The sequence below is a fragment of the Rhodanobacter sp. C03 genome, from assembly GCF_002001175.1.
Taxonomy (GTDB): domain Bacteria; phylum Pseudomonadota; class Gammaproteobacteria; order Xanthomonadales; family Rhodanobacteraceae; genus Rhodanobacter.
Genome location: NZ_MUNT01000006.1, coordinates 230,687 through 692,059 on the forward strand (window position 1 = coordinate 230,687; position 461,373 = coordinate 692,059).

Below are 461,373 nucleotides of genomic sequence, written 5' to 3' on the forward strand. Positions count from 1 at the left end.
CGGTGACGGTGAGCAGGCCCAGCCCGAGTGCCAGCAAGCCCATCGCCGCCTGCGTGGCGATCAACAGTTTGCGGCGGTCGAGATGATCGGCGGCGAAGCCGGTCAATGGCAGCATCAGCAGTTGCGGTCCGAACTGCAATGCCATCACCACGCCGACGGCGGCGGCATTGTGGTGGGTGAGCTGGGTGAGGACGATCCAGTCCTGCGCGGTGCGCTGCATCCAGGTACCGATATTCGACACAATCGCGCCGCTCGCCCATACGCGATAGTTGTAGTTGCGCAGCGAGCGGAACGTGCCTTTCATCTCACTCGCGGATTTTCGGGATTATTACCGCCGTGCAGCCGTCCGAACATGCGTGCTGTCAGCACGCCCGTCAGCAAAATGCCCAGGCCAGCAGCAAGCACATCAGCAGTGGAACGCAGGTCGAAGTTTCCTACCCGGCAGAGCAGGACGTAGCCGACAGCCAGGTTGAAGCATCCCCACAGCACGTTGACGGTCGAACTGGAAAGCCCAACGCCATGCGGCTTGGCAAACGGGCTTTGAAAAGGCCGTCCCATCACGCCACTGACAACATGTGGAACCGCGTTGGTGAGAAACGCGCCGCCAAAGAACCAGGCGGCATACGGCAGCCACCCCATCGTCATGCGCTCCTGCGGTCGAGCAGGTCGATGATCTGCTGCGTGGTGCCGGTTTCGCCCAGGCGCGGGAAGATCCGTGTGACGCTGTTGTGGTGGGCATCCGCGTTCATGTCGGTCATGGCGTCGACGGCGAGGGTGATGTTGTAGCCATTCTCATAGGCATGGCGTGCGGTCGATTCGACGCCGATGCTGGTGGCGACACCGACAATCACGAGCTGGGTGACGCCCAGCTTCTTCAGGTGTTCGTCGAGGTCGGTGTGGGTAAACGCGCCCCAGGTGCGTTTCGTCACCGTGTGGTCGGTCGGCTGCTGGCTTAGTTCGGGTACCAGCTCGGCCCAATCGGCGGGAAGCTCGCCCAGATTGCGTGCCTGTTCCGTGCGACCAGGCGCTCCACCGTTGACGTTGACCAGCACGACGGGCCGGCCATGGCGACGGAAGGCATCAGCCAGCGTGCTGGCCTGCTTCACGACCACGGCCGCTGGATGCACGGTGGGATAGGCGACGATGCCTTTCTGCAGATCGATGACGATGAGGGCGGTGTTCGGGTCGAGAGTGGTGAGTGCCATGGGATGTTCCTTTGGGAGATGTGAGCGCGCGGCAGGTCGGGCTGGGGTCAGGAGTCGGCGATGCGCTTGAGCAATTCGATCGTGGTGGCGAGCTGTTTTTGTTCTGTTGGCTTCAGGTTTTCCCGAATGCTGCGGAACAACCAATCCTCCCGCGCCGCCCGGCTGGCCTTGATCAAATCCCGGCAGACTGCCGTGAGAGAGATGACCGTCTGTCGGCCGTCGTTCGGGTCTGATGCACCGCTGACGAGTCCGGCCTTTTCCAGCGCGGCAACCGTGGCACCCATGGATTGCGGACGCACACCCTCGGCCTGTGCAAGGGTGGTCACGGTGGCAGGGCCACCGCGTTCCAAGTGACCCAGCACCGACACCTGCGGCCAAGTCAGATCGCCCATATGCAGTTCTTCGCGCAAGCGTCGTTTCAGCTTGCCGAGCACCACACGAAGCTCGCCGGCTACAGCCAGCGTGCGCACTGCTGCGGGATCGACCTTTGGTTTGACCATCGGATGCTCAACAAGTATGAAGGAAAACTACGAAGGTTAACTTCGTATATTCATGATGCGCGCGTAATGACAAGGCGTCAAGCCAACTGGGCAACGATGGGTGGTGATTCGGACTGCCAGCAGGGCGCAGTTTCTTCCGACAAACCCGAGATCCGTCATCTGCTGCGATGTTTTCTGCAGACCTTGCTGCTGAACGGCAATGTCCACGATGGCTATTCCGGGGGCGTCGCGCAAGCTGATGTCATGAATTTTCGACATGCAAAATGATTCGCATGAAGCGCAAGTTTTTATATGCCTGCGCTTATTTTTTCTGCCGGCCGTGCTGGTGATTTTATGAATCCCATGGCCTCACCCAACGATAACAATTTTCGGCATACGCTTCGCCGGCCAATCGGCGCCTGGGGGAGCATGCTGTGGGGAGCATGCGATCAGCTCCCCCTTCATTCACTACCACTGTCTATATGGGGAGTAACTCCAAATGAATAGAACAGACTTGGGTGGAACAGCTTTGAGGAATGGCCTTGCTGGCCTGGCTCGCAGAACGTGCTGGCTTTCGGTTGCCGTTGCCTTGGCCTTCGGCGCAACTACGGTAGCGCAGGCTGCCGTAGTCATGACCCACCACGTGCGCGATGTCGTGAGCGCACATGCGGCGGCACAGGTCGGCGGCCTTCCCACGCATCAGGTGATGAGCCTCGATGTCGTCTTGCCGGTGCACAACCAGGCTGGTCTGGATGCGTTCGTGGCGGATGTTGCCAACCCGGCGAGTCCGTCCTTTCGCCAATACCTCACTCCGGCGCAATTCACCGCCAGATTCGGCCCGACCCAGCAGGACTATGACACCGTCGTCCAGTACCTGCGCAATAACGGGCTGACGGTGACCGGAGGAAGCCGCGATGGCATGGATGTGCAGGTAAAAGGGCCTGTCTCGGCCGTCGAAGCCGCCTTCAACATCCGCATGCTCACCTATCAACACCCCACCGAGAACCGCGTGTTCTTCAGTCCGGATCGCGAGCCGACGACCACGCTCGCGATACCGCTCTGGCATGTTTCCGGTCTGGACAACTATTCGTTGCCGCACCCGCTGTTCGTCAAGAAGAGCGACTATGCCCAGGCCAACGGCATCAATGCTGCAAATGTCGTCTCCCATGCGACGACGGGCTCGGGTCCCTCGGCCTCGTTTTTGGGTAGCGATATGCGCGCTGCCTACTATGGCGGCACGGCGCTGACCGGCGCGGGCCAGAACCTGGGCCTGTTCGAATATGAAGGCACCGATCTGGCTGACTTGACGACGTACTACAAGAACGTCAAGCAGACCAACAATGTTCCGGTCACGCTTCTCTCGACCGACGGCACCAGCACGACCTGCGTCGATACGAAGGCGGGTGGCAGCTGCGACGACACCGAACAGACGCTCGACATGACCCAGGCGCTTGGCATGGCGCCGGGGCTCAGCAGTCTGGTGATGTATATCGGTTCCACCGATACCGCCATCATCAGCGCCATGACGACGCACAGCCCGCTGCCGACGACAATCGGTTGTTCGTGGGGCTGGACGCCAGCGGATCCGACGACACTGGATCCGTACTTCAAGAAGATGGCCGCCCAAGGCCAGACCTTCTTCGCGGCATCCGGTGACAGTTCAACCTGGTCGAAGAGAAACGAGGCATGGCCAGCGGACGATGCGTATGTCATCTCCGTCGGTGGAACCGACCTGACCACCAGCAGCGCGGCGGGCCCGTGGAAGTCGGAGACTGCCTGGGTCGACAGCGGTGGCGGCATTTCGCCGGACAAGATCGCCATTCCTTCCTGGCAGAAGCTGTCGGGCGTGATCAATTCGAGCAACAAGGGTTCCACCACCTTGCGCAATGGCCCGGATGTCTCGGCCAACGCCAACTTCACCTTCTACACCTGCTCCGACCAGACCACCTGCCTTGCCAACGACTACGGCGGCACCAGCTTTGCTGCACCGATGTGGGCAGCCTTCATTGCGCTGGTCAACCAGCAGCTGGTCGCCAACGGTGGGGCACGGGTCGGCAATTTCAACGCGACCATCTATCCGCAGAATCTGACCAGCACGTATGCCACCGACTTCCATGACATCACCAGCGGCAAGTCCGGCAGCTATTCGGCGGTGACCGGCTATGACCTGGTGACGGGCTGGGGTAGTCCGAAAGCCGCCCTGATCACGACACTGGCTCAATAACTGCCGCAGACGCATCTACTCGATAAATATTTGAAACGCTTGAAGGCCCGGGGATTCAGCCCGGGCCTTTTTTCGCGCACGAGTCTGGCATGACAATGCCGTTGCATACGTTTGTGCGTGTTCGGGATGAGCCACTCCCGTTCTCGGTGCCGGCTTGAGACATTCAGACCGTCGCGCACAGCTGCTTCTACGCCGAGCCTCGACCCACACGCTCCAAAGGTTCTTTCAGATCAGGCAGGGAGGTTTGCAAACCGACGGCAATGTTCCAGGTAGGCGCCTTCGTGGGCTTTCACCAGTTCCACGACGCTTTGCCATAGCCAGGACGGCGCATCGATGGTTTTCGGCCGGTTACGACTCAGCTCTTGCAGCCAGCGCTCCCGGTCAGCGGTTTTCATCTGGTGAACATGCGCGCGCCCTACGACATTTCCGAGGTAGGCGGCTACCTCCATCGCCTGGTCCTGGCTCAAATGTTCGAGGTCGATTTTCAGGTCCTGCGGCAGCAGCTCGCGCAGAAAGACCGCCTTGCCTTGAATGCGTCCGGCAAGCATGCGTTCGCCGAGGTTGGGTGCAAGGTGGAGCGCACCCTGGATGATCCGCAATGCGTTGTCCTTCGGCATCTGGACCTTTGGGGCTCTTGGTGCAGCGGAGCGAACGGCTTCCTTGACGTCGATGAGGCAAAGACTGCTCTCCGGGTCCTTCGACTCACCCACCCTGAGCAGGACGGCATAGCGCAGAAGCCCCAGCGAGCTGCAGCCTTTGACCCAATAAGCCGCGTCCAGCATCTCCACCTGATCCTTGGCGTCGCGATGAATCAGGGAAGTGGCGAGCACTCGAACTTCCTCGGTCGACATGAGCCGCTTCAGTTCCGCTCGCTCGGCGTCTGAAATCGGCCAGTAATTCTTCGACAGGGGAATGTTGGGCTCGAGGCCTTCAATCCGTTCGGCGGCCAAATGCTTCCACTTGCGTCGCAGCGCGCGCTTCATGATGAGTTGAATCGTTTCCGGCCGTTTTTGCATCGCCTTGCGACTGCCCGGCTTGGCGCTTAGCGCCAATTCGTAACCGACGATGAGCTGTTCCATCATCTTTGCGGTGATTACACCTGGCAGGTCCGACCCACGCGCAGCCATCGCCAGTGAAACCCCAAGCCGGATGATGTCGTGGGCAGGGTTGCCGATGACGGTCTGGTCAAGATCGCGGATCTGGACATTGATGTTGCCGTCCGCGTCCGCGATGGGCCCGATATTGCTGACATGGCAATCACCACAAATCCACACGGGCGGACCGTGGGGAAGCACGCGATCCGACGCCTCCAGCCATTCATAGAATTGGATGGTATTGCCGCGTACATAGGCATGCGCGGACTTCGCCATCTTGAGATTGCGCAACCGGGTGAGCTTTTCGTCGCGGTGTGCAGGAGCCGGGTACTTCTTGCCCATATCTGATTGCCCGAAAGTTTCCGATGAGGCCAGACATCGTCAGCATTTTCGTCGCGCAGGTGCCTGGCCAGCGAGGGAGTATTTCCCTGATGACGTGAAAAGGGCATGCCCATGCAGTCGCGCGTGATTTCTCGATGCGGGGACTTTGAACAGGCTCTTATGCCGAATCCCGACCCACACGCCCCAACGCTTCCCCAATCGCCGTCAGCAACTGTTCTCCACCAAACGGTTTGCGCAGAAAGACACCCCGTTCCGGAATCTCGGCGCAATGCACTTCCGGGTCGGCGGTGATCACGACCACGGCGATGGCGGGGTACTGCTCGATGGCCTTTTGGCTGATGTCGATGCCGGTCATGCTGCCGGCCAGGACGACGTCGGCAACGATGACGTCGATCTTCTGTGCATTCAGCAGGTGGCTGGCGGCACCCACGGAGCCCTGGGCGCGGATGGTCTGAAAGTCACCCGTCGCAGTTAGATGCAGGTCGATCGATTCCAGCACCAGGGCATCGTCATCGACGATGAGTACGGTTTTCTTCGTGTCCACGCACAGCCCCCAAGGCCATTCCGGCATGGCACAGCATATTCCCAGTTTGCCGACAAAAGCATGCGGGTCCGGGACGCCCTTTCAATCCCCCCAGGTAACGAACATCACCACGGCCGCTGCCGCCATTGCCGCCGTGGCGAGCCAGCCGAACAGCTTCAACGGCCACGGCATGGTGAACTTGCCCATCACTTTGCGGCTGGAGCCCATCAGCATCATCACGAGCATCAGCGGTACCGCTGCCACGCCATTGATCACCGCGCTCCAGTACAGCGCCTTGATCGGGTCGAGCGGAGTCAGGTTCAGCGCGATGCCGGCGAGACTGGCGACGATCAGCACGCCATAGAAGAACTTGGCCTCGTGCAGCTTGTTCTCCAGTCCGCTGTGCTGGCCGAACGCACCGCATGCGGCATAGGCGGTGGCGCCAGCCAACACCGGCAGGGCCAGCAGGCCGGTACCGATGATGCCGGCGGCGAACAGCGCGAACGCCAGCTTGCCGGCCAGTGGCCGCAGCGCTTCGGCGGCCTCGGACGAGGACTGGATGTCGGTCTTGCCGTGGGCATGCAGCACCACGGCGGCGGTGAGGATGATGAAAAAGGCGATCAGGTTGGAGAAAACCATGCCGATCGTGGTGTCGATGCCGATGCGGCGGAGGGCGCTGGGCGCCTGCTTGGGGGCTCTGCGCAGTGACCTTCGTCGCTTGTTCGATCCGATCTCTTCCACTTCCTGTGCTGCCTGCCAACAGAACAGGTAGGGACTTATGGTGGTGCCTAGCAGGGCGACCAGACCGACGGCGTACTTGGCATTCCAGCTGATCGGCGGCACCACGATGCTCTTGAGTACGGCTGGCCATGGCACATCGACCACCATGACGGTTGCCACGTAGGCGAACAGGCTCAGTGTGAGCAGCTTGAGGATCGGCGAATAGCGGGTGAACGGAATGAAGATCTGCAGCAGCAGCGACAACACGGCAAAGGCTGCTGCGTAGACTAGCGCCGGACCACCGATCAGCAACTTTAGCGCGGCACCCATGGCGCCGATATCCGCCGCCAGGTTGATCACGTTTGCCACGATGATGGAGACGACCAGGCCGTATACCAGCGTCCTGGGGTAATGCGTACGGATACCCTCCATCAGGCCGCGGCCGGTGACTCGCCCGATGCCGGCACTGATGCCCTGGATCGCGATCATCAGCGGCATGGTCAGCAGGATGCACCACAGCATGCCGTAGCCGAATGCCGCGCCCACCTGCGAGTAGGTGGCGATGCCGCTGGGGTCGTCGTCAGCTGCACCGGTGATCAGGCCGGCACCCAGGTTCGCCCACGGCGGTGTTTCCAGCCCGCCATCTTCGGTGTTCTTGCGACTGACCATGGCGGTATTCCCAATGCGTGAAGTGCCGAGCCGAACGTGGCGCACGGGACGATGAGCTTCCCCAAGCGTGCAGCATCGGCGGGTCGATGCGGTGACGGCGTGAATATCGAAGCACGGACAGGCTGTGCTGCATCTGCTCCCGTAAACTCACCCGATGACCACAGCCATCTTGCTGTCTCGCCGCGACCTGCGCCTGACCGACAACCCGGCGCTCACGGCTGCGTGCGCCGCGCATGAGCAGGTGCTGCCGCTCTACATTCATGCACCCGGCGAGGAGGCTGACTGGGCGCCGGGAGCGGCGAGCCGCTGGTGGCTGCATCACTCGCTCGCATCGTTGCAGCAAAGTTTGCGAACGCATGGCGGCGAGCTGCATATCCGCCAAGGCGACACGCTTGCCGTGCTGCAGACCTTGCTGGAACAGACCAATGCTGGCGCGGTGTACTGGAATCGCTTGTACGAACCAGCTGCGATCGAACGCGACAAACGAATCAAGACGGTGCTGCGTGAGCAGGGTGTCGAAGTGCACAGCTGCAATGCTGCGCTGTGGTGCGAGCCGTGGCAGATCGCCACGAAGCAGGACGAGCCGTATCGGGTATTTACACCGTACTGGCGCAACTTGCGCACGCAGTTGAGCGCAGCCGCGCCGTTGCCGGTGCCATCCTCGCTGCGCTGCGCGAAGGTGGCAGACAGCGTGCCGCTGGAATCGCTGGCGTTGTTGCCGAAGAGCAGCTGGGACAGCGGCCTGCGCGAAGCATGGATGCCGGGCGAGCAGGGCGCACAGGAGATGCTGGAGCTGTTCGGCGACGATGCGATCGGCGACTACGCGCAGGCACGCGATCTGCCGGCGCGGTATGGCACTTCACGGTTGTCGCCGCACCTGCACTTCGGCGAGATTTCGCCGCGGCAGATCCATCACGCACTGCATGCGCAATCACAGCGCGTGGACGCAAGGCGACGCCCAGATATCGAACCCTATCTGCGCGAGCTGGGCTGGCGCGAGTTCGCGCATCACCTGCTGTATCACTTCCCGCGCACACCGATGGAGAACTTCAATCCACGTTTCGACGGTTTCCGCTGGGCCGCTGCTGACGAGGCGCTGTTGCAGCGCTGGCAACAGGGGCGCACCGGTATCCCGCTGGTCGACGCCGGCATGCGTGAGCTGTGGCATACCGGCTGGATGCACAACCGCGTGCGCATGATCGTCGCCAGTTTCCTCACCAAGAACCTGCGCCAGCACTGGCAGCACGGTGCGCGCTGGTTCTGGGACACGCTGGTGGATGCGGATCTCGCCAACAACACGCTGGGCTGGCAGTGGGTGGCTGGCTGTGGCGCGGATGCGGCGCCGTATTTCCGCGTATTCAACCCGCTGACGCAGGCGCTGAAGTTCGATCCGCAGGGCATCTATCTGCGCCGGTGGTTGCCGGAATTGGCGGAAGCGCCAACCGCCATGCTGCATGAGCCATGGAAGGATCCGGCGCTGTTGAAACGCAACGGTTACCCGGCGCCGATGGTGGACCTCGGCGCATCACGCGCCGAGGCACTGGCGGCGTATCAGCTCTCGCGCGGCTGATCGGCGGTTTCCGTGCTGCCGCCACGCTTCAGCAGCCATGCCAGCACCGGTGGTGTCACCATCGCAGTAAGCAGCGACATCGCCACGATGATCGCGTAGATACGGTTGTTGAAGACGCCGGCGGCGAGGCCGAGGCTGGCGATCACCACGCCGACCTCACCGCGCGGCACCATGCCGAAACCGATGATGGTGGCGCTGCGCTTGCCCAGCGACAGCGAACCGAGCCAGCCGCCGGCGAGTTTGGAGACGATCGCGATCGCGGTGACTGCGGCGAGCATCAGCAGGGCATCCGCATTGGCCAGTTCATGCAGATCGATCTTGCTGCCGGTGACCACGAAGAAGAACGGCGTGAGCAGCGCGAGCAACGGCATGGTCTGCTTTTCCAGCGTGTGCTGCTGGCGCGTTTCCGAAGCGATCATGCCGGCGAGGAAGGCGCCGATGATCGCGGCCAGTCCGAACAGGGTGGACAGGTAGGCCAGCCCGAGGCACAGCGCCAGCACGATCATCAGCGGCGAATGCGGGGCCAGCGGCTTTTCCAGCCAGTTGGAGTTCCAGCGCATCACCCGCGCCCCACCCAGGCCGACCACCGCGATGAAGCCGATTGCGCCGGCCAGCACCATCAGCAGGTGTGAGAGATTGAAGCCACCGCCGCCCTGCATCGAGACCACCACGCCGAGCAGCAGCATTGCGAGGATGTCGTCGATCACCGCGGCGCCGAGGATCACCTTGCTCTCGACGCGCTGCAGTGCGTTCAATTCCTGCAGTACGCGCGCGGTGATGCCGGCCGAGGTGGCGACGAAGGCGGCGGCCACGAACAACGACTTGTCCCAGTCGAAGCCGCTGCCATGCGCCCACACGCTGCCCATGCCGAACGGCACCAGCACGCCGAGCACGCCGACCAGGAAGGCCACCTTGCCGACTTTCTTCAGATCCTCCAGCCTGGTTTCCAGGCCCACCGAGAACAGCAGCAGCACTACGCCGATTTCTGCCAGCACATCCAGCGGCGTGCCGATCGCAGTCTGCTCGGGGGTGATCCAGCCGAGCAGCGACGGGCCGATCACGCAGCCGGCGGCGATCTCGCCGACCACGCCAGGCAGCTTCAACCGTTGCGCGATCTCGCCGCCGACCTGGGCTGCGACGAACACGATGAACAGGGTGAACAGGATGTCGCTGGCGTGTTCCATGCGGCGCGTCCAGGCTGTCGGGAGAGCCTGCATCCTACATGCGTGCTGTGGTGCCGTGACAGCACCTTCAACGGGTCCGGTTACTCGGTTGCGGCGGCGCCAGGCAGCGGGCGATCGTGCCGCAACCGGCTGAATACCCGGCTGGCGATGGCGGTGATCGCGGCCAGCAGCAGCACGGTCCAGCGGAACGCGACGACATAGTCGTCGTGCGCGTGTCCCTGCAACAGCGCTTCCATCAGCAGGGTGGACAGCGCGATGCCGAAACTCATCGCCAGGTATTGCGCGGTCGATGCCATCGACGAGGCCATCGAGGCGTGCTTGATGTCCAGGTCGTTGTAGATCAGCGTGTTCATCGCGGTGTATTGCAGACCGGAGAAACTGCCGTAGAGGAAGGTGAGCAGAGTGATGAACCAGACCGGCGAGGTCGGGCCGAGCAGGGCGAATGCGGCCAACAGCACCGACATTATCAGCGTGTTGCCGAGCAGCAGGCGGCGGTAACCGAAGTGGATCAGGGCCCGGTTGATTACCCATTTGGCGCTGATCGATCCAAGCGCCTGCGGCACCATCATCAGGCCGGCCATCAGCGGCGACCAGCCGCACCCCACCTGCAGGAACAGCACCAGCAACAGGAACATGCCGGAGATACCGAGTCGGGTGAACAGGCCGCCGGCCAGTGCTACCCAAACACTGCGCACGCGCAACAGGCTGAGGTCCGCCACCGGATGTGCGGTACGCCGGCTGTGCCATACATAGACGGTGCCCAGCAGCAGTGCGAGCGCAGCGTAGAGTCCGAGCTGATCCCATGGGACCGGCTTGCTGCCGGCCAGTTCCGATGCAGTGAGCAGTAGCGCCGAAGCGGAGGCAAACAGCAGGAAGCCGAACAGGTCGAAACGGTTCGCATGTTCCATACGATAGTCAGGCATGTCGCGCCGGTTCATCCACACACCGGCAATCGCCACCGGCACGTTGATCAGGAAGATCAGCCGCCATGAAGTGAATTCGACCAGCGCGCCACCGAGCAAGGGGCCGAGCACCGAACCGAGCAGCCCGAACGTGGCCACGGTGCTCATGGCGCGTACGAATTCGCGCTTGGCGATACTACGCACCAGCACGTAACGGCCTACCGGCATCAGCGAGGCGCCACCGATACCTTGCAGCACGCGCGCGGCGACCAGCTGCGGCAGCGTCTGTGCCAGGCCGCACAGCAGCGAGCCAAGACCAAACACCACGATCGCGATGCCGAATACGCGCCGGGTGCCCAGCCGATCGCACAGCCACGGGCTGGCGGGAATCAGGATCGCCAGGGTCAGCACGTAACTGGTCAGCGCCGTGCGCATGCCCAGCGGCGTCACTTGCAATGCCTCGGCCATTGCCGGAACCGCCGTGTTGACCACGGTGGAGTCCAGCGATTGCATGAAGAACGCGGCGGCGACCAACCACAGCAGGCCGCGGTAGCGCTCGCGCGTGGAAACTTCAGACAGCGCTGCTGAAACCGTCGCTGGCATGGAGGCAGCGGAGGCGGCAGCGTGAGGATCCGCAGCGGCTTGGGGTGACATGACGCGGCATAATACCTGTTATGACAGCTTGATTTTCGTCGCGGGCTTGCGCAGAGTCAGGTCAGTTTCATCTGCGCGTCATTGCCACAACGGCATGACAACCATACAACGACCACACGCGCCGGGGCGGTTTCGTTCCGGCGCGTGCTTTTGTGCGGCAGGAGCCGCCAGCATCAGGAAGGAATAGCCATGAGCAGCAAGCCAGCGATCACTGTTTCCCGCATCGACCTGGAACGCATCGAAGCGTTACTGGAGCGTCTGCCGGCCACCGATGCTTCGCGTTTCGACGCGCTGCGCGCGGAGCTCGATCGCGCCGAGGTGGTCGAGCCGACGGCGATGCCGGATCACGTCGTGACGATGAACTCCACGGTCACCTTCGTGGATGAAAGCAATGGCGAGAAGCTCACCTTGACCTTGGTCTACCCGGCCGCTGCCGGTGCGACCGGCACGGTATCGATCCTGGCGCCGGTGGGCAGCGCCTTGCTCGGGTTGTCGCGCGACCAGCAGATCGACTGGCCGACCCCGGACGGCCGTCAGCGCCGTTTGCGCGTGCTGGAGATCAGCTACCAGCCGGAATCGGCAGGACACTACCACCGCTGAACCCGGTCGAAGGCCGGATTCAGGGTTTGAAATGATGCACGAAGCCGACCTGGAAGCCGCCGGGTAGCCAGCCGAGGATCAATGGCGACTGCCGATGTGCGGCCCACAGCCCAACACCCGTACCCAACGCAGCACCGACCAGCACATCGCTCTGCCAGTGGCCGCGGGTCTTCATCCGCGCCACCGCGTCATACGCCGGCAGCAGGGTCAGCGCGTAGACCGCGGGGTGATCGTCGCCATAAGCGGCCATGAACGGCGTCACCGCCGCGGCAATCGCGGTGACCTCGGCGCTGGGGAAGCTCTGCGCATGGGTGCCCTTGAAGAACTCGTTCGGATTGCTGGTCTGCGAGGGGCGTTCGCGCTGGAACGTGTATTTCATCGCCTGGGCGCCGATGCTGCTGATCACCATGGCGTCGACCGACCGCCACATGGTGTCGCCGAACTTGTCCTGATCGCCAAACGCCAGGGCGCCGCCAGCGACAGTAAGGATCGTGCCGTACATCAGCACGTTCTGGTCGCTGCGCTTCCAGATGCCGCTATTGTCGTAATGCAGGCGATGGTCGATGCCGAGCGGGCCACCGCTGGCCAGAGCGATGCTGGAGGCAAGGGCGGCAGCAAGGGCTGCCAGGTATCGCGGAATACGCATGATCATGTTGCCCTCCCGACGTGGTGGAACGCCACACGTATGGAATTACTGAGACTAGGCTCCAAATCTTTTGTTTCGCTTATTTCAGGCGGCTGGAAATCGAGGTTGTCGCTAGACTGCGTGGGAGCAAGGAGACCTGCATGACCGAACGCCCAGCCCCCGCCGAAATCGTCGACCGCGCCGCCGCGCTGCGGGCGCAGATCGAGCAGGCGAATTACTGCTATCACGTGCTCGACGAGCCGGAGATCACCGACGCCGACTACGATCGTCGGATGCGCGAGCTGGAGGCGCTGGAGGCGGAATACCCGGCACTTGCCTCGGCTGATTCACCGACGCGCAAGGTTGGCGCGCGGGCGCACGGCGGTTTTGCCGAAGTGCGCCACCAGCTACCCATGCTGTCGCTGGGCAATGCGTTCGAGCAGGACGGCGAGACGGAGCGTGAACGCTTCCGCGAAGTGGCCGAGTTCGAGCGGCGCATCGAGCAGACGCTGGATCGACGTGAACCGGTGTTCTCGGTGGAGCCGAAGCTGGACGGGCTGGCGATCAGCCTGCGCTACGAGCAGGGCATCTTCGTGCAGGGAGCCACCCGCGGCGACGGTGAGACCGGCGAGGATGTCACCGCCAACCTTCGGACGGTGCGCGCGATCCCGCTAAAGCTCCGTGGCAAAGGCTGGCCTGCGGTGCTGGAAGTGCGCGGCGAAGTAATCATCCTGCGCAAGGATTTCGAAGCATTCAACGCCTACGCCCGTGCACACGACGAAAAGCCGCTGGCGAATCCGCGCAACGGCGCCGCCGGGTCGCTGCGCCAGCTCGATCCGGCGATCACGGCGAAACGGCGCTTGAGTTTCTTCGCCTATGCGATCGGCGCGGTCGAGGGTGGCACGTTGCCGCCGACGCATTCGCAGACGCTGCAACAACTGCGCGAGTGGGGCTTGCCCGTATCGCCGGAAGTGGATACGGCACAAGGCTTCGATGGCTTGATCGCGTACTTCCGGCGCATCGGAGCCAAGCGCGATGCGTTGCCTTACGACATCGATGGCGTGGTCTACAAGCTGGACGACTACGCTGGCCAGCGCGAGATGGGTTTCGTCTCGCGCGCGCCGCGCTGGGCGATCGCGCACAAGTTTCCGGCGCAGGAGCAAACCACGCGCCTGCTCGATATCGAGATCCAGATCGGCCGTACCGGTGCGGCGACACCACGCGCACGGATGGAGCCGGTGCAGGTGGCTGGCGTGACGGTGACCTACGCCACGCTGCACAACGCCGACCAGATCGCCCGGCTGGACGTGCGCGTGGGCGACACTGTTATCGTGCGTCGCGCCGGCGACGTGATTCCCGAAGTGGTCCGTGTGATCGAGGATCAGCGCCCGGCTGGCACCGTGCCGTGGACGATGCCGACGCACTGCCCGATCTGTGGTTCGGCCTTGATCCGCGAAGAGGGGGCGGCGGCCTGGCGCTGTTCCGGCGGCCTGATCTGCGCCGCACAGCGCAAGGAGGCACTGATCCATTTCGCTTCGCGTCGGGCGATGGATATTGAAGGCCTCGGCGAGCGTTTCGCCGAGGCGCTGGTGGAGCTGGACATCGTGCACACGCCGGCCGATCTGTACGGGTTGAGTGTGGACGACTTCGTCGACATGAAGCGGCGCATCGACGAGCGGGATGGCACCACCCCGGAGACGGTGAAGGCCGGCAAGGTGGCGACCAAGTGGGCGGAGAACCTGGTCGCCGGCATTGAAGCCAGCCGCCACACCACGATGGCCCGCTTCCTGTTCGCACTCGGCATCATGCATATCGGCGAAAGCACCGCGAAGACGCTGGCGGTCTGGCTGGGACGGCTGGAATTCGTGCGCAGCATGCCGGCACCAGTGCTACGGGTGCTGCCGGACATCGGTGACGAGGTGGCATCCTCGATCGCCGGCTTCTTCGCGCAGCAAGGCAATCAGAAGGTGGTGGATGCGCTGCTCGATGCCGGCATTGCGTTCAGTGATGAAGCCGCGCCGTCGCCGCTGCTGCGCGAGCGGCTGAATCTGGGCGTGTTGCTGGATCAGGCCCGGATCAGCAAGCTCGGCCCCAAGAGCACGCGTCTGCTCGCCGAGCATTTCCCGACACTCGAGCGGTTGCTTGGCGGTGGTGCGGCGCACTGGATTACCGCTGGGCTGCCACAGACGGCGGCGACGAGTCTGGAGCAGTTTCTCGCCGATCCTGCAGCGCTTGCCGCACTGCGTGACGCAGAGGCTGCAATGCGGCACTTGCTCGCTGCCGTTCCTGTCGCCACGGCAGTAACTCGTGCCCCGCTCGACGGACAGACCATCGTGCTCACCGGCACGCTGACTTCGCTCAGTCGCGACGAAGCGAAGGATCGGCTGGAAGCACTGGGGGCGAAGGTGTCCGGTTCGGTCTCGAAGAAGACCGGCTTCGTGGTTGCCGGCGAAGCGGCCGGTTCCAAGCTCGACAAGGCGCAGGAGCTGGGCGTGGCGGTGTGGGATGAGGCACGACTGTTGGCGCTGTTGGCCGAACACGGGCTGGTGCCATGAAAGGGGCCGTGATGCGCGTCGCCCGTGCCTGCCGTGACACCGAGGCCATGCAAGCGCAGTACGCGGCAGGCCTGGACCTGGAAGTGCTGTCCGCGTGGCGCGATCATGAGGGTTTCGACGGTGTCGTCCTCGGTCACGCAAACGCGCCCTACCACTTGGAATTCATTCATGACCATCATGCGTCGCCGCCACCGCCGCCACACGAGGAGCAACTGCTGGTCTTCTACCTCGACGACGTCGCGGAGTGGCAGCGGCGCTGCGCGGCGATGACCACCGCCGGTTTCGTCGCCGTGCGTAACGGCAATCCCTACTGGGAACGCAACGGATGCACGTTTGCAGATGCCGAGGGTGGCCGGGTGGTGCTGAACCGTGGAGCGTGGCCGCGATGAATGCGGCTCCGATTCATGAGGCACTGCAACTGCGTGCCCGGCTGTACGCGCTGATCCGCACGTTCTTCGCCGAGCGCCACGTGCTGGAAGTGGAGACGCCGATCCTGTCCGCGGCCGGCAACACCGAGCCGAATATCGAGAGTTTTAGTACGACGTTCAGCGGCCATGTCGATGCCGGTGCACGCGAGCGCTGGCTGCGCACGTCGCCGGAGTTTCCGCTGAAGCGCCTGCTCGCTGCCGGTGTCGGCGATTGCTACGAGCTGGGTCGGGTGTTCCGCAATGGCGAGGCGGGTGGTCGGCACAATCCCGAGTTCAGCATGCTGGAGTGGTATCGGGTCGGCTGGGATCATCGCCGGCTGATGCAGGAAACGATCGAGCTGGTCGAGGCGGCGCTGGCGATGGTTGGACGACGCGCCGAGGTGCTGATCGAGAGTTACCGGCAACTGTTCCTGGACGAACTGGGCATCGATCCGCTGCATGCGCCGATCGACGAACTGCGTGGGGCGCTGACCGAATACAACATCGACCCGGATGGCCTGGTCCGCGATGACTGGCTCGACCTGCTGATCACGCACAAGCTGCAGCCGGCGTTCCCGCGCGACCGCATCACGCTGATCCACGATTATCCGGCCACGCAGTGTGCGCTGGCCAGGATCCGCCCCGGCGAGCCACCGCTGGCCGAGCGTTTCGAGTTGTATCTGGGGTCTTTCGAACTGGCCAACGGTTACCACGAGTTGAACGATGCGGTGGAACAGCGCCAGCGGTTCGAACGCGACAACAACGTGCGTCGTGCGCGGGGACTGCGTGAAATCCCCATCGACGAAGCATTGCTCGCGGTGCTCGATGCAATACCCGATTGCGCCGGGGTGGCGCTCGGTGTGGAGCGCCTGCTGATGTGCGTGGCCGAAACCGATGCCATCGCCGACGTGCTGGCGTTTTCGTTTGCAACTGCGTGAGTCGAGGCTGCGTCGACACGCATGTGGCATGTGCCAGGTGATCCCCGCCAGGGTATTCGCAAATTTTTGCTCATGCGGTCGGCAGCTGGCCGATGGCTATACTTGCCCGCGTCGCCTGGGGCGACCTGTAGCTGGTCTTTCATTGATTCAGGGGAAATGTTGTGTCTATTCGCCGATATGCGAACTGGTGTCGCCGTTTTCTTGTTGTCTTTTTTCTGCTGATCCCGCTCATCGCCATGGCGCAGGTGAACATCGAGGATTTTGCCAAGTCCCCTACCATGCGCTCGCCGAGCCTGTCTCCGGACGGGCAGTACCTCGCCTTGTCATTGCACAACAACAAGGCCAAGTGGAACGAGTCGGACTATCAGCTGGTGGTGTTCCACCTGCCTGACCTGAAGGGTGTCAGTCGCCTGAACATGGCACCGCACTATCAGCCGGCACAGATCGTCTGGGTGAGCAACAACCGTCTGGCGGTATCGCTGGCGTATATCTCGGGCTATCTGGATGTGCCGCAGCTGACCGGCGAGGTTGTCGCGCTCGACAGCGACGGTGGCCACAAGCGGACGCTCTATAGCTTGCGCTACGGTGGTATGGACACGCCTCGCGGTGCAGCGACCATCGCGGGCACTCCGTTCCCCCGCAATGGTCACATCTATCTCCACTTCGCCGTATGGCCGGAACGGCATATATCCGACGACCGGGACAGCAGCCGTAGTGCGATCTATGACGTCGATACACGGAATGGCAAGGCCACCCTTATGGGTGGTATCGAAAAGGGCAGCATGTCTTTCGTCGTTCACGATGAGGTGGCCCGATTTGCTTATGGCTCGTCGGACGCACACGCCATCGAGGTTTATACGCACGACAATGCGTCGCAGCCATGGCGTCGGCTGAGCACCGCGGTGACCGGTAAGAAGATGGTGCCGCTTCGGATCAGCCGGGATGGCAGCAAGCTTTGGTCGTTGTTCAGCGCTACCGGCGGCCCGCAGTCATTGGTCGTGAGCGCTCTCGACGGCAGCAATCGCACGGTGCTGGCCGGCGACGACTCCGCTTCGGTGGACGATGTGTTGTGGGACACGGTGACCGGTACGCCGTATGCCGCCATATTCATGGATGGCAGGCCACACGTGGTTTATCTGGACCAGAGCCCGCATGCGAAGGTGCTCAAGGCATTGAACGACAAGTTCCCGGATCACTTGGTGACCATTGCTGGTCTGGATGACAGCGGCAAGCGGATGCTGGTGTCTGCCGACAGTGATCGTGATCCCGGCAGCGTGGCGTTGTTCGATACCGACACGATGAATTTGCGGCCGCTATACCAGGTGGAGGACTGGATTCATCCTGAACAGATGGCGATGCGCAAGCCATTCCGCTTCAAGGCCAGCGATGGACTGGAGCTGGAAGGCTATCTGACCCTGCCGCCCGGCAAGGACACCAGGAAACTGCCGACCATCCTGATGCCACACGGAGGGCCGATCGACATTCGCGATGGCTGGACCTACGATGCCGTTGCCCAGTTCCTGGCCAGCCGCGGTTATGCCGTGGTGCAGGTCAACTACCGGGGCTCAGCGGGACGCGGTCCGGATTTTGAAATGGCTGGTTACAGGCATTTCGGTGACCGCATCCAGCAGGACCTACTCGACGGGCTGCATTGGGCGATCGATCAGGGTTATGCGGATCAGCAACGCCTGTGCGTCTATGGTGGTAGCTTCGGCGGTTATTCGTCGCTGATGCAGCCGATCGCGGCACCAGGCCTGTACAAGTGTGCGATCGACTATGCCGGCGTGTCGGACTGGGGCATCGGTTTCAAGAGCAGCGATACCGCGCATTTCAGCGCAGGTCGCACTTACTTCGCCGAATCAGTCGGCGACATGGCGGCGGCGCATGCTATCTCGCCGTTGTACCAACTGGACAAGTTCAACGTTCCCGTGCTGATTGCGCATGGCGAAGACGATCAGCGCGTGCCCTACCAAAACGCTACGGATCTACGTGCTGCACTGAAGAAGCTAAACAAGCCCTATGAGTGGCTAAGTAAACCCAAGGAAGGGCACGGTTTCTATACAGAAGAGGATCGTGCCGACATGTACCAGCATATGCAGGATTTTCTGGCCAAGTACCTGGGGCCGTAAGAGTTGGAATGCTTTCGTGAAAAGCGGCCACCTCATGATGCGGTGTGGATTGATGCTGGCATCGTGAAGATGGCAACTTCTTGGTTTTGAGCGGATGTATATCAGCCACAGTTTTCCAGCAGAGTGTGCTGGCCGCGATGCCCGACTTCGCTTGCTTGGCAGGCACCGATGCGATCGCCGATGTACTGGCGCTCTCCTTCAACCAGGCATGAGTAGGGCATGAGCAAACCGCTGCTGGGCGCCATCCACCATGTCGCATTGATCTGTTCGGACTATCCGCGTTCGCGTGCGTTCTACAGCGAGACGCTGGGCTTGTCGATCGTACGTGAGGTCTATCGCGAGGCGCGCGATTCCTGGAAGTGCGACCTGCTGGTCAGTCCTGGTGTGCAGCTGGAGCTGTTTTCCTTTCCCGATCCACCGCCGCGACCGTCACGACCGGAGGCGCAGGGTCTGCGTCACCTGGCTTTTGCGGTGCCCGACGTGGACGCGGCGATCAGCGTGCTGGAGGGTCGTGGGGTGAGTTGCGAACCGGTGCGGGTGGACGAATATACCGGCAAACGATTCAGCTTTTTCGCCGACCCCGATGGCTTGCCGATCGAGCTTTACGAGGCTGGCTAAGCCGGCCAGAACCCCGCCCGTTGCCGGGCGGGGTAGGTCACATCAGGCGTCGCGGCTTTCCAGCAGATAGCGATAGATCAGGCCGCCGATCACACCACCAATCAGCGGCACCAGCCAGAAGAACCACAGCTGTTCGACCGCCCAGCCGCCCTGGAACAACGCCACGCCGGTCGAGCGCGCCGGATTCACCGAAGTGTTGGTGACCGGGATGCTGATCAGGTGGATCAGGGTCAGGCTGAGGCCGATCGCGATGCCGGCGAATCCGGCTGGTGCGCGTTTGTCGGTGGCACCGTGGATGACGATCAGGAAGAACGCGGTCATCACCAGTTCGCAGACCAGCGCCGCCGTCATCGAGAAGCCACCGGGCGAATGCGCGCCGTAGCCGTTCGAGGCGAAACCGCTGGCGCTGGCGTCGAAGCCGGCCTTGCCGCTGGCGATCACATACAGCACCGCCGCTGCCGCAATCGCGGCGATCACCTGCGCCACGATGTACGGAATCACGTCCTTGGCAGGAAAGCGGCCGCCGGCACACAACCCCACGGTCACCGCCGGATTGAAGTGGCCACCGGAGATATGCCCGACCGCGTACACCATGGTCAGTACGGTAAGGCCAAAGGCGAGCGCGACGCCTGCGAAACCGATGCCCAGTTCGGGAAAGCCTGCCGCCAGTACCGCACTGCCACAGCCACCTATCACCAGCCAGAACGTGCCGAAGAATTCGGCAGCCAAACGCTTGCTCATGCTCATCAGGAAACTCCTTGTCGGTTGAATGCAGGCGCACGCGGCGTCACCACGAGCGCTACTCGTCACAACATGCGAAGACGTTTTCCCCAGAACCCGCTGCGGGTTGCTGCAACGCTTGTCGATGGACGTGCGCTGCCACCCCCCGACTTCACCCGGTATCCCTGCCGGTCGCGCGCAGCATAAGTGATGCCGGGGTCCACTACGAGTCTCACTGCAGGATCCCTCCCCATCGCATGGCGATGCGCTATGTTGCGCAGATCCTTGCCTGAGCACCCCGTGGACGACCGATGACTGATGCCGCCATTTCGCCCTCGTCTGCTGTTTCTGCATCTGCTCGCACACTCGGCCGACGCGATCTGCGCATATTGAGCCTATCCGCCCTCGGTGGTGCGCTGGAGTTCTACGATTTCGTGGTGTTCGTGTTCTTTGCGATTCCGCTGAGCCATCTGTTCTTTCCACCCGATACTGCCGCGTGGCTGGCCCAGTTGCAGGTGTATGGCATCTTCGCCGCCGGCTATCTGGCGCGCCCGCTGGGTGGCATCGTGATGGCACATTACGGTGACAAGCTGGGGCGCAAGAAGATGTTCACGCTCAGCGTGTTCCTGATGGCAGTGCCGACGCTGGGTATCGGCCTGCTGCCGGTGTATGCGCAGATCGGCATGCTGGCGCCCCTGTTTTTGCTGTTGCTGCGGGTGGTGCAGGGCATTGCGGTGGGCGGCGAGGTGCCGGGTGCGTGGGTATTTGTGGCTGAGCACGTGCCGGCGCAGCGGATTGGCTTTGCCTGTGCCAGCCTTACCTCGGGGCTCACCGTCGGTATCCTGATCGGCTCGCTGGTGGCGGCGACGATCAACCATCGGATGACGCCGGCCGAAGTACTCACCTGGGGCTGGCGGTTGCCGTTCCTGGTGGGTGGCGTGTTCGGCTTCTTCGCGGTGTGGCTGCGCCAGTGGCTCAGCGAGACGCCGGTGTTCGAGGCGATGCACGCGCGCAGCGAATTGGCGGCTGGATTGCCGTTGCGGCAAGTATTTGAGCGGCATCTGCCGAGCGTGCTGCTGTCGATGCTGGTGACCTGGATGCTCACTGCCGCGATCGTGGTGATGATCCTGATGACCCCGTCGCTGGTGCAGTCGGTGTTCCATGTCGTACCGGAACGTGCCTTCCTTGGCAACAACGTGGCCTCGTTCGCGCTGGCGCTGGGCTGCCTGTGCTATGGCTGGTTGGCCGATCGTATCGGCTATCCGCATGCGTTGCTGTTCGGTGCGATCGGGCTGCTGGTTTGCAGCTATGCGCTGTATCTCGACCTGCAGGCCGGTGGCGCGCATTTCATCCCGTTGTATGCGCTGGCCGGTTTCAGCGTCGGCGTGGTTGGCGTGGTGCCGGCGCTGATGGTGGTGGCGTTTCCGCCGGCGGTGCGTTTCTCTGGCCTGTCATTCTCGTACAACATCGCCTACGCATTGTTCGGCGGACTCACGCCACCGTTGATCGGAGTACTGGTGAAGCGCTTCGGTGTATTGGCTCCAGCCCACTATGTGGCATTTACCGCCGTGATCGGAATCGCCGCTGCGGTCTGGTCAATGACCACTGGCAGCGGGCGTCGCGATACAAAGCGGTAGGAGCGCCTAGAACTCCAATTCCTGCGCCGCGCACAGATAATCGATCAGCGGTGTGACGCGCTTGAACGTCGCTACGGTCCACGGCAGCAGTTCGGTCGAGCAGGCGAGTGCTTTGTCGAAGTTCTCACCGACGGCGAAATCCTTGCGCTTGAGGTCCTCGATCAGCTCGTGTGCGGGATCGAAACCGCGCGGCGGCCGGCTCAGCGACTCGCCCCAGAACGTGAGGTGTTCGCGGAACGGTTTGCTCTGAGTGGCGCGCTTCCATGCCGCGGGGTTGTCGGCGATGAACGAGCGGATGTGTTTCAACGCGTCGGGTTCCGGATGCCACATGCCGCCACCGGCGAAGCAGTCGCCGGGCTGGATGTGCACGTAGAACGAGGGCGCCGGGATCTCGTGCCGGCGTTCGTGGAAGAAGCGCGAACCCTGCCATGGCTTGTACGGCAGCTTGTTGTTGGAGAAGCGCGTATCGCGATAGATGCGGAACAGCGAGCCGCCATTCTTGCGCGGGTCGGCGCGGTAATGCGGGCTGATCTTCGCCAGTGGCGCCTGCAGGTCGGTGATCAACTGCAGGAACGGCTCACGCACGTGGCGCTCGTAATCGTCCTTGTGCGCGGCAAACCACTCGCGACTGTTGTTCTTGTCGAGCGCGCGCAGGAAACGGAAGGTGGCTGGGGTGAAATAGGTCTGCGGCATGGCGGGTCGATGGGTTGAGAGGATGGAATCAGACGGTGTCTATGCCGGCGGCGAGTTGTTCGCCCCAGGCCTGCAGCTGATCGAGCAGGGCCAGTTTGCCCTGTGCCATGGGATCGTTGCGCAGTTCGGCGAGATGCGTGAAGTAGTCGTCGAGAGTCAAGCCGGTCAGCGCTGTATGGCGGGTCAATCGTGCCTGCCGAAAACTTTCCCAACGCGAGTGCTCGTCGGCATTCAATGTCTCTGGCCAGTTGCGTGCACGGTAACGGAACAGCAGCTGCGGGTAACGCGGATCGCGGAACGGGAACGCGCGTTTCCCCAATTCCGCCGGCGGTGTGGCGCGCACCTGGGCAAGCAATTTCTTGTCGGCATCGGGCAGGAAACCACCGCCGTACAGCGCCAGCTCGGGATCCTCCGGCGGCGGCAGTTCGGCGGCACGCTGGAATACGCGGCGCAGTTTTTCAGCCAGCCCCTCCACTGCGCGCAGGGTGTCCCGATGCGCCGTGCAACGGTCGAGATCCAGCTGCAGGCGCGACAGGTCCACGCCCTGAAGCACCGACAGCGGTGCCAATGCCGGCGCGTGGTTCGCGCGCACGGTGCGCAGCGGAATGCGTTCGATACCCTCGGGCAGATCGGCGCGTGCGGTGAAGATGCGGTCGGCGATCTCGTCCTCGTCCAGCGCCAGCCATTCGGTCGGATCGCTGGCCAGGTCGTACACGATCACTTCGCCAGCGCGGCTCGGATGCGGCGCCAGCGGTGCGATCACCGCGAGGCAATGGCGGCTGGCCGGATAACGCGAGGACACATGTACCACCGGCGTCATGTTCACCACGTCGAGCAGCTCGAACACCTTCTGCTTGCGGCGCAGGCCGTAGTACCAGTCCCACAGCCGCGGCTGGCGTACCCGAATCAGCCGGGCCAGGTCGATCAGCGCGTAAACGTCTGACAAGGCATCGTGGGCGCGTTCCTGCTTGAGCTGGTTGGCGCTGGCCAGGTGTTCCAGCTTGAAGCTCGGCGTGCCGTCCTCGCGGGTCGGCCAGACGATGCCTTCCGGTCGCAATGCCTGGCACAGGCGCACCAGGTCGATCAGGTCCCAGCGCGAGTTGCCGTTCTCCCACTCGCGGCCGTACGGCTCGTAGAAGTTGCGGTACAGCATCTGCCGGGTGAACTCGTCATCGAAGCGCAGCGAGTTGTAGCCCACGCCGCACGTGCCAGGCTGGGCCAGCTGTTCGTGGACGCGGGCAGCGAATTCGGCCTCGTTGACGCCTTCGCACTCGGCCCGCTGCGGTGTGATGCCGGTGATCAGGCAGGCATCCGGATGCGGCGGCATCTCCAGCGGCGGCTTGCCGTAGAACATCACCGGCTCACCGATGATTTCCAGTTCCAGCGTGGTGCGGATGCCGGCGAACTGCAGTGGCCGGTCGCGCCGCGGGTCGGCACCGGAGGTTTCGTAGTCGTGCCAGAAGAAGGTCTGCATCACCCGATCATCGCATGGCCAAAAGCAGACTGGCATGGCAGCGGCGGCAAGACTGATAAACTCGCTGATACAAGGAGAGCTCATGAGCCAAGCCAACGAAGAAAACCTGATCTGGATCGATCTGGAGATGACCGGCCTCGACACCGACAACGACTCGATCCTGGAGATCGCCACGGTGGTCACCGACAAGCACCTGAATGTGCTGGCCGAGGGGCCGGTATTCGCGATACGCCATGAGATCGACCGGCTGGAGTCAATGGACAGCTGGAACAGCAACCAGCACCACAAGTCGGGCCTGTGGCGGCAGGTGCTGATCTCGGAAACCGACCATGCGATGGCCGAACAGGCCACCGTCGACTTTCTGCGTGCATGGATTCCGCCGGGCAAGTCGCCGATGTGCGGCAATTCGATCTGCCAGGACCGGCGCTTCATGCACCGCCAGATGCCGCGGCTGGAGCGTTATTTCCATTACCGCAATCTGGACGTCTCCACACTCAAGGAGCTGGCCCGGCGCTGGGCACCGAATATCGCCAAGAGTTTTGGCAAGGAATCGGCGCACACGGCACTGTCGGATATCCGCGATTCCATCGAGGAACTGCGTCATTACCGCCGCTACATGGGCGAACTGGGCGGTTCGGCCGAGGCCTGAGCCTGCCATGTGGCTGTTTGATGCCGGATCAGTGAGGAGTTGAGCATGTCGATCGATCTGTTTGCGCCGGTCCTGGATTGTGCCGGGCGTGCGTTGCGGCTCGATCGTCCGCGCGTGGTCGGCATTCTCAATCTCACACCGGACTCGTTCTCGGACGGTGGTGCGCACGCCAGCGTGAAAGCGGCCTTGGCGCATGGCCTGCGCATGGTGGAAGAGGGTGCCGACATGCTTGATGTCGGCGGCGAATCCACCCGGCCCGGCGCCGCGGATGTCTCGGTCGAGGAAGAGCTGCGGCGCGTGTTGCCGGTGATCGAGCAGTTGATCGCGCGCACCACGCTGCCGATTGCGATCGACACTTCCAAACCGGAGGTGATGCGTGCGGCGGTGGCTGCCGGTGCCGGCATGATCAACGACGTGTATGCCTTGCGCCGCGACGGCGCGATGGATGCGGTCGCCGAGCTGGGCGTACCGGTATGCCTGATGCACATGCAAGGCGAGCCGCGCAGCATGCAGGCCGATCCGCATTACGACGACGTGGTGGGCGAGGTACATCGGTTTCTCACCGATCGGCTGTTCGCCTGCGAGCTGGCCGGTATCGACCGGCGCAAGGTGATGGTCGATGTCGGTTTCGGCTTCGGCAAGACGCTCGAGCACAATCTGGCGTTGCTGTGCGCGCTGGAGCGTTTCGCCAACCTGGGTAGCGGCGTGTATGTCGGCTTGTCGCGCAAATCGATGATCGGCACGCTGACCGGTCGCAAGGATCCGGTCGAGCGCGCCGCCGGCTCGGCTGCGGCGGCGCTGATCGCGATCCAGCGTGGCGCACGCATGGTGCGCGTGCATGACGTGGCTGCCACGGTGGATGCGCTGGCTGTGTGGCAGTCGGTACATGCAGTCGATGTGGTGCCGAAGCGCGACGTGAAAACCGCGGCGCCGCGCTGGCCAGATGACGATTGAACGGTTTAGGGCAGAAGGCAATGCAGCACGATGGCTGCCTCGCAGGTAAAAGCAATCTTTCAGGGCGGCAAGACACCATGAATCAACGCAAGTATTTCGGTACGGACGGCATCCGCGGGCTGGTCGGGCAATGGCCGATCAGCGCGGATTTCATGCTGCGCCTTGGCCGCGCCGTTGGCAGCGTGCTGGCACGCGAGGGCAGCGCTCGGCCCAAGGTGTTGATCGGCAAGGACACGCGCGTTTCCGGTTACATGTTCGAGGCTGCACTGGAAGCTGGCCTGGTTGCCGCCGGTGCCGATGTGGGGCTGCTCGGACCGATGCCGACCCCGGCGGTGGCGTTCCTGACCCGCTCGCTGCGCGCCAGTGCCGGCATCGTCATCAGCGCCTCGCACAACCCGCATCATGACAACGGCATCAAGTTCTTCTCCGCCAACGGCGAAAAGCTGTCGGATGCGGTCGAGCTGGCGATCGAGCAGGAGGTCGATGCCGACTTCGTCACGGTGCCGTCCGAACGCCTGGGCAAGGCCAGCCGCATCGACGATGCGGTGGCGCGCTATGCCGAGTTCTGCAAAGCCACGGTGGCGGAGGATTTCAGCCTGCGTGGCTTGAAGCTCGTGCTGGACTGCGCGCATGGCGCGACCTATCAGGTGGCACCGAAGGTGTTTGCCGAACTCGGCGCTGAGGTCATCGCGATAGGTGACAAGCCGGATGGTTTCAATATCAACCGCGAGGTCGGCTCCACCCACCCGCAGGCGTTGCAGCAAGCGGTGCTGGCGCATGGCGCCGACCTGGGCATGGCGTTCGACGGTGACGGTGACCGGCTGGCGCTGGTCGACCGGCACGGTGTCCTGGCCGACGGCGACGACATGCTCTACGTGCTGGCGCGCAGCTGGCACGCACGCGGTGTGCTCAAGGGGCCGGTGGTCGGCACCTTGATGAGCAATTACGGCCTCCAGCTGGCGCTGGCGGAATTCGACGTGCCGTTGATCCGTGCCAACGTGGGCGACCGCTACGTGCTGCAGCAGTTGAAGCAGCACGACGGTGTGCTTGGCGGCGAGACTTCCGGCCACATTCTGTGCCTGGATCGCGCCACCACCGGCGACGGCATAGTCGCGGCGCTGGCGGTGCTGGAGGCGCTGGCACTGTCCGGACAGGATCTGGCTATCGCTCGCCAGGGTCTGAAGAAATTGCCGCAGGTCATGCTCAATGTGCGCGCGATCGGCGCCCGCGAGGCGCTGGTCAGCGACGAAGTGCAGCAGTCGCTGGCCGAGGTGGAACAGGCTTTGCGCGGCCGCGGCCGGGTGGTGCTGCGCGCCTCCGGCACCGAGCCGCTGGTGCGCGTCACCATCGAGGCGGCCGATGCAGAGGAAGTACAACAGTTGGCAGAGAAGCTGGCCGGGATTGTAAGATCGGTAGCCGAACGCTCGTGAACCTGTAGCAGTACTAGGTCGCCATGGATAGGCCCGACGTGCCCCCGCTCTTGCGGTCGCGGATGAATTGACCGCACGCCAACCTAGTGGACTACAGCCATGAAGCATGTTCCTACCCTTGATATTCGCCGTTACGACACCGACCGCGACGCCTTCGTCGCTGAACTGGGTGCGGCCTACCGCGAATTCGGTTTCTGCTGCATCAGCGGCCACGGCATCCCGCGCGAGCTGATCGACGGCTTCTACGATGCGTTCCAGCGCTTCTTCGCGCTGCCGACCGAGACCAAGATGAAGTACCACATCGCCGGCAGCGGCGGTGCGCGTGGCTACACGCCGTTCAAGGTGGAAACCGCCAAGGACAGCCAGTACGCGGATTTGAAGGAGTTCTGGCATATAGGTCGGGAGATTCCGCGCGATTCGAAGTTCGCGGACGTGATGCCGCCGAACATCTGGCCCGCCGAAGTGCCGGATTTCAAGCAACAGGGCTATGGTCTTTTCGAGGCGCTGGATCATCTCGGCACGCGTGTGCTGCGCGCACTGGCGCTGCATATCGACCAGCCGGAAAACTTCTTCGAGGACAAGACCGACGTCGGCAACTCGATCCTGCGCCCGATCCACTACCCGCCGATCACCCAGGACAACATCCCGAATGTTCGCGCCGGCGCTCACGAGGACATCAACTTCATCACCCTGCTGGTTGGCGCCAGCGCCGAGGGGCTGGAAGTGCTGAGCGACGGCGAGTGGCTGCCGATCACCACCGAGGGCGATGCGATCGTGGTGAACATCGGCGACATGCTGCAGCGGCTGAGCAACCACGTGTATCCGTCCACCTCGCACCGGGTGGTCAATCCGCAGAACGAGAACGCGCGCAAGCCGCGTTATTCGGTGCCGTTCTTCCTGCACCCGAATCCGGATGTGGTGCTGGACCCGCTCGACTCCTGCATCACGCCGGACAATCCGCGTCGCTACGACACGTCGATCAACTCGCATGAGTATTTGATGCAGCGGTTGCGCGAGATCAAGTTGATCTGAACAACCGGCGCTATCGGATCGATCTAGGCATCGGCATTCCGGTAGCGCTTCGATTCGCGTGCGGATAGCCACATCGCCAGCCGATCCGGCATCAGCTGAACGATAGTCTTGATGGTTCGGTTGACGCGGCCAGGGATGTACACAGCCTGGCCGCGTTCGACCGCAGCGATGCCCTGGCGCACCACGTCTTCCGCACTGAGCCACATGAAACCCGGCATCTGATTCATCTTGTCGCGGGTGCCGGTGACGTCGTGGAATTCCGACCAGGTGAAACCCGGGCAGAGCGCGCAAACATTCACGCCAGAAGCGCGGTTCTCCAATGCCAGCGATTGCGAGAACTTGATCATGAAGGCCTTGGACGCCGCGTACAGCGTGTGCCCGGCGGGACCTGGGACGTGCCCGGCCAGCGAGGCCACGTTGATGATCCGGCCGTAGCCGCGTTTGCGCATGCCGGGCAGCAGTCGCCTGGCCAGCTCGGTGGGTGCCGTTAGCAGCACCTGCAGGAAGTCCGCATGGGTTTCCCAGTCGTTCGCCAGGAACGAGCCGGGGACGCCGTAGCCGGCATTGTTGATCAGCCAGTCCACCTGCAGGTCGCGTTGCTGCAGCACATCGCAAAGGGCTTGTGGTGCGCCCGGGTCGGCGAGGTCGTTCGGCAGCACGGTCACCGAGCTCTTGTGCTGTTCACGTAGTTCGCCGGCGAGAGTCTCCAGTCGATCGACGCGTCGCGCGGTGAGCACAAGATCGTGCCCGAGCATGGCCAGTTGCCGGGCAAAGGCGGCACCGATGCCGGAAGAAGCACCGGTGATCAAGCTGAGGGGGCGGCTGGACGGCATGGGACATTCCTGATGATGAATAGCCATTCTTGACCGGGCGCACCAGCCAGCGCCAGCCGTTCGCAGGTTTGCCGATACTCCTACCCATCGGTAAGCTTGCGGTTTGATCGCAGCGGAAGCAGACCATGCGCAAGAAACTTGTCGCCGGCAACTGGAAAATGCACGGCAGCCGTTCGATGGCCACGGCGCTGGTCAACGAGATCGTCGCCGCCAAGCCGGCGTCCATCGACGTGGCCGTATTCCCGCCGTTTCCATATCTCGCCGAGCTGGCTGGGCAGCACGCCAGCTCCGGCCTTGGCGTCGGCGCCCAGGATGTCAGTGAGCACGAGGGGCAGGGCGCCTACACCGGTGAGGTTTCCGCCGCGATGCTGGCGGACATCGGTGCGCAATGGGTGCTGGTCGGCCATTCCGAGCGCCGCCAGTATCACGCCGAGAGCGATGAACTGGTGGCACGCAAATTCGCGGCGGCACGTGCCGGTGGTCTCACGCCGATCCTGTGCGTGGGCGAAACGCTGGAGCAGCGCGAGGCAGGTCAAACCGAAGAGGTCATCGCATGCCAGTTGCAGGCTGTGCTGACGCTCAACGGCATCGCCAGCTTCGATACGGCAGTGATTGCCTATGAACCGATCTGGGCGATTGGTACAGGCCGCACCGCCACCCCGGAAATGGCGCAGCAGGTACATGCCTTCATTCGTAGCCAACTGGAAAAGGAAGATGTTATGATTGCCCGTCTGACCCGACTGCTTTACGGCGGCAGCGTCAAGGCGGCCAATGCCGCGGAATTGTTCGCGCAGGCGGACGTGGATGGTGGACTGATCGGCGGCGCCTCTCTGGCTGCATCCGACTTCCTTGGAATCTGCGCCGCGGCGCATCAGGCGCTACAGGCTCAATAAATAATCATGTTCGTCATTTTCAGCGTGTTTTACATCCTGATCGCTGCGGCGATGATCGTGCTGATCCTGCTGCAGAACGGCGCGGGCGCCGATGCAGGCTCCGGTTTCGGCAGTGGTGCGTCGGCCACGGTGTTCGGTGCGCGTGGTTCGGCCACGTTCCTGACCCGCGCCACCGGCATACTGGCGTCGTTGTTCTTCCTGCTCAGCCTCGGCATGGGCATCTATCTGCACGCCAACGGCGCGCCGCATAGCAGCAAGGCCGATGATCTGGGTGTGATGGCCGGACTTGCCAGCAAGCCGGCAGCCCAGCAGGCAACGCCGGCCGCGCCGGTTGGTTCGGAAGTGCCGACGGCCGCTCCAGTGGCTGCAGGCAATGCCGTACCGGCCGCACAGCCAGCGACAACCCCCGCCCCAGCCAAGGGTGAGGTGCCGGCAGCGACCGAGCCGGCAAAGAAGCACTAAGCAATACACCTGCCCAGGTGGCGGAACTGGTAGACGCACTACCTTGAGGTGGTAGCGACGTAAGTCGTAGGGGTTCGAGTCCCCTCTTGGGCACCAATGCACTGTTTGAGGACGTCCGATAGAGTCCAAAAAACACAAAAAAACCCGCTACTTGGCGGGTTTTTTTGTGCCTGAGTGTCTGACTCAGTGCAATGGCATTCGATTGAATCCAACGAAAATAGGGGGCATATTTGGGGACACATAAACCAAAGGCGTACACCTCTACCTTGGAGATGCCCCCATGGCCCTGACCGATACCGCCATTCGCAAAGCCGCCCTAGCCAGATCGTGCAGGACGCCCGGCGCCATGACATCGACGTTTTCCCCATCGACGTCCAGTGCAGCGATTGGGACAACACACTCATCACCCGGGAAGAAGAACCTCCCGCGATCCAGCTGGGGTTGCGCCAGGTGCGCGGCTTCAGTGAAGAAGTCGCGCGGCGGATGATGGTGGCCCGCGCACAGCGCCCGTTCGCCGATATCGCGGATCTTTGCGCGCGGGCGGCCGTGGACAAGCGTGATCAGGACTTGCTGGCGCAGGCCAGCGCGTTGCGAGGATTGTCGCAGCACCGACACCACGCGCACTGAGAGATCGCTGGCGTGGAAAAACAGCTGCCGCTCTTCGGCAACGTCAGTCCAACAGAGATCGAGGTGGCGTTGCCGAAGCCGACGCAGGCCGAGGACACGCTGGCGGACTATGCGCGAACTGGGCTGACACTGGGCGTGCACCCCATGGCGCAGATCAGGGACCGGTTGCGCGCCGCCCGATGCACCGACTCACGAACGCTGCGGAAGCGTCCTCACAACAGCTATGCGCGCGTTGCGGGTGTCGTCACGATGCGCCAGCGACCACAGACGGCCAGTGGGGTCACATTCCTGACGATGGAAGATGAGCACGGTATGGTCAACGTCGTCGTTTGGCGCGATGTCGCCGAACCCCACCGGCGGGTGCTGCTGGAATCAGAGCTGCTGGGAATCGATGGGCGGTGGGAGGCGGTCGATGGCGTGTGCCACCTGATCGCCAGTCGCCTGCTCGACATGAGCGAGCTGCTCGGTGGGCTGGATGTGCGGTCGAGGGACTTCCACTGATCGGTGACAGCGAAACACGCAGGCGCGCAAGGAAACGCTCGATGTCTCTGAATGGCGCGGGAAGCACTCCAGCGATGACGACATCAAGGCTATCTAGGGTCAGCTGCATGCACCGGATTGAATGCATCACACGACCGATCGACCATGACCAGCCCGCCGGCCAGTATGATCAGCTGCACATCCACGTCGACCGGCGGAAACCGACCCAAAGCTGACGGCGGCAACTGTAGATGGCTCGTATTGAGTGTCCAAAGGGTCGCCGGATCGGGGCAAGTCCAGTTTCTCAGAAATGTCAGCGAAAACCGGGTAGCCCCCCGCATCATGAAAGACTGATGCTATCGGCGTTGTTGGCTAAAGGCCGAACACTTTTTGCTGTCCATCCCAACCTGATGTTTTCAAAAACTGCTCCCAGCTGAGGCAGCTTCGATCAATACGCCGGCTCCATTCAAGGTCGCGATCTTGACGGAAATATCCGTACTGCACGGCAAATTCGGCCATTCCCGTAGTCTCGCGCGCAAGTTCATGGTTCGCACGAAATTCGGGAAAGTGGTGAAGTAATTCCTCCAATTTGTATGCCGATACATAAGCGGCTTTCTGCCCAGTAACGCGAGTGAAGGTCTCAATCATTTCGGCTGGAGAGATTTCATCGCCGATGACCGGCAACGTCTGGCCAGCGTAAGTATCCGGGTGATCGAAGATCTCCAGGACCGCCGGGCCAGTCGCACTCAGCGGATCGACAAACGGTGCGCGAAAGTGCTCGGGCAAGTAGACAGGAAACACTAGGGTGTCTCCATCCATGTGCGGTGGGTAGTATTCGAGAAGGTTTGTATAGAAGAACGAAAGCTCGATAAAAGAGCTCATGATCGGTAACTCGCGAATGTAGGCCTCGACACGACTCTTATCGGTGAAGTGCGGTGCAAACTTCGTCCCTTTCGTGATCTTGTCGACGTTCTCCAAGGTGCTAAAAACCACATGTTGAACGCCGGCTTCCACTGCTGCATCTGCCAGATCTTTGCCAATGTCGAATTCGTGAGTTGCCGGTGGCGCAACGCCTGGTGTCATGAGGAATGCACCGTGCGCGCCCTGGAACGCTTTGACGAATTCCTCGTTGTGATCAGTCGCGAGCGGTACGCTGATCAGTTCAGCGCCCTGGGCCGCCAACTTGAGTGCCTCGGGTGAATCGACCCGTCCGGTGAGGGCACGGACGCGGTAGCGCCCGCTCCGCAACAGTGATCCAGCTACGCTGCGGCCCTGCTTGCTCAGGCTGCCTGCGATGGCGATGATGGGTTTGCTTTCAAATGACATGCCAATCTCCTTTGGGTGTCGGACTCGGCCGGTGTTGGCGATCGCAATCCGCTTTCCAAAAATGGCAGGCGGCATGCAATCTGTGAAATCAATTCATTTCTTGCTTACAATCCATCCTGTGGATACCAAGCGCATAGACCTGAATCTGCTTGTCAGCCTTGAAGCTCTCCTGGCCACGTGCAACGTCACGAAAGCGGCCGCGCGACTCCACTTGAGCCAACCAGCACTGAGTGCGCAGCTGAACCGCCTTCGAGAACTATTCGACGATCCTCTGCTTGTCCCGGCCCATCGCGGGATGACACCTACAGCCAAAGCGCTCGATCTGGTCGGGCCGTTGCGCCTCGCTTTGGACCAATTGCGCAGCACGCTCCACAGCCTCGACAACTTCTCACCAACGACAGCTGAGCTGACTTACTCGATTGCGTGCACGGATTACATCGAGGTAGCCGTCGTTTTGCCTCTGATAGTGGCGCTGCGTGAAAAGGCTCCGGGCGTGCGGGTCGCCGTGCATCGTCTGGATCCCGGAAGATTGACCCGCCAGCTCGCGGATGGCGATGTCGATCTGGCCATTGCCACTCCGGATGGCAGCGTGCCGCACCTGCACACCAAGCATCTCTTCGAAGAGACCTACGTTCTTATCGCCCGACGGGGACACCCGCACGTCGAAGAGGGCATTTCAGCTGAGGGGTTCGCCGGTTTGGAGCAGTTGGTCGTCTCGCCAGCGGGCGGCGGCTTCTCGACGCCGGTCGACATTACGCTGGGGGCACTTGGACGGCAGCGCACCGTCGTAGCGTCGGCCGCGTCTTTCCTTGTTGTCCCGGAAATCGTCTCGGTCAGCGATCTTGTTGCCTTGGTGCCGAGACGCTTGCTGCACGGCCGACTTCCCGAACTTGAGGTGATAGATGTTCCGTGGCTGTCGGAACGCTTTCAGGTCGAGCTTGTATGGCACGAGAATGCCCAGGGACATCCGGGCCAGCGCTGGATTCGCGAGCTAATCTGTGACCTGATGGTCCAGTAACTGCCGCGCCTTAGCCCGAAGCAAGGACCGTGTGCGAAAAAAATAGCAATTTCTCAAATGGGTCGGCCGCAATACAGATGGTCCCGGCCCGCCCGCTTGGTCAGCGACGGTCGCAAGTCGACCCACCTGCGACATTCGACGCTGAGAACCGGATGCCCGTGAACAGACATTGGAGACGGGCCTGACCGACTGACTGCTACCGATGGAAATTAGACGTATGCCTAACCACGATTGACTCAGGCATCGCCGCGGCTGGTGGTCTGATGAGCTTGACGCAGAAATCGGTCTCGGCTCCCGCACGGAGACACGGAGTCAGCCGCCGGTGGCAGCAAGAGCAGCGACAGTGTCCCTCGCGTGGAGCAGTACGGAGCGGAATTCCTTCGCCGACACCTCTGCCAACCCCAACCCTCGAAGCAAAAAGACGCCCTCCACGGCCAGCAGAGCCCCGAGAACACCCTGCGATTCGCTTGGCTTGCTCAGAAGCGGCTTCAGTAGGGTCCGGTAATAAGCTCGGGCGGGTTCCATCATCTCGGGAGCGTGAACCAATGCAGTGGTGAGAAACGCTGCCGTTCGTGTCGAAGCATCGTCGTTGTCCAACGCCGCCTCGATGTGGGCGAGAACCATGTCGAAAGGCCCGACGACGGCAGACGGAAGACGTCTTTCAACAGCAGCCAGGAAGCGAGCCGTCTCCCTCGTCAAGGCGGCGCAGACGAGGTCATCCTTGGTCGCGAACGTGTAAACCAAGCCACCCTTGCTGATTCCTGCCCTGTGGGCGACGGCGTCCAGCGTAAAGCTCCTTCCGCCAGATTCGAGGATCACCGCCTCAGCGGCATCCAGAATTCGATCTGGATCAATTTCTTTTTTGCGAGTCAACCGAGGGCTCCTTGTTTTTCCGACTGGTTAGTCGCATAATTATCCGACTGAGTAGTCGGATTGTTGGCGTAGGTGTACCCCCCAACACCTGCTCTGTCAACTGCTGCCACGAGAAGACTGCATGACCACCGACGAACACCTTCCCCGCACATCTATAATGATCATCGTCCTTGGCGCGATCACCGCGTTCGACGCCATGGCGATCGACCTCTATCTGCCTGGGTTCCGCGACATTGGCAGTGCGCTGGGGGCAAGCCCGGCCGCTATGCAGGCGACCCTTGCGGCGTTCGTGGGCGGCGCCGCAATCGGCCAACTGTTCTACGGGCCACTCGCAGACCGGATCGGTCGACGGGCGCCGCTCGCAATGGGTATGGTCCTGTTTGTCGCGGCGTCGGTTCTTGCAGCCCTGTCATGGGACGTGGAAACATTGATCGTCGCGAGGGGCTTGCAGGGTTTGGGCGCGGCGGCCGGCCTGGTGATCCCGAGAGCGATCATTGCCGACCGCTATCGGGGACGCGAGATCGCGAAGCTGTTTTCCGCGCTGCTTCAGGTCATGATGATCGCGCCAGTGCTTGCGCCTCCGATTGGTGGCGTCCTGGTGGCCGCGTTGGGATGGGAAGCCATTTTCTGGGCGCTTGGATTGTTTGGCGTCGCATCGCTCGTGGCGCTCTTTGCGCTCGTGCCCGAGACCCTGAAGACTGAAGGCCTTGCCACGACCGGGCTGCGCGCCGCCTTGATCGACTACGCGGGTTTTTTCAAGCGGGGACGACTCTCCTGGATGATGCTCTCGAGTGCATTCTCGATGGCGGGCCTGTTCGCCTATATCGGCTCGTCCTCGTTCGTGTTCGTCGACCACTTCGGCCTCTCCCCGTTTGTCTACAGCCTAGTGCTCGCCGGCAATGCGGTCGGGATGGTCGTTGTCGCCCAGATCAACGTGCTGCTGCTGGGCCGCTGGTCGGAACGCCAGATCTTGGTCTCAGGATTGGGATTGCATGGTGCCTGTTGTGTCGCGCTGCTTGTCGCGACCCTCGGTTTCGACGCGGGCCTCTATGTTGTCGGAGCGTTGATCTTCCTGGCCATGTCGACCCTATCGCTCACGATCGGCAACGGATTCGCCCTCGTCATGCAAAATGCGCCCGTGCGTCTAGCGGGGTCGGTTTCCTCGCTGCTCGGAGTCGCCCAATATGCTCTCGCAGGCATCGCCGGAGTCGTACTGGCTATTGCGTATGACGCGACGCTGACCCCGTTCATCCTGACGTTGCTCGCATGTGCTGCCGCGGCTCTACTGACCCTCGCCATCGCCATGCGAATGCCCGCCGAACCTGCACGGTTACTCGAAGACCGAGCTCCGGAACACAAGTAGCGCGGACCTTCGAACGTCGACCCCTCATCCATATATGCATCGCCTCCGCCCCGTCGGAGAGGAGGCGCCTGCCAGATGCAGCACGGTGAGAGGACCGCAAAGCTGCGGTTGCAGACACCCGTCGGGAGAGCTGAGGCTCGAACTGAGTCTGATAGCAGTCGTTCGCGACCGGCAGCAACTGGCCGATGTTTGCCGGTAGAAAACCCATTGGCCCCAGCCGATGGCTCCAAGACAGTCTGACGAATCGGTGAAGTGTGAACCATAGGCACGAAGCCATGTGTCGTTAATCAAACTGGTGTTCTCGAAGCCGTTGAGCCTTAGCGCGCTCAGTATGTTGAGTCAGGGACACGCCACCAAGTTTGTTCAAACCGCGGGCTCGAGCACGACCGTTGCTGGGCGGTGGGCGGCGAGGCAGGAGAGGACGCTCATGATGACCAGGACCAGGGCCGCCATTTCCAGTGGCGTTGGCAGGCGTCGTTCCCAGAGAAAGCCGTAGAGCAAGGCGAACATCGTCTCGAAAAGAATCATCTGCCCGACAAGTGTCAGCGGCAGCAAGCGGCTCATCCGGTTCCACAGAGCGTTTCCCACGGTGGAAGCCAAAACGGCCACGCCGATTGATACGGCACCCAAACGCATCCACTGTTCAAGCCGGGGGCGCCTACACGCCTGATGGCAAAGCCTATGTGGTCAAGTCTGCGTTGCGACACCTTCTGGCCACGGATAACGCAGGCGCTAACCAGTTCTACAACGACCTGTCCAATGAGGACAAGACACAGAACGGGACTACGCGGTACGTCGCTACGTCTGCACTGAATAAGGAGTTGTCGCGCCGGATCCAGGAGCCGCGGGACGTCTACAAGCTCGAGCGGCTCAAGGATGCTGAGCTCTGCGTAAACACCTTACGGGACGACCCTAAGCTCGAAAAGCTTCGAGCGTTGGCTGAGTCGCACATTCGCAAGATGCAGCCGAAGCTAAAGCAGCAGATGCTAAAGGCTGAGAGCATCACCGCTTGCCAGGTAAGCGGCGAGCCTCTGCAGCCGGACGCCGAAGTGCATCACATCGTGCGGCAAGCAGATCAGCCGGACAGAAGCCTCGATTCGACCAACCATCTACTCATCAACAAACCTCCGCACCGGGAAATCCACGCCGCGGGAACTCACTCCTCCGAGGCGCTAGTTGCGCTCGCGCGTGAGAAGAATTGGCCCTACAAGCCTAGAACGTGATGGCCAGTCGGGCTGGCTCCGAAGGGAACCAGCTCTCGCGACACAGAACACGTCGACAGGCACGCATGTGTGTCCCTTGGTCATCCCAAATTCTCGTCGAAACAGCTCGGAGTCGTACAATGGCTTCGGTCTGGGGGCATCTATGGGGGCACTTTCCTTTGAGTGGTCTGTGTGGCTCCATCTTATGCGAAGTTCGAGTCCCCTCTTGTTCTGGGCGCGGTGCAGCAACGGCCGTGCAGACCTCCGTAGGTGGTCAGGTTGTCGGTAGCGTGCAACTGCTGGCGCGTACCACCAGTTGCACCGGGGTGATGATATAGCGTGATGCCGATAGCGGTTCGTGCAGTCGTTGCAGGATAAGCTCTGCCGCCTGCCGACCACGTTCACGTGGCGCGACCGCCAGCGTGGTCAACGGTGGTACACCCAGCGCGGCCTCGGCGATGTTGTCGAAGCCGGTAAGCGCGAAGTCATGGCCGGGTTGCATGCCGCGTTGACACAAGCCAAGCATCAGGCCAAGCGCCACTGCGTCGTTGTAGCAGACCGCGGCCGTCGGTGCGGGGCTGTGGGCAAACAAGGCGGGGCATTGCACCACGGCGTCCACTCGGTTTGGTGCGCACTCGATGCGCCAGTGAGGCTTGATGCGCAAGCCGGCAGCTCGCATCGCCTCGGTGTAGCCGGCGAAGCGCTCGCGGCAGGAGCTGGAGTCCCGATGGCCGCCGAAGAAGGCGATATGCCGATGGCCTAGCGTGATCAAATGTTCGGTGGCGAGCCGCGCGCCGCGCTGGTTATCCAGCATCAGTCGATCCCAGTGCGCAACTTTCGGTGCGTTGCCGCCCAACTCGCGGTTGAACAGCAGCAACGGCGTCTGTGCGCCCACCGCCGCCAGTACGTGCGTGACATCACTGCCTTCGGCGGGCGACAGGATGATGCCTGCCGGCCCATGTTCTATCAGTGATCGAAGCACCGCCTGTTCGCGCCCGATCGATTCGCCGGTGCTGCCAAGCAGTGTGACGTAACCGGCTTCGCCCAGCTTCTCATCGACCCCGGATGCGAATTCGGCGAAGAACGGATTGGCCAGGTCGTTCAAGATCAACGCGATGCTGGATGAGCTGCGCCGGCGCAGGTTGGCCGCAGCGCGGTTGTAGACGTAGTTCTGCCGAAGCAGTTCTTTCTCTACCTTGGCCCGGGTGAGTTTGTTCACCAGCGGGCTACCACGCAGTACCAGCGAGACGGTGGCGCGCGACACGCCGCAGCCAGCGGCGATATCGCTGAGTGTGGTCTTGCGATGGACAGGGGCGGTGCTTTCCGTAGCCATAGTCGAATCTGCTGATTGGAACGATCCAAATGTAACCGAAATCGGAACGTGCAACGGCATATTGCAACGCGACATGCATCGCCACGAGGCGAATGCTAACGTGCGGTATAGATCGATCTAAACCCGGGGATTAGTAAAACATTCCGTATCGCTTGCACCAGCGGTCTGGAGCCTGCCGGTGATACTTGGGGCGGAACATAAGCACAAGGCAACGCGGCTCCGGTGGAAGTTACTGGTGTGCGCATGTTTCATGCCCTGGACCCGGCACTGAATGCCCGTCTGCTGCGTCATCACGAACCCATACCGCCGCATACAGGTATTCACATGACTGCACCGATCAGCCTAACCAGATCACGCGCGAATCGATCAGATACGCATCGATCAAGTACGAAGCGCTGCCTGGTCCGGTCTGCCGGCATGCTGCTGGCACTCCTGCTGCCGATGCTGGGCGCAGCCGCGCCATTGACGACGCAAATGCTGGACAGCGGCTGGCAGTTCCGCCTCGCTCCCGGCGACAGCCATGCCACGGATCACCCGAAAGCTGCTTTGTGGCAACTCGCTACGGTGCCGGGGACGATACAGACCGATCTGATGGCGGCAAAGCTGGTCGCCGATCCGTTCTACCGCGATAACGAAGCGCAGATTCAGTGGGTCGGCCTGTCTGACTGGCAGTATCGAACGTCTATCAACGTCGACCATGCCACGCTGGCGCGCCAACACGTCGAGCTGGTGCTGGATGGCCTGGATACTTTTGCCGACGTTTATTTGAACGGCAAGAAGCTTATCGCCGCCGACAACATGTTTCGGCGCTGGCGGGTGCCAGTGGCCTCGCTGCTTCATGAAGGCGCGAATACGCTGGAGGTGCGGTTGTACTCGCCGATCAAGCGGCTGCAACCGTGGCTGCTCAAGCAGCCGTACGCGCTACCGGGCGAGTTCGATTCGTCGTTCGGCGACGAGCCCAAGGGCAAACAGACGGCCAATTACATACGCAAGGCCAACTACCAATACGGCTGGGATTGGGGCCCGCGTATCGTTACCGAAGGTATCTGGAAGGATGTGCACCTGGACAGTTGGGAGGCAACGCGCGTCGCTGATTTTCATGTCGAGCAGGTGCACATTGCCAAGTCGGCGGCGCAGGTTAACGCGCAATTCGACATGGAGACGGACGTCATTGAGTCGCTGCATGTGAGCGTTGATGTGATCGGGCCGGATGGCAAGCCGGTGGATCGTATCGAGCGCGATATCACGGTCGATCCCGGCAGCAACCAGGTTAGCCTGCCGCTGCGCATCGCTGACCCGAAGCTGTGGTATCCAGCCGGGTACGGCGCGCAGGACATGTATACCTTCAAGGCCAGCATTCGTGACGCCGCTGGCGAATTGTACGAAGCCCAGCAGGCCACTGGCTTGCGCACCATCGAATTGCGTCGGCAAAAGGATCAGTGGGGCAGGAGCTTCGAGTTCGTCATCAACGGCATCCCGGTGTTTGCCAAGGGCGCCAATCTGATCCCGTTCGACAGCTTCCCGACGCGCGTCACGGATGCGCAGATGCGTCATGTCCTGGAGTCCGCGCGCGACGCCAACATGAACATGCTGCGCATGTGGGGTGGCGGCTATTACGAGTCGGATCGCTTCTACGAGATGGCCGACCGCCTGGGCATCATGATCTGGCAGGAATTCATGTTCGGCGGTGCGATACCGCCGAACGACATGGCCTACACCGAGAACACGCGGCAGGAAGCGATCGAGCAGGTCAAACGGCTGCGCGATCATCCCAGCATCGTGCTGTGGTGTGGCAACAACGAGGTGCAGACGGGCTGGGAAACCTGGTCCGATCGCGAAGCTTTCAAGAAAACGATTTCGGCGGACGAGCGCGAGCGCATCGCCGCAGGCATGGTCAACCTGTTCGGCAAGGTGCTGCGCAATGTGGTGACGCGTTACGACAGCGACGTGCCATATTGGGCCAGTTCGCCGAGCACCGATTACGACGGACCGGCCAATGTGCTCGGCGACGGCGACTATCACTACTGGGACGTGTGGTCGGGTGATGCCAAGCCGGTTACCGAGTACCTCAATGTCACGCCGCGTTTCCAGTCCGAATACGGTCTGCAGTCATTTCCGGTGATGCGCACCATCCGCGCGTTTGCCGAGCAGGGCGACCTGGAGTCGGAATCGCCGGTGATGCGCGCCCATCAGAAATACGATAGCGGCAACGGCAACAAACGCCTGTTGCTCTACATCACGCGTAGTTATGGCGAGCCTCGGGACTTCCCGGCCTTTGTCTATCTCAGCCAGGTCATGCAGGCCGACGGCATCCAGTTGGCGGCCGAGCACCTGCGTGCATCGCGCCCGCAGTCGATGGGCTCGCTGTACTGGCAGCTCAACGATGTCTGGCCTGGCGCGTCCTGGTCCAGCATCGATTACTACGGTCGCTGGAAGGCGTTGCAGTTCCATGCGCGTCGTTTCTATGCGCCGTTGCTGATCGCTGCACTGCGGAACGATGGCAACACCACCGTTTCGCTGGTCTCCGATCGTACGACGCCTTTGGCTGCACATTGGCGCACGCGTGTGATGGATTTCGGCGGCAAGGTTCTAAGTGAGCATGAGCAAGCTGTCACCCTGCCGGCGTTGGCGAGCACCAAGGTTGCCAGCTACACCGATGCGCAATTGCTGCAGGGAGCTGACCCACATACGTCACTCGCCGTGTTCGAGCTTGTCGATGGCGATACAGTCGTCTCGCGCAATAGGGTGTTTTTCGACGAAGCGAAGAACCTGCAGCTGCCCGCGCCGAAGATTCGCACGCAGCTCCAGGTGGCTCCGCAGGGCCACATGCTGACGCTGACGGCAGGCAAGCTGGCGCGTGACGTGTGGGTTTCATTTGGCGATCTCGATGCCGAGGTATCCGACAACGCTTTCGATATCCTGCCAGGGCAGAGCGTTACCTTGGTGGTGCGCAGCAAGGCCACGCTCGACAAACTGCAGCATGCGCTGCAAGTGCAAAACCTGGCTGATGAGATGCGGGAGGCAGTGAACTGATGCCAGTGCCATCGGACGACATCTCCCTCGCGATGCCCACGCGTCGCGACATCCTGAAATGGTTTGGCACGGCGGCGGCCTCGGGCATGCTGGTGGGCCTCATGCCGCACATGGCTACGGCGGGCATGTTGTCGTCGCCGTATGTCAGCAAACGTCCGCCGGTGGGCAAGCGCAAGTTTGTCAGCGCTGCAGTGGAACGCCAGCTGGCAACGGTGAAGTCGGCCATCGGTGATCCGAAGCTCGCCTGGATGTTCGAGAATTGCTATCCGAACACGCTGGATACGACCGTCGAACTCGGGACACTCGACGGCAAGCCGGACACGTTCATCATCACCGGCGACATCGACGCCATGTGGCTGCGCGATTCGTCGGCGCAGGTGGTTCCCTATATTCCGTTGGCGAAGAACGATCCTGCTTTACAGCGACTGTTCCGTGGCCTGATCCGGCGACAGGCGCGCTGCATCCGGATCGATCCGTATGCCAACGCCTTCATGCCCGATCCACATGCGCCGCCACTGATCTGGGCACAGCATGACAGCACCGACATGAAGCCCGGTGTCGGTGAGCGCAAATGGGAAATCGATTCGCTGTGTTATCCGATCCGCATGGCCCATGCCTACTGGCTGGCCACGGCGGACACTGAGCCGTTCGACGACGACTGGCGCACGGCGATGCGGCTCGTGCTCCAGACTTTCCGCGAGCAGCAGCGCAAGCACGATCACGGGCCTTATCACTTTCAACGCACGTCCGAAGTACCGACCGAGACCCAATTCCTCGACGGTTATGGCAATCCGACGCGTCCGAACGGCATGATCCATTCGATGTTTCGTCCGTCGGACGACGCATGCTTGTACCCGCTGTTCGTGCCGGCCAACCTGTTCGCCGTGGTCAGCCTGCGCCAGCTCGCGCAGATGACACGCGCGATCCATCACGACGATGCGTTCGCCTCGGACTGCGAGGCGCTGGCGCATGAAGTCGAACAGGCAGTGCAACGGGATGGTCGCATGCATGATGCCGACGGCCGCGCGTACTGGGCCTACGAAATAGACGGTTTCGGCAATCAGCTGTTCATGGACGACGCCAATGCGCCGGGCCTGCTGAGCTTGCCTTACCTCGGCTGCTGCGATCGCGAGGATCCCGCATATCGCCATACCCGCGACCTCGTGTGGAGCGCGCGCAACCCGTATTTCTTCAAGGGCAGGGCTGCCGAAGGCATCGGCGGTCCGCATGAGGGCCTGCGCATGATCTGGCCGATGTCCATCATGATGTACGCGCAAACCAGCGACGATCAGACACAGATCCGTCAGTGCCTAACATGGTTGCGCGACACCGACGCGGGAACAGGATTCATGCACGAGGCATTCGATCAGGACGATCCCTCGCGCTTCACCCGCGGCTGGTTCGCCTGGGCGAATACCTTGTTCGGGGAACTCATCGTCGATGTGTATCGCAAGCATCCCGAGCTGCTGCGCGGCTGAATGTGTAAGCTGCATCCGCAGCCTGCGGCAGCGATACCAGGGTCGATTTCGAGTGCCCAACGTAATTTTCGCGACGCAACCGAAAGCCTGAATAAATGTAATTTAATCAACACATTGTGTCATATGAAAATAAATTTGGATCGTGACAAATTTTTCGATTACAGTCGTTGTACGGATCTCTGACCCGGTTCCGCCACAACAGTCGAGTGCGTCATGCACATGATCGGGACGACCACTCACCCCGAGCCTGTCGCTGACGCTTCCGCCCAGCGTTCAATTCACGGAGAAGCCCGCATGGTGTCCCGCCGACAATTCCTACAAGGCATGGGCGCGCTTGCCGTGCTGGGTAGTCCGCTACCGGCCTTTGCCACGCGGTTTGCAGATGCCACGGGCGTGCAGAAGCAGGCAAGTGGGTTGTCGCCGCGAACCGGCGGTGTATCGCGGTATGTCGATCTGTTCATTGGCACCGGCGGGCACGGTCATACCTATCCGGGTGCATCGATGCCGTTCGGCATGGTGCAGCTGAGCCCTGATACGAATGACGCAGGCTGGGATGCATCGTCGGGCTATCACCAGGCCGACGGCTCGATCATGGGCTTCTCGCATACGCATCTGAGCGGTACCGGTGCGGCCGACATGCTCGATGTGCTGGTGATGCCGGCGCAGGGTCCGGTCTTGCTGCAGCCGGGCGCGCGCGGCTTGCCGGATGTGAATTACCACTCGCAGTTCGACGGCGCGCCGGGTCCCGGGCCGCAGCTTACGGCGAACAGCAAGGCGCATCCTGGCAACGGTTACCGTTCACGCTTCGATCGCGCGTCTGAGCACGCACGGCCCGGCTATTACACGGTACACCTGACCGATCACGATATTCTTGCGGAACTGACTACCAGCATGCGCGCCGGCATGCATCGCTACACGTTCCACGGCAAGGGCGATGGCCACCTGCTGGTGGATCTGGCGCACGGTTTCCATGACGACTATAAAACGCCCTGCAAAGTCACCGATGCGCAACTGCGCGTAATCGGCAATGACACCTTGGTGGGCAGCCGCCACGTGCATCAATGGGCGGATGGTCGGCATATCTATTTCGCGATGAAGGTGTCGCGTCCGTTCTCGCAGGCGACGCTGTATTCGGAAGACGCCGCGGCGCCAAGTGGCACTAGCGAACTGAAGGGCACGCATCTGAAGGCGGCGTTGCATATCGACGATGTCGCGCGCGAGCCGGTGCTGGTGAAGGTCGGCATTTCCGCCGTGGACATCGACGGCGCCCTGCGCAATCTGGAAACGGAAATGCCCGCCTGGGATTTCGACCAGCTGCAGCAAACAGCAGCTGAAACGTGGGAGCGCGAACTCAGCCGCATTCGCGTCGAAACGTCCTCGAGCCGCAACATGCGTGTCTTCTATACCGCGCTGTACCACACGATGCTGGCGCCGACGTTGTTCAGTGATGTCGATGGCCGCTATCGGGGCATGGATCTGAAGATCCACCAGGTGCCGGAAGGCCAGAACAACTACAGCACCTATTCGCTGTGGGATATCTATCGTGCGCAAGCGCCGCTGCTGACGCTGTATCAATCCGAGCGCGTGCCGGATTTCGTCAATTGCCTGGTGCGCATGGCCGAGGAAAGCCCGGAAGGCCCACCGGTGTGGCCGCTGCAAGGCGTCGAAACGGGCTGCATGATCGGCTACCACTCCGTGGTGCTTATTGCGGAAGCGCAGGCCAAGGGTTTTACCGGCATTGATTACGACAAGGCCTGGCCGATCTATCGCAAGCGCGCGATGGATGACGACTATCGCGGCCTGCCTTATTACCGTAAGCTCGGCTACATCCCCAGCGACAAGGATTGGGAAGCGGTCAGCAAAACGTTGGAATACGCCTATGACGATTGGGCGGTCGCGCATCTGGCCGATGCGGCGGGCGAAAAGCAGTTGGCCGAAGCACTGCGCCAGCGCTCGCGTAACTATCGCAATGTGTTCGACAAGAAGATGAACTTCGTGCGCCCACGCGGTGTGAATGGTGAGTGGCTGGAACCGTTCGATCCACGCGGCATGGGCCATTCAAAACAGTGGCGCGACTTTACCGAATCCAATTCCTGGGAAGCCACCTTCCTCAACCAGCACGACCTGTACGCCTATATGGATTTGTTTGGGGGCCAGGACGTGTTCGAGCGCAAGCTGGATGAGCTGTTCACCACCAGCTCCAAGTTGCCGTCGGATGCGCCGCCGGATATCGCCGGCATGGTTGGCCAGTATTCGCACGGCAATGAGCCTGGCCATCACATGGCGTATCTCTATGCGTACACGGGCTCGCACTACAAGACGCAGGCGCGCGTGCGGATGCTGACCGTCACCATGTATCCGCCGGAACCCGATGGCCTGGCCGGCAACGAAGACTGCGGCCAGATGAGCGCGTGGTACATCATGAGCGCACTGGGCTTGTATTCGGTCGATCCGGTCAGCACCAACTATGTCTTCGGCAGCCCGTTGCTGGACAAGGCGGAGATCGACCTGACTGGCGGCCGCAAGTTGGAAATCCGTACCATCAACAATGGCCCGGACCGTCCGTATATCCAGTCCATGACGTGGAACGGCAACCCGTGGACGCGCAGCTGGATCAGTCACGCCGAGCTGGTTGCTGGCGGCACGCTGGAATTCCATATGGGAGCCACACCGAACCGGCAATTTGGTGCCGATCCGGCGGATCGTCCGCCCGCCTTCGGCATGCCGGCTACGGCGGCGGTTTCCGTTGACGCAGTATGAGTGCCATGCAGGCAGGTACACGAGTTTCGACTTGACTGCAGTGAAGTGATGCCGGCGCGGATGCAGGATCATGGGTTCTTCTCTGAGACGGCGAGCATCGCCGTCTCAGAGAGCCGTCATGCCGCCTGAGCGCATGGCCATGTGGTCAGCTAGTTCCCTATCGTGACTGACTCATCTTTCGGAAGATCAGCCACCGGCCACGTTGAATAGCTGGAATTCGCGAATGCGTGTCGTGCAAACGCTGGACAGAATATTCAGGCGAACCTTGGTGGTGGTCGCCGGCGTGAAACGGTCGATCTTCATGTGACCAAGGGCTTCGGCTTTGGCCACTGGCACCCATGTATCGTGGGCCCATACTTCGATCGCGTACTTCTGCACGCATTGACCGTCGTTAAGCCACTCCATGGTGAGGGCACGATCGATGGTGACGGGTTTCGCGAAATCGACTTCCAGCGTTGCGTGATGCGAATCTTCCGCTGCTGACCAGAAGGTGTCGGGGTTGCCATCCAGGGCCGTCGAGGTATTCGTATCGGTGGCGGCATGCTGCCGGGCCAGATCCTTGTCGATGCCGTAGCGTGCGTGAAGTGCTGCACCGAATTCCTTGAGGCGTGCAACGTCGGCATCGGGCAACACGCCGTGTCGATTCGGTGCGATGCCAAGCATCAGCTGGCCTCCACGTCCAACGCTGTTTTCCCAGATATCGATCAGCTCATCGACGCTTTTCAAGGTCTTGTCGCTGTCCGGATGCCAGAACCATTGCAGTTTGTGCAGCGGTGTATCCACTTCCACCGGACGCCAGCGCAACTCGCCGTGGCGGTCGATCGCATTCCAGTTTTCGTCGTGGATATGGCCGTCTTCGCTTCCGACCCAGCGAATGTCGCCGTAGTCGAACAAGGCCACATCGGCGAAGACCATCGTGTTCGACTGGTAGGTCCTCAGCTCTTCGATATATTTCTTGAAATCGTACACATGACCCGCGCTGCCGGCGCCATCCAGCCACCATTCGGTCAGCGGTCCATAGCTCTGGACCAGCTCATCCATCTGCGCGAGATAATATTTATCGTAGGCGGCTGCATCGGCATAGCGCGGCTCATGACGGTCCCACGGCGACAAATAGATGCCGAACCCCATGCCTTCCTTGCGGACGGCTTGCTCCGTCATTTGCACCAGGTTGCCCTTGCCATCCATCCACGGGCTGTTCTTGACGGAGTAGTCGCTTTGCTCCGTCGGCCACAGCGCAAAACCGTCGTGATGTTTGGCGACCAGCACGAGATATGTGGCGCCGGCGGACTTGGCGGCGCGTGCCCATTGCGCCGGATCGACATGGTCGGGATTAAATACCTTGGGACTGGCCATGCCATCGCCCCATTCACGGTCGAGGAAGGTGTTGGTACCGAAATGCACGATCACGCCGAATTCCAGATCCTGCCAATGCACCTGCTGCGGCGATGGCTTGATATCGACAAAATTCTGCGCCGAAGAAGCGCTGGTGACGCATGTGATACCGGTCGCGAAAGCGAAGATGATGCGTAAACCTATCCGCATGTTTTCTGGTCCTGCGTTGATGTGTTCCTAGTTGACGTCGAACCTCAGCGAAGGCATCAGGCACTTGGCGTAACTGATGCGCGGCGGCCCATTGCTCAGTCGGGACGAGCGGCGGCCCCGAAGTGCAGCGCGTCGGAAATTTCCTGGGTCGCGTGTTGCAGTTCGGCGATCACGTCGTCCATGGTGGTCCGCGCTTCGGTTCGCTGCGCGATGAATGGAATGGTGAGCGCGCACACGGCGCGTCCATGTTGCAGCACCGGTGCGGAAAGATCGGTAACCGCATCGACGACTTGGCTAGGCTCGCTGGCGTAACCACGTTCGCGCAGTTTGACCAGCAGCTTGGTCAGCTTCTTGCGGTCCAGCGTCGGCTCGTATTTGACGATCATGTCCAGCCAGCGCTCACGCACCGCGGCGTCCTGGAAGGCGAGCAGCACGTGACCCGACGTGGATTGGGACATGGGGCGACGGTGCCCGACACGCACGACCAGGGCGACCTCACCCGGGGGGTCCACACGGGTGATCACCACGATTTGTTCGTGCGAGGGCACGACCAGGTGGCATGCCTGTCCGCTGATGTCCGCCAGTTGGTGCATGACTGGCAGCGCCGCTTCGATCATGCTTTTTACCGGTGGCTGCTCCATGCCCAGGCGGAACAGCCGCGTGGTGACCGAATAGCCGGAGTCGCCCTCGCCACGCGTGATGTAGTCACGCTCTTCGAGTACCAGCAGCATGCGAAAAATCTCGCCGCGCGAACGACCGACACCTTCGGAAATCTCGGCGATGCTTAGCGGCTTGTGTGCACCCGCCAGCAGCTCGAGTATGTCCAGCCCTTTGTCGAGCGCGGGCGCGCGGTATTTGGGGGTCTGAGTTGGCATGACTTTCCTTCCGTTGTGGCGGCCAGCTCGCCGCCTGTAGTACGACGCCGTCACGTATCTTGCCTTGACGATCAGGCGAATATGTTGCGGCGCGTCTTGTCTTGCAGGTGAATTATCGTTTCATATTTGCACATGTCGGTCATGCCGTCACGCTGGTTCCGCAATTCGCGCTCGTGCGCGCCGATGGGAGAAGAGGGTGGCTGTGCAGACGGTTTCAGAAGACCACACCATGCCGATGGCCGGCGCCGCGCCAACCGACCGCCCATCCTGGTTGCCACTGGTCCTGATCGTCAGCCTGTTCTTTCTCTGGGGAGGCGCGAACAATCTCAACGATGTGCTGATCGCGCAATTCAAGAAAGCGTTCGTACTCAGTGATTTTCGCGCCGGGTTGGTGCAGAGCGCGTTCTACCTCGGGTACTTCCTGGTCGCGATGCCGGCGGGCATGTACATGCGTCGCTTCGGCTACAAAAGCGCCGTGGTATTCGGGCTCGCGCTTTACGGTGTGGGTGCACTGTTGTTCTGGCCGGCCGCGGCGTCGTCCACCTATGGCCTGTTTCTGGTCGCCTTGTTCGTGATTGCCAGCGGACTGGCCTTTCTGGAGACATCGGCCAATCCCTTCGTTACCTTGCTCGGCCCGCGAGAAACAGCGACGCGTCGGCTCAATCTGGCACAGGCCTTCAACCCGCTGGGTTCGATCGCGGGCATCCTGATCGGCCAGCATTTCATTTTTTCGGGGGTCGATCATTCGTCTGCCCAGCTGGCGGCGATGAACGTTGCGGAACGTACGGCCTACTACGCCACCGAGACGCGCGCCGTGCAATGGCCGTATCTGGTCATCGGTGTCGTGGTCTTGGGCTGGGCCATGCTGGTCCTGCTGACACGTTTTCCAAGGACGACGGCGACTCACGGCGCGTCAGCATCGGCGGGCGGGGGCCGGGTGCTGCGCGCGTTGCTGCGCGACCGGCGTTTCGTCGGTGCGTTGTTCGCGCAGTTCTTCTACGTCGGTGCGCAGGTAGGTGTATGGAGTTACACCATTCGTTATGTGCAGGCCACGATGCCGGGTACGTCATCCAGGGATGCCGCCAATTTCCTCACCGCGGGGCTGCTGAGTTTCATGGTGGGACGTTTTGCGGGTACCGCGCTGATGAAATATCTGGCCCCGGTGCGGCTGTTGATGGCGTTCGCCGCAGTGAATATCGCATTGACTCTGTTTGCCGTGTTCCAGCCGGGCATCCACGGCGCCTATGCGCTCGTGGCGTGCAGCTTTTTCATGTCGGTGATGTACCCGACGGTGTTTGCCCTGGGCGTGGAAGGACGCGGCGACGACGAGCGCAAACTCGGTTCGGCGTTGCTCGTCATGACCATTATTGGCGGTGCGGTGCTTACCGCGCTGATGGGCGCGGTATCCGACCTGAGCAGCATGGCGTGGGCGATGACCGTGCCTGCGTGCAGTTTCATGGTGGTGCTGCTGTTCGCCTGGCAGCGACATCGACATCCCGTGGAGAGTAACGGCTGATGTCACGTCATTACTATGCGTTGGATTTGCGTGACGATGCCGCCGCCATCGCCGAATACGAACGCTTGCATCGACCGGGAAATGTCTGGCCCGAGATCATCGCGTCGATCCGTGCGTCGGGGATAGAGAAGATGGAAATCTTTCGTACCGGGAATCGGTTGGTGATGGTGGTGCAGGTAGCGGATGGCTACGATGCATCGGCTAGGCGCGATGCAGACGATCCGAAAACGCAAGTGTGGGAGGCGCTGATGGATCGCTATCAGCAGCGCTTGCCGTGGGCTGAGGCAGGGCAGAAGTGGGTGCCCATGACGCGCATTTTTTCGCTGACGTCGATGAAATGAGCGCAGCGAATCCCGACATGCTCGGCGTATCTCGTGTTGATTCGCGTCGAGATTCAACCAGGTATCGTCGTCATTCCGGCTTTCCCAGGAATGATGGGAAATTCGCCTCTCGGCTGTGAACACTGCCGATTTTCAGCGCATTCCAGCATCGCCACGCCAGATCACATCGGCCGAAATAGCACGTACATCCGTCTGCCCGGTCAAGGCCATGCTCACGCTCAATTCGCGGCGAATCAGCTCGATCGCCTGCGTCACGCCGGCCTCACCGTTCGCACCCAGGCCATAAAGAAAGGCTTTGCCGATCAACCCGGCATGCGCCCCGCAGGCCAGCGCCTTGAGCAAATCCTGGCCGCTGAGAATGCCGCCATCAAACAGCACCTGCAGGCGATCGCCGACCGCCTGCACGATGGAGGGCAGCACCTCGATGCTGGCCGGCGCACCATCCAGCTGACGGCCGCCGTGATTGGACACGACGATGGCGTCGACGCCATGGTCCGCCGCGATACGGGCATCTTCCGGATCGAGTATGCCTTTGATGATCAACTTGCCGGGCCACAGCGCGCGGATCCATTCGAGGTCTTCCCAGGTCAGGGTCGGATCAAACTGCTTGGCGATCCACTGCGCCAGCGTGGAGAGGCTGTCGGTATTCTCGATACGTCCCTTCAAGTTGCCGAACGAGCGACTGGGCGCGTGCAACATGCTCCAGGCCCAGCGTGGCTTGCTGAGCATGTCGAACAGATTGTGCAAGGTAATCCGCGGCGGCACCGACAAACCGTTCTTGATCTCGCGATGACGTTGGCCTTGCACGGTCAAGTCAGCGGTCAGCATCAGCGCACTGCAACCGACGGCCTTGGCGCGCTCGATCAGTTCGCGCGTAAAGCCGCGATCGCGCATGACGTACACCTGGAACCAGAACGGGGTCTTCACCGCGTCGCGTACTTGTTCGATCGAGCAGATCGACACCGTACTCAGACAGAACGGGATGCCGGCCTTCGCGGCGGCGCGTGCGCCGAGAATCTCGCCGCCGCCGCGCTGCAGGCCGGTGAGGCCGGTCGGGGCAATCGCCAGCGGCATCGATACCGGCTGGCCGACAATGTCGGTCGCCAGCGATCGGTTGTCGACGTTGCGCATCACCCGTTGCCGCAGGCTTATCCGCGCCAGCGCCGCGTGATTCGCCCGCAAGGTGGTTTCTTCGTACGAGCCGCGATCGGCGTATTCGAAGAAGGCACGCGGAACGCGGCGCCTGGCCAGTTCACGCAAATCGGCAACGCTGGTGACGGGAGTGGTCATTGCGCCCTTGCCACATCGACTGGTTCGCGCCACGCAGGACCATCCGGGTAACGATAGTGCGCCAGCGTGCTCGCATGCATTTTTGCGGAAAAGCCCGGCGACTCGGGTGCGATATAACAGCCATGGCGAATGACCACAGGGTCGACGAAATGCTCGTGCAGATGATCGACGAACTCGATCGCGCGATCGTCCTTTTTGCCGCTGATCGCCACGAAATCGGCCATCGCCAGGTGTTGCACCAATTCGCACAAGCCGACGCCGCCGGCGTGCGGAAACACGCGTACACCGAATTTGGCGGCCAGCAGCAGGATGGCCAGGTTTTCGTTGACGCCACCGACACGGGCGGCGTCGATCTGCACGAGGTCGACTGCGCCAGCCTGGAACAGCTGCTTGAACATGACACGGTTGTGGGTGTGCTCGCCGGTTGAAATCGGTACCGACGCAACGGCGCGGCGGATCGCGGCGTGGCCGAGTATGTCGTCCGGGCTGGTGGGCTCCTCGGCCCATGCGATGCGCACGTCCGACAGGCGTTGCAACCACGCAATGGCGTCACGCACATCCCAGCGCTGGTTGGCATCGACGGCGATGCCAACGTCGGGTCCGACCGTTTCGCGCGCGAGTCGGCAACGACGCACGTCGTCTTCCACATTCATGCCTACCTTGAGCTTGATGGTACGAAAGCCCGCGGCAACCGCCTCGCGTGCGAGGCGCTGCATTTTTTCATCGGCATAACCCAGCCAGCCCGGCGACGTGGTGTAGGCCGGATAGCCTTCGGCAAGCAACTGCGCAATGCGCTGTGTCTTGCTGGTGGCCGCTGCGTGGAGCATAGCCAGTGCCTCACCCGGCGTGAGCGCGTCGGTGAGATAACGGAAATCGATGGTTGCGACCAACTGCTCGGGCGTCATGTCCGCGATGAAGCGCCATAACGGTTTGGCCGCCATGCGCGCGGCGAGATCCCAGGCGGCGTTGATCACGGCACCGATGGCCATGTGCATCACACCTTTTTCAGGGCCGAGCCAGCGCAATTGGGAGTCGCCGACCAGACGCTTTGCGAAGCCGCCCAGATCGCCGATCACTTCGTCGAGGTTGAGCCCCAGAACATGGTGAGCCAGGGCGTCGATGGCTACTTTCTGTACGTCGTTGCCGCGGCCGATGGTGAACGCGAAGCCGTAACCGTCCATGCCGGGTTGATCGGTGCGCATGACGACGTAGGCAGCCGAGTAGTCCGGGTCGGGATTCATCGCATCCGAGCCATCCAGCTCCCGAGAGGTCGGAAAGCGGACATCGTAAGTGTCCAAAGCCGTGATCTTTGTCATGCAGTGACCTTTCCAGAGTAAACGGTGTGCAACATCGTCAGAGTCATGCCGCGTGCTCGTCGGAGGGATGTGCGCGAACCTGCTGGCGCTGTCGCCCGAGCCCATCAATGCCGAGTTCGATCACGTCGCCAGGGCGTAGATAGATCTGGGGTTTTTGTCCGAGGCCAACGCCCGAAGGCGTACCCGTGCTGATGACGTCGCCAGGCAACAGAGTCATGTATCGGCTGATGTGGCTCACCAGTGTGGCCACGTTGAATATCATCGTGCGTGTATGCCCGTTCTGGTAACGGTGCCCGTTGACCTCCAACCAAAGGTGGAGATTCTGCGGATCGGGAACCTCATCGGTAGTCACCAGGCATGGGCCGAGTGGTCCGAACGTGTCGCAGCTTTTGCCTTTGACCCATTGGCCGCCGTGGTCGAACTGGAACGCGCGCTCGGACAGGTCGTTCACCACGAGATAGCCGGCGACATGCGCGAGTGCGTTCTCGACCGAGATGCTACGGGCTGTCTCGCCGATGACAACGCCAAGCTCCACTTCCCAGTCGGTCTTGAGGGAGCCCTGCGGAATGATCACGTCATCGTTGGGACCCATGATCGCGCTGGTGGCTTTCATGAAGAGCACTGGCTGTTCGGGCACCTGCGCGTTGGTTTCCGCGGCGTGTTCGGCGTAGTTCATGCCGACGCAGATCATCTTGCTGACATGCGACAGTGGCGTGCCGTAGCGAGGTTGGCCAGCTACAGCGGGCAGTGTTTGCGGGTTGATTGCCGCGATGCGCGCAAGGCCATCGCGGCCAAGCACGTTTGCATCGATGTCGTTGATGATGGCCGAAAGGTCACGAAGCATGCCAGCTTCGTCAATGAGGCCGGGCTTTTCCTTGCCGGGAGCACCGTAACGTACCAGTTTCATGCATGCGCCCCTTGCGCTCAGTTGGACCAGCCACCGTCCACGACGTGGATGGTGCCGGTGGTGAAGGCGGATTCGTCGGATGCCAGATACAACGCCAGTGCAGCGATTTCCTCGGGCTCACCCAGACGTCCCATCGGTTGGCGCTCGGCGAAGCTTCGCCAGTGAGCCGCTTCGTCGCCGCCGAGCGCGCGTACGCGCCCGGTCAGCGACGGTGTTTTCACCGTACCCGGACAGATCGCGTTGCAGCGCACGCCGCGCGCGACGAAATCCGCAGCGATTGAACGGGTCAGGCCGATCACGGCGCCCTTGGTGGCGCCATAAGCAAAACGGTTCGGTACGCCTTTGACGCTGGAGGCGACCGATGCCATGTTGATGATGCTGCCCTTGCCGCGCTCGAGCATGCCGGGAAGTACGGCCTTGCACAGATGGAACATGCTGTCGACATTGATCGCGAACGAGCGACGCCAGCTGTCATCGTCGGTATCCAGGATGCTTCCCGCGTGTACGTAGCCGGCACAGTTGAACAACACATCGAATGGACCGGATGTACTGACCAATGCTGCGATGCTGTCCGCATCGGTCACGTCCAGCACCTTGGTGGCGAGCGATGGATGCTCTGCCATCAGGCTGGCGAGCGCGCTGCTATCGATATCGGTGGCGAGGACCTGGGCACCGGCCTGCGCAAAGGCGAGGGCAGTAGCATGACCGATGCCGGCGCCCGCCGCCGTGACAAGTGCACGCTTGCCGGATAGACGCCCACTCATGCGGCATCTCCTTTGGCATCGCTTTTATCCCGGATGCGAAACGATGTGGCAGGCATGATCATGGCGGTGCTCCTACATATGGTTCGGAACGAGAGAGTCGATATCCAGTGCGTAAAAACGCACCGCGTTGGCGGCGAATACATCCGCCTGCGAGCCTGATGAGTAGCGCTCGGTCAGCATCTTGGCCATACGAAGCCAGTGGCCAAAGTCGGCATGTGTCGTGAGCACAGGCCAGTCGCTTCCCCACATCAGTCGCTTCGAGCCGAAGTGCGCAAACAGAGCGTCTACATATGGTTCTATCGCGTCGTCATGGACGGGTTCGTCGAGAAGCGTGAGCAGGCCTGACAGCTTGCAGTGAAGCTGAGGGTGCTGGGCCAACTCGTCGATCCAGCGAACCCACGGATCGAACCCGCCGCTGGCAATGGCTGGCTTGCCCGCGTGGTCGAGCACAACACTTAATTGCGGGTTTCGTTGCAGTCGACGACGAAGCGCGGGCCATTGCGGCATGCCGACCAGCGCATCAAAGGCCACGCCGCAATCCTGCATGCAATCGAAAGCGCGATCGAGCGATGGCTTTGCCAGCCAGTCCGGATCGGCGATGTCCTGGGCCATCGGGCGCAATCCGCATAGCAGTCCGTCACCGTCGCGAATCAGGGCATCGATGCGAGCGCCCACGTCGGGGGATTCCAGATCGACCCAGCCGACAACCCCGGCGACGGCGGGGTCGAGACGCGCCAGTTCAAACAGGTAGCGTGTTTCTTCCTCGGTGGGTGCGGCTTGCACGAGCACGCTGAACTTGACGCCTGCAGCTTCCCGTTGCGCGCATAGATCGACCGGCAGAAAAGCCTGGCGCAATGCCATCGGCGCCTGCGCCAGCCAACCATAATCGCCGCGCGCTGGCTGCCAATAGTGTTGATGCGCATCGACAACCGTCAGGGCGTTGGTCATGGCGTGGGACTACCACTCAGGATCAAGCCGGCCTCGCGCAAGGCGCGCCATGTTTCGGCAGGCACATTGGCTTGCATGCGGGCGCTGGCACTGTCGACTTCCGCCACGGAGCGCAAGCCGCACACCACACTTGCCACGGCAGGGTGTGCCAGCGGGAATTGCAATGCCGCCGCACCCACCTCGGTGCGGGTACGGGCGAGGATCTCGTAGTAGCGCCGCGCTCTTTCGAGAGTGGCGTCATCGGCCAGAGCGTAGTTGTAGAAATTGCCCGGACCATTCGTTCCGCCAAGCAGGCCCGAGTTGTAAGGGCCGGCGGCGAGAATGGCGACACCACGCGCCTGTGCCTGCGCCATCACGCCTTCGCTGTGCTGCTGTTCGAATAGCGTGTAACGTCCGGCCAGCATGATGGTGTCCAGCGGGAATCGCGGCATCACCTCAAGGCACACCGCCTCTTCGTTGACGCCGATGCCGATGGCATCGCAGACGCCTTGCGCACGCAACTCCGCCATCGCTGGCAGTGCTTCATCCAGTGCCTGACGGAGCACCGAAGTATGGCTCGCTCCGTGCGTCAGCACGCCGATGTCGTGCAGCAGCAGGACGTCGACATGATCGGTGCGCAGACGACTCAGGCTTGCCTCGAGCGAACGCAGGATGCCGTCGCGGCTGTAATCAAAATGGGCGTATCGACCATCGACGATGAAGCCATCGGTGTGGCTCGTATGGCGGTGATCGATGTCGATGATGCGGCCGACCTTGGTCGACAGCGTAAAGCTGTCGCGCGGCAGACGACCCAACGCAGCGCCCAACCGGCTCTCGCTCAGGCCATAGCCGTAGTAGGGCGCGGTATCGAAGTGTCGGATGCCTCGTTGCCATGCATGCGCAATGGCCGCCACGGCCGCGTCGTCGTCCACCGACTCGTACAGGTTGCCGACTGGCGCACCGCCGAATGACAACGGTGACCGCAGCTCACCCCTCCGTCGATCTTTGACGGTGTCCGGACCCGGCCTGGTTGTCGCTTGCGTCATGCCGCCCTCGCGCTGACCTCGGAAGCCGCCTTTTGAGAGGGGCTTTCCACCTCCTGCCAAGACGTAATTTGCGCATGATCGCGCATCTGATTTGCTGTGTATATATAAACATTGAATTTACAGGTGCCTGTGGCGAGGCTGTGATGGGCATCGAAAAAAAAGATTGCATTTTGAATTATCACGATCTAAAACATATATGAAATGCTATTTCGCTGATAAACACTGACTGGATCGTCTGGGCCAGATCCGTCGGTCCGAGCGGTTTGACTCGCAGCAGATACAGGTGCGCGCACATGTCATTGCCAATGAAAAAGCCGGGTCAACCGGGCGAGTCCCCCCATCCGTCAAGGGTTCAGATCCGCCAAGGGTTCAGCCGCATGCTTGAGATGTCTGCGGCCACGCCGCCCGCGGGTCCGTTTGAGCATGGGTCGGACGATTTGGGTACTGCTTTGATAGGCCCATCCGCCTCTACCCGCGCAGGAGCGTTTCTTGCGGCGGACGTGGGGGGCACGCATGCGCGCCTGGGGCTTGTCGCGCCGAATGCGAAGGAGGGCGAGGTGGAGATCCTTGCCTATCGGACTTATCGCTGCAGCGACCATCCACACATGGAGGACATCGCCCGCTGTTTCTGCGAAGAGTTTGGTGTGCAGCCACGAGTACTGGTGCTCGCATGCGCCGGCTATATGCATGCCGGGTCCGTGATCAACAAGAATCTCCCATGGCCCGTGATGCCTCGGATGATGAAAGAGGCGCTGGAGCTCGATAACGTCACCCTCCTCAACGACCTCGAAGCACTCGCTTACGCAGTAGGGCACATTGATTCCCTCGGCGCGACGACGCTGAAGGCACCGATGATGTCCGTGCGGGAAGCCGGCCCCATCGTCATCCTTGGCCCGGGTACCGGACTTGGTGCTGCCGTATGGTTTCCCGGTCAACCGCCGCGTGTAATGGCGACCGAGGCTGGTCAGATCCAACTGGCTGCGCGAGTCGGTATCGAACAGCAGGTGCTGGCGCAATTGGCGCAGGCTGACAGTCACGTGTCCTACGAAGCGGTGCTTTCCGGACCAGGCCTGCATCGCCTCTATGTCGCACTGTGCGCTATACGCGACCGCTACCCGTCCCTTGACGAGCCCGTCGCCGTTGCATCCGCAGCACTCGCTGGTGGCGACGACGTCGCTCGCGAGGCACTCACGTTGTTTTGTGGTTGGCTCGGGTCCTTTGCAGCGGATCTGGCCATGCTCTACGGCGCGACGGGTGGCATCTGTCTGGTCGGTGGTCTTCTTTCGCAAATGATCGATTTCTTGCAAGGGAGTCCCTTCATCGATCGGTTCCTCGACAAAGGTGTGATGCGCCCGTTTTTGCAAAAGGTCCCTATTCGCGTCATGGAGCGCGGTCGACACGGTGTCATCGGTGCCGCCAGCTGGCATCTCGATAATCGAGTCGACGTCGAGGGTCTCAGGCTTTAGTTCCCCGCGCCGATCGCGGCCAATCAGCTCCCTCGCTATTGGTCGCGATCGGTGTTTTTTTGCGCATTAGATCCGAAAATTTGGGGCGAACTGCCTGTGACACAGCACTGACCATGAAAACTTTCCGCGTCACCTTGATCTTGCGCGCGCTGCTGCTGGGGATAGGTGGCGTGGCGGTGTTCGGTACGCATGCATTTCCTTTGGCCGAGGATGGTCAAGCGCAAGCCGAAGCACTGATTGCCAAGATGACGCTGGCGGAAAAGATTTCGCAAACGCAGAGCGGCGCACCTGCCATACCGCGACTTGGCGTCACGGCCTACGATTGGTGGAGCGAGGGTTTGCACGGCATCGCTCGCAACGGCTATGCCACCGTATTTCCGCAGGCGATTGGTCTCGCCGCGAGTTGGGATTCCAGTCTGCTGAATCAGGTCGGTGCCACGATTTCTGTCGAGGCGCGGGCCAAATTCAATGCGGTGGGTGCGACGCGCGATCATGCCCGGTACCGAGGCCTGACCATCTGGTCGCCCAACATCAATATCTTTCGCGATCCGCGCTGGGGCCGGGGGCAGGAGACGTACGGCGAGGATCCGTATCTCACCGGTCAGCTTGCCGTGGGGTTCATTCGCGGCATCCAGGGCGATGATCCAGACCATCCGCGCGCGATCGCCACACCCAAGCATCTGGTCGTGCACAGTGGGCCGGAATCCGGTCGCCACGGCTTCGACGTCGATGTTTCGCCCTACGATTTCGCGTCGACGTATACACCCGCCTTTCGTGCAGCGATTACCGAGGGACACGCGGGTTCCGTCATGTGCGCGTACAACGCTTTGCACGGCGTTCCTGCGTGCGCCGACGACGTGTTGTTGACCACACTGCTGCGCCACGATTGGGGCTTCAAGGGTTATGTCGTATCCGATTGCGATGCAGTCGACGACATGACCAGGTTTCACTATTTCAAATCCGATAACGCCCAGTCGTCCGCGGCCGCCATCCAGGCCGGTACCGATCTCGATTGCGGTAACGCCTATGCCGAACTGCTTGACGCCGTATCCATGGGCTACGTCAAGGAGTCGGTCATCGACACGGCGCTCACACGGTTGTTTTCCGCACGCTACAAATTGGGCGAGTGGGGTGCGAGGGGCAGCGATCCGTATGCGAGCATCGGTCCCGATCAGGTGGATAGTCCGGCCCATCGCCAGCTTGCCTTGCAGGCGGCACTCGAATCGATGGTGTTGCTGAAAAATGCGCATGGCACGTTGCCGTTACGCGATGGGATGCATCTGGCCGTGATCGGACCCAACGCCGACACCCTGGAGACGCTCGAGGCGAATTACCACGGTACCGCGCGCGCGCCCATAACACCGCTGCAGGGTTTGCGTCAGCGCTTAGGCGCGCGGTACATCGGCTATGCGCAGGGTGCCCCGATCGCCGATGGCGTACCGGTGCCGATTCCAGAAACCGCGTTACGCACCACGGCGCACACGGAAACCGGTCTGCTGGGCGAGTACTTCGACCGCCTCGATTTCAGCGGTACGCCACAGGTGACCCGTACCGATCGCGTCATCGATTTCGATTGGGACCATGTGGCGCCCGCGGACGGCATGCGTGCCGATCGCTACGCCGTACGCTGGAGTGGTGAACTGACTCCTCCGGGACCCGGCGATTACACCTTGGCGGTGCACGTCGATCGTTGCTTTGATTGCACGGGGCACGATCCAGTACGCCTGTACATCGATGGGCGCCTGGCGATCGACGATGACGGTGACGATAAACACATGCAGGCGACGCTGCATTTCGCCGACACCCATCCCCACGCTGTTCGCCTCGAACTCGTGCATAGCGGACAGGACCAGGGCATACGCCTGCAATGGCTGGCGCCTGCCCAGGCGCAACAGGCAGAAGCAGAAGCCGTCGTGCAACGTGCGGATGCCGTCGTCGCCTTCGTCGGACTGTCGCCGGATGTCGAAGGCGAGGAGCTGAAGGTCGACGCGCCGGGTTTCAGCGGCGGTGACCGTACCGACATTGCGTTGCCAGTACTTCAGCGGAACCTGCTTGAGCAGGTGGCTGCCAGTGGCAAGCCATTGGTGGTGGTCTTGATGTCGGGGAGCGCGGTGGCACTGAATTGGGCGAAAGCCCATGCCGATGCGATCCTTGTCGCCTGGTATCCCGGTGAATCGGGTGGCCTCGCGGTTGCCCAGACCCTGGCTGGCGACTACAACCCGGGCGGCCGCTTGCCGGTGACGTTCTATCGCTCGACCAACGATCTGCCGCCGTTCGTCAGCTATGCCATGCAGGGACGCACTTATCGCTACTTCACGGGCACGCCGCTTTATCCGTTCGGTTACGGCTTGAGCTACACGCACTTCGCGTATAGCAAACCCGAGGTATCGACAGCCGAATTGCACGCGGGCGCATCGCTGACAGTCAGCGCGACTGTTCGCAATGAAGGCATGCACGCTGGCGACGAAGTCGTGCAGGTTTATCTGGATGCCATGGATTCAGCGCTGGCCCCTCGCCATGCCCTGGTGGGCTTTCGTCGCATACACCTGGCTGCTGGTGAAAGCCGGCGTGTGAGATTCGAGCTTGCCCCACGCCAGCTGAGCAGTGTCGATGCAAAGGGTGACCGTGCCGTGGAGGCTGGCCACTACCGTCTGTTTGTCGGCGGCGGCCAACCAGAGGATAGCCAGGGCGTCACTACTGCATTTGCCGTGACTGGCCATGAGGCACTCTCCCATTGAACGTCGAGCATGTCGCCGGAAAAAACGTGCGCAAGACGACCTCTGTGATGGCCGCATGGATTCTTGGTGTGGCGATTTTGCCAGGCATACCGGTCATCGCGATGGCCACGACACCCGTCACCATCGAAGGCAATCATTTTGTGCAGGCACGAAAGCCGCACCAGATCATTTCCGGATCGATGGATTTCCAGCGCATACCGCAAGCGTACTGGCGCGACCGCCTTCAAAAGGCGCGCGCCATGGGCTTGAACACGATCACCACGTACGTGTACTGGAATGCCATCGAGCAGCAGCCGGGGCAATTCGATTTCAGCGGACGCAATGACATCGTGGCCTTTATGCGCCTTGCGCAGGAACAGGGTCTCGATGTCATTCTTCGCCCTGGTCCGTATGTCTGTGCAGAGTGGGAGGCGGGTGGATTTCCGTCATGGCTGTTCGCCGATCCGTACCTGCATGTGCGTACGCAGGACCCGGCGTTCTTGCAAGCGGTCGACAAGTATTTCCAGCGCCTTGGCAGGGAAGTCGCGCCATGGTTGGCCATCCATGGCGGACCGATCATCGCCGTGCAGATTGAAAACGAATATGGCTCATATGGCAATGATCGGCTTTACATGGAGGATATTCATCACGCGTTGATCCGCGTAGGTCTGGGCGGTGATCTGATGTTTACCTCCGACGGTGCCGACGAACTGAGTAACGACGCGCTACCGGGTGTGCTGGCCGTGATCAACTTCGGTACGGGTGAAGCCAAAAACGAATTCCCGAAGCTTGAGAAATTTCGCCCTGGCCAACCGATGATGGCCGGTGAATACTGGGCCGGTTGGTTCGATCAATGGGGAGGGACGCACGCGCACACGGATGCTGAGGTACAGGCCAAAGAACTGACCTGGATGCTGGGGCATGGCTATTCGGTAAACATCTATATGTTCGCGGGCGGTACCACCTTCGGCTTTATGAATGGCGCCAACTTCCAGAGTGATCCTGCCGATCATTACGCGCCGCAGACCACCAGTTACGACTATGACGCGGCGCTGGACGAAGCAGGTCGGCCCACGCCGAAGTTCGCTCAATTCCGCGACCTCATCTCCAAGGTTACGGGCATCACGCCGCCACCGCTGCCGCCGCCCATACCCTTCATGCAGGTGCCCGAATTCGCACTGGAGGAATCGGCATCGCTATGGGATAACCTCCCGGCGCCGCTGGCGGCAGATCAGCCACAGTCGATGGAGCACTTCGGCCAGGATTACGGTTACATCCTTTATCGCACGCAGATCAGTGGCCCCGTTTCCGGACAGCTCTATCTTGGTGAGGTGCGCGACTACGCTACGGTCTATGTCGATCAGAAACTGATCGGCACCGTCGATCGGCGTCTCAAGCAAGTCGCCGTGGAGACCACGATCGGCGCCGGCCCGCATTCGATCGATGTGCTGGTCGAAAACACCGGCCGCGTCAACTACGGACCGCGCCTTGAAGACGGCCGTGCCGGTCTTGTCGATCCGGTGTTATTAAACGGCAACGTACTGCATGGCTGGCAGGTTTATCCGCTGCCGATGCGTTCGCCGGACGCGCTTCGCGGATGGAAAACTCAAGCAGTGGATGGCCCTGCATTTCATCGTGGTCGTTTCAGTGAGGTGGTTCTCGCCGATACCTATCTGGATGTCTCCGCCTTCAGCAAGGGATTCATGTGGGTTAACGGGCATAACCTTGGCCGCATCTGGGACATCGGTCCGCAGCGCTCGCTGTATCTGCCAGCACCATGGCTCAAGCGAGGCGATAACACCGCAGTGGTTTTCGATCTGCAAGCTTCCCGACGTCCCGTGCTGCGCGGTCTTGTGCAGCCGCTTTGGTCGAAGCCAGCGGGTTAGGTGCGTGAGGGTATCCCGATGGGCCATTCAATTCGGTTTGGGAATGCTCGGAATTCCCGCGCTTGGGTCTGCAGCAAATTCCGATCCTGTTCTTCTTCGCGAGTTCATCAGCACATCTCCACCAACCCGACAGAGCCATGCATCGACGATCGTCGAAACGCCTGAAGGGCTTGTCGTGGCATGGTTCGGTGGCAAGCAGGAGCGCGACCCAGGCGTCGGCATCTGGGTGGCACGACAAACGAAGGGGCGTTGGAGCGTGCCAGTCGAAGTGGCCGACGGCCAACAACCCGCGGGACGACGCGAGCCTGCCTGGAATCCCGTTTTATTCCGCCCTCGCAGCGGGCCATTGATGCTCCTTTACAAGGTCGGCCCCGATCCACAGCATTGGTGGGGCATGCTCAAGACATCGACCGACAACGGAGTGCATTGGTCCAACGCACAACGGCTTCCGCACGGCGTGCTGGGCCCGATCAAGAACAAGCCCGTGCAACTTGCCGATGGCAGCATCGTCAGTCCATCGAGCACGGAGCAGGGTGATTGGCGCATTCATTTCGAGCGTTCGACTGATCTGGGTAAAACGTGGCGGCGCAATCTGCCGATCGACAACCCCGATGGCATCGAAGCCATCCAGCCAAGCTTGCTGCCATGGCATGATGGCGATCTTCAGGCGATAGGCCGTACCCGACAGGACCGTCTTTTCACGACGCGCTCTACCGATAACGGGCGCACGTGGTCTGCGCTGAAGCTGCTGGATGTGCCGAATCCGAATTCTGGCATCGATGCCGTGTTATTGGCCGATGGCCGCGCACTGCTGGTCTACAACCCCGCGACGCACGGGAAAAACTGGTGGGATGGACGAGGAGTGCTTGCTGTCGCCCTCTCAAGCGATGGCGAGCATTGGAAGCGTGTACTGACGCTGGAAACGAATCTCCGCGCCGAGTTTTCCTATCCGGCGACCATCCAGACCAGCGACGGGATGGTGCACATTACTTATACGTGGGAGCGGTTGCGCGTTGCACACGTGGTTCTGGATCCCGGAAGCTATGATTCGTACCGGTTCGCATCCCCTCTTTTGAACTACGGGAGGCGGCGACAACGACGGCCCTGCTGAGGTTCTTTTTCGCCTGTACCGTCCCTCAATAAATCGGGCGCGGGCGTCCCGGGCGCGTGCATAAAACAATGATTTATAGGCAATCGCGCCGCAATGGGCCGTGATTTGAAAATTTCTGTTGCGGTGCGACTTGCCTCGATCTAAATTCGGCCTATAAGCTCTTTGCACCTAAATATGAATTAGATATTCACATATGAAATCGGCGCATGGGCTGGGGATGACCCAGAGCGGCCGTCGGGGATCACCGGGAGAGGAAATGCAGAGCCCGATCAAGCTGCGTCAAGATGCAACGGTTCCGTCCTGTCAGGGCACCGGACCGCATCGCGCATGAAGAGCGGCTGCCAGCGTTATAGCCAGGCCGCGGATACCTATCCCCTGTCGTCCGGCGCCGCGCAGGAAGCAGCCACGTCATTTGGAGCTGCGGTTTCGTTTTCCGGCGAACCCTTCCTTGCCGCCGATGTAGGTGGCACCCACGCGCGCATAGGGTTGATGGCGTTTCGACCGGGTCAACCCGCGCCCGTTGTGCTTGCCTACCACGTGTACAAGTGCGCCGAGTACGCGGGCCTGGAAGCCATCGTGCGCGTGTTCTGCGATGAGAAGGCGACCAAGGCGTACCGCCTTGTGCTCGCTTGCGCGGGCTTTTTGCATGAAGGCAGCGTCGTCAACAGCAACCTGCAGTGGCCGATCGTACCCGCTGCGCTCGAAAAGGCGGCGGGGCTGAACGACATCCAGGTACTCAACGATTTTGAAGCGCTGGCCTATGGCACGGCCTACCTGGATGCGAGCAGCGTCACTCCGCTGCATAACCCGCGACGGGATGAAGAAACCGCCACCGGTTCCGTGGTCATCGTGGGCCCCGGTACCGGGCTCGGCGTCGCGGTGCGTCTGCCCGGTGCACAGCCGAAGGTGCTGGCGACCGAAGCCGGGCATATCCAGCTGGCTGCTCGCGTGGGACGCGAGCAGCAGGTGCTGGCCGAGCTGACGCAAGACGACACACATGTCCCCTATGACCATGTGTTGTCCGGTCCCGGACTGTTGCGCCTTTATGGCGCGTTATGCCGTATCAAGCAATTACCCGTCGTGTTCCACGAACCCGCCGCGATCACTGACGCGGCATGTGCTGGCACGAATGCGGTGGCGGTGGAGACCTTGCAGCTGTTCTGTGGATGGCTCGGTTCTTTCCTCGGCGATTTGGCGATGCTGTATGGCGCCACCGGCGGCATCTACCTCGCGGGAGGGTTTCTTTCGCGCATGACCGCGTTTGTTGAAAAGAGTACGTTCACCAGTCGTTTTCTCGACAAGGGCGTGATGCGCCCGTTTCTGCAAACCATTCCCGTCCACGTGGTGGATCACGCGCAGCTCGGTGTCATCGGTGCGGCGAGTTGGCTGATGTGTCGCGAAACAGAGGGCAAAACCGCATGAGCAAGAGACTGTCGGGAATATCGATGACAACGCGTGTGCGCAAGCTGCGCCGTGTAGGCCTATGCCTGGGCTTCGTTGTTGCGTGCTGCGGCATGACGGCCGCCGTGGCTGCCGATGGCACGCATGCCATGACGCCGCCGGATGCGGCGACGATCGAACAACAATGGGTGGCGGCCAACCGTCCTTACGACAATGCACGCCAGGCCATCCTTGCACAGACGCACAAGGTCGCCTGGCAAGGGCCCATGCAACCGGATTGGCAGAGCCTGACCGGATACAGCACGCCGGAATGGTATCGGGACGCCAAGTTCGGCATCTTCATCCACTGGGGCGTGTACTCGGTGGCGGCGTACAAGGGCGAGTGGTATCCGCGTCATATGTACGAGCGTACCGGCGAGTACGCCAACTATTACCAGCATCAGGTGGCTACCTATGGCCCGATGCCCGAGGTCGGTTACAAGGATCTGATCCCGCGCTTCAAGGCCGAGCGCTTCGATCCGCAGGCCTGGGCAAAGTTGTTCCACGAAGCCGGTGCGCGCTACGTGGTTCCGGTCGCCGAGCACCATGACGGTTTCGCCATGTACGACTCGAAGCTGTCGGACTGGACCGCGGTGAAGATGGGGCCGCACCGCGACGTGATCGGCGAACTGGCCAAGGCGATCCGCGCGCAGGGCATGAAGCTGGGCCTGTCGTCGCATCGGGCCGAGCACGACTGGTTCTATGAATACGGGCGCACGTTCAATTCCGACGTCAACGATCCGCGCTATGCCGCACTGTATGGCCCGGCGCATCCGTCGGAATCGGCCAAGGGCGAAGACGGTCAGGAGGTCGATTGGACGTTTGTGTCCGACGCCTACCTCGACGACTGGCTGGCGCGTTCGTCCGAGATCGTGCAGGACTACCACCCGGACCTGATGTATTTCGACTGGTGGGTCGGTCAGCCGCGTTTCCGCGGCGTGCTGGCCGACTTCGTCGCGTTCTACTACAACCAGGCGGCAGCGCGGAAGCAGCCGGTCGTGCAGTTCTACAAGCTCGACGACATGCGTCCCGGCACCGGCACGATGAACATCGAGCGCGGGCAGGCGGCGGATATCCGCCAGGAGCCGTGGCAGACCGAAACCTCGGTCAGTCCCGATTCGTGGGGGTACGCCGAAGGCGATACCTACAAGTCGCCTGACGAGATCGTGCAGTTGCTCGCCGATGTGGTCAGCAAGAACGGCAACCTGCTGCTCAACATCGGCCCCAAGGCCGACGGCACCATCCCGCCGCAGGCAACGCACATCCTGCAGGCGGTCGGTCAGTGGCTGCATACCAATGGCGAGGCGATCTACGGCACGCGGCCGTGGCGACGCTTTGGTGAAGGCCCGACCCAGGTGGTTGCCGGCACGATGGAGGACACCAAGACCAAACCATACACCGCGGAGGATTTCCGCTTCACCACGAAGGGCTCGCAGCTGTACGCCATCGAGATGGCGTGGCCGACGACGGGCCATGCGCTGATCCATTCGATCGGCCCGGCAATGAAGGTCACTTCGGTGACATCGTTGGCGACCGGCAAGCCGGTCGTCTTCAAACAACAGCCTGATGGCCTGAGCCTCGATTTGCCGGCGCAGCCGGCCGGTGCGCATGTCTATGCGTATCGCATCGGGATGGAAAGTCTCTGATGCGGATGCCTGCGACCATGATGAAACACCTCTTAGTCCTGCTGTGCCTGATCCTGCCGTTCGGTGCATCCGCCCATGCGCCGAGTGCGCTGTTCTACATGCTGGACTCGCAGAAATCGATCGACTCGTTCGTGCATCACGCCGACAAGATCGATGTGCTGGTGCCGACCTGGTACAACGTGGACGAGGACGGTCTGGTCTCCGGACAACCCAATCCCTACGTGATGCAGGTTGCCAAGACGAACGGCGTGGCGGTGATGCCGATCGTTTCGACGGGTGGCGATCGTGCGAAATTCCATCAATTGCTGGGCAACGAGAAGGCCAAGCAGGCGATGATCGCCTCGCTCATCGAGCAGGCTACGCTGCACGGCTTCAGCGGCTTCCAGTTCGATTTCGAGAACATCGCCTGGACCGATCGCGACGCGCTGACGTTGTTGACGAAGCAGACAGCCGAGGCGCTGCACAAGCATGGCCTGCAGTTGTCGATGGCCGTGGTACCCAATGCTCCTGGCTACGCAGGTGGCGGCGCCTTCAGCAAATGGATGTGGGAATACTGGCGCGGCGCCTACGATCTGAAAGCGCTTGCCAAGGTGCTGGACCTGGTCTGCCTGATGACCTACGACCAGCATACGCGCTGGACCACGCCCGGCCCGGTGGCTGGCATGCCATGGACCATGCAGCACCTGAAATACGCGCTTGCGGTGGTGCCGAAGGACAAGCTCTCGCTGGGTATCCCGCTGTACGGCTACCACTGGTATGCCGGCGACCCGGTGCGCGCGGATGGCAAGGAGTCGTCGAACATTTCGGCCGACTACATCGACGCCGACGCATCGCTGCCATTGGCCAAGCAATACGGCGCCACGGTGCAGTGGGATCCGGTCGAACACGAATCCTGGTTCTACTTCTATCGCGACCAGATGCGCGAGTGGGTATTCCTGCCCGACGCGCATGCTTTCCGCGATCGCTATGCGGTGGTGAAGCAGTACAACCTGCAGGGATTCTGTTCCTGGGTACTGGGAGCGGAAGATCCGCAGATTTGGGATGAATTACCTGCAACCCGGCGTCGTTCGTCTCAGGCCAGTTCGGCATCTTCATCCAGACAGCAGTAACCGAGGGCGTGGAGGAGGGTTGAAGGCGGCGTTTGATTTGGATCGATACAGATGTTCATGAGGCCTTCCGTCGAAGATCCGGATGCGTCGAGTGGAAGGTGGCGGCAGGTGGTTTATCGGCTCCGGGTTTGGGGACCCGGGGTTTCACATCACAGATCAGTTTCAACGGGGAGAGGGCAACCATGAGCAAGATCCGTTTTCATCGAAGCGTATTGGCCAGTGCACTGGCACTGGCACTGTTCGGGCCACAGGCATACGCGCAGACATCGACGCAGGATGCGTCAACTGCGCCACCATCGAATACGCAACAAGGCCAGCAGGACGAATCGTCAAAGAAGGCCACTAAACTACAGGCAGTCACCGTCACCGGCTCGATGATTCCACGCGTGGAGATCGAAGGGCCGACCCCCGTGGTTTCCATTACCGGCTTGCAGATCAAGCAGCAGGGCTTCACCACGCTGTGGGAATTCCTGGATTCGCTGCCGCAGATGGGCCAGCCGCCGCAGGATCCGGCCAGTTGGGGGGCCACCGCGGTGAATGCGCGCCCGGTGAATCTGCGCAACCTGGGTGCGGGCTTCAGCCTGCTGCTGATTAACGGCGTTCGCGTGGTGGATTACCCGCAGCCGCTGGGCGCGCAGAGCAGCTTCCAGAACTACGCAAACCTGCCTAGCGGCATGATCGACCATGTCGAGATCCTGGCCTCCGGCGCCTCGTCGATCTACGGTTCGGATGCGGTGGCGGGCGTGGTCAACGTGATCCTGAAGAAGAACTATCAGGGTGACGATCTGCAGGTCACCGGCGGCGGCGCCACCCGTGGCGGCCGTTCCTATGGCGACATCAACTTCTTCGGCGGCAAGTCCGGCGAAAACTGGCACATTCTCTACAACGTGGAGAAGTCCAACCGCACGGCCTTGTGGGGCAGCGATCGTCCGTACCAGGATTCGGTATCCGATGCAGCCTATGGTGCCTGGAACCCGGCCGACCGCATGTTCGGCTACCAGTACGATGCGTCCGGCGCCATCGCCCTCTCCGCGACGAACGGCAATGGCCAGTACATCACGCCGCCGGCGGGCACCTGCGGCAAGTTCAGCAACTCGCAGTTGAGCCAGTCGCACAGCGTCAGCACCAGCGGCACCCAGATCACCGGAACGACCGACAACGGTTCCTTCTGCTCGCAGCCCAACCTGTTCCAGAACTGGGTGCTGACGCCGGGCAGCCGCACCAACAACGGTTACCTGGCCGGCGAATACGATTTCAGCAATGGCCTGCAACTCTACGGTTCGGCGGCCCTGTACGACTCGGTGGGTATCTCCCAGACCCAGTTGCCCTTCTTTGGCTACGGCAGCCCGTTCTATGACTCGACCACGGGGCAAACCATCAATGCGCTCGACCGCCAGCTGACCGCGCAGGAAATCGGCACGTCCGCCAATACCCATGACCGCGAGCAGAACTGGAACATCACGGCCGGCCTGCGTGGCACCATGTTCGACGGCAACTTCAACTGGGACTTCAGCCTCAATAGCCAGAAGTACATCGTGCGCGAGGACTTTACGGGCATGGACCAGGCGGCCATGAACAACTTCTTCCTCGGCCAGCAGACGGGAACCACCGCCGGTGGGCTGCCCATCTATGCCATCAACTGGCAGCGCTTCTGGAACCCCATCACGCCGCAGCAATACAGCCAGTTCGCGGTCAATGGTGAGAACACGGCGGAGTCGTCGCTGAACCAGGCGCAGTTCCGCGTCAACGGCGACCTGTTCAAGTTCCCGTGGGTGGACGAGTCGGTGGGTTGGGCAGCCGTGCTGGAAGCTGCGGACAACGATTTCCTGCTGTCGCCGGATCCGCGCGAGGCCAACTCCGCCACCTTCGTGGATCCGTTCTATAACGACAACTTTGGCGGCGGCAGCCGCCAGCGCTTTTCGCTGGGCACCGAGTTCCGCGTGCCGATCGTGAACTCGCTGACCTGGACCATCTCCGGCCGCCTCGACAAGTACCACGACGCCAGCAGCGCCGACATTGCCCGCACCTGGGGCACCGGCCTCGAATGGCGTCCGTTCGACAGCCTGCTGATCCGCGGCAGCTATGGCACCAATTTCAAGGCGCCGGACATGGCGGCGGTCTACCAGGGCGGCTCCGTCGTACCACAAGGCATTTACGAGGATAATCTGCAGTGCATCAACGCCATCAAGGCGGGCAACACCTCGAGCACCTGGTGCAACGGCGTTATTCAACGTCCCCAGTCGCAGTGGTACGAGCAAAAAACGGTCGGCGGCCCGGACCTGGTGCCGGAGACCGGCCACTCCTGGACCTATGGTTTCGTGTGGCAGGTTCCGGGCGTGGAGGGTCTGTCGGTGTCTGCCGACTACTGGCACATGGGCGTGGACAACGCCATCGAGTACATCAGCCAGAGTACCGTGCTCCAGGACGAGGCTGGCTGCCTTACCGGCTATCAGGCGGACGGCTCAACGGGTTTGTCGCCGTACACCGCGCACGCACAGGGATCGGCGTATTGCCAGATGGTGATAGCGGATGTGCAGCGCAATGCGGCAGGCCAAATCACCTCAGTGCAATCCGGACCGATCAACGAGGCCTCGCTGTACGTGAGCGGTGTCGATGCCTCGCTGCAGTACAGGCTGAATACCGAGGATTACGGCAATTTCACCACCGGCGTCAACTACACCGACAACCTCGCGTACAAGCAGCGCGTGCTGGCTTCCGACCCGTTGCTGAACACTCGCTACAACAATGTGGCGAGCAGGGTCACCTGGATCGGCACCTGGCAAAAGGGCGACTGGAACGCGTCGCTCTCCGGTTTGCGCGATGGCCGCATGCGCGCGCCAGGCTACGGCAACTGCAACACGCTGCCCAATGGCATCCAACCGAGCCCGGTGACTGTCGTCAGCCCCGACGGGACGACGGTCGATACCGGCGCCTGCCAGATCGGCGGGGCAAACGTCGCCGACACCGTGTACTACGGCCATGTGCCGACGTGGATCACCTGGAGCGGCTCGATCGGCTGGCAGATCAACCCGGATACCAAGCTGAGCTTCACCGTGTCCAACATCTTCAACAAGGTCTCTTCGATCCCGTACTACGCCGGCGGCTTCGAGTTCGTCACGACGGGGCAGACCGGCAGTGAATACAACGGTCGTGAATTGTTCCTGACTTTCGACTACAAATTTGATTGAAGCGGGCTCGATTGAAGGTGACTTGAGCGGTTCTGCCTGATCGAGGCATGACTCGATTGAGTCTGTTCAACTGTTCGGCCCCAGCATTGTCGGGGCCGAACAGCGCTTGACGGCAAGCCGTCCCTTGAAATGGGTGGAGTTCACAATGTTCAAAACCCTTGCGACCTGGTGGCTTCTGCTTTCCGTCCTGCTGGCAGGTGCCTGCAGTGCGAGCGATATCTCGATCATCCCGAAGCCACAGAAGATTGAGGTCGGCGAGGATAGCTATCGGCTGGATGCGCATACCGGCATCGTTGCTCCCGACGAAGCGCGTTCGCGCGAGATCGCCTCGTTCCTGCGCGATGCGCTCCACGAGCAGACCGGCATCGTGCTGACCCGGAGGGCGTCCGCGCACGACATCACGCTGAAGATCGACTCGTCCGTGCACGGCGACGAGGCGTACCGACTGGAGGTGACACAGCAACACGTCACGATCAGTGCGGCGACCGACAAGGGTCTGTTCTGGGGTGTGCAGACACTGCGGCAATTGTTGCCGCTTGGAAAAAGCACGTCGTTGCAGATTCCCGCCGTGCGCATCGAGGATGCACCGGCGTTCGCCTATCGCGGTTTCATGCTCGACGTCGGGCGGCACTTCTATCCGGTTGCCTTTATCGAGAAGCAGCTCGATCTGCTCAGCTACTACAAGATCAACGTTTTCCACTGGCACCTGACGGACGATCAGGGCTGGCGTATCCAGATCAAGCGTTATCCGAAGCTCACCGACGTCGGTGCGTGGCGCACCGAGGCGGACGGCAGTCGCTACGGCGGCTTCTACACACAGGCGCAGATCCGCGACGTGGTCGCATACGCGCGCCGACGCAACATCACGGTGATCCCGGAGATCGAGATGCCGGGGCACAGCATGGCAGCGCTGGCGGCATATCCGGAGCTGTCATGCACCGGGAAACCCTTGGCCGTACCGACGACCTGGGGTGTATTCAAGGACATCGACTGCGTGGGCGACGCGGGTACCTTCACCTTTCTTCAGAACGTGCTGGATGAGGTGATTCCGCTGTTCCCCGCGTCGTACGTGCACATTGGCGGCGACGAGGTACCCAAGGACCGCTGGCACGACTGCGCGTCCTGTCAGCAGCTGATGCACGCGCAGGGGCTCAAGGACGAGGAAGGCCTGCAAAGCTATTTCATCCAGCGCATCCAGCATTACCTTGCCGGCAAGGGCAAGACCCTGATGGGCTGGGACGAGATTCTCGAAGGCGGCGCCGACAGGAACGCCATCATCGAGATCTGGCGCGGCGAGGTCGAGGGCCGCAAGGCACTCGCCAGCGGCAACCGCATCATCAACGCAGGACCGTTCTATCTGGACTCGCCCACCGCAGGGCTCGGCGTGAAGAAGATCTACGCGACCGATCCCCGTCAGGGTTATGCCGATGCACCGACCGGGCTGTTCCTCGGTGCCGAGGCGCCGTTGTGGAGCGAGCGTGCCACGCCGCTGAACGCGGAAAGCAAACTGTATCCGCGCATGCTGGCGTTCGCCGAAATCACCTGGAACGACGGTCCGCGCGACTACGCCGATTTCGAGCGGCGCCTGCAGGCGCAATACCTCGTGCTCGACGCTCGGGGGGTGAACTATGGCGCGGAAGACCAGGACCTGGCCACGTTCCACCTCGCGCCCGGCCCGCACGGCGGCTGGTTGCTGCAGGCCACCAGCGGCCTGCCTGGTCTGGTCTTCCACTACAGCACTGACGGCAGCGATCCGACGCAGGATTCTCCCGAATTCACCGACACACTGGCGATCCAGCATGCCGGCACGCTGCAGGTGACGCCGTTCCGCCACGGCCGCGCGATGGACCTGCCGACCCGCTTCACCACGATCGACAACCTGGCAGCAGGCAAGCCGATCACCTACGCACAGCCACCGAGCCCGCACTACAGCGGTGCGGCCAACACGCTGGACGACGGGTTGCTCGGCAGCGACAACTTCCATGACGGCCAATGGGTCGGCTGGGAGGGGGGCGATCTCGATGCCAGCATCGACCTGCAGCAACCGACCCGACTGCACGGCATCGCGGTGGATTTCATGCAGCAGAGTGGTTCGTGGGTGCTGTTGCCGAAGCAGGTAACGTTCTACGTGTCGTCCGATGGCCAGCACTGGTCGCAACTCTATGCAAGGACGCTCAAGGTCGACGCCGGCGATGCACGTCCGCTGGTGCAACGCATCGAGTTCAGCAGTCCCGTACCGATCAGTGCACGCTATGTCCGCGTTAAGGCGGAGAACTATGGCCCCCTGCCGTCCGACAGCGCGGGTGCTGGCCACAACGCGTGGTTGTTCACCGATGAAATCATGTTGCACTGAGCCGCATGGTGCCTATTTTCAGTAACCTGGAAGACTCCAGACAATGAGCCATGATCCGCTCGATATCGAGTGTAGCGGCCGCCGAACCGACCGATCAGGGTATTCGCTGTCGTCGAAGACTGGCACGGCAAGGGCGTCGCGCAGGAGCTCATGAAGGCTTGCCTCGACGAAATCAAGCAACAAGGATCAGATGCATTGTGGCTCGATGTCTGGGAGCGCAACCCAAGGGTCATCTCGTTCTACAAGAAATGGGGGTTCGTGGAGGCGGGTGATCACACCTTTTCTCTTGGCGGTGATCCTCAGCGAGATATTGTCATGGTTAGAGCTGTTGCCTCTGAGTAGGGCACCTAAGGACTCGTTCAATGCGGACGGCTTCGCCGCCGCATAACCCCAGTGTTGAATGGCTGCACGCGCGGGTTTTCACCCGCGCGATCTTATGACGTTGCAACATGGGAGCCGCACTCATCGCGGCATCACCCAAAAAGACGCTTTGATAGCTTCGCTTGGAATACCTAAATTGGGTCGGACTGATCAACGTTGACCGGAATCGGTGTTCAGTTCGACCGGAATCTGCAGTCGTGTTACCCGTGGCCAGCCGTCCTTTGAATGATGTGGTTGGCTGGGGGCATTTATGGGGGCATATCTTCTTAAGTGATTTGCGAGCGTTGATCCTATGCGCAATTCGAGTCCCCTCTTGGCACCAATGATGGATTCCAGCAGGTCTTGCTGGTGTCATGAAGAAACAGAGAACCGCCGAATGGCGGTTTTTCTGTTTCCAGAAGTGGCTTCAGGATGCTACGGGTGCCAAGAGGGGACTCGAACCCCTACGGCGTATTGCAGCAGATCATTGTAATGATCGAGGGAATCGCGCGCCGTGATTCCCGCACATGGCCTGTAGGCGCAAGCCTACAGATCGACCGTCATCGGCATGGCACATTGCGTTCCCATGATGGAGATACCCGGCCGCCTCGGCCACACGTATCACGCTAGATTTGCTCACGGGGATGGGGTGCATGCCATGGTGATCATTTCAATCAAGCCTTCTGCAGCCGGTGGCTGGAAGGTCTGCCGTTCCCACGTCGCGCTGTTCGGTGATCTGCAGCTGGGAGCCGCGATCAAGTTGGCCAGGGAACTGGCACGTGATGAGCACCTGCGCTCAAGTGAATCCGTTTGTGTAGAGATACCTGGTCCGACTTCGGCGATCGTGTTGGCTCGTTATGCGGGTAACGCTGACGCGGGTGTTGGCAACACGCTGGCGGCTTGAGTATCCACACGGAAAAGTTGCTGGTGTCGCAGTACCATGGGAGTGCAGTCTGGGTCGCTGACCGGATCATGTGGTGCAGGGGGCAGCAGTTTGTCGCAGAACAGGTTGGCAACCTGATTTCATGCGGCCCAATCAAGGAGGGCGTGAAGTGATCAATGTGGTTCTGGTGGACGATCACGAGCTGGTACGCACTGGCTTTCGAATGATCCTGCAGCAGCAGGCCGATATTTGCGTTACCGGCGAGGCCGGGAGTGCCGAAGAAGGCCTGCGGCTGATACGCACGCTCGCGCCGGATATTGCCATGGTCGATGTGCACATGCCCGGCATGAGTGGTATCGAGCTCACCGAACGCGTATGCCGCTCGAAGATGTCCACTCACATTGTCATCGTGACGGTGGTGGACGATGCGCGCTTTCCCAAGCGGCTGCTTGACGCCGGTGCGCTCGGTTATCTGACCAAGGGGTGCAGTGCCGAGGAGCTGGTGTCTGCCGTACGTCAGGTGGCCAACGGTCGTCGCTACCTCGCGCCGGCGGTAGCGCAGCAACTGGCGCTAGCCACCCTGGATGGCAGCACCTCACCGTTTGATGTGCTGTCCAGCCGTGAACTCGAGGTGGCGATGATGCTGGTGCGCGGCAAGCCGTTGACGATCATCGGCGAACAGCTCAACCTGAGTCCGAAGACGGTATCGACCTACAAGCAGCGCCTGATGGAAAAGCTGCATGTGGATCATGTGCTGAGTCTGGCGCATCTGATGACGGTGCATGGCCTGATCGATACCCCGAATCATCAGGTCGGTAGCTGATGCCACGCGTACCCGCATAACGGTTGCCCGTGGCATCCATAGGCAGTAACAAAAAAACCGGACATGAGTCCGGTTTTTTTGTTACTGGAGCAGGTCGCTGGCGATTCAGCCGTGCGAGTCGCTCTCGTGTTTCTCATCCGCCGGGGCAGTCACTGGCTTCATCGCTGCGTCGTGTGGTGCAGTCGGAGGGATGGATTGAGCCAGCAGATCGCCCTGCTTGGGCAGCGGCGTGACTGCTGTCGTCGGCATGACTACAACTACAGCAGCAGGAGTGCTGGTGGGCTGGCTGATCGTGCCGGCCGACGGTGCTGTAGCGGTCGGAGCTGCCGGTTGGACCTGCGGCACCGGGGTGACAACAGGAGCCGGCGGGTCGATTGCTGCCACCGGTTGCGGGGCAGGTACGGCGTCAGCCAAGGGAGTAGCAACCGGACTCTCGCTGGACTTGTTGATGGCGCTGTCGGTATGGACCACGGGAGCCGCTGCGATCGGCTGCGGCGGGCGGTTGACCGGCTGTGCGGACGAGGGTGCAGGCTGCGCTGTCACCTTGACCGCATCGCTGGCATCGGTGGTGCTGGCCGCCGGTTTCGCCTGAGCGGGAATGGGTGGCAGGGTGGGCAGGTTGAAGGCCGCACCAGTCGCAGCTGCCGGCGTGACAGCCGACTTCGGCGGCTGGTTGTCCACAGCTTCGGTCGTGGAGGCGGCTTTTTCTGTCGACGGCGTGGGTGTCGCTGCTACCAACGCGGGGGTGGCCGGTTTGTCTGCTTCAGCAGTTGCCTGCACCGCCGGGACCGGCTCGGTGTTGTTTGCACTGCCCGAGCTCGCCGCAGAGGCCAAGGAACTGACGGCCACTGTCGTAGCCGCAGGCGGCGGCTCACTACGGCCGACTGCGGGGGCGCTGGCGTCTTCATCCCGATCCTCGTCGTCGAGCGCCTGCACGGCATCGAGATTTGTACCGTTCGGCGCCGCGTCGTCGTGGCGACGACGGCGACGGCCGCCGCGACGGCCGCGACGACGGCGCGACTGGCTGCCATCAGTGTCGAGGGTGTCGTCAGCGGAATCCGGTGCCGTCGATTCGGCCAGGGGCGCGACCAGCAGCTCGGCTTCCTTGGCCGCGTCGTTCGGCGACGTGGCAGCCGGGCGCTCGTTTGCGACGGGGCGCGACGGACGCTCGGCCTTCGCCGGCTGTTGCGGGTTGGGCTTGCGCTCGGCTCGTGCCTGATTGTTCCCATTCACGACAGGCTTGGGTTGACGTTCCGTCTTGACGCTCGGTGTTTGCGCCTGCTGCTGCGGCTGGCGCGGCAGCTCGTTGTTGCGCTGGCGTGGGTTCCTGGATTGCTGCGATGCGCCCGATTTTGGCGCGTTCTGCTGCGTCGATTCGCGCCGCGGCTGTCGCTGCGCGGAGGTGTTCTGGGTGTTGTTGCGTCCCGTGCGGTCGTCGCGGCGGTCGCGAGTACCGTCATTGCCGTCGGGACGCCCGGCAGCGGGTGTCGGCGCGGCTGCTTCGGCGCTGCGGAACCAGCCAATCAGTCGCGAGATGACGCCACCGGAGGGCGCCGAGCGTGACGGGGCCAAGGTAGCCGCAGGCTGGCGGCGCGGAACCGGCTGTGCGGCGGCAACGGGAGCGGCGACTTCTTCGCGCAACGGCGCCGGGCTGGACGGCACGATGCCGCTGACCGCCGGCTGTTCGCTGCTGCCCAAGGCCTGGCCCATCTTGGGCAGCTCGGTCGTTTCCACCGTGGTCAAGCGCTCGTAGCTGGGTTTGCTGTGCTCGCCCATGTCGGCTTCGCGGATACGCTGGATTTCAATGTGCGGCGTTTCCAGCTTTTCGTCAGCCACGATCATCACGTGCACCTTGTTGCGCAGTTCGATCTCGACCACGCTGGCACGCTTTTCATTGAGCAGGAAGTTGGCCACGCTGGTAGGTGCCTGCACCAGCACCTGGCCAGTGTTGTCCTTCATCGCGTGCTCTTCGATCAGGCGCAGGGTCGACAGCGACAGCGATTCCACGCCGCGGATGTGGCCGTGGCCCTCGCAGCGCGGGCACACGATCTGGGTCGCTTCGCCGAGGCTCGGACGCAGGCGCTGACGCGACATCTCGAGCAGGCCGAAGCGCGAGATGCGGCCGATCTGCACGCGGGCACGATCGAGCTTCAACGCTTCCTTCAGGCGATCTTCCACTTCGCGCTGGTGCTTCGGGCTGTCCATGTCGATGAAATCGATCACGATCAGGCCACCGGCATCGCGAATGCGCGCCTGCCGGGCGATTTCCACCGCGGCCTCGCAATTGGTGTTGAACGCGGTCTCCTCGATGTCGCTGCCCTTGGTGGCCTTGGAGGAGTTGATGTCGATCGCGGTCAGCGCTTCGGTCTGGTCGATCACGATCGAGCCGCCCGAAGGCAAGCGTACCTGGCGGTCGAACGCGCTCTCGATCTGCGTCTCGATCTGGTAGCGCGTGAACAGCGGGGTGTCGTCCTTGTACAGCTTGAGCTTGCGCAGCGCGTTCGGCATTACCTGCTGCATGAACTCGCGGGCGTCGTTGTACAGCGATTCCTCATCGATCAGGATCTCGCCGATGTCGCTGCGCAGGTAGTCGCGCAGGGCGCGGATGAACAGCTTCGATTCCTGGTAGATCAGGAACGGCGCTTTCTGCGAGGTAGCGGCGCCGGAGATCGATTTCCACAATTGCAGCAGATAATCGAGGTCCCACTGCAGCTCTTCAGCGTCGCGGCCGAGGCCGGCGGTGCGCACGATCAGGCCGACATCGTCGGGTACGGTGACGTGTTCCAGCGCTTCTTTCAGTGCCTGCCGGTCCTCACCCTCGATCCGGCGCGAGACACCGCCGGCCTTCGGGTTGTTTGGCATCAGCACCATGTAACGGCCAGCGAGGCTGATGAAGGTGGTCAAGGCGGCGCCCTTGTTGCCGCGCTCTTCCTTCTCGACCTGGACGACGACTTCCTGGCCTTCCTTGAGCAGTTCGCGGATACCGGCCTTGTGGTGATCCACACCCGGCAGGAAATACTCGCGGGAGATCTCCTTCAGCGGCAGGAAGCCGTGGCGTTCGGCCCCGTACTCGACGAAGCAGGCTTCAAGTGAAGCCTCAACACGTGTGATACGACCCTTGTAAATATTGGACTTTTTCTGTTCCCGGGAAGGGATTTCGATGTCCAGGTCGTACAGGTTCTGGCCATCGACAATGGCCACGCGCAACTCTTCACGCTGAGTCGCGTTGATCAACATACGCTTCATGCTAGTAATCCTCGGCTTGTCGCGCGTCGCGTGCCACGGTGGCGCCACAATGGCGGCCTGCCGGGGATCGCGCCGCTGCGGTAAAAGCGGCAAAAAAACGGCACCGTTACCGGTGTCTGGATGATTCGATCAGCTGCGTCTGCCGCCCCGATACCTCAATGGCATCGGACAAACGGCAGCCCGAACCGTTACGATGAAAGGGAGCCGCGACCGGCCGCCAAGGCAACCGGCGCAATCCTCGCCGACGTTACGGGCGGGCACTCGACCCGATCCAGACATCGATGGGCAGAATGTAGCGCCCACCGAGTATCCTATTTCAGCAGGTTTTTTTCAATGCAGACGGTAACTTCCCCCGACGCACCTCACGGTGTACGTCAAGTCGAGATCGGTCCCGAGCGGGACGGCCAGCGCATCGACAATGCGCTGGTAACCATGCTCAAAGGGGTGCCGAAGAGCATGATTTACCGGTTGTTGCGCACCGGCCAGGTGCGCGTCAACGGTAAGCGGGCGAAGCCGGATACCCGTCTCACGGCTGGTGATATGCTGCGTATTCCGCCGGTACGGGTGGCTGAACGGCCCGAGGGCAACGCGCCGGCCACCGGTTTGGTGGCTTCAGTGGCCGACGCCATCATTTTCGAAGACAAGCACTTCCTGGTCATCGACAAGCCCTCCGGCGTGGCCAGTCACGGCGGCAGCGGGGTCAGTCATGGCGCGATCGAGCTGCTGCGCGCGGCCCGGCCGCAGGAACACCTGGAACTGGTACATCGACTCGATCGCGACACCAGCGGCGTGCTGGTGTTTGCCAAGACGCGGGCCGGACTGACTGGTCTGCAGGCGGCAATCCGTGCCGGCGAAGTCACCAAACAGTATCTGTGCCTGATGCTCGGCCACCCGGCCAAGGCCAAGTTCGACGTCAATGCGCCACTGCTGAAATCCGTGTTGCAAGGCGGTGAGCGCATGGTGCGGGTGGCGGACAACGGCAAGCCGTCACTGACGTTTTTCCGCGAGATGGAGCAGTATCCCGGCGCCCGCCTGATGCAGGCCACCTTGGGCACAGGACGAACCCACCAGATCCGGGTGCATGCCGCGCACATCGGCCATCCATTGGCTGGTGATCCGAAGTACGGCGACAAGGAGATGAACAAGCGTTTCCGCGAGATGGGCCTGAACCGGATGTTCCTGCACGCCGCGCACATGAGCTTCGAGCTGGAGGGGCGCTCCTACAGCTTCTCCACGCCGCTGCCGGACGATCTGAAAGACTTTCTCGATGTGCTCTCAGTCAAGGGCAAGCGGCTGGTCTACACACGGGACAAGTCGCGCACGGATTTCTGATCAGCGCGCCAGCAGCGCTTCGACGCGGGCGGCACAGATGAAATCGTTCAGCGACAGGCCACCGACGTCATGAGTCGACCACAGTAGCTGGCAATGGCCGTAGCCGGCTTCGATATCCGGGTGATGATCCTCATGGTTGGCCATGAAGCCGACCGCGTTGATGAAGCCCAGCGTGTGATGGAAGTCGGTGAATCTGAAGTCCTTGACGATGGCGTGGCCGTCGGCATGCATTTGCCAGCCCGGTACCAGCTGCAGCAAGCCATTGATCTGCGTAGCGTCAAGCGCATGCTCCTTGCCCTTGCGCGGCTGACAGTGCTGAGTGGCCAGGTCATTGGCGTTCATGCGGATCTCCATGGGGCTGAAAGTCGGGATGCGAAGCGTCGAAGTTGCGCGCGCAAAAGTCAAAGCGCGCAATGAAATTGAAACAGGACTAAAATGGTGCTGTTTCGCTGGCGAGGTCTGCCAGCACCCGTTTGGCGACCCCGGAGCAGGCATGATCGATATTTCCGAACGCGCGCAGCAGCATTTTCTGCGGCTTCTTTCACAGCAGGGTAGCGACGACCTGAGCATCCGTCTGCGGGTGACTTCCCCCGGCACAGCGGCGGCCAATTGCGAACTGGAGTTCTGCGAGCCGGCCGATCTTGCCGGTGGCGAGTGGACGATCGAATGCGCAGGCTTCCTGTTCCACATCGATGGCGACAGCGCTAGCTGGCTGGACCATGCCACGATCGATTACGAACCCAATGCCACCGGCGGTCAGCTCAATATCCGCGCGCCCAGGATCAAGGGCGATGTGCCGGGTGTGGAAGCTGGCCTGATCGAGCGCGTGCGCTATGTGCTGGAATCGGAAATCAATCCGCGGCTCGCCTCGCATGGCGGCAAGGTCACGTTGCTGGAGATCGATGCCAGCGGAGCGGTGTTGCTGCAGTTCGGCGGTGGCTGCCACGGTTGCGGGATGGTCGACGTGACGCTGAAGCAGGGCGTGGAAAAGACCCTGCGCGAGCGCGTGCCGGAAATCACTGCGGTGCGCGATGCGACCGATCATGCCTCGGGCGAGAAACCTTATTACAACAAGGCCGAGGGCAAGTCTGCGATCGCCTGAGCCGACGGCTCGATCATCACCCTAAAACCAAAGGCCCGCGAGAGCGGGCCTTTGGTTTGGTGCAGCGAGGCGGCAGACTTACTTGTCGCCGCCGATATGACCCTGCAGAGTATCGAGCTTGGTCGGCAAGCTGGAGAAGTATGCGGCGACGTCTTCGATGTCCTGGTCGGACAGGGTGGCTACCATACCCTTCATGATCGGGTTGTTGCGCTGGCCGTCCTTGTACTCATGCAGCACGTGTTGCAGGTAGGTGTTGTACTGGCCGGCCAGACGTGGGTACTGCGGATCGACCGCATTGCCATCGACACCGTGGCAGGCGAAGCAGGTGGCAGCCTTCTGCTTGCCATTCTCGGCGTTGCCATTGGCCAGCAACTGGGTGGAAGCGAACGCCAGCATGGCGCCGAATGAAAGCAGGGTAAGCGCACGTTTCATGCGGAAAGTCCTTGGCAACTACTTGGCGAGGCTGGAAAGGTAGGCGGCGATGTTCTGAATGTCCGTATCGGACAGACTCTGCGCCTGTGCATCCATGGTCGGATGCGTGCGATCGCCACTCTGATAACCATGCAGCGCGTTGACGATGTACTGCTCGTTCTGCCCGGCGATCTTCGGTACCGGGTACTGCGGGTAAGCGTTGGTATAACCAGGTACGCCATGGCAACCGGCACAGGTATAGATCAGTTTGCGCCCGGCAGCCTTGTCACCTTCGGCATGAACGCTGGCGGAGGCAAACAGGGCTGTGGCCACGGCAAGGCCAAGCAATTGCAGTCGAGTCATCGAGATCATTCTCACGAGTGAAGCGGGTACAGGGTGATATAAGTCGCCAAGTATAGACGTTGCGTTCGCACCTGAACAACATTCGGGTGGTGTGCGGTCAATGTTCGCGTAACCCGCACTGGTCGTTGTCGCATGATCATGGTCGGTGTTTTCGCTGGTTGTGATGGTTGATGCCGTAGCGAATGTCATTGATGCTGCGGCCATCGGCCCCATATACTCACCGGGTCACATCGTTTTCCCCGGGGGTGTCCTGGCTTCGACGGGGGTAGTGAGATGACTTGGTGCATGCCGAGGGGGCAGCTTTCCTCGTAAATCCAGCAGCAAACTTCTAGTTGCCAACGACGACAACTACGCTCTCGCCGCTTAAGGCGTAAGCCCCGAACCCACTTGTGCTCATGCTCGTCGGTGTAGGGTCATTATCATGAGATCGCCGAACGCTGCCGCCTGGCGGTTCTAGGTCAAATCAATCAGGCTGGTTCCGCGGTGCGCTTTGCCCATCGTGCTTGTCGCGGAACGAGATCGAACGGTGAGCTAAGCATGTAGATCTGGGCATTTAACGCCTTCGGACGCGGGTTCGACTCCCGCCACCTCCACCATTTACAGCTCCAACGCAGTCCAACGAAGGCCGGCAACCCTAGCAACAGCAAAGGTTCCGGCCTTTTTTGTGCCTGATGTCGTCCAATCTGATCCATTGCAATCCGGGGGCAACTGGGGGCAACATCGGGGGCAACAGCACCTATCCCCGTGAGAGTTGCCCCCATGACGCTTTCCGACGTCACCATCCGCAAGACCAAGCCAGCCGACAAGACCCAGCGACTTTTCGATGGTGGCGGCCTGTACTTGGAAGTCTCGCCAGCCGGGGGCAAGTGGTGGCGTTTGAAGTACCGGTATGGGGGCAAGGAGAAACGTCTGTCTCTCGGCACGTACCCCGATACCGGTCTGGCCGATGCCCGCGACAAGCGCGACGCGGCCCGCAAGTTGCTGGCCGCTGACGTCGATCCGGGTGAACAGCGCAAGGCCGTCAAAGCTGCCGGCGAGGATCGTGCAGCGAACAGCTTTGAAGTGGTGGCGCGCGAGTGGCACACGAAGCAATCGGCAACATGGGTGGAGCTGCACGCCAGTCGGATCATGCTGCGGATGGAGAATGATGTATTCCCGTGGTTGGGCAGCCGACCGATTGCCGACGTTACGGCAAAGGAACTGCTGGCGACGGTGAACCGGATCGTTGACCGTGGCGCCGTCGAGTCCGCGCACCGCGTGTTGCAAAACTGCGGACAGGTATTGCGCTATGCGATTGCCACCGGCCGCGCCGAACGCAACCCGGTGGCCGATCTGCGCGGCGCGTTGCCACCAGTCAAGCAAACCCATCTAGCCGCCATCGTCGACCCGGTTGCTATCGGTGGCCTGCTCCGCGCGATGGACGGCTATCAAGGCTCGCTGGTGACGAAGTGCGCCCTGCGACTCGCGCCGCTTGTGTTCGTGCGACCGGGCGAACTACGGCAAGCAGAATGGGCGGAGTTCGATATGGACGGCGCGCAATGGAATATCCCTGCCGAGAAAATGAAGATGCGCGAGCCGCATCTGGTCCCGCTGGCACCGCAAGCCGTGGCGATCCTGCGCGAACTGCACCCACTGACCGGGCGCGGGCGCTACGTGTTCCCTAGTGCGCGCAGTCCGCAGCGACCCATGAGCAATAACGCGGTGTTGTCGGCGTTGCGTCGCATGGGCTACGCCACCGATGAAATGAGCGGTCACGGTTTCCGCGCGATGGCTCGCACAGTGCTGGACGAAGTGCTGCACTTCCGGCCCGACTACATCGAGCACCAGCTGGCGCATGCAGTGAAAGACCCGAACGGTCGCGCATACAACCGCACGGCGCACTTGTCAGAGCGACGCAAGATGATGGCTGGATGGGCGGACTATCTGGATACGTTGAAGATCGGCGGCAACGTCGTGCCGATGACACGCAAGGCCAGCTGATCAATAGCCGTTGAACGTCGCGCCTAGGCTGGGCGGCACTTATTGAAGGGCGTAGAGGTGTGCGCATGTCAGATATTCGACTAAACCAGCTTGGTGAGCTTAGTCGCGAAGCCAACCATGTACAGCAACGGCAAGCTGTACTTCAGAGGCGTGCGGATCGGCTGGCTCGGTGTGCCATGCAATGTGACATCGAAGAACTCGCTAGTCGTTATGCATGGATGAGAGTGCTGGTGATGGAGCTGGAGAGTACCCAACGAAAGTCCGCCGAGTTATTCGAACAGCAACGATTGCTATCTGTCATCAGTGACGGACGGGCATCCGGGTATCAGGCTGCTGCGCGTGAATTTACACAGGACATAAAGAAAATCCGGTTAGATCGAAGGAAGGGCGGAAAGGCAGCTGGGGAGGCAAAAAAAGTGGAAGCTGCAAAGTGGCATTCTCGTTGCGTGGAAAAGGCAGGGGCACTCCTTGTACAAGGTAGATCACGCCGCGAACTAGCTGGCATCCTTGCTCCGCAATTCGAAGTCACGCCGCAAGCAGTTCGTACTGTCCTGAACAAAGCGAAAGTGAAGTAAGCGCCCTTTCGTTTCGGTGTTTAACGTCCGTCCAAACCAACAAAGGACGGTCAAATGAGTACCGAAATAGTTACCGCATGCGTCTATTCGCGTGTCTCGGAAATAGCCAACAACCGCCGCACAGGCAAGCCGGGCATCATCCCAGTGTCGCCTGCAACTTGGTGGAGTTGGTGCAAGTCTGGCAAGGCACCAAAGCCGATTCGCCTAAGTGCTGGCGTCACCGTATGGCGTACTGTCGAAGTGATCGCCTTCGCTGAGTCATTGGCTGACCGTGCGGCATGAGCCGGAATCGACGCAAGATTACGGGTCGCGCCGAAAGTGGCGGTTATTTCACGCAACCGCACGCGGTCATGGAGTCGCCGAACTATCGCGCGCTGTCAGCGCATGCTGTGAAGCTTTTGAACGACCTGGGCTTGCAGTTTCGTGGTGCAAACAATGGCGACCTGTCCACCGCGTGGAGAATTATGCAACCGCGTGGCTGGCGCTCGCGTGACACGTTGTGGCGTGCACAGGCAGAGCTGCTGCACTTCGGCATGATCGAAAAGACCCGGCAAGGCGGGTTGAACCGTTGCAACCTGTTCGCGCTGACATGGCTGGCCATCAACGAGTGTCGCAACAAGCTGGATGTACCGGCGACGCGGGTCGCGTCCGGGGTATGGAATACACCGCAGCCACCAATGCCAAAACCAGAGCGGAAAAACGCAACGTCCAACACGACCAGCGTGTCAGACCGACACGGCGGGCGTGTCAGCACAACATGCCTAGCGTGTCAGTGAGTATCTTACCGACACGACCGGCGTGTCAGTCAGGGCATTTTTTATGCGCTCGCTGACACGCTCGGCGTGCACCTTTATATATTACCAATGGAGGGCGTTGTGATTGCCTTGCTTGGAAGGTTCACAGAGGCTCTCATGGTTGCGCTGGCACTCGCTGGCATCCGTGAGTTCTCGAAATAAACAAACCTGAAATATCAGGCGCATTGCAAAATACAGGCAAAAAGCAACGAGGGGAGTTAGCCCGAAACCCCCCTTCCACGTCATGGCGTTGCGCGCCCTTTCGGGTGAGTGCTAAGGAGTCGGCTGCGGTTTATTCGCCGGACAAGAGTATCCGCATAATTTGAGCGCAGAGGTGCACTCGTGCTGGCGCTCAATAGGGAACATGGAGAATTTGGAGAGGCATTGCGAATAGGTGTCGCTGCATGCATGAACACACGTTCCATCCTTGCCGCTTAAGTCTGGGACGCTGGCGCACGCGGTAAGAGCCAGACCAAGCACGGCTGTGAGCACGATATACCGGTACATATTCTTCCCCTGTAGACGACGCAAATGTTGCCGTGGAAGCGATCCACAGGCCCATTTGTGGTGGGTTATGACTCAGCGGCTTGTTGCTCTCTTGTGCCGCTTAAATTCCTAAAGTATTCCGCTTCTGCATCCGCGGCTTGCCGTTCCTATCGTCCGCTGACATAGCGTCGGTGTAGGCCTCTATGCAGCTCAGGTTGCCGGCTATTTCTTCAAGCCTCGAATTTGCCTCTCGAAGCAGGCCGCCGATCTTCCAAACCTCCCAGAAAGCAAAGAAGATGACGATGCCTATCCAGTGCTGAGTGATGAAAGCACTAGCCGCGCCGATGCCGCCGAAAACCGCCTGAAGCCACATAGGCATGCTCATCCCTCTAGTCTTCCAACTGCCAGTCCAGCGCATCAGGCGTAGTGTGTTGTCGCGTAACGTGACTTATAGTCCGTGGATCAATAGTCTACGGCAAGTGAACGTAAGCGGGTGGACATCACCCCGTACGTCGGCCCTGCGTTTCGCCTCCTACGCGAGCGCGCAGAGGTCAGCCAAGAAGACCTAGCCTTCCGTGCAGGGCTTGATCGTACGTACGTGAGCGGGATCGAACGCGGCCGCAGGAATCCTTCGCTCAAGTCGATGCAACGCCTTGCCGCCGAGTTATCAGTATCGCTGGATCAAGTATTCGTCCTTGCTCGCAAGCTGGCAGTAGAGGACGACGAATTGCCGGCGCAAAGGCGGGTACGTAAGACGCCTGCGCGGGGCTAAGCCGTTGCATTGACACTGTGAGCCGAAGTGCCATGCCCGCCGCGCATGTGCCAGCAAACTACTGAAGTTTGCTGGGTTGAAGCTGCCTCATGCAGACAGGGCCGTCGCCAGCTATAAGCCAGCCAAAGTCCACAAAGTGTCGAGAAGTGTCGTGTATGCATGACTATTGCGTGCGAGGGCATGTGACACAGTCTGGGGGCAACTTTGGGGGCAACTCGGAATCGTTGAATCTCGAAACCTTTAGAGCGCAAGGCTTGCGGCGAATAGTTCAATAGACGCCACCCCAATAAACAAAAAGCCCTTGATGAAAATCAAGGGCTTTTTGTTGCGCAGTGTCTTGTGCGGATTCAGGCGCTGCGATTGTGCGAGCGCATGGTGCGCTGCTTTTCGATCTGCCAGTCGCGCTGCTTCTCGGTGTCGCGCTTGTCGTGTTCCTGCTTGCCGCGGGCGAGGCCGATCTCGACCTTGACCTTGTTGCCTTTCCAGTACATCGCGGTTGGTACCAGGGTGTAGCCCTTGCGTTCGACGGCGCCGACAAGCTGATCAATTTCCTTGCGATGCAGCAGCAGTTTGCGCGTGCGTCGATCTTCGGCGATGACGTGGGTGGATGCGCTGATGAGTGGCGGGATGGAGGTGCCGATCAGGAATATCTCGTTCTTAAGGACGACTGCGTAGCTGTCGCCAAAGTTGATCCGGCCGGCACGCAGTGCCTTCAATTCCCAGCCTTGCAGGGCAACACCAGCCTCGAAACGCTGGTCGATGTGGTACTCGAAACGCGAACGCTTGTTGAGCGCGATGGTGCCGCCGCCCTTGTTGTCCTTGTCCTTCGCCTTGGCCATGTCCGTTAAACTCGGGCCTTGTTGCCCTGATGCCGATTCCGCCGCATACCGGGCCAAACCAAGCGTGATGTGAAGAGGTTGCCGTGATCGAAATCCGTCGCAGTGCACTGGTGAAGTATTCGCCGATGCAGATGTTCGACTTGGTCAATGAAGTTGAAGCATACCCAAAGCGTTTCCCCTGGTGTGCCGGTGCCGAGGTGCTTGAGCGTCAGGGTGATGTGCTGGTGGCGCGGCTGGATCTCAAGTTTGCCGGATTGCGCCAAAGCTTTACCACGCGTAACACGGTCGAGCGACCGAAGCGCCTGCAGATGAGCCTGGTCGATGGCCCGTTCCGCAGCCTCGAAGGCCTGTGGGAATTCATCGCGCTGGGTGAGGCGGGTTGCAAGGTCGCCTTTACGTTGGATTTCGATTATGCGGGCAAGCTGGGCAGCAGCGCCCTGAGGCTTGGTTTTCAAGGGCTGGCCGGGCGCATGGTGGACGACTTCTGCGCCGAGGCCGAGCGTGTCTATGGCTGAGGGCACGATCACGGTGACGGTGGTCCATGCGGCTGCCGATCGACAGATCCTGCGCCAGGTCGTGCTGGCCGCTGGCAGCACGATCATGCAGGCGATTGACGCTTCAGGGATTGTCAACGCACTTCCGGACGGTGCGGTAGATCCACATCGTCTGGGTGTCTTTGCGCGGAAAGTTTCGCCGAATCAGCCGGCACAGGACGGTGACCGGATCGAGATCTACCGGCCGCTACTGCTCGATCCGATGGAAGCGCGCCGGCGGCGCGCCCGCTAAGGGCGGCCGCGCATTGGTCGATCAATGACCGTTGTTGTCGCCACCATTGTTGCCATTGCCGGTGCCGAAACCGCCGTCATTCTTGTTGTCGTCCGGATTCTTGCTCTTGTCGCCCTGGGTTTCGTTGGCCGGATAGCTGGCGTGGTATTTCTTGCTGTCCTTCACCAGCTGCTGGGCATCTTCCGCAAAGAAGTCACCTTCGGTATGCACCAGCGTGTCGTTGTTGAAAGTCAGCGTGAACGTGCGCACCTTGATCGCGCCACCGCGATGCGACTGGGTCGACACGTAGTCCCAACGGCTCTGGTTGAACGGCGTGCTGACTGACGGTGTACCCATCAGCACCAGTACCTGGCGCTTGGTCATGCCCGGCTTCAGCTGATCCACGGTTTTCTTGTCGAGCAGGTTGCCTTGCTGCACGTCGGGCGTATAGACGATGTGGCAGCCGGCGATGGAAAGCGCCAGCACGGCGAAAACCAGCAGGGTGATCAGCTTTTGCATGCGTGTTGCGTCCGGATCGTAAAGGTGTCGGATGATACACTACCGGCTTGGTAACACCGTGTGCGGGGAGTAGGCGATGGAACAGGAAACCAAAGAGCTGCGCCGGGTCGGCCTGAAGGTGACCCACCCGCGCATGCGTATCCTGCAGATCTTTGACGAGGAGGGGGTGCAGCACCTCACCGCCGAAGATGTCTACAAGAATCTGCTTGCCCACCAGGAAGATATCGGCCTGGCGACGGTGTATCGCGTGCTGACCCAGTTCGAGGCGGCCGGCATTGTCGTCAAGCACAATTTCGAAGGCGGCCAGGCTGTCTACGAGCTCGACCGCGGCAAACATCATGACCACATGATTGATGTGGACAGCGGAAAAGTGATTGAGTTCGTTAGCGAAGAGATCGAACGCCTGCAGCACGAGATTGCCGCGCGGCACGGCTACGTGATCGAGGATCACAGCCTGGTGCTGTATGTGCGACCCAAGCATCACGCCCGAAAGCCCTGAGCGGCGTGGCGGGACGGGCGACTGACACGTCTCTGGTTTGAGCGTGCATTGCCGGTGGGAATCGCGCGCATAAAAAAGCCGCAAGGTGGACTCCTGTCCGCCTGCGGCTGCTCCCCTACCTGACTAGCAGGTAGCGGCGAAACGGCATCCTGCCGTTGTCTCAGAGCCACCGTCCCCACGGCAACTCTGAATCCACCATCTTGCGATGGCGGCTCCCCCACATCGATGGATGGATGCTAACGATGTCTTCACGTTTGTGGTATCGGAAAAATTCCTAGTTCTGTCGCCCCAGCTCGACCGGATTATTGTTGCTACGCAACAAGATACGCAGATGTACCCCGGCATGATCAGCGCGCAGACGGAACTGGCCGCCAAGCGAAGTGACCCGGTCGCGCATGCCCTGCAGCCCGCGGCCGCCGCGCGGCAACCGGCTGGGCAGGCCGCTGCCGTTGTCGCGCAGGTCCAGTAGCGCCAGCGCAACGCCCTGACGCTCGCCGATGCGCAGGCGCAGCCTGAATTCGCTGGCCTGGGCGTGCTTGACCGCGTTGGTCGCGCTCTCCTGGGCCAGTCGGTAGATCGCTGTGCGGGTGTCATCGTCGAGCAGGCGCGGGTCGCCGTGCAACTCGGTGCGATAAATCATGCCGGCAGTGTTCAGCAGATCCCGGATCGGGCCTTCATCGAGCGCCCGCAGCAGTCCGAATTCGTCCAGCACCGCGGGTCGCAGGTCGTCCAGCAGGCGATGCAGTGCGCGCCGCATATGCCCCAGGATGGTATTGATCGAGGTGCTGATGTCTTCCATGCCGGCCTGGTGCAGGCGAGTCTGGGCCAGCTTCACATGGGTCTGGATGGCGGTGATGTTCTGTCCGAGCTCATCGTGCAGTTCGGCGGCCAGGTGGCGGCGTTGGTTCTCGTCCGCCTGCAGATTGCCGCGAGCAGCGGCGCGCAGCTGATGAGCGAGCTGATCGAGCCGGCGATTGACGGCACCAAGATAGATGTTCTGTTCGGCCACTCGTTCGCTGCTGCGGCGCAGGGCGTCGGTGGCCGAACCCAGCATGAGTGCGCCGGTGCCGGCTACGGCCAGGAACAGATAGGCGGCAGCTGAAGATGGCGCATGACCGAGGTGCTGGTCGACCAGGGTCATGCCCAGGCTGGAAACAATCATCGCCAAGCTGGCACCGCGCCAGCCGTGGCGAAATGCGAAGAACAGCACGGGCGCCAGTGACAGCACGCGGGCGAACTGCGGTTGCGGCGCCGCCTGCTCGGACAACAACAGCAGGATCGCCATCGAAGGCAGCATCACCAGCAGGCCGTCCTTCAACAGGCTGGCCAAGGCCTGATGATCCAGGCGGGTGCGCAGCAGCATGATCATCAACGGCACGATCAGCAGGATGCCCAGGTAATGGCTGAGCAATTCCTCACCTAAAACGCCCAGCATCAAATCGGGCGAGTCCGGTGTCTTGATCAGTGCCAGCAGGGCGGCGTCGGTGGCCGTGGTGGCGGTCACGATCAATACCACCGACAACATCAGCCGGGTCACTTCCTGCGGACTGTGCAAGCTGGCGTGGAGGTTGAACCGTCGCAGCAGCCACAGGCCCGCAGCCATCACCAGCGGTTCGGGCAGCTCGTCAAGGGCGAAGCCGATCCAGCCCAGTGGCAGGCCGTGGGCCACGCTGATGCCGGCCGTGGCAGCCAGCTCCGCGCCGAGCAGCCAGCCCCAGTAGCGTACTGGGGTGAGCAGTAACGCACCGAACCGCAGGCCATACGGCAGCATCCAGTAGGGTTGCACGGTCGGCCACAACAGCAGCCAGAGCAACAGATAACCGGCGCCCAGCAGCGGGCCGGAGTCGGGCAGGTGGAGAGGTTTCAGGCGCATGCGTCGATGGTACATGCGCGATCCGCATCGATGCTGCGGCGCGACCTGCGAAGCAGCGCATCCCTGTGTACAGTAGCAGGATGCATAGCATTGTCCTGGTTGATGACCACGCCATCGTTCGCGAGGGCTTCAAGCGACTGATCGAGATGGAGCCGGATCTTGACGTGGTGGCCGAGTGCCGCAACGCCGATGATGCGGTGGAGGCGGTTGGCCAATGGCGTCCCGATCTGGTGGCACTGGATCTGTCGCTGCCCGATGGCAGCGGCCTGCCGCTGATCGAACATCTGCTCAGCGTGTCTGCGCAGACGCGCATCGTGGTGTTGAGCATGCACGACGGCGAACCTTATGTATCCGAGGCCCTGCGTCGCGGTGCCAGCGGATACGTCACCAAGGGCGTGGCGCCGGAAGAGCTGGTGGCCGGCTTGCGCGCGGTGATGCAGGGCGAATGTTTCCTCAGCTCGGACTTGCGCCTGCGCCGGGCCGAGCGGCCGAACGCGGCGCTGGATCCGATCAATCGGCTGACCGCGCGCGAACGCGAGGTGTTCATGCTGCTGGCTCGCGGCCGTGCACCCAAGCAGGTCGCGGTGGAGTTGGGGATTGGCCAAAAGACCGTGTATATCCACCGCGCCAGCCTGATGGGCAAGCTGGGTGCCGGCTCGGAACTGGACCTGTACCGGATGGCGACCGAGCGTGGGCTGTTGTCGCCCAACAGCTGAGCCGGTGTCGGGATGCGGTAGCGCGGGTCAGGCGGTTTGCGCCCGCTCCAGCATCTGTTTCGCATGTGCACGCGTTTCGCGGGTGATCTCGACCCCGCCAAGCATGCGCGCCAGTTCGTCGCGGCGACCGCCAACATCGAGCCGCTCGATGCGGGTGTGGGTGGAATCGCCATCACTGTGCTTGCTGACCAGCAGATGGGCATGACCTTGCGCGGCGACCTGCGGCAGATGGGTGACGCACAACACTTGGCGCTGACTGCCCAGTGCGCGCAATTTTTGTCCGACTACCTCGGCTACTGCGCCACCGATGCCGGTGTCGACTTCGTCGAAGATCATGCTGCCGACGGTGTCCTTGCCCAAGGTGGCGACTTCGATGGCGAGACTGATACGCGCCAGCTCACCGCCGGAGGCTACCTTACGCAACGGCCGCGGCGGCTGGCCCGGGTTCGCACTGACCAGCAGCTCGCAGCGCTCGCGGCCCTGACTGTCGGGTTCGTCGCCCGCACTGGCTTCCAGCTCGACCTTCAGCACGCCACCGGCCATGCCCAGCTCACCCATCAACACGCTGGCCTCGTCGCCCAGGCGCTGTGCCGCGATTTGCCGGGCCTTGCTCAGGGATGCGGCGGCGCTGGTGTAGTCGTTGCGCAGCTTTTCGCGCTGGGCGGCCAGTTGTTCCAGCACGTCGCCGGCACCTTCCAGTTCGCTCAACTCGGTTTGCAGTGAGGCCAGTTTGTCGTGCAGATCGGCGACCGGCAGGCGGTGGCGGCGACCAAGTTCATGCAGGCGCGTGAGATGAATGTCGACTTCGGCGTAGCGTTCCGGGTCGAGATCGACATCCTGTGCGTAGTGACCGAGGCCGTCGGCGGCCTCGCCGAGCTGGATCGTGGCGTTGTCGAGCAGTTCGAGCAGCGGGTTGAGCCGCACATCCAGCGCGGCGAGCTTGCCCAGTTCCGTATGGGCGCGCCCGAGCGCGCGGCGCAGTGCGAACTCGCTGTCGCCATCGAGCAATTCGACCACCCCGGCGGCGCCTTCGGCGAGGCGTCCGGCATTGGCAAGGCGTTTGTGGCTGGTTTCCAGTTCGCTCAACTCGGCTGCAGGCAACGCCCACTTTTCCAGTTCACCCAGTTCGTGGCGCAGCAGTTCCAGATGCTGTTCGCGATCTTCGCCGCCGCTCAACTTGCGCATGCGCAAACCGAGCTCGCGCCATTCCATGGCCAGTTCACGCACCTGCAGGGCCCGCGTCTCGTGGCCGGCATAGGCGTCGAGCAGGGCCAGCTGATGCGCACGTGCCAGCAGCGCCTGATGCTCATGCTGACCGTGGATCTCGACCAGCAGCGAAGCCAGCTCGCCGAGCTGGCGGGTGTTCGCGGGGCGGCCGTTGATCCAGGCCTTGGAACTGCCTTCGGCACGGATCACCCGGCGCAGTTGGCAGGCGCCGTCCTCGTCCAGTTCCTCGCGTTGCAGCCAGTCACGCGCCTCGGGCAGCCCGGTCAGATCGAACTCCGCGGCCAGTTCGGCGCGATCGCTGCCCGCACGAACCATGCCGCTGTCGGCACGTGCGCCGGCCAGCAGCATCAGCGCATCGACCAGCAGTGACTTGCCGGCGCCGGTTTCACCGCTGACCACGGTCAGGCCCGGGCCGAACGTGACCTCGGCGGCTTCGACGACGGCAAAATGACGGACGTACAGCGAAGTGAGCATGGTCAGAAAATTGATGGGGTCGACGGATTGTAACGGCAGGTCGGTGGCGCGAAACATCGATTCCGCTTGCAAGCTGCGCGCGCAGACCTTATTTCTGTCGGGTCTCAAGGATTGCTACACATGGATCACCGCAGCGCATGATCACCCCACATGGCCACGATCTCGATGCCCGCACGCGGCGCCTGCTGCGCACGCTGATCGCCCAGTATCTGGTCGATGGCGAGCCGGTCGGTTCGCGTACGCTGTCGCGCTCGTCCGGGCTGGACGTGAGCCCGGCGACGATCCGCAACATCATGGCTGACCTCGAGGATGCAGGCCTGGTCTCCTCGCCGCATACCTCGGCCGGGCGGGTGCCGACACCGCGCGGGCTGCGTCTGTTTGTCGACAGTCTGATCGAATTGAAGCCGCTGCCGCATGAGGAAATGGCGCGTCTGCAGCGTGAGCTGCCACCGGGACCGACCACCACGCTGGATCTGCTCGGCAATGCTTCGACCCTGCTGTCGGCGATGACCCGTTTTGCCGGTGTGGTGACCGTGCCGCGCCAGGTCGATTTCCCGTTGCGTCACATCGATTTCGTGCCGCTGCCGGATGCCCGCGTGCTGGTGATCCTGGTATTCACCGACAACCAGGTGCAGAACCGCATCGTGCAGTTGGCCAAACCACTGCACAGTGGCGAGCTGGAGCAGGCCGCGAACTATCTCAACAGCCAGTTTGCCGGCTTGCGGGTGGACGACATCCGCGCCCATCTGCTGGCTGAATTGCGCGAGACGGGCAGCGAGCTCAACCGGCTGCTGGCCAGCACGATGGAACTGGCGACGGCCTCGTTCGCGCCGCAGGCCGGCGGTAACGATGTGCTGGTCAGCGGCCAGACCAATCTGATGGCGTATTCGGAACTGGCCGACTTGCCGCGGTTGCGCGAGCTGTTCGAGGCATTCCAGCAGAAGAACGAGTTGCTGCAGCTGATGGAAGTGTGCGCGCGAGCCCCTGGCGTGCGGCTGTTCATCGGCGAGGAATCCGGTTTCACGGCGCTCGATGGCTGCAGCGTGGTCACCGCCAGCTATGGCGCGCAGGGCCGTGTGCTGGGTGCGGTCGGTGTGATCGGGCCGACCCGGATGGCCTACGAGCGGGTCATCCCGGTGGTGCAGGCGACTGCCGGATTGCTCAGCGATGCCTTGAATCGGGCTGCGATGACCCTATAACCGCTGCGGGAGGCGGGCTTTCCGCAAATACAGGGTGGCCGGCACACATGCCGGCTACGAACTTTCGTTTGGAGTGATGCATGCAAAACAATGACCCGCAGTCGCACGACGAGGCATTTGGCCAAAGTGCGGCAGACGAAGCGGTTGCCGCCGATCTGGCAGCGCTGCAGGCACGGGTGGCCGAGCTGGAAGCGAGCAATGCCGAATTGCGCGAGACCGTGCTGCGCGAGAAGGCCGAGATCGAAAACCAGCGCCGTCGCCTGCACCGCGATGTGGAGCAGGCGCGCCGCTTCGCCAACGAAAAGCTGCTGAACGAACTGCTGCCGGTGTACGACGGGCTGGAAAGCGGCCTGGCGGTGGAGAGCGCCGATGTCGCCTCGATGCGCGAAGGCATCAGCCTCACCTTGAAGTCGCTGCTGAAAGTGGCCGAGAACAACGGCATGGCGCAGATCGACCCGCTTGGCCAGCCGCTCGACCCGGACCGTCATCACGCCGTGAGCTTGGTCGACGCTCCGGGCAAGGCAGCGGGCACCGTGGTCAGCGTGCTTCAGAAAGGCTACGTGCTGAACGACCGGTTGCTGCGTCCGGCCCTGGTCGCGGTTGCCAAGGACTGAAGATTTTCTTGCTGGCGCCAGCCTGAACGGCGCGCCGGCAAACACCACGAAATCGCATCCGGGGCCTTGCCGGCATTGAATCGCCAGACCAGACCCCCATCTGAAAACCATCGCGGCCGTGGGGGCCGCAAAAAATTTGGAGCTTACACATGGGCAAGATCATCGGTATCGACCTGGGCACCACCAACTCCTGCGTATCCGTGATGGACGGCAGCACCGCCAAGGTCATCGAAAACTCGGAAGGCGATCGCACCACGCCATCCATCGTCGCCTTCAACAAGGACGGTGAAGTGCTGGTGGGCGCCTCGGCCAAGCGCCAGAGTGTGACCAACCCCAAGAACACCTTTTACGCGGTGAAGCGCCTGATCGGCCGCAAGTTCACCGACGCTGAAGTGCAGAAAGACCTGCACATCGTTCCGTACAAGATCGTCGCGCACGACAATGGCGACGCCTGGGTCGAGACCTCCGACGGCAAGAAGATGGCGCCGCAGGAAATCGCCGCCAAGGTGCTGATGAAGATGAAGAAGACCGCCGAGGATTACCTCGGCGAGACGATCACCGAGGCGGTGATCACCGTGCCGGCGTACTTCAACGACAGCCAGCGCCAGGCGACCAAGGACGCCGGCAAGATTGCCGGCCTCGACGTCAAGCGCATCATCAACGAGCCGACTGCGGCCGCGTTGGCCTACGGCATGGACAAGAAGGGCGGCGACCGCAAGATCGCGGTGTACGACCTGGGCGGCGGCACGTTCGACGTGTCGATCATCGAGATCGCCGAAGTCGACGGCGAGAAGCAGTTCGAAGTGCTGGCGACCAACGGCGACACCTTCCTCGGTGGCGAAGACTTCGACATGCGCGTCATCGACTACCTCGTCGACGAATTCAACAAGGAGCAGGGCATCGATCTGCGCAAGGATCCGCTTGCCTTGCAGCGCCTGAAGGATGCGGCCGAGCGCGCCAAGATCGAGCTGTCCTCCAGCCACCAGACCGACGTCAACCTGCCGTATGTGACTGCGGACGCGTCCGGTCCGAAGCATCTGAACATCAAGCTGACCCGCGCCAAGCTGGAGTCGTTGGTGGACGAGCTGATCAAGCGCACCATCGAGCCGTGCCGCACCGCGTTGAATGACGCCGGCCTGCGCGTGTCCGACATCAACGAGGTGATTCTCGTCGGTGGCCAGACCCGCATGCCCAAGGTGCAGGAGTCGGTGAAGGACTTCTTCGGCAAAGAGCCGCGCAAGGACGTCAACCCGGATGAAGCCGTCGCTGTCGGCGCGGCCATCCAGGGCGGCGTGCTGGGCGGCACCGTCAAGGACGTGCTGCTGCTCGACGTCACCCCGCTGTCGCTCGGCATCGAGACGATGGGCGGCGTGATGACCAAGCTGATCGAGAAGAACACCACGGTGCCGACCAAGGCCGCGCAGACGTTCTCGACCGCCGACGACAACCAGACCGCGGTGACCGTGCACGTGCTGCAGGGCGAGCGCGAGCGCGCCAGCGCAAACAAGTCGCTGGGCAAGTTCGACCTGTCCGGCATCGACGCCGCACCGCGCGGCCAGCCGCAGATCGAGGTGACCTTCGACATTGACGCGAACGGCATCCTGCACGTGTCGGCCAAGGACAAGAAGACCGGCAAGGAACAGAAGATCGAGATCAAGGCCGGTTCGGGCCTGTCCGAGGACGAGATCCAGCGGATGGTCGCGGATGCCGAGGCGAACAAGGAAGAGGACAAGAAGTTCCACGAACTGGTCGCCACGCGTAACAAGGCCGATCAGCTGGTGCATGCCACCCGCAGTGCGTTGAAGGAGCATGGTGGCAAGGTGCCACCGGATCAGCTCAGCAGTATCGAGGGCGCGTTGTCCGATCTGGAAAAGGTAAAAGACAGCGACGACAAGGCGGCGATCGAATCCAAGGTCGAGAAGCTGGAGCAGACCGCGCAGGCGCTGTATGCGGCAGCCCAGGGCGGTGCTTCGGCTGATGCCGGTGCGCAGTCCGCACCGGGTGGTTCGGCCCAGCCGGACGATGTGGTCGATGCCGAGTTCACCGAAGTGAAAGACGACAAGAAGTAATCGACAGCCGTAAGTTATGGAATCGACCGCGGCACGGTCGAAATCAGCAGCCCGCGCCGGGAATTATCCTGGCGCGGGCTGTCTGCTGAATGCAGGATGCGGAACCACCGGTTCCATCCTGGGGCGTGAAGAGCAGTGTGGATGCATGAATGAGCAAGCGTGATTACTACGAAGTGCTGGGCGTCGAGCGCAGCGTCAGCGACGTCGAGCTGAAGAAATCCTTTCGCCGGCTGGCAATGAAGTTCCACCCGGATCGTTGCCCGGACGATCCGCACGCGCAGGAGAAATTCAAGGAGGCCAAGGAGGCCTACGAAGTGCTGTCCGACGCGCAGAAGCGCGCGATGTACGACCAGCACGGCCATGCCGCGTTCGAGCATGGCATGGGCGGTCGCGGCGGCGCCGGGTTTGGCGATGTCGGTGACATCTTCGGTGACATCTTCGGCGACATCTTTGGCCGCCATGGCGGTGGTCGCGGCCGTCCGCGCCGTGGTGCCGATCTGCGCTACATCATGGAACTGGATCTGGAGGAGGCTGTGTTCGGCGTCAGCCGGCAGATCGAGGTACCGAGTCAGGTCAACTGCCATCACTGCAACGGCAGCGGCTCGGAGGACGGCAAGGTCAGCAAGTGCAAAACCTGCCACGGCCATGGCCAGGTACGCATGCAGAACGGCATCTTCTCGATTCAGCAGGCCTGCCCGCATTGCAGCGGCACCGGCCAGGCGATCGAGAAGCCGTGCAAAAAATGCCATGGCGAGGGTCGCATCGAAGAAACCCGTACGTTGTCGGTGCAGATCCCCGAGGGCGTCGACAACGGTGACCGCATCCGCCTGACTGGGCAGGGCGAAGCTGGTCCGTCCGGTACGCCGGCGGGCGACCTGTACGTGGAAGTGCATGTGCGCGAGCACGCGATCTTCCAGCGCGAAGGCAACGATCTTTATTGCGAACTGCCGATCCGCTTCGCGCAGGCCGCACTCGGTGCCGAGCTGCCGGTGCCGACGCTGGAAGGCGAAGTGCCCATCAGCATTCCGCCCGAGACGCAGACGGGCACCCAGTTCCGCCTGCGTGGTCGTGGCGTCAAGTCGGTGCGCAGCAGCCGTCACGGTGATCTGATCTGCCGCGTGGTGGTGGAAACGCCCGTGCGACTGACCAAGCAGCAGCGCGAGCTGCTCGAATCGCTGGAAGCCACGTTCGACAGCAACGACGCCGGCAAGCACACACCGCGCGCGAAGGGCTGGGTCGACGGCGTCAAGCAGTTCTGGTCGAAAGTCACCGCGTGAGGCCAGCAGCACACGCGGTAGCATGTGCCGATCGACGTTTCTGACTGGAGTGTGCCGATGACCCGACCTGTTCGCCTCGCCATCAGTGGCGCCTCCGGCCGCATGGGCTGCGCGTTGCTGGGCCTGCTCGGCGATGACGCGCGCTTCGAGCTGGTGCATGCGGTAGTGGCGCCGGGTTCGGCCCACGCAGGCCAACCGGTGGCTGCCGATGACGTGGAATCATTGCGTTACGCGGATGACTGGACGCAGGCACCGGCGCTCGATGTCGTCATCGACTTCAGCGGGCCGGCTGGCTTGGCCTTGGCACTCGATCATTGCCTGGCACATGGCACGGCACTGGTGAGCGGCACCACCGGCATCGACGTGGTACTGGAAGCGCAGCTTGCCGACGCCGGCAAGAGCGTCGCGATCCTGCGTGCGGCCAATTTCAGTCTCGGCGTCGCCGTACTGACGCGGTTGTTGCGTGAAGCTGCTGCGTCATTACCGGGCTGGGATCTGGAAATCGTCGAGGCGCATCATGGTCGCAAGCAGGATGCACCGTCCGGTACGGCGCTGGCGCTTGGCCATGCTGCTGCCGCGGCCCGTCACACCACGCTGGAGGCGGCGGCGGTGTACAGCCGCGAAGGCCAGACGGGTGGACGCGTGGATGGCAGCATCGGTTTCGCCGTAGTGCGTGGCGGCGATATTGTCGGCGAGCACACCGCGATGCTGATCGGGCAGGGCGAACGGCTGGAGCTGGCTCATCGCGCCACCGATCGTTCGATTTTTGCGCGAGGGGCCTTGCATGCAGCGCACTGGCTGGCTGGCCGTGAGCCCGGGCAGTGGCAACTTGAAGACGTGATCGCCGCACCACACTGAGTCGCTGTCGGCCGGCCTTGGCTTGTATCGCATCGCCGTGGCCGGTAGCATCCGCTCGTTGTCATTGGGGAGTAGCCAGCCTCGTCCCCAGAGGCGTTCGCATCAACACACTTGCTCGTCGGTCGTTTCCGACGTCATGGTGCGAACAGCAGCCGCCACCATCAGGTAGCGGTCCTGCCCGGCGAGACCTTTGGCCATCGACATGCTTACCCGACCGGGCGAGCGGTGTCGTTGAGCCATCGGTTATTCCGCTCGCCCGGTCCAGGTCATCCCATGTTGCTTACCCTGTGTCTGTTTCTAGGCTCGGCCGGCGCGATCTATCTCGCCTGCGAATACTTCGTCAACGGCGTCGAATGGTTCGGGCAGAAGCTCAAGCTGAGCGCGACGGCGACCGGTACGGTGCTGGCGGCGTTCGGCACGGCGTTGCCGGAAAGCGCGGTGACTTTCGTCGCGGTGATGTTCGGCAAGACACCGGAGGCGCGCGATATCGGCGTGGGTGCGGCGATGGGTGGTCCGCTGGTATTGGCCACGATTGCCTATGCGGTGGTCGGTGTGGCGATGTGGAGCAATCGCCATCGACTGCAGCGGGCTGACCGGATCATCCGGGTCGACCATCGGCGATTGGCGCGCGATCAATCGTGGTTCCTGGCGATCTTTGTGGTCAAGGTCGGCCTGGGGCTCGTCGTGTTTGCGTTCAAGCCGCTGCTCGGTATCCTGTTTCTGGTCGCCTATGCCATGTACGTGTGGCGCGAAATGCGCAGCGACGACAGTGCCCCGGAAGACGAGACGCTCGAGCCGCTGAAGTTTCGCCCGAGCCAGGTCGATCCGGCCTTGCGCTGGGTGGTGATGCAGACGGTAGCGGCGCTGGTGGTGATTGCAGCCGCGTCGCGGGTATTCGTCGGCCAGCTCGAAGCCATCGGTGTCGCACTTTCATTGCCGCCGCATCTGGTCGCGCTGGTCTTGAGTCCGGTGGCGACCGAGTTGCCGGAAACCGTCAATGCGCTGATCTGGGTACGTCAGGGCAAGGAGCGCCTGGCGCTGGCGAACATCTCCGGAGCGATGATGATCCAGGCCACCATTCCCAGTTCGCTGGCGATCTTCGCCACGCCATGGTTGTTCGACATGCCGCTGATCGTGGCAGGTGTGCTGACTGCCATCGCGATCGTGTATCTGTGGTGGCTGTTCCGCCGTGGCCGCGTCGATGCGCGCTGGCTGTTGCCGGTGGGCTTGCTGTACGGTGTGTTTGCCGCGTTCGTGGCGTGGCACTTTGCCGTCGGCTGAGCGATGGAGCCGGTTCAATCGCGATGTGATGCGTTGCGGTCGCGCCCGGCGCCCAGTTTGGTATCGAGACTGCCGAACAGTTTCTTGAACGCCCGCGAAAATTTGCCGCGCTTCGTCTTGCGCAGTTTTTCCTCCTCGCTGGTGAGCCACGCCACCTGGATCACCCGGCGTTCGCCTTCATAGGGCAGGTGGCCGTGGAAAGAGTTTTCGCAACGTTTGAACACCGCGAATTCGCCGTAGAGCGGAATCAGTTCCGGTGCCACGATGTTGTCGATATTGTCGATCTCGTGCAGGAAGCGCAGGCAACCGTCGCTGGTATCCGGCCATTGCGCATTCAGATAGATCAGCGCCGTGGCTATCTTGGACTTGCTGTCGGTATGGATGGTGCCGTGACGTTTGTTGAGCAGGCGGCACAAGGTCACCAGGGTCGGGTACTGACCAAGATTGTCGATGCCCAGCCGCTGGCCGACTGCACTGGCGAATGCCGGTGAAGTCATCGCATCGACCAGCGCATTGACCGCCGGGCCGCAGTCGCTCGGGTCATAGGGGAAGAAGCCGGCGCTGCTGTACCGCGGAAAGTCCCGATCCAGGTCACCACGCGCTTCGTCCGGCAACTGGCCATGGGCCACCATGAACGGGAAGGGCTGCTGGTGCACCGTGGTATCCGGACGATCGAGTCGGGCGGGATCGAGCAGAACGGCGACGCTCATGGGGCATTCAACTCCATTGAAATGTTGCCAAGTGTAGCGCTGACCGAACGGCGGCGACCGGCACAGAAACGCACAATTCAGGCTACGTAAGGTGGACAGAAACGCCGCCGCCGCCTATCATTTCCAGCCGCCCTGACCCTTTCCTCCCCAAGCGCCACAAGCCAGCAATCATGCGGCTTGCGGACTTCGCTGCATCCAAAAGGCGGTTACCGTATGCCTCATCCCGCTCTGCTCGCCCTTGAAGACGGCAGCGTGTTTCATGGTCATGCCGTGGGCGCGACCGGCGAAACCGTTGGCGAGGTGGTGTTCAACACCGCGATGACCGGCTACCAGGAGATCCTCACCGATCCCTCGTACTCGCGTCAGATCGTCACGCTGACCTATCCACATATCGGCAATACCGGCGTCAACGCCGAGGATGTCGAATCCACGGCCGTGCATGCCGCCGGGCTGATCGTGCGCGACGTGCCGCGCCGGGCCAGTAACTGGCGCAGCAACGAAAGCCTGCCGGATTACCTGCAGCGCCATGGCACCGTCGCGATCGCCGGCATCGATACCCGCCGGCTGACCCGCATCCTGCGCGACAAGGGCGCGCTGGCCGGTTGCATCATGGCCGGCGAGCAGGTCGACGCCGACGTGGCACTGGCGAGGGCGCGTGCGTTCCCCGGTTTGAACGGGATGGACTTGGCCAAGGTGGTCAGTACTGCCAAGTCGTATGTCTGGAACCAGGGTGTGTATGACCTGGACCGCACCGCATTCAATCAGCCGGCGGCGCGCTTCAAGGTAGTCGCCTATGACTTCGGCACCAAGCTCAACATCCTGCGGCTGCTGGCTGAGCAGGGCTGCGAGGTCACCGTGGTGCCGGCGCAGACGCCTGCCGCCGAGGTGCTGGCGATGAAGCCGGATGGAGTGTTTCTGTCCAATGGTCCGGGTGATCCGGCGGCCTGCGATTATGCGATTACCGCCACCCGCGAACTGCTCGACGCGAAGATCCCGCTATTCGGCATCTGCCTCGGTCATCAGTTGATGGGGCTGGCGGTGGGTGCGAAGACGCTGAAGATGAAGTTCGGCCATCACGGCGCGAACCATCCAGTGAAGGATCACGATGACGGCCGCGTACTGATCACTTCGCAGAACCATGGCTTTGCGGTCGACCCAGCCACGCTGCCGGCGAATGTGCGGGTCACCCACAGCTCGCTGTTCGATGGCTCGCTGCAGGGCTTCGCGCTGACCGACCGACCGGCGTTCTGCTTCCAGGGTCATCCGGAAGCGAGCCCCGGTCCGCTCGACATCGGCTACCTGTTCAAACGTTTCGCCGCACTCATGCAGGAGGCCCGCTGAGATGGCCAAGCGTACCGATATCAAGAGCATCCTCATCATCGGCGCCGGCCCGATCGTGATCGGCCAGGCCTGTGAGTTTGATTACTCCGGCGCGCAAGCCTGCAAGGCGCTGAAGGAAGAGGGTTACCGGGTGATCCTGGTGAACTCCAATCCCGCCACGATCATGACCGACCCGGAGACTGCCGACGCGGTCTACATCGAGCCGATCAACTGGCAGACGGTGGAGCGCATCATTGCCAAGGAGCGCCCGGATGCGGTGCTGCCGACGATGGGTGGCCAGACCGGCCTGAACTGCGCGCTGGATCTGGCCGATCACGGCGTGCTGGACAAATACAACGTCGAGCTGATCGGCGCCTCGCGCGAAGCGATCCGCATGGCTGAGGACCGTGAATTGTTCCGCGTGGCGATGGCCGAGATCGGGCTCGACTGCCCCAAGGCTGAGGTGGTGCGCACATTTGAACAGGCGCTTGTGACCCAGGCCAAGGTCGGTTTCCCGACCGTCATCCGCCCAAGTTTCACGCTTGGCGGTTCTGGTGGCGGCATCGCGTACAACAAGGAAGAGTTCGAGGAGATCGTCAAGCGCGGTCTGGAACTCTCGCCGGTGGGCGAAGTGCTGGTCGAGGAATCCGTACTGGGCTGGAAGGAATTCGAGATGGAAGTGGTCCGCGACACTGCGGACAACTGCATCATCGTCTGCTCGATCGAGAACCTCGACCCGATGGGCGTGCACACGGGCGACTCGATCACCGTGGCGCCGGCACAGACGCTTACCGACAAGGAATACCAGCGCCTGCGTGACGCCTCGATCGCGGTGCTGCGCAAGATCGGCGTGGATACCGGTGGCTCCAACGTGCAGTTCGGCATCAATGCCGAGAATGGCCGCGTTGTCGTCATCGAAATGAATCCGCGCGTGTCGCGCTCGTCCGCGCTGGCGTCGAAGGCAACCGGTTTCCCGATCGCCAAGATCGCTGCGAAGCTAGCCGTCGGTTACACGCTCGATGAATTGAAGAACGACATCACCGGTGGTCTTACGCCGGCGTCGTTCGAGCCGTCGATCGACTACGTGGTCACCAAGATTCCGCGTTTCGCGTTCGAGAAATTCCCGACCGCCGATGCCCGACTCACCACCCAGATGAAATCCGTCGGCGAAGTGATGGCGATCGGCCGCAGCTTCCACGAGTCATTGCAGAAAGCGCTGCGCGGGCTGGAGATCGGCAAGACCGGCCTCAACCCGACCGGGCTGGACATCACGACCGAGGATGGTCTGGCGGTACTCAAGCGCGAACTGCGCGAGCCGCGGCCGGACCGCGTTTTCCATCTGGCCGATGCGTTCCGCGCCGGCCTGTCGCTGGAAGAAGTGCATAACCTGAGCCGGGTCGATCCATGGTTCCTCGCCGCGTTCGAGGACATCGTGCTGACCGAGGCGGAAGTCATCAAGCAGGGGCTGACTGCGCTCGACGAGCCGCGCATGCGCGAACTCAAGCGGCTCGGTTTCGCCGATGCACGGGTGGCCGAACTGCTCAACACCGACGAGGCTGCGGTGCGCCATCTGCGCCACACGCTCGGGGTGCGCCCGGTGTACAAGCGGGTGGATTCCTGCGCGGCCGAGTTCGCCACCAGCACCGCCTACATGTATTCGACCTATGAGGAAGAGTGCGAGGCGAATCCGACTGATCGCGACAAGATCATCGTGCTCGGCGGTGGCCCGAACCGCATCGGCCAGGGCATCGAGTTCGACTACTGCTGCGTGCATGCATCACTGGCGCTGCGTGAGGATGGCTACGAGACCATCATGGTCAACTGCAATCCGGAAACCGTCTCGACCGATTACGACACCTCCGACCGCTTGTACTTCGAACCGCTGACGCTGGAGGACGTGCTGGAAATCGTCCATCTGGAAAAACCGAAGGGTGTGATCGTGCAGTACGGCGGACAGACCCCGCTGAAGCTGGCGCGCGCGCTGGAAGCGGCGGGTGTGCCGATCATCGGCACCAGTCCCGACAGCATCGATCTGGCCGAGGATCGCGAGCGCTTCCAGCAGATGATCGAGAAGATCGGCCTGAAGCAGCCGCCGAACCGCACCGCGCGCAATGCCGACGAGGCGCTGGCGCTGGCCCGCGAGATCGGTTATCCGCTGGTCGTGCGGCCGAGCTATGTGCTCGGCGGCCGCGCGATGGAAGTGGTGCATGACGACGCCGATCTGTCGCGTTACATCCGCGATGCGGTGAAAGTCTCCAACGATTCGCCGGTGCTGCTCGATCGCTTCCTCGATCATGCAGTCGAGGTGGACGTAGACGTGATCGCCGATGCCGAAGGCAATGTGCTCATCGGCGGCATCATGGAGCATATCGAGGAGGCTGGCGTGCACTCGGGCGACTCGTCCTGCTCGCTGCCGCCGTATTCACTGTCGGCCGAGATCCAGGACGAGCTGCGCCATCAGGTGGCTGCGATGGCGAGGGAGCTGAAGGTCATCGGCCTGATGAACACGCAGTTCGCGATCCAAGGCGATACCGTGTTCATCCTGGAAGTGAATCCGCGCGCCTCGCGTACGGTGCCGTTCGTTTCCAAGGCTACCGGTGTACCGCTGGCCAAGATCGCTGCCCGCGTGATGGCCGGCCGCACACTGGCCAGTCTGGGAGCGACGCGCGAAGTGATCCCCGCGTATTACTCGGTGAAGGAAGCGATCTTCCCGTTCCTGAAGTTCCAGAACGTCGACCCGATCCTCGGGCCCGAGATGCGCTCGACCGGTGAAGTGATGGGTGTGGGTCGCAGCTTTGGCGCCGCGTTCGCACGCGGCCACGAGGCGGCCGGCATCAGGCCGCCGACCGTGGGCAAGGCATTCCTGTCCGTGCGGGATGGCGACAAGGATCGGCTGCTGCCGGTGGCCAAGGAAATCATCGCGCGCGGCTTCAACCTGGTGGCGACCGCCGGTACCGCCAGTTATCTGGCCGAACATGGTGTCGTCTGCGAGCGCATCAACAAGGTGCTCGAGGGGCGGCCGCATATCGTCGACCTGATCAAGAATGGCGAGATCGTGTATATCGTCAACACCACCGAGGGCAAGCAGGCGATCGCCGACTCGTTCTCGATCCGGCGCGAGGCCCTGCAACATCGCGTCACCTATTCCACCACTGTGGCAGGCGCTCGTGCGCTCGTGCATTCGCTGGATTTCCACAGCGATGGCGAGGTGCACAGTCTGCAGGAATTGCATAAGGAGCTCCGTGCATGAGTCGTGCACCTATAACCAAAGCGGGTTCGGAGCGTTTGCGCGCCGAACTTGAGCGGCTGAAGTCGGTTGACCGCCCGCGCATCATCGCGGCGATTGCCGAGGCGCGCGCGCACGGCGATCTGAAGGAAAACGCCGAGTATCACGCGGCGCGCGAGCAGCAGAGTTTCACCGAGGGCCGTATTGGCCAGCTCGAGGCTCTGCTGTCGACGGCGGAAGTGATCGATGTCACCCAGCTCAATCCCGGCAATCGCGTGGTGTTCGGTGCCATTGTCGATCTGGAAGACGAGGACAGCGGGACGGCGGTGACCTACCAGATCGTTGGCGATCTGGAGGCGGACATCAAGCAGCGCTTGATTGCTGTGTCTTCACCGATTGCACGCGCGCTGATCGGCAAGAGTGCCGGTGACAGTTTCGAGTTCACTGCACCGAATGGCGTCAAGCATTACGAGATCGTCGACGTCCGCTACGAGTAACCGCAGTGCCGGTGCCCGGTGGTCATCGCCACCGGAGCGCCCACAAAAAAGGCCGCTTGCGCGGCCTTTTTCATGACATCGTTACGCCAAACTCAGCGCTGACGAGCCTTGAAACGGGGATTGCTCTTGCAGATCACGAACACCTTGCCGCGACGACGCACAATCTTGCAATCGCGGTGCCGCGCCTTGGCGGACTTCAAAGAGTTAAGCACCTTCACGGCCAGCTCCTGACACTAAACGAGAAATTAAGCAGGCAATTGTAACGACTTGAATGGCTTATCACAAGCCTGATGCAGCCGCGGACTCGGCGACCGTGGAAAGGAACTGCAGCAGGGCCGGCGAGTGATCGTCGCTGCGGCTGGCCACCGCCAGCAGCAGGTAGGCATCGGCATCCTCCAGTGGGACGTAACTGACACCGGCAAGGCGCACGGCACGCATGCTGGCCGGTACCAGCGCCAGCCCCAGTCCAGCGGCGACCAAGGCCAACAAGCCATTGATCTGCTGCGCATGCTGGACGATCGACGGCTGGAAGCCGGCCTTGGCCGCCAGTTTCACCAAACGATCGTATAGCGTGGCTGCCAGTTCACGTGGCTGCGAGACAAAGGCATCGGCCGCCACCTCGGCGAGGCGCAGGCTGCTGCGGCCGGACAAGAGGTGGCCGGAGGGCAGGGCGAGCAGCAGGGGTTCGCGATCAATCACACTCAGACGCAGGCTGCGTGCGTCCTGTGCATGAATCGGCTCATCACGGACGAAGCCGACGTCAATCTGCCCAGCAAGCAGCGCGGCGAACTGAGGCTCGGTATACATCTCGCTGAGGTGCATGCGCACATTGGGCGCGATCTGGCCGTGGCGCAACAGGGCTTGCGGCAGGGCTGGATGAAACGAGACCGAGACCGTGTAGGCCAGCCGCAACTGGCCGCTGTAGCCGGCGGCGGCGGCCACCACGTGGCTGCGGGCCTCGTCGGCCTTGGCCAGGATCTGCCGGGCCTCTTCCAGAAAGATGCGGCCTGGCTCGGTCAGCGCCACGTTGCGCTTGTTGCGCTCCAGCAGGCGCACGCCCAAGTCCTGTTCCAGTGATTGGATCTGCTGGGACAGCGGCGGCTGCGACAGGTGCAGGCGAATCGCTGCACGGGTAAAACTCAGCTCCTCGGCGACGGCGACGAAGTAGCGCAACTGGCGAAAATCAAACATATAGTGAAATCGAATAAATAAGGCACTAAATATATATTTGATACTTTATCGTGTCGATCATAAACTCTCTCCCGTCCCGCCACTTCCCCTCCCCCTAGTGGCGGCGGCCCTCGCCCCGCAGCGACGCTAAATACGATATCTGGTTCAACTCCCCCCCTGAGCCCATATCGATGCGTCTTCCTGCGGGGCGCTTTCTTTTGTGTTTCCAACGCCGCCGTCGTCCAGGCGGCGTTGGCGTATCTGGCTTGTGGAATCAGATCTGGCTGGCCAGCCGGGTGCCTTGGGCGATGGCACGTTTGGCGTCGAGTTCGGCAGCCACATCGGCGCCGCCAATGACGTGCACCTTCAGGCCAGCCGCGATCAACTCGTCCGCCAGCCGCCGGTTCGGTTCCTGGCCAGCGCAGACCACCACGTGGTCGACCGGCAGGATCTGGGGAGCACCATCGACGGTGATGTGCAAGCCCTGATCGTCGAAACGTTGATAGCTGACCTTGCCCAGCATGCTGACCTGCTTGGCCTTGAGCGTGGCCCGGTGTACCCAGCCGGTGGTCTTGTTGAGCCGCGCGCCAGGACGCCCCTCGCTGCGCTGCAATAGCCAGATCTGCCGGGCCGGAGCTTCCGGTTGCGGTTTCTGCAGGCCGCCACGTTGCGCCAGCTGCATGTCCACGCCCCACTCACGGGTCCAGCGGGCCACGTCGGTGGTGGGCGAGGGCGCGTGCTCGACCAGGAATTCGGCCACGTCGAAGCCGATGCCGCCGGCGCCGATGATTGCCACCTTCGCGCCAACGCTCTGGTGACGGGCAAGTACATCCAGATAACTCAGCACACGCGGATCGTCGCTGCCAGGGAAGCTCACCGTGCGCGGCGTGATGCCGGTGGCAATCACCACTTCGTCATAGCCGCCGGCATGCAGTGACGCCGCATCTGCGGTCTGGCCCAGCTGCACGTCGACGCCGGTGTCGCTCAGTTGATGGCGGAAATAGCGCAGTGTCTCGTGGAATTCTTCCTTGCCCGGAATCTGCTTGGCGTAGTTGAACTGGCCGCCAATCTCGCTGGCTTTGTCGATCAGCGTCACCGCATGGCCGCGCTCACCCAGCGTGCTGGCGCAGGCCATGCCGGCCGGACCGGCACCAATGACGGCGATGCGCTTGCGCACACTGGCTGGCTCGATCTTCAGCTCGGTCTCGTGACAGGCGCGCGGGTTGACCAGGCAGCTGGCCCGCTTGTTCTGGAACACATGGTCGAGGCAGGCCTGGTTGCAGGCGATGCAGGTGTTGATGCGTTCGGCGCGCCCGGCTTTGGCCTTGTTGGCCCAGGCGGGATCGGCCAACAACGGACGCGCCATCGAGACCATGTCAGCCTCGCCGCTGGCCAGGATATGTTCGGCTACTTCCGGCATGTTGATGCGGTTGGTGGTGATCAGCGGAATCGCCACTTCGCCCTTGAGCTTCTTCGTGACCCAGGCAAAGCCCGCGCGCGGCACGCTGGTGACGATGGTCGGTACGCGCGCCTCGTGCCAGCCGATGCCGGTATTGATGATCGAGGCGCCGGCCGCTTCGATCGCCTTGGCCAGCGTGACGATCTCGCTCCAGTCCTGGCCACCTTCGACCAGATCGAGCATCGACAGCCGGTAGATGATGATGAAGTTGCGCCCGACCGCTGCGCGCGTGCGGCGCACGATCTCGATCGCGAAGCGCATGCGGCGGGTAGCGTCGCCGCCCCAGGCGTCGTTGCGCTGGTTGCTGCGCTCGGCGATGAACTGGTTGATCAGATAGCCTTCCGAGCCCATCACCTCGACACCGTCGTAGCCGGCGTCCTGGGCCAGTTTCGCGCAGTGCACGAAGTCGCCGATGGTGCGCTCCACGCCGCGCGAAGACAGCGCCCGCGGCGTGAACGGAGTGATCGGCGACTTGATCTTCGACGGCGCCACCGACAGCGGGTGATAGCCATAGCGCCCGGCATGCAGGATCTGCAGGCAGATGCGGCCACCTTCGGTATGTACGGCGTCGGTCAGCTTGCGATGGCGCGGCTTGTGCCATGGCATCGTGAGGCGGCCACCGAACGGTTTCAGCCAGCCCTGGATGCTCGGCGCGATGCCGCCGGTGACCATCAGCCCGACGCCACCGCGTGCGCGTTCCGCGAAATACGCCGCCAGCTTGTCGTAATCGCTGGCCTTGTCCTCCAGCCCGGTATGCATCGAGCCCATCAGGATGCGGTTGGGCAGGGTGACATGGCCCAGATCGAGCGGAGCGAACAGCTTCGGGTAGTTCATGCGACCTGTACCGGATCAAACGATCGTATGAATGTGCCGGTGTTGGGCATAGGAAAGCAAGCGCGGTGTACGCGCCGCAGCAAACTCAGGCCGGAAAGCTCACGCCAGCAGCTGATGCACCAGCGCGATGTAACGGCGCATGGCTTCCTCTTCGGGCACGCCGTTCAATTGTGCCCATGCCTCGTGTTTGGCGGTGCCGACAAAGTCGAAGAAGCCTGGCTGGGTTCGACGCAGATCACCCTCCGAGCCTTGTTTGTACAGGGCATACAGCTTCAGCAAGGTGTCGTTGTCGGGGCGCAAACCCAATTGCTGGATGTCCTCGGCGGCTTGTTCGAACTCGCGGCGAAGATCGGTCATAAGGCGGATTGGGCTGACTTGAGTGCAAGGAGACCGGCTAGATAACACGCGTTCCCAGTGGGGTCAACGCGTTAAACTTCCGCTTTCGACCGCCCAGCCAGGAATCATCATGAGCCATGCCCCGTCTGTACCCGTACTTACCATCGACGGGCCGTCGGGATCGGGCAAGGGCACCATCAGCGCCCTGGTGGCCGAGCATCTGGGCTGGCGGCTGCTGGATTCCGGGGCGCTGTACCGGGCGGTGGGTTATGCCGCCGGCATGGCGGGGCTGGATCTGTCCGACGTGGAGGCGGTGACCCGTTGCGCCCACGGCACGAAGATCCAGTTTCGCGCGGCCACCGACGGTGGGGCGACCCGGGTGGTGGTCAACGGTCACGATGCCACCGACGAGCTGCGCACCGAAACCGCCGGGGCGGCGGCCTCGGCGATTGCCTCGATGCCGTCGGTGCGGGAGGCCTTGGTGGCGCTGCAGCTGGGCTTCCGCAAGTCGCCCGGGCTAGTCGCTGACGGGCGGGACATGGGGACGGTGATCTTCCCGGACGCCGCGTTCAAGGTGTTCCTTACCGCGAGCGCCGCCGAACGCGCGAAAAGACGCTATAAGCAGTTGAAGGAAAAGGGACTCAGCGTTACACTTGGCGGCCTTCAACGCGAAATTGAAGCGCGTGACAGCCGCGATGCATCGCGCGCGGTCGCGCCGCTCAAGCCTGCCGAGGATGCCTTGCTGGTGGATACCACCGGGATGGGCATCGACGAGGTCGTCGCGAAAGTACTTGCCGTCGTGCAGCCATAGATCACAAGGATCCGGTTGCGCGGCGGTTTCTGCGCTCCTGCTGCGGCAGGGGATTTTGACCCACGGTGACGACGGTCGGTTCCGAGGAACCACCTGAAGACACCCCCAACCGGTGGACCGGAAAGTTCGTGCGCAACACGTCGACAAGCGCAACGTACAACGGTCTTTTCCCACTATGGAATCAACATGACTGAAAGTTTTGCCGAACTGTTTGAACAGAGCCAACAGGCTATCTCCAAGCTGAAGCCCGGCGCCATCGTCACCGGCATCGTTGTGGAAATCCGCAATGACGTCGTCGTGATCAATGCTGGCCTGAAGAGCGAAGGCATCGTCCCGATCGAGCAGTTCAAGAACGAAGAGGGCGTACTGGAGGTGCAGGTAGGCGACGAGGTGAAGGTTGCCCTCGAAGCTTTGGAAGACGGTTTCGGCGAAACCAAGCTGTCGCGCGAGAAAGCCAAGCGCTCGATGGTGTGGGACGACCTCGAGCACGCGTTCGACAAGGAAGAGACCATCGTTGGCCTCATCTCCGGCAAGGTCAAGGGCGGTTTCACGGTCGACATCAAGGACGTCCGCGCATTCCTGCCGGGCTCGCTGGTCGACGTGCGTCCGGTGCGCGACCCGGTCTTCCTCGAGGGCAAGGAACTCGAGTTCAAGATCATCAAGCTCGACCGCAAGCGCAACAACGTGGTGGTCAGCCGCCGTGCCGTCGTCGAGACCGAGTTCTCCGCCGAGCGCGAGCAGCTGCTTGAGCGCCTGACCGAAGGCGCCGTGGTCAAGGGCACCGTCAAGAACCTGACCGACTACGGCGCGTTCGTGGATCTGGGCGGTATCGACGGCCTGCTGCACATCACCGACATGGCGTGGAAGCGTGTGCGTCATCCGTCCGAAGTGGTCAACGTCGGCGACGAGCTGGACGTGCGCGTGCTGAAGTACGACAAGGAGCGCAACCGCGTTTCGCTGGGCCTGAAGCAGCTGGGCGACGACCCGTGGGTCGCCATCGCCCGCCGTTACCCGGTCGGCAGCCGCCTGTTCGGCAAGGTTTCCAACGTCACCGATTACGGCTGCTTCGTCGAGATCGAGCCGGGCGTGGAAGGCCTGGTGCACGTGTCCGAGATGGATTGGACCAACAAGAACGTCAATCCGGCCAAGGTGGTTCAGGTTGGTGACGAAACCGAAGTCACCGTGCTGGACGTGGACGAGGAGCGTCGCCGCATCTCGTTGGGTATCAAGCAGACCCGCTCGAACCCGTGGGAAGCCTTCGCAGCGATGCACAAGAAGGGTGACAAGGTCTCCGGTCAGATCAAGTCGATCACCGATTTCGGCGTGTTCATCGGCCTGGACGGCGGCATCGACGGCCTGGTTCACCTGTCCGATATCTCCTGGCAGATGTCCGGCGAAGATCTGGTTCGCAACTTCAAGAAGGGCGACGAGATCGAGGCCGTGGTGCTGGCCGTTGATCCGGAGCGTGAGCGCATCTCACTCGGCATCAAGCAGATGGAGCAGGATCCGTTCGGCCAGTTCATGGCAGCGAATCCGCGCGGCACCATCGTCAACGGCACCGTCAAGGAAGTCGATGCGAAGGGCGCCGTGATCGATCTGGGCGAGGGCGTCGAGGGTTACCTGCGCGCCAACGACATCGCCAAGGAGCGCATCGAGGATGCCACGCTGCATCTGAAAGTGGGCGACAAGGTCGAAGCCAAGTTCACCGGCATGGATCGCAAGGGTCGTCAGCTGGCACTCTCGATCCGCGCGAAGGACGAGGAAGATGTGCCTGAGGTGGCTGCTGTCGACTACGCGTCGGCATCGACCGGCACGACCAAGCTTGGCGCGTTGCTCAAAGAGCAGTTCGACAAGGCTGATTGATCACACGTTGCAGACTGATGCGGGGCGGCACATCGCCGCCCCGTTGTTTCATGTCACGGACATTGGGGTCCCATGACCAAATCCGAATTGATCGAGGCGCTGGCCAAGCGTCAGACCCATCTTGCGTTCGCTGATGTCGAGATGGCCGTCAAAAGCGTCATCGAGCAGATGAGCCAGGCTTTGGCTCAGGGCGAGCGCATCGAGGTGCGTGGTTTTGGCAGCTTTGCGCTGCATTTCCGCCCGCCGCGCATGGGTCGCAACCCCAAGACGGGCGACGCCGTAGCGTTGCCTGGCAAGCACGTGCCGCATTTCAAGCCGGGCAAGGAATTGCGCGAACGCGTCAATCTTGACCTGGAACAGGAAGCCGGCTGAGTCGGCGACCCAGATTTACCGAAGGCAGGCGACGCAAGTCGGCCTGCCTTCTTTTTTGTGCAGATCCGGCACCGCCGAGATGCTGTTCTGAATCGCTTCCACCTTGATTGCAGGCGCCGCCTGTGCCCATCACGATCAATCGGGTAAAGTCTCGGCATGCGACTGCTCGTCATACTCATTCTTGTGATCTTCATTGCGGCCGGTGTGGTGCTGGGCGCGCTCAACGCCGATCTGGTCGGTTACGACCTCGCCTTTGCGCAGGTGCAACTACCGAAGGGGGCTGCCTTGCTCGGTGCCCTGGTGGTCGGCTGGCTGCTGGGCGGACTTACTGCATGGTTGGGCGTGAGTTCGGGACAGCGTCGCCTGCGCCGCCGTCAACAGCGTGCCGACAAGAAGGCACCGGCCAAGCCATGAATTCCTTGTCTGCGCTGGTTCCTCTGATACCAGCCGCTTTTGCTTTGGGCTGGTGGGCATCCAGGCGGGTCGGGGCGCGTCGTTCCGGCGCCGAAGTCAGCGAACTCTCCTCGGATTATTTCCGTGGCCTGAACTACCTGCTCAACGAGGAGCAGGACAAGGCGATCGAGGTGTTCCTCAAACTGGCCGAATACAACCGCGACACGGTGGAAACGCATCTGGCGCTGGGCAACCTGTTTCGCCGCCGTGGTGAAGTGGATCGGGCGATTCGCCTGCATCAGCACCTGGTATCGCGTCCTGGCCTGTCTGATGCGATGAAGACGGTGGCCTTGCTGGAGCTGGGCGAGGATTACATGCGCGCCGGCTTGCTGGATCGTGCCGAGGCGCTGTTTTCCGACCTGGTGGCGATGGATGCGCATGCCCCCTCGGCGCTGCGTCACCTGATCGCGATCTACCAGCATGAGCGCGACTGGCACAAGGCGATCGAGCATGCACGCCGGCTGGAAGTGATGACCGGCGAGGACGAGGCGCCGATGATTGCCCAGTTCTATTGCGAACTGGCCGATCGCTCACGCCTGCATGGTGCCCGTGCCGAGGCACGTGACTATCTGCGTCAGGCATTCACGTGCCAACCCGATTGCGTGCGCGCCTTCATGCTGACCGGCCGGCTGCATGCCGAGGATGACCAGCATGCCGAAGCCGTGACCGCCTATGAGGCAGCGGTCCAGGCCGACATCGCATTCACGCCGGAGATCCTGCCGCCACTGCTGAACAGCTATGCGCGCTCGCAGCAGATGGAACGCGCCGAGGTTTTCCTGCGCGAGATGCTGAGTCGTTATCACGGTGTCTCGCCGGTGCTGGCGCTGACCCAGCTGTACCGGCAGCGTGACGGTGAGCGTGCCTCGATCGACTTCCTGACTGCGCAACTGCGCCAGCGGCCATCCGTGCGCGGCCTGATGGCGCTGATCGACGCGACGATGGACAAGATCGAAGGCGAAGCGCGCGAAAATTTCCTGATCCTGCGCGATCTCACCAAGAAACTGCTGGAAGGCCAGGCGATGTACCGCTGCAGCCGCTGCGGTTTCGGTGCCAAGGCGCATCATTGGCAATGCCCCAGCTGCAAGAGCTGGAGCACGATCCGGCCGATCCACGGCGTCGCCAGCGAGTGACATGAAAATCGGGATGTACACGACCATCGGATGGTTGCTCGCCAGCTTGTTGATCACGTTGCTGCTGGTGCGGGGCGCGATCGGTTATGCGCATCGGCGCGGCATGCTCGATCAGCCGGGACAGCGGCGTTCGCATCGTCTGCCCACGCCGCGCGGTGGTGGCATTGGCATCGTGGTGACGATGCTGATCTGTCTGCCTGGTGCATGGTGGAGCTTGTCCGCGGAATGGCCGCCCAGTGTGATCGCAGCTCTGCTCGGTGCGTTGCTGCTGGTGGCGTTGGCCGGCTGGTGGGACGATCACCGCTCACTGCCGGTATTGCCGCGGCTGGCAATGCAGCTGCTGGCGGTGTTCGGCTTTTCCGTTGTTCTGCTGGCAACCGGCCTGTCGCTGTGGTGGCTGCCGTTGTTGCTGGCAGCTGGTGTGTGGAGCATCAATCTGCACAATTTCATGGACGGCATCGACGGTTTGCTGGCGCAGCAGGCCATTTTTGTCGGCTGCGGACTGGCCTGGCTGGCATGGGCGGCCGCGCAGCCGTTGCTGGCAATGGCTGCGGGAATGCTGGCGGCGACGGCACTGGGCTTCTGGTGCTACAACCGTCCACCGGCACGGATCTTCATGGGCGATGTCGGCAGCGGCAGTATCGGCCTGCTGATCTTTGCGTTCAGCGCCATGCTGTGGTGGTTCGAGCATGCCTTGCTGTGGCCGGCACTGATCCTGTCGTCGGCGTTCGTGGTGGATGCCAGCCTGACCCTGCTGACCCGCATGTGGCGCGGACGCCGCTGGTACACTGCCCACCGCGAGCATCTATACCAGTGGCTGGTGCGCCGCGGAGGGACGCATGCAGGAGCGGATACGGCGTATCTGGCCTGGAATCTGCTGGTGGTGGCACCGTTGACCTGGTTGGCCTGGAGTCATCTGCGGCTGGCGTTGCCGATTACCATGATCGCTTACCTGGCAGCATCGGCCACATGGCTGACTCTGAAACGTCGCTGTCTGCGACGCCATCCGCACAAGGACCGTCATGTCGCTGCGTAAACTTGTCGGCTTCATTCATCCGCGTGTCGCGGTCGTGCTGCATGATCTGGCGATGGCCGCGCTGGCGTGGTGGATCGCCAAGCTGCTGCGGTATGCACTGAGGCCGGACGAGATCGTCAGCTTTCACCTGTTTGAAATTCCGATCGTGCTGCTGGTGCAGGGGCTGGTCTTCCGCTGGACTGGGCTGTACCGGAGCGTCTGGCGCTTTGCCAGCCTGCCGGATCTGTGGAACATCCTGCGTGCGGTAGTGATAGGCGCAGCGGCTATCTACGCAGCGTTGTTCCTGTACGACCGGCTTGAGAACGTGCCACGCTCGGTGCTGCTGATTTATCCGGTGTTGTTGGCGATCCTGCTCGGCGGCCCACGGCTGCTCTATCGCTACTGGAAAGACAGCCGCAACGATCTGCTGCAGAACCAGACCGTCAAGCGGGTGCTGATCGTGGGCGCGGATCGGGCCGGCGAAGTGTTGTCGCGTGACTTGCGCCATGACAGCCGATATGGAGTGGTGGGTTTCGTCGATGACAAGGCCAGTCTGCGTGGTGCCAGCATCAATGGTCATCCCGTGCTGGGCCGCTTTGACCAATTGCCTGATCTGGCGCGCGAGGCGGCCGTCGACATGCTGTTGATCGCGTTGCCGGGCGCCTCGACCACCGAAATGCGCCGGGTGGTGGCGTTATGCGATGCCACTGATCTGCCGTACCGGACGGTGCCGCGGCTGGAGGACGTAGTTGCCGGCCGGGCGCAGTTCAACCAGATCAAGGAAGTGGCGATCGAGGATCTGCTTGGCCGCGATGCGGTGGAGCTGGATTGGACCGCGATCCGCGAGACTCTTACAGCGCGTCGCGTATTGATCACCGGTGGCGGCGGCTCGATCGGCTCGGAACTGTGCCGTCAGGTGGCTCGCTTGGGTGCGCAGTCGCTGGTCGTGGTCGAGCAGAGCGAATACAACCTGTATCGGATCACCCAGGAACTGCGCGCGGATTTTCCGGAGCTGATCCTCGACGGCGTCCTCGCCAACTGTGGCGACAAGGTTGCGATGCGCAAGGTGTTCGCCGAAGCGAAACCACAGGTGGTATTCCACGCCGCCGCCTACAAGCATGTGCCGATGCTGCAGGGGCAACTGCGCACGGCATTCCTCAACAACGTGCTGGGTACACGCACGGTAGCCAATGCGGCGCGCGAGGCCGGGGTCGAGTGTTTCGTGCTGATCTCCACCGACAAAGCGGTCAACCCGACCAGCGTGATGGGTGCCTGCAAACGCGTCGCCGAAATCTATTGCCAGAATCTCAACGCGCATGCCGATACCCGTTTCATGACGGTGCGTTTCGGCAACGTGCTGGATTCGGCCGGATCGGTGGTGCCGTTGTTCCGTGAGCAGATCCGCGTCGGCGGTCCGGTCACCGTGACTCACCCGGAGATTTCGCGCTATTTCATGACGATCCCCGAGGCCTGCCAGCTGATCCTGCAGGCGGCGAGCCTCGGCAAGGGCGCAGAGATCTTTGCGCTCGACATGGGCGAGCCGGTAAGGATCCGCGATCTGGCCGAGCAGATGATCCGCCTCGCCGGCAAGAAGCCGGGCAGCGAAATCCCGATCGTCTACACCGGTCTGCGTGCTGGCGAAAAGCTGTTCGAGGAACTGTTCCATCCGCTGGAAAATTACAGCGCTACCGAACATGCCAAGATCTTCCTCGCCCAGCATCGCGAAGTATCGTGGGAACTGCTGCAGGCGCTGTTGCAGAAGGCGGGCGAGGCAGCCGATGTATTCGATGAAGAAGAGCTTCGACGCTGCGTGTCCAGCCTGCTGCCCTCGTTCCGCTGGAGCGAATCGGCCCAGCCGGACAACGTCGTGTCGATCCGCCGTAACGAAACAGGAGAGCAGTGAGTGAGCAAGCCCTTGCGCAAGGTGGTGTTTCCCGTGGCCGGCCTCGGCACCCGTTTTCTGCCGGCCACCAAGGTCGTCGCCAAGGAAATGCTGCCGGTGCTCGACAAGCCGCTGATCCAGTATGCCGTCGACGAGGCGGTGGACGCTGGCGCCGACACGCTGATCTTCGTCACCAACCGCTACAAGCATGCGATTGCCGACTACTTCGACAAGGCCTACGAGCTGGAGGCGAAGCTGCAGGAAAAGGGCAAGGACGAATTGCTGGCTCTTGTGCAGGGCACCCTGCCGAAGCATGTGCGGGCGATCTTCGTGACACAGCCCGAAGCGCTAGGTTTGGGCCATGCGGTGTTGTGCGCGAAGCCGGTGGTGGGCGACGAGCCATTCGGCGTGGTGCTGCCCGATGACCTGATCTGGAACGGCGCGATCGGTACGGGCAAAGGCGCCCTGCGACAAATGGCCGAACTGGCTGACACCCGGGAGGCGGGTGTGATCGCGGTGGAGGAAGTGCCGCACAACGAGACCGACAAGTACGGCATCGTCGATGCCGCACCGGTAGATGAGCGCAGTGCGTGGATCCGCCACATGGTGGAGAAACCCAAGCCGGCTGATGCACCATCCAATCTGGCGGTGGTCGGCCGCTACGTGCTGCCGGGCCGCATTTTCCAGTTGCTGGAGCAAACCACGCCGGGTGCCGGCGGCGAGATCCAGCTCACCGACGCGATCGAGGCGCTGCTGAAGGAACAGGGCAAGGTGCTGGCCTACCGCTTCGAGGGGACCCGCTTCGATTGCGGCAACAAGGCTGGCCTGGTGCGCGCCACCATGCACATGGCGATGCAGGATCCGAAGCTGGCCTCGGTGGTGCGAGAATTCGCAGCTGGACTCTGACCGTTCGGTAGCTGGGGATAGTTTCAGGTTCGCTTACGGCCAAAGAAGCCGGCATCCGTCAGGTGCCGGCTTCCTCTTTTCCAGGTCAGGCTGCTCCGACTATCCTTGACATGTCAGAATCAGCGCCGCGTTTTGCCACGGCTGGCGCGCAGGATGGCTTGGGGAAATTTTTCGGCATCGACGAACCTGCGTCATGCAGTGTTGCGGCGAGTCGTGTCCGGATCCGGCATCGTCGGATTCGTCTATGGATGAAGGTGGGGAAGCATCATGGATTTGCTGCGGTTTCTGCTGATGTTGCCGGTGCGACTGCTGCGCGCCGTGTTTCACCTGCTCGGGTCGATCCTGCGGCCGCTTTTCGGCAATGTGTCCTGGTCTGCGCCGGAGTGGGCTCCTGCCACGGGCGCTGCAATCCGCCGCCGCCCGCGCCACTTTGCGGTTGGACTGCTCGCAGCGCTGATCCTGCTGGTCGGTGGCTGGTTCGGCTGGCAGTGGTACCAGCATCGGCCCCGGCCGGTCGAGCCCGAACGGATCACCTTCGAGGTCAAGGTGCCGGCCCTCACCGAATACGCGGCGCAGCCCGACGGCAATCCGAAAGTCACCATCCATCCGCTGGAGATCGGTTTTTCCCGCTCGGCGGCGCCGATCGAGCTGGTCGGCAAGGTGGTGACCAAAGGCATCGCGATGCAGCCTGCGCTCAAGGGCGAATGGAACTGGCTCGACGATCACACCTTGCGCTTTGTGCCGGCCGCGGACTGGCCGGTTGGCGCCCACGTCAAGGTGCAGTTCGATGTGGCGCAGGTCTTCGCACCGCATGTATTGATGGCTGATGACCATCTGGATTTCGATCTGCCGAAGTTTGCGGCGACCTTCGGTAAAGGCGAGTTCTATCAGGACCCGCAGGACGCCACGGCAAAGAAGACGATCGTTCCGGTCAACTTCAACTATCCCGTGGACACTGCGCAATTCGAGAAGCGCATCGCGATCGCGCTGGCCGACAAGGATGGAAAGTTCGGCACACCGCTGAAATTCACCGTCACGTATGACGCATTCAAGCTCAATGCCTGGGTGCATTCGCAGCCGCTGGATCTGCCGCGGGACGATGGTGCGGTGTTGCTGAAGCTGGACGATGGCGTGCGCAGTTCGCGCGGTGGTGACGGCACCCGCGATCCGTTGCAGACCAGCGTGCATGTTCCCGGCCTCTACAGTCTGGCGATCCAGGACATCAACCCGACCCTGGTCGACAACGACAGGTACGAACCCGAGCAGGTGCTGGTGGCGAATGTCAGCGGCAGCGTGCGTGGCAGCGACGTGGCCGGGTTGACCAAGGCCTGGATCCTGCCCGCGCGCAAAGTAGGCGTGGATCAGTCCGCCGACGACGCACCCTATGCATGGGACATTTCCGAAGTCAGCGAATCTGTTCTGCGCCAGTCGAAACCGTTGCCGCTGGAACTGGTGCCCACCGAGAACGACTACGCGGAGTTGCAGAGTTTCAAGTACCACGCCACACCCGGCCAGCGTATCTACGTGCGGATTGGCGCCGGTCTCAAATCCTTCGGCGGCTACGTGCTGGGCAAGCCGACTGCGCAGACCTTCAGCGTGCCGGATTATCCGAAGCTGCTGCGCTTCATGGCCGATGGTTCGTTGTTGTCGCTGAGCGGGAGCAAACGGATTTCGGTGGTATCGCGCAACATGCCCGGCATGCGGCTGGAGATCGGTCGCGTGCTGCCGGATCAGCTGCAACACCTGGTGAGTCTCAATCAAGGCAGCTACAGCCATCCCGAACTCGTCTACGGTTTCAGCGAAGACCATATCGTCGAGCGCTTCGAGCAGAAGTCCGCATTCCCCAAAGCCGACCCGGGCAAGGCCCATTACGAGGGCGTCGACCTTGGCCAGTATCTGAAGGAGGGCAAGCGCGGCGTGTTCCTGCTGCATCTCTCCGGTTACGACCCGGTGGTCGAAGCGAAGAAAGCGGCGGCCGCAGCGAAGGCCAGCGCGAAGGCGCTGCAAGGTACCGCGCCCGCGCCGGGCGACAAGCCCGCAAGCGCGGCCACGACCAGCACAGCGGATGCCGTCGCGGCCAGCGACAGCGGTGCCGGCGACGACAACGGCAATTCAGGGGATGACAACGACAGCGACGCGCCCGCTGACTCCCCGATGCCGACCGATACACGACTGATCGTGGTTACTGACCTGGGCATGCTGATCAAGCGTTCGCTCGACGGCAGCCAGGATGTGTTCGTGCAATCGATCCATACCGGCCAGCCGGTGGCCGACGCCAGCGTCGCGGTACTCGCGGTCAACGGGCAGACGCTGTACACGCAGTCCAGCAGCGCCGATGGCGTGGTGCATTTCCCGACCTTCAAGGGTTTGCAGCGCGAGAAGAAGCCGGTGATGTACGTGGTGAGGAAGGGCGACGACCTTTCCTTCCTGCCGATCGAGGGCAGCGACCGCCAGCTCGATTATTCGCGTTTCGACATCGGCGGCGATCCCAATGCGGCGAGCCAGGGCCAACTCTCCGCCTATCTGTTTTCCGATCGCGGTATCTATCGCCCGGGTGACCTGTTCCATATCGGCCTGATCGTGCGTGCGGCCAGCTGGTCGCGCAACGTGGCGGGCATCCCGTTGCAGGCCGAGATCGTCGACCCGCGCGGGGTCACGGTGAAACAGCAGGCCCTGACCATGGACGCGTCCGGCTTCGGCGAGCTGGACTACACCCCCGCCGAAACCGCGCCGACCGGCACCTGGACGGTGAATCTCTACATCGTCAGGGATGGCAAGGCGGACGCGCAGATTGGCACCACCACCTTGCAGGTGAAGGAATTCCTGCCTGACCGCATGAAGGTCGAGGCGAAGCTGTCGCAACAGGTGCCGGAAGGCTGGGTAAAACCCGAGCAACTGAAGGGCATCGTCGATGTGCAGAATTTGTTTGGCACGCCGGCCGCGGATCGTCGTGTCGAAGCTTCGCTGACTCTGCGACCGGCATGGCCGGCGTTCCAAAGCTGGCCGGACTACCACTTCTACGATGTGCGTCGTGCCAAGGATGGCTACGAAGAGTCCCTGCAGGATGGCAAGACCGACGACAAGGGCCACGCCGAATTCGACCTGGACCTGAAGAAATACGCCGACGCCACCTACCAGCTGTACTTCCTGATCAAGGCGTACGAGGCCGAAGGTGGACGCAGCGTCGCTGCCGCCGCGCAGACGCTGGTGTCGAGCAATGACTGGCTGGTCGGTTACAAGGCCGTCGACAACCTCGACTACATCACCCGCAATAGTCCGCGCACGGTGCACCTGGTTGCGATCAATCCGCAGGCCAAGGCGTTTGCCCTGAATGACCTGAAGGCACAGTTGATCGAACGCCGCTACGTTTCGGTGCTGACCAGGCAGGATTCGGGCGTCTACAAGTACGAGTCCAAGCTCAAGGAAATTCCGCTCAGCGAGTTGCCGCTGGCGATTCCCGCCGCCGGCATGGATTACCCGCTGCCCACCGACAAGCCGGGCAATTACGCGCTGGTGATCCGCCGTGCCGCCGACCGGACCGAGGTCAACCGCATCGAATACGCGGTGGCCGGCAACGCCAACGTCACCCGCTCACTCGACCGCAATGCCGAACTGCAGCTCAACCTCAGCAAGCCGGACTACACGCCTGGCGAGTCCGTGGAGATTGCGATCCGTGCGCCCTATGCGGGCAGCGGCCTGATCACCATCGAGCGCGACAAGGTCTACGCGCATGCGTGGTTCCATGCCGACACCACCAGCTCGGTGCAGCACATCACCGTGCCTGCGGATTTCGAGGGCAACGGTTACATCAACGTGCAGTACATCCGCGACCCGTCCTCGGACGAGGTCTTCATGAGTCCGCTCAGTTACGGTGTGGTGCCGTTCTCGGTGAACCTCGACGCACGTCGCAACCCGATCACGGTCGATGCTCCGGCGCTGGTGAAGCCAGGAGACACCGTGACCTTCAAGCTGCATTCGACGCAGCCGACGAGGGCGGTGGTGTTCGCGGTGGACGAGGGTATCCTGCAGGTGGCGCGTTACAAGCTGGGCGACCCGCTGAAGTTCTTCTTCCGCAAGCGCATGCTGGAAGTGGGTACGTCGCAGATCCTCGACCTGATCCTGCCGGATTTCGAGAAGCTGATGGCGATGGCTGCACCGGGCGGCGATGCCGATGGCGCGATCGGCCGCCAACTGAATCCTTTCAAGCGCAAGCGCGACAAGCCGGTGGTGTACTGGTCCGGCATTGTCGACGTGAATGGCGAGAAGGATTTCAGCTACACCGTGCCGGACTACTTCAATGGCAAGCTGCGCGTGATGGCGATGTCGGTATCGCCGGAGCGCATTGGCACCTACGAAGGTTCGACTACCGTACGTGGCGACTTCGTACTGTCGCCGAACGTGCCGACCACGCTGGCTCCGGGCGATCAGGCCGAGGTGAGCGTTGGCGTGGCCAACAACCTCACCGGTCTGAACGGCAAGCAGGTGCCGGTGGCGGTCACGTTGAAGACTGGACCGCAACTGCAGGTCGTTGGCAGCGCTACGCAAAGTCTGAGCTTGGGCGAGTTGCGCGAAGGCGTGGCGATATTCCACGTCAAGGCCACCAATGTTCAGGGTTCGGGCAATCTCGCCTTCAGCGCCGGCTATGCCAGCAAATCGGCGAAGCAGGCCGTGGATCTTTCGGTACGACCGGCTTCGGCCTATCGCACCCAGATCGACGTCGGCCTGGTCGCGCCGGGCAGCCAGCAAGACCTGCCTGACCTGCGCAAGCTTTACGACGCCTACGCTTCGCGCGATGCCGCCTTCTCCACCGTGCCAATCGTGCTGGCGCAGGGTCTGACCACGTATCTGATCAACTATCAGAACTACTGCAGCGAGCAACTGGTCAGCGCTGCGATGCCGCGGCTGGTGGTGGCAAAGTGGCCGGCGGCACCGATGTTCGCGCATGCATTGCAGCCGGCCTTCAGCGAAAAGAAGCTGGGCAATGACGAGGCGCTGGCGCAGCTCCTCGACGTACTGCATTCGCGGCAGAACGGGCAGGGCGGCTTCGGTGTATGGACCGCAACACCGGATGCCGAACCGTTCGTATCGGCGTATGCGATGCACTTTCTGCTGGAGGCGCACGACCGCGGGGTCACGGTGCCGAAGGACATGCTGGATGCCGGCAACAAATACCTGCATCAGCTCGCCGCCGACGAGAGCTTGGATTCGCTCGACGAGCTGCGTCAGCGCGCCTACGCGGTCTATTTGCTGACGCGGCAGGGCAATGTCACCACCAACGACCTGGCAGCGGTGCAGAAACGCCTGCAGGATGCGTTCCCGAACGACTGGAAGAACGACCTTGCTGCTGCATGGCTGGCCGCCTCGTACAAGCTGCTCAAGCAGGACAAGGAAGCGAACCAGCTGATCGCCGGGCCGCAGAAGGCGCTTGAGCGCAAATTGGCAAAGGAGAACTACGTCTACAGCTACTACTACGATCCGCTGACGCGCGACGCCAGCGTGCTGTATCTGCTGTCGAAGTATTTCCCGGAACGTGCCAAGGCGCTCTCGCCACAGGTGATGGAGAACATCGCGTGGCCGCTGGCGCACAACCAGTTCAACACCTTGTCCTCGTCGATGACGATACTGGCGCTGGATGCCTATGCTGCGCAGAGCGCCAGCGGGCTGGACAAGCTGGGCATTGACGAAGTGCATGCGGATGGCAGCGCCAGATCGATCGCCACGCTGCAGGCAAATCTGGTGCAGGCAGGCAGTTGGGATGCAGCGGCGGCACGCGTGCGCTTCACCAACGGCAGCAGCCTGCCGGCGTGGCGCGTTACCAGCCAGGGCGGTTATGACAGCAACGTGCCGGACAAGGCGATCAAGGACGGCATCGAGATCGTACGCGAGTACACCGACGCCAAGGGCAAGCCGCTCGACAAGATCGACGTCGGCGAGGAAATCGACGTTCATGTGAAAATCCGCGCCACCGGCGATCAGGGTGTCGGCGACGTGGCGATCGTCGACCTGCTGCCGGGTGGTTTCGAACCGGTCATCGAACCGCCGCCACCGGTCACCGATCAGCAGACGGCCGATGCCGGCAACGGAGCCGATGGAAGCGGGGCCGACCAAGGCGGCGACAGCGAAGTGAAGCCCGCGGCATGGCGTTCGCCGATCGGTTTGTCCACATCCACCTGGCAGCCTGACTATGCGGACATCCGCGAAGATCGCGTAGTGATCTACGGCACGGCGACGCCGGACGTGCGCGAATTCGTCTATCGCATCAAGGCCAGCAATGCCGGAACGTTCATCGTGCCGCCGGCGTACGGCGAGTCGATGTACGACCGCAGCGTGCAGGCACGCTCGCCGGGCGGCGGCACGTTGACCGTGGTGAGCAAGCCGTAACCTGCACCGGCATGCTTCCCACGGGAAGCATGCCGGTGTCGAACCGGCGCCCACGAAGTCCAGCCATGAACCCGTTCACTTCACTCCATCGTCTGTCGCGCGGCATGCTTCGGTGGCTGCGCCGCTGGCAGAACTGGCTGGTCGGTATCCTGCTGGTTGTCGCCGTGCTGGTGGCCTGCCGGCTGTGGCCGCATCCGTCGCTGCGCGACTGGCAACCCTCCTCCACTGCCGTTTACGACGACCATGGCCGACTGCTGCGGCTGACCCTGGCCAGCGACGACCGTTATCGGCTGTGGGTTCCCTTGACGGAGATCTCGCCGCAACTGGTCGACGGCGTGTTGCTGCACGAGGACCGCTGGTACTGGTGGCATCCCGGCATCAATTCGTACGGGCTGGCGCGTGGCGCATGGATCACCTACGTACGCCACGGCAATCCGCAAGGCGGCTCGACCGTCACGATGCAGCTGGCGCGGCTGTTGTGGCAGCTCAATACACGCTCGCCTCTGGGCAAGCTGCGGCAGATAGCGCGGGCCATCCAGCTGGAGCTGTTCTATTCCAAGCGACAGATCCTCGAGGCGTACCTCAATGACGCGCCGTACGGTCGCAATGTCGAAGGCGTGGGCACGGCGAGCCTGGCGTATTTCAACAAGCCCGCGAGTGCGCTGAGCCTGCCCGAAGCGTTGACCCTCGCGGTGATTCCGCAGGATCCGACGCGGCGACTGCAAAGCGCGGCTGCCGACAACCTGATCAGTCCGCGACTGGCAACTTCGCGTAACCGGCTCTACGCCAGCTGGTTGCGCAGTCATCCGAAGGACGCCACGCTGAAGCCGTTGTTCGCGTTGCCGCTGAATCTTCGCCCGCTGTCGCACTTGCCGTTCGAGGCGCCGCACGCGGTGGAGCAGATCCTCACAAAACGGCAGATCGAGGGCGAAGCTGGCGATCAGCGTGTGGTCAGCACGCTTGACCTGGATCTGCAGCACACCCTGGAACGCCAGATCGCGCAATACGTTGCCCATAACGCATCGCGTGGCATCCGCAACGCGACGGCGATCCTGGTCGATACGCGCGACATGGGCATCAAGGCGATGGTGGGCTCGGCGGACTATTTCGATCGCACGATCCAGGGCCAGGTCAACGGCACGCTGGCCAAGCGCTCGCCTGGTTCCACCCTCAAGCCCTTCATCTACGCCCTGGGTTTCGATCAGGGCGTGCTTCATCCGCAGACCGTGCTGCGCGATGTGCCTACCTCGTTCGGTCCGTATACGCCGGAGAATTTCGACGGCCATTTCCTCGGCCCGGTCACCGCCACCGATGCCTTGATCCGCAGCCGCAACATCCCCGCGGTTTGGGTGGCTTCGCAACTGCGCCAGCCGAGCCTCTATCAATTCCTGCGCGATGCCGGCATCAGTCGCATGGCCAGCGAGAAGCACTACGGGCTCGCCCTGGTACTCGGTGGTGGCGAAGTGAGCATGCAGGAGCTCGCCGGTTTGTACACGATGCTGGCCAACCGCGGCGAACTGAAACCGTTGCGCCTGCTCGCCGACGAACCACAGGTCGCCGGCACGCGCATGCTCAGCGACGAAGCCAGCTTCATGGTGATGGACATGCTGCGGAAGAATCCGCGTCCGGACGAGACCACCGGTGCACAGCCCTCACGCCTGCCGGTGTACTGGAAGACCGGCACGTCCTGGGCGTTTCGTGATGCGTGGACAGCAGGCAGTTTCGGCCCCTACGTGCTGGTGGTGTGGGTGGGCAATTTCGACAGCACCGGCAATCCCGCCTTCGTCGGTGCGGATGCCGCGGCGCCGCTGTTCTTCCGGATCATCGACGCGGTGCGCGCCGAGCGCCCGCAGTTGGCCGAGCCGATCCGGCACATGCCGGCCAACCTCAAGCGCGTGCAGATATGCCTCGCCAGTGGCGACCTGCCGAACCAGTGGTGCCCGCAGAAGGGCCTGACCTGGTTCATTCCAGGCAAATCGCCGATCCGCGTCAGCAACGTGCATCGGCCGGTGGTGATCGACGACGCCAGCGGCCAGCCGGCATGCCCGCCGTATGCCGGCAAGCGGACCCATGTCGAGGTCTACGAGTTCTGGCCGTCCGACCTGCAGCAGGTGTTTGCGCAGGCCGGCATGCCGCGCCGCAAACCACCGCAGAACGTCGACTGCAGCAATGCCGGCATGCCCGATGGCGATCCACCGCAGATCACCTCGCCGCTGCGTGGCAGCACCTATGCAATGCGGCTGGCCCAGCTCGGGCAGGAGCGCATCGCCTTTGTGGCCACCACGGATGCCGATGCACATGCGCTGTACTGGTTCGTCAACGATGCCTACGTCGGGCGCAGTGCGCCGGGCGAATCGCTGTTCTGGCAGCCGCAGACGGCTGGCAGTTACAACGTGCGGGTCGTCGACGACCACGGCCGCAGCGACCAGCGACCGCTCGCTGTCGGTCTGGTGGAGTAACCACACAGGTGGTGCCCGGAACGCTGCGCTATGCTCGCTGTCTCAGCACCACATCCGAGATGTCAGCCGCCCCATGTCGCCACCCCAGGCCACGTCCTACTACCGTGTCACGGCCACGCCGTACAAAAGCTTTGCTCCCCTGCAAGGCCGGCAGCACGCGCGGGTGGCCATCATTGGCGGTGGCTTTGCAGGACTGAATACGGCGCTGGGACTGGCCGAGCGCGGCGTGCGCGACGTGGTGCTGCTGGAGCGCGAACAGATCGGCTTCGGCGCCTCCGGTCGCAACGGCGGTTTCGTGTTTGCCGGCTACTCGCTGGGCGAGCAATCGCTGCTCGATCAGTTGGGTGAGGCACGTGCGCAGGCGTTGTTCAAGCTCACCACCGAGGCGGTGCAGCGCATCCGCCAGCGCATCACCGATTACGCGATTCCCTGCGATGCCGTCGACCAGGGCGTGATCTGGGCCAACTGGTTCCGCGATCCGGCCGTGTTGCGGCAACGCCAGCAGCTGCTGGCCGAGCATTACGGTGTGCAGTGGCAATGGCTGCCGCGGGACGAGCTGCGCGAGCGCGTGCGCAGCGAGCGTTATCACGATGGTCTGTATGAGCGTGACGCGCTGCACCTGCATCCGCTCAACTATGCGATCGGTCTCGCCGCGGCGGCAGCCGGGCACGGTGTACGCATCCATGAGAACAGTGGCGTCCGCAGCCTCACCCGCGAAGGCCTGCAGTGGCGCGTACGTACCGCACAGGGCGAGTTGCTGGTCGATCAGGTGGTGCTGGCGTGCGGCGGTTATCTGGCTGGTCTGCAGAAGCCGATCGATCGGGCGATCCTGCCGATAGCGACTTACGTGATGGTGACCGAGCCGCTGGGTCATCGGATGGATGATTGCCTGCACACCCGCGCTGCGATCTACGACAGCCGCTTCGCGTTCGATTATTACCGTGCGCTGCCGGATACGCGGCTGTTGTGGGGTGGCCGCATCTCGATCCGCAACCGTTCGCCGCAAGCAGTACAGCGGCTGCTGACGAAGGACCTGCTGCGGGTGTTCCCGCAATTGCAGGGAGTGAAGATCGATTACGCGTGGTCGGGCCTGATGAGTTACGCACGCCACCAGATGCCACAAGTCGGTGGCAGCGATAACGGACTCTGGTGGGCGCAGGCGTTCGGCGGCCACGGTCTGGCGCCGACCTGCGCCGCCGGCGAATTGCTGGCGGCGGCGATTGCCGATGGTGGTGACGCCTGGAAACAGTTTGCCGACTATGGTCTGAGCAGCACGCACCGGCCGTTCGGTTATCTTGGTGCGCAGACGACCTACTGGTGGCAGCAGGGTCGTGACTGGTTGAAGACGAGGCTGGAAGGATGAGCGAAGCAGAGCAGGGCGAAATCAGCTGGGCGGATTTCGAGAAGGTGCGGATTGTCGCCGGCACGGTTCTCCGCGTGGAGCCGTTTCCCGAAGCGCGCAAGCCGGCGTGGAAAGTGTGGGTGGATTTCGGTCCGTATGGCGAGAAGAAGACCAGTGCACAGATCGCCGCGTTGTATAGCGCCGAGCAGCTGGTCGGCCGGCAGATCGTGGGCGTGATCAACTTCCCCGAAAAGCAGATCGGTCCGTTCCGTTCGCAATTCCTGCTGACCGGGTTTCACACGGACGATGGCGTGGTGATCACGGCGGTCGAGCGTCCGGTGCCGAACGGTACCCAGCTGAGTTGAGCATGCAGCGTTCGCCGCCGAGCCGGTTGCCTACCAGAGATATACCTGCAGCGACGGCTCCCTGGATTTGAGCGGAATCCGCTGCAGCAGCTCGCGCTGGTCGGGATAATTCATCGCACTGCGCTCCAGCATGTTGTCGATCTGGGTGAGATCATGCTGCGCCTCTTCGGGTGTTGGCGGCCGCATGTGCTGCGAATCCGGGAACAATCCCACGCCGGCGAGCAGGCTGTACCAGGACATGGTCGGATAGCCCTGGCCGAAGACACCTTTTTTCAGTCCCGGGATGATCGGCTTGCTGGACAGCCAGGTGGTCAGCAAATGCTTGAGCGGGTTCGACAAGTGGGTATTGGCAGCGTTGGCGCGCCAGTAATCGGTGTCGGTGCGTGTGTTGGTCTTGTAATGGGTGACGATGTAATCGCGGGTACCCTCGAACTGGACGTTGATCGTCTGGTTGAAGGTCGCTCGCGCCTCGGCACCGAGATCACCCTTTTCCAGCGCCGCGACGAACATGTACGCAGTTCTCTGCACGAACAGCAGGGTAGTGGCCTCGAGAGGCTCGATGAATCCTTGCGCCAAGCCTATCGCGAGACAGTTGCGGTTCCAGCTTTCGGCGACGCGGCCGACACGCATCTTCAGGTGGCGCGCCGGCACGTCGGCATCCAGTACCCCGAGATGCGCGCGCAGTTCTGTCTCGGCTTGCTCGGGTGAGCAAAAGTCGGTGCTGTAGACGTAGCCGTTGCCGTAACGATTGGTCAGTGGAATCTTCCAGGCCCAGCCGTTCGTGAGCGCGGTGGAGACGGTCTGCGACATGATCGGCCCGTCGATGGGCGTTGCCAGTGCAATCGCCGCGTTGTTGAACAGGTTCTCCGCGTAGGGCACGAACGGGGTCTTCAGTGCCTTGCCGATCAGCAGCGACGCAAAGCCGGTGCAGTCGATGAAGAAGTCGGCATCCAGTGTCTCGCCGCCTTCGAGGTGCAGCGAACCGATGTCACCATTGTCCTTCAGGATCACCTCGTTCACGTGGCACGCGATGTGGCGCACGCCGCGCTCCAGCGCCTTTTTGAGCAGGAAGGCGCCAAGCAGGGTGGCGTCGAAGTGGTAGCCATGCCAGATGTCGAACGGAAAGCTGTGCGCCGGTTTGGGTGCCCGGCAGTCACGCGCCAGGCGGCTGGCGATGAAGAATCGGTCGGGGTGCGCGTGCACGTCGGCATGGTTCAGGCGCGAGTGCACGTTGTTGATGAATTGCGTCATGGTCAGGTTGTCGAGCATCGACGCAAACGCGTGGAAGTAGCTCTCGAAACCGGGCCGTGTCGACCATTTGTCGAAGGTAATGCCGTTTTTGTAGGTCGCGTTGCAGGCGGGCATCCACTCGGCTTCCTCGATGCCGAGGTCTTCGAAGAAGCGTCGCAGGAAGGGTGTCGAACCCTCACCCACGCCGATCGTGGCGACTTGCGGGGAATCGATCACGGTGACCTCAAGCCTGGATCCATAGGCAGAGTTGGCCAGGGCCAGGGCCGTCATCCAGCCTGCGGTGCCGCCACCGACCACGACGATCCTGCGTACTGGCGGATCGGCTTCGATACGCGTGTCAGCGCGATGCGTGGCAGTAGTCTGGTTGAACGGGGCGGTGTTATCCGACATGGCACGGGTCACTGGTTTATCAAGGCGATGCCCAAGAGGAATCCATTTCGGGATGGCGGTCAATAGCCGATGCTGGTGCCCGGCGATCAGGTCATGGCTGCGAGGGTCTGCGTTGTCGTGGTTGGCGTGGCGATTCAACCAGCGGCGCGATCCAGCCACACTTCCAGCCCCTGTGCATTCAGCTCGATGTCCATGTGCAGCAGTTGCTCCAGCGCCGCACGCCCCTGGGTCCAGCCATGTGCATCGGCGCGCGCGGCGTACAACCCGGCGAGGCCCTCGACCAGTCTGGCGTGCCTGTCCGGACCAACACCTGCCTCCAGCGCAAGCGTCACCATCGCTTCGATCTGGGCATGCAGGTCGTCGGCCAGTCGGGCCACATCCTCGATGCGGTTGTAATGGGTGAGGTACATCGCCGAGGGCTGCAGTGCGACCAGGCGCTCGATGGATGCGTGCAGCGCATCGGGATCGAACTGCACTGGCGAGGTGGTAGGCAGGATGAAGGGGCCGTTTTCGGTGTCGAATTCACGATAGGACAGGCCGAATACGTCGCCGGTGAAGCACACATTCGCGCGCTCGTCGTAGACGGTGAGGTGATGCTTCGCGTGGCCGGGCGTATCGATGCATAGCAAGGGTCGCCCTGCGAGGTCGATCACTTGACCATCGAATGCCTCGATGACGCGTTCGGCGGGAATCGGTCGCAGCCGCCCATACGTTGTTTCCATCACCGCTTCGCCGTAAACCGCACTGGCGCCAGCCCACAATGCCGACGGGTCGATCATGTGCCGCGCGCCACGCGGGTGTACCACCAGCTTCGCATTCGGCAGCTGTGCGATCAGTTCGCCAGCGCCGCCGGCATGATCCAGATGCACGTGGGTGAGGATCAGCCAGTCCACATCAGCCGGGGTGATTCCGGCTTGGTCCAGTGCCGCTAGCATGCGTGGCACGGAATGGTTGGTGCCGCAGTCGATGAACGCACCGCGCCCGTTCTCGATGATCAGGTACGCGGCGTCGAACTGTGGCCGTACGAAACCTGTGTCGATGGTGTGGATGCCTTGGGTAGTCGTCATGCCGGTCCCGCCTCGAGTCGATCTTGCGAGGGTAGCAAGTCGCCCCATCGCTGGCACTTGCACCTTGGTCGATCCGGGTGGCGTCATCCTCCGGTGGCGTTGATTCAAGCGATGGCCTGGCATAAGGCGCATCCTGTCGATGCTGCTGCCCAGGCCTGGGAACCTGGGACGCGCTGATGCATCCGATCAGTAGCAGTACGGCCAACGCACGGCGTTGGCTTTTCATTGTTATGACGCAACCAGAGGGGAATGACATGGTGCTTTATGCGGTTCTGATTTTTGCGATTGCCGCCATCGGCGGTCTGGTGCTGGCTTCCAGCGTGTTGCGCGGAAAGCTGGCGCCGTGGGCGATCTCGGTCTTGCACGCGTTGCTGGGAGCCAGCGGCCTGGTGCTGCTGATCATCGAAGTCTTGCAAGGTGCGGCACCGGGCCGGCTCACCGCGGCGCTGGGTCTGCTGGTGCTGGCGGCACTGGGCGGCTTCTTTCTCGCCTCGTTCCACCTGCGCGGGAAGGTGGCGCCGAAAGGTGTGGTCTTCGTGCATGCCGGTATCGCGGTGGTCGGTTTCCTGACCCTTCTCAGCGTCTTGCTGGGCTGACCCGTCATGCGCCATCCGTTGCACCCGGCCCTGGTTCATTTTCCGATCGCCTGTTGGTCACTGGCCACGGCGGCGGATCTTGCCAGTCTGGTCTGGGGTGAACCGGTATGGCGTTTTGCCGGCGTGTTGCTGGTGGCGGGGATCGGTTTCTCGATCCCCGCCATGCTGGCCGGCTTTCTCGAACTGATGAAGATTACCGAGGACAGCCCCGCCATCAAGGACGTCAACCGGCACATGATCGTGGTGATGAGCGCGCTGGCCTTCTATACGGCCAGTCTGTTGTTGCGCCTGCACGGTACCCACCTGACCGAACCGGGTCTGCCCGCGATCGGATCGAGCGTGCTAGGTTTCCTGTTCCTGTGCGCTGCCGGCTGGCTCGGCGGCAAGCTTGTGTATGGACATCGGCTCGGGGTCAGCCACACGCCACCGGGTCAGTAAGCGATTAGTCTCAGGCTAGCCAGCCTGACGAAACGTCAGGTTGATGCGGTACGCGCCGAGTACATCGTGATGGTTCGGTTTGAGCGGCAGCACGCCGTGATAGCGCAGCCGCGCAGAGCCACCCCAGACCACCACATCGCCATGTGCCAGCGGCACGCGGATCGACCGATCCGTGCGCTGCATGCCGCCGAACAGGAACATGGCCGGAATGCCCAGTGACACGGAAACGATCGGTTGCGCGAAGTCATGCTCGTCGCGATCCTGATGCAGGGTCAGGCGGGTGCCCGGTGTGTAGCGATTGATCAGGCAGGCATCCGGCATGAAGCCGGCGAAACCGGCGTGTGCGGCAGCAGCACTGGCCAGTCCCAGAAAGACATCGGGCATCGATGGCCACGGCTTGCCGCTGTCCGGATCGATCGGATCGTAGCGATAGCCGTGCCGGTCGCTGACCCAGCCCAGCGGCCCGGCATTCGTCATGCCTACCGACATACGGAAGCCACCCGGTGTAGTCAGGTGACGAAATGGTGCCTGTGCGACTACCGCGTCGATCGACTGCAGCAGCATGGTCTCGTCCGGTAGCGCAAATCCACGCAAGACCACGGCGCCGTCGCACAGCGGTTCATCCCTGTGCTCGGGATAAACCACATTGCCGAAGAGATCTGCCGTATTCATGTGGCGCCGTGAAAGGTCGTGTCAAACCAGCAGCGGTGGTTGGAATGGAACGGCACCTTCATGCCTGCGCCTCGCGTTTCAGCAAGGCACGCTTGCGTTCCACGCCCCAGCGATAACCGGACAGGCCGCCGTCGTTGCGCACCACGCGGTGGCAGGGGATCGCCACCGCGAGCATGTTCGCCGCGCAGGCTCCGGCGACCGCGCGCACGGCGTTAGGCGAGCCGATGCGTTGAGCGATGTCGCTGTAGCTGACGGTGACGCCAGCCGGTATTTCGCGCAGCGCCTGCCATACGCGCTGCTGGAATGCGGTGCCACGCACGTCCAGCGGTAGGTCGAGGCCTAGTGCTGGCGCTTCGACAAAACCGACTACGGTAGCCACCAGCTGCTCGAATGCATGATCGCCACCGATCAGGTTCGCTTTGGGGAAGCGATCCTGCAGGTCGCGGGCTAGCGCATCCGGATCATCGCCAAACAGGATTGCGCAGACGCCGCGCTCACTCTGCGCGACCAGGATCGCCCCCAGCGAGCATTCGCCGATCGCGAAGCGGATGTCGTGATCGACGCCGCCGGCGCGGTAGCTGGATGGCGTCATGCCGAGCACGTGATTCGACGTCTCGTAGAAACGGCTGCTGGCGTTGTAGCCGGCGTCGAAAATCGCCTTGGTCACGCTGCCGCCACGAGCCAGTTCGCTGCGCATGCGGCTGGCGCGATGCGCTGCGGCGTACTGCTTTGGTGTAACGCCAGTGACGGCCTTGAATACGCGGTGGAAGTGGAACGGACTCAGGCCAGTCGGTTTCGTCAGCTGCTCGAGTGTGGGCGGCGTCTCCGCGTTCTCGATCAGCCGGCAGGCCTCCGTGATCATCGCAGCGTGCTGTTCCTGCAGTGATGATTGATCGGGTTTGCAGCGCCTGCACGGGCGAAAGCCGGCCCGCTCCGCGGCGGTAGCGGAGTCGTGAAACGCCACGTTTTCGGGCCGGGCATGGCGGGCCGCGCAGGATGGACGGCAGTACACGCCGGTGGTCCTGACCGAATAGAAGAACGTGCCATCGGCACGTATATCACGCGCCTGCACCGCGACCCAGCGCGGGTCGTTCAGCGTGGCAGCGGCAAGTGCAGCATGCTTGTCGGGCGTTTTCATGGGAGTTCTCTCCGGTAGATTATCGCGTGTTGTTCAATCTACGGACCGGTGATGCCGGCGACACTCCGGGTCTTGCGCTCGAATTCGTTCAGTTCACCACTGCAGCATGAGCTTGCCGATATGCGCGCTGCTTTCCATCAGCATATGCGCCTGGGCCGCCTCGGCAGCCGGGAACACCTGATGGATCACGGGCCGCAGCTTGCCGGCCGCGAGCAGCGGCCAGACCTTGTCGTGCAACTGGCGGGCAAGCGCACCCTTGAACGCAACGGGGCGCGCACGCAACGTGGAGCCGGTGAGAGTAAGCCGGCGCCGCATGATCGTCGCCGCGTCGATACTGGCCTTGCTGCCACCCAGCGTGGCGATGAAGACCAGGCGGCCGCCTTCGGCCAGCGCGTCGAGTTCGCGCGGAATGTAGTCGCCGGCAACCATGTCGAGGATCACGTCCACGCCGCGACCGTCGGTGGCCTGTTTCACCACCGCGACAAAATCCTCGTCGCGGTAGTTGATCGCGCGCTCCGCACCGAGCCGCACGCACGCCGCGCACTTCTCCGCGCTGCCGGCGGTGGCGAATACGCGATGCCCGAACGCATGCGCCAGCTGGATCGCGGTGACGCCGATGCCACTGGAGCCGCCCTGTACCAGCAGGGTCTCGCGTGCACCGCCTTCGCCACGACCGAGCTGGCCGCGATCGAACACGTTGCTCCACACCGTGAAGTAATTCTCCGGGAGTGCGGCCGCTTCGACCAGCGACAGTCCGCCCGGCACCGGCAGGCACTGCGCCAACGGCGCCACCGCGTATTCGGCATAACCGCCGCCGGCGAGCAGGGCGCACACGGCATCGCCGTAATTGAGACCGAACGGATTGTCGCCAGCCAGATCACCCTCGACCAGGGTGCCTGCCACTTCCAGTCCCGGCAGATCGGACGCACCAGGTGGTGGCGCGTAATGACCCTGCCGCTGGAACACGTCCGGCCGGTTCACCCCGGACGCCGCCACCTTGATCAGCACTTCGCCCGCACAGGGTTGCGGGATCGGCCGCTGCGTCAGCTGCAGCACATGTGCGTCGCCGGGCCGGGTGATCTCGATCGCTTGCATGGTGGGCATGGTATGGCTCCGCAGTCGGGTGACCGTCAGTGGATCAGGGCGCCGTGTCGACCAGCACCAGTTCGGCGTCTTCCAGCGCAGTGACGCGCAGCAGGGCCTCATCGCGGATGGCCGCGCCGTCGCGGGCATCGAGCCGGACACCGTTGAGTTCGATCGCGCCTTTCGCCGGCACCATATAAGCGTAGCGGCCCGGGGCCATCGCATACGTCGTCGTTTCGCCAGCTTTCAGGGTCGCGCCCAGCACGCGCGCGTCGGTGCGCAGGGGCAGGGCGTCGGTGTCTTCGCTGAAGCCGCTGGCGAGTGCTACAAAGCGGTCGGAGCGGTCGCCCACCGGGAACGAGCGTTCGCCCCATGACGGTGGTTGGCCTTGGCTGTCGGGGATGATCCAGATCTGGAAGATGCGGGTGGTGTCCGATTCCAGGTTGAATTCGCTGTGGCTGATGCCGCTGCCGGCGCTCATCACCTGCACGTCGCCAGCGACGGTACGGCCCTCGTTGCCCAGGCTGTCGCGATGACTGATCGCGCCCTCGCGGATATAGGTGATGATCTCCATGTCCGCGTGGGAATGTGGTGGAAAGCCGCTTTGCGCGGCGATGGTGTCGTCGTTCCACACCCGCAGCGCGCCCCAGCCCATGCGTTTCTGCTCGTGATAACCGGCGAACGAGAAGTGGTGTTTCGCCTTGAGCCAGCCGTGGTCGGCTCCGCCCAGGCTGTCGAAGGGTCTGCGTTCAATCATGTCGGTGGCTCCTGCAAACATCTGCCGCGTAGGGCGATGGCGCCACGATAGATCCGATATGCAGGCAAGCACAGGGGCGACGACGGAACAGACTGTTGCCGAATCGTCTCATGCACCTCTTTCGCCAAATACGTCTCTCCGGCGGGGTCCGGTTTGGATACTGCAGGCTGGCTCACACTTTCAGGGTTCGGAGAATGCGAATGTCATACCAAGGCCGTCCGGAATGGGTGGCTATCGGGTGGTATTAGCGTGGTACGTGACGCCTGCGGAGTTGGGCGTTGTGGCCGCACCGGCTGACGAAGGTTGCAGTGTGCAAGAAGCAGTAGCAGTGAGTTTGCAAGAAGCCATATCGGCCCCGTCCGTCATTGCTTTGTCTCCCGCCAACGATACGGTGCTGGAAAATCTGCCTACCGCGCATCGCGCTGCGCCGATCGGGCGTCGCGGCATGCGGCCCGGCGCCGGGCAATCCATCAGGTCCGTGCGCGCACCTCGACTCCGCTTTGTCTATTTTGCGCTGGCCGACGAGAACGGCGTGCGCTCGGCTTATCACCAGCACCTGGTCATCGCCGAGGTACTGCTTGGCCGCGTGCTGGCAGCCCGCGCTGCCGGGTTGCGGCCGATTGCTCCCGCGCTGGACTATGCCGCCGAAGCACGCGCCACCGTGCGGCCGCCGCGGGACATGTTTCATGCCACCACGCTGGAGTGCCGTCGCTGGTACGACCATGACGGGAGTGCGCGTGCCGAACCGCTGACGCAGGAAGCCCTCGCGGCACAGCTGGTGGCTGTCGATGGATTGTCGCTGGAGGAGGCGAGACATCGCGCCGCTCGTCGCTCGCACGCCCTTCCGGCGGCGGACCAGGCGTGGATGATCGAGCGGCGCCATACACCGCTCGAGCGTCGTCCGCTCAATCAGGCCGAGTTCCAGATCCTGGCCAAGGCGATCGAAGGCGCTTATCGGGTGCCTGCGGGTGGCTCGCACGTGGAGCGCGCGAATCGTCAGATCGCCCTGCGCGTGGCTGCCGTGCTCGGTGGCCTGCTCGATGAGTTTGCTGCATCGCCGTTCACGATCGCTGCATTGAGCCAGAAATTCAGCCGGGTGCATCTCGCCCATCTGCGCCGGACCATCGTGAATTCGCGCCAGGCGGAGTCCGACTCCGGTGTCCTGCTGGCCGGCCCCAAGGCTTGGTTTGCCGCGAAGGCAGCCAGGATGCGAGCCGAGCATCAGATCGGTCTGGCCATGTCACCGAGAAGCTTCCCGGCCATGCGTCTGTCGGCGTACCCGGTGGTTGCCGTCGTGGGCGGCAAGCTGCGCACGTTCGTGAATGGCTCGAGCCACGGCCGCACTCGCTCGCGCATCGCCGGTGCCGTGGCGGCATTTGCCGCGATTCCGGGTTGAGCCGGCGCTGACGATATCCAGGCGTCTGGAAGCCATGAATTTCCAGACCAGAAATCGCAAGTTCTAACGATTGCACTGCATCGGTTGCGGCAGCCTGTAACACCTGAGTACATTCGCTCCCTTGCATCTCGGGGGAGTGCGTGTGTACCGCTTGTTATTGACTGCCGTCATCGGCCTGTTTCTCGTTGCCTGCCATCATCATTCGGCCAGTGACAAGAACAGCAGCTACGGAGACGCGACGTTTTCGCCCGGCATCATCGAAACCGATGTGAGCCAGCACGTGAAGGTGCTGGCCTCCGACGCGTTCGAGGGTCGCGCGCCTGGCACCCAGGGTGAACAACGCACCACCGACTACCTGATCCAGCAGTTCAAGCGCATCGGCCTGCAACCCGGCAACCGTGGCAGCTGGCTGCAGGCCGTGCCGTATGTGCAGTCCACGCTGCAGCATGCAAATCAGATGCGGCTCGCGATCGACGGCAGCAAGGACAGGTCCGAGCTGAGCTTCGGCAGCGAGATGGTGGTCGGCTCGCCGGCGAACGAGCCGCATGCCGCGATCAAGGATTCGCCGATCGTCTTCGTCGGCTACGGCGTCGATGCACCCGAGCAGCAATGGAACGACTACGACGGCCTCGACCTCAAGGGCAAGACCGTCGTGATGCTGGTCAACGATCCGGGTTGGAGCAGTCAGGACCCGATGCTGTTCAAGGGTCGCGAACTGACCTGGTATGGCCACTGGGCGAGCAAGTTCGAGGCGGCCGCACGTCGCGGTGCCGCCGCCGCCTTCATCGTGCATGACACCGTGGCGGCGGGTTATCCGTGGAGCGTAGTGCAGACTGGCTGGAGCGGTCCGCAGTTCAGCCTGCCGACCAGCGAGGATCCGGCGCCACGACTGCCGATCGCCGGCTGGCTGACCACCGCAGCGGCGAGAAAGCTGTTTGCCGATGCCGGTGCCGATTTCGATGCGCAGAAGAAAAGTGCCGACGTGCGTGGCTTCAAGCCGGTCGAGCTGGACGCCAGGGCCAGCATTGCGATCGACAGCACGATCACGCATGGCCAGTCGAACAATGTGGTCGGCGAACTGCCCGGCAGCTTGCGTCCCTACGAGGCGATCATCTATTCCGCACACTGGGACCATCTCGGCCGGGATGGCAACAAGATCTATCACGGCGCCGTGGATAATGCCTCTGGCGTGGCCGGCCTGTTGAAAATCGCCGAGGCGTTTGCGCATCGCAAGCCCAAGCCGGTGCGCACGGTCCTGTTCCTGGCGCTGACGCTGGAGGAGTCGGGCCTGCTCGGCTCGCATTACTACGTCAATCATCCCGTGCTGCCGCTCGATCTGACCATGGCCGACATCGACATGGATGCGCTGACGGTGATCGGACCCAGCCGCGATATCGCGGTCATCGGCTATGGCCAGTCGCAGCTCGACGGCTACCTCGCCGAGGCGGCCAGGACGCAAGGGCGGGCGGTGAGGCCGGAGCCGGCACCGACGCAAGGATTCTTCGCGCGTTCCGGCCAGTTCAACTTCGCCAGGGCTGGCGTGCCGGTGCTGTATGCGCGCTCCGGCCTCGACCTGGTCGATGGTGGCGTGAGCGCGGGCCGCAAGGCGTATGCCGACTACATCGCGAACCGTTATCACCAGCCCGGCGATGCGTTCGATCCGAACTGGGACCTGCGCGGCATGGTGCAGGATCTGCGCCTGCTCTACATGGTCGGCAGCAAGCTCTCCACGGGAACCACGCCGTTTCCGCAATGGAAGCCCAATAGCGATTTCACGCGCCCCGGCACGGAAGCGAAGTGATCCTGCAGGCGGATGGCAGTGGCGTCGCTCGGGTTCACCAGTCCGTGGGTCGATAGTCCTTCAGGAACTGTCCCCACACGTGCTCGCCGCTGTTGATGCCGCTGATGATCGGATCGACGATGCGCGCGGCGCCGTCGATGATGTCCAGCGGCGGATGGAAGCGTTCCTCGGCGACCTTGCGTGCGGCCAGTGCCGCCGGATCCTCGTCGGTCACCCAGCCGGTGTCGACGCTGTTCATGTGGATGCCGTCGTTGTGGTAATCGGTGGCCGAGGTGCGCGTCATCATGTTCAGCGCGGCCTTGGCCATGTTCGTGTGCGGATGCCGCGTAGTCTTGAAGTTGCGGTAGAACTGGCCTTCCATCGCCGACACATTGACGATGTGCTTGTCGCGTTCGGGCGTGCGAAGCATCAACGGTTTCAGGCGCGCGTTGATGATGAACGGGGCGATCGCGTTGACCAGCTGCACCTCCAGCAATTCCACCGACGGCACTTCGGCCATCAGCAGCCGCCATGAATTGCGTTCGCGCAGATCGACCTGCTGCAGGTCCTGATCGAGTCGGCCTTCGGGGAACAGATGGCTCTGCGCGAGCAGTTCTTCTGGCAGCAACGGCACCTGCGATAACTCGGCGGCACGGGTCAGGCCGGGGACATGCGAATCACGACCGGCGATCGCGAGCGCCGGTGCCTCGGCTTCCGGCAGGATGTGCGAACTGCGCAGGCCCTCGTAATGACCGACCAGTTTGCGCACGTGCTCCGGCATGTCGTGCAGCGCGGCCGTCTCGCCTTCCATCATGTGCGCGTAGAAATCCGGCGGACGGCGCACGGTCTGACAGGCGTTGTTGATGATGAAGTCCAGTCGCGGCCGCGTAGCGACCAGCTCCTGGCAGAACGCTTCCACACTCGGCGTATGGCGCAGGTCGAGCCCGTACACCTGCAGGCGATGGCCCCATTCGGCGAAGTCAGGCTCCTCGGCGTAACGCGCGGCCGAGTCGCGCGGGAAGCGCGTGGTCACGATCAGTTCCGCACCGGCGCGCAGCAGTTTCAAGCCGGCCTGATAGCCGATCTTCACGCGGCCGCCGGTCAGCAGCGCGACACGCCCGCGCAGATCTACCAGTTCGGTGCGCTTGGCATAGTTGAACGCCGCGCAAGTGGGGCACAGCTGGTCGTAGAAGAAGTGGATCGCCGAATACTTCTGCTTGCACACATAGCAGTGCTTCGGCTCGATCGACTCGCGCGGTTGCGCGGCATCGGCATCGGGCTTGATATCGTGCGGTTCAAATCCAAGCGGCGCATGCACATTCGGCGTGGTGAACACCGGCCGGCGGCGTAGCTCGCGGATGCCGGTCTGGTTGAGCACGGCATCCTCGGCCTGGATCCTCGCCGCATGCCGCGCTTTCTCGGCCGCCTTCAGCTTGATCCGGCGTGCGCCGGGATCGGGATGGTAGAGCTGCGCCACCGCCTGATGCAGGCGCTGTCGGTCAGCTGCCGGCAGCTGGTCCAGCAGTTGCCGATCGGCCGCGACCGATTCCAGCAATTCCGCTGCGGCGCGCAGGCGCTCAAGCAGTGCGGTATCCGCATCGTCAAGGAGTGGCGTGGTGGCCGTCGTGATCGTCAAGAGTGTTGTCCGTAGTCGAATGGAGCAGGGCGGCGGGGTGCTTCCGCTGCGGGCAGCGTGCCGATGTCACGCATCGCCAACTGCGTATTTTGCCAGTTTTGACCGGAGTCCGTGGAAAGGAAGCCAGTTATCTCGATTGCGGGAGGCTGCATGGTCGATAGCTGCAGGTGCGTGCACGTGCCGGAATGGCAGGCAGCAACGCGCCTTTCGGTTTCTCATGTCTCCGGTCTATGCATTCAGGCGTAACGCCCCAGCGGGCTGTGCGGCATAAGATTTTTCAGCCGCGGAGTACGGCATCTGTTGCGAAGGCATTTCGTCATGCCCGCTACAAGATGCCACGTCCACGCAAAGGGGCAGGGGCCGTGCAGCGACAAACCAAGGGGGAGATACCGTCATGGGCTTACACAGCATTATACGATCCGCCGTTCGTCAGCGACTGGCGGTCACTGTCGCGGCACTCCTGTTTGCCGGTGCCGCGGTGGCACAGGTCCAGACAGCCAATAGACAGTCGCAGCCTGCCAGTCCGTTGATCACCACCGATCCCTCGGGCTTGCTGCAGACCAACGCGCCCGACAGCAGCATCGATACCAGCAACGCGTTCTTCCAGAGTTTTGGCAGCAACGGCCGTACGTGCAACTCCTGCCACCGCCAAGCCCAGGGCTGGTCGATCTCTCCGGACGAGTTGCGTCAGCGCTTCGCCAAGACCAACGGCAACGATCCGATCTTCGCCCTGGTCGATGGCGCGGTCTCGCCGCTGGCGGATGTGTCCAGCGTCTATGCGCGGCGCATTGCCTACGCCATGCTGCTCAGTCGCGGCGTGATACGCATCGGTATGCCGATGCCGGCGAATGCCGAATTCCGCCTGAGCAAGGTCGATGACCCCTATAACTATGCCAGCGCACGCGAGCTGTCGCTGTTCCGCAGACCGCTGCCATCCACCAACCTGATCTGGGACACCGCGGTGATGTGGGATGGTCGCGAGACCGCCGTGCCGTTCAAGCCACCGATGGATGCCGGCGTCGATCATGAGGACCTGCTCGAAAGCCTCGCTTCGCAGGCGCGCGACGCCATCACCGGCCATGAACAGGCCGCTGCCGCGCCCAGCGCTGCGGTCATCGACCAGATCGTCCAGTTCGAATCGCACTTGTTCACCGCGCAGTTCGCCGACCAGGATGCCGGTCAGCTCAACCATGAAGATGGCATGGGTGGCGCCAGCATCCTCGCCCAGCAACGCTTCTGGATCGGCATCAACGACGTCCTCGGCAACGATCCGACCACCGAGCGGTTCGATGAAAAGGCCATGCGCCTGTTCGATGACTGGAACGATCCCAATGCGCAGTTCAGTCACGACACGCGTAGTCGCGCACGTGCATCCGTCGCCCGCGGCGAACAGCTGTTCAACACCATGCCGATCGCCATCACGGGCGTGGGCGGCCTCAACGACGCGACGGGTCAGGCGGTCATCAATGGAACCTGCACCACCTGTCACGACTCACCCAACATCGGCAACCACTCGGTAGCGCTGCCGATCAATATCGGCATCGCCGACGCCAGCCGGCGCACCCCCGACATGCCGCTGTATACGCTGACCAACTACAGCACCGGCCAATCGGTGCAGACCACCGATCCCGGTCTGGCATTGCGGACGGGCAAGTGGGCCGACATCGGCAAATTCAAGGGCCCGATCCTGCGCGGCGTGGCCGGGCGTGCGCCGTACTTCCACAATGGCTCGGCGGCGACGCTGGGCGACGTGGTCGATTTCTACAACACCCGCTTCAACGTCAACATCACCGCGCAGCAGAAACGCGATCTTGTGGCGTTCCTGTCGGCGTTGTGATGCGTGGGGTGTTGCCACTGCTGCGGGTCGCGTCGCCGGCATGGCGACACACCTGGCTCCGGAAACCGAAGGCCCCGCACTGCGGGGCCTTTTCTTCATGGTGGCCTTGACCGGGTTACTTCCAATTTAGCGATATTCACTCACAGGACATCTGAAACGAAAGACACTGCACGGTCTGAACGGTGACGAGAGCGGCAGTGCAAGAAAGTAACGCTGATGAAAATCCGCCTGGCTCGACAGGATGGCGCCCGTACACCTTGCGGGGTGTCTTGCTGCTGGTTGCCTGCATCACTGCCACCTCGCGGATTCATGCCCATGGCGCGGCATCGCCCGCTGCCAGAGTTGCAGAGCATGCGCAGGCCGCCAGCCCATTGGCCATCCAGGTGAACGATGACCGAATGACCCTGGCCATCACCAAGGTGCCGCAGGTCTATCTGTATGGCGTGATCGACGCCGATGCGCCGCAACGGTTCGAGGCGCTGGTGAGGTCGGGCAAGATCCCCCGCGGATCCGATATCTACCTGAGCTCCCCGAGCGGCGACCTGCGTGCCGGCTTGGCGCTGGGACGGTTGTTCCGGGCTGGCGCGATGGTGACGCATCTGGGTACGCCACGACGCAGCCTGCGTTCGGGTTACGCCAACAAGACGGCCTTCTGCGTGGATGCATGCACTTACGCGTATTTCGGTGGCCTGTACCGGTGGGCGCCCACGGGTTTCGACCGCATCGGCCTTTCCCCGCACAGCGCGATGGATCCGAAAGCGGGTGACACAGCGCAGGCCCAGCAGACCTCGAACGACGTCGCTTCATACCTGACGGACATGGATGTCGATCTGGGCGAGTTCACGCCGACGCTGACCACCTCGCACGATGCGGTGGTCTGGCTGACTGCCGACCAGATGACGGCGAACGGGCTGGCCAACAATGGCCGACTCCCGCTCACCGCGAAAACCGTGTTGCTGCCCCCGATGCCTACGCTGGAACTCAATCAGGACGATCGCCACGGCAGCCATCGACTCGTCCTGCAATGCCGGCCGGGCAACGTGACGCTCACTGCCTACGACTTTGTGGGCAAGACACGCGCCAGAGAGATCGTGTCGCATGCGACGAGATCGTATTTTGAAGTCAACCAGCAGGAAGTGCTGACCGAGCAACACGATGGCGTCAGCGTCGTCGATGACGCGGTCGTGATAACCCGGCCGTATCCGTCGACCGAGCTGGTGGATTTGCTCTCCGCACATACCATCGGTGCCTGGGCCGGCGGCAGGACCAGCGCCTTCCGCTACGGCTTCACCATCAAGCTCTATCCCGCCAGGGACGCCATCAAGGACTACTACAACGCTTGCTGGCGCGCCGCGCCATGGCCTGCCAGACAGAAGGCGGCCAAGGCTGGCTGATGTCCGGTCACACGCCCCTGAGTTCGAAATGACAGGGTGCTCTTCGTTGGTGACAGCAACGCCACATCCAGCATCGTGATTACGTGCTGCACGCCGTGGCAGCTTCGTCGATCAGTGTGGCCACTTCGCCTGGCATGGATGCCAATGAAGCATGGCTGGCCTTGAGCGTGATGACCTTCCTGGCCTTGAGCCGATCAGCCATCCATGCCTCGTTTTCCGGTGCGATCATCCGGTCCTCGCTGGAAATCTGGTACCAGCACGGCTTGTGCTTCCAGGCTGGCTCGCTGATCTCGTTGCCGAAGGTGCTGGCCAGCGGTGCCTTCTGGGTTACTGCCATGACCAGGGCTTCATCGGCGCTGAGATCCTGGCAGAAGCTTTCGTGGAACTTGTCCTGCTTGACCCAGAGATAACCATCGTCGTCCGGTGCGAGATTCGGAAAGGCCAGCGGGGGATGCTTCGCGCTGATGCCGCCCGGGCTTTCACCGGCATCGGGCGCAAACGCGGCGATATAGACCAGCCCCACCACATTTGGCTGGTTGCCTGCCTCGGTGATCACCGCGCCACCATAGAAGTGGCCGACCAGCAACACCGGCCCCTTCCGGGCCGCAATCATCTTGCGCGTGCGCTCCGCATCGTCGGCCAGTGAGGTCAGCGGATTCTCGACCGCGTACAAATCGCGATACCCCTTGCGGGTCAACTCGACGATGACCTTGCTCCAGTGGGCAGCTCCGCCCCAGAAACCGTGAACGAGAATGATGGCAGGCTTGTTCGACATGGCATGACCCTCTGGTTGACCCACAAAGGCTCGTTGCTGATGGACGATGAACCGGCATCAGTGTCCGGGCTGATCCTGTGGCGCAGCCCCAGCGTACGCGCGCAGAACTGGAACCATAGGCGCAGTGAGGTTTGATGGACGTGAACTGGATCTGCGTGACGCGGGCCAGCAAATCCGGAACAACCAGACCTGCATAATCGGAGGGGCAGGTATGACTGAAAGTTGTGTGTCTCGTAGATTCCACCACCGAGCCGAGCCTGGTAAGCCGTAATATCAGGGCATTGAAAGCGAGGGATCGATGAACACAACGCAAGTGATGCCGCACGTTGTGATCCTAGGTGGCGGGTTCGGTGGCTTGTGGGCGACGCGTGCGCTGCGCTCAGCACCCGTGCGGATCACCCTGGTGGATCGCACCAACCATCATCTGTTCCAGCCGTTGCTGTACCAGGTAGCCACCGCCGGATTGTCGGGGCCGGATATCGCCGCGCCGCTGCGTCATATCCTGCGCAAGCAGCGCAACGTCACCGTACGCATGGACGAGGCGCGCAGCATCGATGTGCAGCAACGGCGGGTAACGCTCGCCGGCGGCGTACTGGACTACGACTACCTGCTGGTGGCAACCGGTTCGAGTCACGCTTATTTCGGCCATGACGAGTGGGAGCACCACGCGCCCGGCATGAAGACCATGGACGATGCGCTGGCGATCCGCCGACATATCCTCGACGCGTTCGAGTCCGCCGAGCGCGAGCCTGATCCTGCGCGGCGCGCGACATGGCTCAGCTTCGTGGTGATCGGTGCCGGCCCTACCGGCGTCGAACTGGCTGGCACGCTGGCAGAGATCGCCCATCACACCTTGCCGAGCGAGTTTCGCGTAGCCGATCCGCGCACGGCGCAGATCCATCTGGTCGAAGCCGGAGCGCGCGTGCTGTCCTCGATGCCGCCGGCGCTGTCCGCGAAAGCACAGCGCCAGCTCGAACACATGGGTGTGCATGTGCACTTGAACGCAGCGGTCACGGCGGTCAGCGACACTGGCGTGCAGATGGGCGACCAGCGCATCGAGGCGCGCACGCTGCTGTGGGCCGCCGGTGTTGCCGCTTCGTCGCTGGGTGCGCAGCTGGGTACACCGTGCGATCGCGCCGGACGTGTGCTGGTCTCACCCGATCTGTCGCTGCCGCAGCATCCCGAAGTGTTCGTGATCGGCGACCTTGCACACTTGGAGCAGGGCGACAAGCCCGTGCCCGGCCTCGCGCCGGCAGCCAAGCAGATGGGCGCGTACGTCGCACGGGTGATCCGCAATCGTCTGGCCGGACGCACCACGCCCGCTTTCCACTACAGCGACTACGGCACACTCGCCAGCATCGGCCGCGGTGCCGCCGTGGTCGATCTCCGCGGCATTCACCTGTCCGGCGTGATCGCATGGTGGTTCTGGTTGATGACGCACATCCTGTTCCTGATCGGCTTCCGCAACCGACTCGTGGTAATGCTCGACTGGGCGTGGTCGTACTGCACCTGGCAGCGCAGTGCGCGCATCATCGTTGGTGGCGATAAGGATAAAGACAGGCGATAAGTGGCTCTGCCACAGATACTGACTTGGCCTAGATATTGAAATGTGGCTGGTGCGGTCTATCGCGCGTACAGACCAACCTACCTGCACCCGTCCCTCAACAAATCAGCAGATATTTTCTATTACTGTGAACAAAGGTTTGTATATGCAAAGCGCACAACATTACCCGTTGTTACCTAAACTCAACGCAGTTAGGCTGCTTCAAAATCAGAGGGCCAGCAGATGCCAAGCGGGAATTACACTTGCGCCATCGCAATACAAGCTAAGGCGTTTCTTCAGGCTTACGAAACGCTCAACGATTCATTGCTTGAAAAGATGCGGCAAGGAGATTTCGAGTTAGCCCCAATCATTGTTCCTGCCATGACCTGTGTCGCATTTGCAGCGGAACTTGCCATGAAGGCGTTAATCGTACAAATCAAAAGCGGCGAGCTTACGGCATTGCCAAAAAATAAAAATGGCGGTGGAATTCATAATCTAGATGATCTTTTTAATGAAGTTTCCACCCCTTTGCAGCAAGCAATTGCTAGGGAACTAAATAAGTCTGTAGCGGATGTTGAAAGAAAACTTAGGGAGAATGAGGATGCGTTTGTGAAATGGCGCTATTCCTTTGAAAATGGCGCTATGGGCGACGAGGAATTTCTTTTGAAATTCGTCAATGCTGCACTTGCTCAAGTACGCATTGCATAGGGGTGCCATTGGGCTATTACCTGCTCAGGCAGTCAGCACCACTTATGGGAACGGCGCCGTAGTGATACGGCGCCGTTCCTGTTTCAAGCTTTGATGGCTGCGTGATTAAAGCGCCTCGAAAATCCCCGCCGCGCCCATACCCGTACCAATACACATAGTCACCATGCCGTACTTCTGCTTCCTCCTACGCATGCCGTGCACCAGCGTGGCGATGCGCACCGCGCCGGTGGCGCCGAGCGGGTGGCCCAGCGCGATGGCGCCGCCGAGCGGGTTGACCTTGCTCGGGTCGAGCTTGAGGTCGCCCATCACGGCGAGGGCCTGGGCGGCGAAGGCTTCGTTGAGTTCGATCCAGTCCAGCTGATCCTGGGTGATGCCGGTCTGTTTGAGGGCCTTGGGGATCGCTTCCTTCGGGCCGATGCCCATGATCTCCGGGCGTACGCCAGCGACGGAGAAGCCGACGAAGCGGGCCAGCGGCTGCAGGTTGTATTCCTTGATCGCCTTTTCGCTGGCGAGCAGCACGGCGCCGGCGCCGTCGGACATCTGCGAGGAGTTGCCGGCGGTGACGCTGCCGCCGAACTGGCCGTTGCGGAACACGGTCTTGAGCTTGCTCAGCACTTCCAGCGTGGTGCCGGCGCGCGGGCCTTCGTCGGTGCCGATGCTGCGGCTGTCGGTGATGATGCCGCGGGTGGCGAGGTTCGGGTAATGATCATCCAGCGCGAACGGGCTGATCTCGTCGTTGAATTCGCCGGCGGCCTGGGCGGCCAGCGCGCGGCGATGGCTTTCCACCGCGAACGTATCCTGCTGCTCGCGGCTGACCTTCCACTGCTTGGCCACGTTCTCGGCGGTGATGCCCATGCCGTAGGCGATGCCGATGTGTTCGTTGGTGAAGATCGCCGGATTCATCGCGATCTTGTGGCCCATCATCGGCACCATGCTCATGCTCTCGGTGCCGCCGGCGAGCATCAGGTCATCCTCGCCGAGGCGAATGCGGTCGGCCGCCATCGCCACGGCCTGCAGGCCGGACGAGCAGAAGCGGTTGATGGTGACGCCGGGCACGGTGTCAGGCAGGCCGGCCAGCAGCACGCCGATGCGCGCCACGTTCATGCCTTGCTCGGCTTCGGGCATGGCGCAGCCGATGATGGCGTCGCCGATGCGGTGCGGGTCGATGCCGGGGTATTGCGCCATCACGCTGCGGATCACGTGGGCGAGCATGTCGTCCGGACGGGTGTTGCGGAATACGCCGCGCGGCGCCTTGCCGACCGGGGTGCGGGTGGCGGCGACGATGTAGGCGTCTTGCACTTGCTTGGTCATGGGATTTGCTCCGTGGCGTCGCGCGTTCAGCAGCGACGCTTTCAGTTTTTGATCGTCATTCCGGCGAAAGCCGGAGGTGTTTTTCAACAGCGAAGCTGGTCATCCAGTGCCTAGGGTGGTTCGGAGTCGCTGGATCCCAGCTTTCGCTGGGATGACGGCTTTAGAAGGCCGAGCGTTTAGTTGCGCAACGGTTTCCCGGTGGTCATGGTGTGGGCGATGCGGGCCTGGGTTTTCTCGGTCTGCGCCAGTTCCACGAAATGCTTGCGCTCCAGCGCCAGCAGCCATTCCTCATCGACCGTCGAACCACGCTCGATCACGCCGCCGCACAAGGTGTCGGCGATGCGCGTGGCGATGTCCACGTCGTGCTCGGAGGCGAAGTAGCCGGCCTGCAGGTTGGCCAGCGACGCCTTGAACGTGGCAGTGCCGACATCGCCTGCGACCGGAATCGCGCGCGCCGGCAGTGGCGGACGGTAGCCGCTTTCGGCCAGCGCGTTCGCTACCTGCTTGGCCACGTAGAGCAGCTCGTAGGCGTTGAACACCACCACGTCGCTGTCGCGCAGCAGACCGAGCTGCTTCGCTTCGAACGCGCTGGCGGAAACCTTCGCCATTGCCACGGTCTCGAACACCTTCTTCAGTTCCTCGAACGGGTCGCCCGGGTTCGCCTTGGCGGCGCGCACGGCCAGTTCATGCAGGCCACCTCCGGCCGGCAGCAGGCCGACGCCGGCCTCGACCAGGCCGATATAGCTTTCCAGTGCCGCGACGGTGCGCGCCGAATGCATCTGGAACTCGCAGCCGCCGCCGAACGCCATGCCGCGCACGGCGGATACCACCGGCACCAGCGAGTACTTGATCGCCATGCTGGTGCGCTGGAAGTTCTCCACCATCTTCTCGAAGTCAGCGATCTTGCCTTCCTTGAGCAGGCCGAGCGCACCCTTGAGATCGGCACCGGCCGAGAACGGCTCGCCGGTCTGCCAGATCACCACGGCCTTGAGCTTCTCTTCGGCCAGCTTGATCGCGTGCTGCACGCCGTCGAGCACGAAGTCGTTGACCGTGTTCATCTTGGTCTTGAACGAGAGGATGCCGACGTCATCGTCGCCCAGCGTCCACAGGCGCACGCCGTCGTTCTCCCACACGGTGGTGCCCTGGTCGAACTTCTCGCCGATCAGCGGATCGGGGAACAGCTGACGCTGGTAGACCGGGTGCTGCGAACGCGGCTTGTCGGCGTTGGCACTGGCCGAGTACGAGCCATCCTTGCCATGGACGCCTTTACGACCATCGGTGACCCACGCCGGCAGCGGTGCCTTGCTCATCGCCTTGCCGGCCGCGATGTCCTCGTTGATCCAGCCGGCGATCTGCTGCCAGCCAGCGGCCTGCCAGGTCTCGAACGGCCCGAGCTTCCAGCCGTAGCCCCAGCGGATCGCGAAATCCACATCGCGCGCGGTGTCGGCGATATCGACTAGGTGATAGGCCGTGTAGTGGAACAGGTCGCGGAAGCTGGCCCACAGGAACTGTGCCTGCGGGTCGCTCGATGCGCGCAGCTTGCCGAACTTCTCGGCCGGATCCTTGATCGCCAGGATTGCGGCGACCTCGTCAGACGGCTTCTGCTCGGAGGCGCGGTAATCCTTGGCGGCCGGGTCGAGCACCACGATGTCCTTGCCGGCCTTCTTGTAGAAGCCGGCGCCGGTCTTCTGGCCGAGCGCGCCCTGGTCGATCAGCCCCTGCAGCCACACCGGCGCCTTGAAGTACTGGTGCCACGGGTCGTCCGGCAAGGTGTCGGCCATGGTCTTGATCACATGCGCCATCGTGTCCAGGCCGACCACGTCGGCGGTGCGGTAGGTCGCACTCTTCGGGCGGCCCAGCGCCGGACCGGTCAGCGCGTCGACGGTGTCGAAGCCGAGCTTGAACTGGTCGGTGTGGTACATCGCCGCCAGCATCGAGAACACGCCGATGCGGTTGCCGATGAAGTTCGGGGTGTCCTTGGCGATCACCACGCCCTTGCCGACGGTGGTGACCAGGAAGGCTTCGAGACCTTCGATCACGGCCGGGTCGGTGAGTTTGGTCGGGATCAACTCAACCAGATGCATGTAGCGCGGCGGGTTGAAGAAATGCACGCCGGTGAAGCGGTGGCGCATCTCTTCCGGCAGCGCCTCGGCGAGGCCGTTGATAGAAAGGCCTGAGGTATTGGAGGCAAGGATCGCGGTCTTCGACAGATGCGGCGCGATCTTCTTGTACAGATCCAGCTTCCAGTCCATCCGCTCGGCGATCGCCTCGATCACCAGGTCGACGTCCTTCAGATGCGCCATGTCCTCGTCGTAGTTCGCCGGGATGATCGCGGCGGCGAGGTTTTTGTCGGCCAGCGGCGCCGGGGAAAGTTTGAGGAGATTCGCGATGGCTTTGAGCGCGATGCCGCTCTTCGGGCCTTCCTTCGCGGGCAGGTCGAACAGCACGGTCTCGACGCCGGCGTTGGTCAGGTGCGCGGCGATCTGCGCGCCCATGACGCCAGCGCCCAGCACGGCAGCCTTGCGGATGCGTAGCGCTGATTTGGTTGAGGATGCAGCGGTCATTGGCTTCTCCGATGGTGCGGACACGAAACTTGGGGGAATGGGACAGCACGACCGTTGCCGGCCGGTGACACGGAATCAGGGGTGACTCAGGCCGGCGACGGCGAAGCGGATCAGGTGCTGCGCGGTCTGTTCGCGGTGCACCTGTTCGCTGACGTCGTGCTTGCGCTGGATCATGCCGAAGCCGGACATCGCATGGGTCAGCGCGCCGGTGACCAGATCGATCCTCCAGTACAGCTCCGGCTTGCTCAGCTGCGGCAGCAGGCGGGCGAATTCGGCGGTGAACTGGCGCATCACATGGCCGTAGTTCTCGGACAGGAACTGACGCAGGCTGTCGTCGTGTTCGGCGAAGGCGCGCGCCAGTACGCGCATGAACAGCGAGCCGCTGTCGTCGTGGGAGAGCTCCAGTGCGGGGCGGATATAGGCGGCCAGCACGTCTTCCAGGGTGGTGCCGCTGGCGCCGGCGATCTTCGCCAGCGCTTCCAGCCGACGGGCGTTCAGCGCATCCAGCCGGCGCCGGAACACCTCCTCGACCAGCTTGTCCTTGGAGCCGAAGTGGTAGTTGACCGCGGCCAGGTTGACCCCGGCGGCAGCGGTCAGCTGGCGGAGCGAGGCGCCGTCGAAGCCGCGCTGGGCAAACAAAACCTCGGCGGCGCCGAGTATCCGTTCCTTGGTCGAGCCGGAGCTGTTCACGTGCAGGGGCATGCGTCGGTCATCGGGCTGGTTCAAACGATCGTTTGAGCATACGCGGAGAGCTCGATGGCCGTCAAACGATCGTTTGTTGCAAAAGGCAGGTTACTTGCGTATGAGTTAGAATCTGTCAAACTTTCGTGAGCTAAATCCGCAATCCTTGTCAGGTTTAGCTCTGTGGCCGGCTTGGGAGCCGGCACGCCCCCTTTCCCTAAATCCGTTTTTTCCGGAGCACACCCGTATGGCGCTGGAGCGCACTCTTTCCATCATCAAGCCCGACGCCGTTGCCAAGAACGTCATCGGCGAAATCTACGCCCGTTTCGAGAAGGCTGGCCTGAAGGTCATCGCTGCCAAGATGAAGCAGTTGTCGCGCCAGGAAGCCGAAGGCTTCTACGCGGTGCATCGCGAGCGTCCGTTCTTCAAGGCGCTGGTCGAATTCATGATCTCCGGTCCGGTGATGGTCACCGCGCTCGAGGGTGAGAACGCCGTGCTGGCCCATCGCGATCTGATGGGCGCCACCAATCCGAAGGAAGCCGCGCCGGGTACGATCCGCGCCGACTTCGCCGACTCCATCGATGCCAATGCCGTGCATGGTTCCGATGCGGTCGACACCGCCAAGGTGGAGATTGCTTACTTCTTCGCTGCCACGGATGTGCTGTCGCGCTGAGCGATTTATTTGTTGTGAGGCATGAGTTGTGAACAAGGTTGTTGTGAATCCACCTGTCAAGGTCAACCTGCTCGACTTCGATCGCCAGGGCCTGCGTGATTTCTTCACGCAGATCGGCGAGAAGCCCTATCGCGCCGAGCAGGTGATGAAGTGGATCTATCACGACCTGGAAGACAACTTCGAAAACATGACCGACGTGGGCAAGGCGCTGCGCGCCAAGCTCACCGAGGTCTGCTATATCGGCGCACCGAAGACACTGCTGGACAAGGCCGCCAATGACGGCACCCACAAGTGGCTGCTGGGCATGGACAGCGGCAACGCGATCGAGACGGTGTACATCCCTGAGCCGACCCGCGGCACCTTGTGCGTGTCCTCGCAGATCGGTTGCGCGCTGAACTGCAGCTTCTGCTCCACCGGCGCGCAGGGTTTCAACCGCAATCTGTCCACCGCCGAGATCATCGGCCAGGTGTGGGTGGCGGCGAAGTACCTGGGCAACGTTACCCACCAGAACCGTCGCATCACCAACGTGGTGATGATGGGCATGGGCGAGCCGCTGGCGAATTTCGAGAATGTGGTGCGCGCGATGCGCCTGATGCGCGACGACCTGGGCTTCGGCCTGGCGGCCAAACGCGTCACGCTGTCCACCGCTGGCATGGTTCCGCTGATCGACCAACTGTCGGATGCGATCGACGTGTCGCTGGCGGTCTCGCTGCACGCGGCCAACGACGAGCTGCGCACCGAGCTGGTGCCGATCAACAAGCGCTATCCGATCGCCGAGCTGCTGGCTGCCTGCCAGCGCTGGGTCGCGCGCAAGCCGCGCACCTCGATCACCTTCGAATACACCTTGATGAAGGGTGTCAACGACCAGCCCGAACACGCACGTCAGCTGATCAAGCTGATGCGCAAGCTGCCGACCTGCAAGGTCAACCTGATTCCGTTCAACCCATTTCCCGGTACCCGCTACGAGCGCTCGAACGCGAACGACATCCGCGACTTCCAGACGCAGCTGTTGAATGCCGGTGTGCTGACCATGTTGCGGCGTACCCGTGGTGACGATATCGATGCTGCCTGCGGCCAGCTGGCCGGGCAGGTGACTGATCGCACTCGCCGCAGCGCCGATATCCGCAAACGGCAGGACGAGGGCGTTATCCATGCGATTTGAGCGTGCACTGGTCTTCTGTCTGCTGTTACCCCTGATGGCGGGATGTATCACCACGCGTACCGACAGCAATGCGCTCGGCAAGAACATTCCGCAGACCAGCAAGGACCAGAAGGCGGTGGATGCGGCACGCATCCATACCGAACTCGGTCAGCGCTACCTGAACAGCGGCGATCTGCAGACGGCGCTGGATAAATTGAATACCGCGCTCAAGTTCGACCCCACCTATGCACCGGCACACACCGTGATCGCGGTGGTGTACGAGAAGATCAACAACCTTCCCGAAGCCGAAGTGCATTACCGCAAGGCGGTCGAGCTGCAGCCGACCAAGGGCGATCCGAACAACAATCTGGGCGTGTTCCTGTGCCATACCGGCAAGGTTGCCGAAGCCGACCAGTATTTCCGCAAGGCGGTGGCCGACCCGTTCTACCAGACCCCCGATGTGGCGCTGACGAATGCCGGTGTATGCCAGCTGCGCGCGAATGATGTCACCGGTGCCGAAGCAAGTTTCCGTGACGCCATCGCGCGAAATCCGCAGAATGGCGAGGCACTCTTCCAGCTCGCGAACACGCTTTACCAGCACAACGATGCGTTCCGCGCCCGCGCTTTCATCCAGCGTTTCGACGCGCTGGGCAATCCAACGGCGTCGTCGCTCAAGCTTGGTTACGATATCGAATCCCATTTGGGCAACCCGGACGGTGCCCAGACCTACAACAAACGATTGCAGGCCCAGTTCCCGGATTCGGAGCAGGCGCATGCGCTCACCTCTACTACTGCCAGCCCATGACCTCCATGCAGCCAACCCCGCCTGAACAGGGTTCGAGCGAGCCCGACCTGTTCGGCATCAACCTGCCGAACCTGGATGCCCCATCGGTGGATACCCATGCCGGTAGTTTCGGCAGTCGGCTGCGTGCGGCACGTGAAGCCCGCGGGCTGGACATCGAGACGTGCGCGCACGCGCTGAAGCTGCCGGCCCGCGTGTTGCGGCAGCTCGAGCAGGGCACCTGCGACGGTATCGATTCGAAGGTCTACCTGGCCAGCTACATCGGCAAGTACGGTCGCCACCTTGGCATCAACGAGGCATCGATCCAGGTCGAGATGGACCGCATCAAGCAGGTCGAGCCGACCCTGGTGGCGACCGGCGGCATCTCGCATTCGCGTTTCCTGCTGGATCGCTATGCGACCGCGGCCACCTATGTCGTGCTGACAGCGGTGATTGTGGTGCCGATGATCTGGCTCGGTGTGCGCGGTACGCTCGACCGTGACCTGACCCATCTGGCGCCGCTGGATGCCGCTCCGGTGGCACAGCAGGATGCACCGGCCGCGACCGGCAGCACGGCGCTTGCAGATCTGACGCATGGCACCACGACCGCGGCACTTCCGAAGGTGGCTGCGGCACCGGTGCCGGCGCCGGCGCAGGATCAGCCGCTAATGGCTTCGATGGCGCCATTTCCGAATATGGACAACAACAGCCTGCCGGCGACACCTGCTACGGTCACGCCTGCGGTCGATGCCGGAACCGGCAGCCACAGCCTGGGCCTGAATCTGAGTGCGGCCAGCTGGGTCGAAGTGGTCGATGCCGGCGGTGCACGGCTGGAATACGGCCTGTTGCCGGCAGGCAGCAACAAGACCTATCACAGCGACCAGCCGCTGGATGTGCGTATCGGCAACGCCAGCGGTGCGCAGGTCAGCATCGATGGACAAGCGGTGGGGCTGGATGATTTCCAGCATGCCAACGTGGCACGTTTTCGCGTGCAGGTGCAGGACGGCAAGGCCTCCGCTGCCAGCCTCTGATTGCCTCCCCGACCGCTGCGGGCAATCCATTTCGGTTATGCTTGTCCATTGTCCGTTCGGGTACTGAACGGGCGCGATCAGCTTTTCCCTTTTTCTTGCCCTGGCCTATGCACGCGCCTGCGGGTGCGCGGCCTTCTGGATGGTAATTGCATGGCATTTGAAGAATACGACAAGTACGAACAAAGCGAACTGGTTCAGAAGTGGCTGCGCGAGAATGGCCTGTCGATCGTCGTCGGCGTCGTGATCGGCCTTGTCGGCATTTTTGGCTGGCAGCACTGGCGCAATCACCAGGCACAACACGAAGGCGAAGCCGCGCAGCTGTATCAGCAGGTGCAGTTGGCCATGGCGTCCGGCAAAGCGGACCTTGCCTCGCAGCTCACCGACCGGTTGATGACGGATTACCCCAAGTCGCCGAACGCCGTATTCGCCGTCAGCGATCGGGCTCGACAGCAGGTGCAGGACAAGCAGCTGGACAAGGCCGAAACTTCGCTGGAGTGGGCCGAGAGTCACGCCGGCGCCCCGGGTTTGAAGTCGCTGATCCAGCTGCGCATGGCGCAGGTGGAACTGGCACGTGACAACGGTGCAGCAGCATTGGCCACGCTCGATCGCATTCCCGCCAACGACTATCAGGGCCTCGCGCAGGAACTCCGTGGCGATGTGCTGGTCAAGCTTGGGCGTTCAGACGATGCGCGCAAGGCTTATCAAGCAGCCTTGTCGGCGCTGGGCGAGGATGCACCGCAACGCGGTGCCTTGCAGATGAAACTCGATGATTTGGCCGTGGCCGGGAAGCAGGGTGCATGAAACCTGAAATGATGAAACGCGTCTTGCTGATCTCTCTGACTTCACTGGTGGCGCTTGCCGGCTGCCATTCGTTCAAGAAGGAAAACGTCGAACCACCGACGCCGCTGGCCAAGGACTTCAAGCCCACGGTGCAGGTCACCAAGCTGTGGAGCACCAGCGTGGGTGACGGTTCCGGCAAGAGTGGCGTGCGCCTGCGCCCGACGGTGGTAGATGGTGTGCTCTACGCCAACAGCACGGACGGCAAGCTGGCCGCGTTCGATGCCACCAGCGGCAAGACCTTGTGGTCGAAAAGCACACGCACCCACGGCTGGTTCGGCTGGGGTGACAAGAAGCGCCAGGACGCCGCCTATGCCGGCGGCCCCGCCGTCGATGGTGACCTGCTGGCGGTCGGTACGCTGGGCGGTCACGTGTATGGCGTGAATGCGAAAGATGGCACCCCGCGCTGGGATGCCGAACTGGATTCTGAAGTACTTGCGTTGCCGGTGATTTCTGGCGATCTGGTAGTGGCGCGCACGCAGGACGGCCGCATCTACGGTCTGGATCGCACGGATGGCAAGCGCCGCTGGGTCTATGATCAGGGCAGCGTGCCGCTGCTGAGCTTGCGTGGCAACGGTGGGCTGCTGGCCGCCAATGGCGTGGTGTTCTTCGGCAGTGATGACGGCAAGCTGGTTGCACTGCGCCAGGATAACGGCGCCAAGCTGTGGGAACAGAAGCTGGCCAGCGGCGCCGGCCGTACCGACATCGATCGGCTGGATGACGCCGACGGCTCGATCCTGCTCGAAGGCAGCACGCTGTATGCCGCGGCCTATCACGGCAACCTTCTGGCGGTGGACGGTCCCAGTGGCCGGCCGCTGTGGGGACACCCGTTCTCCACCTTCGACTCGCTGGCTCTCGCCGGCAACGCGGTGTATGGCGTCAATGACGAGTCGCAGGTGTGGGCGTTCGACAAGAGCAGCGGCGCCGACCTCTGGAAAAATACCGCGCTGATGCACCGCTGGGTCACCGGCCCGGCCGTGCAGGGCGACTACGTCGTGGTCGGCGATCTGGATGGCTACGTACACTGGCTGCAGGTCGGTGACGGCGCACTGGCCGCGCGCCAGCGATTGTCCAAGAAGGCGATCCGCGCCCAGCCGCTGGTCGTGGGCGACACTGTCTACGTCGAAGACGTGAAGGGCCGCATCGGCGCTTACCGTCTCTCGGCCCATTGATCGCTTAAGTCGATCGCAAGGAATAAAGCTTTCCCATGTTGCCCGTCGTCGCCCTGGTCGGTCGTCCCAATGTCGGTAAATCGACCCTCTTCAACGTACTGACGCGCAGCCGTGACGCCCTGGTGGCCGATATGCCGGGGGTCACCCGCGATCGTCACTACGGCGTCTGCCGCACGGGCGAGCGCCCGTTCGTGGTGGTCGACACCGGCGGTCTGTCCGGTGTCGAGGAGGCAATGGATGTCCTGACTGCGAAGCAGGTGCGTCTGGCGATCGAAGAAGCGAACGTGCTGGTGTTCGTGGTCGATGCGCGCGAAGGCCTGCTGCCGCAGGACTACATCATCCTCAACGAGCTGCGCCGCAGCGGCAAGACCATCATCGCAGCGGTCAACAAGACCGACGGGCTGGAAGAAGAAGCCGTGCTGGCGGAGTTCTCTGCCTTCGGCGTCGGCAAGATCCTGCCGCTATCCGCCGCACACAACCGCGGCACGGGCGACCTGATCGCGATGGTTCTGCCATTGCTGCCGGCCGACGAGGAAAGCACGACCGAGGCGGAAGGCGAGGACGGCAGCATTCGCGTAGCCATCGTCGGACGTCCGAATGCCGGCAAGTCGACTCTGATCAATCGCCTGCTCGGCGAGGAACGGCTGATCGTCTCCGACGTCGCCGGCACTACCCGTGATCCGATCCGCGTACCGCTGGAGCGCGACGGCAAGCGTTACACCCTGATCGACACCGCTGGCATCCGCCGCAAGGCACGCGTCGAGGAAGCCGTGGAGAAATTCAGCGTCATCAAGACGCTGCAGTCGATCGCCGCGGCCCAGGTTGTGGTGGTGATGATCGATGCCCGCGAGAATCTGGCCGACCAGGATCTGACCCTGATCGGTTACGCGATGGACGAGGGTCGGGCACTCGTGATCGCGATCAACAAGTGGGATGGCCTGGACCAGTATCAGCGTGATGAGTGTGCGCGCGCGCTGGACCGCCGACTGGTGTTTGTCGACTGGGCCAAGCAGGTACACATCTCCGCACTGCACGGCTCCGGTTTGCGCGAACTGATGCGCGCCGTTGTACGTGCACATGCGTCGGCGACCAAGGTGCTGGTATCTTCCGATCTCACCAAGACGCTGGAAAAGGCTTACGAGAGCTACCAGCCACCACTTGTGCATGGCCACTCGCCGAAGCTGCGCTTCGCACATCCGGGCGGCAATAATCCGCCGACCATCGTGATCCACGGCACCCGCACGAAGCACATTGCGCCGGCGTATCAGCGCTACCTGGAAAACTTCTTCCGCAAGCGCTACAAGCTGGAAGGCACACCGGTTCGGATTGCCTTCCGCGAAGGCGAGAACCCGTATGCGGGACGCAAGAAGGTGTTGACCAAGGAGCAGGAGCAGAAGGCTCGGCGCCGGGTCAGCGATCTGATCAAGCGCACGCGCTGATTCTTCGACACGTTCGTCCCGGCTACCGCGCAGACGGCAACAGGTCCGCCGGAGTCAATCCATATACCGCAGCGTCATGGGCCAGTCCGTTCGCCCACAGGCGTTGTCGCGCGATTGCTTCGAAGCGCGCACCGGTCTTTTCGGCGGTGCGCCGGCTTGCATGGTTGTCGGGCATGGCAACGATCTCGATGCGGATCAATCCCAGTTGTTCAAAGCCGAACCGCGCAACCAGTGCGGCGGCGCGTGCGGCAATGCCTTCGCCGTGACGTGACTGGCGCACCCAGTAGCCAAGATTGGCACCGCGATGTGGACGGTTGCGCTGGTTGAGTCCGGCACCGCCGAGCAGCTCGCCGGTTCGCAGGTCGAAGATCGGGAACGCAAAGTGCTCGCCGCGCGACCAGCCGTCTTGACAATGGCTTATCCATCGGCGTGCCTCGTCCAGGTCGTAACCGGCATGGCACCAAGGCAGCCAGCGCCCCACGCTGGCTACTGACGAACGCACGGCATCGAACAGGTCCTCAGCATCCTGCGTCTGCCACGGGCGTAGTTGCAGAGGTTCCTCGACAAGTTTCAACGCTGGCAGCGTGGGCTCGCTAGACATCCGGCATCCCTTCGTTTGTATGCATGTCGGTCAGTCGCGATAATGGGCAACTTCCAGTCAGGCATCAACATGAGCGCACGTATCCTCGACGGCAAACGCATCGCCCAGGACTTGCTGGAACGCCTGCGTCTGCGCGTCGCCGAGCGGGTCGCACATGGACTGGCCGCGCCGGGGCTGGCCGTGGTGCTGGTGGGCGATGATGCGGCTTCCTCGGTCTACGTGCGCAACAAGCGCAAGGCCTGCCATCAGGTCGGGTTCCGCTCGTTCGATTACGACCTGCCATCAGACACCAGCCAGGCAGAACTGTTCGCCCTGATCGATCGCCTCAATGCGGACCCGGCCGTGCATGGCATTCTGGTGCAGTCGCCGCTGCCGGAACATATCGACGAGGACGCGCTGGTCGACCGCATCGACCCCGACAAGGATGTGGATGGCTTCCAGGCAGTCAACGTGGGTCGCCTCGCGCTGCGCCGCTTCGGTCTGCGCCCGTGCACACCGCGTGGCGTGATGACCTTGCTCGGCCATACCGATCGCCCCGTGCGCGGCCAGCATGCCGTGGTGGTCGGCGTGTCCAATCACGTCGGTCGCCCGCTGGTGCTGGAATTGATGATCGCCGGTTGCACCACCACCAGCTGCCATCGCTTCACCCGTGATCTGGAAAGCTTCGTGCGCCAGGCCGATATCCTGGTCGTGGCGGTCGGCAAGCCGGGGCTGGTCAAGGGCGAGTGGATCAAGCCGGGAGCGGTGGTGATCGACGTGGGCATCAACCGTCTCGACGATGGGCGGCTGGTCGGTGACGTGGATTTCGATGCGGCTGCAGCGCAAGCGAGCTGGATCACGCCGGTACCCGGCGGCGTCGGCCCGATGACCGTGGCTACGCTGATGGAAAACACGCTGGAAGCCGCGGACGCACGCGCCACGACGCACAAGCTCGCCTGATCCGCGGGCTGCATTCAGCTCTACATCTGGCGAGCCTCACGACAGGGCGCGTATAATTCCCTCTTTGCAGCGGGACTTTTCGCATGCGTATCCTCGCCGAGGCCCTGACCTACGACGACGTCTACCTTGTTCCGGGCCATTCCATCGTGCTTCCGCGCGATGTGAACACATCAACGCGGTTCACCCGCAACCTGCGCCTGAACATTCCGATCGTCTCCGCCGCCATGGACACGGTCACTGAGGCTCGCCTCGCCATCACCATGGCGCAGTGCGGCGGCATCGGCATCATCCACAAGAACATGACAGCCGAGCAGCAGGCAGCGGAAGTGCGGCTGGTGAAGAAGTTCGAGGCCGGTGTGATCCGCAGCCCGATCACCGTAGGCCCGAATACCTCGATCCGCGAAGTGCTCCGGCTGACGCATGCGCACAACATCTCCGGCGTGCCGGTGGTCGATGGCGAGCAGCTGGTCGGCATTGTCACCAGTCGCGATCTGCGTTTCGAACGCAAGCACGACGATCCGGTGCGCAACATCATGACCCGCCAGGACAAGCTGATCACGGTCAAGGAAGGTGCCAGCCAGGACGACGTGCTGCAGCTGCTGCACACGCATCGCATCGAGAAGGTGCTGGTGGTCAACGACGCGTTCCAGCTGCGCGGTCTGATCACCGTCAAGGACATCCAGAAGGCACGCGACAACCCGCATTCCGCCAAGGGTCCCAACGAGGCATTGCTGGTCGGCGCCGCGGTCGGCGTCGGTGGCGATACCGAGCAGCGCGTCGCCGCGCTGGTCGATGCCGGTGTGGATGTGCTTGTGGTGGATACCGCACATGGCCATTCGCAAGGCGTGATCGACCGCGCCGGCTGGGTCAAGAAGCACTACCCGCAGGTGCAGGTGATTGCCGGCAACATCGTTACCGGTGAAGCGGCGCGTGCGCTGCTCGATGCCGGCGTGGACGCGGTGAAGGTCGGCGTGGGTCCCGGCTCGATCTGCACCACCCGCGTGGTCGCCGGTGTCGGCGTGCCGCAGATCACCGCAATCGACATGGTCGCCACCGCGCTGAAGGACGAGATCCCGCTGATTGCCGATGGCGGTATTCGCTATTCGGGCGATATCCCGAAGGCACTCGCCGCCGGCGCATCCACCGTGATGCTCGGCTCGATGTTCGCCGGTACCGAGGAGTCGCCGGGCGAGGTCGAGCTGTTCCAGGGGCGTTCGTACAAGAGCTACCGCGGCATGGGCTCGATCGGCGCGATGCAGCTCGGTTCGAAGGATCGTTACTTCCAGGACGATGCCGATGCCGACAAGCTGGTGCCCGAAGGTATCGAAGGTCGCGTGCCGTACCGTGGTCCGCTGCGCAACATCATCCATCAGCTGATCGGCGGCCTGCGCGCCTCGATGGGTTATCTGGGAGCAGCCACCATCGATGACGTGCGTCACAAGGCACAGTTCGTCAAGGTGACTTCCGCCGGCGTTACCGAAGCGCATCCACACGATATCCAGATCACCAAGGAAGCGCCGAATTACCGGCTCAACTCGTGACTGACGCGCCGGTTGTGATTGACGCGCCGACCCTCGGGTCGGCCCGGGGGGGCCGGCGCCTTGTTTTACAGGTAGCGACCCGGGCAACCGGTGTTGCGTTGTTCCTTCAAGATCAAAGGCACCGATGTGGCCGAGTGGCCACGCGGCGAAACCGGACCGATGACCAACATCCATAGCGACAAGATCCTGATCCTCGATTTCGGCGCGCAGTACACGCAGCTGATCGCCCGTCGCATCCGCGAGCTTGGCGTGTATTGCGAAATCTGGGCCTGGGATCACGAGCCGGCCGAGATCGCCGCGTTCGGTGCGAAAGGCATCATCCTTTCGGGTGGCCCGGAATCGACCACGCTTGAAGGTGCGCCGAAAGCACCGCAGCAGGTGTTCGACTCCGGCGTGCCGATCCTAGGCATCTGCTACGGCATGCAGACGATGGCCGCCCAGCTCGGTGGCGCCACCGAGGCCGCCGATGCGCGCGAGTTCGGTCATGCCGAAGTCGACATCGTGGCGACGAGCCGTCTGTTCGAAGGCCTCAGCGACCATGCCGGCGCGCACAAGCTCGACGTCTGGATGAGCCACGGCGACCACGTCGCCAAGGCGCCGCCAGGTTTCGCGATCACTGGCACCACCGACCGCATCCCGGTCGCGGTGATGGAGAACGAGGCCCGGCGCTGGTACGGCGTGCAGTTCCACCCGGAAGTGACGCACACGAAACAGGGCGGGGCATTGCTCAAGCGCTTCATCGCCGAGATCTGCGGCTGCGCCACTTTGTGGACCGCCGCCAACATCATCGACGACCAGATCGCACGCGTGCGCGAACAGGTCGGCGACGATCATGTGCTGCTCGGTCTTTCGGGCGGCGTCGACTCCTCGGTGGTCGCCGCATTGCTGCACAAGGCGATCGGCGATCGGCTCACTTGCGTGTTCGTCGATACCGGCCTGCTGCGCTGGCAGGAAGGCGACCAGGTGATGGCCACGATGGCTGAGCACATGGGCGTCAAGGTGATTCGCGTCAACGCCGCGGATCGCTACTTCAAGGCACTCGAAGGTGTGGCCGATCCGGAAGCCAAGCGCAAGATCATCGGCGGCCTGTTCGTGGAGATCTTCGACGAGGAGTCGAGCAAGATCACTGCCGACGGCAGCAACGTGAAGTGGCTGGCGCAAGGCACCATCTACCCCGACGTGATCGAGTCGGCCGGCAGCAAGACCGGCAAGGCCCACGTCATCAAGAGCCATCACAACGTCGGCGGCCTGCCGGCGCACATGAAGCTGAAGCTGGTCGAGCCGCTGCGCGAACTGTTCAAGGACGAGGTGCGCCGCATCGGCGTGGAGCTCGGTCTGCCGCGCGCGATGGTCTACCGCCACCCGTTCCCCGGTCCGGGCCTGGGTGTGCGCATCCTGGGCGAGGTGAAACGCGAATACGCCGAACTGCTGGCCCAGGCCGATGCGATCTTCATCGACGAACTGCGCAAGGCTGATTTGTACGACAAGACCAGCCAGGCGTTCGCCGTGTTCCTGCCGGTAAAGTCGGTGGGCGTGGTCGGTGATGCGCGTGCCTACGAATGGGTGATCGCCTTGCGTGCCGTGGAGACCATCGACTTCATGACGGCGCACTGGGCGCACCTGCCGTACGAGTTTCTTGGCAAGGTATCAAACAGAATAATCAATGAGTTGCGAGGTGTTTCTCGTGTCGTTTATGACATCAGCGGCAAGCCGCCCGCCACGATCGAATGGGAATAAAAGAATCAACGACTTGCACGTGCATGAGGAAGCCGGCGAGTTGCCGGCTTTCTTGTGTAAAGACAATAATGCATTGAAATGAAAGACGAAATTTCCGAAACCTCAAGTAAATTCTCGACCACCGACGTGCAGTACATGCAGCGCGCACTGCAGCTCGCCGCGCATGCGCGCGACGCCGAGAACGAGGTGCCAGTCGGTGCCGTGCTGGTGCTGGACGGAGAGATCGTCGGTCTGGGCTGGAACCGCAACATCACTCTGCACGACCCGACCGCGCACGCCGAGATAATGGCGATGCGAGCCGCTGGCGAAAAATTGACCAATCATCGTCTGTCCGGCGCCACGCTCTACGTCACGCTGGAGCCTTGCGCGATGTGCGCGATGGCGATGATCCACGCCCGTCTCGGTCGTGTGGTCTATGCTGCTTCGGACCCCAAGACTGGTGCAGCCGGCAGCGTGTTCAACACCCTGATCGACGAGCGTCACAACCATCGCATCGAGGTGCAGGGCGATTTGCTGGCCGAAGAATCGTCGGCCATGTTGCGGGAATTCTTCCGTTCGCGTCGTTGATGCAATTGGTGCTTGTTACTGCCAGTCGGAGATAACCGAATGATGATCGGTTGGCAGATGTCATGAGCTCTTCGCACGGCGCCCCACTTACCACAGCAGCTTGCTCCACGCGTCCTAACCTGAGGTGACATACCGCCTTTCACCGGTAGTGGACTCTTGCGGCTGCCAGGACATCGGCTAGCTGGGTAGTGTCTGCCTTCGACCCCTTGCAGTCGGTTGCGAACGGCTGCTTTCGGGTGGACCCGTCTTCAACTTTCCGGTTCAGTGGCGGCGCGGCAGCACCCAAGTCTCTTACGGTGTGGTTAGGCCACTTGGGCGGGTGCTAGGAATATTTGTAGCACTCGCCATGTTGCCATCGTGAAAGCGATGAGGTAACCGGACAATGAGGATCACACCCCACCCACCGGGGCCTACAAGGCTGCGGTTGCCTAGGGGATGCGGGAAGTAGGGCTGTGCCTTGAAATCATCGAAGTCTCAACCGATGAGAAAGAAATACTTCACTATCGTTACCGAACCCGGGGATACCCTCCAATTTCCGGTCGCTAACAGGAGACGGATATGTTCAAGGTAATCGGTGCTTTGGTGGTCTATGGGTTTGCCCTTCTCGGTTTGGCGCGATACCTTGAGAGCTTGCATTCAAATGACTGGCCAACTGACAAGGATGCTTCGTGAAGCGATACGTCATCGAAGCCTACGATATGCATCGGCAGAAAGTGGCTCGGCGGGAACGCGCGAACCAGCAATGCGGAACCGATGGTTGAGGCTCCGGATCCGGCCGCCGAGTGAGCGAACTTTTTTGAGTTGAATCAACACAAACACAGGATGGTGTATGTCCAGCTACAAGATCTCGTATGTCTATCGGAAACCCGGCTCAACCGGTGGCACGTCCACTTCGTATACAGCCAAGGCTACGACCGAGCGCACGGCGCTTGAAATCGTCAAAGGTCGCCACCCTGGCTTCGAGATTGTTGTCCGGTCTACCATTAAAATTTCCTAGGGGTGGATGCCATGGACACGAGTCCAAAAAATTGGCAGCCCTTGTTCGCGGTTGTGCCAGATGAAGCGCTCAGGATGTGTCAACCACAGGTATCAGGATGCTGTTGTCGCGCTTGCAATGCGTGACGGAAGCCACACCCTTCTGGACGTGCCAAATCAACGCAGTGTTGGAGATCGATGTCATTCCCACATGAGGGTTCGCGCGTGCGCACCTTTTATCTCTTCATGCGACGTCCAGTTCCCCCTTCTGCCATCGCAAATAGAGCGGCTGCGGATCATCATCGCTCAAGAGCGCAGTACTCGTGGCTCTCCAAATTTGTATGATTTCAACGTGCGTCGATGGCTCGAAGAGTTGCGCGATCGGAGTGAATACGACGACTCTGCCGCTTGCCTTGATGATTAAGCTGCGTATTCGAGCCATTCTGGGGGCGATGCGCAACAATGAAGCCGATGGTGGGTGGGAGGCCTCTTTCGTATCCGGCAGGAAGTGGGCGCTGCGGGCAGTAATGCAGAACGAGACCGGCGCGCTGCTCTCGACAGTGCTGGATCGGCTTTACGTACTACGCAATCAGTTGATCCACGGTGTGGCGGTTGGGGTGGTGCCACCAACCGGGTGCAGGTGAAGGACGGCGTCGCGATTCTCGACGTGTTGCTGCCGATGCTCATCGAGCTGATGATGCATGGCGAAAGGGAATATTTCGACGCGATCGCCTACCCAGTGGTTTGAGTCTTCTGCAACGCTTCATCTGGCGTATTTCTTCAATAAAAGTTCGATCAGCTACAAGCAGTGCCGCCGAACTTCATCGAACAGGCGGGAACACCACGGAAACATCGGGTAATGGCTTGACCTGCTGTAGGATTAAGGTGGAAAAAGCGGTGCACAGGGAAGCTGAAGATCTCGTGCATATTATCGAATCAGGGCACTACTGAAGCATTATGGCTCATATGGACAACTCATCGCTTTGGATAGCAATGGCTGGCCTTGCGGCAACAAACATTGCGAGCGGGATTGGCTTCTACTTCACCTATAAGTCTCAGCGCTCGCCGCTACGACAACAATTACACGCGAAGCAGATTGAGGTACTTATCGATTTTTCGATAGGTGCGACAAGGCTGCAAAAAATTGCCGCAGCCCTGCAAGAGGGCTCCAAGCTCAGCAAAGAAGATCAGCATTCGCTTGACGAACATTGGGACGAGGTATCACAACGTCTGCTGGATATCGTCCAAATGGGAGCTGTCGTACTGCCGTCTGATCTTTATTCCACCATGACGGCATTTCGAGCTTGCGCTGAGGCCTACGAAATTGCCATCGTTAAAGGTGTCAACGTAGGAAAAGCGTACTACGATCTCATGGGAGCATCCGCGCATGTCACCATGCTCAGCCGCGAACTCGTTGGTGCGGACACCTTGAGCGTTGAATCTCTTAAACTGCATAACCGTGGTGGCTACGGCCGAATGCAGAAAATTGGTCGCGTCGCTCTAGCACGTGTTTCACGAGCACTTTGGACTCAATCACGCCGAACTGATCGGCGAGATGAGCCCTAACACTCATCCAAGCGGACGCCTCCGGCGCCGCTTAATTCATGCGTTAGGCGGCACACGAACCATCAGGGGGAAAATTCTTGAAAGCAATATTTGATCCATCACAACGTCTCATTCTGCTTGTAGCCTCTCGCCAGAAGCTAGAGGAAATGACAGCCAATGCGGAAATTGGACCGACTATAAATAATGCAATTGACTCGTACTGGGGCGGATGGCTCCCAAAATTGGCTCGAGATTATTATAGGAAAAGCGAGGTTAAAACTCTCAAGAAGCTTTCGGATATTGAATTGCACGAGCAATTTAACCGTAGCATGGATTTGGGGTTTCCTACTGCGTGGTGCAGTCCGATTGAAGCAAAACAAACTTTTGACTTTGGCGTCGGGCATATACCAAGCGATGGAACGCTTTACCTCCAACACCCTATAAATAACCAATCCTATATTCCACCTAATGAGTTTTCCCGCTCAATATGCTCAGAGAAGGAGGCTGCCTTTCTAAGGCTTGCTGCATCCCTCGGCGCCAAGTCGATTCAACTTACGTCCATTCAGACGAACGACACAAAAGGGGTATTTAGCAGCAAGCTAAAAGCTCCAGAGGTAGCAGCCGATCTTGGTTTTCGTGCGAGGTTCGATAAAAGTGGCAATGTGATAAAAGAAGTAGTGAAGGAATTTAACAGACCAACCTTCGCTAAGCCTTACATTCCCGAACAACTTGCAGGCTGGGTGAACTTCGACCCCGACCTGAGAACGATGGCCACTGACCGAATTGAAGCCAATGTGGCAAAGAGCAACGTAAAGTTGGAGTTCTCTCAGAGTTTAGGTTTGGGCGGGGAGCTTTCCGCAAAAATTGCGGACCGTGGAATATCCATGGGTGGGAAATTCAATTCAATGGCGCGATCAATTTGGTCATTTGAGGTTGAATATTTTGACTTGGGTGCCGCCTAACAGTCGTTAGACCAAAGGTCTTGTTTTTCCACATCGGGCTAGGAGGCCAATTGCAAGATCCTGTCCAGCCGGAGGCACGCAATCCGCCGTAGCAGGGTCGTGGTGTCGTGCTGTTTTCAAAGAGTTCTCAGGGGAAAAGCCAAACCCAAGCGCGACTTCGTCGCCCTGGATAGCTGCGGTGCTCAACGGTTTTCGAATGGCTGTTTTGCGGCGTGCATTTGCGGCAGCCGACGGGCTGCAGTTGGCCGAAGTCGGCCGGTCGACTCCCGCTGCCGGCGAGCGCGGCCAGCTCCACTGGCTGTTGTGGGCAGGTGGCTGGCGTTTCGCAGATGCGACAAACCGTTTGAAAGTTGTTGCCGTCGGAATCGATCCCTGAGCTGATTGCCAACAATGGTCACGGTGCTGTGGCGAGCTGGCTCTTGTTCCAGCCGACCAACTGCAATTGCGGCCCCACGGCGTAACGAAGTTCACCACTGTCTGACCGGCGTGTGGTCCGGTTTTTATGGTCACCGATGTTCCACTTATTTGTACGCCTTCGCGCCGCAGCCACTGGTCGGCGTGCTACACATCGTCCGCGGAGAACAGGATAGGTTCGTTACAGCGTCCGACCCCAGGACCGGTGCGCGGGCCAGCGTGTTCAACACCCTGATCGACGAGCGCCACAACCACCGTATTGAAGTGGCCGTGGCTTGCTCGCTGAGGAATCGGCCAGCCTGCTGGGCGACTTCTTCCGCGCCCGTCGCTGAGCTGCACCGTTACAAGAAAGCTAGCGCCTGCGCACAGGATTGCTCGACCTTGAGGCTCAGCAGGTGATCGGCGCGCGTACTGCCGATGTTCACCGCGGCGATCGGCTTGCCGGCCAGGGCTGCGGCATTCGCAAAGCGGTAGCCGGAATACACCATCAGCGACGAGCCAACCACCAGCATCGCGTCGGCATCGTGCAAGGCCTGCATGCCGACATCCACGCGCTCGCGCGGTACGTTCTCGCCAAAGAACACCACGTCCGGCTTCAGCAGGCCGGCGCAATGCGGGCAGGGCGGTACCTGGAAGTGCGAGAAATCCTGCCCGTCCAGATCCGCGTCGCCGTCCGGTGCATCCGCGGCATCAAGATCCGCCCAAGCCGGATTCAGCCGCAACAACGCGGTCTGGAAATCCGTGCGCAACATGCGTCGTTCGCAGCCCAGGCAGCGCACCTGATCCAGCCGTCCGTGCAGGTCGACCACGTTTTCGCTGCCGGCGGCCTGATGCAGCCGATCGACGTTCTGGGTCAGCAAAAGGGCTAGCTTGCCTCGTTGTTCCAGCCGGGCGAGAGCGTGATGGGTCGCATTAGGCTGGGCGCGTCCGAAGCGTCGCCAGCCGACCAGACTGCGTGCCCAGTAGCGCTGGCGCGTTGCCAGTTCGCCCACGAACGCCTGATAGGTCACCGGCTGCGGGCGCTTCCAGCCGCCGTTGGCGTCGCGGTAATCGGGAATGCCCGAATCCGTGCTGCAGCCGGCTCCAGTCAGCACGAACAGACGTCGGTGCGCCGCCACGAATTCGGGCAACGCCGTGGCGTTCGTCTGTATCTCGAGTGCTTGAAGTAGAAGGCCTGACATGCCGCTGTTATGGCATCCGTTTGCATGGATTGCCAGCGTGGGTCAGGGCGCGGTAGCGAGCTGGCTCGTATTCCGACCCACCAGTTGCAGCCGCAGACCCCACGGCGCCACGAAGTTCACCACCGTCTGACCGGCGTGCGGGCCGGACGTCGCGGTCATGGGCGAGCCGATCACATTGACGCCCTCATGTCGCAACCAGCGGTCGGCATGCGCGACATCGCCAGCAGAGAACGAAATCGGTTCGTTGCTGCGATTCGCTGAATGCCTCGAAGCAGAGAGGGAATTCGCTGCGTGATTATCGAACAGCTCGACGACATTGCCCGAATCGCAGAGCAGCAGTCGGGATGAAGGCACGCCGGCATGCTGGGATCCGGCCTCGGATGTCGTTGTGTTCACGGCAGTCAGGCCGATCGGCTCGCAGTCGAGGATATTGCGGAAGAACGCCGTGGCCTGCGCCAGGTCGGGCACGCCGATGCTCACATAACCGCTGTCATGAATGCTCGCGGCGCGACCACTGAAAGGCATGCTGGCCATGACCAACAGCAAGCCGCCAGCCAGCATTGAAAGAAAGGATTTGCACATGGCTCAGCACCAGTAACCGTACTGCAGACCTATATGGGCCTGGCGGGCAGCGGCTGAAGTGTCGCCGGGTGACCACCCTGTTTCCCTGCGCGAACAATCACCGTGGTGTCAACCTAAGCGGCAGGTGTCCCGTTGATTGTTCATTCTTAGAGACAGCGTGGTCGCGCGATGACGCTTTAGCCATGCCGTCGCGATCTCCATGTTTCTGGTGTATGCCGATCGGTGCGTGTTGTCTGATGACAGCGATGGATCCGATCACCCACCTTGCCACAGGATCGCCAGGATGAAGCGTCATCTCAATTCACTGCTGCAACGCAAACACACCGAATTCGAAGGTGCCAGAGACATGCATCACGCATCGCGGTTCAACGTTCCCCCCGAGACAGCCATCATCTCCTTGAAGGACGGCTATGACTGGCTGGCCATGATCAAGGATGCCCAGGCGTCTGTTCGACCGCACTGAAGGCGCCAACCCCGGATCAGCAGCATCCCGTCGCAGGGGCATTCTGCGAGGCGTGGCTTACGCAACAAATTGCGCCGCGAGCGGAGTAGGGTAGTCGCGACCGGTTAAAAGATTCAGTCGCAGGCGACGTTGCAAATCCAAGAAGGGGATGCGCTCGTGACGAATGAGATCATCGATTTCACGAGGTCGCCTTCTTGTTCGCATTGCCGAGATGGCTGCAGAGCAACGTTCTACGCACTCCCAGCTAGGGGAGCGTAACCATGAGCAGGGTACGAAGAGAGAGGGGATCTCTTTCGGCCGCTGCGATTATCGTCAGGCTCACCCCAAGAGAGCGAGAGATAGCTTCGCTTTGCAAGGGGCGCGCTGAAGTGGTGCGGCGGATCATCGCCACCTGCGTTCTTGCCGCAAACACTCTTTTCATTGCACCTGTTCGGGCACAGAACTCGCCGGCACCACCGATCAGCCCGTCCGGCCCGACACCGACGACGACAAATCAACAACCCCCTTCGACACTGCCAACGGTATCGGATGCCGTCAATCCGGCTGCAGCACTCGATTACGATGTGCAATACCCCCTGTTCGGCAACCTGACGTTCCGTCAGGACTTGCACGACGAGGGGATTGATCTGGCGGCGCATTACATCAACGAGACGATGTCGAATACGGCCGGGTACAAGGGAACTGGCACCGACTGGGCTCAACAGTTCGATATTGGCGCCAGCTTCGACCTCGGCAAACTCGGTGTTTGGTCGGATGCCATTGCGCGCTTTGCGATGTCGGATCGCACAGGACGCAGTACGGCAGCGGATTACACCGGCAGCTACTTCGCCTACCAGGAAATCTACGGGCAAGGCCAGAATACCCGCATCGACGAACTCAGCATCGAAAAGACCTTGCCCGCACAGGGTGTGGCCATCAAGGTCGGCTTCTACCCGCTGGGTAACGATTTCGGAACGCTGCCCTACGTATGCAACTTCGTCAACGTCGCGTTCTGTGGTCATCCGCAATCCCTGCCGACCAACAGTGGCTGGTCCGATGGCCCGGCGGGACGATGGGGTGGCCGCATCAAATGGCACATCACCGACAGCGTGACGCTGCAAGCCGGCGCCTTCGACGTCAATCCGCTGGTCACGCGGCGCCAGGATGGTTTCAAACTCAGCCTGACCGGTTCGACCGGCGTGCTCGTGCCCGTCGAACTTGGCTATCAGATCGGCAAGGATCCCTCCGACTACGCCGGCACCTACAAGATCGGCGCCTACTATGACTCCTCGAACACGCCGGATCTGGCGAATCCACACATGGCCGATGACGGGCGTTACGGGCTCTACGTGGAAGCCGCGCAGCAGGTGTTCAAGGCCGGCCCAGGCCTGCGCAACGGCCTTGCACTTTTCGCGATCTACACCATCAGCGATCAAGCCACGGCGAAATTCAAGGACTATGTCGAGGCGGGTTTGGCCTATCGCGGTTTGATTCCGGGTCGCGATCTCGACCTGCTCAGTCTTGGTTATGTGAGAGCAGACATAAATTCGCGCTTGCAGGCTCAGATGGCATTGACCGGCCAGCCTGTGCAGACCAGCGAAGAACTGCTCGAACTCAACTACACGATTCAAGTCCTCCCTTCGCTGACTTTTCGACCGGACGTGCAATACGACATTCGCCCTGGTGCCCTCTCGAACCGTCCCGACACATGGGTATTCGGTGCTCAAATCAAGCTGACTTTGTAAGTGAACCGCCCTTGGATCTGTCGAAGGAGATGTGTTCGTGACGAATGAACTCGAAGACGTGATGGCCAGTCATGATGTTCCCGCTGACCCTTCGCGGCGGCGCCTGCTGGCAGGCCTGTTGACCGCTTACACCGCTTCCCTGATTCCCTGGGCGCTGGCGCAACCGGCACCACATGCCGACCGCGGCGCATTTACGGCGCTCTCAGCGATCCTCGTCGGCCGACAGGCGCTGGATGCCACGCAGACGGCACGTCTCTACGATGCCCTCGTCGCCGACGATGCCCACTTTCCCGCCGATGTGCAGACCTTGCTGACGCTGATCAACCAGCGCCAGATCGACCCGCAGCAGTTGCAGAACGTGCTGGACACCGAACATTCGCCGTTGGCAAAGCTGCCGCGAAAAATCGTCGGTGCCTGGTACCTGGGCGTGGTCGGCAGTGATGAAGCAGCGCGCTGCATCGTTTACGAAACCGCGCTCAACGCGGTGGTCGTCGCGGATGTGCTGAAACCGCCGACCTATGCCTATGGCACGTACGCAAGCTGGGCGAACAAACCCATCTGAGGAGCAGGGCAGATGTCCGAACAACTATCGGCAGACATTGTCGTCATCGGCTCAGGCATTGTCGGCTCGCTGGCGGCACGCCGGCTCGCGCTGCAAGGTGCCTCTGTACTGATCCTGGAAGCCGGGCCGCGGCTGGATCGGGGCCGGGTTGTGGCCGCGTTCCGGAATTCGCCGATCAAGGGCAACTGGATGTCGCCGTATCCACCGTCGCCATGGGCGCCGCATCCGATCTATGTGCCCAAGGACAATGGCTATCTGAAGCAGGCTGGGCCGTATCCGTATCCGGCGGAATACATCCGGGCCGTCGGCGGCACCACCTGGCATTGGGCGGCGATGGCGTGGCGGCTGGTGCCGAATGACGTGCGCATCAAGAGTCTGTATGGCGTGGGTGTCGATTGGCCGATGAGCTACGAAGAGCTCGACCCCTGGTATCAGGAGGCCGAGGAACTCATCGGTGTTGCCGGTGCGCCGGACACGGGCTCGCCGCGCAACCAGCCGTTCCCGATGGAGCCGGTGGCCGAGCCCTGGTCGATGCGCCGTTTTCGCGAACGGCTCGCACCTGCCTATGCGGTCGTGGCCAATACCGTGGCACGCAACAGCCGCAGTTACGGCGGTCGCCCGGCCTGCGTCGGCAACAACAGCTGCCAGCCGATCTGCCCGGTCAACGCGCAATATCTTGGCATCAACGCGGTGGAAGCGGCCGAAGTCGCCGGTGCCAAGGTGGTCCCCAACGCCGTGGTGTATCGGATCGAGCATGACGCCAAGGGCCGCATCGCCGCGGTGCATTACTACGATCCCGACAAGGGCACGCATCGCGTTACCGGCAAGACCTTCATCCTGGCGGCGAACGGCATCGAGAGCCCGAAGCTGTTGCTGCTGTCGGCCAGTGACAAATACCCGAACGGACTGGCCAACAGTTCCGACATGGTCGGCCGCCATCTGATGGACCACCCCAGCACGTCGATCACGTTCTACGCCGACGAGGAGCTGTGGCTCGGCCGTGGTCCGCAGAGTCCGAGTTCCATCAACACGCTGCGCGATGGTGCCTTCCGTTCCGAACATGCACCGTACCGGTTGGACTTCACCAATATCTCGCAGGTACTCAGTGTCACCCAGGATCTGATCAAGGAGGGTGTATACGGCACGGAATTCGACAAGCAGCTGCGCTGGCGCGCGGCACACCAGGTCAGCGTCAAGAACGTACTGGAAGTGCTGCCTGATCCCGACAATCGCATCACGCTCAGTTCGGAAAAGGATGCCATGGGCATCCCGAAACCCGAGGCGCATTATTCGATCGGTGACTATACGCGCCGTGCCGCGGAGGTATCCAAAGCCGATTTCGCGCGCATCGCCGAACTGATGGGCGGCACTGGCCTGCGTTACAGCGCGGAGGGCAACTTCGCCAACAACCAGCACATCACTGGCACGATGAGCATGGGCAACGATCCGAAGAGTTCGGTCGTCGATGGTTTCGGCCGCACGCACGATCACGAGAACCTGTTTATCTGCAGCACCGGCGTGATGCCCACTGCCGCCACCATGAACTCGACACTGACCGGCATTGCCCTGGCACTGCGCACCGCCGGGCACATTCTGCCGAAACCAGCGAACGCGCATGCGGCCGTATCAAACGCCGAGCGCGAAGCGAGCCTGTCATGAAAAGGATGACTGGCCGACCCGTTCCACTCCTCGCGTTGATCTGCGTGTTCGCCGGCCTGTACGCGGGCACTGCCGCGGCGACCGACAGCGCGAACACTGAACTGCTCCAGCGCGGCCAGTATCTGGCGACCGCGGGCGATTGCGTGGCCTGTCACACCGCGCCCGGCGGCAAGCCGTTCGCGGGCGGGCTGCCGGTGCCGACACCGATCGGCACCATCATCGCCACCAACATCACGCCGTCGAAGACGGCCGGTATCGGCAACTACACGGAGCAGCAATTCAGTGATGCGCTTCGCCGTGGTATCCGTGCGGACGGCAAGCGGCTGTATCCGGCGATGCCGTACACCGCGTATGCGCAGATCAGCGACGACGACGTGCAGGCACTGTATGCCTGGTTCATGCATGGAGTGAGTCCCGTCGACACCGCACCGACGCCAACCCGACTGCCGTTTCCCTTCAACATCCGCTTGTCGATGGCGGCATGGAATCTGCTGTTTCTCGACAGCAAGCCGTTCACCCCCGATCCGGGCAAGAGCGCTGAATGGAACCGAGGTGCCTATCTGGTGCGCGGACTGGAGCATTGCAGCACCTGCCATACACCGCGCAACCTGCTGATGGCCGAACAGTCGTCGCACGCACTGGCCGGCGGTGAGGTTGGCACCTGGCATGCCCCCAACATCACCTCGGATGCCAACAGTGGCATCGGCGGCTGGAGTGCATCGGACCTGGTCGCGTACATGAAGCTCGGGCATGCCGCCGGCCGCGCACAAGCTGCCGGTCCGATGGCCGAGGCGGTCGACAACAGCCTGCAACATCTCACGGCCACAGACCTGCAGGCGATCGCCACCTATCTGAAAACCGTGCCCGCGCAACATGATCCGGCCGACACCCGCGCCGTCGATACCTGGGGCGCCGCGTCCAATGAGCTGGACAGCTTGCGCGGCGTGGCGTTGCCCAGCGATCCGAACAAGATGAGCGGCGCACAACTCTACGACGCTTACTGCGCTAGCTGTCACCAGGACAGCGGGCAGGGCAGCTTCGATGGTGGACTGCCGTCGCTGTTCCACAACACGGCGACCGGCCGAACCCATACCAATAATCTGGTGATGGTGATACTCGACGGCATCGACTGGCCAGCGGATGGCTCGGGTGTGCACATGCCGGGCTTCGCGCAGACATTGAGCGATCAGCAGGTCGCGACGCTGGGCTCGTATCTGCTCAAGCACTACGGCAATCCTGCCGCCGTGATCAGTGCCGATCAGGTGAAATCCCTGCGTGCCGGTGGTGCGCCGTCGCACCTGGTGCTGCTTGCACGACTAGCATTGATCGTGGTTTTGCTGGTGCTCGTCGCCATCATTGCCATGTTCATGCGCCGCAGGCGGCGGGAGGCAATCCAGGCAGAACATGACTAGCTCGGTCACATCGACACTTCCGGATCGTTCGTTGCCCACCAGAGACAGTTTTTTTCAAGGCCGGGATTCATGAAGCGAAAAAGTGACAATGCCCGACGGCGCATTCTTGGATGGCTCGTCGCCTCTGACGGGACATGGCAGGAAGATCGTGTCGTACGACAATCAAAACACCTGTTTGTCTTGTTGTTTTCACTCATCATGGTGCTGCCGATGACCGCATCCGCCAACGGAACGTCGACGCAGACTGACGAAAACCGCAAGACGGTCGTCGCCTTCTACGAGCAGTTCTTCAATCGACACGATCTCACTGCGGCCGATCGCTACATCGGCGACACCTACATCCAGCACAACCCCAACGTGCCAAACGGCCGCAAGGCATTCGTGGACGGATTCACCAAGGTCTTCGCACAATTTCCGCAGCGCCATAGCCGGATCGTGCGCGTGATCGCCGAGGGTGATCTGGTGGTATTGCACGTCGACCTGACCAAATCTGCCGATGATCGGGGCTCGGCCGTCGTCGATATCTTTCGACTGGAACATGGTCGCATCGTCGAGCACTGGGACGTGCAGCAAGCCATTCCAGAAAAGGCTGCAAACGACAACACGATGTTTTGATGCGCGAGGACAGCATCTGCAATCTGCAATATGTGATCCGTCCCGCCGGCACGTGAAAGATCCCCAATGCATTCGTCATCGGCCTCACCGCAAAGTTGACGTTCTGACCAACTAATCGACACGAATGCACCGGACGCTTGCCGGGATCCGGTACGGATGTGTCCTGCATCCAATGAACTACGGCACGGAGTCATGACATAGCGACTGGCGATCATCATGATCTTGCTGGTGCGTCGCCATCATTGCCATGTTCATGCGCCGCAGGCGGCGGGAGGCAGTGCAGGCGCGGCATGGCGAGCTCGATTTCGCGGATGATGCTTTATTTCTGAGCTACGTTGCTCGACCGTGCTGCGGTCCGGAAGCGACAGCTGCCAAGTACCGGCTTGTGCTATCTGGCAGTTTCAGGCCACGCCTGCGGCACCTTGCGGATGTCCTCAACCTGATACCCGAGCTGCTTCACGCGAGCCACCAGCGCGTCGTAGTCGGCCGGTGGAATGGTCGGCGTGCGCGCCATGATCCAGACGTAATCGCGCTTGTCGCGGGCGATGATCGTCTCGCTGTAGGTATCGTCGAGATAGGCCACCAGGTATTGCGCCTTGATCGGCCAGATCAGTTGTACGCCCCAGACTGCGTTGTTGGTGTTCGGTGTTACGAAACCCGTTGAATGGATGGTCTTTACCGGGTTGTCGAACGAACTCTTGCGGTAGCGGTACGAGGTGCCGATGCGTCCGTCGGGCTGCAGCGTATAAGTCTCGATGGCGTTATAAGCCTTCTTTTCCACGAACGAGGGTATCGCGGCGATCACGTACCAACTGCCCATGAAGCGGGGAAGGTCGACATGGGCGACGGGTTTGATCGGTGCCATGTCGCTCGCACAGCCGGTCGTGGCCACCATCGCGAGACCGCAAGCCAGCAGCAGTGATTTTGTGAGTTGCATTCGATGCTCCTGGCGCGTGGGCTGTCGTGCTTTGGAAGTGGATCCAAGGTCCATCAGGGACGCACGAACCGGTAGTGCGCGACCAGCCATTCCTGGCCATCGGCGTAGCCGAACAACTCCGCGCACGACATCCAGAACATGCGCCAGCGTTGGAACCACAGTGGCGCCGCCTTGGTGCCGTAAGCCTTGATCAGTGTGGCCATCACTCGATCCTTGCGCGCGTCCTGATTCGCGAGCCAGTGATTGGCGCTGCGTTGGTAATGCGTGCCGTCGACATGCCAGCGCTGCTCGATCTGCAGGTCGCGTTGGAACCAGAGCAGGGTGTCGGAGGCGGGCATCAGGCCGCCGGTGAAGAAATGCCTGCCCATCCAGTTGTCCTCGCCCGCGGTCTCGAACGGGTACATCAAGGTCTTGTGCGCAAAGATGTGCACGAAAAGCTTGCCGCCCGACCGCAGCCAGCTTGAGATGCGACCGAGAAGGATTTCGTAGTTGCGCATGTGCTCGAACATCTCGACCGACACGCAGCGATCGAACTGGGCGGCTTCCAGTTCGAGCTGGTTGACGTCCTGGGTAATCACGCACACGTTGAACAGGCCACGCTGGCGGCATTGCGCTTCGATGTGTTCGCGTTGCTGGTTTGAATTGGAGACGGCGACGATCTTCGCATTCGGATAGCGTTCGGCCATCCACAGCGTGAGCGAGCCCCAGCCGCAGCCGAGTTCGAGAATCCTCTGGCCGTCCGCCAGCTCGGCACGTACGCCATACAACTTGAGCATGGCCTCTTCGGCCTGGTCCAGTGACTCATCCCCACGCGGGTAGTAGCAGCCCGAATACTTCAGGCGCTTACCAAGGCACAGCTCGAAGAAGGCCGGCGGCAGTTCGTAGTGCTGCGCATTGGCTGCATCCGTATGGATGGCCACCGGACTGTGCCGCAGCATGTCGATGCGCTCGGCAAAACGGGCGGCCTGCTGATCCAGTCCACCGGTCATTTCCTCGCGCAGGCGCTGCGCGCACATGCGTCGGATGCCCTGCCGCAAGAGGGCGTCAGGCAGGTGGCCACGCTCGGCCAGACCCAGCAACCCGCTGGCGGGGTGCTCTTGCGGCAGTTCGTCGCCGAGAGCGGCATAGGCATTCATGGTTCGATCCTCTTCGGAATCCAGGGAAACAGCATCGATGTGCTGCGTTGATAGGCGCGGTAGTCCTCACCGCGGCTGCGCAGCGCCTGCGTCTCGGTATACGGGATGCCGCTGATCCAGCGCAGGAACACATACATCACCGCCGGCCCCGACCAGGCCAGCCAAGCGATGGGCGAGCCAAGCGCAAGGCAGACGTAGGCGAACCAGTGGGTCCATTCGAAGAAATAGTTGGGATGACGCGAATAACGCCACAGGCCATCGCGACAGGTGCGCCCGTGATTGGCAGGATTTGTTCGAAAGCGTGCAAGTTGACGGTCGGCAATCGATTCACCGATCACGCTGATCAGCCAGATCAAGATCGCTGCGAGCACCCACGGGCTGAATCCGCCGGGATTGCGTGCCACCGCAAGGAACGGCAGCGCGAACAGCACGATCAGGAATGCCTGGAACTGGAAGAACAGGAAGAACTTGAACTGATTGCCGTTCCAATGCGCGCGCAGATTCTGGTAACGGCCATCCTCCGGCTCGCCACGAACCCGTGTCCACAAATGCGCAGCGAGCCGCGCACCCCACAAGCCACCGAGCACGGCCAAGGTCGCGCGCGGCCACGCGGCACCATCGCCGAATACGGCAAGGAAAACCGCCGCACCGCCTACACCACTCGCCCACAGCACATCGACGATGCCCGCATTGGCGCGTGGGCGTTGCCACAGCCAGCCCAGGCTCATCATCAAGGCCGCCAGCACCCACAGGCAGGCCAACTGGATCCATGGATTCATGGTGCGTGACCTTGCAGGGAGATGGATACAGGAGCCGTCGTTGCTGTCCCGCGTCTGGCCAGCCATGCCAGTGCCGGCGTGGCCAGGCCCCAACCGATTCCCAGGCACAGCAAGCCACGCCAGCTGGGATCGGCAAAGGTCACTACATGCCAACCGCGTGCTGCGCTCAGGTAGGCGAGCGGTCCGCCGATGGCACCCAGCAATACCGCCAGCCAGAGGCGCGTCTGCAGATAGGCCAGCGATTGCGTGAAGGTCAGTGAAAAGGTGGCCCACAGCGCGAGAATCCATGCGGGCGCCATCGCTGCGGATGGCCACGATGCTGCATAGCTGGCCAATCCCGCTCTGATCAATCCGCCATCGAGCAGGAAACCCATCACGATGGCGGTCGCCATCAATGACAGATCGGCCTTGTAGTGGCGCGCGACACCCAGCTGACATGCTGCATACACCAGCATGCCGGCAACCCCCGGCCATGCCAGCCCGTGTTCGGCGCCGATCACGGCGCCGAACCAGACCAGCTGATAGCCGATGAGGCTGATCCAGAATTTCATGCAGGGATCCCGATCTCGGGCAGCAGGGCAGGTCGGCGGTTGCCAGGCTTGGCCAGCAGCAGATGCGCCACCCCGATCGAGCGTTCGCGGAAGCCGCCTTCGCAATACGCCAGGTAGAACTCCCACATGCGGATGAAGTGCTCGTCGAAACCCTGCGCGCGTACCTGCGACAACCGCGCCATGAAACGTTCGCGCCAGGCCTGCAAGGTGCGTGCATAGGACTCGCCAAAGTCCTCCAGCTGGACCAGCGCCAGATCGCTGCTGCGCGTCTTGGCGGCGAGCAACGCGTTGATCGATGGAATGAAGCTGCCGGGAAACACATGGCGTTTGATGAAGTCGACCGACTTCAAGGCCTGCGCGTAGCGATGGTCTTCGATCGTGATGGCCTGCAGCAGCGCCAGTCCATCGGGTTTCAGCAGCTGACCCAGCTGGCTGAAATACGTATCGAGGTAAGGCGCGCCAATCGCCTCGACCATCTCGATCGATACCAGCTTGTCGTATTGTCCATCCAGGTCACGATAATCTTTCAACAGCAGGGTGACACGATCGCTTATGCCGGCAGCGGTGACGCGTTCACTGGCCAGCGCATGCTGCTCGCGCGAGATCGTGGTGGTGGTGACATGGCAGCCATAATGCTGTGCCGCGTAGAGCGCGAAGCCGCCCCAGCCGGTGCCGATCTCGATCACGCGATCGGTCGGCTTCAGAGCGAGCTTGCGGCAGATGCGCTCCAACTTGCGCGTGGAGGCAGCCTCCAGCGTGTCATCGGCACCGGCCCAGATCGCCGAGGAATACATCAGGTCCGGCGACAGGAACAGTTCGAAGAAATCGTTGCCCAGATCGTAATGTGCAGCGATGTTGCGACGACTGCCAGTGCGTGTATTGCGCTGCAGGGCATGCCAGGCGCGCATCGCCATGCCGCCGAGCCGGGCCAGCCCGGTCTCCATGCCGTCAAGCAGTTCACGGTTGCGCACCAGCAACTGGATCAGGCCGACCAGATTGGTGCAGCGCCATTGCCCATCCATATAGGACTCACCGGCACCGACGCTGCCATTCGCGGCAACGGCCCGATAGAACGCGGGGTCGAGCACCTCGATGTGCACGGTGAGATCCGGGTGCTGCGTCGCCGGTGTGCCCAGCTCGATCGTACCCAGCGCATCCTGAAGCACGAGCCGGCCATGCTGCAGACCGGCCATCTGTGCGAGCAGGCGCTGGCGCAGGAAACGCGCACCTGCAGAGGGCGCCGTGGCATCAGTGGATTCAGCCACACCGGGTTTGACGATAGCGTTCATGCGGGCCTCAAAGCGGTTGCGGATGGTCGTGGACAGGATTGCGTTTCAGCCACAGTCGCAGCGCCTGCCAGTGGATGGCGCCGACGATCTGGGCGGTCATCAGCGGATAGCGCCACAGCACGCGGGCGAGCGAAGCGCTGGTCATGGGTTGCCGCTGCAGGGTGAGGGTGGCGTCGAACTCGCGCTGACCGTCGCGCAGCACGTCCATGTGCACATGCAGGTCGTCAGCCGGCGCGGTGAAGCGCCAGTCGTACTCGCGCGCCATCGGCATGAAGGGCGATACGTGGAAGGTCTTGGGAAAGCTCCAGTGCATGGCACGGCCGTGCATCTGTGCGGTATCGACCGGCAGCACATAGGCATGGCGTTCGTGCCATGGCATGTTGGTGATTTCGGCCACGATGCAGACCAGGGTCACGCCGTCCTCGGCGTAGCAGTAGTAGAAGCTGACCGGGTTGAACACATAGCCGAAGTAACGCAGATGGGTCAGCAGGCGGATCGGTCCGACCGGCCGATGACCAGTGGCCTGCTCGACGCGTTGGCGCACGGCTTCGGCCAGCGACAGTTCCACCGGCCCGAGGTAATCCTTGCGACGAAATTGTGCGACGTTGCCGTGTTCGCTGGACCACAGCCAGCGTTGCTTGAACACGCGATCGACTTCGTCCAGATCCAGGTAGAGCTGGGCCATCTTGTAATCGAAGACATGCGGGTGTGGCACGAGGCGACGATGGCGCACCACGCCTTCGTAGACGGCACTCGCCAGTAGTGGCACAGTCGCAAGGGCTGCTTCGGCGTTCATGCCGCCATCTCCTGTCCACGTGGCTTCACCAGATGCAGGGATGCCGCTCCCACCGGCCAGCGCACGCCGAGTGCTTCGGCGACTTCGACCGCGCTGTGCATGCCATCCTCGTGGAAACCCCAGCCCCAGTAAGCACCGGCAAACCAGGTGCGTCGTTGCCCCTGGATCTCGGCCTTGCGCATCTGCGCGGCTACCGAAGCGTGGCTGTAAACCGGGTGGTGATACTGCATGCGGGCCAGCACCTTGTCCGGATCGATCGCCGCAGTGCGGTTGAGCGTGACCACGAAGGGCTCCGGCGATTCGATACCCTGCAGCAGGTTCATGCAGTAGCTGACGGTGCATGCTTCGTTGGGATCACGCGGCAACCATGCGTTCCACGCTGCCCATGCCTTGCGACGCACCGGCAGCATGCTGGCGTCGGTATGCAGCACAGTGTCGTTCGCCTGGTAAGGCATCGCGCCAAGTATGGATTGCTCGCGTTCGTTCGCATCGCTCAGCAACGCGAGTGCCTGGTCGCTGTGGCAGGCCAGCACCAGCTGGTCGAAGTGCTCGACACCGGCAGCACTCTCCACCACGGCCCCATCGGCATGGCGGCGGATCGAGCGTACCGCGCAATCCAGCCGTTCACGTACCGGCCAATGCGCACGCAGCGCCTGCACATAGCTCGACGAACCCCCGCGTACCACCCGCCATTGCGGGCGGTCACTGACCTGCAGCATCTGGTGGTTGGTCATGAACTGCACCAGGTAGCGGGCAGGGAAGCCGAGGATCTGTGTGGCCGGTGACGACCACAGCGCCGAAGCCATCGGTACCAGATGCTCGTCGCGAAAGGCCGAACCGTATCCGCGCTCGGTGAGATAGTCGCCCAGCGTCGGACCTTCTCCCGGCGAATCCAGCAGCGCCGGTGCCTCCCGATAGAAGCGTGTCAGGTCGCGCACCATGCCGATGAAGCGTGGCGAGCACAGGTTGCGACGCTGGCAGAACAGCGTATCCAGCGTGGCCGCGTTGTATTCCAGCCCGCTGGCTTCGTTGTGCACCGAGAAGCTCATCGTGGTGGGCTGCGACTCCACGCCCAGCTGATTGAACATCCGGGTCAGCAACGGGTAATGGCTCGGGTTGTGCACGATGAAGCCGCTGTCGATGCGGTAATTGCGACCGTGCTGCACCACGTCATGTGTATGCGTGTGGCCGCCGAAATAGCTGTTGGCCTCGAACAGCGTCACATCGTGCCGGCGCGACAGCAGCCATGCCGATGCGAGTCCTGCGATACCTGATCCAACCACGGCGATGCGCATGGCTCAGCTCCTTGCCTTGGTCAGGACCCACGCGGGTACCGGCTTCAGCCCACGCACTAGGCCGAGCGCGGACATCAGCTTCAGCCCGTACCAGGTCAGGTCGACTTCCCACCAATGGAAACCCTGCCGGCTCGAACCGGGGAAGAAGTGGTGATTGTTGTGCCAGCCTTCGCCGAAGGTGAGCAACGCCAGCCACACATTGTTGCGGCTGTCGTCCTTGGTATCGAAGCGGCGCTTCCCGAAGCGGTGTGCCAGCGAGTTGATCGTGACGGTGGCGTGGAACAGCACGATGGTCGAGACGAAGAAACCCCAGATCAACATCTGTCCACCCGTGGTGCCCAGCTGCGGCGCGACATGCTGCAGCAGTACACCCAGTGCATACAGGCAGACCGCAAGCACGACCGGGATCGCGATGTCATAACGGTCCAGCCAGCGCAGTTCCGGATATTTCGCCAGATCCGGTACCCGTGACAGGTCGGTGCGGAAGTTGCGCGGGGTGAGGAACCATCCGACGTGACTCCACAGGAAGCCCCACACGCCCGGCGAATGCGGGTCGCGCGTGGTGTCGGCGTTGCGATGATGGTTGCGGTGATGCGCTGCCCACCACAGCGGCCCGCGCTGCACGCAGGAGGCGCCGATCAGCGCGAACACGAATTGCACGGCGCGTGAGGTCTGGAATGTGCGATGCGAAAAGTAGCGGTGATAGAACCCGGTCAGCGCAAACATGCGCACGACGTAGAGTGTTCCGGCGACGATCAGCGCGATCGGCGAGACACCGACCCAGAACACGCACAAGCAGGCCAGATGCATCGCGACGAACGGTGCGGCCCGCAACCAGTCGATGCGATCGGCGGTTGCCTCGTCGAGCTCGTCACTGGTAGCGGTATCGACCCAGCGGCGTAGGCTCCGCCCCAGCCATGATCCCCGCGTATCCGGAGTATCTTCGGCGAGCGTCGATGACTCCGCCCCGTGAGGGATCGGTATCAGGATCGGTTTGGAGAGTGCCATGAGGGTGTGCCTATCAGCGTGTCATTGATAGGTACGGGCCGGCGAAGCATATGGATGCATGCGTACCGGTATCGGCTGGCAACCCGGTAATTGGGTGCCAGCGGCCACATAAAGATCGCGCCGGCACAGGGCCGGCGCGAAGGTCATGCGGGAGACGGCGACAGTCCGATCAGCTAGATGTACGTTCCGCGTCCTGGACGTAGATGGCCGCCACCTTGCTCCCAGTATCGGGTGCGCCAGTGATAGCCCCCTTGGCGATGACCGCACCCGTGGGTTGACCAGTCGGTGAGCCACCCAGCGGCTCCACCGAGACAGCAAGCGCAGCGGTCGGCCCGAGTCGCGCGAGCAAAGCGGGGTCGAGAGCCAACGTGGTGGGTTTGTCGCGCGCGATCATGCCCACGGAGATGGGCTTGCCGCCGGCCGGAATCAGCCACAGCTCAGGCGCATGACCTTGTGCGAAGGCCACTGGCGTCGCCGGCACCACGACCATCCGCGCGTGCTGCAGATCCATGGTGGCAGTCCAGCCGGTGGAGCCGTTGTCCTGCTGGATCGTCGATGCCATGTAACCGGCGTTTACAACAGACGGCGTAGGCGCCAAGCGGGGCAGGGATACCACAACCAGCAGGGCGGCAGCCACGACGCTGGCGCCGATGCCGAGCCAGTGCCACAGCTGCAGGTTGTCCCACAGACCCTTGCGTGGCTGGACCTTGGCCGGCGCATCCAACTGCAGGGCATCGTGGATCCGTGCCCATACATACGGAGCAGGGGTGACCTCGTCGATGGTGTCAGCCAGCGGCATCAAACGACGCTGCCACAGGGCAACAGCCGTTGCGGCCTCACCCGTGGTCTCGATTTCATGGGCTACCGCGGCGCGCGCATCAGCATCAAGCACGCCCAGCACGTACTCGGCGTAGCGCAGATTATTGTTGCCGTCGTCGGCTACTGTGTTCATTGGTCGAGGCACGTGCGAAGTTGCATCAGACTGCGACGGATCCAGCTTTTCATGGTTCCGAGCGGCACCTTGCAGCGTGTCGCTAATTCGTTATACGTAGCTCCGGTGAAAAAGGCTTCACGCACGGATGTTCGCTGTTGTGGCTCCAGTTCATCCAGGCAACGCTCGAGCCGACGGTATTCCTGGCTGGTCTCTGCATCGACCGCCGGCGTGGGCTGTTCGTCGACGGCTTCTTCCAGCCGGGACGGGTCGTCCAGCAGTTCCTCGCGGTGCTGGCGCAGGCGATCGATCGCCTTGTTGCGTGACAGCGTGACCAGCCAGGTGATCGCGCTGGCCTTCGCCGCATCGAACCCGGCAGCGCGGCGCCACACCGTAGTGTAGGTTTCCTGCAGTACTTCCTCAGCCTCGCCGCGGTCACGCAACATGCGCAGGCACACGCCAAACAACTTGGATGAGGTGCGCTTGTAGAGTTCGGCAAAGGCCTTCTGGTCGTTGCGACCAGTCTGTATCAACAGCCGGTTCAGCTCGTCACGTTCGGCGGGGCTGGTGACACTCATGGGCAAACCATCCAGCAGTCATGAAGTTGCGGGTACTTTTCATAGCATGAAGACAAGCATGGCGGGATGAAAGTCCGGCCACTGCTGTTTGGAGAGCTATGTGGTGCCACATCAGTTATTTTACATAATATACATTATGCGAAATCAAGGATGGGCTGTCCAAGCCTGCCAAGCACCGCTGAATGCTGTTCTCGGCAGAGAAACCTCTACCTCCACGGCAGAAATTCTCGGCAAATGGCACAGTCAAATATCTGCAGCCGAAAGCGTAGGCAGAAAAACCTAAGCACTGAGGAATGTCTCAAGTAGTTCTCCAGACCTTTGCGCCGCGGCTCGACCTTGATGTCGACGTCTTTGCCGGGTGCTATGAGGTTTGCAAACCGCGTCTAAGCTGGTCGGGTACCTTCAAGTCGTCGATATTAAACTAATAAAACCAGCTCATTCGGAATATTAAAGCCGCTGGCGAGCTCGCCGTTGTCTGACGCCCGAGGAACTCGAGCACGCCGCAGGAGCGGCCGCAGCGGCCGTTCAGACACTACCTGTTGGAGCGCCTCCATTGAATCGTGAAGCTTAACTCAGCCCCGATGTGCGCGGTTTTCTTTTCTTGGCCGTCGGCTTAATCTTCGCGGCCGCGGTGGTGCCATCCAACTTGGCTTGGAGCGCGACTTCCCGTTGCGTACTGGCCTTCAATGCGTGCTGGGCGGTCAGTAACGCCGCCGGAAGACCATCCATCCGGGCCAACTGCTGTTCCAAGGCTTTAGCGCGCGTACCGTGTTCGGTGGCCAAGCGCTCGGCGGCGCGGGCCGACACCTCGGCCGTTTCCAGCCGCGAAGCGGCCACCACATTTCCCGCTCCTTCTGCCGCAGCGCTGCTTGGAGGGTTTTGGTTTCTTCCCGGGCCCGATCGATTTCCGCGTGCGCGCGATCCTCCACCGCCCGAACGTGCGCCACTTGAGCCTCGCGCTCGGCCGCCACGCTGCTTTTGTGCGCCTCGAAGGCTTCGTCCACCCCGTCGCATCATGCGTCGGGGACAACGTCGCGATCACGGAATGGCCAGAGTCAGTCTGATCCCAGATCGGGTAAACTTCTACCGACGTTGCAGATCCGACCCCCCGATAACACGGGCTAATCGCCCCGCCCTAAGTCCGGAATCGGCCGAGGCTGTGTGAAAACGCAAATGTGCGTTCGAGGTTGATCAAGAATTGCTCAAATCAGGGCGCGTAGATTCAATTCTGAAGCTCTGACGTTCGGTAGTTTGTCCAGAATTCGCGTAGCAGGCACATGCTTGAGGGCAGCTCTGCGTTTTCACACAGCCTGGGCCGAATCCGGACATATCCACTCGCTCGGAATCCCCGTAAAAAACTAATCAGTGCCGCGTGTACGCCTGCCGCCGCGGCACAATCAGAGTCACTTTGGTCCCAGTAGCAGTATTGCCTTCGATTTTGCACATTCCTCCAATGCGCTCCATGCGTTCGTACATACCGCGAAGTCCCCAGTGACCTAGAACGCCTCTGTCTTGGACGACTTGTAAATTTATGCCCTTGCCATCGTCGGTGATCTCGACACAGACGCCACTCTTGTCGTAGCGAAGATCAACACAAACGGTTGTTGCGGAGGCGTGATTGAACGCGTTGACAATGGCCTCTCGACCGCTTGCATAGAGCTCATCGATTACCAATGGGTCGACTGCCTTACTGGTGCCGGTCGATGCCACACTGAAGTCTGGCAATGCGTCGCTCTCGAACTCCTGTGCGATCGCCCTGAAAGCGACAGCCAAATCCATGTCATTCATCGGACCGGCCCTCAGCGCATAAACGCGGCCACGTCCCTCAGCCAGAGCCACGCGCGCAAGTTCCAGCGCACTTAGAATTCTTTTCTTTGGATTTCCGTCCGGCAGCTCTCGACTGACGGCGTGCATCTTGAGAACAAGGCCATGAATCGTCTGCAGATAGGTGTCATGCAACTCCCGTGCGATGCGGTCACGCTCCGCATGACGTTCTTCCAGTCGGCGCATCAAGCCTTGGGTCACCTGCCGCAGACGATAGAGATAACCCATCCACATCAGCGCAGCGACAATCGCGGCGCACAAAGCGAAGAACCATGTGGTTTGATAGAACTTGGGATCGATGGCAAAACGGACATCATCAGCGGCGTCAGTCCAAGTATTGTCCTCATTGATCGCTTCGACACGAAACTCGTAGGAACCGGGACCAAGATTGGTGTAGAACGCCTGCCTGCGACCACCGACATCCTGCCAGTCTTTGTCGACGCCGATTAGCTCATAACGGAAGTGGGATCGTGTCGCGTCACTCAAGCCAAGGGCCGTATAGTCGATCTGGATATCGCGCGTGCCAGGTGCCAGGGCGGGCACCGAATCTGGACGATAGGACTTACCACTGACCGTGATTGACCGAATCACGACTTTAGGGTCTTGGTCGGGCGGGAGCTTTTCCGGGTCCATCCATGCGAGGCCGCCATCGCCGGCAAGCCATAAGCGTCCATCGGTTCCCTGGACAAGCGAAGGATTGGGATAGGAGCTCTGAGCCGCGCCAGGCACGCCATTGCGATCGTCGAAGATCCGTATCGCGATCTTGTACTGGGGATCTTTTAAAGCACGCTCTATCTCCCCAGCACCGATGCGCAGTACACCCTTTTGGCCGTACAGCCAAACCGACCCGTCCCTGAGCCGCGCCATGCCATTGATATTGGCAAGGACGGATGAGTCAAGCGCCAGGATGCGATGAAATTGACGGCCATCAAACGCGGCCAATCCGTCGGCCCCTCCCAACAACGTAATGCCGTCAGGGATGATGTCACCCACGTTGGTGATATCCATTCCTTCATCCCTTGAGTAGCGCGTCAGATGCGGGCCATCGATGACGAATACTTCATGCGGATAGCTAAGCCACAATCTTCCGCGTGCATCGGTTACAGCGCGCCTGTTGCCCTTGTCGGGAAGTTGGTCAAATCCGCCTTTGACAAGCCACCCGCCGCTCTCAAGCCGTGCAATGGGGTGGCGAAGAATGGAAACCCAAAGCTTGCCTTGGCCGTCCCGTGCCATGGCGATGACATCATCTCCCTGGTCAGAGCCAGGAGGTAGCGGGCTGATGGATTCAAATTTTCCGTCGTGGAAACGACGCAGAAGACCACCGCCCGTACCAAGTAGAACGCTATCGTCGACATCGCGATAGGCCGCGGTGGTATCGAGGTCGTAGCCTTGTGCCGGCGTGATCGTCGAGGCAACGTGCCACCATCGATACGGGTGCGCGGATTGAGCCGTCCCAAACCAGATCGATCCATCACGGTCCGGCAGCATCGCGTATGCATAGTCGCCAGCGGCCAGCTTCAGACGAGTCGCAACATTCGGTCGAAACAGTTCCAGGCCTGTTCGCGTCTGCACCCAGACGTTACCCTGGCGATCTTCAAAACCTATGCCTCCGCTGGAGGATGACATCTTTGTCCAGACGGAAGGATCGAGGCTTGTTTCCTTTTCGAGAGACTCACCGAGTGCGAAAAGCACCTTGGGATTCGGTGACGAAGCTCGCCGTATACCGATAACAGAACTCATTACCCAGAAGCCATCGCTTGTGTCGCGCAACGCCCGAAAGTGCGACCCGGAATAGCTAGGTGCTTCCTTCTTCCCGGACACCGCGATGACGATGCTAAGGTAGACATTCCCGTAAGTGCGAAGGGAATGGTTGTCTGCGTCGTTTTCATGAGGGGTGATCCAAGGTGCACTGAACTCAGCGTGTTCGAATGTCGCGCGCCCCTTCGCGAGAGTAAACACTCCTTTGTTACTCAAAACCCAAAGGGTGCCATCGGTATCCAGGCGGATCGAATAGAAGTGATCAGCATCAAGGCCGACGCCCTTTCCGATGCGATGCCACTCATCACCCATGGTTTCATAAACTGCGTCGTCGGAGAACGACCATATACGCCCGAGTTTGTCTTCCTCGAAATCAAGCAGCTTCGCTGCATCCTTGTTCGGCACTGCCCGCGGTTGATGGACATCCCCAGCCGGCAATACGATGGTGCGGCCAGACCCATACGATAACCACAAGTCACCAGAATTTGTCGAAAAGATCGTACCGATGTCAGAGGCATCCGGTGACGAAATGTCAACCAACTCCGGTGCGACACCGTCGAATCGATAGAGATGGTTTCTCTCCGCCAGCCATATCCAGCCATCAGTGGTCTGAGCAATGCCGGATATGTGGCCAAACGCTCCGTTCTGTTGGGAGAACACGGTCCGGGTAAAGCCATCAAGCTGTTCATCGTTGTTTTGTGCGAGAACAAGGGCGGGTGCAAGCGCGTACGCGCAAAAAGCCAGAGCTGCAATGCGGATGGCAAGCGTCATGTGGTTTCGTCGCGGCTGAAACATTCAGTCCATACAACCCATCGATATTCTAGTCTTGCAATCACTTGGACGCGCCATCCTTCGCTCAACCAGCAACCGGCGTTGGATGACAGATTGACCATGCGCCAAGCAGTTCGGGTGGCCCGCACCTGGCAGTACATCAGATTGTCCATGTCTTTCGAGTGACATACGCCGGCCGCGATCTTGCTACGTCTGAAATCCAGGCAGAAGGCCGGTCTCAAGGTGGGGTTGAACGCATGTGGGTTGATGCACCCTGGACCCGGTCATCGACTGCATACGCACCACCGAGTCGTCAGCCATGGCTCTACTTTGGGCAAGTGCGCCCTAGGAATAGGTGCGCTGATCTTGCGACCCAGGGCAGCGGATGCCACCAGACAGGTTATGGATCGATGAAACCGCGGCGCTCGGCGATGGTCACGGCGTGGGTACGGTCGGATGCGCCAAGTTTGGCCAGTATGCTCTTCATGTGGGATTTCACTGTGTCTTCAGCGATGAAGAGGGATTCCGCGATGAGGCGATTGGACATTCCTTCCTTGGCGAGGCGCAGCACATTCAATTCCCGGACGGTGAGGACGGCTGATCCGTGATAGTTCGCAAGCTCGGAGCTGATTTCCGATGCGATGACCTGTCGACCTGAAGCAGCTTCTCGAATGGCGCCTATGATTTCTTCGCTACTGGCTGACTTGAGGAGATAAGAGGTCGCGCCCAGCGTCAAAGCTTGCGTGACACGCGCGTCGCCTGGATAGATAGTGAAGACGACGACTGACGCATTCGGCTGTGACTTCCGAATCGCTGTAAGCGCCTGCAGCCCATCGACGTTGGGCATTTGCAGGTCGAGCAGTGTGACATCAGGACGTAGCGCTGCGTACATCTCCATGGCTTGTGCACCATCAACGGCTTCTCCGATCACGCTCATGTCATTCTCAAGTTCAATCGTGGAACGCAGCCCGTCCCGCATCATCGGGTGGTCATCCACGATTAGGACCCGAATCGGGCTATCGCTGTCCAATACTCGTCCATTCGGCAAATGGGTGCGGAGGGCTTGTCGGCCTAGTGCTGTACCGGATATTTGGAAGGCAAATCGGCTGCTCAACAATCACCCTTCCGGGTGAAATTAATAGCTATTTTGCTCCGATGCTTATCTTTGGCAACCAGGGCGCCTGGCGCATTGCTCGCCGCTGGTCCTTCGCTATTTATCCAATTGGCTTCATAAGCAAAGCGGAGCTCAGGTCCGCCTCACACACGCCTGCTGCGGCATTCATGATCACTCGATCTGCGAACTCTTGGCGAAAAGCGCTGCTGTCTCCGCGCATCACCCTTTCGAGGGAAATCTGCCCTGACCGCCGTTAAACCGCAAAAACGACACTTTCGGGTGATTCCACCTGGGCTTGGATTGAGGTGATACTCCGATCCGCCGTAGCGACCCTGCTTTGCTCAGCGCCACTAGGAAGCATGATCCAGCATCGGACTGTCGACCTGCCATGGCGCCGCTTCGCTGTGCAGGGAATGGAGCCAACCCCCAGATCGAGGTCGCTGGCGGACGCGTCGAAACGTCGAAAGAAGCCGCTGGCAGCACTCTCGATGTCTCGCGGAGCACCAACACTTAAATCAATCTCTTATAGGAGGTACCGGCGATGCCTACGATCAACACTCCGGACGGCGTAAAGATCTTCTACAAGGACTGGGGGACCGGTCAGCCGATCGTCTTCAGCCATGGCTGGCCCCTGTCGGCCGACGACTGGGACGCCCAGATGACGTTTTTCCTTCACCGCGGCTACCGGGTGATCGCCCATGACCGGCGCGGGCACGGTCGGTCCGATCAAGTCGGCATCGGCAACGACATGGACCACTGGGTCGCCGACCTCGCTGCACTGACCGAGCACCTCGGTATCCGCGACGCGATCCACATCGGTCACTCCACCGGCGGCGGCGAGGTGGCCCGCTATGTTGCTCGCCACCAGGAGCGGGTCGCCAAGGCAGTGCTGGTGGCCTCGTTGACGCCGAACATGGTGAAAACCGACGCGAACCCAGCCGGTCAGTCGCGGGAGTGGTTCGACGCGGTTAAGTCAGGGGTGATTGGAAACCGGTCGGAGTTTTACCGGGCAGTCCCGGAGGGTCCGTTCTATGGATTCAACCGTCCGGGCGCCAAGCCATCTGAGGCGGTGATCGCGAACTGGTGGCGCCAGGGCATGGCCGGTAGCGCCCAAGCCCACTACGAGACCGTCTCCTCCTGGCTGGAGGACTACACCGAAGATCTGAAGAAGATCAGTGTGCCGGTCCTGGTCATGCATGGCGAAGACGACCAGATCGTCCCGTTCGCCAGTTCGGTGCCGCGCGTGGTCGACCTGCTCGCGAACGGTAAGTTGAAGGCATACCCCGGCTTCCCGCATGGCATGCTGACTACGCACGCGGACGTCCTCAATCCCGACCTTCTCGAGTTCATCAAATCCTGACGGGACGCCAGCCCGAACCAGAACTAGGCAATTCGAGTGGCACGCTCCACGGGTGTGCCACTCAACCTACGTGTCCGCTTAGGGTCCCGGCTGTGTGAAAGCGCAGAGCTGCCCTCAAGCATCAAGCATGTGCCTGCTACGCGAATTCTGGACAAACTACCGAACGTCAGAGCTTCAGAATTGAATCTACGCGCCCTGATTCTTGATCAACCTCGAACGCACATTTGCGTTTTCACACAGCCTCGGTCGGAAGCAGACGCCCGCCCTACCCTCGATAACCTTTCCTAATCACCCGCCAGCGCTCGCACAGCGGTTTCCACCGTTTCCTGACCGGTACCGACGATAAGGGATGCTAATCGCCCTGCCCTGAGTTCGAAATCGGCGGCGGAGGTTCACCAATTTCGCCGTGAGTCATGTCGCAAAGATTAACGACTACCTGTCGGGCATAGTTGTCTGTTGCAGAACTTTTGTGATGGCTTCCGCAACGACTTCTGGCTGATCCAGCTGGATATCGTGAGAGGCGTTGTCCACGAACAAACGCTCTCCGCGCGTTGAAGTGGCGACGATCTGCGCCTGAGTCTTTTCTCGAGCGGCTTCGAGGGCTTTGCGAACGCTGGCAGGAACTCCAGCGTAAGTATTGGCAGCAGTCAGTACGATGAGAGGTATCGAGCCATGTGTTTCCTTCGGCGACACCGGCTTGCTGAACACCACGGCGTTGTCCTTCAGCTCGGATAACAGCGTACGCCAGAAGCCAGGTCTCGATTTCTTGGCAAGTATCACATCGTTTAGCTTTGCGCTGGCCAAAGGGTTGGGACCAACTCCGCATGCCTTGAGTGCCGGTGGTGATACCAGCGTACCCTTCTCGGCGCTTGTCTCGCATTGCCGGATCAAGGCGAATCGCTGGGCATTCAATGCCTTGTCACTCTTTGCCCATTCCGGCGCAAACGCAGCCACATTTTGTTCGGGCGGATCAATTAGTACCATGCCGCTTACGTCGGTGGTGTAGCGTTCCGCATATTGGCGCACGATATTGCTGCCTAGTGAATGGCCCACAAGGACAACTGGCGTCTTGATCCCCGCAGCACGAATCAAATCATGCAGGTCTGAAACATCTGCGTCGAGGTTTCGAGGCTGTGGTCCTTCACTGCTGAACCCATAGCCAGCACGGTCGTACGAGCACACTTCGGTGATCGATGACAGTAGGGGTTGCAATTTGAACCAGGTCATCGAATCCGCGTGTGAGCCTGCTTCCAGCATCACTGTGTGCGGACCGCTGCCTGTGCAGCGCAGATTGAGCTGACGCCCATGCGCTACGGTTACCAACGTTGCCGCCTTTGCATACGTATCCGGGATACGTTGGGGAACGATGACACCGGCTGCACCAGCGAGAGGCGAAGTGCCAACTAATATGGCCAGCAGAGCTATACGAGACTTTTCCAAGAGCTTCCGGTTCAAGACACATCTCCTAGGGGTTACCCCCGTTAACGCGGACACTTACAAGAAGTGGCGCCTACCCATCCATTGAGACCTGCAGACAAACCGGTCCCCAGGTGTGCTATCTGCTAGTCGATCAAAATCAGCGTCGCCTCGCGAGCGATGTTTTCGCGTAGAACGCTAAGTTGAATAGGCGCCCCTGCGGGTTGCGTCGTAACTTTTTTAATATCATCCAAGCCCATGCGGGCAATGGGCACACCATTGATCGCGGTGACCTGATCTCCCACGTGTAATCCTGAAGCTGCCGCAGGCGATTTGGGTTCGACCCCGGTGACGATCAACCGATCATGGCGTTGACGATCGAAGTTAATGCCCGAATGCCCGTGTCGTTCGATGACGTTGAAGGTCTTGCTTTTCTCGACGTATATCTGCCTGTGCGCGTAGTCAAAAGTGAGTACAAATTTTGACAGCACTCCATGACCGATATTGCCAGCAAGTACTTTCGAGGCAAATTCACCGATCTTTGATGCACCCAATGAAGCCGTTGGATTGTTCAGGGTATAGGGTCCCAGGGACCAGCTGCTAAGTCGACCAACCGTCAACGCCGCTTCGCCAGCAACCCCTTTGGCACGACCGTTGAAAATGGCGCCTTGCAGCGAAATGTCGTGCGCTTTCGCAAAAGGCCTGAAGACAGTCAGGTCGCCCATGTCGCCTGTATCGAGCGCGAAGGTTCCGGACACCTTATCGACACTTGCCTCAACCAGCGGAGTACGGTCATCAAACTGAAGAGGTAGTCGGACTCCATTACCTGTGTACTGAAAAGTTTCATTCGGAACGAAGGTCAACTCTTTCTTGTCGTAGTCGATGCGCGTAACGAAACGACGCAGTAATTCGTAGCCGATGATGCCGGCAATCGGCGCACGTTCGCCGCGATCGGTCAAAATCCTAGGGAGGTCAAGAATCAGGAAGCGCTGATCTTCGAGTGTCACCGCTCCCAGGCGATAGCTCTTTACCCGGGCGCTTTTCATCGACTGCTCCGTGTCGCCAACACCCTGTACCGCCTGCCTTCCTTCACCGACAACTCCTAGTTTTTGTGCCGTCCCTGGCGTGAGAAGGTTCAGCCCACCGCTGTCCAGGAGGAACGGCATCGGTTTCGCGCCGTTGATTGATACGTCGACCAAGATCTCGCCACCGTAGGATTCGAACGGAACTTTGGCGAACGTGGCATCACCGTCGATATGCGTGTCGTGCACTGAAGAAGACGGCATTACGAAGTGCTTATCGTCAGCCTTCGCCAAGGTCGCGATTTTCAGGATATGCGCCAAGGTGTCGTACTGGCTGTTGCCGTCGCTAGCTTGTTCCGTGTAGGGCAGAAGCAAGCCCGCCACGGGCTTGTAGTCCAAATACCGGGTCGTCTCTGTCTGGCCGGTATCGGTCTGTTGAATGACACGATTCAGCAGGTGACTATCGATATCGACCCACGTATCGAATGAATTGCCTCCACGTGGAGTTACACGCACCACCGCGTAGGTGCGTCCGGCTTCGTGTTGCTCGCCCAGATAGCGCTTGATCGCCGGATCTGTCGTTGATGGTCCAAACCAACCATTGCGAGCGATATAGGACTCGGTCGCTGTTTCGCGCCTGGCTTGCTCTGATTCGCGAACAGAAACGATACCTTTTTCATCCATGAACCAGCCGTCATGGCCATCGTAACCATCACCTCCAGATGTTCCACCGAGGTCATAAAGCTCCCTGTTACGGCCGGCATGCAAGTCCTCGCTGAAGGTGCGGTGTCCCGTCAAGCCTCCCTCGCTGATGTCGGCCGTGAAGTCGAGCTCCCCGATAGCGTCCCATCGAGAACCACCACTCGCCTTTTTCATGGCGTCAAAGATGGCTTGGGGATCCTTGACTTGTGGCGCCGCTGAAGAATTTGCGACCACGGTCAGCCCAAAGATTGGGCCAATGGCGAAATGCAGGTATTTGAAGCGCATAACCATCTCGTAGGAGGAATGATGCCGGATCGGACCGAGGCCGCTGCTTAGAGTGAAATAGCTCCGATGGAACTTCGGGATGATCGGTTTGTTCGATGTTTTACAGGCTCATGAAGCGACGGGAGAAATTACTTTTCCCGGAAAGGATCAAGCTCTAGTCATCGATTGAAATGGCGTTCTTCACCGCATCGATCGCTTCCGCCGGCACAGGTTGGCCGGGATGCTCGGTGACGAGTGCCTGATTGAGTAGTGCAAAGGGACGCACGCGCTCCTCGTAGCGAACGAACGCCGCATGGTGGTCGCCTCGCGTCTTGGCAAGTTCGTTCGCCATGACATACGCGGCCACTAACGCCAGGCTGGTACCTTGCCCCGATAACGGCGAGGTGCAAAAGGCCGCATCGCCCAACAATCCAACTCGCCCCTTCGACCAGCATGGCATGTGAATTTGTGCCATGGCATCTGTGTAGAAATCCTTGGACTCCCACATCGCTTCGAGGAGGGTCGGCGTCTTCCAGCGCAGATGTGCAAGCCGTTCGGCGGCGCGAAGCTTTTGCTGATCGACATTGCGATAATCATCGTCCCCGCCATCAGCGGGGAAGCCCAGCGTGATTCTCAATTCGCGGTTGTTCCGTACGGGATAGATGCCATAGCCGGCATCGCCGCCATGCAGCCAGATCTGCCAATTGTCGAGCGCCAGGAAGTTGTCGGTACCGAAGATGGCTATTTGCATGCCAAGCGGAGCCAGAAATTGCTTTTCGCTTCCAAAGGTGAGTGCCCGCACTTGGGAGTGCAAACCGTCGGCGCCGATCACCAGATCAAACATGCACGGTGACGCGTGCTCAAAAGTGACGTAGAGGCCATCGGCCTCTTCGCCGATGGCGGCAATGGAGTCGCCAAACAGATATCGAACATCGCCACTGGTGCGCTCATGGAGCAGTTGTGCAAGGTCTTCGCGCAGCAGTTCCACATCACCGCTGTCGAGGCGACCGCTACTGTAGGTAGCTTCGGTCGAACGACTGACCTCGTTGCCATCGCGATCGAATACGGTCATGCCGCGCATCCGTGTGCGCACCTGCTTGATCTCCTGACCGAGGCCCATGCGATCCACGACCTCAAGCGCGACGCCACGTATATCGACGGCTTGTCCACCGAGTCGCCGCGTCGGTGATTGCTCGACCACGGTAGTCGCAAAGCCGTGGCGATGCAGCCAATAGGCCAGCGCAGAGCCAGCGACGCCGGCTCCGGAAATCAGCACTTTCTTCATCCAAGACCCTGTGATGCGTTGCGCATTCATGTAGAAAACGAGACAGGTCAAAGCATGGGGCCTCTGATCGGTGATACCGATAGAGCATCCGGCTTGTCGACCGCTCAAAACTCGCTACCCTTGCGTAAATTGCATGGCGATATCGTCAGCGAGGCGCTTCGCGTGCGTCAGCATGAGACCGTGCGCGGCACCCTCGTACTCGATGTAATGGGCCTCCGCGATGAGCTTCGCGTAACGCCGCCCTGTCATGTCGATGGGGCACGATGCATCGAGGTCGCCGTGAATAATGGTGACCGGCAGGTCCAGCTCTTGCGTTTCTAGACGCAGGTCGGCCTCGGCGATCGTGCGTTGCAGATCAATCGCGGTCCGTCGAGAGCAGCCAAGGATCATCTCGCTCACCCAGGTGCGAGTTCCCTTCGAGGCTCCGGGTACGAAAGCCTCAACATTGTTCTCGATCCAGCCCGGCAAGTCTTCCTTCAGCTGCTGCAACAGCGCTTCAAAACCCTCCCGCGGGATGCCATCCGGATTGTCGACGCTTTGCAGCAGGCATGGTCCCTGCGCTCCCACAAGTACGATGCGATCAAGCCTGGCCGACCCGTGCCTCGTGACATAGCGGATCACTTCGCCGGCTGCACCCGAATGCGCCACAACCATGCAGTCCCGGAGATCGCGTGCCTCCAGAACGGCTGCGAGATCGTCCGCGAGACAGTCGTAGTTCACCACGCCAGGGTCGCTTGATCGCCCATGACCACGTCGGTCATAAGCGATGGTTCTGAAACCCCGATCGCCCAGCATGACCATCACTGGCCCCCACAAATCCGAGGGCATGGCCCAGCCAGCCAAGAGCACAATAGGCGGCCCGGAACCCCAGTCACGGACGAACAATGCATGACCATTCGATGTTTCGATAAATTCCCGCTCAACCATGAAACGCTCCGTCTGGAAAGTCGAAAACTTCTGAAGCCGTACGCGCGAGTGGAACTATTCGGGCGATCGGAATGCGCAAGGGCGATGGCTTCATACTTGAGTTGTGCCGGGTAGACGCCCCACATAGAACCGTTGGACCGCCAAGGCGATAATCGGGCCAATCAAGACGATATGGACGATGAGGTCGCCGACTACCGATGCGGGCGTAACCTTGAACTTTGGAGCGGCTGACAACGGAAGAACGATCGCGTGCATGAAGAGATAAATGGCCACGCCGAAAAGTGCACCACACGTCTTCGGTCGCATAACCAAGACCTCTAACTTTCGACTCGCGAGAAAGTAGCTGCCTGCAGCCACGAAGAGGATGCCGAAATGGAGCGCCACGCCAAGTGCTGCCGCTGCCCAGCCATCACGAAATGCGTCGATGCCGAGAAGGCCGCTGGCAACTGATTGTGGAATCACGATGGCTGGAACGCCGGTACGGCTGTTGAAAGCGATGGCGTAGGCGAGATCGATGACCCCCGCAACGATGCTGCCGATGCCGATGAAGCGTAAGGGCGATGTCCTTGGCCATCCGCGAATTTCATTGTTCATGGTGTGTCTCCCTCACTCAGGCGGATACCGTCGTCGCGTAATGAAATATACGGTGTACAGAAAGCTTACCTTTCGTCTCTATTGACGATAAATATGTCAAAAAGGCTGGAACAGATCTAAGATTGGTGACGCATCTGTACTAGATCAGTTCAATGGGTAAGTGACATGTCCGCGATCGACCAACCTCCGTACTTGCGCATCGTTGCGGCACTCAAGCTGCGTATGGCCAACGGCGAGCTGCGGCCGGGTGACCGGCTACCGTCAATCCGGGAGCTCGCACGCGAATGGAACGTGGCACTAGCCACAGCCGCGAAGGCACTGACCGTTCTGCGCCATGAGGGGCTGGTCGTCGTGCGCGCGCGCAGTGGCACGGTGGCAGCTGCAACGGCAAAAACCACGCAGCCGCAGCGCCGTCCCGGTCCGCACGTTTCTTCAGATCGTGACCTTACGCGAGAGCGCGTCATTCACACGGCGATAGAGATCGCCGACCGCGAAGGGCTGAGCGCCATGTCCATGCGTGGTGTTGCGGCGCAATTGGGTGTGGCCGCCATGTCGCCGTATCGATTCGTGGACAGCAAGGAATCTCTGATTCTCTTGATGACAGATGCGGCCTACGGCGAAATACCGCCGCCGCCGAAGATGGCGATGAACTGGCGAGAACAGTTGACACTCAGTGCGCGCACGCTATGGGATCTGTACACCAGGCATCCCTGGCTGGCGCATGTCAATGCGTTGACCCGTCCGTTGCTGCTACCCAATCTGATGGTGCACGCCGAGATCGTGTTTGATGCGCTGGCCCCATGTCGGCTTGATCCAGCCACCGTCATGCACTTGCACGTACTGCTCTACAGCTATGTGCACGGCATTGCCATTCACCTGGAACGCAAGACGCAAGAGGAAGCGGCCACCGGTCTGTCCGACGACGCCTGGATGGATGCACAGGCAACGTCGCTTGCGAACCTCGTTGCATCGGGCCGTTATCCTGCTTTCGCCGCCTTGATCGGCAATCTTGATCCCGGTTACGAGCTTCGTCTCGATGAACTCTTTGAGTTTGGTCTCAAGACACTGCTCGATGGCTTTGTGGTGATGATCGGCGATAGATGAAGGCTAAGGGAGAAGGCGTCAGGCAGGCATAACGGGCGGACTTGTCGTGACAGCAAACGGCGCTAGGCTGAGCACGCCGCTGGCTTTACGATTGGGCTCTTGCGTATGGATTTGGGCCCTGGCGACATTCCCGTGTACGAGTAGCTCTCGGACCGTTTGGATGATCGAAGCACTCAGCTGCGCGCGAAATGCTGCACGTCGTGCCCTGCCCGACGGACGTCAAGTCCGGTGATTCGCCCCTTGGCATCGCGCTCGAAGACAAACCGCACGCGCGGCAATCCCTTTTTGAACATCACGTCGCGCGTTTCCGCCAACAATGGGAGTGGCTTGTTGTCGCGGCCGATGATAACCAGGCCATCGGCCTGCCGTTCAATCCTCATGATATGCCCGGCCGCGAGCTGATACACGCCGACGTACTGGCCGAGTTCACCCGCCGGCAAATGGACTTGCGAGGGTTCGACCGGTACTTCGACCGTCTGGCTGGAAATCATCTTCCAACTGTCGTGTTCCTTCAGCCAGACTTCGGTCGAACGGAAGCTGTCGTGAGCCGTCTGTCCATAGGTAACGAAGATGGCATTGTCTGTGAAGCTCGTCACCGCAACGTTGCCGTGCAGCGCGACATGGAAATCCGATTGCACTAGCGTGTTGCTGACACCTTGCGGCGGTGGCGCCGCGCCTCCCACGATGTCGCGCTTATTGGACAGCGTCCCGTCCTCGCCCATGAACACCACATTGGCGTCGAGCAAGTTGTCGAGCGCTTTTGCATTGCCACTGGCCGAGGCGTCGGAAAATGCCTGCGATAAACGCGTGATCGTGACGATGTCGGTATCTGTGGCGTGCGTAGCACCTGTCGCGGCAAGTGCCGTCATCAGCATGAGCCCTTGCAAGCAGCCGTGGCGCATCGTTGCATCTCCGGTTGTCATGCGACGAAGCATAGGCGGATCCTTCCAGAATCGCCGCGTGCAGGAAGTCATGCAATCAAAAAGGAACATAGGAGTCAGAGACTGCAAAGCGCCAGCCGCCTCCCATCTTCGCCGGCGACCAGTTTGGAATTCCCTGGTCAATCTTCAGTGCGCAGGACCGCGCCTTTCCGGTCAATTTTCAACGCTCGTCATCAGGGTGGCGCTTCGCAGCCGCCGCCAGGCCGGCAGCCCCGCGCCAAGCGCGAGAGCGAAGATCCCGCAGAGCCACGGGAATGTGTTGCCGATCCGCGTATAGAGCGTTGGCCCGGATCCCAGCGGCAGGTCGGCGACGATCATAGTCAGGCCCGTAGGCGCATCCTTCTTGAGGGCGGCCAGACTCCCTTGCGCGTCGCTGGCGAACACCAGGCCGTCATGGGCAGCCCGCACGATCGAAAATCCGCCTTCAACGCCGCGCATCACGGACATGATTCCGTGCTGCCAGCCATCGATCCCCATGTCGCCCGCGGGCACGCCCATCAGGCGGACGCCCTTGGTGGCATCGGAACGAATGGTGTCGGGGAAATCCATGTCCTTGCAGATCTCCTCGGCACGCCATCGCCCAACCAGCCCGGGAAATGACCCGGCGTGAAATCGTCCTCGAGGCCCGGCACCGGATGGCGCTTGTCGTAGCGCTGAATCCTGCTATCGGGCGTGATCGCAAGCGCGAAGTCGGCGGCCGGCGTCTCGGAGTGGAAGCCGGCAATAGATCTGCACACCCGTATCCCTGGCGGCGGCAACGAGCGGCGCAACGATCGTGCTCTGTCCGGCAGGAGTCGATGCCATGCCGCCTTCCGGCGTAACCACGAATCTGGCGCCTTCCCGAGCGGCTGCACGAATCTCGCGCGCATAGGTTTCGGTCACCGCGAGGTCGGCGGATACGGTCTTCGCCCGCCAGGAATCCGCTACGGCCGTCTTGTCGACGATTCCCGCCACCCGCAGCACGTCGGGCTGTGGGTGCGCGAGCCGCACGATACCGAACACCAAATTGGCCGCACAGATCGTCAGCCCGAGGCCGGCTGCTGCCGTGTTTCGTTTGAGCCGTAGCGCCATGGCGAGGGTATTGGCAAAGAGGCAGATCAGGAACGTAATGGCGTACATCCCCAAGAGCGATGCGCTCTGGATCAGGACGGGCGCTGACATCGTGCTGTAGGCGAGCGATCCGTAAGTGCTGTTCGGGGACTGCAGTTCAATCATGAACTCGAAGGCTGTCCAGCAAGCCGGAAACGCAAGCAGCGTGAGGAGCGGTGATGCCCGGTGCTGCACGAAGCGCGCAAACCATACCGCGACGCAAAACAGCTCGATATCGACCGCCAGAACCGACGTGATGACGAGCGGTGGTATGAGGTGGAGGTAGGGCGATTGCAAGAGATAGCCTGCGCCGCCGAGGAGCGCGATGGCGCTCGCCCCGATCACTTGCCACGGTAATCCCCCACTTTTAACTGACAGCAAAAGTGGAGCTAGGCGGCGAGCGCCAATTTCTGCATCGGCGTGATGCCACCGAGCGCCATGTTCGGGCGCTCGTGGTTGTAAGTCCATAGCCAGCGGGTGGCCAGGTCCTGGGCTTGCTCGATCGAGTCGAATAGGGTTCGTGCAAGCCAAGCGTAACGCACGGTTCGGTTGTAGCGTTCGACATCCGCGCATAGCGCCGGATCGGAAACGATCGCCCCCTACCCGCGATAACAGCGGCTAATCGCCCTGCCCTGTTGACTCCAGCAATCCCCTCAAACAAATCCACGAGTGAGGGAATCCTTTGCGACCTCGACACCAGCGAGAAGATCGCACGGCCCATACCTGCGGAAACACTGCTGTGGGTCAAGGTGAAACTGACGCCCGGTGTTGCCATGTGCGTACTTGCGTTCCAGGTCAATTTGGCCCGCCCGAGCGCGTTATCACAATGATGTGTGCCCGCGAAACGTCTTCAGACTAGATTCGCAGTTCGATGAGCTCTTCCTTCAAAAGAGGTGGGCCATTGCAATTCGTGAGTGGCGCGCATGGACGGTGTCCAGCACCGATGCCAACTTCGGCACCGTGAACGTTAACGTCAATCGGAACAGCTAGCCAGCCAGACTTGGCGGTACTACTTAAGGGTGAATCGCCGGCACAGTAACGGTTGTTATGGTGGGCTAGTCGATGATTCTCGTCACTGAGATACTTGTGAGCAGGAGTTTTTTTGCTTGTTCGCCGTCAGAATTTAACTACGTCAAAGCAACTGACGAAGGGCTCAAAGCGTTTTTCAAAACGTCACCGTGGCGTGTTCTGCCTGAGCTGGAATTTCCTTTCGTCACTCATAAGTCACGAAATGTCCATTCTCGATTGCAACGGCTAGGGGTCACGATGGGGGCGCTTAATGAACGGCATAAAGTACCGTAACGGCTTCGGTCTCCCGCGCGAGCTAGTACCGCTTGACGGGTGGTTCCGATTTGTATTCATGGTTGTGTGGTGGTTTCTGTTGGCGTTAAGTCTAATCGGGGCGATCTCGGGTGCCTGGAAGGATTTCCGCCCTGGCCACGCGACTACCTCGCCAACGCAACTTGTCGGCATCATGGTCGGCGACGCGCAATGGCCAACGGTCCGCCTTATCCTTGGCGACGAGGCAATCCGTTCGGGACTGCACCCAGGCGACCGGCTGGTCGCGATCGATGGAAAGCCCGTCGGCGCAGACCGGCAAACAATCGATGCACAGTTGGCAGGACCTATAAGCGGCAGTGTCATGATCGACGCGCGCTCACGTTTGGGCCAGCTATCACGCCACCGGCTGACAAGAGATCCCCTCCATAGGCAGCAGGCTCTGGAAGCTATGGGCCTGAACCAGACGCTCAACGTCCTTCTGACTAGCGGTGTTGATTTCCTGCGCATCGCATTGACGATAACGTGTGCTGCGTGGCTCATGAGCCGACGATCGCGAGATCGCCTTGCTCCTTGGGCTTCAATGATGATGTTGAGCATGGTGCTCGCTACCAGTGACACCAGTTCCTGGTATCAAAGCGCGCCAGGGTTTTGGACCGAAATTCATCTACAAGCCAATGTCCCGGCTTTCGTACTGCTTGTCGGAGTGCTGGCCCTGTTTCCTGAAGGGTGCTTCAAGCCTCGTTGGACTTGGGCCGTTGTGATAGTCACTGCCATCGTAGTTCCCGCAATGAATTACTCGCACATTGGCCTATCTCCCGAAGTCGAAAATGTCATCATTCTGCTGCTTATGGCGTTGGCCGTCGTGCTGATAGTCATCCGTCATCGTTCGATGCCTCCCGGCACCGGTCGACAGCAAATTCGTTGGGCTCTCCTTGGCTTCTTTTGGTCGCTGGTCTGTATCGTTGCGTTGGTAATAGTCGAAATAGCTTCCGATAATGCCTCAACGTTTTCCGCGGCCATCTGGACTACCATTCTTCAGCACCTGGTCATCGCCTTGCTTAACGCGCTGCTGATGATCGCGATCACGATCTCACTGCTGCGTTACAGGTTGTATGACGCAGACGAAACGATCAGCCGCTCCATCACCTTTGGCATAGTTACTCTCGCGCTGCTCTTGATATTCGCTGGCGCGGAAAAGGCCATTGAAATTCTGGGGGAAGAATATTTCGGAGAGCGCTTAGGCGCCATTGCCAGTGGCACGGGCGCGGCTATTGCGGCGGTGATGATCGGACCGCTGCATCATCGCGTGACGCTATGGGCTGAGCATCGCTTTCGTAGCCAACTCGGCCATCTCCGTCTCGGCCTGCCGTTGCTTGTCGCGGATATGCGCGAAACTGCGACACCCCGGGCGCTTGCGAATACCGCTCTCGCTCGCATCGAAAAGGGAGTGCACGCCGATCACGGCGCAGTAATCATAGAGAATGATGTGTTGAGTGCCCACGGCATCGACGACAAAACTGTGCGCGCATGGCTAGCGAAGGATTTGGCACCGACCAGTAATTTCCGCCGTCTCTATTGTGACCGCACCGATCCGTTTTTCCCGATGCGCGTGCCGCTATACGCCGACGGCGTCGGTCTGCTCGGCTGGTTGCTGCTGGGCCCACGTCCAGATGGCAGCTTCTTCAGCAAGGAAGAACGCGAGGCGTTGCTTGCCATTGCAGATCCGATTGCGCGCGCGTTGGCTATCGCGTTCCAGCGAGAAAAAGCCGATGGCGAATGGATTAGGGAGGTTGGTGCACTGCGCGGCATGATCGATCGCCTAAACGACAGGCTGAACAGGCACTTTGGTCCCGATACGGATGAATTAACGCACAATCGCAGCGTGACATGACCGCGGTTACCGAGCGGAGGGGTCTTTTAACTCGCTGAGCCGCAGATCGTCGTGCCGACGCCGATCAGGATTACCAGCTTGTCGTGCATACCCGGCCAGCGAACCCTGCGCGCCACCGACGCCGCCGGTCATACGATAGACCTCATCGCCCACCCGAAAGGCCGTGACACCCGGACCCACCGCCGTGACGACGCCGGCTAGATCGATGCCCAGGATGGCCGGAAGCGGATGACGCGCATGATCGACATCCTCGCAGTCATCATCAGGCACTGAGGGTGCGCAATTCGCCGCGCAGCAGACCCATCAGTGTGCGCACCAGCAACCCGGCGATGACTACCGTTGCCAGCGCCAGCAACGCAAGCGCGAGCGCATCGGCGATGGCTCCGGAGATAGCCTCGGCATAGTGCAAGGCCGCAATAGACGCTGACGCCAGTGGAAAGCTGACCGACCACCACGTGAACTTGAATGGGCAGCACCTCCCAAGATGCCGAAGCCTGCCCAACAGGACGGCGAGAACAAACAACGACAGCAGATAAAGCGCCTGGGCGAAAATATCGGTCGCTCCGGTCGTCACCGTATAGGTCGAAAACCCCACGGAGAAAGGCACCACCAGAATGAGCAGCGTAGCTTGCAAGGCATCGGGCAGCGGCGCCTCGAACAGCAAGCGGGAAAAGATCATCGTGAACAGCGGAATCGCGAAAAACAGTCCGACCGCCAGATCCAGCACCATCAACTGGTGCACGCTGGCATAGATGACGGTTGGCAAACCCAGCGAGGGGACGGCCAGAGGCACATCCAGCAGCCCGACCAAAGGGACGATCCAGGTAGGTGTGGCGTGCGCGGCTTGTTGCCGATCACTCATCCAGCGGCTGATCATGAGCCACCCAAAAGCATTCATGGTGATGGCGCCAATGGCCCAGAGCACGCGTGCCAGGAAGACATTGACCGGGGCGATGATGATGGGCAACAGCAAGATGCTGATCAGTAAGGTGCCGAACAGACTGCCTGCGATCGGGTGGTGAAATTCGTCACGCACGGCGTCCGGTGCTGTCGCCAGCTTCACGGCATAGCCGAGTGAAATGGCAACAAACGCCGCGATGGCCACGACGCCGATCCCATCGGCGATCCATGCCGGCACACCGAAATGTGCGTGTGCCAAACGCCACGCAATACTCAATCCGGTCAGTCCCATCACCGAGCCGAACAGGCCGATGGGAAGCTTGTCCAGCTGGCGCCAGCGCGCCGGCGACTCGATCACGACACTGTTCATGCGATGGCCCTCTGAAGAAGTTCTTGCGCCGGCTCCAGTCGGATCGCCAGCGATTCGGGCACGCCGGCTTGCTGAGCTATCCGTTTAATAGCCCGCGCAGTCGCACAAGAAATCATTCCAAAGTAGTAGGCGTGCCGGGAGGTCAGGATATGTCGACGAGCGGCGGGGAGCGGTGGCCCTCCATGAGGCGTGGCGTTGATGGTCCATCAAGCTCGCCCGGCGGCGACAAGGGCATTTGCTTGTCGGCCTGACCATAGAGAAGCAAGTGCATACCCCTTGCTACCAGCGAAGTGGCGGAACTTTTTTCGCTTTCATCCAGGCTGCCCCCGGATGAGCGATGGCCTTGCCCATGGCATCAATGAGACGATCTCGCTAGTTTTGTAGACAATCAAGCATTAAACATCTCGTCACACCGAGCGAGACTATGTCGACCGAAGGCGCCACATCGCCGCCTCCGCTTACTCATAGAGGATCACTTTCATGTTGAACTGGTCTGAATACCGCCAAAAGTTGATGGGGCGCATTGGTGAGTTCGGCATGCTCAGCCCGGACACCCTGTCGGGTTACCAGACGCTTTCCAAAGCGGGTCACAAAACGGATCTGCTGGGCGCCAAAACGCGAGAGCTCATCGCGCTGGCAGTGTCTGTCACCACTCGTTGCGACGGTTGTATCACCGTACACACCGCCGAAGCGCTGAAGCATGGCGCAAGCAAGGAAGAGATTGCCGAGGCCCTGGGCGTGGCCGTTGCCCTCAATGCCGGCGCAGCCATGGTTTATTCCGCTCGTGCTCTCGATGCGCTAGATGCGCATGGCACGAAGTGATCATGACCGTCACCCAAAACGACTTGTCCCCGGAGGACATGTGAAAAACAGATTTTCAAATGCGCTGGATGCCTTCTCACGCACCGATAGAGTGGGTGTCACGCTGATGCGGCTGGCGATTGCCATCGTTTTCTTTTGGATCGGCGCCCTGAAGTTTGTGCCTTATGAGGCGGACAGCATCACTCCCTTCGTGGCGAACAGCCCCGTCATGTCGTTCTTCTATGCACACCCTGATGAATATAAAGGGCACTTGACCCATGAGGGTCAGCTGATCCCGGCTCAGCGAACGTGGCAGGAAGCCAACCACACCTACACCTTCTCTCGGGGCCTGGGTGTCGTCGAATGGTTGATCGGGTTGCTCGTTCTCGCGTACCCCCTCTCGAAACGGCTGGGCCTGGCGGGTGCGTTTCTGTCGTTCATGACGACGTTGGTTACGCTTTCATTCTTGTTCACGACGCCAGAAGCGTGGGTCCCTGCACTAGGTGACGCACAGCATGGATTTCCCTATCTCTCGGGTGCGGGAAGGCTGGTCATCAAGGACACGATGATGCTTGCTGGCGCGTGGATTATCGGCGTCGATGCAGCGAAGGGAATCCTTGCCGACATGCGCAACAAGGCCAAAAGCATGATTGCAACCATGCCGGCGTCAGGTGCCAGACAAGTTGCCTGACAGTGTTCAACCAGCGATGACCTCGAAAGTCATCGCTGGTTGGCAGTGAGTGGAACATGGCCTGTACGTGCTCGCCTCCAGCAACGTTACACGTCGGTGCTATCACAGCTGGATTCCCGGGGTGATTGCGAATTCGTCGCTGGTGTCCGTGTTGTGTAGACAGATACTTCGGGAATATCCCGACACGAGCAGTTGTTATCGCTCGCAAAAAACGCCGCATCTTTCATACAACGGGCCCCATAGTGCGGAACATGAAGACTGGACTGTTACCAACCTTGCTTACTCAATTCGGTAGCGTGATTTTCATCAGCGCGATAGCGCTTGCGGTTCAGCTGTCAGGTTTCGGTCTGCTGATGTTTCCGGAACTTGGTGCGCTGTCAGACGACATCATCAAGCGCCCCTACGGGAAATGGGCAAGCGCACCATGCATGCTGGTACTGACGCCATTGCTTACCGCGATCGCTGGCGTATGGATGGCCAATCACATGGCTTTCGGCGTCTGTTCCGTGCTGTTGATCATCTTTGTCTCGATGGGTGTGATCAAGCTTATTCGGTCATCTATTGCACCTGCAATTTCAGCAGGGCTACTGCCACTGGTGCTGGGCTTGCACAGTTGGTGGTATCCGGCGGCGATCACTGCCGGCACCGTCGCGTTGGCGATTGTCAGCATGGTCCACCAGCAGCTTCACCCTGCCCGTTCGCCACCATCGTTGCGTGACATGATCGACAACACCATGGAGAAAGCACCCACGAACCTGCTGTGGTTGTTGCCTTTTCTGTTGTTCGTGATCGGCATCACGCTAGTGGCACAGCTACCCGGCTGGCGCTTGCTACTGTTTCCGCCGCTGGTCGTGATCGGCTTCGAAATGTTCGCCCATCCGTTGGTCTGTCCTTGGGCCATACGTCCCTGGCGCATGCCATTGGCGTGCACGTTCTGTGCATTCATCGGCGTCAGCGTTGTCACCCTGCTTGGTCCAGGTGTCGGCGCCGCGAGCATCAGCATGATCGCTGGCATTCTCATCATGCGCGTCATCGACCTGCACGCACCACCCGTGCTGGCGATCGGCTTGCTGCCGATGATCATGTTGAATCCCACCTATTCGTTTGTTCCACTCGTGTTGACCAGTACGGTGGCATTAACAGCGTCTTTCAGCTTATGGCAGGCTATTTTCCTGCACAGGATGCGCGCGCGTTGACACTCTGCAGTGAAGCGCTTGCAGCCTCTTGGGGATTTGCCACCCTGACACGGCAGCTTGCTCGAAAGCTTACGCCGCACTTTGGACGGATTCTGTGGAGTCCGATAGCCATCGTTGTCATCCTGGACACAACGCCCCGTCCGATCTGTTTTTCTGGCAGGAAGCCCGGGAAGTCCAAGAGCTGCGAGATCGTTGCTCCCGGCCGGGACCGAAAAAATAAATCTCTCGATCCAGGGCGAACCGATCATGTGCGTCTACCTATTCGGGGGGATTCCATGACCGCGTCGTACGGATAGCGTTGTCCTGGACCCCTGCTCTCTCTCAGTGCCGTACCAGGACTCAGCCATGACTTCACGCATTGCCCGGAACTCGATTTTCCCTGCTCTACTTGCAATTATGACGATCGGCGCAGCTGCTTCAACGACTCCGCCCAAGCCTGAAGACACGGGCGCGGCAGCGCAGTATCGGCAACTCAACGCCACCGCGGATCCCGGCGCTGCCCCGGCCGGAACGTACAAGCTCGACCCACACCACACCTCGGTGATTGCCAAGCTGGCCCATATGGACTTGTCGCGCTACACACTGCGTTTTGATGATGTCAGCGGAAGCTTTGATTTCAATCCTTCTGGTGCATCGGCCTCGAACGTGGAAATCACCATTGATCCGAAGTCGGTCGATACGGGCGACCAGGCTTTCGACAAGCGGATTGCGTCGAAATTCTTCGAGGCCGAAAAATATCCGACCATGAATTTCATCGCGGATTCGGTGAAAATCATGAACGGCCATGCGTCCGTCGCCGGCATCCTAAATTTTCACGGCGTCAAAAAGACAGTTGTGCTGCACACGACTTACCGTGGATTCGCTCAGTCGCGCATGGGTTTCTCAGGTGAGGCCACCTTCAAGCGATCCGACTTCGGGGTGAGCGAATGGGTGCCTCTGGAAGCGGACGACGTGACGATTCTTGTCGAGGCCGAATTTACAAGGCTATGACCTGCTTCAAGCAGCGCGTGTCAAACGTAGCAAAGTGTCGTTTCGCGATGCTGTTTTCACTGCTGCCGATGCTTTCATACGCCCATTCCAATCCACCCATCCGTGCTGGCTTCTACTCTTCGGGAAGTTGCAAGTATCCAGCGAATGCCGTGCTGTTGCATTTCGACGGAAAGAAGCTGACCGGCGCTCACTCGGCTGCCTGCCACGACGAAATGGTGAAACTTGGTCTGCACGTTTTTCGCGTTTTAGAGACGTGTCCGGCAGAGCGTCTCGCCAATGCAGGACCGGTTAACGCCATCTCAATATCACAGAACTTGACCGTTCAATCTGTAACGTCATTCGCTCTGGTGGATGCTGGCCGTCCCAATGCTCCAGTGCGCTACCGCTTCTGCGGAACAACGCTTGACAGGCATGGTTCGAATTGAAGTCTGGATCATCGAGTCATCCGGCAGCTGTTGGGCAAGGCGCGGTTGGTCGCCTGCCACCTGCAGCCGCCGCGCCATTTCCGTCTGCTGCCGAGGTCGAGCAACGTGCGCGCTGACAGCCTGATTTTGAACCACTGTGTCTCACCGAGGCGCCACGGCAGTGCGGCTGGCGCGCCGGAAAGTGGCTGGGGGCATGCCTGTGTGCCTGGCGAAGACCTTGCCGAAAGCCGCCTCGGATTGATATCCCACCCGTTCGGCGATGTCGCCGATGGCGAGTTTTCCATTCGACAACAAGCCACTTGCCGTACGCATACGCAGCACGGTCAGCAACTCTCGGGGCGAGGTGTTGCCCTTCGCGGCGAAATGCCGGGCGAAGCTGGCCCGCGACATCGCCGCGCGCGCGGCCAGCGACTCGACCGTCCAGGGCTCCTCCGGGTGGCGCAGCATTGCCAGCACGGCATTGCTCAGTCGGCTGTCGGCCAGCAGCAAAAGCAAGGAAGGCGGTATGTCGGTGCGTACGAGATAAGCGCGCACGGCCAATACGAACAAGGCTTGGCTGAGCCCGGTGACTACCGCATGGACACCCGGCGCCATCGCCGCAATTTCGGTGCGCAACATGCCGACGACCCCGCGCAGTGCATCCGTATCGCGATGCTCCGCCAGCGATACATGCAGCACCTCGGGCAAAGCGGCCATGACGATGTCGGCAGAGCCCGTCGCATAGGTGAATCGCCCGCACAGCAGATCCAGCTCCGCGACACCGTCAGTATTCGTGCGAACCGGCAACGGCCCACTTGCGTTCACCTTCATCGGCGAGGCTCGCCCGCTGCCGTTCTTGGCATCTCGCAACGCATGCGCACTGCCGTGTGGCAGCAGCAGCAGGTCGCCCTCTCGCAGCGTAACCACGGAACCACCAGGTACCTGCACGCGGGCTTGTCCGCCAAGCACGAGGTGATAGGGCGCTTCGCCAGTCGCAGAAGGCTCATGACCGATCTCGAAGCGCCCGGCCAACAAGCAACGCAGGTCAAGCGCTCCCTGGACATCGGCCAGCTGCAGCACACGGCTCAGGGCATCCATGAGACGAACTCGCTAAAAATTGAGATTCATAAGTATTCGCCGGATCAACCTTTGGCGCAACACTGCCTGCGTCGCGCTGGCGGGCGCTGGCCGAAGACAACCACGGAAAGAGGTATTTCCCATGATGGATTGGCTGCAATACCGAAAAGAGCTGGTGGGCCGCATCGGCGAGCTCGGCAAGCTCAGCCCCGACACCATCAGCGGCTATCAGACGCTGTCCAAGGCCGGCTCCAGGACCAGCCAGCTCGATGCAAAGACACGCGAACTGATCGCACTGGCCGTGTCGGTGACCATGCGCTGCGATGGTTGTATCACCGTGCACACGGGTGAAGCTCTGAAGCACGGCGCCACACGCGAAGAAGTAGCCGAAACGCTCGGCGTGGCTGTGGCCCTGAACGCCGGTGCCGCCATGGTTTATTCGGCGCGCGTGATGGATGCGATGAATCAGCACGCCGATGCGGCGTAAACCGACGACTGCGCCGGTATCGAAAACGCAGCCCTCCATCGAGGAACAGTCATGAGCAATCTCACTACAACAGGCACGCATGCAATGGACGTCACACGACGCAAAGTCATCGGAGCTTCCCTGTTGGCCACTGCTGCCGGCTTGGTCGCTCCGTTGGCACAGTCCACCGGCAAGCAAGCGGCGACTTCAGAAAAACGGAGTGACACTGCTGACCAGGTGCGTTTTCACAAGGTCCGCGTCGACGATTTCGAAGTGTTTTATCGCGAGGCTGGGCCTGCCAACGCCCCGGTGCTGTTATTGCTGCATGGCTTTCCAACGGCAAGCCACATGTTCCGCGATCTGATGCCGCAGCTGGCTGACAAGTACCGTGTGATTGCGCCGGACCTTCCCGGCTTCGGCCAGACCTTCATGCCGAAGGGCAAGTTCGACTACAGCTTCGACAACCTGGCCAAGTTGATCGACCACTTCACCGATGCGCTGAAGCTCGATCGCTACGCACTCTATATTTTCGACTACGGCGCACCGGTCGGACTTCGTTTGGCGCGCGCACATCCCGAGCGCGTCACGGCGATCATCACGCAGAACGGCAATGCCTACATGGAAGGTTTCAGTGACGCTTGGGGCACCCTGCAGACCTATTGGGCCGATCCGACGCCCGCTCATCGCGAGGCTTGCCGCGATCTGATCAGCCGCAACACGATCGAGCAGTTCCAGTACTTCCACGGTGCGCCACGCGATCGCGTGTCGCCGGATGGTTACGAGCTGGACATTGCCTATCTGGCAAGAACGGGCGCGGACGAAATCCAGCTTGACCTGATCTACGACTACCGCAACAACATCGCTGCCTACCCTTCATTCCACGAGTATTTTCGTCAGCATCAGCCACCGCTGCTGGCGGTATGGGGCAAGAATGATCCGGCCTTCATCCCGCCTGGTGCGTTGGCTTACAAGAAAGACATTCCCAATGCCGAAGTGCACCTGCTGGACGCCGGCCACTTCGCGCTAGAGACGCATAGCGTGGCGATCGCGGGTTACATCCGCGATTTCCTTGCACGTGCATTGACCTGACCCACCTTGGAAGACAGCACCATGAGCCATCAAGGCAACATGCAAGCCGTCGTCGTCGAAAACGTCGACGGTCCGTTTGTAGTGAAGGACATTCCCCGCCCCGTCGCCGGTCCTGGCCAGGTGCTGGTGGAGATCCATGCCAGCGGCGTCAATCCACTCGACCTGAAGATTCACGCCGGCAAAGCGGCGCACGCCAGGCAACCGCTGCCAGCGGTGCTCGGCATCGATCTGGCCGGCGTCGTGATCGCTATCGGAGCAGGTGTCACGGAATGGTCCATCGGTGACGAAGTCTTCGGCATGACTGGCGGCGTCGGTGGTGTGCAGGGTTCACTCGCGCAGTACGCCGCAGTGGACGCGTCACTGCTCGCCCGAAAGCCGCCGCAACTGAGCATGCGCGAAGCGGCGTCGCTGCCGCTTGCCTTCATCACCGCCTGGGAAGGTCTGGTCGATCGCGCTCACGTATCCAGGGACATGCGCGTGCTCGTTCACGGTGGCGCTGGCGGCATTGGCTACATGGCCATCCAGATCGCTCGAGCATTCGGTGCGCAGGTGTTTTCCACCGTCTCTGCGTCTGACGCCGAACACGTGCTCGAACGCGGCACGGTTCCAATCGATCGCCACCTGCTTTCTGTCAATGACTACTTGCAGATGCACACCAGTGGCGATGGTTTCGACGTGGTCTTCGACACCGTGGGTGGTGAAGTGCTGGATGGTTCGTTCAAGTCAGTCGCACGCTTCGGCCACGTGGTGAGCGCTCTGGGTTGGGGCACGCACTCGCTGGCGCCATTGTCATTCAGCGCCGGCACGTACTCCGGTGTATTCACCTTGCTTCCGTTGCTTACGGGCGTCGGCAAAGCACATCACGGCGAGATCCTCCGCGAAGCAGCCAAGCTCGTCGAAAATGGCCACTTGCTTGCGCGTGTGGACCCGGATCATTTCGATCTTTCCAGCGTCGAGCAAGCCCACGCGCGCGTTGCCTCATCGCAAGGCGCAGGCAAAGTCGTCGTTGAACTTCGCCGCTGAGCGCTGAGCAAACCATCGAGAAAAATCATGCCTTTCATCCATGTCGAAATGCTTGCCGGTCGCACCGCTGAACAGAAGTCCACCTTCATGAAAGAAGTAGCCGCTATCGCCCAGCGCACGCTACGCGTTCCAGAGCACGCCGTGACCATCATCATCAATGAAGTCGAATGCGACCACTGGAGCGTCGGGTTGCGCACGATGAAGGAGATTCGATCGACTCAGCTGAGTGACTAGCAATGCGTAGTGCGCCGCTTGCCATCATCGAGCGGAAGCAAAACCTCAGTGTCAGATGATGCCGCGTCGATGCGCGATCTGCACCGCATGCGTGCGCGAGTCCGCGCTCAGTTTCCCAAGGATGCTTTTCATGTGGACTTTGACGGTGGCCTCACTGATGCACAGGCTATCGGCGACCGTCTTGTTCGAATGCCCCTGGGCCACATCGCGCAACACGGAGATCTCCCGCAAGGTCAGGCGCTCATCAATCGCATGCGTTGCAATCTCGGCCGCGATCTCGCGCGGAATGCTCTTCTTGCCCTGATGAAGAGTGCGAATGGTGTCGATGAGTTCGCGACGCATGGAGCCTTTCAGCAGGTAGCCGCGCGCGCCTGCCTTGAGTGCGCGCAATGCCTGTGCATCGCCCTTGAACGTTGTGAGTACCAGGATGACGGCAGCGGGAAATTCATCATGAATGGCGCGAATGGCCTCTTCACCGGACATGCCCGGCATTTCCAGATCCATCAGGGTGACATCCGGTTGATGCCGTCGATACTGATGAATGGCTTCTTCGCCGCAACTTGCGACAGCGACCATCTGCATGTCCGTCTCGGCATCGATGACCGCACCCAGCCCTTCGAGCATGATCGGATGATCATCGACTGCCAAGACTCGAATGACCGTTGCTGGCGTATCCATGGGCACCCTGCTTATTGATCACGAACGGTGGCGGTTGCCGGGATCCTTTGGCGGCGTCGTTCCATCGCGCAAATGTTGCGCCTTGTCGAGACCTTTTTCCAGAATGAGCTCGGCCCGGTCCAGCGCTTCGACCAGATCCCGCCGTGTCGGGTGATCTGGCGGAAGGCGCTTGGCGATCGCTTCGAAACGCAGAAGCAGTCCCTGGCCGGATTGCAGCATCGATTCCTGCAGCGCGGTGACCGCCGAATCCCGCGCATCGTCATCGGCTCGGGATCGCGCCAAACGCTTCGCCTGGGCACGACGCCACCCAAGCAGGACGACAAGCATCACCGAAATTCCCACGGCGCAAGCGATCAATAGCCCGCTGGACGGACAATTCCAGGAAAAAATTTGCACCCTTCCGCTACTCCTATTCTGCTCCCTTGATACCGCTGAGCACTGCCAGGCGGATCACCCAAAAGTGGTATCGGCTTGCGCCCGCAGCTCAAGCCTGAGATGACACCGACGGCAACGTTTCTCTGGAGGGTAGCGACCGCCTGATGAAGAGAACCGCAGCGATCAGCGCGACTGCGACCAAAGCTGAAAGCACCGAACCATCCGGGCCAACGACGCCGCCAGTCAACCAGGCGGCATGATCAGTCGATGGCGTCACGATCAGATAGCCGTCTTTATCACCGACACCGAAAAGCGACCACTCCGTGAAGTCGTAAGCGATGTGCGCGCCTATCGGCAGCCACAGGCTACCGCTGACCATGTAAAGAATGCCAAGTAGCAGACCGCCATTGATGACGAGCAGCACCAGCGCGACCGGTGGTGCATGGCTTGCATGCGCGAGTGCAAACAGCAATGCCGAAATCAGAAGACCCGGCAACGGACCAAACATTCTCCCAAATATTCTCAGCAGGATCCCGCGAAACCCGAGCTCTTCGACGACGCCGGAGATGTAAGCATTGAAGACCAGATAGCGAAACCCGTGTTGCCAATGCCCGCGGGCCACGTCGTTGAGGCCGAAGGTCCAGAGGACAAGCAGAGACAGCACCATGAAGGCGAATCCCACAGCTCCGCCGATAAGCAGATAGCGCGGCGCGCTCCACAGATTCATTTCGCCGGGACTACGGTGCTCGCACAGCTTTACGGCCAGCCCGTAAATAGCCAGGCCCACGAGCGGAAGGATGATCCCGATCCAATATTCGGATCCATCAGGAAGCGATACCCAGTCCCGCAACTGCAACGAAGCGACAAAGACGAATGCAGCGAAAACGAAAAGAACGGCGGCCCACGCAATGGCGCGTGACCAGAACCATTTTCCCGAAGCAAGAATTCCCGCGTTGCCATATTGAATCCGCGATAGCTCGGACAAGTTCACGGTGATCTCCTGCGCGCGCCAATGAAAGACGATCAAAGACAGGTCCAGGCATCGGCGCCGACCCGCGACGCGATGCCTGTTTCCGACCCATGGACCTGCCGACGTCAAATTAGGACGTCACTCTCCCGACGTCATCGCCCGCAAGGCTGGAGAACTGATACCGCCAAAGTGGTAGTTCGATTTGACCGAGTCCATCGAATCGGATGACACTTGGACGAGACGCGGCCGAAGATGGCCCAGACAGCCTGACTGGTTGTCAGTCAAGACTTTCGCGCATACGGTCCTGGTCCGGCCTGGGGATACCTATTTCATGAGCAGCAGACATCGCGTGCCCGATGTTTTTGCCTCGTGAGTTTCGGCAATGACGCGTTGAGGACTTCTTGGCCGCATGAAAAGCCTTGTTCAAGCCCGCACTTATTTTCTCGCTTATCACGCTGCGTGTTGGTGCCTGCTGATTTGCGCGTTCAGTCTTGCAAACGCACACGCCGCGACGCCATCGTTGAACTCTGCCGAGAACACCGTGAAGCCCGCCTCCCAGCCGCTGTTGCAGCAGAAGCGCACCCTCTTCACCGTCAAGGATGGTCTGCCGTCCACGATCTATGCCATCACCGAAGACAAGGAAGGCTATCTGTGGCTTGGTGGTCCTACCGGGCTGTTTCGCTTCGATGGGCTGAACTTCGAACCCATGTTCAAGGAACAGTTACCCACCGAAATCATCACGTCGTTATATGGCGACAGAGACGGGAATCTGTGGATCGGCGGCCTGCACGGAAACGTGACCCGCGTGCACGAAGGCGTCACCGAGCAGGTGGACCGAGGGTTGAGCAAGGGCACCATCATGTCGTTCAAGCAGATGACCGACGGCACCCTCTGGGTCGTCACATCGAGTGGAGTCTATCGATTCGTCGATGGCGCCTGGCACCGTGCGGATCATTCCGACGGTATCGACGTGAAGTTCGTGTGGGTCACCGGCACAGGTGTTGACGGGTCGTACTGGATCTTCTCTCCCGATGGCGCGTATCGCCTCCGCCCCGGCGCCAAGCGTTTCGAGCTCACCAGCGCGAACAAGGGCATCGTGGCCATGGCCAACCTGCCAGCCACTGCCGCATACCCCAGCGGCGGCGTAACCGCCGACCTGATCGTGGACCGGCAAGGAGCGTTGTGGATACCCACCAACGGCAAGCTGACTCGCCTGCACACGGACGATGCGTCCGGCCACGCACAACTGGTCACGGAAAATGTCAGCGGCGTCGACAATCACTCCGATATTCAGGTGACGGCGGATTTCAGCGACAGCCAAGGCAATGTGTGGGTTGCCACTCCTGACGGACTCGAGCAATTCAGGACGACCCGTTTCGTTCCACTCGTACTTCCTCTGCCTGTTTTCTGGCCGGCCATCACTGAAGACAACACGCAGGCGCTATGGGTCGCCAGCGCTTCAGCCACACCACCCATGCGCGTGGGCACCAACGTCTCGGTGCACCCCGATCTAAGCGGCTCGTCGCCCTGTATCGCAAATGGTCCGGATGGAAGCGTCTGGTTCAATGGCGACAAAGGCATCCAGCACTACATCCACGATCAGGTGACCACGGTCCCCGCTCTACCGGCGGCCGGTCGGCTGGCGTCGCTGGCGAACCCCAAGCAGGATTGCATGGATATGCAGCTGGCGCCTGACGGGTCGCTGTGGATCTCGATGCGATTCACCGGTGTCACGCGATGGGATGGACACGTCTGGAGCACGATCAGCCCTGAAGTGGCCACGAGCATTCAGTTCGAGGGGTCCCGCGCATGGCTGGCATTCCTTTCAGGTAACTTGACTTCGATCGACCAAGGCAAGTCATTAACCTACTCATCGCGGAGCGGACCTGATCTCGGTTCGCTGAGAAAGCTCCGGCTGGGCAAGTCCGGCCTCTGGATCGCTGGCGATGACGGCATCGCAATCCGGACTGCCGACCGTTTCATCCACCTCACCGGCATGAATGGCGAACGCTTTCAAAATGCGTTCGATCTCCTTCAACTGCCCAACGGCGATCTCTGGATATCGTCGGCTCGTGGCGTCTATCGCGCGTCCGCAGCGGACGTTCAGTCCGCGCTGTCCGCGCCCAGCCACAGCGTCAGATTCACCCTGTTCGATCGGGACGATGGCGTGGAGGATGCCAAGAATCTCGTGGTATCCGACGGTGGTCGCTTGTGGGTGTCAATGCGGCAAGGTGTTGCCTGGATCGACGCGCTGCAGATGCCGCCGGCTCCCCAGGCGGCCCATGTGTCGATCGAATCGATCAATGATCACGACGTGCGTTTCTCCGGCGCGTCTGTGCCAGCGCTGGAAAAAGGCACCCGCAGTGTCACCATCACCTATGCGGCGGCCACACTCTCGGATCCCGCAAAGTCACGCTTTCGTTTTCTCCTCATGGGTGTCGACGAGGACTGGCAGTTGGCCAGCGATCGACGAGCGGCTCATTACGCCAACCTTGGGCCCGGCCAATACACGTTCGAGGTCGAAGCATCCAATGCCGATGGCGCCTGGGCAGCGCAGCCGACGCGCTTTGCCTTTCAGATCCTGCCCGAGTTCTACCAGGCATGGTGGTTCAAGGTCCTCTGCGCTGCAGTCGTTCTCGCGGGATTGTGGCTGCTCTATCTGATGCGCATACGACACATCCATGCGCAGCTCGATGCCCGAACGCGCGAGCGCGAGAGCATGGCGCGTGATTTTCACGACACCATCCTGCAGAACTTTCAAAGTCTGCTCCTGCATGTGCAGGTTGCCGTCCAGAGCATCCCGGAAGGCGCTGCAAGACAGAAGCTCGACAAGGCGCTGTCGGTCACCGAGAACGCGCTCAACGAAGGTCGCGACAAGATCGGCGAGCTGCGATCGCTGGCCGAGCCAATGGAAGACCTCTCCATCGATATCAGCCATTTGGCAAATCGCCTGAACGAGATGTACCCGACGGAATTTTCAATGAATGTGGAAGGTGAACCGCGACCACTGAACGCATCAGCTGCCAGCGACGTCCATGCGATAGTTGGCGAACTGATCACCAACGCATTCCGTCACTCGCAAGCAAGCGCCGTGCATGTTGAACTGCATTACGACCGAAGCGAGTTGAACATCACGGTCATCGATGATGGTCGCGGCGCGGATCTTTCGGCCCTGCCCTCCGGAAAATCCGGACACTGGGGTCTGCAAGGCATACGTGAAAGAACCCGCCGAGTCGGCGGTCGCTTCACCATCGGCGTGGCGCCGTCCGGAAAGGGAACACGCGCCAACCTGAGGATTCCCGCACGTTTTGTCTATGCAGGTAGGCGCTTGTTCCACCGGTAAATCGCCTGCTTTAACGACAGTTTCGTTTGCATTGCTGATGCCATTCAATCACTCACATTTCGCGATTTGTGAAGTGATGCAGGCCTACCACTTTGGAAGGAAGCGGCGATGGTCACCTTCTCCTAATCTTCCATTGCGGTAAGGCCTTCGGGATTGAAAGCCTCTGCCCAGCCAGACACATCGAGTCTGCCGAGAGAGACGCACATGACCCACTCAGATCGCAGGTCGGTGATCGAATTGAACAGCCCCTTCACTTTCGAGAAAACGGTGAATCGACTGTCAGTAGCGATTTCGAACGCGGGTATGAAGCTGTTCGCCCTCATCGATCATGCCGCGAACGCGCGCGATGTGGGACTCAGCATGCCCGCCACGGTCATTCTTATCTATGGAAAAGCTGAAGGTGGAACGCCCGTCATGCTCGCCTCTCCGCAGAGCGCATTGGATTTGCCTCTGCACGTTCTTGTACGAGAAGACATCGGCGGTCGAACCATCGTTTCTTTCCGAGACATCGTGCCGACGCTGGAAGCATCGGGCGTACCTGCTGCGCTTGCCAGTCGTCTGGGGCCAGCGCAGAACCTTCTCTTGAAGGCGATCGAGCCATGAGTCCCAATTCATCGAGCAAGAAATTCCTGGTTGTATTGATGCTGGCCTTTCCGCTGGCGAGCGCTAACGCATCTCATCCAGTCAATCAGACGTCGACGTTCCTGGCCGAAACATCAAAGGCGATGACGACCATGGATGCAGGCATGATGACCAAGCCCACCGGTGATGTAGACAGGGACTTTGTGGCGATGATGGTGCCGCATCATCAAGGTGCGATCGACATGGCAGTGGCTGAATTGCGATTCGGGCACAACGAACAACTCAAGCGGATTGCGCAAGAGATCATCGTTGATCAGCTGCAGGAGATCGCGGCGATGCATATCGCTCTGGGCCAGCAATTGCCACCATCAATTCCTTCGCCCACCCAACCCGATAGCCCCATGTCCGATCATTCCGGCATGCATGCCGAACAGGAGCGCTGATATGCACCGCAACTTTTGCCATGCCGCGATACTGGCCTGCTGTATTTCATCAAGCGCATGGGCTGGTCTGGCGCCAAGCGCATCGGCATCACCGGACATCGCTATTAGCCACCGCGACCGCGTCTACGCCGCCGAACAATTTTCCAACACGGTGTCGGTCACCGATCCGGCGGACAACAAACTACTCGGGGTGATCCGACTGGGTGATCCGCAGCCTGGCAATTTCAGTCCGCTCTACAGAGGACAGGTGCTTGTGCACGGCATGGGTTTCTCGCCTGACCACAAAACACTTGTGGTCGTTTCGATTGGCTCGAACTCAATCACCTTCATCGATACCGCGACGAACGCGGTAAAGCACACGACGTACATTGGTCGATCGCCGCACGAAGCATTTTTCACTCCCGACGGAAAGGAGGTCTGGGCGACCGTCCGCGGCGAGGATTATGTCTCGGTGATCGATCCAGTGACCTATCGGGAAACCGCGAGGATCAAAACTCCCGGTGGCCCTGGCATGACGATCTTTTCGCCGGATGGGCGCTACGGCTACATCTGCTCTTCGTTCAACCCTACGACAGTCGTCGTCACCGTTGACGACCACAAGATCGTTGGTAGGATCGCTCAGCCCAGCCCTTTCTGCCCCAACATTGCTGCGTCGCCAGATGGCAAGCAGGTTTGGTTTACCCTTAAGGACGTAGGCAAGGTCGTCGCCTTCTCAGCCAAACCACCTTTCACTGTCCTCAAGATCCTCGATACAGGTCCGATCACCAACCACGTCAACTTTGTCCACAACGCTCGCGGCCAGTTCGCCTACGTGACCGTCGGCGGACTGAATGAAGTACAGGTCTTCAGAACAAGCGATTTCGCAAAGGTCGCCACTATTCCGGTGGGCAAGCTTCCCCACGGCATCTGGCCATCGGGCGACGGAACCCGGATCTATGTCGGCCTTGAAAATGACGACAAACTGACGGCCATAGATACCATCACCAATGCAGTCGTCGCGACAATACCCATCGGTCAAGCGCCACAGGCTCTAGTCTATGTACCGGGCGCTGTATCGTCAGGCGACGGAACGCAGGGACTTCAACCACTCGGGCTAAGCGGCGAGGCTGCGCATTTGGTCCTGTCATCGCCTGCCAGTCCGCATGGCCCGACGACCAGCGTCAGCCTATTCGACCAAGGTTTAGTTCAAGTTTTGCAGGCATCCGTCGCGGGCCTAATGCCAAAGCAACCATACATCCTTGCTTTATCCTCAAAACCCAATGGTGGAGGCAGTCTGCAGCCGATAGCGGCTTTCATCACTAACCCGGCCGGATCCGCGATTGTCGACACCGTCGGCCCTATCCGGCGGGTCATCGAAGGAACTGATGCCTCCGCAACTAAATACCTAACTATTGCGGAGGGAACACCGGCGAAACCGGGAGCAATTGCGCAGACCCAACGACCATAACTTGGAATCCCAAGAGGGCTCAGCGTGAAAATTCATGTACCAACGAGTGTGACTGACGATTAGTCACTGGGATTGCCATGCAGCCCGTGGCGTGATTGCGCGTGCGAGGCGTTGCAAGAAACACCTCGCAGTTACGACAACAATGCCCCTTCAAGTAGCCGCTGTCGCTACCCTACCTTCGATAACGCGCCCTTATCGCCTCGCCACAGTACAAATGGGGCCGTCAGGCCTCGGTCTGCGAACGCTGATCATGTCGTCCATTCGCTAGCCGAAGAGTCTGCGTAATCAGACACGTGTCTTGCCATAATGTCTGGATTTGAGGGCCTCAAGCGATCGCAGTGGCGCAGCGCGCAATCGCGTTAATTGAACTTGACCAAATCCTGGAAGATCAGCTGAGCCCAATTGGATCCGCGCGCCTGAACGAGCAAACCGCCCTCGGTGAGTTTGACGGGCGCAAAGCCGAGTTGTTCAACCAGCGTGTAGAAGTCCCTGTGTGAAACGAGATGAATCAATAGCTTAAAGAAAGGGCAATTTCAGGTCGCTGATCACCTTTCACAGCAGCTGCTATCTCACTCAGCGCGCCCTCTCGTCACCGAGTAACCTCACGCAGCGTGGCAGCGAAGTAAGGCGGGATAGGATCGATTTGGTCTGTTCGTCATGTTAGGCGGGGTACTCATCGTGAATACGGAAAGTGTTGCTGTTGCGGAGATGGGCACGCCAGCACCTGGGTTGCTGGAGTCATCCCGGCGGCTGGTCTATCGGCATACGTTGCCGATCCGGATCATGCACTGGATCAATGTCATCGCACTGTCGCTGATGCTGTTCAGCGGTTTGCAGATCTTCAATGCGCATCCAAGCCTTTACTGGGGCAACCGATCCGATAAAGGCAAGGAACTCCTGATCCTGGGCGCCCATCAGGATTCGGCAGGAAACCTTGTCGGCACCACCCGGATTGGCAGCCACGAATTCACCACCACTGGCGTGCTGGGCGTATCCAAGGGCAGCGATGGCACGCCCGAAGTACGCGGCTTTCCATCCTGGCTCACCGTACCGGGCCCTGGCTGGTTGGCGATGGGAAGGCGCTGGCACTTCTTTTTCGCCTGGGTGTTCGTACTAAACGGGCTTTGCTACGTCGGCTATTCCCTCGCCCGACGGCACCTGCAGCGCGACCTGTGGCCCACGCGTAGAGACTGGCGCGGCATCGGCCATTCGATCCTCGACCATATCCGCTTCAAGCATCCGCATGGCGAAGAGGCGCTGCGCTACAACATTCTGCAGCGACTTGCTTACCTGACGGTGATCTTCGTGTTCGGTGTCGGCATCGTGCTGATGGGCCTGGCGATGTCGCCGCGCATGGATGCGGTGCTCTCGCCCTTGGTCGAGGCCGTTGGCGGTCGTCAGTCCGCGCGGACCATCCATTTCGTCATCGCCTGGGCCTTCGTGGCCTTCGTATTGATCCATGTGTTCGAGGTGCTTATCAGCGGCGTATTCAATCAGCTGCGCGGCATGATCACCGGTTACTACAAGGTTGATACAGGCAAGGTCGATACCGTCAAACCCGACGAGACGATCTCTGCCGAGGAGCGTTCCCATGACTGACCGCCGATCGTTCCTGCGCATCGCCATCATGGGCACAGCCAGCCTGATCGTCGCCGGCTGCGACCGCATTTCGCAAAGCAGCTGGGGTCCGAAGGTGCTGGACAAGGCCGAGGGGCTGAACCGCCGCGTGCAGGCGTTGCTCTCACCTTCAAGCGCCATGGCGAAGGAATACACCGAGGCCGATATCTCCTCCGTGTTTCATCCGAACGGCACCACGATGCCCAACACGCCGGCCTATCAGGCACTGATGGCGAACCAGTTCCGCGACTACAAGCTGCGGGTGGACGGCATGGTCAGCCGGCCAGCCATGCTGTCGATCGACGACCTGAAGAAAATCGATACACGCACGCAGATCACCCGGCATGATTGCGTAGAGGGCTGGAGCGCCATCGGCAAGTGGCAAGGCACCCTGCTCTCCGCCGTACTCGACCACGTCGGGGCTGATCCGCAGGCGCGCTTCGTTGTTTTCCACTGCTTCGATGACATGGACGTGAACACGCCTTATTACGAGAGCGTGGATATCGGCGAGGCGAGGCATCCGCAAACGTTGCTGGCATTCGCTCTGAATGACAAACCGCTGCCCGTGCCGAACGGCGCGCCCTTGCGCCTGCGCGTGGGTCGGCAACTTGGCTACAAGCAGGCGAAATACGTGAGCCGCATCGAGGTAGTCAAATCCTTTGACGCGATCGGCGGCGGCAAGGGTGGCTACTGGGAAGACCAGGGTTACGAGTGGTACGCGGGCATCTGATCGGGCATGCGCAACACGGCAGCGTGTGTCCCATGTCCATGCGTGCTTATTTGCCGCGACTGGCGTCGCCATGCGATGACGAACGATCTGGCGTAGAGCCATCGACCACGTCGATGGTCTCCACTTCACGCACCCAACGGGCCGGCCGCTTGTCCCCTGTTACAACAAGCCGCAAGGGGCCGTCCTTGCCGGGTAGCGGATGGCCGTCCTGCCTGTCGACCACGAGCACGTTGCGATCCCCGAAGGCCGCATCCAGCTCGGTCAGACTGAAGACCACCTGGTAGCCATCGGCGGCGGTGACGCGAACGAACTTGGTCATCTCGCGTCCACGCAATTGCTTGTCCAGCGGTGCGCCCGCGCGCCGCAGTAGCTCGACCAGTGCCACGCCTTCCCAAAGGCTTTGCTTCTCGTCATGCGCACCAGCCGTGATGCTGCTGCGTGGCAGACTCGCCAGATCACTTTCGTTGAACGTGCGGGCCTCCTTGCCAGCTACCCGAACCTGGACAGATCCCGCGCTCGATGGACCTGCGGGCAGTTGCGCTCCCCGCACGGGAAGCAAGAGCGTTGACGCCAGACACAGAGCGATACCGAACTTCATCAAGGAGGTCTTCAGCATGGGATTCGCTCGAGTTTGGTCATTGGGCGTTGATGTGGGTCGCACTGTGCATGCCGACTATATATCGCTCATGACCATCTAGAGGAGTCGATACAGAAGACATTCGAGCACTCCGCCTCTGCCCGCAGCAAGCTGGCAAGGACGGATCGCGTGGGCTGCCTCAAACTCCGCTGCACATCACATGGGAGGCACGGTGCCATCGAGGCCGACAGCCACGATCCTGGCGTTCACCGGATTGCCAGGCAGGCCCGCTACGAAGACGTGCGCGCCCTTGACGATCGCGCTCTTGTCAGCGGGTTTGAAGGTCACCACAGGCACGTTGGCCGGCACATCGATGGTCTTCTCGCCCTTTCCATAATCCACCACCAGCGAGCGATCACTGTTGCCGGACGCGCTCTTCACGGTACCGTTGGTCATCGCCGATGCCATCGGCATCGCGTGATTCATCTTCTTGACGGTGCCGTTCGTCATGGCTGAAGACATCATGCTGCCGTTGGTCATTGCCGAAGCGTTGCCGCCTTTGGCCGGGAGATCCCAGGCATAGTCGCCCAAGCCTGAGCCTTTCATCGCCGGTGGAAATACCACCACTTCAAGCGCACGCGAGCTACTGCCATCGGGCACGTTGGCCGAACCGATAAACGAGCCTGGCGTGATCTGGTCGAGGCTGCTCGGCACCACGCCGGTAATACGCGTGTCGGCTGCGATGACGATGGTTCTGGAGCCGGCATCGGTCTGCATCGTAAAGCCGGTAGCCGTCACGTCGGTGACAGTACCGCGCACATGCACGGGTTGATCAGCGGCTATCGCAGACATGGCCATTGCCGAGATCGCAACAGTCATGGCGGCGAGCAGCCCTTTTCGATGGAGATAGCGGATTTTCATGAGCATGACCTTTCTTGGGTTGGGGAGCGAATAAGCCGATGATCCTGACCTTTCGCTGTGACATGCCCCATCGTTACTCCCCCCACGTTCGATCTGCATGAATCGAAACAACGCGCACCCTCTGATGCCTCGTGCCATCTCCTGTTTGTATCGACGCCATGTCGGCATGTGCGATCTAGAGCTTTCGGCTTTGCGCAACAGCGTCTGGCGTGAGCGTCCCTTGCTTGCTCCCGAAGTGTGCGATGACATAGTTTGCCAGTGCCGCTACCTCAGTGTCCGAGTAAGCACGTCCGAAGGCTGGCATGAAGACATCGTGTCCATCGAGGCGCATCTTGGAGCCGTGCAAGATGACCTGGGTGACATTGGCACCGTTGATGTCATTCACGCCACGCGTAGCCAGCAACGAAGCGTACGGTGTCTCCTGTCCTTTGCCGTTCCATTGATGACAGCTTGCGCAGGCGCTCTCGAAGAGTTTGAGCCCCGCGCTGTTTGAATCGGCGCTATCTCCGCCGGGAGCTGTGTCGCTGGAGGCCAGCGCGGGAGCCGCTTTCGCATCGATCGTGATCGGGTTCTTCCCTTCCCGTGCGGGAACGCTGCGCAGATAGGTCACCAGGGCAGTCGTGTCTTCGGGCTTCAGGTACTGAAGGCTGTTATCAACAGCCTCGCCCATCGGTCCGGAGGCGGAGCCACGGCCATCCGCGTGCCCGGTGGATAGATAGCTGGCGATCTCGCCATCACTCCATGCACCTATGCCGTGCGCCGTATCCGATGTGATGTTGTAGGCGCGCCAGCCCTGCAATACCTCACCAGCCAGTTCGTTACCGTGCTCCAGGCCGAAGCCCACATTGCGCGGGGTGTGGCATTCTGCGCAATGCCCCAGAGCGCCAGCCAGATAGGCGCCGCTGTTCCATTGCGGTGATTTCGATGCATCGGCGGCGAAGCGCTGGCTCTTGAAGAACGCCGCATTCCAGAAGCCCATCGCCCATCGCTGGTTGAAAGGAAAACCGAGATCATTGGGTTTGTCCGACTGCGAAATCTTCGGCAGGCTGAAGAGATAGGCCTTGATCGCGAGGACATCGCTGCGGCTCAGCTGCGTGTACGAGGTATAGGGAAACGCTGGGTAAAGTCGCTTGCCATCCTTGCGGATACCTTCGCGTACCGCATGAACGAAATCATCATCGCTCCAGCTGCCGATGCCGGTTTGCGCATCGGCCGTGATGTTCGACGAATAAATCGTGCCGAACGGCAGACGGAACGGGACACCACCAGCAAACGGCTTACCTGAGCCAGGCACGGTATGACAGGCGGTGCAGTCGGCAGCCTTGGAGAGATATTCGCCGCGCGCGAGCACATCAGCGGTGGCGGGAGCACCGGCAATAGCCGGTGCTGTGCCGTCGGAGTTGTCGGTGCGATTCAGCGCGAAATACGCCACGGTGCCGAGAACCAGCACGAAGACCACGATGATGAGGAAGCGTTTCATGCGTCATTCCTCCCCGGGCTGGCGGCTGTTGCAGATACCACGCTCTTGAGTGCGTTGGCATCCTGCACGAGAAGGTTCCGATCCACCGGAAGCTTGTAGAGGCGCACGCCCGTTGCCGCAAAGATCGCGTTGGCCAAGGCAGGGGCCGCGATCGCGGTACCGACTTCACCCAAGCCACCGGGTGCTTCGCTGTTTTCGATCCGATGGACTTCGATCAGCGGGGTTTCGTTGATGCGCAGGTTTCGGTAGTCGTGGAAATTACTCTGTTCGATCGCACCGTCCTTGATCGTGATCTCGCTGTAGAGCGCCGCACTGAGCCCAAACAGAAGTCCCCCCTGGATCTGTGCCTCGATCGAGCTGGGATTGACCGCAATGCCGCAATCCAGGGTCACGACGGCACGGCGCAGCCGGATTTCTCCCTGCGGGGTGACTTCGGTTTCGACGATGGCGCAGACCCGGCTGCCAAAAGGTTCGCCCAGCGCGATGCCCCGCCCTACTCGCGCGGGCAACGGCTGACCGCCCCATCCGATTTTCTCTGCAGCCAGATTGAGCAAGGCCAGCGAGCGCGGGTTCTTCTGCAGCAACGCACGTCGGTATTCCAGCGGATCCTTGCCGGCGTGATGGGCGAGTTCATCCATGAAGCTTTCGACGACGAACAGGTTGTGCGTCGATCCCACGCCGCGCCACCAGCCGACGATGAGCCCGGGAGGCATGTCGTGACGAATCCATTCGACCTTGAGGTTCGGGATTTCGTAAGGTACTTCCACGACGCATTCCACGGCATCGCTGTCGAGGCCGTCCTTGCCCATGGCCATCGGCGCCCAGCGCCCCAGCACGGTGCCGCCGCTGGTGCGATAGCCATACCAAGTCGGTCGACCGTTCGCATCGAGTACGGCTGAAATGCGATCGTGGTACATCGGCCGCACACGATCGTGACGAATGTCTTCCTCACGCGTCCAGATGACCTTGAGCGGATACGACACCTGCTTGGCCAGTGCCAGCGCCTGCTCGACCGAGTCCGTTTCCAGGCGTCGCCCGAAGCCACCGCCGAGATACTGGTTGTGCACGATGATCTTGTCTTTGGACAGGCCAGTGATTTTTGCCGCAACGTCGAGAACGCGCGCAGGCACCTGGGTGCCCAGCCAGATTTCGCACTTGTCTGAAGTCACGAAGACGGTGGCGTTGAGCGGCTCCATGGTGGCGTGGGCGAGCATGGGCAGTTGATAGACCGACTCGACCGCTTTGCCATCGGCCGGCCGGCTGCCGGCCTCGCGCGCAACGATCGACTTGCCATTGAGCGCACTCTCGGCGAGTGCGTCGCGAAGCTGCTGGGTGGTGAGGTTGGCGTTCTCGCCGCGTTCCCACGTGATCCCCAGTGCCTCGAGTCCCTGCTTCGCGGCCCAGAAATGTTCGCCGACCACGGCGACCGCATCGCCGATGCGGATCACGTCGACGACGCCCGGCATCGCGCGGGTGGCCTTGTCGTCGACCGAAGCGAGCTTGCCGCCGATGGTGGGGCATGCCTTGACGACAGCGATCTTCATGCCGGGCACACGCACGTCCAGGCCGAACTGGGTGGCGCCCTTGACCTTGTCGGCGGAATCCACGCGCCGCAGCGGTTTGCCGATCAGCTGGAAATCCTTCGGGTCCTTCAGCTGCACCTTGTCCGGCATCGGCAACTGGCCAGCCGCCGAGGCCACCGCGCCGAAGCCAACGCTGCGGCCCGATGGGGTGTGGTGAACCATGCCCCGATCCACCGTGCAGGTCGACGGGTCAACATGCCACTGCGCTGCCGCGGCAGCCACCAGCAGTGTCCGCGCCACGGCACCGGCATCGCGCAGCACCTGCCAGGTGCCGCGCGTGCTGGTGGAACCGCCGGTAATCTGACCGCCCAGGAGCGGCATGCCGTACAGGTCATCGCTGGGCGGCGAATGCTCGACGGTGATCTGATCCATGCCGACGCCCAGCTCCTCGGCGAGCAACATGCTTGAACCGGTATAGATCGCCTGCCCCATTTCCACCATCGGCATGACCAGCCGTACGGTGCCGTCGGTACCAATGCGGATGAAGGCATTCGGCGCGAAGGCCGGGTTGCCGTCCGCCAGCGCGGCGGCGGCATCGCCCGGTTGCCTACGCGCATTGATCGCGGCGGATGCTATGCCGCTTCCGCCCAGCCATAGAAAGGCGATCGCCAGACCGCCCGACTGGATGGCATGCCGGCGATTCAGGTCGATCTGGTCAGCTGTCTGAGGCTTGCCTGTTTTCAGCTTCATGACGCGGCTCCTTCAGGCGAGGTGACGATCGTCTGCAGGATCTCAAGCTTGCCCGTCGCCGCCTGCTTGATGGCCGCACGGATGCGCACGTAAGTACCGCATCGGCAGATATTTCCCGACATGGCTGCGTCGATGTCCGCGTCGCTGGGATTCGGCGAGCGCTTGAGCAAGGCCGCCGCTGACATGATTTGTCCGGACTGGCAGTAGCCGCACTGCACGACGTCCACATCAAGCCAAGCCTGCTGAATCTTCTGCCCACTGGGCGTATCGCCGATGGCTTCGATGGTGGTGATGGCCTTGCTGCCAATCGACCCCACGGGAAGCACACATGAACGAACCGGCTGACCGTCCAGATGCACCGTGCATGCCCCACATTGCGCGATGCCGCAGCCGAATTTGGTACCCGTCAGGCCAATGACATCCCGCAAGACCCAGAGCAGCGGCATGTCCGCAGGAACATCGACCGAATGCGACTCGCCGTTGACGGACAAGGACAGCATAGGTACCTCCGCACTGCGTAGGGAATCCGGGAAATGAACCACTCCGGCACGGCGTGTGGGGTTCGTGCCAGACAGGCGCTCAAGAGCGACATTTCAGCAACACATCCGTGAGAATCCCGTATACCAGAAGACCCCTGCACGCGATAGCGCGCCAGCCGCCTTCATGGGCGAATGTCGCGTTAGACTGAAAATCTTGACCCGAAGATCTCGCTGCCCCATCCCTAGCTGGTGACATGATCGATGAATTCGGCGCACGAGCTGAGCACCCTGATCGATGCACTACGCAGGTTGCGCCGCGATACGTCGCCAAAGGCGGCACTGGCGACACTGACCCGCACCCGCGGCTCCACCTTTCGCCGTCCCGGCACTCGCATGCTTGTGTTGGGCGACGGCAGCGTGGTCTGTGAACTGTCCGGCGGCTGCCCGCAACGCGACATCGTGGCGCGCGCCCAGGAGGTCATTGCCAGCCATCTTCCCCGCCTGATTCACTACAACGCGGATTCGGGCCTCGATGTATTGCTGGAGATGGGTTGCGGCGGTGAACTCGAGGTACTGATCGAGCCGCTGGCTACAGCACATGCGCTCGGTTTTATCGATGCCCTGGCGCAATGCCTGGACGAGCGACGCTGCGCCCGACTCGCCACTTTGTTCGCTGTCGACGGGATGGTGGTGATGCCGCAGCGGATGTTGTGGTGCGAGCGCGATGTGCTGCATGACGATATCGCCGATCCGGCACTGACCCATTCGATCATCGATACCGTTACGCCGGTGGCCGTTAAACGCACCACCACGCTGCGCCTGCCATCAGCACGAGGCACGGTCGATGTACTGGTGGAACCGATACAACCACCGCACGCGCTGGTCGTCATCGGCAGCAGTGCTGCCGCACGCGCGCTGTTGCCGCTGGCCAGGGCCTTGGGTTGGCAGACTACCCTGGTCGATCACGATCCGGCACGCTTGCAGGCAACACATCTGCCGGCTGGCTTGCATGCCGTTTGCGCATCGCCAGCCAGCTTGCGCCGTGCCTTGCCGCTCGACGCGCAAAGCTCGGTAGTGGTGATGACACACAACCTCGAGCAGGACATCGCCTACCTGGCCGCGTTACAGGGCGTGCCGGTGTCCTATCTCGGTGCACTCGGATCGCGTGAACGCGTGGGACGCATGCGCGACCATCCCGCGCTTGCCGGGCTGCACGTGCATGCGCCCGCGGGACTGGACATCGGCTCGGAAACACCGGAGGAAATCGCCTTGGCGATCGCCGCCGAAATCATGGCGGTGATCAACCAGCGCGATGGTGGCCGGCTGCGCGACAACGAAGGCACGATTCACGGATGAGCCATTCCGTCGAAAGCCCGGCATCGCCTGTCATCCTGCTGCTGGCAGCAGGCGAAAGCCTGCGTTTTGGCGGCATCAAGCAACTGGTCGAGATTCAGGGTGAGCCGATGGTGCGCCGTGCCGCGCGTAGCGCGCTGGAGCAAGACACCCCCGTCGTGGTGGTGACGGGTGCCTATGCTGAACAAGTCGAGGCCGTACTCGACGATTTGCCGCTGCGGTTGATCCGATTCGACGGCTGGCATGAGGGCATGGGCAGTTCGCTCGCCGCTGGCGTTCGTTACCTGGATGTCGAATATCCGCAGGCTTCTGCGCTACTCCTGTGTCTGGCCGATCAACCGCTGCTGGATGCGGCCTTGTTAAGGGGCATACTCCAGCGACATGCGCTGGTACCGGAGCGCCTGCTCGTTAGCGAGCACAACGGCATACCGGGTCCGCCGGTGCTGTTTCCACGGGATTGCTTTGCGGCACTGATGGCATGCTCCGGCCCGCGTGGCGCACATGACTTGATCGAGCGGGAAGCCGTGCGCGTCGAGCGATTCGCCTCGCCTGGCGGCATCGACGTCGATACTCCGCTGGACCTTCAACATGTGCGCGACCAGTTGGCTAGCGACGAATCCCATTGACGTCGGCGACAGTCACTTCAGCTGCATCGTCGGCGTAATATTCCCGATCAGGTTGAGCAACGCGGTGCACGAACATGAGCGACAAGAAAGTACCCGGAGTCAGCGACTATGAGGCGCCCGCCGGCGGCTGGGGTGCATTGGGTGCGGTAGCGCGCGCCGTACGAGAGCAGATGGCGCCGGTGCGCGAAACCCGCGCGCTGCATCGGGTGAACCAGCCCACCGGCTTTGATTGCCCCGGCTGTGCGTGGCCCGATCCGAAACACACCTCCTCGTTCGAGTTCTGCGAGAACGGCGCCAAGGCGGTGACCTGGGAAGCCACCTCCAAGCGCACCACCCCCGAATTCTTCGCGCAGCACACGGTCAGCGAGCTCTGGACCTGGCACGACCATGCGCTGGAAGACGAAGGGCGGCTCACCCACCCCATGGCCTATGACCAGGCCACCGATACCTTTGTCGAGCTGAGCTGGGACGAAGCCATGCAACGCATCGGCATCGCCCTGCGCGCGCAATCCGACCCGAACATGGTGGAGTTCTACACTTCGGGCCGCGCCTCGAACGAGGCTGCTTTCCTGTACCAGTTGTTTGCACGGGAATACGGCACCAACAACTTTCCCGACTGCTCGAACATGTGCCACGAAGCGACCAGCGTGGGCCTTCCCGAATCCATCGGCGTCGGCAAGGGTACGGTAACGCTGGAGGATTTCGATCACTGCGATGCGCTGTTCTCGTTTGGCCACAACCCTGGCACCAATCACCCTCGCATGCTTTCCACCTTGCGCGAGGTATCGCTGCGCGGCGTGCCGATCATTGTGTTCAATCCCATGCCCGAGCGTGGTCTGGAACGTTTTACCGCGCCGCAAAGTCCCGTCGAAATGCTCACCGGCAAGTCCACACCGATTGCTTCGACGTATTACAAGGTGAAAGTCGGTGGCGACGTGGCCGTACTCAAGGGCATGATGAAGTACCTGCTCGATACCGACGAGGCTGAGCGTGCCGCCGGCCGTGCCGGGACGATCGACCACGATTTCATTGCGGCCAACACCACCGGCTTCGACGCCCTGGTGGCGGATCTGCGTCGCACCCGGTGGGATGCGATCGAACGCAAGGCCGGCCTTACCCGCGCCGATATCGAGGCTGCCGCAGCGGTGTACGCGAAAGCCGAACGCGTGATCATCGCCTATGGCATGGGCATTACCCAGCACAGCCACGGCACCGAGAACGTTCAGCAGATCGCCAACCTGCTGCTGCTGCGCGGCAATATCGGCCGTGAAGGCGCCGGCATCTGCCCGGTGCGCGGCCATTCCAACGTGCAGGGTGACCGTACCGTCGGCATCACCGAAAAACCGAACAAGGCGCTGAACGACGGCATCCGCCAACGCTTCGGCTTCGAGCCGCCGACCGCGCATGGGCACGATGCCGTGGAAGCGGTGAAGGCGATCCGCGATGGACGCTCGCACGTGCTGCTCTGTCTCGGCGGCAACCTGGCAGTGGCGATGTCCGATCCGGCGGCCACGTTTGCCGCCATGGCCAAGCTCGACCTGGCCGTGCATATCGCGACCAAGCTCAATCGCTCGCACCTGATCCTGGCGCGTGAATCGATCCTGCTGCCCTGCCTTGGCCGCACCGAGCTGGATGTGCAGGCCGGTGGCCCGCAGTCGGTCACGGTGGAGGACTCCATGTCGATGGTGCACGCTTCCGCAGGCCGCCTGAAACCCGCGGGTCCGTTGCTGAAGTCCGAGCCGGCCATTGTTGCCGCCATGGCCAGGGCTGCCCTGCCCGACTCCAAGGTGGAATGGGAAGCCTTCATCGAGGACTACGACCGCATCCGTGATGCGATCGAAGCGGTGTTCCCGATCTTCGAGCGCTTCAACGAGCGCGTGCGTATACCGGGCGGTTTCCGGTTGCCCGTCGCCGCATCCGATGGTGTGTGGGACACACCCGACAAACGCGCACATTTCCTGCTCGCGCGAGGGCTGGACGAAGACAGAAGTGGGCCCGAGGGTACGCTGACACTGACCACCCTGCGCTCGCACGACCAGTACAACACCACCATTTACGGCATGGATGATCGTTACCGTGGCATCACCGGCCGGCGCGACGTGATCTTCATCCATGCCAGCGATCTGGCCGCGCGTGGGCTGCAGCACGGCGACCTGATCGACGTTGAAGCCATCGGCAAACCGGGGACTGCGCCACTTGCCGTTCGCGGCTACACCGCCGTGGCCTATCCCATCGCCGAAGGCTCGGTCGCGATGTACTACCCGGAGGGCAATGCGCTGGTTGCGCTGGAGAACTACGACGCCCGTTCGGGGACACCGTCCTACAAGTCGGTGCCGGTGCGGATTCTGGCGGCGCAGCCGGCAACGCCTTGATGCGCCTGGCGGGTAGAGCGACCCGTCAGTGCTTCGACTCGTACCGTCGGCGCACGCTGTCGCGGACATCCACATCGAACAGCAATTCCAGCGCGTCGACGCCCTGCTCGCATGGCAGTAGGTAGCGCAGCCCTTCGCGCGTTGGCAGGCGCGCCGCATGTTCGCGAACCGCGGCTTCGGGTAGTCCGATCTGCCAGGCATCGGTGTAACCGGTGAGTACCGGTTCGGCCTCGTGCTGCAGTCGCAGCGTGAAGTGCATCATGAAGGCTTTGGCGAATTGCGTATGCCCGGCAATGACGTTGCCGGCCAGCAGCCGTGCCAGCTCGTCTTCATCGATACGGATCCGCACGTGCTGGGCTTCGATCTGCAGTTTCATGGGCAAACGCTCCGTAGTCCTGATCAGGATGGCGCGCGATCGATGCGTGGTGACTGGCCATGCACCAGGCTTACGACCTCCACAATCGAGCCTTCATCGCAGACCCCGGCATTTTCAGGCAGCACCACCCAGGCGCCGCTTTCCGTGTAGGGATAGATGCGAAACGGCTGCTGGTGCGGCAGCGCACGGGCGTGAAGCCGGCCATCTTCAGCCAGATGCAGGGTGGCGCGCAGAAAATGGCGCAGACCGGGTTTGGGCTGGTGTGGTGTATCCAGCACGGCATGCAGTACTGGCTCCGTGCCCTGCCCCATCATCGTGCGCAACACCGGTGCCACGAAGAAGCGCATGGCTGCCGCAACCGCCATCGGCGTACCGGGCAAGGCCAGCAACAGGGGACCTTGCGTGAGCCGCGCGCCCAACAGCGGCTTGCCGGGACGAACCGCCACGCCGTGGAACAACAGCTCAGCTCCGAGCCCACGGAGTACTTCAGGTACGAAGTCATAGCGCCCCATCGATACGGCGCCAGTGCTGAGTAGCATATCCACGCCGGCATCGAGTGCTTGCGCGAGGGCGTCGGCATAGGTGACCGCCGTATCGTCCACAGTCACGCACGAGTGCACTTGCGCCCCAGCCTCAGCCAGCGCTACTGCAAGGTATGGGCCGTTGGAATTGTGGATGCGATCGGCGACTAGTGGCTGTGAACGGTCAGCCTGCAGTTCCTTGCCGGTACAGATGATCGCAACACGCGGGCGGCGCACGACATCGATCGACGCGAGCCCCAGCGCCGCCAACAGCATCACATGCGCGGCATCGATGCGTATGCCGGGGCCGAGGACCTCGCTTCCCATCGCCACATCCGAGCCGGCATGGCGGACGTTTTGCCCGGCATCCAGTGTCTGCAGCAGGCGGATGCGCGCTGGCGTACCGTCGGAGTGCGTGGACAGGAGCTGCGTGTTTTCCAAAGCGACCACGCTGTTAAGGCCCTCGGGCAATCGTGCGCCGGTCATGATTTCGCAGGTATCGCCGATGGTGGTACTGGCACGATCACCGGCAGCTTGCGAGCCATGCACCGCATGTTCAGAACCAGGGGCCAGCGGCTCTTGCACCTGCAAGGCATATCCGTCCATGGCGGCATGGTCGAACGTCGGCAACGCCAACGGGCTGTGGATTGCAGCAGCGCTGACACGCCCCATTGCCTGATCCAGTGGACAGCTTTCGGGAGGCAGCCGTACAGCTTGTGCGAGCAAGCGTTGCAGCGCGTCTGTGTACTTGATCATGGGCATGCCGAGGGTCAGCCTGCAATGCGATCGCGCTGCGGTACCAGGGTCGCGACACCACCCGCCAGCGAATGGATATTGAGCATGCCCTGCCCACGCAACATGCGTGCAGCCACGCCACTGCGGCGGCCGGATGCACAGACCAGCAACACCGGTCCCGCAGGCAGCTCGGTGGCATGTTCGCCGATCAACGTGGAAGGTATCCACTGCGATACTGCGTGCAAGGGTTGCGCCGCGATCTCCACCGCTTCGCGCACATCGACCAGCGTGTAACCGGCGGCGATGGCGGCATCGAGATTGCCAAACACGATATCCACATCACGCGCAGCCTGCGCCATGGTCAATCCACGGCGCGCTGCCTCGGCACAGCCACCATGCATGGCGCAACCTCGAGCGGCATCGATCGGCAAGCGCTGACTGGTGCCATCGAGCAGGTTGATCAGCAGCAACGCATGGTCGGTCGGCCGTGGCAGATCGAGCAACAGTTTCAGTGCCTCGATCGCCTGCATGCTACCAAGCACGCCGGGCACCGGACCAAGCACGCCGGACTCGATGCAACTGCCGGCTACACCGGCTGCCGGTTCCTGCGGCCACAGGCAACGCAGGCATGGATCCCCCGGCTTTGCCGTAACCACCTGCAACTGGCCTTCATACTGATAGACGCTGGCCAGGATCAGCGGGATGCCGGTAAGGATCGCCGCATCATTGCTGAGATAGCGGCTACCCAGATCATCCGTACATTCCACCACCAGGTCGTAGTGTCCGAATACGTCGACGATGTTTCCGGCGTGCAGCGGTTCGGCATCGGTTTGCACGGTGACGGCCGGATTCAATGCAGCGATACGTCGCGCGGCCAGATCCACCTTGCGTTCGCCGATGTCACGCGCGTCGTAAAGCGTCTGGCGATGCAGGTTGCTCGCATCGAGGCGATCGCCGTCGACGATACCCAGCGTTCCAACACCCGCCCCGGCAAGGTAGGTCAGCACGGGGCAGCCGAGACCGCCGGCACCGATCACCAGTACGCGTGCCGCGGCCAACTTCGCCTGCCCGGCTTCGCCGACTTCGCGCAGGCGCGTCTGGCGCGAGTAGTCCGGCACGAATGGCGCGGCCAGTTCGTGCACATGATCATGGTGATGTTCGTGCTCATGCTCGCGATACGTGTGCGCGCAGGCAACCCAGGCGGTATCGCCCTCGACGTAATGCTCCTTCTTCCAGATCGGAAGGCGGTGCTTGATCTCGTCGATGATGTAGCGACAGGCGCGGAAGGCCTCGTCGCGATGCGCGGACGACACGCCGATCCACACCGCCAGGTCGCCAATCGCCAGATTTCCGGTGCGATGCATGCAATGCGCGGCGTTGACACCGTAACGCGCGATGGCTTCCTCGACGATGCGTTCGCCTTCGGCCAGGGCCAGCTCGGCATACACCTCGTACTCAAGGCCTTGGACCGCACGCCCTTCGTTGCTGTTGCGCACCCAGCCCTCGAACGCACAGAAGCCCCCGCTGCCCGGATGTTGCAGCGATGCGTGCAACCGGGCGAGATCGATGGCGTCGCTGGCAAGACTGAAGTGCTTCATCCGCCGGCTACCGGTGGAATGAAGACGATCGTGTCACCATCGCGCAGCGCCCGGCTCCAGTCACTGAACTGGGCATTCACGGCCACCTTGAGCGCATCGGACGACAAGCTGAAACCGTGCCTGGCGCGCAGCTCTTCATACAAATCATGCAGCGAGGTTGCCGACGTGCTGACCTGTTCACCGCTGGTGCGCGCCTGCTCGCGCAATTGTGCGTAGTACTGCAAGGTGACGGTCATCATGACGCTGTCTCGATCTGGCGTTGCATCAGTTCGAATTCTTCCGGGGTATTGATGTTGTCCAGGGCGTCGCCTGGTGCCGGCAACAATGTCGTACGCGACAGGATCAGTGTTTTGCGCGGGCAATAGCTGCCGTTATCGACACGTTGCTTTAGCAACGCATGACTAGAAGGCTCCCACAGTGCGCAAAGCGGCTCGGGCAAGCCATCGAAGCGACTGGTGAAGGCGGTGGCGTCGCCACTCGCATCGCGGGCCTCGATCAGGGTCCGCAGCGTAGCCTCATCCAGCAAGGGCAAATCGCAGGCAATGACCAGCCACGCGACGTCCAAATGTGTCTCCTGCGCGGAGAGGATGCCGGCGGCAGGACCGATGGCGTCGTAGCGGTCGACGATCTGCGGCAAACCGGCACGCAGCGGGTCGTCGCGCTGCTCGGCACGTACCGAAACAAAGGCACGTTCCGTCACAGCTTCCAGCAGTTGCCACGCGCGCATCAGTTGCGGCTGGCCGCCATAGGCGAGTTGCGCCTTGTCGCGCTGCATGCGCCGGCTGGCACCTCCGGAAAGCAGCAGCCCGTAGATCGCAGGCGCAACGCGGGCACTCATGCCGCACCTGCAGCAATCGAATGATCGACGTCCCGCTTGCCGCCACTCTTCAGGATCAAGCGGATATCGCTGATGACGATGTCGTGCGACATCGCCTTGCACATGTCGTAGATCGTCAATGCGGCAATGCTCGCGCCGGTCAGTGCTTCCATCTCCACGCCGGTGCGACCCAGACAGGACACGGTGCAGTCGATCAAGGCGTCGTTGCCGTCCATGCGGATCGCGATATCGCACTTGTCCAGGCGCAACGGATGACATAGCGGAATCAATTGCGGCGTGGCCTTCGCACCCATCACGCCAGCGATATGCGCCACCGTCAGCACGGCCCCCTTGGGCGTTACGTAGCCAGCGGCATGCAAAGCCGTGGCCACATCGGCGGGAAACGTCACGCGTGCCCGCGCCTGCGCCAGGCGCTGCGTAGCCTGCTTGGCGCCGACATCCACCATGCGCGGCTGCTGCGCGTCATCAACGTGCGAGAGCATGTCCTAACCTCCGATGTAATGCATTTCGATTTTACGCCGCGCGTGCTGGCGTTGCTCGGCGCGCTCCTCACTGTAACGATCGGTGCGGTGCAGCCAGGTGTTGCGCAACGTCTCGCGCAGCATGTCGTCACTGGCACCTTCGCGCAGCAGTCCGCGCAAGTCCGTGCCCTGGGTGGCGAACAGGCACGTATAGAGCGTGCCTTCCGAGGACAGGCGCGCCCGGGTGCAGCCACCACAGAACGGTGCGCTGACCGAGGAAATCACCCCGATCTCGCCGGCACCGTCGCGAAAGCGGAAACGCGTGGCCACCTCACCCGCGTATTGCGCCGGCAGGGCTTCCAGTGGCCAGCGCGCGTCGATGCGCTCGATCAACTCGCGCGAAGGTACCACTGCCTCGGCGCTCCAGTGGTTGCGGTTGCCGACATCCATGTATTCGATAAAACGCAGCACGATGCCGCTACCCCGAAATCGCTCAACCAGTTCGGTCACAGTGTGTTCGTTGACCCCACGCTGTACTACGGTGTTGAGCTTGATGCCGTGCGGGAAATTCGCTTGCTGCGCCGCCTCGATGCCATCGAGCACCTCGTGCAATGCACCGCGATTGCCGCTCATGCGATGGAACAGCGCGGGATCGAGCGTATCCAGGCTGATCGTGATGCGGTCAAGGCCGGCGTCACGCAGCTCGGTGGCGTGACGGGCCAGCAGCACACCGTTGGTCGTCATCGCCAGGTCATCGATGCCGTCGATCCGGCGCAGCCGCGCGACCAGCTCGACAAGGTGCGGGCGCAACAGGGGTTCGCCGCCGGTCAGGCGTAGCTTGCTGACGCCCAGTTCCGCCGCCAGGCGGCACAGGCGCTCGATCTCGTCGAAACCGAGCCGCTCATCATTGCGCAGGAAGCTGAAGTGCTCGCCGTAGGTTGCCTCCGGCATGCAGTACGGGCAGCGGAAATTGCAGCGGTCCATGACCGATATGCGCAGGTCATGCAGGGCGCGACCGCGCTGATCCCGTGGGTGTGCCTGTGCGGTTGGCAAATCAGCAATGGCTTGGAAGACGGTCATGTCACCAACGATAAAAGGTGGCAACCGTACCGGCTGGTACGACTGCAAGTCCGGGCGGCAATTCCACGAAGCCATGCGTGCGAGGCAGCGAGGAGAAGTCGCCCGAGGTGCCCGGCGGCAAGGGAGTAGCCATCGCCCGTCCGCTAGCGTCATGGTGGACGTGAACCGGTACAAAAAACGTCAAGGCAGGGTTGGTGTCCACCGCGCTTTCCAGGCACACCGGCATCGGTGGTTCGGCAGCCAGCCCGGTGGCCGACTGCAGCGCCGGCAACAGATAGCGCGCGGCGCACACCAGCGCCGACACCGGATTGCCCGGCAGTGCAAACACCACCTGCCCTTGCGGCCCGATGCCGAACCACATCGGCTTGCCGGGGCGCTGGGCAATCCGATGCAGCACCTGGCGCACACCCAGGGTGCGCAGCGCCTCGGGCACGTAATCACGTTGCCCCACCGAAACGCCGCCGGACAGCACCAGTACCTGGCGCGTATACAGCAGTTCGGCCAGGGTGGCGGTGGTCGCAGCCAGGTCATCCGCGACCCGTGCCAGCTGTACATCATCGAACCCGCAGGCACGCAATGCGGCGGCCAGCGCGCGATCGTTGGAGCCGCGAATCTGCCCTTCCAGCAAGGGCTGGTCGACGCCAGCCAGTTCGTCGCCGGTGGCGATAATCGTCACTGACGGTATCGCGGCCACTTCGACCTCGGCCACGCCATTGCCGGCAAGCACGGCGACCTCGGGACCACCCAGGCACATACCCGGTTCAAGCAGTACGTCGCCCGTGCGGCAATCGGCACCACGCGGATGCACGAACTGCCCAATGGTCGGCGCGTAGTCATCGGCAAGCAGGTAATACTCGCCGTCACGTTTTGTCTGCTCGACCGGAATGACGGTGTCGCAACCACGCGGCAGCATCGCGCCCGTGGTGACCTCGATGCACGTATCCGGATCGCTGAGCGTCTGTTGCACCATGCCGGCAAGTTGCAGCCCGCTCAGCATAAAGCGGCGCCTGCTACTACTGCTCATCGCGATGGCGATGCCATCCATCATCACCCGGTCGAACGGCGGCTGCTCCCGCTCGGCACGCACGATCTGGCGAAGCACGCGCCCCGCGGCCGCATCCAGCGCCACGCGTTCACTGCCAAACACGGGCATCGCCTGCCGAATCAGCTGTTCGGCATCAGCGACACTGAGAAGCTCGCTCATAAGTATGGAGGCCTGTTATGCGCGGCGAACACCTGCGGCGCCAATGCAGAAATCATGGCGGTGACCGGTCCCTTTGACAACCGCGCACCCATTCATGTGCCCAGCGCCGTGGCTTTGACCTGGGCCCACACGCGCGAGCCAGGAGCCAAGGCCAGCGAGCGCCAAGAGCGCCGCGTGATGCTGGCCAGCAAGGCGATGCCGTGGACATCCAGCCGCACGATGCACTGCGAGGGATGAGCTGCATCGATCATTCCGACGACGATCGCCTGGACCACGTTGAGTGCGCTGGATCCTGCTGCTGGAGGACTGGTGCTGAGTACGACATCACGCGCCCCGATCCGGCATCGCAAGCGATCGCCCACGCGCTCCGTACGTTGCGGCAGCCACAGGCGGCCACCCTCGAATGCTAGTTCAACGAGGTGATCGATCGGGTCCTGGGCAACCACCTGCCCCTCGATCACGACACCAAGTTGATCGCTCATCGCTAAGGGCAGTTTGCCTTGGGCCAAGGTTGACTGCAGGGAGCCTTGCGACAGGACGCGGCCGGCCTCCATCACCACCAGATGATCGGCGAGTCGGGCCACTTCATCGATGGCGTGGCTGACATAGATGGTCGGCACAGCGAGTTCTGCATGCAGTTGTTCAAGGCAACCAAGCAGTTCGCCGCGTGCCGATGCATCGAGTGCCGACAGCGGTTCGTCGAACAGCAGCAGGACCGGATCGCTGAGGAGCGCCCGCACGATTGCCACGCGCTGCTGTTCGCCGCCGGACAAGCTGCCTACCCTGCGTGCCAGCAGGTGCTCGACGCCGAACTGTTCGAGCAAGGCCTCGCGATCGACAGGCCTGTGGCCTCTGGCGCGGCGCTGGCTGTAATCGAGGTTGCCTGACACCGAAAGGTGCGGAAACAGGCTTGCTTCCTGGAAGACATAACCGATGCGGCGTTGGTGCGCCGGTACGAGACGTCTGGTCGAACTGTCCTGCCAGACGTCCCCAGCGAAAGCGATGTGGCCTGCCATGCCCTGATCGAGTCCCGCGATGGCGCGCAGGCATGTCGTTTTGCCGGCGCCGGATGGGCCAAACAACGCCGTGATACCTCGCGGCGGCACGCTGATATCCACATCCAGCGCGAAATCACCGCGCTGACGCTGCAACTGCACCTGCAAGCCGGCGGCGACTTCAGTCATGGGCAATGAGGCGACGCGGACGCAACAGATGCATGGCGAGCAAGGCCGCGAACGAAAAGGCCAGCAAGTACAGCGAGAGTGCATGCGCTTGCAGGTATTCGCCGGCCTCGACGTGATCGTAGATGCGCATCGACAACACGCGGGTCTGGCCGGGGATATTGCCGCCGATCATCAACACCACGCCGAATTCGCCCACGGTGTGAGCGAAACCGAGCACCACGGCGGTCAGAAAACCGGGCCAGGCCAGCGGCAGCGCCACCGAAAAGAACCGGTCGAGCGGCCCTGCCCCAAGGCTTGCCGCCACATCGAACGGGCGCTGACCGATCGCCTCGAACGCGTTCTGCAATGGCTGCACCACGAACGGCAGCGAGTAGAGCATCGAAGCCACCACCAGACCGGCAAACGTGAAAGGCAGCGTACCCAGACCCAGCACCGTCGTGAGTCGCCCGACGGCACCCTGCGGGCCAAGCAATAACAGCAGGTAGAAGCCCAGCACCGTGGGCGGCAGTACCAGCGGCAGAGTGACCAGAGCCGAAACCGGACGCCGCCACGCGGTACGGCTACGTGCCAGCCACCAGGCGAGCGGCGTGCCGAGCAACAGCAGCAGAACGGTCACCGTCGCTGCCAGACGCATGGTCAAGACAAATGCGGCCCAGTCTTCGACAGATAGACCAGCCATGGAGGTTCTCAGTGCTCCACTGCGGGGCTGGGCAGACTGAAGCCGTAACGACTGAGCACGCTGCGCGCCTCGGCACCTTGCATGTACCGCGCGAAGTCGTGTGCGAGCGTGTTGTCAGCGCCACGCCGGGTCACCACGAAGCTCTGCAGCAACGGTTGATAAAGCGTTGCCGGAATGAGCGCATAGCTGCCTTTTTTCGCCATCTGAGGATCCAGCGCAAGCGACTGCGCGATGATGCCGACCTTGGCATTGCCGCTGGCAATGAACTGCGCAGTCTGCGCAATATTGTCGCCATAGACCAACCGCGATTGCACCGCATCCCATACGCCGGCCGCGCGCAATGCCTGTTCGGCACGCTTGCCGTACGGCGCATGTTCGGGGTTGGCAATCGCTATATGGTCAAATGACGGCTTGGCCAGATCAGCCACCGTCAGTTTGCTGGCATCGACGCTGGCACTCCAGATCACAATGTGTCCCAAGGCATAAGGCACCGGATCACCGCTGGCGGCACCGGCTGCCACCAGTTGCTTCGGGTATTCGCTGTCCGCCGAAAAGAACAGCTCGAACGGCGCGCCCTGCTCGATCTGCGCAAGCAATTTGCCGGAGGAGCCATAGGAGACCTCGATGGCGTCCTGCGGATGCGCCTGGTGATAAGCGGCGATCACAGCATCCAGCGCATAGTGCAAGTCGGCGGCGGCGGCGATTGTCATATGCCGTGGCTGACTGGCATGTGCGGTGTGCATGGATAACGTCAGCGCCAGGGCAAGCAGGCCACCGAGCAAAGCACGCATCTTGATCATCAGTTCGGGACTCCGGTCAGGGATTGTGCGAGCAGGTAGCCTGCCACAGGGGCGCCGTAAAAGGAGGCAGCCGATGCGTGTATGGCTATGATGCCTGCATGACTCCATCAGCTCCATCCGAATCGGATAAGCTCGCGCCCGGCCACGTTCCGCGCAGCATTGAACGCTGGCGCGATGGCCGTATCGAACGGCTTGACGACCGAGTCGCCGAAGAAATGCCTGTGGCGATGTTCTACAACGGCGTGTCTTTCGCGGTGATGATGGCTACGCCGCATGACCTGGAGGACTTCGCGCTGGGCTTCTCCCTCAGCGAAGGCTTGATCGGGGACGCCAGCGATCTGCTGGCGATCGAGCAGCGTCATTTGCTGGAAGGCATCGAGCTGACGATGACGGTGGCCGAAAGTGCACCCGCCACCCAGCTCGATAGCCAACGCGAACGGCTGCTACCAGGCCGCGGCGGTTGCGGTATCTGCGGCACGCGACTGCTGGAAGATGCTGTGCAGCAGCCTCGCCTTGTCGAAACCGGTGGACACATCAGCCGTGTTGCGCTGGAACGGGCTCTGGCCGGTTTGCATGCGCATCAGCCAATGAATGCTGCCACCGGTGCGGTACATGCGGCGGCCTGGTCGGATGCGGACGGCACCATCGTGCTGGTGCGCGAAGACGTTGGTCGGCATAACGCGCTGGACAAGCTGATCGGTGCCATGCACCACGCCAACATCGCACCTGAAACCGGCATGCTGCTGCTGACCAGCCGCGCCAGCTACGAGATGGTGACCAAGGCAGCGAGTGCCGGCATCAGCATCATGGCTGCCATCTCGGCGCCGACTGCACTGGCGATCGAACTGGCGCGCACTGCCGGCATGACCCTGGTCGGCTTTGCCCGGCCAGGCAGTCACAACGTCTATACCCACCCCGGGCGGTTGCGATCTGATGACGGACCAGGCGTCTAGTCAGATCGGCTGCCTCCGCGTGGGGCATCAACGACCGAAGATGATTTCCTTGCCTTCGTGGTCACGGTCCCAGCCGCGCAGCTGGTCACGGATATGCGCGATACGTTGGCGGCCGAGCGCGTTGCGTTCCTCATCGAGGACGTGGCCGTCCAGCAGTTCGGCCAGACGCTGCGCGGTGGGCAGCATCGCATCCCATGCATCAAGCGCCGGCAACGGACCCGGCAGGGTCATGAAGAAGCTCACGCCGGGTGTGCGCAAGGTGTCCAGTTTGCCCAGATCGAAATTGCCCGGTTTGAGCATGTTGGCCACGCTGAAGATCGGGCCAAGTTCGCGCTTGCCATCAAGCAGGCGGTGATAGATACCCATGTCGCCGAACTCGAGGCCGGCCTTTTCGGCAGCCACCACCAGATCCGGGCCATTGAAGTGCCCTCCTTCGCGCGCCACCACGAACAGCGTGACGATGCGCTCCACCGGAAGCTGAGCCGGCCGACGTCCGAGATCCGAGCGTGGTGGCACCTTGGCAGCAACGGACGCAGCGGGAGCCTCCTGTGCAGCAACGGGCGGCGTTGTGGCGGTAGCTACCGAAGGCAGCGGTTCCGCAGAACTGGGCGCGCGCAGTGCATCCACGATCGAGGCAGCATGGCCGGCCAGTGTGGCGTGTCCCGGCGCAACCGGCTTCGGCGCGGTTGCACCGGCACGCTCACCCGAGAGCGTGGCCCCGAGTCGTTCGAGTTCCTCGCGCAGACCGACTTCCAGCTCGCCCTGCTGCGGTTGTGCGATATCCGGGTGATGGCTGCCGTGCCCCGGCCGATCGAGGTCGAGGGTGCTGAAGACAGGGTCGTCGGCCAGGCTGGATTCGCCCAACGTCGGCTCGCGGCGTTCGCCGGCGTGCTCGCTTGGAGCAGGACGGCGCGTACCCTGCTCCTTCTTCGGCTGACCGAACAGCCAGATCAGTGCCAGCACGATCAGGCCGACGATCAACAGCGGAAAGCCGACGGCGGGGTTCCAGGCGAAAGCGAGCACGGGTTGCAGCGTCATCATGGGTTCCTCAGGCAGCGCCTGCGAGTTTAGCCGCTTCTGCCAGATCCACCTGCACCAGTCGCGACACACCCGGCTCGCGCATGGTCACGCCGCACAGCTGGGTAGCTGCTTCCATGGTGGCCTTGTTGTGGCTGATGAAGATGAATTGCACTTTTTCGCTCATCTCGCGCACCAGGCTGGAGAAGCGTCCGACGTTGGCCTCGTCCAGCGGTGCGTCCACCTCATCCAGCAGACAGAACGGTGCAGGATTGAGACCGAAGATCGCGAACACCAAGGCCACGGCAGTCAGCGCCTTCTCGCCGCCGGACAGCAAGGTGATATTGGAGACCCGCTTGCCCGGTGGTCGCGCCATGATCGACACGCCGGTGTTGAGAAGGTCGTCGCCGGTCAGTTCGAGATAGGCATGGCCACCGCCGAACAAGCGCGGGAACAGCTCCTGCACGCCGGCGTTGACCTTGTCGAAGGTTTCCTTGAAACGCTGGCGGGTTTCGCGATCGATCTTCTTGATCGCGCCCTCCAGCGTTTCCATCGCACTGACCAGATCGGCCAGCTGGTTGTCGAGGTAGGTCTTGCGCTCGCTTTGCTCGGCGTGTTCCTGGATCGCGGCGAGGTTGACCGGCTCCAGCCGCACGATCTTCTGACCGAGGTCGACGAGCTGCTGACGCCACTGGCTGGCGTCGATGTCTTCGGCCAGTTCGGCCAGCAGGGTTTCCAGTTCGAGGCCAGAGGCGCTGATCGCCTGGGCCAGCTGTTCGGCGCGCAGATGGAGTGCCTGCGCGGCTAGGCGCTTTTCGGAGAGGCTTTCGCGCAGGGTGGACAGGCCCTGCTCCGCCAGATGGCGTTGCTGTTCCAGTTTGCGGAAGGTGATGTCGCAGTCTTCCAGCGCGCGACGTGCTTCCACCAGCTGCTTGTCGACCAGCAAGCGTTGATCAAGATAGGTCTGGCGCTCGGATTCCAGTTCCGCGATCGGATCGGAGCCGGCAGCAAGTTGTTCAGTGATCTCGTTGCGGCGGGCCTCGATCTGGCGCAACTGGGCATCCATGCGACCCAGCGCCTGCTCCAGTGACGCCAGCGAGGAGCGTTTGGATTCCAGCGCCAGGGCCAGCGAGTGCGACTGGTCGGCGGCTTCGCGCGCATTCATGCGCGCTTCCTCGCGCGCTTCGAGCAAGGCACGGCGCTCGTTTTCCAGTTCGCGACGCTGGTCTTCCAGGTCGCCCATCAGGCCAACCGATTCATCCAGTCGTGCGCGCGCCTCGCGAGTCTGACCCTGCAACTCATCGATCTGGGTGGTCAGGTCGCCCAATTCACCAGTGACTTTCTCGGCGCGGGCACGGGCCGTTTCCAGCTTGCCACGGTGACTCTGCAGTTGCCCGGCCAGTTCCGATTGGCGACGGTGCGCGTTGTACAGCTCACGCTGCGCATCATCGCGGGCACGCTCGGCCTCGAACTTGCTGGCGCGCAAGGTATCCAGTCGTTCACCTGACTCCTCCAGCTGGGCTTCCAGCGTAGCGATCTGCTCGGCCAGCAGGCGGATCTCGCGCTCACGCGCCAGCACGCCGACCTGACTGCCCTGCGCCCGGCGCACGCGCGCCCAGCCCGGGCCCAGCCACTCGCCGCTGCGCGTGATCACCGACTGATACGGCGCCAGCGCGGACAACGAAGCCACGCGTTGATGCGCATCATCGATCGATTCGGCGGTCAGCACGTGGCCGAGGATCGCCAACGCCGAGGCAGGCCCACGCACATGTGCTGCCAGCGTGCCGGCGGTGTTGGCACCACCATCGGCGGCATCGAGCAGTGCGACATCGGCGTTCTCGAGTGCATGGAATTCGGCGGCGAGTGCATGCGATCCCTCGACCAGCACGCTGTCGATGAAGCCGCTCAGAGCCGTTTCCACCGCGGTTTCCCAGCCGGCCTCGACCTGCAGCGACTCGCCGAGGCGACGCGACTTGTCCAGCCCGAGCCGGGCCAGCCAGCCACTGGCGGCGCTTTCTTCCTGACCGAGCGCGGCATGCTGCAGCGCCTCCAGCGAGGCCTGCCGACCGCGCGCGGCCTGCAACTGCTGGCGCGCCTCGTTCAGCGCCGACTGCACCTGGCGTTCTTCGTCCTGCACTTTCTCGTGGCTGGACTTGTGCTGGTCGAGCAGGCTGCCGAGCGTTTCGACGCGCTCGCGCTGGGTATCGTGCTCGCCGTGCAGCTGTTCGCCGGCAGCGTCCAGTGCGGCCACGTCAGTGGCTTTCTGTTCGGTCTCCAGCGCCTCGCGGCGCCTGGACAGATCGATGCCCTGACGATCCAGATAGTTGAGCTTGGTACGTTCCACCTCGGCCGCGCGGTTGGATTCGCCGGCGTTGCGGGTGTGGCTGTCCCAGCGTTGTTGCCAGTCGGCCAGTTTCGTCTCGGTGCTGCGTTGCGCCTCGGCGGTGTCATCCTGCATCTGCTGCAGGGCTTCGAGCTTGGGCTCACCCTCGGCCAGCGCCATGCGCAGGGTTTCGATTTGCTCGCGATCGGTGGCGATGTGCGCAGCCAGCTCGCCGTGCTCGCGCTCGGCGTCGCCATGGGCACGCTGCAGCCGATCGGCATTCTCGCGGTTGTGCCGCACCTGCTGCTCGACGCGGGCGATCTCGGCGCCGACCTTGTAGACGTCGGCCTGCACGACATTCAGATGTTCGCTGGCATCGGTGTGGCGCTCGCGCACGCTTTCCAGCTGTGCCTCGATCTCGCGCTGGCCAGCCAGTTGTTTCTCGATCTCGATCTCGGCGGCGGACAGACCCGCGCCTTCGCCGTCGTGCTGGCTTTTCAGGCCACGGTATTCGAGTGCACGCAGCTCGGCTTCCTTGCGCGTCTGCTCATCCTTCAGTGCCTTCCAGCGCTCGGCGGCACGCGCCTGACGGTTGAGGTGTTCGAGCTGCTTGTCGACCTCGTCGCGCACGTCGCGCACGCGATCGAGGTTTTCGCGGGTGGCCTTGATGCGGCTCTCGGTTTCCTTGCGGCGCTCCTTGTACTTGGAGATGCCGGCGGCCTCCTCCAGATGCATGCGCAGTTCTTCCGGATGCGCGTCGATGATCTGGCTGATCATGCCCTGCTCGATGATCGAGTAGCTGCGCGGGCCCAGGCCGGTGCCGAGAAACAGATCGGTGATGTCGCGCCGGCGACAACGCGCGCCATTGAGGTAATACGCGGACTGGCCGTCACGGGTGACCTGGCGCTTCACCGAAATCTCGGCGTACTGGCCGTACTCGCCCTGGATGGAACCGTCGGCATTGTCGAAGATCAGCTCGACCGTGGCCTGCCCCACCGGCTTGCGCGAGTTGGAACCTGAAAAGATCACGTCGGTCAGCGAATCGCCGCGCAGGCGGCTGGCCGCGCTCTCGCCCATCACCCAGCGGATCGCGTCGATGATGTTGGATTTGCCGCAGCCATTCGGGCCGACCACGCCGATCATGTTGCTCGGCAGATGCAGGGTGGTCGGGTCCACGAAGGACTTGAAACCGGCGAGTTTGATCGTGCTCAGGCGCATGCGGTCATCAGTAGGTCAGTCAGGTAACGCCCACTGCTCGGGCGACAGGGCACTGTGCCAAACGCGGGGCGGCGCTGCAATGCGGTTTCATGTAATGTTTCACTTCAATAGTTAACCATAACTATATGTTAAATATTGTTATTTATCTTTAATGGCATCGATCGACAGCGCATGGATGCCGTTATTCATCAACCCCTCGAGCGCCGCATAGACCATCCGGTGGCGCTTGATCGGCAGCTGACCGGCAAACGCGGCACTGACGATCCGTACATGGAAATGACCCTTGCCCTCGCCCGCATGGCCAGCGTGCTTGTGGCCTTCGTCCAGCACGTCCAGCTCGCTCGGCGCGAAGGCCGCCTGCAGGCGTTCGCGGATCTGCTCAATGACGGGCTGGCCGGCAGTCATGCCGCCGGCAGCACTTTGCGGAACGGCTTGACCGCGGTCTCGCGATACACGCCGGCGGCGATATAGGGGTCCGCCGCAGCCCAGCTTTCCGCTTCGGCCAGCGAAGCGAACTCGGCCACGATCAGGCTGCCAGTGAAACCGGCCGGACCCGGATCTTCCGCGTCGATCGCCGGAAACGGGCCGGCCAGCAGCATGCGGCCTTCGTCCTGCAGCGCTTGCAGGCGTGCCAGATGGGCCGGCCGTGCAGCCTTGCGTGCTTCCAGCGAATTCGCGTTGTCGGTGCCGATGATCGCGTACCACATGGTTCAAGCCTCCGGGCGCATATAGGGGAACAGCAACACGTCGCGGATCGACGCCGAGTCGGTCAGCAGCATCACCAGCCGATCGATGCCGATGCCGAGGCCGCCGGTGGGCGGCAGGCCCACTTCCAGTGCGCGGATGTAGTCGGCATCGAAGTGCATCGCCTCGTCGTCGCCGGCGTCCTTTGCATCGACCTGGGCCTGGAAACGCGCGGCCTGGTCTTCCGGGTCGTTCAACTCGGAGAAGCCATTGGCGATCTCCTTGCCGTTGACGAACAGCTCGAAACGATCGGTGATGCCCTTGTCGGTATCGCTCTCGCGCGCCAGCGGCGACACCTCGACAGGATGCTGGGTGATGAAGGTCGGCTGGACCAGGGTGTGCTCCACCGTCTTCTCGAAGATTTCCAGCAGCAGCTTGCCCCAACCGTAACCCGGCTTGACCTGCGCGCCGAGTCGCTTGGCGTGGGCCGCCATCGCCTCGCGGTCGCGCAATTCTTCGCGGCGGATCTCCGGATTCAGTTCCAGCACCGCGTCTTCCATGCTCCAGCGCCGGAACGCTGGGCCGACATCGATATCGGCGCCGTCCCAACGCAGCTGGGTGCTGCCGATCACCGCCTTCGCCGTATCGCGGATCACGCCCTCGGTGAGATCCATGATCTCGGTGTAGGTGGCGTAAGCCTGGTACAGCTCCAGCATGGTGAATTCGGGGTTGTGCCGGGTCGACACGCCCTCGTTGCGGAAATTGCGGTTGATCTCGTAGACGCGGTCGAAGCCACCGACGACGAGGCGCTTGAGGTAAAGCTCCGGCGCCACGCGCAGGTACAGGTCCATATCCAGCGCATTGTGGTGGGTCACGAACGGTCGCGCGGTGGCGCCGCCGGGGATGATGTGCATCATCGGCGTTTCCACTTCCATGAAGCGACGGCTCGGCGCTTCCAGCCACTGGCGCATGAAGCCGATGATCTTCGAGCGCTGCATGAAGGTGCGGCGTGCTTCCTCGGTGACGATCAGGTCAACATAGCGCTGGCGATAACGCTGCTCCACATCGGCCAGACCATGGAACTTGTCCGGCAGCGGACGCAGGCTCTTGGTCAGCAGGCGCAGGCCATCGACGCGCACCGACAACTCGCCGGTCTTGGTGCGCATCAGCACGCCTTCGGCGCCCACGATGTCGCCTACATCCCAGCTCTTGAACGCCTCGTAGATTTCGCCCAGCGTGCCCTGATGGATGAACAGCTGGATGCGCCCGCTGAAATCCTGCAACTGCACGAAGCTGACCTTGCCCTGCACGCGCTTGAGCACGATGCGGCCGGCCATCTTCACGCGACGTGTTGCCGCATCGATTGCCTCGGCCGTCTGCATGTCCTTGTCCGCGAACTCGGTCTGCAGGTCGCCGGCGAAGCTGTCGACCTTGAAGTCGTTCGGGAACGCGATGCCCTGCCCGCGCAGCGCCGTCAGTTTCTCGCGACGCTCGGCGATCAGCTTGTTCTCGTCGATGGGTAGGGTGTCGGTCGATTCACTCATGGGGATTCCGTTACTGCCGGCGCTCGCGCCGAGCGGCTTTAGGGTTGGGTTGCAAACAACATGGAAAGGTTTTCTTCGGAGCGGCACCGCCCGTCAATCGTCCTTGTGAAACACGTGTTTGACCGCGTGTCGGGTCGCGTTCCAGCCATCGCGCGCGCCATGGCCGACGGCGATACCAGCCTTCTTCGCGCCGTGCCCGATGCCGACGCCGGCCTCCTTCGCGCCATGCCCGACCTTGACGGCGACGTGCCTGGTTGCGTGGCCGACATCGCGAGCGCCGTTGCCGACGCCGTGGCCGACGGCCTTGGCATCCTGCTTGACGCCCTGGCCAGATGAGCTCTGCTGCGCGCCAGCCGTGGCGTTGAACGCCGCAAGTACAGCGAATGCGACAAGCATTCCGCAGACCTTCTTGTTGTTCATGCCGGGACTCCTCGTCGGTGATCGAGCCGATTCAGCGTATCCGTGCTCACGCATCGACGCGCTTGGCGCCCGCTTCCAGGCCGGATTTCAGGCTGGCTTCGATGAACTCGTCCAGATCGCCATCCAGCACCTTCTGCGTGTCGGTGCGTTCGATACCGGTGCGCAGATCCTTGATGCGGCTCTGGTCAAGCACGTAGTTGCGGATCTGGCTGCCCCAGCCGATGTCGGACTTGGTCGCCTCCAGCGCATCGCGCTCGACGTTGCGCTTCTGCACTTCCAGCTCGTACAGCTTCGCGGCCAGCATCTTCATCGCCGTATCGCGGTTCTGATGCTGGCTGCGACCGGTCTGGCAGGCCACCACGGTATTGGTCGGGATATGCGTGATGCGCACCGCCGACTCGGTCTTGTTGACGTGCTGGCCACCGGCACCGGAGGAACGGTACACATCGGTACGCAGGTCGGCCGGGTTGATCTCGATATCGATGTCGTCATCGACTTCCGGCGACACGAACACCGAGGTGAAGCTGGTGTGCCGGCGGTTGTCCGAATCGAACGGACTCTTGCGCACCAGCCGGTGCACACCGATCTCGGTCTTCAGCCAGCCGTAGGCGTAGTCGCCCTCAACCCGGAACGTGGCGGACTTGATGCCGGCCACGTCCCCACCGCTGACTTCCATCAGCTCGGTCTTCCAGCCGCGCGACTCGCACCAGCGCAGGTACATGCGCAGCAGCATCTCGGCCCAGTCCTGCGCTTCGGTGCCGCCGGCGCCAGCCTGGATATCGACGAACGCATTGGTGGCGTCCATCTTGCCGGAGAACATGCGCTGGAATTCCAGCTTGCCCACTTGTGCTTCGAGCTTGGCAAGATCGGCGACGACCGAGTTGGCGGTGTCCTCGTCGCCATCGGCGACGGCCATTTCCAGCAAGTCACCTGCGTCAGTCAGACCCGCGGTCAGCGTGTCGATGCCATTGACGATGGTGTGCAGACGGGCGCGCTCACGGCCCAGCTCCTGCGCGCGCGCCGGATCGTCCCAGACGTTCGGGCTCTCCAGTTCGCGGCTTACTTCTTCCAGACGTTCGCTTTTTGTAGCGTAGTCAAAGATACCCCCGAAGCGACTCGACCCGGCCACGGAGGTCGGCAATCTGCGCAAGGATGGGATTGGTCTCGATCATGTCGGTTGAATCAGGGAGAAAATGACCGCTTATGTTAGCAGAGCACCTGCGGGCGCAGTGGATGTCGAAGTGACCCATGCGATGGCTTGCAGGCAACCGCTTGGCAGACGCACTACGAGCGGGCTGCGGGTCCGGCCGTTACGAACAGCCCGCAAACGCTTTGTGGAGTGAGATGGAAGCCAACGAAACGATGGCTTTGCAGCAGTTTCGGTCACTTGTCCGAATACCCGTGGCAGGCGTAGTGTCGATCGTTGGGGACCCCATATGAAACCCTCTTTTCACGTATCTAGGGCCTCCGCAGCCAGAAGGAGATAGACCGTGAAAAAGCTATTTTTCGCTGGGTTGGTGGCGGCCTTGCTCATGCCCGCCGTGGCAATGGCGCAAAGTGCGTTCGACGGAACGTGGAAAACCGATATCAGCAAGGTGCATACGGACCGGAAGCCGGTCGTCGTCACGCTGAAGGATGGCATGTACCACTGCACCTGCAGCGTTCCGCCATTCACCGTCAAGGCGGATGGCACGGACCAGGCGGTCAGCGGGCATCCTGGTTTTGACACGGTCGCCATCAAGGTCATCGACGATCACACCATCCAGGAAACGGAAAAGAAGGATGGCAAGGTCGTCGGAAGCTATACCGTGACGGTTGCAGCCGATGACAAGACCGCCACCAATGAGTTCACCGACTCCAGTGGCACGACACCGGTGACCGGCAAGGTGGTGCTCGCCCGGGTGACCAAGGGCGCGGCCGGAGCGAACGCTGTGAACGGCTCGTGGCAACTCAAGAACTACGACAACCTGTCCGACAATGGGCTGACGTTTACTTACAAGGTCGACGGCGACAGCGTGAGCATGAGCGATCCGACCGGTCGCTCCTACACCGCGAAGACGGACGGGGCCTATGTGCCGCTGCAAGGCGAACCGGGGGCAACCAGCGTGTCGGTGAAAAAACTGGGCAAGGACAGCCTGCAGGAAACCTACAAGCGCGACGGCAAAGTGATGAGTGTCGACACCATGACGGTTTCGGCCGATGGCAAGACGATGAAAACCGTAAACCACAACAAGCTCACTGGAGCTACCTCTACGGAAGTGGCCGACAGGCAGTAAACCCGCGAGGAAACGCACTTTGCAATCCGCAAGGTGATCAAAGAAAGGCCCGGCGAAAGTCGGGCCTTTCTGCATGGTGCTACCGCGCAGCGCGCGACGGCGGAACTCGAGGAATCATGCCAATGCGTGTTCGTGCACTCCTTGAACAGCACGCCCCGACGGATCGGCAGCATTCGCAAATGCCGGATCCCACGCCAGCGCCGCCGGTGACGAACAGGCGATCGACTTGCCGCCCGGCACCGTGGCCGCGCAGGCTTCGCTGGGAAAGTGCTGTTCGAAGATGCGCCGGTAGAAATAGGCCTCCTTGGTGGCCGGCGTGTTGAACGGATAGCGTGCCGCGGCCGCGGCGAATTCGCGGTCGCTGATCGCCTGCTCGGCGTGCGCCTTCAGGCCGTCGATCCAGCCGTAACCGACGCCGTCGCTGAACTGCTCCTTCTGCCGCCACAGGATCGAGTCAGGTAGTGCACCCTCGAACGCCTCGCGCAGCACGGCCTTCTCGATGCGTCCCTGCCCCGCCATCTTGTGCTTCGCGTCCAAGCCCATCGCCACGTCGATGAAGGCCAGGTCGAGGAACGGCACGCGGGCCTCCACGCCCCAGGCCATCATCGCCTTGTTCGCACGCAGGCAGTCGTAGCTGTGCAACGCATCGAGCTTGCGCACAGTCTCCTCATGGAAAGCCTCGGCCGATGGCGCCTTGTGAAAGTACAGGTAGCCACCGAACAGCTCATCGGAACCTTCGCCGGACAGCACCATCTTCACGCCCATCGCCTTGATCCGCCGCGCCAGCAGATACATCGGCGTGGCGGCGCGAATCGTGGTGATGTCATAGGTCTCGATATGCCTGATCACCTCCGGCAGCGCATCCAGGCCTTCCCAGAACGTGTAGACGAAGCCGTGATGCACGGTGCCCAGCGCGTCGGCGGCGATCTGGGCGGCTGCCAGATCCGGCGAACCATCCAGCCCGATCGCGAACGAGTGCAGGCGCGGCCACCACGCTTCGGTCCGATCGCCTTCTTCGATGCGGTGACGGGCGAACTGCGCAGCGCATGCGGCCACCAGCGATGAATCCAGTCCACCGGAAAGCAGCACGCCGTAAGGGACGTCCGTCATCAACTGACGATGCACGGCTTGCTCGAACGCCTGACGCAAGGCCGGCGCCGCGACGTCGTGACCCTGCGTGTGCGCGTAGTCGCGCCACGGCTTGTGATAGTAGCGGCGCAATTCGCCATCGGCGCTGTCGTACACATGGCCGGGCGGAAACGGGGACACGTCCATGCATACGCCAACCAGCGCCTTCATTTCCGAGGCCACGCACAAACGGCCCTGCGCATCGTGTCCCCAGTACAACGGGCAGACCCCGATCGGATCGCGGGCGATCACGTAGCGCTGAGCTGCACCATCCCACAAGGCAAACGCGAAGATACCGTTGAGCTTGTTGACGAGATCAACCAGGGAACCCTCCGCGCCCAATTCGCGATACAGCGCGTTGATCACCTCGCAGTCCGAACCGGTGGTGAAGTCATAGATGCTGGCTGCACGAAGCTCCTGGTGGTTGTAGATCTCACCGTTCACCGCCAGCGCCAGTGCACCGTCGCGCGAACGCAGCGGCTGCGCGCCGCTGGCCGGGTCGACGATGGCCAGCCGCTCGTGCACCAGAATCACCCCGGCATCGACAAATACGCCGCTCCAGTCCGGCCCGCGATGGCGCTGGCGCTGCGACAGTTCCAGCGCCTGCCGGCGCAACGCGGCCAGATCGTCGCCCGGCTGCAGGTCGAACATTCCGAAGATCGCACACATGGTTGTTGTCCCGTTGGATTGGATATTTCTTTGGCTGAAAGGTCTGGCCATGAATGGCCGCACTTTGTTTTTCTCGAACGGATTTGCGTGAAACAAAAAGCAGAAGGCCCGCACTGGGCGGGCCTTCTTCGCGTATGTTTCTGGAAACCTGAAGCTACGCGAGAACCCGCCAATAGTTGGCGTTATTGTTCGCGCGATTATTGTTGTTGGCGGCCAGCACAAGGCTCCGCGGGAAAGGCGCGGTGGCGGTGTGGAGGCTGGAAATCATCGAATGCATGGGTCGACTAGAACAGATTGGACGGCCATGCGCAAGCATGCCGAATGGATGATCCATCAAGCCGATGCCTCGGTGATCCATTGCGTCGCTTCGTCCAGTTCGGTCAGATGAAACAGGCGGATCACGGCCGGAATCATGAAACTCATCGCCGCCGTGGTCGTGCGCAGCCACGGCACATCGCTTACCAGCGCCACGCGATCCCAGCCGCTGAAGTGGCGCATGCCCAGTTTGGCATCGTCCCACATCGCACCGGGATCGAAACCGGTGAAATCCTCGGCGGTGACATACAGCACGCGCAGCTTGCGGTTGAGCGCAAACGCCGCCTCGACATCCGGCACGATGATGTTCTCGTAATCAGCGGCGGTGACCTGGCCGTGGGCGCGAAAACCCAGCGTGCCGGCGGGCAGTCCCTCGATCTGTGCGATCACCAGCGTTCTCCATCGATTGGGTGACCATCAGCTTGATCTGGACCACGTTAAAAGGGCGCGAGCAGAATCAGGCCGGTTCGATGTGCCGCAGCAGCAGACGCGGTGTTTCGCGGCCCTGCCAGTCGTTGATGGTCAACTCGTAGGCAGCGCGTAGTTGCGGTGGTGGCGGCTGGCCATGATACGCGTTGAACATCACCGCATCATGCACGCTGCCGTCGCGCGGGTCGCGCAACTGCAGGCGCAGGTGCCGTTCGCCCATCACTTTCCAGCTGGCGCATTCGAACAGGTTGTCGAACAGCGGCTCGGGGAACGCCTGTCCCCACGGACCGGCATGACGCAGTTGCCGGGCCAGCGCCAATGAAGCGGCACCCGGCGGCAATTGGCCGTCGGTATACAGCACAGCCTGCAGCCGCTCGGCGTCGATCAGTTCGCGCGCGATCGCGTCGAACGCCGCCGCAAAGCGTGGATAGTCGCAGGTCTTGAGACTCAGCCCGGCCGCCATCGCGTGGCCGCCGAAGCGTTCAATCAGGCCGGGAAGGCGCGCGTCGATCGCAGCCAGCGCATCACGGATATGGAAGCCGGCAATCGAGCGCGCCGAGCCGCGCAGGTTGTCGGTGTCGTCCTCGCTGGCCGGAGCGAACGCGATCACCGGGCGATGCAGGCGATCCTTCAGCTTGGAAGCGACCAGGCCGACGATTCCGGCATGCCAGGACGGCTCATACAGCGCCACACCGATCGCGTCGATGTCGGTCATGCCGACCACCATCAGCTCGGCCTCGGCCACCATCGACGCCTGCAGGTCGCGACGCTCCAGGTTGATCGCGCCGAGCTGTTCGGCGTAACGGCGAGCCTGTGTCACGTCGTCAGTGAGCAGGCATTCGACACCAAGGCGCATGTCTTCCAGTCGGCCCGCCGCATTCAGACGCGGCCCGACGGTGAAGCCTAGATCACTGGAGCACAGCGCCGCCATGCTGCGCTTGCCGGACTCAACCAGCGCCGCGATGCCAGCGCAGGCGCGACCGCTGCGGATGCGTTGCAGCCCGGCCTCGACCAGCACGCGGTTGTTGAAATCCAGCGGCACCAGATCGGCCACCGTGCCCAGTGCGACCAGGTCGAGCAAGCCGGAAAGATCGGGACGAACGCTCTTTTGAGTAGTGCGGTCTTGGATGGCCGCTTCTTGACTCTCGCGATCAGGAAGATCGCTGGGATACATCCGCGCACGCAGAGCCAACAACAGGTAGAACATCACGCCCACGCCGGCCAGCATCTTGCTCGGGAATGGATCGCCAAGCAGGTTCGGATTGACCATCGCATCGCAGGCCGGCAACTGTTCGCCGGGCAGATGATGGTCGGTGATGATCACCCGGATACCGCGCGCCTTGGCGGCCGCCACGCCGGCCACACTGGCCACGCCGTTGTCGACGGTGATGATCAGCTGCGGCGTCGGCTGCAGCGATGCGACCAGCGCCGGGCTCAACCCATAACCGTGGACGAAACGATTGGGGATGGCATAGCTCACCCGCTTCGCGCCGAGCAGTCGCAAGCCACGCACAGCCACTGCGGTGCCGGTGGCGCCATCGCAATCGTAGTCGCCGGCGATCAGGATGCTCCAGTCGTCGCGGACGGCTTCAACCAGCAGATCGACGGCCTGCACCATGCCGCCCAGCAACTGCGGCGACAGCAGCCGGGCCAGTCGGTGTTCAACCTCCGCTGGAGTCAGCACACCGCGGGCGGCGTAAACCTGTTGCAATACCGGATGCACCGAGTCGGGCCAGCCACTGGGCACGCCCTTGCTCTCGCGTCGGCGCAGCTGCAACGTGCTCAACGCCCAGCTCCGCGCCAGATCCGCCAGCGATGCCACGGCTTGCGCAGCCAGCGTTCGGCACTGGCGAAATGCAGCACACACGACTGACGACCGAGCAACGACTGCAGCGTCGGCCACCAGTGCAATGCGATCTCGCTCGCCGGCAGATCTTGCAGGTCGATCAGCCAGCCAGCACTGGCGGCAGCCACGCTTTCCGCCGTGCGTGCTTGTTGCACCATATTGGCGCGCCTGGCCAGCGCGCACAGCAGCAGGTCGTCGCTGATCACACCATGCAGAGAGCTTTTAAGCGGATTCGGCAGGCTGCCGCCGCCCCACAGCCACAGGCTGTTGACCGGTGCCAGACCGCGGGCACGCCGTTGCGCATTCAATGGATGCTGATGCAGCAGCACCTGGATCTCGTTGAGCAGCACGCGCCAACGCCGCCCTTCCACGCCTTGCGGCAAATGCTGCGAAAGGTCTTCGCCCAAGGCCTGTTCCGGTGCCGCGAAGCTGGGTAGCGAGGTGTTGGCGGCCAGTTTCAGATGCCAGCGATCCGGCGTGGAAATTTCCAGCTGGATGCCTGCCTCGGCGAACACCGGTCGCAACGGCGCAGCGAATGCCTGCGCCTCGTCCATGCCTAACTGCAACTGACCGCAGGCCAACAGCCGCACGCCATTCATGTCGGGCTGCACCCAGGCCGGATCAGCCGACAACCAGCTGGCGCCGGCCGCATCGCCGGCGAGGAACTCGCGCGTGATGGCGGCCGCAGGCACGTTGGCATCGATACCCTGGAAATAATCGCCGAGGCCAGCAAGATAACCAGCGCGGCCATCGCTGAGGCGATCGGCACGCGTCAGCCATTCACGCAGTGGGTGAGCGGGCTCGAAATGCGCCAGCGCAGGCAGCCACAGTTGCAATGATTGCTCCGGCTTCGCGCTCACCGCCATCCCCTACGCTTCCAGTTGCTCGTACAGTTCCAGCCACTCCGCTTCCAGCGCTTCCTTCTCGCGGCGCAATTCGGTCTGGCGCTGTCCCAGCCGCATCATTTCCTGGGTCGGGCCGTTATAGGTAGCCGGATCGGCCAGCAGGACCTCCAGCGCCGCCAGTTCGGTGTCGATCGTGGCGTTGCGGGTTTCGATCCGCTTCACCCGCTGGCGCGAGGTCTTCTCGTTCTCGCGCTGGGTGGCTGCGTTGCGGCGGCGTTCTTCCGGCGTTTCCTCCGGCACGATCTTGATGGCCACCGGTTTGGCTGCAGCACCAGCCTTCGCGGCCTTCTTGTTGGCCGTGCCGCGGGTGCGCAGCCATTTGGCGTAATCGTCGAGATCGCCGTCGAAGCTTTCCACCACGCCGTCGGCAACCCGCCAGAAACTGTCGCAGACCATGCCGAGCAGATGGCGGTCATGCGAGACCAGCACCAAGGCACCGTCGAAGTCGGCGAGCGCGTCGGCCAGGGCCTCGCGCATGTCCAGATCGAGATGATTGGTCGGCTCATCCAGCAGCAGCAGGTTCGGCTTGTCCCATGCGATCAGCGCCAGTGCCAGGCGCGCGCGTTCGCCGCCGGAGAAACCGTCGACCGATTCGAATGCGCGATCGCCAGCGAAATTCCAGGTGCCGAGGAAGTCGCGCATGACCTGGGTGGCCACGCCGGGCGCCTTGTCCATCAGGTGATCGAGCGGACTGGCGCCTTCGCGCAGGCTCTCCACTGTGTGCTGGGCGAAGTAGCCGATCTTCAGATCCTTGTGCACCTTGCGCTCGCCGCTGAACGGATCGAGCTCGCCGACCAGGGTTTTCACCAGGGTGGATTTGCCGGCGCCGTTGGGGCCAAGCAGACCGATCCGCTCGCCGGCTTCCAGACTGAAGCCGACGTCGCGCAGGACGATGTTGACGCCATCGCCGTCCCGGTTCGGATAGCCGGCCGTGATGTCTTCCAGCTGCAGCATCGAGTCGGGCAACCGTCCCGGCACCGGAAACTGGAAACTGAAGGGCCGCTCGGCGCGCACGGCCTCGGTGCCGGCCAGCTTCTCCAGCCGCTTCATGCGCGACTGCGCCTGCTTGGCCTTGCTCGCCTTGGCCTTGAAGCGGTCGACGAAGGACTGCAGATGCGCCCGTTCGGCCTGCTCGCGCTCATGCGAGATCTGCTGCTGGCGCAGCTGTTCGGCACGCAGGCGCTCGAATGCGCTGTAGTTGCCGGTGTACAGCTTCGCCTTGCCATCGTTGAGGTGCAGCGTGTGGGTGATCACGCCATCAAGGAACTCGCGGTCATGCGAGATGATCAGCAAGGTGCCCTGGTAGCGGCGCAGCCACTCTTCCAGCCACAGCACGGCGTCGAGATCGAGATGGTTGGTCGGTTCGTCGAGCAGCAACAGGTCGGACGGACACATCAGCGCGCGAGCCAGGTTCAGGCGCCCGCGCCAGCCGCCGGAGAATTCCTTGACGGCGCGCTCGTGCGTTTCCGGCGGGAAACCCAGGCCGTGCAGCAGGCGACCGGCACGCGCGCGACCGTCGTAACCGTTCAGCTCCTCGATACGGTGATGTGCTTTCGCCATCGCCTCCATGTCGCCGCGCTCGCCGGCATCGGCCTCGTCGCGCATCGCGGCGGCCAGTTCCTCGTCACCGCCCAGCACGTAGTCGATTGCAGCGTCCGGCAGCGCCGGGGTTTCCTGCGCCACCGAGGCCAGCCGCAACTTGCCTGGCATGTCCAGCTCGCCGGCATCGCTCTCCAGCTTGCCCTGCAGGGCAGCAAACAGGCTGGATTTGCCGCAGCCGTTGCGGCCGATCACGCCCAGTCGCCAGCCACTCTGGATGACCAGGTCGATATCGGAAAGCAGCAGTCGCGTGCCGCGGCGCAGGGCAAAGTGTCGAAAGGAAATCATGAAAAACAGGTGTCCAGGGCGGGATGCGGTTGCCCGCAGCCGCCCATGATAGCGGTGAAGGCGCTATTCTCGGCGTGTTAGCTGCGTTAGCCCGTGCAATGCCGAATGCCTATCCCATCGCAATCGGCACCCATCGGCATGGCGCCACCCAAGTAGTTCTGCTACAACGACGCCGCATACAGCCTTGTCTGGAGAGGGGAGCCATGGTCAAGTTCACGTACAGTTTGCCGATCGTCGCCATGCTGGTCGCTGGCGCCGCCTTTGCCACGCCACAGACAGCCATCGCGGCTGGTGGCGACAGCCTGCTGATCCATCGCGTGCAGGAAGAAAAGGGCATGAACCTGCCCAGCCGTGGCATGAGCATGGCCCAGGTCGAACGGACCTGGGGCGCCCCGCAGCGCAAGCTGTCGCCGCGTGGTGGCGACACCCAGAAGCACCCGCAGATCAATCGCTGGGAATACTCGAATTTCATCGTGTATTTCGAACATGAGCATGTGATTCACGCAGTGCTCAACACGCCGGCCGGCAACAACACCAACCCGACCGCCGCCAACTGATCCCGTTTTCGACGACGCGGCCGGTGGCGACACCGGCCGCGTTTTTGTGTGTGCGACGATCACCTCGTCGTACAATTCGCAGTCCGGTGCCTTTCCTGGCTCCTCCCCGACTGCACGAGACATCCCGCATGACCGACCCTTCCTTGCGCCTGCCGGCGGAATGGGAACCGCAGGCCGCGGTACTTATTGCCTGGCCGCATGCCGACACCGACTGGGCCGAGCGCCTTGCCGCGGTGGAAACCACCTATGTGGCGCTGGCGGCGGCAGTAACGCGCTTCCAGCCGCTGATCATCGTGGTGGCTGACGCAGCGCTGCAGGCCCACGTCGAGGCCCAACTGCTAAGTGCCAAGGTCGACCTCGCCCGCATCCGCTTCGTCGTACTGCCGTACGACGACACCTGGCTGCGCGACTCCGGCCCGATCACCCTGAAAGTTGGCGATGCTGGCTTCCAGCTCACCGACTTCCGCTTCACCGGCTGGGGCGGCAAGTTCGGCGCCGAGCAGGACGACGCGCTGATCGCCGGGCTGGTCGACGCCGGCGTATTCGGCCACGCCGCGCACAAGCGCATCGACTGGGCGCTGGAAGGCGGTGGCATCGAAAGCGATGGTGCAGGCACCGTACTCACCACCTGGCGCTGCCTGGTGCAGCGTCATCCCGAACAGTCGCGCGAGGAGATGAGTGCGATCCTGCGTGACAGCCTGCACGCCGCGCGCGTGCTGTGGCTGGATTACGGCTACCTCGAAGGCGACGATACCGACGCACATATCGACACCCTGGCGCGCTTCGCGCCGGGCGAGCGCATCGTGTTCCAGGCCTGCAACGACAGCAGCGACCCGCATCACGACGAGCTGCAGCGGATGGGCGCCGAACTGGCCGCCTTGCGCACCGTCGACGGCCGCCCATACGAGCTATACCCGTTGCCGTGGGCGAAACCGATCCTTGATAAAGACGGCCTCGACGAAGGCCGCCGGCTTGCAGCTTCCTACGCGAACTACCTGATCGTCAACGGCGCCGTGCTGGTGCCAGCCTATGGCGACCCGGCCGATGACGAGGCCGCACGCATCATCGGAACGGCCCATCCGGGCCGCGAGATCGTGCAGGTGCCCTGCCGTCCGCTGATCTGGCAGAACGGCAGCCTGCACTGCATCACCATGCAGTTGCCGGCCGGTCTGGCCTGAGTTTTATCGGCATCCGCTAAACTCCGCGGGTTGCCCGTACGAACCGTCAAGTCAGGATCGAAACCGATGACCCGCAAGACCCTCAAGGTCGCCCTGCTGCAGGAAACCGACCGCGGCAGCCGCGACGCCAACCTCGATGCGATCGAGGCCGGCCTGCGTGAAGCGGCTGCAGCCGGCGTCGAGCTGGTGCTGTTGCAGGAGCTGCACAACGGTCCGTATTTCTGCCAGCACGAATCGGTCGAGGTTTTCGATCAGGCCGAGACGATCCCCGGCCCCGGCACCGCGCGTATCGGCAAGCTGGCCGAAGAACTGAAGCTGGTGGTGGTCGCTTCGCTGTTCGAGAAGCGCGCCACCGGGCTGTATCACAACACCGCTGTGGTGTTTGATCGCTCGGCCGCGATCGCCGGCAAGTACCGCAAGATGCACATCCCGGACGATCCGGCGTTCTACGAGAAGTTCTACTTCACGCCGGGCGATCTCGGTTTCGAACCGATCGATACCTCGGTCGGTCGGCTCGGCGTGCTGGTGTGCTGGGACCAGTGGTATCCGGAGGCCGCGCGCCTGATGGCGCTGGCCGGCGCCGAACTGCTGCTCTACCCCACCGCGATCGGCTGGGACCCGAACGATGTGCAGGCCGAGAAGGATCGCCAGCGCGATGCGTGGATCACCGTGCAACGTGGTCACGCAGTAGCCAACGGCCTGCCCTTGCTGTCGTGCAACCGTACCGGCTACGAGGCTGATCCCTCCGGTGTGGGTGCCGGCATCCAGTTCTGGGGTTCCAGCTTCGTCGCCGGTCCGCAGGGCGAGTTCCTCGCGCAGGCTGGTACTGATGGCCGTGAACTGCTGCTGGCCGAGGTCGATCTGGCGCGCAGCGAGCACGTGCGGCGGATCTGGCCGTTCCTGCGCGACCGCCGCATCGACGCCTATGCCGACCTGCTCCGGCGTTTTCGTGACTGACGCCACGCTGGCGCACCACCGCACCGCTTGTTCCGCATGGCCGGCGTCCCCATGCTTGGATTTCCCCTTGAGCCTGGCCTGCTGATCGCATGAGTGTTCCCGAAACCGACCTTGACCTGTTGCCTGCCTTGCAGGGCCAGCCGATCGAGCGCGTGCAGCGTGACGACGTGGAATATGTGGTGCTGGGCACCGCGCATGTCTCGCGCAGCAGCGTGGACGCCGTCGAGGCACTGCTGGCACACGAGCATTTCGATGCAGTGGCAATCGAGTTGTGCGACAGCCGCGCGCAGAGCATGCGCGATCCCGAAGCTTTCAAGCAGATGGATCTGTTCAAAGTGATCCGCCAGGGCAAGGCCGGCATGGTCGCCGCCAGCCTGGTGCTGTCGACGTTCCAGAAGCGCCTAGCCGATCAGTCCGGCATCCAGCCCGGCGCCGAGATGAAGGCGGCGATGGATGGCGCTGAACAGCGTGGCCTGCCGGTCTGGCTGATCGACCGCGAGGTCGGCACCACACTCAAGCGCGCCTGGCATAGCGTCGGCTTCTGGCAGCGCTTCGGCCTGCTTGGTGGCCTGCTCGCCAGCGTGTTCGAGCGCGAGCACATCGAACAGGGCGAGATTGAGAAACTGAAACAAGGCGACTTGCTGGAAAGCGCGTTCAGCGAATTCGCCAGCGAATCGCAGCCGTTGTATCAAAGCCTGATCAGCGAGCGTGACGCGTTCATGGCCGCGCGCCTGCGCGAGGACGCGACACGCTCGGCGACCAGCGAATCGCGACGCGTGCTGGTGGTAATCGGTGCCGGCCACCTCAAAGGCTTGTGCGAACTGCTACGCACACAGCAGGATGATCCGGCCGCCAAGGTAGCCGAATTGGGTGCCACGCCGCCCAAGGCACGCTGGCCGAAATGGCTGGCAGTGGGCCTCGTGCTGCTGGTGTTCGGCGCGATCGCCTGGGCGTTCCATCGCAATGCCGCGCTAGGCACCCAGGCACTCATTTCATGGGTGCTGTTCACCGGTGGCTTCGCCGCACTTGGCGCGGTGGCCGCCGGCGGTCATCCGCTCAGTATCCTCGCGGCATTCATCGCCGCTCCGATCAAGCCGTTCCGCCCTGGCATCCCCGCCGGCGGTATCAGTGCGATGGCCGAAGCCTGGGTGCGTCGCCCGCGCGTGGGCGACTTCGATACCTTGCGCGACGACATCGTGCACTGGAGCGGCTGGTGGAAAAACCGCGTCGCACGCACACTACTGAACTTCTTCCTGGTCAGCGTAGGCACGATCATCGGCGAGTACAGCGCCGGCATCCACATCTTCAAGAGCCTGATGTAGCACGCGCAGCACGCCGAGCTGAGATTGGCGCGCATGTTACGATTCGCACCGCTTGCAGACCCGCTTGCAACGCACTTCAACACCTGGCCCGGGTGGCGAAACTGGTATACGCAAGGGACTTAAAATCCCTCGGCCGCAAGGCTATGCGGGTTCGACCCCCGCCCCGGGCACCAACACCTTCGGTACACCCTGCCTCGAATCGACAGGCAAGCAAGCCCATATCCCGATTTACCATAAGATAACGATCGTTTCAGCATGCTCTCCACCTTCCAACCAACGTGGAGGTCGTCATGGGAATTCTGGATACCTTGGGTGAAGTTGTGGGTGCCGTGGCTGCAGTCGAAGGCGCAGAAAAGCTCGATCCGAACGCTGGCCTGCTGACCAAGGGCATTGCCGCCGTTGCCGGTTTCAAGGGCGCGGGTGCGCTCGAGTCGCTCGTCGGCAAGAAGGAAGGCGAGACGGAATCGACCGAAGCCGATGCGCAGGCTCCCGACGCGCAAGCCTGATACTACGTATCGATTGTCTCAGGGCCAGGCGCCTGCCAGCGGCTGGCCCTTTGTTTTCTGGCGCAACCGATAAGGCGCTGGGGCATGCGTAGCAAGCGAGTTGCCGCACATCAGGACAGTTTCGGTAATTCGGCGTGACTTCGTGCCTTATCGGTGCGAACTCCGCGTGTCACCAGGAAACCGGGCAATCGCTTGTTGCGCAGCCTCTTCGAATGAGTTCGCTACAAGATTGACCTCGGAAGTAACCACTACAGGCTCTTGCATTGCCAGCAGTTCCGGCAGAAGCACCGCAACGATGCACGCCTCGGGGAACCGGCGGCGCATCTGGATGGCCACCGAGTCTCCGTGTTCGCGCTCCATGCTCGGCGTGGCACTGACGATGTAGAGCATGGAAACCCCGCCTGGCGTCGCATCCGGTGGTGGCTCGGCCTCGAAGGCCTCGATGTCCTCGATCGAAAGATGGCGCCCGTCGATACTCAGGTCACGCAGGACGCGGGCCAGGATTTCGGTGGCCAGATCGTCGCTGCTGGATCCCAGCCCCACGCAAAGCACCACGGATCCCGGAGCTACCGCCAGCGGGCCTTGCCAGCGACCGCTGACGGCCTCGCGCTGTTGACGCAGGAGGCGGCCAAGATTGGTGTCGTCGAGTACGGAGGTATGTCGGTGCCAGCGGGATCGCTGGTGTGTTTCGCCGCCGAATGCTTCGAGGACTCGCACGATCGCGCCACGCGCCTTGACTTGCTGCTCCGGGCTGATGGCACCCTGCGCCAGATCGATGCGCGCGAGCTGCAACGCCGGCAACAGAACCGCGTCGCAGTAAGCGGCAAAGGATTTACGCTTCAGGAAAACGCGCGCACCCGCGATGATCTCGTCGGCATCGCCGGAGAGAGCACGCTGGTAGAGCCGTTGCGGCATGGTCAGTGCCGGCGTGTCGCCCAGTAGGACGTCGAGCAGGTTCAGTGCCTTGACGTGGCGTCCGGCGACCACCAGGCACAAGGTCAATGGCGTCGACACAATCAACCCGACCGGCCCCCACAGCCAGCTCCAGAAGATCGCCGCCACCACCACCGCCAGCGGCGATAGCCCGGTGGTGTGGCCATACAACTGCGGCTCCACCAGTTGTGCCGTGATGGTCTCGACGACGGCATACAGGCCGAGCGTCATCAGCATGAGCGACCAGCCAGGATCGACCGCCGCCGCGAGCAGCATGGCGAGCAGCGCGGCCAGCCAGACACCTACGTAAGGCACAAATCGCAGCACCGCCGTGAGGGTGGCCCACAGCGGTGCATCGGGAACACCGATGAGCGCCAGCCCGGCCCAGACCACCGCCCCGACACCGAAGTTGACCGAAAACTGCGAGACGAAGAATCGCGACAGGCGCTCGCCGGCGTCGTTGATCGCCGTTGTCGTCGCGCGCAGATCCGTGCCACCGGCCAGACGGATGAAACGATCCCGCAAGGACTCATGTTCGAGCAGAACGAAAACGAGGACGACCAGCACGATGCCGGTGGTCTGCAATGGAACCCAGATCGAGGCAAGGATGCGCGTGATCACCGTTATCGGGTCCGTGATTACTGGATGCGCTTCCACGGGAGTCACACTTGTCGAAGCAGCCACGCCTCGTTGAGGATTGGCCGGTGCCGCCGGCACGCCGGTATCACGATCCTCGAACTGGCTCATCACCCGGCCGGCCTCGCCCTGCATCGCTTCCATGCGGCCGATGGTCATGGCGCGCAGCGTCTGTGCCTTGGCGTGGATCGTTACCTCGTATTGCGGAAGGCTCCTGGCCAGGTGAACTACCTGCGAGCCGATCACGCCCGCCAGTCCCATCAGGAACAGCGCCAGCGCCAGCACGGCGATAAGCACGGATGTCGTATGACCGAGTCCGATCCGGCGCAGCCCGCGTATCGATGGAGCGATCAGCAGGCTCAGGATCAACGCGAGGGTGATCGGAACCAGTACTTCCCTGCCGAAATACAGCAAAGCCAGCACCGTGGCACTGGCCATGATGGTGATCGCATGATGGCCTGCCGAGGTGACCGGCAACGGATCAGACCCGGACGACATGAAACGACTCCTCGCCTGTGTGGTTTGTGCTGCCGAAATCTTCAAGCGGCCGACATGCGTTTCATGCAACCGCACCCAGTGCGCGACATCGATGCACCCTGGTCTTGTTCATATCCTAGCCGCATGTGCTGAGCAACAGTTGCCGCGCGATCCAGTTACCTCTGTGCCCCGTTGCACAGAACAGCATGAATCATCTGCGGGAGAACGCCCTGCCCGGTTCATCGACACCGCCCCGTATCAGCTCGGAAAAATTGTCATCGGGCCTGCTGTTCCTTGCCCGATCGGTAATGCGGCCACGTCGCCGCCATTCGTCGATCGGCACACTTCGATCCAGTGCACCTACCTTGTAGAGATATTCCGGCAGATAGCCGGTCAGCAGCAAACGGATGTCCCGCGGCAGGCCCGGTTCGATCTGCCGGGCCATGCGGTAGACAATGGTGGTGCAGTTCGAAGTGATCGTGTTGTAGAACGCCGGCGTGACGGCCAGTTTGTCCGCCGCATGCACGTAGGAGAGGAACAACGCGCGCATGGCAGCCTTGTCCATGCGCAGGGGATACAGGTAATCGTCCTCGCCGCGCACGTTGGTGCGCACGCGGATGATGTCGCGCTCGTCGGCGGCGATCAGGATGGTTTCGAATTGCTTGAAGAAACCGCCGATCGCCGAGTACTGCTGACCGCGCTTCTTGCGGATCTCCACCGAAAAGACCACGTGGCTGCCGTCGTCGAAGCCGAAGGAGATCATCGCGTGCGCGATCGCCGCGCTGCCCCAGTACGACAGCACGGCATCGGCTGATGCCAGATGATCCAGATCGTAGTGCCGGGTTTCCCAGCGCGCGTCATAGTCATCATCGCTGCGCCAGCTGAAGTCGCGCACATTGTTCAAGGTGACCTGGTTGCCTGCCACTGTGCCGGTGAGCAGACGGGATACGTCGTCTGCCCAGATCCGCTGATTGGACGGCGCGATGCTGGCCCACCAGAGCAGCAGTGCTGCATAGGCCACCGCGTAGAGGCCAAGCGGAAGCCAGCTGCGCCGGTTGATCGCGAGAGTGAGCAGCACGATGACGCCGGCCACCCAGATCGCGCTGCCGATCGAGCGCGCGATCAGGTTGCCCGGCAGCTGGTACCAGAGCGCAAGCGCACCCCACGCGCCGGAGCAGAACGTGACCAGCGCCATCACGGCGATCAATGCCATCCTGCCGATCATCCAGAGCTTCTTTGCCATCTCGTTCCCGCCAGGTCGGCCAATGATCCAAGCGTGCCGCTTTGGCCGCGCGAAGACAACGCACAGCCAAAGTATGCTCCGTGGCTGGCAGCCGGCTTCAGTCGCCATGGGAGTCGTCGCGATGATCCACCATGGCTACAATCCGGCAACCACCCGGCTGAATGGACAGGACGCAGCATGAAACGTGGAACGCGCGCCAGGATCACGCGATGCGTCGCCCTCGCCATGCTGCTCTGCCTTAACGCCTGCGCGATGGTCGGGGTGAGCCGCGTCAAGACGCACGACTACGTCAACGAGCGGCGTGCCGATGTGATCGGTGCCAACCGCCTGAGCGACCGCACGGTGCAGGCGCTCAACGTGGTGGCGCTGACCGTCGACAGCTGCCAGCGCGAATTCACCACCTGCACGGATACCGTCGTGCACTCGCCGGGACTGAATGACGAGCAGCGGTTGTCCGCGCTCAGCGAGCTGTGGCTGGGCAAGGCGATCAGGACCGATCATGCCAAGGCCGGCACCGCGATGGAGGATCAGACCCTCGATGCGTTCCTGCAGTCCGCGCGCTATGCCTACGCCTACCTGTTCTACACCGCGCGCGCGCCGGCCGATCGCGCCTTCGCGCTGCGCCAGGTGCAGGTGATCGGGTTCTACAACTTTGCCGTGCAGCGCGCGGTGAGCCGCTTCTTCCAGGAACTGCCGCAGCTGGGCACGCAGTGGACGCAGACCACGTTGGCCGGCTGGACGGTGATGCGCCCGCAGAGCGACCTGCGGCTGGCTGACAATGCGCGTGTGCCGAACGAGTTGATTCCTGCGGCCGATCTGCGCTTCAAGGGCCTGCGCAACGTCTACCAGCGCGACGGTTTCGGTTCGGATTTCGTTGCCGTGACACCACCGGAAGCACCGGACGACGATGTGCCATGGCGCGAACCCGACTACGCATCGATGACCGGTGCGCTGGTCTTCGACGGCACCACGCTGGACGAGGTGCTGGCCACGAGGCAGGTGCGGCTGCTGGTCCGGGATCCCTATCGCGACGACACCATCACGGTCGGTGGCCGCACCGTGCCGCTGGGCGCCAACTTCACCGCCGCTTATGGCATCTGGCTGGCACGCTCGGGCTTCGCGAGCCAGTCGATCCGTTCCCTGCTCGGCCGCGAGGGCGGCATCACCACAGCACGCGTGCTGATGATGCAGCCGTACGATCCCGACCGCCTGACCGTAGTGATGCTGCATGGACTGGGCAGCAGCCCGGAGGCGTGGATCAATGTGTCGAACGAGGTCATGGGTGACGAGGAGCTGCGCCGTAACTATCAGGTCTGGGAGATCTACTACCCCACCAATGCACCGGTTGCGGTCAACCTCGCCAATATCCGCAAGGCACTGGATGCCACGCTGCGGCACTTCGATCCGTCCGGCCGCGCACGCGCATCGCAGAACATGGTGCTGATCGGGCACAGCATGGGCGGCCTCATCGCGCGCCTGCTGGTGTCATCCAGCGGTGACAAGCTGTGGAGCCTGGTGCCGGCGCGTGCGAACCTGTCGCCGGCGAAACGCGCCAGGCTGCATGAACGGCTCGCGCCCTATCTGCAGTTCACGCCGATGCCACAGGTGACCCGCGCTGTCTTCCTGGCCACGCCACATCGCGGTACGCCCTACGCCCAGCACCGGCTGGCTCGCTGGATCGGCAATCTGGTCCGCCTGCCCGTCAGCGTGTTGAAGGAAATGGCCAGCCTGTCCGACCTGCTGAAGGACGATAGCAACAAGGGTTCGCCGCTGCGCATACCCAACAGCATCGACAACCTCAGCGATACAGATCCGTTCATCGTCGCCGCCGCTAACCTGCCGGTATCGCCACACGTGCGCTATCACACCATTGTCGGCGTCTACAAATCGAAGGGAACACTGCAGGACAGCGACGACGGCGTGGTGCCCTACAAGAGCTCGCACCTGGATGGCGCCGACTCCGAACTCGCCGTCCCCTCATGGCACAGCGTGCAGGAAACGCCGGCCGCGATTCTGGAATTGCGCAGGATCCTCCGGCTGCACGTCGCGGCACTGCAGGAAACCCATAAATAGCTCGTGTGGAGAGCGATTCATGTAGGAGCGCTGCTGTTGACGACACACTTGCCTGTCGATAGATCGACCACGGCACTCTCCTTGAACGATGTCGCAGGTCCGCATTTTCCGGCAACCGTCGTAACGAGGTTGTTGCCGATGTTCAGGCATTGGTCCGCGATCACCGCCACGCCGGGTCGATGCGATACGACGATCAGGATCGTCTGCGGCAGGCGGCGTTTCAGCGCTGAGAGAACCACGATCTCGGAGGCGGCATCGAGCGCACTTGTGGCCTCATCCAGCAAGGCGAGGAACGGCTGCCGCAGGATGACCTGGGCCAGCAGCAGCCGTTGCAACTCGCCTCCAGAAAGCCGGCTCGACGAGCTGTGCAGTGCCGTGTCGAGTCCGTGCTGCGAACTCGCCAATCGCTTGTCGAGCCCCACGTCCGTCAACACGCCGCGCAGCATCTCATCGGTGGCTTCGGGCGCCGTCCACAACAGACACTCGCGTACGGAATGCTGCCAGGGCCGGACACTCTGGCTGACGTAGGCACCATGCCGGACGAGCTCGCGGTACTCGTCAAAACCGATGATCCGTTCACCGGCGCGGGCTACAAAAGCCTCGGGCGTCATCATGCCGGCCAGAACGTCGACCAGGCTGCTCTTGCCGATGCCGGAGTCGCCCGAAATCAGGGTCAGCTCGCCGGGCACCAGAACCAGGTCGTCGACATCGAGACCGGTCGCTTGCGGTATCAACCGCATCCGCTCGATATGCAGCGCATCGTTGGAGGTCGTCTTGCGCGACAACGCAACCGACGAGCGGTCGGGATCGAGGTGCATGTATCGCTGCCACAGTTCGAAGGCCGGAGCGGCCGAACGCAGCTGCTGAAAACTCTGCCGGGTCGACACCAGATAAGGCAGCAGGCGTCCTAGCAACAAGCACACCGCGATGAGCGACGGCTGATCGATGCCGTGCCAGCGATGGGCGAGTACGAAGACCGCCGCGATCCCTACCGCCGCCAGCAGTTCGAGCATCAGCCGGCCGGAGGCCACCAGCTCCAGCTGGCGTCGATAACCGTGGCACAGTCGCGCGGAAATGGCGCCGTAACTGGCTTTCTCCACATCTTCCTTTTCGAACGAGCGGACGTGACGCAGGCGCCGGGGAAAATCCTCGCTGTGCCAGAACAGTCGTGTCATGTCCACGACGTACTGACGGCTGACCAGCGATTGCTCACGACCATAGGCACGCGAGGTCAACAGCCCGAGACCCGCGAGCAGAGGTGCCGCCAGCATCAGTGGCGGCGATACCCAGAACGCAAATCCGAGACTGACCGCAGCGGTGACGCCGGCGATCAGCAATTGCTGCAGGGCGCTGAAGCCCTGCACGATGAGTTCGACGTTATGGGTGAGGACGTTGGCGATCTCCGCGGACGTCGAATCCGCCAGTGACGTCAAGCGAGCATCGATCAGGCGCGCATGAACCCGGCGGCGCAGGCTCAGGCCGTAACGACCCACCAGGCGCGCTCCCAGGCGCGCCGCCTGCCAACGCAACAAGGCGAAGGCAGCCATCGCGGCGGCGAAGATGGCTGCCTGCATTTCGACGCTGCGGCCTGCGTCGAACAGCACGCTGCCGAACGGCAGCGTGTGCCCCGGCTGGACCAGCGGCACCAGCAGCACCGCCGCAAGACTGCCGACAAACGCAGCACCCAATGACAGCACGACATATGCCGCCGTTTCCGCCAGCTCGACGCCCGTAAGCGTGCGTACAAGCGAACGCAACAGGTCGTGGGCTCGATCGGGTGCTGGCGACGGCTCGCCTGGCATCTTTACGAACTCACGCTGCTGGCCGGCAGCATGGGCCGCAGCTTCGATGACACTTCATGGCGATTCAGAACGGCGTTACTCCCGGGCCCGATTTCCCATGTCGGTAAGTGCGTCCGCCAGAACAAAAGGTTGCGCGCCGCCGGCAACCGTCGAGCGGTGACGTGGAGCTTCCATTCGGCGTTTGACCAGCGACCGTCGCCCTTCCGGGATCGAACCTGCTACGGCGTCTTGCCTGCCTGCAGGTCTTGCACGATGGCCAGCGACCGCTTCACATGCTCGTCCGGTCGAAGGTGATCCGTTTCCGAAGAGAGCGTGGTGACAATCTTGCCGTTGCTGCCGATGACGAAGGTCGTGCGCGAGATGAAGGCATGATCGATCGCCTCGCCACGCACATCGTTCATTCCAGACTGTGCTGCGACGGTCTTCAGGTCATAGGAAAGCGCGACTTTGAGATCGGCATCGGAGGCGACCGGAAACTTGCCGGCGCAGTATTTCGGGTCCGCCGAGAAGGCGTTGAGGCGTCCGATGCTGTCGGCCGATACGCCGATGATGGTCGCTCCGGCCGCGTCGAACTTTTCCCGGTTGGCCGCAAAGGTGTGCGCCTCGAGATCACAGCCTCCCGTGTAGGCCGACGGGTAGAAGTACACCACCACCGGTCCCTTCTTGAGCGCGTCGGCGAGGGAGAAGGTAAAGGCCTTGCCTGCCTGGCTGGCCTGGGCCGTGAATGTGGGTGCCGTGACACCCGGTCCGAGTGCGGCAAAAGCCGGCATTGCCGAAGCCAGCGCCATCAGCGCACCCACTGCCATCGTTCCTGCAAGACGCTTTTTCATTTTCACGACCCTCATGAAGTGACCTCCTCTCAGTGTGCCATCGGATGCGATCGGCGACATCAGTCGAGAAGCCGGCGCAGTGTATCGATGGAATTCCGCGGATGATGCCCGCGGCGCAGTTGATGAACGCCCAGCTGCATCATCCGTTGTTCGAAGCAATGCCAGCCAGGCTGTCCGGAAGCATATGCCTGATCGGCGCGCAGCCGTGCGGCGATTTCATCGCCGGGAACCGGGCTCAACAAGGCATCAGGGTCGCCGGCCAATTGACCGGAAACGAACACCGCGCCGACCAGCTCCAGCGGAGCTGTCGCGAGCCGGCCATGGCCTAGTCGCAAATCGGCTTCGAACTTCTCGACCCCGCTGCGACGGCGGATGATCGGTGCCTGATTGATCCAGCGCCGGGTTGCATCGTCATCGATGAAACGCAACGCATCGGCTTGCAAGTGCAGGTAATTGGCGACGCCGGTGGCGAGCATGTTTTCCGGCTGCACGAAGACCGCGTCTTCGGCGAGAAAGTCCAGCCCCTGCAGAAGGCTGTGCAAGGCCAAGCTCGATTTTCCCGAGCCGCTCGCCCCCAGCAACAGGATGCCACGCCCCTGCCAGCCGACGCAGGCGCCATGCAGAGGAACCAGGCCCAGTCCGCGCGTCGCCAGGGTGAAGACGGCAAATTCGATGAGCTCATAGCGCAGGTGATAGGGGTGACCGAGCATGTCCTCCGACGACACTACGAGAGCGTGGTGTTGTTCGGGTGCCAGCACCACATAGTTCTCCGCGTCCATCACGCCGCAGAGCAGGCCGGCGCCGGATTGCACTCGCACCGGTGGTGGCTCGTCAGTGTTCGGCGAAACCTGCCGCGGCAACAGGCGCAGCTCGATGCGGAATTCCGGTGCGCCTGTCGGCAGATGGTGTGACGGCAGGCCGCCATAAGCGGCCTCGACCAGATCCAGCAGCGCCTCACTGGTGCTTTCGAAGCGGAAGCATCCGCCCAGGATCTGCCGGCACACAGAGATGCGGCGACCGATCGAGCGCTCGCAAAAAGGGTCCGCACCGGCGTCTGTAACGCCGGTGCGGAAACCAGGGCCATCGTCGTCGATCAAAAGTTTCAACCGTCTGATTGCCGGGCGCCGTACTGCGCGAATGCGAAGGGAGTGGACCCGTAGGTGCTTCTTTGGCTGGAAAAGGTTGCGTCAATGGCAGTTTGTCGCGCCTGGCATCCGAATATTTTTCGCACCAGGCAACCGAAGCTGGCCGCCGCGGCACTCACGTCCAGTCAACGTTGATCGTTGGAGCCGGCACGCCGGCCCGGCGCTGATGCGTTGGCGCAGCTTGCCCCACGGCTTACGAGACCCTTAGCGATGCTGAATATCCAGGTTGGCCACTCCTACTTCCTGAGTTACGACCGGAAGCAGTGGGAGCGCGGCAAGCCCTATCCCCCGCTCGCCACGATCCAGGTCGCCGCGCTGCTGAGGGAGATGGGCCACGCCACCAGCCTGTTCGACGCGATGCTGGCCGACGGTGTCGAGGACTATCAGGCATCCCTGCAGGTCGCGCGACCGGACGTGGTCGTCATCTACGAGGACAACTTCAACTACCTGACCAAGATGTGCCTTAGCCGCATGCGCGAAGCGGCTTGCCAGATGATCGTCGAGGCGTGTGCCCACGGCGCCCGGGTGATTGTTGCGGGCTCCGACGCCTCGGACCACCCGGACGCTTTTCTCGCAGCGGGCGCCGATGCCGTGCTGATCGGCGAAGGCATCGCGGCGTTGGTCGAATTGATCGAGCGGCTGGACCTCGATCCGGATATCGCCACCTCGAACTGGACATCCGGCATCCCTGGTGTGGCAACGCTGGTGAATGGACAGACGCAGCTGATGCGCATGGGCGCACAGCCGCCGGATCCGCGACTGATCGGCCAGCCTGCATGGGACTTGGTCGATATCGAACGCTATCGCAGGATGTGGAAGGAACGGCACGGCTATTTCAGCCTCAACATGGCGGCGTCGCGTGGCTGCCCTTTCCGTTGCAACTGGTGCGCCAAGCCGATCTGGGGCAACCACTACAAGCAACGCGGCCCGCAGGACATCGCCGCAGAGATGTCCTATCTGAAACAGACCTTTCGGCCCGATCACATCTGGCTGGCCGACGACATCTTCGGCTTCCACGTCGACTGGGTCACCGAGTTCGCCGAGCATCTGCGCGCTGCCGACGGATCGGTGCCGTTCACCATCCAGACCCGCGCCGACCTGATCAGCGAACGCATGGCCAGCGCGCTCGAGCGGGCCGGGTGCGCAGAGGCCTGGATTGGTGCAGAGAGCGGCAGCCAGCGCGTATTGGACGCGATGACCAAAGGCACCAAGGTCGCCGACCTGATTGCCGCCCGCATGCGTTTGGGTGAGCACGGCATCCGCGTGGGTTTCTTCATTCAGCTTGGCTATCTGGGCGAGCAACTGGCCGATCTGCTGGCCACCCGTGAACTGGTCACGCAGGCCGCACCGGACGACATCGGCGTCAGTGTTTCCTATCCGCTGCCTGGCACGAAATTCTATGAGCGGGTCAAGGCCCAGCTTGGCGTAAAGACGAACTGGCAGGACAGCGATGACCTGGCCATGATGTTCCGCGGCGCCTACGACTCGGACTTCTATCGTCGTGTGCGCGACCTGCTGCATGAGCAAGTCACCCAGCAGCAAGCGAAGGCGAACATGGAGCCGGAGCGTTACCGCCAGGATGGTGCGGCGCTCGATGCGCGATGGGATGCGTTGATCGCCTGCGAGCAGGCGCACCGTACCGAAGACGCCACGGCGCCACTCACCACGACGCAAGACAGTCCCCAGGCGCCGCGTCATGCTGCCACCGCTCAAAACCGTTAGAGAGGGCTTGCGCCGCACCACCGAGGCGCTTGCCGTGGAACTGGAGCAGCCAGGCATCGCAACGCCAGAGTGGAGCGATCTCGAATGGCGGCTGGCTGCGGCCGCCGCCGCCGCACACGGCGTGTCGCCGCTGCTGTGCAAATCTTCACGGTGGCAAAATCCGGAATGGAGAGGGTTTCTAGAGAGTCAGCGCGAACACGTCGAGCTTCGCCATCGACGCATCGCGTCATTGCTGGAACGCATCGACGCCAGCGCCCGTGCCGCCGGACTGGCCATCGTCGCCCTGAAGGGTTCCGCATTGCATGCCATCGGCGTCTACGTGCCGGGCGAGCGTCCGATGGCCGACATCGACCTGCTGGTCCGCGAAAACGACGCCGCGCCGGTGATCCAGTTGCTGCAGGACCTCGGCTATGTGGAGTCATTCGTGCAGTGGAAGCATCGGGTATTCAAACCGGCGACAGGCCAGCCCGCAGCAGGATTGGGCGAACACCGCGACACGCCGGTCAATATCGAGTTGCATACGCGCATCCAGGAGCGGCTGCCGATATCCGCCGTCGACATCACCGGACGAATCTATCCGCAGGAGCCCACGCCCGGCTTGAATCCGTATCCGTCGAACGGCGCCTTGATGAACCACCTGCTGCTGCATGCGGCCGGGAACATCTGTGGCCGCAGCCTGCGCCTGCTGCACCTGAACGACATCGCCTTGCTGGCCGGGCGTATGACCACTGACGACTGGAATGTCCTGTGGGATGAGCATGCGACCGACGCTCCATGGTGGGCACTGCCGCCGCTGCGCCTGGTTGCGCGTTATTACAGGAACACGGTCCCCGTAGCCGTGCTCGCACGCCTGGAGCGCGACTGCCCTGCTCTGCTGCGAACAATCTCGCGCCGCCAGACCCTGACGCAGGTTTCGTGTTCGGATTTGTGGCTACACGCGCTGGCCGGAATCGAATGGTCCCGTTCTGTCCGCGAAGTCGGGCGCTACGTCAGGAATCGTGTCAGGCCTCCTAAGGAAAACATCAAGGAGCGTGCCGATATGGTGCGGACGCAGTTCTGGCTGCAGGGGCAAAGCTGGGTCAGACAGAACCAGGGTCGGCGCATCCTGACCTTGCTCACCCGACCGGTGCCGCGCATGGATACCTTGTTCGTCGTACGTGCAGCACTGGAGTCGCCGGGGCTTCGGTGACAGGACATCAGCCAATGAGTTTGTCAGCAAGGTAGTCGACGACGTGCATACCGGAGAGCAGTACCACCACTTCATGCTGGCCTCGCAACGGGACCGGATAGTACGCGACAGCTTTCAGAAGATCGCGCTGGATCTGCTGCCCGAGGGAGCAGAAGTACTCGATTTTGGTGCAGGTACCGGCATTGATGCGAAGGCTTATGCCGCTAACGGGCACCTGACTTTCGTGTATGACCCTTCGGAAGCGATGCGCGCGCACCTGGCGCAGTATTGCCACAACGAAATCGCCCAAAAAACCATCGTCGAGATAGCCTCGCCGCTCGCCTGCAAGGTGCAGGCAGTCACGGCGAATTTTGCAGTCCTCAACCATTTCGCGGATCACACGACGCTTTTTGAAGAGTTGTCGCGCGTGGTCCACCAGGGTGGTTTTGTGCTGGCCAGCATGCTGAACCCTTACTACCTCGGTGATGCGCGTTACAGCTGGTGGCGTGCGAATATCATGAATCTTCTACGACGTGGTCACTACGCTATCCCAAGTGAAAGCCGCATCCATCGTTTCACGCCACGCGTCGTGGCGCGGTCAGCTACACCGTATTTCCGTCTGGAACGCCTCATTCCGCGTGGCTTCGGGTTGGCTACCGATCTCTACATGTTCCTGCTATTCCGGCGGGTATGAGATGTGGAAGGACTGGATAAGGCCATTCGTGCGTCCACTGCCGCAATGGTCCACGGTTGCCGTTGCCCCTCCACAGCAGGTGGTCACCGCCACCTTGCGTTGGGACGGCCATTCGGCCGATGTCACCGCGGACCACACCGTGGCTTCGCTCGTGCCGCTCGTGATCGCGACCAGTCTTGATGCCGGCCCACGTCCGGTACTCGAGTACCGCAATAACACTACCGGAACGCTGCTTGGCGTTTTGCATCTGGCGCAGATGGCGTCGGTCGCTTCCGAAACGACAGCCATCACGCTCTACCACGTCGCAGCTGGCGGGCACCGCTGTCTCGGCTGGCCGTTGCGCTCGTGGAACGCGTGGCTTCAGAACCGCCTCATGCGGAAAAATCGCGCGCCGCACCACTTCGCACCGGAGCCTGCCGCGGTACAGCAGCTCATGATCGCCTATCTTTGTCCGCGACCGGTCGTGCTTGTCTCTGTCGACGCACCAGGCCACCAGAATATCTTCCCGATGGACTTGATCGGCCCGCTGGAGCGGAGCGGACTTTTTTCTCTCGCGCTACGCAGCACCAGCGCTTCCGTGTCCGTCATGCGCGAAGTGCGCCGGGTTGCTCTGTCCGGCATCCCTGCGCCGATGAAGGCCGTCGTTTACAAGCTCGCCGAGCATCACAAGCACCCGCTCCAAGACTGGAATGCGTTGCCGTTTCCTGCTCGACCGTCGCGGGAATTCGGCATTCCCGCCGTTGCTGCGGCGCTGCGCATTCAGGAGTTGAGCATCGTGCATAGTCAGGATGTCGGTTCGCACACGTTGTTCCTCGGCCGCATCGTCTCCGACGAAAAACTGGCGGAAGGTACCCAGCTGCACCACACGGCAGGCTTTCATCAAGCGTACCGTCGCCGGCACGGCATACCGCTTGCAGAGGTCTAACCGACTGCGCTCCGCGGATCCCGGCGCCCGTGAGCGCTGCTGACAGGCAACAAGAGCGGTGAGTGAATAGCGTGGAACATATCCGTATCAACCAGGCCACCGATCCTGAGAAGCGATCCCTTGAATATTGTCGATCTTGAGGCACAACTCGATCAGCAGCTGCAAAGGCCACGCGTCACGAATCTGGACGGCGTGCGCCAGGCCGCCACAGCTTGGTCTCATGCTGTGTGGTCGTTTGCCGAGTCGACCGGCCCTGCGATCCTCACGGCGAGCGAGATCGAGCACGCGTTCGCCATCGCGCGTCAGCCCGTGTTCGTCTTCGGCGCTCATCGTAGCGGCACAACGCTGGTACGCGATCTGCTCGACCACCACCCCGCCCTCTCCGTGCTTCCTGCCGAAGGCACCATGCTCACGAATTTCGCGTGGCACCTGAAGCGACTGGAGCCGGATGGCCGGATGCGATTCTTCGGCTGCGAATGGTTGCGCAGGCTTGCCAACCCGATCAACCAGCACCCCTACTGGCTGCTTGGCCGCTCGTCGTCAGAAGGTTCGCCGTACGTTGAATTCGCACGTGCCCTGCTGGCTTGGTGGCCGCTGGTCGAAACGCGGCTCGGACCGCGCACGACGTCTTGGCCGCTGGTCGCGACCGCGCTTGCCTATGCGCATTGCACGTCAGGGTTCCGCACTGCGTCCCCCTTGGAGCGATGGGTCGAGAAAACACCCACGAACGAACGCTTCCTGGCGCGCCTGATGGCCGAATTTCCCGAGGCAAGACTGCTCCACGTCATCCGCCATCCTTTCGCGGTCTACGCATCAAGCCGTCAGGCCGTACGGAATTCCGGCCTTGCATCGAGCGAAGAGAGTCGGATCCTGCGTCAAATGCGTTTGTCGTACCGGGAGGCGGCCAGTCGTCACGTTCGACCTGCGTCGGGTTCGTACTTGCTTGTCCGCTATGAGGATCTGCTTGAAGACACGGCAGACAGTGTCCATCGGATGGCCTCTTTTCTCGGAATCCAGCCGCTGCCCATCATGATGCAGCCAACCGCGAACGGCATTCCCACGTCGAGCAACAGCTCTTTTGATACCCATGTGGTGGCAGGGAAATTGAACCGCCGGCCTGCGGATGATGCGTTCAATGCGCTCACTCGACGCGATCGCGAGCGATTGAGTGCGATGTTGGCCGACGATGCCGGAAAGCTCGGCTATCCGTTGGCGCCGCTGCCTGCGTTGCGCCGACAATTGTTGCAGATCCGGATACGCGCTGGCTGGATGGCCGATCGCTTCAGGGCACGCTGGGTCCGGTTCCTTTCCGCGCACCCGAGGCAACGTGGGCTCTAGAGTCTTCTACTTTGTCGCTACCGCGATGGCCAGCCTCTGCAGAAAGTAAAAGTGCGGCCGGCGCAGCAGGCTCGACGGGACCCGTGAGCCATGACGAAAAACAGAGCTCTGCACTTAGATAAATGTCATTCGATACAAAGTCTGAAGGGCTTGAACGGTGTAATCGGCGTCCTCCAGGATCGCGCGATGCTGCGCTTCCTCGGCCATTCGGAGCCGTAGTTCCTCATTGGCAAGCACCTGATGGATGGCATTCGCCAATGCATCCCAGTCCTTGACGGGCACGGCCAGCGCCGCCGAAGGTGACCACTCCACGAAATGCCCGACCGCTGTACCGACCGCAGGCACGCCTGCCACCGCGGCTTCCAGCAGGACCAGCGGGCCAGCCTCATGCAACGAAGACATCACCAGCAGATCGGCGGACTCCATCATCGGGCGCAGTTCGCGCTGGGTCTTGAATCCATGAAACCGCACGTGGTGTTCCAGTCCAAGCTGGCAAGCCAGCCGCTGCATCTCGCCCTGCAGTGTGTCCTCGCCGACGATGTCCATCTCGAATTCCAGTCTCTTCCCGGCCAAAGCTGCCAGTGCCCGCAGTAGCGTCGGCTGATCCTTGACGCGGTTGAGGCTGGCGACATGGATCAGCCGCGCCCGCTTCGCGTGGCGTTCACGCGGCGCGAGCGGCGCCCATGCCTGCAGGTCGACGCCGAGTGGCACGCGCTGCGCCTTGAGTCCGAGCGCCTGCAGCGAATCGATGATCGGCGCACTGGCTGCTGTTATGGCGTCGGCGCCGCGCAGCACGCATGCCTCGCGCAACCGCCCTTTCCATTTCCGTCGTCCGCCATAATCGATTTCGTGCAGGGCAACCAGTTCGCCGCCGGCGATATGCACCAGGCTCGGCAGCTTCAGCATCTTTGCCGCAGCGACGGCGACCAGGCTGCAGGAACCGGAGAAGATCGCATGAACCAAATCGAATGGCGCGCGGCGATGTTCAGTGCGAATCGCAGCAATCGCGCGTAGCCGGGTCCAGTTGTCGCCGATGTTGTGCACGGTGGCTCCGGCGAGTTCCCAGCGGCCCGCTACCACCTCCTGGTGCAGCGCGAAGACATGCACGGAGTGCGTACGCGCAAGCCGCTCGATCAGTGCCAGCAACACTGGGATAACACGGAATTCGCCGGTGCGATCCACACCACCCGGAACCACCAGCGCGAGCTTCACCCTGCCCTCCGTCGCTGGTCATCGCACACTTGCGCATATGCGCCTGACCACTGACGGCCAACCGCCTTGAACGAAAGCATGGCATCGAAGTGCGCGCGGACGCGTTCCGGCGATGGGCGATTCGACGCGGCAGCGACCAGCGCATCCGCGAGGCGAGCTGCATCGCTGCAAGGCCACAGATGGCCGACACTGCCATCACAGGTCAGTGCGCGGAATGAGGGAATATCGGTGATCACCGGCGTCACACCACAGGCCAGCGCTTCCAGCACGACATAGCCGCAGCTCTCGGCGAGACTGCCGGAGACAAACAGATCCGCCGACTGCATCAGGCGCTCGACATCTGCATGCGCCACCCTGCCCAGCAGATGGACGCGACCGGCGAGCCGTACATCGCGCGCGATGCAATGCTGCACTTGATCCATCAGCGGCGCACTGCCGAACGCACACCAGAGTCGCAGACCGGGCAGCTTCGATGTCGCCCGGGCGACTCCTTCTAGGACGGTCAGCGGGTCCTTGCCGGCGCTCAGATGTCCCACCCACAGCACGCACGGGTCTCCATGAAGCCCTGTCTCCGCGCGGGCATCGATGCGGTTGCCCACGGTGAAACGGCTGCTGGATTCGGGAATCGCGAACAAGCGCATTTGTGGCCCGAACAAGCCGGTGCGGGTGAATGGCAGTGCCAGCTCGTGTGCCGTGAAGGCAACGCCCGTGGCAGCCGCATACCACCGCTGCCATTGCGGCCGTCGCCACCAGCGAGGCAAACCGTCGGCGTGATCCTGGAAAATGATCGGCAGTTGCGGCAGGCACTGCGCCACGGCGAATGCATCCTCGGCGAAACCCAGGCCGTTCGCATGCAGGACGTCGGCCTTGATGTCGGTGAGCAGACGGGCGAAACGGCGGCTGCGCCCCGTCGCCCCGACTGCTCCAGTGATATCGACAAAGTGGTAGTCGATGCCGTTTCGCGTGAGCCGATCGTCACGCGCCGCCGCCTGGATCACCGAAACACGCGTACCAGCATCGGCAACCAGTTCAGCGATATCCACCAGCGAATGCCATTGCGCAAGAACCTCGTCATGCGCAAGGCCTGTCGGTGCCGGCAGGAAATTGATTTGCGCGACGTGCAAGGCCGGTGCTCGCCTAGAGGCCCGATACCTGCGGCATGCGCAGGCGTACCAGCCGATTGGCCAGGTTCAGTTCCCACGGGCGATCGTACTTGCCGTGACGATAGCGCCAGCCGGCCATGGCGCTCAGGCTGCGCTTGGCCCACGGTGGCGAGCGCAGATCCTGCACCGTGGGAAACCGGCAACGCAGCACCGTCACGAAGTCGTGGATGCGGCTGCGCAGCTTGTCGGTGAGCCAGGGTGCATCGGCATGGCAGGCATAGTCGACCCAGCGACGCTGCATCCACTCTTCCGGCGTCTTCGGAAAAACCACCGGCTCGCCGTTGAGATCGAGCAGTGGCATCGAAGGCCGCTTGCCGCGGTCCTTTTCGTGTTTGCTGCTCTCCGGCAATGGCGTGTAGATGTAGACGATGATCTCGGACTGGGGATTGATCTTCTTCAGTTCGCGGATGAATTCGAAGGTGTGCTCGGTTTCTTCTTCGGTGTTTTCCGGCGGCGCAACCATGAAAGACAGCTCGGGAATCACCCCGTTCCGGCGACACAATTCGGCGACCTCCAGTGTCTGATCCGGACGCGTGCCCTTGCGGATCTCCTTGAGCATCTGTCCGCTGGGCGATTCCGCGCCGATGTACGCCATCCGCAACCGGCTCTTGCGCACCAGCTTCCACGAACTCTCCGACAGGTTAAGCAACGCGTCCGAGCGCGCGTAGCACCACCACGGCATTTCGAGTTTTGCCATCACTTCAAGCAAGGGGATCATGTCCTCTTCGCGATCGAAGAAGTTGTGATCGAAGAACTGGATCGAATCGGCGCCCAGTTCGTACTTGAGATAACTCAGGTCGCGCTCGAGCCTGGCGATAGCCGGCAAGGCGGTGGTGCCGCCGAACATCGCAGCCACGCCACAGAAAGTGCAGCGGTAACGACAACCGATCGCAGCCTGGTGCGCGGCGGTGCGGCGGCCAAGAAAGGTACGCGCCAGATAGCGCCGTGGATCGCCGAGCTTGTCGTAGGGCAGCACCAACCCGGTATCGCCCAGCGTGAAGCGACGGTTCGGGTTGTGCACGATCGTGCCGTGGCTCTTCCATGACATCCCGCCGATCAGCGGCAGCCTTGAGTCCGCGTTACCGGCCAGCGCGGCGATCAGGTCAGGCAAGGTTTCCTCAGCCTGCCCGCGCACGGCGTAATCGACGTACGGCGCGGCCAGCGCGGTATCCGGATAGAGCGTGGGAAAGTAGCCACCCCAGATGATCGGCACCGCCGGGAAACGCTCGCGGATTGCTTTGGAGACATCGATCGACGGTGCGACCTGTGGGCCGCCCATCACGCTGATGCCGACGGCATCGAATCGACCACCCTCCAGCGCATGCAGCGCCTCGCCGACAACATCGCGGTCGATGTTGCCATCGATGATCTGGCTGTTGCCGGTTCGATCCAGCGCTGCCGACAGATGCAGCAACGACAACGGAAATCGCGCACTCGAGCGCGAGGTGATGGTCGGATTGATCAGCAAGGTCTTGGGGGAAGGGTTCATGGCGAAGGGCTACGGCAAGAAGGGTCAGGACGCGCGAATGAGCTGGAACACCAGCGCGACGGGAACCTCCAGCGCCATGCGGTCGAAGCGCGCGCCAGCGGGAATGTCGGCCGGATCCAGCATGGGTTCGAGCACCCGCTCGATCTGCAGCCCGAGCGTCGCGCAGGCCGCGTGCCAATGGCTGTACAGGTGTTGCGCATGCCGCACGGCATAGCGCTGGTTGCCGGACTTGAAATCGCGCAACCAGCCGAATGCATGCCCGATCGGATGCACGTCACTGCACAACAGCATGCCGCCGGGCCGGGTCACGCGGTGCAGTTCGGCCAGCGACTGTTGCAGATTCTCGAGGTGTCCGACGACCAGGCCACAGACGGTCAGATCCGCCAGCGCATCCGGTACCGGCAAAGCCGCCAGGCTGCCCTGCACCAGCTCGACCTCGGCGGCGACATCGGGTTGCAACACGCCCAGCTCCGCGACGGCGCGTTGCAGCATCTCTGGAGAAAGATCCACGCCGGTCACGCGTGACGCGCCGCGCCGCAGCGCATGCAGCATGTAGCGTCCACTGCCACAACCGACGTCGAGCACGGCCTGTCCCTGCAGTGTGGCCGGCATCAGCCCGAGCATCGCGCGCTCTTCGGCCTGCATGACCGGATTATGCGCATGTGCCGGATAACTGCGTGCCCACAGCGCGTATGCCTCCACAGGTTCGAGAGTCGGCGGGCGTGACATCAGTAACACTGCGCTTCAATGCCGGGATCGCGTTCGCGCTCGTTCCGATCAGCGATCAGTTCGAGCCCGGGTTCGAGCGCAACCAGCGCCGGCTCGGCCAGCGATCTGGCCAGCAACTTCGGCTTGCCGTCCAGCATCACCGGCACAGCTTCCATGCCGGCGACCGCAAACCATTCGGCGAAATCGATATCGGCAATACAGGGGACGCCGTTGCGCACCACGGCGCGGATCTGGTTGCGTTCAATCGCCGCCAGACTGCGCACCTCATCGCCACCACGGTCTTCGACGATCACCAGATCCGCAGGTGCGCCTGGCGTGAGACCGCCGCGCGAGGGCAACCGCAGAATGCGGGCGGCCTGGGTCGTGACCAGCCCCAGCAGCTGCCTGGGACTGAGCTCGCCGCGTACGGCGATGCCATGCATTTCCTCGAGCAGGTCACGTGCACCGCTGAGTCGTGAATCGCTGCCCAGCGCAAGCCTGCCGGCCGCGCACAGGCGCTGCGGATCGAGTGATTGCCCGAGCAGGTTGTGGTTGCTGGTCGGACACCAGACCACCGCGGCATCGCTGGCGATCACCCGATCGACGTCCTGCTCGCGCAGGCCCACGCCATGGATCAGTACGCTGTTCGCCGCCAGACATCCCAGTTGATCCAGCTGCGTGAGTTCCGCCTGCGCTGCCGCATCGGTACCCTCGGCCAGATGGATCAGCCAGGGCCGGTCGGCGGGCGTGGCGGCAAAACTCTGCTGGACTGGAGGTCCGTAACCGGGCCAGCCCAGCGCGTAGCTCCAGCCGTAATCGCGCAGCAGTGCGACCGGAAAATTCGTCGCATCGAGCGCCGGATGCCAGGGGTCGTGATGCGCCACGCAGGTGGTGCCGGCCAGCAGGTTCTTCAGCGCACCATGCCGCAGCCGCAACTCCTTGGGCACCTGCAGCGCGGCGATGACGGCGGGTTCCTCGAAATGCGCCTGGAAGGCTGCAATCCATGCATAGCTGTTGGGAAAAGGCGCGCCGGTTTTCAGCGGCGGCACGGTGTTGACGTGCAAATGTTCGTGCGCGTTGATCAGGCCGGGAAAGATCAGATGGTCGTGCAGATCGACCCGATACGCCCGCGCGGCGAGTGATGAACCGATCCGTCCTGCCCGGATCGGCAGCGGTACGCGCGAGCTGGCTTCCGTCGTGACCGAGACCGCGCGGCACAAGCTGACGTCCATCGCTGCCTGGAGTATGTCCATGGATTCAGCGCCGCCGCATCACGATCAGGAAGTGGTCGCCCATGTCACGCAGCAGCGGCAGGCCGCCCATACGATCGTCGAGCCGACCCAGTCGCTCGCACCAGTTGCGGCGACGTCGGTAGTAGTCCACCAGGTAAGGCGGCGGCAGGAACAGGCTCAGCGCGCGATAGCTCTGCAGCGAAAAGTGTTCGGCGAAGGCGCGGTAAAACTCGCGCGGCAAATAGTAGTAAGTCCAGATCGTGTGGCGATTCATCCCCACCGCGGTGGCACCTCGCGCCGCCCGCACGCCGGCCCGCTTGAAGCGCCCGCGAAGTGCGTAGTGGCCCAGCTCCCACGGGCAGATCCGACCCATCACCGAAAAAACCAGGCTGCCGCCGGGGCGCAGCAGACGCGCACATTCGGCTGCGACAGCGCCGAGGTCAGGCGCGCAATTCAGCGGGCCGAAGTTCGAATAGATGGCGTCGAACTCGCCTTCAAGTTCCTCCAGCTGCTGGACACCCAGGTGGACGGCCGTGACTCGGGATTGCAGACCTGCGGCAGCGACGCGCGCCTGTGTGCGTTCGACCATCTGTGGCGACCAATCGGAGGCGACCACATGGAAGCCGCGCCGCGCGAACTCGAGCGCATCGATGCCGGTGCCACAGCCCAGATCAAGCAGCCGGCCACCCGCCGAGACCGCGCTGTGCACGGTGTCCCACAAGGTCACCCGCATGCGCTGAATCAGCTCGTTATTGCCGCGCGGCCCGTCATAGTCGGCGGCAACACTGTCGAAGGCACGTTGCGTATCGAGCAATTGCACCTGGTCCAGGGGCGCACTCCGTGGTCGCTGGCGAACGCTCGCGTCGGTTACCGCCTGGCGCACGATTTCAAACTTGTGTTGCCCACTCATATCGATCTCCGTTCGACCGGAAGGCAGTCCATGATTCCCAATGACATCCAGGATGAACCTCCGCTCGATCCGTGGTATCGGCCACGGCACTTTCATTCATCTGTTTGGTGAGTGCCGCTCTCGCCCGCTTTGGTTGAATGCGGCTGACAACAGGACTACCTGTGCACTCGGCGCCGTACGGCGTTTCTCGCCATGGCGGCCAATCCACCCAGGAAGGCCCCCAGCAAGAGGCCCGCGCCCCAGATCAGCACCAGGTTCGGGGATACCCTTTTATCGGGGACATAGACGGATCCCAGCAGCGATGTTTCATACGTGTACGTGGCACTGAGGCGATCGACGAGGTCGCTTCTGGCCAACTGCAGACCGCGGATCTCTTCGTTCTTGCTGGTCAGCAACACGCTGGCGAGCAACGGGTTCTGGATGCCCTTGCTGCCCGCGTCGTCCTTGCCTGCGGGTGTGACGGCCTGCTGCAGGCGATCCTGCTCAGCCTGTGCATTGCGCAAATCAGCCTGGATTTCATCAAGCCGCGCTTTGGCCAGTTGCAACGGCCTCGCTTCGAGGCGCTGGTGGATAGCCTGCAACTGATTGACCGTAGCGACGGCGAATTGGCGGACTTGTTGCGCTGAATAGCCTCGCAGGCTCATCCGGATCAGCGGCCCGGCGTAAGGTAACGGCTCCAGTTTCATGCTCTTGCGGTAAAGCGAGGCTTCGGGTGAATCGGGCGAAAAGCCAAGGCTGTTCATCACCTCGTTCTCGAACGGCACCATTTGCAGACGCTCGAGCACCCGGGCCAGCGACTCGGTCTTTGGATCCTGACCCGAGGGCACCTGCCCGACCTGCCCGATCTGGATCCAGGCGGTCGCCTCCCATTGGTTCCTTGCCCGATGCGCGAAGGCAAAGGTGCAGACCAGGGCCACGACCAGCACGGCCGCAAACCATTTCCACTCACGCGAGAAAATCCGCCAGAGATCGATCAAATAGATTTCGTCTTGTTCCATGGTGCTGTGCTCACTGGAAGGATGGTGGAGACATGGTTTGCGCGGCCGTCGCGAAGGCATCTGCGTGCCCATCGTCTATCGGCTCCTGCAACCTCCTGTTCGGCAGCCAGGCCACGAGAACCTGCATGACAAGACACAAGCCGATGAAGCCGACATTCGTCCACGTGAATGCCTGTGGCGCGAACGGCGACATCACACACACATAGGAAACACGCAGGAAAATAAGCAGGGAAAACAGCGGCACGGCCGGACGCAGGCGCCGCACACTCCACCGCAGCAAGCCGTACAACACGAAGATCGCAGCCACCGCGCCGACCGGACCCAGCGCCATGAGGAACGGAAAGAACTCCGTACCCACGTTGATCGTCGCTGCGTCCAGCGGAATATCCGTCCCGGCGGTCACGACGGACCCATTCATCGGAACCACCTGGTTGATCAGGAAGCTGGCGTTGGAGTAATGCTTGGCCAGAATCGCGCTGAAGTTGTACGGGCCGGCGCTGCCGTAAAGCAGCAGCCACTTGAAGCCCAATGGCAACGCCCGGTAAACGGCGCTGAAAGGCAGCGTGATGTTTTCCAGTGGCCCGGACCGCAAGATGCCGAGGATCGAGAAAACGCTGCTGCCGGCGATCGCCAGAAAACCGACGCTTTTCCACGGCAGCGGCCTTGCCTCGTCGCGGCGCAGCATGATGACGAGTGCAAACGAGAACACGCTGGCGAACAGACGATTCCGGTCGATCACCAGCACCGGGAACAGAAAGCCGATGACGATGAGCATGTTGCGCACCCACTTGCTCCTGACGCAGAGCAGCCCGATCGGAGGAAGTGCCCAGCACATGTCGGAAACATGCCGGACGTGTTCGCGGCCACCTTCCATCAAGGCATAGGACGATGGTTTGTCGAGCAGCGGAATCGGGAACAGCGTGAGATCGATCAGGCAGAAGAAAGCGACGATGCCCGCAAAAGCCAGCGCGACAAATCCATCGCGGGTACCGGTGTAATGACGCACACGGAATCGCGCGGGCTCGGGAATCCTGACGTTCGTATGCACATCGAACCACACGATGACCGTTGCGCTCGCTGCCAGCAGCAGCAGGCCCTTCAGGTAATCCGCGGAGAGATCGTAGGTGAGCAAAGTAAGCCCGCAAGCCAGCAGGATCGGCAGTCCGAGATAGCTCGAGGGGAGGCACAGCAGCCGCTTCATGTCGCCTCCGCGCGTGGGTTTGTGGATGAAACCCGGAGCTTTGACAGGACCACCAGCGACAGATATGCCAGCATGTGGAATGCCAACGGCGAGGGTCGTCTCTGCAGGAACGCGATCTTGGCGCCGATGTAATGCGACTGCGCCCTGAGCAAAGTCTTGTACGGCTCATCGAACAAACAGGCCCGGCGCAGCGCAACCTGCCTCGACTCGGCAAGATTGATGACGCGGGTTGGCGTGTGCCGCGTCTTGCTCAGGTTGGCACCATGGATGCGGTAGGCGCAGACGCTGACGTCGATGAAGCCCAGTGCATCACGCGCCGCCAACCGAAGAAACAGATCCCAGTCTTCGATGCGCAGACCTTCGCTCCAGCGGTCGACCGTGTCGAGTGCGCTCCTTCTCATCAAGGCAACCGGGCCACCGATCGCCCACTGGCTGATAATGGCGCGCCGTATACCGTCATCGGATCGATAGAGACTTTTGTCGGCACCGTGAAGATCACGCATGCCACTGTCATGCACTTTTTTCCCGTCCTGATCGACGACGACCGAATCACCGATCACGGCCCCTTTGCCCGGATGCGCCAGCAGGTAGCGAACCTGTGCATCAAGACCTCCGGGCAACAGATAGTCGTCGCTGGCACCCGGCCGGAGAAACTCCCCGTTCGCTCGCACCACCAGTTCGTTCAAGGTCGCCGCGATGCCCCGGTTCTCCCGGCGCACGTACTCGATCGGAAGATCCATGCAATGCGTCGCCACCCAATCGGCAATCCTGTCGGCGGTTCTGTCGGTCGACCCATCATCGATGATGATGAGCTCCTTGGCCGGATACGGATCTTCCAGCACGCTATCCAGGCAGCGCTGCACGAAACGCTCGTGGTTGTATGCCGGTATGAGCACCGAGACCAACGGCATCGCTGTCGCGCTCTTTGATACGTCGAAGGCCATCGTCACAGCCCTCCCAGGTAACGTCGTACGACCAGCACATTGAACGCGAGGTAGATCAGATAGTTGATCGTGAATGCGTACATCGCGCCGACCAGGCCGAAGTGCACGGTAAGCACATAGACCAGTACCAGATAGCTGGCCGCAAACACGCACTCGGAGATCACGAACAGCCGTGTCATCGCCTTGGCCAGCATGACGTAGGACAGAATGAAGGAAGCGATCTTGATGACATCGCCCACCAGCTGTGGTCCATACAAGGCATTGGCAGACGTGAAGTCCGCACTGAACAGCAGGCGCGTCACCCAGCCTCGCAGGACATAAACCACCGCCGCCAGGACAATGACCGCAGGCAACAGATAGCGGTAGGCATGACGCAGTTCGAGCACCAGTGACGCGCGCTCGTGTGTCGATGCCAGCTTGGGCAGGTAGTAGATGTTGATCGCCGTGGTGAGGAACAGCAGATAGGCATCCGATACCTTGCTCACGGCCTGCCAGTAACCGACCTGCTCCCAGCCGAACTGGACCGCGAGGTGATCGCGAACCGCGATATTGATCAAGGGCGGCAGCAAGGCGGAGCTGAGTGTCATCACCGAAAAGGCCGCGAGCCGCAAAGTCATTTCGCGGTCGAAATGCATCCGCAGCATGCTGCGCTGGAAGTACGGGCTATGCCACCAGGCCGGCAAGCCGACCACAAGGCACAGCAGCTGACCCAGCACGAGCGCCAGCAGCGCGCCATACAGATGCAGCCAGCGCGACAGCCCGAGTACCAGCAGAATGCTGAAAGCCGATCCAAACACCTGGATGAAGGCGAGCCGACGCACATCCATGAAGCCGTTGATCACGGCAAGGATGTAATTGACCAGTGCAATGCCGAGCTGGGCCACGGCGAGTATACGGATCAGGCTCGCATAGCCCGGATCACCCAGCAACCAGAGCGCAATCTGCCCACTGAACAGCAGCGCGACGCCTCCCATCAGGCACGAGGCGCAGAGTGCATACCAGAGCGCGGCGGCAAGCAAACGCGACAATTTTTGCGCATCGTGACGATATTCGGCGACGTACTTCACGATGCCGGCGCTGATACCGCCACCAGCCAGCACGGCCAGCAACGACATCAGGCTCATGAACTGGCCTAACTTACCCACTCCGGCGGGCCCGGCAAACCATGCCACCAACTTGATCACGACCAGAGCCGCGAGCAATCGCGCAGCGGTAGCGATCGTTGTGTAGAAGCCGGTGCGCACGATGTTCATGCGGGGCACTCGAACGCATTGCAGGCTTCGATCACCCGGTCCACCGCGTTGTCGCTCAGCGCGGGCCCCATCGGAAGGCTCAGCACCTCATCGTGCAATCGTTCCGTCAGCGGAAGATGGGCGTCCTGCATGACGGCATAGGCTGGTTGCCGGTGCGGCGGCACCGGGTAATGCACCTGGCTCTGGATGCCATGCGCCTGCAGATGTCGTTGCAGAGCATCGCGACGTGGACAACGAACCACGAACAGATGCCAGACGTGTTGTTCCTCCCGCGCCACGGCCGGCAACTGAATGTGCGGATCGTGGATGCCCTCGCGATAGCGGTGCGCCACGCGGCGGCGCCAAGCGATGTCCTCGTCGAGATACTTCAGCTTTACCCGCAACATCGCGGCCTGGATTTCGTCGAGCCGCGAATTGAGGCCCTGGAACAGGTGCTGGTACTTCACAGCAGAACCGTAATTGCGCAAGGCCGCGATCCGCTCCGCCAGCATGGAGTCGTCAGTCACCACTGCGCCGCCATCGCCCAGCGCGCCAAGATTCTTGGTCGGAAAAAAGCTGAAGGCCGCTGCATCGCCGAACGCGCCAGCCTTGCATCCGTCGCTGATCGCTCCATGCGCCTGCGCCGCATCTTCGATCAGGAGCAAGTTGTGTCGCCGGGCCAGCGCAGCCAAGGCAGGCATGTCTGCCAGCTGGCCATACAGATGCACCGCCATGATCGCGCGCGTGCGTGGCCCGATGGCCGCCCCCACGCCAGCCGGATCCATGTTGAAGGTCGCTGGATCGGGCTCGACTGGAACCGGCACAAGCCGGTTTTCGGTAATCGCGAGAAAACTGGCAATGAAGGTATTGCCTGGCACGATGACCTCGTCACCCTCTGCGATGGCGCCGAGTTCCTTGTAGCCACGCAGGATCAGTGAAAGGGCATCCAGCCCGTTGCCGACGCCCACCGCATGACGTACGCCGCAATACGCAGCGAACTCTCGCTCGAAAGCCGCGACTTCATCCCCGAGCACATACCAGCCCGAATCGATCACCCGCGCCACGGCCACCTTCAGTTCATCCGCATACCGCGCATTGACCTCCTTGAGGTTGAGGAACGGGACGTCCATCAGGTCGGTCTCTATCAGGTCAGTCTTCATCAAAGCTGCCATTCGTAGAAGTCATGCACGATGGCGCGCGCGCCGAAATATTCCTTTTGCGTGATCAAGCCAGCGTTAAGTACCTGCCCTCCCTGTTCGGTGGAAATGCCGAAGGAAAAATAGCGTCTGTTCGCATAAGTGTTGGTGATGAGTTCTGCCAGGAGCAGACTGAGTGCGTCCAGGCGCTGCCCCTCGTCCGATGCCGCCAGATATTGGGTATGCACGGTCCTGCCAAAATCGTAGACAAGGACGCCCGCCAGAAGGATGTCGTCGCGACGAGCCTCATGCAGCATGATATGTCGCGGAAACCGGGCCTGCAGCAGGCGCAATTCCGGCAAGCTATGAACCGGCACGACGCCATGCTTCTGCAGCACCAGCGAAAGCAACGCGTGGAAGTTTTCGAGATCGGAACCTTCCCGCAAAGTGATGCCCGCTTTGCCTGCTTTGTTGACGCTGCGCCTTCGTCCGTCCGTGAAGTGAAACGGTTCCTGCAACGCAATGACCGAGGACATGTCGCGGCGATTCAGTCGGGCTCCCAACCGGTGCAAGGCATGCAGGTCTTCTTCGGCGGGATACGCATGGAACACATGCGGAACCGCCTTGTAGATGACGCGTTCCACACCCAGCGAGCGATAGTGGTTACCGACGTCCTCAAACACCGCAAGCGTCGACTCGGCGCGCAAGGCGTGGGTCGAAACAAGCCCGGCATAGGTAAGTCCACCGTGACTCACCACCAGGTTGTCACAGATGTTCGCGGGGAAAACCGCCACTGCTTTGTCCCCCCGCTCAACCATCAGCGAACAGTCAACGAAGCGATCAGCGTGGTAATCCATGTAACCACGCTGATGTAGCAGGTTGCCGTTCCTGGAGTGCTCCACCACAGTGTCCCAGGCCTCCGCATCGGCCGGAACGTAGGGTCTAACCGTGAGCATATTCACCACCGACAACGCAGGCTCTACGGGTTTCGGCAACTCCGAATCCATCCTTGCCCATGTCGTTTCCGTTGTAGAACATCAGCAGCTTGTCACGCTGCTGGATCAGCGCCGGATAGCAGATGACCCGCGAATCCCAGCCGCTGGTTGACAGCGTCAGTCCCAGCGCCTCGTCGTGGCGCTCCCATCGAATGCCATCATCGCTGTACGCAACGCCGGGAAAGTACTCACCGCCGAGATTGCCGCGCGTGAAGTACATGACGTACCTGCCGCCGAGCCGATACACGCGCGGCCGGCCGATGCGATATTCGCTGCCGCGGGGTAGCAGGCAGACATGGTCTGCGCGCGGCATGGCAGCGAGATCGTCGGTCTCCATATAACGGATGTGGTAGCGCGGGAAAGGTCGGCCGCCGATGGTTTCCCAATCGTCGCCAGCGGCATACCAGATGCGCCAGCGGCCGTTTTCATGAATGACCGAATGCACTGCGCCAATGGTGCTGCGACCGGGCGCGCGCTCCAGGATCGGCGTTTCCTGCACGCGCTCGAAGTGATCGCCGCCATCGGTGGAAACAGCCACGCCGGTAAACGCCAGGAACTTGGCCTTGGCCACATGCTGGAAACCGACATAGAACATGTGCAGGCCGCCCGGCGCATCGACGACATCGCCGAGGATCATGCCATTGTCGTCGAAGCAGCCATCCCGACCGATGTCGAGTACCGGTTCGGCACTGACACGCACGATGCTCGCAGGATCGTCCGCCCGCACGTCGACGTAGCCGATACGGCTGACGCCATCGGCATCGCGGAATCCCGCGTAGACGCGTATGCAGTCATCATCGATGCGATACGGAGTCGGCGTAAGTGCCGAGTGCCGCATCCATCCGCCCACGCCATGGCGCGCGGTTTCGAACACCAGCCCTTGCTTGCTCCATTCAAACATGCGTTCTTCAAAGCCTCGCGTCGAGGCTGGATTTGCCGGGTACTGCCTTGGCTGGCGAACCGACGTAGATCCGCCCTGGCTCCGTATCGCGAGTGACCAGCGCACCGGCGCCGATCAGATTGTCGAGTGCGACTTTCACGTGATCGTTGAAGGTGGTGTTCACGCCGATAAAGCTGTTCTCGCCGATCTCGCAATAGCCTGAAATGACCGCATGCGAAGCAATGAACACGTTGTCGCGCACGATCGTGCGATGCCCCACATGATTGCCGCTCCACAGAATGCAGTTGTTGCCGATGCATACGAAGGGCTGGATGACATTGCCTTCGAAGATGAAGCTGTTCTCGCCCACTTCGGCATTGCGCCATACGAAGGCGCGCGTGCTGACGTACGTGGCAAACCGGTAACCACGGCGTTTGGCATCCTCATAAAAACGCGTGCGCAGGCGATTGAGCTGGCTGGCCGGGATAGCGACAAACACATCGACGTCCGTCGGTGGGTAGTGTACTTCCAGTGTCTCGTAGGCCACCACGGGACGGCCCGCCAACATCGTCTGCGCGAGATAGTCGCGCTCGACACTGAAAGCCACCACGTCATAGTCGCTGTCGTGTTCGAAGTATTCGCAGGCGATCTGCGCGAACTCGCCGGCTCCAATCAGGACTAGCGGCCTTGACATGCTGCCATGTCCTCCAGGTACATGGCACCACTGACTTCGCGCATGAAATCTGCATAGTCGGTGATGTAGTCGCTCTGGTCGTACAACTGATCGGCCAGCACCATCAACACGCAATCCTCGCTAAAGTTGTACAGCTCGCGCCATACCATGCGGCCGAGCATCAGGCCCTGCGAGGGATCGTCGAGCACGACCTCGACGGGCCCGCTGCCATCGTCCAGCAAGAAGGTGACGGAGCCGCGCACCGCTACTGCCAGTTGATGCAGATGGCGGTGCGCGTGCTTGCCCCGATGCACATCGTTCTGCGTGGCGTAGATGTAATACACGCGCCGGATCACGAAGGGTACGTTCCGATCCTCCTCCAATGCGATGAGCATGCCGCCGTTGTCGCCATGCTTCTGCAACTGGATTCGTTCGATTTCCATGTTCTGGACCCGGCTGTAGATTCTTGGAAGATGCCCACTTGCTTGAGTGCCGCGCCCGTGTGGAAAGGTTGCGTCGTGATCGGGAATGGCCAAGGCACCGGCGTCGCTTTGGATGGAAGGCCAACCCGCTTCTGCCGGAATTGGGCGCGGACGCAACCTTTCATGGCTCAACCGGCACCCAGCTACATCAGGCTCTCTACAGCATCACGCGCACGAGCCTCGCTCTAGGCATGAAGCAAGCGATGGGGAATGCATGGGAATCGGCTGGATGACGGCAACGCGCAAAGTCAGCTTGGGAAGGAAGATGACTCGTCGAGCGACGGGTGTGATGGCACTCTCGCTGACGGTGCTGCTGGCCGTGATAACTGGTCTTGGCAGCGTGTTGCTGTGGTCGTCCGGTGCACAGGCACAGCAAAGTGACAGCGCAAGCGCCGACCAGTTGCCCGCGCACCAGTCATCCGATCGCCTGAGCGAGAGCGATATCGCTCGCATGCTGCCCTCCACCGACATGGGTGCTGGCGCATCTGTGCATAGCGACATGCACGCGCATGCGTTCGATGGCAGCCCGGCCACACCGTTCGATGCGGCCTCGATCCCGCAGAACCCGCTGGCGCCGGGCGCCGATGCGATCGGCGCGAAGAGCTGCGTCGCCTGCCACGCGCTCGAAGGCATCCAGGCCTCGCACAGCCTGCACGTGGCTTCGTTCCGCGCGGGCAGCGCAAACACCGGACCGCAGGCCGCCTGTGAGGCCTGTCATGGCCCCGGCTCAGCGCACGCGAAGAACCCCGCGGCTCCGGGCCTGATCATCGCTTTCACCAAGGACGCCAAGACCCCGATCGAAACGCAGACGGCCACCTGCCTGAGCTGCCACGTCGGTGGCGCGCGCCAGCACTGGATCGGCTCGGTGCACCAGGAACGCGGACTGTCGTGCACCGACTGCCACAACCCGATGACGCGATCGTCGGCCGAAGGCGTGCTGGCGAACGATTCCATCAACCAGGTGTGTGCGACCTGCCACCAGGGTGTCCGCGCCCAGTTCAATCGCCGTTCGCACATGCCGCTGCCGGAGGGGCAGATCTCCTGCGTCGACTGCCACAACCCGCACGGCAGCATCACCCAGCCGCTGCTGAAGACCGACACCGTCAACGAGACCTGCCAAACCTGCCACGCCGAGAAGCGCGGTCCGTTCCTGTTCGAACACGCGCCGGTAGCCGAGAGCTGCCTCAACTGCCACACCCCCCACGGCTCGAACCAGGAAAACCTGTTGGTACTGCCGGCACCGATGCTGTGCCAGCAATGCCATACGAACGACAACCACCCCAACGATCTGCTGACGCGTCAGGGTCTGCGCAATGGACTGGCGCCGGACGAGCGTGTGATGGGGCGCAGTTGCCTGACCTGCCACAGCAACATCCACGGCTCGAACAACCCCAACGGCACCATGTTCCACCAGTGAACGGCCATCGGCGAGAGGCGGAGAGATGCTGAAGCGTAAACCTCTGACTGCGCTGCTCAGCCTGACACTAGGCCTGGTCGGCCCGTTGCCGCTGCTCGCGCAGACCGACGCCAGCGACAGCCAGCGCGTGGGCAACATCCAGTACGGCAACATCCTCGATCCCACCGGCTGGGGAGCGTTCGCCGTGCCGGATCCAGCAGGAATGTCCTACCTGCATGCCGGCCAGCTGCGCACACCGACCGGCATGCTCTATCCCTGGCCCCATCAGATACCCGACGAGGCTCCACTCGGCACGGGAGACTGGACCTATACAGGGCTGGTTGAATTCGGCTACATCCATACCAGCGGCGACCGCAACGATGAATTCTTCCGGATGTACTCCGGTTTGAAGAACGGCGCTGCGCTCAGCCTGCTTGCGTTCTCTGCCCTGAACCCCAAGACCGGTCAGTACGTCGACTTTCGCGGCAGCCGGCTCAGCAGCCAGGATCAGTACTACCGTCTGCGCACCGGCAGCTACGGCAACTATCATATCGAGGCGTTTTATCGGGATATCCCACACACCCTGAGCACGACGGCCTATCCGCTGTGGAATGGCGTGGGTTCCACCAATCTGACCCTGCCCAACGGTCTCGCCACCGGCAGCACACCAGCCCAGGTACAGGCCGTGGAGGCGAACCGGCCGCGCCAGACCTTGTCGGTAACGCGCCAGAGCGAGGGTGTCAGCTGGGAAAGCGCACTGACCCGGAATTGGATCGGCTACGCCGGTGTGACCAGCGAGCACCGCACAGGTGACCGCGATTGGGGCGGTCCGATGTACCTGAGCTATTTCTTCGCTGCCCCGGGGCCCGGCGGCCCGGGCACGCCGAGCATACCGGGCACCTCCGGTGGCCAGTACGACACGGTGCGACCGGTCGACTTCACCACCACCGACGTCAACCTCGGCCTGCGCAACAAGGGCGGTGCCGCGGGCTGGTTGTTCAACTTCACCATGACCGGCTCGTTCTTTCGCGACAACAAGAGCACCCTGGACTATGCCGTGCCTTTTGCCGTGGCGCCGGGCTACAACTCGGTGGTCACCGGCGGCACCTGGTCGCTGGAGCCGGACAACAACTACTACAACGTGCGACTGGAGGCTTCGCATCCGCTGAAGCTCTGGCACGGCGAGTTTTCCATCTCGGCGGCCTACAGCAGCATGCGGCAGAACGATGCGCTGCAGGCGCCGCTCAGTCCGATGTATTGCCCGAGCGGACAATTCATCGGCACGACCGGCATTGCCTGCGCGAACTGGAACACCACGGCCGCGCTGTCACAGCAGGACGGCGATGCACGCATCGACAGCGGTCTGCTCAACCTGCGCCTGGATTTTCGTCCCAGCGCGAAGTTCAGCTGGCACCTCAACCTGCGCCAGCGCGACGAAGACAACATGACCCGCTACACCATGTACAACCCGTTGACCGGGCAATACGGCTATGTCCCCGAGAACGGCGCGGAGTCGACTGCCACCAGGCAGACCGAATTGTTCCAGCCCGACAGCCCGCTTTATCAGTCGAACTTCGCGCAGATCGCCAGCATCCCTTTCACCTACGACGATCGCAAGACCGAACTGGGCGGCAGCTACCGAGTCAACCAGAACAACACGCTGAGCGCGAGCTACCTGCTCGACTATCAGACGCCGCGCCCGCGCGAACGCACCTATATCAACGACCAGCACTTCAAGCTTGGCTGGGATACCAAGGCTTTCGGCGACGCAAGCCTGCGTCTCAGCTATGAATACCAGAAGCGCACGGGCGGCCCTTATAACCCCGATCCGTACCTCGACGCGTATTCGCCCTCCCTGCCCGGCTACCTGCTGCCTGCGGTTGGCTATACCGCGTTCACCGTCGCCCAGATGTACATGTACGACATGAGCAACCTCGATGCGAGCAAGCTCAGGGCGATCCTGACCAAGCCGCTGGGAAGCACGGCCACCTTCACCGCCACGCTGTACGGCAACCGCCTGCGCTACGGGGCGGATATCGGGCGGCAGTCCTACGACACGACCGGTGCCGATCTCTCCTGGGATTGGGAACCAACGGCGGCGACTTCGATGAGCATCCATGCGGGCATCGAATCGAGCCGCCTCAAGCAGGGCAACGTCAACGACAACGAGGCGCTGACCTTTTCCTCGCCGGAACAGGCCGATGCGCAATTCGGTGGCCCGTTTTTCCCGTATGCCAATTTCTGGACGGCGACGGACAACGAGCGCGACGTCGATGCCGGCGCCCATTTCAGACACGTCTTCTCGCCGCGCGTCAGGTTCGATCTCGACTACGACTACACCTATTCGCGTGGGCTCAACAGCTACGACTACGCCAGCCTGGGGGCGATTTCCACGGTGTACCTGTCTATCCTGACCGCAGCGGATATCGGCAACAGTTTTCCTCCCAACGTCTATCGCATGCAGACGCTCACGGGCAATCTGAATCTGACGCTGACCCGGAGAGTGGGCATGCGCCTGTATGGGAAATACGAGTTCGGCAACTACGCCGACTGGAACTACGCAGGCTTCAACACGCCTGCCGACCTCATCGTCGGCAACCGCGTCTTCACCGAGTTGGGTCCGCAGCCGCACTGGCATGCCATGGTGGTGGGTGTCTTCATGACCGTGAAGCTCTGAGGGGAACGCCACCATGTCTTCCATGCATCGTGTGCTTCATATGCTGGTGGCTGCGGTCCTGTGGCTGCCCGCGTTTTCCACTGCCGCGGCCGATACCGCCCCGGTGCGCACGCCGGCAGCATGGACCGATCTGCGCCAGCAGCAGCCGATCACCGGCGACGCCCAAGCCGGCCTCGCAAAGTCAGCCGTATGTGCCGCCTGCCATGGGCCGCAGGGCCTGGCCATCGCGCCGAACTTCCCGAACCTGGCGGGGCAGTCGGCAACCTATCTCTACGTGCAACTGAAAACCTTCAAGGGCGGCCAGCGCAGCGACCCGATCATGAGCGGACAAGCCGCCACGCTTAGCGATGCGGACATGCGCAACCTGGCCGCGTATTACTCCTCATTGCCGCCTAAGCCGAGCGGCCACGCCGACGCCGTCTCACGTGGAGGACAGATCTTCCTAGACGGCGACCCGACCCGCGGCGTGCCGCCGTGCCAGGGCTGCCACGGCCCGACCGGCCAAGGGCCACGGATGTACTCCAGCGATGCACCACAGCCGCCCTGGTCGACTTTCCCGCGACTGCACGGCCAATCAGCGATCTACGTGGCCAAGGCGCTGGGCGATTTCAGCAGCGGCGCGCGTAACGGCACCAGCAACGCGCTGATCATGCACAACGTGGCGCAAACGCTCGGCGATGCGGATATAGAGGCGCTGTCGACCTACATCGCGACGCAATGAGAGAGCAATGTTTCCAGAGCCGGCAGCATGCCCAGGATGGAGAGCCCTGTGGCTACCCCGGTTACACTCCACATTGAACAGGGTCAACGACATGAAATCAGGGCAAGCTCACTTCGTCGTGATTCTGTCAGCTCCCACGGCGTGGTTTTGTGCGTCATAAACAGGTAGGCGCCATGGCGGAGCATCACCCCCTCCGGATCAAAGTCAGGCTGCATCGATACCGCATCTGGCCGTATTACCCTGACCGCGGCATCCAGGCGGCGGCTGTCGCCAGCACCCGTCTTGGCTTCATGTCATTGGCCATTGCGGCATGTCTTTCCATGCCGCTTCATGCCCAAACCACCTTCAACGGTATCGCAGCGCTTAGTTCGCAGTTGGTTGACCGGGGCCAGGCGATTACCGGCGATACACCCATCTTGCAGGGAGCCGCCTCCTGGACGTTTGCGACCGAGGGAACTGCATCCCAGACTCTTTCATCAGGTTGGTCGCTGGGCCTTTCGGGGAGTACAGAGGTGCGCTCGCCGAACCGTTTGGTCGAGGCCATGGCCCAGGCATCCCGCTACTGGTCTCTTTCAAGCGACTGGCAGATGCAGGTGAGCCTGCTTTACTACCGATATCCCGGCAGTACCGGCGGTTCAAAAGCCTTTGATCGAGCCGAAACGGGGGTCAACTGGAGCTACCGGGACGTGCTGACCTTCGGTCTGTCGGCCATCCACGTCATCGGCGAGAAGAGCCAACAGCCGCGTGGTGCCGCCGACATCAATCTTCATTGGCCATTGGCGCGGCACTTCTCCCTTTCCGCCGGCGCGGGCATCACCCAGTCCCTCACGGCGCCCTATAGCCCCTACCATCACGTCTACGCCGGACCCTACAGCCGCGCCTACGCGAACCAGGCCGGCTCCGCGCGTGCAAACCACTACAGCTACGGCCATGTGGGGCTATTGTGGAGCCATGGACCCTGGTGGATAGAGCTCGACCGCATCATGAAGGCGCCGGAAGCACAACAGCAATGGGCCACTCTTGGCGCCTCCCCCTGGGTCGCCACGATTTCGCGGTCCTTTTGATACAGAGGCAACCTTTTTGCGTTGATACGGTACTCACGTAGCGAATCCGCCGCAGTCCGATCACCTCCACCGAGCCCATGAACGACGACGATATCGACGCTGACGTCACCGACCGCATGCTGCTTCAACGCATGTCGACGGGTGATCGCGCCGCGCTGAGCGTGCTGTATCGCAGTTATCACGGCAGGTTGTGCCGTTTCCTGTCCCGGTTGACGCGGCGCCCCGATGTCATCGAGGAAGTCATCAACGACTGCTTCTGGGTCGCCTGGCAGAAAGCCGGCAGCTTCCACGGCGACTCACGCGTTTCCACATGGCTGATGGGCATTGCTTATCGCTGTGGGCTGAAGGCGCTGCGGCAACACGGTGACGAGCCGGTGGAAGACGATCCACAGTCGGAACAGCGCACCGGTGACCATGATCTGGATGAAGATCGCGAGTTGCGCGACTGGTTGAGCAAGGGGCTCGATCATCTGTCCGTGGATCAACGCGTGGTGATCGAACTGGTCTATGGCGTGGGTCATACCCTGGACGATGTTGCTGTCATCATGCAGTGCCCCGTAGGCACCGTGAAGGCGCGCCTGTTTCACGCGCGAGTCAAGCTGCGCAATGTGCTTCCAGCGCTGGCAGGCGACTCGCCCAAGCACAAGGAGAACGCGCCATGACGTTCCCGAAGAGTTCCGACAGAGACTGCGTCCGGGCCTGGGACGCGATGCCCTGGGTACTGCAGAACAGCGCCACACAAGAGCAAGGCGAATGGCTCGAAAATCACTTGGCGCAGTGCGAGTCATGCCGTACGGAATTCGCACAACAAATGCGTTTGCGGAAAGCCATGTCGCTGCCCGCGGATATTTCAATCGACGCGAATGTGGGATTGAGGCGCCTACTGGGTCGCCTTGATACGCCCGATGCCGAGGAAGCGCCCTATCGTTCGCGTTCACGAAACTGGCTGAGTCGGGCACTCGTCGCCGTGGGGCTTATCCAGGCGCTCAGTATCGGTGCGTTGGGCGTGAAGCTGTGGTCGACCGGCGGCAGCCCTGCGTATCGCACACTCAGTCAGGAGCCTGTGCCCGCAACCACCGGCACGATCCGTGTCGTGCCTGATGCAGCCATGACGCTGGCCGACTGGAACGCGCTGCTGCATGCCCTTCGATTGCAGGTCGTTGGTGGTCCCAACGATGTGGGTGCCTACACGGTCGCCCCCATGAGCTCCACGTCAACAACTCAAGCATTGCAGCAGCTGCGCACCACTCGCGGCATCCGCCTGGCGGAGCCCGTTGCCGTTACGCCATGAAATGCGGCTTCCTCACCCTTGTCGCAGTCGCGGCTTTGAGCGCGTGCGCGTCATCGCGCCTCATGGCGTCATCGGACAACCACGCCAGTTTCGGCCACACATCGGCCACCGGCGTGTCCTCCATGGACAGCCAGCGCGACATCGTGCTGGCTGTCGCCAACCCGCTTGAGTCACCCTCCACCAACGCCGGCTCCAGTTTGCTGGGTTATGCCGCGCCAAGGTATTACGGCGCCGGCCAGCGTGCGGCTTCCACTCTGGCTGCATTGAAGAAAAGTTACGGACTGCGCGAAGTCACCGGTTGGCCGATCAAAGCCCTCAGCGTGTATTGCGTCGTGTTCGAGCCGCCTCCCGGCATGACCCAGGAAGCCTTGCTCAAGGCACTGGCGAAGGACGATCGGGTGCAACTTGCGCAGCCACTAAACGAGTATTCCGTCTACGCGGAGAGATCGCAGGACGCTCACCAATACAACGATCCTTACGTCAATCTCCAACGCGGCTTCGTGGAAACCGATGCCGCCCTCGCGCAAAACATCAGCCAGGGCAATGGGGTGCATATCGCGATCGTCGATACCGGCGTCGACATGACGCATCTCGATCTGCAGGGGCGTATCCGTGATACGCACAATCTGGTCGATGACGATGCGTCCGCGTTCAATCACGATAGCCATGGCACGGAAGTCGCGGGTGTCATCGCCGCAAATGCCGACAATCATCAGGGGATTGTGGGGATCGCGCCCAAGGCCATGCTCAGCGTTTACAAGGCATGCTGGTATCAGCCGGCTCCAAACGCCGGCGCGCGCTGCAACTCGTTCACCCTCGCCAAAGCGCTGGCCGCGGTTCTTGATACGGATGCCCGTATCGTCAACCTGAGCCTGGGTGGTCCGCCAGACCCGCTGCTCAATCTGTTGCTCGCCAAGTTGCTGAGCCAGGACCGCATCGTCATCGCGGCCATGCCGCCGGATGGGACCGTCGACGGGTTTCCCAACAATGTGCCTGGGGTCATTGTCGTTCGCGAAAGCGGCGCATCGACTGCAGCGCCCGGTGTCTTGAGCGCCCCAGGAAACGACATTCTGACAACCCAGCCTGGTGGGGGGTATGACTTCACGTCCGGATCATCGATGGCTGCTGCGCATGTGAGCGGCATTGCCGCTTTATTGCTGTCTCTCGCACCGAGACTGGATGCACACGCTGTCCATGATATTTTGCTACGCAGCAGCAAAGTCTCCGATGGGACGCTCGAGGTAAACGCAGCGTCGGCAGTGGATGCACTGCAAAGCCCCCAGAAAACGTCCCATTGAAGAGAGTGGATGAGTTTCCTCATCCAAAGAGTGAAGGGCATGTGCACGTTCATCGCTCGAACTGGCACATCAAGCTAGCTAGTCGAAGTGATGACGATGGCGTCCACATCGATTGGTGCGCCTCAACCTGAACCCCGAATTTCAGGCAAAGAAAAAGGCGCCCTAGGCGCCTGAGTCTTTATTCGCAATGGAGGCCTAGGTCGGAATCGAACCGGCGTACGCGGCTTTGCAGGCCGCTGCATGACCACTCTGCCACCAGGCCATTGCTTGGTGCATCACGACCGTGATGATCGCAGTGCTTTTAAAAGACAAAACCCCGGTGGGCCGAGGCTTTGCATGAAACTGGAGCGGGAAACGAGACTCGAACTCGCGACCCCGACCTTGGCAAGGTCGTGCTCTACCAACTGAGCTATTCCCGCATCTGAGCAGCGAATGATAGCAGAACGATAACGGTTGTGAATAGCCGTGACCGCCTTTTATCGAACCGATTCGCCGCTCGCGCGAATCGGCCCAAGCACTGAAACAACAAAGCCCCGAACAAGTCAGGGCTTTGCAGAAAAACTGGAGCGGGAAACGAGACTCGAACTCGCGACCCCGACCTTGGCAAGGTCGTGCTCTACCAACTGAGCTATTCCCGCATTGGAGCCGCGCATTCTAATACGTGAATGCAGATCGTCAAGCCCATGCTGTGCTGGTCAGACGCCACTACCGCCGGGCGGTTGCTGTGGCGTGTCGCCGCGCAGGGTCGGCCACGCCGCGCGCAGGTAGTACACGCCGGACCAGATCGTCAGGATGCCTGCGATCACCAGCAACCCCTCGCCGATGTGGTACAGGCGCAGGGCGGTGGCTTCCTTCTCGTGCTGCACGATCAACACCACCAGCGCGACCATCTGCATGACGGTCTTGAGCTTGCCGATGAAGGCCACCTTGATGGTAGCGCGCATGCCGATTTCGGCCATCCATTCGCGCAGGGCCGAGACGCTGATCTCGCGCCCGACGATCACCGCGGCGGTTACCGCCATCAAGATGCCGGACCAGCCGCTGTTGGGATGCGACTGCACCAGCAGGAACAGCGTGACTGCCACCATCAGTTTGTCGGCGACCGGATCGAGAAACGCGCCGAATGCCGATGTCAGGTTCATCCGGCGGGCAAGGTAACCATCCAGCCAGTCGGTGAATGCCGCCAGCACGAACACGATCGCTGCGGTGATGTTGTGACCGTGAAATGGCGCATAGAAAACCACCACCATGACCGGCAGCAGTCCGACGCGAAACAGGGTCAGCCAGGTTGGCAGGTTGATACGCATGATTTGTTCCGAAGAGTTGCCACAGTGTCGCATGCCATCGCGCAACGAATGAATGATTTACATCCGATTCGTTCAGCCATGCAGGCTGGCATAGATGCGCTCGGCCAGGCCTCGATCGATACCCTTGACCTGCATCAGCTCCTCGACCCCTGCGCTCTCCACACCGGAGAGACCACCAAACGCCTTGAGCAGCGCCGAGCGCCGACGCGCACCAATGCCCTGCACATCTTCCAGCACGCTGCGCTCGCGCGCCTTCTCGCGCCGCTTGCGATGACCACTGATGGCAAAGCGGTGGGCTTCGTCGCGCACGGCGGCGACCAGATGCAAGGCGGGCGATGACGAGCCCGGATGCAACTCGCGGCCGGAGTCGGCCAGTACCAGGGTTTCCTCGCCTGCGCGCCGGCCTGGTCCCTTGGCCACGCCAACCACTTCGATGCCGGTGACGCCGAGTTCCTTCAGTACATCCAGCGCCTGCGCCACCTGCCCGCTACCGCCGTCGATCAGCAGAATGTCCGGACGCACGCCCTCGCCTTCGGCGACCTTGCGGAAGCGTCGGGTGAGCGCCTGATGCATGGCTGCGTAATCGTCGCCGGGCGTGATGCCGGCGATATTGAAGCGCCGGTAATGTGATTTCTCCGGCCCTTCCGGCCCGAACACCACGCACGATGCAACGGTTGCCTCACCCATGGTATGGCTGATGTCGAAACACTCGATGCGGCGTGGCGATGCGGCCAGCTCCAGTATTTTCTGCAAATCGTCGAAGCGTGCGCCCAGGGTCTGCCGGCTGGCCAGTCGGGCGGTCAGTGAAGCCTGCGCATTGCGCTCGGCCATCTGCAGGAATTGCGCGCGATCGCCGCGCACGCTGGATTTCAGTTCGACCGCATGACCGGATTGCTGGGCCAGCAGTTCCGCCAGGATCTCCTGATCGGCAACCGGTTCGCCGAGGATCAGTTCGCGCGGCACCGGCCGGTCCAGGTAGTACTGCGCGATGAACTGGGCCAGCACGTCGGCCGGCTCGGCATCCAGTGGCAGGCGTGGAAAGAAGTCGCGCGTGCCGAGACTGATGCCGTTGCGGAAGAACAGCACGCTGATGCAGGCCATGCCCGACTCGATACGGCAGGCGATCACGTCCATGTCGGCGCTGGCGCCATGCACATGATGCTGCGCCTGGAGCTGACGCAGTGCAGCCACCTGGTCGCGCAGGGTCGCTGCCCGTTCAAATTGCAGCGACTGACTGGCGCGTTCCATGGCGTCAGCCAGTTCGTCGATCACGGCGTTGCTGCGCCCCTCCAGGAACATCTCGGCGTGGCGCACATCGCTGCGGTAATCCTCGATGCTGATCAGCTGCACGCACGGCGCAGTACAGCGGCCGATCTGGTGCTGCAGGCATGGTCGCGAGCGGTTGCGGTAGTAGCTGTCCTCGCACTGGCGCACCTTGAACAGCTTCTGCATCAGGCTGAGGCTTTCGCGCACCGCGTAGGTACTCGGGTACGGCCCGAAATAGCGCCCCGGCAGATTGCGTGCGCCGCGATGAAACGCCAGCCGCGGATAGTCCTCACCACCGGACAGGTAGATATACGGATAGCTTTTGTCGTCGCGCAGCAAGATGTTGTAGCGCGGCTTGAGCGACTTGATCAGCTGCGATTCCAGCAGCAGCGCCTCGCCCTCGGTACGCGTCACGGTGATATCGACGCGGGCAATCTGCGCCACCATCGCGGCAATGCGCGGCTCCATCCGCGGCTTCAGGAAATAGCTGCCGACGCGCTTCTTGAGATTGCCGGCCTTGCCGACATACAGCAGCTCGCCAGCAGCGTCGAAATGACGATAGACGCCAGGCGAGGAGGTAAGCGTGCTGACGAAGGCCTTGCCGTCGAAGGGTGGCGGTTGCGCGGGCTGCATGCGGTCATTCTAACGGGTGCGGTCGACGCCACCGATATGGTGATTCAATGGTGCGTGCGCAACCACTGCTCGGCGCGATCGAGGTCGGCCTCGGTGTCGATGCCAGGCGGGAACGGCTCGGGCGTCAGCCGCACCGCGATCGCATGGCCGTGCTCGAGCACACGCAACTGCTCCAGCGACTCGGTCTGTTCCAGCGGCGTGCGCGACAGCCGGGTGTAACGCGCCAGGAACCCGGCCCGGTACGCATAGATGCCGATATGTCGCAGGAAGGGCGAACCGGACGGCAACGCATGCCGGTCGACGGCGAATGCATCGCGCGCCCACGGCAATGGCGCCCGGCTGAAATACAAGGCACGCCCATTCACTCCGCGCACCAGCTTCACCACGTTCGGATCGAACAGTTCTTCGGCATCGATGATCGGCGTGGCCAGGGTCGCCATCGGGGCGTCGTCGCCAGCCAGCGCCTGCGCCACCGCGCGGATGCCGGTGGCAGGCGCAAACGGCTCATCCCCCTGCAGGTTCACCACGATGCTGTCATCGGTCCAGCCGTAGTGCACCGCGCATTCGGCCAGCCGGTCGCTGCCCGAGGCGTGGTCGCTGCGCGTCATGCAGATATCCACACCCTGCCCGACCAGTGCGTCGGCGATACGCTGATCGTCCACGGCTACCACGACCTGGCTGGCACCGGCCTGCAGTGCGCGTTGTGCCACCCGCACCACCATCGGCACGCCGCCGATCTCGCGCAAGGGCTTGGCTGGCAGGCGGGTCGAGCCGTAACGGGCGGGAATGGCGACGATGAACGGCGGTACAGCGTTGGACATGGGCAAGACCTTCAACCAGACGGCGAACCTGACTGCAACGATACATGCACCCGCGCGGACAGGTCAGTCCACGTTTTGCAACGCGAAGCCGCAGCCATTGGCCAGCTCGAGAAAACCAGGGAAGGAGGTGGCGACGTGACTGCAGTCGTTGATCCGCACCGGGCCGCTCGCGACCAGCCCGGCAACCGCGAAACTCATCGCGATGCGGTGGTCGAGGTGGCTTTCCACGCTGCCGCTGCCGAGCAGGCCGCCATGGATGATCGCACCATCCGGGGTTTCCTCGATCATCGCACCGAGTGTGCGCAAACCGCTGGCCATCGTCGTGATGCGATCGGATTCCTTCACACGCAATTCGGCGGCACCGCGGATCACCGTGCGACCGCTCGCTGCGGTCGCAGCGATGAACAGCGCGGGAAACTCGTCGATCATGTCCGGCACCAGCGCCAGCGGCAGCTCGATGCCGTGCAACGGCGCATGGCGTACGACCAGGTCGCCGACCGGCTCACCGCCGGCTTCGCGTTCCCGCTCGATGCTGATGTCGGCTCCCATCAGGCGCAGCGCCTGCAGCAGCCCGGTGCGGCGCGGATTGAGACCGACCGCGGGCAGGCGCAGGACCGAACCCGGCACGATGCTGGCAGCGACCAGGAAGAACGCCGCCGAGGAAAAATCGGCCGGCACGTCGACATCGGTGGCATGCAGGGCATGGCCGCCAGTCAGCGTTGCCCGCCCCGGTGAAAACGCGATCGGCCAGCCGAACGCGGCCAGCATGCGTTCGGTGTAGTCGCGGGTCGGGTGCGGTTCGATGATCTCGGTTTCGCCAATGGCGTACAGGCCGGCGAGCAGCAATGCGGACTTCACCTGTGCGCTGGCTACCGGCAACTCGTAACGGATGCCATGCAATGGCTGGCCACCGTGCAGGTGCAGCGGTGGTAAACCCTCCTGCGTATCGATGCGCGCGCCCATCGACGTCAGCGGATCGGTGACCCGGCGCATCGGCCGCTTTGACAGTGAGGCATCGCCAACCAAGGTGCTGTCGAACGTCTGCCCGGCCAGCAATCCTGTCAGCAGGCGCATGCCGGTGCCGGCATTGCCGCAATCCAGCGCCTGCGCCGCATTGCGCAGGCCATGCAGGCCAACGCCATGCACCACACGCTCGCCTGCCGACGGGGTCTCGATGCGCACACCGAGCTGGGCCAGCACGGCAGCCGTGGCGCGGGTGTCCTCACCTTCGAGGAAACCGCGGATATGCGATTTTCCTTCGGCGATCGCCGCCAGCATCAACGCGCGATGCGATACCGACTTGTCACCGGGCACGCGCACGCTGCCATGCAGCGGCTGGCCCGGTCGGCTGTTCCAGTCGAAACGATTCAAGCAGAGTTCTCCACGCAGATCAGGGCAACGCCACCGGGTAGGAACCCAGCACGCGTATCGTGGCCGCCGACTCACCGATTTCCTGCACGGCTGCCTGCAAGGTGGCATTGTCGATATGACCGGAGACGTCGATGAAGAATGCGTACTGCCACTTGCCGGTATGCGCCGGGCGCGATTCGATCCGGTTCAGGCTGACCCCATGCTTGGCGAACGGGCTGAGTACGTCGTACAGCGCACCCGGTTTGTCATTCACGGTGATCAGCAACGAAGTGCGATCGTTGCCTGATGGCGGAAACAGCGAACGACCGATCACCAGGAAGCGCGTGGTGTTGTCGGCGCGATCCTCGATGCCTTGCGCCACCGTCTTGAGACCGTAGACCTTGCCCGCCGTCTCGCCGGCGATCGCTGCTGCATCGTCGGCATGCCGCGCCATCCGGGCTGCCTCGGCGTTGCTGCTTACAGCGATGCACTCGACGCCAGGCAGATTGATGCGTAGCCAGGTCTTGCACTGCTGCAGCGACTGCGCATGTGCATAGACGCGTTTGACGTCCTCCAGCTTGCCCAGCTGCGAATGCAGGCACTGGTGTACACGCAGCTCCACTTCGCCGCAGATGGTAGCTTCGGACGTGAGGAACATGTCCAGCGTGACCTGGATCATGCCCTGCCCTGAATTCTCCACCGGCACCACGCCGAAATCCGCATGACCGGCGGCGACCTCCTGGAACACTTCCTCGATGCTGCCCAGCGGCAGCCCGTAAGCGGCATGACCGAAATGCTTGCGCACGGCCTGCTCGCTGAATGTGCCTTCCGGGCCGAGGAAGCCAATCTTCAGTGGGTCCTCCTGCGCCAGGCAGGAAGACATGATCTCGCGGAACAAGCGCACCATTTCAGTATCGGACAGCGGGCCATCATTGCGATCCACCACCATGCGCAACACATGGGCCTCGCGTTCGGGGCGATAATAGTCGATCGCCGAAAGCCCAGCGCCCTTAACCTTCGCTACGGTCTGCGCATGGTTCGCGCGCTCGGAGATCAGCTGCTGGATCTGCCGGTCGATGCTGTCGATGCGCTCACGCATCTCGCTCAGCGGTGTCTTGGGATCGGTCATGCTTTAGCCGCCTGGATGGATAGATGTCCAAATGATTACTTGGCATCTTGCCTGATAATCGTCTTGTTCGGTCGATCAGCCGTGCCGCTGAGCGAAGTCGCGCATGAATGCCGTCAGCACCTGCACGGCTTCCAGCGGCACCGCGTTGTACAGGGACGCACGCATGCCGCCGATCGCCTTGTGGCCTTTCAGCGCGAGCAGCCCGGTGGCTTCAGACTCCTTGAGGAAGGCCGCGTCCAGCGCACTGTCGTGCAGGGTGAATGGCACATTCATGCGCGAACGTGCGGATGGCTCGATCGGATTGCGGTAATAACCGGCGGAACTGTCGATGGCCTGATACAGCAGCGCGGCCTTGGCGCGATTACGCTCGCCAATGGTTGCCAGGCCGCCCTGCGCATGCAGCCACTGAAAGGTCAGCCCAGCCAGGTACCAGGCCCAGGTATTCGGTGTGTTGAGCATCGAATCGTTTGCAGCCTGCTCGGCAAAACGGAATATCTTCGCCATCGGCCGGCCGGCCCGCTGCAACAGGTCGCGGCGGATGATCATCACCACCAACCCGGACGGCCCGATATTCTTCTGTGCGCCCGCGTAGATCAACCCGAAGCGCGAGACGTCCAGCGGCTCCGACAGGATGTTCGACGACATGTCGGCCACCAGCGGCACCGTACCCACCACGGGAATGTCATGGAATTCCACACCGTGGATCGTCTCGTTCGGCGTGTAATGTACGTAGGCAGCCTGCGGATCGAGCTGCCAGCTGTCGCGCGAAGGCAGTTTCAGGTATTCATCAGCCTTGCCGCTGGCCGCCACGTTGACGCGCACATACGACGACGCCTCACTGATCGCCTTTGAGCTCCAGTGGCCGCTGTCGATGTAATCGGCGCAGTCGCCCTCACCGGCGAGATTCATCGGGATCTGCGCGAACAACTGGGTGGCGCCGCCCTGCAGGAACAGCACGGCGTAATCGGTGGGAATCGCCAGCAGGGCGCGCAAGTCGGCTTCGGTCTGAGCGGCCATCTCGATGAAACGCTTGCCGCGATGGGACTGCTCCATCACCGAGGCGCCGCTGCCATTCCAGTCCAGCATCTCGCGCTGGGCGCGTTCGAGTACCACCTGCGGCAGCGCCGCCGGACCGGCGCTGAAATTCCAGACTCTGCTCACGTGCTGTTGCATCCCGTCATGGTGTTCCATGCATTATGGCGCGGCGCAGCATGGAGTGGTCAACCGCCACGTGGCTCGGTCGGAAAACCTCAGAAACGGATCAGCAGCACGAGGGCAATACCCAGCGCCAGCACCGCGGCGGTGACGATCAGCCACCATACCTCGCCGGTCGGGCCGGCGGCTTCCTCCGGCAGGTGTTCCGGCGGCGGCTCGGGCATCACGATCTCCGGTTCCGGCTCCATCCCCGGCCCCTCGACCACGAAGCGATGCATCGCCAGACCGATCTGATCGCCCGGTTGCAGCACCAGCTTCTGCGCATTGACGCCATTGACCCGCAACGGATGGCGCGCGGATGACTGCGTGGTTTCCAGCAACAACTGGCCGTCCTGCCAGGAAATGCGCAGTACGGCGATATCGCCTTGTGGCAATTCCAGCGGATAACGCCCCTGCGGCCCCAACTCCAGGCTGTCGTGCAACGGCAGGACGCGGCCGGACAGCGGTCCGGCTACAGCGCGCAATGCTACCGTGCAGCGCCCGTGTTCCGGCACGCTGACCGGCGCACGCAGCGCCGGGTCCTGATCGGCACGCAGCAGCATGCGGCAGTCGCCCACGCTGACTACATCGCCGGGGCGCAGCAATGCGCGCTCGCGTACCGGTCGCGCATTGACGTAGATGCGATCGGCCGACGGCATGACCTGCAGCACCCATCCGCGACGATCTTGCTGGATCCGCAGGTGCTGGGGCGAGGCCTGGGTCGCCGCCAGCACCAGGTCGTTGTCGGGCGCGCTGCCGATGCGCAACTGCGCCTGCGTCCAGTGAAAGTCCTCACGAGCCGCATTGGGGAATTCGATACGCATGGATCAACCGCCGGAAAGACCGCGAAACTCTAGCATGCAGACGCGTGGCATTAAGATGTGCCTTTCCATGGAGCCCGTCATGCCCAAGATCGATATCCGCCGTCCGCATCAACTGTCGATTGCCGAGGCCCGTGCCGTGGTCGACAAGGTGGCCGTACGGATGCACGAAAAGCTCGGCGTGGACGGGCAATGGGACGGTGACACGCTGCGCTTCTCGCGGCCCGGGGTAAACGGCACGATCGCCGTCAGCAGCGATGCCATCCAGGTCAATGCCGAGCTAGGGCTGATGTTCTCGCCGCTGAAGGGCATGGTCGAGCAGGAAATCCGGCGCAAGCTGGACGAGCATTTCGCCTGATCGTCCACGGAATGCGCTGAATGGATCAGGTAATGCCTGACGATTCTTTAACCAGAACCACAATCCGTGGCATAATCGCCGGCTTACGCAGCCATGACGGCTGCGCGTGAACCCCGGAACACATGGCCAAAGACGACGTCATCGAAATGGAAGGCACGGTCCAGGAGACCCTGCCCAACACCATGTTTCGTGTGCAACTTGAGAATGGGCACGTAATCATTGCCCACATCTCTGGCCGCATGCGCAAGCACTACATCCGCATCCTCACCGGCGACAAGGTCAAGATCGAAATGACCCCGTACGACCTGAGCAAGGGTCGTATCACGTATCGCATGAAGTAATCCGGTCCAGCCTTGATGCGCTGAAACGCAACGGGACAGAACCGATACGAAGGTGCTGGAAACGAAAGGCGGCGCAATGCGCCGCCTTTGCTTTGCCCGTCATTTGATGAACCGAATCAGCCCGGTTCGACCACCGCCGGCAGTTTCTCGATCGCCTCGCAGTCGACCCGCAGCTCGCCGTCGCGCACGCTCAGGTGCACCTTGCCGCCCTCGGCCAGCTTGCCGAACAGCAACTCGTCGGCCAGCGCGCGCTTCACCTTCTCCTGGATCACCCGTGCCATCGGCCGTGCGCCCATCTGCGGATCGAAGCCATGCTCGGCCAGCCACCGGCGGGCCTCTCCATCCACGTCCAGGCTCACCTGCTTCTCGGTCAACTGGCTTTCCAGCTCGATCAGGAACTTGTCGACCACGCGCAGGATGTGCTCGAAGTCGAGCGCGCTGAACTGGATGATCGCGTCCAGCCGGTTGCGGAACTCCGGCGTGAAGATCCGGCGGATCACTTCCATCGCGTCCGACTCGTGCTTCTGCTCGACGAAACCCATGCTGCGCCGTGAAGCAAGCGCCGCGCCCGCGTTGGTGGTCATCACCACCACCACGTTCTTGAAGTTCGCCTCGCGACCGTTGGTGTCGGTCAGCACGCCACGGTCCATCACCTGCAGCAGGATGTTGAACACATCCGGATGCGCCTTCTCGATCTCGTCCAGCAGCAGCACCGCGTGCGGATGCTTGGTCACCGCCTCGGTCAGCAGGCCACCCTGGTCGAAACCGACGTAACCCGGAGGCGCACCGACCAGCCGCGATACCGAATGACCTTCCATGTATTCGGACATGTCGAAGCGAATCATCTCGATGCCCAGTTGCATCGCCAGCTGCTTGGTCACCTCGGTCTTGCCCACGCCAGTGGGGCCAGCCAGCAGGAAGCAGCCGATCGGCTTGGACGGATCGGCCAGCCCCGAACGGGCCATCTTGATCGACGCAGCCAGCGCCTCGATCGCCGGATCCTGTCCGAACACCACCATCTTGAGGTTGCGCTCCAGATTGCGCAGCACATCGCGATCCGACGCCGATACCTGCTTGGCCGGAATCCGCGCCATCTTGGCGATGATGTATTCAACCTCGCTCACGTCGACCTTGCCGGTACGCTGATCCAGCGGCAGCAACCGCTGGCGCGCACCCGCCTCGTCGATCACGTCGATCGCCTTGTCCGGCAGCAGGCGGTCGGGAATGTGCTTCACCGACAGGTCCACCGCGGCCTTGAGCGCCTCGTTGGTGTAAGCGACGTGGTGATGCTCCTCGAAACGCGAGCGCAGACCCTTGAGGATCTCGATGCTGTCGGCCACGGTCGGCTCGACCACGTCGATCTTCTGGAAACGACGGGCCAGCGCGCGATCCTTCTCGAACACGCCGCGGTATTCCTGGAACGTGGTCGAACCGATGCAGCGCAGCTCGCCCGACGCCAGCATCGGCTTGATCAGGTTGCTGGCGTCCATCGTGCCGCCCGACGCGGAACCGGCGCCGATGATGGTGTGGATCTCGTCGATGAACAGGATCGAGCCCGGTTGCTTCTTCAGCTGGGCGATCACGCCCTTCAGGCGTTTCTCGAAATCGCCGCGGTACTTGGTGCCGGCAACCAGCGCACCCAGGTCCAGCGACCAGATCGTGGCGCTTTCCAGCACCTCCGGCACTTCGCCATCAACGATGCGCTTGGCCAGACCTTCGGCCAGCGCGGTCTTGCCCACGCCGGCTTCGCCGACATACAGCGGGTTGTTCTTGCGCCGGCGGCACAGCACCTGAATCGTGCGCTCGATCTCGTCGGCACGCCCGATCAGCGGGTCGATCTTGCCTTCCAGCGCCAGCTCGTTGAGGTTGCTGGCAAACTCGTGCAGCGGATTGCCCTTCGGCTCGCCGCCCTCCTCGCCTTCGCGCTCGCTGCCACCGGACACGCCGGCCGCCGGCTCGTCGCCGATCTTGGCGATGCCGTGCGAGATGTAATTGACCACGTCGAGCCGGGTGATTTCCTGCTGGTGCATGAAATACACCGCGTGCGAATCCTTCTCGCCGAAGATCGCCACCAGCACATTCGCGCCGGTGACCTCTTTCCGCCCCGAGGACTGCACGTGGTACACCGCGCGCTGCAGTACCCGCTGGAATCCCAGCGTGGGCTGCGTATCGCGCTCGTCGCCGTGCGGCAGCACCGGCACGGTCTCGGCGATGATGCGTTCGAGTTCGCTCGACAGCCGCGGCAGATCCACGCCGCACGCACGCAGGGCGCCCACCGCCGACTGGTTTTCGGTCAGCGCCAACAACAGGTGCTCCACCGTCATGAACTCATGGCGCTGTTCGCGGGCCTGCTTGTAGCAATGGCCGATGGTGACTTCCAGATCCTTGCTGAACATTCGGATCGTCTCCGCTTGCAATGTTGAGCGGCCTTCAGCGCCGCGATGAGCACGAAATGGGGTCGCTCAGAGCTTTTCCATAGTGCACAACAGCGGGTGCTGATGGGAGCGTGAATATTCGTTCACATGGGTCACCTTGGTCTCCGCCACCTCCCGGGTAAACACACCACACACGCCCCGGCCACGGGTATGCACATGCAACATCACCTGTACCGCCTGTTCCTGGTCCAGGTTGAAAAAGCCGCGCAACACCTCGACCACGAAATCCATCGGGGTGAAGTCGTCATTCAGCAGCAGTACCTGAAATAGCGGTGGTCGCGCCACTTCAGGCTTGGCGGTTTCCAGCGCCAGTCCGCGGCCGCTGTCGTGCTCATGTTCGGATTCGTGGGCCATGGTTTCTTGGGTATTCGATCTCTGGTACGAAGTATACGCCGCAGGGGATGCACCACCGCAGCGATGGCTCCGCATGAGGTAATGGCACAATGGCCGCTTTTCCAGTGCCTTGCTGAACCCTAATGGCTGATTTCCCACCCACCACCGAGATCTGGCGCCCGCACGTGACCGTGGCCTGCGTGGTAGCCGATGGCGAGCGTTACCTGATGGTCGAGGAAGAGGTCAACGGCCGGCTTGCCTACAACCAGCCCGCAGGCCATCTGGACGACGGTGAAAGCCTGGCTAACGCAGCCATGCGCGAAACGCTGGAGGAAACCGGCTGGACGGTGGCACTGCAGCACCTGATCGGTGTGCACCAATGGCGCAGCACCGAGCATGGCGATGCGGTGATCCGTTTCAGCTTTGCGGCACGGGCCATGAACCATGATCCGGCGCGTCCACTGGACACTGGCATTCGCCGGGCGTTGTGGCTGACCCGTGCCGAAATCGCTGCCCTGGGTGAGCGCCTGCGCAGCCCGCTGGTATTGCTCAGCATCGATGCGTGGCTGGCCGGGCAGCGACTGCCGCTGGACACCCTGGACTATATCTCGGCGGATGGCAGCGCATGAAGGTGATGCTCGGCATCTCCGGCGGCGTCGACTCCTCGGTCGCGGCCCTGCTGCTGCAACAGGCCGGCCACCAGGTCGAAGGGCTGTTCATGCAGAACTGGGAGGAAGACGAGCGCAGCGGCCCATGCACTACTGACGCCGATCGCAAGGACGCTGTAGCCGTCTGCGGCCGGCTCGGCATTCCGTTTCACGCACGCAATTTCGCCACCGAATACTGGGACGGCGTGTTCGAGCACTTCCTTGCCGAATACCGCGTCGGGCGCACACCGAATCCCGACGTGTTGTGCAACCGCGAGATCAAGTTCAAGACCTTCCTGGACGAAGCGCACGCGCTCGGTGCAGAGAAGATCGCTACCGGCCATTACGCCCGCGTCGATTTTCACGAAGGTCGTTATCGTCTGCTGCGTGCGGTCGACGCAGCCAAGGACCAGAGCTATTTCCTGCATGCGCTGGGCCAGCAGCAACTGGGTGCCACGCTGTTTCCGCTTGGCGAAATCGAGAAGCCCCGCGTGCGTGAGCTGGCCCGCGAGGCGGCACTGCCGACCCATGCGAAAAAGGATTCCACCGGCATCTGCTTCATCGGCGAGCGCGATTTCCGCAGCTTCCTCGCCCAGTACATTCCGGCCCGCTCCGGCGAGATGCGCACGCCCGCTGGCGAGCTGATCGGGGAACACCAGGGCGTGATGTATTACACGCTGGGCCAGCGCAACGGGCTGGGCATCGGCGGCCGGCATGGTGCCAGCAGTGAGGCCTGGTACGTCGTCGGCAAGGATGTGGCTGCCAATGTGCTGTACGTCGCCCAGGGTGGCGAGAATCACTGGCTGTATTCCCGGCGACTGTTGACCGAGGCACCGAGCTGGGTCGCTGGCAGTGCACCATCCGACCACTTCCGTTGCACCGCCCGTACCCGCTATCGCCAGTCCGACCAGGCTTGCGTCGTCAGCGTACGCAACGATGGCCTCGAGGTGCGCTTCGACGAACCGCAACGCGCGGTCACCCCGGGACAATCTGTGGTCCTTTATGATGGTGAAGTCTGCCTAGGTGGTGCGGTGATCGCCACCACCGATGCACCGTACGGTGGCCTGCTGCCAGCGTTCACGCCATCCCCCACACCCACTGCATGAGAACCGCAAACCCGTGCTTGAAATTTTTTCCATGAATGAAGAGCGCGTGCTCTCCCTCGCCGGCCTGTTCCAGGCCTGTGCGCTGGCGCAGCAGCTGGCCAACGAGGGGCGCTGCGACGAAGGCGCAATGGAAGCCAGCGTGGCCAGCGTGTTCCGCATCGACGCACCGTCAGTCGTCGGGGTCTACGGCAATATCTCCAACGTGCGGATCGGCCTGCGCAACCTGATCGCGCAGCTCGACGAGAGCGACCGCGACATGGCGGTGACCAAGATGGTGGTGACCGTGATGCGGCTGGAGCGCAGCCTGACCGGTCGGCCGGAGCTGCTCGAGAAGCTGCAGCAGGGCATCGTCGCCGCACAGCGGCAGGTCGAGCACTTCGGTCAGGATTCAGCGCAGGTCACCAGTCGCCTGGCCGAGCTGTATGCGTCGACCTTGTCCACCTTGAGGCCGCGGGTGATGGTCAGCGGCAATCCGCAACAGTTGCAGTTGCCGACCGTGGTGGAAAAGGTGCGTGCCAACCTGCTCGCCGCGGTGCGTTCGGCGGTGCTGTGGCGACAGGTCGGTGGTCGCCAGTGGCAATTGCTGCTGTACCGCCGCCAATGCAGCATGCTGGCGCGTGGCCTGCTGACCGGGGCGACGCTGGACAACCGCTGACTTAAAGGTACTCACAAGCTTGGTCGCCCAGAATGTGCCGGGATGGCCCCACTTGAAGACCTTGGCTCGCAGGTAACCGACGTGCACATACTGTTGGTGGAAGACGACAACCAGTTGGGCGAAGCGATCCGGCATGCGCTGGTGCAGCAGTCGTATGCCGTGACCTGGCTGCGTGACGGCAAGGAGGCCGCGCGTGCATTGCGCGACCCCACCGCCGATCTGGTGTTGCTTGATCTCGGCCTGCCCGGCATGGACGGCATGGACGTGCTGCTCGAAGCGCGCCGTGACGGCGTGAAAACGCCGATTCTCGTGATGACCGCCAGGGATGCCCTGGAAACGCGCATCCGCGGCCTGGATATCGGCGCCGACGATTACCTGGTCAAGCCCTTCCACGTCGGCGAACTGGTGGCGCGGATCCGCTCGCTTACGCGCCGCGTGCGTGGCCTCGCCGAAAACCTGATCGAGGCCGGTGGGATGAAGCTGAATCTGGCCACAGCCGAGGTGGAATTCCGCGGCGATCAGGTCAGTCTCACGCGGCGTGAATTCGCATTGTTGCAGGCATTGATGGAACACGCTGGCCACATCGTCCGTCGCGAAGCGCTCGAGAATTCGGTCTACGGGCTGGACACCGTGGTGGAGCGCAATGCGATCGAGGTGCAGGTGCACTGGCTGCGCCGCAAGCTGTGCCCCGAAGCGATCCGCACCGTGCGCGGCATCGGCTACATGATTCCACGCGAGTCCAAATGAGAGCGGCAAGCCTGCGCACGCGGCTGACCTGGCTGATCATTGCCGTGCAGATCGGCGTGCTGATACCGCTGGGGGTATTGAGCTATCAGCGCGAACTGCGCGAGATGGGCCATCTGCTCGATGGACGGCTGGCCCAGGCCGGCCGCACGGTGGGGTCGCTGCTCGAACACCTGCCATCCTCCACCATGCCCGGTTCGCCGGATGTCGCGTTGAGTGCGGAAAATCTGCGTAGCGCGGTCATGGTGCGGGTGCACAAGCGCAACTACGAACCCGATGTGGGCTTCCAGGCCTATACCGCGAATGGCAAGTTGCTGGCTGCCACGTCGAATTTTGCCGACCTGACGGTGCCGACGATCGAGGATCGCGGGTTTCGCGACCTGCGCGTGCATGATCAGGCATGGCGGACTTTCACTCTGCAGAACCAGGCCGGCCTGGTCATACGCATCGGCGAGCGCTATGACAATCGCAGAGAAATCACCCAGGCACTGATCATGGAGCACAGCCTTCCGCTCTTGATCGGTCTGCCGCTGCTGGCGCTGCTGGCGAGTCTCGCGGTCAGACGCGGCTTGCGTCCGCTGGTCCTGCTGACCGAGCAACTGGCCGCGCGCACGCCGGGAAGCCGCCAACCGGTCGCGATCGATCACATGCCCCGCGAGATCACCCCGCTGGTGGTGACGCTCAACCAGCAACTGGAACGACTGGAAGACACGATCGAACGCGAACACCGGTTTGCCAGTGATGTGGCGCACGAACTGCGTACGCCACTGACCGCGACCATGATCCACGTGGAAAACGCGCAAATCGCTAACGGACTTGTCCGCGGCCCCGGCGAGATCGAGTCCACCCTGCAAAGCGCACAGCAGAGTCTGGTGCGGCTGGCGCGGCGGATCGAGCAGATCCTGGCACTGGCCCGACTGGAGGCCGGTGCCGCCTCGCAACAGCGGGTGCATCTGAACCTGATCACCCTGGCCACCGAAGTCATCGAAGAACTGGCACCGGTCATCGCCGAGAAGGACATCGCGTTCAGCCTCAACCACGACGCCGATGCGTTGTGGCTGCACGGTCACGAAGCAGCCCTCACCGCGATGTTCCGCAACCTGATCGAGAACGCCTTGCGCTACACCGGCCAGGATGGTCGCGTCGAGGTATCGATCCACGTCGTCGGCAACGAGACAGTGATCAGCATCTGCGATGACGGCCCGGGCATTCCCGCCGAACGCCGGGACGTGGTCTTCGAACGTTTCCATCGCGCCACCGAAAGCGAATCCTTCGGTTACGGCCTGGGACTGAGCATCGTTCAGCGTGCGATCGAGTTGCACGATGCCCGCATCGAGTTGCTCGCCTCACCGTTTGGTCACGGACTGCAGGTGCGCATCCACATGGATGCCGCATCGGCCTGACGGGCCTGCTGCACGGCAGCCAAACCGGCTGTCACCTGACTGGCCGACAGTCACGGCACAAGCAAAAGGTTGCCACAAGGCTGGCTTGCGATCATGCGTGACATTCCGCCTGATCCTGCCCGCGCAGGAACGACGCAAGCCATCTCCGTCACCTGCACACCGATGCTTCCGGAAACATTCCCATGCTTGGTCTAGTTCGCCTGGCGCTGTCGCGGCCCTACACCTTCATCGTGCTGGCGCTGCTCATCCTGATCGCCGGGCCACTGGCCGCGCTGCGCACGCCCACGGACATCTTCCCGAACATCGGTATCCCGGTGATCAGCGTGGTGTGGACCTACAAGGGCATGCCGCCGAACCAGATGTCCGGCCGCATCATCTATTACTACGAGCGCACACTGACCACCTCGGTCAACAATATCGAACACATCGAATCGCAGTCGCTGCCTGGCGCCGGCGTGGTGAAGATCTTCTTCCAGCCCGGTACCGACATCCGCACGGCGACCGCGCAGGTCACCTCGATCTCGCAGACGGTAGTCAAGCAGATGCCGCCAGGCATCACACCACCGCTGATTCTCAATTACAACGCCTCCACCGTGCCCGTGCTGCAGATGGCACTGTCGAGCAAGGATCTGTCCGAATCGAAGATCCGCGACATTGCGCAGAACGACGTGCGCACCACGCTGACCTCGGTGGATGGCGTGGCGATCCCCACGCCCTATGGCGGCCAGCAGCGCCAGATCACGCTCGATCTCGACCCGCAGGCGCTCGACGCCAAGGGCCTGTCGGCGCAGGACGTTGCCAATGCGCTGGCGTCGCAGAACCAGATCATTCCGGTCGGCACGGCCAAGATCGGCACCTACGAATACAACGTCAAGCTCAACAACAGCCCGCAGGCGTTCGCGGCACTGAACAACCTGCCGATCAAGACGGTCAATGGCGCCACCATCACGATCGGCCAGGTGGCCCACGTGCGCGACGGCTCGCCACCGCAGAACAACGTGGTGCGCGTCGATGGCAAGCGCGCCGTGCTGATGCCGATCCTGAAAACAGGCGACGCCTCGACGCTGTCCGTGGTCGCCGGCGTCAAGAAACTGATGCCGCTGATCGAGGAGACGATGCCGCCGTCGCTGAAGATCTCGATGCTCAACGACCAGTCGGTGTTCGTGAAATCGGCGATCGCTTCGGTGGCGCGCGAAGGCATCATCGCGGCGCTGCTGACCTCGGTGATGATCCTGGTCTTCCTCGGCAGCTGGCGTTCGACCGTCATCATCGCGGTGTCGATCCCGCTGGCGATCCTGTCCTCGATCGCCCTGCTCTCGGTGACCGGGCAGACCCTCAATGTGATGACGCTGGGCGGCCTGGCGCTGGCAGTAGGCATCCTGGTCGACGATGCCACGGTCACGATCGAGAACATCAACTGGCATCTCGAACAGGGCAAGGACGTGCATTCGGCGATCATGGATGGCGCTAAACAGATCGTCACGCCCGCCTTCGTCTCGCTGCTGTGCATCTGCATCGTGTTCGTGCCGATGTTCATGCTCGACGGCATTGCCGGCTTCCTGTTCCGGCCAATGGCGCTGTCGGTGATTTTTGCGATGGCTTCGTCGTTCGTGTTGTCGCGCACGCTGGTGCCGACCTTGGCGATGTACCTGCTGAAACCGCATGTCACCGAGAAAGGTGTCGGCGACCATCCTGAAGATGGTTACATCAACCATCACGAGGGCGACCAACACCATGCCCATCGCAACCTGTTCGTGCGCAAGGCGATCGCGTTCCAGCTGAAATTCGAGCACCACTTCACCCGGATCCGCGATGCCTACTATGCGATGCTCGGCGTGGCGCTGACCCGGCGCCGCAACTTCATACTCGGCTTCCTCGGTTTCGTGCTGATCTCGTTCGCCCTGGTGCCGTTCCTCGGGCGCGACTTCTTCCCAGACGTGGATGCCGGCTCGATCGCCTTGCACGTGCGTGCGCCGATGGGTACCCGAGTGGAGGAAACTGCGGCGGAGTTCGACCACATCGAAGCGGCTATCCGCAAGGTCATCCCACCCAACCAGCTCGACTCGGTGATCGACAACATCGGCCTGCCGTTGAGCAGCGTCAACCTGGTTTACAGCAACACCGGCACGATCGGTCCGCAGGATGGCGATATCCAGATCGCGTTGAAGGAAGGCCACCAGCCCGCCGCGGATTTCGTCAAGAAACTGCGCGAGCAGTTGCCGAAGGCCTTCCCCGGCACCGAATTCGCATTCCTGCCAGCCGACATGACCAGCCAGATCCTGAACTTCGGCGCGCCCGCGCCGCTGGATGTGTCGATTACCGGCCGCAACAGCGCCGAGAACGAAGCCTACGCGACGCAGATCATGAAACGCCTGCGCGCCGTGCCGGGCATCGCCGACGTGCGCCTGCAGCAGAGCACCAGCTATCCGCAGTTCAACGTGCATGTGGACCGCACCCGCGCTGATGCGCTGGGCATTACCGAACGCGATGTCACCAACAGCATGGTCGCGTCGCTGGCTGGCAGCGGCCAGGTCGCACCCGCGTTCTGGCTGAATCCGAAGAACGGTGTCTCCTACGCCATCGTCGCGGCCACGCCGCAGTACAAGATGGATTCGATGGCCGACCTGGCGCGACTGCCAGTGACATCGTCCAGCGGCAAGGCCAGCCAGATGCTCGGTGGCATCGCCAGCTTCACGCGCGAGCCCAGCGCCGCGGTGGTCTCGCACTACAACATTCTGCCCTCGTTCGACATCTACGCCTCGGTGCAGGATCGCGACCTGGGTGCGGTCGCCACCGACGTGGACAAGGTACTGGCCGACTTCGCCAGCACGCGCCCCAAGGGCACCATGGTCACCCTGCGCGGACAGGTCGGCACCATGAACGAAGCCTTCAGCGGCCTGCTGTTCGGCCTGCTCGGTGCGGTGGTGATGATCTATCTGTTGATCGTGGTCAACTTCCAATCGTGGCTGGATCCGTTCGTGATCATCACCGCACTGCCCGCAGCACTGGCCGGTATCGTGTGGATGCTGTTCGTCACTCACACCACGCTGTCGGTTCCCGCACTCACCGGCGCCATCATGTGCATGGGTGTGGCCACCGCCAACTCGATCCTGGTGGTGAGTTTCTGCCGCGAGCGGCTGGCCGAACATGGCGATGCGGTCAAGGCCGCGCTGGAGGCGGGTTTCACCCGTTTCCGCCCGGTCTGCATGACCGCACTGGCAATGATCATCGGCATGCTGCCGATGGCGCTCAGCCATGAACAGAACTCGCCGCTCGGCGTGGCTGTGATCGGTGGCCTGCTGTTCGCCACCTTCGCCACCCTGCTGTTCGTGCCGGTGATTTTCAGCATCGTGCACGCCAAAGAACAACGTGCAGCTTCCACTACTCCCCTGCTTGGAGAAAATCCCCATGTCGCATGACGTCACGTCGCATAACGCCGGCGAGCCGCCCAAGCAGCCGCGCCTGAAGCTCACCATTGCCGTCACGCTGGTGGTAGCGGTGCTGGCCACCCTGACCGGGTTGGCTGTGCGCGCACACGACTACCACCAACTGGTGACCTGGACCGATGCGCAGGAACTGCCCACGGTACAACTGGCCGCGCCGCTGACTGCTGCCGACGCGCATCTAATGACCCTGCCCGGTCACATCGAGGCATGGATCAGTGCGCCGATCCACGCACGCGTCAGTGGTTACCTGAAAAGCTGGAGCAAGGACATCGGCAGCACGGTGGATGCGGGCGACACGCTCGGCGTAATCGACACGCCCGAGCTGGACCAGCAATACGACCAGGCCAAGGCCGTGTTGGTGCGTGCCCAAGCGGATGAGCACCTGGCGCAGGTCACCAGCCAGCGCTGGCAGCACTTGCTGACGTCCAACTCCGTCTCCAAGCAGGAGGCCGACGAGAAGAGTGGTGAAGCCGCAGTGGCCGCCGCCAACGTACTATCGGCCCAGGCGGACCTGGACCGACTGGCGGCACTGGAATCGTTCAAGCACATCACGGCGCCGTTCAGCGGCACCGTGACCAGCCGCAGCACCGACATCGGCGACCTGATCTCGGCGACCAGCGAGAGCAGCCCGGCGCTGTTCACCGTGGCCGATACCAGCAAGATGCGGCTGTACGTGCGCATCCCGCAGAGCTATGCGTCCTCGATCAAGCCAGGCATGACCGTCGACCTCAGCGTGCTCGAGCATCCCGGCGTGTCCTACAAGGCCACGCTGATCGGCTCATCCGCATCAGTCAATCAGGCTTCCGGTTCGCTGTTGGCGCAATTCGAGGCACCGAATCCGAATGGCGAGCTACTGCCAGGCGACTACGCCGAAGTGAACCTGCCGGTGTCCGTCAACACGCATCTGATCACGGTGCCGGCGACGGTGCTGATCTTCCGCGCCGCCGGTCCGCAGATCGCCGTGTTGGGCGCGGACAACCGGGTGCAGTTGCGCGACGTCCATATCGGCATGGACCTGGGCGACACACTGGAAATCGATCACGGCCTGCAGCCGGACGACCGCATCATCGACCATCCACCGGATTCGCTGGCACAGGGTGACCAGGTGCGTCTCGCTACCACCGCATCACTGGCAAGCACCACGCATACACGACCGAAACAGGGTTGATCTCATGCCTGATCGCGCTGGAAACCGTACACCCTCATTCCGCCGGCCAACCGGCCGCCGTGCCCTGGCCGGCTGCCTGATGACCCTGCTCGCGGGCTGCTCATTGGCGCCCACCTATCAGCGTCCGGCAATCGACATTCCATCGAACTACAAGGAAGGCAGCGGGTTATGGACTGCCGCTGCGCCTGCCGATACAGAGGCGCGCGGCGACTGGTGGCAGGTCTTCAATGACAGCGCGCTGGATGGCCTGGAGCAGCGTCTCGATGCCAGCAATCCATCGCTGTCGGTGGCGCTGGCACGTTACGACATGGCGCATGCCTACGAAGGCGAGATCGGTTCGCAACTGTTTCCCCATCTGGGTGCAGCAGCCAGTCCGACCGACAATCGCCAGTCGAACAGCCGCCCGTTGCGCGGCAACGGACAACCCGACGAGTACGATGCCAACACCGCCGAGTTTTCCGCCGACTACGAGTTCGATTTCTGGGGCCGTGTCCGCAACGAAGTGGCTGCCGGCAAGGCGCAGACGCAGGCCGCGGATTCCGATCTGGCCTCGGCCAAGCTCAGCCTGCAATCGCAGCTCGCCGACCTGTACATCCTGCTGCGCGGCTACGACATCCAGGCGCACATCCTCGACGGCTCGTTGGATGCCTACCGCAAGGGGCTGACGATGACCGAAAACCGCATGGCCGGCGGCATCGCCTCCGGGCTGTCGCTCTCGCGCGCCCAGAACCAGCTGTCGGATGCGCTGGCGCAGGCGGCCGAAGTGACCGCCCAGCGCGCGCTCACCGAACACGCCATCGCTACCCTGGTCGGGGTGCCGGCATCGCGCTTCTCGCTGCCCGCCACCGATATCCAGATCGGGCTGCCGACGATTCCGGCAGGCATACCCTCCACCTTGCTGGAACGGCGCCCCGATATTGCCGCCGCCGAACGACGTACTTTCGCCGCGAATGCCGATATCGGCGTCGCCCGCGCGGCGTTCTATCCCAGCTTCAGTCTGTCGGCCTTGTTTGGCTGGCAGAACACCGGCAATGGCAGCCTGCTGACCGCCGGCAACCGGATGTGGGCACTCGGTCCGATTGGTGCGCTGAGCCTGTTCGATGGCGGCTTGCGGCATGCGAAGGAGCGCGAGGCCAAAGCCCGTTTCGATGAGGCTGCCGGGCAATACCGCATCACCGTGTTGAATGCGTTCCAGCAAGTGGAGGACAACCTCTCGCTACTGACCAACCTCAGCCGCGAAGCCCACGACGAGGATGATGCCGCGGCCGCCGCCAGGGAAGCGGCGCAGATCGCCACCAACCGTTACAGCGAAGGTGTGGTCAATTATCTGGATGTGGTCACCGCGCAAACCAGCTATCTGCAAGCCAAACGCAACGCCGAACAAGTGCGCACGCGTCGCCTGCAAGCGAGTGTGAACCTGATCCGCGCGCTGGGTGGTGGCTGGAGCAACACGCGGATGGGCATCCCGGCATCGGGAGAACCAGTGGCGGTGGCTCGCTGAGTTGCGCACTCTGAAACCATGGAAAAGCAAACGGCGGCCTGTGGCCGCCGTTTTCCATCCTTGGGTCCAACTCCCTTGCGATAACCTTTGATGGCTTCAGCTTGCCACGCCGCCGTGACTGTTTCCGGTCAGCGGCATGACAAGCCGGTCACCGTCGATCAGAACTTGTAAGCGAGCATCAGGCGGTTGTAGGTGAACGGCTTGTTGCCCGGATTCAGGTTGTTGACGCCACCCGAGGATTTTTCCCAACGATCGCGGATCTGGAAGCCTTTGAGAAAGCCGCTGAAGTTGTAGATGATGTCGAAGTAGGTATCGTGGAAGCTGCCGTTCAGATCGGTGGTGTACTTGGCGTAGGCGCCAACCAGCTGCAGGCTGTTGTCGAAGAAGCCGTAGGTCATCTTGGCTTTCCACGCGTGTCCTGGGCCGGCTTCCACCAAGCCGCGAATCATCGAGGTGGTGTACAGCGGGTCCGTGGCGTAGTTGGCGGTGAACGGCGAGACGATCGAACCGTCGCCAATGGCCGACGAGCCAGTCTCCTGCGAGACCTTGTTGTAGAACACATCGAACCGGCCGTTCGGGATCACCACGCCGAGGTCGGCGCCCCACGCGCTGCTGTCTACCTTGGTGCCGGCGACGCCGTTGATCTTGAGCTTGTTGGCCACCAGCACGTTGTCGGAGCCACCACCACTTTCGGTCAGCGCCTGGAAACCGATGACCGGGTCGAAACCGGTACCGGTCTTGAACACATAGCTGCCGTCGGCGTAACCCATGCGGGCAAAATCGAGGAAGTCGTAGTACCAGCCCTGCGCTTTCAGGCCGCCGTTGACGTACGTGCTACCCAAAGCCCACGTGCCGCTGGTCTGTTTCGCGGTCAGCGGCAAGCCCTGGTTGCCACCGTAAAGCGTGTCGCCCTGGTAGGCCGCGTTGTAGTAGTTGTTGTCATTGAAGTAATCGCTGGAGGTGCGGCTCTTGTAGCTGAGTTCGCGGATACCGATGATGTCCCAGCCCTTCACTGGCGTGAAATCGGCGGTCAGGGCTTCATATGAATTGGGCGTCAGGCGGCCATCGCTGTTGCCCATCCACGGCGTATTCAGATACTGATAGCCGGCACGTGCCATGACCCAGTCGTTCTTGTACTGCAGATAGGCCTGGCTCAGCGCCGTCAGCGAATCGCTGGCGCCCATCAGCGTGGTATCGACCCGCTTCGGATTGTCGGCCAGCGAGCCCAGTGCATTCGCACTCACCAGCGACGCGCCGGCACTGAAGCCATTCCACGAGGCGGTCTGTGCATTAAGCAGAATCGAGCCGCCGAAGGCACGCGCACTCGGCTTCGCCGCGACACTGTAATCATAGGTACGGTTGAAGTCATACAGACGAAGCTCACCGTCCACATGGCCCTGGGTGAAGAGGTCACTGAAGGTATTGATCGTACTGTCTTCGGCGTGCGCGCTGACACTAAGTGTGCCGAGCACGGCAGCGATGGCTACGGCGACGAATTTGTTGCGCATGATCTGAAGCTCCGCATCGGGGACAAGAATGTCGTTCTACGGCGCTACACCCGTGGCTGTTACGAGCCACAGGCGGGTCAGCTGCACCGCACTTGTATTAAGTTTGTGTGATGGATGTGACACTCCAATAAACCTCAAATGACAATAAGGTTACGGAGCGGCAGCACGAGTCCGCAGCGACGCCGGAAGATGACATAGCAAGAACACGCCACCGCAAGACGATCCCCATACCCGTGAGGATCCATTCCGAAAGGGCCTGGAAGCTGCTGGTATGCTTGGCGCATGCCTGATCTTTCCCGTTCTGTACACGTGCGTATGGCCGACCGCTTCCGTGGCTTCCTGCCGGTGGTGGTCGATGTCGAGACCGGCGGTTTCGATGCCGAACATGACGCCTTGCTGGAGATTGCTGCCGTACCGCTGACGATGGACGCAGACGGTTACCTGCACCTGCAACCGACGGTGTCGACGCATGTCGAGCCCTTCCCCGGTGCAAACCTGGATCCACGCTCGCTGGAAATCACCGGCATCGATCCGGATAACCCGCTGCGCGGCGCCTTGGCCGAGCGGCAGGCGCTGGATCACATCTTTCAGACAGTGCGCGAAGCCGTTCACGCGGCTGGTTGCCAGCGCGCGATCTTGGTTGGCCACAACGCGGCGTTCGATCTCGGCTTTCTCAATCAGGCAGTGCGCCGTACCGGCCACAAGCGCAACCCGTTTCACCCGTTCAGCTGCTTCGACACGGTGAGTTTCGGCGGCCTTGCCTATGGCCAGACGGTATTGAGCAAGGCGGTGCTGGCAGCCGGTCTTTCATTTGACAGCCGCGAGGCGCATTCGGCGGTGTATGACGCCGAGCGCACGGCCGAGTTGTTCTGCCAAGTGGTCAACCGCTGGCGCCAGCTTGAATTGCTTGAGCAGGCCCAGCGCGGACTGGATGCCGCCTGAGCCCGCTGCCAGAGCGGTTTTTCAGCCCGCGCTGGCGCGATTTCATACGACCGTTGTGACAGTCCGTCGAACACTGTCATCTGTCTGAAACATTCATTTCATCCAATGGCAATACGAAAAGCCTGAAATGGCGGGGTCGCATCCTCTCGTCCCTCCAAGGAGCTACCGTGTTGACCTCCAGCAAATTCCCGATTCGCATCGCCGCCGTCGCTGCGCTCGCCGTGGCCTCGAGCTTCGGCATGGCCGCACAGGCTACCGACATCACCGGCGCCGGCTCCAGCTTCGTCTATCCGGTCATGTCCAAGTGGTCGGCTGCGTATGCCGAGAAGACCGGCAACCATCTCAACTACCAGTCGGTCGGTTCCGGCGCCGGCATCGCGCAGATCAAGGAAGGCACCATCGACTTCGGCGCCTCCGACGCCCCGATGAAAGCTGAAGACCTACAGACGCTCGGCCTCGGCCAGTTCCCGATCGTGGTCGGCGGCATCGTGCCGGTGGTCCATATCGCCGGCGTGCAGGCTGACCAGATCAAGCTGGACGGCGCCACCCTGGCGGACATCTTCCTCGGCAAGATCACCAACTGGAACGACCCGAAGATCGCCGCGCTGAACGCTGGCCTGAAGATTCCGGCCGGCAAGATCACCGTGGTGCATCGTTCGGATGGCTCGGGCACCTCGTTCAACTTCACCAACTTCCTGTCCAAGGTCAGCCCGGAATGGGCCGCCAAGGTGAAGTTCGGCACCGCCGTGGAATGGCCGGCCGGCGTGGGTGGCAAGGGCAATGAAGGCGTGTCGCAGTACGTGAACCAGATCCCGGGTGCAATCGGCTACGTCGAATACGCCTACGCCGTGAAGAACAAGATCGCCTGGGTCGACATGAAGAATGCCGCCGGCAACTTCATCAAGCCGAGCGCCGATGCCTTCGCTGCCGCTGCCGCCACCGCGGACTGGGCTTCGGCCAAGGACTTCAACCTGATCATGACCAATGCACCGGGCGCCAAGGCGTGGCCGATCACTGCCACCACCTGGATGATCATGTACAAGACGCCGAAGAATGCCGTGAACAGCAAGGTCGCGTTCGACTTCTTCAAGTGGTCGCTCGAGCATGGCCAGCAGGATGCTGCTGCGCTGGACTACGTGCCGCTGCCGCCTGCCCTGGTCAGCAAGATCGAGGCTTACTGGGCTTCCGATTACAAGCATTGAGCCACGATGAGGTGGCTTGATCACTCAAGCCACCTCATCAAGTAGTAAAAATGCGCGGCCGCCCTTTCACGGAAGGGCGGCTTTCCGCTGAAACGAATCATCCACAGCGCATGCCGTATTGAACGCTTCACCGAGGACTGCATCGCACATGTCAGCTCAACCCGGCACCATCGCGCCCTCGCTCATCCAGGAGCAGCGCAGTCGCCGCGACGCCCGCCACGAGCGGCTGTTCCGCTGGTTGCTGAAAGGCTGTGCCCTGCTGGTGCTGGCTGCCCTGCTTGGTGCCGCCGGTGCCACGCTGTGGGGTGGCCGCAGTGCCTTTGCCACGTTCGGCTGGCACTTCCTGGTCAGCACGTCATGGGATCCGGGCAATGATGTCTACGGCGCACTGGTGCCGGTGTACGGCACGATTGCCACCTCGCTGATTGCGTTGCTTATTGCGGTGCCAGTGAGCTTCGGCATCGCGCTCTATCTTTCCGAGGTGGCGCCCGCCTGGCTGCGCACACCGGTCGCTTCGGCGATCGAACTGCTGGCCGGCATCCCCTCGATCATCTACGGCATGTGGGGCCTCTTCATTTTCGCCCCGTTCTTTGCCAACCATATCAAGCCGTGGCTGACCAACAACCTCGGCGACCAGCCCGATGACGGCAAGCTGTCATGGGTAGCCCAGCATGTGCCGTTCGTCGGCAAGCTGTTCGGTAGCAGCTATCCGTTCGGCGCCAGCATCCTGGTTGCCGGTATCGTGCTGGCGATCATGATCATCCCGTTCATTTCCTCGGTGATGCGCGAAGTATTCCAGACCGTACCGACCCGGTTGAAGGAGTCGGCCTATGCGTTGGGTTCCAGCACCTGGGAAGTGTCGTGGGACATCGTGTTGCCGTATACCCGCTCGGCGGTGATCGGTGGCATCTTCCTCGGCCTCGGCCGTGCGCTCGGCGAAACGATGGCGGTGACCTTCGTGCTCGGCAATGCGATGACGCTGTCGGCCTCGCTGCTCGATCCGGGCACATCGATCGCCTCGACCATCGCGAACCAGTTCAGCGAAGCGTCCGGTCTGCAGAAATCGTCGCTGATGGCGCTGGCCTTCCTGCTGTTCGTGGTCACCTTCTTCGTGCTGCTGATCGCGCGACTGATGCTGCGCCAGCTGGCCAAAAAGGAAGGCAGCTGATGAGCACGATCTATCTGCGGAGGCGTATCACCAACTGGCTGGCGATGGGGTTGAGCATGCTGGCCACCCTGATCGGGCTCGCGTTCCTGGCCTGGATCCTGTGGGAAACCCTGCGCCAGGGCATCAGCGCGCTGAATCTGAAACTATTCACCAGGATCACCGCGAACGGCGCCGATGGTGGCCTCGCCAATGCGATGGTCGGCAGCCTGATCATCAACTTCATCGGCATCGCGATCGCCACACCGATCGGTGTGCTGGCCGGCACCTGGCTGGCCGAGTACGCCAACCGCACCAAGCTGGGCGAGACGATCCGTTTCCTCAACGACATCCTGTTGTCGGCACCGTCGATCGTGATGGGCCTGTTCGTCTACACCATCATCGTGTTGCCGAGCACGGCGCTGACCCACGGCTCGACCTCGTTCTCCGGCTTTGCCGGTGGCGTGGCGCTGGCGCTGATCGCGTTACCCGTCATCGTACGCACTACCGACGAGATGCTGCGGCTGGTGCCTTCCACATTGCGCGAAGCGGCGCTGTCGCTGGGCGTGCCTCAATGGAAGCTGACCCTGCAGATCCTGATCCGCGCGGCGCGCTCGGGCATCATCACCGGTGTGTTGCTGGCGCTGGCGCGGATCAGCGGCGAGACCGCGCCGCTGCTGTTCACCGCGTTCGGCAACAACTACATGGCGATCAATCCGATCGACAAGATGTCCAGCCTGCCGCAGATCATCTACCAGTACGCCAACGACCCGGGCGACGACCTGCACGCCATGGCGTGGGCTGGTGCCTTCGTGGTCACCATGTTCGTGTTGCTACTCAGCCTCGCTTCCCGTCTGGTCCTTTCCCGCTCCAAGGTGTCCCATGACTGATTCCGCCCTCGCCACGAATCCGGCGCAGGTGGCGGCCGCATCGGCTGTCGCGCCCAAACTCACCGTGCGCGACCTGCACTTCTACTACAACGGTTTCCATGCGCTGAAAGGCATCAACATGGACATCCCGGAGAAGAAGGTCACCGCGATCATCGGGCCTTCCGGCTGCGGCAAGTCGACCCTTCTGCGCATCTTCAACCGCATCTACGCGATCTATCCGAAGCTCGAGGCGAAGGGTGAGATCGTGCTGGATGGTGAAAACATCCTCGACCCGCGCTATTCGATGAATCGCCTGCGCGGCAAGGTCGGCATGGTGTTCCAGAAGCCGGTGCCGTTCCCGATGACGATCTTCGAGAACGTCGCCTACGGCATCCGCCATCACGAAAAGCTGTCCAAAGCCGACATGACCGGTCGCGTCGAGCAGGCACTGCGCAGCGCCGCGTTGTGGGACGAGGTGAAGGACAAGCTCAAGCAGAACGCACTCGGCCTCTCCGGCGGCCAGCAGCAGCGCCTGTGCATCGCCCGCGCGATCGCGCTGAAACCCGAAGTGCTGTTGCTGGACGAGCCCACCTCGGCGCTCGATCCGATCGCCACCGGCCGCATCGAGCAATTGGTCGAAGAACTGAAGAACGAGTTCACCATCGTCATCGTCACCCACAACATGCAGCAGGCGGCGCGCTGTTCCGATCTCACCGCGTTCATGTACATGGGCGAGCTGATCGAGTTCGACGGCACCGAGAAGATCTTCACCAAGCCGGGCAAGAAGCAGACCGAGGATTACATCACCGGCCGCTTCGGCTGATCACACAGGACATCACCATGAGCGGCAGCAGCAAAGAACACATCATCAAGAGCTACGACGACGAACTGACCCGGCTCACTGGTGAGATCGTGCGCATGGGCGAGCTGTCGGTAAGCCAGCTGGAAGCGGCGATCGACGTGGTCGAGCGGCGCGACGAGCGTGCTGCACAACGCGTGGTCGGCAACGACGACGCGATCGACCAGCTCGAGCAGGACATCAGCCACGACGTGGTGCGCCTGCTGGCGCTGCGTGCGCCGATGGCCGGCGACCTGCGCAACGTGTTTGCCGCGCTGCGCATCGCCGCCGACATCGAGCGCATCGGCGACTACGCCGCCAACGTGGCCAAGCGTTCGATCCCGCTATCGATGGTCGCACCGGTGGGTCCTGTCGGTGGCCTTGGCTACCTGGCCGAACTGGCCGCGTCCGAAGTGCGTGAAGTCTTGCTGGCCTATCGCGACCGCGATGCCGAGCGCGCCTATCAGGTATGGAAGGACGACGTGGTGCTGGACGAGGCCTATACCGGCTACTTCCGCCAGTTGCTGACCTACATGATGGAAGACCCGCGCAACATCACGCCATGCACCCACCTGCTGTTCATGGCCAAGAACATCGAACGGATCGGTGACCACGCCACCAACATCGCCGAAAACGTGTGGTTCCAGGTCACCGGCGAACCGCTGACCAAGCAGCGTAGCAAGGGCGACCTGACCTCGAATCCGGAAATGACCAAGCTGGGCGAGTAACCCCAGCGCGTACGGTGCTCCGTAGGGCGGGCACTGCCCGCCGCCTTTTGTAGTTGAATGATTTCCCACGAGAGCGGCGGGCAATGCCCGCCCTACGAAACGAAATTACGCTCCTACGAGCTGGCGGTGAACTTGAGCCCGACGATACCGACCACGATCAGTGCGACGCACAGCAGCCGCGGCAATGTCGCCGGATCACCGAACAACACGATGCCGAGCGCCACTGCGCCAACCGCACCGATACCGGTCCAGATCGCGTAAGCCGTGCCGATCGGCAGCGTCTTCACCGCCATCGCCAGCAGCACGATGCTGATGACCATCGCCGTCACCGTGCCGACCGTCGGCCACAGCCGGGTAAAGCCCTCGGTGTACTTGAGGCCGATCGCCCAGACCACTTCGAACAGACCAGCCAGCAGCAGATAGATCCACGCCATGTCGACGCTCCTCTGTTTGTGGCAGGGCCGTCCCCGCGATGGAAGATGCGAGGGGTCGTCCCCGCGCCAGCGCGAACCGCCGTTACGGCAGCTCGTCGGTTTCGCGACGGCGCTTGATGCCACGCACCATGCCGTAGCTGCCGATCAGCAACCACGCCACCTGCATGATGAAAGCCGCCAGGTTGAAATTACCGAAGCAGAGCGACAGCATCACCCCGATCGCGCCGAGGATATTCATCAGCTGATAGATCAGGCCGTTGCCTTGCAGCTTGCGTTCCTGCAGCAGGAAAAACGCCAGCAGTACCAGCGCCACGCCGATATAGCCGGCCCAGTCATACCAGAACAGGTTCATCGCTTCGCACTCCGCTGACGCAAGGCCTCGAACAGCACCACGCCGGTGGCGACCGAGACGTTGAGGCTCTCCATCGTTCCCGGCATCGGGATCTTCGCCACGAAATCGCACAGTTCGCGGGTCAGCCGGCGGATGCCCTCGCCTTCGCCGCCCAGCACGAGTGCCACTGGGCCCTTGAAGTCCACGCCATAGATCGAGGTGTCGGTATCACCGGCCAGGCCAGTGATCCACACGCCAGCGTCTTTCAGCTCACGCAGCGTGCGAGCCAGATTAGTCACCGCGATCAGCGGCACCCGATCGGCGCCGCCCGCAGAGGCGCGACGCACGACAGGCGTCAGACCTACAGCGCGATCCTTCGGCACGATCACCGCGGTGACTTTCGCCGCCGCCGCGCTGCGCAGGCAGGCGCCGAGATTGTGCGGATCGGTGACGCCATCGAGCACCAGCACCAGCGTGTCGCTGCCGTCGCGCTCCAGCAGGCCGGCCAAATCGTTTTCATGCGCCTGCGGTGGTGCTTCGTAAAGCGCTGCCACGCCCTGATGACGCGCCTCACCGGCAAGCTTGTCAAGCTGCTCGCGCGGACGATGATTCACCGTGATCTTCAGCGCCTTTGCGCGCTCGGCCAGCTCCAGCACCCGCGCATTGCGCTGGCCCTGCTCGACCACCAGCTCGCGCACGCGCTCGGCGTCGTTGCTCAGTGCACCTTCGACGGGATTGATGCCGACGATCCAGCTCTCACTCATGGCTTGCCTTTCGGTTTCGGTTTGCGTCCGCTGCGCTTCTTGCCGCCGCTCGCGGGTGTCGATGTCGGTGCCGCCTTCGCCGCTGAGCCTTGACCCTGTCGCTTGCCACGATTCGGCTGGCCATGCGCCGACTTGGCAGGTGCCGACGCGTGACGCGGGCGATTACCGCCATCGTCATGCCGTGCGGAAGTACGCGAACGCGGCGGCGGATTATCGCTCAGTACGGGCGTCTCCGGCACCGCGGCATCACGCCGACCGAACGCGCGACCGATCGCCTTGGCCGCCCGCCCGAACATGCCGGGCGCCTTGTCCGGTGCTGCAGCCTTCTTCGGCAATGAATAACGCTCGCCACTGGCCGCATAGTCGTAAGCCTTGCCAGTAGCTGCCGGCGGCGTAGCCGATGCGCGCGGCGACACCAGCCGGAAGTCGATCTTGCGATCCTCCAGACTGGCACGCAGCACTTGGATGCGCACGTGGTCACCCAGGCGGAACTGCGCGCCGGTGCGTTCGCCCTTCAGCAGCTTGCGGGTCGCATCGAAGTGGTAGTAATCGTTGGCGAGCTGGCTGATATGCACCAGGCCGGACACCTTCGATTCGTCCAGTTCCACGAACAGGCCGAACGAAGTGACGCCGGTCACCACGCCCTCGAACTCGCTGCCGATGTGCTTCTCCATCCACGCGCACTTGAAGCGCTCGTCCACATCGCGCTCGGCCTCTTCGGCACGGCGCTCGCGCTGCGAACAGTGGATTGCCATTGCCGACATCTCGGCAGGACTGTAGGTGTAGTCGGCCGGCTTGCCGTTGGTCAATGCGTAACGGATCGCGCGATGCACCAGCAGATCCGGATAACGACGGATCGGCGAGGTGAAATGCGCGTACGCCTGCAACGCCAGGCCGAAGTGGCCGCGGTTGTCCGGCTGATAGGCCGCCATGCTCTGCGAGCGCAGCAGCACGTTCTGGATCAGCTCGCGCTCGGGGCGATCGTGCACCATGCGCAGGATCTCGGAGAAGTCGCCCGGCGTGACTTTCTCCACCGACGGCATGCTTAACTTGAACTCGCGCAGGAACTGCTGCAGGTCCTCGTACTTCTCCGCCGGCGGCGGCTCATGCGCACGGAACAGCGCGGGAATCTTCTTCTTCTCCAGGAACAGCGCCGCCTGCACGTTGGCGGCGATCATGCATTCCTCGATCAGCTTGTGCGCGTCGTTGCGCTCGGTGGCACCCATCGACTCCACGCTGCCGGTCTGGTCGAGGCGAAACTTCACTTCCGGCGTCTCGAAGTCGATCGCGCCACGGCGCTTGCGCTGCTGCGCCATCGCCTTGTACAGCGCGTGCAGGTTTTCCAGCTGCGGCAGTACATCGGCCACTTCATGCCGCACATCGGCATCATTGAGGCCAACCACCTGCCACACCTTGTCGTAGGTGAGCCGCGCATGCGACAGCATCACGGCGTCGTAGAACTTCGACTTGGTCACGTTGCCTTCGGCATCGACCACCATGTCGCACACCATGCACATCCGCTCGACTTTCGGCATCAGCGAGCAGATGCCGTTGGACAGCGTCTCCGGCAACATCGGCACCACGAAACCCGGGAAATAGGTCGAGGTGCTGCGCTCGTAGGCTTCGCGATCCAGCGCGTTGCCAACTTGTACATAGTGCGAAACGTCGGCAATCGCCACGATCAACCGCCAGCCGCCACCGCGTTTCGGCTCGGCATACACGGCATCATCGAAATCGCGCGCGTCGGCGCCATCGATCGTCACCAGCGGCAGCATGCGAATATCGGTGCGACCTTCGCGCTCTGCGGCGGTCACCACGGACTCCACCTGCGCCGCATCGCGCAGCACTTCCGGTGGCCACTCGTGCGGCAGGTCGTGGCTGGCAATCGCCATCTCCACTACCAACGACGGTTGCAGGCGTTCGCCCAGCACTGCACGGATCTCGCCCATCGGGCCACGATGCGGCGTCGGCGGATCGGTGATCTCGACCACGACGATCTGGCCGGAGCTGGCACCCTGCTCCTGTCCCGGCTTGATCATCACGTCCTGGTTCAGGCGGCGATCGTCCGGCGCCACCAGGGTCACACCGTTCTCAATCACCACCCGGCCAACCAGCCGCGAGGAACGTCGCTCCAGCACTTCGGCAATCGCGCCCTGCTTGCGACCACGCCGGTCGATGCCGACTACGCTGGCCAGCACGCGATCACCATGCATCACCGCACGCATCTGCTGCGGCGACAGATACAGATCGTCGCCACCTTCGTCCGGACGCAGGAAGCCGTAACCTTCAGCATTGGCCAGCACCCGACCGGCAATCAGGTCGAGTTTCTGTGTCGGCGCGTAGCCGCCGCGCCGGCCCAGCAGGAGCTGGCCGTCGCGTACCATCGCACCGAGCCGCTTGCGCAGCGCATCGAGATCGTCTTCTTCGTGAATTTCCAGCGCCTCGGCAATGCGTGCCTCGGTCAGCAGTTCACCGCGCTGTTCAAGCAGGGCGAGGATCGCCTCGCGGCTAGGGATCGGGCGCGCATAACGCTGCGCCTCGCGATCGGCATGGGGGTCGCGCACGGCGCCTGCGGCAGCCTTGTTGCGTCGTGGTCCGGTGGAAGCGCCGGCGCGCGTTTTCTGGCCAGCGGGTTTCGCAGGACCGTTGCCTGCAGATGAGTCCGTGCCTTTGCCGGACCGCGGGGGAGTTTTTCTGGTCACTAATTATCCTTGTGGTATGCGCGGCGCGGAGAATGACACGACGCGATGATTGGGTGTGAAAGATCCGAATGTGAAAAAGAGTTGACAAGCCACCGGCAGATGCCTAAATTACGCGGCTCACGCAGCTCGCAGAGCGGTGTGACACCCTGCCCGGGTGGCGGAATTGGTAGACGCACTAGCTTCAGGTGCTAGCGGGGGCAACTCCGTGGAGGTTCGAGTCCTCTCCCGGGCACCAATTGTAAACGAAGGCCGCCTCTCAAGGCGGCTTTCGTCTTTTCAGGGTTCAGTAAAGTCGGGAAGCCCAGCGCTCACGACCTTGAAAGCATCACGCCGCAGGCGGCCCCTTCAGCTCGATCATGTTGCCCTGCGGGTCGTACAGGTAGATCGACGGGCCCTCGCCCTGCGCGCCGTAGCGCGAACCCAGCTCGCCGATGCGCACATCATGCGCCTTCAGATACGCAAGGATGGCCGCCTCGTCGTAATCCTCCACGCGCAGGCATAAATGGTCCATGTTGTGGCCTTCGCCACTTGGCGCAGCACCGCCGTGACGACCGAGCTTGCCGCCGATGCTGACCAGGTCGATCAGCGAACTGCCGGCACGCAGCTGCACCAGGCCAATCTCGTCCTGCCGGCGCTCCTCGCGGCAACCCAGTACGTCGCAATAGAAGCGCTGCATGACATCCGTATCGATGGCGCGCAGCACCACATGGTCGATTTCAGCGATGCGGATCATGGTCGACATTCTCGGATCCGGGATGTCAAAGCATAGCGCGGGTGAATGGCCATTGTAGGAGCGGCTTCAGCCGCGATGCTCTTGCAGCATGGTGTGAAGCGTCGCGACTGAAGTCGCTCCTACGCAAGATAAACAGCCCTGTGCACCCCAACACTCCCTCCACACACCTGTATAATCCCCACGGTAAACGCTTGGTGGGAGAAGCGGATGGCCCTTGCCGGGGCACAGCCGCTGCCGAAGACGCAACGCCCGTAATCGCTCAGGCCCCACACCATCACGCGTAAACACTCTGGAGAGAGCGGCTGCCTTCATCGGCGCAAGCCGCCGCCGAAGGGGCACGAGGCTTTCGCCTCCAAACTCTCAGGCAAAAGGACAGAGGGGCGCCCCACGTGCGGCACGCACGTCCGGCCTTTATCGGCCGGCCCTTATCGGCCTTTCCCGGACGCCCGTCATGAGCCAGAGCAACAAGCCTTCCCTGCGCGACCTCGAGCACCACCACGCTTTCATCGAACGCCATATCGGTCCCAACGATGCCGAGATCGCGCAGATGTTGCGCGTCATCGGCCACGATTCGCTGGAATCGATGACCGACGCGATCGTGCCAGGCAAGATCAAGTCGTCGGCGCCGTTGGCGCTGCCCAAGGCGATCACCGAGGTCGAGGCGCTGGCCAAGATCCGCACCATCGCGGACAAGAACCAGGTGCTGAAGAGCTTCATCGGTCAGGGCTATTACGGTACCCACACGCCGAACGTCATTCTGCGCAACATTCTGGAGAACCCGGCCTGGTACACGGCGTATACGCCGTATCAGGCCGAGATCTCGCAGGGCCGCATGGAAGCGCTGATCAATTTCCAGACGATGTGCGCCGATCTCACCGGCATGGAGATCGCCAACGCCTCGCTGCTGGACGAAGCGACCGCCGCCGCCGAGGCGATGACGCTGGCCAAGCGTTCGTGCAAGTCCAAGAGCAATACGTTCTTCGTGTCGAACGGCGTGCACCCGCAGACGCTGGAAGTGATACGCACCCGCGCCGAACCGCTGGGCATCGAACTGGTGATCGGCAACGACGCCGATGCGCTGAACCTCGATGCCTTCGGTGTGATGCTGCAGTACCCGAACACCTTCGGCACCGTCAACGATTACCAGGCCATCGCTGCTGCCGTGCATGCGCGCGGCGGACTGGTCGCCGTCGCCACCGACCTGCTTGCGCTGACCCTGATCGCCGCGCCGGGGGAATGGGGTGCGGACATCGTGGTCGGCAACTCACAGCGCTTCGGCGTGCCGTTCGGCAACGGTGGCCCGCACGCGGCGTTCATGGCCTGCCGCGACGCGTACAAGCGTTCGATGCCGGGTCGCCTGATCGGCGTCTCGGTGGATGCCGAGGGCAAGCACGCTTACCGCCTCACCCTGCAGACCCGCGAGCAGCACATCCGCCGCGAGAAGGCCACTTCCAACATCTGCACCGCACAGGTATTGCTGGCGGTGATGGCCAGCATGTATGCCGTCTACCACGGTCCGGAAGGCCTCACCCGCATTGCGCGTCGCACGCATCGCCTCGCTTCGATTCTGGCTGCCTCGCTGCGCCAAGCCGGCCACACCGTGAGTCCGGATTTCTTCGACACGCTGCATGTGCTGAACGTCGACGCCGACGCACTGACCACCAAGGCCGAGGCCGCCGGCATCAACCTGCGCCAGATCCATGGCGAGAGCGTCGGCATCAGCCTTGACGAGACCACCACGCGCGCTGACGTGATCGCCCTCGCCGCCTTGTTCAGCGCTTGCATCGATGACATCGACGAACTGGATGCTGCCACGCCGGACGCACTGCCGGCCGCGCTCGTACGCAAGAGCGTGTTCCTGCAGCATCCGGTATTCAACACGCATCACAGCGAGCACGAACTGCTGCGCTACATGCGCGCGCTGGCCGACAAGGATCTGGCGATGGATCGCACGATGATCCCGCTGGGCAGCTGCACCATGAAGCTCAACGCTACCGCCGAGATGATCCCGGTAACCTGGCCCGAGTTCGGCAACATCCACCCGCTGGCACCGGTGTCGCAGACGCAGGGTTACAAGGAGCTGATCGACGGCCTGGAAGCGATGCTGGTCGAGTGCACCGGCTACGACGCAGTGAGCCTGCAGCCGAACTCCGGCGCGCAGGGCGAATACGCCGGCCTGCTGGCGATCCGCGCATATCACCGCTCGCGCAATGAAGATCACCGCGATATCTGCCTGATCCCCGAATCCGCCCACGGCACCAACCCGGCCTCCGCGCAGATGTGCGGCATGACGGTGGTGGTGACCAAGTGCGATGCCAACGGCAACGTCGATGTGGAAGACATCCGCCGCGCCGCCGAGAAGTACAGCGACCGCCTCGCCGCGCTGATGATCACCTACCCGTCTACGCACGGCGTGTTCGAGGAAGACATCGTCGCGATCTGCGAGATCGTGCACGCGCATGGCGGCCAGGTCTACACCGACGGCGCCAACATGAATGCGCTGGTCGGCGTGGCCAAGCCCGGCAAGTGGGGCTCGGACGTGTCGCATCTGAACCTGCACAAGACCTTCTGCATTCCGCACGGCGGCGGCGGCCCGGGCGTCGGGCCGTGCGCGGTGAAGTCGCATCTCGCGCCGTTCCTGCCGCGGACCTTGGGCGGTGAAGGCACCGTCGGCATGGTCAGCGCCGCCAGTTATGGTTCGGCCTCGATCCTGCCGATCAGCTGGATGTACGTCACCCTGATGGGCCAGCAAGGCCTGCGCAAGGCCACCCAGGTCGCCCTGCTCAACGCCAACTACATCGCCAAGCGGCTGGCACCGCACTACCCCACCCTGTACACCGGCCGTAATGGCCTGGTCGCGCACGAGTGCATCCTCGACCTGCGCCCGCTCAAGGACGCCACCGGCATCGGCGCCGAAGACGTGGCCAAGCGCCTGATCGACTTCGGCTTCCACGCGCCGACCTTGAGCTTCCCGGTCGCTGGCACGCTGATGGTCGAGCCGACCGAGAGCGAATCGCAGCACGAACTGGATCGCTTTATCGACGCGATGATCCAGATCCGCGACGAGATCCGCGCCATCGAGGAAGGCAAGCTCGACCGCGAGGACAACCCGCTGAAGAACGCCCCGCACACCGCCACCATGGTCAGCGGCAGCGAGTGGACCCACGCCTACCCGCGTGAACTGGCCGCCTTCCCGCTGCCCAGCCTGAAGCTGCAGAAGTACTGGTCGCCGGTGGCGCGTGTCGACAACGTCTACGGCGACAAGAACATCATGTGTGCGTGCATCCCGGTGGATGCGTACAAGGAAGAGGCCGAGGCGTAAGTTAGATTCGTCGCGATCCGGTTGTAAAGAGAAGCCCCGCCATGCGGGGCTTCTCTTTACAAGGCGATGCACCATGCGCACGTGTAGGAGCGACTTCAGTCGCGATGCTGTTGCTGTTTGCTACCGACAGCCCAACGCGCGTCGCGGCTGAAGCCGCTCCTACAATAGAGAAGAGTGCTCAGCCACCCGCAACGATACGGTTCCGTCCCTGCTGCTTGGCCTGATACAGCCGCTTGTCGGCGGTCTCGATAAACGGCAACACCTCATCGCCGTGAACAGGAATCGTGGTGGCTACACCCAGGCTGACGGTCAGCATCGACCCGGTACCAGAACGCTCGTGCGGGATCTGCGCTTTCGCAATCATGGCGCAGCAACGCTCCGCCACTTTCAGGGCAGCACTTTCGTCCGTTTCGGGCAGAACCAGCACGAACTCCTCGCCGCCGAAGCGCGCGACGAAATCGCGTGCCCGCGTAGCTGCAGAGTCCAGCGTGCTGGCGATCAGCTTGAGGCATTGGTCACCCTGCAGGTGGCCGTAGTGGTCGTTGTACTGCTTGAAATAATCGATATCGAGCATGACCAGCGACAGCGGCTGCTTGTTGCGCCGCGCGTTGTTCCACTCCAGCGCGATGATCGCGTCGAAGCGACGCCGGTTGGCCACGCCGGTCAGGCCATCCTTGTACGACAGCTCTTCCAGTTCGCTCTGCATGTCGATAAGCCGCTGTTCGGTCCGTTTGCGTTCGCTGATGTCGAACATGAAGCCGATCAGCGAATTCACCGTGCCGTCGTCGTTGCGCACCACGTGCACCACGTCGCGGATCCACACATAGTCGCCATTGCTGCACAGCGCGCGATAGTCCGCTTCGTGATCGACACCCGCCATCGATTGCGCGACGCAGAAATCCACCGCCCATGCGCGGTCTTCCGGGTGCATACGCTCGGCCCAGTCCTGCACACTGATCCAACTGGATGGCTCCCAGCCGAGCAGGCTTTCGATCTGCGGCCCGATATAAGCAAACGCCATGGTGGCCCAGTCGATTTTCCAGGGAATCGCCCTGGTCGACTCCAGCAGGGTCTTGTAGACCGCGCTGTCGGACTCGATCCTGTTTTCGATATCAAGCATCGCTTCCTATCCCGTTCTTCGTTGGGAACATGGCCACGGATGCTGGCCAGCACGCGGTCTGGTCATCGCCTCCGTGACGGCATGACGTCACTTCCGGCCCTTTCAGGGCAAGCGGAAAGCGTCGCCCCGCACATCGAGCGAAGCTCCGGCAGGCCCGACGTCATGCGACTGGGGCCTGCCAGCACCCGCTAGCGTGCCGTCCGAACACTTCCCGCTTTCTGCGGGTCGGGTAGACGTATGCAATGGTTATGCCCATCCGATCGGTCACCCCACGGCAGGCCTCCAGCACGAAGCGCCGACCAGCGGAGCTCGGTTGGACTCGGGCAGCTGATGGAATCAGCTGGGCCGTGGCGCTATTTGCCGGGGCTTGCCGGCGCATGAACCGGCTGCAGCGCACCCACGCTCACGTGTCCCGACCAACCCTCGAACACGATCGCGGCCTCCTTGTCGATCGCATTGACCACCGTCTGCATCGGCGGACATTGCATGGGATCGGGCGTCAGGTCCGCAGGGGTCACCAGCCCTTCCATGCAGTAATTGCTCATGCCGGCGTTCAGGTGGGCGAGTTGGGCCATGCCCTGTGCATAGCGTTTCTCGGCCCGTACCGCCGCGGTGGCATCGGCATAGGTCGGGCGCATGCTGGTCAGCAAGGATTCGGCGGCCTGCCGTTCGGCTGCCGTAGCACTGGCGTAGGCCGACTGGTAAGCCGATTTGAAATCCGACTGCGGCCGTTCCGCCGCCAGTGTCAGCCACGCCAGTGCCAACGGGCGGTTCACCGGCTGATGATCACCATTCAGCGCCATGATGCCGAGCACATATTGGGCCGGCTTGCTGCTCCAACTGGCCGCTTCCGTGAAGAATTTCTGCGCGTAGGCGTAATGTTGCTCGCCATAGCTTTCCGTCGCCAGGCAATAAAAATAATCGGCAGGCAGGAAACGTTCCTCGCCGATCACACACTTCGCGGACGCCAGGTCGGCATCGCTCGGCGGCGTAGCCGCACTCTTGACTGTCGAGGCTCCATCGGTTGCCGCAGCAGCCATCAAAGGCACCCCGAAAAAACCCGCCAGCAGCGCAGGCAGCAGCAGCGACCGCGCAGTTTTCCAGAATAAGCCGTGCATGCGTATTTCCTTGAAGGATTCGATGGATTAATTCATCCAGCCTCCATAGTAACGCTGACACGCCAGCCAGGATGACAGCTTCTACGATCACGCAAGCCGGGTACGGCGCATCAGCTATCGTCGTAGATACGCCGAAGCGCATGGTGTTTGTGCACCATGCGCTTCGGCGATGGGTTTACAGCTTGGTCCAGAGCGTGCCACCTGCATAATCGCTGCTTAGCGTGGTATTGAGCTGAGTCAGGATGGTGGCGTTGGTCGTGACCAAGCCGAGTTCCCGGTTCTCCGTCAAAGAGGCCGAGGAGAAGTTTTCCGAACCCACGAAAGCCTTTGCCGTCGAGGTACCGTAGTCGGCCACGATCACCTTGGCGTGGACGTAAAAGCCTGTGGCGGTATCCGGGTAGGTGCTGATTTTCACACCGGCTTTTGTAAGAGCCTCGAATTCGCTTGCGTAATCGTTGTCGTCGTTGGTCATGCAGACCGTCACCTTGACGCCACGCTTGGCCGCATTCTCCAACGCGGTAACGATGGTGCTGTAGCTCATTTCCTCGTTCTCGATCAGCAGGCTGTCCTGCGCCCCATTGATCAGGTTGACCAGATCGGTCTTGGAAACTGTCGGGCTCCACACCAGGTCGTCGCCGACGGGTGGCGTGATCGTCTGAGCCTTGAAGTCGGCATTGAACGTGCTTTCGATCGCGGCGACATCACCGGGATCGTTCTCGATCACCGCGAAGTCGCGGGTAGTGCTGTAGTAGCGGCTGGTCAGGTTGAGGGTCATCACCGCACTGGTGGTGTCGTCGATGGTGATGGTCTTCTGATGCGTGGCGGCATACTTGGTCCATGCCCAGACCACATTCACGCCACAGCTTTTCAGCTGATTGTAGGCCGCCGTGTTGTTGCTCTTTTCGAGGTTCTGATCGAGGATCACGCGCACATTGATGCCGCTCTCGGCGGCCGTGCAGAGCAGGCCCGAAGCCTGCGTATCGACCAGCTCGTACATGGTCATGTCGATGCTGGACTTGGCCGACTGGATCAGGTTGTAGATGGGCGTCAGGCCCTGGTCTGGTTCGACGACCAGCGTCTGAGTAACGGCAGAGGTGGCCTGAGTGCCTTCATCGGCGAAAGTCTGTGCAGAAACACCAGCACATCCGGCGCAAAATACAGAAGCGAAAAGTGCTGCCTTGACGGCAACGGATAACCCGCAACGATCTTTCATGTTTAAGTCCTTTTGATATGGATAACAGTTGAGACGCTAGTCCATGCGATTCGTGGTCACCGCCCTCCATGGGCGGATGCCGGCTGTCCAACCGATCCAGTGCTCCCCTGCAGCAGGCGCGTAACGCCACAGCCGTGCGCGATTGGAGCTTGGCTATGTGACGCTGCTCTTTCCGTTAATCGGTGCATGTTCCTGCGTTCAGAATTCGTACATGCTGCAAACGTAGTTTGGTAATCACTGGTGCTAGCGTTTGCGCATGATCCCGCGCTACTTGCTGATCGCTATCTTGTTGATGCCGCTGCCGGCAGCCGCCGACAACGCGCCAGCCGTCCCCACCGGCTTGCAACGCGACGTGGTGTTTACTGACTACTCGCCGCTATCACGCAGCGCCGAACTGGTACGTCGGCTACTGAGCCCACTGAATGCGTTGCACGTGAACCAGGTGTCAGCGCAACCGGGGCACGCCATGCGCGAGCAATCGCTCGACCTCACGCATGAAAAGTTCGCCGTCTATGTGCCTACCGTTGCACCGCCGCGCGGTTATGCCCTGCTGGTGTTCGTACCGCCATGGCCAGAGGCTAGCGTGCCGTCGACGTGGGTTTCGACGCTGGATCGCCACGGCATGATTTTCGTCAGCGCAGCGAATTCCGGCAACGATGCCGACGTGCTCGACCGCCGTGTGCCGCTGGCGTTGCTGGCGGCGCAGAACATCATCCAGCGCTACCCGATCGACCCGCAGCGCATCTATATCGGCGGCTTCTCCGGCGGTTCGCGGGTGGCCGAACGCATCGCGCTGGGCTATCCCGATCTGTTCCATGGCGCCCTGCTGCTGGCCGGCAGCGATCCGATCGGCAACGCACAACTCGCGCTGCCCTCGGCAGCGCTGTTCCGGCAGTTCCAGGACGCCACGCGGCTGGTCTATCTCACCGGCCAGAACGATCAAATCCATCTCGACATGGACACTCGCAGCCAGCAGTCAATGCGCGAATGGTGTGTCTTCCACGTGGATACCGTGTCGGCGCCCTGGTCCGGGCATGAAGTGGTCGCCGCCGGGCCGCTGAATCACGCGCTGGATTTGCTGGACAAACCCGTGCCATCCGATTCAGCCAAGCTCGCCGATTGCCGCGCACGCATCGAGCTCACACTGACCGCGCAACTGCAGCAAGCGCAAGACCTGCTGGCCAACGACAAGTCCGATGCTGCACGCACGCTGCTGGACAAGATCGACGCGCGTTACGGCGGCCTGGCAGCGCCGCGCAGTATCGACCTGGCGGAAAAAATCGACGCACCGCACTGACTGCAAGCCGTAATGCAACCGCTGCTGTCACGCATTTGTCGCGCCTCTCGTCTAGCTTCGGCCAGACTCACCGACGAGACGATGCCGATGTCATCCAATGCCGCCGCCATAGCGACTTCGAGCCGAAGCTCAGGCCGCCTGTTCGCGATCATCTTCGGACTGATCCTGCTGATCGGCGGTAGCTATGCCGCCGTGCACCTCATGCAGGATCTGGCCGTCGTCAAATCCGGCAACGCGGCGCCCTATATCCTGCTCGGCGTGGCCTTGCTGATCGCGCTCGGCTTCGAGTTCGTCAACGGCTTCCACGACACCGCCAATGCGGTGGCCACGGTGATCTATACGCACTCAATGCCGCCTAACCTGGCGGTGATCTGGTCAGGCGCGTTCAACTTCCTCGGCGTGCTGACCTCGTCCGGCGCGGTCGCCTTCACCATCGTGGCGCTGCTGCCGGTGGAGCTGATCCTGCAGGTGGGCAGCCAGGCCGGTTTCGCGATGGTGTTCGCGCTGCTGATCGCTGCGATCCTGTGGAACCTTGGCACCTGGTATTTCGGGCTGCCGAATTCGTCCTCGCATACCCTGATCGGCTCGATCATCGGCGTGGGGCTGGCGAACCAGCTGATGTCCACCGCCAGCGGCACCAGCGGCGTGAACTGGGATGCCGCTATGGGCGTGTTCAAGGGCCTGGTCTTTTCGCCGATCGCCGGCTTCCTGCTGGCCGGCCTGCTGATGGTGATACTGAAGGCGGTGGTGAAGATCCCTGCCCTGTATCGCGCACCGGAGGGTAACAAGCCGCCGCCGTGGCCGATCCGTGCGCTGTTGGTGCTGACCTGCACCGGCGTGAGCTTCAGCCACGGCTCGAACGACGGCCAGAAAGGCATGGGCCTGATCATGCTGATCCTGATCGGCACCGTGCCGACCGCGTACGCATTGAATGGCGCGGTGACCGGCAGCCAGGTGAAGACCTTCCACCAGGTCTCCGCCGATGCGCAGCAGGTACTCGCCAGCCTCGGCAACGGCGTAAGCGTCACCGTCGACCCGCGCAAGACCGTCACCGCCGCCGTGCAGCAGCAGGCCTTCCTGCCCGGCACCGCGCCGGCGCTGTCCGCTCTGATGGCGTCGATCGACAAGCAACTGGGTGATCGCACTTCGCTCAAAGCCGTGCCGCAGGATCAGATGGGCAACGTCCGCAACGATATCTACCTGGCCGATGCCGCGATCCCGCTGGTGCTGAAGCAGCCCGGCCTCACAGCGCAGCAGACCGCCACGCTCACCTCATGGCGCGGCCTCGGCACGCAGGCGACGCAGTTCATTCCACCGTGGGTGAAGGTGGCCGTGGCACTGGCCCTCGGCCTGGGCACGATGGTCGGCTGGAAGCGTATCGTGGTCACCGTCGGCGAACGCATCGGCAAGGAACACCTGACCTACGCGCAGGGCGCCTCCGCCGAACTGGTGGCGATGGTGCTGATCCAGGCCGCCGACATGTATCACCTGCCCGTCAGCACCACCCATGTGCTCACTTCCGGCGTCGCCGGCACCATGGCCGCGAACGGCTCCGGCCTGCAAGGGAGCACCGTGCGCAGCCTGCTGATGGCGTGGGTGCTGACCTTGCCCGCCTCGATCCTGCTGGCGGGCTCGTTGTTCGTGGTGTTCCGGCACATCTTCTGAAGAAAGGCTGTCGAAGAAACCGCGCGCTTACTCTTCCGGCGCCGGCTTCATCTTCTCCAGCACGTCTTCCAGATCGGTGATCGCCGTTTCCAACGCCTCATGCAGCTGCCCCTGGCGATCCATCAGGTCGGCAATTTTGTCGGCCAGCTTCAGCTTCGACAACTGACCATCGAACAACAACCACTCCGCCGTCAGCGTTTCCACGTTGTTCTTGGAGTAGTGCCGCATCTCCTTGAGCTGCGCCACCGTATCGCCGATATGGTCGGCGGGAGTCTTGGCATGTTCATCGGACATGGGTGGTTCCTCTTGCGAAGTGTGGCTATTCGCTCAAACCGTAGCGTCAAGGGCGCGAAGCCGAGGTCAATGTCGAAATTGACTCGCGCGAATTGAAGCCCGCGCGACGGTGGATGGGCTGTTGTGACAACCCGACAACGCTCGGCCTATAACATCGATTCCACGAGGCAGTGATGAAGAACAGCCGAGTCAATGCAAATCCTCGACGATTGAATATCCACTTCTAGTCGTAATCGGTGTACTTGCGTGCATCGCCACGCACTTTCTCAGCTGGGTACTTCGCCCGATTCAGCGCAATTTTTTCGCGGACCGCCGAGGACAAATCGATATCAAGCCGGTCCGCAAGGCCGATAAGATAGATGAACACATCCGCTGCCTCGTGGCGGACATGATTGAGTTTCGCAACACCTAGTTCACTTTTCTCGCCAGTGGCAAGCCACTGGAATGGCTCAAGCAACTCAGCCGCCTCGACGCTTAGCGACACAGCAAGATTCTTCGGAGTGTGAAACTTTTCCCAGTCGCGCTCGCGAACGAATTCACGCACCAGATCCCGGAGCTCGGCAAGAATATCTACAGCATGTTCGTTCATGCTTGAATGACTCCACTGTTACGTCAGCTACAGAATTTTGCGATTAAAAGCGAAACGGTATCAGCGACTCAGATCAAAGTAAGTACCAAGATCGCAATGATCCGCGGCTGGTCGTCATCATCGAGATCAATGGTGATCGGTTGATAACGCGCATCCGTGCTGTCCGGCCTTAATACGACCGACTCATAGACAATACCGCTATCATCATCACGCTTGCGGGCGTCGTATATTTTCAAGGTATAGCGACCGCTCTCGTCCGGGTCGCCAAGTTCGCGTCGTTCGGCAAGTACCACCTTGCCTTGCCTGCTACCCCTCACGTCCGTGGTGAACAGCGCCCATGTACCGTTGGGCACTTTCCGGTTCATCGACTCTCCGAAGACCTGCGCGATAAATTGTCCTGGCTGTGGACGAATATGGTCCGGCAGGGTCACCCATTCCACCGCATCTTCTTCCAATGACTGCGCATCGCTGAAATCGCCTGCGGCGATCTTGAGGTCGAGCAACGGCACCGCATTTTCCCAGGGGCGAACATCACGTCCTCGCAGAATCTGAAACGGGCGAACGTCCAGCACAGGAGCCTTGCGAGTTTGCTCCGGCATGGGTTCGTTAACCGATGGTTTCGGTGCTAGCCCAAGATTTTCGATGCGGCTACGAACAAACTTTTCTGTCTCCTGATCCTCGAAGTAGACGTAACAACCTTTCATGCCACGAGATAACAAGACACGATAAGTGTTCTTGACTAGAGCCAAAAAGCCTTCGGCACGGCGCTTTACTTCTCCGTCCTGCGATAAAGTGCGATCACCGACCCAGTCGCTGATCGCCGGATCGTATCGAAGGTCCCGGCCCCAGATAACGCCGACGTAATCGAACTCGAACCCTTGCGCCGTATAGATGCAGCCAACCTGCTCGATGCCTGCCGGATCGTGTGCCCAGAAATCAGATTTGGGTATGCCGGCAGGCAACCCCTTCATATCAGCCCTTGCATTCCAGGGACGCTCGAAGCTGCCAATCTTGACGTCCCTCTCCAGTTGGCCATCAGCTGCGAGAACTGTTGACCAAGGCCAACAATAGCCGGCGACCAAGCGAGCCGAATGACCCTCGACAGCTTTACCGCGGATCAATGTATCCAAGATCTCGGGACTGTCGACAATCAGTATCTCGAAAGTTTCCTGGGCCTGGTCGAAGATCGGATGAGCTGTCTTGCGTACACCCAGGGTGTTGTCAACCCATCCCACGAATGCATCGGATCCCGAGCAGCGAAACTGAGCTTCGAGCCGACTCTCGTGTAGTACACATCCTTGGCGGTCCGCAAACTCCCGAATCAGTGTCGAGGTGCCGATCTCGTTGGGTCGAACCACTTGCTGGTCGTCCACCAGGAACACTGTGACCTTGGCCGATTCAATCAGCTCCTGCATCTGCGGTCGCTCGGACTTGTCCGCCTTCTTGGTGAATCGATGATTGCTGGTGGAGCGTATACGATGTGCTTCATCGCAGATCAGTACATCAATGTCGTTATGCGATGCATGTACGAAATTGTTGAAGAATCTGAATTGCTGCCCTGCCCGAGTTCCGACAATCTTCTGCAGAGTTTTGGTAAACGCTTTCGAACCAGTGGCGTGCTGGGCATTGAGTCCCTGGCCCGACAATTCCGCAAGCAGGTTAAGCGCTAGTACCGATTTACCCGTGCCTGGGCCTCCATGTACAAGAAAGACGTGCTTACGATGATCCTGCACAGCGGATTCGACCGCCGAGCGCACTTGACTGAATACGACCTGCTGTTCATCCAGCAACACAAAGGCAGGTTCCTGCTTGATCACCTGCCCCACATGCGCCAGCAACTTCTTGGCCGGACGATAACGGCTGTTGACGATGCGGCCGAGCGTCTCCTCACCTCCGCCCACACCCAGATGTTCCGCCAAATGCTTTGCCAAGCGCGTCGTGTCGCCACCAGTGAACACAGGAACGAGTCGGCGAACTGCATCCGAACGCTCATCAAAGAGTGGATCGGCACCCTCTGGATGATAATTGTGAAGATAGGCACAAGCGTCAAGCGAGATCCTGTTCTCACCCTGAAAAGCTTCGTGCATATCCGCCAAGTAACGTCGGTACTGATTCGCCTGCACTGACGGATGCAACACGTCACGGTGACTGCCGCCTACCCAAGTACGTAGCAAGTCATCTGCACTACCCAGCTCCGACTGACTCCATTGCTTCAGTTCGACGATCACGCCACGTTGACGATTTTCGTGGCTGCCAGTGATTAAGGCATCGAGTCGACGGGAAGTCAGCGGCAACTGAAACTCGAGCAACACACCGCTATGCCCCAGTTGCCCGATTTCGATGACACTGGCCAGTGACTTCAGAGAGTTTTGCCAGGACTGGAATTCGCCCGGTGAAGGCCTGTATCTGAAATGTTCTAAGAACGCATCCGATAGGCGTAAGGCTATCGCATTGTGTGTAGCGGCTTGTACGAAATCCCCTGCCATTCCTGCGTACAGCTGCATACTCGCTCCTAACATAAACGGCGCAAGCGTTGCTTGCGGTACTCGCGCACTTTCCAGTGCCAAGAAGCATACGACAGTACCGGAATTCGTCGCTCCTTTTTTGATGCCACGCCGAACCTCTGCGCAGAAAACTAAAAACCCCCGTGACGCGGGGCTCCTCTGCTCAACCATTACCTCACGCTCGTGCTCAAGCGAACGGGTCAACCGACACAATCGTGTCATCACAATCCTCACCCGTAGCTACCAACGCCAAACGGAAGCCGGAGAGCTCTTCCACCGCGCGCAGATAGATAAGGGCCGCGGCCGGCAACCGGTTCCAGCCGCGGATACCAGCAGCGGATTCCTACCAGCCGGAGAATCCCACGTGGACCGGCTCGCACTCGTCCCAGCCATCGGCATTGAGTGGGGCCAATTCGCGGCGCTTGCCGAGGTATTCGTAGGAACTAAAATCAACGGCCGGCGTTAATTTCATTTCAGGCTACAACTGAGTGATGAAACACTTAGGTCGCCTGCAGGTCTACCTCTTCCACAACGAGCGTTGCCGTTCAATACACAGCATCGTGATCACCCACATTGATCGGCACGATCTGCAGATCGCGAATCACCAGCTCCAGCGTGATCCGATACGACAGATTGATCGACACCGAATGCAGCCCGCTCAACTTGCCAGACAGTGCATGCAGTCGCAGCGACGGATGTTGCGGATTGGCCTGCAAGAGCAGCAGCGTTTTGCGGTACTGCTCACCTACCTGCGGATGGCGTTTGAGGAAGCGCGCCGCGCGCCGGTTGTACTGGTCGGTGTAGACCAGCGTATAGCTCACGACAGCTCGGCCAAGCGCTTCATGTGCGCATCGACCGACTCCTGCACGAAGCGGCCGGCGACGATATCTGCCTGGCTTTCGGCCAACGCGGCGGTCAGCTCGCACTCGCGCAGGTAGTGGTAGTGCTCGATGTCCATCACCACGAAGCGATCCTTGCCGCGCACCGACACCATCGCCTCGGGCGCGTCGGCCAACGCCTCGGCGATGGCAGAGACGCCCTGGGTCTTCAATTCGTTGGCGCTGATCGAACTCATGATGGGCTCCTGACAGGGTTTGGCGTGCTACATAGCATACTATGAATCGTATGATTAAGCGCATTGTTAACCGTGCTTCGAGTCGAACAGGCACTAAACCCGGATCGCCTCGGCGCTGGTCGCCCACGCTGTTCCCAAATTGGCTACAAATGAAGCATAATTTGCTACATGAAGTCAGTAGCCCATTACCTGCTTGGACAAACGCGCTCGGCAGTATTGAGCGCCCTGTTGTTGCATCCGGAAGTTTCGCTGCACGTACGCGAGCTCGCGCGCCTCACCGGAACGCATGCCGGCTCGCTGCATCGCGAACTGCGCGCGCTGGCAGAACTCGGCTTGCTAGTCCGACAGGAAATCGGCCGGCAAGTCCACTACCGCGCAAATACAGAGAGTCCCATCTTTGCTGAGTTGACTGGTCTGTTGCGCAAGACGGCTGGTGTAGCCGACATCCTTCGCGATGCGCTGCTGCCGCTCGCCGATCAGATCAGTGGAGCGTTCGTCTATGGTTCGATGGCGTCAGGTGATATCCATGCGCACAGCGACGTGGATGTGATGCTGGTTGGCACGCTGGGTTTTGCTGATGCGGTGCTGGCGTTGCAATCAGCACAGGAAACTTTGCGTCGGGAAGTAAATCCGACGGTGCTCAGCGCTGAGGAGTTTCAACAACGTCGTGCACAGAAGGACAGCTTTGTTGGAAGGGTATGGAAGGAACCGAAACTTTGGCTGATAGGAGAACCCGATGAGTTTGGAGAACCTGGTCAAGACACATCAGATCAAGCCGCACGCCACACATCCTGACGAAGTGCAGCGGCTGCTGGCCGCGGCAACACGCAATCTTGCTGATGCGCGCGCTGGGATCATCAGCGATGAAACCCGCTTCGATGCGGCGTACAAGGCAATCATGCAATGCGCCTTGGTCGGGCTGATGGCCAATGACTATCGTCCATCCACCAGTGTGCCGGGTCACCATCAGACGGTGATCCAGACGTTGTCGCTGACGCTGGGCGTGCCGCGCGAAAGCTGGATTGTGATGGATGCGCTGCGCAAGAAGCGCAACGTCAATGACTATTCGGGCGATCTGATCGAGCCGGAGTCCGTGCGTGAATGTATTGCGCGGGCGGAAGCGTTGTTCGAGCACGTTCGACAGTGGTTGTCGGCGAATCGGCCGGATCTGCTGATTGGTTCTCAATGAAAAAGCCCCGCGATGCGGGGCTTTTTCATGGCGACGGCTAGAGCAGTTGCGATTCCCGCCTTCGCGGGAATGACGGCTTGCTAGGATGACGGCTCGTAAGAATGTGCCGTCTTCTTCCTACCACTGATCAGGCGAACGGATCGTCCAACACAATTGTGTCGTCGCGATCCGCACCAGTGGCGACCAACGCCAGCTTGCAGCCGGAGAGCTCTTCCACCGCGCGCAGGTACGCGCGAGCCGCAGGCGGCAGTTTGTTCCAGTCGCGGATGCCGGCGGTGGATTCTTCCCAGCCCGGGAATTCCAGGTAGACCGGCTTGCACTCGTCCCAGCCGTCGGCGTCGAGCGGGGCCAGTTCGCGGCGCTTGCCGCGATACTCATACGCGATGCAGACCTTGATGGTTTCCAGGCCGTCGAGCACGTCGAGCTTGGTGATGGCCAGGCCGTTGATGCCGTTGATCTGGGTGGCGCGCTTGAGCGCGACCAGGTCGATCCAGCCGCAGCGGCGCGGGCGGCCGGTGCTGGCGCCGAACTCGTTGCCGACCTTACGCAGGCGCTCGCCCATCTCGTCCTTGAGCTCGGTCGGGAACGGGCCGCTGCCGACGCGCGTCGCATAGGCCTTGCAGATGCCCAGCACGTAGTCGATGTCGCGCGCGCCCACACCGGTACCGGCCAGCGCGCCACCGATGGTGGTGTTGCTGGAGGTGACGTAGGGATAGGTGCCGTGGTCGATGTCGAGCAGCGCGCCCTGCGCACCCTCGAACAGGATGTTGCCGCCGTCCTTGCGCACGTCGTGCAGGATGGTGGCGACGTCGTCGACCATCGGGCGGATGTACTCGCCCCAGGCCATCGCGTCGTCCAGCACCTTCTGGTAATCGACCGGCTCGACCTTCAGCCACTGAGTGAGGATGAAGTTGTGGTAGTCGACGGCGGTCTTGATCAGCGCCGGCAGCTCGTGCGGGTACATCAGGTCGGCCACGCGCACGCTGCGGCGGGCGACCTTGTCCTCATACGCCGGGCCGATGCCGCGGCCGGTGGTGCCGATGGCCTTGCCGCCGGCGGCGATCTCGCGCGCCTTATCGACGGCGATGTGGTACGGCATGATCAGCGGCGTGGCCGGGCTGATCTTGAGGCGCGAGCGCACTTCGACACCGTTGGCCTCGAGCTCGGCGATTTCCTGGATCAGTGCCTCGGGCGACAGCACCACGCCGTTGCCGATCAGGCACAGCGCGTCGTCGCGCAGGATGCCGGAGGGGATCAGGTGCAGCACGGTCTTCTTGCCCTTGATCACCAGCGTGTGGCCGGCGTTGTGGCCACCCTGGAAACGCGCCACCGCGCTGACCCGCTCGGTCAGCAGGTCGACGATCTTGCCCTTGCCTTCGTCGCCCCACTGGGCACCAAGAATTACGACTGACTTACCCATGATGTTCTCGCTCGTTTGGGTTGGCTCCGCGCGGGAGCCGGGGAAACTTCACGCATCGCGGCGACGGGCCGCGACGCGTATCAATGAAACAGTTGCAACAGCAGCAACCCGACCACCATTACGCCGGCACCGTACAGTCGCAAGGTGCGTGGCGGCAGTTTCAGCGCCTCGCGCACCATCGCCTGCCAACCCTGCGGTGCCGCGAACAACAACAGGCCCTCGATCACCATCATCAGGCACAGCGCGGTCAGCAACTGATGCATCGGGGCGCGATTAGCGCTTCGACGCAGCTGGCTGGCTGAAGTAGCGCATGAACTCCGAATCGGGCTTCAGGATCAGCACGCCCTTGCCGTCTTCGAACGATTTCTTGTACGCCTGCAGGCTGCGGTAGAACGCGAAGAACTCCGGATCCTGGTTATACGCCTGAGCGTAGATCGCAGCAGCCTCGGCGTCGCCTTCACCGCGGATCTTGGCGGCATCGCGCTGGGCATCGGCACGCAATACCTGACCCTGGCGATCGGCATCGGCCTGGATCGTTTCCGCGGATTCCTGGCCGGTGAAGCGCAGCTCGTTGGCCAGTTGCAGACGCTCGGCGCGCATACGCTTGTAGACCGATTCACTGACCTCGTTGGGCAGGTCGATGCGCTTGATGCGCACGTCGACCACGGAGATGCCGAGGTTCTTGCGCGCGGCGGCATCAGTCTGCGCACGTACACGCTCGGTGATGTCCTTGCGGCCGCCCGAAATCAGGTCAGGCAGCGTGCGCGCATTGAATTCGAAGCGCAGGCCGTCCTTGACGATCGGAGTCAGCCGTTGTGCCGCCATCAACTGGTCGCCACCGGTGGCACGGTAATAACCTGCGTTGTCGACCACGCGCCACTTCACGTAGAAGTCGACGTTGACGCTCTTCTTCTCGGAAGTGAAATAACGTTCCGGCGGCGCATCCAGCGACAGGATGCGCTTGTCGAAATCCATCACCTGCTGGATCACCGGCAGCTTGAAGTGCAGCCCCGGCTGGTAATCGGTATGCACGATGCGACCGAACTGCAGCAGCAGCGCGCTGTGCCCTTCGCTGACCACGAACATGCTGTTGATGCCGAGCAGGATGACGATGGCCGCGATGATGGCGGTGGTGAGCTTCATCATGGCTGCGTCCCCTTGTCAGCCGCATTGCTGCTGGCAGGTGCCGGCGCGATCGCACCCGCCGTGACCGTGCCGGCATCCGGTGCAGTAGTCGAACTACCCTGCGCAGTCGGCAGGTTGATGATGTTGCGACCATCGGAGCCGTCGATCACCTTGGGGTTGTCGGCCATCACCTGTTCGATGGTTTCCAGCCACAGCCGCTTGCGGGTCACGTCGGGTGCTGCCTTGTACTGGGCCAGGATCAAGTCGAAGCCTGCGGTGTCGCCTTGTGCGCGGGCGATCCGTGCCGCCTTGTAACCGGAGGCTTCGGCCGCGATGCGCGCGGCATCGCCACGTGCCACCGGCACTACCTTGCTGGCATAGGCCAGGGCGCCGTTCTCGATGCTCTGCTTGTCTTCGCGGGCGTTGTTGACGTCATCGAAGGCGTCCTTCACCTCGTTCGGTGGGGATACGTTCTGGAAACTGACTTCGGTGACGCGCAGGCCGGAATCGTAGCCGTCCAGCGTCTTCTGCAAGGTGGTCTGCGCTTCGCTGACCAGGCTGGCGCCGGCGGCGGACAGGATCTGGTCCATGTCGCTGCCACCGATCACCGAGCGTACGGCGGCCTCGGCCGCGGCGCCGATGGTGCCGTCCGGGTCGTTCAGCGAGAACAGGTATTTGCGCGAATCGTCCACCTGGTACTGCACGGTGAAATCGATCGTGATGATGTTTTCATCCTTGGTCAGCATGGCCACCTTGTCGGTGACCGAGCGGATCCGCGTGGACTCGACCTTGGTGACCGATTCGAGCGGCTGCGGCAGCTTCAGATGGAAGCCCGGCGTCAACGTGCGCGAGTATTCGCCGAAGCGCAGCACCACGCCGGCCTGGCGCGCACCGATGATGGTGTAGCAGCTGAGCAGCAAGCCGACCGCGAGCAACACCAATACGCCGATGAGGATGCTGCCGGGACCCTGCCCCAGCTTGCCCAGACGGCTTTTCACGGTATTGAGCAGATCATCCAGCGGCGACTTGCCGGACTGGCGCTTCCTGTTCCACGGATCGTTCTGCCCGTTCTTGCCGGGTTCATTCCATGCCACTGTCAGTCTCCTTGAGGCGGTCGGGAGGCCGGCAACCACGGCCGGAACACACGTTGAACGGAGTAACCCATGAGGGATGGGACCAAAGCTTGTTGAAGCAACGTGCAACCGCGTCATGTGGCCGCACAAACACCGGGCATTCTAGCAGAGCAAGCTGGCGTCGTCCGCTGTGCAACGACGCTATTCCACTGGAGCCAGCAGCTCGCGCAACAGCAGGGTCTCGGCGGCATTGCCACCACTGAGCGGCGCGATCACGCTGCGCGGCGCGTCGATGCGCAACTGCCAGCCGTGTTCGTCCACCGTTTCGCCGGTGATCGCGCCAGCAGCCTTCAATCGCGCATGCAGGCGCCCGGCCGACAGCGGCAACTGCAGCGCCGACTGCACGCGCTCGCCGCCGAGCAGTTCGCCCAGCGCCTGACGCAGCAAATCGAGGCCGGCACCGGTGGCAGCGGACAGCCAGACCCGTACCGGTTTGCCGGCGCCATCGCGGTCGATGCGTGGTTCGGCACCGGCCAGGTCGATCTTGTTCATGATGTGCAGCTGCGGCAGGTCGCCTGCGTCGATCTCTTCCAGCACCTTGTCGACTACGCGATGCAGCCGCTCACGCTCCTCGTCGGCCGCATCGCTGACGTGTAGCAGCAGGTCGGCATCGCGCGCCTCGGCCAGGGTGGCGCGGAACGCGGCAACCAAGTCATGCGGCAGCTCGCGGATGAAGCCGACGGTGTCGGCCAGCACCGCCGGGCCGCAGCTCAGGTCCTCCAGCTTGCGCACGGTCGGATCGAGCGTGGCGAACAGCAAGTCGGCGGTGAACACCTCGCCGGTGGTCAACGCATTGAACAGGGTCGACTTGCCGGCATTGGTGTAGCCGACGAGGGCGACGCGTGGCACCGTGTTGCGCAAGCGCGCGCGTCGCTGCTGGCCGCGCTGGGTCTGCACCTTTTCCAGCCGCTTGGTGAGCATCTTGACCCGCTCGGCGAGCAGGCGGCGATCCAGCTCGAGCTGGGTTTCACCCGGGCCACGGTTGCCGATCATGCCGCCGCGCTGGGCATCCAGATGGGTCCAGCCGCGCACCAGCCGGGTGGCGATGTGCTTGAGCTGGGCCAGCTCCACTTCCAGCTTGCCTTCGTGCGAGCGTGCGCGCTGGGCGAAGATGTCCAGGATCAGCCCGGCGCGATCGACCACGCGAATGCCGAGATGCTTCTCGAGATTGCGTTCCTGCACCGGAGTGAGCACGTGATCGACCAGCACCAGGTCGGCATCCAGCGCCCGCGCCGCTTCGGCGACCTCGTTGGCCTTGCCAGTGCCAATGTAATAGCGCGGGTTGGGATCCTCGACGCGGGCGTTGATGACACCCAGCACCTCGGCCCCGGCCGACTTCACCAGCTCGGCGAATTCCTCGGCACGGCGCGCCGTATCGCCTTCGCCGCGGGAATGCGGCAAGACGAGTAGCGCGCGATCGCCTTTCTTTTGTCTGTCGAACACGAGTGGGAGTGATCCTTCAGGAGCAGACCCACGTCATGCGGGCACTTACCCCATCAATCAAGCGTCCGCGTCATTCGAAGCGGCTACCGGGTCGACATGGCCATCGTGGCCTTCGTGCCCGTCGTGGCCATTGCCGATACGCACGTTGCGGCTCGGAACCACGGTGGAGATGGCGTGCTTGTAGACCATCTGGCTGACCTGGTTGCGCAGCAGCACCACAAACTGGTCGAACGATTCGACCGTCCCCTGCAGCTTGATGCCGTTGACCAGATAGATGGCGACCGGCACGCGTTCGCGCCGAAGCGCATTCAAAAACGGATCCTGCAACGATTGTCCCTTGGACATTTCTTGTTCTCCCCTTGCCACGGACAGGTCCGGGAAAAAACGCCAAAGGCGCCCCGGCCCAACATGTCCGGGATGTTAGCTGTTTTCAAATGCTTGATGAAAGGGGATTTTTGCGGGTTGCGGGCGCACTGGATCACGCTGGCGCGCTGATGAGCAGATCCGACCCGGCGGATCTGCCCAGAAACAGTTGCACAGCCTCGACCGCGCGGCCCGACAGACCAGGGCGATCCGGGTCGAACAGGCGTGCGCTGACGTCGCTGCGCAGCCAGGTGATCTGCCGCTTGGCGAGCTGGCGGGTGGCGAAGATGCCACGGTCGCGGAATTCGCCCGGGGTCGAATCACCGTCCAGATGCTCCCACGCCTGCCGGTAGCCGACCGCGCGGATCGCCGGCAGCTCGGCATGCAGGTCGCCGCGGGCGCGCAAGGCACGCACCTCGTCGAGAAAGCCTGCCGCCAGCATGGCGTCGAAACGCTGGGCGATGCGCTCGTGCAGCAGGTGGCGCTCCGCCGGCAGCAGGGCCAGCTTGAGTACGCGCCACGGGAACTGCGCGCCACAGCCGCCTCGCTGCAGTTCGGACAGCGGTCGTCCGGTCAGTTCGATCACTTCCAGCGCGCGTTGCAGGCGCTGTGCGTCATTGCAGCCGATCCGGCGCGCAGCGACCGAATCCAGCAGCGCCAGACGTGCGTGCATGGCTGGCCAGCCGATCTGCCCGGCTTCCGTGGAAAGTCGTGCACGGGTCGGCAAGTCGGCTTCCGGCAAATCGGACAGCCCTTGCTGCAGCGCTCGGAAATACAAGCCGGTACCACCGACCAGCAGAGGCACCCGGCCCTGCGCACTGATCCGCTGCATCACCGGCAACACGTCGGCACGGAAATCCGCCGCCGAATACGACTGGGCCGGATCGCGGATATCGACCAGCGCATGCGGATAACGCGCCAGCGTCGCCGCATCCGGCTTGGCGGTGCCGATATCCATGCCGCGATAGACCAGCGCCGAATCCACGCTGACCAGATCCAGCGGGAAGCGCTCGCTCAATTCACACGCCAGCGCCGTCTTGCCCGAGGCAGTCGGGCCCATCAGGAAAATGGCGAGAGGGCGCTGGTCAACAGGCATGCGTCCATTGTAACGGGCACGTGGCCGTTCGAAGCCGGCGTCAACCGCCGCCGCAGGCGAAGCGTTTCAATGTGATGTGCTGCGGTTCGTTGCATGCCGGACGACGACGCACCGCACGCGCAACCCCGCCCGAGCATAGAAGCCCTCGCATGACGTTCCCGAAATCACTCTGCCTGCTGCTGGCCATGTCATCGCTTGCGCTGACCACGCTCGCTGGCGCAGCCAGTCCCCCGGCGCCGGACTTCAGCGGGATATGGCGGTTGAACGATCAGCAGAGCGACAGCCCGTCCGATATCGCTGCACGCCTGCGCGCGGAAAGAAAGCTTGAACAACCCGTGCAGCAACCAGCCAGCGCCACCTCGACAGGTACACCCGCAAACCAGGCATCCAGTCACGGTGGCCATGGCGGCCACGGCATGGGTGGTGGTGGCATGGGTGGCGGCCATGGCCACGGCGGCGGTCGAGGGCAGAACAAGGCTGCGACCACGGACAACGGCACCGCTCCGCCGGATGATCCGCCACCGCTGCTCGCCGACGATTCCATGATGAATGTGCAACAGGATGCCAAGGGCATCCGGGTGGTGCTTGGCGACAAGGACCAACTGGACAGCCAGCTCGACGGCAACACCCGCCAGTCGCTCGACGGCAACGCGATGGTGCAGACCCATCTGACCGCTGCCGGCCTGCAGATCATCATGCAATTCACTGGCGACGTGCGATTGCAACAGGACTGGGTGCAATCGCCCGACGGCCACCATCTGATCGTCACCGAAACCTGGACCACGCCGGCGGTACAACAGCCGATCGTGTTCAAGCGGAGCTACGACCGGCTGGATATCTGAGCGGCGGTGACACGACCAAGACAAGACACCACCCTGTAGGAGCGGCTTCAGCCGCGATGCTTTTCGGTTTTGCCAGGTTGGATCAAGAGCATCGCGGCTGAAGCCGCTCCTACAAGAGCCGCACAAAACATAAGGCCCGCGTCGATGACGCGGGCCTTTGTCGTTACTTGAGCCGCCGGCTTACTTCGCCGGGATACCCATTTCCTGCAGCAGGTTGTCGGCGTGGTCGAGGTGGTGCATCACCCACAGCATGTAGCGCACGTCGACCTGGATCGAGCGGTTGAGCGTCGGATTGAACAGCCAGTCGCCGCTCACCGATTCCCAGTTGCCGTCGAATGCCAGACCGACCAGCTGGCCGTTGGCATCCATTGCCGGCGAACCGGAGTTGCCGCCGGTGATGTCCAGATCGGCGAGAAAGTCGACCGGCAGCGTGCCCTGCTTCTTGCTGGCGTAACCGTCGAACGCCTTCGCCTTGATCGCGGCGATCTCGGCCTTCGGTGCATCGAACGGCTCCACGCCGGTGTCCTTCTCGACGATGCCCTGCACGGTGGTGAACGGCGCATAGCTGACGCCGTCACGCGGTGCCACACCCTGCACATTGCCAAAAGTGACGCGCAGCGAGCTGTTCGCATCCGGGTAGACCGGCAGGTGCTGCGAATCCTTCCAAGCGATCATCGCCTGCATGTAGCGCGGACGCAGCTTGCTCATCTCGCCGGCACGGGCATCCTGCTCGTCCTCGAGTTTCTGCAGCTGCGGCTGCATGGCGACGGCAAGCTTGAGCATGCTGTCGTGGCTGGCGTCGATCGCCTTGGCGTCGGCCTTGAACCACTTCAGCCGCTCGTCGGTGTTGCCCAGCTGGCTGCCGGCGTACAGCGCAGCGACCTTCTGGCTGAGCTGTGCCTCGGTCTTCGCGTCACCGAGCCATGCATCGAGCGCGGGCAGATGCTGGTCCTTCGGCAGCGTCACGTAGCGCTGCAGGCCGTAGACCATCAGCTGCTGGTCGACCTTCGGGTCATAGCGACGTTCCATCTGCTTGAGCGCGCCTTCGATGCGCACTTCGTCACGCTGCTGGTAACCCGAATCACGCTGCAGGTCCGGCTTGGCGCGCTCCTTGGACAGGCGCACCAGGCGCAACGCGCTGCTCAGCATCGAGGAACGATTGACCAGGCCCAGATCGAGGCTGCGCTCGCGGGTAGCCTTGTCAGTGGCGATCGCCTGACGCAGCTTGCCGATATCGGCGACCAGTGCGTCGTTGTCGGCACCGCCCTGCTGCTTCAGCCACGCTTCGAGCTGGGCTTCCTGCGCGCGCTTGACGTTGACCGCGTCGGCACGCCGCAGGCCTTCGAGCTGGCCACCGAAGTTCTTCAGATAGTTGTTGAGGCTGGCGACCATGCTGGCGTACTTCACCGTCACGTCGGGATTGGCCTTGCCGGAGGTGTCGATGATGTTCAGCGTGTCCTGATAGATCTTGATCTGGGTCGGATAGACCCAGTCGATCGAGCTCTGCACTTCGTCCGCGAGGCGGTAGCGGTTGGTACGGCCCGGATAACCGACCACCATCACGTAGTCGCCGTTCTCCACGCCCTGCGGATTCACCTTGAGCACGTGCTTCGGGTGATACGGCACGTTGTCCTTCGCATAGGTAGCCGACTTGCCGTCCTTCGAGACGTAGGCGCGCAGGTAGCTGAAGTCGCCGGTGTGGCGCGGCCACATCCAGTTGTCGACGTCGCCGCCAAACTTGCCGATCGACTCCGGCGGCGCATAGACCAGGCGCACGTCCTTGATCTCCAGCTGCCTGATCAGCTGGTAGCTGTAGCCGCCGTGGAAGGTGTAGACATCGCAGCGGTAACCGTCGCTCTCGCAGCCTTTCACCAGTTCCTTGATCGCCAGCTCGATCGCCTTGTAGCGCTCGGCGCCGCTCATGCTGTCGTTGAGCTTGGCGTTGACGTCCTTGGTGACGTCGCGGATTTCCTCGGTGACGAACACACGCATGTCCGGCGAGCCCTGCAGCTCTTCCGCCTGCGTCTTCGCCAGGAAACCGTCGACGATCAGGTTCTTCTGCGGCGTGGAGTTGTACTGCAGCGCGCCGTAACCGCAATGGTGATTGGTGACGATCAGCGCATCCGGCGACACGAACGAGGCAGTGCAACCACCGAGGCTGACGATCGCACCCATCGGATAGGCGGTCAGATCAGTCAGCTTGGCCGGGTCGAGCTTCAAGCCATGCTGCTTCAGCGTGTCGGCAATCTTCGGCAATTGGGCGGGCTGCCACATGCCTTCGACGGCATGGGCGGTACCGGCAACGCCGGCGGCAAGCGCGGCAGCGAGCAAAACACGACGCATGGACAACTCCTTCAATTTGGGGCGGGCATCAAGTCACATCGCATTTTCTTGCGGCGTGAATCGGCCTTTATGCCGCAAACCCGCAGCATGGCGATAGTGACTTTCGGCATGGTGTGGCTGTTGCCCCGCTCCGCCGCCGTGTCTTTCGTGGTTTTTCGGTGCCCGCTGCGATCCCTCTATAATTGCGACTTCCCTGCCCGCTATGCGGGCCAACCGATGGATTCCCCATGTCGCAGACGATGAAAGCCCTGGTCAAGCGCAAGCCCGAACAAGGCATCTGGATGGAAGAGGTGCCGCTGCCGGTGGTCGGCCCGAACGAAGTGCTGATCAAGCTGGAAAAAACCTCCATCTGCGGCACCGACCTGCACATCTACAAGTGGGACGAGTGGAGCCAGCGCACGATCAAGCCCGGTCTCACCATCGGCCATGAGTTCGTCGGCCGCATCGTCGAGATCGGCCCGGGCGTGACCGGCTACAAGATCGGTGACCGCGTTTCCGCCGAAGGTCATATCGTCTGCGGCCATTGCCGCAACTGCCGCGCCGGCCGCCAGCACCTGTGCCCGAATACGATCGGCATCGGCGTGAACCGCAACGGCGCGTTCGCCGAGTACATGACCATGCCGGCCTCGAACCTGTGGCCGATCCCGGACCAGATCCCGTCCGAGCTGGCGGCGTTCTTCGATCCGTACGGCAACGCCGCTCATTGCGCCCTGGAATTCAACGTGATCGGCGAGGACGTGCTGATCACCGGCGCCGGTCCGATCGGCATCATTGCCGCCGGCATCTGCAAGCACATCGGTGCGCGCAACGTGGTGGTCACCGACGTCAACGATTACCGCCTGAAGCTGGCCGCCGACATGGGCGCCACACGCGTGGTCAACGTGACCAACCAGTCAGTCAAGGACGTGATGAAGGACCTCCATATGGAAGGCTTCGACGTCGGCCTGGAGATGAGTGGCAATCCGCGTGCGTTCGGCGACATGCTCGATTGCATGTACCACGGCGGCAAGGTCGCGATGCTCGGCATCATGCCGCGCGGCGCCGGCATCGACTGGGACAAGGTGATCTTCAAGGGCCTCACCCTGCAGGGCATCTACGGCCGCAAGATGTACGAGACCTGGTACAAGATGACCCAGATGGTGCTGACTGGCTTCCCGCTGCAGAAGGTGCTGACCCACCAGATCCACATCGACGATTTCCAGAAGGGTTTCGACCTGATGGATGCCGGCGTCTGCGGCAAGGTCGTCTGCTCCTGGAATTGAGCGGAGTGCCGTTGATCGCCGCCGCGCTACACTGATGTACCGGCAGGCCGACATGGCCTGTCGACATCGGAGTACCCGGCCAATCGCGCCGGGCACCGACAGTTCGTGATGTCAAAGGAGCAACGACGGTATGGCAGACCGCAGTCCTTCGCACAATGAACTGCTCGCCGCGGGGCGTGAACGCGCTCGCGCGGTGTATCACTCCCATCGGCTGCGCAAGAGCATGCTGATCCTCGGCGTGTTGCTGCTGATCTTCGGCTTGCTCGGCTTTTTTGCCGCACCGCCGCTGATCAAGAGCCAGCTGCAGAGCCGCCTTGGCGCAGTGCTTGATCGCCCCGTCACCGTAGGCGAAGTACACCTCAATCCGTTCACGCTGAAACTGGCACTCGACCGACTGCATATCGGCGAGCGCGACAGCAAGTCGCCGTTCGTCGACATCGATCAGATAGTCGTCAACGCCTCATGGACTTCGCTGTTCCGGATGGCGCCAGTACTCGATGAGCTGCGCCTGCAGCATCCGCAGTTTCACCTCACGCGCACGGCGCCGCAGCAATTCAACTTCTCCGACCTGATCGAGCGCTTCGCCGGCAAACCCGCCGATCCCAATGCCGCTCCGGCGCGCTTCGCACTGTCCAACATCAGCATGCACGATGGCAGCATCGTGTTCGACGACAAGGTGCTGAACAGCAGTCACCGGATCGACCAGCTCGAACTCGGCATCCCGTTCATCGCCAACCTGCCGCACGACACCGACGTGTTCGTGCAGCCCTTGCTGGCCATGCAAGTGGATGGAAGCCCGTTGCGGATTGGTGGCCAGACCAAACCGTTTGCCGACAGCCGCGAGTCGGCCATCGATTTCAAGATCGATCACCTGGATCTGCCCCGCTACCTGAGCTATGTGCCGACGCCTTTGCCGGTGGCGATTCCCAGCGGCCAGCTGTCCGGCCAGCTCAAGCTGGATTTCATCGACAGGAATGCCACCCAGCAGATGAAGCTGAGCGGCAACCTGCAACTGGACAACTTCGCACTCAATACCCACGACGGCTCGCCGATCGTTGCGCTGGGCCGACTCAACGCCACACTGGCGGACGTCGAACCGCTGATCTCGCGGTATGACTTCGATGCCATCACGCTCGACAAGACCACCCTGCATTACACGAGTCTGGCGGGTGGCCACAGCAACCTGGACGCGTTGACCGGCAGCGGCAAAACGCCAGAGAAGCCGGCTTCACCCGCCACCGATGCGCGCATCGCTACGCTGACCATCCAGGACGGCCAGATCGACTATGCCGACCTGAGCAGCCACACGCCGGCGCGTCTGTCGCTCGAGAATTTGCACGGCACGATCCGCGGCTTCGCGACATTGGGCGCAACGCCGAGCAAGATCGACCTGAGCGCCGGGCTGACCGGCGGCACGCTGCATATCAATGGCGCACTGGCGATGAGCGCCAGCCGCTTCACCGGCAACGTGGCATTGAACGGCGTAGGCCTGCCGCCGCTCATCGCGATGGCGCCACCAATGCTGAATGCGCAGGTCAGCCATGGCAGTCTGGACGCGAGCGGACAACTCGTGGCCGACTGGAACAAGGCGTTCAACCTGCAACTCGACGCAAGCAAGCTCGCCGTAAATGACTTTGTGTTGCAGCAGCACAGCCGCACGCCGATAGCCTGGAAAGCGCTGAATGCCAATATCACGCATCTGGACCTGGCCAGCAGTCACGCAAGCCTGGGCAACCTCAGTCTGCAAGGACTGAAGATCGATGCCGAGCGCTATCGCAACGGGCGCATCGATCTCACCGACCTGGTCAAGTCATCTCCACCGCATCACGCCACAGGCAAGCAGCCGGCGGCACCGGCATGGCACTGGAGCATTGCGCATCTCGGCATCGAGGGCAGCAGCTTCGCATACCGGGATGCAGCGGCCGTAAACAAGGCCGGGCGTATCACGGTCAATGCCGACAAGTTCAGCATCGACGGCCTGTCCGACAACATGCATCAGCCGCTGAAGCTGGACCTGGCCGGCGGCATCGACAAGGGCAAGTATCACGTCACCGGCTCGGTGCGGCCCGAACCACTCAATGCGGACCTGCGTGTCACGGCAACCCGGTTGAACGTGGCGCCGCTGCAGTCCATGGTGAAGGTGCCGCTCAACGTACACCTCAACAGCGCGCTGCTCAGCCTGAACGGACATCTGCGCTATCGCGATCACAAACCCGATCCTCTGTTGAGTTATCAAGGCCAGCTCACGCTGGGCCGGGTGAATGTGCTGGATAACGTCACCAACGACGATTTCCTGCGCTGGAATTCACTGACGGCCACCGGCCTCAACGTACGCAGCGGCGAAGGCGCTCCGCAGATCTCGGTCGGCGGATTGGCGCTGGACAATTTCTATGCCCGCGTGATCGTCAACAGCAATGGCCGCATAAACCTGCAGGATGTGGTGGCCAGTCCGCAGACGGCACCGGTTTCGGTGACGCAGGCAAACAATGCGCCGGCTGCGCCCAAGGCACCGGAGCTTGCCGCAGTCAATCCGGCCACCTCCAGCACCGCCGCGCCCAGCCCGGCCGCCAGCAGCGCAGCACCGCCTGCAGTCATCCATATTGGTCAGATCGTTCTGGCGCGCGGCAATCTCAACTACACCGACAACTTCATCAAGCCCAATTACACCGCCAACATCACCCAGCTCGCAGGCAAGATCGGTGCCTTTGGCACGACCAGTGGCGGGGCGCCGGCGCCGCTCACACTGGAGGGCCAGCTCGACGACAACGCACCGGTCAACATCGACGGCACGATCAACCCGCTCACGCCGACAGCGTTCCTGGACGTGAAAGGAAAAGCCGACGGGGTCGAGCTGACGCACCTGACACCTTATTCGAGCAAGTACACCGGTTACCCGATCATCAAGGGCCGTCTCACCATGGATGTGCATTACGCGCTCGATCAGGGCAAGTTGAATGCGGACAACCATATTTTCCTGAGCCAGCTGACCTTCGGCGATCGTGTCGAGGGTGCGGGCATCAGCCATCTGCCAGTAAAGCTGGCGGTGGCCCTGCTCAAGGACTCGGATGGCAATATCGACGTCGATGTCCCGGTGACCGGTTCGCTCAGCGATCCGCAATTCAGCCTGGGCAAGTTGATCTGGCACGCCTTCGTCAATCTGATCGGGCGCGCTATCACCTCGCCGTTCCGGCTGATCGCCTCGGCCATGGGTGGCAGTCATCAGGATTTGGGTTATGTGGAATTTGCGCCGGGTTCAAACGTACTTGATGCCGAGGCGCAGGAACGACTGACACAGATCGTCAAAATCCTCACCGAGAAGACGTCACTCAACCTGGACATCATTGGCCGGGTCGACCCCCAGTTCGACGAGAACGGCCTGCGCAAAGTCATGACGCAGCAGTTGGTCATGCACGAGATGGTCAAGGATCAGGGCGGTGACGAGAACGACGTCTCCGCCCTGTCCAAGCTCAGCCCGGATATCTACAACAAATACCTCACCAAGGCTTACAAACACGCCAAGTTTTCCAAGCCACGCGACCTGATCGGCCTGACCAAGTCACAGCCACCGGACGTGATGGAAAAACTGCTGCAGACGAATGTGCCAGTCGACCAGGATGCCTTGCGCCACCTGGCCGAACGTCGTGCCGATACGGTTCGCCAATGGCTGCACGGCAAGGTCGACGACAAGCGCGTCTTCGTGTCGGCACCCAAGCTGGATGCCAAAGGTATCGACGACAAGGGCAAGACCACGCGCGCCGATTTCGGCATGCATTGATGGCTGAATCGACAGCCGCCGTGATGCGGCGACTGTCAATGGTTTTCCGCCGCGGGTGAAAGGCTCACAATGGGCGCTTTCCCCGCCTGCGGAATCCGCCATGAGCTACCCCGGTCAGTCACGCTACGCCAGCGAACTCGAATCCATCCGCGAGCAGGGCCTGTTCAAGGCCGAGCGCATCATCACCTCGCCGCAGTCCGCCGAGATCGAGCTGGAAGGTGGCCGCAAGGTGCTGAACTTCTGCGCCAACAACTACCTCGGCCTGGCCGATCATCCGGACGTGATCCAGGCGGCGAAGGATGCGCTCGACACGCACGGCTTCGGCATGGCCAGCGTGCGCTTCATCTGCGGCACGCAGGACCTGCACAAGCAGCTCGAAGCAAAGATCGCCGCGTTCTTCGGCACCGAGGACACCATCCTCTACGCCGCCTGCTTCGATGCCAACGGCGGCCTGTTCGAGCCGCTGCTGGGCGAAGAAGACGCGGTGATCTCCGACGCGTTGAACCATGCCTCGATCATCGACGGCATCCGCCTGTGCAAGGCCAAGCGTTTTCGCTACGCCAACAGCGACATGGCCGACCTCGAGAAGCAGTTGCAGGCCGCTGACGCTGCCGGCGCACGCACCAAACTGATCAGCACCGATGGCGCGTTCTCGATGGATGGTTTCATCGCGAAACTTGATCAGATCACCGCGCTGGCCGCGAAGTACAACGCGCTGGTGCATATCGACGAATGCCACTGCACCGGCTTCCTCGGCGACACCGGCCGCGGCTCCGCCGAGGTCAACGGGGTGATGGACAAGATCGACATCTTCACCGGCACACTGGGCAAGGCACTCGGCGGCGCGCTGGGCGGCTTCACCGCGGGTCGTGCGGAGATCATCGAGATGCTGCGCCAGCGCTCACGCCCTTACCTGTTCTCCAATTCGCTGCCACCGCACGTGGTTGCTGCCGCGATCAAAGTGTTCGACATGCTCGCCTCCGCCGGCGAGCTGCGCGACCAGGTCAAGGAAAACACCCGCTATTTCCGTGAGCAGATGAAGGCAGCCGGCTTCGACATCAAACCCGGCGTGCATCCAATCGTGCCGGTGATGATCTACGACGCGAAGAAGGCGCAGGCGATGGCCTCCGCGCTGCTCGAGGAAGGCATCTACGTCACCGGCTTCTTCTACCCGGTGGTGCCGCAGGGACAGGCGCGCATCCGTACACAGATGAGCGCGGCGCATACCCGCGCACATCTCGATCACGCGATTACCGCGTTCACCAAGGTAGGACGGCAACTGGGCGTGATCGGCGCCTGATGTTTTCGAACCTTGCCCTGTAGGAGCGGCTTCAGCCGCGATGCTCTTGGTCCGATCTTGGTGACATCACTTGGTGACATCAAAAGCATCGCGGCTGAAGCCGCTCCTACCCTTTCCCATGTACATCTGTGTGGCTATCTGCGCGTATCGAGTGCCCTGACCTCGTCGGCATTCAACCGGCGCCACTGCCCCTTCGCCAACTCACCTAGCATCAGCGGCCCGATCGCCACCCGGATCAGACGCAGCACGTCAAATCCCAGCGCCGCCAGCAGTCGGCGGATATGCCGGTTGCGGCCTTCATCCAGCACCACTTCCAGCCAAGCATTCTTCTCACCGACGCGCAGCAAGCTGGCCCGGCGTGCCTTCAACAGATCGCCGCCCTCCTCGACCCCGGCGTGCATCGCAGCCAGCACCGTCGCATCCGGCTGGCCAGCCACTTGCACGTGATAGGTCTTGTCCAGATGCGTGGCCGGATCGGTGATCCCGGCCGCCCAGCTGGTGTCGTTGCTGAGCAGCAGCAAACCTTCGCTGGCCTTGTCCAGCCGGCCGACCGGCCCGAGCCATGGCAATCCGGCGGCAGCCAGTGCGGTGTAAACGGTAGCGCGGCCCTGCTCGTCAGCGGCACTGACAATCAGCCCGCGTGGCTTGTTGAACATCACGTGCACGAGTTCGGCGGATTTCACCGGCTTGCCGTCGACGGCAACCTGCTGTCGATCCAGCTGTGTCGGATGATACGGATCGCGTACAACGCGGCCATCCAGGCTCACGCGGCCGTCGCGTATCCATTGTTCGGCCTGACTGCGCGAACACGCGCCAAGCTTGGATAACACCCTTGCCAATCCATGTCGTGGTGCATGGGTTGCTGATGCCGTGGTACCGGAGGAACGGAAAGATGGGCGAGACATCCGGCTAGCGTATAGGTCGCTGACACGCGGCGAAAGGATCCAATGATTGCCGGCGATGTGCGACAGGCATTACCCGATGGTCGCACCCCTACGGTGACCAAAAAAAAACCCGGCCGAAGCCGGGTTTTTTCATACTGCGTGACTCAGGTTCGATTACTGCTGAACCTGCAGCTCCGTGCGACGGTTCTGGGCACGACCGGCGTCCGTGGCGTTGTCGCCAATCGGATCGTTCTTGCCATGACCGATCGGGCCTTCCAGACGGCTTGCATCGATGCCGTGCGAGGTCAGGTAGCTGTACACGATCTGTGCACGGCGCTCCGACAACGACTGGTTGTACGCATCGGTGCCCTTCGCGTCGGTGTAACCAGCCACCGTCACGTGCACCTGCGGGTAACGCTGCAAGGTGTCGACGGCCTGATCCAGAACCGACAGCGAGTCCTTGGTCGGCTCGGCCAGCGAACGGGCGATGTCCGTCTCACCCTTCTTCGGGCGGTCGAACTTGAAGTTGACACCACGCAGGTCGATGACGACCTTCGCCGGGCAACCATCCGGACCCACGACCGTGCCTTCCGGCAGGTTCGGGCACTTGTTGTCGCAGAGGTTCACGCCGTTGACGATGGTCTTCGAGCAGTCAGGAGCAGCCGGGGCCGGAGCCGGGGCGACCGGAGCAGCCGCCGGGGCGCCAAAGCGCGAGACAATGCTCAGGCCCGCGAACCAGTCACCGTAACCGCTCTTGGCCGGGTTGGTCTTGTTGTCCCAGTCGTAGCGGTAGCCGGCTTCCAGACGGATGTCCGTGCTGTCGGTGACCGTCTTGGACACGCCGCCACCCAGCTCGGCAGCCGGCGACCAGCCGCTCGCGAACGTGCTCTGGTGATGGCTGCCCATCAGACCGACCAGGCCGTACGGGCGCCAGGCGTTCCAGTCACCCGCGTAGAAACGTGCCACGGCGCCGACGTTGGTGCTGGCCCACGAATCGCTGCTGTGACCGCTGGTTCCCGGGGTGAACACGGCGTTGTCGATTTTCCGCTTGGTGCGGTCGACGAAGGCATCGATCGACATGTTCGGCGTGAAGAAGCGACCAAAGCCCAGACCGTAATAGAACTGGCGGCTGTTGGTATCACGCTTGTGATCGTTGAAATAACCACCCACGGTCGGCGCGATATACCAGCGACCATCATAGGTCGAGGTGGCCATATCGGAGCTGGCGGTGGCGGCCGGAGCCGCAGTGGTGCTGTCTTGCGCATGAACGGCACCCACGCCGCCCAGGGCCAGCGCGATCAGAAAGTACAAGCCCTTACGATTCATCAGGTGTCTCCTCATTTATTAGATTTTTCGCGTCCGCCCAACCCCAACCGGAAATCGCGCGTCAGAACTGAACTACGTCATTCAGAGCTTTTATAGCCCCTGCTTGGCGTTCATGCGACAAGCGGGAGGGAGTGTAGCAAAATCGTTAAGTGGTTGGCACCTTAACGCATTGACAACCAAACTTTGGTGAGCCTTCGTTCAGGAAAGTTCATTTTCAGCAAAAACCACAATTTCGACTTTAGCGGACGTTTAAGGTGCGGTCTACGGGATCCAGCTTTGAAGATTTAAGGAGAGAAGCCGGCGACTAGCAAGATCCGGTGCCATCCGCCGGTTTAATGTTCCACTCACACCGTCTTTACAACGTGAAGAGGCCCAGGAACTCCTGTACCGGCATCGCATCGAGCTGCGCCGAATCCTGGGTCGCCGCCATGATTGCCTTGACCCGATGTGCCGGCAAGTGATCCTGCATGGCCGCCTCGAACTTCTTCAGCAACACCGGAATACCCTCGGCACGACGCTTGCGGTGTCCGATCGGATAATCGATCGAAACCTTCTCCGTGCTGCTGCCGTCCTTGAAGAACACCTGCAGCGAATTACCGATGTAACGCTTGGCCGGGTCGAAATAATCCCTGGTGAACTGCGGATTTTCCACAACCGACATCTTGTCGCGCAATGCGTCAATGCGCGGATCGGCAGCAATCTCATCGTTGTAGTCGCTGGCCACCAGGCGGCCGAAGATCAGTGGCACGGCAACCATGTACTGGAGGCAGTGATCGCGGTCGGCGTAGTTCGCCAGCGGACCGGTCTTGTCGATGATGCGGCAACCAGCCTCCTGCGTCTCGATGACGATCTTCTCGATCTGATCGAGCTTGCCAGCCACCTGGGTGTGCAATTGCATGGCACATTCCACGGCGGTCTGCGCGTGGAACTCGGCCGGGAAGCTGATCTTGAAGAGGACATTTTCCATCACATAGCTGCCGAACGGACGCTCGAACTCGAACGACTTGCCCTTGAACGCGACGTCGTAGAAGCCCCAGGTCTTCGCGCTCAGCGCGGACGGGTAGCCGACCACGCCACGATAAACCGCATTGATCGCATGGGTCACCGCGCGGCGACAGGCGTCACCGGCGGCCCAGCTCTTGCGCGGGCCGGTATTTGGCGCGTGGCGATAGGTGCGCAGCGCACCATTGTCGATCCAGCTGTGCGACACGGCGGTGGTGATCTGCTCCTTGTTGCCGCCCAGCATCGCGGTGGCGACCGCGGTGGAAGCCAGGCGCACCAGGATTACGTGATCCTGGCCAACCCGGTTGAAGCTGTTCAGCAATGCGTAGCAGCCCTGGATCTCGTGCGCCTTGATCGCGTAGCCAAGCACGTCGCGCACGGTCAGCGGCTGGCCACCCTCACGCGCCGCCTTGCGACTAAGGTAGTCGGCCACGGCGAGGATGGCACCGAGGTTGTCCGAGGGATGGCCCCACTCCGCCGCCAGCCAGGTGTCGTTGAAATCCAGCCAACGGATCTGCGTACCGATTGCAAATGCCGCCTGTACCGGATCCAGCTCATGGCTGGTGCCCGGCACGCGAGCGCCGCCCGGCAACGTCGCGCCCGGCACCAACGGCCCGAGATGCTTCACGCACTCGGGAAACTTCATCGCCAGCATCGCGGTGCCCAGCGAGTCGAGCAACATGTAGCGCGCCGTGTCGTAGGCTTCCTTCGAATCGATCCGGTAGTCGGCGACGTAGTCGGCAATGTCGACCAGCGGCTGGTCGGGATCGGGACGGACAGCGGAACGGATGTCGTGCGCACTCATGGCGGATCTCGCGGCAGGGAAAACCGTCATTTTAGCTGACCGGCACGCCTTGCAGCAGCTCCGTGTTACTTGACCGCAGCCTTGTCGGCGCAGACAATCCGGCGCTAATCCCAAAAGGGAGTAATTCCCGACGCAGGCTCGCCTGCATCGGCGCAGTGATCGTCAACACGAGCGACGTCTCGCTCCGGTCACTCGGCAGTCATGCTGCGAATGAGACTTTTGCGGTGGACGCGGGCCGCGCGCGCCCGTGTTCGCTGCATTGTCTGACGCGCATGGACCCCTGCATGGATCTCTTCGCCACCGATTTTGTCACCGGCCTGCTGGCTGTCATCCTGCTCGATCTGGTATTGGCTGGCGACAATGCGATCGTTATTGCGATGGCAGCCAGTCACCTGCCTGAAGCACTGCAGAAGCGAGCGGTGTTCTGGGGTGCGTTCGGGGCCGTCGCGGTCCGTTTCACGCTGACCGCCTTGGTGGTTCACTTGTTCAAGCTGCCGGGACTGATGCTGGTCGGTGGCCTGTTGCTGCTGCCGATCGCATGGAACCTGCTGCGTCAGGAAGACGGCAATGACCCCGCGATAAGTGCTGCCGCCACGTTCTGGAGCGCGCTGCGCACGATCATCATCGCCGACGCGCTGATGGGGCTGGACAACGTGCTGGCGATCGCCGGTGCGTCGAGCGGACACCTCGGACTGGTCATCCTCGGCCTGCTGATCAGCGTGCCGCTGGTGGTGTGGGGTTCCACGCTGGTCCTGAAACTGATCGGCCGTTACCCGATCATCATGTATATCGGCGCTGGAGCGATTGCCTTCACCGCCAGCCGGATGATTTCGGACGATCACTGGTTGAGTGACTGGTTCGACGCACACAACTGGATGGCTTACGTCCTGGATGCATTGCTGGTGATCGGCATCTGTGGTGGCGGCTGGCTAATGCAGCGACGACGCCGGCGCCTGAAGTCACTTGTCCACTGAGCCCCACACGGAGTCATTCGCACATGAAGCTTTATTACATGCCCGGCGTGTGTTCGCTGGCCGATCACATCGTGCTGGAGTGGATCGGCCAGCCTTACCAGATCGAGGAAGTGCCGCGCACCGAATTGCGCTCGCCCGAATACCTGAAACTCAATCCCGATGGCGTGGTGCCGGTACTGGTCGATGACGACGGCTGGGTACTGACCGAGAACATCGCGATACTTCATTACCTTGCCGATCGTTTCCCGGCCGCCGGCCTCGACGGCGATGGCACGCCGCGCAGTCGCGCCGAGGTCAACCGCTGGCTGGGCTTCCTCAATTCCGACGTGCACCCGGCGTTCAAGCCGCTGTTCCGGCCCGAGCGTTTCATTGCCGATACCGCACGCCATGCCGAGTTGCAGGACACGGCGCGGGCGAAGCTGCGCAGCTATTTCGAACGGCTGGACAACCAGCTGGCGAACCGGGACTGGCTCACCGGCACACGCTCGATCGCGGATCCTTACCTGTTCGTGGCGCAGCGCTGGGCCAAGGCTAAGGCGGTCGACCTCGGTGGTCTCGACCAGCTTGAACGTTTTGCCCTGCGTATGCGTGCCGATGCCGGCGTCAAGGCAGCCATGCAGGCTGAAGGCATCTGAATCGGCGATGGCTAATACAGCATCGGTAGCCTGACCGTCACGGTTGCATCCGGTGTATCTCGAGTAATGCCCACGCCCAGCGTGAAGTTCAACGTGCGCTTGTCGCTGAGCTTGTACGAGCCGCCAAGCAGCAGCGTACCTAGTACCGTTTTGGTCGAACCGGGCACAGTCTGGTTGTTCTGCTTGGTGAGTCCGACGAAGCTCTGGTCATAGCCGATGCTGAGCGACGCCTTGTCATTCAGTGCCAGTCCCATGCCGACACTGACATCGGCGATATCACCCACCGTGACCTTGCCCAGATATTCCTTGCCGGCCAGCAGCACGTCCCGACTCACGCCATACCGCGGGAAGTTGTGCAGGTAGCTCAAATTGCCGAAGAACACGACCGGATCAGACGGGTACAACCAGGTCACGCCGGGTTGCAGCGAATAGAACCCGGAACCAGTGGGTTGTTCCAGCGGCAACCCGGTCCCCGTCGCGTTCTGCACGCAACGTGTCACACAATCCGTGACGACGTCGAACGGGTCCGTGCCGGTGCGCGACTTGAAGCGCAGCCAGCCCACGTAATAGGCATGATCGGCACCACCATCATTGAACTGGTAGCGCGCGGTGGCCTCGACGTCTCCGATGCCGTGACCACTGGTCGTGAATACATTGTCCTCGGCACTGCCGGTAAAGATTTCACGACTGGTGGTATCGGTATGCGCGTAGACATACGGCACGCGAAGCTCCAGTTCCAGCCGGTTCGTCAATCCGTAGCGCAGTGCCATCGCGGCGGTCTGGGTCGTGGTCCTGACCTGTCGCTCATCGATCAAGCCGATCAGGATCGCCGGAATGACCGTGTAACCGATCAGATCGACGCGATCGACCGATGAATAGCCGAACTGGTAGGAAGGCTCCACCACAAGCTTGCCGCGCGGCGTCAGTACGCCAGGCTGATCGAAGATCGGTGCGACTTCGGGCGGCCGGGTGTCGTGCGGCGGCGCCTGACCAACCTGGGGATCACCCTCGGCATTCGCATCGCCACCACCGTCCGCCACCGCATCGGCTGCAGGCATCGGCAGCGCGGATGCACGACTACCCGCCACATTCACATTGCCAGCGCGTTGCTGGTCGAGCACATCCATGCCCACGCTATGCCGCAACGCCTCGTAATCGGCTTGCTCGGCGGCTAACGCCTGCTTCATCACGTCGATCTGCTGCGTCTGTGCATCAATCTCTTTGCGCATCGCCTCGATGCGCTCACCCTGCTCGGCCACCTGCTTGCTGAGCGTACGCGGATCCCCACCGACATCTGTCGCCTGCGGCTGCGGCTGCGATGGCGCTGTCGACTGCGGCGATGGTGGCATGGCTGACGGGGCTGCCGCTTCCTGCGCACTGATCGAATTTCCCAACAAAACCAAGCCGGCGGCACATCCGGTCGAATACAGGAGTCGCAGACGATTGCGTTCCATCACCTCACCTCGCGAACCATCTGCTGATCGAACCCGCAACGCATGGCGTGGCCCCGAAGCGGTCTGCTGGAATCGTGGTCATCGCTCAGTGACCCAGCGACTGCAATTGAGCTGTCTGCAACGCATCCACCATGTTCTGCAGGCGGAAGGCATTCAGCGAATTCACCGAAACGTTGAGCGTGGTCAGGCTGCTGATCGCCTGATTGTTCAAGGTGTTCTGGATCACCGTGGCGGCAATGCCACTGCTGAGCGAGATCGGATTGAAGGTATTGCCCACACCGTTCTGCACCAGATTCAGCGTATTGGTCGCCGCCGCCAGCGCGACCGCCTGACTGGCCGTGATCTGACTGACGTCAGGGATATAGACACTGGTCGAGGTCACCAGATTGCCGTTGACGTAGATCGCCCGGTCGATGCCGAACGAGGCAACCAGGCCGTTGCCGGCATCGAAACCACCGCGGATCACGTCAAGCCGGCCATTACTGACGGCTAGCCAGCCCAAGGCGTTCGGCAGACGCTCGCTGATGAGTGTGGCACCAGGCATCACCGACGGTACTGAAGACGCACTCATGACCACTCCATCCGCCGACACCGGTGCGGATGCAGATGGTGTGCTTGCCGTCTGGGCGCATGCGATGCCACCGATCACACTGCATACGCCGAGCCATACGCATTGGCAGAACAGCATTCGAATTCGACTCGGCATCATGGGATGTCTCCAGGCCCCAGTTTGGGAACGGTGATGGTGTCCAGCCCCCGTCGATCGATGCCCGTTGGCAACGGCGCCCCCGGCGCGGCAAGCCAGTCGGCAACACTGTTGAAGCGGGCAAGATCGCGATGGTTGTGAATCACGAAAACCAATCCGTTCTTCCACACGTCATTGAAGTGATCACGCGGAATCGCGCGTGTCCCGAGCGCCGGATCGCCTACCAGTACGCGTCCGTCACGCATGCCCTTGATCACCACGAAATGGTGATAGCCCTTCTGGTCGATCAACACGATCGCAGGCAGGTGCTCCTGTTGCAGCTTGTCGAGCGGCACCTGGAAACCATCGGCATCGAAGCCATGTGCCTCCAGATACATCTTGATATCCAGCAGTGAAAAACCTTCCCGGTTGATCTTGGCCCGATCACCGTGGGCGTACATCTGCGCGAACGCGGACTGCTCGTCGACGGGATAGCCATACTGGTAGGTCAGCAAGGTGGCCACGGCAGCCGAGCCGCAGCTGAAATCGTATTTCTGGCGAATGGTGTTCTTGAACCGCGCCTCCTTGAGGCTGGTCAGGTGCAGGCGGTACATCTGCCCCTGGTTGTTGCTGATCTGCGCGTTTCCAGCGACGAGCGTGCCCAGCGGACACAACGCCAACAGCAGCACCAGCAGCGGCAGAACCCGATACTTCATGGCTTGAACTGGACGTTGACGATGGTAGCGTTCTGGATCAGCACGTTGTTGCCGGTGTTCTGGATCACCGTCGACAGGCCCGCGGAACCTGCAAACGAGTTTCCGCTCATATCGTTGAGACCGGTCACCACATGGTCGTCGTGGTTGTTGCTCACCGTGCCGGTGAGTGTCATTTTTTCACTGACGCTGGCGCCGCCGGTCAGCTTTGCCAAGGTACCGATGGCCACGCTGGGACCCATACTGTCCATGTGGGCCGGCTGGACCGGTGGCGCTGGCTTCGATGCAGCCAGCAGTGCTGCGGGTGCGTGTGTTGCGGCAGCGGCATCTGCGCCTATGGCCGCTACAGGCATGCTGCCAAACAACACCAGCATGCATCCAAACAGGGGGTGGATCGATCGCATGGCTGTATCTCCCATGCACTTCCGGCAGCATGAAATGAATGCCGCAAGCGCCTGCAGGTCGAGTGCCAGCGGCTGCGCGGGCATTCCGCGCAGCCGCCATGAACGAACGCTATGGGACGCGAGCATCCCATAGCGCCGGATTGCCATTCACTCAGTGACCAACATTCAGGTTGGCCTGCACATTCACGCTCTGCTGGATCAACGCGCCGACACCACTGTTCTGCGCCATGACCGTGACACCAGCTGCTGCCGCGGCTGCGCCTGACATGTTGTTGGACATGTCGAACGAGCCGGCATCCACGGAGTTCGAGCCACCGTTGCCGCCGTTGCCGCCAGCGGCGCCGTTGCCCACGCCACCGGTACCATCACCACCTGCTGCGCCTGCACCGCCGGCACCGCCCATCGCCGTAGCTGCACCACTATCGCCGCCGGTGCCCGAGCCACTACCGCTGGTCGCGGTGGATGCGCCGCTGGTCGCGGCACCACCTGCCCAGCTGCCTGCCCCGCTCGTTGCCGTCCCGGAGCCTGAACCGCGTTGATGATTGCGTGCGTTGCCGGTATCACCATTGCTGTCGCCACCCCATGCGCCGCTACCTGCACCGGCCGGCCCACTGGCGCCCAGCGCACCGCCACCGTCGCCGCTGGCACCGAGCGCACCACCACCGCGCCCACCACGTCCACCGTTGCCGCCGCTGCCGTCACCGCCAATACCGAAGCCGCCGTGTGCACCATTGCCGCCACTGGCGTCACCGTCATTCGACGCGACGTTGCCAATGCCCAATACGTACACACCAGTCACCTCGCCGGAGAGGCTGCTGACCGCGACCGCCTTGCTGGTATTGAACGAGTCCGAAACACTGGCCGTCGAGACTCCGCCGTTGTCGGCAGCGGAACTGCCCAGCCCAAGCGTTTCGGCATCACCAGAACCGGAGTTGCTCCGGCTGTGGGTGCTTGAATCGGAGTAGCTGTGAGTGCTTGAGTTGGTGTTGGTGTGGGTGCTCGAGTTGGTATTCGTACTCGAGTTGTTGCCGTTGTTGTCGTGATTGTTGTAGTTGTGGTCGGCCATTGCAGGCAGCGTGAGCCCCAAGCCAACCGCCAGTGCTGTTACGAGCAAAGTCTTGCGCATGGTTGTTCTCCGAAACGGTACGGGTGACCCCTGTTTCTTGCCTTTCCAGCAGTTACGGACGGCATTCGTAGGTAGCAACATGCGCGCCAATGCGAACGACTCTCGACACAGCGTAAAAATCATTAACTTTCAATGAATTAAAACGAACAAAAAACGGCTTGGCATGACCGCTGGTGTGCCATGAATCAGCAAATGGAACATTTCTGTTACATCGCGCAGACGCGCCGCTGACGCCCACGTCCGTATCTCGCCGATGCCGCGACAGCACGTCGAGCATGCGGATGCAGACGCTGCCATCCGCATGCTCTGCAGACACAAAGAAGGGGCCTTGCGGCCCCTTCCTGATTGCAGAACAGCTTGTCGTTATTTCAGCGCTTGTCGATCGGCACGTAGGCCTGGTCCTCCGGACCGGTGTAGTTCGCGCTGGGACGGATGATCTTGCCGTCCTCGCGCTGCTCGATCACGTGCGCGCTCCAGCCGGAGGTGCGCGCGATCACGAACAGCGGCGTGAACATCGCGGTCGGCACGCCCATCATGTGGTACGCGCTGGCGGAGAACCAGTCGAGATTCGGGAACATCTTCTTGACCTCGCCCATCACCTTCTCGATGCGTTCGGATACCTCGAACAGGGTCGGGTTGCCGCCATCGGTACACAGCTTGCGCGAGATTTCCTTGATGATCTCGTTGCGCGGATCGGACACCGTGTACACCGGGTGGCCGAAGCCGATGATGATTTCCTTGCGCTCGACGCGGGCGCGGATATCGGCCTCCGCCTCATTGGCGCTGCGGTAGCGCGCGATGATCTCCATCGCCACTTCGTTCGCGCCACCATGCTTCGGGCCACGCAACGCACCGATCGCACCGGTCAACGCGGAGTACATGTCCGAACCGGTGCCGGCGATCACGCGCGCGGCGAAGGTCGAGGCGTTGAACTCGTGCTCGGCATACAGCACCAGCGACTTGTCCAGCGCGTGCGCGTGCAGTTCGCTCGGCTTCTTGCCGTGCAGCAGGTGCAGGAAGTGCGCGGCGATCGAGTCGTCGTCGGTCTGCGTCTCGATGCGCTTGCCGTTGTGGCTGAAGTGATACCAGTACAACAGCATGGAACCGAAGCTGGCCATCAGGCGATCGGCGATCTCGCGCGCACCGGTGACGTTGTGGTCGTCCTTTTCCGGCAGCACGGTGCCGAGCACAGAGCAACCCGTGCGCATCACGTCCATCGGATGCGTCGCGGCCGGCAGCAGTTCCAGCGCAGCCTTGACTGGCGCGGGCAAGCCGCGCAGACGCTTCAGGCGCGCACGGTAGTTGTTGAGCTCGGTCCAGTTCGGCAGCACGCCGTGCACCAGCAGGTACGCCACTTCCTCAAAGCAGCCCTTGGCCGCCAGGTCGTGGATGTCGTAGCCACGGTAATGCAGGTCATTGCCGCTACGGCCGACCGTGCACAGCGCGGTATTGCCTGCCGCCACACCGGACAGCGCGACGGATTTCTTGGCCTTGGGCAGGGTTTGCTCGCTCATCGATAACTCTCCTGAGACTTGCTGATACATGGCGATGCGATGGGCATCGCGCATACGAAAAAAATGGCGCGTTCAGACCTTCTTGCTGGCGAACAGCGCGTCGAGCCTGCTCTCGAAATCGTGATAGCCGATGCGCTCGTACAGCTCCTCGCGCGTCTGCATGGTGTCGATCACATTGCGCTGGTGGCCGTCGCGGCGAATCGCCGTGTAGACGTTCTCGGCCGCCTTGTTCATCGCGCGGAAAGCCGACAACGGATACAGCACAATGCCAACGCCGGCCGTGCGCAATTCGTCCACGCTGAAGAGTGGCGTGCTGCCGAACTCGGTGATGTTCGCCAGCACCGGCACCTTCACCGCATCAACGAAGCGGCGATAGGTCGGCAGGTCGTAGGCGGCCTCGGCGAAGATGCCGTCGGCACCGGCCTCGACGCAGGCGACCGCGCGCTCGATCGCGGCATCGACACCATCGACGGCAATCGCGTCGGTGCGTGCAATCAGGAAGAAATCCGGGTCGGTCCTGGCGTCTGCTGCGGCCTTCACACGGTCGGCCATTTCGCCGGCGGATACGATCTCCTTGCCCGGCCGGTGCCCGCAGCGCTTGGCGCCGACCTGATCCTCGATGTGGCACGCGGCTGCACCGAACTTGATCAGGCTCTTCACCGTGCGGGCGATATTGAATGCGCTGGGGCCGAAGCCGGTATCGATATCTACCATCAACGGCAGGTCGCAGACGTCGGTGATGCGGCGCACATCGGTGAGTACGTCATCCAGCGTGTTGATGCCCAGATCCGGCAGGCCCAGCGAACCGGCCGCCACGCCGCCGCCGGAGAGGTAAATCGCACGATAACCAGCGCGCTTGGCGAGCAACGCATGGTTGGCGTTGATCGCGCCGATCACCTGCAGCGGCTGTTCCTCCACCAAGGCAGCGCGAAAACGCGCTCCAGGAGATGCGATTTTCGTCATGGCGTGCTCCACGGAAAACGTTCATTTTAGCGTACCGGAGCCATGTGCGTGCCCATGACCTTCGAGGCATCGCATCTAGCTCCCCTGCTCTGGGCCCTCCTCCAGCGCACGGCGGATTTCGTCCAATGCAGCGGGATCATCCAGCGTCGACAGATCACCCGGATCGGCGCCCTGCACCAGCGCCTGCAACGAGCGGCGCAGCAGCTTGCCCGAACGGGTTTTCGGCAGTGCGCTGACCAGATAAACGCGGGCCGGACGGGCCAGCGCGCCCAGCTGGTCGGTAACGCATTGCCGCATGGCCAGTGCGACGACCGCCGGATCCTCGGTCACACCCTGCTTCAGGGTTGCGAATACCACCGGGACCTGCCCTTTCAATTCGTCCTTCATGCCGATCACCGCTGCTTCGGCGACCGCTGCATGGGTCGCCACGGATTCCTCGATCTCGCGCGTACCGAGCCGATGGCCGGCGACATTGATCACATCATCGGTGCGGCCGAGGATCCAGGTGTAGCCCTCGTCGTCGCGGATCGCCCAGTCCAACGAGCTGTACAGCAGTTCCTTGAAGTGGCTGAAGTAGCTGTGTACATAGCGGTCGTCGTCGTGCCATACCGTGCTCAGGCAGCCCGGCGGCAACGGTGGCTGGAACACCAGCACGCCCTTTACGCCCGCAGCAACTTCGGCGCCGGTGTTCTCGTCGATGACCTTCATGCCGTAACCCGGCGCCGGCAAACCGGGCGAACCGAATTTCACCGTCTTCAAGTCCAGTCCGGGCATCAAGGTGATCGCCGGCCAACCGGTCTCGGTCTGCCAGTAGTTGTCGATCACCGGCACGCCGAGACTGTCGGTAATCCAGTGCGCGGTCGGCTCGTCCAGCGGTTCACCGGCGAGGAACAGCCACTTCAACGCGGAAAGGTCGTACTTCCTCAGCCAGCTTTCGTCCTGCTTCTTCAGCACACGAATCGCGGTGGGCGAGGAGAACATCGTGTGCACGCCGTAGCGCTCGCATAGCTGCCACCAGATGCCCGGATCCGGTCGCGTCGGCAAGCCCTCGTACAGCAGCGAGGTGGCACCACCGATCAGCGGGGCATAGACGTTGTACGAGTGCCCCACCGCCCAGCCGACATCCGAGGTGGAGAACATCACCTGCCCCGGCGCGATGTCGAATACAGTGCGGATCGACAGCGCCATCGCCACCGCATAACCGCCGACGTCACGCTGGATCCCTTTGGGTTTGCCGGTGGTGCCCGAGGTGTACAGCAGATAGCTCGGCTCGTTCGATTCCAGCCAGGTCACGGCCACTTCGGCATCTTCGTGCCGTGTGCGCAGGCTGGCGTAGTCGAGATCGCGATCAGTCACACGGGTCATCTGCGGATCCAGCCCGCGATCGACGATCAGCACATGCGGCGGCGGTGCCAAGGCTTCGGTCAAGGCCGCGTCGACCAGCGGCTTGTACGGAATCACCTTGCCGCCGCGCATGCCGGCATCGGCGGCGATCAGCAGCTTCGGCTGGGCATCGTCGATGCGCAAGGCGAGGTTGTGCGCGGCGAAACCGCCGAACACCACCGAGTGGATCGCGCCGATACGCGCGCAGGCGAGCATCGCGAACACCGCCTCGGCGATATTCGGCAGGTAGATCACCACGCGATCGCCCTTGTCCACGCCCAGTGACTGCAACACGGCGGCGAACACGTTCACCTCGCTATACAGCTGTCGATAGCTGAACTCGCGGGTGACATCGGTTTCGCTGGAAATCGCCACCAGCGCCAACTGCTCGGCACGCGCGGCCAGATGCCGGTCGATCGCGTTGTAACAGAGATTGGTGGTGCCACCGACAAACCAGCGTCGGAACGGCGGGTTCGATTGATCGAGGATCTGCTGCGGCGGTTTGTCCCAGTGGATCAGACGCGCCTGCTCGGCCCAGAACCGCTCCGGTTCATCGATCGACTGCCGGTAGAAATCCTCGTAACGCATGGCCGCGCCCTTCCTGCTGTCAACTGGCCAAGACTAGAACAGACGCAGCGCAGCAAGTCGCCCGACTTTCGTCGTCGGAAACGACAACGGGCCGGCAAAGGCCGGCCCGTCATGTGACTCCTTCCCCTGCGTGCAGGAGACGAAGGCCGTTGATTATTTCTTGGCGAACAGATGCTCGACGCCGGCACGCTCTTCGCGCAGTTCCTTGTCGGTGGCGTCCATGCGGGCGCGCGAGAAGTCGTTGATCGCCAAGCCCTGCACGATCGCGTACTTGCCGTCCTTCACCGTCACTGGATAGCCGTAGATCACGCCCGGCGCGATACCGTAGGAGCCGTCGGACGGGATGCCCATCGAGACCCAGTCGCCCTCGGCCGTACCCATTGCCCACGAGCGCATGTGATCGACTGCAGCGGACGCCGCCGAGGCCGCCGACGAAGCGCCGCGCGCCTTGATGATCGCCGCACCGCGCTGCTGCACGGTCGGGATGAAATCGCTCTCGTACCAGGCCTGATCGACCAGCGACAGCGCCGCCTTGCCTTCCACGGTGGCGTGGTACAGGTCCGGATACTGGGTGGAGCTGTGGTTGCCCCAGATCGTCATCTTCTTGATGTCGGTGTTGTGCTTGCCTGTTTTTTCGGCGAGCTGGCTCAACGCGCGGTTGTGGTCCAGGCGGACCATCGCGGTGAAGCACTTCGGATCCAGATCCGGTGCGTTCTGCTGCGCGATCAGCGAGTTCGTGTTGGCCGGGTTACCGACCACCAGCACGCGCACGTCACGCTTGGCGTGATCGTTCAGTGCTTTGCCCTGCGGGCCGAAGATGGCGCCGTTGGCTTCCAGCAGATCCTTGCGCTCCATACCAGGACCACGCGGACGCGCACCAACCAACAGTGCGTAGTCGACGTCCTTGAACGCGACGTTGAGGTCGTCGGTGGCAACCACGCCAGCCAGCGTCGGGAACGCGCAGTCGTTGAGTTCCATCACCACGCCCTGCAGCGCGGGCAGCGCCGGGGTGATTTCCAGCAGGTGCAGGATCACCGGCTGGTCCGGACCCAGCATGTCGCCAGCGGCGATGCGGAACAGCAAGGCATAACCGATCTGGCCGGCGGCGCCGGTAACGGCAACTCGAACGGGGGCTTTCATGGGGTTGACTCCTTGGTGAGATGTTCAGCTTTTTTGTAGGAGCGGCTTCAGCCGCGATGCTTCTTGCCTGTCGCGGCTGAAGCCGCTCCTACAGGTAATGTGTTCACTTCAGCTCGGCGAAGAACTCGGCGATACGCGTGAGGCCGGGCGCCAACTGTGCCGTGGGACAGGTATACGAAATGCGCATGGCGCGGGGCTCGCCGAATGCCGAGCCCGGCACGCAGGCCACGCCCTTGGCTTCCAGCAGCGCGGCGCAGAACTCCACATCGCTGTCGATCTTGACGCCGTTGTGGCTCTTGCCGAACGCCACCGAGATATCCGGAAACGCGTAGAACGCACCCTGCGGCCGCGGACAGATCACGCCGGGAATCGCGCTCAGCGCGGCGAACACCGTATCGCGCTTGCCGGCAAACTCCTTGCACTTGGCCTGCGGGATATCCTGCGGGCCACTGAGTGCCGCCACCGCCGCCGCCGTGATCACTTCCGGCAGACTGGTGATGTGGTTGGAGTTCAGCGTGGTGACCGCCTTGGCCACCACTTCCGGCCCGGCGATCAAGCCCACGCGCCAGCCCGGCATGCCATAGGTCTTGGAGACCGAGTCGACGAAGATCACCCGCTCGCGCAGCTCGGGCTTCGCGAACACGAAGTTGTGGTAACCGAGGCCGTCGAACACCATCGAGTTGTAAATGTCGTCGGTGATCACCCAGGTGTCCGGATGCTTTGCCAGCACTTCGGCCAGCGCGGCGATTTCGTCGCCCGTGTAGACCATGCCGGTCGGGTTGGACGGGTTGTTGAACAGGAATACCTTAGGCTTGCGCGCCAGCGCGGCGTCGAGCTGTGCCGGAGTGAGCTTGTAGTTCTGCGTCGAGTCGCAGTGCAGCACGTTGACCTTGGCGCCGACGATATCGGCGATGTCGTGATAGGTGGTCCAGTACGGCGCGGCGAAACAGATCTCGTCGCCTTCGTTGAGCAGCGCCTCGGCCAGGTTGTACAGCACGTGCTTGGCGCCGATACCGATCGACAGGTTCATCCGCGTGTAGCCGCTGAAGCCGAGCGCCTCGATGTGCTTGAGGAACGCATCCTGCAGCGCCTCGGCACCGCGGTTGCTGCCGTACTGGCCGGAGTCGTGCGACAGCGATTCGCGTGCCGCGGCATACACATGCTCGCCGGGCAGGAAGTTCGGCACGCCAATGGAGAAGCTGATGATGTCGCGGCCGGCAGCCTTGAGCTGCTTCGCCTTCTCGGCTATCACCATGATTGCGCTGGGTTTGGCGCGACCGACACGCTGGGCAAGCTGGGGCATGGGTTCCTCGACGTCAGGGGGATGAGGTCAGCAAACCCATGAATTTTAGCATGCGGCAATGCGGCATCCGGCAAAAATCGCAAGAGTTTTCGCACCAGCCACTGATGCATTCCTACTGCAGTCCATGCATGATGCGCACGCCACCTCCACGACGGTTCGGCCGCGGGCGGGAGGGCAAGGGTCGACAGGATGCCGGCCCTGCCAAGTTCAGGGAGATCCAACCAACTCTCGCGGAGGACACACGGATATGCTGCATCTGATCTGGTCCATCATCGTTGGCTTTATCGTCGGTCTGATCGCCCGGGCCATCATGCCCGGCGCCGACCACATGGGTTTCTGGATGACTGCTGGCGTCGGTATCGTCGGCTCGCTTATCGGCGGCGTGTTAGGCAATCTGATCAAGAAACCCGAACCGGGTTCCATGTTCCACCCGGCTGGCATTCTGATGTCGATCGTCGGCGCACTGGTCCTGCTGCTGGTTCTCCGCTTCGTGTTCCATATGTAAGCCACCTGTGGCCATTCAAACGCGGTAGCGTCTGAAACGAAAAGCGGCGGGGGTTGCTCCCCGCCGCTTTTTTATGTCCGCTACTGAAACCGATCTCAGGCGGTCTTGCCGAACAGCTTGCCGGCCAGTCCTTCCAGAGCACCCATATCGAAACCGCCACCCTGCCCGGCTGCCGGAGCCTGACCGTCGGGGGTCAGATGATCGACCGCGTGCGGCAGCACCTGCGAAAGACCGTTGAGCACCACGCTGGGGTCCACGCCGAGCTTGCTGGCCGCCTCCTGCACTACCGAGCCCATACCACCGTTCTGCAACGCCTGGCCAAGCTGGTCGCCTGATACCGGCTGGTTCGCACCAGTACCGATCCACGACTGCACGGCGCCACCCAATCCGTGCTGCTGCAGCATGCTGGTCAACCCCTGCACGCCACCAGCCTGCTGGAGCAACTGGCCGGCCACACCAATCAACGAACCTGCACCGGCACCTGCCTGTTGCCCCTGTCCTCCGAGCAAACTATCGAGGAATGACATGGTCGTTCTCCTTAAGTTGTGTGAATAGGCGTGAAGCCTGCTGATCATAGGCACGCAAAACCGCATTTGTCATGACTTTGGCGCACAAAAAGAAACCGCCGGCTGACGGCCGGCGGTTTCCTGGGATCCGGTGACGGCAACTCAGCCGCGCTGATCGAGCACCGCGTTCCATTCCTTCACGCGATCGGACTGCGCCGTCAGCAGCGCGTCGACGTCGCCTTCGACGGTGACCTTCTCAATCACGTCGCCCTGCTGGATCGTGTTGACCACAGCCATGTCAGCCGCATCGACCACTTCGCCGAACACGCTGTGCTTGCCGTCCAGCCACGGCGTGGCGCCATGCGTGATGAAGAACTGGCTGCCGTTGGTGCGCGGACCGGCATTGGCCATCGACAACACGCCCGGCTTGTCGTGACGCAGCGACGCGTTGAACTCGTCCTCGAACTTGTAGCCCGGGCCGCCGCGACCGCTGCCCTCGGGGCAACCGCCCTGGACCATGAAGTCAGCGATCACGCGATGGAACGACAGCCCATCGTAATAACCGCGCTTGGCCAGATTGACGAAGTTGGCGACCGTGACCGGTGCCTTGTCTTCATGCAGACGCAGGTGGATCGGGCCGCGGTTGGTGGTGAAGGTGACATTGATGGTCATCGCAAATCCTTGAGTTCGAGAGCCGCAGCGTGCGCCGGCACGGGCACGCGGGTTGCCAAGAATACCCCAGCGGCCACCCGTTGTAGGAGCGGCTTCAGCCGCGATGCATCAAAGGCATCGCGGCTGAAGCCGCTCCTACAAGTTCAGGGCAAGCCCAGCATGCCGCGCTCCAGCGCACCCGCGCCACGTGGCTGGGCCGCCGGCTTCGGCACCTCACTCGGCCATGTCGCGCCTTCGTATAGATGTGCCCACAGCCGGTCCAGCGCCGCATAGCCATACGGCAGCAGCGGCACGTGCTGGTCGCCGAAACCGGGCAGTGCCAGGAACGCATCGAAGTGCTGCGCGTGCGGTACTTTCCAGTAGATCGGTTCACGCCCTTCCTCGCGCAGCCATGCCACATACGGCTCGGAGCTGAACGCGGTCGGCAGCAAGCCGTCGCTGGCGCCATGAATCACCCACAACGGCAGGTCGTTGCGCGGCAACTTGACCGCGGTGGCCGCGATGGAAGCGTGCAAGACCTGCGACTCAGGATCGTCGCCAGTCCACAGCGCGCGCAGGCATTCGCTGCCGATCAGGGTCGGGTCGGCCGAGACGCTGGTGCCGCCGAGCAGACCGATGCCATTGCCCGGTGGAATGCCCGAGCCATCCGCCCACCAGGATGCCCGCGTGGCCGGATCGACCACACCCGGCAAGCCCTTGGCATCGATCGCCGCGTAATGGAAACCACATGGCATGTCCGTGGCACCCCGGCGCAGATAGGACGAGGCATAGCCCGCGGCAATCACCCGCCACAGGTCGAACGCGGTCGTGCTGGCAGCCGTGCTCATCGCCTCGTCGGTCCAGCCGCGGATATGCAGGTACTGATAAGCCTGCTCGGCTTGTTCGGCCACGGTGCTGCCGCTCAGCTTGCCCTGCGCGCGCAGGCTGGCGCAGCGCGACGGCCATGCCGGTGGCAGCACACCTTTCGGCGCACGCGCGAACGGCGCGGCGGCGAAGCGCTCACTGCCCAGCGCGCAAGGCAGCCAGATCGCAGCCTCGGTCGCGTAGTCGTACATCGCACGGCCGTGATCCTGCACGTGCACGTTCGGCTCCAGCGCCACCACGCCGGCGAAGAAATGCTCCTGATCGAGACCAGCCGCCTGCAACACCGCGCCACCGCCGTTGGACAGACCGGTGGCGATGATCTTCGTGTTCTGCGCCGTGAACGGGGCCTCGGCGGGAAACGCGCGATCGAGCATGGCCAACCCGAACTGCGCCGCCTGGATCACATGCCGGCCCCAGTCAGCCTCCGGGTTGTCGCCGGAGTTCATCTGCTTCACCGCGATACCCGCACTCGGTGGTGCCGGTGGCGGCTGGAACTCCAGCTCCGCTTCGCCGCGTTTGGCACGGCGACCATCCAGCGCCACGCCGCTGTTGTCGGCGTAATCGAAATAGCCGGCGCCTGTGCCCTTGTCCGTGTAGGCCACCGCGCAACCGCGCGGCAGACCCCAGGAACCGGCCAGCGAGATCGCGCCGTAGATGCCGCGCGAACCGGATGAGGCCGTGACAACCAGGCAGCGTTTCTGCTTGTCGAAATGGTCAGGCAGCTGCAGCAGCACACGATGCGGCGCGCGTGCGCCGGGGATGCGCGCAAACGCCTCGTATTCGCGACCCGGTACATCCGGCACGCCGCCATACACCGTGCCGAAACCACCCAGCGGGCCGAGATCGGCAATACCTTTCCAGCTGGTCTGGATCGCCCGTCGGCGCAGTTCTTCGGCGGTGGGGGCCAACGGATCGGCAAATGGCAGCGGCGCACCAGCCAGCCCTGCCAATCCCAGACCCGCAGTCAACAGATCGTCGTGACCGCGATGTTCGGTCACACGCACTTCGCCGTAATCGACCTCACGCATGGCGGGTTCCCTCGTCACCGGGCTGCTGGCACAAGCCGACAGCATGACTGATACCAGCACGGGCAAGCACAGCAGCGTCGAACAACGGGCGGATTTCTTCATTCCGCCACCATAACAAGCACGCCGCCCACCGCCATCGTACGAAAGTCCAGTCCCGGTCGATGCCGTGTCACGCGCCGAACTCGACGCGGCTGCCGCAGCCCGCTAACTTCAACGACATGACGAGCCTGCTGATCGCCGACGACCATCCACTGTTTCGCGCCGCATTGCGCCTTGCCGCCAGCGAAAGCCTGCCCGATTGCACAGTGCGCGAGGCCGCGGATCTGTCGGGCGTACTCGCTGCACTGGCCGCCGAGCCGGACACCGACCTGGTCCTGCTCGATCTGCACATGCCCGGCAGCCAGGGCCTGTCCGGTCTCGCCACGCTGCGCGGCCAGCATCCCAGCGTCGCCGTGCTGGTGGTCTCTGCCCACGACGAACCGCGCATCGTGCGCCGCGTACTCGATCACGGCGCCGCCGGCTTCATCCCCAAGAGCGCCAGCCCCGCCGAAATCGGTGAGGCGATCCGCCACGTGCTCGACTGCGGCAACTGGCTGCCGCCCGGTCTTGCCGCCGCCGTCGCGGCACTGCCCGCCAATCCCGCCGACACCGACCTCGCCAGCCGCCTCGCCCGCCTCACCGAACAGCAGTCCCGCGTGCTCACCCTGCTCGCCGAAGGCCTGCTCAACAAGCAGATCGCCGACCGGTTGGCGATCCAGGAGCGGACGGTGAAGGCGCATGTGACGGCGATCTTCGAAAAGCTGCGAGTAAGGAATCGGACACAGGCGGGGATGTTGTTGCGGTCGTTGGATTTGGGAGAGCCGGCACGGGTGGGGTGACCAGCTCAAACACAAAGTGAAATGGAGATCACATGAAGATTACGGAAGCACAAGTCGAAGCATCATGCAGAATCGCATCAGCCGTGTATGCCGGCAGGATGACGACCGCTGAAGGCATAAATGAATTAGTCAATCAGCACCAAGTCAATCAAGCTACAGCCCACGACTTTATCTATGACTACAAAAGACTGACTCAAGGCAAGTTGTTTCAGCGCGCCATGAGCGCCCAAGCGATGACTTATTTCATTGAGGAAATTGCCAGCACGCATGGAATGTCAGGGTTCGCAAACGCCATCGAATCCTTGTGGTCGCACATCCGCTACTACGAAGGACACACCAAGACCACGATGCACAAGATGCGAGTGGTGGTGACAGGATTTGAAACTAGGCTACCCAAGTCACGCTTGCCTCGTCTCACGGATGTGCAGGCGGAGCTTGCCAACCAAGTCACCAAATCTCTTTCGGATTTGAGCGATGCGCGCACTAAGCGCTTAATCATTGCGAACAAGGTTGCTCCTCGCTTGGAGGTTCGCACAACGATTTATGTACGCAATCCAGATGTCGTCGCCGCAGTGTTGGATCGTGCGGGAGGACTCTGCGAGCGCTGCAAGTCCAAAGCACCATTCATACGCGCATCAAACGGTACACCGTATCTTGAAGTCCATCATCGCATTCAACTAGCGGATGACGGGGAAGACAGCACCGATAACGCCATGGCGATTTGCCCTAACTGCCATCGAGAACTTCATTACGGTGCCACCGAAAAACGGGAAGAAATCACATAAACCAATGAGCGTCACAGAACACGATGTCTCTCTATCGCGCCTGTCCCGTTGCAGAAACTGCCCTCTGTAACACCTGTCGTAGAGCCAATGGCTTGAGTGGCTTGTACAGAACGCCGATCCCCACATCAAGCAACTTTTGGCGCAGCTCGCCATCACGATCCGCCGTGAGCATCACCGTCGGCACATCGGCATGCCGTTCGCGTAGCTGATGCCAGACATCGAAACCGGTGGCGCCGCCGTCGAGGTGGAAATCGAGGATATGCAGATCCGGTCGCCACGGCGCCGCCAGCGCCTGCTCGGCATTACGCGCAGCGTGCACGTGCCAGCCCCAACTGGTGAGCAAACTGCTGAGTGCAGCGAGTGCAGCCGGTTCGTTGTCCAGCACCAGCGCACGACCGGCCGGCAATGACTGCTGTGCATCGGCGACAGGCGGCAGTCGTATCGCAGCTCGCGCCATCGGCACGCTGAGGTCGAACACACTGCCGCAGCCGGGCCATGAGCGCAGCCCGAGCGGGTGACCGAGCAATCCAGCCATGCGTTGCGCGATCGACAGACCCAGCCCCAAGCCCTGCCCACCCGCCGCGCTGCCACGACGAAACTCCTGGAAGATCAGTTGCTGCTCGCCCGGCGCGATGCCCGGCCCGGTATCCCACACTTCCACGCGCAGCTGATCGCCACGCCGGCGCACGCCAAGCAATACGCGCCCGTGCTCCGCATAACGCAACGCATTCGACAGGAAGTTCTGCAACACGCGCCGCAATAGTTGTGGATCGGAACGCACCCAGGCACGCGTGCCCACCACATCGAACCGCACGCCGCGATCAAGCGCGATGGCGCGGAATTCCGCAGCGAGTGGATCGAGCACCTCGGCCAGCGGAAACGCGCGTGGCTGCGGATGCAGACGGCCGCCTTCCAGACGCGCGATATCGAGCAGGCCGGCGAGCAGGCCTTCGGTGGCGGCGAGTGCGCCATTGAGATGATGCGCGGTGGCGGCATCGGCGCCGCGTTCGGTGAGCGAGTGGGCGAACAGCTGCGCCGCGTGCAGCGGCTGCATCAGGTCGTGGGTTACGGCGGTGAGGAAGCGGCTCTTCGCCTCGTTTGCGCCTTGTGCTTCCGCCGAGGCTGCAGCCAGCGCGCGGGTGCGTTCCTCCACCCGCAGTTCCAGCGTTTCGTTGACGCGCTTGAGCGAGCCTTCGGCCTGGCGGAAAGCGGTGACGTCGGTGAACGTGGCGACGAAGCCGCCACCGGGCATCGGGTTGCCGCGGATCTCGACGATGGTGCCGTCTGGGAAGCGCCGTTCGGACAGGTGCCGGGTGCCGGCGCGCATATGAGCGAGTCGCTGCTGCACTCGCTGCTCGACTTCGCCGGGGCCGAGCATGCCGGCGTCGATGTTGTAGCGGGTCAGCTCGGCCACCGAGCGGCCGACCTGCAGCAGTTCGGGTGGATAGTCGAACAGGCGCGCATACGGACTGTTCCAGGCGACCAGCTGCAACTCGGCATCGACCACGCAGATGCCCTGGCTCATGTTCTCCAGCGCCGCTTCCAGCACGCGCTGGTTGAAGCGCAGGTCCTGCGCTGCCTCGCCGACGATGGCGACGACGGTATCCAGATCGTCGCGACCCTGTCGATGCACCACTTCCAGCAGCAGGCGCGCCGAGGCGGCACCGATCACGGCGGCCAGTTCGTGCTCGACCTCGGCCACGCGCGCACTGCCGGCGGATCCCGTAGCGGGCGCGTTCGCAAACAAGTGCTCGACCCGCTCGGGCGGCAGGAAACGCGCCGCCAGCGCATGCAGTTCAGTGACGCCGACATGACCTACGCTGACCGCATGCGTGACCCGGCCATAGCGCGAACCGGCCACCGCCAGCATCACCGCACCATTCGCCGCCAGACTCACCACCACCGCACGACCCAGCCGGTTCCAGTCGCCCAGTCCGAGCAGATCGTCCGGCGCCAGCCAGCGCAGGCCGAACGGACCCACATGCAACCAGGGCAATGCCGACGGCAGCAGCGACGGCAGCACCGCATATATCCACACCAGCGTACCGGCCGCCAGCCCGGCCATTACCGCACGCGAGCCCAGTTGCGGGCGATACACCGCAGCCAGCAGCGCCGGCGTGAGGCCAGCAAGTGCGGAGAACGAGATCGCGCCGATATCGGCCAGTGCCTCGTTGCGCGCCAGCACACGGCTGTACGCCCACGCCAGCAGGATCACCACCAGGATCGCCACGCGCCGGTGGTTCAGCAGTTCGCCGCGCAGATCGCCATGTTCGTCGCGGCCCCAGCCAGCCTTCACCCGCAGCGGCGCGATGAAGTGATTGACCACCATCAGGCTCAAGGTCAGCGTGGCGATTACCACCATGCTGGTGGCGGCACTAAGGCCACCGAGGAAAGCGATCAACGCCAGGCCGTGTTCACCGCGCGCCATCGGCAGTGCCAGCACGTACATGTCCGACGACACCCCGCTCGGCCCCAGCAGCGCATCGCCGATCCGCGCCAGCGGCAGGATCGGCAGCGAGATCAGCAGCAGGTACAACGGAAACAGCCAGCGCGCGCTGCGCAGATGCCCGTCGTTGCGGCACTCCACGATGCCCGCATAGAACTGTTGCGGCATGGTGAACATCGCCAGCGCACCGAGCAGGATCAGCGCCGGGAAGCCACTGCTGTCCGGCGGTGGCGGCACGTTGACCGGCAACCCCGCCGGCAGCGCCGTGAACAGCAGTGTGCCCAGTGCCAGCATCGCGCCAAGCTTGAACAGCGACTCGAACGCCATCGCCAGCACCAGCCCGCGGTTGTGCGCCATGGTCGAGGCACGCCGCGTGCCGAACAGCATCGCGAACAGCGCCATCAGCAATGCCACATACAGCGCACTGTCCTGCCACGGCTCCGACTCGGCCAGCTGGCCGTGGCTGAGGATGCCGTAACTCATCGCCACCGCCTTCAGCTGCAGCGCGATGTACGGCACGATGCCGATCAGCACCACCACGGTGACCAGCGCGGCCAGCCCCGAATGCCGTCCCAGCCGCACCGCGATCAAGTCAGCCAGCGAACCGGCGTTGTACTCGCGCACCAGCTGCACCATGCGGCGCAGGAATTTCAGCGCGAACAGATACATCAGGATCGCCCCGACGAACGTCGGCGGCAGCCACCAGCCGGAGCGACTGGCCTGGGTCACCGTGCCGTAGAAAGTCCATGAGGTGCAGTGGATCGCCAGCGACAATGCGTAGACGATCGCCCAGCGTTTCTCGAACAGTTGCGGACGACGTTCGCCGAGCAGGGCCACGCCGAACAGCAGGCCCAGCCAGCACAGCGCGGCAACGGCAATGATGCCGGCGCTCAGCATGCGAGGGTCCTTGGGGCCGAGGCCGCGATCGCCTTCAACGCGCTTTTTTGTAGGAGCGACTTCAGTCGCGATGCCCTTCGCAGATCAGGATGATCGAGCCAAGGCATCGCGACTGAAGTCGCTCCTACAATCGCTCCTACAGGGTTCTGGGCGCAGGGGTGATGGTGAAAGCTCACCGCCATCAAGGCTGCGTTGGCAACCCCAGCGCATGCACCGCATTCACCAGCCAGCGCAGCTGCATGCCCTGGCGGCTGTCGTAGTCGGCTCCGGAATATCCCCACCAGTCCCAGCATGCTTGCGGATTCAAGGGCGCGAAACTTGCGCGGGTCTGAGGATATAGCACGGCTACATCGTAGACATCCGCCCAGCGGTTGAAGCCGGCGTCTTGCACGAACGCCTCGCCCACCGCGTCGGCGTTCTGCTTGCAGCCATGGAACGCGACCACCAGGCCGCACGGCTTGCCGGCGAGGCAGTCCGGTGGCAGATAGACGTAGCCGGTCTTGGCCAGCAAGGCATCGGCACCATCGGGGCGCAGTGCATCCTGGTCGAACGTGCGCAATTCACCACGTGCCTGTGCTGCCGCGTGGGCCGGCTTGCCGAACATCTGCGCGAAGATTTCACCGGCGGCATCGAAGCCGCAGTGGCCGAGATACGGCGCCACCGATTTGTCGCAGTCATCGCCGCTTGCCGCCACTGGCAGGTTGTGCGCGAACGCGCGCTGGCCGTCGTCATGCACCTGCATGCCGCTCAGGCCTGGCGTGTTGTCGCGCAATTGCTCGTAGAAATGTGCGCCCGCCTCCGCCACCGCCGGCGCAACCAATGCATCAGCGCTGCCGTGCAACAGGTAGACATGGGCATGCGCGAGATCCTTCAACGGACCGATCTCGCCGGCGGCCGCACGTTTGGCGGCGCTCGCCACCAGCGCGCCGACATCCGGTGCCGGCACGCCCTTCATGCAACTGCCCAGCGCAGTTTCCAGCTTGCCACCAGCGCAACCGTAAGGGCCACCGGCAACCAGCGCCGCGTTCGGGAACAGTTCCGGATACGCCAGCTGCGCCTGGGTCGCCATATAGGCGCCGGACGAAAGCCCGACCACGGCGACACGCGACGGATCGAGCTTCAGCTTCGGCAGCGAACCCGCCGGCTGGGCTGCACAGGCGCTAGCGCTGGCCAGCAACAGCGACAGGCCGAACGGGCGGATCCAGTTTTTCAATGACATCGACGATCTCCATGGTTAGACAACGACATACGCCGAGTATGCAGCGGGTTCATGCGATGCCTCCATGGCATGAACCCTCAACCATCAGGCTGACCGCTCAGAACGTGTAACGCGCGCTGAGGGTCACCATGCGTGGGGCGCCGTAGTAGCCGGTGACGATGCCCAGTGCCGCAATGTTGTAGCCGGTGGTGCGATAAGCCTTGTTGGCCAGGTTGGTGCCCTGCAGGCTCAACGTCCACGGTGTGTTGATCTGCCAGATCAGGCCCGCGTTCCACAGGCCGTAAGCCGGCTGCGCGATCAGCGGCGACAGCGTGGTCTCCGGATACACCAGGCTCTGGTAGCTGTAGTTGATGCGCGCAGTGAGGCTGCCACCGTTGGCCAGCGGCTGCGTGTGATCCAGCGACAGGGCGCCGGAGAACTTCGGCGCGTTGGTGAATTTCTGCTGGTCGGCCACGTTGACGCCGCCGCTGAGGAACTGGGTGTACTTGGTGTGCATCCAGGCGAAATTGCCGCTGAGGGTCCAGTTTTCCGCCGGCTTCCAGGCGAACTCTTCTTCCAGACCGTCGATATGCCCCTTGCCGGCGTTGGTGAAGTCGCCGAAGAAGCCCTGACTGCCATTCGGCAAGGTGTAGGAGGTAAACACCGACAGCTGGATGTTGGAATAGATATTGTGGAACAGCGCCGTGTTCATCATCAGCGCATCGTCGAAGAAGGTCATCTTGCTGCCCAGTTCGAACGACTGCACCTTCTCGTCATCGATCGGCCGGCACGAGCTGGGAATCGCTGCGCAATTCGCGCGGATGTTGTAGCCACCCGAATGGAAGCCGGTGCTGTAGCTGCCGTAGAGCTTGATGTCGTCGCTCAGGCTCCAGTCCAGCGAGACCTTGGGCGAGGCATTGTTCGAGGTGTGCGAACCGGAGAAGTTGGCCAGCACCGCGGTCGACGTGGTGAAGTTCGCGTTGGCGAAACCGTAGTTCTGGATCAGGGCGCTCTTGGTCTCGCGGGTGAGGCGTGCGCCCACGTCGAGGCTCAGGCTCGGGCTGATGTCCCAGGTGAAGTCGCCATAGGCGGCCAGGCTGCGCGTGCTGATGCGACCACCGGTGCTGCCGTACTGCGCATAGCCCAGCGTGGAGTAAGGCGGCGAACCGAGGAAGATGTTGTGGATCTCGCCGTCGGCCGAGCCGTTGAAATAGTACAGACCGGCCACGCCATGTACGGTACTGCCGGAATCGTAATTGGCCTGCAGTTCCTGGCTGAACTGGTGATCCTTGTAGATCGCGCTGACGTCCGCGATCTTCTCCGGCAACGTATCAAAGTCGATATTGGTGTCGGTCGAGGAGCCACGCACCGCGGTGACCGATTTCAGAGTCCAGTCCTGGCTGGCGATCCAGTTGAGCGTGAGCGCGCTGCCGTAGAGTTTGGTGTGGTTGACCTGCGGCATGCCGCTGCGCGTGTCGTAATCACTGGAAAGCGGCGCATAGGTCGGGTCGAACAGGTTGCCGGTGAGCATCTTCGCGCCGCGCGGATTGGAGTTGTCGCGAACTCCGTCCACCGACAATTGGGCATTGAAGGTGCTCGACGGGAAGAAGCCGAGCGTGGCGCGTCCGGCATTGGTGTTCTTGTTGCCGTTGCGGCTGCCACTGAGCAGATCAGTGCCGAATCCGTCGTTGTGCTCGCTGGCGTAGGCCACGCGACCGCGCCACACGCCATCGGCACTGGCACCGCCCACGTTGGCCTTGACGTCCTTCTCGCCGTGCGTGCCGATGGTCGTCTCCACCGAGCCTTCGGTCTTGGTCGGCAACGGCGCGGACACGTACTTGATAGCGCCGCCGATGGTGTTCTTGCCGTACAGGCTGCCCTGCGGGCCGCGCAACACCTCGATGCGGCTGACATCGAACACGTCGAGCACGGCGCCCTGCGGGCGGGCCATGTAGACGTCATCGAGATAGATGCCGACCGCCGGATCGAAACCCCAGGTCGGATCGGCCTGGCCGATGCCGCGGATATAGGCGGTAAGCGTGGTATTGGAACCGCGCGCGGCATAGATCTGCAGCGACGGCACCTTGCCCTGCAGGTCGGCGAGGTTCTGCACATTCTGCGTATACAGCGAGTCGGCGGTGAACGCGCTCACCGCGATCGGCACGTCCTGCAGGGTCTCCGCACGCTTGCGCGCGGTCACCGTGATCTGGCCGAGCTGCTTGGCATTGGCCGGCTTGCTCTGCTCGGTCGTGGTGCTGCTCTCGCTGCTTTGCTGGGCATACAGCGGTGCGGCAAACAGCAGGCCAGTCGTCGCCAGACCAATCGCCAGACTCAGATACGTGCGCTTCATGACATCCCCTCGCTGTTGACGCAACCATCGACGATGGATGCTGATGCGATGGAGAGTAGGCAGCCGGCAGCGTCACGACACTTGTACCTTCGTACAGTGCCCGCGCGGCCGGCACGCGCCGATACTCGGCCCTCGTCGACTCCGACCTTGTCTCCCGAGGATCCGCAAGGATGGCATTCCTGATCGTGCTGGCCGCGCTGTGTTTCCTGATGTTCGCGGCGTACCGCGGCTACAGCGTGATCCTATTCGCGCCGATCGCCGCGCTCGGTGCGGTGCTGCTGACCGAGCCGGCATTGGTCGCACCGATGTTCACCGGCCTGTTCATGGACAAGATGGTCGGCTTCCTCAAGCTGTACTTTCCGGTGTTCATGCTAGGCGCGGTGTTCGGCAAGCTGATCGAGCTGTCCGGCTTCTCGAAGGCGATCGTGGCTGCCACGATCGGCCTGGTCGGACGCAGCCGCGCGATCCTGTCGATCGTGCTGGTGTGTGCGCTGCTCACCTACGGTGGCGTATCGCTGTTCGTGGTGGTGTTCGCGGTGTATCCGTTTGCCGCCGAACTGTTCCGCGCCAGCAATATCCCGAAACGGTTGATTCCCGGCACCATCGCGCTGGGTGCGTTCACCTTCACCATGGATTCGCTGCCGGGCACGCCGCAGATCCAGAACATCATCCCCACCGCGTTCTTCGGCACCAATGCGTGGGCGGCGCCGTGGCTGGGCACGATCGGCGCGGTGTTCATCCTGATCGTGGGTCTGGCGTATCTGGAATCACGCCGGCGCAAGGCCGCCGCTGCGGGCGAAGGCTATGGCGACAACCTGCTCAACGAACCGGCGCCGTTCAAGTACGCCAAGCTCGCCCACCCGCTGGTCGCGCTGCTGCCGCTGGTGCTGGTTGGTGTCTGCAACAAGCTGTTCACCGATCTCATTCCGCGCGTCTACGGCGCAACCCAGTCGTTCCTGCCCAGTGTGGTCGGCGAGGCCAAACCAGTGGTGCAGGAAGTATCGAAGATCGCGGCGATCTGGGCGGTGGAAGGGGCGCTGCTGGTCGGCATCCTGTGCGTGCTGGCGTTTGCCTGGAAGCCGGTGATCCGGCAGTTTGCCGATGGCAGCAAGGTGGCTGTCGGTGGCGCGCTGCTCGCCTCAATGAATACGGCCTCCGAATACGGCTTCGGCGCGGTGATCGCCGCCCTGCCCGGCTTCAAGCTGGTGGCCGATGCACTGCACACGATTCCGAACCCGCTGGTGAACGAGGCGGTCACCGTGACCGCGCTGGCCGGCATCACCGGCTCGGCCTCCGGTGGCATGGGTATCGCGCTGGCGGCGATGGCCGATACCTTCATCGCCAATGCGCATGCGGCCGGCATTCCGCTGGAGGTAATGCACCGGGTGGCCGCGATGGCCTCCGGCGGCATGGACACCCTGCCGCACAACGGTGCCGTGATCACCCTGCTGGCGGTGACCGGACTAACCCATCGGCAGTCCTACAAGGACATTTTCGCGATCACCGTGATCAAGACGCTGGCCGTGCTGGTGGTGATTGCCACCTACTACCTCACCGGCATGGTGTGATCAGGCGGCAGGGCTATGGGGATGTGCCGGACCGGCAGATGGATGAACGGATAATCGAAATTGCGGGCAAGTTGTCACATAAGTCCGTATAATTGGTCGATTCACCCTTCAAGAATCCTGCGTGACGGCCCCAGTGCCGCCCGAGTCGATCCCATGTCTATCGAAAAACTGCGCAATATCGCCATCGTCGCCCACGTCGATCACGGCAAGACCACTCTCGTCGATTGCCTGCTCAAGCAGTCCGGCACGCTCAACGAGCGCACCGTGCTGGCCGAGCGCGTGATGGACTCGAACGACCAGGAAAAGGAACGCGGCATCACCATCCTGGCCAAGAACACCGCGATCACCTGGCAGGACAATCGCATCAACATCGTCGACACGCCGGGACATGCGGACTTCGGCGGCGAAGTGGAGCGCGTGCTGTCGATGGTCGACACCGTGCTGATCCTGGTCGACGCGATGGACGGCCCGATGCCGCAGACGCGCTTCGTGACGCAGAAGGCATTCGCGATGGGCTTCAGGCCGATCGTCGTCATCAACAAGGTCGACCGTCCGGGCTCCCGTCCGCAGTGGGTCGTTGACCAGGTGTGGGATCTGTTCGATCGCCTGGGCGCCACCTCCGAGCAGATGGACTTTCCGATCGTCTACGCTTCGGCGCTGAACGGCTACGCCAGTCTCGACGACAGTGTCCGCGAAGGCGACATGACCCCGCTGTATCAGGCCATCATGGAGCACACGCCCATGCCGGATGTGGATCCGGACGGCCCGTTCCAGATGCGTATCAGCCAGCTCGACTACAACAACTTCGTCGGCATCATCGGCATTGGTCGCATCCAGCGCGGCACGCTGAAGAAGAACATGCCGGTCGCCGTGATCAACCGCGAAGGCAAGAAGCGTCAGGGCAAGGTGCTGCAGGTGCTCGGCTTCATGGGCCTCGAGCGCATCGAGCAGGACAGCGCCGAAGCCGGTGACATCGTCGCCATTTCGGGCATTGCGGACCTGACCATCTCCGACACGATCTGCGCGCTGGATACCCCGGAAGCGCTGCCGCCACTGACCGTGGACGAGCCGACGATCAGCATGACCTTCCAGGTGAACAACTCGCCGTTCGCCGGCAACAAGGATCTCTCCGGCGGCAAGTTCCTCACCAGCCGTCAGCTGAAGGACCGTCTGGACCGCGAGCAGGTGCACAACGTGGCACTGAAGGTCGAGCAGGGTTCGGACGCCGACAAGTTCCTCGTCTCGGGTCGCGGCGAACTGCATCTGTCGGTGCTGATCGAGAACATGCGCCGCGAAGGCTATGAGCTTGCCGTATCGCGCGCGGAAGTGATCATCAAGGAAATCGACGGCCAGAAAATGGAGCCGTTCGAGCAGTTGGTGGTCGACGTCGAGGAAATCCACCAGGGCCCGGTGATGGAGCGCCTCGGCGTCCGCAAGGGCCAGCTGAAGAACATGGAGTCGGACGGCAAGGGTCGTGTGCGCCTCGAGTACCTGATCCCGGCGCGTGGCCTGATCGGCTTCCAGAACCAGTTCAAGACCCTGACCCAGGGTTCGGGCCTGCTGTTCCACGTGTTCGACCACTACGGTCCGAAGGAAGATGGCCAGATCGCCAAGCGCCTCAACGGCGTGATGATCGCCAACGCTGGCGGCACCACCCCGGCCTACTCGCTGGGACCGCTGCAGGATCGCGGCAAGCTGTTCGCCGCCGAGGGTGACTCGGTGTACGAGGGTCAGCTGGTCGGCATCCACGCCAAGGACAACGACCTCACGGTCAACGTGATCAAGCCCAAGCCGCTGACCAACATGCGCGCCTCGGGCAAGGACGATGCGATCCAGCTGACCCCGGCGATCAAGTACACGCTGGAACAGGCGCTGGACTTCATCGACGACGACGAATTGGTCGAGATCACCCCGAAAGAGATCCGTCTGCGCAAGAAGCACCTGACCGAGAACGACCGCAAGCGCGCCTCGCGCGGTTGAGTTGTCGCTTCATGTGATGAACCGGAAGGCCGCCGCAAGGCGGCCTTCTGTTGTGTGGTTATGGTGCAGCAGTTTTTGTCTTCGCGCCCATCACACGCAGACCCGGCCGTTGCCGTGCCAGCTTGCGCAACAGCTCGGCGAACGCCTGCAGATCGTCATGCCACGGCGAGGCATCACGCCAGTACAGCGCGATCTCCCTGCCCAGCGCCTGCCCTTTCAGTTTGGCCAGCACGATGTTCGGCATCGAGGCCAGCCGCTCGTGCGCCAGCGCGGGCACCAGCGCGTAGCCACCACGCAAGCTGACCAGCGCAGCGAGGCTTTCCAGACTGACATCCTGCACATGGCCATGCTCGCCACCGTCACTGCCGAGGCCATCGGCATGACTCTCGGCCATCAAGGTCGCCTCTGCCGGATCGAGCTGATCCAGCGCGATGCTGCTCTGGCCGGCCAGCGGATGATCGGCACGCAGCATCAGTTCCCACGGCTCGGCGAACAGCGGCCGCATGGCGATGCCGCTGACCGCAGGCGTCGGCGGTGCCAGCACCGCATCGAGTTCGCCCTCGTGCAGGCGACGCAGCAGGCCGCGTGGCTTGCCTTCGGAAAGACCCAGCCGTGCGCCCGGAAAATGCTGCGGGAACGGCGCAATCAGATGCGGCAACAGATACGGTCCCAGCGACGCCGGCACGCCGAGCCGCAACTCGCCGCCGAAGGCGACCGCACCGGCACGGGCGACCTGCTGCAGGTGTTCGCCCGCGGCGAGCACGGCATCGATCTGCTGCAACAACCGCTGGCCGCCGGCGGTGGGAACGATGCGGCGACCACCGCGCTCGAACAGTGGTGCACCGAGCGCCTGTTCCACCTTCTGTACCTGATGCGACAGCCCCGACGGGCTGATGTGCATGGCGCGCGCCGCGCTGTTGAAACTGCCATGGCGATGTACCGCCTGCACCAGCGCGAGATCGCGTAGCGAGACGGCGGCGAGGGCCATCGAAATCATCGAATGCTGCATGTCATCAAATACGTTTGTGCATAACGGACCCTGCGCCCATGCTAGGCGGCGAACCAGCACCGTAACCGCCCAAGCCCATGCCGCAGTCTACCTGCCCGAACCGATGCCACCACAAGGCTCGCGCATGTAGCGGAAACCGGCTGAGCGGTTAGCGACTGCTCCGTGTTTGCGCGATAATTGCGGTCTTTGCCGGTCTGGCAAGCACGCAACGTTGCCTCCCCATCCCAGCCGCAGGATTTAGCCAGGAGTTCTCCCATGAAAGATTCATTCTCGGTACGCGACACGCTCGAAGCCAACGGCAAGCGCTACAGCTACGCCAGCCTGGCCAAGCTGGGCCAGCGCTTCGACCTGAAGCGCCTGCCTTACTCGATGAAGATCCTGCTGGAAAACCTGCTGCGGCACGAGGACGGCGTCAACGTCACCACCAAGGAAATCGAGGCGGTGGCGAACTGGAACGCCAAGGCCGAGCCGGATACCGAGATCTCCTTCATGCCCGCCCGCGTGGTGCTGCAGGACTTCACCGGCGTGCCGTGCGTGGTCGACCTGGCTGCGATGCGTGACGCGGTGGTGAAGCTGGGCGGCGACGCCAACCAGATCAACCCGCTGGCTCCGGCCGAGCTGGTCATCGACCATTCGGTGCAGGTCGATGCCTACGGCTCGGCCAGCGCGCTGGAGCAGAACGTCGAGATCGAGTTCCATCGCAACCAGGAGCGCTACTCCTTCCTGCGCTGGGGCCAGAAGGCGTTCAACAACTTCAAGGTGGTGCCGCCGCGCACCGGCATCGTGCACCAGGTGAACCTGGAACACCTCGCCCGCGTGGTGTTCACCAATGAAGCGAACGGCGAGAACTGGGCCTATCCGGACACCGTGTTCGGCACCGACTCGCATACCACCATGATCAACGGCATCGGCGTGCTGGGCTGGGGCGTGGGCGGTATCGAAGCCGAGGCCGCGATGCTGGGCCAGCCCTCCTCCATGCTGATTCCGCAGGTGGTCGGTTTCAAGCTGACCGGCAAGCTGCCGGAAGGCGTCACCGCCACTGACCTGGTGCTGACTGTCACCCAGATGCTGCGCAAGCTCGGTGTGGTCGGCAAGTTCGTCGAGTTCTTCGGCGATGGCCTGGCCCACCTGCCGCTGGCCGATCGCGCCACGATCGCCAACATGGCGCCGGAATACGGCGCAACCTGCGGCATCTTCCCGGTCGACCAGGAAGCACTGAACTACATGCACCTGTCCGGCCGTACAGCCGAACACATCAAGCTGGTCGAGGCCTATGCCAAGGCGCAGGGCCTGTGGCACGACGCGAACACCCCGCATGCCGAGTTCACCACCACGCTGGAACTGAATCTGGCCGACGTGCGTCCGTCGATGGCTGGCCCCAAGCGCCCGCAGGATCGCGTACTGCTGGAAGGCGTGCAGAAGAGCTTTCACGACGCCGTGGGTCCGCTCACCGCTACCCGCAAGCCGAAGAACGGTGCCGACGCCAGCTTCGCCAACGAAGGTGGCGCCACCGCGATCGGCAATCCCGCCAACGCCATCACCAACGATGGCGTGCGCGTGGAGAAGGACGGCGAGAGCTTCAAGATCGGTGACGGCTCGGTGGTGATCGCCGCGATCACCTCGTGCACCAATACCTCCAACCCGGCGGTAATGCTGGGCGCCGGCCTGCTGGCGAAGAAGGCCGTGGCCAAGGGCCTCAAGGCCAAGCCGTGGGTGAAGACCTCGATCGGCCCGGGTTCGCTGGTGGTCAGCGACTACCTCGAAAAGACCGGCCTGCTGAAGGAGCTGGAGAAGATCGGTTTCTACATCGTCGGCTACGGCTGCACCACCTGCATCGGCAACTCCGGTCCGCTGCCGGTCGAGATCAGCAAGGGCATCACCGAAGGCGACCTTGCCGTGGCCTCGGTGCTCTCCGGCAACCGCAACTTCGAAGGCCGCGTGCATCCGGAAGTGAAGATGAACTACCTGGCCTCGCCGCCGCTGGTAGTCGCCTACGCACTGGCCGGCACGCTGGACATCGACCTGACCAAGGACGCGCTCGGCACCGGCAGCGACGGCCAGCCGGTGTATCTGAAGGACATCTGGCCGAGCAACCAGGAAATCTCCGACACGATTGCTGGTGCGATCAATCCGGCCATGTTCGAGAAGAACTACGCCGACGTGTTCAAGGGCGACAGCCGCTGGAACCAGATCGCCTCGCCGGATGGCGCGCTGTTCAAGTGGGACGATTCCACCTACATCAAGAACCCGCCCTACTTCGACGGCATGAGCAAGGAAGCCGGCACCATCGAGGACATCCACGGCGCCAGCGTGCTCGGCCTGTTCGGCGACTCGATCACCACCGACCACATCTCGCCGGCCGGCTCGATCAAGAAGGACAGCCCGGCGGGCCGCTTCCTGATCTCCAAGGGTGTCGATCCGAAGGATTTCAACTCCTATGGTTCGCGCCGCGGCAACGACGACGTGATGGTGCGCGGCACCTTCGCCAACATCCGCATCAAGAACCTGATGCTGGACGGCGTGGAAGGCGGCTACACGCTGCACGTGCCGAGCGGCGAGCAGTTGGCGATCTACGACGCGGCGATGAAGTACAAGGTGAGCAAGACCCCGTTGGTGGTGCTGGCCGGCAAGGAATACGGTACCGGTTCCTCACGTGACTGGGCCGCCAAGGGCACCCTGCTGCTGGGCGTGAAGGCAGTGATCGCCGAGAGCTTCGAGCGCATCCATCGCTCCAACCTGGTCGGCATGGGCGTACTGCCGTGCCAGTTCCTCGACGGCCAGAACGCGCAGTCGCTGGGCCTGACCGGCAAGGAGACCTTCGACATCACCGGCCTCAACGGCGGCGAGTCGAAGGAAGCGAAGGTGGTCGCCACGGCGGCGGACGGCAGCAAGAAGGAGTTCACCGTGAAGGTGTTGCTGCTGACCCCGAAGGAGCGCGAGTTCTTCCGTCACGGCGGCATCCTGCAGTACGTACTGCGTCAGCTGGCCAGCAAGAAGGCCGCCTGAGTTTCAGCGTGGCCTGGTGACAACAAAAATCGCCCCGGATCCGGGGCGATTTTTTTATGGGCCGGCAACTACATCGAATGCTTCCAGCTCGCCGTATAACAGCGCCACTTGCCGTCGTCCTTGCGCCATGCCGATTCGACCTGGAACAGGCCCATCTGATCGGGCAGCAACTTGCCACCACTGGTCAGCGTGACGCTGAATGTGGCCACCATCCGTTCGCCGCGATGCTCAATCGACACCGGACCCATCGTCACGCCGATATGCTCGTCGCGCAGCGCGAGGAGCCTGACCATGTTGGTCAACCCACGCCGATCCAGCTCGCCGGCATTACCGTCGAAGTCCTCGCTGAGCGGTGCGCCCACGTCGCTTGCCGCACCGACTTCGGCCGCCTGCGCAATCGATGCAATCGCCTCGCGCACCTGCTGTTCGTCCGGCGTGTGTCGACAGGCCGACAAGCTCAACGCGAATAGCGCGAAAGCGGTCAACACACAGGCGATTTTTCTGAGTCGAATCATGGGTCACACTCGCTGCATTGCGGCTTGCCGCTGTACGCGGGCGTATGCTCAAATGAACAACGCAGTGATCCATGATGGATGCCGTCATCATCCCAAGTCCATCCTCGATCAGCGGTCATCCACACAGGGAAACCCAAGCATGAGCATTGAACGTCCGTGGCTGGATCACTACCCGGCAGGCGTACCCAGCCAGATTGACGTCAATACCTATGCCTCGGTTCCGGCGGTGTTCGAGGAAGCGTTCAAGCACTTTCGCGAACGACCGGCATTCGCAAATTTCGGCCACAAGCTGAGCTATGGCCAGATCGACGAGATGAGCCGTCAGTTCGCCGGCTATCTCACTGGCGAACTCAAGCTCGGCAAGGGCGATCGCATCGCGATCATGATGCCGAACGTGCTGCAGTATCCGATTGCCCTGTTCGGTGCACTGCGCGCCGGCTTGATCGTGGTCAACACCAATCCGATGTATACCGCGCGCGAACTCAAGCATCAGCTGGAGGACGCCGGCGCCAAGGCGATCGTGGTGCTGGATAACTTCGCCGCCACCCTGCAACAGGTCGTCGCCGAAACCCATGTGCAGCACATCATCACGACCGGCATCGGCGACCTGCTGGGTCCGAAGGGCGTACTGATCAACTTCGTGCTCAAGCACGTCAAGAAGATGGTGCCGGCGTTTGATCTGCCGCAGGCCGTACGTTTCCGCCAGGCGCTGACACGCGGCGCACCACATCCGCTGCAACCGGTAACCCTGGGCCACGACGACATCGCCTTCCTGCAGTACACCGGCGGCACCACCGGTGTGGCCAAGGGTGCGATGCTGACCCACGGCAACATGATCGCGAACATGCTGCAGGCCGGCTCCTGGGTTGGCACAAATGCCAAGCCCGGTGAAGAAGTGATCATCACCGCGCTGCCGCTGTATCACATCTTTTCTCTATGCGCGAACGGACTGGTGTTCACTCGCCTGGGTGGCCTCAACTGGCTGATCACCAATCCGCGCGACATGCCCGGCTTCGTCAAGGAACTGAAGCAGTCCGGCTTCACCGCGCTGACCGGCGTCAACACGCTGTTCAACGGCCTGCTCAACACGCCCGGATTCGCCGAGCTGGATTTCTCGAAGCTGCACCTGACCCTGGGCGGCGGCATGGCCGTGCAGCGTGCGGTGGCCGACCGCTGGAAGAAAGTCACCGGTTGCACCTTGGCCGAAGCGTACGGGCTGACCGAGACTTCGCCGGCGGTGTGCATCAATCCGCTGGACATCAAGGAATACAACGCCTCGATCGGCCTGCCGGTGCCGTCGACCGATGTGGCGATCTGGTCGGAGGAAGGCCAGCCCCTGCCGACCGGTGAAGTGGGCGAACTGATGGTGCGCGGTCCGCAGGTGATGAAGGGTTACTGGCAGCGGCCGGACGAAACCATCAAGGTGCTCGGCGACGATGGCTGGCTGCATACCGGCGACATCGCGAAGATGGACGCCAACGGCTACTTCTACATCGTCGATCGCAAGAAGGACATGATCCTGGTGTCCGGCTTCAACGTGTACCCGAACGAGGTCGAGGACGCAGTGATGCAGCACCCCGGCGTGCTCGAAGTGGCGGCCGTGGGCGTACCGGACGAGCATTCCGGCGAAGTGGTGAAACTGTTCGTGGTGCGCAAGGATCCGAACCTGACCGAAGAGGCGCTCCGGCAGTTCTGTCGCGAGAACCTCACCGGCTACAAGCGGCCCAAGTTCATCGAATTCCGCGACGCGTTGCCGAAGAGCAACGTGGGCAAGATCCTTCGTCGCGAACTGCGCGACGAGAAGAAAGCCTCGGCTTGAGATTGCTCCCCCGGAATTGAAAACGCCCGCTTGAGGCGGGCGTTTTCAATTCAATGACGGCGTTTGCTCAGTTGTCTTTCCAGTATTCCAGGATGTCCGCATAGCCGCCGAGCAGATTCCACAACGGGACTTGCTTGTCCTCGGGAATACGGCTGTAGGAAAACCCGATGTGATGATCGGAAACGCGCGCGACCGCCGCCTCGAGGTGGATGTGCAGATTGTGGCCGAAGATCATGTCGAGCACCCAGCTCTGCCCCACTTCACCGGCCCAGCCGAGCGGACGGCGCAGCAAGGCGCCAGTTGCCGAGATATCGACCAGTTCGGTGGGATGCGACTCGCCGTTGCGGCTCATCAATACCGTCGTCGCGATCTGCATGCGTGCCGGACGCAACTGTTCCGGCCCGTTGCCACCTTGTCCATTCTTGTCAGTCGTCATCGTCATACCATTCATTTGCGCCTGAGCCCCTCTCTGCCGAGGACACCGTTTCGCACATCCTGAAACTGTTCTGGTGCGCCAATCGGTAATTCCATCGAGTCCTGAACACGCTGACTACTCTGGTTACAATGGTGCAAGCAATCAGCATGCCAGTTCATCAACCCGGTACCGACACACCGATAAATCCCTGCATTCCCGTGCCTGATCGGCCCTGGACCAGGCGTTCTGGCAATTATCGTCCTACACCCATCCATGCTGCGCCGTACGTCTCGCAGGTGGTTCGCGCAAACCCTGATCCTGCCATGACCGGCATACCCGGTGCCGTGGATGCCCCTGCGCATGCCGAACCGGCGCCATGAGACCGAACGCCATGCTGCAGAACGACGCATTAGGTCACATGCCGACCCACATCGACGATACGCGCAGAGCGAACGGCAAGCGACGGACAAGCGGACAAGCATAGATCGCCTGTAGTGCCTGCGACAGACACGACCATGAAGCTGGCCGGCGCAATACGAAGGACGCAGCTGCCTGAGGGAAATCACGGCTCGCTGCGCCCAACTGGACTTGTCGCCGGCTAGCCGCTACTCTTTATGCCACGTGTGGTCCCATGAATAGCGCTCGCCAGTCACTTCCGGCAGCCTATGGTTTCCACCCGATGCTCTCGAACCGATCGATAAACAGTCAGTGGCGTCGTTGTTCGCCACTATGACTTGCGCCTTTGCCGTGGCTGACAACCCGGAATCGACGCACGGTGATCGTTAGCGACCTGCCTGACCGAACCACCGATGCGTGGCTTCATCATGCCCGTTGCAGCGATGGCGCCCGACGCGCCTCGGCGGAAGATATGAAAGACCGCAATACCCTGGGACGCCGCCTTACCGCCGCATTCCGAGCACGGACATTTCATGGTCACACCCATGCATGAAATGATTCCGAACGTGTTGAACGCACTGCCAGCCGCTGAAGGCGGCCCAACGACATGCATTGATGAGCACTGAGCCAGTCGAGCCCGAGAGCCTGGTCACCGCACCGCAAGGTGCGTTTGCGTCGGTACCGCAACAGCAGGAAATGCCGCTGGCGATCGTGCGCGGCCAGCCGATGCTGCAGATGCCCCAGGATCTGTACATCCCGCCAGACGCGCTCGAAGTCATCCTGGAGGCGTTCGAGGGACCGCTGGACCTGCTGCTGTACCTGATCCGCCGGCAGAACCTGGACATTCTGGATATCCCGGTTGCCGAGATCACCCGGCAGTACATGACCTACATCGAGCTGATGCGCGATGTGATGCGGCTGGAACTGGCCGCCGAATACCTGCTGATGGCCGCGATCCTGGCCGAGATCAAGTCGCGGCTGCTGCTGCCGCGGCCGCCGGCCGAGGAAGGGCTGGAAGAGGATCCCCGCGCCGAACTGGTGCGGCGCCTGCAGGAGTATGAACGGTTCAAGCGGGCGGCCGAGGATATCGAAACCCTGCCCCGGCTGGAACGCGACACCGCGGTGGTGCATGCGGAAGTAGGCGAACGCAACGTGATCAAGTTGCCGCCGCCGCTCGAGCTGAGCGAGATGTTGCTGGCGCTGAAGGACGTGATGCATCGGGCCGAGTTGTTTGGCCATCACGCGATCAAGCGCGAGGCACTCAGCGTGCGCCAGCGCATGGGCGAACTGCTGAGCCGACTGGACGACGACAGTTTCCATCGTTTTGAAAGCCTGTTCGACATCAGCGAAGGACGCCTCGGCATCGTGGTGACCTTCCTTGCAATGCTGGAGCTGGCCAAGGAAATGCTGGTCGAGATTGTCCAGGAGGAACCGCTGGCGCCGATTTACGTGAAGGCGAAAGCGAGCCACTCCGAAGAACCCGCCGAGTTGCCGGCGGACGATACACAAGCGGGCGAATCGGCGTTGATCGAATCGTCCAACCCATGAACAACACCTACTGAATCGGCATCCGACCCAAGGCCATGCAGATCGAGCAACTCAAATCCATTATCGAGGCCGCCCTGCTGGCCTCCAGCCAGCCGATGACGGTTCATCAGCTGGGTGATCTGTTCAACGAAACTGACGAAGTCAGTCACGCGCAGATCGCCAAGGCACTGGAAACGCTGACCGATGACTGCAACGGCCGTGGCATCGAGCTGAAGGAAGTGGCTTCCGGCTTCCGCTACCAGGTGCGCCAGGACGTGCATCCATGGATTTCGCGGATGTGGACCGAGAAACCCAGCCGCTATTCGCGCGCACTGCTGGAGACACTGGCGCTGATCGCCTACCGCCAGCCGATCACCCGCCCCGAGATCGAACAGATCCGCGGCGTGGTGGTGTCCTCCAACATCATCAAGACGATGGAGGAGCGCGAGTGGATCCGCGTGGTCGGTTACCGCGACGTGCCCGGCAAGCCGGCGCTGTTCGGCACCACCCGCATGTTTCTCGACTACTTCAACCTGAAATCGCTGGACCAGCTGCCGCCGCTGTCGGAAATCCGCGACATGGAAGACCCGCAGTTGCGCTTCGAGCCGGAACCCTTCCCTGCCCGCATCGTGCGCGACTTGTCAGTCGATCCGGACGAGGAGGCTTCGGAAGATAAGGAAGCCGCGCGCGCTGGTGACGAAGCACATGACCAGTCACATGCATCCGCGCACACCGCAGATGCCGACGACAACCACCCCATCACGGTCGACGCTCTGGCGCCGGCCACATCACCCGAGTCCGATGGACATGGCTCCGAACCGAGCCCATCCGCCGAGAACCCGACTACCACTGCCGATGAGGCAGCGAACCCCGCCGCGGACGTCGAAGCCGACGCCGCCGAGCAAGATACCGAGGAGTACCGCGCATGACTGCGCCGCAGAAATCCGTTCTATCCCTGAAGCGCGAACCGCGCAACGACGCCGCTGCCACCCAGATCGAGGAGCGCCTGCACAAGGTGCTGGCCAACGCCGGCCTCGGCTCGCGCCGCATGCTCGAACAGCGCATCCAGTCCGGCGAAGTCGAACTGAATGGCACACCGGCCGGGATCGGCGCCAGCGTGCATGCCGGTGACCGCGTGGTGCTCGACGGCAAGCAGTTCGTCGTCGCCACCGATAATCGTGACGACACCGAGGTGCTGGTCTACCACAAGCCCGAGGGCGTGCTGACCACGCGCGACGACCCCGAAGGTCGCCCCACCGTGTTCGAACAGCTGCCGCGCCTGAAGGGCGCGCGCTGGGTCGCCGTGGGTCGCCTGGACATCAACACCACCGGTTTGTTGCTGCTGACCACCGACGGTGAACTGGCCAATGGCCTGATGCACCCGAAGAGCGGCCTCGAACGCGAATACCTGTGCCGCGTGCATGGTGAGGTGCCGGACGAGATCATCGAAAAGCTGAAGGCGGGCGTGGAACTGGACGACGGCCCTGCCCGTTTCGACGAGATCGCCGTGATCAGCCGCGGCGGCAGCCACAGCTGGTTCCGTGTGGTGATCCGCGAGGGTCGCAACCGCGAAGTGCGTCGTTTGTGGGATTCGCAGGGTTTCCTGGTCAGCCGCCTCAAGCGCATCCGCTACGGCAAGATCGAACTGCCGCGCAACCTGCGTCGCGGCGAATGCGAAGCGCTCGACGCGGAAGCGGTCAAGCAGCTGCGTCAGACCACCGGCCTCGGTGCGCCGCAGCCGGTGCTGACGCTGAGCCCGGTGCTGCACCAGCGCCGCGCCAACCGCAACGTCACCGAATATCGTCCCGAAAGCGGCAGCAGCAAAGCCTGGACCGGCGGTCAGGACGAGGCACGCGAACTGCGCGCGTACGATCGCATCCGCGAGGAACCCGTGCGTGGCCGCAAGCCACCGCGTCGCGACGGCAAGGAAGTCAACGGCAATCTCGCCCGCCCCGAACGCGGTACCGGTGGCGGCCGGGGTCGGCGCGTGGCGCCGGGTCAGGAGCTACCGTCGGTGCGTACGTGGTTCGCCGGCGAAAGTCGTGAAGGTGGCGGTCGTCCCGGTGGTGCGCCGCGCGGCAATGCCGCGGGTGGCGCCCCTGGTAATCGCCGCCCTGCCGGTGGTGGCAAGCCGTTTGGTGCGCGCACCGGTGGTGAGGGTCGTGGTGCAGGCAGTCCCTACAGTGGCTTCGGTGGCGAATCGCGCGGCACCGGCGGCAATCGCGCACCTGCTGGTCGCCCGCAGGGTCAGGGCAATCAGGCTCATGGCAACCAGGCGCACGGCAATTCGTCCTACGGCAACCAGGCCCACGGCAATGCACGTCCGCAGGGCCAGGGCGGCGCGCGTCCGCAAGGCAGCGGTCGTCCGCAGGGCCAGGGTGGCAATCGCCCGCAGGGCCAAGGCCGACCACAGGGTCAAGGTGGCAATCGCCCGCAAGGTGGTGGTGCCCGTCCCCAGGGTCACGGTGGCGCACCCGGTGGCCGGCCACATGGACGTGGCGGCAATCGTTCGGGCAATCGCTGAGCCTCGGCTCGATCTGATGACGCGAAAAAGCTGACCGATGGTACGCATCTATCACAACAACCGCTGCTCCAAGTCGCGCGCCACACTGGCGTTGCTGGAGCAGCATGTCGGCGCGTGCGAGGTGATCCATTACCTCGAGACGCCGCCAAGCACCGCCGAACTGACCGTGCTTCTGAAGCAGCTCGGCATGGGCGCACGCGAACTGCTGCGCACCGGCGAAGTGGAATATCAGTCACTCGGCCTGGATGACCCCGCACTCGACGATGCAGCGTTGATGGCAGCGATGGCAGCGCATCCGAAACTGATCGAGCGCCCGATCGTGGTTGCCAAAGGCAAGGCAATCATCGGACGGCCACCGGAAGCGGTGCTGGCAATACTCTGATCCGCTGCCCTTCATGCTGACCGCTGCGATGCGCCCTTCAACGTACCGCGGCAGACGTCCTCATTGCAGGTCGAGCACCTGGCGATCGCCATCGCGACGATGCTGTTCCTTCTGGTTGAAGCTGGCCATGCAGCTGTCGCGCTTGATCATCACGCAGTCCAGATAATCGGACGCCTCCACCAGCGCCCCGCGTACGGCCTTGCCGGCCGGCGTGTTCTTCTTCTGGCTGAAGGTGCCACCAAGGCCATCGCGCAGATAACCACCGATGCCGACCTGCGTATTCGTGGTATTCCCTTCGACCGTGCGCGAATACACCACTTCGCTGGTTTCCGAGTCGATTACGCGCAGGTCGATCGCGATATACGCCTGGCTCTTGCCACCACCGAACGACATGCCGTGAAAACTCAGGCCGCCACCGGTATGACTGGTGTCTTCGGTATATGAAGTGACGGCGCCGGTGATGAGGTAGTGCGCACCGGTGATATTGCCGGTGCGTGGACCGCTACCCTGACGCACCCGGCCGGAACTGGCCAGATCCTGCTCGCCGATCACGGCGCCCAGCTTCTGTCGTTCGACTACGTTGAAATCGCCGGTGGAGCTGAGTTCATTGCTCAGTGCATCCGATAACTGGCGGCCGACATCTCCACCCCACCAATATGCAGAACTGGTCTGATTGGTGAACTCCGAGACAGCGATCGTCGGACGACCGGACTGCGCCGCTGCTGCGCCCGAAAGCAGGCACACACCGAGTGCGCAACCAAGGTTAAGGATCGGCTTCATGGCATTCTCCGTGATGCAGGGGCGCCCGCCGCCGGCCTGCTGTTCACAGCGAATCTTAGAGTTGCGGTATGGCTGCCGATATTCTTCGGCTGGTCTATATCCGACGACCGAGGCAGCTCACCCCGGATCGAGGGTGAAGCTGTCGGCATCCATCCATGCGGGGAACCGTTCGCGATGTGCCAGCAACGGCGCCGGATCCAAGGTAACTGTCACCACCTGCTCCTGCGTACCCAGTTCGACCAGCGGCTCCCCGACCGGGTCGATCACCGCGCTGTCGCCGGCATACGGCAGTTCGTTGCCATCCACGCCAACCCGGTTCACCCCGATCACGTAGCTGAGGTTCTCGATCGCGCGTGCACGCAACAGCGTGCGCCACGGGCCGCGGCGCGGTGCCGGCCAGTTCGCCACGAACAGCGCCAGATCGTATTCCATGCCACCACCGGCGGAGGCCAACCGGCGATTGCGCAGCCATACCGGGAAGCGCAGGTCGTAGCAAACCTGCGGCAGGATGCGCCAGCCCTTCAACTCCACGATCAGCCGCTCGTTGCCGCCGCCGTAGCGGGTGTGCTCACCGGCCATGCGGAACAGGTGGCGCTTGTCGTATTGCGCGAAGCTGCCATCCGGCTTTACCCACAGCAGACGGTTATAGACGGTATCGTTTTCGCGGATCGCCAGGCTGCCGCAGATCACCGCGGCCACCTCGATAGCCAGCGCGCGCAACCAGGCCACGCCCTCGCCGTCCATCGTCGAAGCACTAGCCTGGGTGTCGTTGCTGAAGCCCGACAGGAAGGTCTCCGGCAACACGATCAGGTCGCTGCCTTTCGCCTGCCGCACCAGCGCGCCGTAGTAGTCGCGATTGGCCGGCGCGTCGTGCCAGCGGGTGGCGCCCTGTACCAGCGAGACTCTTAAAGCTTGCATAGCCGCTCCGCCGCTGCATCCATCGTCGCATCGCTCTTGGCGAAGCACAGTCGCAGCAAGCGCGTGCCCGGTGCGGTTTCGTAGAACGGCGTCAACGGGATCGCCGCCACACCGCCCTGCTCCACCAGCCAGCGATTGAAGGAGAGGTCATCCTCGTCGCGGATCGCCGAGTAGTCGACCAGCTGGAAATAACCACCCGGCACATCGAGCAGCTTGAACCGCGACGGCGCCAGCAGCGCGCGGAAACGGTCGCGCTTGGCCTGATAGAACGCCGGCAATTCCAGGTAATGCTCCGGATGGCTGGCCAGGAATTCTCCAAACGCTACCTGCGCAGGATGAAAGGTGCAGAACGTCAGGTACTGGTGCACCTTGCGAAACTCAGCCGACAGCGCGGCCGGCGCCACGGCATAACCGACCTTCCAACCGGTGCAGTGATAGGTCTTGCCGAACGAGGACACCACGATGCTGCGCTCGGCCAGCTCCGGGTGACGCAGCACGCTCTCATGCTGCGCGCCGTCGTAAACGATGTGCTCGTACACCTCGTCGGACAGCACCACGATGGAAGTGTTGCGCACGATCGCCGCCAGCTCTTCCAGATCCTCCGCCGACAGTACCGAGCCGGACGGATTGTGCGGGCTGTTGATCAGGATCATCCGCGTCTTCGGCGTCACTGCATCGCGCACGCGCTGCCAGTCGATAGCGAAGGTAGGCACGGTCAACGGGATATGCACCGCACGCGCGCCCTGCAGATCGATGGCCGGCTCGTAGCAGTCGTAGGCCGGATCGAACACGATCACTTCCTCACCGGCACGCACCACCGCAGCGATCGCCGCAAAGATCGCCTCGGTGGCGCCGGAAGTCACCGTGATGTCGGTGTCGACGTTGAGCTTGCGGCCATACAGCCGTGCGGTCTTCAGTGCGATCTGTTCACGCAGGGGCGCCGTGCCATGCATCGGCGCGTACTGGTTGCGGCCTTCGTTCATCGCACGGGCCAACGCATCACGCAACGGTTGCGGCGGCTCGAAGTCGGGAAAGCCCTGGCCCAGGTTCACGGCTTTGTGTTCCAGCGCCAGCTGGCTCATCACACTGAAGATGGTGGTGCCGACTTTCGGGAGCTTGGTTTCAATCATCATCATTCAGCCGTATGGATGTCCATAAAGGTTCAAGCGTAGCGTATGGCGCCACTGCGTGCATCACAACGAACCAATCACGGCCGGGGCAGATCTTCCAGCGGGCGCAGCTTGCACTGTTCGTGTTTCAGCAAGGTCGTGGCCGGCAGCCGTTCGGCCAGGAAATCGACCAGCGCGCGTACGCCAGGCAACATGCCGCGCCGGCTGGGGTAGACGAAGTGCATGGTGCCCTCGGGTACGCTCCAATCCGGCAACACCACTTCAAGCTCGCCGCGAGCGATCGCCGGAGCACAGACGAACTCCGGCAACAGCGCCACGCCCAGGCCACGTCGGGCGGATTCCAGCAGCACCGCGAAATCACCGGTGATCAGGCGCGCCTGCACCTCCACATTGACCTGCTCGCCGTTCGCCCCGATCAGCTCCCACACCTGTGCGCCTTCGTGCTCGCGCATCGACAGCGCCGGCAGCTTGGCCAGTTCCTCCGGTGTCGCCGGACGCCCCTGCGCTTTCAGCAGCGCGGGGCTGGCCACCAGCTTGGTGCGCGACTGGCCGAAACTGCGCATCACCAGGTTTGCATCGCTGTCCAGCTTGCTGCGCACCCGGATCGCCAGATCGTAGCCTTCGCCAATCACGTCGACGCGGCGATTGCTGGCCAGCAGCCGCACCTGCATCTTCGGATACTGCATGAGGAAATCCGGCAGCAAGTACGCCAGCACCGTCTGCGCCAGTGATTCCGGACAGCTCAGCCGCACCACGCCGCGGGGTTCGGCGCGCAATTCATCCACCGCATCCTGCGCCGCCTGCGCCTCTTCCAGCACGGCACGACAATGTGTGTAAAAGCGCTCGCCGACTTCGGTCACCACGAAACGCCGCGTAGTCCGTTGCAGCAGGCGCACGCCAAGCCGCTCCTCCAGTTGGGCCACGCGCTTGCTCAGGCGCGATTTCGGCACCCCCAGCGCCCGGCCGGCCGCGGAAAAGCCGCCGTGCTCGACCACTGCGGCAAAGAAGTACAGATCGTTGAGGTCCTGCAGGGCGCCGCTCAATACTGTCATGATTGTTTCCCAAGGAAGACGATACGTCCGATAACCGCCATCTTATCGCCGCATTGTTCCAAATATATCCTGATCACATCGCCGCTTCGTCGGCCCGACCAGGAACCTCACCATGAAACTGTTGCATATCGACTCCAGCGCTCTGGGTGCCCATTCAGTGTCGCGGCAGCTGACCGCCGACATCGTAGCCGAGCTGAAGCGTCAGGCTGCCGGCATCGAGACCCATTACCACGATCTGACCGCCGAACCGCTGCCGCATTGGTCGCCGGTGGCCGACGCCAGCGATCCTGCCGTCGCCCTGGGCAACCAGATGCTGGAAGACTTTCTTGCTGCCGACATCGTGGTGATCGGTGCGCCGATGTACAACTTCGGCATTCCCAGCCAGCTCAAGGCATGGATTGACCGCATCGCGGTCGCCGGCAAGACCTTCCGCTATGGCGCCAACGGTCCTGAGGGGCTGGCCGGCGGCAAGCAGGTGATCATCGCCTCCAGCCGCGGTGGCATGTATGCCAGCGGCCCAGCCGCCGCGATGGATTTCCAGGAATCCTATCTGCGTACCGTGTTTGGCTTCATCGGCATCACTGAGGTGAGCTTCGTTCGGGCCGAAGGGCTCAACATGGGCGATGAGCCGAAAGCACAGGCACTGCAATCGGCGCAGGCCGCGATCGGTTCGCTGGTCGCACCGGTGGCCAAGGCTGCCTGAGTTCCACCACAACATGCGTGCACGACGGCCCTACGGGGCCGTTTTGCGTTCCCGGGGTCGGGTACACATCGCTCACGCACGATTGATCGCGTTGCCCCGCTCCGCCACGAAAGGCCAGCCACCGCGCTGGCCCTTGTACTGATGCCGTGCAGGTTTTCGCCTATAGGCCATCAGTCATGTTGCGAATCTGCATCTTTTTCATTGACAGCTCGAAACATGGTGTTATAGTTCACTACAACACCGGCCCACGAGATCACTAAGGAGACACGTCATGAAAGCAAACAAGCTCATCGCCAGCGTCGCCGCCGTCCTGTTTACCACCGCAACTCTTGGCGTCCTGAATTTCAACGTTGACGCCCATCAGGCACCCGTCACCGAAATCAATGGCAGCAAGGTCATCAACCTGGCGCCTGTCCATGTTTACCCCAGCGCCGACGAGCGTCGCACCGCTGCCCTGCTGGCCGAAATCGGCGTCACGGGTATCGCCACGATCCCCGCCTTCGGCCACTTGGGCGGCGCCAGCGGCGCCGAGCAGTTCAGCCTGATCGGGTCGCAACTGGCCATGCCCTACTATTCGTTTGGCAACAAGTTCGGTCGCATCAGCAAGGAATAAAACATGACCATTACCTGGAACGACAGCGTCCCGATCTATCGCCAACTGCACCAGCGTGTGGTGGCAATGATCCTGGACGGCGCCTTGAACGAGGGCGACCCGCTGCCGTCGGTACGCCAGGTGGCTGCGGATTATCAGATCAATCCGCTCACCGTATCCAAGGCGTACCAGGAACTGGTCGACGAACAACTGGTTGAAAAACGGAGGGGGTTAGGCATGTTCGTCATCGAAGGCGCCCGCGAGGCGCTGCTGAAATCCGAACGCGAGCGGTTTCTGCGCGAAGAATGGCCGGTGCTGTTTGCCCGGCTGCAGCGACTGGGTCTGGATCTCAAGACCCTGCTGCGCGAGACCGAGTCCGGCAAGGGAGAGCAATCATGAGCGCGGTGATCACAGCCAGCGGCCTGAGCAAGCGGTACAAAACGTCGCTGGCGCTGGACAACGTCAGCTTCCAGATTGCGCCTGGCCGCATCGTCGGTCTGATCGGCCCCAATGGCGCCGGCAAGACCACCGCACTGAAGGCGATCCTCGGTCTCACCGATTTCACCGGCTCGCTCAATGTGCTCGGCTTCGACCCGCGCAAGCAGCGCGACAAGTTGATGGGCGAGGTCTGCTTCATCGCCGACGTGGCGGTGCTGCCACGCTGGATCCGCGTGCGTGAGGTGGTCGATTTCGTCGCCAACGTGCACCCACGCTTCGATCGCAAGAAATGCGAGGCGTTCCTGGCCCGCACCAAGCTGCAGCCCGGCCAGCGCGTGCGGCAGATGTCCAAGGGCATGATCGTGCAGCTGCATCTGGCCCTGGTCATGGCGATCGACGCCAAGCTGCTGATCCTGGACGAACCGACGCTGGGCCTGGACATCCTCTATCGCAAGCAGTTCTACCAGAACCTGCTGGAAGACTACTTCGACGAGAACAAGACAATCATCGTGACCACGCATCAGGTGGAGGAAGTCGAGCACATCCTCACCGACCTGATGTTCATCCGCGATGGCAAGATCGTGCTGGATGCCGACATGGATGCGGTCGGCGAGCGCTTCATCGAAGTGATGGTGAACGCCGACAAGGCCGACGCTGCCCGCCAGCTGAAACCACTGGACGAACGCCAGGTCTTCGGCAAGAGCATTTTTCTGTTTGACGGCGCGAACCGCGCGACGCTGGAACAGCTGGGCGAAACCCGCCGGCCATCCATCAGCGACCTGTTCGTCGCCACCATGAAGGGAACCTACGCATGAAAACCTTCTATTGGCTCGTGAAGCGCGAGTTCTGGGAACACCGGGGCGGCTTCTTCTGGGCTCCGATCATCACCGGCGGCGTGTTCCTGCTGCTGAACATCATGGGCATCATCACCGCCGAGGTACTCGGTGCCAGCCACGGGATCCATTTCGGAGCCAGCAGTGGTTTGCATAGCGTGATGACCGACATGGATGCCGGCGACATGAGCAAGGTCGGGTTTGCGCTGGACATTGCGATGTACTCGGCGATGGCTCTGCTCACCGTGGTACTCGGCTTCGTGGTGTTCTTCTATTGCCTTGGTGCGCTGTATGACGACCGCCGTGATCGCAGCATCCTGTTCTGGAAGTCCCTCCCGATCTCCGATACCAGCACCGTGCTGTCCAAGATCGTCAGTGCCACCGTGCTCGCTCCTGTCATCGCCGTCATCGTGGGCATCGTCGTCGGCATGCTGCAGTTGCTGATACTGGCGATAACACTGTCGTTCCATGGCGTGAATGTGTGGCATTTGCTGCTTATGGCCCACCCTTTCCGCATCATGGTCAACCTGATCGGCTACATCCCTCTGTACGTGCTGTGGGCCCTTCCCTCCGTGGGCTGGCTGCTGCTCTGCTCGGCCTGGGCACGCAACAAGCCGTTCCTCTGGGCAGTCGCGTTGCCGGTGGCCACCGGCTTGGTGATCAGCTGGTTTGGCCTGATGGGACTGTTCAACCTGCCGACCACCTGGTTCTGGAAAAACGTCGTGCAGCGCGGCTTGTTCAGCACCTTCCCTGGCACGGGCAGCCTGTTCGGCACCAACGGCGAATCCATCGCACACAACGTCGCCGACAACCCGAACATGGACTTCATGGACCTGACCAATACCTACCAGCTGCTGGCTTCGCCGAACCTGTGGATTGGCGTGGTGATTGGATGCGGGCTGCTGGCCGGCGCCATCTGGTTCCGCCGCTGGCGCGACGACAGCTGAGTCTCGCGGGGGATGGGCCGTAAATCGGCCCATCCTCGCCGGGTTCAACCCCATAAATCTGATACTGCAACCGAATACGAACGTCCTGGAAGCGTCTGCACCGCACGGCTACACCACAAAGGATCGGAGCACCAACCTATGTCATCACAGCGTCTGATTTTCATGTTGACTCTTGCCGGATTGATTGCCGGTTGCGGCAACGGCTCCGGCATGGGCGACTTCAGCAGCACCAGCATCGCCAATGGCGCGATCAAGGTCAGAAATAGCGAAATTATCCTGCACGTCAGCGGTACGCCGGATGCCGTCATCGCAGCGAACGGCGACCTCAAGATAAACGGCCAGATCGTGCCGATCAGCCAGCCGGAACGCGAGGCACTGCAGCATTACTACCTCGCCGCAAATGCCGTTCGTGAGCACGGCATCGCGACCGGCAAGGCCGGGGTCGCGCTCGCTGGGGAATCGATCAAGGGTGCGGTGGCCAGCATCGCCAGTGGCGGCGAAGGCAACGCCGACCAGCAGGTCGAGGCCGGTTCACAGAAAGTGACGCAGGCAGCGATGAAGATCTGCCAGGACCTGGCCGATATCAAGACCGCGCAGGACACTCTTGCCGCCCAGCTTCCAGCCTTCAAACCGTATGCCGGCATCATTGAGCGCGATGCGGCCAAGGACTGCAACGACGATGACGTCACTCATCGATAGACATGACCCGCATCATGCGGGCCATGTCCTTCTTACAGGCAGGCAGCTTGGCTATTTGCCGGCACGACGACAGCTGATATCCCATCGAACTCAAACGGGGAGCGAGACCATGAAAAGCAACACGATCACCGGGAGTTTTCTTGCGCTGGCCCTGCTGTTGCCGCTGACGGCATGCAGCACTTCCGACAAGACAACTACTACGGTTGTAACCACCGAATCGCTTGGGACAGAGGGAAACTCTACCGTCTCCGCGGAAGTCCGGAAAGGCATCAACCAGGCCAAGCAGGAACTGCTCACTCAGGACATCGACGTCGGCAGCGTGCACATCCACGGCGACGGCCGGCACGACAGCGACGGCAACAGCAAACTGCCCAAGGCCGTCATCACCCCGCAGGGCGCACTGGTGATCGCCGGCAAGCCGGTGCAGGCCACGCCGGAACAGCACACCATGCTGGTGGACTACCGCCAGCAGATCGTCGGTATCGCCGAAGCTGGCATGGACATCGGCGCCAGCGGCGCGGACATCGGCGTCACCGCGGCCAAGCAGGCGATCTGGGGGGCGCTCAGCGGCAAGAACGACAAGGAGATCGAGGCGAGCATCAAGCCGCAAACCGACCAGATCGAAGCTGCCGCCATGCGGCTGTGCAAGCGGCTGCCAGACATGCTGACCTCGCAGCAGAAACTGGCCGCGGCGATGCCCGAGTTCAGGCCCTACGCCACCATGCAGCAGAAGGATGTCGATGACTGCGGCAAGGACATGACCGACAAGAACGGCAAGAAAGGTTTTGCTGTGTCCTCCTGATCCGGACGCCCAAAGCCCTCACGCACGATGCAGTGAGGGCTTTGGGCACATTCAACCGCCACCGCCTCCACCGTGGATACCGCCTTTGGTCAACGTCAGCGGATCGAGCAGCTTCTTCAGCTCGTCTTTCGACAATCCGGTGGTTTCCAGCGCCACATCCATGATCGGCCGATGTTCCTTGTACGCCTGCTTGGCGGTCGCCGCGCCCTTCTCGTAACCGATCACCGGGTTCAACGCAGTGACCAGGATCGGGTTCATCGCCAGCGCCTGATTGACCCGCGCGGTGTTGACCTTGAAACCGGCGATCGACTTGTCGGCCAGCAGCACGCTCACGTTGCTCAGGATCCCGATCGACTGCAGCAGGTTGTGCGCGATCAGCGGCAGCATCACGTTGAGCTGGAAGTTGCCGGACTGGCCGGCGATGGTGATCGAGGCGTCGTTGCCGATCACCTGCGCCGCCACCATGGCGGTCGCCTCGGGAATCACCGGATTGACCTTGCCCGGCATGATCGACGAACCCGGCTGCAGCGCCGGCAATTCGATCTCGCCCAAACCGGCCAGCGGACCTGAATTCATCCAGCGCAGGTCGTTGGCAATCTTCATCAGCGTCACCGCCAGCGTCTTCAGCTGGCCTGACAATTCCACCGCGGCATCCTGCGACGCCATACCTTCGAAATAGTTTTCCGCCGACTCGAACTTCACACCGGTGAGCTTCTTCAGCTGTGCCGCCATCGCCGGGCCGAACTTCGGATCGGCATTGATGCCTGTGCCGACGGCCGTGCCACCCTGCGGCAGGCAGCGCATCCGCTTCAACGCATCCTCGATACGCTCGATCGCCGAACCGATCTGTGCCGACCAACCGGACAACTCCTGCCCGAACGTGATCGGCATCGCGTCCATCAGGTGGGTGCGGCCGGACTTCGGTGTATTCCTCAGCTCACGGGCGCGCTTGTCGATGGTCTTCTTCAGATGCCTCAGTGCTGGCAGCAACTGTTCGCTGGCGGTGAGCGTGGCGCTGACGTGGATCGCCGTGGGGATCACGTCGTTCGAACTCTGCCCGTAATTGACGTGATCGTTCGGATGCACCTTGGTGCCGCCCTTCACCGCCAAGTGCGCAATCACCTCGTTCGCATTCATGTTGGTGCTGGTGCCCGAGCCGGTCTGGAAGATGTCGATCGGGAACTGCGCGTCGTACTGGCCATCCGCCACCGCCAGCGCCGCCTTGCGGATCGCCGTGGCCTGGTTCTTCTTCAGGTAGCCCATCGACAGGTTGACCTCGGCCGCCGCCGCCTTGATCAGGCCCAGCGCGCGGATGAACGGGCGCGGCAGATGCAGGCCGGAAATCGGGAAGTTGTCGATCGCGCGCTGGGTCTGCGCGCCATACAGCGCGTCTGCAGGCACCTTCAGTTCGCCCATGCTGTCGTGTTCGATGCGAAAACCGCTCATGACCGGATCCTGGCTGGGAATACCCGCCGACTATAAGCCGCCGGGCATGAAGCCGCTGGCAATGTAAAATAGGCGTTTCCCCATACCGGAATGCCCGCGATGTCCACCCACGCCCTGACCGCCCTGTCGCCACTGGACGGCCGCTACGCCAGCAAGGTCGAAGCACTGCGCCCGATCTTCAGCGAGTTCGGCCTGATGCATCGCCGTGTGCAGGTGGAGATCGAGTGGTTGTTGGCGCTGGCCGCCGATCCGATGATTGCCGAGCTGCCGGCATTCAGCGCGAGCCAGATCGACACGCTGAAAGCCGTCGCGAAGAACTTCAGCGTGACCGATGGCGCCCGAATCAAGGCGATCGAGGCGACCACCAACCATGATGTGAAAGCGGTCGAATACTTCATCAAGGAATGCATCGGTGCCGACGCCGGTCTGGCACAGGCGAAGGAATTCGTGCACTTCGCCTGCACCAGCGAGGACATCAACAACCTGTCCTATGCCCTGATGCTGCGCGATGCGCGCGAGCAGGTGCTGCTGCCGATGTTTGACGTCGTGATCGCCCAGCTACGCGCACTGGCACACGCGAACGCCGCGCTGCCGATGCTCTCGCGCACGCATGGTCAGACCGCCTCGCCCAGCACGCTGGGCAAGGAAATCGCCAACGTGGTGGCCCGCCTCGAACGCCAACGCAAGCAGCTTGCTGCCGTGGAGATCTCTGGCAAGATCAACGGTGCGGTCGGCAATTACAACGCGCATGCCATCACCTATCCGGAAGTCGACTGGCAGGGTTTCTCGCAGCGCTTCGTGGAAAGCCTCGGCCTCGGCTACAACGCCTACACCACCCAAATCGAGCCACACGACGGCGTCGCCGAATACTGCGATGCGGTGCGCCGCGCCAACATCATCCTGATCGACCTGGCCCGCGACATCTGGGGCTACATCTCGCTCGGCTACTTCAAGCAGACGTTGAAGGCTGGTGAAGTCGGCTCCTCGACCATGCCGCACAAGGTCAACCCGATCGACTTCGAGAATGCCGAAGGCAATTTCGGGCTGGCGAATGCGTTGCTTGGTCATTTTGCGGAAAAACTGCCGATCAGCCGCTGGCAGCGCGACCTCACCGACTCCACCGTGCTGCGTGCACTGGGCACCGCGTTCGGCCACACCCTGGTAGCGCTGGAATCGCTGAAGAAGGGTCTCGGCAAGCTCACCGTCAATGCCGACCGTCTCGGCAGCGACCTCGACGCCAGCTGGGAAGTGCTCGCCGAAGCCGTGCAGACCGTGATGCGCCGCTACGGCCTGCCCGAGCCATACGAACAGCTCAAGGCACTGACCCGCGGCCAGGGCATCACCCGCGACTCGATGCATACCTTCATCACTAGCCTCGAGCTGCCAGCCGAGGCGAAACAGCGCCTGCTCGAACTGACCCCCGCCAGCTATATCGGTCTCGCCGAGGCGCTGGCGAAAAACGTCTGAGTCGCAAAGAAAAAGGCCCGCATCTGCGGGCCTTTTGTTGTCACTCGATCTCGTCCGAGCCTTCGTTGACACCCTCGAACAGGAAGGTCGACAGATAGCGCTCGCCGGTATCCGGCAGCATCGCCAACAGCACCGAGCCCTGTGGCGCATCGGCTGCCACCTGCAGTGCCGCGGCGAGCGTGGCACCGGACGATATCCCGACAAAGATACCCTCCTGCTGCGCCAGCGCCCTGGAAGTATCGCGGGCCAGCACATCGTCGACCGGCACGATCGCGTCGACCACCTTGCGGTTGAGTACGGCCGGCACGAAGTCCGGCGTCCAGCCCTGGATCTTGTGCGGCTGCCACTCCTTGCCTGACAGCAGCGCCGCGCCAGCCGGCTCGGTGGCAATGATCTTCACCTCCGGCCGCGCCACCTTGAGGACCTCGCCGACACCGGTAATGGTGCCGCCGGTGCCCCAACCGCTGACGAAGTAGTCGAAGCGGCGACCGGCAAAATCACGCAGGATCTCCGGCGCTGTGGTCTGGCGGTGATAGGCCGGGTTGGCCGGATTCTCGAACTGCCGGGCAAGGAACCAGCCGTGTTTCTGCGCCAGCTCGGCCGCCTTCTGCACCATGCCGGTGCCGCGGGCAGCCGCCGGCGTCAGCAGCACTTTGCCGCCATAGGCGCGAATCAGCTTGCGTCGTTCGATCGAGAAGGTCTCGGTCATCACCGCCACGAACGGGTAGCCACGTGCTGCGCACACCGCCGCCAAGGCCACACCCGTGTTGCCCGAAGTGGCTTCGACCACCGTCTGGCCGGGCTTGAGCGTGCCGCGCTGCTCGGCATCGAGGATGATCGCCAGCGCCAGGCGGTCCTTCACCGAGCCGGCCGGATTGAATGCCTCCACCTTCACGTACAAGTCGACATGCTTCGGCGCCAGGCGCTGGAGTTTGATGATCGGCGTATTGCCGATGGTGTCGAGGATGCTGTCGTAGATCATGGTTCACTCCACGGAATGGGTCGGGAAACGACGTCGGCGATGATGCGCCCACACAGGTAAAACTATCGTCAGCCCTGATGGACAGCCGCCGACAGCTCGTCTTCAGCCGTGGTTTGGCTCGACTGGCAACGCAGTCAACCCAGACATCGTGTCATAACATTTAGCCGTCTTTACGTCCATTTTTCAAGCATGCGCATGCACCAGCAGACACAAGTTGGCATGTCGTGACACTGGCCGGTCGTTTCTTTGCGCTCCGACACAAGGCTGATACTCTTTCGTAAGACCCTCTGATTGACATGCCTGATTTGACCGAACTGCTTATCTTTGTCGCCGTCGGCGCCTTCGCCCAGCTGATTGATGGCGCGCTGGGCATGGCCTATGGTGTGACCTCGGCTGGGCTGTTGATGGGTTTGGGCATGCCGCCGGTGGCAGCCAGCGCGAGTGTGCATTACGCCGAGACCTTCACTTGTGGCGCATCCGGCATCAGCCATTTGATGGCCGGCAACGTGCGCCGCCCATTGTTTCTGGCACTGGTCCTGCCGGGTGTACTGGGTGCCCTGCTTGGCGTACTGGTGGCGGTCAACGTGCCAGCACAGTGGATGCGCATCGCCCTGACGCCGTACCTGCTGGGCATGGGCCTGTTCCTGCTGTTCCGCCGCAGCCACCAGCCCGGACAGCGCACCGATGTGCCGCGCGGCACCGGCTTGATGGGGCTGCTGGCCGGTTTTGTCGACGCGATCGGCGGTGGTGGCTGGAGCGCACTGACCGTCACCATCCTGCTCGCGCGCGGCCTGCCGCCACGCGTGGTCATCGGCAGCGTGCACCTGGCCAAATGTGTGGTGAGCATCGCCGCCAGCATGAGTTTCCTGCTCACGATCGGCACCAGCCACGGCTCAGCCGTGCTCGGCCTGATCATCGGCGGCGTGCTTGCCGCACCGTTCGGCGCGCTGTTCATCCGGCGCATTCCGGCGCGGGCAGCGACGATGCTGGCCGGCTTCGCCGTGCTCGCGCTGGGCATCAACAATGCGATCCGCATGTTCGGCTGAGGCCCATGCAAACCCGGCTGCCGCCACTACAATGGGCGGATGAAGCCCACCAACCACCTCCCGATTGAAGTCCGCGGCAGCGCCGCGCATCCGCTGGGCATGAGCCCGGCCCGATTCTTGCGCGACTACTGGCAGAAACGGCCACTGCTGATCCGTCGCGCGTTCGCCGATTTCCAGCCGCCACTGCAGCCGGACGACCTGGCTGGCCTGGCTTGCGAGGAAGGTGCGTTGGCCCGGTTGATCATCCACGACGAGAAGCGTGACCGTTGGCACGTCAATCCCGGTCCGCTGAACGAAGCCGATTTCGCCAAGACTCCCAGCACCAACTGGACCCTGCTGGTGCAGGACGTGGACAAGTGGGATGCGGATGTCGCCGGACTGCTGGATCACTTCAGCTTCCTGCCGAGCTGGCGCCTGGACGACATCATGGTCTCCTACGCCGAGCCGGGCGGCGGCGTCGGCGCGCATGTCGATCAATACGACGTGTTCCTGTTGCAGGGACTGGGCCAGCGCCACTGGGCGATCAGCGATGATCCGATGGCGCCGAAGGAGTTCCGTCATGACGTCGAACTGAAGCAACTCGCGCAGTTCGAATCGACCCACGAATGGCTGCTGGAACCGGGCGACATGCTGTACTTGCCACCTGGCGTCCCACACGACGGCGTGGCCTTCGGCGGTCCGTGCATGACGTTCTCGATCGGCATGCGCGCGCCCTCGCAAGCTGAACTGACCGGCGACCTGGCCGACCATATCGCCGAGCACCTGCCGGAAGAGCTGCGCTATGCCGACCCCGATCTGAAACCAGCCAAGGCCACCGGCGAGATCGATCGTGCCGCGATCGAACGCCTGAAGATGGCGCTGCCGTTTGCCGCGGTGCTGCGCGATGACATGCTGCGCGACTGGTTCGGCCGCTTCATCACCCGCTACCGCAATGCACAGGTGCCGGCGCCGCTGGACAAGCCGCTGGGCGAGGATGCACTGGCCAAACAGCTCGCTGCCGGCGCGCAGCTGCTGCGTCATCCCTGGTCGCGACTGGCCTGGAGCCAGGGCAAGTCCGGCTGCACGCTGTATGTCAGCGGTCACGCCTATCCGGCTACGCCCGCACTGGCGCAGCAATTGTGCGAACAACGCGCACTCGGCCTTACCGGCAAGCCGAATGCCACCGAACGCGCGTTGCTGCTGGCGCTGGTCAATGACGGTCATCTGCTGCCGAGAAAATCCCGCCGCCGATGAAGCTGCAGAACTTCCAGGTCGAGATCGCCGAGTGGTCGCGCGAGGATCAGCGCGCGGCCCTGCTCGACCTGCGCCACACGGTATTCATCCAGGAACAGGGCGTGCCCGAGGCGCGCGAACGCGACGGGCTCGATGCCGACTGCTGGCATGTGCTGGCACGCGACGAGGCCGGCCAGCCGATCGGCTGCGGCCGGCTCACGCCGGCACACAAGATCGGCCGCATGGCGGTGTTGCAGGAATGGCGCGGCCATGGTGTCGGCGTGGCCTTGCTGCGCGAACTGATTGCGCGTGCCCGCGCGCAAGGCTGGCCGCAAGTCGCGCTGGATGCCCAGGTCAGTGCGCTCGGCTTCTACGAACGCGAAGGCTTCATCGCGTATGGCGCGGAGTTCGAGGATGCCGGGCTGGCGCATCGGTCCATGCGCCTGAGCTTGGCCGCCTTTGCAGATGATGAGCGGCCTCAGCGCGACATCGGTGCGCTGCCTGCCGGCTCGCGCAGCGAAACCGCTGCTGCCCGATTGCAGTTGCTGGGCGAGACGCGCCACCGGTTGGCCATTTACATGCCACTGCTCGGCAACGACAGCTATGCCAGCGCGGAAGAACTGGCCGAATTGCGCCGTATCGCGATCTCCGGTCGCGGCGCGCAGATCCGAATCCTGCTGCACGACCCGGCGGCAGCCTTGCGCAACGACCATCGACTGATCGCGCTGGCGCAGCGCCTGCCCGGCGCGATCCAGATCCGCATGCCGGTGGAAGAAGCCGACCAGGCCTATGTCTCGGCCTATCTGCTCAACGACATCGGCGGCTATCTGTTCCTGCCTGAGGCGGATCGCCCGCAAGGCCGCGCAGCTCTTCACGACCGCGCAAGCCACGCGCCGCTGCAACAGCATTTCGACGAAGTGTGGGAGCGTGCCGAGCGCGCCAGCATCCTGCAGACACTGGATATCTGACCCGCACCAGAAAACCGGCTGAACACCAGCTGGCCTGGTGGATTTTGCCGGTCGGTCACCGGCGTCATCGACAAAGCGCCTGAAAACCGCTGCCTGCGACGAGAATCCATTAGACCATCGTCTCGAATGCACGCTGGCAGCCTGTTTCGAGCACCTTGCGGGTTGCCGCCTCGCGGCAGCCAAAGGCTATAATTGTCCGGATTCTCTCCAGTCATCCGTTTGAACGGTCGGTCGGGCTTGAAAACCCGCCAAAAACCGCGACTTCCTTGGTCACACGGATGGCTGCAAGCATCCCTTCCCTGCCGGTGGTGACGTGAGCACAAACCTGATCCGCGAGTTCTTCGATTCCTCCCAACTCGCTGGCGGCAACGCCGATTATGTCGAATCGCTTTATGACGCCTGGCTGGCCGACGCTACGTCGGTACCCGCCGAGTGGAGCAAATACTTCGAGACCTTCAAAGGTCGCGAGTCGGGAGATGTCTCTCATGTCCCGGCCATTGCACGTATCGAGGCTGCGCAAAAGCAGCGTCATGTAGGCAACGGTGCCGCCGCTGCGCCGATCAGCGACGAGCACGCGCGCAAGCAGGCTGGCGTGCTGCGCCTGCTCACCGCCTATCGTTCGCGCGGCCATCTGGCTGCCGATCTCGATCCGCTCGGCCTGACCGAGAAGATGTCGGCGCCGGATCTCGGCCTCGCCTTCCACGGTCTCTCCGATGCCGACCTGGACACCGAATTCGACACCGGCAACTACGCCGGTGGCGGTCAGCGCCTGAAACTGCGCGAGCTGCTGAGCCGCCTGCAGAAGACCTATGCCAGCACGATCGGCACGGAATTCATGCACATCAGCAATCACGAGCAGCGCAACTGGATCTACAGCCGGCTCGAACAGGCCGCCGGCAAGAGCACGCTGGACAAGGCTGGCAAGCAGCGCGTGCTGGACGGCCTCACCGCCGCCGAAGGTCTCGAACGCTACCTGCACACCAAGTACGTGGGCCAGAAGCGCTTCTCGCTGGAAGGCGGGGACAGCCTGATCCCGATGATCGACGACGTCGTGCGCGCCGCCGGCGACAACGGCATCAAGGAGCTGGTGATCGGCATGGCCCATCGCGGCCGCCTCAACGTGCTGGTCAACATCCTCGGCAAGCCGCCGAAGACCCTGTTCGACGAATTCGAAGGCAAGTTCGAACATCCGGACGACCCGGCCCATTCCGGCGACGTGAAGTACCACATGGGCTTCTCCGCCGACGTCAAGACGCCCAAGGGCGGCGTGCACGTGGCGCTGGCGTTCAACCCCTCGCATCTGGAAATCGTCAACCCGGTAGTCTGTGGTTCGGTGCATGCGCGCCAGACCCGCCGCCGCGACACCATGCACACGCAGTCGATGGCCGTGCTGATCCATGGCGACGCCGCGTTCGCCGGCCAGGGCGTCAACATGGAACTGCTGAACATGTCGCAGGCCCGTGGCTTCAAGATCGGTGGCAGCCTGCACATCGTGATCAACAACCAGGTCGGCTTCACCACCTCCAATCCGCAGGACGCCCGTTCGACCATGTACTGCACCGACCTGGCCAAGATGGTCAATGCGCCGGTGCTGCATGTGAATGGCGACGACCCGGAAGCGGTGATCGCAGTCACCCGCCTCGCCTACGATTTCCGCAAGCAGTTCCGCCGCGACGTGGTGATCGACCTGGTCTGCTACCGCCGCCACGGTCACAACGAGGCCGACGAGCCGGCCGCGACCCAACCGGTGATGTACAAGATCATCCGCGCCCGCCCCACCGCGCGCGACCTGTACCAGCAGCAATTGGTGAAAGAAGGCGTGCTGGCCGAAGGCGATGCGCAGAAGCAGTTCGAGGCCTATCGCGACCGGCTCGAAGCCGGTGCACCGATGACCGAACTCGACCCGTCGCCGACCCGCGACGGCCATGTCGACTGGGCGAAGTTCATCGGCGGCAAGCTGTCGACGCCGACCGACACCAGCGTGCCGAAGCAGAAGCTGCAGGAACTCTCCAGCAAGATCCTCACCCTGCCCGCCGACATCACGCTGCAGGCACGCGTGGCGAAGATCTACGACGACCGCCGCAAGATGGCCGCTGGAGAACAGCCGGCCGACTGGGGCTTTGCCGAGAACCTGGCCTACGCCACCTTGATCGATGCCGGTCACGACATGCGCCTGGTCGGCCAGGATTCCGGTCGTGGCACGTTCTTCCATCGGCACGCCGTGCTGCATGACCAGAAGGACGGCCACACCTACATGCCGCTCGCGACGATCCGCGCCGGAGCCGACGTGGAAGTGATCGACTCGCTGCTAAGCGAGGAAGCGGTGATGGCATTCGAGTACGGCCACTCCACTACCGACCCGGACACGCTGAATATCTGGGAAGGCCAGTTCGGCGATTTCGCGAACGGCGCCCAGGTGGTAATCGACCAGTTCATCAGCTCCGGCGAAGCGAAATGGAATCGCCTGTGCGGCCTCGCGCTGTTTCTGCCGCACGGCTACGAAGGCCAGGGTCCGGAGCATTCCTCCGCGCGCCTCGAGCGCTTCCTGCAGCTGTGCGCATTCGACAACATGCAGGTCTGCGTGCCGACCACGCCGGCACAGGATTTCCACATGATCCGCCGGCAGATGCTGCGCCCGGTGCGCAAGCCGCTGATCGTGATGACGCCGAAATCGCTGCTGCGCCACAAGCTGGCCGTGTCCTCGCTGGACGAACTGGCCAACGGCAGCTTCCAGCTGGTGATCGGCGAGCATCGCGAGCTGCCGGCGAAGAAGGTCAAGCGCGTCGTGCTGTGCTCGGGCAAGGTCTATTACGACCTGCTGGAAGACGCCGAGAAGCGCGGATCGAACGATGTGACGATCGTGCGTGTCGAGCAGCTGTATCCGTTCCCGCGCGTCGAAGTCACCGCCGAACTGGACAAGTATCCTTCCGCCAAGGAAGTGATCTGGTGCCAGGAAGAGCCGATGAACCAGGGCGCCTGGTTCCAGATCCGTCATCACCTGCAGGCCTGCACCGGCAGCAAGCGCAGTCTCTCCTATGCGGGACGCGCACGCTCACCGGCACCGGCCGCCGGCCATCTCAATACCCATGTTGCCGAACAAGCAGCACTCGTCGAGCAGGCGCTGGTTGCGCCGGTCGGCACCGACCACTCAGCAGAATAAAGGCCCAAGGATCCCTCATGTCCATCGAAGTCAAAGTCCCCGTTCTGCCCGAGTCCGTCTCCGACGCCACCATCGCCAGCTGGCACAAGAAGGCCGGCGACGCGGTCAAGCGCGACGAGAACCTGGTCGATCTCGAAACCGACAAGGTGGTGCTGGAAGTACCCTCGCCGGTCGATGGCGTGCTGAAGGAAATACGCCAGCAGGTCGGCGACACGGTGAACAGCCAGCAGATCATCGCGATCATCGAGGAAGGTGCGGCTGCCGCCGCGCCGGCAGAAGCGCCGAAGGCAGCCGCAGCTGCACCGGCTGCTGCCGCACCGAAGGCTGCGGCCAAGGGTGCCGACGATCTGTCACCCGCCGGGCTACGCGTAGCCACCGAGGAAAACATCGACCCGTCCAAGGTGGCCGGCACCGGCCGCGATGGCCGTGTGACCAAGGAAGACCTGGTCAATTATGGCAAGGGTGCTCCCGCTCCGGCTGCCGCTGCGCCGGCGGCGAAGCCGACCCCGGGCTCGCGTCCGGAAGAGCGCGTGCCGATGACGCGCATGCGCCTGCGCATCGCCGAGCGCCTGATGCAGTCGAAGAACTCGATCGCCATGCTCACCTCGTTCAACGAAGTGAACCTGGCCGAGGTGACGAAGATGCGCAAGTCGCTGGGCGAGGCGTTCCAGAAGGAACACGGCGTCAAGCTCGGCTTCATGAGCTTCTTCGTCAAGGCCGCGGCCGAAGCGCTGAAGCGCTACCCGTTCGTCAACGCCTCGGTCGACGGCAACGACGTGATCTACCACGGCTATCAGGACATCTCGATCGCCGTATCCACCGACAAGGGTCTGGTCACCCCGGTGCTGCGCGACGTGCAGGACATGAGCTTCGCTGACGTCGAGAAAGGCATTGCCGACTATGCCGTCAAGGCGCGCGCGAACAAGCTGTCGCTGGATGACCTGCAGGGCGGCACCTTCACCATCACGAATGGCGGCACGTTCGGTTCGCTGCTGTCCACGCCGATCGTCAACCCGCCGCAGAGCGCGATCCTCGGCATGCACACGATCAAGGACCGCGCGATCGTCGAGAACGGCCAGATCATCGCCGCGCCGATGATGTACATCGCGCTGTCGTATGACCATCGCATCATCGATGGCAAGGACGCAGTGCTGTTCCTGGTCGACATCAAGAACCAGTTGGAGAATCCGCAGCGCATGCTGCTCGGCATTTGAGCGTCCCGCTCAAATGCCAAATAGGTAACGTGGCTCTGGTACTGAAATACCACCGAAACAAATGGTTTTCGCGTTGCATTCCAACCACCAGAGCCCATATCCGCTCCATCTGCGAGCACTGACTCGCTAGCAAAGGAACACACATGAGCGACAAATTCGACGTCATCGTCATCGGCGCCGGCCCGGCCGGCTATGTGGCCGCGATCCGTGCCGCACAGCTGGGCCTGAAGACCGCCTGCGTGGATGCCTTCGCCGGCAAGGACGGCAAGCAGGCACTCGGCGGCACCTGCCTCAACGTGGGCTGCATCCCGTCGAAGGCGCTGCTCGACTCCTCGCGCCAGTTCCACAACCTCACGCACAACTTCGGCGTGCACGGCATCACGGCCGACAACGCGAAGATCGACGTACCCACCTTCGTCGGCCGCAAGGACAAGATCGTCAAGCAGTTCACCGGCGGCGTGGCACAGCTGTTCAAGGCGAACAAGATCACGCCGTACTTCGGTACCGGCAAACTGCTCAAAGGCAATAACGTCGAGATCACCGGTGCCGATGGCGCCAAGCAGACGATCAGCGCGACCAACGTGATCCTCGCCTCCGGCTCGGTACCGATCGAGCTGCCGTTCGCGAAGTTCGATGGCAAGTCGATTGTCGATAACGCTGGCGCGCTGGACTTCACCGAAGTGCCGAAGCGACTGGGCGTGATCGGTGCCGGTGTGATCGGCCTTGAGCTCGGCAGCGTGTGGAGCCGTCTCGGCGCCGAAGTCACCATCATCGAAGCGCTGCCGGAGTTCCTCGCTGTCGCCGACGCCGACGTGGCCAAGGTGGCCGCGAGGGAATTCGCCAAGCAGGGCCTGACCATCAAGCTCAACGCCAAGCTCAACAAGGCCGAGGTGAAGAAGGATGGCGTGCACCTCACCTACACCGACAAGGACGGTGAGCAGAATCTCGTCGTCGACAAGCTGCTGGTCGCTGTGGGTCGTCGCGCCTACACCGCCGGCCTGCTGGCCGATGACACTGGCGTGAAGCTGGACGAGCGCGGCCGCATCGTTGTCGACGAGCACTGCCACACCGGCGTCGACGGTGTGTGGGCGATCGGCGACGCCGTGCGCGGCCCGATGCTCGCGCACAAGGGTTCCGAGGAAGGCGTGGCGGTGGCCGAGTGGATTGCCGGCAAGGCTGGTCACGTCAACTACGACACGGTGCCGTGGGTGATCTACACCGAGCCGGAAATCGCCTGGGCCGGCAAGACCGAAAAGGAATTGAAGGACGCCGGCATCCCGTACAAGGTCGGCAGCTTCCCGTTCGCCGCGATCGGCCGTGCCGTCGCGATGAACGAGGCCGTCGGCCAGGTGAAGATGCTCGCCCATGCCGAGACCGATCGCATCCTCGGCGTGCACATGGTTGGTCCGGGCGTCTCCGAGCTGATCGCCGAGTGCGTCGTCGCGATGGAGTTCAAGGGCTCGTCCGAGGATCTGGCGCGCATCGTCCATGCGCATCCGACGTTGTCCGAGGCCGTGCACGAAGCCGCGCTATCGGTCGACAAGCGCGCGATCCACAAGGGCAACTGAGCGCAGGATGCGCTCATCCCGGGCAGCGCGTGCATGTGCGTCGATCCGGGATATCTAATCACGTACGACACGCGACCCGTCTCCCAAGGACGGGTTTCGCGCTTTTGGAGATATAGATGGCCAAAGTTACATCGCTCTGCGTCTACTGCGGCTCCAGCGGTGGCAAGTACCCCGAGTACACCGAACAGGCGCGTGCGTTCGGCACCGAAATGGCCCGTCGCGACATCGCCCTGGTCTACGGTGGCGGCAAGGTCGGTCTGATGGGCACCGTGGCCGACGCCGTGCTCGCTGGCGGTGGCAAGGTCATCGGCGTGATCCCGCGCCAGCTGGTGGAGCTCGAAGTGGCCCATCCGGGCCTGAGCGAACTGGTCGTGGTCGAGACCATGCACCAGCGAAAGACGCGCATGTACGAACTGTCCGATGCTTTCATCGCCCTGCCCGGTGGTTTCGGCACGATGGATGAGATGTTCGAGATGCTGACCTGGGCGCAACTTGGCCTGCATCGCTACCCATGCGCGTTCCTAGATGTGCGTGGTTATTACGGCGGTCTGCGCACGATGATGGACCACATGGTCGACGAAGGTTTCGTGAAGGCCGGCCAACGCGACAGTGTATGGTTCGGCAATTCGATGACCGCGCTGTTCGACTGGATGGACAGTTACGATGGCGGCAATGCGTCCCGCGTGATTGACCCGTCCAGCGTCAAGGCCTGATCACCTGCGCTACAACCCGCTACAGGTCTCGTCATAGGATGTGCACATGCTCATGAAATGCCATCGCTCTATCCCGCTGGCTATCACCGTCATGTTTTTCGCACTTCCGGTAGCCAGTGCCGACTGGAGTACTCCTTCAGCCACCCAGTCGGTATCCGCCCCGAAGGCCGATCCAAGCGTACCTGCGGATCTCCGCGACACTGTCGTCGACGCGACAGTCAAGGGTTTCTTGCTGTATCGCAACGACACCGCTTCCGCCATCGCCAGTGACACCATGGTGGATTCGGGTGCCCTGAAGGAAGTTGCCCATCCCACTGGCTGGCTCACGAATAGTGAAGACGCAGCCGGTGACCTGTGGTCAGTAGCATTTACCGAAGACAAAGATGGCAAGCCATATGCATTTGCCGACGCCACCGTGCAATTCGTGGATGGCAAACCACGGGTATCCTTTCATCGAAACAAGCCAGCGCGACCCATTGCAGGCACCGAGGCCATTGAGGTTCAGGTTCGCGACCTCGCCATGAAGGTCAATGTGCTTCGCTGTGCACCGCAGTACAACCAAGCCGTCATGCTGTGGCAAGAACACGGCAACCTGTTCGCCAACGTGGATTTGCTTCCGGCCCGCACCGACGCAGACACCTACTATCTGGGCGGTTTCCACGAACTGCGCTACACCCTCAAGGGCGATGCGCCACCCAGCCACTTCGCGCAGACCAAGAGCTGCATCACTGTCACGAAGGAACCGGCCAACAGCGTCGCCATGGTGGTCACACACCTCACCTCGCCAACTCCCACCCAGTTCCACGTGTTCATGAGCCTCTCGTACCACAAGACCATATACGTACTCACAACGCAGAACCATCTGAAATGGGCCGTCGAAGCGGGACATATTCGCATCGTCAAAGAAGACAAGTCATGACTCCATCCGTTTCTGCCTTCCGCGCCTTCCGCATCCACAACGATGACTCCGGCTACCGCGCCGGTGTCGAAAGCATGACGGCTGATGCACTGTCGCCTGGCGAGGTGCTGATCAAGACCGCGTATTCGTCGGTGAATTACAAGGATGCGCTGGCCGGCACTGGCAAGGGCAAAATCCTGCGCCAGTTCCCGCTCAATGGCGGTATCGACGTTGCTGGCCATGTGGTCGCCTCCACCGATCCCGCGTTCAAGGAAGGCGATGCGGTGCTGTGCACCGGCAGCGGCCTGTCTGAAACGCGTGACGGCGGCTATGGCGAATACGCGCGGCTGGAAGCGCGCTGGACGATTCCGCTGCCATCGGGCCTGAGTCTGCGTGAAAGCATGATCCTCGGCACCGCCGGCTTCACCGCCGCGCTGGCGCTGTTGCGCATGCAGGACAGCCGGCAGACGCCGGCACTCGGCCCGATTGCCGTGACCGGCGCCAGTGGCGGCGTCGGCCAGTTGGCGATCGATATCTTCAGCCGTGCCGGGTACGAGGTGCATGCGATCAGCGGCAAGGCGGATCATTTCGACTTTCTGCGCAGTCTCGGCGCCACCGCATGCATCGACCGCCACCAGCTCGCCTTCAGTGGCAAGCCAATGGATTCGGTGCGCTTCGGTGGTGCGTTGGATAACGTCGGCGGCGCGATGCTGGCCGGGCTGCTGCCGCTGATCGCGCCCTACGGCAACGTGGCGATCTGCGGCAACGCGGGCGGCATCGCTTTCGACAGCACCGTCATGCCGTTCATCATCCGCGGCGCCAGCCTGCTCGGTATCGCGTCAGCCGGCACCGCTCGTCACATCCGTGACGAGGTCTGGCGACATCTGGCCAGTGACTGGAAGCCGCAACATCTGGAGCGCATCGCCACGCGTGAAATCACGTTCGACGAACTGCCTGAAGTATTCGTGCATATGCTCGCCGGCGACTCGTTCGGCCGCACTTTGCTGCGCATTGGCAACACGGTTTGACGAACCGCGCTTGGAAGTCGCTTCATCACGGCTTAGAATCAACGAAACTCGCTGGGGACTATCACCATATGGCACGTATCCTGATCGTCGACGATTCCCCGTCCCAGTTGCTGGGCATCAAACGAATCGTCGAAAAACTCGGGCATGAGACCCTTTCCGCCGAAGATGGTGCCGCTGGCGTCGAAGTGGCCAAGCTGGAAAAGCCCGATTTGATCCTGATGGACGTGGTGATGCCGAACCTCAATGGTTTCCAGGCGACGCGCACGATCAGCAAGAATCCCGACACCGCGCATATCCCGATCATCCTGGTGACCACCAAGGATCAGGAAACGGACAAGGTCTGGGGCATGCGCCAGGGCGCCAAGGCCTACGTGACCAAGCCGATCAAGGAAGAGGAACTGGTCAAGGCGCTGAACGAGTTTCTGCCGCACTGATCCTGGTCCGGCAACTCATCACGCTCATGCAAACGGCGCCCTTCGGCGCCGTTTTCTATTGACCCACCGGCAACCTGTTACCGGCGCGGATCGTAGTCCTTGAAGTGTTCATGCAGCGCTTCATAGGCCGCACGCTGCTCGTCGTTATCCGCCAGTGGCGCCCGGATCGAAAGTTCCACCATCTGATCGCCCGGATGTGCGCCCGGCATGCCACGGCCCTTCAACCGCAACTTGCGTCCCGACTGCGAACCCGCCGGGATGCGCAGATCGACCGTACCGGCCAGAGTCGGTACCGGCAGCGTGGCTCCCAGCGCCGCTTCCCACGGAGCGATCGGCAACACATGCACCACGTTGCGGCCGTCCAGGCGGAAACGCGCATCATCGTGAATGCCCACTTCCAGCAGCAGATCGCCATTCGGACCGCCAGCCATGCCCGGCTGACCCTGCCCGGAAAGGCGAATCACCTGGCCGGGGTTGATGCCGGCCGGAATCTTCACTTCCAGCACGCGCTCGCCACCAGCCGGATCATGCAACGCCAGGCGTGTGCGGCCGCCATCGAATGCGGTCTGCAGGTCGATTCGCACCGATGCCTGAACGTCCTGGCCGCGGCGTGGACGCGGCTGGCCGCGTTGGCCAGCACCGGCTGCACCACGGCCAAACAGACTCTCGAAGAAGTCGCTGAAATCGCCGTCGTCTCCGCCACCACCGAAGCCCTGCTGCCCTTGCCAACCCGGCGGCGGCCGGAACTGCTCGCCCTGCCGATAGCCGCCAGCGCGCAGCTGATCGTAGGAGCGCCGCTTCTCGGCGTCCTTGAGTACTTCGTTAGCCTCGTTGACCGATTTGAATTTCTCCTCGGCACCGGCTTCCTTGTTCTTGTCCGGATGGTATTTGCGCGCCAGCTTGCGATACGCCGCCTTGATCTCGGCTTCGCTGGCATCGGGCTTCACACCCAGGATCTCGTAATAGTCTTTGAATTCCACGAACACTCCCCAGCTCACACAAAACAGCGGCGAATCGACTCCGCTGCGGGCAAGACCTGCATGCGACTCGGTGACAGGTGTTGATGGTAATGCGTCGAAGCGGCGCCGGGGCCTTCTCCACCCGCTGTGGCCTCGAACGGTTGCCTCCATCACCACCTGTCACAGAAATAGGTCCCGGCGGCGGACGATTCAAGGCGACAGGCCGCCACCGGGCGATTTAGCATGGCGAAACTTCCCCCATCCCGAGACCCGCATGACCATCCAGCCTGGCGACACGATTCCGGACACCACCATCCAGGTCATCGACGGCGCGATAAGGCCAGGACATACCGGCGAGCTGTTCGCCGGACGGAAGGTCCTGCTGTTCGGCCTGCCTGGTGCGTTCACCCCGACCTGCTCCAACAAGCACCTGCCCGGCTATATCAGTCATTACGCCGAATTCCAGCAACGCGACATCAACGTGATGTGCCTCGCCGTCAACGACGCCTACGTGATGCAGGCCTGGGCCGCCGCGCAACAGGTTCCCGCCGGCCTGCTGATGCTTGCCGACGGCAACGCCAGCTTCACCCGCGCGCTGGGACTGGAGCTGGATGGCACCGCGTTCGGCATGGGCCTGCGCACGCGCCGCTTCGCGCTGTACGCGGAAGATGATGTGGTGCGCGTGCTGCAGGTCGAAGCGCCTGGCGAGCTGCGGGTTTCCAGTGCCGAGGCGATGCTAGCGGCGATCGGACATTAAGATACTTATGCCGGTATGTTGATTGCAGGCTGGCTAACGTCGGCTTTCGGCCGATTCTGTTGAAAAACACCCTTGTCGCGGTGCGATGGAAGTGGTTGACTGATCACCCATCGACCGAGCGGGATTTTCGCGATGATGGGACGTCAGCAAGCTGCGCAAGCCCCCTTGTTCTACGCCTTCAACCTTGACGATCACGTCCCCGCCAATCATCTGCTTCGCGGCATTGATCAGTTCCTTGATCTGAGCGAACTGCACACGCATTTGTCCGCGCACTACAGTCACACTGGCCGTCCCTCGATTGACCCGGTGTTGCTGATCCGCATGCTGATCGTGGGCTACTGCTTCGGGATTCGCTCGGAACGTCGGTTGTGCGAGGAAGTGCACCTCAACCTTGCGTATCGTTGGTTCTGCCGACTGGACCTGGAAGATCCGATCCCGGATCACTCGACGTTTTCGAAGAACCGGCACGGCCGGTTTCGCGACAACGACACGCTGCGGTTCGTGTTCGAACAGGTGCTGGCACGTTGTCTGAGCGAGGGACTGGTTGGCGGCGAAGGATTCGCGACGGACGCGAGCGTGATCAAGGCCGACGCCAGCCGTCAGCGTGGCGTGTCGGGCGCGGAGGCGCACTGGGACAAGACAACGCCGCTCACCCGACCCGTGCGCGAGTACCTTGAAGCATTGGACGCTGCGGAGGAGGAACGCATCCCGCCAAAGAATGTGTCGCTGACCGATCCTGCCTCGCAGTGGACCGCCGCGCCCGGCGGTCCGGCATTTTTCGCCTACTCCACCAATTACCTCATCGACACCAAGGCAGGTGTGATCGTGGATGTGGAGGCGAGTCCCGCGCATCGCACGGCGGAAGTAAATGCCACACGTACCATGCTGGAGCGCACTGAAGTGCGCATGGGCATGAAACCTGAGCGGCTGATTGGCGATACGGCCTATGGCTCAGCCACCATGCTGGAATGGCTGGTCGAACAGAAAGGGATCGAACCGCACGTGCCGGTGTGGGATAAATCGGAGCGATCCGATGGCACGTTCTCCCGGACTGAGTTTGCCTGGAACGAGCAGGACAACGCCTATGACTGTCCTGGCGGCAAGGAGCTGCGCTCGAACTGGCGCGCCTTCAAGGTGCCGCGCACCGGGGTAACCAAGGCCGACACGATCATCTATCGCGCCAGCGAGCATGACTGCCGAGGCTGCTCACTGAAAGAGCAATGCTGTCCGAACACCCCGATGCGCAAGATCGCGCGCAGCATCCATGAACATGCACGCGAGGTCGCACGCAAGATTGCCACGACGCCGCAATATCTGCGGTCACGCTGCGAACGCAAGAAGGTCGAGATGTTGTTTGCTCACCTCAAACGCATCTTGCGGCTGGATCGATTGCGCCTGCGAGGTTTGCATGGTGCGCATGATGAGTTTCTGATGGCAGCCATCGCCCAGAATCTGAGGCGAATGGCCAAGCGGTTGATGCCAACCGTGCAAGAAGACGCAAAAGGCCTCCCCGCATAGCGCTCAAGGGCGCTCGACCCTCCCAATTACTTCGCCGATGGATTGACGATCGCGCTATCGGCCAAGTACTCGCACTAAGAAAAGCGAGTTTTTCAACAGAATCGGCCGAAAGCAGATATTGAGGAGTGCATACAAAACCTCAAAGAAAAACCCCGGCAATGCCGGGGTTTTTCTTTCAAGACAGCATCAGGCTACTCACTCTTCGGTGGCTATCGGCTCAATCGTATCCGAACCTTCGCCATCAACCGGTGCCGGAATATCGGCGACTACGCCTTCCTCGCCGCTATCCTCATCCGCATCCAGCCGCATCACGCTGACAAGTTTTTCATCAGCCGGCAGCTTGATCAGGGTGACGCCCTGGGTGTTGCGGCTGAGCTGCGAGACTTCCGCCACGCGGGTACGCACCAGCGTGCCCTGATTGGAAATCAGCATCAGCTCGTGCGCCTCGGTGACCTGAACGGCGCCGACCAGCGCGCCATTGCGCTCGGAGCACTGGATGCCGATCACACCCTGGGTGCCGCGGCCCTTCTTGGTGAACTCGACCAGTTGGGTGCGCTTGCCGTAGCCGCGTTCGGTCGCGGTGAGGATGTCACCTTCAGCCGCCACGATCAGCGAAACGACTTGCGCACCTTCGGCCAGCCGCATGCCGCGCACGCCGGTGGCGGTGCGGCCCATCGAGCGCACGGTGTTTTCGTCGAAGCGGTTGACCTTGCCGTTCGAGGCGAACAGCAGGATGTCGCTGTTACCGTCGGTGAGTTCGACATTGACCAGCGCATCGTTCTCGTCGAGCTTGATCGCGATCTTGCCCTTCTGCAGCTGGAACGCGAACTCGGTCAGCGGCGTCTTCTTCACCGTGCCGTGTTTCGTCGCGAAGAACACGAAGCTGTCGTCGCGGTATTCGCGCACCGGCACTACTGCCTGCACCTTCTCGTCCGCGCCCAGCGGTAGCAAGTTGATGATCGGCTTGCCACGCGCACCGGGGCCCGCGTCCGGCATCTGGTAGACCTTGAGCCAGTACACACGACCGGTGCTGGTGAAGGTGAGCAAGGTGTCATGTGTGTTGACCACCCATAGCTGCTCGACGAAATCCTCGTCCTTCAGCGCCGAGGCCGAGCGACCCTTGCCACCACGCTTCTGCGCACGATAGGTACTGGCCGGCTGGCGCTTGATGTAGCCGGTATGCGACAGCGTGACCACCACGTCTTCCGGTGCGATCAGGTCGAGGACGTTGAGGTCTTCCTGTGAATGCTGGATCTCGGTGCGGCGCGCGTCGCCGAACTCGGCCTTGACCGCTTCCAGTTCGCCGCGGATCACTTCGAGCAACCGGTTTGGATTCTCCAGGATCTCGATCAGGCCGCGGATGGTTTCCAGGATCTGCCGGTATTCGTCGGAAAGCTTTTCCTGCTCCAGACCGGTCAGGCGATGCAGGCGCATCGCCAGGATTTCCAGCGCCTGCGCTTCGGACAGCTGGTAGCCGTCATCCTTCAGGCCATCGCGTGGATCCATCTCTTCCGGCCGCGACGCATGGGCGCCGGTAGCCGAAAGCAGCGCGCGCACCATGCCGGCTTCCCAGTGTCGGGAAACCATGCGCTCGCGCGCTTCGGCCGGCGAGGCCGAGGTCTTGATCAGCTCGATCATCTCGTCGATGTTGGCCAGCGCGACGGTCAAGCCTTCGAGGATATGCGCGCGGGCACGTGCCTTGCGCAGCTCGAAGATCGTGCGGCGGGTGACCACCTCGCGACGGTGACGGATGAACGCCTCGAGGATGTCCTTGAGGTTCAGCAGCTTCGGCTGGCCATCCAGCAACGCCACCATGTTGATGCCGAACGTCACCTGCAGCTGGGTCTGCTGAAACAGGTTGTTCAGCACCACATCGCCCATCGCATCCTTGCGGATCTCGATGACGACGCGCATGCCGTCCTTGTCGGACTCGTCGCGCAGCTCGCTGATGCCTTCGAGCTTCTTTTCCTTGACCAGCTCGGCGATCTTCTCGATCAGCCGCGCCTTGTTCACCTGGTACGGCAGCTCGTGGACGATGATCGTCTCGCGGCCGTTCGGCTCGGTCTCGATCTCTGCCTTCGCGCGCACCAGAATGCGGCCACGACCAGTGCGGTACGCCTCGATGATGCCGGAGGAGCCGTTGATGATGCCGTAGGTCGGGAAATCCGGCCCCGGAATGTAGTGCATCAGGTCGTCGATCGAGAGCGTCGGCTCATCTATCAGCGCCATCGTCGCCGCGATCACCTCATTGAGGTTGTGCGGCGGGATGTTGGTGGCCATGCCGACGGCGATGCCGGCCGAGCCGTTGATCAGCAGGTTCGGCACGCGCGCCGGCAAGACCAGCGGCTCGTGTTCGCTCTCGTCGTAGTTCGGCCCGAAGTCGACGGTTTCCTTGTCGATGTCGGCCAGCAGCTCATGCGTGAGCCGCGACATGCGCACCTCGGTGTATCGCATCGCGGCGGCGTTGTCGCCATCGACCGAGCCGAAGTTGCCCTGGCCATCGACCAGCAGATAACGCAGCGAGAACGGTTGCGCCATGCGCACGATCGCGTCGTAGACCGACTGATCGCCATGCGGATGGTATTTACCGATCACGTCACCGACCACGCGGGCCGACTTCTTGTACGGTTTGTTCCAGACGTTACCGAGTTCATTCATCGCGAACAGCACGCGACGATGCACCGGTTTCAGACCATCGCGGACATCCGGGAGAGCGCGGCCCACGATCACGCTCATGGCGTAATCGAGATAGCTCTGGCGCATCTCGTCTTCGATGTTGACGCGAATGATTTCTTTGGCGAGTTCTGCCATGAATCGGCTTCCTTGATAACAAAAAAAGGACGCTGGCACCGCGCCTCCAGCGCATGCGCGAGCGACCCGAAATCAACCTGCGAAGTGTAGCACGAATGACATCAAAACGTCTGGATTTAACTGTTAAGTATCAACGACTTATAGCGACGCTTTGTGGCGCTTGAAAAGCACTCAGTGGACTGTCGAAAAATTGACCAGCGCAGCGACTGCCGAACTCGCGGCGGCGGGCAGTACCGGCCACCAATTCAGGTCTGGAAAATTCAGCAACAACCGTGCGCAGACCCTGTCACCGATCTCAATACGACAGCTTCACCACCCAAACATCGCCTGCATCGCGAGGCTGTTCGGCCGCTCGATCACGCCGCGCTCGGTCACGATCGCGTCGATCAGTTCGGCAGGCGTTACGTCGAATACCGGGTTCCACGCCTGCGCCCCTTCGACCACGGTGCGTTTCCCCGCGGTGCTGAGCAACTCGGCAGGATCGCGCAGCTCGATCTCGATTTCCTCGCCGGTGCCGGTAGCCATGTCGACCGTGGATGACGGCGCCACTACCATGAACTTCACGCCGTGGTACTTCGCGGCAATCGCCAGTTGGTAGGTGCCGATCTTGTTCGCGGTATCGCCGTTCGCGGCGATCCGATCGGCGCCCACAATCACCCATTGCACGGCACCGGATTTCATCAGGTGGGCGGCGGCGGAATCGGCAATCAATTGCGCCGGGATGCCATCGCGCACCAGCTCCCACATCGTGAGGCGCGCACCCTGCTGCCATGGCCGGGTTTCGCCGGCATAGACATGATCGACCCGACCCATGGCCACGCCGGCGCGGATCACGCCCAGCGCCGTGCCAAAGCCGGCGGTGGCCAGTGAGCCGGTATTGCAATGGGTCAGTACGCCGGAATGCGTTCTGATCAACGCAGCGCCCAACTCGCCCATCTGACGATTGGCGGCCAGATCCTCGTCCTGGATCGCCTGCGCCTCGCGCACCAGCGCCGCGGCATCGGCACCAGCCGCGATGCGCTTTTTCATCCGGTCCAGCGCCCACATCAAATTGACCGCGGTGGGCCGTGCAGCACGCAAGGTGGCCAGCACTTCGTCGAGTGACTCACCTTGTTTCGCCGCCAGCGCCACGCCCCACGCGGCAGCAATGCCGATCGCCGGTGCGCCGCGCACGGCCAGATCCTTGATCGCCTGCGTGATGTGGCTGGCGTCAGTACAGTCGATCCAGCGTTCCTCGCCCGGCAGCAGGCGCTGATCGAGCAGACGCAGATATTCACCCTGCCATTGCACGGCACGGATGCGGTCGTAACGGTCGTAATCCATGGGTATGTCTTTGCTATTCAGTCAAACGATCAGATCAGGGCTTGCAGCAGCATGCGCATTCACGGCGCCTCAGGCATGACCAGCCACATGATCAGGTAAATCAGGATGCCCGATCCACCCAGCAGGGTCAGCATGACCCAGGCAACCCGCACCAGGGTCGGGTCCCAGCCGTAGTATTCGGCAATCCCACCGCAGACACCGGCGAGTTTTCTGTCATTGCGTGAGCGATATAAACGCTTCTCCATTTCGACGATCTCTGCGGGAAAGCCGTCAGTCTCGCGCACTCAGCCATTGATGGATAGCCGGTGGTACCTCACGCTGCGCGCGGCCGGACACATAGATGCCGATGTGGCCGCCCTTGAACGCCAGCTGGGTGTAATCGGTGGTGCCGACGTGCTTGCCCATCGCGCGCGAGGCATCCGGCGGTACCAGGTGATCCTGCTCGGCGAAGATGTTCAATACCGGCTGGGTCACCATACCCAGATCCACCGGCTTGCCGCCGATCTCGAGCGTGCCCTTGACCAGCTTGTTGCCTTGGTAGAAGTCCTTGATGAACTGGCGGAACGCCTCGCCGGCCTGATCCGGCGAATCGAAGATCCAGCGCTCCATGCGCAGGAAGTTCTCCAGCTCGGTCGGGTTGTCGAGGATGTCGACCATGCCGATGTATTTCTGCTGGTTCAGTCGCACCGGCTTCAGCGTGAGGTAGACGTAGTTCATCAGTCCGGCGGGGATGTTGCCCATGGTGTCGACGAACAGATCCACGTCCATGCTGCGGCACCAGCTCGACAGCATGTTGTCCGGCGTGTGGAAGTCCACGGGCGTGACCATGGTGATCAGGTTCTTCACCTTGTCCGCGTGCAGCGCGGTGTAGCACAGCGAGAACGCACCGCCTTGGCAGATGCCGAGCAGGTTGATCGCATCGAGATCGTGACGTTTGCGCACTGCATCGACACAACGGTCGAGATAACCGTTGATGTAATCGTCCAGGGTCAGCCAGCGATCGGCACCGTCGGGATAGCCCCAGTCGATCAGGTAGACGTCTTCGCCCTGCTCCAGCAGGTTGCGCACCATCGAACGGTCGGCCTGCAGGTCGGTCATCCATACCGTGTTGACCAGCGCATAGACGATCAGCAACGGCGTCTTCGCGGTGGGTCTGCTGTGGCCTTCGAAGTGCCATACCTTCAGCTTGTCCTCGCTGTAGACCAGCTTGCGCGGGGTGTTCGCGTATTCGGGCTCGCGCATGCCGCGCAGGTGGCCCATGCCGGCGGCGAGCTTGCGCTGGAACGTGGCGATGTCGCCCAGGGCCTTGGTCGGGTCGATGCGCAATGGCGTATACATGGCGAGATCTCCTTACTTGCGCTTGCGCGGACTGGTGCGGGAGGGAGATGCGGCACTGGACTTGGACGTGCTGGCCACTATCGCGCGCGCCGTCTTTGCCGGGGCCTTCGAAACAGACGTCTTTACCGCCGAAGTCGATCGCTTGGCAGGCGCAGCCTTCTTCGCGGCGGGCGCTGCACTCGGGCCACCGGCGAACTGGCGCTTCAGCGCCGCCAGTTCACGGCGCAACGCCATGATCTCGTCAGCATGATCTGAGGTCGCCGGCACGGGGCTGGCACGGAACTCGCGGCGCATGGCCTGCAATCGTTCGCCGAGGCTCGACACTTCGCTGCGCGTGGGTACGCCGAGTTGCTGGCAGAACTGTTCGGTCTGCTGCTGCTGCATCTGGCGCACACGCATCTGCGTGTTGACCATCTCACCGTAAACCTCGCGAAACTCGTCGGTCAGCGCGATCTCGGCATAGGCCTCTTCGGCGGCATCCACCCACAAGTCATACAGCGCCTTCAGCGAATCGATCTGGCGACCGGGCTCGGCGCGCTCCGCCAGTTTGTCCTGCAGGCGCTGCATCGCCTGCGCGTTGGAGCGCTGGATCAACGCCTGATAACGCGCGGAAGCCTGCAACGATTCCAGCATGGCGGCGGCCATCGCCTGTTGCTTCATCTGTTGTTCGCGATCCTGGCCAAACGCCGGCGTCGGCCCCTGGGCGCCCGGCAGATCGCCAAAGCTGCCGTGCTGCGCCGCTTGCATCCAGGATTGCCATTGCCGCGCAAAGCCCTGCGCGCCAGCACTGTCGATACCGCCGAACGCCTGCGCAAACGGCTGGCTGGCACCACCGAACAGCTGCTGCAGTTGCTGACGCCAATCGGCCGGCTGAGCCGCGGCACCGTTGGCGGCGGCGCCCTGCATCCAGTCGAAGTACCCCTTCAGGCCAGCCAAGGTGCGTTCCAGCGTGTCGTTGCCGGAAGCTGGTGTTGTCGGCGGCGTGAAAAACGGGTTGGTTACAGGCTGAGGCTGCTGTTGTTGCAGCTGGCGCGTCCAGGCGTCCCATGACTGCTGCGCCAGGGTCTGATAGTCCCTGATGAAATCATTCGCGGGGTCGGCCATCGGTGCATCCTCATGCGTGGTCCCTGCATCCTAGCAAAAACGTGTTGCACAAAATCATCGGTGCCAGAACGCACAAGGCCCGGCATAAGCCGGGCCTTGTGGAATCACACTGACCTTGAAACTCAGGCGGTGGCGCCGTTGGCGCGCTCGTCTTCGGTGACTGCCTTCATCGACAGGCGGATACGGCCCTGCTTGTCCACTTCGAGCACCTTGACCTTGACGATATCGCCTTCCTTGAGCTTGTCGGAAACCTTCTCGACACGCTCATCGGAGATCTGCGACACGTGCACCAGACCATCCTTGCCCGGCATGATCGTGACGAATGCACCGAAGTCCATCAGCTTGGCGACCTTGCCCTCGTAGATGCGGCCCGGCTCGACGTCGGAGACGATCTGCTCGATGCGCTTCTTCGCCGCTTCGCCCGCCTCGCGATTGACCGAGCCGACGATGATGGTGCCGTCGTCGCTGATGTCGATCGTGGTGCCAGTCTCTTCGGTGATCGAGCGGATCGTGGCGCCGCCCTTGCCGATCACTTCGCGGATCTTGTCCGGATGGATCTTGATGGTGATCAGGCGCGGGGCGTACTCGCTCATTTCCGTGCGGGCGGTGGTGAGCGCCTTGGCCATTTCGCCGAGGATGTGCAGACGACCGCGCTTGGCCTGCTCCAGCGCCACCTTCATGATCTCTTCGGTGATGCCGTCGATCTTGATGTCCATCTGCAGCGCGGAGATGCCATCGGCGCTGCCGGCCACCTTGAAGTCCATGTCGCCGAGGTGATCCTCGTCGCCCAGGATGTCGGACAGCACGACGAAGTCGCTGCCTTCCTTGACCAGGCCCATCGCGATACCCGCCACCGGTGCCTTCAGCGGAATACCCGCGTCCATCATCGCCAGCGAGGAACCGCACACCGAGGCCATCGACGAGGAACCGTTGGACTCGGTGATTTCCGAGACCACGCGCACCACGTACGGGAATTCCTCGATCGTCGGCTTCACTGCCTGCACGCCGCGCTTGGCGAGACGGCCGTGGCCGATCTCGCGACGCTTCGGCGCGCCGAAACGACCAGCTTCACCCACCGAGAACGGGGGGAAGTTGTAATGGAACAGGAACGGATCCTTCGACTCGCCACCCGGCGCATCGATGATCTGCGCGTCACGCGTAGTGCCCAGCGTGATGACGACCAGGGCCTGCGTCTCGCCACGGGTGAACAGCGCGGAACCATGCGTACGCGGCAGTACGCCAACGCGTGCAGTGATCGCACGGACGTCGTCGAGCTGACGGCCGTCGATACGCACCTTGGTCTTCAGTACGCTGTCGCGCATGGTGTGGTATTCGAGCTCGCCGAATTCCTTCGACAGCTCGGCAGACGCCCAGCCGTTCGTTTCGGCTTGCGCTTTCAGCTCACCCAGCACGTCGGCCTTGATCGCGGAGATCGCGTCGCGGCGCTGCAGCTTGTCGCGCACCTGGAACGCTTCGTCCAGCTTGCTGCCAACGGTGCCCTTGAGCGCGGCGACCAGCGACTCGTTGCGCGCCGGTGCCTTCCAGTCCCATGACGGCTTGGCGGCTTCGGCAGCCAGTTCGGCGATCGCACGGATCGCGGTCTGCATCTGCTGGTGACCGAACATCACCGCGCCGAGCATCACATCCTCGGACAGCAGCTGGGCTTCGGATTCCACCATCAGCACCGCACCGGCGGTACCGGCAACGACCAGGTCCAGCTGCGAAGTCTTCAGCTCGGTGGTCGTCGGGTTCAGCAGGTACTGGCCGTTGGCGTAACCGACGCGGGCGGCACCGATCGGACCCTTGAACGGGATACCGGCCAACGACAGCGCAGCCGAGGCGCCGAGCAAGGCAACGATGTCGCCGTCAACCTCGGGATTGAGCGAGACGACCTGCGCGATGACCTGCACTTCGTTCTTGAAGTCTTCCGGGAACAGCGGGCGCACCGGGCGATCGATCAGACGCGAGGTCAGCGTCTCCTTCTCGGTCGGACGGCCTTCGCGCTTGAAGAAGCCGCCCGGGATGCGACCAGCGGAGTAGAACTTTTCCACGTAGTCGACGGTGAGCGGGAAGAAATCCTGCCCTTCCTTCTGCTTGGTGGCCGCCACGGCGGTGACCAGCACCACGGTGCCGCCCATGCTGGCCATCACCGCGCCGGACGCCTGGCGGGCAATTTCGCCCGTCTCCAGCGTGACTTCGTGACTACCGTACTGGAATGACTTGGTTACTTTTGCCACGTGCTTAATTCCTGATCTGATTGAGAAGTGCGCCCGGGGATGGGCGCCTCTTGATCTTTGCGTTCATGGATGAACGCACGAAATTACCGACGCAGGCCGAGGCGTTCGATCAGGGTCTGGTAGCGCGCAAGATCGCGATCCTTCAGATAGCTGAGCAGACGCTTGCGCTGGTTGACCAGCTTCAGCAGACCACGGCGGGAATGGTGATCCTGCTTGTGTTCCTTGAAGTGGCCGGTGAGATGGTCGATGCGGGCGGACAACAGGGCGACTTGGACTTCCGACGAGCCGGTATCGTTCGGCACGCGGCCGAAATCAGCAATGATCTTGCCGGTTTGTTCTGCGGTAAGGGACATGGGTATACGTTTCCTTGGAAAGGCGATGCGAAGCTTGTGCTTGCATCATCGCGATGACGCAAGCACAAGCTTCGCCTAGATGAATGAAAGCGTTGAAATAACCTGTCTATTCTACTGATGGGAGTGGTGTTACAACAAGTGCGCAGCGGCTTTTCGGCGCAATTTCTTCAGTCTGACGGCAGGTTGAAGCCGCGCAGGATGCGCGCACGGCCTTCGTCATCCAGTTCCAGCAACGCCAGCAGCGCGCCATCGCTGGCATAGGCGGCACAGCGGCCACTTGGCGGCGCCTGCGGCAGCGGGATCTGCTGGCCGCGCGAGATCGCCATGCTTTGCTGCTCATCGAGCTGCAGCACCGGCAAATCGGACAATCCAGCCGACACGGGCAACAACCACGCCAGCAAGGCTTCGTCACCCTGTTCCGCCGCCTGCTGCAACTGCTCCAGCGTCACCATGCGCGGCTCGCGGAACGGCTCCACCCATAACCGGCGCAGCGCGGTCAGATGCGCGCCACAGCCCAGATCCTCGCCCAGATCCACCGCCAGCGAGCGCACATAGGTGCCGGAGCCGCACTCCACCAGCAGGGTCAGCGTGTCGTCGGTGCGTGCCAGCAGATCCAGCCGGTGGATCTCTACCTCGCGCGGCGGTACCTCGACGGTCTCGCCACGACGCGCCTTGGCATACAGCCGCTCGCCGTCCTGCTTGAGCGCCGAATACATAGGGGGCACCTGCAGGATGCGGCCGCGCAACTTGACCAGTGCCGCCTCGATGGTAACTTCGTCGAGCGCAGGCAGCGGGCGCTGCCGCACGATCTCGCCTTCGCAATCGGCCGTATCGGTGGTGACGCCGAGCCGGCACTCGGCCACATAGGCCTTACGCGCACCGAGCAGGCTGCCGGCCAGTTTGGTCGCCTCGCCGAAGCACAGCGGCAGCAGACCGGTGGCCAGCGGGTCGAGTGCGCCGGTATGGCCGCCCTTGGCGGCACGCAACAACCGACGCACGGTTTGCAATGCCTGGTTGGAACTCAGACCCAGCGGCTTGTCGAGCAGGACGATGCCGTGCAGGTCGCGGTGCTGGATACGTGGCAGACGACTCATCGGTTCAGCAGTGCCAATGTTCCGGTTCAATCCTGCTTGTCGCCGGTCGACTTGTCGTCCTTGAGCGGTGCCAGATCACGCGCCTGTTCACGCAGCAAGGTTTCGATGCGCTCGCCCTTGTCGACCGAGTCGTCATACTTGAATTTCAGCTCCGGCACCCGGCGCATGCGCATGCCGCTGTGGGCCAGCGAATGGCGGATCTCGTGACCGATCGCGTTGAGTGCCTTCACCGCCGGCACCCCCTGCTCGGGCAGCATGGCCGTCACCCACACGGTGGCCCAGTCCAGGTCGCGGGTGATTTCCACGTCCGACACGCTGACCGACGGCAGCCCGTGGTCGCGCACGGCCGCATGCACCAGCAAACCCAGTTCGCGGCGCAGCTCGGCACCGATGCGGTCGGTACGTTTGAAATCACGGGATGGCATAAGAAAAACCTGGTAGTGAGTTGAGAGGAGTGAGAAACGAGAGAAAGCCGCGGCCACTACTCGTTTCTCACTCCTGTGCACTCGTTTTCTGCTTTAAAGGGTGCGCGCCACTTCCGTGCGCTCGAAGCATTCGATCTGGTCGCCCGGCTTCACGTCGTTGTACTGCTTGACCGCGATGCCGCACTCCATGCCGTTGCGCACTTCGTCGACCAGCTCCTTGAAACGGCGCAGCGATTCCAGTTCGCCTTCGAAGATCACCACGTTGTCGCGCAGCACGCGGATCGGCTTACTGCGCTTGACCGAACCTTCGATGACCATGCAACCGGCCACGGCACCGAACTTGGAGCTGCGGAACACATCGCGAACCTGTGCGGTACCGATGATGTCCTCGCGCACTTCCATGCCGAGCAGGCCAGTCGCCGCCTGGGTCACCTGATCGATCACGTCATAGATGATCGAGAAATAACGCACGTCGAGGCCAGCGGTCTCGATCACCTTGCGTGCCGACGCATCGGCGCGCACGTTGAAGCCGATGACCAGCGCCTTCGAAGCCGCCGCCAGGGTGGCATCGGATTCGTTGATGCCACCGACGCCGGACGAGACCACGTTGACGCGGACACGTTCGTTGCCGATCTGGGTCAGCGACTCGCGCAATGCCTCGACCGAGCCCTGCACATCGCCCTTGACCAGGATGTTGAGCGTCTGCTGCTCCACGCCCTGACCCATCTTCGCGATGATGTCCTCGAGCCGGTTGCTCTTGCTGACCATGCGCGTTTCGCGACGCTTGAGCTCACGCTCCTGCGCGACCTCGCGGGCGAGGCGCTCGTCCTCGACGCAGACGAAGTCATCACCGGTTTCCGGCACACCGGACAGACCCAGCACCTGCACCGGAATCGACGGGCCGGCTTCCAGTACCTGCTTGCCGGTTTCGTCGATCAGGGCGCGCATGCGGCCGTATTCGATACCGCAGACGATGAAATCGCCCTTCTTCAAGGTGCCCTGCTGCACCAGCACAGTCGCTACTGGACCACGGCCACGATCCAGACTGGATTCGATCACCACGCCAGAAGCGCGACCATCGGCCACCGCCCTGAGCTCCATCACCTCAGCCTGCACCGAGATCGCATCGAGCAGATCCTCGACGCCGGCGCCGGTCTTGGCCGATACCGGGATGAACTGGACGTCGCCGCCCCAGTCTTCCGGTACCACTTCGTACTGCACCAGGCCCTGCTTGACGTTGTCCGGATTGGCGCCGTCCTTGTCCATCTTGTTCACCGCGACGATCAGCGGCACCTTGGCGGCGCGCGCATGCTTCACCGCTTCCACCGTCTGCGGCATCACGCCGTCATCGGCCGCCACCACCAGGATCACGATATCGGTCGACTGCGCGCCACGGGCACGCATCGAGGTAAACGCGGCGTGGCCCGGGGTATCCAGGAACGTGATCACGCCCTTGGACGTTTCCACGTGATACGCGCCGATGTGCTGGGTGATGCCACCGGCTTCGCCGGAAGCGACCTTGGTGCGGCGGATGTAATCGAGCAGCGAGGTCTTGCCGTGATCGACATGACCCATGATCGTCACCACCGGCGGGCGCGTGACCTTCTCGCCTTCCAGTTCGACGTTCTGGGTATGTGCCGCCAGCGTTTCCTCGGCATTGTTCTGGCTGTCGGCCACCGGCGTATGGCCGAGTTCCTCGACCACCAGCACCGCGGTATCGTGATCGATGCTCTGGTTGATGGTCGCCATGACGCCCATCTTGAACAGCGCCTTGACCACTTCGGAGCCCTTGACCGCCATCTTCTGCGCCAGCTCGGCGACGATGTTGTTGTCAGTCACCACCACTTCACGCACTACCGGTGCGGTAGGGCGCGAGAAGCCATGCGGACCGGACGGCGCATTGCTGCTGCCGCGCGACATCTCGCGAACACCACCGCGACCTGGCTTGCCACGCTTGTTGCTGCTGGAGGAGCGACGGGCACGATCGGCCTCGCTCAGATGCATCTGGCCGCCGGCGAAACGCTTGCCGCCATCGCGCTCTTCCTTGCTGCCGCTGGTTTCTTCGCGTTCGCGGCCATGCTTTGGCTTGCCACGGGCGTCGCTGGCAGGTGCCGGCGCTGCCGCCGTGTTGCCTGCCACGCCGGGGCGAGCCACCGGCTTCGCGGTGACTACCGGCGCCACGACGGGTGCCGGTGGTGCAGCCACTGGCTTGACCAGCTTTTCGCGTTTGCGCGGCTCATGGATGCGCGGCAGGATCATGCCGAGGTCGCGCTGATCCATCCGCTGCACGGCGGTGGCAGATTCATCTTCGACCTTGTCGGTCGACACGACCTCAGCGGGCTGAGCCGATTCCGGCTCTGCCACTGCATCGGCAGTTGCGTCATCCGCTGCAGGCGCCGCTGCCTTGGCCGCATGCTGTTTCTTTTCTTCCTGTCGCTGCTGCTCGTCCAGAGCGCGCTGCAGCGCTTCCTCATGACGGCGCTGCTCGGCATCGAGGCGATCCTGCTCTTCCTGCTCGCGCTGCTGCTGCGATTCGTGCAGCTTGCGCACGGCATCCTCGCGCTCGGGCTCGGCGCTGGCTTCCTCGGCAATCACGCTGCGCTTGACGTAGGTGCGCTTGGCGCGAACCTCGACGTTGACCGTCTTGGCCGTACCTGCGGCACCGCGGCCGCCCGGCGTGGCCACCTTCAGCTCGCCGACCGTGCGCCGCTTGAGGGTGATCTGGCGCGGCGCGCTGTCATCGACCTCGGCGGCAACCTCGTTCTTGCCATGAGTGCGGCGCAGGAATCCGAGCAGCTTCACCTTCTCGGTGCTGCTGATGACCTGCTCCTGATCGGAGAATTTCATGCCCGCCTCGCCAAGCTGCGTCAGCAGCTTGTCGACCGGCATGCCCAGTACCTGGGCGAGTTGTTTGATCGTGACGTCCGACATCGTGTTCTCTGCTCCGCCGTTCCCGCGCTTGGACCCTGTTCGGCCCTTATCGTCAGTGCGACATTATCCATGCCGCCACCTCCATCCTTGCTGAAAGGCTCCGTAAAGCCTTTCTCGGCACACCCATCCAGGATGCCGCCGTCCGCGGTTAGCCGCCTTTCTCCAGCCGCTCGATCATCGGTGCACGCGCGGCCATGATCAGTGCCGCAGCGCGCTCCTCGTCCATGCCATCGATATCAATCAGGTCGTCGACTGCCAGGTCGGCCAGATCGTCGACCGTGCTCACCTCGCGGGCCGCCAGCGTATAGGCGGTCGCTTCGTCCATGCCGGGCAGCGCCAGCAGTTCGGCGGACGGCTGATGTTCGTCGACGCCCTCCTCCACGGCCAGTGCCTCGGTCAGCAGTGCATCGCGGGCGCGGGCGCGCAGTTCCTCCACGATGTCCTCGTCGAATCCTTCCACCGCCAGCAGCTCGGCGCTTGGCACGTAGGCGATTTCCTCGATGCTGGAGAAACCTTCCTGCACCAGGATGACGGCAATTTCCTGATCCACCTCGAGCTTGTCCATGAACAGCTGGCGCGCGGCCTCCTGCTCGGACTCGCTCTTGGCGGTGACCTGATCCTGGGTCATCACGTTGAGCTGCCAGCCAGTCAGTTTGCTGGCAAGGCGTACGTTCTGGCCACCGCGACCGATCGCCTGGGACAGCTTGTCCTCGGCCACCGCGATGTCCATCGAGTGCTTTTCCTCGTCCATGATGATGGACTGCACTTCGGCCGGCGCCATCGCATTGATGACGAATTGCGCCTGGTTCTCGTGCCACAGGATGATGTCGACGCGCTCGCCGTTCAGATCGTTGGAGACCGCCTGCACGCGCGAACCGCGCATGCCGATGCAGGCGCCGATCGGATCGGTGCGGCTGTCATGCGCCAGCACGGCGATCTTGGCGCGATCGCCCGGATCACGGGCGCAGCCCTTGATCTCGACCAGGCCCTGGCCGACTTCCGGCACTTCCAGCTTGAACAGCTCGATCATGAATTCCGGGGCCGCACGCGACACGAACAGCTGCGGGCCACGCGCTTCGGACTTCACTTCGTACAGGTAGCCACGCACGCGATCGCCGACGCGGGCCGATTCACGTGGAATCGTCTTGTCACGTGGGATGAACGCCTCGGCATTGCTGCCCAGGTCGAGGTAGATGTTGCCGCGCTCGACGCGCTTGACGATGCCGGTGACCAGTTCACCGACGCGGTCGGCGAAGGCATCAACCACCTGCTGGCGCTCGGCTTCGCGCACGCGCTGCACGATCACCTGCTTGGCGGCCTGCGCGGCAATGCGGCCGAATTCGGCATTCTCGACCTGCTGCTCGATGTATTCGCCCACTTCGGCGCCTTCGCGCTCATCCAGCGCATCCATCAGGCGCAGCTGGTAGGACGGCGATTCCATCTCGCCATCGTCGGCAATGACTTCCCAGCGGCGGAAGGTTTCGTACTCGCCGGTATCGTGGTTGATCGACACGCGGATGTCCGGCTCCTCCTCCGGATAGCGCTTCTTCGCGGCCGAGGCCAGCGCGGCCTCCATTGCCTCGAAAATCACATCCAGCGGCACGCCCTTTTCATTGGCAACCGCTTCGACGACCAGCAAAAGCTCTTTGCTCATTGCAGCAACTCCGTAGACATCCGTCCGGATGCCGATGGTTGAATTATTGTGTTCATCCCGAACACGAAACTCGGAACCCGGCCATGGATGGCCGCACTAATTATTTCTTGTCGGGCGTCTTGCCACCACCGCGCTTGGGCTGCGGCGCATAACCCAGCGCCACCCAGTCCGGCACCACCCGCGCACTTTCCACCAGCGCGTGCTCGAATTCGAATGTCTTGCCTTCGGCTTCCAGCACGATGTGCTCGCCTTCCACCGAAACCAGCTTGCCGCGCAGGCGGCGACGGCCTTCCAGCGCCGCCTTCAGCAGCAACTTCACTTCCTGCCCGGACACTTTCGCAAACTGCGCCGCAGTGAACAGCGGCCGGTCGATGCCCGGCGAGGAAACCTCCAGCACGTAATGACCTGGGACCGGATCCTCGACATCAAGCAGCGCGGACAGTTCGCGGCTGGCGCTCTCGCAGTCCTCGATACCGACTTCGCGGCGCTCGTCCTCGCCTGTGCCGCCCTTGTCGAGCAAGTCCAGGTAAACGCGCAGCGTACTCTGTCCATGTGACGGGGTGAACTCCACGCCAAGGCATTCCAGGCCCAGATCGGCCAGTACCTCGGTGAAGCGTTGTGCCAGTGCCTGTGTATCCATGGATTCGCCTTCCCAGCTCACTCTTTCAGAACGGCAGAAACAAAAAATGGGCTCCAACGGCCCATTTCCTTATCTCGCCGATGTCCCTCTCCTACAGCTCCATCCGGCGCCAGAGCCACTCACGGTGGCTCGGCATGACGCATCCGTGCGCCCAACAAAAAAGCCTCACGAGGAGGCTTTCTTGCACCAAGAAAGATCTGGTAGCGGGGGCAGGATTCGAACCTGCGACCTTCGGGTTATGAGCCCGACGAGCTGCCAGACTGCTCCACCCCGCATCAGAGTCCGAAGAGTTTAGCGGGGTGGCCGGTTTCTTGCAAGCCTCAACACCAACAATCCGAAATAAAGCTGCTCCGCGCTGACCTGACAACGATCATCGCGCGGACCCGACATCAAAGTCCGAACGCGGATCGGCACCAGCCCAGCAACGGCCCCCAGTACAGACCCAGCACCAGCAGCGACAATGCATTCAGCGACAGCACCACGCGCAAGGACACATCCGGCTTGGCTTGCAGCACGCTGCCTTCTGCCGGCTTGTCGAAGTACATCACCTTGATCACGTGCAGGTAGTAGTACAGACCGATGATCGCGAACACGATACCGACGATCGCCAGCCACAGCATGTTCGCGTGGATTGCTGCTTCCAGCACCAATGCCTTGGCCCAGAAACCGAACAGCGGCGGCACGCCGGCCAGCGAGAACATTGCCAGCAGCATCAGGAACGCCATCCACGGCGACTTCTGGTTGAGACCCTTCAGGTCGGAAATTTCCTCGCACTCGAAACCCGCGCGGGTCAGCGCCAGCATCACGCCGAACGCCGCCACGCTCATCAGCGCATAGCAGATCGCGTAGAACATCGCCGCGGCATAGCCCTCCGGTCCGGCAGCAGCCAAGCCCAGCAGCAGGTAGCCCATGTGCGAGATGGTCGAATAGGCCAGCATGCGCTTGAGGTTGGTCTGCACGATCGCGACCAGATTACCGATCGCCAGTGAGATCACCGCCAGCACGGCCAGCATCAGCTGCCAGTGCTGCGACAGGTCGCCCATGCCCGAACTGAGCAGACGGTACGCCATGCCGAACGCAGCCAGCTTGGAGCCCGAGGCGATGAACGTGGTGACCGGCGTCGGCGCACCCTGATAGACGTCGGGAATCCACATGTGGAACGGCGCGGCACCGAGCTTGAAGCCGATACCGACGATCATGAAGATCAGCCCGAACAGCAACAGATTCGGCGCGGTGGTGTAGCTCATCACGTTGTGCAGCTGCGCCAGATCCAGGCTCGGCGTGCCACCCATGCCGGAGGCACCGTAAACCATCGACATGCCATACAGCAGCATGCCCGAGGCCAGCGCGCCCAGCACGAAGTACTTGATCGCCGCCTCGGACGGCAGCCTTGCATCACGGTTCAATGCGACCAGCGCATACGACGACAGCGACAGCAGCTCCAGCCCCAGGTACACGGTGACCAGGTTGCCAGCCGAGACCAGCAGCATGATGCCGATCACCGCGAAAATCATCAGCGTGTAGAACTCGCCGCTGAGCAGCTTGCGGTCGATCAGGTATGGCCGCGCGTAGACGAACACCAGCGCCGTGGTGAGCAGCGCGAAGACCTTGAGGATCTCCGACGTCTCGTCACGAATGAACATGCCGCCGAA

Annotated in this window: 399 protein-coding genes, 7 tRNA genes, 1 other RNA gene, 4 pseudogenes and 2 riboswitches (2 of these 413 only partly in view); of the genes and pseudogenes, 203 read left to right on the forward strand and 208 right to left on the reverse strand. The window is 62.2% G+C overall.

Annotation, left to right across the window (positions count from 1 at the left end; translation table 11 throughout):
• The 4 genes in view from B0E48_RS09285 to B0E48_RS09300 are tightly spaced (at most 47 nt apart) and all read right to left on the reverse strand, a layout consistent with a single transcriptional unit that may run on beyond the window.
• Window positions 1-304: the 5' end (the start) of an MFS transporter gene (locus B0E48_RS09285; protein WP_077517853.1), read on the reverse strand. The gene continues 980 nt to the left of window position 1, outside the view; the window shows 304 of its 1,284 coding nt (coding positions 1-304); the start codon lies at window positions 302-304; its stop codon lies beyond the left edge, outside the window.
• Complete coding sequence (locus tag B0E48_RS09290; RefSeq protein ID WP_217317932.1) at window positions 301-645, reverse strand: hypothetical protein; 345 nt, start codon at window positions 643-645, stop codon at window positions 301-303. The genes B0E48_RS09285 and B0E48_RS09290 overlap by 4 nt, the downstream gene beginning before the upstream one ends.
• Window positions 642-1,205, reverse strand: coding sequence for an isochorismatase family protein (locus B0E48_RS09295; RefSeq protein ID WP_077517855.1), 564 nt, complete (start codon window positions 1,203-1,205; stop codon window positions 642-644). Before B0E48_RS09295 ends, B0E48_RS09290 begins: the two co-directional genes overlap by 4 nt.
• Before the next feature lie 47 nt (window positions 1,206-1,252).
• Window positions 1,253-1,705, reverse strand: coding sequence for a MarR family transcriptional regulator (locus B0E48_RS09300; RefSeq protein WP_077517856.1), 453 nt, complete (start codon window positions 1,703-1,705; stop codon window positions 1,253-1,255).
• Window positions 1,706-1,708: 3 nt separating this feature from the next.
• On the opposite strand from B0E48_RS09300, the gene B0E48_RS17510 reads away from it, so the two are divergent.
• The gene (locus B0E48_RS17510) at window positions 1,709-1,972 is read left to right on the forward strand and encodes a hypothetical protein (RefSeq protein WP_139350225.1); all 264 of its coding nucleotides are present in this window, start codon (window positions 1,709-1,711) and stop codon (window positions 1,970-1,972) included.
• A gap of 343 nt (window positions 1,973-2,315) precedes the next feature.
• Window positions 2,316-3,908, forward strand: a complete 1,593-nt coding sequence (locus B0E48_RS09305) for a S53 family serine peptidase (protein ID WP_168170334.1) — start codon at window positions 2,316-2,318, stop codon at window positions 3,906-3,908.
• 230 nt (window positions 3,909-4,138) lie between these two features.
• Here B0E48_RS09305 and B0E48_RS09310 read toward each other — a convergent pair whose 3' ends face one another.
• The 3 genes from B0E48_RS09310 to B0E48_RS09320 all read right to left on the reverse strand — a co-directional run bounded on the left by B0E48_RS09310 (window position 4,139) and on the right by B0E48_RS09320 (window position 7,256).
• Window positions 4,139-5,344: a DUF2252 family protein gene (locus B0E48_RS09310; RefSeq protein WP_077517858.1), complete on the reverse strand. Its 1,206-nt coding sequence runs from the start codon at window positions 5,342-5,344 to the stop codon at window positions 4,139-4,141.
• Between the two features lie 157 nt (window positions 5,345-5,501).
• The gene (locus B0E48_RS09315) at window positions 5,502-5,888 is read right to left on the reverse strand and encodes a response regulator (RefSeq protein ID WP_168170335.1); all 387 of its coding nucleotides are present in this window, start codon (window positions 5,886-5,888) and stop codon (window positions 5,502-5,504) included.
• A gap of 81 nt (window positions 5,889-5,969) precedes the next feature.
• Window positions 5,970-7,256 (reverse strand): divalent metal cation transporter, encoded by a 1,287-nt coding sequence (locus B0E48_RS09320; RefSeq protein ID WP_077517860.1) that lies wholly within the window; start codon window positions 7,254-7,256, stop codon window positions 5,970-5,972.
• A 154-nt stretch (window positions 7,257-7,410) separates the two neighbouring features.
• Between B0E48_RS09320 and B0E48_RS09325 the strand changes: the two genes are divergently transcribed.
• Window positions 7,411-8,826, forward strand: coding sequence for a deoxyribodipyrimidine photo-lyase (locus B0E48_RS09325; RefSeq protein ID WP_077517861.1), 1,416 nt, complete (start codon window positions 7,411-7,413; stop codon window positions 8,824-8,826).
• Here the strand turns inward: B0E48_RS09325 and B0E48_RS09330 are convergent.
• Both B0E48_RS09330 and B0E48_RS09335 read right to left on the reverse strand, forming a co-directional pair.
• A complete protein-coding gene (locus B0E48_RS09330; protein ID WP_077517862.1) occupies window positions 8,808-10,010 on the reverse strand; it encodes a cation:proton antiporter in 1,203 nt (400 codons plus the stop codon). The two genes, B0E48_RS09325 and B0E48_RS09330, sit on opposite strands and share 19 nt — an antisense overlap.
• Before the next feature lie 80 nt (window positions 10,011-10,090).
• Window positions 10,091-11,515 carry an MFS transporter gene (locus B0E48_RS09335; protein WP_077517863.1) on the reverse strand — a complete coding sequence of 475 codons (1,425 nt, stop codon included), beginning with the start codon at window positions 11,513-11,515 and terminating at the stop codon, window positions 10,091-10,093.
• Window positions 11,516-11,755: 240 nt separating this feature from the next.
• Between B0E48_RS09335 and rnk the strand changes: the two genes are divergently transcribed.
• Window positions 11,756-12,166 (forward strand): nucleoside diphosphate kinase regulator, encoded by a 411-nt coding sequence (gene rnk / locus B0E48_RS09340; RefSeq protein ID WP_077517864.1) that lies wholly within the window; start codon window positions 11,756-11,758, stop codon window positions 12,164-12,166.
• Window positions 12,167-12,185: 19 nt separating this feature from the next.
• Here the strand turns inward: rnk and B0E48_RS09345 are convergent, their stop codons facing one another.
• Complete coding sequence (locus tag B0E48_RS09345; RefSeq protein ID WP_077518371.1) at window positions 12,186-12,812, reverse strand: phosphatase PAP2 family protein; 627 nt, start codon at window positions 12,810-12,812, stop codon at window positions 12,186-12,188.
• Between the two features lie 140 nt (window positions 12,813-12,952).
• Between B0E48_RS09345 and ligA the strand changes: the two genes are divergently transcribed.
• The 5 genes from ligA (at window position 12,953) to B0E48_RS09370 (ending at window position 19,438) form a co-directional block, all read left to right on the forward strand.
• Window positions 12,953-15,346 (forward strand): NAD-dependent DNA ligase LigA, encoded by a 2,394-nt coding sequence (ligA, locus tag B0E48_RS09350; protein ID WP_077517865.1) that lies wholly within the window; start codon window positions 12,953-12,955, stop codon window positions 15,344-15,346.
• A gap of 11 nt (window positions 15,347-15,357) precedes the next feature.
• The gene (locus tag B0E48_RS09355; RefSeq protein ID WP_343124605.1) at window positions 15,358-15,735 is read left to right on the forward strand and encodes a VOC family protein; all 378 of its coding nucleotides are present in this window, start codon (window positions 15,358-15,360) and stop codon (window positions 15,733-15,735) included.
• Window positions 15,732-16,691 carry an EF-P lysine aminoacylase EpmA gene (gene epmA / locus B0E48_RS09360; protein ID WP_077518372.1) on the forward strand — a complete coding sequence of 320 codons (960 nt, stop codon included), beginning with the start codon at window positions 15,732-15,734 and terminating at the stop codon, window positions 16,689-16,691. Before B0E48_RS09355 ends, epmA begins: the two co-directional genes overlap by 4 nt.
• A gap of 161 nt (window positions 16,692-16,852) precedes the next feature.
• Window positions 16,853-18,820 carry a prolyl oligopeptidase family serine peptidase gene (locus tag B0E48_RS09365; RefSeq protein ID WP_254423909.1) on the forward strand — a complete coding sequence of 656 codons (1,968 nt, stop codon included), beginning with the start codon at window positions 16,853-16,855 and terminating at the stop codon, window positions 18,818-18,820.
• Window positions 18,821-19,039: 219 nt separating this feature from the next.
• Entirely contained in the window at window positions 19,040-19,438 is a 399-nt protein-coding gene (locus B0E48_RS09370) for a VOC family protein (RefSeq protein ID WP_077517868.1), read from the forward strand.
• A gap of 42 nt (window positions 19,439-19,480) precedes the next feature.
• Here the strand turns inward: B0E48_RS09370 and aqpZ are convergent, their stop codons facing one another.
• Window positions 19,481-20,185 carry an aquaporin Z gene (gene aqpZ, locus B0E48_RS09375; protein WP_217317937.1) on the reverse strand — a complete coding sequence of 235 codons (705 nt, stop codon included), beginning with the start codon at window positions 20,183-20,185 and terminating at the stop codon, window positions 19,481-19,483.
• A gap of 284 nt (window positions 20,186-20,469) precedes the next feature.
• Between aqpZ and B0E48_RS09380 the strand changes: the two genes are divergently transcribed.
• Window positions 20,470-21,795, forward strand: coding sequence for an MFS transporter (locus tag B0E48_RS09380; RefSeq protein WP_077517869.1), 1,326 nt, complete (start codon window positions 20,470-20,472; stop codon window positions 21,793-21,795).
• A gap of 6 nt (window positions 21,796-21,801) precedes the next feature.
• Here B0E48_RS09380 and B0E48_RS09385 read toward each other — a convergent pair whose 3' ends face one another.
• Window positions 21,802-22,488, reverse strand: coding sequence for a DUF2461 domain-containing protein (locus B0E48_RS09385; RefSeq protein ID WP_077517870.1), 687 nt, complete (start codon window positions 22,486-22,488; stop codon window positions 21,802-21,804).
• 28 nt (window positions 22,489-22,516) lie between these two features.
• Window positions 22,517-23,962 carry an exodeoxyribonuclease I gene (gene sbcB, locus B0E48_RS09390; protein ID WP_077517871.1) on the reverse strand — a complete coding sequence of 482 codons (1,446 nt, stop codon included), beginning with the start codon at window positions 23,960-23,962 and terminating at the stop codon, window positions 22,517-22,519.
• Between the two features lie 82 nt (window positions 23,963-24,044).
• Here sbcB and orn point away from each other — a divergent pair, with 82 nt between their 5' ends.
• The 4 genes from orn (at window position 24,045) to B0E48_RS09410 (ending at window position 28,027) form a co-directional block, all read left to right on the forward strand.
• On the forward strand, window positions 24,045-24,611 hold the full coding sequence (orn, locus tag B0E48_RS09395; protein WP_077517872.1) for an oligoribonuclease: 567 nt from the start codon (window positions 24,045-24,047) through the stop codon (window positions 24,609-24,611).
• Between the two features lie 57 nt (window positions 24,612-24,668).
• A complete protein-coding gene (gene folP, locus B0E48_RS09400) occupies window positions 24,669-25,565 on the forward strand; it encodes a dihydropteroate synthase (protein WP_174566738.1) in 897 nt (298 codons plus the stop codon).
• Between the two features lie 77 nt (window positions 25,566-25,642).
• Window positions 25,643-26,995, forward strand: a complete 1,353-nt coding sequence (gene glmM / locus B0E48_RS09405) for a phosphoglucosamine mutase (RefSeq protein WP_077517874.1) — start codon at window positions 25,643-25,645, stop codon at window positions 26,993-26,995.
• 99 nt (window positions 26,996-27,094) lie between these two features.
• Entirely contained in the window at window positions 27,095-28,027 is a 933-nt protein-coding gene (locus tag B0E48_RS09410) for a 2-oxoglutarate and iron-dependent oxygenase domain-containing protein (protein WP_077517875.1), read from the forward strand.
• A 23-nt stretch (window positions 28,028-28,050) separates the two neighbouring features.
• Here B0E48_RS09410 and B0E48_RS09415 read toward each other — a convergent pair whose 3' ends face one another.
• Entirely contained in the window at window positions 28,051-28,860 is an 810-nt protein-coding gene (locus B0E48_RS09415) for an SDR family oxidoreductase (RefSeq protein WP_077517876.1), read from the reverse strand.
• 125 nt (window positions 28,861-28,985) lie between these two features.
• Here B0E48_RS09415 and tpiA point away from each other — a divergent pair, with 125 nt between their 5' ends.
• From tpiA to B0E48_RS18045, 5 genes are all read left to right on the forward strand, one after another.
• Window positions 28,986-29,753: a triose-phosphate isomerase gene (gene tpiA, locus B0E48_RS09420; RefSeq protein WP_077517877.1), complete on the forward strand. Its 768-nt coding sequence runs from the start codon at window positions 28,986-28,988 to the stop codon at window positions 29,751-29,753.
• A 3-nt stretch (window positions 29,754-29,756) separates the two neighbouring features.
• Window positions 29,757-30,215 (forward strand): preprotein translocase subunit SecG, encoded by a 459-nt coding sequence (gene secG, locus B0E48_RS09425; RefSeq protein WP_254423951.1) that lies wholly within the window; start codon window positions 29,757-29,759, stop codon window positions 30,213-30,215.
• A gap of 11 nt (window positions 30,216-30,226) precedes the next feature.
• Window positions 30,227-30,311 (forward strand) — tRNA-Leu (locus B0E48_RS09430).
• 231 nt (window positions 30,312-30,542) lie between these two features.
• On the forward strand, window positions 30,543-30,842 hold the full coding sequence (locus B0E48_RS18040) for a hypothetical protein (protein ID WP_254423910.1): 300 nt from the start codon (window positions 30,543-30,545) through the stop codon (window positions 30,840-30,842).
• A 12-nt stretch (window positions 30,843-30,854) separates the two neighbouring features.
• Window positions 30,855-31,343, forward strand: coding sequence for an OB-fold nucleic acid binding domain-containing protein (locus B0E48_RS18045; protein ID WP_254423911.1), 489 nt, complete (start codon window positions 30,855-30,857; stop codon window positions 31,341-31,343).
• 351 nt (window positions 31,344-31,694) lie between these two features.
• On the opposite strand, the gene B0E48_RS09440 is transcribed toward B0E48_RS18045, so the two are convergent.
• Window positions 31,695-32,648, reverse strand: coding sequence for an NmrA/HSCARG family protein (locus tag B0E48_RS09440; RefSeq protein ID WP_077518374.1), 954 nt, complete (start codon window positions 32,646-32,648; stop codon window positions 31,695-31,697).
• A gap of 31 nt (window positions 32,649-32,679) precedes the next feature.
• Here B0E48_RS09440 and B0E48_RS09445 point away from each other — a divergent pair, with 31 nt between their 5' ends.
• Window positions 32,680-33,666: a LysR family transcriptional regulator gene (locus B0E48_RS09445; protein ID WP_254423912.1), complete on the forward strand. Its 987-nt coding sequence runs from the start codon at window positions 32,680-32,682 to the stop codon at window positions 33,664-33,666.
• Between the two features lie 312 nt (window positions 33,667-33,978).
• Here the strand turns inward: B0E48_RS09445 and B0E48_RS09450 are convergent, their stop codons facing one another.
• The gene (locus B0E48_RS09450) at window positions 33,979-34,539 is read right to left on the reverse strand and encodes a TetR/AcrR family transcriptional regulator (protein WP_077517880.1); all 561 of its coding nucleotides are present in this window, start codon (window positions 34,537-34,539) and stop codon (window positions 33,979-33,981) included.
• Between the two features lie 121 nt (window positions 34,540-34,660).
• Here B0E48_RS09450 and B0E48_RS09455 point away from each other — a divergent pair, with 121 nt between their 5' ends.
• Window positions 34,661-35,902, forward strand: coding sequence for a multidrug effflux MFS transporter (locus tag B0E48_RS09455; protein ID WP_077517881.1), 1,242 nt, complete (start codon window positions 34,661-34,663; stop codon window positions 35,900-35,902).
• Window positions 35,903-36,265: 363 nt separating this feature from the next.
• Here B0E48_RS09455 and B0E48_RS09460 read toward each other — a convergent pair.
• Window positions 36,266-36,523: pseudogene (locus B0E48_RS09460) on the reverse strand (EamA/RhaT family transporter); the annotation flags it as partial.
• Between the two features lie 62 nt (window positions 36,524-36,585).
• On the opposite strand from B0E48_RS09460, the gene B0E48_RS09465 reads away from it, so the two are divergent.
• Window positions 36,586-37,125, forward strand: a complete 540-nt coding sequence (locus tag B0E48_RS09465; protein ID WP_139350226.1) for a hypothetical protein — start codon at window positions 36,586-36,588, stop codon at window positions 37,123-37,125.
• A gap of 253 nt (window positions 37,126-37,378) precedes the next feature.
• Here the strand turns inward: B0E48_RS09465 and B0E48_RS09470 are convergent, their stop codons facing one another.
• Entirely contained in the window at window positions 37,379-38,437 is a 1,059-nt protein-coding gene (locus tag B0E48_RS09470) for a LacI family DNA-binding transcriptional regulator (RefSeq protein WP_077517883.1), read from the reverse strand.
• A gap of 417 nt (window positions 38,438-38,854) precedes the next feature.
• On the opposite strand from B0E48_RS09470, the gene B0E48_RS09475 reads away from it, so the two are divergent.
• From B0E48_RS09475 to B0E48_RS09485, 3 genes are all read left to right on the forward strand, one after another.
• Window positions 38,855-41,470, forward strand: a complete 2,616-nt coding sequence (locus tag B0E48_RS09475; RefSeq protein ID WP_139350227.1) for a glycoside hydrolase family 2 protein — start codon at window positions 38,855-38,857, stop codon at window positions 41,468-41,470.
• Window positions 41,471-41,502: 32 nt separating this feature from the next.
• Complete coding sequence (locus tag B0E48_RS09480) at window positions 41,503-42,948, forward strand: glycoside hydrolase family 125 protein (RefSeq protein ID WP_077518375.1); 1,446 nt, start codon at window positions 41,503-41,505, stop codon at window positions 42,946-42,948.
• Window positions 42,949-43,242: 294 nt separating this feature from the next.
• Complete coding sequence (locus B0E48_RS09485) at window positions 43,243-45,708, forward strand: GH92 family glycosyl hydrolase (protein ID WP_077517885.1); 2,466 nt, start codon at window positions 43,243-43,245, stop codon at window positions 45,706-45,708.
• A gap of 186 nt (window positions 45,709-45,894) precedes the next feature.
• Here B0E48_RS09485 and B0E48_RS09490 read toward each other — a convergent pair whose 3' ends face one another.
• Both B0E48_RS09490 and B0E48_RS09495 read right to left on the reverse strand, forming a co-directional pair.
• Entirely contained in the window at window positions 45,895-47,253 is a 1,359-nt protein-coding gene (locus B0E48_RS09490) for an alpha-L-fucosidase (RefSeq protein ID WP_077517886.1), read from the reverse strand.
• 95 nt (window positions 47,254-47,348) lie between these two features.
• Entirely contained in the window at window positions 47,349-48,128 is a 780-nt protein-coding gene (locus B0E48_RS09495) for an IclR family transcriptional regulator (RefSeq protein ID WP_077517887.1), read from the reverse strand.
• A gap of 229 nt (window positions 48,129-48,357) precedes the next feature.
• On the opposite strand from B0E48_RS09495, the gene fucP reads away from it, so the two are divergent.
• Together fucP and B0E48_RS09505 are read left to right on the forward strand one after the other, a co-directional pair.
• A complete protein-coding gene (gene fucP, locus B0E48_RS09500) occupies window positions 48,358-49,644 on the forward strand; it encodes an L-fucose:H+ symporter permease (RefSeq protein ID WP_077517888.1) in 1,287 nt (428 codons plus the stop codon).
• Window positions 49,644-49,985: an L-rhamnose mutarotase gene (locus B0E48_RS09505; RefSeq protein WP_077517889.1), complete on the forward strand. Its 342-nt coding sequence runs from the start codon at window positions 49,644-49,646 to the stop codon at window positions 49,983-49,985. Before fucP ends, B0E48_RS09505 begins: the two co-directional genes overlap by 1 nt.
• A 132-nt stretch (window positions 49,986-50,117) precedes the next feature.
• Here the strand turns inward: B0E48_RS09505 and B0E48_RS09510 are convergent, their stop codons facing one another.
• The 6 genes from B0E48_RS09510 to B0E48_RS09535 form a co-directional block, all read right to left on the reverse strand.
• Window positions 50,118-51,275 carry an alpha-hydroxy acid oxidase gene (locus B0E48_RS09510; protein WP_077517890.1) on the reverse strand — a complete coding sequence of 386 codons (1,158 nt, stop codon included), beginning with the start codon at window positions 51,273-51,275 and terminating at the stop codon, window positions 50,118-50,120.
• The gene (locus tag B0E48_RS09515; RefSeq protein WP_077517891.1) at window positions 51,272-52,591 is read right to left on the reverse strand and encodes an L-fuconate dehydratase; all 1,320 of its coding nucleotides are present in this window, start codon (window positions 52,589-52,591) and stop codon (window positions 51,272-51,274) included. The genes B0E48_RS09510 and B0E48_RS09515 overlap by 4 nt, the downstream gene beginning before the upstream one ends.
• A gap of 43 nt (window positions 52,592-52,634) precedes the next feature.
• Complete coding sequence (locus tag B0E48_RS09520; protein WP_077517892.1) at window positions 52,635-53,498, reverse strand: fumarylacetoacetate hydrolase family protein; 864 nt, start codon at window positions 53,496-53,498, stop codon at window positions 52,635-52,637.
• 17 nt (window positions 53,499-53,515) lie between these two features.
• Window positions 53,516-54,262, reverse strand: a complete 747-nt coding sequence (locus B0E48_RS09525) for an SDR family oxidoreductase (protein ID WP_077517893.1) — start codon at window positions 54,260-54,262, stop codon at window positions 53,516-53,518.
• Between the two features lie 72 nt (window positions 54,263-54,334).
• The gene (locus B0E48_RS09530; protein ID WP_077518376.1) at window positions 54,335-55,198 is read right to left on the reverse strand and encodes an amidohydrolase family protein; all 864 of its coding nucleotides are present in this window, start codon (window positions 55,196-55,198) and stop codon (window positions 54,335-54,337) included.
• Between the two features lie 8 nt (window positions 55,199-55,206).
• Window positions 55,207-56,235: an aldo/keto reductase gene (locus B0E48_RS09535; RefSeq protein ID WP_077517894.1), complete on the reverse strand. Its 1,029-nt coding sequence runs from the start codon at window positions 56,233-56,235 to the stop codon at window positions 55,207-55,209.
• A gap of 293 nt (window positions 56,236-56,528) precedes the next feature.
• Here B0E48_RS09535 and B0E48_RS09540 point away from each other — a divergent pair, with 293 nt between their 5' ends.
• From B0E48_RS09540 to B0E48_RS09595, 12 genes are all read left to right on the forward strand, one after another.
• Complete coding sequence (locus tag B0E48_RS09540; protein WP_077517895.1) at window positions 56,529-57,701, forward strand: glucokinase; 1,173 nt, start codon at window positions 56,529-56,531, stop codon at window positions 57,699-57,701.
• Window positions 57,702-57,814: 113 nt separating this feature from the next.
• Window positions 57,815-60,439, forward strand: a complete 2,625-nt coding sequence (locus B0E48_RS09545) for a glycoside hydrolase family 3 C-terminal domain-containing protein (protein ID WP_077517896.1) — start codon at window positions 57,815-57,817, stop codon at window positions 60,437-60,439.
• 26 nt (window positions 60,440-60,465) lie between these two features.
• Window positions 60,466-62,304, forward strand: coding sequence for a beta-galactosidase family protein (locus B0E48_RS09550; protein ID WP_174566732.1), 1,839 nt, complete (start codon window positions 60,466-60,468; stop codon window positions 62,302-62,304).
• 43 nt (window positions 62,305-62,347) lie between these two features.
• Entirely contained in the window at window positions 62,348-63,415 is a 1,068-nt protein-coding gene (locus B0E48_RS09555; protein ID WP_077517897.1) for a sialidase family protein, read from the forward strand.
• Between the two features lie 327 nt (window positions 63,416-63,742).
• Window positions 63,743-64,837 (forward strand): glucokinase, encoded by a 1,095-nt coding sequence (locus B0E48_RS09560; RefSeq protein ID WP_077517898.1) that lies wholly within the window; start codon window positions 63,743-63,745, stop codon window positions 64,835-64,837.
• The gene (locus tag B0E48_RS09565; RefSeq protein WP_254423913.1) at window positions 64,834-66,501 is read left to right on the forward strand and encodes an alpha-L-fucosidase; all 1,668 of its coding nucleotides are present in this window, start codon (window positions 64,834-64,836) and stop codon (window positions 66,499-66,501) included. Before B0E48_RS09560 ends, B0E48_RS09565 begins: the two co-directional genes overlap by 4 nt.
• A gap of 20 nt (window positions 66,502-66,521) precedes the next feature.
• On the forward strand, window positions 66,522-67,610 hold the full coding sequence (locus tag B0E48_RS09570) for a glycosyl hydrolase family 18 protein (protein ID WP_254423952.1): 1,089 nt from the start codon (window positions 66,522-66,524) through the stop codon (window positions 67,608-67,610).
• A gap of 182 nt (window positions 67,611-67,792) precedes the next feature.
• Complete coding sequence (locus B0E48_RS09575) at window positions 67,793-70,798, forward strand: TonB-dependent receptor (RefSeq protein WP_077517900.1); 3,006 nt, start codon at window positions 67,793-67,795, stop codon at window positions 70,796-70,798.
• A 145-nt stretch (window positions 70,799-70,943) separates the two neighbouring features.
• Window positions 70,944-73,151: a family 20 glycosylhydrolase gene (locus B0E48_RS09580; RefSeq protein WP_077517901.1), complete on the forward strand. Its 2,208-nt coding sequence runs from the start codon at window positions 70,944-70,946 to the stop codon at window positions 73,149-73,151.
• Window positions 73,152-73,244: 93 nt separating this feature from the next.
• On the forward strand, window positions 73,245-73,493 hold the full coding sequence (locus tag B0E48_RS09585) for a GNAT family N-acetyltransferase (RefSeq protein WP_077517902.1): 249 nt from the start codon (window positions 73,245-73,247) through the stop codon (window positions 73,491-73,493).
• Window positions 73,494-74,169: 676 nt separating this feature from the next.
• Window positions 74,170-74,415, forward strand: a complete 246-nt coding sequence (locus B0E48_RS09590; RefSeq protein ID WP_077518379.1) for a hypothetical protein — start codon at window positions 74,170-74,172, stop codon at window positions 74,413-74,415.
• Between the two features lie 148 nt (window positions 74,416-74,563).
• A complete protein-coding gene (locus B0E48_RS09595) occupies window positions 74,564-75,217 on the forward strand; it encodes a response regulator (protein ID WP_077517903.1) in 654 nt (217 codons plus the stop codon).
• 105 nt (window positions 75,218-75,322) lie between these two features.
• Here the strand turns inward: B0E48_RS09595 and B0E48_RS09600 are convergent, their stop codons facing one another.
• Window positions 75,323-78,463 (reverse strand): Rne/Rng family ribonuclease, encoded by a 3,141-nt coding sequence (locus B0E48_RS09600; protein WP_077517904.1) that lies wholly within the window; start codon window positions 78,461-78,463, stop codon window positions 75,323-75,325.
• Window positions 78,464-78,796: 333 nt separating this feature from the next.
• On the opposite strand from B0E48_RS09600, the gene B0E48_RS09605 reads away from it, so the two are divergent.
• Window positions 78,797-79,795: an RluA family pseudouridine synthase gene (locus B0E48_RS09605; RefSeq protein ID WP_077517905.1), complete on the forward strand. Its 999-nt coding sequence runs from the start codon at window positions 78,797-78,799 to the stop codon at window positions 79,793-79,795.
• Here B0E48_RS09605 and B0E48_RS09610 read toward each other — a convergent pair whose 3' ends face one another.
• The gene (locus tag B0E48_RS09610; protein WP_077518380.1) at window positions 79,796-80,137 is read right to left on the reverse strand and encodes a 4a-hydroxytetrahydrobiopterin dehydratase; all 342 of its coding nucleotides are present in this window, start codon (window positions 80,135-80,137) and stop codon (window positions 79,796-79,798) included.
• A gap of 151 nt (window positions 80,138-80,288) precedes the next feature.
• Between B0E48_RS09610 and B0E48_RS09615 the strand changes: the two genes are divergently transcribed.
• The gene (locus B0E48_RS09615) at window positions 80,289-80,897 is read left to right on the forward strand and encodes an NfuA family Fe-S biogenesis protein (RefSeq protein ID WP_077517906.1); all 609 of its coding nucleotides are present in this window, start codon (window positions 80,289-80,291) and stop codon (window positions 80,895-80,897) included.
• 78 nt (window positions 80,898-80,975) lie between these two features.
• Here B0E48_RS09615 and B0E48_RS09620 read toward each other — a convergent pair whose 3' ends face one another.
• Together B0E48_RS09620 and B0E48_RS09625 are read right to left on the reverse strand one after the other, a co-directional pair.
• Window positions 80,976-81,329, reverse strand: a complete 354-nt coding sequence (locus tag B0E48_RS09620) for a cytochrome c (protein WP_077517907.1) — start codon at window positions 81,327-81,329, stop codon at window positions 80,976-80,978.
• Window positions 81,330-81,347: 18 nt separating this feature from the next.
• On the reverse strand, window positions 81,348-81,671 hold the full coding sequence (locus B0E48_RS09625; protein WP_077518381.1) for a cytochrome c: 324 nt from the start codon (window positions 81,669-81,671) through the stop codon (window positions 81,348-81,350).
• Between the two features lie 241 nt (window positions 81,672-81,912).
• Between B0E48_RS09625 and ssrA the strand changes: the two genes are divergently transcribed.
• From ssrA to B0E48_RS09640, 5 genes are all read left to right on the forward strand, one after another.
• Window positions 81,913-82,267, forward strand: a transfer-messenger RNA (tmRNA) gene (gene ssrA, locus B0E48_RS09630).
• Window positions 82,268-82,430: 163 nt separating this feature from the next.
• Window positions 82,431-83,651, forward strand: a complete 1,221-nt coding sequence (locus tag B0E48_RS09635) for an integrase arm-type DNA-binding domain-containing protein (RefSeq protein ID WP_077517908.1) — start codon at window positions 82,431-82,433, stop codon at window positions 83,649-83,651.
• A 65-nt stretch (window positions 83,652-83,716) separates the two neighbouring features.
• Window positions 83,717-84,226 carry a hypothetical protein gene (locus B0E48_RS17520; RefSeq protein WP_139350229.1) on the forward strand — a complete coding sequence of 170 codons (510 nt, stop codon included), beginning with the start codon at window positions 83,717-83,719 and terminating at the stop codon, window positions 84,224-84,226.
• 54 nt (window positions 84,227-84,280) lie between these two features.
• Entirely contained in the window at window positions 84,281-84,508 is a 228-nt protein-coding gene (locus tag B0E48_RS17895; RefSeq protein ID WP_217317945.1) for a hypothetical protein, read from the forward strand.
• The gene (locus tag B0E48_RS09640) at window positions 84,505-85,002 is read left to right on the forward strand and encodes a hypothetical protein (protein WP_077517909.1); all 498 of its coding nucleotides are present in this window, start codon (window positions 84,505-84,507) and stop codon (window positions 85,000-85,002) included. Before B0E48_RS17895 ends, B0E48_RS09640 begins: the two co-directional genes overlap by 4 nt.
• 625 nt (window positions 85,003-85,627) lie before the next feature.
• Here the strand turns inward: B0E48_RS09640 and B0E48_RS09645 are convergent.
• Complete coding sequence (locus tag B0E48_RS09645; RefSeq protein WP_217317948.1) at window positions 85,628-85,885, reverse strand: hypothetical protein; 258 nt, start codon at window positions 85,883-85,885, stop codon at window positions 85,628-85,630.
• A 114-nt stretch (window positions 85,886-85,999) separates the two neighbouring features.
• On the opposite strand from B0E48_RS09645, the gene B0E48_RS18180 reads away from it, so the two are divergent.
• Window positions 86,000-86,278, forward strand: coding sequence for a helix-turn-helix transcriptional regulator (locus tag B0E48_RS18180; protein ID WP_077517911.1), 279 nt, complete (start codon window positions 86,000-86,002; stop codon window positions 86,276-86,278).
• A 347-nt stretch (window positions 86,279-86,625) separates the two neighbouring features.
• On the opposite strand, the gene smpB is transcribed toward B0E48_RS18180, so the two are convergent.
• Complete coding sequence (smpB, locus tag B0E48_RS09655; protein ID WP_077517912.1) at window positions 86,626-87,117, reverse strand: SsrA-binding protein SmpB; 492 nt, start codon at window positions 87,115-87,117, stop codon at window positions 86,626-86,628.
• A gap of 83 nt (window positions 87,118-87,200) precedes the next feature.
• Between smpB and B0E48_RS09660 the strand changes: the two genes are divergently transcribed.
• Window positions 87,201-87,632: a type II toxin-antitoxin system RatA family toxin gene (locus tag B0E48_RS09660; RefSeq protein WP_077517913.1), complete on the forward strand. Its 432-nt coding sequence runs from the start codon at window positions 87,201-87,203 to the stop codon at window positions 87,630-87,632.
• The gene (locus tag B0E48_RS09665; RefSeq protein WP_077517914.1) at window positions 87,625-87,903 is read left to right on the forward strand and encodes an RnfH family protein; all 279 of its coding nucleotides are present in this window, start codon (window positions 87,625-87,627) and stop codon (window positions 87,901-87,903) included. The genes B0E48_RS09660 and B0E48_RS09665 overlap by 8 nt, the downstream gene beginning before the upstream one ends.
• Window positions 87,904-87,924: 21 nt before the next feature.
• On the opposite strand, the gene bamE is transcribed toward B0E48_RS09665, so the two are convergent.
• Window positions 87,925-88,401: an outer membrane protein assembly factor BamE gene (gene bamE, locus B0E48_RS09670; protein ID WP_077517915.1), complete on the reverse strand. Its 477-nt coding sequence runs from the start codon at window positions 88,399-88,401 to the stop codon at window positions 87,925-87,927.
• A gap of 76 nt (window positions 88,402-88,477) precedes the next feature.
• On the opposite strand from bamE, the gene fur reads away from it, so the two are divergent.
• Window positions 88,478-88,900, forward strand: a complete 423-nt coding sequence (fur, locus tag B0E48_RS09675; protein WP_077517916.1) for a ferric iron uptake transcriptional regulator — start codon at window positions 88,478-88,480, stop codon at window positions 88,898-88,900.
• A gap of 274 nt (window positions 88,901-89,174) precedes the next feature.
• On the opposite strand, the gene B0E48_RS09680 is transcribed toward fur, so the two are convergent.
• The gene (locus B0E48_RS09680; protein ID WP_077518382.1) at window positions 89,175-90,773 is read right to left on the reverse strand and encodes an MASE1 domain-containing protein; all 1,599 of its coding nucleotides are present in this window, start codon (window positions 90,771-90,773) and stop codon (window positions 89,175-89,177) included.
• 80 nt (window positions 90,774-90,853) lie between these two features.
• Between B0E48_RS09680 and B0E48_RS09685 the strand changes: the two genes are divergently transcribed.
• Window positions 90,854-91,489, forward strand: a complete 636-nt coding sequence (locus B0E48_RS09685) for a response regulator transcription factor (protein WP_077517917.1) — start codon at window positions 90,854-90,856, stop codon at window positions 91,487-91,489.
• Between the two features lie 27 nt (window positions 91,490-91,516).
• On the opposite strand, the gene recN is transcribed toward B0E48_RS09685, so the two are convergent.
• A complete protein-coding gene (gene recN, locus B0E48_RS09690) occupies window positions 91,517-93,190 on the reverse strand; it encodes a DNA repair protein RecN (protein ID WP_077518383.1) in 1,674 nt (557 codons plus the stop codon).
• A 137-nt stretch (window positions 93,191-93,327) separates the two neighbouring features.
• On the opposite strand from recN, the gene hrcA reads away from it, so the two are divergent.
• The 6 genes from hrcA to B0E48_RS09720 all read left to right on the forward strand — a co-directional run bounded on the left by hrcA (window position 93,328) and on the right by B0E48_RS09720 (window position 100,488).
• The gene (gene hrcA, locus B0E48_RS09695) at window positions 93,328-94,389 is read left to right on the forward strand and encodes a heat-inducible transcriptional repressor HrcA (RefSeq protein ID WP_077517918.1); all 1,062 of its coding nucleotides are present in this window, start codon (window positions 93,328-93,330) and stop codon (window positions 94,387-94,389) included.
• Window positions 94,390-94,469: 80 nt separating this feature from the next.
• Window positions 94,470-95,003, forward strand: a complete 534-nt coding sequence (gene grpE / locus B0E48_RS09700) for a nucleotide exchange factor GrpE (RefSeq protein ID WP_077517919.1) — start codon at window positions 94,470-94,472, stop codon at window positions 95,001-95,003.
• Between the two features lie 149 nt (window positions 95,004-95,152).
• The gene (gene dnaK, locus B0E48_RS09705) at window positions 95,153-97,072 is read left to right on the forward strand and encodes a molecular chaperone DnaK (RefSeq protein ID WP_077517920.1); all 1,920 of its coding nucleotides are present in this window, start codon (window positions 95,153-95,155) and stop codon (window positions 97,070-97,072) included.
• A 149-nt stretch (window positions 97,073-97,221) separates the two neighbouring features.
• Entirely contained in the window at window positions 97,222-98,349 is a 1,128-nt protein-coding gene (gene dnaJ, locus B0E48_RS09710; RefSeq protein WP_077517921.1) for a molecular chaperone DnaJ, read from the forward strand.
• A 57-nt stretch (window positions 98,350-98,406) separates the two neighbouring features.
• The gene (dapB, locus tag B0E48_RS09715) at window positions 98,407-99,207 is read left to right on the forward strand and encodes a 4-hydroxy-tetrahydrodipicolinate reductase (protein WP_077517922.1); all 801 of its coding nucleotides are present in this window, start codon (window positions 98,407-98,409) and stop codon (window positions 99,205-99,207) included.
• Between the two features lie 54 nt (window positions 99,208-99,261).
• A riboswitch (yybP-ykoY riboswitch) is annotated at window positions 99,262-99,466 on the forward strand.
• Window positions 99,467-99,480: 14 nt separating this feature from the next.
• Entirely contained in the window at window positions 99,481-100,488 is a 1,008-nt protein-coding gene (locus B0E48_RS09720) for a sodium:calcium antiporter (protein ID WP_077517923.1), read from the forward strand.
• A 14-nt stretch (window positions 100,489-100,502) separates the two neighbouring features.
• Here B0E48_RS09720 and B0E48_RS09725 read toward each other — a convergent pair whose 3' ends face one another.
• The gene (locus tag B0E48_RS09725) at window positions 100,503-101,198 is read right to left on the reverse strand and encodes a 2OG-Fe(II) oxygenase (protein WP_077517924.1); all 696 of its coding nucleotides are present in this window, start codon (window positions 101,196-101,198) and stop codon (window positions 100,503-100,505) included.
• A gap of 213 nt (window positions 101,199-101,411) precedes the next feature.
• On the opposite strand from B0E48_RS09725, the gene carA reads away from it, so the two are divergent.
• The 3 genes from carA to greA are packed head-to-tail and all read left to right on the forward strand — an operon-like array spanning window position 101,412 to window position 106,241.
• Window positions 101,412-102,539, forward strand: a complete 1,128-nt coding sequence (gene carA, locus B0E48_RS09730; protein ID WP_077517925.1) for a glutamine-hydrolyzing carbamoyl-phosphate synthase small subunit — start codon at window positions 101,412-101,414, stop codon at window positions 102,537-102,539.
• A gap of 1 nt (window position 102,540) precedes the next feature.
• Window positions 102,541-105,768 carry a carbamoyl-phosphate synthase large subunit gene (gene carB, locus B0E48_RS09735; RefSeq protein ID WP_077517926.1) on the forward strand — a complete coding sequence of 1,076 codons (3,228 nt, stop codon included), beginning with the start codon at window positions 102,541-102,543 and terminating at the stop codon, window positions 105,766-105,768.
• A complete protein-coding gene (greA, locus tag B0E48_RS09740; protein ID WP_077517927.1) occupies window positions 105,765-106,241 on the forward strand; it encodes a transcription elongation factor GreA in 477 nt (158 codons plus the stop codon). Before carB ends, greA begins: the two co-directional genes overlap by 4 nt.
• Before the next feature lie 92 nt (window positions 106,242-106,333).
• Here greA and ykgO read toward each other — a convergent pair whose 3' ends face one another.
• From ykgO to B0E48_RS09760, 4 genes are all read right to left on the reverse strand, one after another.
• Complete coding sequence (ykgO, locus tag B0E48_RS09745) at window positions 106,334-106,459, reverse strand: type B 50S ribosomal protein L36 (protein WP_007080705.1); 126 nt, start codon at window positions 106,457-106,459, stop codon at window positions 106,334-106,336.
• Window positions 106,460-106,520: 61 nt separating this feature from the next.
• Window positions 106,521-107,432, reverse strand: a complete 912-nt coding sequence (locus B0E48_RS09750) for a LysR substrate-binding domain-containing protein (RefSeq protein WP_077517928.1) — start codon at window positions 107,430-107,432, stop codon at window positions 106,521-106,523.
• A gap of 253 nt (window positions 107,433-107,685) precedes the next feature.
• A complete protein-coding gene (locus B0E48_RS09755; RefSeq protein ID WP_077517929.1) occupies window positions 107,686-109,704 on the reverse strand; it encodes an NADPH-dependent 2,4-dienoyl-CoA reductase in 2,019 nt (672 codons plus the stop codon).
• Between the two features lie 99 nt (window positions 109,705-109,803).
• Window positions 109,804-110,061, reverse strand: a complete 258-nt coding sequence (locus tag B0E48_RS09760) for an acyl-CoA-binding protein (RefSeq protein WP_077517930.1) — start codon at window positions 110,059-110,061, stop codon at window positions 109,804-109,806.
• Window positions 110,062-110,170: 109 nt separating this feature from the next.
• On the opposite strand from B0E48_RS09760, the gene cmk reads away from it, so the two are divergent.
• The 12 genes from cmk (at window position 110,171) to B0E48_RS09820 (ending at window position 129,019) form a co-directional block, all read left to right on the forward strand.
• A complete protein-coding gene (gene cmk, locus B0E48_RS09765; RefSeq protein WP_077517931.1) occupies window positions 110,171-110,851 on the forward strand; it encodes a (d)CMP kinase in 681 nt (226 codons plus the stop codon).
• Window positions 110,852-111,037: 186 nt separating this feature from the next.
• Window positions 111,038-112,714: a 30S ribosomal protein S1 gene (gene rpsA / locus B0E48_RS09770; RefSeq protein ID WP_077517932.1), complete on the forward strand. Its 1,677-nt coding sequence runs from the start codon at window positions 111,038-111,040 to the stop codon at window positions 112,712-112,714.
• A gap of 72 nt (window positions 112,715-112,786) precedes the next feature.
• Window positions 112,787-113,086: an integration host factor subunit beta gene (locus B0E48_RS09775; RefSeq protein WP_077517933.1), complete on the forward strand. Its 300-nt coding sequence runs from the start codon at window positions 112,787-112,789 to the stop codon at window positions 113,084-113,086.
• Between the two features lie 156 nt (window positions 113,087-113,242).
• Window positions 113,243-113,500, forward strand: coding sequence for a lipopolysaccharide assembly protein LapA domain-containing protein (locus tag B0E48_RS09780; protein ID WP_077517934.1), 258 nt, complete (start codon window positions 113,243-113,245; stop codon window positions 113,498-113,500).
• A complete protein-coding gene (gene lapB, locus B0E48_RS09785; RefSeq protein ID WP_077517935.1) occupies window positions 113,497-114,669 on the forward strand; it encodes a lipopolysaccharide assembly protein LapB in 1,173 nt (390 codons plus the stop codon). The genes B0E48_RS09780 and lapB overlap by 4 nt, the downstream gene beginning before the upstream one ends.
• A gap of 13 nt (window positions 114,670-114,682) precedes the next feature.
• Window positions 114,683-115,705, forward strand: a complete 1,023-nt coding sequence (locus tag B0E48_RS09790) for a glycosyltransferase family 4 protein (RefSeq protein ID WP_077518384.1) — start codon at window positions 114,683-114,685, stop codon at window positions 115,703-115,705.
• Complete coding sequence (locus B0E48_RS09795) at window positions 115,692-117,587, forward strand: nucleoside-diphosphate sugar epimerase/dehydratase (protein WP_077517936.1); 1,896 nt, start codon at window positions 115,692-115,694, stop codon at window positions 117,585-117,587. The genes B0E48_RS09790 and B0E48_RS09795 overlap by 14 nt, the downstream gene beginning before the upstream one ends.
• Window positions 117,588-118,472 (forward strand): UTP--glucose-1-phosphate uridylyltransferase GalU, encoded by an 885-nt coding sequence (galU, locus tag B0E48_RS09800; protein WP_077517937.1) that lies wholly within the window; start codon window positions 117,588-117,590, stop codon window positions 118,470-118,472.
• Window positions 118,473-118,739: 267 nt separating this feature from the next.
• Complete coding sequence (locus B0E48_RS09805) at window positions 118,740-124,853, forward strand: alpha-2-macroglobulin (RefSeq protein ID WP_077517938.1); 6,114 nt, start codon at window positions 118,740-118,742, stop codon at window positions 124,851-124,853.
• 65 nt (window positions 124,854-124,918) lie between these two features.
• Complete coding sequence (gene pbpC, locus B0E48_RS09810) at window positions 124,919-127,312, forward strand: penicillin-binding protein 1C (RefSeq protein ID WP_077517939.1); 2,394 nt, start codon at window positions 124,919-124,921, stop codon at window positions 127,310-127,312.
• 73 nt (window positions 127,313-127,385) lie between these two features.
• The gene (locus tag B0E48_RS09815; protein ID WP_077517940.1) at window positions 127,386-128,675 is read left to right on the forward strand and encodes an FAD-binding oxidoreductase; all 1,290 of its coding nucleotides are present in this window, start codon (window positions 127,386-127,388) and stop codon (window positions 128,673-128,675) included.
• A complete protein-coding gene (locus B0E48_RS09820; RefSeq protein WP_077517941.1) occupies window positions 128,672-129,019 on the forward strand; it encodes a tRNA-binding protein in 348 nt (115 codons plus the stop codon). The genes B0E48_RS09815 and B0E48_RS09820 overlap by 4 nt, the downstream gene beginning before the upstream one ends.
• 30 nt (window positions 129,020-129,049) lie before the next feature.
• On the opposite strand, the gene B0E48_RS09825 is transcribed toward B0E48_RS09820, so the two are convergent.
• Window positions 129,050-130,660, reverse strand: a complete 1,611-nt coding sequence (locus B0E48_RS09825) for a tryptophan halogenase family protein (protein WP_077517942.1) — start codon at window positions 130,658-130,660, stop codon at window positions 129,050-129,052.
• A 134-nt stretch (window positions 130,661-130,794) separates the two neighbouring features.
• On the reverse strand, window positions 130,795-131,727 hold the full coding sequence (locus tag B0E48_RS09830; protein ID WP_077517943.1) for an MBL fold metallo-hydrolase: 933 nt from the start codon (window positions 131,725-131,727) through the stop codon (window positions 130,795-130,797).
• A gap of 254 nt (window positions 131,728-131,981) precedes the next feature.
• Between B0E48_RS09830 and B0E48_RS09835 the strand changes: the two genes are divergently transcribed.
• On the forward strand, window positions 131,982-132,323 hold the full coding sequence (locus B0E48_RS09835) for a hypothetical protein (protein WP_254423915.1): 342 nt from the start codon (window positions 131,982-131,984) through the stop codon (window positions 132,321-132,323).
• Between the two features lie 6 nt (window positions 132,324-132,329).
• Window positions 132,330-132,761, forward strand: coding sequence for a DUF2231 domain-containing protein (locus B0E48_RS09840; protein ID WP_077517944.1), 432 nt, complete (start codon window positions 132,330-132,332; stop codon window positions 132,759-132,761).
• A gap of 15 nt (window positions 132,762-132,776) precedes the next feature.
• Here the strand turns inward: B0E48_RS09840 and alkB are convergent, their stop codons facing one another.
• From alkB to B0E48_RS09860, 4 genes are all read right to left on the reverse strand, one after another.
• The gene (gene alkB / locus B0E48_RS09845) at window positions 132,777-133,433 is read right to left on the reverse strand and encodes a DNA oxidative demethylase AlkB (RefSeq protein WP_077517945.1); all 657 of its coding nucleotides are present in this window, start codon (window positions 133,431-133,433) and stop codon (window positions 132,777-132,779) included.
• 58 nt (window positions 133,434-133,491) lie between these two features.
• A complete protein-coding gene (gene ada / locus B0E48_RS09850) occupies window positions 133,492-134,571 on the reverse strand; it encodes a bifunctional DNA-binding transcriptional regulator/O6-methylguanine-DNA methyltransferase Ada (protein WP_077517946.1) in 1,080 nt (359 codons plus the stop codon).
• A gap of 93 nt (window positions 134,572-134,664) precedes the next feature.
• Complete coding sequence (locus tag B0E48_RS09855) at window positions 134,665-135,666, reverse strand: NAD(P)H-quinone oxidoreductase (protein WP_077518386.1); 1,002 nt, start codon at window positions 135,664-135,666, stop codon at window positions 134,665-134,667.
• Between the two features lie 43 nt (window positions 135,667-135,709).
• The gene (locus B0E48_RS09860) at window positions 135,710-136,411 is read right to left on the reverse strand and encodes a pirin family protein (protein ID WP_077518387.1); all 702 of its coding nucleotides are present in this window, start codon (window positions 136,409-136,411) and stop codon (window positions 135,710-135,712) included.
• 478 nt (window positions 136,412-136,889) lie between these two features.
• Between B0E48_RS09860 and B0E48_RS09865 the strand changes: the two genes are divergently transcribed.
• Together B0E48_RS09865 and B0E48_RS09870 are read left to right on the forward strand one after the other, a co-directional pair.
• On the forward strand, window positions 136,890-137,807 hold the full coding sequence (locus B0E48_RS09865; RefSeq protein WP_254423916.1) for a hypothetical protein: 918 nt from the start codon (window positions 136,890-136,892) through the stop codon (window positions 137,805-137,807).
• 142 nt (window positions 137,808-137,949) lie between these two features.
• Window positions 137,950-139,608 carry a M28 family peptidase gene (locus B0E48_RS09870; protein ID WP_217317951.1) on the forward strand — a complete coding sequence of 553 codons (1,659 nt, stop codon included), beginning with the start codon at window positions 137,950-137,952 and terminating at the stop codon, window positions 139,606-139,608.
• Window positions 139,609-139,642: 34 nt separating this feature from the next.
• Here B0E48_RS09870 and B0E48_RS09875 read toward each other — a convergent pair whose 3' ends face one another.
• On the reverse strand, window positions 139,643-141,223 hold the full coding sequence (locus B0E48_RS09875; protein WP_077517948.1) for an SDR family oxidoreductase: 1,581 nt from the start codon (window positions 141,221-141,223) through the stop codon (window positions 139,643-139,645).
• A 394-nt stretch (window positions 141,224-141,617) separates the two neighbouring features.
• Here B0E48_RS09875 and B0E48_RS09880 point away from each other — a divergent pair, with 394 nt between their 5' ends.
• The gene (locus B0E48_RS09880; RefSeq protein WP_077517949.1) at window positions 141,618-143,060 is read left to right on the forward strand and encodes a cytochrome c peroxidase; all 1,443 of its coding nucleotides are present in this window, start codon (window positions 141,618-141,620) and stop codon (window positions 143,058-143,060) included.
• Between the two features lie 398 nt (window positions 143,061-143,458).
• Complete coding sequence (locus B0E48_RS09885; protein WP_254423917.1) at window positions 143,459-144,454, forward strand: hypothetical protein; 996 nt, start codon at window positions 143,459-143,461, stop codon at window positions 144,452-144,454.
• A gap of 79 nt (window positions 144,455-144,533) precedes the next feature.
• Here B0E48_RS09885 and B0E48_RS09890 read toward each other — a convergent pair whose 3' ends face one another.
• Window positions 144,534-145,229 (reverse strand): alpha/beta hydrolase, encoded by a 696-nt coding sequence (locus tag B0E48_RS09890; protein ID WP_077517950.1) that lies wholly within the window; start codon window positions 145,227-145,229, stop codon window positions 144,534-144,536.
• A gap of 298 nt (window positions 145,230-145,527) precedes the next feature.
• Here B0E48_RS09890 and B0E48_RS09895 point away from each other — a divergent pair, with 298 nt between their 5' ends.
• Both B0E48_RS09895 and B0E48_RS09900 read left to right on the forward strand, forming a co-directional pair.
• Window positions 145,528-146,796, forward strand: a complete 1,269-nt coding sequence (locus tag B0E48_RS09895; RefSeq protein WP_077517951.1) for an NAD(P)/FAD-dependent oxidoreductase — start codon at window positions 145,528-145,530, stop codon at window positions 146,794-146,796.
• A gap of 219 nt (window positions 146,797-147,015) precedes the next feature.
• Window positions 147,016-147,480, forward strand: a complete 465-nt coding sequence (locus B0E48_RS09900; protein ID WP_077517952.1) for a hypothetical protein — start codon at window positions 147,016-147,018, stop codon at window positions 147,478-147,480.
• Between the two features lie 105 nt (window positions 147,481-147,585).
• Here the strand turns inward: B0E48_RS09900 and B0E48_RS09905 are convergent, their stop codons facing one another.
• The 3 genes from B0E48_RS09905 to B0E48_RS09915 form a co-directional block, all read right to left on the reverse strand.
• On the reverse strand, window positions 147,586-148,791 hold the full coding sequence (locus B0E48_RS09905) for an acetyl-CoA C-acyltransferase (RefSeq protein WP_077518389.1): 1,206 nt from the start codon (window positions 148,789-148,791) through the stop codon (window positions 147,586-147,588).
• A gap of 176 nt (window positions 148,792-148,967) precedes the next feature.
• On the reverse strand, window positions 148,968-151,355 hold the full coding sequence (locus B0E48_RS09910; RefSeq protein ID WP_077517953.1) for a 3-hydroxyacyl-CoA dehydrogenase/enoyl-CoA hydratase family protein: 2,388 nt from the start codon (window positions 151,353-151,355) through the stop codon (window positions 148,968-148,970).
• A gap of 75 nt (window positions 151,356-151,430) precedes the next feature.
• Window positions 151,431-152,057, reverse strand: a complete 627-nt coding sequence (locus B0E48_RS09915) for a TetR/AcrR family transcriptional regulator (protein WP_077518390.1) — start codon at window positions 152,055-152,057, stop codon at window positions 151,431-151,433.
• A 226-nt stretch (window positions 152,058-152,283) separates the two neighbouring features.
• On the opposite strand from B0E48_RS09915, the gene ndk reads away from it, so the two are divergent.
• The 7 genes from ndk to der all read left to right on the forward strand — a co-directional run bounded on the left by ndk (window position 152,284) and on the right by der (window position 159,110).
• Window positions 152,284-152,709 (forward strand): nucleoside-diphosphate kinase, encoded by a 426-nt coding sequence (gene ndk / locus B0E48_RS09920; RefSeq protein ID WP_077517954.1) that lies wholly within the window; start codon window positions 152,284-152,286, stop codon window positions 152,707-152,709.
• A 28-nt stretch (window positions 152,710-152,737) separates the two neighbouring features.
• Window positions 152,738-153,871, forward strand: a complete 1,134-nt coding sequence (gene rlmN, locus B0E48_RS09925; RefSeq protein ID WP_077517955.1) for a 23S rRNA (adenine(2503)-C(2))-methyltransferase RlmN — start codon at window positions 152,738-152,740, stop codon at window positions 153,869-153,871.
• Entirely contained in the window at window positions 153,861-154,655 is a 795-nt protein-coding gene (pilW, locus tag B0E48_RS09930; RefSeq protein ID WP_077517956.1) for a type IV pilus biogenesis/stability protein PilW, read from the forward strand. The genes rlmN and pilW overlap by 11 nt, the downstream gene beginning before the upstream one ends.
• Window positions 154,656-154,660: 5 nt before the next feature.
• Window positions 154,661-155,662, forward strand: a complete 1,002-nt coding sequence (locus tag B0E48_RS09935; protein ID WP_343124603.1) for a RodZ domain-containing protein — start codon at window positions 154,661-154,663, stop codon at window positions 155,660-155,662.
• Between the two features lie 150 nt (window positions 155,663-155,812).
• Window positions 155,813-156,463 (forward strand): tetratricopeptide repeat protein, encoded by a 651-nt coding sequence (locus B0E48_RS09940; RefSeq protein WP_077517958.1) that lies wholly within the window; start codon window positions 155,813-155,815, stop codon window positions 156,461-156,463.
• A complete protein-coding gene (gene bamB, locus B0E48_RS09945) occupies window positions 156,460-157,671 on the forward strand; it encodes an outer membrane protein assembly factor BamB (RefSeq protein WP_254423918.1) in 1,212 nt (403 codons plus the stop codon). Before B0E48_RS09940 ends, bamB begins: the two co-directional genes overlap by 4 nt.
• A 35-nt stretch (window positions 157,672-157,706) precedes the next feature.
• A complete protein-coding gene (der, locus tag B0E48_RS09950) occupies window positions 157,707-159,110 on the forward strand; it encodes a ribosome biogenesis GTPase Der (protein WP_077517960.1) in 1,404 nt (467 codons plus the stop codon).
• A gap of 22 nt (window positions 159,111-159,132) precedes the next feature.
• On the opposite strand, the gene B0E48_RS09955 is transcribed toward der, so the two are convergent.
• Window positions 159,133-159,711 (reverse strand): GNAT family protein, encoded by a 579-nt coding sequence (locus B0E48_RS09955; RefSeq protein WP_077517961.1) that lies wholly within the window; start codon window positions 159,709-159,711, stop codon window positions 159,133-159,135.
• Between the two features lie 69 nt (window positions 159,712-159,780).
• Between B0E48_RS09955 and folD the strand changes: the two genes are divergently transcribed.
• The 8 genes from folD to B0E48_RS17530 all read left to right on the forward strand — a co-directional run bounded on the left by folD (window position 159,781) and on the right by B0E48_RS17530 (window position 168,353).
• A complete protein-coding gene (gene folD, locus B0E48_RS09960) occupies window positions 159,781-160,650 on the forward strand; it encodes a bifunctional methylenetetrahydrofolate dehydrogenase/methenyltetrahydrofolate cyclohydrolase FolD (RefSeq protein ID WP_077518391.1) in 870 nt (289 codons plus the stop codon).
• 83 nt (window positions 160,651-160,733) lie between these two features.
• Window positions 160,734-162,191 (forward strand): IMP dehydrogenase, encoded by a 1,458-nt coding sequence (gene guaB / locus B0E48_RS09965; RefSeq protein WP_077517962.1) that lies wholly within the window; start codon window positions 160,734-160,736, stop codon window positions 162,189-162,191.
• Window positions 162,192-162,350: 159 nt separating this feature from the next.
• Window positions 162,351-163,928, forward strand: a complete 1,578-nt coding sequence (guaA, locus tag B0E48_RS09970) for a glutamine-hydrolyzing GMP synthase (protein WP_077518392.1) — start codon at window positions 162,351-162,353, stop codon at window positions 163,926-163,928.
• Window positions 163,929-164,006: 78 nt separating this feature from the next.
• Complete coding sequence (gene tadA / locus B0E48_RS09975; RefSeq protein WP_077517963.1) at window positions 164,007-164,495, forward strand: tRNA adenosine(34) deaminase TadA; 489 nt, start codon at window positions 164,007-164,009, stop codon at window positions 164,493-164,495.
• Window positions 164,496-165,856: 1,361 nt separating this feature from the next.
• Complete coding sequence (locus B0E48_RS09980; RefSeq protein WP_139350232.1) at window positions 165,857-166,114, forward strand: hypothetical protein; 258 nt, start codon at window positions 165,857-165,859, stop codon at window positions 166,112-166,114.
• A 313-nt stretch (window positions 166,115-166,427) separates the two neighbouring features.
• Window positions 166,428-167,036: a hypothetical protein gene (locus B0E48_RS17525; protein WP_139350233.1), complete on the forward strand. Its 609-nt coding sequence runs from the start codon at window positions 166,428-166,430 to the stop codon at window positions 167,034-167,036.
• Window positions 167,037-167,113: 77 nt separating this feature from the next.
• Complete coding sequence (locus tag B0E48_RS09990; protein ID WP_139350234.1) at window positions 167,114-167,977, forward strand: hypothetical protein; 864 nt, start codon at window positions 167,114-167,116, stop codon at window positions 167,975-167,977.
• A 178-nt stretch (window positions 167,978-168,155) separates the two neighbouring features.
• Window positions 168,156-168,353 (forward strand): hypothetical protein, encoded by a 198-nt coding sequence (locus B0E48_RS17530; protein ID WP_139350235.1) that lies wholly within the window; start codon window positions 168,156-168,158, stop codon window positions 168,351-168,353.
• Window positions 168,354-168,732: 379 nt separating this feature from the next.
• On the opposite strand, the gene B0E48_RS10000 is transcribed toward B0E48_RS17530, so the two are convergent.
• Window positions 168,733-169,572, reverse strand: coding sequence for an NAD-dependent protein deacetylase (locus B0E48_RS10000; protein WP_077517967.1), 840 nt, complete (start codon window positions 169,570-169,572; stop codon window positions 168,733-168,735).
• 42 nt (window positions 169,573-169,614) lie between these two features.
• Window positions 169,615-170,052: a VOC family protein gene (locus B0E48_RS10005; protein ID WP_254423919.1), complete on the reverse strand. Its 438-nt coding sequence runs from the start codon at window positions 170,050-170,052 to the stop codon at window positions 169,615-169,617.
• Window positions 170,053-170,353: 301 nt separating this feature from the next.
• On the opposite strand from B0E48_RS10005, the gene B0E48_RS10010 reads away from it, so the two are divergent.
• From B0E48_RS10010 to B0E48_RS10035, 6 genes are all read left to right on the forward strand, one after another.
• The gene (locus B0E48_RS10010) at window positions 170,354-170,617 is read left to right on the forward strand and encodes a hypothetical protein (protein ID WP_217317954.1); all 264 of its coding nucleotides are present in this window, start codon (window positions 170,354-170,356) and stop codon (window positions 170,615-170,617) included.
• Window positions 170,618-170,877: 260 nt separating this feature from the next.
• The gene (locus B0E48_RS10015; RefSeq protein ID WP_077517970.1) at window positions 170,878-172,341 is read left to right on the forward strand and encodes a carbohydrate porin; all 1,464 of its coding nucleotides are present in this window, start codon (window positions 170,878-170,880) and stop codon (window positions 172,339-172,341) included.
• Window positions 172,342-172,378: 37 nt separating this feature from the next.
• Window positions 172,379-172,903 carry a sorbitol dehydrogenase family protein gene (locus B0E48_RS10020; RefSeq protein ID WP_254423920.1) on the forward strand — a complete coding sequence of 175 codons (525 nt, stop codon included), beginning with the start codon at window positions 172,379-172,381 and terminating at the stop codon, window positions 172,901-172,903.
• Between the two features lie 12 nt (window positions 172,904-172,915).
• Entirely contained in the window at window positions 172,916-174,562 is a 1,647-nt protein-coding gene (locus B0E48_RS10025) for a GMC family oxidoreductase (RefSeq protein WP_077517971.1), read from the forward strand.
• Window positions 174,559-175,974 (forward strand): cytochrome c, encoded by a 1,416-nt coding sequence (locus B0E48_RS10030; RefSeq protein WP_254423921.1) that lies wholly within the window; start codon window positions 174,559-174,561, stop codon window positions 175,972-175,974. The genes B0E48_RS10025 and B0E48_RS10030 overlap by 4 nt, the downstream gene beginning before the upstream one ends.
• 69 nt (window positions 175,975-176,043) lie before the next feature.
• Entirely contained in the window at window positions 176,044-176,589 is a 546-nt protein-coding gene (locus tag B0E48_RS10035; RefSeq protein ID WP_077517973.1) for a nuclear transport factor 2 family protein, read from the forward strand.
• Between the two features lie 388 nt (window positions 176,590-176,977).
• Here the strand turns inward: B0E48_RS10035 and B0E48_RS10040 are convergent, their stop codons facing one another.
• From B0E48_RS10040 to B0E48_RS10100, 13 genes are all read right to left on the reverse strand, one after another.
• Window positions 176,978-177,526, reverse strand: coding sequence for a lipocalin family protein (locus B0E48_RS10040; protein WP_077517974.1), 549 nt, complete (start codon window positions 177,524-177,526; stop codon window positions 176,978-176,980).
• A 53-nt stretch (window positions 177,527-177,579) separates the two neighbouring features.
• Complete coding sequence (locus B0E48_RS10045; RefSeq protein WP_077517975.1) at window positions 177,580-178,662, reverse strand: class I SAM-dependent methyltransferase; 1,083 nt, start codon at window positions 178,660-178,662, stop codon at window positions 177,580-177,582.
• Window positions 178,659-179,441 carry a DUF1295 domain-containing protein gene (locus tag B0E48_RS10050; protein WP_077517976.1) on the reverse strand — a complete coding sequence of 261 codons (783 nt, stop codon included), beginning with the start codon at window positions 179,439-179,441 and terminating at the stop codon, window positions 178,659-178,661. Before B0E48_RS10050 ends, B0E48_RS10045 begins: the two co-directional genes overlap by 4 nt.
• Complete coding sequence (locus tag B0E48_RS10055; protein WP_077517977.1) at window positions 179,438-179,992, reverse strand: DUF2878 domain-containing protein; 555 nt, start codon at window positions 179,990-179,992, stop codon at window positions 179,438-179,440. Before B0E48_RS10055 ends, B0E48_RS10050 begins: the two co-directional genes overlap by 4 nt.
• On the reverse strand, window positions 179,989-181,281 hold the full coding sequence (locus B0E48_RS10060; protein ID WP_077517978.1) for a cyclopropane-fatty-acyl-phospholipid synthase family protein: 1,293 nt from the start codon (window positions 181,279-181,281) through the stop codon (window positions 179,989-179,991). The genes B0E48_RS10055 and B0E48_RS10060 overlap by 4 nt, the downstream gene beginning before the upstream one ends.
• Before the next feature lie 7 nt (window positions 181,282-181,288).
• Window positions 181,289-182,077, reverse strand: coding sequence for a DUF1365 domain-containing protein (locus B0E48_RS10065; protein ID WP_077517979.1), 789 nt, complete (start codon window positions 182,075-182,077; stop codon window positions 181,289-181,291).
• The gene (locus B0E48_RS10070) at window positions 182,074-183,372 is read right to left on the reverse strand and encodes an FAD-dependent oxidoreductase (RefSeq protein ID WP_077517980.1); all 1,299 of its coding nucleotides are present in this window, start codon (window positions 183,370-183,372) and stop codon (window positions 182,074-182,076) included. Before B0E48_RS10070 ends, B0E48_RS10065 begins: the two co-directional genes overlap by 4 nt.
• A gap of 3 nt (window positions 183,373-183,375) precedes the next feature.
• Window positions 183,376-184,380 carry a fatty acid desaturase gene (locus tag B0E48_RS10075; protein ID WP_077517981.1) on the reverse strand — a complete coding sequence of 335 codons (1,005 nt, stop codon included), beginning with the start codon at window positions 184,378-184,380 and terminating at the stop codon, window positions 183,376-183,378.
• A gap of 169 nt (window positions 184,381-184,549) precedes the next feature.
• Window positions 184,550-185,332, reverse strand: a complete 783-nt coding sequence (locus B0E48_RS10080) for an anti-sigma factor (RefSeq protein ID WP_077517982.1) — start codon at window positions 185,330-185,332, stop codon at window positions 184,550-184,552.
• Window positions 185,329-185,889 carry a sigma-70 family RNA polymerase sigma factor gene (locus B0E48_RS10085; RefSeq protein ID WP_077517983.1) on the reverse strand — a complete coding sequence of 187 codons (561 nt, stop codon included), beginning with the start codon at window positions 185,887-185,889 and terminating at the stop codon, window positions 185,329-185,331. The genes B0E48_RS10080 and B0E48_RS10085 overlap by 4 nt, the downstream gene beginning before the upstream one ends.
• A 567-nt stretch (window positions 185,890-186,456) precedes the next feature.
• On the reverse strand, window positions 186,457-186,729 hold the full coding sequence (locus B0E48_RS17780) for a hypothetical protein (RefSeq protein ID WP_077517984.1): 273 nt from the start codon (window positions 186,727-186,729) through the stop codon (window positions 186,457-186,459).
• 522 nt (window positions 186,730-187,251) lie between these two features.
• Window positions 187,252-190,242 (reverse strand): sensor histidine kinase, encoded by a 2,991-nt coding sequence (locus tag B0E48_RS10095; protein ID WP_168170339.1) that lies wholly within the window; start codon window positions 190,240-190,242, stop codon window positions 187,252-187,254.
• A gap of 400 nt (window positions 190,243-190,642) precedes the next feature.
• Window positions 190,643-191,239 (reverse strand): response regulator transcription factor, encoded by a 597-nt coding sequence (locus B0E48_RS10100; protein WP_256363548.1) that lies wholly within the window; start codon window positions 191,237-191,239, stop codon window positions 190,643-190,645.
• Between the two features lie 658 nt (window positions 191,240-191,897).
• On the opposite strand from B0E48_RS10100, the gene B0E48_RS10105 reads away from it, so the two are divergent.
• Window positions 191,898-192,716 carry an alpha/beta hydrolase gene (locus B0E48_RS10105; RefSeq protein ID WP_077517987.1) on the forward strand — a complete coding sequence of 273 codons (819 nt, stop codon included), beginning with the start codon at window positions 191,898-191,900 and terminating at the stop codon, window positions 192,714-192,716.
• A 432-nt stretch (window positions 192,717-193,148) separates the two neighbouring features.
• On the opposite strand, the gene B0E48_RS10110 is transcribed toward B0E48_RS10105, so the two are convergent.
• The 5 genes from B0E48_RS10110 to B0E48_RS10130 form a co-directional block, all read right to left on the reverse strand.
• Window positions 193,149-194,171, reverse strand: a complete 1,023-nt coding sequence (locus B0E48_RS10110) for an alpha/beta hydrolase (RefSeq protein ID WP_077517988.1) — start codon at window positions 194,169-194,171, stop codon at window positions 193,149-193,151.
• 107 nt (window positions 194,172-194,278) lie between these two features.
• Window positions 194,279-196,141 carry an aspartyl protease family protein gene (locus B0E48_RS10115; protein WP_168170340.1) on the reverse strand — a complete coding sequence of 621 codons (1,863 nt, stop codon included), beginning with the start codon at window positions 196,139-196,141 and terminating at the stop codon, window positions 194,279-194,281.
• 154 nt (window positions 196,142-196,295) lie between these two features.
• Window positions 196,296-197,405 carry an FAD-dependent monooxygenase gene (locus B0E48_RS10120; RefSeq protein WP_077517990.1) on the reverse strand — a complete coding sequence of 370 codons (1,110 nt, stop codon included), beginning with the start codon at window positions 197,403-197,405 and terminating at the stop codon, window positions 196,296-196,298.
• Between the two features lie 114 nt (window positions 197,406-197,519).
• A complete protein-coding gene (locus B0E48_RS10125; RefSeq protein ID WP_077517991.1) occupies window positions 197,520-198,332 on the reverse strand; it encodes an alpha/beta hydrolase in 813 nt (270 codons plus the stop codon).
• A gap of 90 nt (window positions 198,333-198,422) precedes the next feature.
• Window positions 198,423-198,926, reverse strand: a complete 504-nt coding sequence (locus tag B0E48_RS10130; RefSeq protein WP_077517992.1) for a hypothetical protein — start codon at window positions 198,924-198,926, stop codon at window positions 198,423-198,425.
• Between the two features lie 165 nt (window positions 198,927-199,091).
• Here B0E48_RS10130 and B0E48_RS10135 point away from each other — a divergent pair, with 165 nt between their 5' ends.
• Window positions 199,092-200,030, forward strand: a complete 939-nt coding sequence (locus B0E48_RS10135; RefSeq protein WP_077517993.1) for a TetR/AcrR family transcriptional regulator C-terminal domain-containing protein — start codon at window positions 199,092-199,094, stop codon at window positions 200,028-200,030.
• Between the two features lie 173 nt (window positions 200,031-200,203).
• On the opposite strand, the gene B0E48_RS10140 is transcribed toward B0E48_RS10135, so the two are convergent.
• From B0E48_RS10140 to B0E48_RS10155, 4 genes and pseudogenes are all read right to left on the reverse strand, one after another.
• Entirely contained in the window at window positions 200,204-200,965 is a 762-nt protein-coding gene (locus tag B0E48_RS10140) for a DUF4440 domain-containing protein (protein ID WP_168170341.1), read from the reverse strand.
• A gap of 159 nt (window positions 200,966-201,124) precedes the next feature.
• The gene (locus B0E48_RS10145) at window positions 201,125-201,520 is read right to left on the reverse strand and encodes a hypothetical protein (protein ID WP_077517995.1); all 396 of its coding nucleotides are present in this window, start codon (window positions 201,518-201,520) and stop codon (window positions 201,125-201,127) included.
• Window positions 201,521-201,634: 114 nt separating this feature from the next.
• Window positions 201,635-202,405 carry a hypothetical protein gene (locus B0E48_RS10150; protein ID WP_077517996.1) on the reverse strand — a complete coding sequence of 257 codons (771 nt, stop codon included), beginning with the start codon at window positions 202,403-202,405 and terminating at the stop codon, window positions 201,635-201,637.
• Window positions 202,406-202,449: 44 nt separating this feature from the next.
• Window positions 202,450-202,629, reverse strand: a pseudogene (locus B0E48_RS10155) (integrase core domain-containing protein); the annotation flags it as partial.
• A 710-nt stretch (window positions 202,630-203,339) separates the two neighbouring features.
• Between B0E48_RS10155 and B0E48_RS10160 the strand changes: the two are divergent.
• Complete coding sequence (locus B0E48_RS10160) at window positions 203,340-205,232, forward strand: hypothetical protein (protein ID WP_077517997.1); 1,893 nt, start codon at window positions 203,340-203,342, stop codon at window positions 205,230-205,232.
• Between the two features lie 135 nt (window positions 205,233-205,367).
• Here B0E48_RS10160 and B0E48_RS18050 read toward each other — a convergent pair.
• Both B0E48_RS18050 and B0E48_RS10170 read right to left on the reverse strand, forming a co-directional pair.
• Window positions 205,368-205,454: pseudogene (locus B0E48_RS18050) on the reverse strand (alcohol dehydrogenase catalytic domain-containing protein); the annotation flags it as partial.
• A gap of 40 nt (window positions 205,455-205,494) precedes the next feature.
• Window positions 205,495-206,502 (reverse strand): SLAC1 anion channel family protein, encoded by a 1,008-nt coding sequence (locus tag B0E48_RS10170; RefSeq protein WP_077517998.1) that lies wholly within the window; start codon window positions 206,500-206,502, stop codon window positions 205,495-205,497.
• Between the two features lie 480 nt (window positions 206,503-206,982).
• On the opposite strand from B0E48_RS10170, the gene B0E48_RS10175 reads away from it, so the two are divergent.
• From B0E48_RS10175 to B0E48_RS17540, 5 genes are all read left to right on the forward strand, one after another.
• Window positions 206,983-207,324 (forward strand): carboxymuconolactone decarboxylase family protein, encoded by a 342-nt coding sequence (locus B0E48_RS10175; RefSeq protein ID WP_077444151.1) that lies wholly within the window; start codon window positions 206,983-206,985, stop codon window positions 207,322-207,324.
• 40 nt (window positions 207,325-207,364) lie between these two features.
• Window positions 207,365-207,994, forward strand: a complete 630-nt coding sequence (rclC, locus tag B0E48_RS10180) for a reactive chlorine resistance membrane protein RclC (protein ID WP_256363549.1) — start codon at window positions 207,365-207,367, stop codon at window positions 207,992-207,994.
• A 251-nt stretch (window positions 207,995-208,245) separates the two neighbouring features.
• Window positions 208,246-209,190 (forward strand): hypothetical protein, encoded by a 945-nt coding sequence (locus tag B0E48_RS10185; protein ID WP_217317958.1) that lies wholly within the window; start codon window positions 208,246-208,248, stop codon window positions 209,188-209,190.
• A gap of 345 nt (window positions 209,191-209,535) precedes the next feature.
• Window positions 209,536-210,180: a YceI family protein gene (locus tag B0E48_RS10190; RefSeq protein WP_077518000.1), complete on the forward strand. Its 645-nt coding sequence runs from the start codon at window positions 209,536-209,538 to the stop codon at window positions 210,178-210,180.
• 47 nt (window positions 210,181-210,227) lie between these two features.
• Complete coding sequence (locus B0E48_RS17540) at window positions 210,228-210,605, forward strand: hypothetical protein (protein WP_139350237.1); 378 nt, start codon at window positions 210,228-210,230, stop codon at window positions 210,603-210,605.
• Window positions 210,606-210,746: 141 nt separating this feature from the next.
• Here B0E48_RS17540 and B0E48_RS10195 read toward each other — a convergent pair whose 3' ends face one another.
• Complete coding sequence (locus B0E48_RS10195) at window positions 210,747-211,682, reverse strand: AraC family transcriptional regulator (RefSeq protein ID WP_077518001.1); 936 nt, start codon at window positions 211,680-211,682, stop codon at window positions 210,747-210,749.
• Window positions 211,683-211,803: 121 nt separating this feature from the next.
• Between B0E48_RS10195 and B0E48_RS10200 the strand changes: the two genes are divergently transcribed.
• The 4 genes from B0E48_RS10200 to B0E48_RS10215 are packed head-to-tail and all read left to right on the forward strand — an operon-like array spanning window position 211,804 to window position 214,473.
• Window positions 211,804-212,148: a carboxymuconolactone decarboxylase family protein gene (locus B0E48_RS10200; protein ID WP_077518002.1), complete on the forward strand. Its 345-nt coding sequence runs from the start codon at window positions 211,804-211,806 to the stop codon at window positions 212,146-212,148.
• Between the two features lie 51 nt (window positions 212,149-212,199).
• Complete coding sequence (locus B0E48_RS10205; protein ID WP_077518003.1) at window positions 212,200-213,216, forward strand: alpha/beta hydrolase; 1,017 nt, start codon at window positions 212,200-212,202, stop codon at window positions 213,214-213,216.
• Between the two features lie 6 nt (window positions 213,217-213,222).
• On the forward strand, window positions 213,223-214,239 hold the full coding sequence (locus B0E48_RS10210) for a zinc-dependent alcohol dehydrogenase family protein (RefSeq protein ID WP_254423922.1): 1,017 nt from the start codon (window positions 213,223-213,225) through the stop codon (window positions 214,237-214,239).
• Between the two features lie 27 nt (window positions 214,240-214,266).
• Window positions 214,267-214,473 carry a 2-hydroxymuconate tautomerase gene (locus tag B0E48_RS10215; protein ID WP_077518004.1) on the forward strand — a complete coding sequence of 69 codons (207 nt, stop codon included), beginning with the start codon at window positions 214,267-214,269 and terminating at the stop codon, window positions 214,471-214,473.
• 51 nt (window positions 214,474-214,524) lie between these two features.
• Here the strand turns inward: B0E48_RS10215 and B0E48_RS10220 are convergent, their stop codons facing one another.
• The 3 genes from B0E48_RS10220 to B0E48_RS10230 form a co-directional block, all read right to left on the reverse strand.
• On the reverse strand, window positions 214,525-215,151 hold the full coding sequence (locus B0E48_RS10220; RefSeq protein WP_077518005.1) for a response regulator transcription factor: 627 nt from the start codon (window positions 215,149-215,151) through the stop codon (window positions 214,525-214,527).
• 18 nt (window positions 215,152-215,169) lie between these two features.
• Window positions 215,170-215,478 (reverse strand): hypothetical protein, encoded by a 309-nt coding sequence (locus tag B0E48_RS10225; RefSeq protein WP_077518006.1) that lies wholly within the window; start codon window positions 215,476-215,478, stop codon window positions 215,170-215,172.
• A gap of 157 nt (window positions 215,479-215,635) precedes the next feature.
• Complete coding sequence (locus B0E48_RS10230) at window positions 215,636-216,517, reverse strand: CPBP family intramembrane glutamic endopeptidase (RefSeq protein ID WP_139350238.1); 882 nt, start codon at window positions 216,515-216,517, stop codon at window positions 215,636-215,638.
• Between the two features lie 388 nt (window positions 216,518-216,905).
• Between B0E48_RS10230 and B0E48_RS10235 the strand changes: the two genes are divergently transcribed.
• From B0E48_RS10235 to B0E48_RS10265, 6 genes are all read left to right on the forward strand, one after another.
• Window positions 216,906-219,839, forward strand: a complete 2,934-nt coding sequence (locus B0E48_RS10235; RefSeq protein WP_077518008.1) for a sensor histidine kinase — start codon at window positions 216,906-216,908, stop codon at window positions 219,837-219,839.
• Window positions 219,840-220,043: 204 nt separating this feature from the next.
• Window positions 220,044-220,442: a DUF302 domain-containing protein gene (locus tag B0E48_RS10240; RefSeq protein ID WP_077518009.1), complete on the forward strand. Its 399-nt coding sequence runs from the start codon at window positions 220,044-220,046 to the stop codon at window positions 220,440-220,442.
• Window positions 220,439-220,864: a DUF305 domain-containing protein gene (locus tag B0E48_RS10245; RefSeq protein WP_077518010.1), complete on the forward strand. Its 426-nt coding sequence runs from the start codon at window positions 220,439-220,441 to the stop codon at window positions 220,862-220,864. The genes B0E48_RS10240 and B0E48_RS10245 overlap by 4 nt, the downstream gene beginning before the upstream one ends.
• 1 nt (window position 220,865) lies before the next feature.
• Window positions 220,866-222,311 (forward strand): YncE family protein, encoded by a 1,446-nt coding sequence (locus B0E48_RS10250; RefSeq protein ID WP_077518011.1) that lies wholly within the window; start codon window positions 220,866-220,868, stop codon window positions 222,309-222,311.
• Between the two features lie 678 nt (window positions 222,312-222,989).
• On the forward strand, window positions 222,990-223,910 hold the full coding sequence (locus B0E48_RS10260; protein ID WP_254423923.1) for a cytochrome b/b6 domain-containing protein: 921 nt from the start codon (window positions 222,990-222,992) through the stop codon (window positions 223,908-223,910).
• Entirely contained in the window at window positions 223,903-224,658 is a 756-nt protein-coding gene (locus B0E48_RS10265) for a molybdopterin-dependent oxidoreductase (RefSeq protein WP_077518013.1), read from the forward strand. Before B0E48_RS10260 ends, B0E48_RS10265 begins: the two co-directional genes overlap by 8 nt.
• A 46-nt stretch (window positions 224,659-224,704) precedes the next feature.
• Here the strand turns inward: B0E48_RS10265 and B0E48_RS10270 are convergent, their stop codons facing one another.
• The 5 genes from B0E48_RS10270 to B0E48_RS10290 form a co-directional block, all read right to left on the reverse strand.
• On the reverse strand, window positions 224,705-225,274 hold the full coding sequence (locus tag B0E48_RS10270) for a molybdopterin-dependent oxidoreductase (protein ID WP_077518014.1): 570 nt from the start codon (window positions 225,272-225,274) through the stop codon (window positions 224,705-224,707).
• Between the two features lie 177 nt (window positions 225,275-225,451).
• Window positions 225,452-226,162, reverse strand: coding sequence for a metal ABC transporter permease (locus B0E48_RS10275; protein ID WP_139350239.1), 711 nt, complete (start codon window positions 226,160-226,162; stop codon window positions 225,452-225,454).
• A 169-nt stretch (window positions 226,163-226,331) separates the two neighbouring features.
• Window positions 226,332-227,636 (reverse strand): c-type cytochrome, encoded by a 1,305-nt coding sequence (locus B0E48_RS10280; protein ID WP_077518016.1) that lies wholly within the window; start codon window positions 227,634-227,636, stop codon window positions 226,332-226,334.
• Complete coding sequence (locus B0E48_RS10285; protein ID WP_077518017.1) at window positions 227,633-229,909, reverse strand: molybdopterin cofactor-binding domain-containing protein; 2,277 nt, start codon at window positions 229,907-229,909, stop codon at window positions 227,633-227,635. Before B0E48_RS10285 ends, B0E48_RS10280 begins: the two co-directional genes overlap by 4 nt.
• Window positions 229,906-230,409 (reverse strand): (2Fe-2S)-binding protein, encoded by a 504-nt coding sequence (locus B0E48_RS10290; RefSeq protein ID WP_077518018.1) that lies wholly within the window; start codon window positions 230,407-230,409, stop codon window positions 229,906-229,908. The genes B0E48_RS10285 and B0E48_RS10290 overlap by 4 nt, the downstream gene beginning before the upstream one ends.
• Before the next feature lie 240 nt (window positions 230,410-230,649).
• Here B0E48_RS10290 and B0E48_RS10295 point away from each other — a divergent pair, with 240 nt between their 5' ends.
• From B0E48_RS10295 to B0E48_RS10305, 3 genes are all read left to right on the forward strand, one after another.
• Window positions 230,650-231,744 carry an XdhC/CoxI family protein gene (locus B0E48_RS10295; RefSeq protein ID WP_077518019.1) on the forward strand — a complete coding sequence of 365 codons (1,095 nt, stop codon included), beginning with the start codon at window positions 230,650-230,652 and terminating at the stop codon, window positions 231,742-231,744.
• Window positions 231,741-232,367: a nucleotidyltransferase family protein gene (locus B0E48_RS10300; RefSeq protein ID WP_077518020.1), complete on the forward strand. Its 627-nt coding sequence runs from the start codon at window positions 231,741-231,743 to the stop codon at window positions 232,365-232,367. The genes B0E48_RS10295 and B0E48_RS10300 overlap by 4 nt, the downstream gene beginning before the upstream one ends.
• 74 nt (window positions 232,368-232,441) lie before the next feature.
• Window positions 232,442-234,739, forward strand: coding sequence for an FdhF/YdeP family oxidoreductase (locus B0E48_RS10305; protein WP_077518021.1), 2,298 nt, complete (start codon window positions 232,442-232,444; stop codon window positions 234,737-234,739).
• A 25-nt stretch (window positions 234,740-234,764) separates the two neighbouring features.
• Here the strand turns inward: B0E48_RS10305 and B0E48_RS10310 are convergent, their stop codons facing one another.
• From B0E48_RS10310 to modA, 12 genes and pseudogenes are all read right to left on the reverse strand, one after another.
• A complete protein-coding gene (locus B0E48_RS10310; protein ID WP_077518022.1) occupies window positions 234,765-235,115 on the reverse strand; it encodes a hypothetical protein in 351 nt (116 codons plus the stop codon).
• A gap of 23 nt (window positions 235,116-235,138) precedes the next feature.
• Window positions 235,139-236,392 carry a molybdopterin molybdotransferase MoeA gene (locus tag B0E48_RS10315; protein WP_077518023.1) on the reverse strand — a complete coding sequence of 418 codons (1,254 nt, stop codon included), beginning with the start codon at window positions 236,390-236,392 and terminating at the stop codon, window positions 235,139-235,141.
• 14 nt (window positions 236,393-236,406) lie between these two features.
• Window positions 236,407-237,513 (reverse strand): HesA/MoeB/ThiF family protein, encoded by a 1,107-nt coding sequence (locus B0E48_RS10320; protein ID WP_343124606.1) that lies wholly within the window; start codon window positions 237,511-237,513, stop codon window positions 236,407-236,409.
• Between the two features lie 51 nt (window positions 237,514-237,564).
• Window positions 237,565-237,969: pseudogene (locus B0E48_RS18185) on the reverse strand (molybdenum cofactor biosynthesis protein MoaE); the annotation flags it as partial.
• A complete protein-coding gene (locus B0E48_RS10325; protein ID WP_077518025.1) occupies window positions 237,966-238,208 on the reverse strand; it encodes a MoaD/ThiS family protein in 243 nt (80 codons plus the stop codon). The gene B0E48_RS10325 and the pseudogene B0E48_RS18185, both read right to left, overlap by 4 nt.
• Window positions 238,205-238,807, reverse strand: a complete 603-nt coding sequence (locus tag B0E48_RS10330; protein WP_077518026.1) for an NTP transferase domain-containing protein — start codon at window positions 238,805-238,807, stop codon at window positions 238,205-238,207. The genes B0E48_RS10325 and B0E48_RS10330 overlap by 4 nt, the downstream gene beginning before the upstream one ends.
• Window positions 238,804-239,289 carry a cyclic pyranopterin monophosphate synthase MoaC gene (gene moaC / locus B0E48_RS10335; protein ID WP_077518027.1) on the reverse strand — a complete coding sequence of 162 codons (486 nt, stop codon included), beginning with the start codon at window positions 239,287-239,289 and terminating at the stop codon, window positions 238,804-238,806. The genes B0E48_RS10330 and moaC overlap by 4 nt, the downstream gene beginning before the upstream one ends.
• A gap of 3 nt (window positions 239,290-239,292) precedes the next feature.
• Window positions 239,293-240,348, reverse strand: coding sequence for a GTP 3',8-cyclase MoaA (gene moaA / locus B0E48_RS10340; RefSeq protein ID WP_077518028.1), 1,056 nt, complete (start codon window positions 240,346-240,348; stop codon window positions 239,293-239,295).
• 1 nt (window position 240,349) lies between these two features.
• Window positions 240,350-241,552 carry a molybdopterin molybdotransferase MoeA gene (locus B0E48_RS10345; protein WP_077518029.1) on the reverse strand — a complete coding sequence of 401 codons (1,203 nt, stop codon included), beginning with the start codon at window positions 241,550-241,552 and terminating at the stop codon, window positions 240,350-240,352.
• 92 nt (window positions 241,553-241,644) lie between these two features.
• Entirely contained in the window at window positions 241,645-242,736 is a 1,092-nt protein-coding gene (gene modC / locus B0E48_RS10350; protein ID WP_077518030.1) for a molybdenum ABC transporter ATP-binding protein, read from the reverse strand.
• Complete coding sequence (gene modB / locus B0E48_RS10355) at window positions 242,729-243,415, reverse strand: molybdate ABC transporter permease subunit (RefSeq protein WP_077518031.1); 687 nt, start codon at window positions 243,413-243,415, stop codon at window positions 242,729-242,731. Before modB ends, modC begins: the two co-directional genes overlap by 8 nt.
• 8 nt (window positions 243,416-243,423) lie before the next feature.
• Window positions 243,424-244,215 carry a molybdate ABC transporter substrate-binding protein gene (gene modA, locus B0E48_RS10360; protein ID WP_139350240.1) on the reverse strand — a complete coding sequence of 264 codons (792 nt, stop codon included), beginning with the start codon at window positions 244,213-244,215 and terminating at the stop codon, window positions 243,424-243,426.
• Between the two features lie 98 nt (window positions 244,216-244,313).
• On the opposite strand from modA, the gene fdhD reads away from it, so the two are divergent.
• The gene (fdhD, locus tag B0E48_RS10365; protein ID WP_077518032.1) at window positions 244,314-245,168 is read left to right on the forward strand and encodes a formate dehydrogenase accessory sulfurtransferase FdhD; all 855 of its coding nucleotides are present in this window, start codon (window positions 244,314-244,316) and stop codon (window positions 245,166-245,168) included.
• 27 nt (window positions 245,169-245,195) lie between these two features.
• Here fdhD and zipA read toward each other — a convergent pair whose 3' ends face one another.
• The 7 genes from zipA to prfB form a co-directional block, all read right to left on the reverse strand.
• Complete coding sequence (gene zipA / locus B0E48_RS10370) at window positions 245,196-246,206, reverse strand: cell division protein ZipA (protein ID WP_077518033.1); 1,011 nt, start codon at window positions 246,204-246,206, stop codon at window positions 245,196-245,198.
• Window positions 246,207-246,216: 10 nt separating this feature from the next.
• A complete protein-coding gene (gene smc, locus B0E48_RS10375) occupies window positions 246,217-249,726 on the reverse strand; it encodes a chromosome segregation protein SMC (RefSeq protein ID WP_077518034.1) in 3,510 nt (1,169 codons plus the stop codon).
• A 138-nt stretch (window positions 249,727-249,864) separates the two neighbouring features.
• Window positions 249,865-250,131: a BolA family protein gene (locus tag B0E48_RS10380; RefSeq protein WP_077518035.1), complete on the reverse strand. Its 267-nt coding sequence runs from the start codon at window positions 250,129-250,131 to the stop codon at window positions 249,865-249,867.
• Entirely contained in the window at window positions 250,128-250,433 is a 306-nt protein-coding gene (locus B0E48_RS10385) for a YciI family protein (RefSeq protein WP_077518036.1), read from the reverse strand. Before B0E48_RS10385 ends, B0E48_RS10380 begins: the two co-directional genes overlap by 4 nt.
• A gap of 3 nt (window positions 250,434-250,436) precedes the next feature.
• The gene (gene lysS / locus B0E48_RS10390; RefSeq protein ID WP_077518037.1) at window positions 250,437-251,954 is read right to left on the reverse strand and encodes a lysine--tRNA ligase; all 1,518 of its coding nucleotides are present in this window, start codon (window positions 251,952-251,954) and stop codon (window positions 250,437-250,439) included.
• Window positions 251,955-252,047: 93 nt separating this feature from the next.
• Window positions 252,048-252,374, reverse strand: a complete 327-nt coding sequence (locus B0E48_RS10395; protein ID WP_077518038.1) for a hypothetical protein — start codon at window positions 252,372-252,374, stop codon at window positions 252,048-252,050.
• 46 nt (window positions 252,375-252,420) lie between these two features.
• A protein-coding gene (prfB, locus tag B0E48_RS10400) for a peptide chain release factor 2 (protein WP_139350241.1) occupies window positions 252,421-253,546 on the reverse strand; the annotation gives its coding sequence in 2 pieces (ribosomal slippage) (window positions 252,421-253,470 and window positions 253,472-253,546; 1,125 coding nt in all).
• A 318-nt stretch (window positions 253,547-253,864) separates the two neighbouring features.
• On the opposite strand from prfB, the gene B0E48_RS10405 reads away from it, so the two are divergent.
• A complete protein-coding gene (locus tag B0E48_RS10405; protein ID WP_254423924.1) occupies window positions 253,865-254,650 on the forward strand; it encodes a hypothetical protein in 786 nt (261 codons plus the stop codon).
• Window positions 254,651-254,764: 114 nt separating this feature from the next.
• Here B0E48_RS10405 and asnB read toward each other — a convergent pair whose 3' ends face one another.
• From asnB to B0E48_RS10430, 5 genes are all read right to left on the reverse strand, one after another.
• Window positions 254,765-256,447, reverse strand: a complete 1,683-nt coding sequence (asnB, locus tag B0E48_RS10410; RefSeq protein WP_077518040.1) for an asparagine synthase B — start codon at window positions 256,445-256,447, stop codon at window positions 254,765-254,767.
• Between the two features lie 333 nt (window positions 256,448-256,780).
• Window positions 256,781-257,152, reverse strand: a complete 372-nt coding sequence (locus tag B0E48_RS10415) for an STAS/SEC14 domain-containing protein (protein WP_077518041.1) — start codon at window positions 257,150-257,152, stop codon at window positions 256,781-256,783.
• A gap of 67 nt (window positions 257,153-257,219) precedes the next feature.
• Window positions 257,220-258,977 (reverse strand): single-stranded-DNA-specific exonuclease RecJ, encoded by a 1,758-nt coding sequence (gene recJ, locus B0E48_RS10420; RefSeq protein ID WP_077518398.1) that lies wholly within the window; start codon window positions 258,975-258,977, stop codon window positions 257,220-257,222.
• Complete coding sequence (locus B0E48_RS10425; RefSeq protein ID WP_254423925.1) at window positions 258,974-259,897, reverse strand: phosphoglycerate mutase; 924 nt, start codon at window positions 259,895-259,897, stop codon at window positions 258,974-258,976. Before B0E48_RS10425 ends, recJ begins: the two co-directional genes overlap by 4 nt.
• Before the next feature lie 9 nt (window positions 259,898-259,906).
• On the reverse strand, window positions 259,907-261,829 hold the full coding sequence (locus B0E48_RS10430; protein ID WP_077518043.1) for an ATP-binding cassette domain-containing protein: 1,923 nt from the start codon (window positions 261,827-261,829) through the stop codon (window positions 259,907-259,909).
• 203 nt (window positions 261,830-262,032) lie between these two features.
• Between B0E48_RS10430 and B0E48_RS10435 the strand changes: the two genes are divergently transcribed.
• The 6 genes from B0E48_RS10435 (at window position 262,033) to B0E48_RS10460 (ending at window position 266,349) form a co-directional block, all read left to right on the forward strand.
• Window positions 262,033-262,386, forward strand: a complete 354-nt coding sequence (locus tag B0E48_RS10435; RefSeq protein WP_077518044.1) for a hypothetical protein — start codon at window positions 262,033-262,035, stop codon at window positions 262,384-262,386.
• 128 nt (window positions 262,387-262,514) lie between these two features.
• Window positions 262,515-263,564, forward strand: coding sequence for an agmatine deiminase family protein (locus B0E48_RS10440; protein ID WP_077518045.1), 1,050 nt, complete (start codon window positions 262,515-262,517; stop codon window positions 263,562-263,564).
• A gap of 66 nt (window positions 263,565-263,630) precedes the next feature.
• On the forward strand, window positions 263,631-264,521 hold the full coding sequence (locus tag B0E48_RS10445) for a carbon-nitrogen hydrolase (RefSeq protein ID WP_077518046.1): 891 nt from the start codon (window positions 263,631-263,633) through the stop codon (window positions 264,519-264,521).
• 89 nt (window positions 264,522-264,610) lie between these two features.
• On the forward strand, window positions 264,611-265,843 hold the full coding sequence (locus B0E48_RS10450; protein ID WP_077518047.1) for a TraB/GumN family protein: 1,233 nt from the start codon (window positions 264,611-264,613) through the stop codon (window positions 265,841-265,843).
• Between the two features lie 86 nt (window positions 265,844-265,929).
• Window positions 265,930-266,016: transfer RNA gene (locus B0E48_RS10455), tRNA-Leu, on the forward strand.
• 117 nt (window positions 266,017-266,133) lie between these two features.
• Window positions 266,134-266,349 carry a hypothetical protein gene (locus tag B0E48_RS10460; RefSeq protein ID WP_077518048.1) on the forward strand — a complete coding sequence of 72 codons (216 nt, stop codon included), beginning with the start codon at window positions 266,134-266,136 and terminating at the stop codon, window positions 266,347-266,349.
• Between the two features lie 147 nt (window positions 266,350-266,496).
• On the opposite strand, the gene B0E48_RS10465 is transcribed toward B0E48_RS10460, so the two are convergent.
• Together B0E48_RS10465 and B0E48_RS10470 are read right to left on the reverse strand one after the other, a co-directional pair.
• Window positions 266,497-268,416 carry an AI-2E family transporter gene (locus tag B0E48_RS10465; protein ID WP_077518399.1) on the reverse strand — a complete coding sequence of 640 codons (1,920 nt, stop codon included), beginning with the start codon at window positions 268,414-268,416 and terminating at the stop codon, window positions 266,497-266,499.
• Between the two features lie 190 nt (window positions 268,417-268,606).
• Window positions 268,607-269,608, reverse strand: coding sequence for a DUF4105 domain-containing protein (locus tag B0E48_RS10470; RefSeq protein WP_254423926.1), 1,002 nt, complete (start codon window positions 269,606-269,608; stop codon window positions 268,607-268,609).
• Between B0E48_RS10470 and B0E48_RS17785 the strand changes: the two genes are divergently transcribed.
• Window positions 269,577-269,819 (forward strand): hypothetical protein, encoded by a 243-nt coding sequence (locus tag B0E48_RS17785; RefSeq protein WP_168170318.1) that lies wholly within the window; start codon window positions 269,577-269,579, stop codon window positions 269,817-269,819. The two genes, B0E48_RS10470 and B0E48_RS17785, sit on opposite strands and share 32 nt — an antisense overlap.
• Entirely contained in the window at window positions 269,816-271,711 is a 1,896-nt protein-coding gene (locus B0E48_RS10475; RefSeq protein WP_077518049.1) for an alpha/beta fold hydrolase, read from the forward strand. Before B0E48_RS17785 ends, B0E48_RS10475 begins: the two co-directional genes overlap by 4 nt.
• Window positions 271,712-271,728: 17 nt before the next feature.
• Here the strand turns inward: B0E48_RS10475 and B0E48_RS10480 are convergent, their stop codons facing one another.
• The 3 genes from B0E48_RS10480 to B0E48_RS10490 form a co-directional block, all read right to left on the reverse strand.
• Window positions 271,729-273,468 carry an ABC transporter ATP-binding protein gene (locus B0E48_RS10480; protein WP_254423927.1) on the reverse strand — a complete coding sequence of 580 codons (1,740 nt, stop codon included), beginning with the start codon at window positions 273,466-273,468 and terminating at the stop codon, window positions 271,729-271,731.
• 263 nt (window positions 273,469-273,731) lie between these two features.
• The gene (locus tag B0E48_RS10485; RefSeq protein WP_254423928.1) at window positions 273,732-274,358 is read right to left on the reverse strand and encodes a peroxiredoxin; all 627 of its coding nucleotides are present in this window, start codon (window positions 274,356-274,358) and stop codon (window positions 273,732-273,734) included.
• Between the two features lie 44 nt (window positions 274,359-274,402).
• Window positions 274,403-275,449: a serine kinase gene (locus B0E48_RS10490; RefSeq protein WP_254423929.1), complete on the reverse strand. Its 1,047-nt coding sequence runs from the start codon at window positions 275,447-275,449 to the stop codon at window positions 274,403-274,405.
• 249 nt (window positions 275,450-275,698) lie between these two features.
• Between B0E48_RS10490 and B0E48_RS10495 the strand changes: the two genes are divergently transcribed.
• The 5 genes from B0E48_RS10495 (at window position 275,699) to B0E48_RS10515 (ending at window position 281,335) form a co-directional block, all read left to right on the forward strand.
• Complete coding sequence (locus B0E48_RS10495) at window positions 275,699-277,210, forward strand: radical SAM protein (RefSeq protein ID WP_077518052.1); 1,512 nt, start codon at window positions 275,699-275,701, stop codon at window positions 277,208-277,210.
• A complete protein-coding gene (locus B0E48_RS10500; protein WP_077518053.1) occupies window positions 277,185-278,399 on the forward strand; it encodes a nucleotidyltransferase family protein in 1,215 nt (404 codons plus the stop codon). Before B0E48_RS10495 ends, B0E48_RS10500 begins: the two co-directional genes overlap by 26 nt.
• Before the next feature lie 43 nt (window positions 278,400-278,442).
• Window positions 278,443-279,072, forward strand: a complete 630-nt coding sequence (locus tag B0E48_RS10505) for a methyltransferase domain-containing protein (RefSeq protein ID WP_077518402.1) — start codon at window positions 278,443-278,445, stop codon at window positions 279,070-279,072.
• Between the two features lie 28 nt (window positions 279,073-279,100).
• Window positions 279,101-279,997: a flavin reductase gene (locus B0E48_RS10510; RefSeq protein ID WP_254423930.1), complete on the forward strand. Its 897-nt coding sequence runs from the start codon at window positions 279,101-279,103 to the stop codon at window positions 279,995-279,997.
• A 120-nt stretch (window positions 279,998-280,117) separates the two neighbouring features.
• Entirely contained in the window at window positions 280,118-281,335 is a 1,218-nt protein-coding gene (locus B0E48_RS10515; RefSeq protein ID WP_168170343.1) for a sulfotransferase, read from the forward strand.
• Between the two features lie 114 nt (window positions 281,336-281,449).
• On the opposite strand, the gene B0E48_RS10520 is transcribed toward B0E48_RS10515, so the two are convergent.
• From B0E48_RS10520 to B0E48_RS10590, 15 genes are all read right to left on the reverse strand, one after another.
• Entirely contained in the window at window positions 281,450-282,547 is a 1,098-nt protein-coding gene (locus B0E48_RS10520) for a glycosyltransferase family 4 protein (protein WP_077518056.1), read from the reverse strand.
• Window positions 282,544-283,671 carry a glycosyltransferase family 4 protein gene (locus B0E48_RS10525; protein ID WP_077518057.1) on the reverse strand — a complete coding sequence of 376 codons (1,128 nt, stop codon included), beginning with the start codon at window positions 283,669-283,671 and terminating at the stop codon, window positions 282,544-282,546. The genes B0E48_RS10520 and B0E48_RS10525 overlap by 4 nt, the downstream gene beginning before the upstream one ends.
• A 13-nt stretch (window positions 283,672-283,684) precedes the next feature.
• Window positions 283,685-285,199: a radical SAM protein gene (locus tag B0E48_RS10530; RefSeq protein WP_077518058.1), complete on the reverse strand. Its 1,515-nt coding sequence runs from the start codon at window positions 285,197-285,199 to the stop codon at window positions 283,685-283,687.
• A gap of 24 nt (window positions 285,200-285,223) precedes the next feature.
• Entirely contained in the window at window positions 285,224-285,928 is a 705-nt protein-coding gene (locus tag B0E48_RS10535; protein ID WP_077518059.1) for a class I SAM-dependent methyltransferase, read from the reverse strand.
• Window positions 285,928-287,139: an amidohydrolase family protein gene (locus tag B0E48_RS10540; RefSeq protein WP_254423954.1), complete on the reverse strand. Its 1,212-nt coding sequence runs from the start codon at window positions 287,137-287,139 to the stop codon at window positions 285,928-285,930. Before B0E48_RS10540 ends, B0E48_RS10535 begins: the two co-directional genes overlap by 1 nt.
• 25 nt (window positions 287,140-287,164) lie before the next feature.
• Window positions 287,165-288,049, reverse strand: a complete 885-nt coding sequence (locus B0E48_RS10545) for a class I SAM-dependent methyltransferase (RefSeq protein ID WP_077518061.1) — start codon at window positions 288,047-288,049, stop codon at window positions 287,165-287,167.
• 155 nt (window positions 288,050-288,204) lie between these two features.
• Window positions 288,205-289,047: a Wzz/FepE/Etk N-terminal domain-containing protein gene (locus B0E48_RS10550; RefSeq protein ID WP_077518062.1), complete on the reverse strand. Its 843-nt coding sequence runs from the start codon at window positions 289,045-289,047 to the stop codon at window positions 288,205-288,207.
• Window positions 289,048-289,057: 10 nt separating this feature from the next.
• Window positions 289,058-290,248, reverse strand: a complete 1,191-nt coding sequence (locus B0E48_RS10555) for a hypothetical protein (protein ID WP_254423931.1) — start codon at window positions 290,246-290,248, stop codon at window positions 289,058-289,060.
• On the reverse strand, window positions 290,245-291,192 hold the full coding sequence (locus B0E48_RS10560; RefSeq protein WP_077518403.1) for a glycosyltransferase: 948 nt from the start codon (window positions 291,190-291,192) through the stop codon (window positions 290,245-290,247). Before B0E48_RS10560 ends, B0E48_RS10555 begins: the two co-directional genes overlap by 4 nt.
• A 2-nt stretch (window positions 291,193-291,194) precedes the next feature.
• The gene (locus B0E48_RS10565) at window positions 291,195-292,445 is read right to left on the reverse strand and encodes an O-antigen translocase (protein WP_077518063.1); all 1,251 of its coding nucleotides are present in this window, start codon (window positions 292,443-292,445) and stop codon (window positions 291,195-291,197) included.
• Window positions 292,442-293,554, reverse strand: a complete 1,113-nt coding sequence (locus tag B0E48_RS10570; protein WP_077518404.1) for a DegT/DnrJ/EryC1/StrS family aminotransferase — start codon at window positions 293,552-293,554, stop codon at window positions 292,442-292,444. Before B0E48_RS10570 ends, B0E48_RS10565 begins: the two co-directional genes overlap by 4 nt.
• 29 nt (window positions 293,555-293,583) lie before the next feature.
• On the reverse strand, window positions 293,584-294,516 hold the full coding sequence (locus B0E48_RS10575) for a GNAT family N-acetyltransferase (RefSeq protein ID WP_077518064.1): 933 nt from the start codon (window positions 294,514-294,516) through the stop codon (window positions 293,584-293,586).
• Window positions 294,503-295,456, reverse strand: a complete 954-nt coding sequence (locus tag B0E48_RS10580) for a hypothetical protein (protein WP_077518065.1) — start codon at window positions 295,454-295,456, stop codon at window positions 294,503-294,505. Before B0E48_RS10580 ends, B0E48_RS10575 begins: the two co-directional genes overlap by 14 nt.
• Window positions 295,457-295,463: 7 nt before the next feature.
• Window positions 295,464-296,129, reverse strand: a complete 666-nt coding sequence (locus B0E48_RS10585; protein ID WP_077518066.1) for an acetyltransferase — start codon at window positions 296,127-296,129, stop codon at window positions 295,464-295,466.
• A complete protein-coding gene (locus B0E48_RS10590; RefSeq protein WP_077518067.1) occupies window positions 296,114-296,551 on the reverse strand; it encodes an FdtA/QdtA family cupin domain-containing protein in 438 nt (145 codons plus the stop codon). The genes B0E48_RS10585 and B0E48_RS10590 overlap by 16 nt, the downstream gene beginning before the upstream one ends.
• 304 nt (window positions 296,552-296,855) lie before the next feature.
• Here B0E48_RS10590 and B0E48_RS10595 point away from each other — a divergent pair, with 304 nt between their 5' ends.
• The 7 genes from B0E48_RS10595 (at window position 296,856) to B0E48_RS10625 (ending at window position 305,037) form a co-directional block, all read left to right on the forward strand.
• Entirely contained in the window at window positions 296,856-298,007 is a 1,152-nt protein-coding gene (locus B0E48_RS10595; RefSeq protein ID WP_077518068.1) for a DmsE family decaheme c-type cytochrome, read from the forward strand.
• Window positions 298,008-298,032: 25 nt separating this feature from the next.
• Window positions 298,033-300,663 carry an MtrB/PioB family outer membrane beta-barrel protein gene (locus B0E48_RS10600; RefSeq protein WP_077518069.1) on the forward strand — a complete coding sequence of 877 codons (2,631 nt, stop codon included), beginning with the start codon at window positions 298,033-298,035 and terminating at the stop codon, window positions 300,661-300,663.
• 13 nt (window positions 300,664-300,676) lie between these two features.
• On the forward strand, window positions 300,677-301,384 hold the full coding sequence (locus tag B0E48_RS10605; protein ID WP_139350244.1) for a c-type cytochrome: 708 nt from the start codon (window positions 300,677-300,679) through the stop codon (window positions 301,382-301,384).
• A 173-nt stretch (window positions 301,385-301,557) separates the two neighbouring features.
• Window positions 301,558-302,448 carry a hypothetical protein gene (locus B0E48_RS10610; RefSeq protein ID WP_254423932.1) on the forward strand — a complete coding sequence of 297 codons (891 nt, stop codon included), beginning with the start codon at window positions 301,558-301,560 and terminating at the stop codon, window positions 302,446-302,448.
• A 77-nt stretch (window positions 302,449-302,525) separates the two neighbouring features.
• Window positions 302,526-303,110, forward strand: a complete 585-nt coding sequence (locus B0E48_RS10615; protein ID WP_077518070.1) for a sigma-70 family RNA polymerase sigma factor — start codon at window positions 302,526-302,528, stop codon at window positions 303,108-303,110.
• Entirely contained in the window at window positions 303,107-303,739 is a 633-nt protein-coding gene (locus B0E48_RS10620; protein WP_077518071.1) for a hypothetical protein, read from the forward strand. The genes B0E48_RS10615 and B0E48_RS10620 overlap by 4 nt, the downstream gene beginning before the upstream one ends.
• Window positions 303,736-305,037, forward strand: coding sequence for a S8 family serine peptidase (locus B0E48_RS10625; RefSeq protein ID WP_077518072.1), 1,302 nt, complete (start codon window positions 303,736-303,738; stop codon window positions 305,035-305,037). The genes B0E48_RS10620 and B0E48_RS10625 overlap by 4 nt, the downstream gene beginning before the upstream one ends.
• 188 nt (window positions 305,038-305,225) lie before the next feature.
• Here B0E48_RS10625 and B0E48_RS10630 read toward each other — a convergent pair.
• The 10 genes from B0E48_RS10630 to B0E48_RS10675 form a co-directional block, all read right to left on the reverse strand.
• A tRNA-Cys gene (locus B0E48_RS10630) sits at window positions 305,226-305,299 on the reverse strand.
• 81 nt (window positions 305,300-305,380) lie between these two features.
• Window positions 305,381-305,456, reverse strand: a tRNA-Gly gene (locus B0E48_RS10635).
• Window positions 305,457-305,599: 143 nt separating this feature from the next.
• Window positions 305,600-305,675, reverse strand: a tRNA-Gly gene (locus B0E48_RS10640).
• A 57-nt stretch (window positions 305,676-305,732) separates the two neighbouring features.
• Window positions 305,733-306,344 (reverse strand): CDP-diacylglycerol--glycerol-3-phosphate 3-phosphatidyltransferase, encoded by a 612-nt coding sequence (pgsA, locus tag B0E48_RS10645; protein WP_077518073.1) that lies wholly within the window; start codon window positions 306,342-306,344, stop codon window positions 305,733-305,735.
• 72 nt (window positions 306,345-306,416) lie between these two features.
• Window positions 306,417-308,243, reverse strand: coding sequence for an excinuclease ABC subunit UvrC (gene uvrC / locus B0E48_RS10650; protein WP_077518074.1), 1,827 nt, complete (start codon window positions 308,241-308,243; stop codon window positions 306,417-306,419).
• Window positions 308,244-308,287: 44 nt separating this feature from the next.
• Window positions 308,288-309,064, reverse strand: coding sequence for a 3-deoxy-manno-octulosonate cytidylyltransferase (gene kdsB / locus B0E48_RS10655; protein WP_077518075.1), 777 nt, complete (start codon window positions 309,062-309,064; stop codon window positions 308,288-308,290).
• Between the two features lie 63 nt (window positions 309,065-309,127).
• Window positions 309,128-310,435, reverse strand: coding sequence for a 3-phosphoshikimate 1-carboxyvinyltransferase (aroA, locus tag B0E48_RS10660; protein WP_254423933.1), 1,308 nt, complete (start codon window positions 310,433-310,435; stop codon window positions 309,128-309,130).
• 19 nt (window positions 310,436-310,454) lie between these two features.
• A complete protein-coding gene (gene pheA / locus B0E48_RS10665) occupies window positions 310,455-311,543 on the reverse strand; it encodes a prephenate dehydratase (protein WP_077518077.1) in 1,089 nt (362 codons plus the stop codon).
• A gap of 75 nt (window positions 311,544-311,618) precedes the next feature.
• On the reverse strand, window positions 311,619-312,704 hold the full coding sequence (gene serC, locus B0E48_RS10670) for a 3-phosphoserine/phosphohydroxythreonine transaminase (protein WP_077518407.1): 1,086 nt from the start codon (window positions 312,702-312,704) through the stop codon (window positions 311,619-311,621).
• A gap of 89 nt (window positions 312,705-312,793) precedes the next feature.
• Entirely contained in the window at window positions 312,794-313,561 is a 768-nt protein-coding gene (locus B0E48_RS10675) for an FHA domain-containing protein (protein ID WP_077518078.1), read from the reverse strand.
• Between the two features lie 79 nt (window positions 313,562-313,640).
• Between B0E48_RS10675 and B0E48_RS10680 the strand changes: the two genes are divergently transcribed.
• Together B0E48_RS10680 and infA are read left to right on the forward strand one after the other, a co-directional pair.
• Complete coding sequence (locus tag B0E48_RS10680) at window positions 313,641-313,916, forward strand: polyhydroxyalkanoic acid system family protein (RefSeq protein ID WP_077518408.1); 276 nt, start codon at window positions 313,641-313,643, stop codon at window positions 313,914-313,916.
• 122 nt (window positions 313,917-314,038) lie between these two features.
• Entirely contained in the window at window positions 314,039-314,257 is a 219-nt protein-coding gene (infA, locus tag B0E48_RS10685; RefSeq protein WP_007508585.1) for a translation initiation factor IF-1, read from the forward strand.
• 116 nt (window positions 314,258-314,373) lie between these two features.
• Here the strand turns inward: infA and clpA are convergent, their stop codons facing one another.
• On the reverse strand, window positions 314,374-316,653 hold the full coding sequence (gene clpA / locus B0E48_RS10690) for an ATP-dependent Clp protease ATP-binding subunit ClpA (RefSeq protein WP_077518079.1): 2,280 nt from the start codon (window positions 316,651-316,653) through the stop codon (window positions 314,374-314,376).
• Between the two features lie 66 nt (window positions 316,654-316,719).
• Entirely contained in the window at window positions 316,720-317,046 is a 327-nt protein-coding gene (gene clpS, locus B0E48_RS10695) for an ATP-dependent Clp protease adapter ClpS (RefSeq protein ID WP_077518080.1), read from the reverse strand.
• A gap of 122 nt (window positions 317,047-317,168) precedes the next feature.
• Here clpS and B0E48_RS10700 point away from each other — a divergent pair, with 122 nt between their 5' ends.
• The 8 genes from B0E48_RS10700 (at window position 317,169) to B0E48_RS10735 (ending at window position 327,695) form a co-directional block, all read left to right on the forward strand.
• Complete coding sequence (locus tag B0E48_RS10700) at window positions 317,169-317,654, forward strand: NUDIX hydrolase (RefSeq protein WP_077518081.1); 486 nt, start codon at window positions 317,169-317,171, stop codon at window positions 317,652-317,654.
• Window positions 317,651-318,778 carry a tRNA 2-thiouridine(34) synthase MnmA gene (mnmA, locus tag B0E48_RS10705; RefSeq protein WP_077518082.1) on the forward strand — a complete coding sequence of 376 codons (1,128 nt, stop codon included), beginning with the start codon at window positions 317,651-317,653 and terminating at the stop codon, window positions 318,776-318,778. The genes B0E48_RS10700 and mnmA overlap by 4 nt, the downstream gene beginning before the upstream one ends.
• 31 nt (window positions 318,779-318,809) lie before the next feature.
• Window positions 318,810-319,433, forward strand: coding sequence for a high frequency lysogenization protein HflD (gene hflD, locus B0E48_RS10710; protein WP_077518083.1), 624 nt, complete (start codon window positions 318,810-318,812; stop codon window positions 319,431-319,433).
• 81 nt (window positions 319,434-319,514) lie between these two features.
• Entirely contained in the window at window positions 319,515-320,180 is a 666-nt protein-coding gene (locus B0E48_RS10715; protein WP_077518409.1) for a response regulator transcription factor, read from the forward strand.
• The gene (locus B0E48_RS10720) at window positions 320,177-321,580 is read left to right on the forward strand and encodes an ATP-binding protein (protein ID WP_077518084.1); all 1,404 of its coding nucleotides are present in this window, start codon (window positions 320,177-320,179) and stop codon (window positions 321,578-321,580) included. Before B0E48_RS10715 ends, B0E48_RS10720 begins: the two co-directional genes overlap by 4 nt.
• A gap of 182 nt (window positions 321,581-321,762) precedes the next feature.
• Window positions 321,763-324,999, forward strand: coding sequence for an efflux RND transporter permease subunit (locus tag B0E48_RS10725; RefSeq protein ID WP_077518085.1), 3,237 nt, complete (start codon window positions 321,763-321,765; stop codon window positions 324,997-324,999).
• Window positions 324,989-326,194 carry an efflux RND transporter periplasmic adaptor subunit gene (locus B0E48_RS10730; protein WP_077518086.1) on the forward strand — a complete coding sequence of 402 codons (1,206 nt, stop codon included), beginning with the start codon at window positions 324,989-324,991 and terminating at the stop codon, window positions 326,192-326,194. Before B0E48_RS10725 ends, B0E48_RS10730 begins: the two co-directional genes overlap by 11 nt.
• A gap of 79 nt (window positions 326,195-326,273) precedes the next feature.
• Window positions 326,274-327,695: an efflux transporter outer membrane subunit gene (locus B0E48_RS10735; RefSeq protein ID WP_254423934.1), complete on the forward strand. Its 1,422-nt coding sequence runs from the start codon at window positions 326,274-326,276 to the stop codon at window positions 327,693-327,695.
• Window positions 327,696-327,853: 158 nt separating this feature from the next.
• Here the strand turns inward: B0E48_RS10735 and B0E48_RS10740 are convergent, their stop codons facing one another.
• Window positions 327,854-329,203 carry a hypothetical protein gene (locus B0E48_RS10740; protein WP_077518088.1) on the reverse strand — a complete coding sequence of 450 codons (1,350 nt, stop codon included), beginning with the start codon at window positions 329,201-329,203 and terminating at the stop codon, window positions 327,854-327,856.
• A gap of 282 nt (window positions 329,204-329,485) precedes the next feature.
• On the opposite strand from B0E48_RS10740, the gene rnt reads away from it, so the two are divergent.
• From rnt to phoU, 6 genes are all read left to right on the forward strand, one after another.
• Window positions 329,486-330,145 (forward strand): ribonuclease T, encoded by a 660-nt coding sequence (gene rnt / locus B0E48_RS10745; RefSeq protein WP_077518089.1) that lies wholly within the window; start codon window positions 329,486-329,488, stop codon window positions 330,143-330,145.
• A 170-nt stretch (window positions 330,146-330,315) separates the two neighbouring features.
• Window positions 330,316-331,347 (forward strand): phosphate ABC transporter substrate-binding protein PstS, encoded by a 1,032-nt coding sequence (gene pstS / locus B0E48_RS10750; RefSeq protein WP_174566740.1) that lies wholly within the window; start codon window positions 330,316-330,318, stop codon window positions 331,345-331,347.
• A 148-nt stretch (window positions 331,348-331,495) separates the two neighbouring features.
• Window positions 331,496-332,515, forward strand: coding sequence for a phosphate ABC transporter permease subunit PstC (gene pstC, locus B0E48_RS10755; protein WP_077518091.1), 1,020 nt, complete (start codon window positions 331,496-331,498; stop codon window positions 332,513-332,515).
• The gene (gene pstA, locus B0E48_RS10760; protein ID WP_077518092.1) at window positions 332,515-333,381 is read left to right on the forward strand and encodes a phosphate ABC transporter permease PstA; all 867 of its coding nucleotides are present in this window, start codon (window positions 332,515-332,517) and stop codon (window positions 333,379-333,381) included. Before pstC ends, pstA begins: the two co-directional genes overlap by 1 nt.
• Window positions 333,374-334,183 carry a phosphate ABC transporter ATP-binding protein PstB gene (gene pstB, locus B0E48_RS10765; protein ID WP_077518093.1) on the forward strand — a complete coding sequence of 270 codons (810 nt, stop codon included), beginning with the start codon at window positions 333,374-333,376 and terminating at the stop codon, window positions 334,181-334,183. Before pstA ends, pstB begins: the two co-directional genes overlap by 8 nt.
• A gap of 17 nt (window positions 334,184-334,200) precedes the next feature.
• Window positions 334,201-334,926, forward strand: a complete 726-nt coding sequence (phoU, locus tag B0E48_RS10770; protein ID WP_077518094.1) for a phosphate signaling complex protein PhoU — start codon at window positions 334,201-334,203, stop codon at window positions 334,924-334,926.
• Between the two features lie 113 nt (window positions 334,927-335,039).
• Here phoU and sugE read toward each other — a convergent pair whose 3' ends face one another.
• The 4 genes from sugE to rnr form a co-directional block, all read right to left on the reverse strand.
• Window positions 335,040-335,360, reverse strand: coding sequence for a quaternary ammonium compound efflux SMR transporter SugE (gene sugE, locus B0E48_RS10775; protein ID WP_077518095.1), 321 nt, complete (start codon window positions 335,358-335,360; stop codon window positions 335,040-335,042).
• An 82-nt stretch (window positions 335,361-335,442) separates the two neighbouring features.
• A complete protein-coding gene (locus B0E48_RS10780; protein WP_077518096.1) occupies window positions 335,443-335,712 on the reverse strand; it encodes a hypothetical protein in 270 nt (89 codons plus the stop codon).
• Complete coding sequence (gene rlmB, locus B0E48_RS10785) at window positions 335,709-336,455, reverse strand: 23S rRNA (guanosine(2251)-2'-O)-methyltransferase RlmB (RefSeq protein ID WP_077518097.1); 747 nt, start codon at window positions 336,453-336,455, stop codon at window positions 335,709-335,711. Before rlmB ends, B0E48_RS10780 begins: the two co-directional genes overlap by 4 nt.
• On the reverse strand, window positions 336,452-339,019 hold the full coding sequence (gene rnr, locus B0E48_RS10790; RefSeq protein ID WP_139350245.1) for a ribonuclease R: 2,568 nt from the start codon (window positions 339,017-339,019) through the stop codon (window positions 336,452-336,454). The genes rlmB and rnr overlap by 4 nt, the downstream gene beginning before the upstream one ends.
• 286 nt (window positions 339,020-339,305) lie before the next feature.
• Between rnr and B0E48_RS10795 the strand changes: the two genes are divergently transcribed.
• Window positions 339,306-339,392, forward strand: a tRNA-Leu gene (locus tag B0E48_RS10795).
• Window positions 339,393-339,482: 90 nt separating this feature from the next.
• Here the strand turns inward: B0E48_RS10795 and B0E48_RS10800 are convergent.
• Window positions 339,483-339,890: a VOC family protein gene (locus tag B0E48_RS10800; protein ID WP_077518410.1), complete on the reverse strand. Its 408-nt coding sequence runs from the start codon at window positions 339,888-339,890 to the stop codon at window positions 339,483-339,485.
• A gap of 279 nt (window positions 339,891-340,169) precedes the next feature.
• Window positions 340,170-340,276: riboswitch (glycine riboswitch) on the forward strand.
• 65 nt (window positions 340,277-340,341) lie between these two features.
• Here B0E48_RS10800 and gcvP point away from each other — a divergent pair.
• Window positions 340,342-343,212 (forward strand): aminomethyl-transferring glycine dehydrogenase, encoded by a 2,871-nt coding sequence (gcvP, locus tag B0E48_RS10805; protein WP_077518099.1) that lies wholly within the window; start codon window positions 340,342-340,344, stop codon window positions 343,210-343,212.
• A 178-nt stretch (window positions 343,213-343,390) separates the two neighbouring features.
• Here gcvP and B0E48_RS10810 read toward each other — a convergent pair whose 3' ends face one another.
• The 3 genes from B0E48_RS10810 to B0E48_RS10820 all read right to left on the reverse strand — a co-directional run bounded on the left by B0E48_RS10810 (window position 343,391) and on the right by B0E48_RS10820 (window position 346,663).
• Window positions 343,391-344,332 carry a sensor domain-containing diguanylate cyclase gene (locus B0E48_RS10810; RefSeq protein ID WP_077518100.1) on the reverse strand — a complete coding sequence of 314 codons (942 nt, stop codon included), beginning with the start codon at window positions 344,330-344,332 and terminating at the stop codon, window positions 343,391-343,393.
• 353 nt (window positions 344,333-344,685) lie between these two features.
• Window positions 344,686-345,450: a hypothetical protein gene (locus B0E48_RS10815; protein ID WP_077518101.1), complete on the reverse strand. Its 765-nt coding sequence runs from the start codon at window positions 345,448-345,450 to the stop codon at window positions 344,686-344,688.
• Window positions 345,451-345,625: 175 nt separating this feature from the next.
• A complete protein-coding gene (locus B0E48_RS10820) occupies window positions 345,626-346,663 on the reverse strand; it encodes a phospholipase D-like domain-containing protein (RefSeq protein WP_077518102.1) in 1,038 nt (345 codons plus the stop codon).
• Window positions 346,664-346,934: 271 nt separating this feature from the next.
• Between B0E48_RS10820 and B0E48_RS10825 the strand changes: the two genes are divergently transcribed.
• The gene (locus B0E48_RS10825; protein ID WP_217317962.1) at window positions 346,935-347,960 is read left to right on the forward strand and encodes a hypothetical protein; all 1,026 of its coding nucleotides are present in this window, start codon (window positions 346,935-346,937) and stop codon (window positions 347,958-347,960) included.
• 87 nt (window positions 347,961-348,047) lie between these two features.
• Window positions 348,048-349,625: an inorganic phosphate transporter gene (locus B0E48_RS10830; protein ID WP_139350246.1), complete on the forward strand. Its 1,578-nt coding sequence runs from the start codon at window positions 348,048-348,050 to the stop codon at window positions 349,623-349,625.
• A gap of 27 nt (window positions 349,626-349,652) precedes the next feature.
• Here the strand turns inward: B0E48_RS10830 and B0E48_RS10835 are convergent, their stop codons facing one another.
• The 5 genes from B0E48_RS10835 to B0E48_RS10855 form a co-directional block, all read right to left on the reverse strand.
• Window positions 349,653-349,919, reverse strand: coding sequence for a hypothetical protein (locus tag B0E48_RS10835; protein ID WP_077518105.1), 267 nt, complete (start codon window positions 349,917-349,919; stop codon window positions 349,653-349,655).
• 223 nt (window positions 349,920-350,142) lie between these two features.
• Window positions 350,143-350,508 carry a nucleotide pyrophosphohydrolase gene (locus B0E48_RS10840; RefSeq protein ID WP_077518106.1) on the reverse strand — a complete coding sequence of 122 codons (366 nt, stop codon included), beginning with the start codon at window positions 350,506-350,508 and terminating at the stop codon, window positions 350,143-350,145.
• A gap of 68 nt (window positions 350,509-350,576) precedes the next feature.
• A complete protein-coding gene (locus B0E48_RS10845) occupies window positions 350,577-353,012 on the reverse strand; it encodes a DNA/RNA helicase domain-containing protein (protein WP_077518107.1) in 2,436 nt (811 codons plus the stop codon).
• 545 nt (window positions 353,013-353,557) lie between these two features.
• Window positions 353,558-353,833: a plasmid stabilization protein gene (locus B0E48_RS10850; protein WP_077518108.1), complete on the reverse strand. Its 276-nt coding sequence runs from the start codon at window positions 353,831-353,833 to the stop codon at window positions 353,558-353,560.
• Window positions 353,830-354,087, reverse strand: a complete 258-nt coding sequence (locus tag B0E48_RS10855) for a prevent-host-death protein (RefSeq protein WP_077518109.1) — start codon at window positions 354,085-354,087, stop codon at window positions 353,830-353,832. The genes B0E48_RS10850 and B0E48_RS10855 overlap by 4 nt, the downstream gene beginning before the upstream one ends.
• Before the next feature lie 168 nt (window positions 354,088-354,255).
• Here B0E48_RS10855 and B0E48_RS10860 point away from each other — a divergent pair, with 168 nt between their 5' ends.
• Window positions 354,256-354,882 (forward strand): hypothetical protein, encoded by a 627-nt coding sequence (locus tag B0E48_RS10860; RefSeq protein ID WP_077518110.1) that lies wholly within the window; start codon window positions 354,256-354,258, stop codon window positions 354,880-354,882.
• Window positions 354,883-354,886: 4 nt separating this feature from the next.
• Entirely contained in the window at window positions 354,887-355,276 is a 390-nt protein-coding gene (locus B0E48_RS10865) for a DNA-binding protein (RefSeq protein ID WP_254423935.1), read from the forward strand.
• 127 nt (window positions 355,277-355,403) lie between these two features.
• Here B0E48_RS10865 and B0E48_RS10870 read toward each other — a convergent pair whose 3' ends face one another.
• From B0E48_RS10870 to miaA, 7 genes are all read right to left on the reverse strand, one after another.
• On the reverse strand, window positions 355,404-356,696 hold the full coding sequence (locus B0E48_RS10870; RefSeq protein ID WP_077518112.1) for an adenylosuccinate synthase: 1,293 nt from the start codon (window positions 356,694-356,696) through the stop codon (window positions 355,404-355,406).
• Window positions 356,697-356,776: 80 nt separating this feature from the next.
• Complete coding sequence (locus B0E48_RS10875) at window positions 356,777-356,959, reverse strand: DUF2065 domain-containing protein (protein WP_077518113.1); 183 nt, start codon at window positions 356,957-356,959, stop codon at window positions 356,777-356,779.
• Between the two features lie 10 nt (window positions 356,960-356,969).
• Window positions 356,970-357,839, reverse strand: coding sequence for a protease modulator HflC (gene hflC / locus B0E48_RS10880; protein ID WP_139350267.1), 870 nt, complete (start codon window positions 357,837-357,839; stop codon window positions 356,970-356,972).
• Window positions 357,839-358,915: an FtsH protease activity modulator HflK gene (gene hflK / locus B0E48_RS10885; protein ID WP_077518115.1), complete on the reverse strand. Its 1,077-nt coding sequence runs from the start codon at window positions 358,913-358,915 to the stop codon at window positions 357,839-357,841. The genes hflC and hflK overlap by 1 nt, the downstream gene beginning before the upstream one ends.
• A gap of 180 nt (window positions 358,916-359,095) precedes the next feature.
• Window positions 359,096-360,397: a ribosome rescue GTPase HflX gene (gene hflX / locus B0E48_RS10890; protein WP_077518116.1), complete on the reverse strand. Its 1,302-nt coding sequence runs from the start codon at window positions 360,395-360,397 to the stop codon at window positions 359,096-359,098.
• A 57-nt stretch (window positions 360,398-360,454) separates the two neighbouring features.
• Complete coding sequence (gene hfq, locus B0E48_RS10895) at window positions 360,455-360,742, reverse strand: RNA chaperone Hfq (protein ID WP_077443730.1); 288 nt, start codon at window positions 360,740-360,742, stop codon at window positions 360,455-360,457.
• Window positions 360,743-360,875: 133 nt separating this feature from the next.
• Window positions 360,876-361,856, reverse strand: coding sequence for a tRNA (adenosine(37)-N6)-dimethylallyltransferase MiaA (gene miaA, locus B0E48_RS10900; RefSeq protein ID WP_077518117.1), 981 nt, complete (start codon window positions 361,854-361,856; stop codon window positions 360,876-360,878).
• Window positions 361,857-362,005: 149 nt separating this feature from the next.
• Between miaA and B0E48_RS10905 the strand changes: the two genes are divergently transcribed.
• Window positions 362,006-362,698: a hypothetical protein gene (locus tag B0E48_RS10905; RefSeq protein ID WP_077518118.1), complete on the forward strand. Its 693-nt coding sequence runs from the start codon at window positions 362,006-362,008 to the stop codon at window positions 362,696-362,698.
• 180 nt (window positions 362,699-362,878) lie between these two features.
• Here B0E48_RS10905 and B0E48_RS10910 read toward each other — a convergent pair whose 3' ends face one another.
• Window positions 362,879-365,041 (reverse strand): S46 family peptidase, encoded by a 2,163-nt coding sequence (locus B0E48_RS10910; RefSeq protein ID WP_077518119.1) that lies wholly within the window; start codon window positions 365,039-365,041, stop codon window positions 362,879-362,881.
• Window positions 365,042-365,268: 227 nt separating this feature from the next.
• Here B0E48_RS10910 and tdh point away from each other — a divergent pair, with 227 nt between their 5' ends.
• From tdh to kbl, 3 genes are all read left to right on the forward strand, one after another.
• A complete protein-coding gene (gene tdh / locus B0E48_RS10915) occupies window positions 365,269-366,303 on the forward strand; it encodes an L-threonine 3-dehydrogenase (RefSeq protein ID WP_174566733.1) in 1,035 nt (344 codons plus the stop codon).
• A 130-nt stretch (window positions 366,304-366,433) separates the two neighbouring features.
• Entirely contained in the window at window positions 366,434-370,078 is a 3,645-nt protein-coding gene (locus tag B0E48_RS10920) for a DUF748 domain-containing protein (protein WP_077518120.1), read from the forward strand.
• Window positions 370,079-370,178: 100 nt separating this feature from the next.
• Entirely contained in the window at window positions 370,179-371,378 is a 1,200-nt protein-coding gene (kbl, locus tag B0E48_RS10925; RefSeq protein ID WP_077518121.1) for a glycine C-acetyltransferase, read from the forward strand.
• Between the two features lie 134 nt (window positions 371,379-371,512).
• Here the strand turns inward: kbl and B0E48_RS10930 are convergent, their stop codons facing one another.
• From B0E48_RS10930 to B0E48_RS10940, 3 genes are all read right to left on the reverse strand, one after another.
• Window positions 371,513-372,283 (reverse strand): pseudouridine synthase, encoded by a 771-nt coding sequence (locus tag B0E48_RS10930; RefSeq protein WP_077518122.1) that lies wholly within the window; start codon window positions 372,281-372,283, stop codon window positions 371,513-371,515.
• Window positions 372,284-372,436: 153 nt separating this feature from the next.
• Window positions 372,437-373,588 carry an OmpA family protein gene (locus B0E48_RS10935; protein ID WP_077518123.1) on the reverse strand — a complete coding sequence of 384 codons (1,152 nt, stop codon included), beginning with the start codon at window positions 373,586-373,588 and terminating at the stop codon, window positions 372,437-372,439.
• 355 nt (window positions 373,589-373,943) lie between these two features.
• On the reverse strand, window positions 373,944-375,395 hold the full coding sequence (locus tag B0E48_RS10940) for a bifunctional 2-methylcitrate dehydratase/aconitate hydratase (protein WP_077518124.1): 1,452 nt from the start codon (window positions 375,393-375,395) through the stop codon (window positions 373,944-373,946).
• A gap of 284 nt (window positions 375,396-375,679) precedes the next feature.
• Between B0E48_RS10940 and B0E48_RS10945 the strand changes: the two genes are divergently transcribed.
• Window positions 375,680-376,369, forward strand: coding sequence for a TerC family protein (locus B0E48_RS10945; RefSeq protein ID WP_077518125.1), 690 nt, complete (start codon window positions 375,680-375,682; stop codon window positions 376,367-376,369).
• A 23-nt stretch (window positions 376,370-376,392) separates the two neighbouring features.
• A complete protein-coding gene (locus B0E48_RS10950) occupies window positions 376,393-377,004 on the forward strand; it encodes a glutathione S-transferase N-terminal domain-containing protein (protein WP_077518126.1) in 612 nt (203 codons plus the stop codon).
• An 11-nt stretch (window positions 377,005-377,015) separates the two neighbouring features.
• On the opposite strand, the gene B0E48_RS10955 is transcribed toward B0E48_RS10950, so the two are convergent.
• From B0E48_RS10955 to B0E48_RS11000, 10 genes are all read right to left on the reverse strand, one after another.
• A complete protein-coding gene (locus B0E48_RS10955; protein ID WP_254423936.1) occupies window positions 377,016-378,458 on the reverse strand; it encodes an acetate kinase in 1,443 nt (480 codons plus the stop codon).
• An 85-nt stretch (window positions 378,459-378,543) separates the two neighbouring features.
• Entirely contained in the window at window positions 378,544-379,029 is a 486-nt protein-coding gene (locus B0E48_RS10960; RefSeq protein WP_077518413.1) for a hypothetical protein, read from the reverse strand.
• 134 nt (window positions 379,030-379,163) lie between these two features.
• Window positions 379,164-379,859 carry a C39 family peptidase gene (locus tag B0E48_RS10965; RefSeq protein WP_077518127.1) on the reverse strand — a complete coding sequence of 232 codons (696 nt, stop codon included), beginning with the start codon at window positions 379,857-379,859 and terminating at the stop codon, window positions 379,164-379,166.
• The gene (locus B0E48_RS18055; RefSeq protein ID WP_254423937.1) at window positions 379,856-380,386 is read right to left on the reverse strand and encodes a hypothetical protein; all 531 of its coding nucleotides are present in this window, start codon (window positions 380,384-380,386) and stop codon (window positions 379,856-379,858) included. Before B0E48_RS18055 ends, B0E48_RS10965 begins: the two co-directional genes overlap by 4 nt.
• Before the next feature lie 25 nt (window positions 380,387-380,411).
• Window positions 380,412-381,386 carry a hypothetical protein gene (locus tag B0E48_RS10975; RefSeq protein ID WP_077518128.1) on the reverse strand — a complete coding sequence of 325 codons (975 nt, stop codon included), beginning with the start codon at window positions 381,384-381,386 and terminating at the stop codon, window positions 380,412-380,414.
• Window positions 381,387-381,754: 368 nt separating this feature from the next.
• Window positions 381,755-382,900 (reverse strand): 2-methylcitrate synthase, encoded by a 1,146-nt coding sequence (gene prpC, locus B0E48_RS10980; RefSeq protein ID WP_077518129.1) that lies wholly within the window; start codon window positions 382,898-382,900, stop codon window positions 381,755-381,757.
• A 72-nt stretch (window positions 382,901-382,972) separates the two neighbouring features.
• Window positions 382,973-383,863, reverse strand: a complete 891-nt coding sequence (prpB, locus tag B0E48_RS10985) for a methylisocitrate lyase (protein ID WP_077518130.1) — start codon at window positions 383,861-383,863, stop codon at window positions 382,973-382,975.
• Between the two features lie 75 nt (window positions 383,864-383,938).
• On the reverse strand, window positions 383,939-385,834 hold the full coding sequence (gene prpE / locus B0E48_RS10990) for a propionate--CoA ligase (RefSeq protein WP_077518131.1): 1,896 nt from the start codon (window positions 385,832-385,834) through the stop codon (window positions 383,939-383,941).
• A 153-nt stretch (window positions 385,835-385,987) separates the two neighbouring features.
• On the reverse strand, window positions 385,988-386,974 hold the full coding sequence (locus B0E48_RS10995; protein WP_077518132.1) for a malate dehydrogenase: 987 nt from the start codon (window positions 386,972-386,974) through the stop codon (window positions 385,988-385,990).
• Between the two features lie 103 nt (window positions 386,975-387,077).
• Window positions 387,078-388,277, reverse strand: a complete 1,200-nt coding sequence (locus tag B0E48_RS11000) for an aminotransferase class I/II-fold pyridoxal phosphate-dependent enzyme (RefSeq protein ID WP_077518133.1) — start codon at window positions 388,275-388,277, stop codon at window positions 387,078-387,080.
• A 247-nt stretch (window positions 388,278-388,524) separates the two neighbouring features.
• On the opposite strand from B0E48_RS11000, the gene B0E48_RS11005 reads away from it, so the two are divergent.
• Window positions 388,525-388,782 carry a GlsB/YeaQ/YmgE family stress response membrane protein gene (locus B0E48_RS11005; protein ID WP_077518134.1) on the forward strand — a complete coding sequence of 86 codons (258 nt, stop codon included), beginning with the start codon at window positions 388,525-388,527 and terminating at the stop codon, window positions 388,780-388,782.
• A gap of 95 nt (window positions 388,783-388,877) precedes the next feature.
• On the opposite strand, the gene B0E48_RS11010 is transcribed toward B0E48_RS11005, so the two are convergent.
• The 3 genes from B0E48_RS11010 to B0E48_RS11020 form a co-directional block, all read right to left on the reverse strand.
• Window positions 388,878-389,309 (reverse strand): YidB family protein, encoded by a 432-nt coding sequence (locus B0E48_RS11010; RefSeq protein ID WP_077518135.1) that lies wholly within the window; start codon window positions 389,307-389,309, stop codon window positions 388,878-388,880.
• A 141-nt stretch (window positions 389,310-389,450) separates the two neighbouring features.
• Entirely contained in the window at window positions 389,451-389,960 is a 510-nt protein-coding gene (locus B0E48_RS11015) for a peptidylprolyl isomerase (RefSeq protein ID WP_077518136.1), read from the reverse strand.
• A gap of 143 nt (window positions 389,961-390,103) precedes the next feature.
• Window positions 390,104-391,852, reverse strand: coding sequence for a 3-hydroxybutyrate oligomer hydrolase family protein (locus tag B0E48_RS11020; RefSeq protein ID WP_077518137.1), 1,749 nt, complete (start codon window positions 391,850-391,852; stop codon window positions 390,104-390,106).
• A 218-nt stretch (window positions 391,853-392,070) separates the two neighbouring features.
• Between B0E48_RS11020 and B0E48_RS11025 the strand changes: the two genes are divergently transcribed.
• Window positions 392,071-392,730: a response regulator transcription factor gene (locus tag B0E48_RS11025; protein WP_077518138.1), complete on the forward strand. Its 660-nt coding sequence runs from the start codon at window positions 392,071-392,073 to the stop codon at window positions 392,728-392,730.
• Window positions 392,731-392,762: 32 nt separating this feature from the next.
• Window positions 392,763-393,515 (forward strand): HNH endonuclease signature motif containing protein, encoded by a 753-nt coding sequence (locus tag B0E48_RS11030; RefSeq protein ID WP_217317965.1) that lies wholly within the window; start codon window positions 392,763-392,765, stop codon window positions 393,513-393,515.
• A 31-nt stretch (window positions 393,516-393,546) separates the two neighbouring features.
• On the opposite strand, the gene B0E48_RS11035 is transcribed toward B0E48_RS11030, so the two are convergent.
• From B0E48_RS11035 to B0E48_RS11045, 3 genes are all read right to left on the reverse strand, one after another.
• Window positions 393,547-396,858 carry a PAS domain-containing hybrid sensor histidine kinase/response regulator gene (locus B0E48_RS11035; protein ID WP_077518140.1) on the reverse strand — a complete coding sequence of 1,104 codons (3,312 nt, stop codon included), beginning with the start codon at window positions 396,856-396,858 and terminating at the stop codon, window positions 393,547-393,549.
• Window positions 396,859-397,039: 181 nt separating this feature from the next.
• Window positions 397,040-398,077, reverse strand: coding sequence for a PHB depolymerase family esterase (locus B0E48_RS11040; protein ID WP_077518141.1), 1,038 nt, complete (start codon window positions 398,075-398,077; stop codon window positions 397,040-397,042).
• 97 nt (window positions 398,078-398,174) lie between these two features.
• A complete protein-coding gene (locus tag B0E48_RS11045; protein WP_077518142.1) occupies window positions 398,175-400,406 on the reverse strand; it encodes a TonB-dependent receptor in 2,232 nt (743 codons plus the stop codon).
• Window positions 400,407-400,576: 170 nt separating this feature from the next.
• Here B0E48_RS11045 and B0E48_RS18060 point away from each other — a divergent pair, with 170 nt between their 5' ends.
• Together B0E48_RS18060 and typA are read left to right on the forward strand one after the other, a co-directional pair.
• Complete coding sequence (locus tag B0E48_RS18060; RefSeq protein WP_077518143.1) at window positions 400,577-401,974, forward strand: GntP family permease; 1,398 nt, start codon at window positions 400,577-400,579, stop codon at window positions 401,972-401,974.
• 153 nt (window positions 401,975-402,127) lie between these two features.
• Window positions 402,128-403,954: a translational GTPase TypA gene (typA, locus tag B0E48_RS11055; protein WP_077518144.1), complete on the forward strand. Its 1,827-nt coding sequence runs from the start codon at window positions 402,128-402,130 to the stop codon at window positions 403,952-403,954.
• 58 nt (window positions 403,955-404,012) lie between these two features.
• On the opposite strand, the gene B0E48_RS11060 is transcribed toward typA, so the two are convergent.
• Entirely contained in the window at window positions 404,013-404,963 is a 951-nt protein-coding gene (locus tag B0E48_RS11060; protein WP_077518145.1) for a LysR family transcriptional regulator, read from the reverse strand.
• A gap of 255 nt (window positions 404,964-405,218) precedes the next feature.
• Between B0E48_RS11060 and acnA the strand changes: the two genes are divergently transcribed.
• Window positions 405,219-407,969, forward strand: coding sequence for an aconitate hydratase AcnA (gene acnA, locus B0E48_RS11065; RefSeq protein WP_077518146.1), 2,751 nt, complete (start codon window positions 405,219-405,221; stop codon window positions 407,967-407,969).
• Between the two features lie 68 nt (window positions 407,970-408,037).
• On the opposite strand, the gene B0E48_RS11070 is transcribed toward acnA, so the two are convergent.
• The gene (locus B0E48_RS11070; protein ID WP_077518147.1) at window positions 408,038-408,484 is read right to left on the reverse strand and encodes a hypothetical protein; all 447 of its coding nucleotides are present in this window, start codon (window positions 408,482-408,484) and stop codon (window positions 408,038-408,040) included.
• 139 nt (window positions 408,485-408,623) lie between these two features.
• Between B0E48_RS11070 and B0E48_RS11075 the strand changes: the two genes are divergently transcribed.
• Window positions 408,624-410,303: an AMP-binding protein gene (locus B0E48_RS11075; protein ID WP_077518148.1), complete on the forward strand. Its 1,680-nt coding sequence runs from the start codon at window positions 408,624-408,626 to the stop codon at window positions 410,301-410,303.
• A gap of 67 nt (window positions 410,304-410,370) precedes the next feature.
• Here B0E48_RS11075 and B0E48_RS11080 read toward each other — a convergent pair whose 3' ends face one another.
• Window positions 410,371-410,739 carry a PilZ domain-containing protein gene (locus B0E48_RS11080; protein WP_077518415.1) on the reverse strand — a complete coding sequence of 123 codons (369 nt, stop codon included), beginning with the start codon at window positions 410,737-410,739 and terminating at the stop codon, window positions 410,371-410,373.
• A gap of 990 nt (window positions 410,740-411,729) precedes the next feature.
• Here B0E48_RS11080 and B0E48_RS11085 point away from each other — a divergent pair.
• From B0E48_RS11085 to arsC, 4 genes are read left to right on the forward strand one after another with little or no spacing between them, the layout of a single operon-like run.
• Window positions 411,730-412,662 carry a ScpA family protein gene (locus B0E48_RS11085; RefSeq protein WP_077518149.1) on the forward strand — a complete coding sequence of 311 codons (933 nt, stop codon included), beginning with the start codon at window positions 411,730-411,732 and terminating at the stop codon, window positions 412,660-412,662.
• A 35-nt stretch (window positions 412,663-412,697) separates the two neighbouring features.
• Window positions 412,698-413,570 (forward strand): SMC-Scp complex subunit ScpB, encoded by an 873-nt coding sequence (scpB, locus tag B0E48_RS11090; RefSeq protein ID WP_077518150.1) that lies wholly within the window; start codon window positions 412,698-412,700, stop codon window positions 413,568-413,570.
• Window positions 413,567-415,165 (forward strand): pseudouridine synthase, encoded by a 1,599-nt coding sequence (locus tag B0E48_RS11095; protein WP_077518151.1) that lies wholly within the window; start codon window positions 413,567-413,569, stop codon window positions 415,163-415,165. Before scpB ends, B0E48_RS11095 begins: the two co-directional genes overlap by 4 nt.
• A gap of 37 nt (window positions 415,166-415,202) precedes the next feature.
• A complete protein-coding gene (gene arsC, locus B0E48_RS11100) occupies window positions 415,203-415,547 on the forward strand; it encodes an arsenate reductase (glutaredoxin) (RefSeq protein ID WP_077518152.1) in 345 nt (114 codons plus the stop codon).
• Between the two features lie 60 nt (window positions 415,548-415,607).
• Here the strand turns inward: arsC and B0E48_RS11105 are convergent, their stop codons facing one another.
• From B0E48_RS11105 to B0E48_RS11120, 4 genes are all read right to left on the reverse strand, one after another.
• Complete coding sequence (locus tag B0E48_RS11105) at window positions 415,608-416,327, reverse strand: CsgG/HfaB family protein (protein ID WP_077518153.1); 720 nt, start codon at window positions 416,325-416,327, stop codon at window positions 415,608-415,610.
• Window positions 416,328-416,444: 117 nt separating this feature from the next.
• Window positions 416,445-417,245, reverse strand: a complete 801-nt coding sequence (locus B0E48_RS11110) for an amidohydrolase (protein WP_077518154.1) — start codon at window positions 417,243-417,245, stop codon at window positions 416,445-416,447.
• A complete protein-coding gene (locus B0E48_RS11115) occupies window positions 417,233-418,375 on the reverse strand; it encodes a pyridoxal phosphate-dependent aminotransferase (protein WP_077518416.1) in 1,143 nt (380 codons plus the stop codon). The genes B0E48_RS11110 and B0E48_RS11115 overlap by 13 nt, the downstream gene beginning before the upstream one ends.
• A 77-nt stretch (window positions 418,376-418,452) precedes the next feature.
• A complete protein-coding gene (locus B0E48_RS11120) occupies window positions 418,453-419,427 on the reverse strand; it encodes a LysR substrate-binding domain-containing protein (protein WP_077518155.1) in 975 nt (324 codons plus the stop codon).
• Window positions 419,428-419,539: 112 nt separating this feature from the next.
• Between B0E48_RS11120 and B0E48_RS11125 the strand changes: the two genes are divergently transcribed.
• The 7 genes from B0E48_RS11125 to B0E48_RS11155 all read left to right on the forward strand — a co-directional run bounded on the left by B0E48_RS11125 (window position 419,540) and on the right by B0E48_RS11155 (window position 424,441).
• A complete protein-coding gene (locus tag B0E48_RS11125; protein ID WP_077518156.1) occupies window positions 419,540-420,130 on the forward strand; it encodes an FMN-dependent NADH-azoreductase in 591 nt (196 codons plus the stop codon).
• 271 nt (window positions 420,131-420,401) lie between these two features.
• The gene (locus B0E48_RS11130; RefSeq protein WP_077518157.1) at window positions 420,402-420,743 is read left to right on the forward strand and encodes a hypothetical protein; all 342 of its coding nucleotides are present in this window, start codon (window positions 420,402-420,404) and stop codon (window positions 420,741-420,743) included.
• 3 nt (window positions 420,744-420,746) lie between these two features.
• The gene (locus B0E48_RS11135) at window positions 420,747-421,121 is read left to right on the forward strand and encodes a GntR family transcriptional regulator (protein ID WP_077518158.1); all 375 of its coding nucleotides are present in this window, start codon (window positions 420,747-420,749) and stop codon (window positions 421,119-421,121) included.
• Entirely contained in the window at window positions 421,118-421,975 is an 858-nt protein-coding gene (locus B0E48_RS11140) for an ABC transporter ATP-binding protein (protein WP_077518159.1), read from the forward strand. Before B0E48_RS11135 ends, B0E48_RS11140 begins: the two co-directional genes overlap by 4 nt.
• Window positions 421,972-422,940: a hypothetical protein gene (locus tag B0E48_RS11145; protein ID WP_077518160.1), complete on the forward strand. Its 969-nt coding sequence runs from the start codon at window positions 421,972-421,974 to the stop codon at window positions 422,938-422,940. Before B0E48_RS11140 ends, B0E48_RS11145 begins: the two co-directional genes overlap by 4 nt.
• A gap of 138 nt (window positions 422,941-423,078) precedes the next feature.
• Window positions 423,079-423,639: a hypothetical protein gene (locus B0E48_RS11150; RefSeq protein ID WP_139350247.1), complete on the forward strand. Its 561-nt coding sequence runs from the start codon at window positions 423,079-423,081 to the stop codon at window positions 423,637-423,639.
• Between the two features lie 109 nt (window positions 423,640-423,748).
• Window positions 423,749-424,441 carry a hypothetical protein gene (locus B0E48_RS11155; RefSeq protein ID WP_077518162.1) on the forward strand — a complete coding sequence of 231 codons (693 nt, stop codon included), beginning with the start codon at window positions 423,749-423,751 and terminating at the stop codon, window positions 424,439-424,441.
• A gap of 51 nt (window positions 424,442-424,492) precedes the next feature.
• On the opposite strand, the gene B0E48_RS11160 is transcribed toward B0E48_RS11155, so the two are convergent.
• The gene (locus B0E48_RS11160; RefSeq protein ID WP_077518163.1) at window positions 424,493-425,887 is read right to left on the reverse strand and encodes a class II fumarate hydratase; all 1,395 of its coding nucleotides are present in this window, start codon (window positions 425,885-425,887) and stop codon (window positions 424,493-424,495) included.
• Window positions 425,888-425,986: 99 nt separating this feature from the next.
• On the opposite strand from B0E48_RS11160, the gene purB reads away from it, so the two are divergent.
• On the forward strand, window positions 425,987-427,354 hold the full coding sequence (gene purB / locus B0E48_RS11165) for an adenylosuccinate lyase (protein ID WP_077518164.1): 1,368 nt from the start codon (window positions 425,987-425,989) through the stop codon (window positions 427,352-427,354).
• 40 nt (window positions 427,355-427,394) lie between these two features.
• Here purB and cysK read toward each other — a convergent pair whose 3' ends face one another.
• Window positions 427,395-428,336: a cysteine synthase A gene (cysK, locus tag B0E48_RS11170; protein ID WP_077518165.1), complete on the reverse strand. Its 942-nt coding sequence runs from the start codon at window positions 428,334-428,336 to the stop codon at window positions 427,395-427,397.
• Between the two features lie 296 nt (window positions 428,337-428,632).
• Here cysK and B0E48_RS11175 point away from each other — a divergent pair, with 296 nt between their 5' ends.
• The 10 genes from B0E48_RS11175 to B0E48_RS11220 all read left to right on the forward strand — a co-directional run bounded on the left by B0E48_RS11175 (window position 428,633) and on the right by B0E48_RS11220 (window position 440,577).
• Complete coding sequence (locus B0E48_RS11175; protein WP_077518166.1) at window positions 428,633-429,382, forward strand: sulfite exporter TauE/SafE family protein; 750 nt, start codon at window positions 428,633-428,635, stop codon at window positions 429,380-429,382.
• Between the two features lie 39 nt (window positions 429,383-429,421).
• On the forward strand, window positions 429,422-430,615 hold the full coding sequence (locus B0E48_RS11180; protein WP_077518167.1) for a cupin domain-containing protein: 1,194 nt from the start codon (window positions 429,422-429,424) through the stop codon (window positions 430,613-430,615).
• Window positions 430,612-431,562, forward strand: a complete 951-nt coding sequence (locus B0E48_RS11185) for a GNAT family N-acetyltransferase (protein WP_077518168.1) — start codon at window positions 430,612-430,614, stop codon at window positions 431,560-431,562. Before B0E48_RS11180 ends, B0E48_RS11185 begins: the two co-directional genes overlap by 4 nt.
• Window positions 431,563-431,875: 313 nt before the next feature.
• The gene (locus B0E48_RS11190; protein ID WP_077518169.1) at window positions 431,876-434,722 is read left to right on the forward strand and encodes a 2-oxoglutarate dehydrogenase E1 component; all 2,847 of its coding nucleotides are present in this window, start codon (window positions 431,876-431,878) and stop codon (window positions 434,720-434,722) included.
• A 17-nt stretch (window positions 434,723-434,739) separates the two neighbouring features.
• Window positions 434,740-435,936, forward strand: coding sequence for a 2-oxoglutarate dehydrogenase complex dihydrolipoyllysine-residue succinyltransferase (gene odhB / locus B0E48_RS11195; RefSeq protein ID WP_077518170.1), 1,197 nt, complete (start codon window positions 434,740-434,742; stop codon window positions 435,934-435,936).
• A gap of 143 nt (window positions 435,937-436,079) precedes the next feature.
• Window positions 436,080-437,504: a dihydrolipoyl dehydrogenase gene (gene lpdA / locus B0E48_RS11200; RefSeq protein WP_077518171.1), complete on the forward strand. Its 1,425-nt coding sequence runs from the start codon at window positions 436,080-436,082 to the stop codon at window positions 437,502-437,504.
• A 116-nt stretch (window positions 437,505-437,620) separates the two neighbouring features.
• A complete protein-coding gene (locus B0E48_RS11205; protein WP_077518172.1) occupies window positions 437,621-438,217 on the forward strand; it encodes a TIGR00730 family Rossman fold protein in 597 nt (198 codons plus the stop codon).
• A 46-nt stretch (window positions 438,218-438,263) separates the two neighbouring features.
• Entirely contained in the window at window positions 438,264-439,136 is an 873-nt protein-coding gene (locus B0E48_RS11210) for a hypothetical protein (RefSeq protein ID WP_139350248.1), read from the forward strand.
• Entirely contained in the window at window positions 439,133-440,143 is a 1,011-nt protein-coding gene (locus B0E48_RS11215; protein ID WP_077518174.1) for a YhdH/YhfP family quinone oxidoreductase, read from the forward strand. The genes B0E48_RS11210 and B0E48_RS11215 overlap by 4 nt, the downstream gene beginning before the upstream one ends.
• A gap of 68 nt (window positions 440,144-440,211) precedes the next feature.
• Window positions 440,212-440,577: a response regulator gene (locus tag B0E48_RS11220; protein WP_077518175.1), complete on the forward strand. Its 366-nt coding sequence runs from the start codon at window positions 440,212-440,214 to the stop codon at window positions 440,575-440,577.
• Window positions 440,578-440,654: 77 nt separating this feature from the next.
• Here B0E48_RS11220 and B0E48_RS11225 read toward each other — a convergent pair whose 3' ends face one another.
• A complete protein-coding gene (locus B0E48_RS11225; RefSeq protein ID WP_077518417.1) occupies window positions 440,655-441,557 on the reverse strand; it encodes a DnaJ C-terminal domain-containing protein in 903 nt (300 codons plus the stop codon).
• 253 nt (window positions 441,558-441,810) lie between these two features.
• Between B0E48_RS11225 and B0E48_RS11230 the strand changes: the two genes are divergently transcribed.
• Together B0E48_RS11230 and B0E48_RS11235 are read left to right on the forward strand one after the other, a co-directional pair.
• Window positions 441,811-442,293, forward strand: a complete 483-nt coding sequence (locus B0E48_RS11230) for a peroxiredoxin (protein ID WP_077518176.1) — start codon at window positions 441,811-441,813, stop codon at window positions 442,291-442,293.
• A gap of 132 nt (window positions 442,294-442,425) precedes the next feature.
• On the forward strand, window positions 442,426-443,811 hold the full coding sequence (locus B0E48_RS11235) for a transposase (protein ID WP_077518177.1): 1,386 nt from the start codon (window positions 442,426-442,428) through the stop codon (window positions 443,809-443,811).
• Window positions 443,812-444,006: 195 nt separating this feature from the next.
• Here the strand turns inward: B0E48_RS11235 and gyrA are convergent, their stop codons facing one another.
• The 14 genes from gyrA to nuoN all read right to left on the reverse strand — a co-directional run.
• Window positions 444,007-446,622 (reverse strand): DNA gyrase subunit A, encoded by a 2,616-nt coding sequence (gene gyrA, locus B0E48_RS11240; protein ID WP_077518178.1) that lies wholly within the window; start codon window positions 446,620-446,622, stop codon window positions 444,007-444,009.
• A 309-nt stretch (window positions 446,623-446,931) separates the two neighbouring features.
• Window positions 446,932-447,945: an S-methyl-5-thioribose-1-phosphate isomerase gene (gene mtnA, locus B0E48_RS11245; RefSeq protein ID WP_077518179.1), complete on the reverse strand. Its 1,014-nt coding sequence runs from the start codon at window positions 447,943-447,945 to the stop codon at window positions 446,932-446,934.
• Between the two features lie 59 nt (window positions 447,946-448,004).
• Window positions 448,005-448,190 carry a PspC domain-containing protein gene (locus B0E48_RS11250; protein WP_077518418.1) on the reverse strand — a complete coding sequence of 62 codons (186 nt, stop codon included), beginning with the start codon at window positions 448,188-448,190 and terminating at the stop codon, window positions 448,005-448,007.
• Between the two features lie 25 nt (window positions 448,191-448,215).
• Complete coding sequence (gene phaC / locus B0E48_RS11255) at window positions 448,216-449,283, reverse strand: class III poly(R)-hydroxyalkanoic acid synthase subunit PhaC (protein ID WP_077518180.1); 1,068 nt, start codon at window positions 449,281-449,283, stop codon at window positions 448,216-448,218.
• Between the two features lie 12 nt (window positions 449,284-449,295).
• The gene (locus B0E48_RS11260) at window positions 449,296-450,387 is read right to left on the reverse strand and encodes a poly(R)-hydroxyalkanoic acid synthase subunit PhaE (protein ID WP_077518181.1); all 1,092 of its coding nucleotides are present in this window, start codon (window positions 450,385-450,387) and stop codon (window positions 449,296-449,298) included.
• A 122-nt stretch (window positions 450,388-450,509) separates the two neighbouring features.
• Window positions 450,510-452,624, reverse strand: a complete 2,115-nt coding sequence (gene pnp, locus B0E48_RS11265) for a polyribonucleotide nucleotidyltransferase (protein WP_077518182.1) — start codon at window positions 452,622-452,624, stop codon at window positions 450,510-450,512.
• Window positions 452,625-452,707: 83 nt separating this feature from the next.
• A complete protein-coding gene (rpsO, locus tag B0E48_RS11270) occupies window positions 452,708-452,977 on the reverse strand; it encodes a 30S ribosomal protein S15 (RefSeq protein WP_077518183.1) in 270 nt (89 codons plus the stop codon).
• A 167-nt stretch (window positions 452,978-453,144) separates the two neighbouring features.
• Complete coding sequence (truB, locus tag B0E48_RS11275; protein ID WP_077518184.1) at window positions 453,145-454,071, reverse strand: tRNA pseudouridine(55) synthase TruB; 927 nt, start codon at window positions 454,069-454,071, stop codon at window positions 453,145-453,147.
• Between the two features lie 26 nt (window positions 454,072-454,097).
• Window positions 454,098-454,496 (reverse strand): 30S ribosome-binding factor RbfA, encoded by a 399-nt coding sequence (gene rbfA, locus B0E48_RS11280; protein ID WP_077518185.1) that lies wholly within the window; start codon window positions 454,494-454,496, stop codon window positions 454,098-454,100.
• A gap of 93 nt (window positions 454,497-454,589) precedes the next feature.
• Window positions 454,590-457,427, reverse strand: coding sequence for a translation initiation factor IF-2 (gene infB / locus B0E48_RS11285; RefSeq protein ID WP_077518186.1), 2,838 nt, complete (start codon window positions 457,425-457,427; stop codon window positions 454,590-454,592).
• 148 nt (window positions 457,428-457,575) lie between these two features.
• Window positions 457,576-459,081 (reverse strand): transcription termination factor NusA, encoded by a 1,506-nt coding sequence (nusA, locus tag B0E48_RS11290; protein ID WP_077518187.1) that lies wholly within the window; start codon window positions 459,079-459,081, stop codon window positions 457,576-457,578.
• Window positions 459,082-459,181: 100 nt separating this feature from the next.
• The gene (gene rimP, locus B0E48_RS11295; RefSeq protein ID WP_077518419.1) at window positions 459,182-459,721 is read right to left on the reverse strand and encodes a ribosome maturation factor RimP; all 540 of its coding nucleotides are present in this window, start codon (window positions 459,719-459,721) and stop codon (window positions 459,182-459,184) included.
• 198 nt (window positions 459,722-459,919) lie between these two features.
• A tRNA-Met gene (locus B0E48_RS11300) sits at window positions 459,920-459,996 on the reverse strand.
• 114 nt (window positions 459,997-460,110) lie between these two features.
• On the reverse strand, window positions 460,111-461,373 hold the 3' portion of the coding sequence (nuoN, locus tag B0E48_RS11305) for an NADH-quinone oxidoreductase subunit NuoN (protein ID WP_077518188.1). It continues 192 nt past the right edge of the window; the window shows 1,263 of its 1,455 coding nt (coding positions 193-1,455); its start codon lies beyond the right edge, outside the window; the stop codon is at window positions 460,111-460,113.

Coding starts and splice junctions, on each gene's coding strand:
- B0E48_RS10195 (WP_077518001.1), bottom strand. CDS start 211,682: ATGGATGCCCTGAGCCGTGTGCTGCAGCTGGCCGATGTCCAGGGAGCG.
- B0E48_RS09625 (WP_077518381.1), bottom strand. CDS start 81,671: ATGACTCGACTGCAATTGCTTGGCCTTGCCGTGGCCACAGCCCTGTTT.
- uvrC (WP_077518074.1), bottom strand. CDS start 308,243: ATGCAGCCCGCGCAACCGCCACCCTTCGACGGCAAGGCCTTCGTCAGC.
- infA (WP_007508585.1), top strand. CDS start 314,039: ATGGCCAAAGACGACGTCATCGAAATGGAAGGCACGGTCCAGGAGACC.
- ada (WP_077517946.1), bottom strand. CDS start 134,571: ATGAAAACGCCCGACAAGCATGCTGCACTTGCCGCTGCCACGCTGAAC.
- B0E48_RS10830 (WP_139350246.1), top strand. CDS start 348,048: ATGTCATCCAATGCCGCCGCCATAGCGACTTCGAGCCGAAGCTCAGGC.
- B0E48_RS10725 (WP_077518085.1), top strand. CDS start 321,763: ATGCTTGGTCTAGTTCGCCTGGCGCTGTCGCGGCCCTACACCTTCATC.
- B0E48_RS10995 (WP_077518132.1), bottom strand. CDS start 386,974: ATGAAAGCCCCCGTTCGAGTTGCCGTTACCGGCGCCGCCGGCCAGATC.
- B0E48_RS09910 (WP_077517953.1), bottom strand. CDS start 151,355: ATGACCGCTGCATCCTCAACCAAATCAGCGCTACGCATCCGCAAGGCT.
- B0E48_RS10870 (WP_077518112.1), bottom strand. CDS start 356,696: ATGGGTAAGTCAGTCGTAATTCTTGGTGCCCAGTGGGGCGACGAAGGC.
- moaC (WP_077518027.1), bottom strand. CDS start 239,289: ATGCTCTCGCACGTTGATGACGCGCAGCAGCCGCGCATGGTGGATGTC.
- ligA (WP_077517865.1), top strand. CDS start 12,953: ATGACCGAACGCCCAGCCCCCGCCGAAATCGTCGACCGCGCCGCCGCG.
- B0E48_RS09895 (WP_077517951.1), top strand. CDS start 145,528: ATGAACACAACGCAAGTGATGCCGCACGTTGTGATCCTAGGTGGCGGG.
- B0E48_RS10700 (WP_077518081.1), top strand. CDS start 317,169: ATGGCTGATTTCCCACCCACCACCGAGATCTGGCGCCCGCACGTGACC.
- guaB (WP_077517962.1), top strand. CDS start 160,734: ATGCGTATCCTCGCCGAGGCCCTGACCTACGACGACGTCTACCTTGTT.
- B0E48_RS09940 (WP_077517958.1), top strand. CDS start 155,813: ATGGCATTTGAAGAATACGACAAGTACGAACAAAGCGAACTGGTTCAG.
- B0E48_RS10875 (WP_077518113.1), bottom strand. CDS start 356,959: ATGCATCAGTTGCTGACCGCGCTGTGCCTGATGATGGTGATCGAGGGC.
- B0E48_RS11095 (WP_077518151.1), top strand. CDS start 413,567: ATGACTGCGCCGCAGAAATCCGTTCTATCCCTGAAGCGCGAACCGCGC.
- B0E48_RS11235 (WP_077518177.1), top strand. CDS start 442,426: ATGATGGGACGTCAGCAAGCTGCGCAAGCCCCCTTGTTCTACGCCTTC.
- B0E48_RS09520 (WP_077517892.1), bottom strand. CDS start 53,498: ATGAAACTGGTACGTTACGGTGCTCCCGGCAAGGAAAAGCCCGGCCTC.
- B0E48_RS10450 (WP_077518047.1), top strand. CDS start 264,611: ATGAGTGTTCCCGAAACCGACCTTGACCTGTTGCCTGCCTTGCAGGGC.
- scpB (WP_077518150.1), top strand. CDS start 412,698: ATGCAGATCGAGCAACTCAAATCCATTATCGAGGCCGCCCTGCTGGCC.
- B0E48_RS10470 (WP_254423926.1), bottom strand. CDS start 269,608: ATGGCATTGATCGCCGTGATGGCGCTGGTCACGTTCTGCTCCGGCGCG.
- arsC (WP_077518152.1), top strand. CDS start 415,203: ATGGTACGCATCTATCACAACAACCGCTGCTCCAAGTCGCGCGCCACA.
- carB (WP_077517926.1), top strand. CDS start 102,541: ATGGCCAAGCGTACCGATATCAAGAGCATCCTCATCATCGGCGCCGGC.
- B0E48_RS10605 (WP_139350244.1), top strand. CDS start 300,677: ATGTCTTCCATGCATCGTGTGCTTCATATGCTGGTGGCTGCGGTCCTG.
- tdh (WP_174566733.1), top strand. CDS start 365,269: ATGTCGCAGACGATGAAAGCCCTGGTCAAGCGCAAGCCCGAACAAGGC.
- B0E48_RS10485 (WP_254423928.1), bottom strand. CDS start 274,358: ATGAGGGTCGTGAAAATGAAAAAGCGTCTTGCAGGAACGATGGCAGTG.
- mtnA (WP_077518179.1), bottom strand. CDS start 447,945: ATGGATTACGACCGTTACGACCGCATCCGTGCCGTGCAATGGCAGGGT.
- B0E48_RS10550 (WP_077518062.1), bottom strand. CDS start 289,047: ATGGAACAAGACGAAATCTATTTGATCGATCTCTGGCGGATTTTCTCG.
- B0E48_RS11075 (WP_077518148.1), top strand. CDS start 408,624: ATGAGCATTGAACGTCCGTGGCTGGATCACTACCCGGCAGGCGTACCC.
- B0E48_RS09600 (WP_077517904.1), bottom strand. CDS start 78,463: ATGAAGCGTATGTTGATCAACGCGACTCAGCGTGAAGAGTTGCGCGTG.
- B0E48_RS11185 (WP_077518168.1), top strand. CDS start 430,612: ATGAAGCTGCAGAACTTCCAGGTCGAGATCGCCGAGTGGTCGCGCGAG.
- B0E48_RS09775 (WP_077517933.1), top strand. CDS start 112,787: ATGACCAAATCCGAATTGATCGAGGCGCTGGCCAAGCGTCAGACCCAT.
- B0E48_RS10445 (WP_077518046.1), top strand. CDS start 263,631: ATGACCCGCAAGACCCTCAAGGTCGCCCTGCTGCAGGAAACCGACCGC.
- rnk (WP_077517864.1), top strand. CDS start 11,756: ATGAGCAGCAAGCCAGCGATCACTGTTTCCCGCATCGACCTGGAACGC.
- lysS (WP_077518037.1), bottom strand. CDS start 251,954: ATGAGTGAATCGACCGACACCCTACCCATCGACGAGAACAAGCTGATC.
- B0E48_RS09805 (WP_077517938.1), top strand. CDS start 118,740: ATGGATTTGCTGCGGTTTCTGCTGATGTTGCCGGTGCGACTGCTGCGC.
- B0E48_RS09840 (WP_077517944.1), top strand. CDS start 132,330: ATGCGCCATCCGTTGCACCCGGCCCTGGTTCATTTTCCGATCGCCTGT.
- B0E48_RS10385 (WP_077518036.1), bottom strand. CDS start 250,433: ATGTGGTACGCGATCATCGGCACCGACAACGCGAATTCGCTGGAAGCA.
- B0E48_RS09935 (WP_343124603.1), top strand. CDS start 154,661: ATGCAGCCAACCCCGCCTGAACAGGGTTCGAGCGAGCCCGACCTGTTC.
- B0E48_RS10030 (WP_254423921.1), top strand. CDS start 174,559: ATGAAAAGGATGACTGGCCGACCCGTTCCACTCCTCGCGTTGATCTGC.
- recN (WP_077518383.1), bottom strand. CDS start 93,190: ATGCTCACTTCGCTGTACGTCCGTCATTTTGCCGTCGTCGAAGCCGCC.
- B0E48_RS09410 (WP_077517875.1), top strand. CDS start 27,095: ATGAAGCATGTTCCTACCCTTGATATTCGCCGTTACGACACCGACCGC.
- B0E48_RS09495 (WP_077517887.1), bottom strand. CDS start 48,128: ATGCCAACTCAGACCCCCAAATACCGCGCGCCCGCGCTCGACAAAGGG.
- B0E48_RS10465 (WP_077518399.1), bottom strand. CDS start 268,416: ATGTCGTCCGGGTCTGATCCGTTGCCGGTCACCTCGGCAGGCCATCAT.
- B0E48_RS10045 (WP_077517975.1), bottom strand. CDS start 178,662: ATGAATGCCTATGCCGCTCTCGGCGACGAACTGCCGCAAGAGCACCCC.
- B0E48_RS10910 (WP_077518119.1), bottom strand. CDS start 365,041: ATGCGTCGTGTTTTGCTCGCTGCCGCGCTTGCCGCCGGCGTTGCCGGT.
- lpdA (WP_077518171.1), top strand. CDS start 436,080: ATGAGCGACAAATTCGACGTCATCGTCATCGGCGCCGGCCCGGCCGGC.
- B0E48_RS10565 (WP_077518063.1), bottom strand. CDS start 292,445: ATGAACATCGTGCGCACCGGCTTCTACACAACGATCGCTACCGCTGCG.
- B0E48_RS09635 (WP_077517908.1), top strand. CDS start 82,431: ATGACGCTTTCCGACGTCACCATCCGCAAGACCAAGCCAGCCGACAAG.
- B0E48_RS10620 (WP_077518071.1), top strand. CDS start 303,107: ATGACGTTCCCGAAGAGTTCCGACAGAGACTGCGTCCGGGCCTGGGAC.
- B0E48_RS10820 (WP_077518102.1), bottom strand. CDS start 346,663: ATGAAAGATCGTTGCGGGTTATCCGTTGCCGTCAAGGCAGCACTTTTC.
- B0E48_RS10615 (WP_077518070.1), top strand. CDS start 302,526: ATGAACGACGACGATATCGACGCTGACGTCACCGACCGCATGCTGCTT.
- pilW (WP_077517956.1), top strand. CDS start 153,861: ATGCGATTTGAGCGTGCACTGGTCTTCTGTCTGCTGTTACCCCTGATG.
- B0E48_RS10570 (WP_077518404.1), bottom strand. CDS start 293,554: ATGGACGTCCCGTTCCTCAACCTCAAGGAGGTCAATGCGCGGTATGCG.
- B0E48_RS10070 (WP_077517980.1), bottom strand. CDS start 183,372: ATGCGCATCGCCGTGGTTGGATCAGGTATCGCAGGACTCGCATCGGCA.
- nusA (WP_077518187.1), bottom strand. CDS start 459,081: ATGAGCAAAGAGCTTTTGCTGGTCGTCGAAGCGGTTGCCAATGAAAAG.
- B0E48_RS10050 (WP_077517976.1), bottom strand. CDS start 179,441: ATGAATCCATGGATCCAGTTGGCCTGCCTGTGGGTGCTGGCGGCCTTG.
- pheA (WP_077518077.1), bottom strand. CDS start 311,543: ATGACCGATCCCAAGACACCGCTGAGCGAGATGCGTGAGCGCATCGAC.
- B0E48_RS09680 (WP_077518382.1), bottom strand. CDS start 90,773: ATGCGCCTGAAACCTCTCCACCTGCCCGACTCCGGCCCGCTGCTGGGC.
- B0E48_RS09615 (WP_077517906.1), top strand. CDS start 80,289: ATGATCGATATTTCCGAACGCGCGCAGCAGCATTTTCTGCGGCTTCTT.
- greA (WP_077517927.1), top strand. CDS start 105,765: ATGAGTCGTGCACCTATAACCAAAGCGGGTTCGGAGCGTTTGCGCGCC.
- B0E48_RS10220 (WP_077518005.1), bottom strand. CDS start 215,151: ATGGATACGCCAGCAACGGTCATTCGAGTCTTGGCAGTCGATGATCAT.
- B0E48_RS09820 (WP_077517941.1), top strand. CDS start 128,672: ATGAGCGAAGCAGAGCAGGGCGAAATCAGCTGGGCGGATTTCGAGAAG.
- B0E48_RS09815 (WP_077517940.1), top strand. CDS start 127,386: ATGTCGCCACCCCAGGCCACGTCCTACTACCGTGTCACGGCCACGCCG.
- B0E48_RS10395 (WP_077518038.1), bottom strand. CDS start 252,374: ATGAACAACAAGAAGGTCTGCGGAATGCTTGTCGCATTCGCTGTACTT.
- B0E48_RS10955 (WP_254423936.1), bottom strand. CDS start 378,458: ATGGAACGCAATCGTCTGCGACTCCTGTATTCGACCGGATGTGCCGCC.
- B0E48_RS10000 (WP_077517967.1), bottom strand. CDS start 169,572: ATGTCAGGCCTTCTACTTCAAGCACTCGAGATACAGACGAACGCCACG.
- B0E48_RS10245 (WP_077518010.1), top strand. CDS start 220,439: ATGAGTCCCAATTCATCGAGCAAGAAATTCCTGGTTGTATTGATGCTG.
- B0E48_RS11005 (WP_077518134.1), top strand. CDS start 388,525: ATGCTGCATCTGATCTGGTCCATCATCGTTGGCTTTATCGTCGGTCTG.
- B0E48_RS09305 (WP_168170334.1), top strand. CDS start 2,316: ATGACCCACCACGTGCGCGATGTCGTGAGCGCACATGCGGCGGCACAG.
- B0E48_RS10595 (WP_077518068.1), top strand. CDS start 296,856: ATGACTCGTCGAGCGACGGGTGTGATGGCACTCTCGCTGACGGTGCTG.
- cysK (WP_077518165.1), bottom strand. CDS start 428,336: ATGATCTACGACAGCATCCTCGACACCATCGGCAATACGCCGATCATC.
- B0E48_RS09575 (WP_077517900.1), top strand. CDS start 67,793: ATGAGCAAGATCCGTTTTCATCGAAGCGTATTGGCCAGTGCACTGGCA.
- B0E48_RS10145 (WP_077517995.1), bottom strand. CDS start 201,520: ATGGATTTCCCCGACACCATTCGTTCCGATGCCACCAAGGGCGTCCGC.
- B0E48_RS10835 (WP_077518105.1), bottom strand. CDS start 349,919: ATGTCCGATGAACATGCCAAGACTCCCGCCGACCATATCGGCGATACG.
- B0E48_RS09880 (WP_077517949.1), top strand. CDS start 141,618: ATGGGCTTACACAGCATTATACGATCCGCCGTTCGTCAGCGACTGGCG.
- kdsB (WP_077518075.1), bottom strand. CDS start 309,064: ATGTCCAACGCTGTACCGCCGTTCATCGTCGCCATTCCCGCCCGTTAC.
- B0E48_RS09755 (WP_077517929.1), bottom strand. CDS start 109,704: ATGAACTACCCGAAGCTGTTCGCTCCGCTCGATCTGGGCCATGTCACC.
- B0E48_RS11000 (WP_077518133.1), bottom strand. CDS start 388,277: ATGCCCCAGCTTGCCCAGCGTGTCGGTCGCGCCAAACCCAGCGCAATC.
- B0E48_RS09385 (WP_077517870.1), bottom strand. CDS start 22,488: ATGCCGCAGACCTATTTCACCCCAGCCACCTTCCGTTTCCTGCGCGCG.
- B0E48_RS11250 (WP_077518418.1), bottom strand. CDS start 448,190: ATGGAGAAGCGTTTATATCGCTCACGCAATGACAGAAAACTCGCCGGT.
- mnmA (WP_077518082.1), top strand. CDS start 317,651: ATGAAGGTGATGCTCGGCATCTCCGGCGGCGTCGACTCCTCGGTCGCG.
- odhB (WP_077518170.1), top strand. CDS start 434,740: ATGTCCATCGAAGTCAAAGTCCCCGTTCTGCCCGAGTCCGTCTCCGAC.
- B0E48_RS09610 (WP_077518380.1), bottom strand. CDS start 80,137: ATGAACGCCAATGACCTGGCCACTCAGCACTGTCAGCCGCGCAAGGGC.
- B0E48_RS09480 (WP_077518375.1), top strand. CDS start 41,503: ATGCCCACGCGTCGCGACATCCTGAAATGGTTTGGCACGGCGGCGGCC.
- B0E48_RS09290 (WP_217317932.1), bottom strand. CDS start 645: ATGACGATGGGGTGGCTGCCGTATGCCGCCTGGTTCTTTGGCGGCGCG.
- B0E48_RS09665 (WP_077517914.1), top strand. CDS start 87,625: ATGGCTGAGGGCACGATCACGGTGACGGTGGTCCATGCGGCTGCCGAT.
- B0E48_RS10085 (WP_077517983.1), bottom strand. CDS start 185,889: ATGAGTGTCACCAGCCCCGCCGAACGTGACGAGCTGAACCGGCTGTTG.
- B0E48_RS09345 (WP_077518371.1), bottom strand. CDS start 12,812: ATGCGTATTCCGCGATACCTGGCAGCCCTTGCTGCCGCCCTTGCCTCC.
- B0E48_RS09725 (WP_077517924.1), bottom strand. CDS start 101,198: ATGAGCGTCGCCGTTCTGCTCGATCCCGCCCGACTCGATCGTCCGGAT.
- B0E48_RS09555 (WP_077517897.1), top strand. CDS start 62,348: ATGCTCGGAATTCCCGCGCTTGGGTCTGCAGCAAATTCCGATCCTGTT.
- B0E48_RS10590 (WP_077518067.1), bottom strand. CDS start 296,551: ATGGAAATCGAACGAATCCAGTTGCAGAAGCATGGCGACAACGGCGGC.
- B0E48_RS10440 (WP_077518045.1), top strand. CDS start 262,515: ATGACCGACCCTTCCTTGCGCCTGCCGGCGGAATGGGAACCGCAGGCC.
- B0E48_RS09565 (WP_254423913.1), top strand. CDS start 64,834: ATGAGCAAGAGACTGTCGGGAATATCGATGACAACGCGTGTGCGCAAG.
- B0E48_RS11175 (WP_077518166.1), top strand. CDS start 428,633: ATGCCTGATTTGACCGAACTGCTTATCTTTGTCGCCGTCGGCGCCTTC.
- B0E48_RS10205 (WP_077518003.1), top strand. CDS start 212,200: ATGAGCAATCTCACTACAACAGGCACGCATGCAATGGACGTCACACGA.
- B0E48_RS10310 (WP_077518022.1), bottom strand. CDS start 235,115: ATGAAACTGCAGATCGAAGCCCAGCACGTGCGGATCCGTATCGATGAA.
- B0E48_RS09490 (WP_077517886.1), bottom strand. CDS start 47,253: ATGCGGATAGGTTTACGCATCATCTTCGCTTTCGCGACCGGTATCACA.
- fur (WP_077517916.1), top strand. CDS start 88,478: ATGGAACAGGAAACCAAAGAGCTGCGCCGGGTCGGCCTGAAGGTGACC.
- pbpC (WP_077517939.1), top strand. CDS start 124,919: ATGAACCCGTTCACTTCACTCCATCGTCTGTCGCGCGGCATGCTTCGG.
- B0E48_RS10580 (WP_077518065.1), bottom strand. CDS start 295,456: ATGTTTGAATGGAGCAAGCAAGGGCTGGTGTTCGAAACCGCGCGCCAT.
- hrcA (WP_077517918.1), top strand. CDS start 93,328: ATGATCACCCCACATGGCCACGATCTCGATGCCCGCACGCGGCGCCTG.
- B0E48_RS09605 (WP_077517905.1), top strand. CDS start 78,797: ATGCAGACGGTAACTTCCCCCGACGCACCTCACGGTGTACGTCAAGTC.
- B0E48_RS11030 (WP_217317965.1), top strand. CDS start 392,763: ATGAAGATTACGGAAGCACAAGTCGAAGCATCATGCAGAATCGCATCA.
- B0E48_RS10460 (WP_077518048.1), top strand. CDS start 266,134: ATGGGAATTCTGGATACCTTGGGTGAAGTTGTGGGTGCCGTGGCTGCA.
- B0E48_RS10610 (WP_254423932.1), top strand. CDS start 301,558: ATGGCGGAGCATCACCCCCTCCGGATCAAAGTCAGGCTGCATCGATAC.
- B0E48_RS11120 (WP_077518155.1), bottom strand. CDS start 419,427: ATGACAGTATTGAGCGGCGCCCTGCAGGACCTCAACGATCTGTACTTC.
- prpB (WP_077518130.1), bottom strand. CDS start 383,863: ATGACGAAAATCGCATCTCCTGGAGCGCGTTTTCGCGCTGCCTTGGTG.
- aqpZ (WP_217317937.1), bottom strand. CDS start 20,185: ATGAGCATGAGCAAGCGTTTGGCTGCCGAATTCTTCGGCACGTTCTGG.
- B0E48_RS09620 (WP_077517907.1), bottom strand. CDS start 81,329: ATGAAACGTGCGCTTACCCTGCTTTCATTCGGCGCCATGCTGGCGTTC.
- prpC (WP_077518129.1), bottom strand. CDS start 382,900: ATGAGCGAGCAAACCCTGCCCAAGGCCAAGAAATCCGTCGCGCTGTCC.
- B0E48_RS09570 (WP_254423952.1), top strand. CDS start 66,522: ATGAAACACCTCTTAGTCCTGCTGTGCCTGATCCTGCCGTTCGGTGCA.
- B0E48_RS11155 (WP_077518162.1), top strand. CDS start 423,749: ATGAAAAGCAACACGATCACCGGGAGTTTTCTTGCGCTGGCCCTGCTG.
- B0E48_RS10740 (WP_077518088.1), bottom strand. CDS start 329,203: ATGCGCAACAAATTCGTCGCCGTAGCCATCGCTGCCGTGCTCGGCACA.
- bamB (WP_254423918.1), top strand. CDS start 156,460: ATGAAACCTGAAATGATGAAACGCGTCTTGCTGATCTCTCTGACTTCA.
- B0E48_RS10940 (WP_077518124.1), bottom strand. CDS start 375,395: ATGAGTGCGCACGACATCCGTTCCGCTGTCCGTCCCGATCCCGACCAG.
- B0E48_RS09380 (WP_077517869.1), top strand. CDS start 20,470: ATGACTGATGCCGCCATTTCGCCCTCGTCTGCTGTTTCTGCATCTGCT.
- phoU (WP_077518094.1), top strand. CDS start 334,201: ATGAGCGGCAGCAGCAAAGAACACATCATCAAGAGCTACGACGACGAA.
- B0E48_RS18055 (WP_254423937.1), bottom strand. CDS start 380,386: ATGCTCGCGTCCCATAGCGTTCGTTCATGGCGGCTGCGCGGAATGCCC.
- B0E48_RS10240 (WP_077518009.1), top strand. CDS start 220,044: ATGACCCACTCAGATCGCAGGTCGGTGATCGAATTGAACAGCCCCTTC.
- B0E48_RS10200 (WP_077518002.1), top strand. CDS start 211,804: ATGATGGATTGGCTGCAATACCGAAAAGAGCTGGTGGGCCGCATCGGC.
- B0E48_RS10945 (WP_077518125.1), top strand. CDS start 375,680: ATGGATCTCTTCGCCACCGATTTTGTCACCGGCCTGCTGGCTGTCATC.
- B0E48_RS11140 (WP_077518159.1), top strand. CDS start 421,118: ATGAGCGCGGTGATCACAGCCAGCGGCCTGAGCAAGCGGTACAAAACG.
- B0E48_RS10560 (WP_077518403.1), bottom strand. CDS start 291,192: ATGGCCTTCGACGTATCAAAGAGCGCGACAGCGATGCCGTTGGTCTCG.
- B0E48_RS10345 (WP_077518029.1), bottom strand. CDS start 241,552: ATGAGCGAGCTTCTCAGTGTCGCTGATGCCGAACAGCTGATTCGGCAG.
- B0E48_RS10965 (WP_077518127.1), bottom strand. CDS start 379,859: ATGAAGTATCGGGTTCTGCCGCTGCTGGTGCTGCTGTTGGCGTTGTGT.
- pstC (WP_077518091.1), top strand. CDS start 331,496: ATGTCAGCTCAACCCGGCACCATCGCGCCCTCGCTCATCCAGGAGCAG.
- fdhD (WP_077518032.1), top strand. CDS start 244,314: ATGACTCCATCAGCTCCATCCGAATCGGATAAGCTCGCGCCCGGCCAC.
- B0E48_RS11160 (WP_077518163.1), bottom strand. CDS start 425,887: ATGAGCGGTTTTCGCATCGAACACGACAGCATGGGCGAACTGAAGGTG.
- moaA (WP_077518028.1), bottom strand. CDS start 240,348: ATGACCGTCTTCCAAGCCATTGCTGATTTGCCAACCGCACAGGCACAC.
- B0E48_RS09760 (WP_077517930.1), bottom strand. CDS start 110,061: ATGACCGATCTTCGCCGCGAGTTCGAACAAGCCGCCGAGGACATCCAG.
- clpS (WP_077518080.1), bottom strand. CDS start 317,046: ATGGCCCACGAATCCGAACATGAGCACGACAGCGGCCGCGGACTGGCG.
- B0E48_RS09540 (WP_077517895.1), top strand. CDS start 56,529: ATGTCATTGCCAATGAAAAAGCCGGGTCAACCGGGCGAGTCCCCCCAT.
- B0E48_RS10060 (WP_077517978.1), bottom strand. CDS start 181,281: ATGAACGCTATCGTCAAACCCGGTGTGGCTGAATCCACTGATGCCACG.
- B0E48_RS09515 (WP_077517891.1), bottom strand. CDS start 52,591: ATGACAAAGATCACGGCTTTGGACACTTACGATGTCCGCTTTCCGACC.
- B0E48_RS09475 (WP_139350227.1), top strand. CDS start 38,855: ATGCTGCTGGCACTCCTGCTGCCGATGCTGGGCGCAGCCGCGCCATTG.
- B0E48_RS10300 (WP_077518020.1), top strand. CDS start 231,741: ATGAGCCATTCCGTCGAAAGCCCGGCATCGCCTGTCATCCTGCTGCTG.
- B0E48_RS10115 (WP_168170340.1), bottom strand. CDS start 196,141: ATGCGCTTCAAATACCTGCATTTCGCCATTGGCCCAATCTTTGGGCTG.
- B0E48_RS09640 (WP_077517909.1), top strand. CDS start 84,505: ATGAGCCGGAATCGACGCAAGATTACGGGTCGCGCCGAAAGTGGCGGT.
- B0E48_RS09505 (WP_077517889.1), top strand. CDS start 49,644: ATGTCACGTCATTACTATGCGTTGGATTTGCGTGACGATGCCGCCGCC.
- B0E48_RS10140 (WP_168170341.1), bottom strand. CDS start 200,965: ATGCTTCGTCGCATGACAACCGGAGATGCAACGATGCGCCACGGCTGC.
- B0E48_RS09415 (WP_077517876.1), bottom strand. CDS start 28,860: ATGCCGTCCAGCCGCCCCCTCAGCTTGATCACCGGTGCTTCTTCCGGC.
- B0E48_RS18060 (WP_077518143.1), top strand. CDS start 400,577: ATGGCATTCCTGATCGTGCTGGCCGCGCTGTGTTTCCTGATGTTCGCG.
- B0E48_RS10810 (WP_077518100.1), bottom strand. CDS start 344,332: ATGCTTGATATCGAAAACAGGATCGAGTCCGACAGCGCGGTCTACAAG.
- truB (WP_077518184.1), bottom strand. CDS start 454,071: ATGAGTCGTCTGCCACGTATCCAGCACCGCGACCTGCACGGCATCGTC.
- B0E48_RS10225 (WP_077518006.1), bottom strand. CDS start 215,478: ATGCTTGTCGTCCTGCTTGGGTGGCGTCGTGCCCAGGCGAAGCGTTTG.
- B0E48_RS11230 (WP_077518176.1), top strand. CDS start 441,811: ATGACCATCCAGCCTGGCGACACGATTCCGGACACCACCATCCAGGTC.
- hfq (WP_077443730.1), bottom strand. CDS start 360,742: ATGTCCAAGGGACAATCGTTGCAGGATCCGTTTTTGAATGCGCTTCGG.
- gyrA (WP_077518178.1), bottom strand. CDS start 446,622: ATGGCAGAACTCGCCAAAGAAATCATTCGCGTCAACATCGAAGACGAG.
- B0E48_RS10175 (WP_077444151.1), top strand. CDS start 206,983: ATGTTGAACTGGTCTGAATACCGCCAAAAGTTGATGGGGCGCATTGGT.
- typA (WP_077518144.1), top strand. CDS start 402,128: ATGTCTATCGAAAAACTGCGCAATATCGCCATCGTCGCCCACGTCGAT.
- zipA (WP_077518033.1), bottom strand. CDS start 246,206: ATGACGCTGCAACCCGTGCTCGCTTTCGCCTGGAACCCCGCCGTCGGC.
- B0E48_RS10840 (WP_077518106.1), bottom strand. CDS start 350,508: ATGAACGAACATGCTGTAGATATTCTTGCCGAGCTCCGGGATCTGGTG.
- B0E48_RS11020 (WP_077518137.1), bottom strand. CDS start 391,852: ATGCGTGAGGTCGATTACGGCGAAGTGCGTGTGACCGAACATCGCGGT.
- B0E48_RS11025 (WP_077518138.1), top strand. CDS start 392,071: ATGACGAGCCTGCTGATCGCCGACGACCATCCACTGTTTCGCGCCGCA.
- B0E48_RS11215 (WP_077518174.1), top strand. CDS start 439,133: ATGACTCCATCCGTTTCTGCCTTCCGCGCCTTCCGCATCCACAACGAT.
- B0E48_RS09525 (WP_077517893.1), bottom strand. CDS start 54,262: ATGAGTGGGCGTCTATCCGGCAAGCGTGCACTTGTCACGGCGGCGGGC.
- B0E48_RS17520 (WP_139350229.1), top strand. CDS start 83,717: ATGTCAGATATTCGACTAAACCAGCTTGGTGAGCTTAGTCGCGAAGCC.
- B0E48_RS09750 (WP_077517928.1), bottom strand. CDS start 107,432: ATGTTTGATTTTCGCCAGTTGCGCTACTTCGTCGCCGTCGCCGAGGAG.
- B0E48_RS10035 (WP_077517973.1), top strand. CDS start 176,044: ATGAAGCGAAAAAGTGACAATGCCCGACGGCGCATTCTTGGATGGCTC.
- rbfA (WP_077518185.1), bottom strand. CDS start 454,496: ATGCCATCCCGTGATTTCAAACGTACCGACCGCATCGGTGCCGAGCTG.
- modA (WP_139350240.1), bottom strand. CDS start 244,215: ATGATCAAGATGCGTGCTTTGCTCGGTGGCCTGCTTGCCCTGGCGCTG.
- B0E48_RS10170 (WP_077517998.1), bottom strand. CDS start 206,502: ATGAACAGTGTCGTGATCGAGTCGCCGGCGCGCTGGCGCCAGCTGGAC.
- B0E48_RS10015 (WP_077517970.1), top strand. CDS start 170,878: ATGAGCAGGGTACGAAGAGAGAGGGGATCTCTTTCGGCCGCTGCGATT.
- B0E48_RS11210 (WP_139350248.1), top strand. CDS start 438,264: ATGCTCATGAAATGCCATCGCTCTATCCCGCTGGCTATCACCGTCATG.
- glmM (WP_077517874.1), top strand. CDS start 25,643: ATGAATCAACGCAAGTATTTCGGTACGGACGGCATCCGCGGGCTGGTC.
- B0E48_RS11085 (WP_077518149.1), top strand. CDS start 411,730: ATGAGCACTGAGCCAGTCGAGCCCGAGAGCCTGGTCACCGCACCGCAA.
- B0E48_RS10190 (WP_077518000.1), top strand. CDS start 209,536: ATGACTTCACGCATTGCCCGGAACTCGATTTTCCCTGCTCTACTTGCA.
- B0E48_RS10975 (WP_077518128.1), bottom strand. CDS start 381,386: ATGCGCAAGACTTTGCTCGTAACAGCACTGGCGGTTGGCTTGGGGCTC.
- acnA (WP_077518146.1), top strand. CDS start 405,219: ATGAAAGATTCATTCTCGGTACGCGACACGCTCGAAGCCAACGGCAAG.
- B0E48_RS10325 (WP_077518025.1), bottom strand. CDS start 238,208: ATGATGACCGTCACCTTGCAGTACTACGCACAATTGCGCGAGCAGGCG.
- smpB (WP_077517912.1), bottom strand. CDS start 87,117: ATGGCCAAGGCGAAGGACAAGGACAACAAGGGCGGCGGCACCATCGCG.
- B0E48_RS10025 (WP_077517971.1), top strand. CDS start 172,916: ATGTCCGAACAACTATCGGCAGACATTGTCGTCATCGGCTCAGGCATT.
- B0E48_RS10285 (WP_077518017.1), bottom strand. CDS start 229,909: ATGAAGCTGAAAACAGGCAAGCCTCAGACAGCTGACCAGATCGACCTG.
- B0E48_RS11220 (WP_077518175.1), top strand. CDS start 440,212: ATGGCACGTATCCTGATCGTCGACGATTCCCCGTCCCAGTTGCTGGGC.
- B0E48_RS11080 (WP_077518415.1), bottom strand. CDS start 410,739: ATGACGACTGACAAGAATGGACAAGGTGGCAACGGGCCGGAACAGTTG.
- B0E48_RS10495 (WP_077518052.1), top strand. CDS start 275,699: ATGCTGAATATCCAGGTTGGCCACTCCTACTTCCTGAGTTACGACCGG.
- modC (WP_077518030.1), bottom strand. CDS start 242,736: ATGACTGAAGTCGCCGCCGGCTTGCAGGTGCAGTTGCAGCGTCAGCGC.
- infB (WP_077518186.1), bottom strand. CDS start 457,427: ATGTCGGACGTCACGATCAAACAACTCGCCCAGGTACTGGGCATGCCG.
- B0E48_RS10040 (WP_077517974.1), bottom strand. CDS start 177,526: ATGCAACTCACAAAATCACTGCTGCTGGCTTGCGGTCTCGCGATGGTG.
- B0E48_RS11045 (WP_077518142.1), bottom strand. CDS start 400,406: ATGAAGCGCACGTATCTGAGTCTGGCGATTGGTCTGGCGACGACTGGC.
- B0E48_RS09915 (WP_077518390.1), bottom strand. CDS start 152,057: ATGCCCCTGCACGTGAACAGCTCCGGCTCGACCAAGGAACGGATACTC.
- asnB (WP_077518040.1), bottom strand. CDS start 256,447: ATGTGTGCGATCTTCGGAATGTTCGACCTGCAGCCGGGCGACGATCTG.
- B0E48_RS11035 (WP_077518140.1), bottom strand. CDS start 396,858: ATGCTGAGCGCCGGCATCATTGCCGTTGCCGCGCTGTGCTGGCTGGGC.
- B0E48_RS09855 (WP_077518386.1), bottom strand. CDS start 135,666: ATGCAAGCGATCGAGATCACCCGGCCCGGCGACGCACATGTGCTGCAG.
- B0E48_RS10530 (WP_077518058.1), bottom strand. CDS start 285,199: ATGAACCCTTCCCCCAAGACCTTGCTGATCAATCCGACCATCACCTCG.
- kbl (WP_077518121.1), top strand. CDS start 370,179: ATGAGCTACCCCGGTCAGTCACGCTACGCCAGCGAACTCGAATCCATC.
- B0E48_RS10675 (WP_077518078.1), bottom strand. CDS start 313,561: ATGCGTATCGAATTCCCCAATGCGGCTCGTGAGGACTTTCACTGGACG.
- hflC (WP_139350267.1), bottom strand. CDS start 357,839: ATGAAGCTCACCACCGCCATCATCGCGGCCATCGTCATCCTGCTCGGC.
- B0E48_RS09955 (WP_077517961.1), bottom strand. CDS start 159,711: ATGTCTAGCGAGCCCACGCTGCCAGCGTTGAAACTTGTCGAGGAACCT.
- B0E48_RS11105 (WP_077518153.1), bottom strand. CDS start 416,327: ATGAAGCCGATCCTTAACCTTGGTTGCGCACTCGGTGTGTGCCTGCTT.
- B0E48_RS09790 (WP_077518384.1), top strand. CDS start 114,683: ATGTACACGACCATCGGATGGTTGCTCGCCAGCTTGTTGATCACGTTG.
- B0E48_RS10135 (WP_077517993.1), top strand. CDS start 199,092: ATGTCCGCGATCGACCAACCTCCGTACTTGCGCATCGTTGCGGCACTC.
- smc (WP_077518034.1), bottom strand. CDS start 249,726: ATGCGCCTGAGCACGATCAAACTCGCCGGTTTCAAGTCCTTCGTGGAC.
- B0E48_RS10905 (WP_077518118.1), top strand. CDS start 362,006: ATGACGTTCCCGAAATCACTCTGCCTGCTGCTGGCCATGTCATCGCTT.
- B0E48_RS09355 (WP_343124605.1), top strand. CDS start 15,358: ATGCGCGTCGCCCGTGCCTGCCGTGACACCGAGGCCATGCAAGCGCAG.
- B0E48_RS10920 (WP_077518120.1), top strand. CDS start 366,434: ATGGCAGACCGCAGTCCTTCGCACAATGAACTGCTCGCCGCGGGGCGT.
- B0E48_RS10105 (WP_077517987.1), top strand. CDS start 191,898: ATGCCTACGATCAACACTCCGGACGGCGTAAAGATCTTCTACAAGGAC.
- B0E48_RS09535 (WP_077517894.1), bottom strand. CDS start 56,235: ATGACGCAAGCGACAACCAGGCCGGGTCCGGACACCGTCAAAGATCGA.
- B0E48_RS10930 (WP_077518122.1), bottom strand. CDS start 372,283: ATGTCTCGCCCATCTTTCCGTTCCTCCGGTACCACGGCATCAGCAACC.
- B0E48_RS10075 (WP_077517981.1), bottom strand. CDS start 184,380: ATGGCACTCTCCAAACCGATCCTGATACCGATCCCTCACGGGGCGGAG.
- B0E48_RS10380 (WP_077518035.1), bottom strand. CDS start 250,131: ATGACTGCCGGCCAGCCCGTCATTGAGCAGATCCGCGAACGCCTGCAG.
- guaA (WP_077518392.1), top strand. CDS start 162,351: ATGACCAACATCCATAGCGACAAGATCCTGATCCTCGATTTCGGCGCG.
- B0E48_RS10860 (WP_077518110.1), top strand. CDS start 354,256: ATGAAGTCAGTAGCCCATTACCTGCTTGGACAAACGCGCTCGGCAGTA.
- pstA (WP_077518092.1), top strand. CDS start 332,515: ATGAGCACGATCTATCTGCGGAGGCGTATCACCAACTGGCTGGCGATG.
- B0E48_RS09825 (WP_077517942.1), bottom strand. CDS start 130,660: ATGTCGGATAACACCGCCCCGTTCAACCAGACTACTGCCACGCATCGC.
- B0E48_RS10435 (WP_077518044.1), top strand. CDS start 262,033: ATGGTCAAGTTCACGTACAGTTTGCCGATCGTCGCCATGCTGGTCGCT.
- tadA (WP_077517963.1), top strand. CDS start 164,007: ATGAAAGACGAAATTTCCGAAACCTCAAGTAAATTCTCGACCACCGAC.
- B0E48_RS10500 (WP_077518053.1), top strand. CDS start 277,185: ATGCTGCCACCGCTCAAAACCGTTAGAGAGGGCTTGCGCCGCACCACC.
- prpE (WP_077518131.1), bottom strand. CDS start 385,834: ATGCGTTACGAGGATTTCTACCGGCAGTCGATCGATGAACCGGAGCGG.
- B0E48_RS10555 (WP_254423931.1), bottom strand. CDS start 290,248: ATGAAGCGGCTGCTGTGCCTCCCCTCGAGCTATCTCGGACTGCCGATC.
- B0E48_RS09560 (WP_077517898.1), top strand. CDS start 63,743: ATGAAGAGCGGCTGCCAGCGTTATAGCCAGGCCGCGGATACCTATCCC.
- B0E48_RS10625 (WP_077518072.1), top strand. CDS start 303,736: ATGAAATGCGGCTTCCTCACCCTTGTCGCAGTCGCGGCTTTGAGCGCG.
- B0E48_RS11260 (WP_077518181.1), bottom strand. CDS start 450,387: ATGGCCGACCCCGCGAATGATTTCATCAGGGACTATCAGACCCTGGCG.
- B0E48_RS11070 (WP_077518147.1), bottom strand. CDS start 408,484: ATGATTCGACTCAGAAAAATCGCCTGTGTGTTGACCGCTTTCGCGCTA.
- B0E48_RS09455 (WP_077517881.1), top strand. CDS start 34,661: ATGACCACCGACGAACACCTTCCCCGCACATCTATAATGATCATCGTC.
- B0E48_RS09885 (WP_254423917.1), top strand. CDS start 143,459: ATGACCCTGGCCATCACCAAGGTGCCGCAGGTCTATCTGTATGGCGTG.
- B0E48_RS09830 (WP_077517943.1), bottom strand. CDS start 131,727: ATGACGACTACCCAAGGCATCCACACCATCGACACAGGTTTCGTACGG.
- bamE (WP_077517915.1), bottom strand. CDS start 88,401: ATGCAAAAGCTGATCACCCTGCTGGTTTTCGCCGTGCTGGCGCTTTCC.
- B0E48_RS10270 (WP_077518014.1), bottom strand. CDS start 225,274: ATGCTGAAGACCTCCTTGATGAAGTTCGGTATCGCTCTGTGTCTGGCG.
- rpsA (WP_077517932.1), top strand. CDS start 111,038: ATGACTGAAAGTTTTGCCGAACTGTTTGAACAGAGCCAACAGGCTATC.
- rlmB (WP_077518097.1), bottom strand. CDS start 336,455: ATGAGTGAGAGCTGGATCGTCGGCATCAATCCCGTCGAAGGTGCACTG.
- B0E48_RS10855 (WP_077518109.1), bottom strand. CDS start 354,087: ATGAGTTCGATCAGCGCCAACGAATTGAAGACCCAGGGCGTCTCTGCC.
- B0E48_RS10960 (WP_077518413.1), bottom strand. CDS start 379,029: ATGAGTGCGTCTTCAGTACCGTCGGTGATGCCTGGTGCCACACTCATC.
- pstB (WP_077518093.1), top strand. CDS start 333,374: ATGACTGATTCCGCCCTCGCCACGAATCCGGCGCAGGTGGCGGCCGCA.
- sbcB (WP_077517871.1), bottom strand. CDS start 23,962: ATGCAGACCTTCTTCTGGCACGACTACGAAACCTCCGGTGCCGACCCG.
- carA (WP_077517925.1), top strand. CDS start 101,412: ATGCCTCATCCCGCTCTGCTCGCCCTTGAAGACGGCAGCGTGTTTCAT.
- miaA (WP_077518117.1), bottom strand. CDS start 361,856: ATGCCTGTTGACCAGCGCCCTCTCGCCATTTTCCTGATGGGCCCGACT.
- B0E48_RS11015 (WP_077518136.1), bottom strand. CDS start 389,960: ATGACCATCAATGTCACCTTCACCACCAACCGCGGCCCGATCCACCTG.
- B0E48_RS11135 (WP_077518158.1), top strand. CDS start 420,747: ATGACCATTACCTGGAACGACAGCGTCCCGATCTATCGCCAACTGCAC.
- B0E48_RS09590 (WP_077518379.1), top strand. CDS start 74,170: ATGGTGATCATTTCAATCAAGCCTTCTGCAGCCGGTGGCTGGAAGGTC.
- B0E48_RS10130 (WP_077517992.1), bottom strand. CDS start 198,926: ATGAACAATGAAATTCGCGGATGGCCAAGGACATCGCCCTTACGCTTC.
- gcvP (WP_077518099.1), top strand. CDS start 340,342: ATGAGCCAGAGCAACAAGCCTTCCCTGCGCGACCTCGAGCACCACCAC.
- B0E48_RS11125 (WP_077518156.1), top strand. CDS start 419,540: ATGAAACTGTTGCATATCGACTCCAGCGCTCTGGGTGCCCATTCAGTG.
- B0E48_RS10215 (WP_077518004.1), top strand. CDS start 214,267: ATGCCTTTCATCCATGTCGAAATGCTTGCCGGTCGCACCGCTGAACAG.
- B0E48_RS10160 (WP_077517997.1), top strand. CDS start 203,340: ATGAACGGCATAAAGTACCGTAACGGCTTCGGTCTCCCGCGCGAGCTA.
- B0E48_RS09320 (WP_077517860.1), bottom strand. CDS start 7,256: ATGGTCAGTCGCAAGAACACCGAAGATGGCGGGCTGGAAACACCGCCG.
- B0E48_RS09795 (WP_077517936.1), top strand. CDS start 115,692: ATGTCGCTGCGTAAACTTGTCGGCTTCATTCATCCGCGTGTCGCGGTC.
- fucP (WP_077517888.1), top strand. CDS start 48,358: ATGCCGATGGCCGGCGCCGCGCCAACCGACCGCCCATCCTGGTTGCCA.
- B0E48_RS10185 (WP_217317958.1), top strand. CDS start 208,246: ATGAAGACTGGACTGTTACCAACCTTGCTTACTCAATTCGGTAGCGTG.
- B0E48_RS10800 (WP_077518410.1), bottom strand. CDS start 339,890: ATGATCCGCATCGCTGAAATCGACCATGTGGTGCTGCGCGCCATCGAT.
- B0E48_RS10010 (WP_217317954.1), top strand. CDS start 170,354: ATGTTTCTGGTGTATGCCGATCGGTGCGTGTTGTCTGATGACAGCGAT.
- B0E48_RS09860 (WP_077518387.1), bottom strand. CDS start 136,411: ATGATTGAACGCAGACCCTTCGACAGCCTGGGCGGAGCCGACCACGGC.
- B0E48_RS10575 (WP_077518064.1), bottom strand. CDS start 294,516: ATGCTCACGGTTAGACCCTACGTTCCGGCCGATGCGGAGGCCTGGGAC.
- B0E48_RS09310 (WP_077517858.1), bottom strand. CDS start 5,344: ATGGGCAAGAAGTACCCGGCTCCTGCACACCGCGACGAAAAGCTCACC.
- B0E48_RS10305 (WP_077518021.1), top strand. CDS start 232,442: ATGAGCGACAAGAAAGTACCCGGAGTCAGCGACTATGAGGCGCCCGCC.
- der (WP_077517960.1), top strand. CDS start 157,707: ATGTTGCCCGTCGTCGCCCTGGTCGGTCGTCCCAATGTCGGTAAATCG.
- tpiA (WP_077517877.1), top strand. CDS start 28,986: ATGCGCAAGAAACTTGTCGCCGGCAACTGGAAAATGCACGGCAGCCGT.
- B0E48_RS10315 (WP_077518023.1), bottom strand. CDS start 236,392: ATGATCAAGTACACAGACGCGCTGCAACGCTTGCTCGCACAAGCTGTA.
- B0E48_RS10275 (WP_139350239.1), bottom strand. CDS start 226,162: ATGCTCATGAAAATCCGCTATCTCCATCGAAAAGGGCTGCTCGCCGCC.
- B0E48_RS17895 (WP_217317945.1), top strand. CDS start 84,281: ATGAGTACCGAAATAGTTACCGCATGCGTCTATTCGCGTGTCTCGGAA.
- B0E48_RS09485 (WP_077517885.1), top strand. CDS start 43,243: ATGGTGTCCCGCCGACAATTCCTACAAGGCATGGGCGCGCTTGCCGTG.
- B0E48_RS10815 (WP_077518101.1), bottom strand. CDS start 345,450: ATGCACGGCTTATTCTGGAAAACTGCGCGGTCGCTGCTGCTGCCTGCG.
- rnt (WP_077518089.1), top strand. CDS start 329,486: ATGCCTGATCTTTCCCGTTCTGTACACGTGCGTATGGCCGACCGCTTC.
- B0E48_RS11180 (WP_077518167.1), top strand. CDS start 429,422: ATGAAGCCCACCAACCACCTCCCGATTGAAGTCCGCGGCAGCGCCGCG.
- B0E48_RS10235 (WP_077518008.1), top strand. CDS start 216,906: ATGAAAAGCCTTGTTCAAGCCCGCACTTATTTTCTCGCTTATCACGCT.
- B0E48_RS10540 (WP_254423954.1), bottom strand. CDS start 287,139: ATGGACGTCAGCTTGTGCCGCGCGGTCTCGGTCACGACGGAAGCCAGC.
- B0E48_RS09330 (WP_077517862.1), bottom strand. CDS start 10,010: ATGGAACACGCCAGCGACATCCTGTTCACCCTGTTCATCGTGTTCGTC.
- B0E48_RS10730 (WP_077518086.1), top strand. CDS start 324,989: ATGTCGCATGACGTCACGTCGCATAACGCCGGCGAGCCGCCCAAGCAG.
- alkB (WP_077517945.1), bottom strand. CDS start 133,433: ATGAATACGGCAGATCTCTTCGGCAATGTGGTTTATCCCGAGCACAGG.
- sugE (WP_077518095.1), bottom strand. CDS start 335,360: ATGGCGTGGATCTATCTGCTGCTGGCTGGTCTGTTCGAAGTGGTCTGG.
- purB (WP_077518164.1), top strand. CDS start 425,987: ATGTCCACCCACGCCCTGACCGCCCTGTCGCCACTGGACGGCCGCTAC.
- B0E48_RS10065 (WP_077517979.1), bottom strand. CDS start 182,077: ATGAACGCCGAAGCAGCCCTTGCGACTGTGCCACTACTGGCGAGTGCC.
- B0E48_RS09685 (WP_077517917.1), top strand. CDS start 90,854: ATGCATAGCATTGTCCTGGTTGATGACCACGCCATCGTTCGCGAGGGC.
- B0E48_RS10735 (WP_254423934.1), top strand. CDS start 326,274: ATGACCCTGCTCGCGGGCTGCTCATTGGCGCCCACCTATCAGCGTCCG.
- B0E48_RS10080 (WP_077517982.1), bottom strand. CDS start 185,332: ATGAACACAGTAGCCGACGACGGCAACAATAATCTGCGCTACGCCGAG.
- B0E48_RS11010 (WP_077518135.1), bottom strand. CDS start 389,309: ATGTCATTCCTCGATAGTTTGCTCGGAGGACAGGGGCAACAGGCAGGT.
- B0E48_RS10780 (WP_077518096.1), bottom strand. CDS start 335,712: ATGAACCTGTTCTGGTATGACTGGGCCGGCTATATCGGCGTGGCGCTG.
- B0E48_RS11110 (WP_077518154.1), bottom strand. CDS start 417,245: ATGCAAGCTTTAAGAGTCTCGCTGGTACAGGGCGCCACCCGCTGGCAC.
- B0E48_RS17510 (WP_139350225.1), top strand. CDS start 1,709: ATGCTCAACAAGTATGAAGGAAAACTACGAAGGTTAACTTCGTATATT.
- B0E48_RS10535 (WP_077518059.1), bottom strand. CDS start 285,928: ATGTCACGCCCGCCGACTCTCGAACCTGTGGAGGCATACGCGCTGTGG.
- B0E48_RS10330 (WP_077518026.1), bottom strand. CDS start 238,807: ATGAGTGCCCGCGTTGCGCCTGCGATCTACGGGCTGCTGCTTTCCGGA.
- B0E48_RS10290 (WP_077518018.1), bottom strand. CDS start 230,409: ATGCTGTCCTTGTCCGTCAACGGCGAGTCGCATTCGGTCGATGTTCCT.
- dnaJ (WP_077517921.1), top strand. CDS start 97,222: ATGAGCAAGCGTGATTACTACGAAGTGCTGGGCGTCGAGCGCAGCGTC.
- B0E48_RS09900 (WP_077517952.1), top strand. CDS start 147,016: ATGCCAAGCGGGAATTACACTTGCGCCATCGCAATACAAGCTAAGGCG.
- B0E48_RS09335 (WP_077517863.1), bottom strand. CDS start 11,515: ATGCCAGCGACGGTTTCAGCAGCGCTGTCTGAAGTTTCCACGCGCGAG.
- B0E48_RS10585 (WP_077518066.1), bottom strand. CDS start 296,129: ATGTCAAGGCCGCTAGTCCTGATTGGAGCCGGCGAGTTCGCGCAGATC.
- ndk (WP_077517954.1), top strand. CDS start 152,284: ATGGCGCTGGAGCGCACTCTTTCCATCATCAAGCCCGACGCCGTTGCC.
- grpE (WP_077517919.1), top strand. CDS start 94,470: ATGCAAAACAATGACCCGCAGTCGCACGACGAGGCATTTGGCCAAAGT.
- B0E48_RS09325 (WP_077517861.1), top strand. CDS start 7,411: ATGACCACAGCCATCTTGCTGTCTCGCCGCGACCTGCGCCTGACCGAC.
- hflD (WP_077518083.1), top strand. CDS start 318,810: ATGAATGAAGAGCGCGTGCTCTCCCTCGCCGGCCTGTTCCAGGCCTGT.
- B0E48_RS10055 (WP_077517977.1), bottom strand. CDS start 179,992: ATGAAATTCTGGATCAGCCTCATCGGCTATCAGCTGGTCTGGTTCGGC.
- B0E48_RS09545 (WP_077517896.1), top strand. CDS start 57,815: ATGAAAACTTTCCGCGTCACCTTGATCTTGCGCGCGCTGCTGCTGGGG.
- B0E48_RS10280 (WP_077518016.1), bottom strand. CDS start 227,636: ATGAAACGCTTCCTCATCATCGTGGTCTTCGTGCTGGTTCTCGGCACC.
- B0E48_RS10095 (WP_168170339.1), bottom strand. CDS start 190,242: ATGACGCTTGCCATCCGCATTGCAGCTCTGGCTTTTTGCGCGTACGCG.
- B0E48_RS10295 (WP_077518019.1), top strand. CDS start 230,650: ATGAATTCGGCGCACGAGCTGAGCACCCTGATCGATGCACTACGCAGG.
- B0E48_RS10845 (WP_077518107.1), bottom strand. CDS start 353,012: ATGCAGCTGTACGCAGGAATGGCAGGGGATTTCGTACAAGCCGCTACA.
- B0E48_RS09890 (WP_077517950.1), bottom strand. CDS start 145,229: ATGTCGAACAAGCCTGCCATCATTCTCGTTCACGGTTTCTGGGGCGGA.
- B0E48_RS10125 (WP_077517991.1), bottom strand. CDS start 198,332: ATGGTTGAGCGGGAATTTATCGAAACATCGAATGGTCATGCATTGTTC.
- clpA (WP_077518079.1), bottom strand. CDS start 316,653: ATGTTCAGCAAGGATCTGGAAGTCACCATCGGCCATTGCTACAAGCAG.
- folD (WP_077518391.1), top strand. CDS start 159,781: ATGAGCGCACGTATCCTCGACGGCAAACGCATCGCCCAGGACTTGCTG.
- B0E48_RS09370 (WP_077517868.1), top strand. CDS start 19,040: ATGAGCAAACCGCTGCTGGGCGCCATCCACCATGTCGCATTGATCTGT.
- lapB (WP_077517935.1), top strand. CDS start 113,497: ATGAATTCCTTGTCTGCGCTGGTTCCTCTGATACCAGCCGCTTTTGCT.
- B0E48_RS10600 (WP_077518069.1), top strand. CDS start 298,033: ATGCTGAAGCGTAAACCTCTGACTGCGCTGCTCAGCCTGACACTAGGC.
- B0E48_RS09510 (WP_077517890.1), bottom strand. CDS start 51,275: ATGACCACTCCCGTCACCAGCGTTGCCGATTTGCGTGAACTGGCCAGG.
- modB (WP_077518031.1), bottom strand. CDS start 243,415: ATGGCTGGTCTATCTGTCGAAGACTGGGCCGCATTTGTCTTGACCATG.
- B0E48_RS10475 (WP_077518049.1), top strand. CDS start 269,816: ATGAAACGTGGAACGCGCGCCAGGATCACGCGATGCGTCGCCCTCGCC.
- B0E48_RS10935 (WP_077518123.1), bottom strand. CDS start 373,588: ATGAATCGTAAGGGCTTGTACTTTCTGATCGCGCTGGCCCTGGGCGGC.
- B0E48_RS11145 (WP_077518160.1), top strand. CDS start 421,972: ATGAAAACCTTCTATTGGCTCGTGAAGCGCGAGTTCTGGGAACACCGG.
- B0E48_RS11150 (WP_139350247.1), top strand. CDS start 423,079: ATGTCATCACAGCGTCTGATTTTCATGTTGACTCTTGCCGGATTGATT.
- B0E48_RS09440 (WP_077518374.1), bottom strand. CDS start 32,648: ATGTCATTTGAAAGCAAACCCATCATCGCCATCGCAGGCAGCCTGAGC.
- B0E48_RS09835 (WP_254423915.1), top strand. CDS start 131,982: ATGGTGCTTTATGCGGTTCTGATTTTTGCGATTGCCGCCATCGGCGGT.
- epmA (WP_077518372.1), top strand. CDS start 15,732: ATGAATGCGGCTCCGATTCATGAGGCACTGCAACTGCGTGCCCGGCTG.
- dnaK (WP_077517920.1), top strand. CDS start 95,153: ATGGGCAAGATCATCGGTATCGACCTGGGCACCACCAACTCCTGCGTA.
- B0E48_RS09905 (WP_077518389.1), bottom strand. CDS start 148,791: ATGACCAAGCAAGTGCAAGACGCCTACATCGTCGCCGCCACCCGCACC.
- B0E48_RS09720 (WP_077517923.1), top strand. CDS start 99,481: ATGTTGCTTACCCTGTGTCTGTTTCTAGGCTCGGCCGGCGCGATCTAT.
- B0E48_RS09645 (WP_217317948.1), bottom strand. CDS start 85,885: ATGCCTATGTGGCTTCAGGCGGTTTTCGGCGGCATCGGCGCGGCTAGT.
- B0E48_RS10680 (WP_077518408.1), top strand. CDS start 313,641: ATGCCCAAGATCGATATCCGCCGTCCGCATCAACTGTCGATTGCCGAG.
- phaC (WP_077518180.1), bottom strand. CDS start 449,283: ATGTATACGCCATTGCGCATCGACCCGACCAAGGCCCTGGGCGACATC.
- B0E48_RS09295 (WP_077517855.1), bottom strand. CDS start 1,205: ATGGCACTCACCACTCTCGACCCGAACACCGCCCTCATCGTCATCGAT.
- B0E48_RS10430 (WP_077518043.1), bottom strand. CDS start 261,829: ATGATTTCCTTTCGACACTTTGCCCTGCGCCGCGGCACGCGACTGCTG.
- dapB (WP_077517922.1), top strand. CDS start 98,407: ATGACCCGACCTGTTCGCCTCGCCATCAGTGGCGCCTCCGGCCGCATG.
- B0E48_RS09580 (WP_077517901.1), top strand. CDS start 70,944: ATGTTCAAAACCCTTGCGACCTGGTGGCTTCTGCTTTCCGTCCTGCTG.
- B0E48_RS10545 (WP_077518061.1), bottom strand. CDS start 288,049: ATGAGTGGGCAACACAAGTTTGAAATCGTGCGCCAGGCGGTAACCGAC.
- B0E48_RS17540 (WP_139350237.1), top strand. CDS start 210,228: ATGCTGTTTTCACTGCTGCCGATGCTTTCATACGCCCATTCCAATCCA.
- B0E48_RS10950 (WP_077518126.1), top strand. CDS start 376,393: ATGAAGCTTTATTACATGCCCGGCGTGTGTTCGCTGGCCGATCACATC.
- pgsA (WP_077518073.1), bottom strand. CDS start 306,344: ATGCGTATCAACCTGCCAACCTGGCTGACCCTGTTTCGCGTCGGACTG.
- B0E48_RS11130 (WP_077518157.1), top strand. CDS start 420,402: ATGAAAGCAAACAAGCTCATCGCCAGCGTCGCCGCCGTCCTGTTTACC.
- rimP (WP_077518419.1), bottom strand. CDS start 459,721: ATGGATACACAGGCACTGGCACAACGCTTCACCGAGGTACTGGCCGAT.
- B0E48_RS11060 (WP_077518145.1), bottom strand. CDS start 404,963: ATGCAGCATTCGATGATTTCGATGGCCCTCGCCGCCGTCTCGCTACGC.
- orn (WP_077517872.1), top strand. CDS start 24,045: ATGAGCCAAGCCAACGAAGAAAACCTGATCTGGATCGATCTGGAGATG.
- B0E48_RS11205 (WP_077518172.1), top strand. CDS start 437,621: ATGGCCAAAGTTACATCGCTCTGCGTCTACTGCGGCTCCAGCGGTGGC.
- B0E48_RS10720 (WP_077518084.1), top strand. CDS start 320,177: ATGAGAGCGGCAAGCCTGCGCACGCGGCTGACCTGGCTGATCATTGCC.
- B0E48_RS10120 (WP_077517990.1), bottom strand. CDS start 197,405: ATGAAGAAAGTGCTGATTTCCGGAGCCGGCGTCGCTGGCTCTGCGCTG.
- B0E48_RS11040 (WP_077518141.1), bottom strand. CDS start 398,077: ATGTCATTGAAAAACTGGATCCGCCCGTTCGGCCTGTCGCTGTTGCTG.
- B0E48_RS10265 (WP_077518013.1), top strand. CDS start 223,903: ATGACTGACCGCCGATCGTTCCTGCGCATCGCCATCATGGGCACAGCC.
- cmk (WP_077517931.1), top strand. CDS start 110,171: ATGAGCCATGCCCCGTCTGTACCCGTACTTACCATCGACGGGCCGTCG.
- B0E48_RS09780 (WP_077517934.1), top strand. CDS start 113,243: ATGCGACTGCTCGTCATACTCATTCTTGTGATCTTCATTGCGGCCGGT.
- B0E48_RS09300 (WP_077517856.1), bottom strand. CDS start 1,705: ATGGTCAAACCAAAGGTCGATCCCGCAGCAGTGCGCACGCTGGCTGTA.
- B0E48_RS09470 (WP_077517883.1), bottom strand. CDS start 38,437: ATGGCTACGGAAAGCACCGCCCCTGTCCATCGCAAGACCACACTCAGC.
- B0E48_RS11115 (WP_077518416.1), bottom strand. CDS start 418,375: ATGATTGAAACCAAGCTCCCGAAAGTCGGCACCACCATCTTCAGTGTG.
- B0E48_RS10250 (WP_077518011.1), top strand. CDS start 220,866: ATGCACCGCAACTTTTGCCATGCCGCGATACTGGCCTGCTGTATTTCA.
- rpsO (WP_077518183.1), bottom strand. CDS start 452,977: ATGTCCCTTACCGCAGAACAAACCGGCAAGATCATTGCTGATTTCGGC.
- B0E48_RS17525 (WP_139350233.1), top strand. CDS start 166,428: ATGGCTCATATGGACAACTCATCGCTTTGGATAGCAATGGCTGGCCTT.